Source organism: Amycolatopsis sp. FDAARGOS 1241 (assembly GCF_016889705.1).
GTDB lineage: Bacteria > Actinomycetota > Actinomycetes > Mycobacteriales > Pseudonocardiaceae > Amycolatopsis.
On sequence record NZ_CP069526.1, the window covers coordinates 4,965,938 to 5,427,310 of the forward strand.

At 68.7% G+C, this 461,373-nt stretch carries 437 protein-coding genes, 1 tRNA gene, 29 pseudogenes and 2 riboswitches; of the genes and pseudogenes, 229 read left to right on the forward strand and 238 right to left on the reverse strand.

The genetic code is table 11. The features are described from left to right. Positions 1–269 precede the first annotated feature (269 nt). From I6J71_RS24415 to I6J71_RS24440, 6 genes are all read right to left on the reverse strand, one after another. Entirely contained in the window at positions 270–827 is a 558-nt protein-coding gene (locus tag I6J71_RS24415; protein WP_204088988.1) for a VOC family protein, read from the reverse strand. After that, a complete protein-coding gene (locus tag I6J71_RS24420; RefSeq protein WP_204088989.1) occupies positions 746–1,621 on the reverse strand; it encodes a fumarylacetoacetate hydrolase family protein in 876 nt (291 codons plus the stop codon). Before I6J71_RS24420 ends, I6J71_RS24415 begins: the two co-directional genes overlap by 82 nt. Next, positions 1,618–2,949 (reverse strand): MFS transporter, encoded by a 1,332-nt coding sequence (locus tag I6J71_RS24425; RefSeq protein ID WP_204088990.1) that lies wholly within the window; start codon positions 2,947–2,949, stop codon positions 1,618–1,620. The genes I6J71_RS24420 and I6J71_RS24425 overlap by 4 nt, the downstream gene beginning before the upstream one ends. Positions 2,950–2,979: 30 nt before the next feature. Beyond that, positions 2,980–4,308: an FAD-binding oxidoreductase gene (locus tag I6J71_RS24430; RefSeq protein WP_204088991.1), complete on the reverse strand. Its 1,329-nt coding sequence runs from the start codon at positions 4,306–4,308 to the stop codon at positions 2,980–2,982. Between the two features lie 107 nt (positions 4,309–4,415). Next, on the reverse strand, positions 4,416–5,468 hold the full coding sequence (locus I6J71_RS24435) for a response regulator transcription factor (RefSeq protein WP_204088992.1): 1,053 nt from the start codon (positions 5,466–5,468) through the stop codon (positions 4,416–4,418). A 135-nt stretch (positions 5,469–5,603) separates the two neighbouring features. Next, positions 5,604–5,960, reverse strand: a complete 357-nt coding sequence (locus I6J71_RS24440; RefSeq protein WP_204088993.1) for a hypothetical protein — start codon at positions 5,958–5,960, stop codon at positions 5,604–5,606. A gap of 669 nt (positions 5,961–6,629) precedes the next feature. On the opposite strand from I6J71_RS24440, the pseudogene I6J71_RS48755 reads away from it, so the two are divergent. Continuing rightward, a pseudogene (locus I6J71_RS48755) lies at positions 6,630–6,971 on the forward strand (DMT family transporter); the annotation flags it as partial. A 106-nt stretch (positions 6,972–7,077) separates the two neighbouring features. Continuing rightward, entirely contained in the window at positions 7,078–7,467 is a 390-nt protein-coding gene (locus I6J71_RS48760) for a hypothetical protein (RefSeq protein ID WP_239155626.1), read from the forward strand. Positions 7,468–8,564: 1,097 nt separating this feature from the next. Here I6J71_RS48760 and I6J71_RS24450 read toward each other — a convergent pair. Beyond that, positions 8,565–9,284, reverse strand: a complete 720-nt coding sequence (locus tag I6J71_RS24450; RefSeq protein WP_204088994.1) for an acetate uptake transporter — start codon at positions 9,282–9,284, stop codon at positions 8,565–8,567. A 6-nt stretch (positions 9,285–9,290) separates the two neighbouring features. On the opposite strand from I6J71_RS24450, the pseudogene I6J71_RS51025 reads away from it, so the two are divergent. From I6J71_RS51025 to I6J71_RS24465, 3 genes and pseudogenes are all read left to right on the forward strand, one after another. Then, positions 9,291–9,410 (forward strand): annotated as a pseudogene (locus I6J71_RS51025) (hypothetical protein); the annotation flags it as partial. Between the two features lie 296 nt (positions 9,411–9,706). Then, positions 9,707–10,084: an ATP-binding protein gene (locus I6J71_RS24460; RefSeq protein WP_239153881.1), complete on the forward strand. Its 378-nt coding sequence runs from the start codon at positions 9,707–9,709 to the stop codon at positions 10,082–10,084. A gap of 642 nt (positions 10,085–10,726) precedes the next feature. Beyond that, complete coding sequence (locus I6J71_RS24465) at positions 10,727–11,581, forward strand: hypothetical protein (RefSeq protein ID WP_204088997.1); 855 nt, start codon at positions 10,727–10,729, stop codon at positions 11,579–11,581. 47 nt (positions 11,582–11,628) lie between these two features. Here I6J71_RS24465 and I6J71_RS24470 read toward each other — a convergent pair whose 3' ends face one another. Continuing rightward, the gene (locus I6J71_RS24470) at positions 11,629–11,955 is read right to left on the reverse strand and encodes a DUF6401 family natural product biosynthesis protein (protein WP_204088998.1); all 327 of its coding nucleotides are present in this window, start codon (positions 11,953–11,955) and stop codon (positions 11,629–11,631) included. Positions 11,956–12,241: 286 nt separating this feature from the next. Here I6J71_RS24470 and I6J71_RS24475 point away from each other — a divergent pair, with 286 nt between their 5' ends. Then, positions 12,242–12,802, forward strand: coding sequence for a hemerythrin domain-containing protein (locus I6J71_RS24475; protein ID WP_204097220.1), 561 nt, complete (start codon positions 12,242–12,244; stop codon positions 12,800–12,802). A gap of 407 nt (positions 12,803–13,209) precedes the next feature. Here the strand turns inward: I6J71_RS24475 and I6J71_RS51030 are convergent, their stop codons facing one another. Further along, a complete protein-coding gene (locus I6J71_RS51030) occupies positions 13,210–14,403 on the reverse strand; it encodes an ANTAR domain-containing protein (RefSeq protein WP_370541964.1) in 1,194 nt (397 codons plus the stop codon). A 61-nt stretch (positions 14,404–14,464) separates the two neighbouring features. Between I6J71_RS51030 and I6J71_RS24485 the strand changes: the two genes are divergently transcribed. Further along, entirely contained in the window at positions 14,465–14,725 is a 261-nt protein-coding gene (locus I6J71_RS24485; RefSeq protein ID WP_370541965.1) for a YrhK family protein, read from the forward strand. 16 nt (positions 14,726–14,741) lie between these two features. Continuing rightward, positions 14,742–15,611, forward strand: coding sequence for a class II glutamine amidotransferase (locus I6J71_RS24490; RefSeq protein WP_204089000.1), 870 nt, complete (start codon positions 14,742–14,744; stop codon positions 15,609–15,611). Positions 15,612–16,043: 432 nt separating this feature from the next. Here I6J71_RS24490 and I6J71_RS24495 read toward each other — a convergent pair whose 3' ends face one another. Beyond that, the gene (locus I6J71_RS24495; RefSeq protein WP_204089001.1) at positions 16,044–16,286 is read right to left on the reverse strand and encodes an acyl carrier protein; all 243 of its coding nucleotides are present in this window, start codon (positions 16,284–16,286) and stop codon (positions 16,044–16,046) included. A 358-nt stretch (positions 16,287–16,644) separates the two neighbouring features. Next, positions 16,645–17,655, reverse strand: a complete 1,011-nt coding sequence (locus I6J71_RS24500; RefSeq protein ID WP_204089002.1) for a DUF5914 domain-containing protein — start codon at positions 17,653–17,655, stop codon at positions 16,645–16,647. Between the two features lie 145 nt (positions 17,656–17,800). On the opposite strand from I6J71_RS24500, the gene I6J71_RS24505 reads away from it, so the two are divergent. From I6J71_RS24505 to I6J71_RS24535, 7 genes are read left to right on the forward strand one after another with little or no spacing between them, the layout of a single operon-like run. Further along, positions 17,801–18,913 carry a polyprenyl synthetase family protein gene (locus I6J71_RS24505; protein ID WP_239153882.1) on the forward strand — a complete coding sequence of 371 codons (1,113 nt, stop codon included), beginning with the start codon at positions 17,801–17,803 and terminating at the stop codon, positions 18,911–18,913. Further along, complete coding sequence (locus tag I6J71_RS24510) at positions 18,910–19,959, forward strand: hypothetical protein (RefSeq protein WP_204089003.1); 1,050 nt, start codon at positions 18,910–18,912, stop codon at positions 19,957–19,959. Before I6J71_RS24505 ends, I6J71_RS24510 begins: the two co-directional genes overlap by 4 nt. Next, complete coding sequence (locus I6J71_RS24515) at positions 19,956–20,915, forward strand: phytoene/squalene synthase family protein (RefSeq protein ID WP_204089004.1); 960 nt, start codon at positions 19,956–19,958, stop codon at positions 20,913–20,915. Before I6J71_RS24510 ends, I6J71_RS24515 begins: the two co-directional genes overlap by 4 nt. A gap of 2 nt (positions 20,916–20,917) precedes the next feature. Further along, on the forward strand, positions 20,918–21,259 hold the full coding sequence (locus I6J71_RS24520; protein WP_204089005.1) for a lycopene cyclase domain-containing protein: 342 nt from the start codon (positions 20,918–20,920) through the stop codon (positions 21,257–21,259). After that, positions 21,256–21,576 (forward strand): lycopene cyclase domain-containing protein, encoded by a 321-nt coding sequence (locus tag I6J71_RS24525; RefSeq protein ID WP_204089006.1) that lies wholly within the window; start codon positions 21,256–21,258, stop codon positions 21,574–21,576. Before I6J71_RS24520 ends, I6J71_RS24525 begins: the two co-directional genes overlap by 4 nt. Next, positions 21,573–22,310, forward strand: coding sequence for a class I SAM-dependent methyltransferase (locus tag I6J71_RS24530; protein ID WP_204089007.1), 738 nt, complete (start codon positions 21,573–21,575; stop codon positions 22,308–22,310). Before I6J71_RS24525 ends, I6J71_RS24530 begins: the two co-directional genes overlap by 4 nt. Continuing rightward, the gene (locus tag I6J71_RS24535; RefSeq protein ID WP_204089008.1) at positions 22,307–23,848 is read left to right on the forward strand and encodes an NAD(P)/FAD-dependent oxidoreductase; all 1,542 of its coding nucleotides are present in this window, start codon (positions 22,307–22,309) and stop codon (positions 23,846–23,848) included. Before I6J71_RS24530 ends, I6J71_RS24535 begins: the two co-directional genes overlap by 4 nt. Before the next feature lie 111 nt (positions 23,849–23,959). On the opposite strand, the gene I6J71_RS50155 is transcribed toward I6J71_RS24535, so the two are convergent. Further along, positions 23,960–24,253 carry a hypothetical protein gene (locus tag I6J71_RS50155; protein ID WP_304503286.1) on the reverse strand — a complete coding sequence of 98 codons (294 nt, stop codon included), beginning with the start codon at positions 24,251–24,253 and terminating at the stop codon, positions 23,960–23,962. Between I6J71_RS50155 and I6J71_RS50160 the strand changes: the two genes are divergently transcribed. Beyond that, entirely contained in the window at positions 24,152–24,385 is a 234-nt protein-coding gene (locus I6J71_RS50160) for a hypothetical protein (protein WP_304503298.1), read from the forward strand. The genes I6J71_RS50155 and I6J71_RS50160 overlap by 102 nt on opposite strands. Positions 24,386–24,850: 465 nt before the next feature. Here the strand turns inward: I6J71_RS50160 and I6J71_RS24550 are convergent, their stop codons facing one another. Then, positions 24,851–25,222: a VOC family protein gene (locus I6J71_RS24550; protein WP_204097223.1), complete on the reverse strand. Its 372-nt coding sequence runs from the start codon at positions 25,220–25,222 to the stop codon at positions 24,851–24,853. On the opposite strand from I6J71_RS24550, the pseudogene I6J71_RS24560 reads away from it, so the two are divergent. Beyond that, positions 25,221–25,561 (forward strand): annotated as a pseudogene (locus tag I6J71_RS24560) (recombinase family protein). The gene I6J71_RS24550 and the pseudogene I6J71_RS24560 overlap by 2 nt on opposite strands. Before the next feature lie 151 nt (positions 25,562–25,712). On the opposite strand, the gene I6J71_RS24565 reads toward I6J71_RS24560, so the two are convergent. Beyond that, positions 25,713–26,531, reverse strand: a complete 819-nt coding sequence (locus I6J71_RS24565; RefSeq protein WP_204089010.1) for an alpha/beta fold hydrolase — start codon at positions 26,529–26,531, stop codon at positions 25,713–25,715. 636 nt (positions 26,532–27,167) lie between these two features. On the opposite strand from I6J71_RS24565, the pseudogene I6J71_RS51035 reads away from it, so the two are divergent. Both I6J71_RS51035 and I6J71_RS24570 read left to right on the forward strand, forming a co-directional pair. Then, a pseudogene (locus I6J71_RS51035) lies at positions 27,168–27,434 on the forward strand (DUF3592 domain-containing protein); the annotation flags it as partial. Positions 27,435–27,493: 59 nt separating this feature from the next. Then, positions 27,494–28,201, forward strand: a complete 708-nt coding sequence (locus I6J71_RS24570) for an IS3 family transposase (RefSeq protein ID WP_239155422.1) — start codon at positions 27,494–27,496, stop codon at positions 28,199–28,201. Between the two features lie 202 nt (positions 28,202–28,403). On the opposite strand, the gene I6J71_RS24575 is transcribed toward I6J71_RS24570, so the two are convergent. The 5 genes from I6J71_RS24575 to I6J71_RS24595 all read right to left on the reverse strand — a co-directional run bounded on the left by I6J71_RS24575 (position 28,404) and on the right by I6J71_RS24595 (position 33,491). After that, positions 28,404–29,507: a class I SAM-dependent methyltransferase gene (locus I6J71_RS24575; RefSeq protein ID WP_204089012.1), complete on the reverse strand. Its 1,104-nt coding sequence runs from the start codon at positions 29,505–29,507 to the stop codon at positions 28,404–28,406. A 245-nt stretch (positions 29,508–29,752) separates the two neighbouring features. Then, complete coding sequence (locus tag I6J71_RS24580) at positions 29,753–30,082, reverse strand: hypothetical protein (protein ID WP_204089013.1); 330 nt, start codon at positions 30,080–30,082, stop codon at positions 29,753–29,755. Between the two features lie 11 nt (positions 30,083–30,093). Next, positions 30,094–30,357 (reverse strand): hypothetical protein, encoded by a 264-nt coding sequence (locus I6J71_RS24585; RefSeq protein ID WP_204089014.1) that lies wholly within the window; start codon positions 30,355–30,357, stop codon positions 30,094–30,096. Between the two features lie 1,083 nt (positions 30,358–31,440). After that, the gene (locus tag I6J71_RS24590) at positions 31,441–32,817 is read right to left on the reverse strand and encodes a metallophosphoesterase family protein (protein WP_204089015.1); all 1,377 of its coding nucleotides are present in this window, start codon (positions 32,815–32,817) and stop codon (positions 31,441–31,443) included. Positions 32,818–33,254: 437 nt separating this feature from the next. Next, positions 33,255–33,491 (reverse strand): hypothetical protein, encoded by a 237-nt coding sequence (locus I6J71_RS24595; RefSeq protein WP_204089016.1) that lies wholly within the window; start codon positions 33,489–33,491, stop codon positions 33,255–33,257. A 685-nt stretch (positions 33,492–34,176) separates the two neighbouring features. On the opposite strand from I6J71_RS24595, the gene I6J71_RS24600 reads away from it, so the two are divergent. The 4 genes and pseudogenes from I6J71_RS24600 to I6J71_RS24610 all read left to right on the forward strand — a co-directional run bounded on the left by I6J71_RS24600 (position 34,177) and on the right by I6J71_RS24610 (position 36,727). Then, positions 34,177–34,626: a nitroreductase family deazaflavin-dependent oxidoreductase gene (locus I6J71_RS24600; protein WP_204089017.1), complete on the forward strand. Its 450-nt coding sequence runs from the start codon at positions 34,177–34,179 to the stop codon at positions 34,624–34,626. Positions 34,627–35,235: 609 nt separating this feature from the next. Further along, positions 35,236–35,433, forward strand: a complete 198-nt coding sequence (locus I6J71_RS24605; RefSeq protein ID WP_204089018.1) for a hypothetical protein — start codon at positions 35,236–35,238, stop codon at positions 35,431–35,433. A gap of 168 nt (positions 35,434–35,601) precedes the next feature. Next, a pseudogene (locus I6J71_RS48770) lies at positions 35,602–35,688 on the forward strand (aldo/keto reductase); the annotation flags it as partial. Positions 35,689–36,202: 514 nt separating this feature from the next. Then, positions 36,203–36,727: a general stress protein gene (locus I6J71_RS24610; RefSeq protein WP_204097224.1), complete on the forward strand. Its 525-nt coding sequence runs from the start codon at positions 36,203–36,205 to the stop codon at positions 36,725–36,727. Positions 36,728–36,849: 122 nt separating this feature from the next. Here I6J71_RS24610 and I6J71_RS24615 read toward each other — a convergent pair whose 3' ends face one another. Together I6J71_RS24615 and I6J71_RS24620 are read right to left on the reverse strand one after the other, a co-directional pair. Then, the gene (locus tag I6J71_RS24615; RefSeq protein WP_204089019.1) at positions 36,850–37,182 is read right to left on the reverse strand and encodes a VOC family protein; all 333 of its coding nucleotides are present in this window, start codon (positions 37,180–37,182) and stop codon (positions 36,850–36,852) included. Positions 37,183–37,309: 127 nt separating this feature from the next. Beyond that, positions 37,310–37,651 carry a transposase gene (locus I6J71_RS24620; protein WP_204089020.1) on the reverse strand — a complete coding sequence of 114 codons (342 nt, stop codon included), beginning with the start codon at positions 37,649–37,651 and terminating at the stop codon, positions 37,310–37,312. A 962-nt stretch (positions 37,652–38,613) separates the two neighbouring features. On the opposite strand from I6J71_RS24620, the gene I6J71_RS24625 reads away from it, so the two are divergent. After that, positions 38,614–40,374 (forward strand): sodium:proton antiporter, encoded by a 1,761-nt coding sequence (locus I6J71_RS24625; RefSeq protein WP_204089021.1) that lies wholly within the window; start codon positions 38,614–38,616, stop codon positions 40,372–40,374. A gap of 627 nt (positions 40,375–41,001) precedes the next feature. Continuing rightward, on the forward strand, positions 41,002–42,075 hold the full coding sequence (locus I6J71_RS24630; RefSeq protein WP_204089022.1) for an IS630 family transposase: 1,074 nt from the start codon (positions 41,002–41,004) through the stop codon (positions 42,073–42,075). A 684-nt stretch (positions 42,076–42,759) separates the two neighbouring features. On the opposite strand, the gene I6J71_RS24635 is transcribed toward I6J71_RS24630, so the two are convergent. The 3 genes from I6J71_RS24635 to I6J71_RS24645 form a co-directional block, all read right to left on the reverse strand. Then, positions 42,760–43,698 carry an NADP-dependent oxidoreductase gene (locus tag I6J71_RS24635; RefSeq protein WP_204089023.1) on the reverse strand — a complete coding sequence of 313 codons (939 nt, stop codon included), beginning with the start codon at positions 43,696–43,698 and terminating at the stop codon, positions 42,760–42,762. Then, positions 43,698–44,168 (reverse strand): pyridoxamine 5'-phosphate oxidase family protein, encoded by a 471-nt coding sequence (locus I6J71_RS24640; RefSeq protein ID WP_204089024.1) that lies wholly within the window; start codon positions 44,166–44,168, stop codon positions 43,698–43,700. The genes I6J71_RS24635 and I6J71_RS24640 overlap by 1 nt, the downstream gene beginning before the upstream one ends. A gap of 231 nt (positions 44,169–44,399) precedes the next feature. Next, positions 44,400–44,948, reverse strand: a complete 549-nt coding sequence (locus tag I6J71_RS24645; protein WP_204089025.1) for a carboxymuconolactone decarboxylase family protein — start codon at positions 44,946–44,948, stop codon at positions 44,400–44,402. 760 nt (positions 44,949–45,708) lie between these two features. On the opposite strand from I6J71_RS24645, the gene I6J71_RS24650 reads away from it, so the two are divergent. Then, positions 45,709–46,566 carry a universal stress protein gene (locus I6J71_RS24650; RefSeq protein ID WP_204089026.1) on the forward strand — a complete coding sequence of 286 codons (858 nt, stop codon included), beginning with the start codon at positions 45,709–45,711 and terminating at the stop codon, positions 46,564–46,566. A gap of 503 nt (positions 46,567–47,069) precedes the next feature. On the opposite strand, the gene I6J71_RS24655 is transcribed toward I6J71_RS24650, so the two are convergent. The 3 genes from I6J71_RS24655 to I6J71_RS51040 form a co-directional block, all read right to left on the reverse strand. Then, a complete protein-coding gene (locus tag I6J71_RS24655; RefSeq protein ID WP_204089027.1) occupies positions 47,070–48,290 on the reverse strand; it encodes an MFS transporter in 1,221 nt (406 codons plus the stop codon). 1,186 nt (positions 48,291–49,476) lie between these two features. Continuing rightward, positions 49,477–50,181 (reverse strand): hypothetical protein, encoded by a 705-nt coding sequence (locus I6J71_RS24660; RefSeq protein WP_204089028.1) that lies wholly within the window; start codon positions 50,179–50,181, stop codon positions 49,477–49,479. 1,029 nt (positions 50,182–51,210) lie between these two features. After that, positions 51,211–52,239, reverse strand: coding sequence for an alpha/beta fold hydrolase (locus I6J71_RS51040; protein ID WP_204089029.1), 1,029 nt, complete (start codon positions 52,237–52,239; stop codon positions 51,211–51,213). A gap of 569 nt (positions 52,240–52,808) precedes the next feature. Here I6J71_RS51040 and I6J71_RS24670 point away from each other — a divergent pair. After that, positions 52,809–53,144, forward strand: a complete 336-nt coding sequence (locus I6J71_RS24670) for a hypothetical protein (RefSeq protein ID WP_204089030.1) — start codon at positions 52,809–52,811, stop codon at positions 53,142–53,144. Between the two features lie 698 nt (positions 53,145–53,842). Further along, positions 53,843–54,589: an SDR family oxidoreductase gene (locus tag I6J71_RS24680; protein WP_204097225.1), complete on the forward strand. Its 747-nt coding sequence runs from the start codon at positions 53,843–53,845 to the stop codon at positions 54,587–54,589. 613 nt (positions 54,590–55,202) lie between these two features. Here I6J71_RS24680 and I6J71_RS51045 read toward each other — a convergent pair. The 12 genes and pseudogenes from I6J71_RS51045 to I6J71_RS24735 form a co-directional block, all read right to left on the reverse strand. After that, positions 55,203–55,388: an aldehyde dehydrogenase family protein gene (locus I6J71_RS51045; RefSeq protein ID WP_370541966.1), complete on the reverse strand. Its 186-nt coding sequence runs from the start codon at positions 55,386–55,388 to the stop codon at positions 55,203–55,205. 85 nt (positions 55,389–55,473) lie between these two features. Beyond that, positions 55,474–56,673 (reverse strand): annotated as a pseudogene (locus tag I6J71_RS24685) (aldehyde dehydrogenase family protein); the annotation flags it as partial. Between the two features lie 28 nt (positions 56,674–56,701). Beyond that, positions 56,702–57,463 carry an SDR family NAD(P)-dependent oxidoreductase gene (locus tag I6J71_RS24690; RefSeq protein WP_204089032.1) on the reverse strand — a complete coding sequence of 254 codons (762 nt, stop codon included), beginning with the start codon at positions 57,461–57,463 and terminating at the stop codon, positions 56,702–56,704. Further along, entirely contained in the window at positions 57,460–57,753 is a 294-nt protein-coding gene (locus I6J71_RS24695) for an acetone carboxylase subunit gamma (protein WP_204089033.1), read from the reverse strand. Before I6J71_RS24695 ends, I6J71_RS24690 begins: the two co-directional genes overlap by 4 nt. Beyond that, positions 57,750–58,337 (reverse strand): hydantoinase B/oxoprolinase family protein, encoded by a 588-nt coding sequence (locus tag I6J71_RS24700; RefSeq protein ID WP_204089034.1) that lies wholly within the window; start codon positions 58,335–58,337, stop codon positions 57,750–57,752. The genes I6J71_RS24695 and I6J71_RS24700 overlap by 4 nt, the downstream gene beginning before the upstream one ends. Then, positions 58,334–59,338, reverse strand: coding sequence for an IclR family transcriptional regulator (locus I6J71_RS24705; protein WP_204089035.1), 1,005 nt, complete (start codon positions 59,336–59,338; stop codon positions 58,334–58,336). Before I6J71_RS24705 ends, I6J71_RS24700 begins: the two co-directional genes overlap by 4 nt. Before the next feature lie 130 nt (positions 59,339–59,468). Further along, entirely contained in the window at positions 59,469–60,086 is a 618-nt protein-coding gene (locus tag I6J71_RS24710; protein WP_204089036.1) for a TetR family transcriptional regulator C-terminal domain-containing protein, read from the reverse strand. Between the two features lie 1,095 nt (positions 60,087–61,181). Then, on the reverse strand, positions 61,182–61,505 hold the full coding sequence (gene trxA / locus I6J71_RS24715) for a thioredoxin (protein WP_204089037.1): 324 nt from the start codon (positions 61,503–61,505) through the stop codon (positions 61,182–61,184). A 46-nt stretch (positions 61,506–61,551) separates the two neighbouring features. Beyond that, positions 61,552–61,869: pseudogene (locus tag I6J71_RS24720) on the reverse strand (FAD-dependent oxidoreductase); the annotation flags it as partial. 491 nt (positions 61,870–62,360) lie between these two features. Next, the gene (locus I6J71_RS24725; RefSeq protein WP_204089038.1) at positions 62,361–63,506 is read right to left on the reverse strand and encodes an MFS transporter; all 1,146 of its coding nucleotides are present in this window, start codon (positions 63,504–63,506) and stop codon (positions 62,361–62,363) included. Between the two features lie 865 nt (positions 63,507–64,371). Beyond that, complete coding sequence (locus I6J71_RS24730; RefSeq protein ID WP_304503236.1) at positions 64,372–65,205, reverse strand: aldo/keto reductase; 834 nt, start codon at positions 65,203–65,205, stop codon at positions 64,372–64,374. Between the two features lie 222 nt (positions 65,206–65,427). Next, positions 65,428–66,459 carry an alpha/beta fold hydrolase gene (locus tag I6J71_RS24735; RefSeq protein WP_204089039.1) on the reverse strand — a complete coding sequence of 344 codons (1,032 nt, stop codon included), beginning with the start codon at positions 66,457–66,459 and terminating at the stop codon, positions 65,428–65,430. Positions 66,460–67,334: 875 nt separating this feature from the next. Here I6J71_RS24735 and I6J71_RS24740 point away from each other — a divergent pair. The 3 genes from I6J71_RS24740 to I6J71_RS24750 all read left to right on the forward strand — a co-directional run bounded on the left by I6J71_RS24740 (position 67,335) and on the right by I6J71_RS24750 (position 74,474). After that, positions 67,335–67,508, forward strand: a complete 174-nt coding sequence (locus I6J71_RS24740) for a hypothetical protein (RefSeq protein ID WP_204097227.1) — start codon at positions 67,335–67,337, stop codon at positions 67,506–67,508. 736 nt (positions 67,509–68,244) lie between these two features. After that, the gene (locus I6J71_RS24745) at positions 68,245–73,101 is read left to right on the forward strand and encodes an AAA family ATPase (protein WP_204089040.1); all 4,857 of its coding nucleotides are present in this window, start codon (positions 68,245–68,247) and stop codon (positions 73,099–73,101) included. A 521-nt stretch (positions 73,102–73,622) separates the two neighbouring features. Then, positions 73,623–74,474 (forward strand): LLM class flavin-dependent oxidoreductase, encoded by an 852-nt coding sequence (locus I6J71_RS24750; RefSeq protein WP_204089041.1) that lies wholly within the window; start codon positions 73,623–73,625, stop codon positions 74,472–74,474. 231 nt (positions 74,475–74,705) lie between these two features. Here the strand turns inward: I6J71_RS24750 and I6J71_RS24755 are convergent, their stop codons facing one another. Continuing rightward, the gene (locus I6J71_RS24755; protein WP_204089042.1) at positions 74,706–75,890 is read right to left on the reverse strand and encodes a hypothetical protein; all 1,185 of its coding nucleotides are present in this window, start codon (positions 75,888–75,890) and stop codon (positions 74,706–74,708) included. A 455-nt stretch (positions 75,891–76,345) separates the two neighbouring features. Between I6J71_RS24755 and I6J71_RS24760 the strand changes: the two genes are divergently transcribed. The 3 genes from I6J71_RS24760 (at position 76,346) to I6J71_RS48785 (ending at position 78,046) form a co-directional block, all read left to right on the forward strand. Further along, positions 76,346–77,296 (forward strand): GlxA family transcriptional regulator, encoded by a 951-nt coding sequence (locus I6J71_RS24760; protein WP_370541967.1) that lies wholly within the window; start codon positions 76,346–76,348, stop codon positions 77,294–77,296. A 117-nt stretch (positions 77,297–77,413) separates the two neighbouring features. Beyond that, positions 77,414–77,725: a hypothetical protein gene (locus I6J71_RS48780; RefSeq protein WP_239153886.1), complete on the forward strand. Its 312-nt coding sequence runs from the start codon at positions 77,414–77,416 to the stop codon at positions 77,723–77,725. Positions 77,726–77,821: 96 nt separating this feature from the next. Continuing rightward, the gene (locus tag I6J71_RS48785; protein ID WP_239153887.1) at positions 77,822–78,046 is read left to right on the forward strand and encodes a hypothetical protein; all 225 of its coding nucleotides are present in this window, start codon (positions 77,822–77,824) and stop codon (positions 78,044–78,046) included. Positions 78,047–78,239: 193 nt separating this feature from the next. Here I6J71_RS48785 and I6J71_RS24770 read toward each other — a convergent pair whose 3' ends face one another. After that, positions 78,240–78,974 carry a hypothetical protein gene (locus I6J71_RS24770; RefSeq protein WP_204089043.1) on the reverse strand — a complete coding sequence of 245 codons (735 nt, stop codon included), beginning with the start codon at positions 78,972–78,974 and terminating at the stop codon, positions 78,240–78,242. A 306-nt stretch (positions 78,975–79,280) separates the two neighbouring features. Here I6J71_RS24770 and I6J71_RS24775 point away from each other — a divergent pair, with 306 nt between their 5' ends. Beyond that, complete coding sequence (locus I6J71_RS24775) at positions 79,281–80,177, forward strand: M24 family metallopeptidase (RefSeq protein ID WP_204089044.1); 897 nt, start codon at positions 79,281–79,283, stop codon at positions 80,175–80,177. 237 nt (positions 80,178–80,414) lie between these two features. On the opposite strand, the gene I6J71_RS24780 is transcribed toward I6J71_RS24775, so the two are convergent. After that, the gene (locus tag I6J71_RS24780) at positions 80,415–80,756 is read right to left on the reverse strand and encodes a helix-turn-helix domain-containing protein (protein WP_370541968.1); all 342 of its coding nucleotides are present in this window, start codon (positions 80,754–80,756) and stop codon (positions 80,415–80,417) included. Positions 80,757–81,223: 467 nt separating this feature from the next. Between I6J71_RS24780 and I6J71_RS24785 the strand changes: the two genes are divergently transcribed. The 11 genes from I6J71_RS24785 (at position 81,224) to I6J71_RS24835 (ending at position 91,880) form a co-directional block, all read left to right on the forward strand. Continuing rightward, positions 81,224–82,714 carry an FAD-dependent oxidoreductase gene (locus I6J71_RS24785; protein ID WP_239153889.1) on the forward strand — a complete coding sequence of 497 codons (1,491 nt, stop codon included), beginning with the start codon at positions 81,224–81,226 and terminating at the stop codon, positions 82,712–82,714. Then, the gene (locus tag I6J71_RS24790; protein WP_204089045.1) at positions 82,711–82,896 is read left to right on the forward strand and encodes a hypothetical protein; all 186 of its coding nucleotides are present in this window, start codon (positions 82,711–82,713) and stop codon (positions 82,894–82,896) included. Before I6J71_RS24785 ends, I6J71_RS24790 begins: the two co-directional genes overlap by 4 nt. A 32-nt stretch (positions 82,897–82,928) precedes the next feature. Next, on the forward strand, positions 82,929–83,600 hold the full coding sequence (locus I6J71_RS24795; protein ID WP_204089046.1) for a hypothetical protein: 672 nt from the start codon (positions 82,929–82,931) through the stop codon (positions 83,598–83,600). 64 nt (positions 83,601–83,664) lie between these two features. Then, positions 83,665–84,132 carry a hypothetical protein gene (locus I6J71_RS24800; RefSeq protein WP_204089047.1) on the forward strand — a complete coding sequence of 156 codons (468 nt, stop codon included), beginning with the start codon at positions 83,665–83,667 and terminating at the stop codon, positions 84,130–84,132. Positions 84,133–85,801: 1,669 nt separating this feature from the next. After that, positions 85,802–85,951 (forward strand): hypothetical protein, encoded by a 150-nt coding sequence (locus I6J71_RS24805; RefSeq protein WP_204089048.1) that lies wholly within the window; start codon positions 85,802–85,804, stop codon positions 85,949–85,951. 131 nt (positions 85,952–86,082) lie between these two features. Beyond that, the gene (locus I6J71_RS24810; protein WP_204089049.1) at positions 86,083–86,226 is read left to right on the forward strand and encodes a cupin domain-containing protein; all 144 of its coding nucleotides are present in this window, start codon (positions 86,083–86,085) and stop codon (positions 86,224–86,226) included. Positions 86,227–86,259: 33 nt separating this feature from the next. After that, positions 86,260–86,469 (forward strand): hypothetical protein, encoded by a 210-nt coding sequence (locus I6J71_RS24815; protein ID WP_204089050.1) that lies wholly within the window; start codon positions 86,260–86,262, stop codon positions 86,467–86,469. A 138-nt stretch (positions 86,470–86,607) separates the two neighbouring features. After that, entirely contained in the window at positions 86,608–87,321 is a 714-nt protein-coding gene (locus I6J71_RS24820) for an SDR family NAD(P)-dependent oxidoreductase (RefSeq protein ID WP_239153890.1), read from the forward strand. 34 nt (positions 87,322–87,355) lie between these two features. After that, positions 87,356–87,763: a hypothetical protein gene (locus I6J71_RS24825; RefSeq protein WP_204089051.1), complete on the forward strand. Its 408-nt coding sequence runs from the start codon at positions 87,356–87,358 to the stop codon at positions 87,761–87,763. A 797-nt stretch (positions 87,764–88,560) separates the two neighbouring features. Then, the gene (locus tag I6J71_RS24830) at positions 88,561–89,382 is read left to right on the forward strand and encodes an isocitrate lyase/phosphoenolpyruvate mutase family protein (RefSeq protein WP_204089052.1); all 822 of its coding nucleotides are present in this window, start codon (positions 88,561–88,563) and stop codon (positions 89,380–89,382) included. Positions 89,383–89,597: 215 nt separating this feature from the next. After that, positions 89,598–91,880 (forward strand): penicillin acylase family protein, encoded by a 2,283-nt coding sequence (locus I6J71_RS24835; protein ID WP_204089053.1) that lies wholly within the window; start codon positions 89,598–89,600, stop codon positions 91,878–91,880. Between the two features lie 1,708 nt (positions 91,881–93,588). Here I6J71_RS24835 and I6J71_RS24840 read toward each other — a convergent pair. Further along, on the reverse strand, positions 93,589–93,774 hold the full coding sequence (locus I6J71_RS24840) for a hypothetical protein (RefSeq protein ID WP_204089054.1): 186 nt from the start codon (positions 93,772–93,774) through the stop codon (positions 93,589–93,591). Between the two features lie 191 nt (positions 93,775–93,965). Here I6J71_RS24840 and I6J71_RS24845 point away from each other — a divergent pair, with 191 nt between their 5' ends. From I6J71_RS24845 to I6J71_RS24855, 3 genes are all read left to right on the forward strand, one after another. After that, a complete protein-coding gene (locus I6J71_RS24845; RefSeq protein WP_204089055.1) occupies positions 93,966–94,193 on the forward strand; it encodes a hypothetical protein in 228 nt (75 codons plus the stop codon). Positions 94,194–94,469: 276 nt separating this feature from the next. Then, on the forward strand, positions 94,470–94,673 hold the full coding sequence (locus tag I6J71_RS24850; protein ID WP_204089056.1) for a cold-shock protein: 204 nt from the start codon (positions 94,470–94,472) through the stop codon (positions 94,671–94,673). Positions 94,674–95,128: 455 nt separating this feature from the next. Then, complete coding sequence (locus tag I6J71_RS24855; protein WP_204089057.1) at positions 95,129–95,590, forward strand: hypothetical protein; 462 nt, start codon at positions 95,129–95,131, stop codon at positions 95,588–95,590. A gap of 676 nt (positions 95,591–96,266) precedes the next feature. On the opposite strand, the gene I6J71_RS24860 is transcribed toward I6J71_RS24855, so the two are convergent. Together I6J71_RS24860 and I6J71_RS24865 are read right to left on the reverse strand one after the other, a co-directional pair. Beyond that, on the reverse strand, positions 96,267–97,019 hold the full coding sequence (locus I6J71_RS24860) for an RNA polymerase sigma factor (protein WP_204089058.1): 753 nt from the start codon (positions 97,017–97,019) through the stop codon (positions 96,267–96,269). Positions 97,020–98,576: 1,557 nt separating this feature from the next. Next, positions 98,577–99,359, reverse strand: coding sequence for a serine/threonine-protein kinase (locus tag I6J71_RS24865; protein ID WP_204089059.1), 783 nt, complete (start codon positions 99,357–99,359; stop codon positions 98,577–98,579). 649 nt (positions 99,360–100,008) lie between these two features. Between I6J71_RS24865 and I6J71_RS24870 the strand changes: the two genes are divergently transcribed. Continuing rightward, positions 100,009–100,413, forward strand: coding sequence for a hypothetical protein (locus I6J71_RS24870; protein ID WP_204089060.1), 405 nt, complete (start codon positions 100,009–100,011; stop codon positions 100,411–100,413). Positions 100,414–100,799: 386 nt separating this feature from the next. Here I6J71_RS24870 and I6J71_RS24875 read toward each other — a convergent pair whose 3' ends face one another. The 6 genes and pseudogenes from I6J71_RS24875 to I6J71_RS24900 all read right to left on the reverse strand — a co-directional run. After that, entirely contained in the window at positions 100,800–102,293 is a 1,494-nt protein-coding gene (locus tag I6J71_RS24875) for a GAF domain-containing protein (RefSeq protein ID WP_204089061.1), read from the reverse strand. An 82-nt stretch (positions 102,294–102,375) separates the two neighbouring features. Then, the gene (locus I6J71_RS24880) at positions 102,376–104,259 is read right to left on the reverse strand and encodes a hypothetical protein (RefSeq protein WP_204089062.1); all 1,884 of its coding nucleotides are present in this window, start codon (positions 104,257–104,259) and stop codon (positions 102,376–102,378) included. Between the two features lie 10 nt (positions 104,260–104,269). Beyond that, positions 104,270–104,542, reverse strand: coding sequence for a protein kinase (locus tag I6J71_RS24885; RefSeq protein ID WP_204089063.1), 273 nt, complete (start codon positions 104,540–104,542; stop codon positions 104,270–104,272). Next, a complete protein-coding gene (locus I6J71_RS24890; RefSeq protein WP_204089064.1) occupies positions 104,476–104,700 on the reverse strand; it encodes a hypothetical protein in 225 nt (74 codons plus the stop codon). The genes I6J71_RS24885 and I6J71_RS24890 overlap by 67 nt, the downstream gene beginning before the upstream one ends. 1,512 nt (positions 104,701–106,212) lie before the next feature. Further along, positions 106,213–106,485, reverse strand: a complete 273-nt coding sequence (locus I6J71_RS24895; protein WP_204089065.1) for a hypothetical protein — start codon at positions 106,483–106,485, stop codon at positions 106,213–106,215. Positions 106,486–107,015: 530 nt separating this feature from the next. Then, positions 107,016–107,965, reverse strand: a pseudogene (locus I6J71_RS24900) (acetyl-CoA C-acyltransferase); the annotation flags it as partial. A 102-nt stretch (positions 107,966–108,067) separates the two neighbouring features. Here I6J71_RS24900 and I6J71_RS48795 point away from each other — a divergent pair. Next, positions 108,068–108,340: a hypothetical protein gene (locus I6J71_RS48795; protein ID WP_239153891.1), complete on the forward strand. Its 273-nt coding sequence runs from the start codon at positions 108,068–108,070 to the stop codon at positions 108,338–108,340. Between the two features lie 106 nt (positions 108,341–108,446). On the opposite strand, the gene I6J71_RS51050 is transcribed toward I6J71_RS48795, so the two are convergent. The 3 genes and pseudogenes from I6J71_RS51050 to I6J71_RS24910 all read right to left on the reverse strand — a co-directional run bounded on the left by I6J71_RS51050 (position 108,447) and on the right by I6J71_RS24910 (position 109,319). After that, positions 108,447–108,716 (reverse strand): hypothetical protein, encoded by a 270-nt coding sequence (locus I6J71_RS51050; protein ID WP_370542227.1) that lies wholly within the window; start codon positions 108,714–108,716, stop codon positions 108,447–108,449. Between the two features lie 94 nt (positions 108,717–108,810). After that, positions 108,811–108,954: pseudogene (locus I6J71_RS51055) on the reverse strand (SDR family NAD(P)-dependent oxidoreductase); the annotation flags it as partial. 11 nt (positions 108,955–108,965) lie between these two features. Beyond that, positions 108,966–109,319: an SDR family NAD(P)-dependent oxidoreductase gene (locus I6J71_RS24910; protein ID WP_204089067.1), complete on the reverse strand. Its 354-nt coding sequence runs from the start codon at positions 109,317–109,319 to the stop codon at positions 108,966–108,968. Between the two features lie 546 nt (positions 109,320–109,865). On the opposite strand from I6J71_RS24910, the gene I6J71_RS24915 reads away from it, so the two are divergent. Then, positions 109,866–110,513: an RraA family protein gene (locus tag I6J71_RS24915; protein ID WP_239153892.1), complete on the forward strand. Its 648-nt coding sequence runs from the start codon at positions 109,866–109,868 to the stop codon at positions 110,511–110,513. A 57-nt stretch (positions 110,514–110,570) separates the two neighbouring features. Here the strand turns inward: I6J71_RS24915 and I6J71_RS24920 are convergent, their stop codons facing one another. From I6J71_RS24920 to I6J71_RS24935, 4 genes are all read right to left on the reverse strand, one after another. Further along, complete coding sequence (locus I6J71_RS24920) at positions 110,571–111,275, reverse strand: hypothetical protein (RefSeq protein ID WP_204089068.1); 705 nt, start codon at positions 111,273–111,275, stop codon at positions 110,571–110,573. 110 nt (positions 111,276–111,385) lie between these two features. Further along, positions 111,386–112,591, reverse strand: a complete 1,206-nt coding sequence (locus I6J71_RS24925; RefSeq protein WP_239153893.1) for a molybdopterin-dependent oxidoreductase — start codon at positions 112,589–112,591, stop codon at positions 111,386–111,388. 497 nt (positions 112,592–113,088) lie between these two features. Further along, the gene (locus I6J71_RS24930; protein WP_204089070.1) at positions 113,089–113,400 is read right to left on the reverse strand and encodes a hypothetical protein; all 312 of its coding nucleotides are present in this window, start codon (positions 113,398–113,400) and stop codon (positions 113,089–113,091) included. A gap of 9 nt (positions 113,401–113,409) precedes the next feature. Further along, positions 113,410–113,931, reverse strand: a complete 522-nt coding sequence (locus I6J71_RS24935; RefSeq protein ID WP_204089071.1) for an SsgA family sporulation/cell division regulator — start codon at positions 113,929–113,931, stop codon at positions 113,410–113,412. Positions 113,932–114,351: 420 nt separating this feature from the next. Here I6J71_RS24935 and I6J71_RS24940 point away from each other — a divergent pair, with 420 nt between their 5' ends. The 8 genes from I6J71_RS24940 to I6J71_RS24975 all read left to right on the forward strand — a co-directional run bounded on the left by I6J71_RS24940 (position 114,352) and on the right by I6J71_RS24975 (position 123,380). Further along, positions 114,352–115,731: an AAA family ATPase gene (locus I6J71_RS24940; RefSeq protein ID WP_239153894.1), complete on the forward strand. Its 1,380-nt coding sequence runs from the start codon at positions 114,352–114,354 to the stop codon at positions 115,729–115,731. Between the two features lie 77 nt (positions 115,732–115,808). Beyond that, positions 115,809–116,762 carry a hypothetical protein gene (locus I6J71_RS24945; RefSeq protein ID WP_204089073.1) on the forward strand — a complete coding sequence of 318 codons (954 nt, stop codon included), beginning with the start codon at positions 115,809–115,811 and terminating at the stop codon, positions 116,760–116,762. Positions 116,763–116,951: 189 nt separating this feature from the next. After that, a complete protein-coding gene (locus I6J71_RS24950) occupies positions 116,952–117,173 on the forward strand; it encodes a response regulator transcription factor (protein ID WP_204089074.1) in 222 nt (73 codons plus the stop codon). A gap of 152 nt (positions 117,174–117,325) precedes the next feature. Further along, on the forward strand, positions 117,326–118,180 hold the full coding sequence (locus tag I6J71_RS24955) for an SDR family NAD(P)-dependent oxidoreductase (RefSeq protein ID WP_204089075.1): 855 nt from the start codon (positions 117,326–117,328) through the stop codon (positions 118,178–118,180). Between the two features lie 1,741 nt (positions 118,181–119,921). Next, a complete protein-coding gene (locus tag I6J71_RS24960) occupies positions 119,922–120,569 on the forward strand; it encodes an RNA polymerase sigma factor (protein ID WP_204089076.1) in 648 nt (215 codons plus the stop codon). Positions 120,570–120,825: 256 nt separating this feature from the next. Next, positions 120,826–121,431 (forward strand): sulfite oxidase-like oxidoreductase, encoded by a 606-nt coding sequence (locus tag I6J71_RS24965; RefSeq protein ID WP_204089077.1) that lies wholly within the window; start codon positions 120,826–120,828, stop codon positions 121,429–121,431. Further along, entirely contained in the window at positions 121,431–121,610 is a 180-nt protein-coding gene (locus I6J71_RS24970; RefSeq protein ID WP_204089078.1) for a hypothetical protein, read from the forward strand. Before I6J71_RS24965 ends, I6J71_RS24970 begins: the two co-directional genes overlap by 1 nt. A gap of 783 nt (positions 121,611–122,393) precedes the next feature. Then, complete coding sequence (locus I6J71_RS24975) at positions 122,394–123,380, forward strand: ferritin-like domain-containing protein (RefSeq protein ID WP_204097232.1); 987 nt, start codon at positions 122,394–122,396, stop codon at positions 123,378–123,380. 208 nt (positions 123,381–123,588) lie between these two features. On the opposite strand, the gene I6J71_RS24980 is transcribed toward I6J71_RS24975, so the two are convergent. Then, a complete protein-coding gene (locus I6J71_RS24980; RefSeq protein ID WP_204089079.1) occupies positions 123,589–126,378 on the reverse strand; it encodes an AAA family ATPase in 2,790 nt (929 codons plus the stop codon). Positions 126,379–127,708: 1,330 nt separating this feature from the next. Here I6J71_RS24980 and I6J71_RS24985 point away from each other — a divergent pair. Further along, entirely contained in the window at positions 127,709–127,885 is a 177-nt protein-coding gene (locus I6J71_RS24985) for a hypothetical protein (protein ID WP_204089080.1), read from the forward strand. 1,084 nt (positions 127,886–128,969) lie between these two features. On the opposite strand, the gene I6J71_RS24990 is transcribed toward I6J71_RS24985, so the two are convergent. Both I6J71_RS24990 and I6J71_RS24995 read right to left on the reverse strand, forming a co-directional pair. Continuing rightward, positions 128,970–129,158 carry a hypothetical protein gene (locus I6J71_RS24990; RefSeq protein WP_204089081.1) on the reverse strand — a complete coding sequence of 63 codons (189 nt, stop codon included), beginning with the start codon at positions 129,156–129,158 and terminating at the stop codon, positions 128,970–128,972. A 553-nt stretch (positions 129,159–129,711) separates the two neighbouring features. Then, positions 129,712–130,311 (reverse strand): VOC family protein, encoded by a 600-nt coding sequence (locus I6J71_RS24995; protein ID WP_239153895.1) that lies wholly within the window; start codon positions 130,309–130,311, stop codon positions 129,712–129,714. A 401-nt stretch (positions 130,312–130,712) separates the two neighbouring features. Here I6J71_RS24995 and I6J71_RS25000 point away from each other — a divergent pair, with 401 nt between their 5' ends. After that, the gene (locus tag I6J71_RS25000) at positions 130,713–131,225 is read left to right on the forward strand and encodes a carboxymuconolactone decarboxylase family protein (RefSeq protein WP_204089082.1); all 513 of its coding nucleotides are present in this window, start codon (positions 130,713–130,715) and stop codon (positions 131,223–131,225) included. 990 nt (positions 131,226–132,215) lie between these two features. Here the strand turns inward: I6J71_RS25000 and I6J71_RS25005 are convergent. Next, positions 132,216–133,094, reverse strand: a complete 879-nt coding sequence (locus I6J71_RS25005) for an NAD-dependent epimerase/dehydratase family protein (RefSeq protein WP_204089083.1) — start codon at positions 133,092–133,094, stop codon at positions 132,216–132,218. Between the two features lie 246 nt (positions 133,095–133,340). Here I6J71_RS25005 and I6J71_RS25010 point away from each other — a divergent pair. Next, positions 133,341–133,414: transfer RNA gene (locus I6J71_RS25010), tRNA-Met, on the forward strand. Positions 133,415–133,625: 211 nt separating this feature from the next. On the opposite strand, the gene I6J71_RS25015 is transcribed toward I6J71_RS25010, so the two are convergent. Both I6J71_RS25015 and I6J71_RS48800 read right to left on the reverse strand, forming a co-directional pair. After that, the gene (locus tag I6J71_RS25015; protein ID WP_204089084.1) at positions 133,626–134,030 is read right to left on the reverse strand and encodes an OsmC family protein; all 405 of its coding nucleotides are present in this window, start codon (positions 134,028–134,030) and stop codon (positions 133,626–133,628) included. After that, entirely contained in the window at positions 134,027–134,533 is a 507-nt protein-coding gene (locus tag I6J71_RS48800; protein ID WP_239153896.1) for a hypothetical protein, read from the reverse strand. The genes I6J71_RS25015 and I6J71_RS48800 overlap by 4 nt, the downstream gene beginning before the upstream one ends. 475 nt (positions 134,534–135,008) lie before the next feature. On the opposite strand from I6J71_RS48800, the gene I6J71_RS25025 reads away from it, so the two are divergent. Beyond that, positions 135,009–136,151, forward strand: coding sequence for a hypothetical protein (locus I6J71_RS25025; RefSeq protein WP_204089085.1), 1,143 nt, complete (start codon positions 135,009–135,011; stop codon positions 136,149–136,151). A gap of 104 nt (positions 136,152–136,255) precedes the next feature. On the opposite strand, the gene I6J71_RS25030 is transcribed toward I6J71_RS25025, so the two are convergent. Further along, entirely contained in the window at positions 136,256–136,762 is a 507-nt protein-coding gene (locus tag I6J71_RS25030) for a DUF6223 family protein (RefSeq protein WP_239153897.1), read from the reverse strand. Positions 136,763–136,938: 176 nt separating this feature from the next. Between I6J71_RS25030 and I6J71_RS25035 the strand changes: the two genes are divergently transcribed. The 5 genes from I6J71_RS25035 to I6J71_RS25055 all read left to right on the forward strand — a co-directional run bounded on the left by I6J71_RS25035 (position 136,939) and on the right by I6J71_RS25055 (position 140,959). Then, on the forward strand, positions 136,939–138,051 hold the full coding sequence (locus tag I6J71_RS25035; RefSeq protein WP_204089086.1) for a sensor histidine kinase: 1,113 nt from the start codon (positions 136,939–136,941) through the stop codon (positions 138,049–138,051). Next, positions 138,048–138,710: a response regulator transcription factor gene (locus I6J71_RS25040; protein ID WP_204089087.1), complete on the forward strand. Its 663-nt coding sequence runs from the start codon at positions 138,048–138,050 to the stop codon at positions 138,708–138,710. Before I6J71_RS25035 ends, I6J71_RS25040 begins: the two co-directional genes overlap by 4 nt. Before the next feature lie 1,008 nt (positions 138,711–139,718). Further along, complete coding sequence (locus I6J71_RS25045) at positions 139,719–140,183, forward strand: hypothetical protein (protein ID WP_204089088.1); 465 nt, start codon at positions 139,719–139,721, stop codon at positions 140,181–140,183. 242 nt (positions 140,184–140,425) lie between these two features. Then, entirely contained in the window at positions 140,426–140,596 is a 171-nt protein-coding gene (locus I6J71_RS25050) for a transposase (RefSeq protein ID WP_239155426.1), read from the forward strand. Between the two features lie 33 nt (positions 140,597–140,629). Then, the gene (locus tag I6J71_RS25055) at positions 140,630–140,959 is read left to right on the forward strand and encodes a hypothetical protein (protein WP_204089089.1); all 330 of its coding nucleotides are present in this window, start codon (positions 140,630–140,632) and stop codon (positions 140,957–140,959) included. A 257-nt stretch (positions 140,960–141,216) separates the two neighbouring features. On the opposite strand, the gene I6J71_RS25060 is transcribed toward I6J71_RS25055, so the two are convergent. Then, entirely contained in the window at positions 141,217–142,242 is a 1,026-nt protein-coding gene (locus I6J71_RS25060; protein WP_204089090.1) for an esterase-like activity of phytase family protein, read from the reverse strand. 161 nt (positions 142,243–142,403) lie between these two features. Here I6J71_RS25060 and I6J71_RS25065 point away from each other — a divergent pair. Further along, a pseudogene (locus I6J71_RS25065) lies at positions 142,404–143,466 on the forward strand (IS630 family transposase). Between the two features lie 302 nt (positions 143,467–143,768). On the opposite strand, the gene I6J71_RS25070 reads toward I6J71_RS25065, so the two are convergent. Continuing rightward, a complete protein-coding gene (locus tag I6J71_RS25070; protein WP_204089091.1) occupies positions 143,769–144,113 on the reverse strand; it encodes a hypothetical protein in 345 nt (114 codons plus the stop codon). Positions 144,114–144,168: 55 nt separating this feature from the next. On the opposite strand from I6J71_RS25070, the gene I6J71_RS25075 reads away from it, so the two are divergent. Beyond that, positions 144,169–144,498 (forward strand): hypothetical protein, encoded by a 330-nt coding sequence (locus I6J71_RS25075; RefSeq protein ID WP_204089092.1) that lies wholly within the window; start codon positions 144,169–144,171, stop codon positions 144,496–144,498. A gap of 90 nt (positions 144,499–144,588) precedes the next feature. Next, positions 144,589–144,762: a hypothetical protein gene (locus I6J71_RS25080; protein WP_204089093.1), complete on the forward strand. Its 174-nt coding sequence runs from the start codon at positions 144,589–144,591 to the stop codon at positions 144,760–144,762. Positions 144,763–145,117: 355 nt separating this feature from the next. Here the strand turns inward: I6J71_RS25080 and I6J71_RS25085 are convergent, their stop codons facing one another. The 6 genes from I6J71_RS25085 to I6J71_RS25105 form a co-directional block, all read right to left on the reverse strand. Then, the gene (locus tag I6J71_RS25085) at positions 145,118–145,552 is read right to left on the reverse strand and encodes a hypothetical protein (protein WP_204089094.1); all 435 of its coding nucleotides are present in this window, start codon (positions 145,550–145,552) and stop codon (positions 145,118–145,120) included. 111 nt (positions 145,553–145,663) lie between these two features. Next, entirely contained in the window at positions 145,664–146,035 is a 372-nt protein-coding gene (locus tag I6J71_RS25090) for a hypothetical protein (RefSeq protein ID WP_204089095.1), read from the reverse strand. A gap of 39 nt (positions 146,036–146,074) precedes the next feature. Beyond that, on the reverse strand, positions 146,075–146,209 hold the full coding sequence (locus I6J71_RS49890; RefSeq protein ID WP_255569964.1) for a hypothetical protein: 135 nt from the start codon (positions 146,207–146,209) through the stop codon (positions 146,075–146,077). A 340-nt stretch (positions 146,210–146,549) separates the two neighbouring features. Further along, positions 146,550–146,747: a type II toxin-antitoxin system HicB family antitoxin gene (locus I6J71_RS25095; RefSeq protein ID WP_204089096.1), complete on the reverse strand. Its 198-nt coding sequence runs from the start codon at positions 146,745–146,747 to the stop codon at positions 146,550–146,552. A 342-nt stretch (positions 146,748–147,089) separates the two neighbouring features. Then, entirely contained in the window at positions 147,090–147,239 is a 150-nt protein-coding gene (locus tag I6J71_RS25100; protein ID WP_204089097.1) for a hypothetical protein, read from the reverse strand. Positions 147,240–148,042: 803 nt separating this feature from the next. Continuing rightward, complete coding sequence (locus I6J71_RS25105; RefSeq protein ID WP_204089098.1) at positions 148,043–148,966, reverse strand: ferritin-like domain-containing protein; 924 nt, start codon at positions 148,964–148,966, stop codon at positions 148,043–148,045. A gap of 1,699 nt (positions 148,967–150,665) precedes the next feature. Between I6J71_RS25105 and I6J71_RS25110 the strand changes: the two genes are divergently transcribed. Together I6J71_RS25110 and I6J71_RS25115 are read left to right on the forward strand one after the other, a co-directional pair. Next, positions 150,666–151,019, forward strand: a complete 354-nt coding sequence (locus tag I6J71_RS25110; protein ID WP_204089099.1) for a DUF488 family protein — start codon at positions 150,666–150,668, stop codon at positions 151,017–151,019. A gap of 74 nt (positions 151,020–151,093) precedes the next feature. Beyond that, a complete protein-coding gene (locus I6J71_RS25115) occupies positions 151,094–152,194 on the forward strand; it encodes a tellurite resistance/C4-dicarboxylate transporter family protein (RefSeq protein ID WP_204089100.1) in 1,101 nt (366 codons plus the stop codon). Positions 152,195–152,674: 480 nt separating this feature from the next. Here I6J71_RS25115 and I6J71_RS25120 read toward each other — a convergent pair whose 3' ends face one another. Continuing rightward, positions 152,675–155,884 (reverse strand): BTAD domain-containing putative transcriptional regulator, encoded by a 3,210-nt coding sequence (locus tag I6J71_RS25120; protein WP_204089101.1) that lies wholly within the window; start codon positions 155,882–155,884, stop codon positions 152,675–152,677. A gap of 333 nt (positions 155,885–156,217) precedes the next feature. Here I6J71_RS25120 and I6J71_RS25125 point away from each other — a divergent pair, with 333 nt between their 5' ends. From I6J71_RS25125 to I6J71_RS25145, 5 genes and pseudogenes are all read left to right on the forward strand, one after another. Next, a complete protein-coding gene (locus I6J71_RS25125) occupies positions 156,218–159,937 on the forward strand; it encodes a nitrate reductase subunit alpha (RefSeq protein ID WP_204089102.1) in 3,720 nt (1,239 codons plus the stop codon). Then, positions 159,937–161,535 (forward strand): nitrate reductase subunit beta, encoded by a 1,599-nt coding sequence (gene narH, locus I6J71_RS25130; RefSeq protein ID WP_204089103.1) that lies wholly within the window; start codon positions 159,937–159,939, stop codon positions 161,533–161,535. The genes I6J71_RS25125 and narH overlap by 1 nt, the downstream gene beginning before the upstream one ends. Beyond that, positions 161,532–162,185, forward strand: coding sequence for a nitrate reductase molybdenum cofactor assembly chaperone (gene narJ / locus I6J71_RS25135; protein WP_204089104.1), 654 nt, complete (start codon positions 161,532–161,534; stop codon positions 162,183–162,185). Before narH ends, narJ begins: the two co-directional genes overlap by 4 nt. Next, a complete protein-coding gene (gene narI / locus I6J71_RS25140) occupies positions 162,182–162,925 on the forward strand; it encodes a respiratory nitrate reductase subunit gamma (protein WP_204089105.1) in 744 nt (247 codons plus the stop codon). Before narJ ends, narI begins: the two co-directional genes overlap by 4 nt. Before the next feature lie 564 nt (positions 162,926–163,489). Next, positions 163,490–163,707: pseudogene (locus I6J71_RS25145) on the forward strand (transposase); the annotation flags it as partial. A 13-nt stretch (positions 163,708–163,720) separates the two neighbouring features. Here I6J71_RS25145 and I6J71_RS25150 read toward each other — a convergent pair. Continuing rightward, complete coding sequence (locus I6J71_RS25150; RefSeq protein WP_204089106.1) at positions 163,721–165,004, reverse strand: ISL3 family transposase; 1,284 nt, start codon at positions 165,002–165,004, stop codon at positions 163,721–163,723. A gap of 128 nt (positions 165,005–165,132) precedes the next feature. Between I6J71_RS25150 and I6J71_RS25155 the strand changes: the two genes are divergently transcribed. Continuing rightward, the gene (locus tag I6J71_RS25155) at positions 165,133–165,510 is read left to right on the forward strand and encodes a transposase (RefSeq protein ID WP_370541969.1); all 378 of its coding nucleotides are present in this window, start codon (positions 165,133–165,135) and stop codon (positions 165,508–165,510) included. Positions 165,511–165,513: 3 nt separating this feature from the next. Here the strand turns inward: I6J71_RS25155 and I6J71_RS51060 are convergent, their stop codons facing one another. Beyond that, entirely contained in the window at positions 165,514–165,951 is a 438-nt protein-coding gene (locus I6J71_RS51060; protein ID WP_370541970.1) for a DUF5937 family protein, read from the reverse strand. A gap of 512 nt (positions 165,952–166,463) precedes the next feature. Between I6J71_RS51060 and I6J71_RS25160 the strand changes: the two genes are divergently transcribed. Next, on the forward strand, positions 166,464–167,138 hold the full coding sequence (locus I6J71_RS25160; protein WP_204089107.1) for a hypothetical protein: 675 nt from the start codon (positions 166,464–166,466) through the stop codon (positions 167,136–167,138). Between the two features lie 88 nt (positions 167,139–167,226). Here I6J71_RS25160 and I6J71_RS25165 read toward each other — a convergent pair whose 3' ends face one another. Beyond that, on the reverse strand, positions 167,227–167,397 hold the full coding sequence (locus I6J71_RS25165; RefSeq protein WP_204089108.1) for a hypothetical protein: 171 nt from the start codon (positions 167,395–167,397) through the stop codon (positions 167,227–167,229). A gap of 15 nt (positions 167,398–167,412) precedes the next feature. On the opposite strand from I6J71_RS25165, the gene I6J71_RS25170 reads away from it, so the two are divergent. Continuing rightward, positions 167,413–168,432, forward strand: coding sequence for a DinB family protein (locus tag I6J71_RS25170; RefSeq protein WP_239153899.1), 1,020 nt, complete (start codon positions 167,413–167,415; stop codon positions 168,430–168,432). Positions 168,433–168,711: 279 nt separating this feature from the next. Here I6J71_RS25170 and I6J71_RS25175 read toward each other — a convergent pair whose 3' ends face one another. The 4 genes from I6J71_RS25175 to I6J71_RS25190 form a co-directional block, all read right to left on the reverse strand. Further along, positions 168,712–169,086: a hypothetical protein gene (locus tag I6J71_RS25175; protein ID WP_204089109.1), complete on the reverse strand. Its 375-nt coding sequence runs from the start codon at positions 169,084–169,086 to the stop codon at positions 168,712–168,714. 202 nt (positions 169,087–169,288) lie between these two features. Then, on the reverse strand, positions 169,289–169,657 hold the full coding sequence (locus I6J71_RS25180) for a hypothetical protein (RefSeq protein ID WP_204089110.1): 369 nt from the start codon (positions 169,655–169,657) through the stop codon (positions 169,289–169,291). A gap of 275 nt (positions 169,658–169,932) precedes the next feature. Continuing rightward, positions 169,933–171,228, reverse strand: a complete 1,296-nt coding sequence (locus I6J71_RS25185; RefSeq protein ID WP_239153900.1) for a multicopper oxidase family protein — start codon at positions 171,226–171,228, stop codon at positions 169,933–169,935. Positions 171,229–171,410: 182 nt separating this feature from the next. Beyond that, on the reverse strand, positions 171,411–171,650 hold the full coding sequence (locus tag I6J71_RS25190) for an SHOCT domain-containing protein (protein ID WP_204089112.1): 240 nt from the start codon (positions 171,648–171,650) through the stop codon (positions 171,411–171,413). Positions 171,651–172,091: 441 nt separating this feature from the next. Between I6J71_RS25190 and I6J71_RS25195 the strand changes: the two genes are divergently transcribed. The 5 genes from I6J71_RS25195 (at position 172,092) to acs (ending at position 177,379) form a co-directional block, all read left to right on the forward strand. Next, on the forward strand, positions 172,092–173,108 hold the full coding sequence (locus I6J71_RS25195; protein ID WP_204089113.1) for an alpha/beta fold hydrolase: 1,017 nt from the start codon (positions 172,092–172,094) through the stop codon (positions 173,106–173,108). Between the two features lie 188 nt (positions 173,109–173,296). Then, the gene (locus I6J71_RS49895; RefSeq protein WP_204089114.1) at positions 173,297–173,518 is read left to right on the forward strand and encodes a GPR1/FUN34/YaaH family transporter; all 222 of its coding nucleotides are present in this window, start codon (positions 173,297–173,299) and stop codon (positions 173,516–173,518) included. Positions 173,519–173,520: 2 nt separating this feature from the next. Continuing rightward, on the forward strand, positions 173,521–173,880 hold the full coding sequence (locus I6J71_RS49900; RefSeq protein ID WP_255569965.1) for a GPR1/FUN34/YaaH family transporter: 360 nt from the start codon (positions 173,521–173,523) through the stop codon (positions 173,878–173,880). 718 nt (positions 173,881–174,598) lie between these two features. Beyond that, positions 174,599–175,195, forward strand: coding sequence for a hypothetical protein (locus I6J71_RS25210; protein ID WP_204089115.1), 597 nt, complete (start codon positions 174,599–174,601; stop codon positions 175,193–175,195). 24 nt (positions 175,196–175,219) lie between these two features. After that, on the forward strand, positions 175,220–177,379 hold the full coding sequence (gene acs, locus I6J71_RS25215) for an acetate--CoA ligase (protein WP_204089116.1): 2,160 nt from the start codon (positions 175,220–175,222) through the stop codon (positions 177,377–177,379). Between the two features lie 91 nt (positions 177,380–177,470). On the opposite strand, the gene I6J71_RS25220 is transcribed toward acs, so the two are convergent. Next, a complete protein-coding gene (locus I6J71_RS25220) occupies positions 177,471–177,608 on the reverse strand; it encodes a hypothetical protein (RefSeq protein WP_204089117.1) in 138 nt (45 codons plus the stop codon). Positions 177,609–178,122: 514 nt separating this feature from the next. On the opposite strand from I6J71_RS25220, the gene I6J71_RS25225 reads away from it, so the two are divergent. Next, positions 178,123–178,341, forward strand: coding sequence for a hypothetical protein (locus I6J71_RS25225; RefSeq protein WP_204089118.1), 219 nt, complete (start codon positions 178,123–178,125; stop codon positions 178,339–178,341). A 423-nt stretch (positions 178,342–178,764) separates the two neighbouring features. Here the strand turns inward: I6J71_RS25225 and I6J71_RS25230 are convergent, their stop codons facing one another. Next, complete coding sequence (locus I6J71_RS25230; protein ID WP_204089119.1) at positions 178,765–179,277, reverse strand: cupin domain-containing protein; 513 nt, start codon at positions 179,275–179,277, stop codon at positions 178,765–178,767. Positions 179,278–179,333: 56 nt separating this feature from the next. Here I6J71_RS25230 and I6J71_RS25235 point away from each other — a divergent pair, with 56 nt between their 5' ends. The 10 genes and pseudogenes from I6J71_RS25235 to I6J71_RS25275 all read left to right on the forward strand — a co-directional run bounded on the left by I6J71_RS25235 (position 179,334) and on the right by I6J71_RS25275 (position 187,131). After that, a complete protein-coding gene (locus I6J71_RS25235) occupies positions 179,334–179,999 on the forward strand; it encodes a TetR/AcrR family transcriptional regulator (RefSeq protein WP_204089120.1) in 666 nt (221 codons plus the stop codon). Between the two features lie 70 nt (positions 180,000–180,069). Next, positions 180,070–180,628: pseudogene (locus tag I6J71_RS25240) on the forward strand (molybdopterin dinucleotide binding domain-containing protein); the annotation flags it as partial. A 1-nt stretch (position 180,629) separates the two neighbouring features. After that, positions 180,630–181,517: pseudogene (locus I6J71_RS25245) on the forward strand (4Fe-4S dicluster domain-containing protein). After that, positions 181,514–181,666, forward strand: a complete 153-nt coding sequence (locus tag I6J71_RS51065) for a hypothetical protein (protein WP_370541971.1) — start codon at positions 181,514–181,516, stop codon at positions 181,664–181,666. Before I6J71_RS25245 ends, I6J71_RS51065 begins: the two are co-directional and overlap by 4 nt. A gap of 57 nt (positions 181,667–181,723) precedes the next feature. Continuing rightward, positions 181,724–181,864, forward strand: a pseudogene (locus tag I6J71_RS51070) (polysulfide reductase); the annotation flags it as partial. A 1,541-nt stretch (positions 181,865–183,405) separates the two neighbouring features. Next, a complete protein-coding gene (locus tag I6J71_RS25255; RefSeq protein ID WP_204089121.1) occupies positions 183,406–183,567 on the forward strand; it encodes a hypothetical protein in 162 nt (53 codons plus the stop codon). Positions 183,568–183,669: 102 nt separating this feature from the next. Beyond that, positions 183,670–184,074: a hypothetical protein gene (locus I6J71_RS25260; RefSeq protein ID WP_204089122.1), complete on the forward strand. Its 405-nt coding sequence runs from the start codon at positions 183,670–183,672 to the stop codon at positions 184,072–184,074. Then, positions 184,071–185,756: a triacylglycerol lipase gene (locus tag I6J71_RS25265; RefSeq protein WP_204089123.1), complete on the forward strand. Its 1,686-nt coding sequence runs from the start codon at positions 184,071–184,073 to the stop codon at positions 185,754–185,756. Before I6J71_RS25260 ends, I6J71_RS25265 begins: the two co-directional genes overlap by 4 nt. A gap of 198 nt (positions 185,757–185,954) precedes the next feature. Next, positions 185,955–186,269, forward strand: a complete 315-nt coding sequence (mihF, locus tag I6J71_RS25270) for an integration host factor, actinobacterial type (RefSeq protein WP_239153901.1) — start codon at positions 185,955–185,957, stop codon at positions 186,267–186,269. A 343-nt stretch (positions 186,270–186,612) separates the two neighbouring features. Beyond that, complete coding sequence (locus I6J71_RS25275; RefSeq protein WP_204089124.1) at positions 186,613–187,131, forward strand: hypothetical protein; 519 nt, start codon at positions 186,613–186,615, stop codon at positions 187,129–187,131. A 639-nt stretch (positions 187,132–187,770) separates the two neighbouring features. On the opposite strand, the gene I6J71_RS25280 is transcribed toward I6J71_RS25275, so the two are convergent. Next, positions 187,771–188,343: a TetR/AcrR family transcriptional regulator gene (locus tag I6J71_RS25280; protein ID WP_239153902.1), complete on the reverse strand. Its 573-nt coding sequence runs from the start codon at positions 188,341–188,343 to the stop codon at positions 187,771–187,773. A gap of 116 nt (positions 188,344–188,459) precedes the next feature. On the opposite strand from I6J71_RS25280, the gene I6J71_RS25285 reads away from it, so the two are divergent. Further along, positions 188,460–189,467 carry an aldo/keto reductase gene (locus tag I6J71_RS25285; protein WP_204089125.1) on the forward strand — a complete coding sequence of 336 codons (1,008 nt, stop codon included), beginning with the start codon at positions 188,460–188,462 and terminating at the stop codon, positions 189,465–189,467. Between the two features lie 243 nt (positions 189,468–189,710). On the opposite strand, the gene I6J71_RS25290 is transcribed toward I6J71_RS25285, so the two are convergent. From I6J71_RS25290 to I6J71_RS25310, 5 genes are all read right to left on the reverse strand, one after another. Next, positions 189,711–190,520: an SGNH/GDSL hydrolase family protein gene (locus I6J71_RS25290; protein WP_204089126.1), complete on the reverse strand. Its 810-nt coding sequence runs from the start codon at positions 190,518–190,520 to the stop codon at positions 189,711–189,713. Positions 190,521–191,075: 555 nt separating this feature from the next. Further along, the gene (locus I6J71_RS25295; RefSeq protein ID WP_204089127.1) at positions 191,076–191,903 is read right to left on the reverse strand and encodes a hypothetical protein; all 828 of its coding nucleotides are present in this window, start codon (positions 191,901–191,903) and stop codon (positions 191,076–191,078) included. Between the two features lie 144 nt (positions 191,904–192,047). Further along, positions 192,048–192,338, reverse strand: coding sequence for a hypothetical protein (locus tag I6J71_RS25300; protein WP_204089128.1), 291 nt, complete (start codon positions 192,336–192,338; stop codon positions 192,048–192,050). A 107-nt stretch (positions 192,339–192,445) separates the two neighbouring features. Continuing rightward, complete coding sequence (locus tag I6J71_RS25305) at positions 192,446–192,712, reverse strand: hypothetical protein (protein ID WP_204089129.1); 267 nt, start codon at positions 192,710–192,712, stop codon at positions 192,446–192,448. A gap of 30 nt (positions 192,713–192,742) precedes the next feature. Next, a complete protein-coding gene (locus I6J71_RS25310) occupies positions 192,743–193,051 on the reverse strand; it encodes a hypothetical protein (protein ID WP_204089130.1) in 309 nt (102 codons plus the stop codon). A 139-nt stretch (positions 193,052–193,190) separates the two neighbouring features. Here I6J71_RS25310 and I6J71_RS25315 point away from each other — a divergent pair, with 139 nt between their 5' ends. The 6 genes from I6J71_RS25315 to I6J71_RS25335 all read left to right on the forward strand — a co-directional run bounded on the left by I6J71_RS25315 (position 193,191) and on the right by I6J71_RS25335 (position 196,165). Beyond that, positions 193,191–193,361: a hypothetical protein gene (locus tag I6J71_RS25315; RefSeq protein ID WP_204089131.1), complete on the forward strand. Its 171-nt coding sequence runs from the start codon at positions 193,191–193,193 to the stop codon at positions 193,359–193,361. Positions 193,362–193,405: 44 nt separating this feature from the next. Next, positions 193,406–193,624, forward strand: a complete 219-nt coding sequence (locus tag I6J71_RS25320) for a hypothetical protein (protein WP_204089132.1) — start codon at positions 193,406–193,408, stop codon at positions 193,622–193,624. A 182-nt stretch (positions 193,625–193,806) separates the two neighbouring features. Then, positions 193,807–194,544 (forward strand): glycosyltransferase family 39 protein, encoded by a 738-nt coding sequence (locus I6J71_RS48805; protein WP_239153903.1) that lies wholly within the window; start codon positions 193,807–193,809, stop codon positions 194,542–194,544. Positions 194,545–194,650: 106 nt separating this feature from the next. Further along, positions 194,651–194,938, forward strand: a complete 288-nt coding sequence (locus tag I6J71_RS48810; protein ID WP_239153904.1) for a hypothetical protein — start codon at positions 194,651–194,653, stop codon at positions 194,936–194,938. 163 nt (positions 194,939–195,101) lie between these two features. Next, positions 195,102–195,725, forward strand: coding sequence for a hypothetical protein (locus I6J71_RS25330; protein WP_204089133.1), 624 nt, complete (start codon positions 195,102–195,104; stop codon positions 195,723–195,725). 107 nt (positions 195,726–195,832) lie between these two features. Then, positions 195,833–196,165, forward strand: coding sequence for a hypothetical protein (locus I6J71_RS25335; protein WP_204089134.1), 333 nt, complete (start codon positions 195,833–195,835; stop codon positions 196,163–196,165). A 309-nt stretch (positions 196,166–196,474) separates the two neighbouring features. On the opposite strand, the gene I6J71_RS25340 is transcribed toward I6J71_RS25335, so the two are convergent. Next, the gene (locus I6J71_RS25340) at positions 196,475–196,843 is read right to left on the reverse strand and encodes a cupin domain-containing protein (RefSeq protein ID WP_239153905.1); all 369 of its coding nucleotides are present in this window, start codon (positions 196,841–196,843) and stop codon (positions 196,475–196,477) included. 558 nt (positions 196,844–197,401) lie between these two features. On the opposite strand from I6J71_RS25340, the gene I6J71_RS25345 reads away from it, so the two are divergent. The 9 genes and pseudogenes from I6J71_RS25345 (at position 197,402) to I6J71_RS25380 (ending at position 203,723) form a co-directional block, all read left to right on the forward strand. Beyond that, positions 197,402–197,650 (forward strand): hypothetical protein, encoded by a 249-nt coding sequence (locus I6J71_RS25345; protein ID WP_204089135.1) that lies wholly within the window; start codon positions 197,402–197,404, stop codon positions 197,648–197,650. A 214-nt stretch (positions 197,651–197,864) separates the two neighbouring features. Next, a complete protein-coding gene (locus I6J71_RS49905) occupies positions 197,865–197,978 on the forward strand; it encodes a DUF2510 domain-containing protein (protein ID WP_255570911.1) in 114 nt (37 codons plus the stop codon). A gap of 189 nt (positions 197,979–198,167) precedes the next feature. After that, positions 198,168–198,431, forward strand: coding sequence for a hypothetical protein (locus I6J71_RS25355; RefSeq protein WP_204089136.1), 264 nt, complete (start codon positions 198,168–198,170; stop codon positions 198,429–198,431). A gap of 16 nt (positions 198,432–198,447) precedes the next feature. Further along, complete coding sequence (locus I6J71_RS25360) at positions 198,448–198,747, forward strand: hypothetical protein (protein ID WP_204089137.1); 300 nt, start codon at positions 198,448–198,450, stop codon at positions 198,745–198,747. A gap of 787 nt (positions 198,748–199,534) precedes the next feature. Then, positions 199,535–199,942 (forward strand): annotated as a pseudogene (locus tag I6J71_RS48820) (ATP-binding protein); the annotation flags it as partial. Positions 199,943–202,007: 2,065 nt separating this feature from the next. Then, entirely contained in the window at positions 202,008–202,298 is a 291-nt protein-coding gene (locus I6J71_RS48825; RefSeq protein ID WP_239155430.1) for a response regulator transcription factor, read from the forward strand. A gap of 535 nt (positions 202,299–202,833) precedes the next feature. Then, positions 202,834–203,040 (forward strand): hypothetical protein, encoded by a 207-nt coding sequence (locus I6J71_RS48830; protein ID WP_239153906.1) that lies wholly within the window; start codon positions 202,834–202,836, stop codon positions 203,038–203,040. A 120-nt stretch (positions 203,041–203,160) separates the two neighbouring features. Beyond that, positions 203,161–203,469, forward strand: coding sequence for a hypothetical protein (locus tag I6J71_RS25375; RefSeq protein ID WP_204089138.1), 309 nt, complete (start codon positions 203,161–203,163; stop codon positions 203,467–203,469). Then, on the forward strand, positions 203,466–203,723 hold the full coding sequence (locus I6J71_RS25380) for a hypothetical protein (RefSeq protein ID WP_204089139.1): 258 nt from the start codon (positions 203,466–203,468) through the stop codon (positions 203,721–203,723). The genes I6J71_RS25375 and I6J71_RS25380 overlap by 4 nt, the downstream gene beginning before the upstream one ends. Positions 203,724–203,820: 97 nt before the next feature. On the opposite strand, the gene I6J71_RS25385 is transcribed toward I6J71_RS25380, so the two are convergent. From I6J71_RS25385 to I6J71_RS25400, 4 genes are all read right to left on the reverse strand, one after another. Further along, the gene (locus I6J71_RS25385) at positions 203,821–208,734 is read right to left on the reverse strand and encodes an AAA family ATPase (RefSeq protein ID WP_204089140.1); all 4,914 of its coding nucleotides are present in this window, start codon (positions 208,732–208,734) and stop codon (positions 203,821–203,823) included. Positions 208,735–209,678: 944 nt separating this feature from the next. After that, the gene (locus tag I6J71_RS25390) at positions 209,679–209,936 is read right to left on the reverse strand and encodes a hypothetical protein (protein ID WP_204089141.1); all 258 of its coding nucleotides are present in this window, start codon (positions 209,934–209,936) and stop codon (positions 209,679–209,681) included. Between the two features lie 16 nt (positions 209,937–209,952). Then, entirely contained in the window at positions 209,953–210,585 is a 633-nt protein-coding gene (locus I6J71_RS25395) for a hypothetical protein (protein ID WP_204089142.1), read from the reverse strand. A gap of 98 nt (positions 210,586–210,683) precedes the next feature. Then, positions 210,684–211,337 carry a hypothetical protein gene (locus I6J71_RS25400; protein WP_204089143.1) on the reverse strand — a complete coding sequence of 218 codons (654 nt, stop codon included), beginning with the start codon at positions 211,335–211,337 and terminating at the stop codon, positions 210,684–210,686. Between the two features lie 229 nt (positions 211,338–211,566). Here I6J71_RS25400 and I6J71_RS25405 point away from each other — a divergent pair, with 229 nt between their 5' ends. From I6J71_RS25405 to I6J71_RS25415, 3 genes are all read left to right on the forward strand, one after another. After that, positions 211,567–211,818, forward strand: coding sequence for a hypothetical protein (locus tag I6J71_RS25405; RefSeq protein WP_204089144.1), 252 nt, complete (start codon positions 211,567–211,569; stop codon positions 211,816–211,818). Positions 211,819–214,190: 2,372 nt separating this feature from the next. Next, positions 214,191–214,601 (forward strand): hypothetical protein, encoded by a 411-nt coding sequence (locus tag I6J71_RS25410; protein WP_204089145.1) that lies wholly within the window; start codon positions 214,191–214,193, stop codon positions 214,599–214,601. A 152-nt stretch (positions 214,602–214,753) separates the two neighbouring features. Further along, positions 214,754–215,680, forward strand: coding sequence for an ABC transporter substrate-binding protein (locus I6J71_RS25415; RefSeq protein ID WP_204097242.1), 927 nt, complete (start codon positions 214,754–214,756; stop codon positions 215,678–215,680). 1,213 nt (positions 215,681–216,893) lie between these two features. On the opposite strand, the gene I6J71_RS25420 is transcribed toward I6J71_RS25415, so the two are convergent. The 6 genes and pseudogenes from I6J71_RS25420 to I6J71_RS25445 all read right to left on the reverse strand — a co-directional run bounded on the left by I6J71_RS25420 (position 216,894) and on the right by I6J71_RS25445 (position 221,036). Next, a complete protein-coding gene (locus I6J71_RS25420; RefSeq protein ID WP_204089146.1) occupies positions 216,894–218,186 on the reverse strand; it encodes an SLC13 family permease in 1,293 nt (430 codons plus the stop codon). 28 nt (positions 218,187–218,214) lie between these two features. Beyond that, positions 218,215–218,661 (reverse strand): CBS domain-containing protein, encoded by a 447-nt coding sequence (locus I6J71_RS25425; RefSeq protein ID WP_204089147.1) that lies wholly within the window; start codon positions 218,659–218,661, stop codon positions 218,215–218,217. Between the two features lie 661 nt (positions 218,662–219,322). Continuing rightward, positions 219,323–219,574, reverse strand: a pseudogene (locus tag I6J71_RS25430) (hypothetical protein); the annotation flags it as partial. 53 nt (positions 219,575–219,627) lie between these two features. Further along, entirely contained in the window at positions 219,628–220,056 is a 429-nt protein-coding gene (locus I6J71_RS25435) for an ATP-binding protein (RefSeq protein WP_204089149.1), read from the reverse strand. 110 nt (positions 220,057–220,166) lie between these two features. Then, complete coding sequence (locus I6J71_RS25440; RefSeq protein ID WP_204089150.1) at positions 220,167–220,544, reverse strand: STAS domain-containing protein; 378 nt, start codon at positions 220,542–220,544, stop codon at positions 220,167–220,169. 105 nt (positions 220,545–220,649) lie between these two features. Beyond that, entirely contained in the window at positions 220,650–221,036 is a 387-nt protein-coding gene (locus I6J71_RS25445; RefSeq protein ID WP_204089151.1) for an STAS domain-containing protein, read from the reverse strand. Between the two features lie 69 nt (positions 221,037–221,105). On the opposite strand from I6J71_RS25445, the gene I6J71_RS25450 reads away from it, so the two are divergent. After that, entirely contained in the window at positions 221,106–221,354 is a 249-nt protein-coding gene (locus I6J71_RS25450) for a hypothetical protein (RefSeq protein ID WP_370541972.1), read from the forward strand. Positions 221,355–221,460: 106 nt separating this feature from the next. Here the strand turns inward: I6J71_RS25450 and I6J71_RS25455 are convergent, their stop codons facing one another. Both I6J71_RS25455 and I6J71_RS25460 read right to left on the reverse strand, forming a co-directional pair. Next, complete coding sequence (locus I6J71_RS25455; RefSeq protein WP_204089152.1) at positions 221,461–221,643, reverse strand: hypothetical protein; 183 nt, start codon at positions 221,641–221,643, stop codon at positions 221,461–221,463. A gap of 127 nt (positions 221,644–221,770) precedes the next feature. Continuing rightward, positions 221,771–222,103 (reverse strand): helix-turn-helix domain-containing protein, encoded by a 333-nt coding sequence (locus I6J71_RS25460; protein WP_204089153.1) that lies wholly within the window; start codon positions 222,101–222,103, stop codon positions 221,771–221,773. Between the two features lie 871 nt (positions 222,104–222,974). Here I6J71_RS25460 and I6J71_RS25465 point away from each other — a divergent pair. The 4 genes from I6J71_RS25465 to I6J71_RS25480 all read left to right on the forward strand — a co-directional run bounded on the left by I6J71_RS25465 (position 222,975) and on the right by I6J71_RS25480 (position 224,822). Next, positions 222,975–223,406 (forward strand): Hsp20/alpha crystallin family protein, encoded by a 432-nt coding sequence (locus I6J71_RS25465; RefSeq protein WP_204089154.1) that lies wholly within the window; start codon positions 222,975–222,977, stop codon positions 223,404–223,406. A gap of 141 nt (positions 223,407–223,547) precedes the next feature. After that, positions 223,548–224,066, forward strand: coding sequence for a hypothetical protein (locus tag I6J71_RS48835; protein ID WP_239153907.1), 519 nt, complete (start codon positions 223,548–223,550; stop codon positions 224,064–224,066). 40 nt (positions 224,067–224,106) lie between these two features. After that, positions 224,107–224,499 (forward strand): hypothetical protein, encoded by a 393-nt coding sequence (locus I6J71_RS25475; RefSeq protein ID WP_204089155.1) that lies wholly within the window; start codon positions 224,107–224,109, stop codon positions 224,497–224,499. Continuing rightward, positions 224,496–224,822, forward strand: coding sequence for a J domain-containing protein (locus I6J71_RS25480; protein ID WP_204089156.1), 327 nt, complete (start codon positions 224,496–224,498; stop codon positions 224,820–224,822). The genes I6J71_RS25475 and I6J71_RS25480 overlap by 4 nt, the downstream gene beginning before the upstream one ends. A 309-nt stretch (positions 224,823–225,131) precedes the next feature. Here the strand turns inward: I6J71_RS25480 and I6J71_RS25485 are convergent, their stop codons facing one another. Beyond that, positions 225,132–225,416 carry a hypothetical protein gene (locus tag I6J71_RS25485; RefSeq protein WP_204089157.1) on the reverse strand — a complete coding sequence of 95 codons (285 nt, stop codon included), beginning with the start codon at positions 225,414–225,416 and terminating at the stop codon, positions 225,132–225,134. Positions 225,417–225,885: 469 nt separating this feature from the next. Between I6J71_RS25485 and I6J71_RS25490 the strand changes: the two genes are divergently transcribed. The 7 genes from I6J71_RS25490 to I6J71_RS25520 all read left to right on the forward strand — a co-directional run bounded on the left by I6J71_RS25490 (position 225,886) and on the right by I6J71_RS25520 (position 230,538). Beyond that, positions 225,886–226,473: a class II glutamine amidotransferase gene (locus I6J71_RS25490; RefSeq protein ID WP_204089158.1), complete on the forward strand. Its 588-nt coding sequence runs from the start codon at positions 225,886–225,888 to the stop codon at positions 226,471–226,473. Between the two features lie 617 nt (positions 226,474–227,090). Next, positions 227,091–227,963, forward strand: coding sequence for a universal stress protein (locus I6J71_RS25495; protein WP_204089159.1), 873 nt, complete (start codon positions 227,091–227,093; stop codon positions 227,961–227,963). A gap of 165 nt (positions 227,964–228,128) precedes the next feature. Beyond that, positions 228,129–228,335, forward strand: a complete 207-nt coding sequence (locus I6J71_RS25500) for a hypothetical protein (RefSeq protein ID WP_204089160.1) — start codon at positions 228,129–228,131, stop codon at positions 228,333–228,335. A gap of 242 nt (positions 228,336–228,577) precedes the next feature. After that, positions 228,578–229,234, forward strand: coding sequence for a phosphate signaling complex protein PhoU (gene phoU / locus I6J71_RS25505; protein WP_204089161.1), 657 nt, complete (start codon positions 228,578–228,580; stop codon positions 229,232–229,234). 258 nt (positions 229,235–229,492) lie between these two features. After that, the gene (locus tag I6J71_RS51075; RefSeq protein WP_204097244.1) at positions 229,493–229,714 is read left to right on the forward strand and encodes a hypothetical protein; all 222 of its coding nucleotides are present in this window, start codon (positions 229,493–229,495) and stop codon (positions 229,712–229,714) included. Between the two features lie 194 nt (positions 229,715–229,908). Beyond that, complete coding sequence (locus tag I6J71_RS51080) at positions 229,909–230,286, forward strand: acyl-CoA dehydrogenase family protein (protein ID WP_204089162.1); 378 nt, start codon at positions 229,909–229,911, stop codon at positions 230,284–230,286. Positions 230,287–230,391: 105 nt separating this feature from the next. Continuing rightward, complete coding sequence (locus I6J71_RS25520) at positions 230,392–230,538, forward strand: hypothetical protein (protein WP_204089163.1); 147 nt, start codon at positions 230,392–230,394, stop codon at positions 230,536–230,538. A gap of 231 nt (positions 230,539–230,769) precedes the next feature. Here the strand turns inward: I6J71_RS25520 and I6J71_RS25525 are convergent, their stop codons facing one another. Genes I6J71_RS25525 through I6J71_RS25560 form a run of 8 tightly spaced genes read right to left on the reverse strand, consistent with a single transcriptional unit; the run spans position 230,770 to position 237,486 of the window. Further along, positions 230,770–230,955, reverse strand: coding sequence for a hypothetical protein (locus I6J71_RS25525; protein ID WP_204089164.1), 186 nt, complete (start codon positions 230,953–230,955; stop codon positions 230,770–230,772). Positions 230,956–231,009: 54 nt separating this feature from the next. Continuing rightward, positions 231,010–231,318: a non-heme iron oxygenase ferredoxin subunit gene (locus I6J71_RS25530; protein ID WP_204089165.1), complete on the reverse strand. Its 309-nt coding sequence runs from the start codon at positions 231,316–231,318 to the stop codon at positions 231,010–231,012. A gap of 34 nt (positions 231,319–231,352) precedes the next feature. Then, a complete protein-coding gene (locus I6J71_RS25535) occupies positions 231,353–232,810 on the reverse strand; it encodes an aldehyde dehydrogenase family protein (RefSeq protein ID WP_204089166.1) in 1,458 nt (485 codons plus the stop codon). 59 nt (positions 232,811–232,869) lie between these two features. Next, positions 232,870–233,790 (reverse strand): TIGR03619 family F420-dependent LLM class oxidoreductase, encoded by a 921-nt coding sequence (locus I6J71_RS25540; RefSeq protein ID WP_204089167.1) that lies wholly within the window; start codon positions 233,788–233,790, stop codon positions 232,870–232,872. Between the two features lie 50 nt (positions 233,791–233,840). Then, entirely contained in the window at positions 233,841–234,683 is an 843-nt protein-coding gene (locus I6J71_RS25545; protein WP_204089168.1) for a mycofactocin-coupled SDR family oxidoreductase, read from the reverse strand. 32 nt (positions 234,684–234,715) lie between these two features. Continuing rightward, entirely contained in the window at positions 234,716–235,111 is a 396-nt protein-coding gene (locus I6J71_RS25550; protein WP_204089169.1) for a Zn-ribbon domain-containing OB-fold protein, read from the reverse strand. 49 nt (positions 235,112–235,160) lie between these two features. Further along, complete coding sequence (locus I6J71_RS25555; protein ID WP_204089170.1) at positions 235,161–236,306, reverse strand: hypothetical protein; 1,146 nt, start codon at positions 236,304–236,306, stop codon at positions 235,161–235,163. Positions 236,307–236,313: 7 nt separating this feature from the next. Next, positions 236,314–237,486 (reverse strand): amidohydrolase family protein, encoded by a 1,173-nt coding sequence (locus I6J71_RS25560; protein WP_204089171.1) that lies wholly within the window; start codon positions 237,484–237,486, stop codon positions 236,314–236,316. A 153-nt stretch (positions 237,487–237,639) separates the two neighbouring features. Here I6J71_RS25560 and I6J71_RS25565 point away from each other — a divergent pair, with 153 nt between their 5' ends. The 4 genes from I6J71_RS25565 (at position 237,640) to I6J71_RS25580 (ending at position 240,666) form a co-directional block, all read left to right on the forward strand. Beyond that, positions 237,640–238,155 carry a flavin reductase family protein gene (locus I6J71_RS25565; protein ID WP_204089172.1) on the forward strand — a complete coding sequence of 172 codons (516 nt, stop codon included), beginning with the start codon at positions 237,640–237,642 and terminating at the stop codon, positions 238,153–238,155. After that, the gene (locus tag I6J71_RS25570) at positions 238,155–238,463 is read left to right on the forward strand and encodes a hypothetical protein (RefSeq protein ID WP_204089173.1); all 309 of its coding nucleotides are present in this window, start codon (positions 238,155–238,157) and stop codon (positions 238,461–238,463) included. Before I6J71_RS25565 ends, I6J71_RS25570 begins: the two co-directional genes overlap by 1 nt. Further along, positions 238,463–239,824, forward strand: a complete 1,362-nt coding sequence (locus I6J71_RS25575) for an MmgE/PrpD family protein (protein WP_204089174.1) — start codon at positions 238,463–238,465, stop codon at positions 239,822–239,824. Before I6J71_RS25570 ends, I6J71_RS25575 begins: the two co-directional genes overlap by 1 nt. A gap of 161 nt (positions 239,825–239,985) precedes the next feature. After that, positions 239,986–240,666, forward strand: coding sequence for a TetR/AcrR family transcriptional regulator (locus I6J71_RS25580; protein ID WP_204089175.1), 681 nt, complete (start codon positions 239,986–239,988; stop codon positions 240,664–240,666). A gap of 52 nt (positions 240,667–240,718) precedes the next feature. On the opposite strand, the gene I6J71_RS25585 is transcribed toward I6J71_RS25580, so the two are convergent. The 4 genes from I6J71_RS25585 to I6J71_RS25600 form a co-directional block, all read right to left on the reverse strand. Then, on the reverse strand, positions 240,719–241,105 hold the full coding sequence (locus I6J71_RS25585; protein ID WP_204089176.1) for a hypothetical protein: 387 nt from the start codon (positions 241,103–241,105) through the stop codon (positions 240,719–240,721). Positions 241,106–241,149: 44 nt separating this feature from the next. Then, positions 241,150–242,295, reverse strand: a complete 1,146-nt coding sequence (locus tag I6J71_RS25590) for a substrate-binding domain-containing protein (RefSeq protein WP_204089177.1) — start codon at positions 242,293–242,295, stop codon at positions 241,150–241,152. Positions 242,296–242,364: 69 nt separating this feature from the next. Then, a complete protein-coding gene (locus I6J71_RS51085; RefSeq protein WP_204089178.1) occupies positions 242,365–244,086 on the reverse strand; it encodes a bifunctional riboflavin kinase/FAD synthetase in 1,722 nt (573 codons plus the stop codon). A 50-nt stretch (positions 244,087–244,136) separates the two neighbouring features. Then, positions 244,137–245,291, reverse strand: a complete 1,155-nt coding sequence (locus I6J71_RS25600; RefSeq protein WP_204089179.1) for an LLM class flavin-dependent oxidoreductase — start codon at positions 245,289–245,291, stop codon at positions 244,137–244,139. 159 nt (positions 245,292–245,450) lie between these two features. Here I6J71_RS25600 and I6J71_RS25605 point away from each other — a divergent pair, with 159 nt between their 5' ends. From I6J71_RS25605 to I6J71_RS25615, 3 genes are all read left to right on the forward strand, one after another. Continuing rightward, positions 245,451–246,266, forward strand: a complete 816-nt coding sequence (locus tag I6J71_RS25605; RefSeq protein ID WP_204089180.1) for an amidohydrolase family protein — start codon at positions 245,451–245,453, stop codon at positions 246,264–246,266. A 101-nt stretch (positions 246,267–246,367) separates the two neighbouring features. Continuing rightward, the gene (locus I6J71_RS25610) at positions 246,368–247,048 is read left to right on the forward strand and encodes a TetR/AcrR family transcriptional regulator (RefSeq protein WP_204089181.1); all 681 of its coding nucleotides are present in this window, start codon (positions 246,368–246,370) and stop codon (positions 247,046–247,048) included. Between the two features lie 38 nt (positions 247,049–247,086). Next, positions 247,087–247,848, forward strand: coding sequence for an SDR family NAD(P)-dependent oxidoreductase (locus I6J71_RS25615; RefSeq protein WP_204089182.1), 762 nt, complete (start codon positions 247,087–247,089; stop codon positions 247,846–247,848). A gap of 2 nt (positions 247,849–247,850) precedes the next feature. On the opposite strand, the gene I6J71_RS25620 is transcribed toward I6J71_RS25615, so the two are convergent. From I6J71_RS25620 to I6J71_RS25630, 3 genes are all read right to left on the reverse strand, one after another. After that, a complete protein-coding gene (locus I6J71_RS25620; protein WP_204089183.1) occupies positions 247,851–248,654 on the reverse strand; it encodes an enoyl-CoA hydratase/isomerase family protein in 804 nt (267 codons plus the stop codon). A gap of 71 nt (positions 248,655–248,725) precedes the next feature. Then, the gene (locus I6J71_RS25625; protein ID WP_204089184.1) at positions 248,726–249,586 is read right to left on the reverse strand and encodes an SMP-30/gluconolactonase/LRE family protein; all 861 of its coding nucleotides are present in this window, start codon (positions 249,584–249,586) and stop codon (positions 248,726–248,728) included. Then, complete coding sequence (locus tag I6J71_RS25630; RefSeq protein WP_204089185.1) at positions 249,586–250,824, reverse strand: acetyl-CoA hydrolase/transferase family protein; 1,239 nt, start codon at positions 250,822–250,824, stop codon at positions 249,586–249,588. The genes I6J71_RS25625 and I6J71_RS25630 overlap by 1 nt, the downstream gene beginning before the upstream one ends. A 66-nt stretch (positions 250,825–250,890) precedes the next feature. Here I6J71_RS25630 and I6J71_RS25635 point away from each other — a divergent pair, with 66 nt between their 5' ends. Further along, positions 250,891–252,450, forward strand: a complete 1,560-nt coding sequence (locus I6J71_RS25635; RefSeq protein ID WP_204089186.1) for a class I adenylate-forming enzyme family protein — start codon at positions 250,891–250,893, stop codon at positions 252,448–252,450. Here I6J71_RS25635 and I6J71_RS25640 read toward each other — a convergent pair. Both I6J71_RS25640 and I6J71_RS25645 read right to left on the reverse strand, forming a co-directional pair. Beyond that, positions 252,443–253,984 (reverse strand): class I adenylate-forming enzyme family protein, encoded by a 1,542-nt coding sequence (locus I6J71_RS25640; protein WP_204089187.1) that lies wholly within the window; start codon positions 253,982–253,984, stop codon positions 252,443–252,445. The two genes, I6J71_RS25635 and I6J71_RS25640, sit on opposite strands and share 8 nt — an antisense overlap. Positions 253,985–254,014: 30 nt before the next feature. After that, positions 254,015–255,097: an LLM class flavin-dependent oxidoreductase gene (locus tag I6J71_RS25645; protein ID WP_204089188.1), complete on the reverse strand. Its 1,083-nt coding sequence runs from the start codon at positions 255,095–255,097 to the stop codon at positions 254,015–254,017. A 274-nt stretch (positions 255,098–255,371) separates the two neighbouring features. Here I6J71_RS25645 and I6J71_RS25650 point away from each other — a divergent pair, with 274 nt between their 5' ends. From I6J71_RS25650 to I6J71_RS25670, 5 genes are read left to right on the forward strand one after another with little or no spacing between them, the layout of a single operon-like run. Continuing rightward, positions 255,372–256,538, forward strand: coding sequence for an acetyl-CoA C-acyltransferase (locus tag I6J71_RS25650; RefSeq protein WP_204089189.1), 1,167 nt, complete (start codon positions 255,372–255,374; stop codon positions 256,536–256,538). A gap of 8 nt (positions 256,539–256,546) precedes the next feature. Continuing rightward, the gene (locus tag I6J71_RS25655; RefSeq protein ID WP_204089190.1) at positions 256,547–257,746 is read left to right on the forward strand and encodes an acyl-CoA dehydrogenase family protein; all 1,200 of its coding nucleotides are present in this window, start codon (positions 256,547–256,549) and stop codon (positions 257,744–257,746) included. After that, positions 257,743–259,101 carry an FAD-dependent oxidoreductase gene (locus tag I6J71_RS25660; protein ID WP_204089191.1) on the forward strand — a complete coding sequence of 453 codons (1,359 nt, stop codon included), beginning with the start codon at positions 257,743–257,745 and terminating at the stop codon, positions 259,099–259,101. The genes I6J71_RS25655 and I6J71_RS25660 overlap by 4 nt, the downstream gene beginning before the upstream one ends. A gap of 15 nt (positions 259,102–259,116) precedes the next feature. Further along, positions 259,117–259,467, forward strand: a complete 351-nt coding sequence (fdxA, locus tag I6J71_RS25665; protein ID WP_204089192.1) for a ferredoxin — start codon at positions 259,117–259,119, stop codon at positions 259,465–259,467. A gap of 43 nt (positions 259,468–259,510) precedes the next feature. Next, positions 259,511–260,053, forward strand: a complete 543-nt coding sequence (locus I6J71_RS25670) for a DoxX family protein (protein WP_204089193.1) — start codon at positions 259,511–259,513, stop codon at positions 260,051–260,053. A 72-nt stretch (positions 260,054–260,125) separates the two neighbouring features. Here the strand turns inward: I6J71_RS25670 and ribA are convergent, their stop codons facing one another. From ribA to I6J71_RS25695, 5 genes are all read right to left on the reverse strand, one after another. Next, on the reverse strand, positions 260,126–261,409 hold the full coding sequence (gene ribA, locus I6J71_RS25675) for a GTP cyclohydrolase II (protein WP_204089194.1): 1,284 nt from the start codon (positions 261,407–261,409) through the stop codon (positions 260,126–260,128). 48 nt (positions 261,410–261,457) lie between these two features. Further along, complete coding sequence (locus I6J71_RS25680; protein WP_204089195.1) at positions 261,458–262,276, reverse strand: TIGR03619 family F420-dependent LLM class oxidoreductase; 819 nt, start codon at positions 262,274–262,276, stop codon at positions 261,458–261,460. 31 nt (positions 262,277–262,307) lie between these two features. After that, positions 262,308–263,324 (reverse strand): ABC transporter permease, encoded by a 1,017-nt coding sequence (locus tag I6J71_RS25685; protein ID WP_204089196.1) that lies wholly within the window; start codon positions 263,322–263,324, stop codon positions 262,308–262,310. After that, positions 263,321–264,940: a sugar ABC transporter ATP-binding protein gene (locus I6J71_RS25690; RefSeq protein WP_204089197.1), complete on the reverse strand. Its 1,620-nt coding sequence runs from the start codon at positions 264,938–264,940 to the stop codon at positions 263,321–263,323. The genes I6J71_RS25685 and I6J71_RS25690 overlap by 4 nt, the downstream gene beginning before the upstream one ends. 120 nt (positions 264,941–265,060) lie before the next feature. Then, a complete protein-coding gene (locus tag I6J71_RS25695) occupies positions 265,061–266,440 on the reverse strand; it encodes an MmgE/PrpD family protein (protein ID WP_204089198.1) in 1,380 nt (459 codons plus the stop codon). Positions 266,441–266,600: 160 nt separating this feature from the next. Between I6J71_RS25695 and I6J71_RS25700 the strand changes: the two genes are divergently transcribed. Continuing rightward, positions 266,601–269,165 carry a CoA transferase gene (locus tag I6J71_RS25700; RefSeq protein WP_204089199.1) on the forward strand — a complete coding sequence of 855 codons (2,565 nt, stop codon included), beginning with the start codon at positions 266,601–266,603 and terminating at the stop codon, positions 269,163–269,165. Positions 269,166–269,240: 75 nt separating this feature from the next. Here the strand turns inward: I6J71_RS25700 and I6J71_RS25705 are convergent, their stop codons facing one another. The 7 genes from I6J71_RS25705 to I6J71_RS25735 all read right to left on the reverse strand — a co-directional run bounded on the left by I6J71_RS25705 (position 269,241) and on the right by I6J71_RS25735 (position 277,304). Then, entirely contained in the window at positions 269,241–270,224 is a 984-nt protein-coding gene (locus I6J71_RS25705) for an ABC transporter ATP-binding protein (protein WP_204089200.1), read from the reverse strand. Beyond that, the gene (locus I6J71_RS25710) at positions 270,221–271,204 is read right to left on the reverse strand and encodes an ABC transporter ATP-binding protein (protein WP_239153908.1); all 984 of its coding nucleotides are present in this window, start codon (positions 271,202–271,204) and stop codon (positions 270,221–270,223) included. Before I6J71_RS25710 ends, I6J71_RS25705 begins: the two co-directional genes overlap by 4 nt. Continuing rightward, the gene (locus I6J71_RS25715) at positions 271,201–272,772 is read right to left on the reverse strand and encodes an ABC transporter substrate-binding protein (RefSeq protein WP_204089201.1); all 1,572 of its coding nucleotides are present in this window, start codon (positions 272,770–272,772) and stop codon (positions 271,201–271,203) included. Before I6J71_RS25715 ends, I6J71_RS25710 begins: the two co-directional genes overlap by 4 nt. A 33-nt stretch (positions 272,773–272,805) precedes the next feature. Then, positions 272,806–273,711: an ABC transporter permease gene (locus I6J71_RS25720; RefSeq protein ID WP_204089202.1), complete on the reverse strand. Its 906-nt coding sequence runs from the start codon at positions 273,709–273,711 to the stop codon at positions 272,806–272,808. Further along, positions 273,708–274,664, reverse strand: a complete 957-nt coding sequence (locus tag I6J71_RS25725; RefSeq protein WP_204089203.1) for an ABC transporter permease — start codon at positions 274,662–274,664, stop codon at positions 273,708–273,710. The genes I6J71_RS25720 and I6J71_RS25725 overlap by 4 nt, the downstream gene beginning before the upstream one ends. Before the next feature lie 98 nt (positions 274,665–274,762). Beyond that, a complete protein-coding gene (locus tag I6J71_RS25730) occupies positions 274,763–276,124 on the reverse strand; it encodes a CapA family protein (protein ID WP_204089204.1) in 1,362 nt (453 codons plus the stop codon). Next, positions 276,114–277,304 carry a cytochrome P450 gene (locus I6J71_RS25735; protein ID WP_204089205.1) on the reverse strand — a complete coding sequence of 397 codons (1,191 nt, stop codon included), beginning with the start codon at positions 277,302–277,304 and terminating at the stop codon, positions 276,114–276,116. Before I6J71_RS25735 ends, I6J71_RS25730 begins: the two co-directional genes overlap by 11 nt. A 213-nt stretch (positions 277,305–277,517) precedes the next feature. On the opposite strand from I6J71_RS25735, the gene I6J71_RS25740 reads away from it, so the two are divergent. Then, positions 277,518–278,663 carry an NAD(P)/FAD-dependent oxidoreductase gene (locus I6J71_RS25740; protein ID WP_204089206.1) on the forward strand — a complete coding sequence of 382 codons (1,146 nt, stop codon included), beginning with the start codon at positions 277,518–277,520 and terminating at the stop codon, positions 278,661–278,663. Between the two features lie 12 nt (positions 278,664–278,675). Here the strand turns inward: I6J71_RS25740 and I6J71_RS25745 are convergent, their stop codons facing one another. The 9 genes from I6J71_RS25745 to mftA all read right to left on the reverse strand — a co-directional run bounded on the left by I6J71_RS25745 (position 278,676) and on the right by mftA (position 285,838). Further along, complete coding sequence (locus I6J71_RS25745) at positions 278,676–279,335, reverse strand: hypothetical protein (protein WP_204089207.1); 660 nt, start codon at positions 279,333–279,335, stop codon at positions 278,676–278,678. Beyond that, on the reverse strand, positions 279,332–280,144 hold the full coding sequence (gene folP, locus I6J71_RS25750) for a dihydropteroate synthase (RefSeq protein ID WP_239155434.1): 813 nt from the start codon (positions 280,142–280,144) through the stop codon (positions 279,332–279,334). Before folP ends, I6J71_RS25745 begins: the two co-directional genes overlap by 4 nt. A 61-nt stretch (positions 280,145–280,205) precedes the next feature. Then, positions 280,206–281,399, reverse strand: coding sequence for a pre-mycofactocin synthase MftD (gene mftD / locus I6J71_RS25755; RefSeq protein WP_204089209.1), 1,194 nt, complete (start codon positions 281,397–281,399; stop codon positions 280,206–280,208). Beyond that, positions 281,396–282,817: a mycofactocin biosynthesis glycosyltransferase MftF gene (mftF, locus tag I6J71_RS25760; protein ID WP_204089210.1), complete on the reverse strand. Its 1,422-nt coding sequence runs from the start codon at positions 282,815–282,817 to the stop codon at positions 281,396–281,398. The genes mftD and mftF overlap by 4 nt, the downstream gene beginning before the upstream one ends. Continuing rightward, positions 282,814–283,593, reverse strand: a complete 780-nt coding sequence (locus I6J71_RS25765; RefSeq protein WP_204089211.1) for a mycofactocin-coupled SDR family oxidoreductase — start codon at positions 283,591–283,593, stop codon at positions 282,814–282,816. The genes mftF and I6J71_RS25765 overlap by 4 nt, the downstream gene beginning before the upstream one ends. Next, positions 283,590–284,279, reverse strand: a complete 690-nt coding sequence (mftE, locus tag I6J71_RS25770; protein ID WP_204089212.1) for a mycofactocin biosynthesis peptidyl-dipeptidase MftE — start codon at positions 284,277–284,279, stop codon at positions 283,590–283,592. The genes I6J71_RS25765 and mftE overlap by 4 nt, the downstream gene beginning before the upstream one ends. A 2-nt stretch (positions 284,280–284,281) precedes the next feature. Further along, positions 284,282–285,466: a mycofactocin radical SAM maturase gene (gene mftC, locus I6J71_RS25775; RefSeq protein WP_204089213.1), complete on the reverse strand. Its 1,185-nt coding sequence runs from the start codon at positions 285,464–285,466 to the stop codon at positions 284,282–284,284. Next, positions 285,466–285,753, reverse strand: a complete 288-nt coding sequence (mftB, locus tag I6J71_RS25780) for a mycofactocin biosynthesis chaperone MftB (protein ID WP_204089214.1) — start codon at positions 285,751–285,753, stop codon at positions 285,466–285,468. The genes mftC and mftB overlap by 1 nt, the downstream gene beginning before the upstream one ends. After that, the gene (gene mftA / locus I6J71_RS25785; RefSeq protein WP_204089215.1) at positions 285,743–285,838 is read right to left on the reverse strand and encodes a mycofactocin precursor MftA; all 96 of its coding nucleotides are present in this window, start codon (positions 285,836–285,838) and stop codon (positions 285,743–285,745) included. Before mftA ends, mftB begins: the two co-directional genes overlap by 11 nt. A gap of 95 nt (positions 285,839–285,933) precedes the next feature. Between mftA and mftR the strand changes: the two genes are divergently transcribed. Further along, on the forward strand, positions 285,934–286,572 hold the full coding sequence (mftR, locus tag I6J71_RS25790; RefSeq protein WP_204089216.1) for a mycofactocin system transcriptional regulator: 639 nt from the start codon (positions 285,934–285,936) through the stop codon (positions 286,570–286,572). A 1,183-nt stretch (positions 286,573–287,755) separates the two neighbouring features. After that, the gene (locus I6J71_RS25795; protein WP_204089217.1) at positions 287,756–288,637 is read left to right on the forward strand and encodes a DUF1963 domain-containing protein; all 882 of its coding nucleotides are present in this window, start codon (positions 287,756–287,758) and stop codon (positions 288,635–288,637) included. 212 nt (positions 288,638–288,849) lie between these two features. Here I6J71_RS25795 and I6J71_RS25800 read toward each other — a convergent pair whose 3' ends face one another. After that, entirely contained in the window at positions 288,850–289,296 is a 447-nt protein-coding gene (locus tag I6J71_RS25800) for a DUF1772 domain-containing protein (protein ID WP_204089218.1), read from the reverse strand. Positions 289,297–289,386: 90 nt separating this feature from the next. Between I6J71_RS25800 and I6J71_RS25805 the strand changes: the two genes are divergently transcribed. Further along, positions 289,387–289,965, forward strand: coding sequence for a TetR/AcrR family transcriptional regulator (locus tag I6J71_RS25805; protein ID WP_204089219.1), 579 nt, complete (start codon positions 289,387–289,389; stop codon positions 289,963–289,965). Positions 289,966–290,115: 150 nt separating this feature from the next. Here the strand turns inward: I6J71_RS25805 and I6J71_RS25810 are convergent, their stop codons facing one another. Then, positions 290,116–290,454: a helix-turn-helix domain-containing protein gene (locus tag I6J71_RS25810; RefSeq protein WP_204089220.1), complete on the reverse strand. Its 339-nt coding sequence runs from the start codon at positions 290,452–290,454 to the stop codon at positions 290,116–290,118. A gap of 758 nt (positions 290,455–291,212) precedes the next feature. Here I6J71_RS25810 and I6J71_RS25815 point away from each other — a divergent pair. From I6J71_RS25815 to I6J71_RS25825, 3 genes are all read left to right on the forward strand, one after another. Then, positions 291,213–291,473, forward strand: a complete 261-nt coding sequence (locus I6J71_RS25815; RefSeq protein ID WP_204089221.1) for a hypothetical protein — start codon at positions 291,213–291,215, stop codon at positions 291,471–291,473. 279 nt (positions 291,474–291,752) lie between these two features. After that, positions 291,753–292,322, forward strand: a complete 570-nt coding sequence (locus I6J71_RS25820) for an STAS domain-containing protein (RefSeq protein ID WP_370541973.1) — start codon at positions 291,753–291,755, stop codon at positions 292,320–292,322. 28 nt (positions 292,323–292,350) lie between these two features. Next, a complete protein-coding gene (locus I6J71_RS25825; RefSeq protein WP_204089223.1) occupies positions 292,351–292,647 on the forward strand; it encodes an STAS domain-containing protein in 297 nt (98 codons plus the stop codon). A gap of 114 nt (positions 292,648–292,761) precedes the next feature. On the opposite strand, the pseudogene I6J71_RS48850 reads toward I6J71_RS25825, so the two are convergent. The 6 genes and pseudogenes from I6J71_RS48850 to I6J71_RS25855 form a co-directional block, all read right to left on the reverse strand. Then, a pseudogene (locus I6J71_RS48850) lies at positions 292,762–292,845 on the reverse strand (hypothetical protein); the annotation flags it as partial. A gap of 157 nt (positions 292,846–293,002) precedes the next feature. After that, complete coding sequence (locus tag I6J71_RS25835; protein WP_204089224.1) at positions 293,003–293,359, reverse strand: hypothetical protein; 357 nt, start codon at positions 293,357–293,359, stop codon at positions 293,003–293,005. Between the two features lie 2 nt (positions 293,360–293,361). Further along, on the reverse strand, positions 293,362–294,357 hold the full coding sequence (locus I6J71_RS25840; RefSeq protein ID WP_204089225.1) for an FAD/NAD(P)-binding oxidoreductase: 996 nt from the start codon (positions 294,355–294,357) through the stop codon (positions 293,362–293,364). A 14-nt stretch (positions 294,358–294,371) separates the two neighbouring features. Then, positions 294,372–295,463 (reverse strand): ACR3 family arsenite efflux transporter, encoded by a 1,092-nt coding sequence (gene arsB, locus I6J71_RS25845; RefSeq protein WP_304503239.1) that lies wholly within the window; start codon positions 295,461–295,463, stop codon positions 294,372–294,374. A gap of 38 nt (positions 295,464–295,501) precedes the next feature. Next, positions 295,502–295,906 (reverse strand): low molecular weight phosphatase family protein, encoded by a 405-nt coding sequence (locus I6J71_RS25850; RefSeq protein ID WP_204089226.1) that lies wholly within the window; start codon positions 295,904–295,906, stop codon positions 295,502–295,504. A 32-nt stretch (positions 295,907–295,938) separates the two neighbouring features. Then, positions 295,939–296,580, reverse strand: coding sequence for an arsenate reductase ArsC (locus tag I6J71_RS25855; RefSeq protein WP_239153909.1), 642 nt, complete (start codon positions 296,578–296,580; stop codon positions 295,939–295,941). A gap of 114 nt (positions 296,581–296,694) precedes the next feature. Between I6J71_RS25855 and I6J71_RS25860 the strand changes: the two genes are divergently transcribed. Then, the gene (locus I6J71_RS25860; protein ID WP_204089227.1) at positions 296,695–297,105 is read left to right on the forward strand and encodes a helix-turn-helix transcriptional regulator; all 411 of its coding nucleotides are present in this window, start codon (positions 296,695–296,697) and stop codon (positions 297,103–297,105) included. A gap of 571 nt (positions 297,106–297,676) precedes the next feature. Here the strand turns inward: I6J71_RS25860 and I6J71_RS25865 are convergent. The 3 genes from I6J71_RS25865 to I6J71_RS25875 all read right to left on the reverse strand — a co-directional run bounded on the left by I6J71_RS25865 (position 297,677) and on the right by I6J71_RS25875 (position 300,056). Continuing rightward, on the reverse strand, positions 297,677–298,093 hold the full coding sequence (locus tag I6J71_RS25865) for a pyridoxamine 5'-phosphate oxidase family protein (RefSeq protein WP_204089228.1): 417 nt from the start codon (positions 298,091–298,093) through the stop codon (positions 297,677–297,679). Between the two features lie 500 nt (positions 298,094–298,593). Next, positions 298,594–299,472 (reverse strand): universal stress protein, encoded by an 879-nt coding sequence (locus tag I6J71_RS25870; protein ID WP_204089229.1) that lies wholly within the window; start codon positions 299,470–299,472, stop codon positions 298,594–298,596. 95 nt (positions 299,473–299,567) lie between these two features. After that, entirely contained in the window at positions 299,568–300,056 is a 489-nt protein-coding gene (locus tag I6J71_RS25875; protein ID WP_204089230.1) for a hypothetical protein, read from the reverse strand. A gap of 365 nt (positions 300,057–300,421) precedes the next feature. On the opposite strand from I6J71_RS25875, the gene I6J71_RS25880 reads away from it, so the two are divergent. From I6J71_RS25880 to I6J71_RS25915, 8 genes are all read left to right on the forward strand, one after another. Next, positions 300,422–301,960 carry an AAA family ATPase gene (locus I6J71_RS25880; RefSeq protein ID WP_204089231.1) on the forward strand — a complete coding sequence of 513 codons (1,539 nt, stop codon included), beginning with the start codon at positions 300,422–300,424 and terminating at the stop codon, positions 301,958–301,960. A gap of 11 nt (positions 301,961–301,971) precedes the next feature. Continuing rightward, a complete protein-coding gene (locus I6J71_RS25885; RefSeq protein ID WP_204089232.1) occupies positions 301,972–302,994 on the forward strand; it encodes an NAD(P)H nitroreductase in 1,023 nt (340 codons plus the stop codon). Positions 302,995–303,420: 426 nt separating this feature from the next. Continuing rightward, positions 303,421–303,933: a hypothetical protein gene (locus I6J71_RS25890; RefSeq protein ID WP_204089233.1), complete on the forward strand. Its 513-nt coding sequence runs from the start codon at positions 303,421–303,423 to the stop codon at positions 303,931–303,933. 17 nt (positions 303,934–303,950) lie between these two features. Next, a complete protein-coding gene (locus tag I6J71_RS25895) occupies positions 303,951–305,408 on the forward strand; it encodes a wax ester/triacylglycerol synthase family O-acyltransferase (protein ID WP_204089234.1) in 1,458 nt (485 codons plus the stop codon). Between the two features lie 523 nt (positions 305,409–305,931). Further along, positions 305,932–306,948 carry a type I glyceraldehyde-3-phosphate dehydrogenase gene (gene gap / locus I6J71_RS25900; RefSeq protein WP_204089235.1) on the forward strand — a complete coding sequence of 339 codons (1,017 nt, stop codon included), beginning with the start codon at positions 305,932–305,934 and terminating at the stop codon, positions 306,946–306,948. 66 nt (positions 306,949–307,014) lie between these two features. Next, positions 307,015–307,212, forward strand: a complete 198-nt coding sequence (locus I6J71_RS25905; RefSeq protein ID WP_239155436.1) for a PLD nuclease N-terminal domain-containing protein — start codon at positions 307,015–307,017, stop codon at positions 307,210–307,212. Between the two features lie 48 nt (positions 307,213–307,260). Then, positions 307,261–307,854 (forward strand): DoxX family membrane protein, encoded by a 594-nt coding sequence (locus tag I6J71_RS25910; protein WP_204089237.1) that lies wholly within the window; start codon positions 307,261–307,263, stop codon positions 307,852–307,854. A gap of 27 nt (positions 307,855–307,881) precedes the next feature. Next, entirely contained in the window at positions 307,882–308,919 is a 1,038-nt protein-coding gene (locus tag I6J71_RS25915) for an alcohol dehydrogenase catalytic domain-containing protein (RefSeq protein WP_204089238.1), read from the forward strand. Positions 308,920–308,983: 64 nt separating this feature from the next. Here the strand turns inward: I6J71_RS25915 and I6J71_RS25920 are convergent, their stop codons facing one another. The 9 genes from I6J71_RS25920 to I6J71_RS25960 form a co-directional block, all read right to left on the reverse strand. After that, a complete protein-coding gene (locus tag I6J71_RS25920) occupies positions 308,984–309,685 on the reverse strand; it encodes a CBS domain-containing protein (RefSeq protein WP_204089239.1) in 702 nt (233 codons plus the stop codon). A 10-nt stretch (positions 309,686–309,695) separates the two neighbouring features. Continuing rightward, the gene (locus I6J71_RS25925) at positions 309,696–310,193 is read right to left on the reverse strand and encodes a universal stress protein (RefSeq protein ID WP_204097248.1); all 498 of its coding nucleotides are present in this window, start codon (positions 310,191–310,193) and stop codon (positions 309,696–309,698) included. A 33-nt stretch (positions 310,194–310,226) separates the two neighbouring features. After that, positions 310,227–312,470: a phosphoenolpyruvate synthase gene (ppsA, locus tag I6J71_RS25930; protein WP_204089240.1), complete on the reverse strand. Its 2,244-nt coding sequence runs from the start codon at positions 312,468–312,470 to the stop codon at positions 310,227–310,229. Positions 312,471–312,556: 86 nt separating this feature from the next. Beyond that, positions 312,557–315,241 carry a cation-transporting P-type ATPase gene (locus I6J71_RS25935; RefSeq protein WP_204089241.1) on the reverse strand — a complete coding sequence of 895 codons (2,685 nt, stop codon included), beginning with the start codon at positions 315,239–315,241 and terminating at the stop codon, positions 312,557–312,559. After that, positions 315,238–315,924, reverse strand: a complete 687-nt coding sequence (locus tag I6J71_RS25940; RefSeq protein WP_204089242.1) for a hypothetical protein — start codon at positions 315,922–315,924, stop codon at positions 315,238–315,240. The genes I6J71_RS25935 and I6J71_RS25940 overlap by 4 nt, the downstream gene beginning before the upstream one ends. Continuing rightward, positions 315,921–317,006 (reverse strand): acetate/propionate family kinase, encoded by a 1,086-nt coding sequence (locus tag I6J71_RS25945; RefSeq protein WP_204089243.1) that lies wholly within the window; start codon positions 317,004–317,006, stop codon positions 315,921–315,923. The genes I6J71_RS25940 and I6J71_RS25945 overlap by 4 nt, the downstream gene beginning before the upstream one ends. Positions 317,007–317,024: 18 nt before the next feature. Continuing rightward, a complete protein-coding gene (locus I6J71_RS25950) occupies positions 317,025–319,667 on the reverse strand; it encodes a GNAT family N-acetyltransferase (RefSeq protein ID WP_204089244.1) in 2,643 nt (880 codons plus the stop codon). Positions 319,668–319,727: 60 nt separating this feature from the next. Further along, the gene (locus tag I6J71_RS25955; RefSeq protein ID WP_239153910.1) at positions 319,728–320,045 is read right to left on the reverse strand and encodes an Hsp20/alpha crystallin family protein; all 318 of its coding nucleotides are present in this window, start codon (positions 320,043–320,045) and stop codon (positions 319,728–319,730) included. Further along, the gene (locus tag I6J71_RS25960) at positions 320,023–320,814 is read right to left on the reverse strand and encodes a flavodoxin domain-containing protein (protein ID WP_239153911.1); all 792 of its coding nucleotides are present in this window, start codon (positions 320,812–320,814) and stop codon (positions 320,023–320,025) included. Before I6J71_RS25960 ends, I6J71_RS25955 begins: the two co-directional genes overlap by 23 nt. Positions 320,815–320,960: 146 nt before the next feature. On the opposite strand from I6J71_RS25960, the gene I6J71_RS25965 reads away from it, so the two are divergent. Further along, complete coding sequence (locus tag I6J71_RS25965) at positions 320,961–321,587, forward strand: hypothetical protein (protein ID WP_204089246.1); 627 nt, start codon at positions 320,961–320,963, stop codon at positions 321,585–321,587. A gap of 58 nt (positions 321,588–321,645) precedes the next feature. Here I6J71_RS25965 and I6J71_RS25970 read toward each other — a convergent pair whose 3' ends face one another. After that, complete coding sequence (locus tag I6J71_RS25970) at positions 321,646–321,816, reverse strand: hypothetical protein (RefSeq protein ID WP_204089247.1); 171 nt, start codon at positions 321,814–321,816, stop codon at positions 321,646–321,648. A gap of 168 nt (positions 321,817–321,984) precedes the next feature. Between I6J71_RS25970 and I6J71_RS25975 the strand changes: the two genes are divergently transcribed. After that, positions 321,985–323,133, forward strand: a complete 1,149-nt coding sequence (locus I6J71_RS25975) for a site-2 protease family protein (protein ID WP_204089248.1) — start codon at positions 321,985–321,987, stop codon at positions 323,131–323,133. Between the two features lie 4 nt (positions 323,134–323,137). On the opposite strand, the gene I6J71_RS25980 is transcribed toward I6J71_RS25975, so the two are convergent. Together I6J71_RS25980 and I6J71_RS25985 are read right to left on the reverse strand one after the other, a co-directional pair. Further along, positions 323,138–325,360, reverse strand: coding sequence for a heavy metal translocating P-type ATPase (locus I6J71_RS25980; RefSeq protein WP_370541974.1), 2,223 nt, complete (start codon positions 325,358–325,360; stop codon positions 323,138–323,140). A gap of 86 nt (positions 325,361–325,446) precedes the next feature. After that, positions 325,447–325,743, reverse strand: a complete 297-nt coding sequence (locus tag I6J71_RS25985) for a hypothetical protein (protein ID WP_204089249.1) — start codon at positions 325,741–325,743, stop codon at positions 325,447–325,449. 358 nt (positions 325,744–326,101) lie between these two features. Here I6J71_RS25985 and I6J71_RS25990 point away from each other — a divergent pair, with 358 nt between their 5' ends. Further along, the gene (locus I6J71_RS25990; RefSeq protein ID WP_204089250.1) at positions 326,102–326,944 is read left to right on the forward strand and encodes a universal stress protein; all 843 of its coding nucleotides are present in this window, start codon (positions 326,102–326,104) and stop codon (positions 326,942–326,944) included. Between the two features lie 36 nt (positions 326,945–326,980). On the opposite strand, the gene I6J71_RS25995 is transcribed toward I6J71_RS25990, so the two are convergent. Then, the gene (locus tag I6J71_RS25995) at positions 326,981–328,270 is read right to left on the reverse strand and encodes a hypothetical protein (protein ID WP_239153912.1); all 1,290 of its coding nucleotides are present in this window, start codon (positions 328,268–328,270) and stop codon (positions 326,981–326,983) included. A 255-nt stretch (positions 328,271–328,525) separates the two neighbouring features. Here I6J71_RS25995 and I6J71_RS26000 point away from each other — a divergent pair, with 255 nt between their 5' ends. Both I6J71_RS26000 and I6J71_RS26005 read left to right on the forward strand, forming a co-directional pair. Next, the gene (locus tag I6J71_RS26000; RefSeq protein ID WP_204089252.1) at positions 328,526–329,944 is read left to right on the forward strand and encodes a glycosyltransferase; all 1,419 of its coding nucleotides are present in this window, start codon (positions 328,526–328,528) and stop codon (positions 329,942–329,944) included. Continuing rightward, entirely contained in the window at positions 329,941–330,867 is a 927-nt protein-coding gene (locus I6J71_RS26005; RefSeq protein ID WP_204089253.1) for a galactose-1-phosphate uridylyltransferase, read from the forward strand. Before I6J71_RS26000 ends, I6J71_RS26005 begins: the two co-directional genes overlap by 4 nt. A gap of 27 nt (positions 330,868–330,894) precedes the next feature. On the opposite strand, the gene I6J71_RS26010 is transcribed toward I6J71_RS26005, so the two are convergent. Then, positions 330,895–331,494 (reverse strand): hypothetical protein, encoded by a 600-nt coding sequence (locus I6J71_RS26010; protein WP_204089254.1) that lies wholly within the window; start codon positions 331,492–331,494, stop codon positions 330,895–330,897. Between the two features lie 210 nt (positions 331,495–331,704). Here I6J71_RS26010 and I6J71_RS26015 point away from each other — a divergent pair, with 210 nt between their 5' ends. Together I6J71_RS26015 and I6J71_RS48855 are read left to right on the forward strand one after the other, a co-directional pair. Further along, positions 331,705–331,986 (forward strand): HPP family protein, encoded by a 282-nt coding sequence (locus I6J71_RS26015; protein WP_239153913.1) that lies wholly within the window; start codon positions 331,705–331,707, stop codon positions 331,984–331,986. Next, positions 331,955–332,125, forward strand: coding sequence for a CBS domain-containing protein (locus I6J71_RS48855; RefSeq protein ID WP_239155440.1), 171 nt, complete (start codon positions 331,955–331,957; stop codon positions 332,123–332,125). The genes I6J71_RS26015 and I6J71_RS48855 overlap by 32 nt, the downstream gene beginning before the upstream one ends. An 8-nt stretch (positions 332,126–332,133) precedes the next feature. Here I6J71_RS48855 and I6J71_RS26020 read toward each other — a convergent pair whose 3' ends face one another. Next, positions 332,134–333,111, reverse strand: a complete 978-nt coding sequence (locus I6J71_RS26020; protein ID WP_204089255.1) for a hypothetical protein — start codon at positions 333,109–333,111, stop codon at positions 332,134–332,136. After that, the gene (locus I6J71_RS26025; protein WP_204089256.1) at positions 333,108–334,136 is read right to left on the reverse strand and encodes a nitroreductase; all 1,029 of its coding nucleotides are present in this window, start codon (positions 334,134–334,136) and stop codon (positions 333,108–333,110) included. The genes I6J71_RS26020 and I6J71_RS26025 overlap by 4 nt, the downstream gene beginning before the upstream one ends. A 164-nt stretch (positions 334,137–334,300) precedes the next feature. On the opposite strand from I6J71_RS26025, the gene I6J71_RS26030 reads away from it, so the two are divergent. Both I6J71_RS26030 and I6J71_RS26035 read left to right on the forward strand, forming a co-directional pair. After that, positions 334,301–334,780 carry a universal stress protein gene (locus I6J71_RS26030; RefSeq protein ID WP_204089257.1) on the forward strand — a complete coding sequence of 160 codons (480 nt, stop codon included), beginning with the start codon at positions 334,301–334,303 and terminating at the stop codon, positions 334,778–334,780. A gap of 322 nt (positions 334,781–335,102) precedes the next feature. Then, positions 335,103–336,326: a hypothetical protein gene (locus I6J71_RS26035; protein ID WP_370541975.1), complete on the forward strand. Its 1,224-nt coding sequence runs from the start codon at positions 335,103–335,105 to the stop codon at positions 336,324–336,326. A gap of 163 nt (positions 336,327–336,489) precedes the next feature. Here I6J71_RS26035 and I6J71_RS26040 read toward each other — a convergent pair whose 3' ends face one another. Further along, the gene (locus I6J71_RS26040) at positions 336,490–337,839 is read right to left on the reverse strand and encodes a GAF domain-containing protein (protein WP_239155442.1); all 1,350 of its coding nucleotides are present in this window, start codon (positions 337,837–337,839) and stop codon (positions 336,490–336,492) included. Here I6J71_RS26040 and I6J71_RS48860 point away from each other — a divergent pair. Continuing rightward, positions 337,732–338,031, forward strand: coding sequence for a hypothetical protein (locus I6J71_RS48860; RefSeq protein WP_239155628.1), 300 nt, complete (start codon positions 337,732–337,734; stop codon positions 338,029–338,031). The two genes, I6J71_RS26040 and I6J71_RS48860, sit on opposite strands and share 108 nt — an antisense overlap. 138 nt (positions 338,032–338,169) lie before the next feature. On the opposite strand, the gene I6J71_RS26045 is transcribed toward I6J71_RS48860, so the two are convergent. Continuing rightward, positions 338,170–339,339, reverse strand: a complete 1,170-nt coding sequence (locus tag I6J71_RS26045) for a hypothetical protein (protein WP_204089259.1) — start codon at positions 339,337–339,339, stop codon at positions 338,170–338,172. A 523-nt stretch (positions 339,340–339,862) separates the two neighbouring features. On the opposite strand from I6J71_RS26045, the gene I6J71_RS26055 reads away from it, so the two are divergent. Next, entirely contained in the window at positions 339,863–340,030 is a 168-nt protein-coding gene (locus tag I6J71_RS26055) for a hypothetical protein (protein ID WP_204089260.1), read from the forward strand. A 9-nt stretch (positions 340,031–340,039) separates the two neighbouring features. On the opposite strand, the gene I6J71_RS26060 is transcribed toward I6J71_RS26055, so the two are convergent. The 6 genes and pseudogenes from I6J71_RS26060 to I6J71_RS26080 all read right to left on the reverse strand — a co-directional run. Continuing rightward, positions 340,040–341,026, reverse strand: coding sequence for a nitroreductase (locus tag I6J71_RS26060; protein WP_204089261.1), 987 nt, complete (start codon positions 341,024–341,026; stop codon positions 340,040–340,042). A gap of 5 nt (positions 341,027–341,031) precedes the next feature. Continuing rightward, entirely contained in the window at positions 341,032–341,493 is a 462-nt protein-coding gene (locus I6J71_RS26065; protein WP_239153914.1) for a DUF6292 family protein, read from the reverse strand. Positions 341,494–341,869: 376 nt separating this feature from the next. Further along, positions 341,870–342,039, reverse strand: a pseudogene (locus tag I6J71_RS48865) (integrase core domain-containing protein); the annotation flags it as partial. Positions 342,040–342,309: 270 nt separating this feature from the next. Next, a pseudogene (locus I6J71_RS51090) lies at positions 342,310–342,687 on the reverse strand (IS110 family transposase); the annotation flags it as partial. Positions 342,688–342,977: 290 nt separating this feature from the next. Further along, the gene (locus tag I6J71_RS26075; RefSeq protein WP_204089263.1) at positions 342,978–343,163 is read right to left on the reverse strand and encodes a hypothetical protein; all 186 of its coding nucleotides are present in this window, start codon (positions 343,161–343,163) and stop codon (positions 342,978–342,980) included. A 241-nt stretch (positions 343,164–343,404) separates the two neighbouring features. Then, positions 343,405–344,174: pseudogene (locus tag I6J71_RS26080) on the reverse strand (IS481 family transposase); the annotation flags it as partial. A gap of 82 nt (positions 344,175–344,256) precedes the next feature. Here I6J71_RS26080 and I6J71_RS26085 point away from each other — a divergent pair. Continuing rightward, complete coding sequence (locus I6J71_RS26085; protein ID WP_204089264.1) at positions 344,257–344,553, forward strand: hypothetical protein; 297 nt, start codon at positions 344,257–344,259, stop codon at positions 344,551–344,553. Between the two features lie 346 nt (positions 344,554–344,899). Beyond that, complete coding sequence (locus tag I6J71_RS26090) at positions 344,900–345,346, forward strand: hypothetical protein (protein ID WP_204089265.1); 447 nt, start codon at positions 344,900–344,902, stop codon at positions 345,344–345,346. Positions 345,347–345,409: 63 nt separating this feature from the next. Here the strand turns inward: I6J71_RS26090 and crcB are convergent, their stop codons facing one another. The 4 genes from crcB to I6J71_RS26110 all read right to left on the reverse strand — a co-directional run bounded on the left by crcB (position 345,410) and on the right by I6J71_RS26110 (position 347,523). Beyond that, positions 345,410–345,910 (reverse strand): fluoride efflux transporter CrcB, encoded by a 501-nt coding sequence (gene crcB / locus I6J71_RS26095; RefSeq protein WP_204089266.1) that lies wholly within the window; start codon positions 345,908–345,910, stop codon positions 345,410–345,412. Next, complete coding sequence (locus I6J71_RS26100) at positions 345,907–346,122, reverse strand: DUF190 domain-containing protein (protein WP_370541976.1); 216 nt, start codon at positions 346,120–346,122, stop codon at positions 345,907–345,909. The genes crcB and I6J71_RS26100 overlap by 4 nt, the downstream gene beginning before the upstream one ends. A 128-nt stretch (positions 346,123–346,250) precedes the next feature. Next, complete coding sequence (locus tag I6J71_RS26105) at positions 346,251–346,646, reverse strand: CrcB family protein (protein WP_239155631.1); 396 nt, start codon at positions 346,644–346,646, stop codon at positions 346,251–346,253. A 514-nt stretch (positions 346,647–347,160) separates the two neighbouring features. After that, positions 347,161–347,523 carry a DUF190 domain-containing protein gene (locus I6J71_RS26110; RefSeq protein WP_204089267.1) on the reverse strand — a complete coding sequence of 121 codons (363 nt, stop codon included), beginning with the start codon at positions 347,521–347,523 and terminating at the stop codon, positions 347,161–347,163. Between the two features lie 747 nt (positions 347,524–348,270). On the opposite strand from I6J71_RS26110, the gene I6J71_RS26115 reads away from it, so the two are divergent. Together I6J71_RS26115 and I6J71_RS26120 are read left to right on the forward strand one after the other, a co-directional pair. Continuing rightward, positions 348,271–348,573, forward strand: coding sequence for a DUF3040 domain-containing protein (locus I6J71_RS26115; RefSeq protein WP_204089268.1), 303 nt, complete (start codon positions 348,271–348,273; stop codon positions 348,571–348,573). A 100-nt stretch (positions 348,574–348,673) separates the two neighbouring features. Next, a protein-coding gene (locus tag I6J71_RS26120; protein ID WP_204096803.1) for an IS5 family transposase occupies positions 348,674–349,470 on the forward strand; the annotation gives its coding sequence in 2 pieces (ribosomal slippage) (positions 348,674–349,004 and positions 349,004–349,470; 798 coding nt in all). 166 nt (positions 349,471–349,636) lie between these two features. Here I6J71_RS26120 and I6J71_RS51095 read toward each other — a convergent pair. Both I6J71_RS51095 and I6J71_RS26130 read right to left on the reverse strand, forming a co-directional pair. After that, positions 349,637–350,005 carry a phosphatase PAP2 family protein gene (locus I6J71_RS51095; RefSeq protein WP_370542228.1) on the reverse strand — a complete coding sequence of 123 codons (369 nt, stop codon included), beginning with the start codon at positions 350,003–350,005 and terminating at the stop codon, positions 349,637–349,639. 178 nt (positions 350,006–350,183) lie between these two features. Then, on the reverse strand, positions 350,184–350,936 hold the full coding sequence (locus I6J71_RS26130) for a hypothetical protein (RefSeq protein WP_204089270.1): 753 nt from the start codon (positions 350,934–350,936) through the stop codon (positions 350,184–350,186). Between the two features lie 224 nt (positions 350,937–351,160). Then, positions 351,161–351,225: riboswitch (Fluoride riboswitch) on the reverse strand. 56 nt (positions 351,226–351,281) lie between these two features. Further along, positions 351,282–351,344, forward strand: a riboswitch (Fluoride riboswitch). Between the two features lie 523 nt (positions 351,345–351,867). Here I6J71_RS26130 and I6J71_RS26135 point away from each other — a divergent pair. The 3 genes and pseudogenes from I6J71_RS26135 (at position 351,868) to I6J71_RS26145 (ending at position 354,024) form a co-directional block, all read left to right on the forward strand. After that, complete coding sequence (locus tag I6J71_RS26135; RefSeq protein WP_204089271.1) at positions 351,868–352,314, forward strand: PaaI family thioesterase; 447 nt, start codon at positions 351,868–351,870, stop codon at positions 352,312–352,314. A gap of 85 nt (positions 352,315–352,399) precedes the next feature. Then, positions 352,400–352,762, forward strand: a pseudogene (locus I6J71_RS26140) (integrase core domain-containing protein); the annotation flags it as partial. 221 nt (positions 352,763–352,983) lie between these two features. Beyond that, complete coding sequence (locus I6J71_RS26145) at positions 352,984–354,024, forward strand: IS110 family transposase (protein WP_204089272.1); 1,041 nt, start codon at positions 352,984–352,986, stop codon at positions 354,022–354,024. Positions 354,025–354,121: 97 nt separating this feature from the next. Here I6J71_RS26145 and I6J71_RS26150 read toward each other — a convergent pair whose 3' ends face one another. The 4 genes from I6J71_RS26150 to I6J71_RS26165 form a co-directional block, all read right to left on the reverse strand. Next, complete coding sequence (locus I6J71_RS26150; protein ID WP_204089273.1) at positions 354,122–355,813, reverse strand: FAD-dependent oxidoreductase; 1,692 nt, start codon at positions 355,811–355,813, stop codon at positions 354,122–354,124. Positions 355,814–355,863: 50 nt separating this feature from the next. Further along, on the reverse strand, positions 355,864–358,044 hold the full coding sequence (locus I6J71_RS26155; RefSeq protein ID WP_204089274.1) for a molybdopterin-dependent oxidoreductase: 2,181 nt from the start codon (positions 358,042–358,044) through the stop codon (positions 355,864–355,866). 21 nt (positions 358,045–358,065) lie between these two features. Continuing rightward, on the reverse strand, positions 358,066–358,479 hold the full coding sequence (locus I6J71_RS26160) for a hypothetical protein (protein WP_204089275.1): 414 nt from the start codon (positions 358,477–358,479) through the stop codon (positions 358,066–358,068). A gap of 129 nt (positions 358,480–358,608) precedes the next feature. Then, complete coding sequence (locus I6J71_RS26165; protein WP_204089276.1) at positions 358,609–358,827, reverse strand: hypothetical protein; 219 nt, start codon at positions 358,825–358,827, stop codon at positions 358,609–358,611. Between the two features lie 635 nt (positions 358,828–359,462). On the opposite strand from I6J71_RS26165, the gene I6J71_RS26170 reads away from it, so the two are divergent. The 3 genes and pseudogenes from I6J71_RS26170 to I6J71_RS48875 form a co-directional block, all read left to right on the forward strand. Further along, a complete protein-coding gene (locus I6J71_RS26170; RefSeq protein ID WP_239153915.1) occupies positions 359,463–360,860 on the forward strand; it encodes a M1 family metallopeptidase in 1,398 nt (465 codons plus the stop codon). Positions 360,861–360,962: 102 nt separating this feature from the next. Further along, a protein-coding gene (locus I6J71_RS26175) for an IS5 family transposase (protein WP_204097254.1) occupies positions 360,963–361,759 on the forward strand; the annotation gives its coding sequence in 2 pieces (ribosomal slippage) (positions 360,963–361,293 and positions 361,293–361,759; 798 coding nt in all). 71 nt (positions 361,760–361,830) lie between these two features. After that, positions 361,831–362,328 (forward strand): annotated as a pseudogene (locus I6J71_RS48875) (transposase family protein); the annotation flags it as partial. 45 nt (positions 362,329–362,373) lie between these two features. On the opposite strand, the gene I6J71_RS48880 reads toward I6J71_RS48875, so the two are convergent. Next, positions 362,374–362,547 carry a hypothetical protein gene (locus tag I6J71_RS48880; protein WP_239155632.1) on the reverse strand — a complete coding sequence of 58 codons (174 nt, stop codon included), beginning with the start codon at positions 362,545–362,547 and terminating at the stop codon, positions 362,374–362,376. Positions 362,548–362,597: 50 nt separating this feature from the next. Between I6J71_RS48880 and I6J71_RS26185 the strand changes: the two genes are divergently transcribed. The 4 genes from I6J71_RS26185 (at position 362,598) to I6J71_RS26200 (ending at position 364,845) form a co-directional block, all read left to right on the forward strand. Continuing rightward, on the forward strand, positions 362,598–362,738 hold the full coding sequence (locus I6J71_RS26185) for an MbtH family NRPS accessory protein (RefSeq protein ID WP_370542229.1): 141 nt from the start codon (positions 362,598–362,600) through the stop codon (positions 362,736–362,738). Positions 362,739–362,883: 145 nt separating this feature from the next. Then, positions 362,884–363,153 carry a hypothetical protein gene (locus I6J71_RS26190; protein ID WP_204089278.1) on the forward strand — a complete coding sequence of 90 codons (270 nt, stop codon included), beginning with the start codon at positions 362,884–362,886 and terminating at the stop codon, positions 363,151–363,153. 231 nt (positions 363,154–363,384) lie between these two features. After that, a complete protein-coding gene (locus I6J71_RS26195; RefSeq protein WP_204089279.1) occupies positions 363,385–364,182 on the forward strand; it encodes a lyase family protein in 798 nt (265 codons plus the stop codon). Between the two features lie 150 nt (positions 364,183–364,332). Further along, on the forward strand, positions 364,333–364,845 hold the full coding sequence (locus tag I6J71_RS26200) for a pyridoxal-phosphate dependent enzyme (protein ID WP_204089280.1): 513 nt from the start codon (positions 364,333–364,335) through the stop codon (positions 364,843–364,845). Positions 364,846–364,887: 42 nt separating this feature from the next. Here I6J71_RS26200 and ilvD read toward each other — a convergent pair whose 3' ends face one another. Then, positions 364,888–366,585, reverse strand: coding sequence for a dihydroxy-acid dehydratase (gene ilvD, locus I6J71_RS26205; RefSeq protein WP_204089281.1), 1,698 nt, complete (start codon positions 366,583–366,585; stop codon positions 364,888–364,890). 154 nt (positions 366,586–366,739) lie between these two features. Between ilvD and I6J71_RS48885 the strand changes: the two genes are divergently transcribed. Then, positions 366,740–366,847 carry an SDR family oxidoreductase gene (locus I6J71_RS48885; protein WP_239155444.1) on the forward strand — a complete coding sequence of 36 codons (108 nt, stop codon included), beginning with the start codon at positions 366,740–366,742 and terminating at the stop codon, positions 366,845–366,847. A 273-nt stretch (positions 366,848–367,120) separates the two neighbouring features. On the opposite strand, the pseudogene I6J71_RS26215 reads toward I6J71_RS48885, so the two are convergent. Next, a pseudogene (locus I6J71_RS26215) lies at positions 367,121–367,909 on the reverse strand (IS3 family transposase); the annotation flags it as partial. Positions 367,910–368,000: 91 nt separating this feature from the next. After that, positions 368,001–368,168 (reverse strand): annotated as a pseudogene (locus tag I6J71_RS51100) (transposase); the annotation flags it as partial. A 304-nt stretch (positions 368,169–368,472) separates the two neighbouring features. Here I6J71_RS51100 and I6J71_RS26220 point away from each other — a divergent pair. Next, a complete protein-coding gene (locus I6J71_RS26220; protein WP_239155446.1) occupies positions 368,473–368,898 on the forward strand; it encodes a LysR family substrate-binding domain-containing protein in 426 nt (141 codons plus the stop codon). A gap of 705 nt (positions 368,899–369,603) precedes the next feature. Here the strand turns inward: I6J71_RS26220 and I6J71_RS26225 are convergent. The 6 genes from I6J71_RS26225 to I6J71_RS26250 all read right to left on the reverse strand — a co-directional run bounded on the left by I6J71_RS26225 (position 369,604) and on the right by I6J71_RS26250 (position 379,124). After that, positions 369,604–370,614 (reverse strand): LuxR C-terminal-related transcriptional regulator, encoded by a 1,011-nt coding sequence (locus tag I6J71_RS26225; RefSeq protein ID WP_204089284.1) that lies wholly within the window; start codon positions 370,612–370,614, stop codon positions 369,604–369,606. 316 nt (positions 370,615–370,930) lie between these two features. Then, positions 370,931–372,442 (reverse strand): NAD(P)/FAD-dependent oxidoreductase, encoded by a 1,512-nt coding sequence (locus I6J71_RS26230; protein WP_204089285.1) that lies wholly within the window; start codon positions 372,440–372,442, stop codon positions 370,931–370,933. Then, positions 372,426–373,961: a class I adenylate-forming enzyme family protein gene (locus I6J71_RS26235; protein WP_204089286.1), complete on the reverse strand. Its 1,536-nt coding sequence runs from the start codon at positions 373,959–373,961 to the stop codon at positions 372,426–372,428. The genes I6J71_RS26230 and I6J71_RS26235 overlap by 17 nt, the downstream gene beginning before the upstream one ends. After that, entirely contained in the window at positions 373,961–376,258 is a 2,298-nt protein-coding gene (locus tag I6J71_RS26240) for a hydantoinase B/oxoprolinase family protein (protein WP_204089287.1), read from the reverse strand. Before I6J71_RS26240 ends, I6J71_RS26235 begins: the two co-directional genes overlap by 1 nt. Continuing rightward, positions 376,258–378,339: a hydantoinase/oxoprolinase family protein gene (locus I6J71_RS26245; protein WP_204089288.1), complete on the reverse strand. Its 2,082-nt coding sequence runs from the start codon at positions 378,337–378,339 to the stop codon at positions 376,258–376,260. Before I6J71_RS26245 ends, I6J71_RS26240 begins: the two co-directional genes overlap by 1 nt. A 20-nt stretch (positions 378,340–378,359) precedes the next feature. Continuing rightward, positions 378,360–379,124, reverse strand: a complete 765-nt coding sequence (locus I6J71_RS26250) for an SDR family NAD(P)-dependent oxidoreductase (RefSeq protein WP_204089289.1) — start codon at positions 379,122–379,124, stop codon at positions 378,360–378,362. 144 nt (positions 379,125–379,268) lie between these two features. Between I6J71_RS26250 and I6J71_RS51105 the strand changes: the two genes are divergently transcribed. Continuing rightward, positions 379,269–379,415: a helix-turn-helix domain-containing protein gene (locus I6J71_RS51105; protein WP_204089290.1), complete on the forward strand. Its 147-nt coding sequence runs from the start codon at positions 379,269–379,271 to the stop codon at positions 379,413–379,415. 1,529 nt (positions 379,416–380,944) lie between these two features. Here the strand turns inward: I6J71_RS51105 and I6J71_RS26260 are convergent. Continuing rightward, the gene (locus I6J71_RS26260; RefSeq protein WP_239153917.1) at positions 380,945–381,433 is read right to left on the reverse strand and encodes an HD domain-containing protein; all 489 of its coding nucleotides are present in this window, start codon (positions 381,431–381,433) and stop codon (positions 380,945–380,947) included. A 67-nt stretch (positions 381,434–381,500) separates the two neighbouring features. Continuing rightward, positions 381,501–382,297 (reverse strand): IS5 family transposase gene (locus tag I6J71_RS26265; RefSeq protein ID WP_204097256.1). Its coding sequence is split into 2 segments (ribosomal slippage): positions 381,501–381,967 and positions 381,967–382,297, totalling 798 coding nucleotides; the frame shifts between segments, so codons are not numbered across the junction. Between the two features lie 76 nt (positions 382,298–382,373). Between I6J71_RS26265 and I6J71_RS26270 the strand changes: the two genes are divergently transcribed. Next, positions 382,374–382,652, forward strand: coding sequence for a hypothetical protein (locus tag I6J71_RS26270; protein ID WP_204089291.1), 279 nt, complete (start codon positions 382,374–382,376; stop codon positions 382,650–382,652). 20 nt (positions 382,653–382,672) lie between these two features. After that, positions 382,673–385,474, forward strand: coding sequence for an RHS repeat-associated core domain-containing protein (locus tag I6J71_RS50165; protein ID WP_204089292.1), 2,802 nt, complete (start codon positions 382,673–382,675; stop codon positions 385,472–385,474). 1,125 nt (positions 385,475–386,599) lie between these two features. Here the strand turns inward: I6J71_RS50165 and I6J71_RS26280 are convergent. The 4 genes from I6J71_RS26280 to I6J71_RS26295 all read right to left on the reverse strand — a co-directional run bounded on the left by I6J71_RS26280 (position 386,600) and on the right by I6J71_RS26295 (position 389,068). Beyond that, positions 386,600–387,109 carry a hypothetical protein gene (locus I6J71_RS26280; RefSeq protein WP_204089293.1) on the reverse strand — a complete coding sequence of 170 codons (510 nt, stop codon included), beginning with the start codon at positions 387,107–387,109 and terminating at the stop codon, positions 386,600–386,602. Between the two features lie 38 nt (positions 387,110–387,147). Then, the gene (locus I6J71_RS26285) at positions 387,148–387,591 is read right to left on the reverse strand and encodes a hypothetical protein (protein WP_204089294.1); all 444 of its coding nucleotides are present in this window, start codon (positions 387,589–387,591) and stop codon (positions 387,148–387,150) included. A 298-nt stretch (positions 387,592–387,889) separates the two neighbouring features. After that, positions 387,890–388,087 carry a hypothetical protein gene (locus I6J71_RS26290; RefSeq protein WP_204089295.1) on the reverse strand — a complete coding sequence of 66 codons (198 nt, stop codon included), beginning with the start codon at positions 388,085–388,087 and terminating at the stop codon, positions 387,890–387,892. A gap of 375 nt (positions 388,088–388,462) precedes the next feature. Then, complete coding sequence (locus I6J71_RS26295; RefSeq protein ID WP_204089296.1) at positions 388,463–389,068, reverse strand: TetR/AcrR family transcriptional regulator; 606 nt, start codon at positions 389,066–389,068, stop codon at positions 388,463–388,465. A gap of 109 nt (positions 389,069–389,177) precedes the next feature. Between I6J71_RS26295 and I6J71_RS26300 the strand changes: the two genes are divergently transcribed. Further along, complete coding sequence (locus I6J71_RS26300) at positions 389,178–390,506, forward strand: carboxylesterase/lipase family protein (RefSeq protein ID WP_204097257.1); 1,329 nt, start codon at positions 389,178–389,180, stop codon at positions 390,504–390,506. Here the strand turns inward: I6J71_RS26300 and I6J71_RS26305 are convergent. The 4 genes from I6J71_RS26305 to I6J71_RS26320 form a co-directional block, all read right to left on the reverse strand. Next, positions 390,466–390,921, reverse strand: coding sequence for a hypothetical protein (locus tag I6J71_RS26305; protein WP_204089297.1), 456 nt, complete (start codon positions 390,919–390,921; stop codon positions 390,466–390,468). The genes I6J71_RS26300 and I6J71_RS26305 overlap by 41 nt on opposite strands. Positions 390,922–391,715: 794 nt before the next feature. After that, positions 391,716–392,183 (reverse strand): hypothetical protein, encoded by a 468-nt coding sequence (locus I6J71_RS26310; protein ID WP_204089298.1) that lies wholly within the window; start codon positions 392,181–392,183, stop codon positions 391,716–391,718. A gap of 6 nt (positions 392,184–392,189) precedes the next feature. Then, positions 392,190–392,396, reverse strand: a complete 207-nt coding sequence (locus tag I6J71_RS26315; RefSeq protein ID WP_204089299.1) for an alpha/beta hydrolase fold domain-containing protein — start codon at positions 392,394–392,396, stop codon at positions 392,190–392,192. A 29-nt stretch (positions 392,397–392,425) separates the two neighbouring features. Further along, a complete protein-coding gene (locus I6J71_RS26320; protein WP_204089300.1) occupies positions 392,426–392,785 on the reverse strand; it encodes a helix-turn-helix domain-containing protein in 360 nt (119 codons plus the stop codon). Between the two features lie 118 nt (positions 392,786–392,903). Between I6J71_RS26320 and I6J71_RS26325 the strand changes: the two genes are divergently transcribed. Beyond that, the gene (locus tag I6J71_RS26325) at positions 392,904–393,620 is read left to right on the forward strand and encodes an alpha/beta fold hydrolase (RefSeq protein WP_204089301.1); all 717 of its coding nucleotides are present in this window, start codon (positions 392,904–392,906) and stop codon (positions 393,618–393,620) included. Between the two features lie 312 nt (positions 393,621–393,932). On the opposite strand, the gene I6J71_RS26330 is transcribed toward I6J71_RS26325, so the two are convergent. After that, positions 393,933–394,820, reverse strand: coding sequence for a serine protease (locus tag I6J71_RS26330; protein WP_204089302.1), 888 nt, complete (start codon positions 394,818–394,820; stop codon positions 393,933–393,935). Positions 394,821–395,418: 598 nt separating this feature from the next. On the opposite strand from I6J71_RS26330, the gene I6J71_RS51110 reads away from it, so the two are divergent. The 3 genes from I6J71_RS51110 to I6J71_RS26345 all read left to right on the forward strand — a co-directional run bounded on the left by I6J71_RS51110 (position 395,419) and on the right by I6J71_RS26345 (position 397,189). After that, positions 395,419–396,366: a hypothetical protein gene (locus tag I6J71_RS51110; RefSeq protein ID WP_204089303.1), complete on the forward strand. Its 948-nt coding sequence runs from the start codon at positions 395,419–395,421 to the stop codon at positions 396,364–396,366. Between the two features lie 95 nt (positions 396,367–396,461). After that, on the forward strand, positions 396,462–396,851 hold the full coding sequence (locus I6J71_RS26340) for a hypothetical protein (RefSeq protein WP_204089304.1): 390 nt from the start codon (positions 396,462–396,464) through the stop codon (positions 396,849–396,851). 143 nt (positions 396,852–396,994) lie between these two features. Further along, positions 396,995–397,189, forward strand: a complete 195-nt coding sequence (locus tag I6J71_RS26345) for a hypothetical protein (protein ID WP_204089305.1) — start codon at positions 396,995–396,997, stop codon at positions 397,187–397,189. Between the two features lie 295 nt (positions 397,190–397,484). Here I6J71_RS26345 and I6J71_RS26350 read toward each other — a convergent pair whose 3' ends face one another. After that, positions 397,485–398,033 (reverse strand): TetR/AcrR family transcriptional regulator, encoded by a 549-nt coding sequence (locus tag I6J71_RS26350; RefSeq protein WP_204089306.1) that lies wholly within the window; start codon positions 398,031–398,033, stop codon positions 397,485–397,487. A 63-nt stretch (positions 398,034–398,096) separates the two neighbouring features. Here I6J71_RS26350 and I6J71_RS26355 point away from each other — a divergent pair, with 63 nt between their 5' ends. Then, on the forward strand, positions 398,097–399,038 hold the full coding sequence (locus I6J71_RS26355) for an SDR family NAD(P)-dependent oxidoreductase (RefSeq protein WP_204089307.1): 942 nt from the start codon (positions 398,097–398,099) through the stop codon (positions 399,036–399,038). 487 nt (positions 399,039–399,525) lie between these two features. Here I6J71_RS26355 and I6J71_RS26360 read toward each other — a convergent pair whose 3' ends face one another. Beyond that, entirely contained in the window at positions 399,526–399,786 is a 261-nt protein-coding gene (locus I6J71_RS26360; RefSeq protein WP_204089308.1) for a hypothetical protein, read from the reverse strand. Positions 399,787–400,072: 286 nt separating this feature from the next. Here I6J71_RS26360 and I6J71_RS26365 point away from each other — a divergent pair, with 286 nt between their 5' ends. Then, entirely contained in the window at positions 400,073–400,312 is a 240-nt protein-coding gene (locus I6J71_RS26365) for a hypothetical protein (protein WP_204089309.1), read from the forward strand. 48 nt (positions 400,313–400,360) lie between these two features. Here the strand turns inward: I6J71_RS26365 and I6J71_RS26370 are convergent, their stop codons facing one another. The 7 genes from I6J71_RS26370 to I6J71_RS26400 form a co-directional block, all read right to left on the reverse strand. After that, positions 400,361–401,227 (reverse strand): cyclopropane-fatty-acyl-phospholipid synthase family protein, encoded by an 867-nt coding sequence (locus tag I6J71_RS26370; RefSeq protein WP_204089310.1) that lies wholly within the window; start codon positions 401,225–401,227, stop codon positions 400,361–400,363. Between the two features lie 38 nt (positions 401,228–401,265). Beyond that, the gene (locus I6J71_RS26375) at positions 401,266–402,273 is read right to left on the reverse strand and encodes a polyprenyl synthetase family protein (protein WP_204089311.1); all 1,008 of its coding nucleotides are present in this window, start codon (positions 402,271–402,273) and stop codon (positions 401,266–401,268) included. 164 nt (positions 402,274–402,437) lie between these two features. Then, positions 402,438–403,385, reverse strand: a complete 948-nt coding sequence (locus I6J71_RS26380) for a UbiA family prenyltransferase (RefSeq protein ID WP_204089312.1) — start codon at positions 403,383–403,385, stop codon at positions 402,438–402,440. After that, a complete protein-coding gene (locus I6J71_RS26385) occupies positions 403,379–404,401 on the reverse strand; it encodes a polyprenyl synthetase family protein (protein WP_204089313.1) in 1,023 nt (340 codons plus the stop codon). Before I6J71_RS26385 ends, I6J71_RS26380 begins: the two co-directional genes overlap by 7 nt. Positions 404,402–405,444: 1,043 nt before the next feature. Further along, positions 405,445–405,609 (reverse strand): hypothetical protein, encoded by a 165-nt coding sequence (locus I6J71_RS26390; protein WP_204089314.1) that lies wholly within the window; start codon positions 405,607–405,609, stop codon positions 405,445–405,447. Then, positions 405,606–405,857, reverse strand: coding sequence for a hypothetical protein (locus I6J71_RS26395; protein ID WP_204089315.1), 252 nt, complete (start codon positions 405,855–405,857; stop codon positions 405,606–405,608). The genes I6J71_RS26390 and I6J71_RS26395 overlap by 4 nt, the downstream gene beginning before the upstream one ends. A gap of 148 nt (positions 405,858–406,005) precedes the next feature. Continuing rightward, entirely contained in the window at positions 406,006–406,389 is a 384-nt protein-coding gene (locus I6J71_RS26400; RefSeq protein ID WP_204089316.1) for a hypothetical protein, read from the reverse strand. A gap of 591 nt (positions 406,390–406,980) precedes the next feature. On the opposite strand from I6J71_RS26400, the gene I6J71_RS26405 reads away from it, so the two are divergent. The 3 genes from I6J71_RS26405 to I6J71_RS48920 all read left to right on the forward strand — a co-directional run bounded on the left by I6J71_RS26405 (position 406,981) and on the right by I6J71_RS48920 (position 409,538). Further along, positions 406,981–407,469 carry a hypothetical protein gene (locus tag I6J71_RS26405; RefSeq protein WP_204089317.1) on the forward strand — a complete coding sequence of 163 codons (489 nt, stop codon included), beginning with the start codon at positions 406,981–406,983 and terminating at the stop codon, positions 407,467–407,469. A 777-nt stretch (positions 407,470–408,246) separates the two neighbouring features. After that, entirely contained in the window at positions 408,247–409,212 is a 966-nt protein-coding gene (locus I6J71_RS48915) for a UvrD-helicase domain-containing protein (RefSeq protein ID WP_239153918.1), read from the forward strand. Then, a complete protein-coding gene (locus I6J71_RS48920) occupies positions 409,152–409,538 on the forward strand; it encodes a 3'-5' exonuclease (protein WP_239153919.1) in 387 nt (128 codons plus the stop codon). The genes I6J71_RS48915 and I6J71_RS48920 overlap by 61 nt, the downstream gene beginning before the upstream one ends. A 168-nt stretch (positions 409,539–409,706) precedes the next feature. On the opposite strand, the gene I6J71_RS26415 is transcribed toward I6J71_RS48920, so the two are convergent. Then, entirely contained in the window at positions 409,707–410,543 is an 837-nt protein-coding gene (locus tag I6J71_RS26415; RefSeq protein ID WP_204089318.1) for an SAM-dependent methyltransferase, read from the reverse strand. Positions 410,544–411,284: 741 nt separating this feature from the next. Then, positions 411,285–411,680 (reverse strand): transposase, encoded by a 396-nt coding sequence (locus tag I6J71_RS51115; protein ID WP_204089319.1) that lies wholly within the window; start codon positions 411,678–411,680, stop codon positions 411,285–411,287. Between the two features lie 315 nt (positions 411,681–411,995). Here I6J71_RS51115 and I6J71_RS26425 point away from each other — a divergent pair, with 315 nt between their 5' ends. The 4 genes from I6J71_RS26425 to I6J71_RS26440 all read left to right on the forward strand — a co-directional run bounded on the left by I6J71_RS26425 (position 411,996) and on the right by I6J71_RS26440 (position 417,082). Further along, positions 411,996–413,663, forward strand: coding sequence for an FAD-dependent oxidoreductase (locus tag I6J71_RS26425; protein WP_204089320.1), 1,668 nt, complete (start codon positions 411,996–411,998; stop codon positions 413,661–413,663). A 58-nt stretch (positions 413,664–413,721) separates the two neighbouring features. After that, on the forward strand, positions 413,722–414,978 hold the full coding sequence (locus I6J71_RS26430) for a cytochrome P450 (RefSeq protein WP_204089321.1): 1,257 nt from the start codon (positions 413,722–413,724) through the stop codon (positions 414,976–414,978). 237 nt (positions 414,979–415,215) lie between these two features. Continuing rightward, positions 415,216–415,596: a hypothetical protein gene (locus I6J71_RS26435; RefSeq protein WP_204089322.1), complete on the forward strand. Its 381-nt coding sequence runs from the start codon at positions 415,216–415,218 to the stop codon at positions 415,594–415,596. Positions 415,597–416,008: 412 nt separating this feature from the next. After that, positions 416,009–417,082, forward strand: coding sequence for an IS630 family transposase (locus tag I6J71_RS26440; RefSeq protein WP_204089022.1), 1,074 nt, complete (start codon positions 416,009–416,011; stop codon positions 417,080–417,082). On the opposite strand, the gene I6J71_RS26445 is transcribed toward I6J71_RS26440, so the two are convergent. Continuing rightward, positions 417,065–417,289 (reverse strand): hypothetical protein, encoded by a 225-nt coding sequence (locus tag I6J71_RS26445; RefSeq protein ID WP_204089323.1) that lies wholly within the window; start codon positions 417,287–417,289, stop codon positions 417,065–417,067. The two genes, I6J71_RS26440 and I6J71_RS26445, sit on opposite strands and share 18 nt — an antisense overlap. A gap of 655 nt (positions 417,290–417,944) precedes the next feature. Here I6J71_RS26445 and I6J71_RS26450 point away from each other — a divergent pair. Continuing rightward, a complete protein-coding gene (locus I6J71_RS26450; protein ID WP_204089324.1) occupies positions 417,945–418,469 on the forward strand; it encodes a hypothetical protein in 525 nt (174 codons plus the stop codon). A gap of 187 nt (positions 418,470–418,656) precedes the next feature. On the opposite strand, the gene I6J71_RS26455 is transcribed toward I6J71_RS26450, so the two are convergent. From I6J71_RS26455 to I6J71_RS26475, 5 genes and pseudogenes are all read right to left on the reverse strand, one after another. After that, positions 418,657–418,893 carry a hypothetical protein gene (locus I6J71_RS26455; RefSeq protein WP_204089325.1) on the reverse strand — a complete coding sequence of 79 codons (237 nt, stop codon included), beginning with the start codon at positions 418,891–418,893 and terminating at the stop codon, positions 418,657–418,659. 648 nt (positions 418,894–419,541) lie between these two features. Further along, positions 419,542–420,375, reverse strand: a complete 834-nt coding sequence (locus tag I6J71_RS26460) for an aminoglycoside phosphotransferase family protein (RefSeq protein ID WP_370542230.1) — start codon at positions 420,373–420,375, stop codon at positions 419,542–419,544. 165 nt (positions 420,376–420,540) lie between these two features. After that, positions 420,541–421,305 carry an isochorismatase family protein gene (locus tag I6J71_RS26465; protein ID WP_204089326.1) on the reverse strand — a complete coding sequence of 255 codons (765 nt, stop codon included), beginning with the start codon at positions 421,303–421,305 and terminating at the stop codon, positions 420,541–420,543. A 64-nt stretch (positions 421,306–421,369) separates the two neighbouring features. Next, the gene (locus tag I6J71_RS26470) at positions 421,370–421,744 is read right to left on the reverse strand and encodes a Rid family hydrolase (protein ID WP_204089327.1); all 375 of its coding nucleotides are present in this window, start codon (positions 421,742–421,744) and stop codon (positions 421,370–421,372) included. 352 nt (positions 421,745–422,096) lie between these two features. After that, positions 422,097–422,263 (reverse strand): annotated as a pseudogene (locus I6J71_RS26475) (IS5/IS1182 family transposase); the annotation flags it as partial. A 603-nt stretch (positions 422,264–422,866) separates the two neighbouring features. On the opposite strand from I6J71_RS26475, the gene I6J71_RS26480 reads away from it, so the two are divergent. From I6J71_RS26480 to I6J71_RS26500, 5 genes are all read left to right on the forward strand, one after another. After that, positions 422,867–423,901: an MBL fold metallo-hydrolase gene (locus I6J71_RS26480; protein ID WP_239153920.1), complete on the forward strand. Its 1,035-nt coding sequence runs from the start codon at positions 422,867–422,869 to the stop codon at positions 423,899–423,901. A 600-nt stretch (positions 423,902–424,501) separates the two neighbouring features. Further along, positions 424,502–426,409: an amidohydrolase gene (locus I6J71_RS26485; RefSeq protein WP_204089329.1), complete on the forward strand. Its 1,908-nt coding sequence runs from the start codon at positions 424,502–424,504 to the stop codon at positions 426,407–426,409. 104 nt (positions 426,410–426,513) lie between these two features. Further along, positions 426,514–427,176 carry a hydrolase gene (locus tag I6J71_RS26490; protein ID WP_204089330.1) on the forward strand — a complete coding sequence of 221 codons (663 nt, stop codon included), beginning with the start codon at positions 426,514–426,516 and terminating at the stop codon, positions 427,174–427,176. Between the two features lie 80 nt (positions 427,177–427,256). Next, a complete protein-coding gene (locus I6J71_RS26495; protein WP_204089331.1) occupies positions 427,257–427,790 on the forward strand; it encodes a DoxX family protein in 534 nt (177 codons plus the stop codon). Next, positions 427,747–428,463 carry a YoaK family protein gene (locus tag I6J71_RS26500; RefSeq protein ID WP_204089332.1) on the forward strand — a complete coding sequence of 239 codons (717 nt, stop codon included), beginning with the start codon at positions 427,747–427,749 and terminating at the stop codon, positions 428,461–428,463. The genes I6J71_RS26495 and I6J71_RS26500 overlap by 44 nt, the downstream gene beginning before the upstream one ends. Before the next feature lie 314 nt (positions 428,464–428,777). Here the strand turns inward: I6J71_RS26500 and I6J71_RS26505 are convergent, their stop codons facing one another. Next, positions 428,778–428,960 carry a hypothetical protein gene (locus I6J71_RS26505; RefSeq protein WP_204089333.1) on the reverse strand — a complete coding sequence of 61 codons (183 nt, stop codon included), beginning with the start codon at positions 428,958–428,960 and terminating at the stop codon, positions 428,778–428,780. Positions 428,961–429,391: 431 nt separating this feature from the next. On the opposite strand from I6J71_RS26505, the gene I6J71_RS26510 reads away from it, so the two are divergent. Continuing rightward, positions 429,392–429,727, forward strand: a complete 336-nt coding sequence (locus I6J71_RS26510) for a hypothetical protein (RefSeq protein ID WP_204089334.1) — start codon at positions 429,392–429,394, stop codon at positions 429,725–429,727. A gap of 412 nt (positions 429,728–430,139) precedes the next feature. On the opposite strand, the pseudogene I6J71_RS26515 reads toward I6J71_RS26510, so the two are convergent. After that, positions 430,140–430,256: pseudogene (locus I6J71_RS26515) on the reverse strand (class I SAM-dependent methyltransferase); the annotation flags it as partial. A 210-nt stretch (positions 430,257–430,466) separates the two neighbouring features. Between I6J71_RS26515 and I6J71_RS26520 the strand changes: the two are divergent. Next, positions 430,467–431,087, forward strand: coding sequence for an integrase core domain-containing protein (locus tag I6J71_RS26520; protein ID WP_239153921.1), 621 nt, complete (start codon positions 430,467–430,469; stop codon positions 431,085–431,087). After that, positions 431,087–431,892: pseudogene (istB, locus tag I6J71_RS26525) on the forward strand (IS21-like element helper ATPase IstB). The gene I6J71_RS26520 and the pseudogene istB overlap by 1 nt, the downstream one beginning before the upstream one ends. 341 nt (positions 431,893–432,233) lie before the next feature. Here the strand turns inward: istB and I6J71_RS26530 are convergent. Beyond that, complete coding sequence (locus I6J71_RS26530) at positions 432,234–432,593, reverse strand: hypothetical protein (RefSeq protein ID WP_204089335.1); 360 nt, start codon at positions 432,591–432,593, stop codon at positions 432,234–432,236. A 354-nt stretch (positions 432,594–432,947) separates the two neighbouring features. Here I6J71_RS26530 and I6J71_RS26535 point away from each other — a divergent pair, with 354 nt between their 5' ends. Together I6J71_RS26535 and I6J71_RS26540 are read left to right on the forward strand one after the other, a co-directional pair. Then, positions 432,948–433,496 (forward strand): DUF5994 family protein, encoded by a 549-nt coding sequence (locus I6J71_RS26535; RefSeq protein WP_204089336.1) that lies wholly within the window; start codon positions 432,948–432,950, stop codon positions 433,494–433,496. A 65-nt stretch (positions 433,497–433,561) separates the two neighbouring features. Further along, the gene (locus I6J71_RS26540; protein WP_204097258.1) at positions 433,562–434,167 is read left to right on the forward strand and encodes a GNAT family N-acetyltransferase; all 606 of its coding nucleotides are present in this window, start codon (positions 433,562–433,564) and stop codon (positions 434,165–434,167) included. Positions 434,168–434,676: 509 nt separating this feature from the next. On the opposite strand, the gene I6J71_RS26545 is transcribed toward I6J71_RS26540, so the two are convergent. Both I6J71_RS26545 and I6J71_RS26550 read right to left on the reverse strand, forming a co-directional pair. After that, positions 434,677–435,147, reverse strand: a complete 471-nt coding sequence (locus I6J71_RS26545; protein WP_239153922.1) for an ATP-binding protein — start codon at positions 435,145–435,147, stop codon at positions 434,677–434,679. Positions 435,148–435,318: 171 nt separating this feature from the next. Further along, positions 435,319–435,657, reverse strand: coding sequence for a helix-turn-helix domain-containing protein (locus I6J71_RS26550; protein WP_204089220.1), 339 nt, complete (start codon positions 435,655–435,657; stop codon positions 435,319–435,321). Positions 435,658–436,415: 758 nt separating this feature from the next. Here I6J71_RS26550 and I6J71_RS26555 point away from each other — a divergent pair. Both I6J71_RS26555 and I6J71_RS26560 read left to right on the forward strand, forming a co-directional pair. Beyond that, positions 436,416–436,676: a hypothetical protein gene (locus tag I6J71_RS26555; RefSeq protein WP_204089221.1), complete on the forward strand. Its 261-nt coding sequence runs from the start codon at positions 436,416–436,418 to the stop codon at positions 436,674–436,676. A 148-nt stretch (positions 436,677–436,824) separates the two neighbouring features. Beyond that, on the forward strand, positions 436,825–437,508 hold the full coding sequence (locus tag I6J71_RS26560) for a Scr1 family TA system antitoxin-like transcriptional regulator (RefSeq protein ID WP_204089337.1): 684 nt from the start codon (positions 436,825–436,827) through the stop codon (positions 437,506–437,508). 762 nt (positions 437,509–438,270) lie between these two features. Here the strand turns inward: I6J71_RS26560 and I6J71_RS26565 are convergent. Both I6J71_RS26565 and I6J71_RS26570 read right to left on the reverse strand, forming a co-directional pair. Next, positions 438,271–438,939: a hypothetical protein gene (locus tag I6J71_RS26565; protein ID WP_204089338.1), complete on the reverse strand. Its 669-nt coding sequence runs from the start codon at positions 438,937–438,939 to the stop codon at positions 438,271–438,273. Positions 438,940–439,211: 272 nt separating this feature from the next. After that, positions 439,212–439,448, reverse strand: a complete 237-nt coding sequence (locus I6J71_RS26570; protein ID WP_204089339.1) for a site-specific integrase — start codon at positions 439,446–439,448, stop codon at positions 439,212–439,214. Between the two features lie 1,037 nt (positions 439,449–440,485). On the opposite strand from I6J71_RS26570, the gene I6J71_RS51120 reads away from it, so the two are divergent. The 3 genes from I6J71_RS51120 (at position 440,486) to I6J71_RS48925 (ending at position 443,672) form a co-directional block, all read left to right on the forward strand. Beyond that, a complete protein-coding gene (locus tag I6J71_RS51120) occupies positions 440,486–441,073 on the forward strand; it encodes a hypothetical protein (protein ID WP_370541977.1) in 588 nt (195 codons plus the stop codon). A 2,161-nt stretch (positions 441,074–443,234) separates the two neighbouring features. Then, positions 443,235–443,366: a hypothetical protein gene (locus tag I6J71_RS49910; protein ID WP_255569966.1), complete on the forward strand. Its 132-nt coding sequence runs from the start codon at positions 443,235–443,237 to the stop codon at positions 443,364–443,366. Positions 443,367–443,378: 12 nt separating this feature from the next. Continuing rightward, the gene (locus I6J71_RS48925; protein WP_255569967.1) at positions 443,379–443,672 is read left to right on the forward strand and encodes a DUF6292 family protein; all 294 of its coding nucleotides are present in this window, start codon (positions 443,379–443,381) and stop codon (positions 443,670–443,672) included. A 752-nt stretch (positions 443,673–444,424) separates the two neighbouring features. On the opposite strand, the gene I6J71_RS26585 is transcribed toward I6J71_RS48925, so the two are convergent. From I6J71_RS26585 to I6J71_RS26600, 4 genes and pseudogenes are all read right to left on the reverse strand, one after another. Then, positions 444,425–445,111, reverse strand: coding sequence for a GAF and ANTAR domain-containing protein (locus tag I6J71_RS26585; protein ID WP_370541978.1), 687 nt, complete (start codon positions 445,109–445,111; stop codon positions 444,425–444,427). Positions 445,112–445,188: 77 nt separating this feature from the next. Next, the gene (locus I6J71_RS26590) at positions 445,189–445,923 is read right to left on the reverse strand and encodes a GAF and ANTAR domain-containing protein (RefSeq protein WP_204089342.1); all 735 of its coding nucleotides are present in this window, start codon (positions 445,921–445,923) and stop codon (positions 445,189–445,191) included. A gap of 481 nt (positions 445,924–446,404) precedes the next feature. Beyond that, positions 446,405–447,168: pseudogene (locus I6J71_RS26595) on the reverse strand (transposase family protein). A 211-nt stretch (positions 447,169–447,379) separates the two neighbouring features. Further along, positions 447,380–447,718, reverse strand: a complete 339-nt coding sequence (locus I6J71_RS26600; protein WP_204089343.1) for a hypothetical protein — start codon at positions 447,716–447,718, stop codon at positions 447,380–447,382. Between the two features lie 1,292 nt (positions 447,719–449,010). On the opposite strand from I6J71_RS26600, the gene I6J71_RS26605 reads away from it, so the two are divergent. The 4 genes and pseudogenes from I6J71_RS26605 (at position 449,011) to I6J71_RS26620 (ending at position 451,427) form a co-directional block, all read left to right on the forward strand. Continuing rightward, on the forward strand, positions 449,011–449,181 hold the full coding sequence (locus I6J71_RS26605) for a hypothetical protein (protein ID WP_204089344.1): 171 nt from the start codon (positions 449,011–449,013) through the stop codon (positions 449,179–449,181). A 154-nt stretch (positions 449,182–449,335) separates the two neighbouring features. Then, on the forward strand, positions 449,336–449,710 hold the full coding sequence (locus tag I6J71_RS26610; RefSeq protein WP_239153924.1) for a proton-conducting transporter membrane subunit: 375 nt from the start codon (positions 449,336–449,338) through the stop codon (positions 449,708–449,710). 420 nt (positions 449,711–450,130) lie between these two features. Next, positions 450,131–450,474, forward strand: a pseudogene (locus I6J71_RS48930) (transposase family protein); the annotation flags it as partial. 182 nt (positions 450,475–450,656) lie between these two features. Next, entirely contained in the window at positions 450,657–451,427 is a 771-nt protein-coding gene (locus I6J71_RS26620) for an SDR family NAD(P)-dependent oxidoreductase (RefSeq protein WP_204089346.1), read from the forward strand. Positions 451,428–452,286: 859 nt separating this feature from the next. Here the strand turns inward: I6J71_RS26620 and I6J71_RS48935 are convergent. Further along, positions 452,287–452,475 carry an SAM-dependent methyltransferase gene (locus I6J71_RS48935; RefSeq protein ID WP_239153925.1) on the reverse strand — a complete coding sequence of 63 codons (189 nt, stop codon included), beginning with the start codon at positions 452,473–452,475 and terminating at the stop codon, positions 452,287–452,289. Between the two features lie 917 nt (positions 452,476–453,392). Here I6J71_RS48935 and I6J71_RS26630 point away from each other — a divergent pair. Further along, complete coding sequence (locus tag I6J71_RS26630) at positions 453,393–454,559, forward strand: AI-2E family transporter (protein ID WP_204089347.1); 1,167 nt, start codon at positions 453,393–453,395, stop codon at positions 454,557–454,559. Positions 454,560–454,827: 268 nt separating this feature from the next. After that, positions 454,828–457,224, forward strand: a complete 2,397-nt coding sequence (locus I6J71_RS26635; protein WP_204089348.1) for a flippase-like domain-containing protein — start codon at positions 454,828–454,830, stop codon at positions 457,222–457,224. A 79-nt stretch (positions 457,225–457,303) separates the two neighbouring features. Here the strand turns inward: I6J71_RS26635 and I6J71_RS26640 are convergent, their stop codons facing one another. Together I6J71_RS26640 and I6J71_RS26645 are read right to left on the reverse strand one after the other, a co-directional pair. Then, positions 457,304–457,453, reverse strand: coding sequence for a hypothetical protein (locus I6J71_RS26640; RefSeq protein WP_204089349.1), 150 nt, complete (start codon positions 457,451–457,453; stop codon positions 457,304–457,306). A gap of 515 nt (positions 457,454–457,968) precedes the next feature. After that, positions 457,969–458,412, reverse strand: coding sequence for a hypothetical protein (locus I6J71_RS26645; protein WP_239153926.1), 444 nt, complete (start codon positions 458,410–458,412; stop codon positions 457,969–457,971). A gap of 299 nt (positions 458,413–458,711) precedes the next feature. On the opposite strand from I6J71_RS26645, the gene I6J71_RS26650 reads away from it, so the two are divergent. The 4 genes from I6J71_RS26650 (at position 458,712) to I6J71_RS48940 (ending at position 460,712) form a co-directional block, all read left to right on the forward strand. After that, the gene (locus I6J71_RS26650) at positions 458,712–459,185 is read left to right on the forward strand and encodes a DUF5994 family protein (protein ID WP_204089350.1); all 474 of its coding nucleotides are present in this window, start codon (positions 458,712–458,714) and stop codon (positions 459,183–459,185) included. A 317-nt stretch (positions 459,186–459,502) separates the two neighbouring features. After that, positions 459,503–459,709 (forward strand): RGCVC family protein, encoded by a 207-nt coding sequence (locus tag I6J71_RS51125; RefSeq protein ID WP_204089351.1) that lies wholly within the window; start codon positions 459,503–459,505, stop codon positions 459,707–459,709. Further along, a complete protein-coding gene (locus I6J71_RS26660; RefSeq protein ID WP_204089352.1) occupies positions 459,706–459,864 on the forward strand; it encodes a DUF6307 family protein in 159 nt (52 codons plus the stop codon). The genes I6J71_RS51125 and I6J71_RS26660 overlap by 4 nt, the downstream gene beginning before the upstream one ends. 107 nt (positions 459,865–459,971) lie before the next feature. Beyond that, positions 459,972–460,712, forward strand: a complete 741-nt coding sequence (locus tag I6J71_RS48940; protein ID WP_239153927.1) for a hypothetical protein — start codon at positions 459,972–459,974, stop codon at positions 460,710–460,712. The last annotated feature ends 661 nt before the right edge of the window (positions 460,713–461,373 follow it).

The following is a 461,373-nucleotide window of genomic DNA, read 5'->3' on the forward strand; positions in this document are numbered from 1 at the left end:
TGTGCTACCGATAGACGCTGCCTTCCGTTCGAGCGCCTCAGTGCCGGCGACCCGGCAAGCGCTCGGCTTTGTGAACGGTGGGCCTCAACGGTTCCAGTCGGGGTCGCCGATCACGACCGCACTTCCTTTCCGCGTCGTCGGGCTCGTGCCTTGCGGGCTCGGCGAGCTGGTTTCCCGGCACCGCGGCCGCGGCCGGTTCGGAGACCGCGATCCACAACTGCATGGGGCGACAGAAACCACCAGCGCACACTGTCCGATCGGTGGCGACCTCAGCGCCGCATGATCCGGCGCCTGAGGTGCATCGACGAGATGTCGGCGCGTTCCGGGTCGAGTTCGACGGCGTCGAAACCGCCTTCGGGGACCGTGTACAGGCGGAGCGCGAGGCCGTCAGGAGTGGTGAAGTCGATCAGGTCTCCGATGAATCCGGAAATCACCGGTGTGTGCGCGACGCCGACCGCATCGAAGTGTTCGATCCACCGGTCGAGCGCGGCCCGATCGGTGACGCCGAAGGTCACCGGGTCGTATCCGGCGATGGCCTCAGCCGCAGCGGGCGCCAGCCGCAGCTCGATCGGCACCTCGACACCCGGCAGCATGATGATCACCGCGTAGCGTGCGCCCGTCTCGTCGTGATGGTCGAACCGTTCGATGTGCTGCGCGCCGAGCGCACATTCGAACCAGCTGAGACCGGCCGCGATGTCCCGGACGGGCAGCTTGAGGTGGTGGATGCCGGACAAGCTTGGCTGGGTCAAGGTTTCTCCTGCATGGTGACGGTCAGGGTCGGGATGCCGGTGATGGTCGCGTCGATGCGGTCGCCTGGGCGCAGCCATCGGCCACCGTGGTCGGCCGCTGATCCCGCCGGTGACCCGGTGAAGACGATGTCGCCGGGCACCAGCGTGGTGTGCCGGCTGATTTCTGCGAGCAGTTCGTCCACGGGATACAGCATTTCGCTGGTGGAGGCGGCCATCATGGGTTCGCCGTTGACGGAAAGAGAGATGCACAGGTCACTGTCGTCGGGGATGAACTGCGCCGGCACGACTGCGGGGCCGCACGGGGCCATGGTGTCTTGTGCCTTCCCACGGGCGAGGTCGATCTTGAGGTCGTTGTCGACCCGGAGCAGATCACGGCAGGACAGATCCAGCCCGATCGTGTAACCCGCGATCGCCGCGCGGGCCTCGTCCGGTGAAGCGTTCCGGAGTTGGTGCCCGAGGACGACCGCGAGTTCACACTCCCAGTCGAAGCGGGAGGTCGTGTCCGGGATCCGGACAGTGTCGCCGGGCCCCACGAGGCAGGTGCGCGGCGGACGGTGGAAGTAGGGCATGGTGGCCCACCGCTCGACGGTCAAGCCCATCTCCCGCAGATGCCCCGCGTAGTTCGCCCCTACCGCGAGCAGTGCATCGGGATACCGGACCGGGGTCAGCACCCTGGTGCCCGCCGGCAGCGAAGGACCAGGTGCCTCGGCGAGACCTGTCAGCAGGGGCAGGGCGGCGGCCCAGTCGTCGAGGAGGTCCCGCACCGTTGTCGTGCCCAGTTCCGCCGGCGCGCTCAGCTTGCCGTCCTCCAGCAGCAACCCCGGGCGAGCGCATCCGTCGAAGTCCACTGTGGTCAGGGCGAACCAGGTCATTTCATCAGCTCCTTCGCGGTGACGACTGCGGATCGGGGCGCGCTCGCCCCTACCGGGATGATTGTCACGGCTGCCAGTACCGCGGCGACCGCGGTGATGAGGAAGATCGTCGAGGAGGCGTACCCCGCGCCGAGGAGGATGCCGCCCAGGACCGGGCCGGCGATGCCGCCGATCCGGCCAGCCCCCATCGCCGCCCCGACACCGGTCGCTCGGGACGACGTCTCGTAGAAGCCCGCGCACACCGCGGCCAGGCACATCTGCGAGCCGATCGCGAAGAAGCCGGCCACGAACGTCGCGGCGAGCAGCGCGCCGGTCGTGGTGCCGACGACGCCGACCGCGGCGATGGCCAGTGCCCCGAGCACGAAACCCGAGCCGACCACGACGGTCGGACGGCGTGTATCGGCGATCCGGCCCAGCAGCAAGCAGCCGGTGATGGCACCGACGTTCAACGTGGCCACCGCGAGCGACGCGCCGGCTGCGTTCGCACCGGCCGCGCGGCTCACCAGCGGGATCCAGTTGACGAGCAGGTACGCGAGCATCAGGGCGAGGAAGAGCGTCAGCCACAGCAGCACCGTGCCGCGCGCGCGTCCGTCGGCGAACAGCCGGGCGATCGGCGAGCGGGCAGGGGCCGGCACTGCAGCTACCTGGACACCGTGCGTGCCCAGCCGGTCCAGCACGCGGTCGAGGCCGATCCGGTCGGCGTGGTCGAGCAGGTGCTGCGGCGACTCCGGCATCGCCCGCCACATCACCGGGAACAGAGCCAGCGGAACCACGCCGCCGACTACGAAAACACTTGCCCAGCCGAACGCGGGCACGAGCGGAGCCGCGAGCACACCGGCGAGCACGCCACCGAAGGGGAACCCGCAGAACATCAAGCCGACGAAGGAGCCGCGACGAGCGGAAGGCGCGTACTCGGCGGTCAACGTGATCGCGGCGGGCAGGGCCCCGCCCAGCCCGATGCCCGTGAGCAGGCGGGCCACGACCAACACCGGCATGGAGTCCGCGAGTGGGGTGAGCAGCGAGCAGACGGCGAAGAGCGCGACGGACAACATCAGGATGCGCCGCCTGCCATACCGATCGCCGAGCCTGCCGAGCAGGACGGTCCCGACGAGACTGCCCGCCAGGCCGATGCCGAACACGGTGCCGAACGCGGCCGCGGGCACGTCCCACTCGCGGGAGATGGCCGGGGCGGCGAGGGCGATCGATTGGGTGTCGAAGCCGTCGAGAGTGGTGACGAGAGCGCAGAGCACCAGCACTACCCTGCGAAGCGGGCGCGCGCCGGGCCGATCGAGCAGCTCTTCGAAGGTGAGTCGGGCAGGAACCGTCATGTCACAAGCCTCACTGCTCGGGTCCGGGGATCAGGGGGTGATGTGAAGAGCTGGGCGGAAGACGTCGTCCGGGTCGTGGCGGCGTTTCACGTCGCGGAGACGGTTGTGCACATCCGGACCGAGAACCGCGGCAAGGTCCAAGTGCCGATCCGCGAAGTTGAGGTAGGCACCGCCGGGGCCCAGCCCGGCGATCGCGGCGTGCGCCGCGCGTGCCCAGCCGCTCTGCGTGCCACTCGCGGCCGGGTCGTCCCAGCAAGCGGAGACGTTGACCGCGAACGCCGCCGCGCGCCCGGGGAACGAAGTGGCCTCCTGCGGGACGTCGGTGATCGCGCCACGCAGCCGCAGCACTTCGAGCTGCGGATCGCCCTCGGGCAGCCGGGCCGCGCATTCGACGAGAGCGTCGGCTTCGGCCGCACCGAGGGTGGCGAGCTGGGTCGGCTTGAGGAAGTAGTGACGGCCGTGCGGGAAGCGGTGGTCCTGGGCCGCCTGGACCTCGGTGAACCGGCAGGTGCGCGCGTCTGCGCGGCCGAGGCCGAGCGGAGCGGTCCCGGCCGCGGCGAGCGCGGGGTCGCCGGACCAGACCCACTCGACGCCGAGCACCGGCGTATCCGCTTTCCGTTCGAAGCGGGCGAGGACACCGAGCTCCCGGGGAAGGTGTTCCGCGTGCTCGCCGAGCCGGCGCAAGACGGCGGCGGCGCGGCCGAGCCCGACCTCGTCGCGGCCCGCGACGACGGGGCCCTGTGGATGCGTCCGGAACACGAGCCGGGTGGCGACGCCGAAGTTCGGCCCCAGTCCGCGCAGGGCCCAGAAGAGATCCGGATCCCGCTCCGCATCGACCATGCGGATCTCGCCGGACGCGGTCACGAGTTCGACGGCAAGCAGCGAATCACACGTCAGACCGAGCTTGGCGGACAGCCAGCCCACGCCGCCGCCGAGCGTCAGGCCACCGACACCGGTGTGCGACACCGTCCCCGCCGGCACCACCCGGCCGACGCGGGCCGTGGCACGGTCGAGGTCGCCGAGCAGCGCACCGCCTCCGGCGATCACCGTCCCGTCCGCGCACACGTCGGCGGCCCGCATCGGCGACAGGTCCAGCACCAGACCGTCCGCGACGACGGCGGCCCCGGCGATCTGGTGTCCTCCGCCCCGGACAGACACCGGCAGTCCCTCGTCGCGCGCGATCTGCAGGGCGAGCGCAACCTCGGGCGCATCCGCGCACCGCACGACCGCGGCCGGGCGAGTGTCGATCATTCCGTTCCAGACCATCCTGACCGCCTCGAAGCGAGAGTCGCCGGGCAGGATGGCCCGGTCTCCGAAGTGCCGCACGAGGGCGGGCAGGCGGGTGGCTACTGCGGTCAACGGTGGCCTCCTTCTCAAGGTCGCGCACAGTGTGCGACGCGAGCTTGAGGCGCGACCACGCATCAATGACGTGCGACAACGCAGCGAAAGACCCACAAATGTGGGTGTCAGACCTCGAGCAGCCCGGACCGCGAGGCCTTGGCCACCGCTTCACCACGGGAATGCACACCGAGCTTCGCGTAGAGGCCGCGTGAATAGCTGCGCACAGTCGCCGCGGACAGCTGGAGCCGCGTGGCGATCTCCTTGTAGGACCGGCCGGTGGCGAGTTCGCGAAGCAGTTCGAACTCGCGGGTGGACAGTCCGGGACCCGGCGCCGCCGGCCGGTCAGCTCCGGCCACACTCGACGCCCGGGCCACCGCGACCACCAATGACCGGGGCGCCGCTTCCCGGCTCACCACGTTCCCGGACGCGGGGACGGGCCCCGGATGGTCGTGCACTACGACGAGCCCTTCGAGGTCTTTCGCCCATTCCACGACCGAGTCGGCGACGATCACGTCGGCTTTGGCGACCAGCTCACCGAGCCGGGGATCCCACAGGCCGGCCGCCACGTCGACCTCTGCGGGCAGCCCGCGCTCCACGACCCGAGCCAGGCCGTGGGCGACCAGCGGGTCGGGGTGCACCACGACGACCCGGAGTGGCTCACCGTGGCCACGGCCGAAGCCGAGCAGTGCGCCCAGCAAGCCGGCTGATTCGCCGATCGCGGCCGACAGCGGTGCCCAGTCCCGGCCGGGCGTGGTGCTGCTGAGCAACACCGCTCCGACAGGCCGGCCACGCAGGGTGAGCGGAAATCCGGCGCCGGCCCGAATCCCGAGGCTCAGGTACAGCTGGTCGATCGGCCGATCGAACCCCGGCTCCCGGCTCAGGTCGGCCGAGGACCACTCCCGGCCGGCCGACACCGCGACCAGCCGGCTCGACACCACCGCGGGCGACCTGGTCCCGATCGCCAGCAGATCCGCACCCGCCGTCGCGACGACCGAGCAAATGCCGGACTCGATCTCGACCAACGCCACGTGATCGACCGCGCACACCGCGCGCACCGCCTCCGCGACTACGGCGGGATTGGCGCGCGGTCGGTCCGCGAGTAGAGCAGCGAGACGCTCCGCCAGCACCGACCTCACAGACGTCACGTCAGTGTCGTCGATGTCGTCGGTGCCGATCATCCGATGACCTCCAGGGTTGCCTGCACCATGGTGACATGGCCGCCGAAGTGCCACCGCCGGTGTTCACGACAGAGACCTCGTCCAGGTCTACTGGCAACAGCTCACCGGAAGAGCTTCGCAACGCCACCTAGCGCGTCAACGTGGTTCAGGCTGCGCCTGCCCAGGTGATGCACAAACGATCGTGCGACATATGTGGTCGAAGCACTGTTTCTTGTTCTTGATCAGCAACGGCCGGTAGGTCGACCCCGCGCCCGAGTCGCCCGGGCCGAGGGACAACGTGACGTCGGGCGCCTTGCACAGCCCGTTGGCGACGGGCTGGCCGGTGGCCGGCGCTTCGTCCGAAGAGGACTCCGGCGACGACGTGGCCGTGGCCGTAAGCGCGGACGACGTCGCCGAAGTGCTCGACGACGGGTCAGAGCTGGGGGTGCTGTTCGCGCTCGGCGTGGTCCCGCCGCCGCACGCCGGCAACAGCAGCACACCGGACGCGCTCACACCCGCGAGAAAGACCAGAGATTCCCTCGTGCTTAATTCCGCAGGAGCGATCTGTAAAGCGTGCCGTGTCCGCTCCGAGGTCACGTTCTCGGCGTTTTCGAGACGGTCTGGACCATGATCGCCAGCTGTGGGTGTCCACTCGCGACCAGCGCCCCGCGCCCCAGCGCGACGCCCTCGCGGCGGCCGGGTGCGACGGGTTCTCCCTCGACAAGGCCTCCGGCAAGCTCGCCGCCGATCGCGGCTGGACACAGGCCGCTGTTAGCCAACCGGGCCGGCGACCAGCTCGCGGTGACCAAGCTCGACCGGCTCAGCTGGTCATTTGGCGCACCTGTGCCGGCAGCTACAGGCGAAGGCGGTTGACCTGGGTGTTGCTCGACCAGGGCGTCGACACCTCCACCACGGCCGGACGGATGTTCTTCGCTGGAAGACGGGATTGATCGGCAGCGGACCGCCCATCGTGACCAAGACCGCGGTGACCACCAGCGCCAGGCTCCCGGTCTTGAACGCGAACGCAGGCAAACGCCGGTGATCCGCTGGTGATGCCGTCGAGAGCGGCGCAATCGGCGGTTGCTCAGCGCGTGTGGACGGAGGCTTCGCGGGTAGCCGTTGACTGTGACACTGAGTGTGATCCTCGCCCTCCTGGCGGCCGTGGCCAACGCGACGGCCTCAGTGCTGCAACGCAAGGCGACTCGTCGTGAGCCGGATGGCGACTCGTTGTCGGTGCGGCTGGTGTGGGATCTGGTTCGACAGCCGGTGTGGCTGGGGGGTATCAGCGCCATCGTAGTCGGGTTCGCGTTGCAGGCCGCCGCGCTGGCGACCGGGCCGATCCTGCTGGTCCAGCCCGTTCTCGTGGTCGAATTGGGGTTCACACTGGTGTTGTCGAGTGTGGTATTCCACGCTCGGTTGCGGGCCCGGGAATGGGGTGCGGTGGCGGGCATGACCGGTGGGGCGGCGTTGCTGCTCGTGGGTTTCGCTCCGCACGGCGGGAATCCGCGCGGTGCGCCCGCGCCGGCTTGGGCTTGGGGATGTGCGGTCACCGTACTGGTGGTGGGTACGCTGATAGTCCTGGGATATCGCAACCGCCATGCGGGGCGGGCAGCGTACCTTGGGGGTGGCGGTGGGTGTCTGGTTCGGGTTTACCGCGGCCCTGGTGGCCGCGATGACCGCGGCTTTCAACGAGGGCATCGGCGAAGCCGTGCGGACCTGGCAGACCTGGGCTCTGCTGGTGGTCGGTCCCACGGGGTTTCTCCTCCTGCAGAACGCATTGCGTGCCGGCCGGCTGGTGGCCTCACAGCCCGGCTTCACCCTGGCCAACCCGCTGGCTTCGATCGGCTGGGGAGTCGCGGTGTTCGGGGAGCAGGTGCGAGACGGGGTTTGGATCCTGGCGCAGGCCGGCGGGGCGGCCTTGGTCGCAGCCGGCACCTTACTTCTGGTCCGCTCGCCGCTGCTTCACGGTCCGCAGGGCGCAACGGAGCAGGCCGACCAGCCGCGCGCTCAACGGCCGTGAATGCGCCCTTGACCCGGATTTCGATCGCGCCCCAGCCCCTCTTCCGCATAGCACAGGAGCAAACGTGGGCCGGGACGACGACATTGGGCTGCTGCCGGCGCTGCGGGATCCCGGCGTTCGACGAAGCAGCTGATGCGTAACCGGTTGCTTGACGCCAAGCAGGATCAGAAGCGCGCCGCTGGGGAAAATCCCGTAGTGGGCCGGCGGCACGCCACGAGCGCATGGGGTCGCTGCGGCGTGTGCTCGAAAACGGCCATGCTCGCTGTGGCGGCCTTGGCTGGGCTGCGGCCGGCACCGCGAAGCGCGCCTGAACTGCGGATCTTCGGCCTTGTGGTGGCTGTCGCCGTTGGAGCGATCAGAGGCCGCGGACGGCAACAGCCACGGGAACCTCCTTCGTCCTCGGGCTGGCCGCGCCGGTCACGTTGATCGCGTTCCATGGTGCTGGGCCGATTGAGGCTTTTCCCACCGGTGATCCGGTTGCTGGACCACCGCGTTCAGATTCTGGTGACCGACGGCGAGATCGACCGTCGCAGGCTGCGCGTGTCACCTCACCGAGGACGACCTGCGTGCCGCCCTGCGGCAACGCGGCACCTACTCGCCGGCCGACATCCGGTTCGCGCTGTTCGAATCCCGTGGCGGGTTCACCGCCGGACGGGTATCACGTCCCGAGGACCGGCAATCTGCCTTCATCCAGACCTTCCGGGCGACGCACGCCGCCCCGCAGTCCGCAAGATAGGTTCAGGGGCGGCATGTTCGATCCAGCCGAACTCGTTCAGCCGTGACCTCAGCGTCGCGTCAAATGCGCGGCGCCGACGTAAGGTACTGGGCTCGACCCAATCCTTGTCGCTCGACTCGAAGCGTTCTCGTTCGTCTCAAGTGGACTTGCCGACGTCGAGGTAATCGCTGAACTCGACGCTCAGGCTTCACCGGAACACCGTGCTGCCGCCTGTCACCGGGTACCGCGCGAGCGATTGCGCGGTACCCGGTCCGACGGTCGCTGTCGGACACACCGCCCGGACCGCGGCGGCGACTCGCAGTGGTGACTTCCACCCGATCACGCAGTCGCGGCCGGGCCGGCTTGTGTGCGGCCTGCGGCTCTACTGCCCGGCTTTGATGCCGGGGTCGCCGAACTCGTACTGGATGGGTTGTCGCGGAATCGCACCCGGCTTGTTCGGCGCCGGGCCGATCTTCCCCATCGGCAGGATGACGCGCTTGTACGTCGCCTCCAGGACCATGGCGGAAGCGGTGTACCAGGCCAGCACCGCTGAGGCGAGCAGGAAGTAGGCGGCGATGGTTTCGATCGTCGGGAAGCTGCCGATCAGGGCAATGGCCAGCAGCGTCGAACCGGCGGCGAGGGCCAGCAGGACCAGGGCGACAGACGCGTTTTCGGCCAGTGCGCCGAAGAACCCGGTCCAGGTGATCGCGGCGAGTCCGATGAACCAGAACCCGAACGCGGTCGCGGCCAGCGGGCTGGCCGCGATTCCGGGCAGCCCGCCCAGCCCGACGAACAGCTGGAACAGCCCGTAGCCGAACCAGAACGCACCCCACGCACCCTGGACGGCGGTGGCGAGTGGGTCGCGGGCACGGTAGGACCACATCGCGGCCAGCAACTGAGCGATCCCACCGAAGGCGAACGCGAACGGTGCCAGCAGCAACGGGGTGGTCGTGTTGTCGCCGAACCAGCCGGCCATGTTCGCGGCGACCATGAACGTCGACGCGGCGAACCCGAACAGGCCCAGGATCGACGGGGCAGCGATCGGGCTGAGGTTGATGTGCGTGTGCTCTCGCCAGAAGGCGAGATCCGGAGCGGTGGCCACCTCCGGATGACCGTTGGTCGCGAGGGCGTGGTGATCGCCGTCCGCGGTGAGTTCGACGCGCTCACCACCCCAGTCCTGCAGGAGGCGATCCACGACGCCCTCGCCGAAGGCCCTCGTGTGCTGGTGATGGACCTGAGCGAGACCGCGTTCTTCTCCTCGACCGCGATCGGGGCCCTCGTCGACGCCGAGCTCACGGCCGGTGAATCGACCCCCGTGCGGCTCGCCGCTTCCCCCCGCACACTGCAGGTTTCTGGGTCTCGGCCGGCACTTCGACTACTACGACACCATCCACGACGCCCTCCAGCCGCGCTGAACCGCGCCGCGCGGGGGCCACAACCCACCGCGGGCATACTCGCCCGGCACGCGGATATGCCATGGCATGCGCCACCGCTGATCAGCGGAGATCAAGGAGCAGCCACGGGATGCGTTCGGCCGGCGACCCGGACGGTGAGCCTCCGCCGGCGCTGCACCTGCGACACCCGGCCAGCCTCGAGGATGCGGCCGTCCTCCGGAAAGCCCTTGTCCGCTGGGCCCGCGCCCGCCACGTGCCCGACGCCCTGATCGGCGACCTTGAACTCGTGGCCTACGAGGGCTTGGTCAACGCCGCCGAGCACGCCTACCCGACGGCACGATCGATGTGCGCGCTCACCGCCAGGACCAGCACGTGCGCATCACCGACCACGGCGGCTGCCGCCCCCATCCCGCACCCGACCCGCTACGCGGGCGCGGGGCCCCTGATCCACCTGCTCGCCCACCACGCCGCCATCGACGCCACCGGAAAGGCACCGCAGTCACCATGACTCGGCAACTCACCCGCCACGTCGAAGAGCACCCGTGATCTGCGCCCCCATGACCAAGCTGCGGTAACCGAACGCGGCGACACCGCGATGCCGCCCACGCCACATTGCGCGAGCGCCTGTCGGACACCGCTCGTCGAGCGACACAGGCTTAGCGGCACGGCGTGACCGAGCAAGAGCACCCGTCGAACCGGTGCCTCCGGTGCGGGAAGTCCGAGCCCGGCAGCGGGTGGTGCGCTGTGCCCCGGCCGCAAAATCGAGATCTCTGCTGCCTCCGTGGCCTACGACGTCGCGCCGGCGAACGCGAAGGGGCTGCCGGGCCAGTACCGCCGATGAGCCGGTGAGTCTGCGTTCACCGCGTCGGCCCCGTGCGGTCGTCGCGTCGGGCGAAGCCGAACCTGCTCGGTGGGCACGGAGCCATCAGCGGTGGGTGACGGTTGCCCGAGGACGCGCCCCATCCCACTACGGCGTGCGTGGTGGTCCCCTGCCTCGTCACCGCGACGATCGCGTGAATTTCCGGCCTTCTTCGCAAGGTTCTTTTGGGAGAGTCACCGAGAAATTCGGGTGTATCGGGCGCACGGGACGGGTAGACGGTGCCCCAATCGGGTGGCCGTCGGGGACACCCATGTGAACAGGGAGCAATTCATGGCCACCTACTCATTGGCTGCCATTGATGTCGGGCGTGGCATCTCCGACGCGTGGGCCAGCGTCGCGACTTTCGTGCCGAAACTGGTCGTGTTCCTGATCATTCTCGTCATCGGGTGGCTGATCTCGAAGGCGATCGCGAAACTGGTCGACAAGGTCCTGCGTCGGGTCGGGTTCGACCGCCTCGTCGAGCGCGGCGGGATCAAGACGATGCTGGAGAAGTCGAAGTTCGACGCCTCCAACCTCATTTCGAAGCTGCTGTTCTACGCGCTGCTGCTGATCACCCTGGAGATCGCGTTCGGGGTGTGGGGCCCGAACCCGGTGTCGGCGCTGCTGACCGCGATCGTCGCCTGGCTGCCCCGCGCGGCCGTCGCGATCATCATCATCGTCGTGGCCGCCGCCATCGCCCGCGCCGTCAAGGACCTCATCTCCGGAGTGTTGTCCGGCGCGTCCTACGGCAAGGTGCTGGCCACGATCGCCTCGGTGTTCATCTGGGGCCTGGGCATCATCGCCGCGGTGAACCAGATCGGGATCGCCACCACCGTCACCACGCCGGTCCTGGTCACCGTGCTGGCCACCATCGGCGGCATCGCCGTGGTGGGCTTCGGGGGCGGGCTGATCCGGCCGATGCAACAGCGCTGGCAGCGCTGGCTCGACCGCGTGGACGAGGAGATCCCGCGCGCGGCCGGACAGGCCCGCCAGCGTGGCCGCGAAGACGCAGCCGCCCGCTCCGAAGCGCCCACGGAGGCATCCGCCACACCGGCCGGCACCACCACAGCGCCCGCCCGCGACACTGCCCCGGACCACGCCCGCTCGACCGCAGACGACGTCCCTCCGCCCGGCACCCGGCCCTGATCGCCCCCGGCTGCGTGGCCGGGCCGCTCGCGGCCCGGCCACGCAGCTCAGGCCAGCGAGGGCAGCCCGGCCTGATCGTCGGTGAGCGGACCGGAGCGGTGCCCGCGGGCGAGCTGGCACACCGCCAGCAACCGCAGCTGCAGCCACGACGGCATCGCCCACCCGGCCGCGTCGACGGCGGGCGACCAGGCACGACCGGAATCCAGCTCGACCTGCTCGATCAGCCCGCGCGCGTAGGACGCCAGCAGCACCGCCGCGGCCACCGACGCCGAACCCTCCACCCCCAGCACGAGGATGTCGCGCACCGCCGCGGCGTGCTGGTCCACCGCCGCGGCCAGCGCCGGAACCGCGGCCATCCCCGCCAGTCCCGTCATCCCCAGCTCATCGGCCAAATCCGCCAGATACCGCCGAGCCCGGCCCTCGAACCATCCACTCAACACTCGCCCACGGTAACGCCGGCCGAGAACCGCCGGCATGTGTCGCGCCGCTCACCCGGCGCAGGACAGCGCCCGCGGTGCTGTAGCGGCATGTCCGACGGGCAGTCGCTGTGGCGTGGGGAGCTCGTCGGCGCGATGCCGGTCGTCGTCGGTCGCCGGACGTTTGATGCTGGTGAAGTGGGTATACCGGCGGTATCGATACTGCAGGACGGGAGTGAGTTCCATGGCCTCCGAACAAGACACTGATCTGATCACAGTGATCACCGAGGACCATCGGGCGGTGGAAGCGGTGTTCGCCGAGCTGGAAAGCGGTACCGACTGGGCACACCGCAAGGACCTGACCGACCACGTCATCGCAGAGCTCGTACGCCACTCGGTCGCCGAGGAACAGTTCATGTATCCGGCGGCGCGCAAGTACCTGGAGAACGGCGACGAGCTGGCCGACAAGGAGCTTCAGGAACATGCCGAAGCAGAACAGGTCATGAAGGAACTCGAAGGACTGCAGCCGGACGACTCGCAGTTCGACGAACTGCTCGATAGATTGATCCGGGACATCCGCCACCACATCGAGGACGAGGAGAAGGTCCTCCTGCCCAAGCTCCGAGCCGCGTGCTCGGTCGAGGAGCTGGGCCGGCTGGGCCGCAAGGTCCTGGACGCGAAGAAGACGGCCCCCACCCGGCCCCATCCCTCGGCGCCGGACAAACCGCCGGCCAACCGGCTGCTCGCCCCGGGCGCAGCTTTCATCGACAAGATCCGCGACGCACTGTCCAGCCGATCTACCTGACCACGGGCCAGGCGCGCGGCGCTTGCGGCGGCCGCCGCAAGCGGCGGGAGACGCCGCGACGGGGTCGGGTAATGCCTGGTCAGTGGTCATTATCGGCGACGGCGCGGCCGAGAAACCACGTTCTTCGATGGCTACCAGCGAGCGGGTCGCGGGCACCGGCGCCGGCTGCTCCCGGTCTCAGGGTCCTGCTCGAGCGATGTTTCCAGACGCCGATGCAGCAGTTCGCCGGGAGACGATCGCCACGAACATGGCGCGCGACGATGTACACACATGAGGCGTACGCGGACGGCGCCTGGACGGCGACGAATTCCCGATCGCCGGCGCAGCGGTGACAAACGCGGCTGGTGATCAGCTGCCTCCCGCAGCCGTGCAAAGAGCTCGCTGGTCCAGGGCCTTGGTCTCGCTCCTCACAGGTCTCGGCGGTGTTCGACGAGCCAGGTGGCGACCTGGTGCAGTTTCATGTTGCCGTGCTGGGAAGCGTCGACGAGCATGCGGAAGGCGTGGGTGGCGTCCACGTCGTGGCCTTGCATGAGGATGCCCTTGGCCATGCCGATGACGTCTCGGTTTTCCATGGCGGCGTGCAGGTGGGCTTCGGTCTGGGCACCGACGAGCGCGATCGCGGCGTGGGTGGCGAACATGCGCCCGTGCTGCTCGGTTTCGTCGCTGAAGGCGTCGGTTCTGGTGGAGTAGAGGTTGAGCGCGCCGAGGGTGTCCGCGGACGTGAACAGCCGGTAGGACAGCATCGATCGCACCCCGGTCTTCGCGGCGGCCGGCGCGAACTGCGGCCAGCGGTGTTCCCCGGTCAGGTCGCCGGTGCGGTAGATCTCGTGATCGTAGCTCGCGTCGACGCATGGTCCTTCGTGCAGCCGGTACTGCAACTGGTCGATCTCGGTGACCAGCTCGTCGGTCGGGGCGACGGTGCGGATGCGCCTGCGCTGCTCGACCAGCGAAACCCCGGCGTATTCGGCACCGTCGACGTGGTCAACGGCGGCCTTGACGATCGCAGCCAGGGTCGTGTCGACGTCGGGTTCGGCCTGCAGCGTCCGGGCGATCTCGCTGAGCACCTCTGCCAAACCGGTGGTGCTGTGCTCAATGCTTTCCGGGTGGCTCATTTCCGCTCCCCTCCTCACTGCCACCCGCTGGATACCCGCTCTGTCGCCGCTGCCACGCTCGCGCTCGAACGGGCAGATGCCCAGTTCAACGATCAAGATCGAAGGCAGCAGCCGGGCAGCAAGATCCCCGGTTGGCTGAAGCTCGGCAGCTGCGGGTTCTGCCTGGCCCGGCCGGGTACGCCCTGGGCCATCCAGCGGCGCCGCATCGCCGCGATCTCCAGACCGGCGCGAAAGGCTCGGCGTCGACGTCGCGGTGCCACTCGGCCGGCAGCCGCGCCAGCCAGTCGTCGATCGAGGCCTCACGGCGCACACCAAGTCTGCCGGCCGCGGCCGGTATGCGGCGAGATCGTTGGCAGGGTGGGCGACTGTCGTGCGGCGATCGCGAAGACGCTGGTTGCGGAACTCGCCGCGTGGCGGACGCTTGGGGACGACCTGCGGTCGGCGGTTTTCTCCGCCAGAACGTGGGTACGCGACCTGGATGGTGCACACCGACGAACGCGCGGCCCCCGGTGGACCGCCAGATCCGGGCTATACACGCGGACAGGATTTCGTGCTGACGTTCGGCCACGACGAGCTGATCATCCGCCGGCGGTACGAGGACCTGAGCATCGCGGAGCACATCCTCGTTGCCCTGTGGCTCGTCGCGGGCAGTGTGCTGTTCCTCTCGGGATCCCTGGGCACGCTCGCGACGTGGCTCTTCCTCATCGGCAGCGTCGAGCTGCTGGTCCGACCGGGGATCCGCCTGACTCGCGCCGTGCACCTGCGTCGCATCCGCCGCGACGGGGCGGTGGATTCCACACCCGACTTCTGAAGGGGCCCGAGCGCTCATGTGTCGTCTGTTCGGCCTGTCCGCCGGTACCGAGCGGGTTCACGCCACGTTCTGGTTGCTGAACGCGCCCGACAGCCTCGCGGCCCAAAGCCACCGAGACCCCGACGGGACAGGGCTCGGAACGTTCGACGCTGATGGCACGCCCCGGATCCGCAAGCAGCCCTTGGCCGCCTACGCCGACCGCGCGTTCGCGCGCGAGGCCAAGGATTGCGAATCGCGGACGTTCCTCGCGCACATCCGGTTCGCCTCCACCGGCGGGCTGGAACCGCGCAATACCCACCCCTTCACCCAGCACGGGCGTCTGTTCGCGCACAACGGCGTCATCTCCGACCTGGACGTGCTCGACGCGCAGCTCGGCGACTACCGGGACCTGGTCAAGGGCGACACCGACTCCGAACGGTTCTTCGCCCTGATCACCAAGCACACCGACGAACGCCACGGCAACGTGAGCGCCGGCCTCACCAGCGCCGCCCGCTGGGTCGCCGCGCACCTGCCGCTCTACGCCCTCAACGTCATCCTCACCACGCCCGACGAGCTGTGGGCTCTGCGCTACCCCGGCACCCACCACCTCTACTACCTGCACCGCCCCGCCGGCGGCGTATCCGGCGACCGGCACCTCGAGCACACTGGTACCGCGGGCCGCATCCGCGCCCACTGCGCCCCACTGGCCCAGCGTCGCTGCGTCACGGTGGCCAGCGAGCCCATGGACGACGAACCCGGCTGGATCGACCTGCAGCCCGGGCGGCTGCTGCACGTCGCCCCGGACCTGACCGTCACGCGGCGCACCGTCCTCGAACAGCCGCCCCGGCACCTGCTCACACTCGACGACCTCGGCGCACACGCCGCCGCCTCACAGCAAAGCGCCTGAACCCGGCGTACTACGAGCCACACGGCGACGAGACGGCGCCCAAGTACAACCGGGCCGTGCCCCCTCCCGGACCGAACAAGTTGCGACCACCATGTTCGAGTCGGAGCTGCCGGCGGTGCAGGACTGGCACTTCGGCGCGGATCAAGTCGGCACGATCGCGCAGCCGGTCCTCTACGTCCTCGCCCTCGGCTCAGAAGCCTCCCGCTCTTCGCGGACGGCGGCGACCTGGTCGCACAGGGCTCGCCCGGATCGAAGGCGTCGAACTGCCGGAAGTCCACCGCCTGCTCCCGATCCGCGATCCGGCCACAGTGGCCCCGACGCCGGCCGGTTTCCATTCCCGCGCGGTGATCAGAGTCGTGCCTCGACGCCGGTCACATCGACGGGGAACATCGGCGGGGAACATCGGCAGCCGACGCCTCCCCCTCGGGCGCGTCAGGTCACCGCAGGGCCGGACGCGGACGTGCCCGAGAGTTCGCTGATGAACTCGTGGCACTGCTTGGCCCGCGCCGAGTCCTCTTCCATCACGCGACGGATGAAGTCGGCGATGTCCTGGCGGTCGGCGTTTTCGGCGTCGCGGACGTATTGGCCGTAGTCGTGGCCGGCTTTCAACGAGTGGTACTGCACGGACACCAGGTCGTACGTGACGTCGTCGAAACCGGTTTCTCCGGTAGCCATGGCTGACTCCTTTCGCCTCGGATTACGGCACCTGTATCGGCCATGGACGAGTGATGCCCACGCGACCGCCGCGCAAACATCGGGCGTGTGGCGGTTTCCCTCGCGCGTACGGGTAGCTCCCGCCGCTGCAGAGACGAAGGTGGTTGCGATGGGCAGACGGGAGCAGGCAACGCGATCCACGGCATTGACCTACGGCATCGTGCTGGTGGTGTGTGCCCTCCGTGTGGGTGGCCACGGTGCGGATGGCCACGGGCTCCGTCGCGCACGCGGCGCTCGACTTCGACCCCGCCCAGGCCACGCCGGCACCTCGATTCCCCCCGCGGCGCCGAGCGAGGATCCCAGGACCGGGCAGTCCTTTTCAGCGAGGATCGGCCGTGCGCAGCGAGTAGCGGCGCTCGGCGTAGGCGAGGTCGTCACGCCAGAGGCGCTCGGCTGTGCGGCGGATCAGCGGGCGCAGCGCACCGGCGGCCTTGCGCACGACCGCGAACCCGGCCCGCTCGGACACCGCGACAACCGCCTCGATGACCGCCGTCCTCGCCCGCCCGTCCACACCGACGCCCAACGGGGTGGCGTGGGTCTCGACCACGCTGCCTACCCCCTCGCCGTCGACAATGCGCATCACCACGGTGCGAGGGCCGGGGCAGAAGAATTCGGCCACCACCGGCACTCCCCAGCGCCCCGCCAGCCGAAAGGTCACCTCGACGAGGAACCGGTCCTCGACGTCTGTGCCCAGGGGTGCTTCAAGCACCTTGAGCCGCGCGAACGAGTACGGGTGGAACCAGGCGCCGTGCCAGGGATCAAGGCGGTTCGCGACGACGTCGGCGGGCTCGCACACGCCCGTCACGGTCGCCACTGCGTCCACGCTGCCGCTCTGCTGGGGTCGAGGCGGGACAGCGGGCCGCGCGGTGGGAGGTTCACCGCCAAGCTCATCCAGCCGTGTCCAGACCAGCACACCGTCGTCGAAAACCGGCACCGGCGACCAACCCGCCCGCGGCCCGCCGCCGACCCGTAGGCCGTGCCATCGGCAGACCAGCTCGTCGCAGTCGAGCCGGGCTTCGGCCAGCGGCGCGCCCAGGTGGGGGCATACGCCCGGTCCGGCCCGTACCTCGCCGCAGCGAGTCCGCCAGGCGACCAATTCCCGGCCGCCGATGCTCCGGCCGAAGGGCCGGTCCGGCCGGACCTGACGGCTTGCTGCCAGCACGTACCAGTTCCCGGACTGGCGGGCCTCCGCCCGTTTCACGGCGTCGGCGATCACAGCCGGGCTGCATTCGGCGAAGGTGGGAGGCTGCGCGGCCCACCGCGGCTCACCGAAAGGCCGGACCGGCCAGCCCGCCGGCCACCGCCGGTCGAGCCGCTGCCTGAACGTCATGCACCACGCTCCTGTCTGCACTTCACTGGCCTCGGCCGGGGGCCGTCGTCGAAGTCGCTCGCCCCGAGACGCATACCCGGCCGCGGGCGGGGTAACCGGCCCCGACGGGGGCCGGCGAACCATCCGCGTGAACAGACCGGCCGACATGAAGGGGAACTGGATGGCGACCAAGGCGGCGAGCGTCATCCCGGCACAGGCCGGCCCGCGCGATTGGCTGACCGTGCTCGGCGAGGAACTTTCCACCCACGTCGGTGAATTCGTGACCCGGCGCTGCGATGAGCAGTTCACCGGCCGGGGTGAAGGTGCGCTCGCCGTGACAGCCCTACCGGAGTTCGTCCGCGGCGGCAAGTTCCTGCGGTCGATGTTCGCCTACGTCGGCTGGTGCTGCAGCGCGCCGGAGAACGACGCCGCCGTGCGGGCGGTCGCCAGTCTCGAACTACTGCATTGCTTCGCCCTCGCGCAGGACGACGTCATGGACGCGTCGCAGCTGCGCCGAGGTCGGCCGGCCCTGCACACCCAGTTCGCCCGCTGGCACCGCGACCAAGGTTGGAGCGGCTCGCCGGCCCGGTTCGGCGAGGCCGCGGCGATACTGTCCGGCGACCTGTTCCTGGTCTGGTCCGAACAGATGCTGCGCGAAAGCGGGCTGCCCGCCGGAACGCTGTCGCGTGGGTGGCCGCTCTACGACGCCATGCGTGCGGAACTGGCCGCGGGGCAGCTCGCCGACCTGGTGAACGACGCCCGAACCGTGCCTGACTGGGAGTCGGTACTGGACGTGCTCCGCCGCAAGTCCGGCAACTACACCGTCCGCCGGCCGCTGGAGCTCGGCGCCACGCTGGCCGGCTGCGACACCCGGATTTCGCGGGCCCTCGGCGTTTACGGCGGACTCGTCGGCGAGGCGTTCCAGTTCCGCGACGACGTCCTGGGCATCTTCGGTGACCCGGACGTGACCGGCAAACCCGTGGGACAGGACCTGCGCGACAGGAAAGCCTCCAGTGTCGTTGCGCTCGCGGTCACCATGGCCGACACCACGCTGCGGCGAGAGCTCGAGCGCCTCCTGAGCCGCGACGCCATCGACGACGACACCGTAGCCGCACTGCGCGACGCCATCATCGCGTCCGGTGCCCTGGATCAGCTGGAGAAGCTGATCGACAAGCAGGTGCGGAAAGCCCTGGACGTGATCGACAGCGCGGACGTGCCGGCCCGGATGGCCGAAACGCTCGCCGTGCTCGCCGCCCGCTGCACGGAGCGTGTCCGATGAGGGCAGGACCGGGCAGGACCGACCGGGTTGCCGTCGTCGGCGCGGCCGGGTACTACCGGTTGCGGACGCGGCTCACGCGGCTCTCCCAGGCCCAGTTCGACCGCTTCGTCGCCTCGGACATCGACTCGCCGCTGAGCCTCGTCTCCCGCGACCTGGCCCGGTTGGTCGCGCCCGGCGGGCCGCGCCACGTGTTCACCTTCCAGGCCCGCCACGCGGGCCAATCGCCGATTCGGGCGCCGGCTCTCTACGCCGTGATCTCCTCCATGGACATCGGCGGCTGCGTGTACTTCCCCGACGGTGGTAGTGCCGCCCGGCCCCGGGCCCTCGCCCCTGCCGCCGAGGTGCAGTTGCGTTATGGGGAACGGGCCGACTCGCTCGAACGGCGCGGCGCCCGCGAGTCGGCGATGCCGACGGGCTCGGAAGGCCGGCTCCCGTGCGACGCCGTCGTCCTCACCGGCGAGCTCCCCGAGGGCTGTCAGTTGCTCGGCCGAGCCCCGCGGCGACCAGTGCGGCTCTTCCCCTCGCCGTCCGCGCTCGTCGTTCACCTGGCCGCGGCCGGAGACTGGCCTGACGTCGGGCACCACATCATCTCGTTCGGCGACGCGGTCGACCGCCGGCCGCCCGGACGCCAGCCCGGTCGGAACCCCGGCGCCGGCGAGCACGCTGTCTTCCGCGCCTCGCGGGAGGTTGCGCGGGCGGACCGGTCCCGGTTGGCCGAACGAATGCCCTTAGCTGAAGGGCGTGCCCGCGACCATGCGCGGCGCAGCCCACTTCGCAGGGCTGAGCACGTGCGAGGCCTCCGCGTCGGGCGCCGGCAGGAGTTGTTTGCGGAATACCTCGAGCAGCGCCGCCGCGCCGGGCTCGGCTTCGCCGCTCCGGTCGATCGCCCCGCGTTCGAGGTTCGGCGCCGGCGCGAGGATCGAGAACAGGTGCCGGTGCGCCGGGGCGAGGGCCGGGTCGCTGGTGGGAAGCCGGGTGAGGAGCAGCGACGGGTCGACCGCGTCACCGGGCCGGGGCCGCGCCACGCAGCGGTGGGTCCGCGATGACCCGCCGGGAACTCGACGCCGCCGGCATCCACGACCCGGCCTTACGCTCGGCCTACCAGCGATGCCGGACGGTCAACGCGCGCCACGGCCGCACCTACTTCCTCGCGACCCGATTGCTCTCACCGGCCCAGCGCCCGCCCGTCCACGCGCTCTACGGGTTCGCTCGGCGGCTGGACGACATCGTCGACAAGCCGGCCGGGGGAGCCACCCCCGCCACTATCACCGCGGAGCTCGACGCGGTGGAACGGGACTTCTTCTCGGCCCTCGCCGCCAGGCACAGCGACGATCCACTGCTCGCGTCCGTCATCGACACCTGCGCGAGGTACGAGATCGCGACCCGGCACTTCCGTGCGTTCTTCCGCTCGATGCGGATGGACCTCACCGTGACCGACTACCCGCGGCGCTCGGCGCTCGACGAGTACGTGCACGGCTCGGCGGAGGTGATCGGTCTGCAGGTGTTGCCCGTGCTCGGCACCGTCACGGGCCGCGACGAGGCGGCGCCCCACGCGGCGGCGCTGGGCAAAGCGTTCCAATTGACGAATTTCCTGCGCGACGTCGCGGAGGACCTCGCCCGCAACCGCGTCTACCTCCCCGCCGACGAGCTCGCCGCCTTCGGTGTGGACCGCGACCGCCTGGGCTGGTGCGCCGACCGCGGCCTCGTGGACCGGCAGGTGCGGGCGGCTCTCGCAGCCCAGATCGCCGTCACCCGGACGCTTTACGATCGGGCGCGGCCGGGGATCTGCATGCTGCACCCGGTGTCGCGGGCCTGCGTCGGCACCGCTTTCCAGCTCTACGCGGAGATCCTCGACCGCATCGAACGCGCCGGGTACAACGTCTTCGGCCACCGGGCGGTGGTGCCGCGCCGACGTCGGCTGCTGGTCGCGGCCGGCGCGCTCGGCCGGGCCCGGTGGCTGCAGCTGCGGAACCCGTCGCCGTTGCCGCCGGCGGGGGCGTGACCGTGGGCAAGCTGGAATACCTCGCCGTGCTCGGTGCCTGCGTCCTGATCACGCTGCCGCTCGAACTGGCGGGAGCCAGGGTCTACCGGCGCCCGCGCCGGCTGGCGCGCGCCGTGGGGCCCGTGGCTCTCGTGTTCCTGGTGTGGGACGCCGTCGCCATCGCGGGCGGGGTATGGGACTACGCGCCCCAGAGCCTCAGCGGGATCCGAGCACCGTTCGGCGTCCCGCTCGAAGAGGTCCTGTTCTTCGTCGTCATTCCGATCTGCGGCCTCCTGACCTACGAGGCAGTGGGCCTGACGCTCACGGCGGTGCGCCGTCTCGGCCGGCGGCGGGTGCGGCGGTGATCCCCTGGGGTTACACCGTGCCCGCGGTCGCCTCGGTGCTGGCGGTGGTCGCACTGGAGCTGTGGGCCTTGCGGACCGGCCTGTTCCGCAAGCCCGGCTACTGGATCACCATCGCCGTCGTGGCCGGATTCCAGATCCCCGTGGACGGGTGGCTGACCAAGACCTCACACGCGATTGTGCGCTACGCGCCCGAACACCTCTCCGGGCTCCGCTTCCCCTGGGACATCCCGATCGAGGACTTCCTCTTCGGGTACGCATTGGTGACGGCCGTTCTGCTCCTGTGGGAGCGGGCGGCGCAGAAGGAGGACACCGAGTGAGCCCGCTCGCCGAAGACGGCCTGCCCCGAGCGCAGGTGCCGGCGGCGTTCGACACCGAAGCCGCCTCCTACGACCGGCTCGTCGGCGCGAACCCCGGCTACCACGACCACCTCCGGCTTTCCGCCCGGCGCCTCGGCCTGACCGGGGGCGGCGCGGGCTTGCAAGTGCTCGACGCCGGGTGCGGCACCGGCGCGTCCACCGCAGCCCTGCTAGAGGTGCTGCCGGACGCCGAAATCACCGCATTCGACGGGTCGGCGGCGATGCTGGCGTGGGCACGGCGCAAGGACTGGCCCCCGAACGTGCGATTCGTGCACAGCACGATCGAAAGCCTGGGACGCTCGGGAATCACGGGTCCGTTCGACGCGGTACTCGCTGCCTACCTGATCCGCAACCTCGCCGACCCGGACACCCAGTTGCGCGCCTTGCGCGCGCTGCTTCGTCCCGGTGCGCCGATCGCCGTCCACGACTATTCCGTCGCCGACTCGCGGCGGGCCAGGTTCATCTGGAACTGCGTGTGCGCCGCGATCATCATCCCTTGGGGCAAGGTCACCACCGGAGACGCGACGCTCTACCGGCACCTGCGGCGCAGCGTGTTGCGGTTCGAGGGCACCGGCGCACTGACCACCCGCATCGCCGCTGCCGGGTTCACCGCCACCCGCTGCGCGACCATGCCCGGCTGGCAGCGCGGGATCGTGCACACCGTCGTCGGCGTCCGGCCCGGGGAGACCCCGTGACCGCGCCCGTCGGCCGTGATCGCCGGCTCGTGGTCCACCCGGCTCCGGGTGGGCTCGACTCCGCCGGCAGGCTCGGCCGGCGCCCCCGCGTCGCTGTCGTCGGTGCCGGCATCGCAGGCCTCACCGCGGCGACCGGACTGGCCGAACGCGGGGTCGAGGTGACGCTCTACGAGCGCGAAGACCACCTCGGCGGCCGCGCCGGCGGCTGGCCCGCCCGGCTCCCCGACGGCACCGCCGTCACGATGAGCCGGGGTTTTCACGCCTTCTTCCGGCAGTACTACAACCTGCGCGCGCTGCTGACCCGCACGGACCCCCGGCTCGAACGGCTCACCCCACTTGAGGACTACCCGCTGCTCGACGCCTGCGGCCGCACCGATACCTTCGGCGGACTCCCCGCCTCTCCCCCGTGGAACGCGCTCGCGTTCGCCTTGCGCAGCCCCACTTTCCGGCTCCGGAACCTGCTCGCCCTCGACGGCCGCGCCGCGCTGCCCCTGGCGACCGTCGACGTGCCCGGCATCTACGAGCGGCTCGACCACGTCGGCGCCGCCGCCTTCCTCGAGCGCATCAATTTCCCGCACGCGGCACGGCACCTGGCGTTCGAAGTGTTCTCGCGAAGCTTCTTCGCCGACCCGCGCGAATTGTCCGCGGCGGAACTCGCCGTGATGTTCCACCTGTACTTCCTGGGATCGAACGAAGGCCTGCTCTTCGACGTGCCGACCGAGCCATTCCCCCAAGCGCTGTGGTCGCCCTTGGCCGAATACCTGACCGCCCGAGGCGTGAGGATCAACCTCCTGACGGACGTCGAGAACGTCGCCAAGTCCCGTGGCACCTTCCGCGTCACCGCAGGGGTGGAAGAGGACTTCGACGCCGTCGTGCTGGCGTGCGAGGTAGGCGGGCTGCAGTTGCTGGTCGAGGCGTCGCCTGGCCTCGGTACCGACGCCTGGCGGGCGCGGATCGCGGGGCTCCGAAGGGCGCCCGGTTTCCTCGTCCGCCGGCTGTGGCTCGACCGTGCGTTGGCTGCGACACGGCCACCGTTCCTAGGCACGGGCGGCACCCCACCGGTGGACAACATCAGCGTCCTCGACCGCTACGAAAGCGAAGCACGCTTCTGGGCGAGAAAAACCGGCGGCTCAGTGGTCGAAGTGCACGCCTACGCCGCCACCACGACCGATGTCGACGCCCTGTCGAGACAGATGGACGAACAGCTCCGCGAGATCTACCCGGAAACCGCCACCGCTCGTGCGGTCGGCGAGATCACGCTCTGGCGGGAGGACTGTCCGCTGTTCGGGATCGGCAGCTTCGCGAACCGTCCCACCGTCACCACGACCACCCCAGGACTGGTGCTGGCCGGCGACGGCATCCGGATCGATCTGCCGGTCGCCTTGATGGAACGGGCTGCGGCCACCGGCTGGGCCGCCGCGAACTCACTGCTGACGAGCTGGGGCATCGCGGGACACCCGCTCCACTCCGTCCCCAACCGCGGGCGGCTCGCGCTGCTCAACCACCTCGTCCCCTGGCTGGAACGCGGATCGCGATGAAGACCCGGGTCACACTCACTACCCCGTCGGTGTCCGGCGACCACTGGACACAGTGGCCACCGATCGCCGTCCGGGCCTACGGTCGCACCCCCGGTACGGCGCGACCGGTGATCACGAGTACGACGAGACCACCGTCGCCGTAGGCTCGGACCGAGGCGGGTTCAGCTCAACTCGGCAAGCCCGTGACGCCGGCGTCGCTGCCGTCCGGCCAAGACTTGTTCCCACCGAGGGGTGCCGCGTCTCCCAGCGCGTCTTTCGCGGTGTGCGCGCGAGCACGGGCCTGTTTCTCGGTGGAGCCAATCGATGAACGCGTGGTCGTTCCAGCGCCTGGTTGCAGACCCGCTCGGCCGTGGTGACCAGCTGCTGGCGCAGCAGTACCCGCAGCCGTCCCATCGTGGCCGACACGGCGATCCCGTGCCCGACGACGTCGCCGACCACCAGGCCGACGCGGCCATCGGTAGGGGAAGCGCGTCGGCCCAGTCCCCACCGGCCGCGAAGGGGTGGGCGACACCGGGTGCGCGCGTGGCAAAAGCATGACGACCAAGGCGCTACGCGAGACGGGCGAGGACTGGTGCGACACCCTTCCGGACGCCATCCGCCGCCGTGACCTTCGCGAACCCAGCCCGAAGCTACCGTTGCCGCCGCCCGTGTGGCAGCGGGGCTGCGCGATCGTGGTCGACTTCGCGCTCCACCTGACGATCGCGATCAGCACTCGACCTGCCGGCCCTGGTCACGCTGATCGGGACGTACACCGTGGTGTCGTTCGTCCACCGGGTCTTGCTCCAGTGGTGGTGGGGCGCCACGCTCGGCCGGGCACTCTTCGCCCAGCGCTGCGTGGTGACGGCCACGGGGGCGAAGCCAAGCCTCGGCGCTCTGCTGAAAACGTGGCTCGTCCTGGGCTTCTTCGCCGTGTTCAGCACGCTCGGAGGCCAGACCCCGGGGCATGATCACCCGGTCGACGACATCGCCGTGAGGCGCGGCGACGCCCGCACGGCTCTCGTCTTAGCTGCTCAGGCGCGCTTGCCGGAGGCAGAATACATTGCCTTCGGGGTCGGCCAGGACGTGCCAGGGCTCCTCTCCGGTCTGGCCGAAGTCGGCCGGGCGCGCCCCGAGCTTCAGGAGGCGTTCGAGTTCGGCGTCCTGATCGCGGTCCGTGGAGTTGACGTCGAAGCTCAGCCGCTGCCCCGCCTCGGACTCGACAGCGGGGCTGAACACCAGAGTCGGCTGCAATCCTCCGAACCCTTCCCGCGGCCCGATCTCCACCGCACCTTCGTCGGTGTCGAGCACGCTGAACCCCAGCACCTCGCACCAGAACGCCGCCAGCCGTTGCGGATCCAGGCACTTCACTCTCAACTCAGAAATGCGACAAGCCATGATCGACACCCTACGGGCCTTCGACCGCAGGCAGCTCGTCGTGGCCAAGCTCGACCGGCTCAGCCGGTCACTGGAGCACCTGCTCGAGCTGTCCAGACAGCTACACGCGAAGGCGTGGACCTGCTGGTGCTCGACCAGGGCATCGACACCTCCACCGCGGCCGGACGGATGTTCTTCCAGATCGTGGGCTCGAACGCCGCGTTCGAACAGGCCCTGAGGTCCGAACGCGCCGTCGACAGCCTGGCCGAGGCTCGCGCGCGGGCGCACTGGTGGGCAGAAGCCGAAGCTCGGGGCTCGCCAGGTGCAGCCGGCCAGGCACAGGTACGAGGAGTGCGGTGACGCAAGCGGACAGTTCGACCGCGTTTATCTGAAGTGTGCCACGCCAATTTTGCGTTGCGGTGAATTCGCGCTGTGCTCGTCACTGTTGCCGACGAGTTCCTTGCGATCACCCGCGACGGCCTGTTCGACGTTGTTGATGAATTTGGTGACCTCAGCTCTTGAGGAACCCCAAGATATCGGCGTTGAGTTGTTCGGCGTGGGTGACGTACAGGCCGTGCCCCGCCGTGGGGTACTCCCGGTAGACGGCATGGGGCACCATCTTCCGGGTACGACGGCCGGTGACGCCGATGGGTGCGGACTGGTCGGCCACTCCGTGCACAACCAGCGTCGGAATGGTGATGTGACGCAGGTCCGGGCGGAAGTCGGTGTGGAAGTTCGAGCGGAACATCGCGGCCGTCGCGAACGGCGATGCCGACAGGCAGCGCCGGACCTCGTGCTCGATCAGTGCCGGTGAGACGTCGTTGCCCAGATGCGTGGCGAAATAGCCCTGTGCTCGATCGGCGAACCACTTCGGCCGGTCCTTGCGCAACTGCGCCAGCGTCGCCTCGTTGACCGCCTCGGGAATTCCCTCGGGATTGTCCTCGGTCGATTTGAGGTACGGCAACGTCGACGCCAGGAACGCGACACGCAAGACCCGCTCCGCACCGTGCCGGGACAGGTAGCGTGCGGCCTCGCCACCGCCGGCCGAGTGGGCGACGAGCGTGATGCCCCGCAGGTCCAGATGCTCGATCAACGCGGCCAGATCGTCGGCGCCGGTGTCCGCGTCGTAGCCGGAGGAGGGGCGGTCCGAGCGGCCATGCCCCCGCCGGTCCAGCAGGACACACCGGAACCCGTGCTCGACGAAGAACGGGACCTGGTACTCCCACATGTCGGCGTTCAGCACCCAACTGGAGACGAACACCATCGGCGCGCCCGCACCGTAATCCTCGTACGACAGGCGGGTCCCGTCACCGACCTCGAAGAAAGGCATTTTCAGCTCCTCACCATTGTGTTATGGCCCAATATTCGCGGAAGCCGAGAGGCCAGTCGATTACCTCGCAGGTAGCGATCCCGGCGGCTGCTCGCGGGCGTACGTGCCGTCGAGGTTCGCGCCCATCACCTCGTCGACGACGCCGGCGCTACCACCGGCGCGCCGCCGCGACCGATCGACCCCGAGCGCTGGCACCAGCACGCATCCGAGCCAACGAGCCTCAAGGGAACACGCTCGCCGCGGCCCGCGGGTTGCCCGGCGGTGAGGTGGTTTCGATCCCACTGTTTTTCCTGGTGCGCAAGGATTTTCCGGTCGTACGCTCGACGGATGCGACTGGGGATGGACGACGATGGAGGAAGCGACAGAGCGCGGGGGCAGGACTCCGGCGGCGGGGAGCCGCGCCGCGCGCCCGGTCGCCGGCGGCCGACCGGCAAGCGCGAGCGGCGGCTCCGAAGCGCCCGCGGGGTCACCATCCCGGCCGGTAAGCACGAGCGGCGGCTCCGAAAGGCCCGCGGCGTCACCATCCCGGCCCGCAAACACGAGCGACGGCTCCGAAAGGCCCGCGGGGTCACCATCCCGCCCGGCTCGATCGACCTGGCCGCCGAGATTCCGCGATTGCGTATGCGTGCGTTGCGCATGCTGGCCGTGGCGGCTCTGCTTGTCGCCCTGGTCGTGGCCACCGAAGTCACCCTCGGCGTGCTCCTGCAGCGTTCCGAGGACCTGCTGAAGACGGGGAGGCAGGCCGAAGGCGTGGTGGTCACTTTCTTCGACGCCGACCGCGGCCACTCGTCGACGTCGGTGGACTATTGGGTTGGCAGCGAGGTGCGCCGGGCGCGTGTCGTCGTCGACAGCGGTCGTGACTACGCGCCGGGCGAGCCGGTGACGGTGTTCTACGACCCTGCCGATCCCGCGCGCGGGCCGCGGCAGACGAGGGGTTGGCCGCCGAGATCGCCGAGGTCCACGTGCGTCACCGAGGCGCCTACGGGCGTCCGCGGATCGTCGCCGTGCTGCACCGCCGCGGCCGTCGGGTCAACCACAAACGGGTCGGACGGGTCATGCGCGAGCACGGGGTCGTCGGTCTCACCCGCAGGCGGCGCAGGTCTCTGACCAGGCCCGATGTTGTCGCGGCGTCGGTGCCGGACCTGATCGGTCGGGACTTCACCTCCCCGTCGCCGGGGAGGCGGTTGGTGGGCGACATCACCTACCTGCCCACCCGGGAGGGCTGGCTCTACCTGGCCACGGTGATCGACCTGCACACCCGAGAAATGGTCGGGCACGCGATGGCCGACCACATGCGCGCCGACCTCGTCCGCGACGCCCTCGACCTCGCCGTCAGACGTGGCCTGATCAGCGGTGACGCGGTTTTCCACGCCGATCGCGGGACGCAGTACACCTCTGGGCGGTTCCGGTCCGCACTTGCCGAGCACGGCATGCGCCCGTCGGTGGGCCGGACCGGGTCGTGCTTCGACAACGCCGTCGCGGAGTCGTTCTTCGCCACCCTCAAAACCGAGATCGGCACCGCCGTGTGGGCGACCCGCGACGACGCCCGACGGGACGTTTTCGCCTACCTGGGCTACTACAACCACGACCGTCTACATTCGACACTCAACTACCGCACCCCGCACGAAGTCCGCGTCGGCTATCGTCAAGGTCTCACCCTCGTGGCATGAAATCCGGTGTCCGGCCTTCGGGAACAACCTCAGAACGACCCCGGTATGTGCGATGTCTGGACGCGCCAACCGCGGCAGCCCTGCCCGGGACACCGACCGGCCACCTCGGCCTCTACGACCTGCTCCCGAGCATCGCGCCGGGCCCGATGATGGCTGGCCAGGCGCGGCGGGGCCTCCTGGTGGTCCCCGCCGCGCCCTGGACTCACGGCAGCAGCTCGTAAACCGCGTTCTGTTCGTTGGACGTCGCGATCCGGGCGTCGTTGAACCCCGCCTCCTTGGCCAGGCTCACGATGCGCGCGGGTCCTGCCTGGTTGCCCAGCCCGTACGCCGGTGAGCCGGCCAGCCCGCTGGGCAGGCAGACGAACAGCGAGGCACCGGCCATCACACGCCCCATCGGGCTGCTGATGGTTTCCTCGACCGTGTCCCAGCTCATCGGCTCGACCAGCATGACCCGGCCCTCAGGCGCCAACGCCGCACGCGCCGCCCGCAACGCCGAAACCGGGTCCGGCATGTCGTGCAGAGAGTCGAAAAAGGCGATGAAGTCGTAACTGCCCTCCAGGTCGGCCGCCCCCGCGTTCCGGAACGTGATCCGGTCGGCCACCCCGGCCGCGGCCGCCCGTTCACGGGCCTGCGCGATCGACGGCGCGTGGGAGTCGATCCCGACGAATGTCGAGTTCGGATACGCCTCCGCCATGATGATCGTCGACGCCCCGAACCCGCAGCCGACATCGGCGACCCGGGTACCGCGCTGGAGCCGTTCCTCGACTCCCGTGAGCGACGGAATCCACGAGCTGGTCAGGTTGGCCACATAAACCGGGCGGAAGGCCCGCTCCGTGCCCTCGAACTGGTCCTGATGGTGCTCGTGCCAGCCAATTCCCTCGCCGGTCCGGAACACCTCGGTGAGCCGGTCGACGACGCGCGCGCCCGCAGTGAAGGCCTGGAACAGCCCCGCGACATAGGCGGGGCTGTCGGCGTTGGTGAACACCTCGGCCTGCTCGGGGGACAGCCGATAGCGAGCGGTCCGTTTGGCTTCCGGCCCCGAACCGCCCTCCGTATACGTGACGTAACCAGCAGCGGCCATCGCCAGCAGCCACTCGCGGAGATACCGCTCGGCCAGGCCGGTCCGCTCGGCCAGTTCCGCCGACGTGACCGACCCCCCGGCGGCCAAGGCGGAGAACAACCCCAGCCGGTCCCCCACCAACGCCAAGGGCAACGCCACCGCCCCCGCCGCATCCCTCCCGACCTCCCCGAGCAGCTTCTCCAGCCGAGGTTGATCGACAGCCGTGGTATTGATCGCCTCTGTCATTCGTCCTCTTCACATGGGCCCCGGAAAGCTCCGGAGACCCGGTTGCGCTCGCCCCGGAATCCGGGGCGACCTTTGTCCGTTTGCCAGGGGTAGGTGCAACGGTGACCGAATGCCCCACCGAGACCGCCGAAGCGCACCGATGTCCCTACCTCCTCCGGTGAGTAGTGGCACGTACCAGGTGTGCACGGTCGGCAAACCCTGAAATACTCACCCGAATACAGGCACGAATTGATCGTCCTATCGGTTCACCGAGGGAATGCGATTTGCGCCACGCTGCTCGCCCAACATCCGTAATGGCCGGACAAAGTTCGCGTCGAACTTGGGCCGCGCGGTCCGGGCGAACAGGAAATTCCGGCGGAATAAGGCGGGGCAGTGTGAAGCTCGGTGTCGTCGGTCATCGGGTTCGGGGTGAGGTCGACGGCGATGATCGAGGCGTCACCGTCGCGGCGGATCCCGGTGGTCTGCACGATGTAGTCGCGGCCGGCGGGCTGTCCGCCGAAGTCGTGGTTGGCGAACACGCCTCCGATCAGGTCCTGGGCGGTGAGCTTCACGAACGTTGCGGGCAGCCGGGTCACCGGCCGCCGCGTTAGCGACTGAGGGCGCCGGCGTGGTCGTCCACCAGGCGCACGTGCGCGTCGGCGTGCTCGTCGAGGGCTTGGGTGCGCGCGGCGAGGGCGGTGCGCTGGGCCAGCGGGTCGTTGCCGCAGCGGAGTTCGTACAGGATCGCCGGCAGCAGCTCGGTGTCCGCCGGGGCTTTCGGGCGCCCGCAACGATGGGCGGTGAAGGTGATACGGGTGGCGCACGAGGGACTGTCGGAAATCTCGTCACCCCGGCCCCAGCGCACACTCACGGTGGCAGTTCGGCTGCGGTGCCGCGGCGTTAGGTTGGGTCGGGCGAGGGTGCCTCCCGTGAGGGATTGGCGCGGCTCGACACGGCGCTGGATGAGGTGTGCCTGTTCGGGGCGCAGGCGACGCGGGACGCCACGACGGCGCTGCTGACCGTGGATCCCGGGCTGGCCGAGCCGGTCATCGCCCGGGACGCCGAGCTGGATTCGCGGCGCGCAGATCCCAGGCCGGGCTCACCGTGGTGTCGGTGGCGGTGGGCCGGCTTGCTGGTGCAATGGCGGGAAATGCCCTCCGCGATCGACGCGCCCCGAGCATTTTGTGCGCGGTCCGGCTGCCGTCGGCGAACGCTCGTATCGCTTCCGGTTGGGCTGACGCCGCCGAGAGGGCCCACGTGCGGAAAGGTCAGTGGATTCCGTCTGCTGGGCGACCAGCCGCTTGGGTGCCTGCATACGCCACGCCCGCTCGACCAACCGGTTGGTACGGTCTTCGGAGACGTTGCTCAGGACGATGCCGCGTCCGAGTATCCACCTGGCGAGGTTGTGGCGGGAAATACGAACGGGCAGTTGCGGCACTGCCCGGGCGGCTGCCGCAGGTGCTCCTCGGTGCAGGCGCTGACCGCTGTCCGGGCGCCGTCGAAATTGGCGTCGTGGGGGTGGATGGTCGAGGAGTCGCGCACGGGCGCGTGCAGCAGAGGTCGCGGAGGGGCAGGCACACCCCGCTCGGACGCACCGATGTGCTCCCCACGCCTCCGGCGTACAACACCCCCCGCTGGTGGCCAGAGATCGGGCCGCGCTTGCGCCGATGCCGTCCTGGCCGCCAGCCACCTCACTGTTCACGACTGTTCACGACGGGCAATCCGATCGCGGATCGGACCATGGACCTGGCAGTCGCGATTCGGGCATTCGGCCGCGTGCCGCTCGTTCCAGGCCGTGCGCATCTTTTCGTTCCGCGCCAAGAACTGGGCGTCGCGCCGGGCCCTCCACGGCGACGGGGCCAGGCGGCCGGTGACCAGGAGCTGGTTCGGCGAGTAATCGTCGGCGGTCCGTTCGACCGCCAGCCCGGTCGCGGCGAGGATCGCGAACGACCGGTCAGCCCCGCGTGCGGGTCCCGGCGCGTTCGGGCCGGCGGAGGCCGGAGAGATCGACCTTCTTGACGATGTTGCGATCCACCACGTTGTTCCCCAGCGCGAATTGGGCCCATGTCCCCGCGAGTTCCTGACGGCTGCGCTCGCTCCACTCGCGGGCCAGGTCGCTGCGCGACTTGTGGAAGTTCAGCGCAAACCCTTCGCTGTGCAGCCGGAGGATCGAGAAGCCGCCCGGGTACTCCTTGGCCGCGGCGACCTCCTGCAGGGTCACCCGCGGTGCGGTCGGGCTGACCGTGTGGTGGTTGCGGTGAGTGTGTCCCGCGTGGTGGAGGAAGACACCCGGAGTCTTCGCGTAGGTCTCCAGGATCGACGCGGCCTGGGCGGCGTCCAGCGAGCTGCTCGACTTGATCGGCTTCGACGACTCCTGCACGACGAGCGGGTGGTGACCGAACACGAGGGTCGGCTGCTCCTTGTGCTCGGCCAGGTCCTTCATGAACCAGGCATACTGCTCCACCGCCAGCGCACCCGCGTCGCCTCCGCCACCGGCCTTGTCGTACGTGTCGAGCCCGATCACGTGCAGACCGGAGAGGTCGGTCGAGTAGAAAGCGACCTCGTCGTCGGGGAAGTAGCGGTCCTGGAAGCAGTCGTTGCCCTGCCAGCGACCGACCCGGCAGTTCGCGTAGGGGTCACCGATGTGCGCGCGGTCGTGGTTGCCGCGCGTGAGGAAGTAGTCCTCGCGGTACGTGCCGAACCGGTCGAGCAGCTGACCGGCTCGGCTGAGGTCGCCGGGTACGGCCTCGGCGGAGATGTCACCCGCGGCGAGGAGGTAGGTCGGGTCGAAGCTCCGGACGTCGCGCACCAGGGATTCCAGCATGACCTCGGGATACGGCGGCTCGCCCGGGACCTGGACGATCGGGATGACCGACGGGTCCCCCCCGACGAGCCCCGCCTGCGTCTCGCCCATGTGAAGGTCGTTGCACAGCACCATGGAGAAGAGATAGCGCCCCGGCGGCGGCTGCGGCGTGGTGAACGAGAACGGGCCGCCCGGAGTGCCGAGGCCATAGCCGTTGGTGCCGACGGCGTTGCCGGCAATGAGCGTGAACACCATGGGGGCGGCCAGCTTCCCGCGGGAGCGCGCCTGGTAGTAGTACGTCTGGCCCGGCTCGAGGCCGGTCAGCTCGACGTGGTGGTAGGGGGTAGGCCGACCACTCTGGCCGGCGACGCGGTTGAGCCGGCGGGGGTTGGTGCCGTACCAGACCTCACCGTCGGCGGGCAGCGGCACCATCCTGCCCGTGCCGTCGTTCGTGCCTGCCTCACCGGTGTACCAGGTCACCACGGCCCGGTCCTCAGTCAGTGTCACCAGTTCCAGGTTGACTGGCACGACCTCACCTGTCCCGGCAGCGCCGGTGGACGCGGTGCTTCGAGCGGGATCGACCACTCCTAGCAGCGGTATGGCTGCCGTAGCGATCGCGCTCCAGCGAAGAATGTCCCGACGGGTCACATCACAACCAGGCACGCACAGCCTCCGGAAGGTCTCCCCGGGCCGAGTCGCCGGGGGCGTCAACATCCCACCGCACCACGCCTGGGCGTGAGAAGAACCCACCTTGTGAACACCATGTGTCTGCACCGGATCACCGACACGAACAACCTCGCCAGACGGTCAACAACGACCGGCGCCCAACTCCCAGTGCGCGCAGGTCACAAGTCGCGCGGCGTCAGGGCCGGCCCGGCTTGTTGGATTAAGCGATCTCGTGCAGCTTGGCGCTGCCGCTTGATCGTGTCTTCCAGATCCTCGAAGGGACTGCCGGAGTAGTGGCGTCAACGGCCGGGCTGCGTCCCGTAGGCCTTTGCCTGGTGTTCGACGCGCTGGGCGTCGTCAGCGAGGATGCCACCGTTGATCGCCACGGTGGTCAGCGAGTGCTCGTGGAGGAAGACGGCGAAGTCCGGGAGATGGTAGGCGTCCGCCACGGCAGCGTTGATCTTCTCCAGCATCGCGCGCGTGGCGTCGATGTCGCCACCGCGCGGGACGTGCACGACGAAGACTGGGCGCTCCACGGCCAACCAGTTTTGGCACCACCCTCACAAAGCTTGTGCCGTGGGTCGTGCCTGCTGAACAGGCGCATAGACCTCTCGCACCGTGCGTGACCAGGAGCTGCCCTGAAAGTCATCGGAGCCAGCGGATGAGGGCGGCGATGGTGCGTTCGGCCTCGTAGTGGGCGGCGCGTTTGGTGTAGCGGGTGGACAAGTCGCATCGGCAGCCCTCGCCCGTCGACGGCGAGATGAATCGTGGTGCTCAGTCCGCCGCGGGAGCGTGCGAGCGTGCTGCTGGGCCCGAACCACGGAGGAATCCACACTGAGGACCCACTCCGCGCGACGTCCACAGAACCGCATCCAGGACCTGCCGGTGCTCCCGCCACCGCCGACCTCGACCCCGACACCGGCTCCGGGCCCACGCCCGATCCGCGACCTCATCCCGACCCCGGGTCAAACCAGAACCGCAGCTCGATCAATTGCAAGACACGGACTAGTCAGCGTGCTTGTCGTTGCACCTCGCTGCGGCGATGACCGGCAGTCTCTACCGGTCGTTGATGTGCTCGAAGCCTGCGGAAGGGAGCGCCCACGGTGCGTCGAGAGGTGACGTGCGCGCGACGTTGTGCGAAAGCTCGGTAAGGACGAGGTATTCCGCTGCCACTGTTAGCCAGCGTCTGAAGGTTTGTGAAGACGATGGAGGGATGGAACAGTGCCTCTTGAGGGTGAGTACGAGCCGAGCCCGGTGGAGTATGTGCGTGATCAGGTGGAGTTGTATGAGAGCTCCGGTGGGACGGAGGGGACCGTCTCACCTGATGTCGGGTTGCCGGTCGTGATCTTGACGACGCGGGGCGCGAAAAGTGGGAAGATCCGCAAGACGCCGTTGATGCGGGTGGCGCACGAGGGGGTGTACGTGGCGGTTGCGTCGCAGGGTGGCGCGCCGAAGCATCCGGTGTGGTACTTCAACGTCAAGGTCGATCCGCACGTGGAATTGCAGGACGGCCCGGTCCGGCGGGACATGCGGGCACGCGAGGTCAGCGGAGCGGAGAAGGCCGCGTGGTGGGAGCGGGCGGTTGCCGTGTATCCGCCATACGCGGAGTACCAGCGCAGGACCGACCGGGAGATTCCCGTGTTTGTGCTGGAGCCGGTTGAGGGCAGCTGACCTGTCTCAGCACGGTGATTTCCGGAACGATCGCCGTGACGGAGCCGTCGTTCGGGGTTTGTGCGAGCCGGCGCGAGCGGCCGTGCCTCAAGACCGTTGCGTTTCCCTGCTGCCGTGGGGTTCCGCCGCGCCGTGACGGTCAGTCGGTGACGTCGATAAAGACCTGGCCGACGAACGGGCGGCTGAGATCGCCGACGGCATCCGCCCGCTCGCCGACCGGGGCGGCCGCCAGCGGCCGGCGTTGCGGGGGCGGGCTGAGTCGCGGCCCGCGACACCCTGCACACGCGGGACCGAGATCATCGGGGAGAGCAGGCTCGTGCATGCGTCATTGGTCAACCAGTGGTGGCAGGTCGCCCTCCAAGGCAGCACCCGGGGTGACCCCTCAGTGGTTTTACGGCCGCCGACCCCGACCAGGGGCTGCGCGAGTTCCCTGCAGAAGACTTATGAGGCCGCGGCCGAACTTGGCCACCGAGACGACAAGCGTCTCAACCATGATTAAAGGCACGAACCAGCCCGGACTGGGCAGCGCTCCAGGTTCGCGAATCCACCTGACCCGTGCCCCCGAGTCGCGGGGATCCAGCGACACCTCGATGACTCTCAGGAGGAACGATGAACGACAAGCCCAGACCCACGATCCACGACCTCCACGAAGTGGTCGATCTCGAACTTGCCGAGGTCGCCAACAGCGTCGACCCCGACGGCGACGACGTGCCAGAGCGTGAAGTCTACGAGGCGGAACTACGCAGCTTCCATGACGCGGTTGTGGTCGAAGAGAAGTCGGAGGAGGAACGCAACTCGGAAAGTTGATCGTGCGGCACCTGTCTCGTCTCGCACCAAGCCGCGGCAACCACCGGCGGTGCCATGCGCGTGAACGGCAGGGTCGCGAACTCGATCGTTCCGTGAGTCTTTCGTTCGTAGAGAAGGGTTTGCGTGTTGACCACCGTTACCGTGCTGAAGTTGAACAACGGCGTCGAGATGCCGCAGCTCGGCTTCGGCGTGTTCCAGGTCCCGCCGGCCGAAACGAAGGCGACGGTCAAGACCGCCCGGGACGCCGGCTACCGCTTCGCTGTCGGCCCTCGACCGCGGCCTCCGCAGGGGCCCCGACCCAGACACGTTCGATCTGAGGTGAGTTCTCGGCGGAGGGCGCCTTCCCAGCCCGGCCATGTCAGGCGCACGGCGAGGCTGCGGTTTCTTGGATGAAGCCACCCTTCGTGCCGCTGTCTGTCCAGGTTGGCCGGTCAGGCCGCGGGTCATCGGAAGGCTCAGGCGTTCCAGGAACATCGGAACGGAAACCAGCGCCAAGTCCGAAGCTCGCTGCTCAACAAGGTTTGTGTGCGACGAACCTCAAGCACTTTTGTGACTGTGGCAGTTCAGGCCGGCTGTCCCCAGCGTCTCGTCGGTGTGCCGTTGCCGCCGACGAGGTGGCGAATCTTGGTGCTCCAGCGTCCGCGGGAACGGCCGATCGCGTGGTCAGGCGGAGTAAGACGACCGCGCAACGCGCCGCAAAGTGAAGCGAGCCCTGTCAAAATCCTCAGCCCCGTCAAAACCCTCAGCGCAGTCGAACGAAGCACAGGTGATGATCGTGACCAATCCATTCTCGTCGGGACGGCCGGCGCCCGGACTGCCCAGTCTGCCGACGCCACCCTCGGGTTGGCCGATCGGTTCGTACGGCACCTATGAAGAAGCACAGCGCGCGGTCGAGTATCTCGTCGACAACGAGTTCACCGTTCAGGACCTGACGATCGTCGGTGTCGACCTCATGCTCGTCGAGCGTGTCATCGGCAGGCTCACCTGGGGCAAAGTGCTGGGCACCGGTGTGCTGTCCGGCGCCTGGTTCGGGCTGTTCGTCGGCCTGCTGCTGGGTCTGTTCAACAACACCAACGGCATGGCCGCGGCACCGATGATCGTGGGCCTCGCCGCCGGAGCCCTGTTCGGCGGCGTGTTCGCAGCGCTCGGCTATACGGCCTCCCGCGGGCGCCGCGACTTCTCCTCTGCCAGCCAGCTCGTTGCCGGCCGCTACGACGTCCTGTGCGAGCCGCGTAATGCGGAGAAGGGCCGGGAGCTGCTGGCCAAGCTCTCTGTAGGCGCTCAGCGCAGTTGAGGATTGGGGCAAGGCTCATAGTCGCGGTGTTCGAGCAATGGTCCTGACTTCGGGCCGTGGATGTCGCGGAACCTTGTCGGTAGCTCGCCACTGACGTAGGACTCGACGCCCGAATGCGGCATTCACTCAAGGTCGATGGCGCGCGGATGCCGTGGTTCGTAGATTCCCACCGTGCTGCCACCGGGTAGCCGGAACCCACTCAGTCGTCCCCACCGCGCTTCGCTGACGGCCGTGCAGACGACTCCGTTGGCCGCCAGCTCGCCCATCGTGGCGTCCAAGTCGTCGCACATCAAGTACAACTCGTGCGATGGCAATCCATCGCCAGGATGTACGGCGATCTCGGCCGGAGGAAGTTTGAAGATCAGCCAACCGCCGCCAGCGTCGACGTGCCGGTAGCCGAGTACGTCGCGAAAAAAGGACCGATCCGCTTCGGCATCGTAGCTGTAGACGATCACATGAGCTCCACAAATCGACATGTAGTCACCGTCGCACACACCTCGACAGGAAACGACCGGTCGAAGCTCGGCAATCGGACGATCAGTCGCCCCAGCTCGTCGAGCCGGCCAGCCCAGTGACTCGACTTTAGAGGTCAGGCGAGAATGAGTTTGCGTAGGCAGATGACTGAGCAGGCCAGGCTGATGACGGCTTGGCGGACATCGGCTCGGCGTTCGGTGCGGATGCGCAGGCGGCGGAAAAGCCTTTGAGCCAGGCGAAGGAGCGTTCGACCGGCCAGCGGATGGTGCGCAGGCCGGAGCCGTGCTCGGCGCCGCGGCGGGCGATCATGGGGATGATGCCGTGGTCGCGGACCAGGTGTCGGTACTTGTCGCGGTCGTAGCCGCGATCAACGTAGAGTCGCAGCGGTCGTCGCCGCGGTTTGCCGACTGTGCCGCGCATCGGCGGGATAGCCTCGATCAGCGAGATCAACAGACCCGCTGTTCCTACAGGTCAAGGAGGCGACAGCGTCGGTGCTGGGCCGCATGCCGGCAAGAGCTGCTACCGACAGCACGGCGAGCGGGTGGTACGGCGCAGCGGATGATGCAGGCGGCCAGCGACATCTGCCTCGGCTGGACTACCGGCCTGGACACGCGGCGCCACTTCTACTGGCTGCGGGCGACCCCGGACCGTGTGAGGCAGGGCTCGGACCGGAATGCCGCGCCGCTCCGTCGAGACAGCCCAGGACGGACGAGCACGTGAACCGGATTTTTCAGCGGGGTCCACCCCGGGCCGGTCAGGGATCTGCCCCAGTAGGTTGTCGACTGCGGCCTCCGTCGAGAACCAGCTCAACACCGATCAGGTGCGGCACGCGGCCGGACCGGGCTCGCGCCCGCCAAGATCGCCACCGTTGTCGCGTCGGGCGTGCTCTGACTGGGCAACGGCAACCTGGCCGGCGGATCCAAGCTCAAGCACCGACGCTTCGGCCAACAGCCACGGTTCCGAGCCGGTCCGAACCGCGACATCACCGCGCGGCGTTCGCGCCCAAGCCACACCGGATCGCAGGTTCGGCGGCGCCGCGAAGATGGGCCTGATCATGATGGCGGTGACCGGGATGGCCCGCCCATCCGCCGATCCGCTTCCAGGAGTCCCGGCGACGGACCGACGCCTGGTTCTGCTCCGTCTCGAGGAGAGACACAACCCTCGACGAGAGCCGTGTGGTGACCGCTTCTCAGCGGCGAACACCTTGCACGGGGTGGCTGGCTTGATGAGGGGCGCGGCCGGCGCGCAGGCTGGATCTGAACGGCAACCCGGTGCGGCGCCGCACTGACCAGACCGCGGTCGGCTCGGCGGCCTGCCTCCGGCGGTGTACGTGATCACGGCGCACGTGCTCTCGGCGGCGGCCGTCGGCCGATCCGGCCCGGCACGCCGGCGCCGGTTAGAGAGGGGCAGGTATGAGCACCGACCAGATCCTGTTCGGCGTGGCCCTGATCGTGGTACTCGCGGTGGGCTCACAGGTCCTGGCGAGCCGGCTGCGCATCCCGGCGCTGATCCTCTTGCTTCCCGCAGGGTTCACCGCCGGCGCGCTGACCACCGACGTCAATCCGGAGCGCCTGCTGGGGGCGGCGTTCCAGCCGTTGGTCTCGCTCGCGGTGGCGGTGATCCTCTACGACGCCGGCTTGTCGCTGGAGTGGGGCAAGGTCGCCGGGCGCGCTCGCCACGTGGTACCCCGCCTGGTGATCTGGGGGGTGCCGGTCACGATGGCGACCACCACGGTGCTGGCCGGCCCGCTACTGGGCATGTCGGCCGGGGCAGCGCTGATGACCGGGGCGATCCTGGTGGTGTCCGGGCCGACCGTCGTGGGCCCGCTGCTGGCCTTCGTGCGGCCCTCCGATCGCCTCCAGAGGATATTGTCCTGGGAGGGCTCGCTGATCGACCCGGTCGGCGGCGTCCTGGGCGCGGTGGTGTTCCACGCCGTCCTGGCGAGCACCAGCCACGGATTCGCATACCAGCTGGGCCAGTTCCTGATCTCCGTCGGGATCGGCGCGGCAGGCGCCGTGGTCGGCGGGGCCGTGCTGTGGGTGTGCCTGTGCAAGCTCGACCTGGACGGTGTGCTCAACACCCTCTGCCAGCTCGGATGCGTGGTGGCTGTCGCGGCCGTTTGCGACATCGTCCGCGACGACGCCGGGCTCATCGCAGCGATTTTCATGGGGCTCGCGGTCGCGAACCTGCGCGCCTTCGACGTCCCGGCCCGCCGACCGTTCTTCGAGACCTTGGTGCAGCTGATCATCGGGCTCATGTTCGTGACCATCTCGGCGACCGTCACCCCCGAGGCGCTGCACCACCTCGTGTTGCCGGCCCTCGGCCTGGTGGCCGTCCTGGTGCTGGTGACCCGCCCGCTGGTTGCCTTCTTCGCCACCATCAGGACCGAGCTGCCCCGGGGGGAACGCACGTTCGTCGGGTGGATGGCGCCCCGCGGCATCGTCGCGGCAGCCACGGCCTCAACCTTCGGAGCCGAGCTGGCAGCCCACCGAATCGGCGGCGCCGCCAACATCCTGCCCGTCACCTTTCTCGTCATCGTCGCCACCGTGGCCCTGTACGGCCTGACCGCGGTCCCGGCGGCCCGACGGCTCGGTGTCACCCGCTCTACCCGCAGCCGGCCGCTGCTGGTCGGCGGCGACCCGTGGGTCATCGACCTGGCACGCGCCTTCCGCGCTACCGGCCTCGACGTCCTCATGTGGACCCCGTCCGACGGCCAGCGCAGTCAAATCGAGCAAGCGAGCCTCGAACTGGCCGCCGGCGAGCAACTCGGTGCTGCCATCGCCCAAGGCACCGCAATCGACGGCGTCACCACCGTCCTCCTGCTCACCGGCGAAGACCACTACAACGCTCTGGCCGCCACCACCCTCTCGGGCAACTCCGACACCCCCCTCTACCGGCTGGCTCCCAGCCACGGCACCGCGGCCTCCCACGTCGCGGGTGAACCCCTGTTCACCCCCGCCCTCAACCACGCGGCCCTGACCGCCCGATACACCGCCGGCGCCCGCATCACCACCCATTCGTCCGACGGCGGGATCCCCCCTGCCACCGACCTGCTGTTCCTGATCAACGCCGAAGGCACCCTGATCCCGGTGACAACCTCTCCCCCGCCCCGCCCCCAGCCGGGCGACACCCAGGTCCTCCTGGGCCGGGCCGGAAACGAAACGCCACAGTGACGAGCACCGCCGGCGGCTCGAGGTCCTCTCCCGAGCGGCCGGTCAAGGGTGGCGATCGTCCGCAGGCCGCCGACTCCGTTGACCGGATCCGGGTGGCCATCCGGACCGGGACACCGGTGACGACGCCGGCTGCGTGCTGCACAGGGCCGGCCTCGGCCTCAGCCGCGGCGGACGCGAGTCTGCGAGAGTCACGGGGCGCGCGGTGCGGATGCAGAGCGTCAACGGCCGAAGACGAGGACTTCCTCGGCCGACGTCACCCGTCGCAGATGAGGTCGACGAGACGCGCCCGCGCTCAAACCTCGCGGTGGTGCCTCGTAAGGAGGTTGCGGTCGTGGATTGCGGCACAGCGCGGTCGTCGAAGCAGGCTCCCCTCGCGCTCGTGATGGTCGGAGGAGTCCCGCTGCATGAGCATGGGGACACTCCTGGACTCGCGGTCGTGATGGTTCTCAGCGTGCCGATCGTGACCGCCACGTTCCTGGTCGTGCTCTACCGGATCCCGCTCGCCGCGGTGGCGGCGGTCGCCCGTTCAACCCGAAGAGCGCCGTCGAAACTGGCATCGCCTTGTCGATCTTGCTAGTGTCGCGTGTCGTTAGTTGTTTGACGGTTGGGTGGGTGTCAGAATGCGGTATGGCGAATCGACCGGCTGCCGCGCTGTCTCTTCGTGATGGTGATCGTGAGCGGTTGCTGTCGTTGACCAGGAGTTCGTCGGTGCGGGCGGGCCTGGCGCAGCGGGCGCGGATCGTGCTGCTGGCCGCCGAGGGTGTGGCGAACAGTGTGATCGCCGAACGGGTCGGGGTGTCGCGGCCGACCGTGATCGGCTGGCGGGAACGTTATGAGGGTGGTGGGATCGACGGCCTGCACGACGAGGCGCGCTCGGGGCGGCCCCGGCTGGTGGACCATCGAGAGATCGTTGCGGCCACGCTGAAGCCGCCGCCGAAGAAGCTCGGCGTGACGCACTGGTCGAGCCGGCTGCTGGCCGCCCGGCTGCGGATCAGCAACGGCACGGTGGCCCGCGCGTGGCGGGACTACGGGGTGCAGCCTTGGCGGAGCGAGACGTTCAAGTTCTCCACCGACCCAGAGCTGGTCGCCAAGGTCACCGACGTGGTGGGGTTGTATCTGGCGCCGCCGGAGAACGCGATCGTGCTCTGTGTCGACGAGAAGTCCCAGGTCCAAGCGTTGGACCGGACCCAGCCAATGCTGCCGATGCAACCTGGACAGGTCGAGCGGCGCACCCACGACTATGTCCGGCACGGCACCACCACCCTGTTCGCCGCGCTGGAAATCGCCACCGGCAAGGTCACTGGCGCAGTCAAACCGCGGCACCGGCACCAGGAGTTCCTGGTATTCCTCAAACAGCTCGCCCGCGCCTACCCCGACGACGAGCTACACCTGGTGATGGACAACTACGCCACGCACAAGCGTCCCGAGATCCGCGACTGGCTCGCGGCGAACCCGCGAATCCACGTCCATTTCACACCAACCTCAGGCTCCTGGCTCAACCTGGTCGAGGTCTGGTTCGGCATCATCGAACGCCAAACCATCCGCCGCGGCAGCTTCCGCTCCGTCCACGACCTCAACGCCAAGATCCGCGCCTTCATCGACGGCTGGAACGAACGCTGCCACCCCTTCATCTGGACCAAAACCGCCGACGAGATCCTCAAGAAGTCCAACCGTCAGACCACTTCAAACACAGACCACTAGTGGCCGTAGCCGTCCTGTTGACCTTGCAGGTGCGCGGTATTCTCCAGGCGCCCTATCCGCAAGTGCGGGCGGTCGAAACAGTAGCCACCACGTTCCCCTCTTCGTGCTGGTCTCCTCCACCGCGTACTTCGTGATGGGCGAAAGTGCCTTGGGAAACTTCTCGGAGGCTGCAAATGGTTCTCGGCCTTTTGCTCCTCGGCCTTGTGGTCAGAGTGATCTACCAGGCGGCGCAGGCCGGCCTGGCTCGACGACGCAGTGATTCCGCCGACCAGTAACCACCGGATCGGAGAGCGCAGCCGAGCGGAGCAAGTTGGTGGTCATCTCCACCTGCCGTCAAGCCCGGTCATGGCGGGCCGGCACCGAGCAGATAGAGCTGTTTCTCTGCGCCCGCCCGCATCCCACGGTTGATCACTGTCGAGAGTGGCCTCAACGACGGCATCGCCACCCCGATCGTCGTGCTCGCGCTCGCCGGGGCAGCCTCCGCCGAGGACCACAAGCGACCGCTGCCGCGCGCGACAGGAATGGACGTGCGAATTTCCGGTCTTCCCGGCATTGGTCATTCTCATACGGATGGTTTCACTCCGCCGGGCGGCCGGGAAGCGAGCGGGCCGGCGCCGGGCGCGCATCGTGTCGCGCGCCCGCGCCGGCCACCGATGCCCGAGGACCGGATGGGCTCAGTTCCCGCTACGCCCCGGTCCCGACGTGGAGCACGACCGGACCGCCCTTGTTGCCCGAAACAGCGCGCTCGAGCGCGGTCGCCGCCTCGGCCAGCGGCAGTACGGTGCCGACCGACAGGGTCAGCCGGCCCTCGGCCAGCAGCCCGCAAAGCTGCGCGAGCTGGGCGGGGTCCGGGCGCACGTAGACGTCGGCAACGCTGATACCACGCTCGGCCGCCGGCGGGTCGCCGGTGATGGTCGCCATCCGGCCCCCCTCCCGCACAGCCACCATGGCCTCGGCGCTACCTGCGGGGACCGCGTTGACGGCGGCGTCGACCCCGACGCCGCCGGTCAGTTCACGGACCCGATCGGGCCACCGGCTGTCGTGGTAGTCGACGACCTCGGCCGCCCCGGCCCGCGCGACCCGCCCCGCGCTCGACGGCCCGGCCGTAGCGACCACCCGGACCCCCCGCCCGGCGGCCAGCTGCACCACCAACCCCCCGGTCGTGCTACCGCCACCGTGGACCAGCAGCGTCTCGTCCTCGGCGACCGTGAGCGACTCGGCAAGAACCTGCTCCGCAGTCAGCGCAGGCACCGAAAACGCCGCCGCCGTCTCCCACGACACCCCCCGAGGCTTCACCACCACCAGCCCCGCGTCGACGACCACACGCTCCGCCCAGCAACCCTGGTGACGCAGGGGAAGCGGATGACCGAGCACCGCGTCGCCGACCCGCAAGTCCGCGACCTGCGAACCGACCGCGATCACCGTGCCCGCGACTTCCACACCCAGTGCCATCGGCGGTCTCAACCCGACATTCCACGCACCAGCTCGGACGATGTCGTCCCAGTTGCCGACACCCGCCGCCGCAACCTCGATCACCACCTCGCCCGGACCCGGACCATCCGGCTCGGGCAACTCCAGCACCTCGACTTGGCCACCGATTTCACGCACTCCAGCAACACGCATCACATTTTCTCCATTTCACTCTGGCGAGCCTGGTATTTCTTCGACCACTCGGCGACGAGCGCGGTTTCCTCCGCGCCACCGAAGGCATAAGCGGGCGACATGATCGGCTGGACGCGGTCGACGTGGACCAAGACCGCCTCGTGCGCGGGGTAACCTGGTCCGTTCAGGTCGAGCAGCCAACTGTGCAGCCACTGGTAAACCGGCGTTTCACCACCATGAATCGTCGCCGTCCCGGTGAACCGGTAGCCCCGGCGCCGGAAGACATCCACCGCATTCATCTCCACACGCGGATCCGCGGTCAGGTTCGCGACCGTCCCGGGCGAGGCGATGTTCATGAACGCGATGTGCTCATCGTCATACACCCGCGCCGACGCCTTCGGCGACAAGCTGGGCGAGCCATCCGGCCGAACCGTCGCAACAAAAGTAAGCTTCGCAGCCTCCACAATCAACCGCATATCAGCGTCGATCATGCTCCCCGCTCCTCTCAATTTCGAATATGCCCCAACCGCCCGCGAGCGGCCTGGAGAAGTGAAAAGCGCTGACAGAAAAGCCCGCCTGGCTCGCCGTGGCCGAGCAGCCCGGTGAGTCGGCCGTGGCGCTCGCGCGTGCTCGAGGGGCACGTTGCGCGCCGAAAGACGATCCCAAGCGTGCGCAGGACGAGGTCTTCCCGAGCTGTGCGCGCCGCCTTACCAGCGTCACGGTCAGCTGGGCGCACCGGCCGAGTCGACGGCGGGGATGTCGATCTCGGTCTCGTTGACGTTGTTGATGAAGTTGGTGAACAGGGCCTGCACCGCGACCGCGACGATCGCCAAGATCTGCGGGTCGGTATACCCGGCGCCTCGCACAGCCGCGAGATCTGCGTCACTGACCCGCCCACGACTCTCAACCACTCGCTGGGCGAACCGAGCGACTGCAGCACGCTTGGGATCGACCGAGCTCCCGGCACGACCGAGGGCGATGTCCTCACTCGACATACGACCGAATTCGGACGATACGTACGTGTGGATCGCCAAGCAGTAATCGCAGCCGTTGGCCTCCGACACCGCCAGCGCGATGCTGTGCCGGGTCTTCGCGTCCAGCACTCGGCTCAAGGTGCCCTGCAGAGTCGTGACAGCCTCAAGAACAGTCGGGTTCGACGCGATGACCTTGAACATGTCCGGCACGAAACCGAGCTGCGCGCCAACACCGGCGAGAATCCTCTGCACGCCGGCGGGCGCATCATCCAGAGCGGGAACATTCAGTCGTGGCACAGCGAATCAACCTCCAATAGATGCGTTATTGGTCGGCGTCGAGCCCACGTCGACTCTTACCGTCGCAGGGTCACGTTCACGTTTGCGGTTGTGCGCCCTGGCGGCTACGGGGCCACGAACACCAGGGCCGAGCTGAACCGCCACGGTGTGGAAGTGTTTCGGTACACGGTCGAGCTGTCCATGCGGGAGACCGGTTTCGCGGTTGCTGCGGACAAGTCGCCACCCACCACTCACCGAGCCGCCGAGACCGGCCGGCCGGGTGATCCGGTCGAACGCGACTTCGCAGCAACCAGACCGAACCGGGTTGTGGGTCACGGAGCCACCTTGGAGTGCAGCACCGGACGATCCGCCACCTCAGCGCCTCGCCGACGCCGGCACGCTCTCCTCGGTCGGGTCCAGAGACGACTCCTACGACAACGCGATGACCGAGGCGGTCAAAGTCCCTCCACAAGGCCGAACTGGTCCGCAACAGGGGCCGCTCGCGAAGGATGACGACCTGAGAATTGCGACGGTGGAGCGCATTGACTGGTACAAAAACCGGTGTCTGCTCGGCGAAGTCGGACACGTCCCACCCGCCGAATACCATGACCCGGCAAAGTGTTCGATCACACGTCTCAACGTTTTGGGAACCGGCTCCGACCGGCAAGATCTTTGCTCGACCAGCCGGGCTGATCGTATATCTTGCTCCCGGTAGCGATTGTATCCTTACAACGGCGTAGGCGTGTTTGCCGAAGCTGTACTCAAACAAGGAGTGGACCTCATGACAGACCCCGCGATCGTCGTCGGCGTCGATGGATCGGACCAGGCGTTGGACGCCGTACGCTGGGCCGCCGCCGAAGCGGCACCCCGGGCCCTACCGCTGCGGCTGGTGTCCGCCGTCGACCCGGCGATCGCCGTCACCACAGCCGGCCCGCCCGTCGTGGAAGAGGCGATCGAGGCCATCGAGCACGTCGCTCAGGCGGACCTCGAGAAGGCCGCGCAGCTCGCCCGTGAGACCGCAGACATCACCGCCCGCACCGAGTACCTCCCCACCCCGGCGATCCCGGTACTGATCGAGCAGTCCAAGCACGCTCGCCTGCTCGTCCTCGGCGCGTCCGGGCGCGGCGGGTACGCCGGCATGCTGCTCGGGTCCACCGCGGTGTCCGTGGTGGCACACAGCGAATGCCCCGTCGTGATCGTCCGCCCGGCCGCCGAGCCCACAGGTCCGGTGGTAGTCGGCGTCGACGGCAGCGAGACCAGCCTCGGAGCGCTGGCGGCGGCCTTCGACGAGGCGGCCTGGCGGCGGGCGCCCTTGGTCGCCGTGCACTCCTGGTTCGACTCGGACTACCTGCTCGCCACCCAGTACGGCGTGCTCGACGGTGAGCCGGAATCGGAGGAGCAGGCTCAGGTGCTGGCCGAAAGCCTCGCGGGGTGGCAGGAGAAATACCCCGACGTGACGGTTCAGCGCGTCGTGGTCCGCGACCAGCCTCGCCACCAGCTGCTCGATTGGAGCCGCAAGGCCCAGCTCGTCGTGGTCGGTAGCCGGGGCCGCGGCGGCTTCAAGGGGCTCGTGCTCGGTTCGACGAGCCAGGCGCTGATTCAGCACGCGCCCTGTCCCGTCATGGTCGTGCGCGGGTAGCGGGAGAGTCCGCGCGCGAAGAGAGCGACGTAAAAGCCGGCAGCCGCACACTCGTTTTGTCTCGTGACCCCACTGGTCTGGACAGAGCGGCGCTGGGAACGCCGAACCTCCGGGGCCACTGGCCCCGGAGGTCATTCCTCACACCGTCGACGTCGAACATGATCCTGCCGCGCAGGGCACCGTTTCAGGACCGTGGCTGTACGGTCTGGACGGGCGCCACCAGCCCCTCCTCGTGCGGGGCAATGATCGAACCTGGTGACCTGACTGGACGCGGCCGTGCACACTCGTGTCCGAGCGCTGACTCCCGGCGCGGCGAATGGAGAACCCGGCCGTGACCAACCTCGGGCGATCAGGCCCTCGCGAAGCGCGGCGGCGATCTGCTCTGGCGCGTGACGAGCCCCGCCAACTGCGCAACCTGCGGGCACCCACGGCGAATTGTTCCCGGTCAATCCAGTCCGATGTGGATCTGAACACTTGCTTGGCCCGCGCGGATTGCCGGTCGGCTACTTACCGTCCCGGCTGGTCCGGGACGCGTCGGCCCGCGGGTTGCGTGCGGCGATGACGGTGAACAGGGTGGCGATGAGGGCGAGTCCGCCGTAGCCGAGGGCGATCTGCGGCAGCGAGAAGGTGGTGGAAAGTTGCCCCGCGATCAGCGCCGGGATCGTGGCACCACTGTAGCTGAGGAGGTAGACGACGCTGAAGATCGGTGCGCGGTCCGCCAGGGTGCTGCCCGACAGCAGGCAACGGGTGGAGGCGCTCATGGCGATGCCTTGGCTGGCGCCGGCGACGATGGTTGCGGTGATGAAAAGCACCAGTGCACCAGTGGCGATCGCTGCGATGATGCCGATCATGCCGGCCAGGAAAGCAATCATGCCAAGCCGTTGGGCCACCGCCGGGGTGAACCGGCCGCTGAGCGGAGCGCCGAGAACGCTGGGACCCATGTAGGCGGCGAACACGAGTCCGAGGACGAGCGGGCTCCGGGTATGGAGCTGGTCTTCGACCAGCGCGGGCACGAAGGCTTGGTAGAAGGCCCCGGTCGCCCAGGTGGCCAGCAACACTGCTGCCGCAACGGGAAGCAGGTGCCTGGCCCGCGCGGGTACCCCGACCCGGGGGCGCAGCGATCGCCAAGCGCCCGGCGTCGGAGTGGCCGTTTCCGGGCTGACGACGATGAGCGCGATGGAAACCAGAAGCAGGCCGATCACGACCAGGTAGATGAGATCGCGTGGCCAGGGGCCGAACTGGACGAGGGCGCCAGAGGTGATGGCGCCGACCGCGAGGCCGAGCATGACCGTCTGGCTGGAAGCGACCGAGGCCAACCAGGCCGGCCTTACTGGTGCGGCGTCGACGATGTAGGAGGTGAGGCTGCTGCTCGCCAGCCCGGCGCCGAAGCCCATCAGGAGCCGACCCGCGATCAAGATGCCGATGTGGTGCACGTTCAACAGCAGCAGGCAGCCCAGCAGGAGGAGGCCGAGGCTGGCGATCGAAGTGGGCCGTCGCCCCAGGTGATTGGACAGTCGCCCCAGCGCCAGCAGTGTGGTGAGGGTGGCGGCGGAGTAGGCGACGACGGTGATCGAGATGTCGGCGTTGGTGAACCCGTCCTCCGCCCGGTAGACGTTGAACAGCGGGATCGTCGAACCCACCGCCACAAACACGGCCACCAGGGAAACCACCGCGGACAAGAATGCCAGCCGGAGTGATCTGACCTTAATGGCACGGTTGGTCACTGGTGCCGCGTTGTGCATCGAGCTACGTCTTTCTCGTGTTGGGTACGCCTAAGGGTTTTGTGCGGTTCCGATCGAAGTGCGCGGGCTGTCTCACGACCAGGAGCGTCACGGGCAGCGGGGCAGGTGCCGGAGCGATCGCGTCGGCCGAGACACAGATCCAGGTGCCCTCACGCGTCCTGTGCACGTCGGTGTACAGCGTTTGCTACTTCGCGCCATCGGCAAGCTGCACGAGGAAATCTTCAGCGAGCACCTCTCTGAAGCAAGCGGCATCGCTGGCCTGGTCGGCCTCGGCGTAGTGAAGGTTGAGCGGCTCGAGGATCGCCAGTCCTCGAGTGACTGCTTGGTTTCGCTCATTTTCCTCTGCCCCTCCTGCCTGCGGTTCAGCGGTCGTTGTAGGCGCGCACAGCGACCGGCGCCATCGTGCAACTGCTTAGCAGCGGCCCGTCGCGCCGTCTTACCAACAGTGAGGTTTTCCCGGTAAGTTGATCAACCTGCGAAACTTACGGCGAAGCTTGTGCGAGCGCTCCGTCCGGCAAGTCGGCCAGCTGCGGCGCGTACGTCCAACTGGCCGGCGAGAGCAATCGTCCGCCGGGCCAGGACCATCCGATCTGGCGGCGCCGTCTTCGCTACCGCGGCCACGACCTGCGGACACGACCCAGCTTGGGCCGATTCCAGGGGCGAATACGACCTGCAAGGCCCAGCTGATCAGATGACCGGCAAGCTGCGCGGTGACGTCGCGCACGAGCGGACCGCAGCCACGACCTCACCCGCGGTCTTCACACCGCTGGAGGCTACCTTCGCTGGCCTTCTGCTCAGATTGCAGCAGTGCGGACAGGTCCCGGAAGCGGTGCCGGTACGCGTCCACCGCAGGTCCCGACTACGACTTCAGATCAGCTGACACCGCGTCGTTCAGGTCGGACGAGACGCTCCCGCTGCCCGCTTGGACAGTGCTGTGGTGTCCGTGCTGCCCCACAACGTGGTGCGGGCGTGCCAGACAACCAACGCACCGTTGAGGCGGCGCGGGTCGCGCGCTTCATCCGACACGGCCCCTGCGACGAAGGTCGTCGGCTTCACCGCGCAACACACGGGAGAACCCTGCCAAGTGCTCGGGTACGATCGCCGGCTCGTTTCCCCTTCGCGCGTATCCGGCGGTCCTCCTCTACCGCCTGGTGGCGAGAATGACCGGTCAGTCACGGGGGCGCATGACCGACGCCAAGGCCACGAGATTTGCAGACGTAAACTCGCCGGGTGCGAACGCGTGGGCGCCGAGCATCGCGGTAAACGCGGCCAGAGCGTGTAGCGCGATCAGGTCTCCGGCCGAACCGTCGCCGAACGCTGCGGCCGCCGCGCGGAACCGCCCTTCGAAGAGCGCGTCCAACGCGGCCGACACTGCCAGCTCATGGTGCGGCGGCACCGTCGGGGCCAGCCGCGACAGCACCCCTGCCCTGATCCGCTCGGCCCTCAATCGGGCGCCCGCGGCCCGAGCCTCGGCAGTGAGATACGAGGTGAACCGCGTGGCCTCGGCGAGTACCTCGCCCACGCGCCCGCTTGCGTCAACCTGACCGGCGACCTGAGCGACCCGGTCGGCATCGCCTTCCACGTACCCACCGATCAATTCGAACAACAGCGCCGCGCACTGGCGGCGGTGTGCCTGCTCACCAAGCTTGACGCCGCCCTCGTCGTCTCCGTCGGTGAGCAGCGGTCCGTCGACGCTACCGGTGTCCATGGCGCAGCCGCCGGTTCCGGTCCCGCCCTGGGTCTCGAGCAGAGATTCCGTGACGACCTTAAGGAGCGATGATGCAAGCTGCGGGCGCCTCCCGTATATGGTGGCCGTGTCACTGGCGGCACCCGATCCAATGATGATCAGGTTCCTGATTTCCTCAGCAGCCACCCGTGAACCTCCGCTCGTAGTATGTATCGGCCTGCCCTCGACGGCGATGTGCGCGTTACCGCTGCAGAGCGCGGTTCCGAGGCCGTCCCACTGCCGCGTTCCTCAGCCGGTGAGTCGATCACAGTCGACGCCTGTTTGTCGTCGACCCGCGCAACGCGCGCCTCTTTCGCACGCCGGCGCCAGCCCACCCGACGCAGCCGTACGGGCTGCGGCGTTGTTGAGCATGACGACTGCAGCCGCCAGGCCAGATGGCGTTCATCACGTCGATGTAGGGTCCCTGGCCTGCGACCCGTTCGCGCCGCATCACAGAGCCAAGCGCAACGCTACGACCGGATTGGACGACCTCAGGGGCCGCTGATGAGCCTCGGCTTTCACGGTCGACGTGGCGGTCGAGGTGTTAGCCCGAAGGTCCAAGTCCGGCGGAGCGAAACGACCAAGCCTGCTCGGCCTCTCGACGAGAACGCGCGCCAGAGCAGGCACGACGGGCGGAACATCGACGGCGGAGTTCCCCTGCACCGTTTGCTTCGACCATATGCCCCTCCTCTGTGACTCGGCTTCATATTGGCGTCAGCCGACGATCGGTTCTTACCGCCCGATGACGCCGACGTACCAACTATCGATTGGCCCGCTCGGATTGCCCGGCGCCGAGCAGGCGGCAACCTGGTAGCCGCAGCAGCGCGCCAAGTACGAGACCTACGCCGAGGCCCGCCACTCACGCATCGGCAAGACCCGCACCCCAGCCGGCCTGACGTTCGCGAACAGGCGCACTGACCGGACCGAGAAGCCCTCCGCCAATCCTGCTACCGGTGGGCTCGAGGGAAAGGGCTGCAGCATGCGGTGAGCCGCCGAGCCGGGTGGGCTTCTCCGTCTTGCACTGGTCGGGCAGGTCCTCGTGCACATGACCCGGCCCGAGCATCGGCTTCCGTCGCACGGTCGCATACTCCCGTTGATGATCGAAAGGAGCGGTAGCGCGCCCGGCCAATCGAAGTCCAGATGACAGTCCACCCCGGGCTCGCCGCGCGGGGACCGTCACCTCGGTGTAGATGCGGCAGCAGTCCCTCCGGCAGGGGTACGAAGCAAACCCCAGTCGTCGGTGGTCGCAGGGTTTGCGCCGCTTCCCGAGCTGGTTTTGGTCAGCTCGGTTGGCACATCCGATTCAGGTGATCCCGAATTTGTCGGCGACGAGTTCGGGACGCTCTTCGGGGAGGTGGTGTCCTGCGTCGTCGACCACTTCGACGCGCAGGTCTGCGGCATGCTGCGTGGCGTCACCCAGCATTGCCGGTGGCGTGAACGGGTCGGCTCCGCCGGCGAGCAAGAGCGCGGGCGGGCGAAGCCTGCGGGTCTCCGCGTGCCGCAGCATCGGGATGAACTCTTTGTATGCGAACTGGTACATGAGCTGTTCACCGGCGCGTGCGATATCGGGTTGGCGCAGCACATCCACGTACGCGGCGACGGCGTCGGCCGGCATCGACGCCCGGTCGGTGACACCGCGACGCAGCCAGGCCCGGGTGAAGAACGGGAGGTGCGCCAGGACGAAGCGGCCGACCAGAGGTGTCTCGACGAACGGTGTCCACCCATAGCGCCAGGCGTTGCGGGCCACCCGTCGGACATCGAGGTAGGGGTGGAGTTCGTCAGGGCGACGACACGGGTGACGCGGTCGGGATCGTCGAACGCGAGCTGGAAGGCCAGGGCGGCACCACGGTCGTGCCCGACGAGAGCGATCCGGCCCAGCCCCAAGGAATCCAGCAGTGCCCGCAGATCGTCGACGAGCTCGGCGGTGCGGTAACCCTGCCTCGGCGCGTCCGACCAGCCGGCTCCGCGCAGGTCGGCCGCGATGAGCCGGTGCGAGTCACTCAGGAGGGGCATGACGTGCCGCCACATGTACCAGTGCTTCGCCCAGCCGTGCAGCAGCAGGACAGGGGATCCGGCACCTGTCTCGGCGACGTGCGTGCGCAGCCGCCCCGTGTCGATGTAGCGGTGACGGACACCGGGGACCTGCAGCGCTTCGGGGAGACCCCGTGCCGTCGTGTCCGGTGCTTCGCGCTTTCGTGCGCTCATTCGTGTCCCCTGCCGGCGGGCTCGGCGACCGTGAGCGGGTCGCCGGCGTCGGAGTCGAACGCGACCGATCCCGGAGCCGCCCGCCAATGCCCGCCACCGCACACAGCGGCGGAGGAGGGGCGGATGGGACGGGCCGTTGTGATCATGCCTGCGACTCTAATAGGGAAGCTGTGATCACGCCTCCGGGTCTGGAAGGGAAGCAGCTCAAACGTGGGACCACTTGCGCCCGCTCCTTCAGGACCATGTACCTCACTTCCGTCACCGCAGCCACGCCACGGTGCAGGTAGGCCGCCATAACGAGTGAGAGTGCGCTGGGACTGCACCTGGGCGACCGGTTCGAGCGCATCAATTCGGCGCAATGACTGCCCCACCGCGGTCCGCGCCAATTCAGTTCGTCCGGCGATGATCACCAACGGTGGCCGCGGTCGACATCGCCACGGTCGAGGCGCTCAGATCCCCACCGACGTCGAAGGGAAGGCGTGTGTAACGCCAATCCGGCGTCGCCTGGGCCAACGGCGATAGGGTGGTCGCAGCTTTGGACCATTTAGTCCCAATGGGGCTGTCACCTGGTGACCAACACCTGGGAGATGGGGAGGCTCTACATCATGGCGACACTCCAGGAGCTGGAGAAGCGGCTGGCGGCTCTTGAAGAGCGCGTGGCGGAGATCAAGCGGGACGCCGCGGCCGCTCGCGTGCTGGCCAGTGACTCCGATCGGGACGTCACTCTTTTGGGGGAGGAGATCGCCGCTCACACCCGTGTGCTCAGCGCGATGCGCGGGACACAGCTCGAGCACGGAAGGGTGATCGACACGCTGGCCGACCACGCGGACGAATGTTCGGGAAAACTGGCTGCAGATCTCACTGACATTGCCCGCTTGCTCCGTGAGCTCATCGACCGTCAGTGACTGCATGCGGTAACGAAGTTGCCGGACATCTCGCACCATGAGCCAACGGAATCGCCACTGATCCGCATGATTCCTGGCTTGATCGTCAAGACGGCGAAGGTGGTGGCCACGGGCCTCACTGGCGCGGCGGCCTATGGCGAGCTGACGCGGGCCGTCCGATCGGATGCGGTTCGCGGCGCGACGGTGACTGTGACTGTGACTGGGACTGGGACCGGGACTGGGACGTGAGGATTACGCGGTGTCCTCGCGGCTGTCGTAGAGGGTGACGGGCCACCACTGGTTGACCAACGGCGCATGAGCTTGATCGTCCCGATGATCTCGGTCCGCGTGTGCAGGGTGTCGCGGGTCAGGACCCAACACCGCACCGGCCGTTGACGACCGCTTGGCGCCAAGGTCGAACCTACGAGCGAGCCCAAGCACTCGAAAGCGGCGCGCTACTCCTTGGTCGCGCTTCCCCGTCCCGATCATGGTCACGGCGCACGCCTCGCCAACCTGACCCCGACACTCCAGGTAGACCGCACCCCACGTGGACCCGATGGTCCTCTTTGGGGCATGATGGGAGCAGGAAAACGACGTGCCCTCCGGCGAGCCCGACGACTGCCGGCGAGTTCCCCTTGCAACCCTTGGCACCCCGCCGGGGCTCGGCGCGACGCCGCGAACCGTCCAACCGAGACGACAACCGAAGTGGAGTGATCACCATGTCGGCGCGTACAGCTCTGATCACCGGCGGCACCAGCGGGATCGGGAAGGCCGCCGCTGAGACTCTGCACAGCCGCGGTTACCGCGTTGCCGTCACCGGACAACGTCCGGAAAGCGTCGCTCGGGCACGCGAGGAGCTGCCCGAAGACGTCCTGGTCTTGCAGGCTGACGCGCGCTCGCTCGCCGACACCGACAAGGTGGTGGCCGAGGTCCGAGCACAATTCGGGAGCCTGACGACGCTGTTCCTGAACGCCGGCGTCAGCCTTCCGATGACGCTGGACAATTGCGACGAAGCCGCTTTCGACGAAGTGTTCGCCGTCAACACCAAGGGCCAGTTCTTCACGCTGGTCAAGTCGCTGCCGCTACTGTCCGACGGTGCTTCGGTCATCGTCACCGTGGGTATCGGAGCTACTCGCAGCCTGACCGGCAACAGTGTCGCGGCCGGGTCGCACGGCGCGATGCTGGCCATGATCCCGACGCTGGCCCTCGAACTCGCCCCGCGCCGCATCCGGGTCAACGCGGTCAGCCCGGGATTCACCGACACCCCCATGACGCGGACCGCGCTCCGCACGCAAACCGATGACGTCGCGGCGACGATGGCGGCTATGGCCGACAAGAACCCCCTCGGTCGCCTCGGCACACCCGAGGATATCGCCGGGACCGTCGCGTTCCTGGCGTCGGACGAGGCCGCGTACATCACCGGGCAAGAGATCGTGGTGTCCGGCGGCGCCGGGCTGGCCATCTGACCGGACTGACGCCTTTCGACGGACACACTTGCGTCCTTATCCCGTTCGAGGAGCTCGCACACGAGGTAGCCGACCCACGACGGACGGCAGGCTTCTTCGTCCTGCCGTGCGCTCTCACGTTGTCGAGTCGCCCGGCCCAATAGGCGCGTTCCCCACCGATCAGCTGTTCGTCGATGGCTGCGATCCGGTTCATGGTCGAGATCGACTCGCGCGTCTGTAGCGGAGGGGCGTACGCCAGGGACGGCGTTCGTAGGTGCTGGGCCCGAAAGGCCGATCCCACGGGGCAAGCCCGCCGACCACGAGACGGCAGGAGTCGAGCACGAGCTCCGTCATGAGCATGAAGACCTTGCCGCGCACTTGGTAGAGGTCCCAGTCGGGGCCGGAACGACGCTCGAGGTCGGTGCCCGGAAGTCCCGCGGTGTGGTCGCCGGCGATCTCCTGCGCTGCGTGTTTCGCTCGCCACGTACTGAGCCGCCCGGGCAGCCTAGGTTCTTACTGCGGGGAAGACCCGTCGACCGGGCATCGGACCCGTGAACCTCACCTGCAGGAACCGGCAACGGTGTCCGGCCTCGGCGGCCGTCGCTACCGCCGAGGCCGGGCAGGCCGACGCGAATCACTCCAGCACGACGGTGACGGCTTTGGTCTCGGTGTAGGACAACAACTCGTCCACTGACTCTTCACGGCCGACACCGGACGCCTTGACGCCTCCGAACGGGAGCCCCCAGTAGTGGCGGGAACTCCCGTTGATCCACACGTACCCGGCTTCCAGCTCCCCTGCGATCCGATGGGCGCGGGTCACGTCGCTGGTGAAGACACCCGCGGTCGGTCAGTCCGTACTCGCTGCTGTTGGCAATGGCCACGGCTTCGGCTTCGTCTCGGAAGGTCAGCACGGTCAGAACCGGACCGAAGATCTCGTTCACCGCAGCCGGGTTGTCGGGTGAGACACCCGCCAGCACCGTCGGGGAGAGGTACCAGCCATCCGGTCCGACGGTGTCGGGGCGACCGCCTCCCGCGAACGCCTTGCCGCCGGCAGAAGTCGCCGCTGCGATGGCCTCCAGAGATTTGTCGTACTGGTTGCAGGAGATCACGGGGCCCATCTGCGTGCCCGCATCGAGCGGGTGGCCGACGCGGATCGACCGAACGTGTCCGACGACAGCCTCGAGAACCTGATCGGCGACTGATTCGTGAAGCAGCAGCCGGCTCGTCGAGCCACAAGACTGGCCGGCCGTGGCCGTGTAGTTCATGCCGAGCACCGCGCTCTCGACGGCTCGATCCAGATCGGCGTCGGGCAGCACGATCAGTGCGTTCTTACCGCCGAGCTCGAGACTGACGTACTTGACGCCGGATTCTGCCGCGGAGCGCTGAATCATCCGGCCTGTGTCGGGTGCACCGATGAACCCGATGCGCCGAATGAGCGGGTGCGCGACGAGTGCGGTGCCGCTGACCGCGCCCCGCCCGCTGATGACCGCGCACAGGTCGGGACCGAAGACTTCGGCCGCCAGCTCCGCCATTCTCAAGGCTGACAGAGGCGTTTGGTCAGGAGCCTTGAGCACGACCGCGTTGCCTGCAACCAGCGGCGCCGCAACCTTGGAGGCAGCGAAGAACAGCGGGTGGTTGAACGGCACGATCCGGGCGACGACCCCATACGGCTCCTGCACGCTGTAGTGCAGATTACCCGACAACGGGTATGTCGATCCGCCAAGTTGCAGAGCGTGGTCGGCCATGATGTCCACGATCGTCGCCGCGGCGCCGACGTCGGCCCGCATGACGGGCAGTGGAAAGCCGGCATCGATCGTGTCGATCGTCGCCAGCTCTTCCTCGTGCGCACGCAAAACCTCGGCGAAGGCACGAACCTTCGCGGCCCGGGCCCGCACGGGCAGTTGTGCCCACGGTCGCTGAGCTTCGGCTGCCGCGCGGATGATCTCGTCGACTTCATCGGCCGAGCAGTCGGGTGCGTCGGTCAGGCGACGGCCGGTCGTGGGGTCTTCGATCTGGCACCGGTTCCGGGTCGGCATCGGACGGCCGTGAAGTTGCATCTCCCAAGACCGGTCAACGATCACGGAGAGCTGGTCTTGCGCGGTCATGCGGTGAGTCCTTCACTGGTCGGAGAGGTCATCGGTGGAGCAGCCCGCCGCTGACCGACAGAACCTGTCCGGTCATGAAACGGCTGTCGTCCGAGAGCAGGAACGCGACCACACCGACCATGTCCTCAGGTCCGGCATCCCGGTGGAGTGCTTGTGCGGCGTGCATCGCTTCCTTTTGAGCTGCGGAGACGGTGCCCCGAGGTATCTCGGTGTAAGTGGGACCAGGTGAGATCGCGTTCACGCGGATTCCGTCGCCGCCCAGTTCGCGCGACATCGAATACGTCATTCCGGTCACGCCGGCCTTGCTTGCGGTGTAGTGCAGGTATCCCGCACGGCCCAGCCAGACCGCGTCGGAGGCGACGTTGACGATGCTCGAATCGCTGCCCTGTCGTAGGGCCGGCAGCAATGCGCCGGTCAGCAGGAACGGTCCGCGGAGGTTGACGGCCATGAGGCGGTCCCACTCCTCGAGCGGGATTTCCCAGAACGGGCGCATCACGATCGTGGAGAAGATGGCGGCGTTGTTGACCAACCCGTGCAGGCTGCCGAACTCGGTGTTGACGAACTGAGCGAAGGCCGAACACGAGGCCGGATCAGCGACGTCGAGGTAGTGGAAGCAGGCCTTGCCGCCGGCGTCTGTGATCTCCGTAGCGACTCGTTCCCCGGGCTCGGTGTTGATGTCGGCGACGACGACGGTTCCTCCATCGGCCGCGACCCGTTGGGCATAGGCCCGACCAAGGCCCTGACCTCCGCCGGTGATGACGATGGTGCGGCCCGCCAGTCGTGTGTTCATGCGCGCACCGCCAGCGAGCGGTGCCGTGACGACGGTTCGTCGCCGGGCACGATCTCGGCCTGGAGCTGGGTCAGGCAGGTCGGGCAGAAGGTTTGCCGGAAGATCACAGGACGGTCGGTGAACCGGCTCGCGTTCTCGCGGACGGACGGTCCGGCGGTGGCCGGTGTTGTTTCCCGGACCAGGGCTTCGCGCAGTGGCTGTGCCGCATCGCCGAGGACGTGCCCGCAATGCCGGCAAACGACGCGCCCGTCGGGCTGCTGTTCGAGATTGTCGTCGATGAAGACGGTCACGCGGTGGCCTCCGTGCGGTCGTCGTCCAGTCCGGCGCGGATGCGTCGGAGTGCGTTGCGGCGGGTACGGGTGCCCTCGTCGTCGACGGTGCCGTCTGTCCCGAGGACGACGCCGTAGACATCGGTGGCACCCCTTGGGGAGACTTTGTGCGCGAGAACGTCGGCCGCGACAGCCGATGGGTCGCGTAACAGCGGATCTCCGTATCCACCGCCGCCTTGCCAGTGGGTGAAGTAGACGTCCGCCTCCCCCAGTTCGGTCTCGTGGTGCGTCGGCAGCACATCGGGCGTGCCGCCGAGTTCGGCAAGTGACGACGGGATGTGTCCGCCGGCCAAGTCGGCGCGCACGGTGGTGGACCGCAGCAGCACGTCGTGCTGGGTTCCGGCCGGCAGCCCACCGGAGAGACCGCCCGCAAGGGGAAGGGCCTTGCCAGGCGCGGAGACTACGAGATGGACACCGCCGAGTGGGCTGTCATACGGAATGAAGCAGCTCGAAGCGCCGACCCCACCGCGGTAACGACCCGGGCCACCTGAGTCCGCTTCTTCGCGGCGCCACAAGTAGAGCATCGGAAAGCTGAACTCGTTCATCTCGACGTCGGCGACGCGCCCATGGGGATGCACGCCATGCCACCGGTGTCGACGCCATCGGCGTGAGTCCGTGCACCGAGACCGCCGGCCATCGAATCGCAGAGCATGGTGACGAAGCCGCCGCCGCGTTGGTCGACTCCTGCGAGCAGGGCGAAGTCCCAGGTGCCGCAGCAGACGCTCATCAGCCGCTCACGGTGCTCCGGGTGCGCGTCGAGTAGGCTGGCGAGACATTCGGTGACGACGTTCGTCGTAGCCCACGCGGATGCAACCGATGCTTTGCCGATTCCCGCTGGGAAGGTGCAGTTGTTGATGGTGCCGGGTTCGCTGACGATCTTCGTCGGCAGTGCGGCGGCCACGGAGGCGACCCCGTCGGTCCCCTCGACGCCGCTGATCGCATAACCGTGCCGGCGGACGTTCTCGATCTCAAGTTCCAGGTCAGACCAGGTTCTGTCCTGCCCGACCGCCAACGTGCCCGACTCAATGCCGGAGTACATTCGGTGCAGCTCGGCGACTTGCGCTGTGGCCAGCATTGCCTTCCCCGCCGAGCTGCAACTGGCGGGCATCGCCAGGCCCAGCCGGGACGCGACCCTAACCGGTCGGGTGCTCTCCACGGCGTCGACGAAGCGCACAGTGCCGCCGTCGAGGATCACCAAGTGAACCGTTTCAGAGAGCTCGGTATTCAGCTTCTCCAAAAACGGACGGAGAATCTCTCGCACATCGAACCGGTGCAGGATCGCGAACGCCACGGCCGTCAGCGAAGTGCCGGGCCGGTAGAGCTTGGTCCTCACGTCCTTCTGGATGAACCCGCGGTACTGCAACATCGCCAGCAGTCGGTGTGCGGTCGACAACGCCACATCGAGGTACTCGGCCGCGTCAGTCACTCGCAGTTCGCTACGCTCTCCCAGTAGCAATAAGAGGCGAAGAGCCCTGTCGACCGACTCGATCGGGTAGCGTGACCGGCCCGACGAGGCTACCGCATTCTCCAGAGTCGGCTTCTTCATAGCAGAACTCTACGGGATTCAGGTGAGCCGTGCTGGCACTTCACCCCGCCGAACGGTTCGAAACCGGATTGAGTTCATACCCGCGAACAGGTCAGGCGAGCTACCGACTAGAAGAGGACCGCATAGTCCATTATTTCGCATGTAAGCGGACCTGGCCGAGGGCCATGTCGAGCGCGGCGCGCAATTGCTCGGCGTCCTGGGCGGTGTGCGCAAGCAAGTAACCTCCCTGCAGCGCAGCGATGACGCCGACAGCAAGAACCTCGGGCACCGCGTCGGAATCGAGGTCACCGGCAGCCTGGATGCGGGACAGCGCCGAGGTCAGCAGTCCCTGCCACCGGGAAAACGCTGCAGCGAGAGCAAGCCTGCCACGGTCGTGCCGGCGAGCGAGGTGGTAGACCAGCGAGCCGAGGGGGCAACCGCGTTCGGCCGTGCGCGAATCGAGCAGTCGCGCCTGCCACCGTTCCAGGTCTGCCAGCCGATGGACCGCGTCCAGGCTGGGGCGCTGCGCCCCTAGCACGACCTCGAGTTGAGTCGTGACAATCGCCTCTACGATGCCGTCGGGGTCGGGAAACAGCTGCGCGAGGTCAGCCAGCGTCACGTGCGCGGCGGCACGAATACGCGCAGTGGTGAGCGAGCCGACGCCTTCACGCAGCAGCAGTGCGGTCGACGCTGCCACAACGCGCGCTCGAGGTCCCGGCTCCGAAGGGTCGCGACGCGAGCGGGGCCTGTCATACCAGTCGGCCGTCATGGTGGCAACAGTAACCGCACGAGATCCGGCAGGGGATGTCCCCTGAGCAAGTAGGGCCCAAATGGTCCACTTCTTATCCGCTGAGGGCAAAGCTGCAGATACGAACTCGACCTTTGCGGACGCGAGCCCCCCGGCGTGCAGTGGTCCCGCTGAGCTCGCGACACCTGGCGCCGGCACCTCGACCTCATTGCCATCCCCGCTCCCCGTGATGGCGAGCGGCCGCCAATGGCCAGACGCGATAGCACTCGTGGACGCGGCTGGCAGACTTATCTGCGGGTTGACCATGGTGGACGATGTGGTCCGCGGCAGGTGAGTCCCGGACAGGCCAGACAGGGAAGAGGTGCCCGAACGAAGGCGATTTTGCTGGGAGGCAAGGCTGCGGGCACGACCGGGGATGACACTGATGGACCCGACCCGGGCTTGACGAGGCTCGCCGACCTCCCGGGGGCGAACTACGGCGATGGTGCTGGGATGAGGTTGCGTGGCCGTCGACTTGGATCGACCGCCGCGGCCGACAGCGGACGCTGTCGCGGTGGTGGAACCCGGAGAGCACAGCCAAGCCTGTGCGGCTGACGGGAAGTGGTGAGCCGAACGGGCTCGGATTCTGCACACTGCACTGGAGTTGATGATGGTCAACGGGGTGGCCGCCACCGCGCTTCGACGATGTCCGCGCGGCGATCAGCACCACCAAGTCACTGCTCTACTGGGTTCGTAGTGACTCGACCAACGAAGCAAGTCCATATGAGCGTTGCAAGGCCGTCAGCTTCGATGAGATTGTGCGACAGACTGTCCAGCTGTACGGGATATACAACCGCCACCAGCGGTCGCGGCGAACCACCGCGAGCCCTTCTTTCGTGTCACCTTGGCGACGGGCTCTACTGGACCATATGGTCCCCGTCAAGTCCGGCGGGCGAGGGAGTACAGCCAGGTACCTCGAGCCGAGCCGCGGCCGAGCGATTCCACCCAGTTGCCAACGGGTGACTGCGCCACCATCCGAACCGCCACGGACACTTCGGCCGGCCGTGCGAGAACCCGGGTCGGCGGGGCGATTCCCGCAGGCCCGGGTTCTCGCACGGCCGGACGGCGCGTGCTCGGTCAGAGCACGTCGGCCAGGTCGGACAGCAGCGCGGCCTTGGGCTTGGCACCGACGATCTGCTTCACCGGCTTGCCGCCCTGGAACAGGATCAGCGTCGGGATCGACATCACCTGGTAGTCACGCGCCGTGTTCGGGTTCTCGTCGATGTCGAGCTTCGCGACGGTCAGCTTCTCGCCGTTCTCGGCCGCGATCTCCTCGAGCACCGGCGCGACCATCTTGCACGGCCCGCACCAGGTCGCCCAGAAATCGACCAGAACCGGCTTCTCACTGGTGAGCACGTCATCCACGAAACTCTTGTCGGTCACCTTCACGGTGTTGGCCATCGGTTTCTCCTTCAGGTGGTCGGAAACTCGGGAAGACTCGGAAAGATCAACGGGCGCCGGCGCCGTAGCCGCCGCCGACCAGCTCGGCCGCCTCGTGGGCATCCGGGTCGCCGTGCTCGGCCAGCCATCGTTCCGCGTCGATGGCCGCGCTGCACCCCGAACCCGCCGCCGTGATCGCCTGCCGATAGGTGCGATCCACCAGATCACCGGCCGCGAACACCCCCGGCACGTTCGTGTACGACGTACGACCCCGCGTCACCACGTAACCGTCCTCGTCCAGCTCGACCTGGCCCCGCACCAGCTCGCTGCGCGGGTCGTGCCCGATCGCGACGAAGAACCCGGTCACGTCCAGCTGCTTCTCCTCCGTGCGAAGTTCAGCGCCGCACCATGGACCGGCGGCAGGAGCAGGGCTTGCGCTCTTGCCACAGCGAGATCCCGACGTTGACACGTGCGATCCGGTGTCTCGTCGCTGCGCACGATGTCGACGACCGCGGCCGAGGCCGAGCCTGCACCACGTGGCGTCAGCGCCGCGCCTGCCGAGCTTGGTTACCGCTCACCCAAAGCCTGCTCGGGGACGACGCGCACCTGATTCACGCCGCGCGGCAGATCACCAAGCCCGTCACAAATTGACCGGCGCCCACTGACTGCCCGCCGGAGCCGCGTGAACGGGGTTGAACAATGCGGCCTTCCTCGCGCGGCGACCGGCTCGCACCTGTCTACCTCGAGACCACCACCGATGATGCCAGCTGACTCTCATCAGCGCGAACACGACTGTTACGGGTTGTGCGTTCGTGCCGGCGTCAAGCGGCGCGGGTTTCGCCATCGGCAATCTTTTCCGGAAGCAGAGGCACCCCTTCATTCCCTGCGAGCGAGCGTCACGAACCGCATCGCCACCGCTGCGAGGACGGCGGAGGCCAGAATGACGAAGCCGGCCGTGAGGAACACCGTCGGTAAGCTCGTCGACGTAACCAGGACCGCACCGAGACCAGACCCGGCTGCCAGGGCTATCTGAAGGTTGGTCACGTTGACCGCCGACGCGGCTTCCGGGGTTTCCGCCGCCGCATCGAGTATCCAGACCAGCGTTCCCGGGTTCACGATCCCCCAGAACAAACCCCACAGCACGAACAACAGACCGGCCAGCCAGGGTAAAGTCCCCACACTCGCGAGCCCGATGACCAAGGCGGCCACCACCGTCGCAGCCCCGGCGAAGGTTCCGATCACATTGCGCTTGAACAGGGATCCGGCGACGAGCGAGCCGACGATGCCACCGCAGCCGTAGATGACGTACAGCAAGGAAATCACGCCGCTCGACAGATGCGTGTGCTCCATCAGGAACGGGGTGATGTACGTCCACGCGGTGAACTGTCCGATGAACACCACCGCGCCCGCCGCCATCCCCAGCTGTGCCGGCCGCCGTGAAACGACTCCGACGAGATCACGCAGACGCGTACGCCCGTCCGGCGGAATACTAGGCAGCACGACCGCCTGCGCGACCACGACAAGCAGTGTCGCCGCCGCCGCGGCGGCGAAGGTGAGACGCCAGCCCACGAGGTTGCCCAGGAACTGTCCCGCGGGCAGCCCCACCACCGTCCCACCCGAAATACCCGCCGCGACGATAGTGATGGCACGAGTGCCACCGGTCGGGCCCACCAGCTTGGGCCCGACCGGTGAGACCACGGTCCAGAAGGCGCCGAGGGTGGCGCCGAAGAGCATCCGGGCGATCAGCACCAAGGCGAAGTTCGGCGCCACTGCGACGACCGCGTTCGACACCAGCACAGTCACACCCAGGACGAGGATGACCGAGCGCCGGTTGAATCGGCCGGAGCCGAGGAAGAACAGCGGCGCCGACACCGCGGCGCTGAACCCCGGCACGAGCACCATCAACCCCGCAAGGCCCAGCGAAACATGCAAGCCATCGGCGATCCGCGGCAGCAGTCCCACCGGCATCGTCTCCGTCATCACGACGATGAACGCGCCGAGTGCGATGGCACCGACTGCCACCCAGCCTCGTCTGCTCCCTGGCTCTACCGCAGCGACGGCAGCGCGAGCGGACCCAGAATGGACCGGGACGCCCGCAGCGCACGACGATGTCGAGACCACGCGCACCTGTGTTGCGCGACGCGTCGGCGTCTCCCCCTCGGTTTCGGTCATGATGCTTTCCCTCCTCGTGACGTACTCCTCACCAGCTCAGCGCAGCCCGACGCTCCGTCGGCAATCCCAAAGCGCCAAGACAACTCGGGGTCGCACCCGCTCCGCGATGCCGGATCGCAGCACGGCATGGAAAACGCGGCTGGCGGCCCCGTGGCCGCCTTCCGCGCCCGGACGTGACTTGCGCGGAAGCCGTCGTCCTGGCTCGATGCCGGACTGCGGGTAACGTTGCCGGGCTTGCGGAGTGCCGGGGAGTGTGCCTCGGCGGCGTTCGTGGCCCCAGGACTGTGGGATCGCCGAGACCGCCCTGGTCCAGACATGTCAATGCCGTTCGTTGTCGACGTTGCTGCACAGGCGGTCAGCGTCGAACCCCAGCCGGGTCTTACCACATCGAGGGAGAGTTTCCGTCGCGGGCGTTGAACAGCCTCGGCTCCTTCGCGAGCGAGATCATCAAGACGGACTTGACGTTCACGAGGACCTCGCGGGCACGTTCGCTCCGTGGAGGGACAATTTCCGTGATGGCCTCCTGTGGAGGCAGCGGCTCGGACGCGTCAGGAGGGCAGGGACCCACGCAGCTAGCCCACTGCCGCTTTCCCGCTGCCGACGTTACGAGCTTCCTCGCTTGCGATGGCGTGGCCCTCAAGCAGCAGAAGGAACCGAGCGACTCCCCCTCCCCCAGGGGAAGCCCGCCCGGTTCACAGACCGCAGTCGACGGGGCTCACACCAGGTCGAACGTGTCCGGGTCCGGGCCCGTGCGGAGGCCGCGGTCGAGGGCCGACAGCGCGGCCATGTCGTCGTCGGTGAGGGTGAAGCCGAAGACGTCGAGGTTTTCCGCGACGCGCGAGGGGGTGACGGATTTCGGGATCACGACGTTGCCCAGCTGCAGGTGCCAGCGCAGCACCACCTGGGCGGGCGTGCGCCCGTGCTTTGTGGCCACGTCGGCGACGATCGACTCGCCGAGCAGGTCGCCGCCCTTGGCGAGGGGGCTCCAGGCCTCGGTGGCGATGCCGTGCTCGGCGTCGAAGGCACGGACCTCGGACTGGACGAGGTAGGGGTGCAGCTCGATCTGGTTCACGGCCGGGACCACGGTGCCCTCGTCGAACACGCGGCGCAGGTGGGCCGGCTGGAAGTTGGACACGCCGATGGCGCGGACGCGGCCGTCGGCGTACAGCTTCTCCAGCGCCTTCCACGACGCGACGTACTTGTCGCGTGCGGGCAGTGGCCAGTGGATGAGGTAGAGGTCGAGCTGCTCGAGCCCGAGGGCGGCGACGCTCGCGTCGAAGGCGCGCAGGGCCTGGTCGTAGCCCTGATCACTGTTCCACAGCTTGGTCGTGATGAACAGCTCGTCGCGGGCGATACCGGAGTCGGCGAGGGCCTCGCCGACCGCGGCTTCGTTGCCGTAGGCGGTCGCGGTGTCGATGCTGCGGTAGCCGGCGTCCAGCGCGGTCTTCACGGCCGCCTTGGTCTCGGCCGGCGGCACCTGGAACACGCCGAAGCCGAGTTGCGGCATCTCGACACCGTTGTTCAACTTCAGTACGGGAACGCTGGTCAACTCACAAACCCTTCTGTACGAACGAAAAACTCACGCAGCGATCATGCACGATGCTGCGTATTCGTTCGTCGAGCCATTTCGTACCACGTACCTACCGAGCGCGGCGGGCGCGACCCGGTGGTTCGTGCTGGTGGCGCTGCAGTCGCCACCAGCACGAGCCTGCCCACGTGGACGATTCTCCCAAGCCGCCGGGATCGCCGTGGTTCTCCTTGGCGGCGAAAGTTACTTCTGGAGGAAGGACTGCAGCAAGGCCGTCACTTCCTCCGGCCTCTCCTGCGTCACGAAGTGGCCCGAACCCTTCAGGACATGTCCCTCGACGTTCGAAGCGTACGCGCTCCACTGGTCGGCGATGAGTGAACCGAAGGAACGCTCACCACCGATCGCGAGGATGGGCATCTTCAGCTTGCCCTGAGCCAGGAATTCCTTGTTCTGCTGAACATCTGTGCGGAATCCACGGTAGATACTCAAATTGGCCGTCAGGCGGCCGGGCTGCTTCAGGAAGTGGGCGTAGTAGTTGAAGTCCGACTCCGTGAACGGCGACTTGTCGCCCGCCACGTACTCCAGCATCAAGTCGTGGACGAGGTCGCGCTCGTGACCGGCGATCAGCTTTTCCGCGAGGGGCAACTGGAAAAAGCCGAAGTGCCACGCCGTGGGCTGGGCTGGGTCGGCGTTGAGCACGGGGAAGTGGTAAAAGCTCTCATCCGGAATGGGGGCTTCCATCACGGCCATGCTCCGCACTTCCGACCGGAATTGCGCCCCGTAGGCGTAGGCGACCACCTCACCGAGATCGTGGGCGATGACCTGGACGCCGTTGTTGAGCTTGAGCTGCGTCAGCAGCTGATGCACGTCCCTCGCCAACTGCGCTGCATCGTAACCACTCTTGGTGATCCCGGACTCCCCGGCACCACGCATGTCGACGGCGATCACGGTGTGGTTCTTGGCGAGCGGAACCATCTGCTGCCGCCACTCGGACCAATCCTCGGGGAACCCGTGGATCATTACCAAAGGCGAACCTTTGCCACCCACCACGTAGTGCATGCGGAAGCCGTTCACTTCCTCATACTTGGACTGAAAACCAGCAGGCGGTTGAGATTGCGGGTAAGGCGATAGTGACTGTGCCGCCACGGTGGCATGCTCGTCGTTGCCACCTCGTGCTGCGGAGCTCGAAGTAGCGGAAATCACGAGGAGGATGGCTGCCAAAGCCGCAATGAACGCGAAAGGTCTGTTGACCTTTCCTATTTTGATGCCCATCATTCTCCTGCTTGGAGTCGGTACTCGTTACGCGTCACCAGACGCACAGGACAGTGAAGCGACCCAGCCGGCCATGCACTGTCGCGCAAGGGATCGGCCGGATGGAGGACCTGCAGTCGGAGCATGCTCCCCTCTCCCGTTGGTTCACCTGAAGGCTGGAGCCGGTCGCCAGCCGATACCCCACTTCAACCCGATCGAGCTACGAGACTTCAACCCGATCGAGTTCTGACCCGGTGGATCGCTTCAGAGAGTGAGCGCCTGGCGCGCGCAACTTCTTACCCTCCAAACCTCTGGGTGGCCGAACCGGCCCGCCTCGGCCACCGCGCGTGGCCCAGACCGTCACCCCGGGGCCCCGACAGTCGTACGTGACGTTCGGGCCCGGTGCCGGCGTACCGCGCCCCGCTGGAGACAAGCGGACGATCATCTGCGCGAGCCCATCATGACCAAGCCGTCCGCCACGCCGCCACGCCGCCACTGTGGAGTTGCGCCCCACGACTACGACCTCGCGTCCTGCCGAGGCCGAATGGGTAAGCCGCGAGCTAACTGAATGACAATCATCTGCCAGCCTGGGCAACGGCCGTCCAGAGCGGTGAGTTGTCACAACCCGCGCGAAACACCCAATGGCGGACGCGGCATATGCGACATTCGCGATCTAGAGATTGGTTCCACCTGACCGCGCCAACGGTATGCAGCGGGAAGCTCTGACACACCCGCAGGCCTTGCGGTAGCCGCTCGCACACACCGAGCCTGCGCGACTCGTCGACCAGGCCGGGCACATGACCGAGCTGCCTGCCGAGCCTTTCGATGTCCTGCTCAAGGCTGCGTGATTCGCGACCCGGAGACCTACCGCCGCCAGGCCCGCCGGCGGTGTCGGGTCGATCGCCGTGCAGCTGGCCCGACAAGCCGGCGCACACGTGATAGGCACGGGCCGCAACGCGGACCGGGATCGGGCGCTGAAGCTCGGCGCCGACACGTTTCTCGAGCTGCGTTCCGAACGGCTCGAACGCGTCGGTGAGGTCGACGTGATCGGCGACGAGGTCCTCGCCAAGTGAGTGCGCAGCGGACGCCTTCGACCGATCATCGGCACTGTAGTCACTTGATGAGACACGCGCCGCGTTCGCCTCGGGCGTGCGCACCTCCCGGCGAGACGATTATCCGAGTCACCGAAGACCCGGCGCCCGCCGGTTCGGGGAAGTCGTCGCCGAAGCGCGCCGCCGACCACTCACCGCGCTTGGCGGTGTGCGGTGGAGACGGTGACCTCGGCGATGAGCCGCGACAGGGGCTCTCCAGCACGACGTCGACACCCTCGGCGGAGCGACGGCCCGTACGCGCGCCGAGATCACGGCACATCACTGACCTACGCCACATCGTAAAAGTCGCTTTTTTAGACCGAGCACGTATGCGCAGAGGAACGCCTGACGGTGCCGGTGCGGCGCCACGACCGCGCCGGGCGGGAAGTCGACGATCGCCGAGGTGAACGTCCGGCCCTGGACATCCGGCAGCGGCTGTCGGATCAGGTGTTCGGCGGGAGGCCGTGGCTCCTACCGGCACCGAGAACGCCAGGCACTTGCGGTGATCCGCGATCAGACCGTGCGTACAGGCCGCCCACCGGCGACGCACCGCATCGCCCGCCTGGGCGGAACCGTTCACGAACTTGCGCGAGCAGGTTGACAAGCGTAGGCAACAGGGGAATCCGACCGTAAGTGGAGGTGTCGGATGGGGTTGGGCCAAGGCCCGCCAGTCGGGGCCGAAGTTCTGCATGAGAGCGCGCGCACGCGGGTGACGCGGGTGTACCTGCCAGGGGGCACCGTCGTGCGCAAGGAGCCGCTCGGACCCGACCGGCAGCAGCGGTTGCGGCACGAGGTGACGATCCTGGAGCGGCTGCGCGGTGCCGACGGAGTCGCGCAGCTGGTGGACGCGCCAGGCGAGCCGGGTTCGATCATGGTTGCCGACGCCGGTGGGGCCACCCTGGCCGAGTCGGCCAAACCGCTGGCCGTGGACGAACTCATCCGGCTGGGCATCAAGCTGGCTGAGGCGGTGGCGGGTATGCACCGCCGCGGAGTACTGCATCGGGACATCACTCCGGCCAACATCGTGGTGTCCCGCGACGGTGTTCCTTGCCTGGTGGACTTTGCGTTGGCGATGTCGTTGGCCGAGATCCGTCCCGAGTTCACCCATCACAGCGAGATCGTCGGGTCGCTGGCCTATCTCGCCCCGGAGCAGACCGGGCGCACCGGCCGGTCGGTGGATCAGCGGGCTGACCTGTACTCCTTGGGCGCGACGCTGTACGAGCTGGGGACGGGCGCGCCCCCGTTCGGCTCCGGCGACCCGCTGCGCCTCACTCATGATCACCTGGCCCGGGTGCCGGTGGCGCCTGCCGAGGTGAACCCGGCCGTGCCGGGAGCGCTGTCCGAGATCGTCATGCACCTGCTGGAGAAGGAACCCGACCACCGCTACCAGACCGCGGAGGGTCTCGCCCACGACCTGGCACAGGTGCGTGACGCCCAGGCAGGTCGGGTGCCGGCCCGGGTCCACGTCGGCGAGCACGATTTTCCGCCGCGACTGCTGCCGCCTTCGCACCTGGTGGGCCGTGAGGCCGAGGTGGCGGCGCTGGAGGCGGCGTTCGAGGAGGCGCTGACGGGCCGGTGCCGGGGGGTGCTGGTCAGTGGCGCGCCCGGGGTGGGAAAGACGGTGCTGGTGGACCAGCTGCGGCCGGCGGTGACGAGCCGGGACGGCTGGTTCGTGGCCGGCAAGTTCGACCAGTACCGGCAGGATCTGGAGTTCAGCGCGGCTGTCCAGGCGTTCCGCGCGCTGGGCCGGTTGTTGCTGGCCGAGCCGGAGGACCAGTTGGCCGAGGTCCGCGAACGGATCGTCGAGACGGTCGGGCCGAACGCAGGCCTGTTGACCGCTGTGGTGCCGGAGTTCGCCGCGCTGCTGGGTGCGCCACCGGACGCGGGGGATCCGCTGACCGCGCAGGCGCGGACGCAGCAAACCGGTGTGCAGGTGCTGCGGGCAGTGGCCTCGCGGAAACGGCCGGTGGTGGTGTTCCTCGACGATCTCCAGTGGGGTGGGCGCACGCCACTCGGCTTCGTCGATCTCCTGCTGTCCGAGGATCCGGTCGAGGGCCTGTTACTGGTGGGCGCCTACCGCAACGGAGAAGTGGATGCGGCCCATCCGCTGACCGGGCTGCTGTCCCGATGGCGCGAGCAGGCCGGCGTGCGCCGGGTGGGGCTGGACAACTTGACGGTCCCGAGTCTGGTCACCATGGTGGCGGAGATGCTGCACGCGGAGCGGCCGGCGGCGGCCGGCCTGGTCGACGTGATCAACGAACGCACGTCCGGCAATCCGTACGAGACGGTCGAGTTGCTCAACGCGCTACGCCACGACGGGATGCTGACCGCGACAGCCACCGGGTGGCAGTGGAACAACACGGTCGCGCGGGATCACCTGGGTCAGTCCGACGTCGCCCGCCTCTTGTCGGCCCGCGTCGGCGCGATGCCGGCGCCGTCCCGCGCGCTGGTCGAGGCTATGGCGTGTTTGGGCGGGCGTGCCGAGACAAGCCTGCTGCAGACCGCCACCGCCGCATCGGCAGGTCTGGTGGAGCAGCGACTGACCCACGCCCTCGACGACGGCCTCCTCGTGGTCGAGCCCGGGTCGCCTGAGCGCGTGCGGTTTCGCCACGACCGCATCCGTGAGGTCATCCTGGACGGGCTGGCGCCGCGGCAGCGACGCACCGTGCAACTGGCCATGGCACGGCGCCTGTCCGGAGTGCCGGAGCTGTTCGCGGTGGCCGCCGAGCAGTACCTGCCGGTAATCGACGCCGTCACTGACGCGGCCGAGCGACAGCGCGTGGTGGGACTGCTGCGGCGCGCCACCGACCAAACATTGCTGACCGGCGACCACGCGCTGGCGAACGCGCTGCTTGCCGCCGCACTACGGCTGATCGATCCGGGCGAGATCACCACGCTGGTCGAGTTACACACCGCCCGCCACACCGCCCTCTTCAGCCTCGGGCGGCTGGAGGAGGCAGACGAGGAGTACCGCACGATCGAGCGGCTGTGCACCACCGCGTTGGACCGCGCGGACGCGAGAGCGGTCCAGCTTCGCAGCCTCGCCCACCGCAACCGATACGCGGAGGCGATCAGCCTCGGGCTGGACTCGCTGCGCGAACTCGGGGTCACCGTGCCGGCAGCGGACAAGCTCCCGGCCGAACTGGACCGGCAGTTCACCTATCTGCACCGGTGGCTGGAGCACACCGAGGCCGCCGACGACCTGTCCCGATCGGAGCTCACCGACCCAGCACTCCTCGCCGCGGCCCGCGTGATCACGGCGCTGCTACCAGCGGCCTACCACGCTGCTGACCTCGCGTCGTACGGCTGGCTGAGCCTCGAGGCGGTGCGGATCTGGCTTGAGCACGGCCCCGCCACGATCCTGCTCGGCCCGGCCGGCACCGGCGCCTTCGCCGCGGCGGTGCTGCGCTCCGACAACGCCACCGGGTACCGGGCAGTGCGGCGAGTCCTCACACTCGCCGAGGCCAGCGGCCGCGAGCCCGACACCTCGCAGGTGCGCCACCGGTTCGCTCTCGTGGCCTGCTGGTTCGAGCCGATCGAGAATGGTGTCCAAGCAGCTCAGCAGGCTCGCGATGGTTTGATCGCCGGGGGCGATCTGACGCTCGCCGGCCAAACCTACGGCCCGACCGGGTACTACCTGCTGGACTGCGCGCCGACACTCGACGCCTACGCCGAGGACGTGGAGGCGGGGCTGGCCTTTGCGCATCGAACCGGCAACGAACAGGCCGTCCAGTGGCTCGACAGCTACCAACGGCTGGCACGTGTGCTGCGCGGCGAGGTGTCCGGCGCGGCCGGTTCGTTGATCCCCGACCGGTACGCCGACCCTCCCCAGGCGCTTCTCCACGCACACCTCAACGGCACGATCGCCGCCGCCATCCTGGGCGACCAGGCCGATCTGGAGCGGCACACCGCGGCGGCGATGCCGCTGCTGCCGTCCGCCCACGGCATCTATCCGATCGCCGTGGCCCGTCTCCTGCGCGGGCTTGCCCTCGCCGCACGGGTGCGCGCCGTCGACGGTACCGAGCGCGATGGACTGCTGTCCGAATTGGACGAGGTGACGCGGTGGCTGGCCGCCCGCGCCGCGGACGCACCGGACAACTTTCTTCACCTGCTGCGGCTGCTCGAGGCCGAGCGGGCCTGGGCGCAGGCCGACTTCCGCGCCGCCGTCGGGGCCTTCGACGCCGCCTGCCTCGAAGCCGCACGGCGTCAGCGCCCCTGGCACCGGGCCCTCATCGCCGAACGCGCGGCCCGCTTCCACCTCCACCACGGCGACGAACATGCCGGCTACGGGCTGCTCGCCCAGGCCCGGCTGCAGTACGCCGCGTGGGGGGCGACCGCCAAGGTCGCCCAGCTGGACTGGGCCTACCCCACCCTGCGGCCGCCTGCCGACGCGACAGAGGGGCCCGCTGATCTTCTGAGCCAGCCGGCCACGGTCACGACGGGAACACTCGACCTTCTCGGCATTCTGTCCGCGTCGCAGGCGCTGAGCTCCGAGACCACCATCGAACGCCTGCACGCCCGTGTGGTCGAGGTGCTCAGCGCGATGACCGGCGCCACCGCCGTAAACTTGCTGCTGCGGAGCGAGATCCACCAGGAATGGCGGCTACCGACTCCAGGGCGCGACTCCGGCACCGCTCCGATCACCGGCACCGGGCACGAACAGCCGGTTCCCATGTCGGTGCTGCGCTACGTCCGGCGCACCGTCGAACCGCTGGTCGTGGACGACGCCACCCGTGACGATCGCTTCGCCCGCGACCCCTACTTCGCCGACGTCGGCTGCTGCTCGCTGCTCGCTCTCCCAGTCGTCAGCCGCGGCAACCTGCGGGCGGTGTTGCTGCTGGAGAACCGGCTCATCCGGTCCGCGTTCACCGCCGCCCGGCTGGATGCCGTGAAGCTCATCGCCGGCCAGCTGGCCGTCTCCCTGGACAACGCCCAGCTCTACTCCGAGCTGACCTCCTCGCGCGCACGGATCGTCGCCACCGCCGACCAAACCCGCCGACGCATCGAGCGGGACCTGCATGACGGCGCCCAGCAGCGATTGGTCTTCCTGGCCCTCCGGGCCCAAGAGGCCAAGGCAGTGGCGCCGCCCGAGGCCGGCAACCTGGCCGCGCAGCTGGACGACCTCACCGCCGAGGCGAACAGCGCACTCGACGAGCTGCGCGAACTCTCCCACGGCATCCACCCCGCGATCCTCACCGACGGCGGAATACACCCCGCACTCAAATCACTGGCCCGCCGCTGCACCGTCCCGGTCGAGCTCACCGTGCAGGCCGGCCAGCGGCTCCCTGAGCAGACTGAGATCACCGCCTACTACATCGTGGCCGAAGCACTGACCAATTCAGCCAAACACGCCCAGGCATCGGTCGTCACCGTCGACGTCGAAGCCGACGACGCGATCCTGCGAGTCCGCGTCCGCGACGACGGCCGCGGCGGCGCCGACCTCGCCGGCGGATCCGGCCTGGTCGGGCTGAAGGACCGGGCCGAGGCGCTCGGCGGCCGCCTCTCCGTGCAGACCTCCCCCGGCGCAGGCACCACCGTGCAAGCCGAACTCCCGCTGAACCGCGACCCTTGCTAACAGGTCGAGCGGTCGCCGCAGCAGACCGCGTTGCCGCTGTTCCTCAGCGCGGCGACGCCGCCCGGGCAACCGTGTGAGCTGCAGATCTATTTGATCACACTCGAGATCGGCATTCCATGGGTGTGGGGGCGGCTGCAACTGAGGGCGGCCACGGACTCGCAGCGGCGGCTGGTGGCCAGTGTTGCGCGTCGGGCGCGATGGTGCCGATCGAGGACCGGCCGGTGCGCGCTCTGCCGCCCTGGACCGAACCCCTCGCCCGCGCTGGCGCGAGATCAAGGACACCCGTCGACAAGCAGGCGCCTGGACCGCGAGAATCAAAGGGACTACAAGGACCACAAATTCACAGGGTCGAACTGGGCACGTTCATGCGTAATCGAGGGCAGTGCAGCCCCTGAACTGGACGTTGTAGTCCGGACATATGGCTAGAGTTCCTGGTGAGCCTTCGGCTACGGCCGAATTGCCATCCGATGTCACCGCCACCGACATGGACATCAGATGATCAAGAACCCACAGGAGTTTGAATGAAGATCGGTATCGGCCTGCCCAACCAGGTGCGGAATGTCAATCCCGCCGTGATTCCCGCCTGGGCTGCTCGGGCCGAGCAGGCCGGTTTCTCGACGCTGGGCACCTTCGGCCGGATCGCCTACCCGGGTGTCATGGACACGGTCGCCTTGGCAACGGCTGCGGGGGCGACGAGGACCGTCGGTCTGCTCAGTGCGGTACTGCTCGGCCCGGTATGGCCCGCGACCCTGCTGGCCAAGGAGATCGCGAGCATCGACGGTGTGTCCGGCGGTCGCCTTACCGTCGGCGTCGGCGTCGGCTTGCGCGAGGACGACTTTGTCGCGGATGGCTTCGGCGCGCGGGGACGCGGTAGGCGGTTCGATCGGGATCTGGAGATCTACCGCGACGTGTGGCGCGGGGCGAACGTGGGCGGCGACCTCAACCCGGCCGTTCCGCAGGGCACCCGCGAAGTGCCGCTGATGTTCGGTGCCGCTTCGCCGGTCGCCCTCGAGCGAATGGCACGCTGGGGCGAGGGTTACATCGGTCCGGCCGTGCCTGCGTCGATGGTCGCGCAGCCGTTCGAGGCCGCCCGCGCTGCCTGGCGGGATGCGGGCCGCGAGGGCTCGCCGCGACTGGTCGGCCTCGCGTATTTCACGCTTGGCGACACCGAACTGGGCCGCGCGAACATCGACGACTACTACTCGGTCACACCCGAGTACGCAGGCCTCGTGGTGAGCGGGACCGCCACCACCGCTGACACAGTGCGGGAAGCCGCCAAGCAGTACGACGAGCTGGGCGCCGACGAGGTGATCTTCATCCCGGGCACGGACGAGTTGGCCGAGCTGGCCCGGCTCGCCGACATCGTCTTCTGATCCGCACTACCTCGAGGTCAACGGAGTTCGGCATCTCGTGGTTCCCTGGTCGTTGACCTACAACGAAATTCAGGGAACCCGTTCACCGAGCCTCACCAGGCGGGCTGAAGGCCGATGGACATCATCTTGGGACGGCCCGGTGAGCCCTCTGGCCACAGTTCGTCGAACCGGAGCTTCAGGTCGTCGAGAAACAGTTCGATCCAGCAGGGGGCGACGCTGGGCCAGGTGGACTCAGTTCCAGCGGGTGAATCCGGGGAGCAACCCGAGGGCCGGGACTACCGCTGTCGTGCACACCGTCATGGAAACGACGTTGCCCACGAACGGGTGGACCCCATCCGGCAGCTTTCGTGATACATACGCAGCGAGGGGCGGGGCGAGGATCGCACCTGGGACTGCGCCGCCCACGATCGCCTGCACGGTGGGGCCGTAGGCGAGCACCACGGCCGGCGCGACGGAGACCAGGGGAACGAAAGTCGGGTACCAGCCGTGGCGTACCCACTGCCGACGGTGGATCAGGACGCCGAGCGTGGAGGTCAGGACCTGCGCGGTGAGCAGTGCCGGGAGCAGCGGGTCGCCGTGCACCGGGGTCAGCGGGTTCAGCAAGTACGTCACAAGCGTACCGATGAGCAGCCCGGCCGAGGCGATTTCGTTGCCGTGGAACGGTGCTTCGGTGAAGTCGGCCAGCACGCGGCGCACGACCCACGCGGGTTCCTGGCACGGCGAATCGACAGGAGCGGGAGTGGCTGCCCGCGGCCGGGGGAACCACGGGAGCACCCGGCAAAGGGCGAACGCGGGCAGTGCACTGAGCCACATTGCGCCGGCGGTGCCGATCGATGTCGGCAGCCCCAGTGGGTAGCACCCGAACTGCACCAGTCCGATCGCGATCGGCGTCGTCAGCATGGCGCCGAGGACCGCACCGGTGAGGGCCACCTGCCAGTGTGGCCCGTAGGTCAGCACGACCGCAGGCGGGACCGACACGAACGCGACGAACGTCGGCTGCCACACGCCCGTCGCTGGGATCGTCCAGCCCCACGCGAGGTTCGACAGCAGCAGCCCGAGCAGTGCCGATCCGGTGAGCCACGGCCACAGCCCGGTGCCGGCGGCGATCGGGAATCCGGCCCAGCGGCGGCGCCGGTTTGCCGCCACGTGGGCGATCCAGCCGCCGGCGAGCAGACCGAACCCACCGAGATCGGTTTTGAAGGACTGCGCCTCGGTCGTGTCGCCGAGGCACCAGCGCAGGAATTGCGGAATCCCAGCGTACGCCCGCTCCTGCCACGTGTCGTAGCCCGGCAGCACGTGCGGCAGCGAACCGCTGGCCTCGGCGAGCACGAAGGCGAGGCCGGCGGTGACGGCCACGAGGGCACCACCGGCGAGCCAGCGGCCGAGAGCGCGCCTCGCGGCGAGCTGCGTGGTCATGTCGGCGCCCCTCAGCACGGGTAGACCTGGCCGCCGCGAGCTGATCGTAAAGGTCGAAACGGCTGGTGCCGCCGAACGGCCGCCGTGGGCTGCCGAACCGAGAAACTGTTGGTCCACCTCACCGATCGGTCCGACTCGAGATCCGAAGTGGACACCTTCTCCTGCCTCTGAACAACGGGTGGACGCCGCGGCAGATGGTGATCTCCGCGGCCGGAGGCAACCCTGCCTCGAACCAGACCGACCCGGGTGAGGTCAGCCGAACGCACTGGGGTGTTCAGCTTGCCGGAGTGCTGAACTGTGGTGCAGATCAAGAACTGACCAAGAACCCACAGATCCTGACATCAGGTCGGCACCGGGAGCCAAGGATGAAACGCTTCAGGACGACCCGGCGCTTCGGAACTGGGCGTAGGTTCGACGATTGCGAGGTCACGACAGTGCCCAGCTCGAGGAAAGTGGTGTTCGTCGTCTTCGAAGGGGTGAAAAGCCTGGACGTGGCGGGGCCGGCCGAGGTCTTCGCCGAAGCGAACCTCTTCGGAGCGCACTACTCGTTGTGCTATGTGTCGCCCTCCGGTGAAGCCGTTGCCACCTCGACCGGTTTGACCATGCCTGTCAATGGTCCCGCGGCGAGCGTGTCGCGCGCGGACACAGTCGTGGTCTGCGGCGGCGATGTCCTCGTCGGCGCCCCCATTGAGCCTGATCTCGTGGCTGCCATCCGGTTGCTTCGCGAGCGCACGCGCCGTCTCGTTTCCATCTGCACGGGCTCATTCGCACTGGCGACCGCGGGCGCGTTGTCCGGGCATCGGGCAACTACCCATTGGCGACATGCGGAGCTTTTTGCTCGCGCTTTCCCGGAAGTCGACGTCCTGCCGGACGCTCTCTTCGTCGAAGACCGGGACGTGTTCACGTCGGCGGGCGTGTCGGCCGGTATCGACCTTGCACTGGCGTTGGTCGAGGCCGACAACGGCCCCGACATCGCGCGCGCCGTTGCCCGGAGTCTCGTCGTGTTCATGCAACGCCCGGGCGGCCAGTCGCAGTTCTCCGCCCCCCTGGAAATCAGGCCCGCACGGACGCCGACGCTGCGAGAGGTTGTCGATCTCATTTCCGCAGAGCCTGGTTTGGATCACAGTGCCAGCCGTCTCGCCGGGCGGGTCGGGGTGAGTCAGCGTCACCTCATACGGCTCTTCCAGACGGAGTTCGGCCTGACGCCTGCACGGTACGTCGAGAAGGTGCGAATTGACCACGCCAAGTCGCTGCTGGACTCAGGACATAACGTCGAAGAGGCGGCAGCGGGCGCGGGTTTCGGGAGTCCGGAATCAATGCGCCGAACCTTTGTGGCCCGGTTAGGGGTATCGCCGAGTCAGTATCGCGACCGGTTCAAGAGTGCTACACCGCGTACCAGGTCGTAGAAGCCTGGCTCGCCTGCCCCTATCTGCGGGAAGAAAGTCCAGGTTTCTCGCTTCAGCGGGTCGGTATCCTTCGAAAGACTGGGGAAAGTTCAGCCGAGGCGACCATTCGGAGACGCGATGTCCGAAGTAATCGCAGGAATTACCATCCCCGACACCGTCATGGTGCGGGAAGCAACCACCCTTGTGCGGGACGCCACCGACGAAAACCTCTACAACCACTCACGCCGGGCCTTTCCGTGGGGATCACTCAAAGCCGCCGCGCGGGGAATCGAGGCCGACCCTGAGCTGGCCTACTTCGGTGGAATGTTTCACGACCCACGTCCGCATACCGAAATAGGGACCAGCGGTTCGAAATCGATGGCGCCGACGTGGCCAAGCGCTTTCTTCTGGACCACGGGGGTGCCTGAAAGGACAGCAGAACAGGTATGACTCGGCATCGCTCTGCACACGACGCCGGAAATTCCCGCGAGGCTGAGTCCTGAGGTAGCGGTCGTCACGCTCCGCGTCGAGACTGATGTGCTCGGCTTGGATCTTCGCGAGATCACTGAAACCCAGCGTGCTGATGTCGTCGGAGCGCATCCCCGACCTGGCTTCAAGAACAAGATCCTGAAGGCCTTCTACCACGGGATGGCCGACCGGCCTGACACCACATTCGGCACCATGAATGACGATGTCTTGGCGCATTTCGACTCATCCTTCAAGCGGGGCGACTTCGTCGATATCATGAAGAACAACGCCTGGCCCGAGTGAGTGGTGCACACCTCACCGGTTCCGACAAAGGAAGCTTGATCCCCCTCGGCGCGATGAGGCGCGCGCCACACTGTAAGTCTGACACCCCTCGCGCCGGAGAGCAGGACGGTCCCATAGATGCCCGACGGTTCCCCGACGAAACGGCATACTGAGCAGCTGATCGGGTTCCTCGGAACGTTGACCCGAGCCGGGATTATGCCGTTGAGAAGTTCAGAGCCAATCGAATAACGTTGCTCAGTGGTTTCGGAACGAGCACCGACAGTCGGCTGTCGAGTACTTCTTCGGCGTTTCGACGCGCCAGTGCCGAAAGAGTTCGGTGGATGTCGTGCGACGGGTAAAGGGCATAGGCTTGATTAATCGCGCCGGGCGGCAGGTGCCACCTGCGGATGCCGGCAAGATCAGCCATGGCACCGCATTGGACGTAGTAGCCGATCGTGTCCGTGGACACCTCCAGGCCAGGTGTCGCGTGCGCGACCACGGCATCCGCGGCTTGGAGGGCTCTACGGCGCGGCGCGCCGGCGCGGTCGAAAACATCAAGGACGTTGTCCGCGGATCGACGGGTGAAATCCTCCCCCGGCACGCTGACCAGCATTCCCGAGTCGTGCAGAAGTGACGTCACGAACAGCAGTTCGGAGTCGACGCTGGTTTGGTCAACCTGGGACAATGCTGTTCCGAGCAGCCAAGTTCGATAGCCGTGGAAGAGCAGCGTGACGCCTTGGTTTTTGGCCATTTCGATGGCAGTACTCGCAACTTCCGTGTCTGGAACCGACGGAAACAAAGTTGTTGTCGATCGTGTCCCGTTCTTCGAACGGGTGACGATACCGCGGATCGTCTCCAGAATGAATCTTCTCATGCCAGTTCGGACGATTGAACGCTCGGCGCGGGTCAAGACGCCGTTCGTTTCGCAGACCCATTCGTAGCTGACCATCGCCGGCGACGGGGGCGCCGAGGTCGATCCACTTGCTGCGTCGCCGCTTGCGCACACGATGGCTCCAGAAGATGGAAGTGGGACAGGGATTGGCTGCTTCCAGTGTTGGTGATCATGAAGGTGTCGCCAAGGCCGTGAGTGACGAGTAGCCCACGGATTCGGACTTGCCCACCCAGGGTTGAAAATGCGGACAGCCGCTGTCCAGATCTGTGGGTTTGTCGTCCAGTTCTGTACTTCTGCACCGCACAGGGCACGAAGACGCTGGAGCTCGATCCACCTCGACGCCACCACTGGAGGCATTGCATCTTGACCCGCGAACTGTTCACCGACGAAGAACTCGCAGCGTTCAAGGCGGCTCAACGCCTCGCCTTCGACGCGACTCTCTCGATCGAAGCCCAATTGCACGAAGGAATCACCGAGCAGCAAGCGGCCGCGATGCTCGAGCACTGGCTGCGTGCGCGCGGCGTTTCTCACTTCTTCCACTACGGCTTCGTTTGGTTCGGTGATCGAACTCGGTTCCAGGACTTTCCGCCGCTTCCACATCGATTACGAGACCTGTTCGACAGCAAAATGGCTCATTTCAGTGGACATTACCGGCCGAGCGGCCGTCGGTTGAAGCGTGGTGATGCGGTAATCCTCGACATCGGCCCCATCTACCGGCGTGCAGCTGCGGATATCGGATATTCTTGCGCGTTCGGCGAGCCCACGGAAGAACATCATGAAACGAGAATGGCTCTTGCCCCCTATCGCCGAATGATTCTGGACATGGTTCGACATGGCGATGCTCAGGGCAGGATCGACAAGGAGATAGACGACTACACCAAAGATCACGGTTACCTCAACATTCACTCGATGTACCCCGGGTCTGCAATCGCCCATCGCGTTGGCCGAGTGCCCGGCCTGCGGTTGCCTACGTTCAACGTAAAGGGGTTCAGCCCGCAAACTGTCAGCTACCTGGCGAGCGATGTCGTCGGGTCGGCCCTGCGACTGGACGTTCGCTCCGCGCCCTTCTGGAAGCCCAGGTCCGACCGGCCGTGCGAGCCGGGACTGTGGGCGTTCGAGCCGCACATCGGCCGAGGCGACGCCGGCGCGAAATGGGGCGAGGTGCTCGTGGTGACCGAGGACACCGCCTACTGGCTCGACGACGACCTGCCGCATATCCGCTATTGGGCCGACCACGGCGTTGTTCAGGATGCGTCCTGAATGGTGACAGCTCACGGTCGATCAGCGCCTGCCCCGGGATGAGCCGTCACACCCGGAACGTCTGCCTCGTCTCCCTGGCGAGAAGGACGCGGGACGACGCGCGCAGGTGCGGTGGGCCGTGGGTAGGGCGTCCACCCGCGCCGGCACCTGTTGGCGATCGCCGTGGCCGAGCGGCTCTCGGCACGGGGCGTCGTCAACATCACCCGGATCGCCGGCCGGCTCCCGGTGCACGCCTCCTCATCCGGCCTGGTGCTGCTCGCGTTCGCGCTGGTCGATCAAACAGCACCTCGGTGCCGTCGCGCACACCGAGCCGCACGTGGTGCCCGACGATGTCGTGCAGGTCTTCGAGGAACGGCATCGCGGCTTCTCGGAGCGACAGCGTGGGTGATGCCCGGTGGCCAGTTCCCACATCCTGATGCCGATCTGCACGCGGCCGTCGGGAGTCCGGACCAGCAGGCCGTGCTCGACCAGCTCGGCGACCAGCCGTGACGTCGTGGCGACGTGCCGGCCGGCGCGGCGCGAAACGTCCGTGATCGTCAGCGCGCGATGCGCCACGGTGACGACGTCGACGATCCGCACGGTCCGCACAAGAACCGACTCACCCGTGCTGACACCAGGCATTGCTCCGGTCTCGCACGGAGAGAACGGCAGCAAGAACCACCGCCAGCACCCACGACACCGTGATCACCATGACCGGCACCCGATCGACGACCGTGCGCAGCGCCAGGGCTAACCGACGGAGGTTGTTCGACGGCCCGGACCCCGCGGGATTGTCCACCGGTATCGGTGCCGGATCGCGTGGCGGGATGCGCTGGAGTTGTTCGGTCCGTCGTGGACGACCCGGACCTGGCGCCGGCGGATGACGGGGACGGCAGGTGGGACACCGTGCCACAGCGGTCGCTCAAGTGGGCGGGTGTTGGTGGGCTCCCCCATCCCGAGCGGCCCCGCCTCGTGCGGCATCCGGGCGGGCAGTCGCGCGTTCGCGGTGTCGCTGCCGTGACCCCTGAAACCGCCGGCCGAGTCGGGCACCGCACACGCCGCGGCGGATGCTCCTGGCTGTCGCGCCCAACACATTCGGGGCCACTGCGCGGAAATCGTCCTACATTAATGTACGTACATTTGATCGGTCCCCGGTCGGGACCTCGACGCACAGCGCAGCCCGGAGGAGAGCTATGCCCAACGTGGACTCCACGCACTTCGATCTCGTGGTGATCGGATTCGGCAGAGGTGGCAAGACGCTGGCCGCCGCCATGGGGCGGCGCGGCAAGCGCGTCGCCTTGATCGAGCGGTCGGCGCAGATGTACGGCGGGACTTGCCCCAACGTCGGGTGCGTGCCCACCAAGTCGCTGATCCACCACGCCGAGACCGGTGCCGGTCACGGCGATGCCGTCGAAAAGACCCGGTACCTGACCACGAAGCTGCGCGGCCTCAATTTCTCCACCCTCGACGCGATCGACTCGGTCACGGTCCTCACCGGCTGGGCCGCTTTCGTAGACCCGAAGACGGTGCAGGTCGGCGCCGGCGAGGATAGCGTGACCGTGACCGGCGACACGATCGTCATCAACACCGGGGCCGAGCCCGTCCTGCCCGCCATCCCCGGGTTCGCCGCGAGCACCCGCGTCCACACGAGCACCGACCTCATCGGGAGAGACAACCTCCCGCGGAGGTTGGCCGTGCTCGGCGGTGGCCACGTCGGCATCGAGTTCGCCTCCATGTTCGCGCAGTTCGGCAGCGAGGTCACGGTGCTCGACCAGGCACCACGCATCCTCCCCCGCGAGGACGACGACGTCGCGGCGGCTGCGGAACAGCTGCTGGCCGACACCGGAATCCGGTTCGTCCTCGGTGCTCAAGTCACCCGGCTCTCCGAGACAGCCGAGGGTGCCGAGCTCGACTACCGGCGGGGTGGCGAAAGCGGCGCGGTGGTCGTGGATGCAGTGCTGGTCGCGGCCGGGCGCAAGCCCGCCACGGAAGGACTCCGATTGGACCGCGCGGGTGTGGCGTGCGCGGCCGGCGGTGCGGTGGAAGTGGACGATCACCTGCGCACCAGCCAGCCCCACATCTTCGCGGTCGGCGACGTCAAAGGCGGACCACAGTTCACCTACGTTTCCCTCGACGACAGCAGGATCGTCGCCGACCAGCTCACCGGCCTCGGCACCCGATCCACCGCCGACCGCGCACCCGTCCCTTACACGCTGTTCCTGACGCCACCGTTGGCGCGGGTCGGGCTCACCGAACGAGACGCGCGAGAGCAAGGGTATGCGGTGAAGGTGGCGGAAAAGGCGGTCGCCGACATCGTCGCGATGCCCAAGGCGAAGATCCTCGGAGAGACCCGAGGGCTGATGAAATTCGTCATCGACGCGAAGACCGACCTGATCCTCGGCGCCGCCCTGCTGAGCGTCGACGCGCAGGAGCTGATCAACCTCGTCACGCTGGCGATGCGGCACGGCGTGACCGCCGGAGATTTGCGTGACGGGATCTACACGCACCCGTCGTCGACTGAAGCCTTGAACGAAGTGCTGGCCGCTTCGCGAAGGTGACCGGGCCGCCGGGGTTCGTGGCCCGCGGCTTCATTGGGCTGGATGTGCTGAGCTTCGGCGTCCAGGTGAGGAACGAGGGTTGGGAAGACGCCGTCTTCGACCTGATCGATGTCACGGGAATGGGCCGCCAGTTTCTGGAAGCGCAGCAGAACCAATGCCCATCGATCTACTGCGTGGCCTGACCATGCTCGACCGATCTCGATAGGATGCCCTGATGAGGAGTGACTGGCGACGTGTCGAACTGCCCGGGCGCTCCTTCCAGGCCCGCCCGGGCAGTCCGGTGGACGCAGCGTTCCCCGAACGCGGTGACGTCACTGATGTGCCGATGTCGTGGAGCCTGGGCGTGCTCGGTGACCTCATGTGGATGCGCCTGCCCGAAGCCCGCCCAATTCTGGCCGAGGGCATCGCCGACGAGGTCGAAAACGCGATGGACGCCGGCCGCGTGCTGATCCTCCTCGTCGGTGACCTCGTTACGGACCTGTGGCACCGGGTCATGGAACCGACCCTGAACAACTTTCCGCGCACGAAGGAGCGGGTCGCGGCCCAGCTGCGGGTTGTCTTGGAGGTCTACCGAGCGGAGCACCCTGACCAGGACACAACACGGTACATGATCGAGCAGAGCGTGTTCATTTACCTGCAGGAACCCCCTATCGGGCCATCGTGGAAGAAGTCGGTCCTGAGCTGGCGTCCGTGGTCGCCTCACGAGTGTGGATGTGAACGACGCCAGCCACTTCCGACCCCGACCGCGTCGAGCCTGAGTGATGAGGCGGAAGGCTCGACGTGGCCGCTCTGGTCCACGGGCGCGACAGAAGCGCGGCCGCGTCAGGCAGCGGCAGGACGTCTCTCGGCTCGGCCGCTGTTCTTCCAACAACGGCCCACCGGGTAGTCGGCCACCATCTGCTCGTCGCGGACCGCGGCTCGTTCTTCGCCCCATCTAATTTATTCCTGAAGTGCCTGAATCGATGTGGAACGTCCCCGTCGAACTTGCCCGAGAGTATTCGAGGCAGGCTGAACACGTAGAACCCGGCGAAGCCTGGACGCCGCAGGAGTGGCGCCGTGCTGCCGATGCGCTTCTCATGCTTGTGCAAGCTGAAGCCTCCGCATCCCGGGTGGGTGAGGTATTGCGTTACGACGACGGGCTCAGCCTCCCAGTGGCCGTGGTCAAGGCGACATACGAAAGACTCTTCGCGATCGAGATCAACGATGTGCGCTCCAGGCTGTGCTATGCGCGGTACCTCCTTGTGCATGGTCTCGATTGGGACCAAGAGGCCGGGGAAATCCTTCGTCAGGTCGAAGAGCCGGCGCGACAAGCTGATGTCTGGATGCCGACCTGGCCATCATCCGGTCTTCTACATAAACCCGCGCCAGTGAGGGTGGCCTTGGAGTCCTACCGCGCGGAGCGATGGCCATCGTGGTGAGAACGCCGGCGTCGTGGCGGGCCGCCATCCACTGTTCCGTGCCGTGTGCCCTGGTGGTTGCGGGCTGGTCGTAGCAGAGCGTGGTCGCGGCCCAGTCGCGTCGGCAACTTGCGCGGTCACGATTCGCTACTTCCCGGCGCCGTCCTCGAGGGCGACACGGGCGCGGGCAGCGTCATGGCGGCCGGGCAGAAGTCGCTCCCGGTCATGCCGCCATCCTGCCCACCCCTGGTCGAACGGTGGGTATGCTCGGCGGGTTCGCTTCTTCATGACAACCGCCCCGCTGATTGCCACGACCGGGACCATCGACGGGTTGCCGACAGTACCGGGTCCGGTGTCTGCGCCGGGGCGCAGGCTCTTCGAGATGCAGCGCGGGGCAGTTCGGCGTCACGGCACTGCGTGGGTCGTAGATCCCGATCCGTGGCCGGGGAGCACCTCCTGCTCGATCCCGTCGGCGTTCAGCGCGCCGAGAGGGTCATCGGCTCTGCGGCGCGGCGGGCCTGCCGTTCTGTCTCGTGCACGGCGAACAGGACTTGCTGATCCGGAGCGGCGTGCCTGGTCTCGCGGCGAGGGTCAGTGGCTTCTCGAACTCGAGCACACCTTGATCCGGTCACTGATCTCCCCCGAGAACCACCCGCGTGCTCTTGGCGGCCGCGAGCGCATCGAGCTGGCCAGCCGGCTCCCGGGCCACGGTGCTGCAGCGGGCGTGCCGATCCGGATTTGGTGCGGCGGTGGCCTCCACGAGACCGCGCAGATCGGCGAACCCGGCTTCACCCGGTCGGGCCGCCGTCGGGCGACACGGCGACGTCGAGCTCGTCCCCCCGCAGCGCGGGCACAAAACAAACGCCGAGCACGTCGACGCTGACGTAGGCACGTGTTGCGTCGGCTACCGGTTCGCCGGGGCGCCTACCGGCTGGCTCGTGCCCAGGTGGTGCATAACCGATCGTTCGCGAAACACCCGTGCCCGATCACCGTTTCCGCAGGACCGATCTGTAAAGGATGCCGGGTCCGCGCCAATGTCACGTTCTCGGGATCGCCATGTTGTCTGGACCATGCGGATCTGCTACGGGCAGGTCTCCACCCGCGATCAGCACCCTGAGGCTCAGCGCGACGTGCTCACGGCGGCCGGGTGCGACGGGCGACCGGACCGACGATCAGCTCACCGTCGGCCGGCATGGGGCGTATTCCGAGTCGGTGTGCTGAGCAGGTCGACGCTTCCGGGACCGCGAAAGTGGACTGGACCGCGGTCAGGGTCCGTTCGGGTGAGTCTGCGGCGGCGATCAGCCGGTCCGCTGCGACCTGACGGAGATCGAAGTCCTGAGTGTCGACCACGGTGCGGACCAGACCGGCCGGTGCGCGAGCCGCAAGAGCGGGCACGGCGACGGCTCGACCGGGACACGCACGCCGAGCGACGCGCCCAGAGCGGACACGGCCGCACCGGCCGCCAGCACCACAGTCGTACCGGAGCAGCCGGCTCACGCCACGGATCGCGGGCGGCGAGGCGCCCGGCGCGGGCAGTTGCGTTGAGCGGATGGGCGCCCGTTGGGGAACTTCAGGGCAAGTTTTCGCCGACCCCCCCCGGAAAGATTCCGCCCTCGGGTTACGCCAATCGACGTGACAACGGCGGCCAACGGACACAAGCCGCAGCCCCCCGAGCTGATGGGAGCCAGCCATGCCGGTGGAGTCCACCGAACGGCATTTCGACCCGGACGACCCTGAATACTTCATCGCCCAGCTCGCTCGCGACCGCGAAGCCCCGCCCGCTGACCCGGCCTCGCCACCTGTCGAGCCGGACGACGCCGGCAGCACGTCACATCAATGACACAGGGAGTCACCATGAGCGACCTAACACCTCCCCCACTGACGATCGTGCAACCAGGAGCGGGAAAGCAGGGGGACCTCGGAAGCGTCGGCGTGGCCTTCAAGCTCTGGAGCCACGAGACAGGAGGTGCTGTGTCGATCGTGGAGCACCCCTTCCCCGTCGGGGCACTGGTCATTCCGCACCGGCACACCCGTGAGGACGAGTACTCGATCGTGACCGAGGGGGAGATCGGTTTCCGATCCGGCGACCGCGAGGTCGTGCTCGGCGCGGGCTGATACATCACCAAGCCACGCGGAGAAGTCCACACGATGTGGAACGCCGGCACGACGCCCGCGCGGATGATCGAGGTCATTGCCCCGGGCGGCTTCGAAGGGTTCTTCCACAACCTGTCCGACCTGATCGCGGGCGGCCCGCCCGCCGAAGGGGAGATGGCACGCCTCGCGGCCGAGTACGGAGTGGAGTTCGCCACCCCCGATTGGCTACCGGACCTCATCACCCGGTACGGGCTCAAGCCTTAGCCACGTCGCGGTGGGCGCGCCGCCGCCGCGTGCGGCCCACCCGTCGAGGAGTCGACTGGCGGCGGCAGCCGAGGTCGAGCAACCCCATCCCGTCACCGAGCCCGGGCACGCGCTCGATCGAACAACCGAAGGAATGTCATGACCATGCAGAATCAGAAGGTTGCCGTCATCACCGGGGCCTCGCAGGGCTTCGGCGCCGGCCTGGTCGAGGCCTACCGCAAGCTCGGCCACGCGGTCGTCGCCACCTCGCGCACCATCACCCCCACCGCCGACACGGGCGTCCTCGCCGTCCAGGGCGACATCACCGACCCGGCCACTGCCGAACGGGTGATCTCCGCTGCCGTCGAGCGGTTCGGCCGCGTCGACACCCTGGTCAACAACGCGGGCGTCTACGTCTCCAAGCCGTTCACCGACTACACCGCCGAGGACTACACCACCATCACCGAGATCAACCTGGCCGGGTTCTTCCGTCTCACCCAGCTCGCCGTCGGGCAGATGCTGGCCCAGGGCGGCGGGCACGTCGTCACCATCACCGCCAGCATCGTCGACAACGCCGATTCCCGAGTCCCGTCCGTCCTCGCCGCACTGACCAAGGGCGGTCTGCAGGCCGCCACCAAGTCCCTCGCCATCGAGTACGCCACTCGCGGCATCCGGGCCAACGCCGTCGCTCCGGGCACCATGCGCACCCCGATGCACGACCCGCAGATCCACGGGTTCCTCGCCGGCCTGCAGCCCGTCGGCCGCATGGGCGAGATCGCCGACGTCGTCGAGGCGGTCGTCTACCTGGAGAACGCGCCGTTCGTCACCGGCGAGATCCTCCACGTGGACGGCGGCATGAGCGCCGGCCACTGACCACCCCCACCCACTCCTTCCAGGGAGCAGCACCGTGAACCACAACACCGAGGACACCGAGACGCTCCTGCGCGGCGTCCTCGACGGCTGGAAGGCCGCCGTCGACAAGCACCAGCCCGACCAGGTGGCCGCCCACTTCACCCACGACGCCATTTTCCAAGGCTTGCACCCCTACAGCGTCGGACGTCCCGGCATCGCCGCCTACTACGATTCCCAACCTCCCGGCCTGAGCGCCGACTACCGGGTCTTGGCGACCAGGCGCCTCTCCGACGACCTCATCCTCGGATACCTGAACGTCGACTTCTCCTTCACCGACCGCCCCACGGTCAACGTCTACCTCAGCATCCTGCTGAAACGGGCCGGAACCGGCTGGGCCATCGCGTTTTACCAGGTCTCCAAGCTCGACCAGGACACCACCGGCGAAGACCCCGCCGGCCCATAGCGGCCGCGACCGGACTTCGACCGAGCGGCTGTTCGGGCCCGGTTAAAGACTCCCTCAACGGTCCTGCCGACCCTCACACCCACCGCGGCGCGTTGCGCACTGACCTGGTGCGGACGTAGCCCTGCAACGGGCACGAAGGGGCCGGCTACGGCGGCGGCCCTGCTGACCTACGACGCGATCCTGCGCGGCGCCACCGTCCTGAGCGTCGGGCAGCGGATATCCGGGACGACACCAAGCACACCTCAGCGCTTCACACGAAGCGGCCGGCCACGCGCAGAGCTGTTGTTGCCGTACCAGTCGGCGTGCCTGTCGTTCGGCGCGGGCCAAGCAGTGCCACGAGTTCATCAGCGAGCTCTCGGACACGTCCACGTCCGGGCCCTGCGGTGACCTGACGCGTCCGCGGGGGAGGCGCCGGCCGTCGGCGTTCCCCGCCGATGTGACCGTCGTCGACGCGGGACTTTGATCACTTCGCGGGGATGGAAACCGGCCATGGTCATGATGCTCCCTCCAGGTGCGCAGGAGTTCTCCTCGCTGCGGCGACGACCGGCAGTCTCTACCGGTCGCTGATGTGCGCGAAGACCGCGATGCCGGCGCGGAGGGACTTGTACCTCCGCGCCCGAGGACAGCGAGTGGGAAGTCACGCACATGCACCGGGCGGAACTGGGTGAAGCAGACACCTTGGCCTTATCCGTATCGCGCTTTTGCCGTAATACGACGCCGCGAACCAACGCTAACCAGGTGCACGGCGAGGACCCAGGCGCGCATCGACACCGGCAAACCGCAGAAAGAGCATCACCATGCCCGACACGACACAACACGTCCGCTACGAACAGTTCCTCGAACTCCATCGTGGCCCCGAGGCGTTCATCATGCCCAACGCCTGGGACGCCCCGTCGGCCCTGCTGTTCAAGGAAGCCGGATTCGCCTCGATCGCAACCTCCTCGGCGGCCTTCGCGGCGACACTCGGTCGGCTCGATGGCATCCACGCCGTCAGCCGCGACGAGCACCTGGATCATGCCGCGCTCCTCACGTCGGTGAGCGGACTGCCGATCAACGGCGACTTCGAGGACGGCTACGGCGAGACTCCCGAGGAGGTCCGGGCCACCGTCGATGCCGCTATCGCCCGTGGCCTGGCCGGTATCGGAATCGAAGACACCACCGGCGACCCCTCCCAGCCGATTCGCGGATTCGACGACGCGGTTCGCCGCATCGAGGCCGCCGCCAAGGCGGCACGCGGACGGATCGTGCTGACCGGCCGCACGGACAACTTCCTGTGGGGGATCTCCGATCTCGACGACACCATCCGCCGCCTCTCGGCGTTCGCGGAGGCGGGAGCAGACGTCCTCTACGCACCGAACCTTCCCGATCTCGCCGCCGTGCGCGCGGTCGTCGAGGCCGTCGCGCCCAAGCCGGTCAACCTCCTCGTCGCCCCGTCAGACGGGGTGCGCCTCAAGGAGCTGCAGAAGATCGGTGTCCGCCGGATCAGCCTCGGAGTCGACCCCTACACACACGCCCTCGGAGCCATCCGCACGGCTGCAGCGAATCTCGTGACCGGCGACCTGACGGCACTCGCATCAGAGCTCACCTTCGGCCACGTCATCGACCTCATCAAGGGCTGACACGGCCACGCAACCGGGCACCTGCGCATTGACCTCATGTAGCTAGATCGCGACGTGACCTGATCTGACTGCCCGCGTGACTCGCGCGGATACCTCCGCGTGCTCGGACGACAGAGCCGGGTCAGGAGCGTTGCGTTGCAGACCGTCCACTGGCACACCTTCGCTGAACAGTGCCGTTAACCCTTTGATGAGAGACAGTTTTGGCACCTGAACGAATGTCGCACACGCTGCCCGGGCTGACGGCGCCGGCCGAGATCGTGGTCGACCGCTGGGGCGTGCCCCACATCTACGCGGCGAGCACGTACGACGCCTTCCGCGTGCAGGGCTTCAACGCCGCTCGCGACCGGTTGTGGCAGATCGATTTCTGGCGCCGGCGCGGGCTCGGGCGGCTGGCCGAGGTCTTCGGCGCCGAACACGCCGAGCGCGACCGCGCGGCGCGGTTGTTCCTCTACCGCGGCGACATGCACCGCGAGTGGCTGGCGTACGGTTCGGACACGAAACGCGCGACGACGGCGTTCGTCGAAGGCGTCAACGCGTTCGTGGAGCTCACGCGCGGCAACCCCGAGCTGCTGCCCGCGGAGTTCCGGGAGCTGGGCTACGCGCCGGCGTTGTGGGACCCCGAAGACGTGGCGCGCATCCGCAGCCACGGCCTGTTCTACAACCTCCGCGAGGAGGTCGCCCGCGCCCGGACGCTGCGCGACCTGCCCGGGGACGTCGAAGAGCTGCGGCGCCGGCGTGAGCCGTGGCGGCCGGTCGAGGTCCCGGACGGCCTCGACCTCGCCGCGATCCCCGACGACGTGCTGCGCGTGTACGACCTGGCCACGACCGCGCCGGTGTTCGCGCCGGCGGCGCCGGACGATCCGCAGGGCGACGTGCTGCCCGAAGGCAGCAACAACTGGGTCCTCGCCGGTTCGCGCACCCGCTCGGGCCGGCCGCTGCTGGCCAACGACCCGCACCGCGCGGCCGCCGCGTTGCCCGGCCTGCGCTACATCGCGCACCTCAACGCGCCGGGCCTCGACGTGATCGGCGGCGGTGAGCCGGCGTTGCCGGGCATCTCCATCGGCCACAACGGGCAGATCGCGTTCGGGCTCACGATCTTCGCGATCGACCAGGAAGACCTCTACGTCTACGAAACCGCTCCCGGCGATCCCACGAGCTACCGCTACGACGGCCGCTGGGAGCCGATGCGGCGCGTCACGGAGACGATCGCGGTGCGCGAGGGCGACCCGGTCGAGGTCGAGCTGCTCTTCACCCGCCACGGCCCGGTCGTGTACCAGGATCCGGACAAGCACACGGCGTACGCGGTGCGCGCGGCCTGGCTCGAGGCCGGCATGGCGCCCTACCTCGGCAGCATGGACTACATGCGCGCCCGCAACTGGGACGAGTTCTCGGCCGCGATGAACCGCTGGGGCGCGCCGCCGGAGAACCAGGTCTACGCCGACCCCTCGGGCCGCATCGCCTGGCAGACCGGTGGCCTCACCCCGATCCGGCCCAACTGGGACGGCACCCTGCCCGTCCCCGGCGACGGCCGCTACGAATGGGCCGGCTTCTACGACACCGACCAGCTGCCCGGCGCCCTCGACCCGGAAGCGGGATTCCTGGCCACGGCCAACGAGATGAACCTGCCGCCGGACTACCCGCCCGACCGGCACATCACCTACGACTGGTACGCGCCCTACCGCAAGCACCGCATCGACGAGATCCTCGCGCAAACCACCGACGCCACCCCGGCGAGCATGCTCGCCCTGCAGAGCGACTTCCTGTCCCTGCCCGCGCGCCGGATCGTCGCGCGGCTGCGCGAGCTGAGCGTGACCGTGGACGGGCTCGACCTGCTGACCGGCTGGGACGCCGTGCTCGCCCCCGACAGCGCGGCCGCCGCGCTGTTCGAGGTCTGGTACCGCCGGCACCTGCGGCCCGAGCTGCTGGCCCGGGCGCTGGAACCGCTGGTCGGCGGGGAGGCCGCCGCGACGGCCGCCCGTATCTCACCGGCCGAGGACCTCCTGGCCGACGCGCGCATCGACGTCGAACTGGTGGAGAACTCCGACGCCTTGGCCGAGATCGTCGCCAAGACCCTGCCCGCCGCCGTCGCCGAGCTGGAAGAGCTGCTGGGCGCCGACCGGCGCGCGTGGGAGTGGGGCCGGCTGCACGTGGCCCGCGCGCAGCACCCGCTCAAGGCGCTGCTGGGCAATCTCCCCGCGGACCGCCTCGCGACGGAACCGCTTCCGCGCGGCGGCAGCGGCGACACCGTCGGGAACACCGCCTACGGCCCGAACTTCGTGCAGACGGCCGGCGCGACGTTCCGGATCGTCGTCGACGTCGGCGAGTGGGACTCATCACTCGCCATGAACGCACCAGGCCAGTCCGGCCGGCTCGACGACCCGCACCTGACCGACCTGTTCGCCCCCTGGACCCGCGGCGAAGCCTTCCCCCTGCTCTACAGCCGCGAGCGGATCGACGCCGAGGCCGAAACCGTCATCGAGCTCAACCCATCCGTCTGACATCCCTACGCGAGGTGCGCGACCGGGCCGCCTCGCAGGCGCTCAGGATGAGGTCACCCGGCAACTTTTGGACGGGGTTTGGAACGGAGGTATGGCAATGACGCGTCGGGCTTTGCCAACCCCCTGGGCGGTTGGCCTCACACTCTCGCCGACCCGACGCGCTACTCATCAACGCCTCAAACGCCCGCATGCAAACGTCGAGGAAACGTTTCAGTAAATCTCGATCAGCGTCGGCAGAGATAAGGTTATCGACGAGAATTTCAATAATCGACGACCGCTTTCGCCCGATCTCAAGTATCACTCTTCCGAGCTCTGTGCAAAACCCACTGGCGACCCAGAAATCGGCTGGTCGTCCACCGCGCCACCCTCGCGCAAGCGTCGCAGGTGCAAGGACTCTTTTCAATGGCGTTGCCCCGGCTGAAACCTTCGGGAGCCGTGAGTCGCGTTCTAATCAACCTCAGTCGAACTCGACAGGTTCGAGCTCAAGCTGCAGTCATGGTAGCCCCGCAGCACCGTCGGAACCACCGCTGCCTCGACATGAAACACCGCCGCCGACTTCCGGGCCGTAGGCACGTAGTGCCGTATCTGCAGGAACACTGCGTGGCCCTCTGGCAAGGAGATCCACCATCCCCGCACCCGCCGGAAACCGCGTCGCCGAGGTATCCTCCTCCGTAGTGCGCACACACACCACGAATGAAGTCCTGCCGCTGAGATTGCCCGATGTTATGCCGCACAAGGCAGCCACCCATTTTTTCGCCGAATGCCTTACAAGTAACAATCCAAGAACTCTGCGAATTGCCACCAGGAGCGTACCAGCCGACCGGTCCTCCATCGGCAGCGCGATCAGCGCCCTGCGGCGGTCAGCCTCTGACAGCGCGACGACGACAAGTTCCTGGTCGCCAAGGGACTCCCTATCACGATGTCGTCGGCCCAGTAGGCCCCAGAACGCTGAGCACGCACCTGCGCTGCGCGTGGCGGGGGTTCCTCGGACGACAGCAGCAGGCCCCCATTGCCCGTAGTCGACTTCCTCAAACAGTCGCGAGTGCCGGCTGTTTTTCCACACCTGCGCCAACTCGTTCGGGACCCCAGCGTCCGGCCATACCGACGAAATCTCGGCATCGGTGGCCGGCTCATCGAATGAGCAAGCCAGCGTGAACAGGGCTCCGCGCAGGCCCGGAAGGCGTCCATCGCGCTCCCTTACGTCACCCACCATAGTTCATCCACCACGGGTTGAGTTCCTGGTGGCGCACCGCGCGGAGCACCCGGACGAGGTTGACGAAAGTGTTGGCCACTGTTTCGCGCAGGATGATGTGGTGGATGTCGTACAGTGACCTTCCACCTCCCGGGGTCTGGTAGCCGCGGTCATACCAGTCCTCGACGTACGCGCCGCGTTGCTGTGCGCCCGACGCCGCACGATCACCGAGCGGAACCTTCGACAGCCCGACGGCGGAGCCGGGAATGGCTCACCCGTCGGTGGACCACACACCTTCGGCTACGGCTGGCCAGCGACCAGGGCATCTCGTGATCAGGCTAAACAAACCGGCAGCTTCGCGTTCCGCCGCGGCCGGGGCGGGCTGATCTGCGCGCCGAACACCTCGGCGAGCTCCATCGCGCTGCCGCCGGGTGAGCTGCTGCCGTCTAGCGGCCCGTTTAGTGAAGGGCCGGTTGCGAACCGACGTCGCTGCGTGGCTCGTCTGCTCGGGGCGCCTCAGCCGCGGGCCGCCTCCAGGCCGAGCATCGCGAGCAGGCCACGCAGGTCGTTCGCGTCGTGCGCGCGGCCGGCGACGGTTATGGCCGCCTGGTGCTGCTGGTGCCTTAGCCCGCGTTCCGCCGAGATCCGCGCACGGGCGAACTCACTGTTTTCCGGGGAGAGGGCACGTTGTTCCGAGCGCATGCGGCTCCTCGCCGAGATGTTGGGGGGACCACGGCCGCCGCGGGCATCCGGTTCGGACCTCGCGGTCGACCGAAGACGACGCCGGCGCTGCTGCCGGCGTGCGGAAATCTCTCGACGCGGACGAGGCTACACGAGGTGAGCCTGGGGGCAAAGCGCGCCACTCGTCCAGCACCCAGGCGTACGGTTTTCTCATGTCCGAAGAAGCGGGCCGGCCCGCGCTCGAACCGACACTCACCCAATGGCCGAAAGCACGGGAGGAAACCCGGGGGCACCTGGCGGTCCGGACGGCGCCCAGCGACGAGACCTGGGCCCAGCGGCTCGCTGACCTGCTCGCCACCGAGCAGACGTGGCAGGCGCGGTACGCCGAGCTCGTCGGGCCGGATTCACCGCGACACGGGTTCCCGCTCTCTAACCGATGAGACCGCCGTTCGGTCCACAAGAGATGGACAGCGTGGGCGAAATTCTCATCGCCCGCATGGAGTGTGGGGCGCCCCTCGGGCTGGTGCGCGCGCACGCGGCATGGTTTACTGATCGCGGTCAGGTTTTGTGTTCGTGCGGTGGGTACGCCTGCAGTCACGCTCGCAAGATGCAGCGGGCGTAGTGGTTCTCCTCTACCGGAAGATCAAACCGTCGGTTCTCGACCCGGGGTGTCGAGGCGACACCTCGTTCTTTCGTTTCCATTGGTGGAGATTTCTATGACGCAAGGCACCGTGAAGTGGTTCAACGCCGAAAAGGGCTTCGGCTTCATCACCCCCGACAATGGCGGTGGTGACGTGTTCGTGCACTACTCCGAGATCCAGGGCAACGGTTTCCGCAGCCTGGAGGAGAACGCGCGCGTGGAGTTCGAGGTCGGCCAGGGCCAGAAGGGCCCGCAGGCCACTGCCGTCACGATTCTCTGACGTCACGACGATTTTCCGAGGGCCGGCGCCATCAGGCGCCGGCCCTCCGGCGCGCCCGGGGAACCTTCACCCGATGCCCCAGTGGCGGAGGGGACTTGGGCGGTAACAGCCGCTCCTCAGCAGGCTGTCCGCGGGAGTGCGGCTTCATTCCGCTCCCGACGTAGCAGTGTCCGGGCCGGATTGCTGGAGACGTGAAGGGCACCGCTCGGCGACACGCTGCGCAAAACTCGAACGTACCCCCAGCTCGATCGGCGCAAACATGGCCCGCTTGCTCGAACACTTCGGCATCGCGGTGCGGCGGTAGGTCGTGCAAGATCGTCAGGGTGCGTAGGAGATCACGACCGACGGGCTGTGGGCTCGGCTTGAGCCGCAGAGGGACGGTGGACTTGCTTGCCCAATGGATAACCACCGGCGGGCCCACCCGTGCTTCTCCCCCACCACAGCCCAGCGGCGGGGTGTGGTTCGCCTTCTACGGCCGCACCTCAACCGTGCGCCATCGAGACCGCGCCTCATCACAAGGCTGGCAACGCGACCTGGCCGACCACGTCATCACCGGCCACGGCCACGCCTCGTCGCCACCTACTTCGACGCCGACTTCCCGCCGCACCCATCGCCACAACGACGCCAGCCGCCAGCTCATGGCCGCGATCACCGGCCCGGAACGCGCGGTTGGTGCGATCGTGGTCGGCGAGCAGGAACGCGCCTTCACCGGAACCCAGTTGACCACCCTCTACACCTGGTGCACCCAACCCGGCATCCAGCTCTGGCTACCCGAAACCGCAGGCCCCGTTGACCTCAGCAATCGACTTCCACGCGTTGGCCCGACCGAGACGGGGGCCAACGAGTCCGCGCAGCTGCACGACGTCAGCGCGTCCCACCTCGCGCCCACAACACGAGAGCCGCCATGCGAAATCTGATCCTCACCGCCGCTCGCGATCTCCTGCTTACCGCAGGAAGGCCGACGGTGACGCTGGACGAAGTCGCTGCCGCGGTCGGGATCACTCTCCGCCGCCTGCACGCCTGGTACACGTCGATCACCGCGATCCAGCGCGACCTGCCAACCGACGACGGGGGAGCGTGCCGTGCGGTGGGAAGAACTTCACGTTCGCGGGTTCGGTGCCGCGCCCTCGGTGACCTGGTTGCCGCTCCGCACGACGCAGATCTCAAGCGCCGGACCAGCCAGAGATCGATGTCCGCACCAGGTGACACCACCGGCATGGACTTCGCGATCCGCACCGGCGTATGGCGCTGGGCACCTCGCACTGGTGGCAGACGCGCCGCTCCCTGTGCCGGACGCACATCTCCACGCAGCCATCCGGTGCCCAACCCAGGGCATCGACTTCTGGCTCCGCGCCGGCTACGTCCGGTCGCGGCTCAGCAGTTCTGACGGCACGCTCCGTAGCCTACGCACCTGGGCACGGCGGCTGGGCATGCTAGGCGGACAGCGCAACCGTGGCATCGAACGGGCGATCACCAGGTTGCGAAACCTGACCCCGCATCCCGCCGGCCACCGCTTGACAACGCCGGTCGAGGCCGCCCGGACGCTGAGCAACCTCGCAAACCATCAACCTCGCCCGTTCCGTGTTCTGCAGGTCAGGCGATGAAGTCGTTCGCCACCAGGAAAGTGCGGATGTTGCGCCGGGCGTCGAACATGGACTTGTAGATGGCGTTGCGGTTGGTGCCCAGTCGCGCTGCGAGGGTGTCCATCGGGACTTTCTCGATCGCCACAGCGACAAAGACGCGTCGCTGGTGTTCGGTCAATACGTTCTCGATGGCACGAGTGAGCGCGGCTCGGAGCTCGACGGCTTGCACCTGGTGGGGTGGTTCGTCGCCGACGGCGGCGCGTGCGCGGTTCGCCTCGCCGTGGTCGGGACACACATGGTGATCCCGCCAGAAGTGCCGGCCGACTTTCGCTGAGACCTCGAGCATCACGAATTTGAAGGCCCACGTCGTGAACTGCGCATCGCCTCGGAATTCGCCGATCTTGCGGGTGATCCGCATGAGGGCGTCGGCTGCAGCCTGGTGAGCCAGGTCTTCGAGCTCGGGCCCGCCGATCCGCGAGCCTGAAGACCGGCGCGCGGTCTCTCTCCTGGCGACCTTGATGAGCATCGCGTACAGCCTGCGGCAGACATCTTCGAAGTTCGTGCTGCCAGGGCTCAATTCTTGGACCCAGGCGGCCGACTCGGGGTCGAAGCTGCGTCCACCGACCAGGACTCGTTCCCCGATCCCCGACGTGGTCATGTCGGCTGGGGTTCCCATCCGGCGCCAGCGGTGAATGCCGTCTGCATGCGAGACGCACCTGGCGTCATGCCCACTCACCTTCTCTCCGTTGACAGTCTTGTACATTGCAACCTCCCCGCTATGCCTTCACAGCTCCTTCGACAGCGCCTCAACGGACCTGTCCACCACCGCGTCGATGGCCATCAACGATCAGCCGAATCCATCAGGCGTCAGGCACGAAGAGAATCCGGGCGGCCTGAACGCGCACCTGCCGGAGAGACGTGCGAGATGAGGGCGGCTCAGCGGTCACGCAACGGTAAAACACCGCGCGTCCGGTAGTGGCCTGCCGAAGTTTCTCATCAGACTCCACCTTCCGGTGCGGTGGTCGAGGGCGGACACCCCGAGACGGGGCCAGGCACCGCGTGTCCGCGGGTGACGAGGGCCCGTCCAGCATCGCGGTGGTGGGGGTCACCTCGCATTCCTGCCACCTGGAGTTCGCTTCCCCCACCGTCGTCGCTGCTGCCGCAAGGAACCCCGGCGCCCCGAATGGGCACAATGACCATCCTCCCAGCCAAAAGCAAGTCCCCACGGGTCAGGAGCCAACCAGACGCTGCCAGTCCCCCACCATCTCGAGCGTGTCGGCAACGAGAACGCACATGCCCTTCGGCACACAGACTTCTCTGCGCAAGCAGGGTGGCCTCGGCCCTCCGAAGCCGATAAAGATCGCAACTCCAAAGTGGACGACACGACGAACGTACGACCCGTGCCTCATCGGCTCGCCGGGGCCGACGATACGGCACGAGACCGTTTCTACGGCTGGGACTCATCGACGTCGGTCCCGCTGCCGAGAAAATATGGGCATCGCTACCGCCGCAGCGCAGAGTTGACGTTCTGCCGCTGCTACGCGCGCCCCCACCCGGCTGACCGCCTTGGTCCGTTTCGCCGAAACTTCGGTGGCGCGTTGAAAAATTCCCAAGAGCCTGCCAGCGGATCAACACCGGGTCCGCCGTTGAGGCCCGTGGCATCGCCGGACCGTCCTGGCGGCGTTCAGGCACGGGTTCCTCACCATTGTCCTCACGGCCAGAAGCTCGCGTGGACGGCACTGCGCGAGGCAGACTTCGTTCACTGCAACGAAGTAAGAGACCTGCGCGCGACGCTCGTCAGCACACCGATCAAAAACAACGCAGTGGCTAAATTCCTTCGCTTGTCACAGAAAACAGCAATGCAGAGCCCGGCAAGCCACCAACAGCGACAAACATGCTGCACGTTCCACGACTTCAAGGGCGAGGGCTTGGGCAACGAGATCGGAGAGTTGACAACGATGCTGCGTGGCGGCCGCTGGCCGCCCACAACCAGGCGCCGCCGCCACGCGAACCCCGCAAGCCGTGACGGCGCGACGTGCGCGGATGGGCACCACCCTTGTCGACGAGAACCTGGCGCGCGGGCAGATTCGTCCGGCGAAGTCGGTCCATGGGGTGATCACAAGCGACGTCGAGCGCGGTAAGCAGCGGTGAGCCCGTCGCGACGCCCTGGCTCTCGAGCATCTCCCACCTCCCGCGGGCCGGCGCAGCCGCTACTCGTTGCCGACGTCAGCGGGTGCGCTCGTCGCGCCATATGGCGCCGCGGAATCGGCCAGCGCTGGAGCATGCGGTGAGATCGCCGGCGCCCGAGGTCGTCGCGTGCTCACCGGACTTGCGGTTCCGCGCAGCGGTGCTCGGGCCGGATGGTTTGCAGGAGGGTGTATGTCCGGGCGGCGTTCAGTCGTCGGTCCGGTTCCTTGGCCAGGAGACCCTCGATGACCGGGCGCAGCGGGCCGGCTCGCAAGAACGGAGCTGGTGGTTCCTCGGCCACGGCGGTGAGTGTGGCGGCAACGTTGTCCCTGGTGAACGGTGACGTGCCTTCGACGGCGGTGAACAGCGTCGCGCCGAGAGAGAATAGGTCGGACGCTGGTCCGGCCTTGCCCCCGCGGAGCCGTTCGGGTGAGACAAAGCCCGGGCTGCCGGCCACCATGCAAAGCTGAGTTCGTGAATCACTACTACCGGGGGCGATCGCGATGCCGAAGTCGGTGAGGACCACCCGCGCACCATCGCAGAGCTGCACATTGGCCGGCTTGACGTCGCGATGCACGATGTTCGCCCGGTGTACGGCGCGCAGCGCATTGAGAAGACTCAGTCCGATGTGGATCACCTGCTCGACCCGCAGCGGCCCGTCCGCGTCGAGCGCTTCGGCCAGACTCCGCCCCCGCAGCAGTTCCATGACGATCCACGGCTCGTCGTCCTGCCTGACAACGTCGTAAACCGTGACGACGCCGGGGTGGCCCACCTGCGCAGCAGCCCGCGCCTCCCGGAGTGCCAGCACGCGAGCAGCCCTGCGCGATTGCTCAGCTGCGCGGTCGTTCACGTTGACTTGCTTCAGCGCGACCTGCCGTCGTAGGAACTCGTCCTCGGCGAGCCAGATCAGCGACATCGCGCCGCGGGCCAGTAGCGACTCGATTCGATACCGCCCGGCCACGAGTAGGCCGGCGCACTCGGTCCTGTGGTCCTCACCGTGGTCGCCGGCGTTGGCGGGGTGTGTCGGGGCAAAGTCCGAAAGCAGAGGCTTCGCGGGGCTTCGGCTCCGATCTGGTGGCGCCATAGGCTTCGTCATACGAGTAACGATCGGGCTTGGTGACCGGCGTGTCTTCACGGATGGCGCCAAACTCCGCTGCCCGTTAGCTGGAGTCCCGCGGTACCCGCAACCTCGAAACGCCGCGACCGTTGCCGATTTGAGGCAGGTGTCCGAGTACCCGACGAAAGCCCCGCGACGCCTACACCGGCAATCGACCGCTCGCGTCCGGCCCATACCCCCTACCGCTCGGCGTCCGCCGCGAGACCACGCCCGCACCGCCGACCGAACCGCCGTCGCCGTCGACACCACCACCGGCCAATCCGTCAGCCGCCCGCGCGCCGAAGCGACGCGTCGGCACGCAGCGGCCACTGCCCCTCGGCCTGCCGGCGTCGACCGTCCGAACACCGTACTCGGGCCGCTGACCGCCCGTCGGTTCATGATCCTCGGAGTCGTCGCCCTGCTGCTGTAGGACTTGTGAGCGCTGACCCAGCCGCTGGTGCCATTGCCGGTGTTCCTGACCGTCTCGGTCCCGCTCGCTGTCGCCACCACCGTGGTGGCGCTCGGCCAGCGCGACGGGTTACTGCTCGACGTGCTGGTGCTTGCCGCGGTCCGTGAGCGGCTCTCACCCCGGCATCGGGTCGCTGCCCCCAACGGCGTACGTCCGGCCCCGGCGCGGCTCACCGCCCACCAGCCGGCGGGCGGCAAGCGGGTATCCCCGGTGCCACTGGAGCTTCCCGCTGACGGCGTCGACGACACCGGCGCACAGACCGGGAGATCAGCCTCGGAGTCGACCCCTGCACACAGCCCCCGGAGCAACACAGCCGGCTGCGGCGAAGCCAGCGTAGGGAATCCTGATGGCAGTCGCATCAAACCTCGACCTCGCGGCCACATCATCGACCCCATCAAGGGCTGACCCGGCCACGCAACCGGTCAACCGACGCTGCCGCCCGAAGCGCGACATCGCACGTACGCGCAAGTTCACGGCCGCCACGTGTCCTCGTGCCCCACCCGCGACGGGTGCTGTGATAGCTGGGACGGGTGCATCGACTCCGAAGAACAGCCCCTGGCCGGCGGGCGACTGTCCGTGCCGTGACGCTGGGACGGGTACACGTGACCCCGTCGCAAGCGCCGTCGAGCACCTGACGGAAGGCCCGCGCGGGAGGGGCCGGGCTGTGACGGCAGGCCAGCTCAGCGCGTGCGCCGGTCCGAACGTCGTGGGTGCGCTGATCGCGCTCGTGCAATTCCAGTCCGGGAGCATTGGGCCCGCGACGTCGGAGGCGGCACACGAAGGTGCCTTGCTCAGCTCGGGCTCACGCCCACTCGCTGCAGGGAAAACTCAGCCAGAACGGCGGTCCCCGCGCCTGGCGCGGACTGCACCCCCAGCGGGCCGCCGAGCCCTTCCACCCGGTCCTTGAGCCCGACCAAGCCGGAGCCGCCGGCGAAGTCGGCGCCGCCACGGCCGTCGTCGCGGACCCGGACCTGCAGCACGCCGCTGTCGGCACCGCCACCGTCGACGATCTCGACCTCGACGTGGACGGTCGACGCTCCCGCGTGCTTGGCCACGTTGGTCAGGGCCTCGGAGACGACGTAGTAGGCGGCGATCTCGACCGGCTCGGGCAGGCGCCGGTCGACCAGCACGGCGAGCTCGACCGGGACTGAGGAGCGGCGGGCGAGTCCCTTGAGCGCCGGGCGCAGGCCGCCCACGGCGAGGACCGACGGGTGGATGCCGCGGGCGAAGTCGCGCAGCTCGTCCAGGGCAGTGGCGGCTTCGGCCTCGAGAGCCTCCAGCTGTTCCCCCAGCTCGCCGGGCCCGGGCGGTACGGCCGCTCGGGCGATCCGAGCGTGCATGACGAGCGTGACCAGACGTTGCTGGGCGCCATCATGCAGGTCCCGCTCGATCCGCCGACGGGCCTGGTCGGCGGCGACGGCGATTCGCGCGCGCGAGGCGGTGAGGTCGGAGTAGAGCTGGGCGTTGTCGAGGGAGACGGCGAGCTGCGCGGCGATGAGCCTGACGGCGTCGAGCCGTTCCGTGGCGAACGCGGCACGCATGAGGCGGTTCTCCAGCAACAGCACCGCCCGCAGTGCGCCGCGGCCAAGGATCGGCATGGCCGGCAACGAACAGGCGTCGAGGCCGGCGATGTACGGGTCGCGGGCGAAGCGGTCATCGCGGGTGGCGTCGTCGACGATCAGGATCTCAGCCGTCCGCTGGATGTAGCGCACTGCCGACGTCGGCAGGTCACGTTCCTGCGGGCCGCCCGCCGTGGCGGTATCCGTGGTGTGGTTCGGTGTGGGCAGCAGCCAGTCGTGGCGGTCCTCGTCCCACAACAGCACGTGCACGTTGGTGGCGTCGGTCATCGCACTGAGCACGTCGACGACGCGGGTGCGCAAGCGTTCGATGTCGGTCTCCGAGCTGAGCGCCTGCGACGCGGCGAGGATGCCGAGCAGGTCGAGTGTGCCGGTCGTGACCGTCGAGGAGAACCGGAGATCATCGGCACGCCGGTCGACGCCGGGCTCGCTGGTCGTGAGCGCTCCCAGCCGCGAGGCCGGGTAGGCCCAGTCCAGCTGGGCGACCTTCGCCGTCGCGCCCCATGCGGCGTAGTACTGCCGGGCCTGGGCGAGCAGGTCGCGGCCGGTTTGCTCCAAGCCGTGGGCGAGGTGGAAGCGGGCGGCGCGTTCGGTGATGAGGGCCTGGTGCCACGGGCGCTGCCGACCGGCCGCCTCGCGCCGGGCGGTGTCGAAGGTGATCGCTCCGGCGCGGAAGTCGCCGACCGCCCAGGCCCGCTCCGCCTCCAAGAACCGCTGCAGGTGCCGGAAGTTCTCCGGCGCGTCTCCGGCACGGGTGGCCAGCCACCGCGCGGTCAGCAGCGCGGCACGCTCATCGCGGTCGGTGGCGCGGGCCCTGCCCGGCGACGGCCAGCCCGCGCAACAGGTGGGCCAGGGCGGTCTGGTAAAGGCCCAAGGTCGCCGGTAGCGGTGGCATCGCGGCCGCGGTGTACCGCGCCAGGCCGGCCGCATCGCCGAGGACGGCGGCGGCGACCGCGTGATTGATGTGCGCTTGGGCAAGTGCCATGGGGTTGTCGGCGTACCGGTTGATCGAGACCGCCTCACCGGCTGTGGCGGTGCGTTCGCCGCGCAGCACGCCGGCCAGCCACCGGTAGCTGTCGAATGCCTGGGCGGTCTGCTCGCTGCCGATCCGGCGCACGAAGGCCAGGCCGGCCTCCACCTCGGCGACGTAGGCATCCAGCGACGGGGCATACTCCAACAGACCGGCCACGGCCAGCTGGTAGGTGTAGCCGGCGTACGCCTGCTCGCCCCCCGCGATCAGCCTTTCCCGAGCCCGCTGAGCCGCGTGGACGCCGTTCTCGATCGGCTCGAACCAACAGCTGAGGGCAGCGAGCTGGAAGTGCGCCCGCGAGGTGTCGGGCTCGTAGCCGCGGGCCTCGCCCAACGCCACAATCCGCCGCAACGCCCGGTACCCGGCGGCGTAGTCGCCGCGCTGCGCCATCACGGCGATGGCAGCGTGGCTCGCCGGGACGATCAGGGTCCGGCTCGGGCCGTGTTCGAGCCAGATCCGCAGTGCCTGCAGGCTCAGCCACGCATGCAGGGCAAGGTCGGAGACGATGTAGGCCGGCGGCAGAACCTCGTTGATCAGGCGGGTCGCGGCGAGCAGCGCCGGATCGGTGAGGTCCGGCGGGGCCAGGTCGTCGGCGGCTTCGCTGTGGTCCAGCCACCAGTACAGGCGGTCGAACCGGTGGTGGTCGAGCTCGGCGGGGAGCCGGTCCGCGGCCGGGACGGCGACGCCGAGCTCGCGGAGCCTCTCAATGCCCAGGACGACCGCGTCGGCGAAACGGTTCCGGTGGGTCAGGCTGCTCACCTGCACCGCCGTCGCGGCCGCGCGGTCCAACGCGGTGGGGCCCAGTCCTTCGATCGTGCGGTACTCCTCGTCCGCCTCCTCCAGGCGCCCCAGGCCGTAGAGGGCGGCGTGGCGGCCGGTGTGCACCGCGATCAGCGTGGCGGTCTCACCCGGGTCGATCAGCCGCAGCGCGGCGCTCAGCAGCACGTTCACCAGCGCGTGGTCCCCGATCAACGTGGCCCGGTCGGCGGCGCGCCGCAGCAGCGCGACTACCCGCTGTCGCTCCGCGGGGTCGTCGACCGTGTCGATCACTGGCAGGTACTGCTCGGCGGCGACGGCGAACAGCTCGGTCACCTCGGCCAGCCGCCGGGCCGTGGCCAGCTGCAGGGTGCGCCGCCGCCCCGGGTCGAGCCCGCGCAGGATCGCCTCGCGGAGCCGGTCGTGGCGGAACCGCACCGCCTCGTGGGCGCCCGGTTCCATGACGAGAAGGCCTTCGGCGAGGGCGGGCGCCAGCATCGGTTGCACCTCGGCCGCCGGGTCGCCGGTCGCGGTTCGCAGCAGACTCAGCTCGGCGCGGCCGCCCAGACAGGCCATCGCCTCCACCAGCTGCCAGGACTGCAGCGGTACGGTCTCGATGCGTGCCGCCAGCAGCTCGTCGACCTTTGACCGGCCCAGATGGGCGCGCACCGCGGCCGTGTCCCACCGCCATCCGGTGGCGGCTGCGGTGAGCAGGCCGTCGCGACGCAGCGCGTTGAGCAGCTCCACAGTCTCGTACGGGTTGCCGGACGTGTGCGGCCTGATCACCTCGGCCAAACCGGCCGCCTCGGCCGGGGCCGCGTGCAGCATCTCCGCGACCATGGTGACGAGGCTCGGGACGGACAGGTTGTCCAGCCACAGGTGCCGCACTCCGGCCTGGTCACGCCATCGGGACAGCGGCGCCGCCAGGGGATGCGCGGCGTCCGGGGCCTCGGATCTCGGCGAACGAGGTCGCCAACGCGAAATCGACCAGGCACGGGACACCATCGCCGGAGATCACGATGTTGGCCGGGGTGATGTCACGGTGCATCACACTCCGCCGGTGCATCCCAGCCACCGCCTGCGCCAACCCCACCGCCAGCGCGGTCAGGACATCAACCGGCAGCGGCTTGGCCAGCCCCGCCAGGCTGCTGCCACCGACATCCGCCAGCACGATGGACCGGGGTACGGGGGCGCCTCCAGCTGCGCCACCCCCGCGACACCGCGCAGCCGCTCCAGCATCGCCCGCTCGTGCCGCAGCCGGCGCTCGGCGTCCGGCCCCAGCAGCTCCTTCCGGATGACCGTGCGCCCGGCCAAGAACAGCCGGCTCACGCGCGTGCGATCGCTCTCGTGCAGTACCTCGGCCTGCGGATCTCGGCCCGGTAGCACCCCGTCTACCCCATCCGACACCTCCACGCACGGACGGATTTCGCTCACACCTTGCCTACACCCGTTCGAGGGCGAAGGCGACTATTCGCAACACGGCACATCCCGCTGCCCGCACCCAGAAGCGGCCGACCAACCTTCTTCAGTCGCGCCGCTCCACCGCGCCCGCGCAGACAACGGCCGGTCTGGGAATTTTTCGGGACAAATCGGCCGGATATGGCTGGGTAGGCCGTTGACCAGGGGATCTTTGAGGAGCTCTGGAATTCTGGTGGGAGGATGCCGGTGGGCGCTCCGGTGTTCACGGACGAGGAGCTCGAGTGCTGCGGCGGCTCCCGGAAATCGGCTGGGAGGACTTGCTCCGGTTCTTCACCCTGGCCGCGGCGGACGGCGCGTTCGTCGATCCCGGCCGTGTCGCGCACGCTGACGTGGCCGCGCCAGGCCTACCAGCGCGACCGCGCCGCCGCGCAGCACGTCGCGAAGGATCCCTGCCGTTGGTGATCAACAGTTGAACCACGGCAGCGGCTTGCCGATCAACGCCAAGGGCACGAAGAAGGTGAGCTGACCGATCGCCATCGCCTGCGTGGCTGTGCACGACCCCGCAGGATTCTCGGGCTCCAGCCCGGTGACCAGGCCTGGCAGGCGGACCGCAGCTCAGCGGGACAAGGCGCCGGTGATGTCGAACTCGGCGCAGCTGGCCGAGGAGACGACTCGGTCGCCCAACTACTTGCAGAACCGCGCGAGCAAGGCAGCGGTGAAAGCGTCGGCCAGGCTCTCGTCTCAGCTCGACATCGTGATCAGCCCGAGAGTCTCGTCATGGAGAACATCGACGGCGGAGCCGACGCCGTCCAGCTCCGCATACGCGCAACGGCGCGACTGCGAGGTGGAAGTGCCGCTGGGGCGAGTTCGGCGGCCGTCGCCGCGCACGCCTCCGGGTCGCAGTCGCCGTGCAGCTACAGCCCCATCGCCACGAGGACCACCGTGTGAACCGGCATCGCCATGTCTTCATCCCCGACGGCTGAATCTCGTGGGGTGTCGCCGCCGACCAGAGCGGTCGCGCCGGCCTCGTGCCGGATGCGGCCATGGCCGGTCCGCAGGAGCACCGCATCGCCGGACCGATCGCACTCGCACACGCCGGCGACGCTCGGCCTCCTCGAGATCCCCGGGGAGACGCCCCTCACCCGCTTCCAGCCACGGCACATCGCGAACCCTCGTGATGTCGAGCAGGACACCCCGCCGTGCCCACGCCGATCCCGTTGCGGCGTCGACCCACGAGAGCGCCCGCCCGCCGCACATGGTGCCGTCCCAGAAAATGGGGCACGGCCAGTCGACGTGCGTGGACGGTGTTGCCGTGGAACCGTGTCTTCAGGATTGCGCACCTCCCCTTTGTACGAACGCTCCCGCCAAGGCGCACCGTCCTGACACCGGGGCATCCAGAAGAAGGGAACCGAACCACCACGGTCAGAGGAGTTCATCGCCCCCGAATTCGCGCACCGCGCGCAATAGGGCCTCGTGATCCCCCGCGCAGGCGAGACACGACTGCAAATGCACCGCCAGCCCTGCGAAAAGCTCCTCGGGGTTCTCACCGGCGGCCGTCATCTCCGCGTAGGAGTGGAGTGCATCCATGGTCAGGTCGCATCCGACATCCTGCGGAGGGGTGCGAAGGAACTCGTCCACTAGCGCACGACTGCCCAGGTCTTGCCTCGAGATCGTCGTCCTCTGGTTGATCGCCACGAACCCCGGGTGCCCGGTGAAGCGGGTTGTAAACCGTGAACCTGGACGATTGGCGTCCGCTCGTCGGTGATGCTCACCAGTAAGAAAAGCTGGATCCGGGTCACCGTCATGGCATGAACACCGACAAGTACACGAATCTCGACATCCACGTGGTCAAGGGTGAGAAGGCCGAGACCTGCACCGCGTGGCTTGGGCGCGATGGCGCCCGCACGATGGGTTTACCCATTACGGCCGGTAAGGTCTCGATGATCCGGTCGCGGTGGACCCTGAATGTCAGCACCGTGGCGTGGCCACGGAACCGATCGCCCGTGCGCTCGACAACAAACACCCCGGCATCCGGTCGCGCTGACAGCGGAGTGCCTCGAGCCACTCCGAACAGCTCCGCGATCGGACCGGCCTCGGATCGCGGAGTAGCGAACGGGCAGTACTTGAAGAATAGAAGATTGGCATCAACGGCCAGGGCGCGGTCTCAGACGCCGAGCCCGCGGCCGCCGCGTGCGCGAAGACGTGTCTGGGTTTGGTACACGGGCTCAGCTCAGGCGCCCGAGCACCATCGCCACGCGTACCGCCGCCCCTGCTCATGGTCTCGACGCCGAACTGATTGTCGTGGGGCTCGAGCGAGTTGATGAGCCTCGAGGTGATCCGCGCGCCGGTCATGCCGAACGGGTGACCGACCGCGACCGCCCCGCCGTTGACGTTGAGCCTGTCGAGGTCAATGCCGACGTCGCGATAGGGCGGAATAACCTGCGCCGCGAAGGACTCGTTGATCTCGACGAGGCCGACGTCCCCGATGGACATCCCGGCCCGGTGCAGCGCCTGTCCCGAAGCCTCGACCGGCCCGTAGCCCATGATCTCCGGAGAGCCCGGTGATACCGGTCGAGACGATGCGGGCCAGCGGCGTGATGCCGAGGTCCTTTGCCCTGGTATCGCTCATGATCACGAGCGCGGCGGCACGGTCGTTCAACGGAGGGCAATTGCCCGCGGTGACGCGGACGTCCGACCGGAACGCCGGCTTGAGAGCGGCGACGCCCTCCATCGTGACGCCGCGGCGCGGGCCATCGTCCTTGGTCACGACGGTGCCGTCCGGCAGGGTTACCGGTGTGCTGTCCTCGGCGCAGAAACCGCAGGCGATCGCCTTCTCCGCCAGGTGCTGCGAGCGGACGGCGAACTCGTCCATCTCCACCCATCTGGTGCCCTTGAGCTGCGCAGGGTGTCGGCTGTCTGGCCCATCGCGAGGAAGACATCAGCAACGAAGCCGTCCTCCCGGGGTTGTGCCGGCTGTCGCGGTACCGGACTGCGCAGTCTCGACGGTGCGCTTCTCGGTGTCGGCGAAGAACGGGTTGGGGGTGTCCGGCCACGAATCCGAGCTGCCCTTGACGACGTGCGAGACGGTCTCCACGCCGACGGAGATGAATACGTCGCCCTCACCGGCCTTGATCGCGTGCAGCGCCATGCGGGTGGTCTGCAGGCTCGACCCGCAGCACCAAGCACTTGGTTCCCTCCTCGTAAGAATCACCGACGAACCCGCGCTAATGGTCCAAGCCCCTCTGTCCAAAACCGCCGTACCGGACACCTCCGGTTCGTGACGATCATACGGGACATCGCGACTCAGAGGCAGGGCATGAACAACTGGCACGCACTGAATGAGCTCCTTCGAACCGACCCGCGCGACATCGGTTGCGACCTCGCCCTCGACGCGCTCCACACCTATGCCGAGATGACCGCCAGTGGCGACAACCCCGCCGATATCTTCCTGGGACTGATGGCGCATCTGCAATCATGCAGCGCGTGCTGGGCGGATCACGAGGCGTTGTTGCGAGCGCTGCGCGAATTCGACGAAGCTGAACTCCTCTGACCCACGTACCCCACTTTGCCGACACACACCACCGTCAGCATTCCACGATCTCGGACGCCACCTTCGGCACACCGTTCGAGCAGCATGACATCGCGCGGTGCCACGATCACCGAATGACAGCCGTCGTACTCGTATCGGTTTGACACAGTTCATTGTCCTGTTCAGTGCTTTTCCTGCTCTTGCCAAATCCATGGCCGGCAGGTTCCGCCTTCGTCCGGGAAGAAGATGACGACGGCGATCTGGTTCTGTGCCTTGGTGGCGACACACCGGACCCGCGGCCGGCGATGACACCGCCGTCGCCACCGACGATGGCGCCGGTCAGCCAACTCGACTTGTCGGCGAGGAGGAACGACACCGCGTTCGTGATGTCCTCCATGGTGCCAACCCGCTCCAGCGGGGATCGCAGCGAAGCTGTCGACGGCTTCGTCGAGCTGTTCCGCCCGTACGATGTTCAGGTACAGGGCTGTCTTGACGACCGCGGGAGCGACCGCGTTGAACTCGATTCCATGGGGCGCCGACTCGATCGCGAGGGCCTTGGTGAACGAGTGCACGCCACCCTTCTGCACGGAGTAGCCGGTGTGCGGCGACGCGGCGATGCCCTGGCGAGCCCACATCGAGCCGATGTTCACAATGGCGCCACCCCGGCCCCGGTGACCATGCCCGCGACGACCGTCTGCGTGATCAAGAACAACCCGCGGTCCAGGTCGTTGGAGGAGTCGTAGAAGGCTTCGTCGTGCTCGCTGAACGGTTTCGGGACGACGAATCCCGCCGCGTTGACGAGCAAGGTCGGGCCGGCGTGGTCGGCGGCGAGCTGCTTGCGGATCTCAGGGACCTGACCACGATCAGTCAGGGCCCCATGGATGCCCCAGGCTCTCCCGTCTCGCAACAGCGCTTCGACCGCTTTCCGGAGCTTGTCCTTGTCCCGGCCGGTGATCACGGCCGCACCACCCGCGGCAACCACCTGGTCGGCCGCAGCCACCCCATGCCACCGCTGCCACCCACCACGACGACCTTCCTGCCTTCAAAAGGCTCGCTCATGACAGTCGGCCCCTCCCTCACTGCATCGCGACGCCAGGCACTTCCCGCAACGGCAATCACAACCTTCGTGACGAGCGGACGGCGGTTCTTACCGACTGCCGAGCCGCCTCCGCTGCGACCCCGACGACAGTGACGCTGGGACATGCAGATGACAGGGCTCAGGGAAGTCGGCTCGCCGGCGAGTTTGTCCGGCTCACCGGGCCGGTGACCCGTCTCGTCTCCACGACGGAGACGACATCAGGATGACTTCCGTCGCAATCCGACGAATAATTGCGGCCGAACCAACCGAAGCAGGTGAGGTGATGGCCGAAACAACCAGCCACCGAGTTGATCCGGCCCCGGCCGGCTCTCCGGTCGTCGGCCGGCGCCGAATCACTCGGCACAGCCGCTGCCGGCGCTCTGCCAGGCGACACACGCGGCGGGGGTGCGGCCTCCTGGGGCCCCGAAGCGGTGTCCTGATCTCCGACCGGGGCAAGGGCGGACAAGCGTGAACGAGAAGCAGCAGCCTGACCTGCCGTCCGTCGCCGGACTCGCCTCGGCTTCGCTCGTCGATGCCGTCGGCCGCCTCTACAGCCACCGCGCGCACATCATGGGCCTGGTCAGTCCCCGCCCGGACCTGGTCCTGTTCGGCCCTGCGGTGACGATCTCGTTCCTGCCTTACCGTCAGGACCTGGAGGACGTCAACGGGCCTGCGTTCGCGGACTGGTTCTACCGGGCCGTCGGCTCGAATCCCCAGGGCAAGGTCCTGGTCATGACCCACGGCGGCTACCCCGACGCCTCTCACGGGGGCGGCACGAAGCTCTCCCGGGTACGAAACAACGAGCTGGCCGGGGTGCTCACCGACGGCCGGTTGCGCGACTTCGACCAGCTCGCCGAGTGGGGCTTTGCCACATTCTGCGGCGGCGAGGCAACCCGGTGGGGTGGGGACACCGTCACTCCGGCTGCTGCGAACGTCCCGGTGGAAATCGGCGGCGTGCGCATCGTCCCAGAGGACTACGTGTTCGCCGACCGGGCCGGCGCGGTCGTAATTCCTGGCGGGAGCGTGAACGAAGCGATCGCGATCGCCCGCGAGATCGAGCGCGAAGAAAACGCCGCGCTGGTTTCGATACGCGAGGAGGACCGGCCATCGCGCTGATGTCCCACGACGCACTCGCTTACCCCGGCCCGGACGCCGCACACACCGGCCGGAGCGTTACGAGGAACTCCCCGCTCCCTCGGCGACGAGCTTCTTCGCCACGGCGATCAGCTCTGCGGGAGACGTGAGAGACACGATCTGCGAACGACTCCGTGCCCCCGCTGCCGGCGCGAACCGGATGACGACACCTTCAGCTCGCGATTCCAGGCCGGCCAGATCGTGCCACGGCGTGCGTAGCCACGCCCCCGGTCGGTCGCCGGCCGGACGGTACAGAGCCGCCGACGTCGCGACAACCGCGACGGGGGCAGAGGGCCCGTCCGCCACGAGAAGAACGTGTTCTCCCTTCTCGAACATGGCTCGGACTGTTGCCGGCACAGCAGGCACCGTAATACCGCTGACGTACAACCGGATCGCGTATGCCACCGCGCTGACTGCGAATATCGCCGCGACCACCAGAAGCCAACGGGCAAGGTAGGGCTCCTGAGTTTGACCGGTGGCCGCCTGGTACGCGATCGCGCCCTGCTCGATGATGCCCGGCAGGAACAACAAGAACGTGAGCGCGGTGCCGAGGACGGGAATGCGGATGTAGTTCAGCACGGGCACCCGTGGCGGCGCACAACTGCGCCGGTGCCCGCGCAACGCCCTCAGCACGGACGCCGACGAGATGTCCAGCAGCGCGTACACCGGGAACAAGACGAGGTCGTGGGCCAGGACGGCCGCGAGGAACCAGGTCAGCGCCAACGGCCAGAGGCGGTCGGTCACCTCGTGCGTTGCGGCGAAGCCGGCCAGCGCGAAGCAGACGACAAGTACCAGCAGGTGCAGGGGGTTCTCGCCGTAGAACCCACGGACGCGGGAAAGGACTGTACGCATCGTCAGCGGCTCCGGAACTCGATGGACCTGACCCACTTGGTGCAGTGCACCCCCGGCAGGGCCGGCACGATGACCCTGGCCGGGAAGCCGTGGTCCAGTGACAAGTCGGTGCCGTTGACCCGCAAGGCCAGCAAGGCATCGGGGTCCAGCACCTGGTTGCCCTGCAGGGTGGCACGGCCGAACGAGCCGGCGTCGAAGGACACGACCATCGCCCGCTCCGGATCCGGCACGCCGGCCGCCGAAGCAAGGTCGCGGAGGCGGACCCCCGACCAGTCCTGCGTTGCGGACCACCCTTCCACGCAGGCGATCGGCAGCGTGGCGGCGTGCTGGGGCATCGCGAGGAGCTGGGCGCGGTCGAAGTGAACGGGACGTGGACCGCCCAGCAGCGACAACCGCCACGCCGGACCGGTGTCCCTGGCCGTGATCTGCGCGGCGACGGCGGTCTTGTTGACCTGGAAGTCGTTGGGCCCGTCACCGTAGGACCGCCCGCGCGGCAACAGCAACGCCCAGCTGCGGGTGAACCCGCCGATGGTCTGCCCGGCGGTGAGTACACCGACCAGCAGCGCCCCGCCACCGACGAGCCCCAGCGCGCCCCGACGGCTGATGGTCGCTGCTTTAGGCGCGACGGCGACCAGATCGCTGTCAACGGGTTCAGGCCGGGTCTCGGCGCGAGACGTGCGCAGTTCCGCCCGCAGCGACCTCGAACGCAGCGCCCTGACCATCTTCGGCAGCTTGATCACGACATGGGAGACGAATGCCCCGATGAACACCCACGCCCCGACGTAGTGCGCGCGGTAGAAGCTGAACCCGAAGATGTAATCGTACTGGATGTTCAACACACCCGTGGCGATCTCGAACAGGATGCCACCGACCAGCAGCACCAGCGACAGCCGCTCCAGCAGCTGGGCGATCGACCGCGACAGTGGCCACGCGAACAGCTTCGGCACCACCGACCAAAGCTTCGCCAGCACCACCGGGATCATCACGAGACCGAGGCCGACGTGCAGACCCTCGGTCAGCCGGAACAACCACGACGGCCGGGTCGGCCAGTCGAAGAACGGCAAGTGCAGCCAGCCGACGTCGACGGGGAAGGCTTGCCGGAACTGCGGGCCGTACGCGATGTAGTCCAGCAGCCCCGTAAGGATCACCACCGGCAGCATCACCAGCAGCACCGCGCCGAAGACCGACGTCAGCCACGGCCCACGCAAGGGACTGCGCCAAGCGCGTGTCCGGCCGAGACCAGGCGGCCGGTGCCTCCCCACGGCCCGCCACAGGGCCGCCGGAAACCCGTAATCGGCGTCCTGCCCGGGCGGCTCGGTCGCGGCCGGGTCGGCTTCAGGAAGATCGGGAGGCGGAGACGCGCTGGGTACCATAGACGACAGGCAGGGCGTGCACCGCCGCAGCCTGCACCTCCTTCGTCGGATTGAGCTGATCACTGTCGTCCGGCATCGACCGCCGGATGCGGGTATTATGGCCCGCCAGAGGGAAAGTCGGTTGTCGCGAAGCATAGCGATCCTCGCCGCTCCCGTCCCGTCGCCCCGCGCCTTCGGGAGCGTCCCGCAACGAAATCCTTTCGAGAGAACCTATTCGGGTGACGAGAACCTCCACTGTGGAGGGCTCGTCGTGAAGGTTGTCCGGCTCGGCGGGACACGATTGCCTCGACGTTCACGGTGAGGTTGCGCGAGCACGAGTTGCGGGACAGTCATCAGCCCAGCCACCGCCATGCCGCATCCCTGAGATTCCACACGTGGCACATGCGGCATTTCGTCGCGAACCGGCCGGGGACGTCGTCACGAAAAGCCACCATCTGTGGGGTGACCTTCCGGCATGTGCAGCATGCGACGTTGTCCAGCCACTGCGCCTGCACGGGAACAGCCATCTCCTGACGCTCGAGGGCGGCCAGATTGCCGTACAGTGCACCGGGGCAGCGGTCCATACCAGGGCGTTCGTTGTTCCGCCCATGCTTGCGTTCCTCGCTGGAAAAGACGTGTTTCGCCGATCCGGTCTGGAAGTTCACGCCAGGAGGTCACCAGCTGAGCAGGTCTGCCGCATGAGCGTCCCAGTCCACGTATCTGCACTCCTCAGCCGATGGCACCACCTCGTAGGTTTCCTCGAGCCATGCGGCCAGTTGGTCAAGATCGAGCTCGAACACCGCCACGACTTGCCGGCACGCCAGGCGCAGGTGCAGCTCAGGCCGTCCGGCGACGACGATGGGCCACGCCTGCACGTCGCCGGCCCCGCTCTTGTCGTGCAGACCGGATCGGAGAAGGTCGCGGGAGAGGTACCACGTGACCCTGGGCTCCCCGTTCGGTTCCAGGGTCGCCGCGACGGTGAAGGATCGGCAAAGCTGTACTCGAACTCCGCGTTCAAGGGGATCCTCAGCGGGCGCTCCACCAGCCGGTAGACGTGGGGTGATCGAGGGTTCGCCTGGTCCGGAGTCGGTGGAATGCGCAACGAGATGCGCAGAACGCGATGGATACGCATTGCCCAGTGGAGCGAAGCAACCCACCGAATGCTCGCCGCATCTGTTGGACGATTCACCGGCCACGTTTGATTCCTTCCTGGAGTAGGCATTTCAGCCGGACGGGCATCGCCAGGACCGGCTGCCGGTCACCGGTCGAAGGACGGCTCCGGCGCACCCCATCCTCCCGAGGATCCTGGTGACTCACATCGGTCACGCGACTCGAAGTCATTTGCCACTGACCGCCTGGACCCCCCCCTGGTCACCAGACCTGACCATCACTGAGCGTGGTACGTGACGGATGACCTAGACCCTGACGGTGGTCGCATACGTACTCCCCTACGCAAGCAGAAGCGTGATCACAGGTGTCGCGCACGGTACAGAAATCGGACCAGATGGTCCAGTCTATGGTCAGCGCCCGTCGGGTACGGCTACGATACCTACCGGCGCGGTGCCAGGACAGTGTCCGGCATCGGTAACCGGGGCCGGGAGTTGAGGGGTTGAGGGATGCAGTGCGGGCAAGGACAGCATGGTCCCGTGACTCAGGTCCCCGCGCCTCGGTCCGACGGTGGGACTCCGGTCGGTCGCAGTGGCGACCTCGACCGGATCCGTCGTTTGCTCCGCACCGGAGACGGTGGTGGATCACTGCTGTTGCTGGGTGAAGCCGGGGTCGGCAAGTCGCTCGTCCTGGACTCCGTAGCAGCGGCCGTCGCGGCGGAGGGTGGTCTGGTCTTGCGTGCCGCCGGGGCGGAGTTCGAGGCGGATGTGAGTTACTCCGGCCTCAACCAGGTCCTCTTCCCGCTCCGGGACGCCTTCGACACGCTGGACGACGCGTATCGCGACGCCCTGCGCGTGGCGCTGGGCTTCGGTACCGGGACGCCACCGGAGCGGCTGGTCGTGTCCAATGCGGCGCTCGTCCTGCTGACCGCGGTCGCCGGAGACCGGCCGCTGCTCCTGGTCATCGACGACCTGCCGTGGATCGACCGGGCGAGCGCCGTAGTGCTCGGTTTCATCGCGCGCCGGCTCTCCGGCACCCGAATCAGTTTCCTGGCAGCGATGCGGCTCAATTCCGAGGGATTCTTCGAGCGCGGACGCCTGCCCGAGTACGTACTTCCGCCCCTTGGTCGCGACACCGCGTCCCAGCTGGTCAGCGCGCGGTTCCCGGGGCTCGTCGGCGCCGCACGCGAACGGATCCTCGACAGCGCCGAGGGCAACCCTCTGGCACTGCGCGAGCTTCCGGCAGCGTTGAACGGTGCTCAGCGCGCGGCGTCCGAGGAGCTATCGGAAGTGCTGCCGCTCACGCAGCGTTTGCAGGCGCTGTTCGGATCACGCCTCGCCGAACTGCCTCCACAGACGCAGCGCCTGCTGTTGCTGGCCACCCTCATCGGCAGCAGTGATCTCGGGCCGCTTCAGGCGGCAGCGCGACGCCTGCCCGACGACGCGGACCTGGATGACCTCGCCGCGGCGGAACGAGCCCGACTGGTCCGCGTGGACCAGGCTTCCCACCACCTCAGCTTCCGCCACCCGTTGATCTGCTCAGCCCTGTTCGAGCTGTCGACGAGCAGCCAGCGCCGCGCCGCTCACCGGGCCGCGGCTGAGGTCCTGGTCGGCCGACCAGAGCGCCGGGCCTGGCATCTGAGCGAGGCGACGCTGGAACCGGACGACCAGGTCGCGAGCCTCCTCGAAGAAGCGGCGCGGAGAATCTTGCGACGCGGAGACGCGGTGGGGGCGGTGCGCGCGCTGACCCGTGCCGGGGAGCTCAGCCCGTCCGCCCCCGCCCGTAGCCGCCGGCTCGCGGAAGCGGCGTACATCAGTGCGGAAGTCGCCGGGCTCTCGACCGCGCGTCGGAACTGCTGGAGGGGGCGCGGCGCGCCGATCCCCAGCTGACGGGGACCCTCCACTCGGCCGCCGCGGCGGCCCAGCTGATCCTGAACCGGGACGGCGATGTCGCCACGGCACACCGGTTGCTGGCCGGCGCCATCGATTCCGGCACGCACAGCTACGACGCCACGGACGAAGCGCTCATCGAGGCTCTGTACCTGCCGGTCCTGCTGTCGCATTACAGCGGCCGCCCCGAGTTCTGGAGGCCGGTCTCCTCCGCAATCGCTCATTTGAAGCCCACCGTCCCACCGCTGCTGTCGGCGTTGTACAAGACGGTCGCGGACCCGGCCCGGCTGGGCCGCTCCGGAGTCGCTGAGCTCCAGCCACTTCTCGCGGACATGGCGGACGAGACCGATCCGGGTCGGATCATCAGGAGCGGTACGGCCTGCCTGTACGTCGACCGGCTCGGTGACCTGCGTGAGCCGTCCTGGCGGGTCGTCCGGCTCGGCCGGGACGGCGGATCGGTCCGTCGGCACCTCGGCGGCTTGTTCCATCTGAACATGGACGACTACGTGAACGGCAAGTGGGACGAGGCACTCGAGCTGGCCGATGAAGGCACCATGCTCTGCGCGACCTACGGTTACGCGTTTTTCGCCTGGTATTTCTGGGCCGTGCAGGCATTGATCGCGGGCGTACGCGGAGAGGGGGAACTCTGCGGCGAGCTGACGGGTCGGATCACCAGCTGGGCCGCGCCGCGGGGGGGGTGCGTGTCGCCGCCTGCTATGCCAATCACGCACGAACCCTGGCGGCGCTGGGCAACGCCGATTTCGAAGCCGCGTACCGGTATGCCAGCACGATCAGTACGGCCGGCACCCTGGCCCCGCATGTGCCGCACGCCTTGTGGTTGGCCATGGATCTGGTGGAGGCCGCCGTTCACACCGGCCGGCACGACGAAGCGACCAGTTATCTGGCGGCTGTCAACGAATCCGACATGGCTGAATTGTCGCCCCGCTTCGCCCTCCTGGCGGCGGATTCGGCCGCGATGTGCGCCAGGGGCGATGACGAGACCGTGCGGCTATTCGAGAAGGCACTGGTGATTCCCGGCACCGATCGGTGCGTTTTCGAGCTGGCCCGCGTACGCCTCGTCCATGGCGAGCGGCTGAGGCGAAACCGTTCGCGAGCGAGCGCGCGAACCGCTGAGGGCCGCGCTGGCGACATTCGAAGAGCTTGGAGCTCGGCCGTGGGCAGAGCGCGCCGCCAAGGAGCTGCGAGCCACTGGCATCGACGTGCCACGGCACGGTGGGCCGGCAGTCAAGCGGCTGCTCACGCCCCAGGAACTGGAAATCGCCGAACTCGCCGCATCGGGTCTGACCAACAAACAGATCGCACAGCGGCTCCATATCTCTCACCGGACCGTTGGCGCGCACCTGTACCAGCTGTACCCGAAACTGAGCATCACCTCGCGGGCAATGCTGCGTGAAGCGCTCGAGGCGCTGTCCGATTCGTGATTCCACCTGCGCCTGCCGGTCTGTCCACAGCGGATTCTCCATCAGAGAGACGAGGCCATGAAGCCCGCGGTGGCCATGACTTACTCCCGCACCGCAGGTCGCGGTCATTTGACTGATGCGTAGCGCGCCATCGAAGGGCGACACTGATCAGCGTGCCCTGGTACACGCGCGGTAGGTCGCCCTCGGATCAGCATTCGGCTGCTCCGCAGAGCAAGGTCGTCTTCGTCCCGGGGGCGTCCGCCGGCGTCGGTAAGCTGGTCGTCCGGGCCATCGCCGACGCAGGCCACGTCGTCTACGCAGGGGTCGACAGTACTGGTGACACCGGTACGCGACTCATGAACGAGCTGGACGAATACGGCCGGAAGAACTCGGTCCGCCTGAGAGTAGTCAAGCTGTTGCCGCAGGACCGCCATTCCGTCGACGCTGCCGTACACACGGTGACAGTGGAATCGGGTCGCATCGACACGGTCGTGCACACGGTGGGTCCGGCAACACTGGGCCCCATCGAGTCGTTCACGCCGTACCAGCTTTCGCAGCTCTACGACTTCAACGTCGTGTTCCCCCAGCGGGTCAACCGCGCCGTGCTGCCACAGATGCGGCAACGCCGCAGTGGCATGATGATCTGGCTCGGCCGGTCGCTCTCCGCTGTCGCGGCGCCCTACCTGGCCCCGTTCTCCGCAACCTGCGCAGCGCAGGAACTAATGGCCAAGAGCTACGCGATGGAGCTCACCGGGTTCGGCATCGACAGTCATCTGCTCGTGCCCGCGTCCTCAGTGCCGGACGAGGGCTCACCAGAAGACCCAGGGTGGCCCGATGACATCGCCGCAGCCGCAGACTACTGCGGAGCTTCGAGTCAGCTACTACATCAAGCCCGTCGAGCACTGCGCCGCTCGCGCGCGACCGACGAAAAGCTGGTGCAGAAGATCATCGAGCTGGTCGGCCGGCCGTCGGACCGGCCGCTGCTCGAACCCGGCCGGCTCGATCGGCTTCCCCCCTCCTCGAACTGAACCCATGCGCAAATCCGACCATCCCGGTCCGAGCCGCAACGGCGGGCCTTCACCGCGCACCACCACGGCGGCCGGTGGGCCGGTCTGCGATCCAGAGCCGGGGGGACGACGGCGAAAGCCACACCTGCTGGGTCAGGCCGCACACACCGCTCGAATCCGGCACCGGTCACGGCAATGGCCACCCCGACGCCACACACGCCCGAGCGTGCGCTTACCTCGCGGCTTCGGAACCGTGGCTCTGGTGATCCGGCCGGACACAATTCCGAGGCAGGGGCAAGAGACGACCACCCGCAGCCGCCACCAGGCGATCACCCACAGGGAAGGATACCGTGCTCGTGAGCTACCACAGCAGTCCCGACGGACCAGTTTCGCCCGGCTTTTCCACGACGACGGCGGACGCGAACGCTGCTCACAATCCCGTTCCGAAGGACCCTCTGAGGACTGTGGTCTCCGATGGCTCGGTCACCATCTTCGTCGCCGGCCCCCCGCTTGAGCAACCGGCAGCCGGATGACGCTGCAACGAGCTCGACTTCGCGACGTCGGTGTGTCGCGGGCTCGTCACCGTCGATCCGACCGGCGGTAGCGAGCTTGGCCCAGCGGGGGGTCAAGCGCCAGTGCGGCATCACAACGCAGTGTCCGCGTCAGGATCCCGGTGCCGGTTCGATATCGTCGCGAGTCATTCGTCGATGATCCGCGCGCTCGCTGTCAGGGGCGTCCAGCTGGAGGACGGCGGCCAACGGCACCGGGCGAGCACGTCTCATCACCCCGGCACAGTGGCAGTTCGAGATCACTTCAGACGGCGAAGCCGGGGCTGACTGGGTGCTGTTTTCCACCCTGCCCAGCGTGTGCGGGACGAGGGTGGAGAGCGCACGCTTCTGGTGAGTCCGATCCGTTGCCGCGATCGGTCCAGTCGCCGCAACGGCCAGTAGCCGTTGGCCTCCATGCAACCCCGGATCGCCCGCCGCCTCCATGGGTGGCACCGCGGAGAGACATGCCACAGCGGTCATCGCACCACATGCAGCCACCGGGTTTCAGTTACCTGCCAGACAGGGCGAACAATGGCGCAGCCGCCCTCAGCGCAGGCCCGAACGGCAAGCTCGTCAGGGTCATCGAGCACCCGCATGACGTTGCTCTGGGCGATCCAGAGCCAAACCCGGATGGGTCAGCAGCTCGGCGGTCCGCGGCCCGTCGCTTCACCACCAGCCATCGGGCAAGCCGCAGATCCCATCCCCGTTGCCCTTTTGCACTACAAAGTGGCGCTCACCTGACACCTTCACCGGTCGTCTTCGGAGACCCATCTGGACTTTTTGGTCCCGTTTAGCTAGGAAGGTGGAGGAGTCTCAGCTGCTCGTCCGCGATCACTGCGCCCGCCTCCCAGCGTGGCTGTCATCATCCACCAAAACAGGAGCCAGGATGCCCGAGGAACGTCGGCGGTGGCCCCCGCTCAGCCTCGAAGCATCGGCTTCGTTCGAAGGCTCAAGCCGGATCCGGTTACGCGGCCTCGTAATCGCTTCGCAACCGGGGGGCGCGCGTGTGTCTGGCGAAGCAGGCATCGACGCCCACGTTCTCCGGGTGAATGCCATCGAGACTTCCGGATCCGGATGGCTCACTCCTGGGGGGACCAAGGAGGTTGCGGGTGGAGAAGACGGACAACGGAGAGAAGGCGAGGCGGCATGACGGCAGATGTGTCCCGCACTCAGACGGCACAAGTCACTGACACCGGATGGAAAAGACAGTCCCCATGACCACGACGGAAACCAGTGGACGGGTCCTGGCCGGCGGACGGGGTTTTGACCCCGAGTCCGCCACGTGGGTCCGGGAATTGAGCCCTGGCAGTCCAAACTTCGAGGATGCCTGCCGTCGACTCTATGCGATGCTCATCACGATAGCCAGGAGGGAGACCGCACGCAGGTCCTCGATCTCGCGGATCAGCGGCCCTGAGCTCGAAGACCTGGCCCACCAGGCCGCAGCCGATGCGCTCATGCGCATCACCCACAAGATCGGGGAGTTCCGCGGCGACGCACAGTTCAAGACGTGGGCTTTCAAGTTCGTCATCTTCGAGGTGTCGACGAAAGTCGGCCGGCACTTCTGGCGCGACCACCGCGTGTCCCTCGACCAGGACGAGACGAACCACGCACGCGCCGCAGTCGGCGACGAGCCACCCCACCAGGCCCAAGCTCTCGAGCTCAGAGCCGCCCTCACCCACGCCATCGAGAACGTACTGACCGAACACCAGCGAACCGTCTTCGTCGCCGTGGCAATCGACAACGTTCCCATGGACGCCCTCGCCGCCCGACTGGACACCAACCGCAACGCCATCTACAAGTCGATGTTCGACGCCCGACGCAACATTCGGGCCTACCTGGTGGCAAACGACTTTATTGCCTGATTTCCGAAGCTCACAGAGCGAGCCATCCGAACGACGTGGATGGACTGCACAGTCCGTCTGGTACTTCGGGTTTGCACAGCGTGGGCGACCCGACGCGCGGGGGCGTCAGCGACAAAGATTTCGCCGACCGCTCAGGCGTGAAGCGCTGGTCGCCGAACGCGGGCCACGTCGAGACGTCCCTTCTGGACGTTATCGTCCACAAACGGCAGGGCCGCTCACGCGGTCCGCAGCCGAACGAGAAAGGTGGACACACATCATGATCACAAGAGGCTTCGTCGGGCGCCAGCGCTCCGGCCGGGATCCGCGGCTGCCACCAGGTCAGTACGACGCGGGTAGCGAATGGCCGGTGCTGCACGCGGAAGCGACGCCGTCGATCAGCACCGACGAGTGGACTTTCACCATCGACGGCCTCGTCGACAAGCCCACCAGCTGGACCTGGGACGAGATCCACGCCCTCGAACCGGACCGGTACGAGGGCGCCATCCACTGCGTCACGACGTGGTCGAAGTTCGACATGACCTTCGACGGGGTCTCCATCGACACGCTGCTCGAGCTCACCGGGGTGAGCGATGACGCGGCGTACGTGCTGGCGCGCTCGCACACCGGCTACACGACCAACCTGCCGATCGAGGACTTGGTCGACGGCCGGGCCTGGGTGGTGTGGGACGTCAACGGCGCACCGCTGGACGACATCCACGGTGGCCCGGCCCGGCTGCTGGTGCCACACCTGTACTTCTGGAAGAGCGCCAAGTGGGTGTCCGGGCTGAAGTTCATGGCCGAGGACGAGCAGGGCTTCTGGGAGCGAAACGGCTACCACGACCACGGTGACCCGTGGCTCGAGCAGCGTTACCAGGGGGACTGATGCCGGCCTCTTCTTCCTGGCAGACCGGCGTCGTGACGGCGATCGGCCCGGAGACGCCACACGCGAAGACTTTCCGGCTGCGGCTGGCCGAACCCCGGACACACCGGGCCGGCCAGTTCTACGTCGTCCGGCTGACCGCACCGGACGGCTACCACGCCCAGCGGGCGCGACGGGTGTGAAGGAGAAGTTCGCGGATCTCGCCCAGTGCGAGACTCCGCTCGTCGTCGGCCGGTTCGTCGGCTGTCACGACGCGGCTCCACCTCGTGGCTTCGCACAGGTTCGTACCGAGCTGGTCATTGTTTTCGCTGTGCGCCGGGGAGATGTGGGCCAGGACCTCGTCGTCGATGCGGCGCCCAGCCGCGCGCATGTGCTCGACAGCAAGGGCGTAGTACTCGGTCGTCCTGACCGGGCCGCGACGAACGTCACGTCCGCCGGGGCCCGGGTGAAGAACCGGAACAAGTCCTCCCGGCCGATCTCAGGGAACCGCCGCAGCCCGTCCAGCTCTTCGTCCGTGAACATCGGAGCCACCGCCGGCAACCTCCCACCAAAACCCCAAGGTGCCCTGGCCGGGCGCCTACCCAGCCATAGCGGCCCCAAATTCCCGGTTACTACGGGCGACCCCGGGTGGCCGACGCCGACCGGGCGGCGTGTCATCGTCGGGTGCCGTTATCGCGGTGGGGCGGTGGTTATCGGCGCGGTGTCGGTAAGAACTGCTGTCTGTGCGGCGCGAACCAGCCAGTGCGTGTCCGATCGAGGACGGGTGCCCTGGCGTTCCCTGGAGGTTTGGCTGTTGGTGGGGAGAGCACAGGGATGCCCGACGGGTGCTCGTGGACTTGTCGCTGATGCGTGATCGGTCGCCTGCTCGAGCGGGCGAGGGTCGTGTCTGTGGCCATCACGGCCGTGAACCAGCAATGTCTGTTATGGATCCGTCCGCCGTTGGCGGGTGGGAGAGGAGTTCGCCGGTGTTTGGGAAACGTTATGCCGCGGCGATGATCGCCCGGAGTGCCGAGAACGTGCGGGACCGTCGCCGTTTCTTGCAAGCGGCGGGGATGGCCGGCTTGGGTGTCGTCGGTGCCGGAGCGCTGGGCGGGCTCGGCGCAAGACCTGCCGCCGCGGCGACCGCTACGGCTGCAGCAGGTGCGGTCAGCGACAGCGCGGTGCTCAACTTCGCCCTCAACCTCGAATACCTCGAGGCCGAGTTCTACTTGCACGCCGTCACCGGCCAGGGACTTGCTGACTCGATGACCACCGGCACCGGGACCCGCGGCGGTGTCACGGGTGGTCGCGCGGTCAAGTTCACGACCGCGACGACCCGCCAGTTCGCCCAGGAGATCGCGTCGGACGAGAAGGCCCACGTCCAGTTCCTGCGGACCGCGCTGGGTTCCGCGGCGGTGAGCCGCCCGCCGATCGATCTGCAGTCCAGCTTCACCGCCGCCGCCCAGGCCGCCGGTCTGGTCAAGCCCGGCCACAGTTTCGACGCCTTCGCCTGTGAAGAGAACTTCCTGCTCGCCGCGTTCCTCTTCGAAGACGTCGGCGTCACCGCGTTCAAGGGCGCCGCGCCCCTGATCAGCAACAAGACCTATCTCGAAGCCGCCGCCGGGATCCTCGCGGTCGAGGCGTACCACGCGGCTGGTATCCGCAGCGCGCTTTACCAGCATCGCGGCAGCCTCACGGGTTCAGGCCACCTCGGCCACGACCTGAAGGAAGCCAGTGTCAAGCTGTCCAACGCCCGTGACAGCCTCGACGGTTCGGTCGACGACGACCAGGGTGTCGTCGACAGCCGGGGCAATGTCAACATCGTCCCGGCCGATGCCAACGGCATCGCCTACAGTCGCTCGCCCGGCCAGGTGCTCAACATCGTCTACCTCACGCCAAAAGCAGCGACCTCAGGCGGGTTCTTCCCCAAGGGCCTGAACGGCGAGGTCAACACCAGCGCCGCCAACGGCTGATCCACCACCCCAAGACGGGCGCCGGAGCGCCTTGAACATCGCCCCGGCGCCCGTCGACTGTCATGGCATGGGAATTGCTCGGCAGGCCGCTGAGAACTTGCGTGCGCGCGGCCGCCGACGGACTCCTTTCGTCTCGCGAACGGGATTCACACCTCGCCTTCTCATGCCGGTCACTGCGTGAGGGGGTGGGCGACGTCTCGCTCGCGCCTCATGACAGGCCCGGACGTCCGTTACGCTCCGCGAGCGCGGCCTTCAGCTGCCTTCTCGAGGCAATGCCCAGCTTTCCGAAGATCTTGCCCATGTGCCATTCGACCGTGCGTGCGCTGAGGAACAGCTGCGCAGCGATGCCGGAGTTGGTGTGTCCTTCCGCCGCCAGTTGCGCGATGGTGGTTTCCTGTCCGGTCAGCTGGTGCGCCGCCGACGCCCGGGGTGCTTGCACGACTACCCCAGCAGCAACGAGCTCCCGCCGGGCGCGTTCAGCGAACCCCTCAGCCCCCACACGCCGAAACGTGTCACGGGCCTGCCGCAGCTGCTCGGCTGCTTCACCCTGGCGACGTTCCCGGCGCAGCCATTCGCCGTAGAGTAGCTGAGCCCTGGCCTGCAGCACGCCGACTTTGCTGCGCTCGAGGTGCCCGATCGCGGCCCGGTAGAGCCCGTCGGCCTCGGCTCCCTGAGCCACCAAGGCGCGCGAGCGGGCCACCACCCCGAGAGCCATCTCCGTCCCCGCCGCATCGGCACGCTCGGCCAGCTTCCCCGTCGCCTCCATGGCGATAGCGGTCTCACCACAACGGGCCGCCGCTTCGACACGTTCACCCAACCCGTAGCCGTACATGCCGATGTCGTCGTGCTCCACCGCCCAATCAGTCGCGGCCAGCGCCTCACGATACTGCCCCAAGCTGTTGTGCAACACGGCCGCGGCATACTGCACGATCGGGATCACCCGGCCCTCACCGCGCACCGTGGCGCTGTGCAGACTCGTCCGGACCAGATGCAGCGCACGCTCCTCCTGGCCCCGATAGGCCGCCAGCACCGGCTCGATGTACAGCGGCGGCGGAGCTCCGGTGGCCTGGCTGATCGCGCCGGACTCTTCGAGCAGCGCGGCCGCCTCGTCGAAGCGGCCCGCGTGCACGCACACGCCGGCGCGGTAGGCGAGCGCGACCGGCAGCAGTGTCAGCACACCCTGCTCGCGCAGGACCTGCACCTGCCGGGCAGCCAGGTCGTCCCACGACTGCTGGTCCCACAGGTCCAGCGCGATCCGGCCGACGAGCCCGTACCAGCGCAGTCCCGCAACCCCGGCGTCGGAGTCGCGCAGGAACTGCCGCACGGCCCTCATCAGCGCGGGCGCCGCGGCCGCGTAGCCCTCGGTGAACCGCAGCACGAGCCCGTCGAGCAGCAGGTCGACCGCGCGCGGCGGATCGGGTGCCGGTGGGGCCGACCGCGCGGCGCGCGCCATCCCGGCCGGTGCGCTGTCCTCGGCCCACACGAGACGCCCCGCGAACACCGCCGCCATCAACGCTTCGAGGTAGGTCTCCCGGGCGAGCGGCGGGTCGAGCTCACGCAAGTGCTCGGCGGCCGCGAGCAGCAGCGCGGGGGCGTCGCGGCCGCGGTGCATCGCGAACGCGATCTGCGAGCGCAGCAACTCGGTCTGGGCCTGGCGCATGAGGTCCGGCGGCGCAGCCTGCGCATACGCGAGCAGCGCCAGCGCCGCGTCCGGAGCCCCGGCGTCGAGCTTCGCTCGTGCCGCGGCCAAAGCGCGCCGGGCGCGCTCGACGGGATCCGGGGTCAGCTCGGCCGCATCAGCCAGAAATGCCGACGCCGCGGCCACTCCGCCGCGAGCTCGTGCACGCTCGGCCACCCGTTCCAGCTCGGCCGCGATCGCCTCGTCGGGACCCGTCGCCGCCCGACCGCGCTGCCACGCACGGTGCTCCACGTCGACGGGATCGATCGCGTCGGCAAGCGCCTCGTGCACACGCCGGCGGTCGGCGCTGCCGCCCGCCTCGTAGACGGCGGACCGAATCAGCGGGTGGCGGAACCGTACTCGACCCCCGACGGTGATCAGCTCGGCCGTTTCCGCCGGTGCCGCGGCCGCTTCCGGTATACCGAGGAGTGCGGCGGCACGCCAGAGCACCGCCGTCTCCCCCACCGGGTCGGCGGCGGCGATGAGCAAGAGAAGCCGAGTGTCCGCCGGCAATGCGGACACTCGGGCAGCGAAGCTGCGTTCGATGCGGCGCGACAGCGGCCGTCCGTGACCAGCCACCCCGAAACCCCCGGTGAACGCGGGCAGGTTCGCCATGCGCGGGAATTCCCGCAATGCCAGCGGGTTGCCTCGCGCCTCGGCGAGGATGCGTTCACGCACCCGTTCGTCCATCGGGCCGGGCATCGTCGTTGCCAACAGGGTCCGTGAATCACTGTCGTCAAGCCCGGTGATGCTCAGCTCGGGCAGCCGCTCCAGACCCGCCACATCCGGATTCTGCTCGCCCTCACGGACGGCGAAGACCATCGCCACAGGGTCCGCCCGCAGGCGGCGCGCGACGATCGACAGCGTCTGCACCGACGCGCTGTCGAGCCACTGCGCGTCGTCGATCACGCACACCAGCGGATGCTTGGCAGCAGCATCCGTGAGCAAGGTCAGCACGGCCAGCCCGACGAGAAACCGGTCCGGTGGCGGGCCCTCCGCCAGCGCGAGCGCCGTTTTCAGCGCCGCGGATTGCGGAGGCGGCAGACGATCGAGCCGGTCCAGGAGCGGCGCACACACCTGGTGCACGCCGGCGAAGGCCAACTCCGCTTCCGATTCCGCGCCGCCGACATTGATGACCTGCAGATCATCGGCCTGCGCGACCGCGTGATCCAGCAACGCAGTCTTGCCGATCCCCGCCTCCCCGCGCACCACCAGCACAGCGCTGCGCCCCCGCCGTGCCTCGCCCAGCACCCCGCCCAGCACCTCGAGCTCACGGCGCCGACCGAACAGGCCCGGAGCGGGATCGTCACCGCCGTTCACCGCATCTCCGATCGGTCGAGGCCGCAAAACAAACCAGGTCGAGTCTTGCTTCTGCCGCCCTCATTCCGCACATATCGAACAACTTTTCCCAAATCAGACAAAGACAGCAAACTATTCAACGGAGAACCCACGAGTTTCATTGCAAGAGACCTCACACCCAGCGCAAGGTGAGCGAGTGCCGTTCAATCCTCGATATCGAACATCGGCCCGCGGACCAGCTCAGCGGCCACTTCAGCAAACCTGTCGCCATGACGGTTACGCCGGAAATCGCTAGCACTCCAAGATTCAACGCCTGGGCGTCGAGTCACGTCCTGGTCGGCACCGGCGCGCGGAGGTGCGTCTCTTCAAAGCTGCATCTCGTAGCCGGCCAATGTGGTCTATGCGGTCCAGTTCACCCTCAAGCCGTAGCGCCATGCCCAAGTCGTGTGACGTCGACCCTGCACGCAGGGTGGTTGCCGCCGTCACGACACGCCTTGCACAGCTCCCAGACACCCTCGACGCATACCCCCTCTGGTTACCCGACATACCAGAAGGCTAGTTGCTGCCAGCGCAGAGCGCACCGTAGCTCAGTGTGATTATGGACTATTTCGTCCACTATCTCGGCAACTCGGGCGATGACTGCGCGGCTGCCAGGAACGACCGGACGTGGTCGATCGCATGTCGAGCGTGAGCGTCATCGGCTCCGTCAGGTGGGCAGCCTGCGTAAGCAGCGCATCTACCCTGCGACGCTTCGACGAGAAAGGTCGCGACCTTCGTCAGGCACCATCGGGGCCACTCCCTCGGCTGGAAGCCTTTCCCAGAGCTGGGAGCACTTCGCGAGCATCGAGATTCAGTCCGCAGCCAGCGCCGGCCCGATTCCGGAGCTGGGTTTCGGGTTGGTCGCGGCCGTCGATGATGGCGCCGTCGACGGCGGCGGTGAGGGAGACCAGCGCCCGGGCGAAGTCGGTGATCGTGGTGCGCGGGTCGGAGTTGTCCGCACCAGCGCTGCGCGTGACAAACTGTGTCCCCTCGGCGCCGACCGTCCCCGATCCGAGTTCCGCGACGGGTTTCCACCTGGCCACACCTCGGGCGCGGAGTAGCCCGTACCGGTGGAGCGCATGAGTGCACATCGTCGTTGACAGCGATGAGGTCTGCCTTGCCGTCTCCGGTCGCGTCCGCCGCCAGCGTCGCCTTCTCACCGCGGAGGGTGTCCGGGCCCCACGTTGTCAACGGGTTCAGCATCTTCGTGCCGTCCGAGACGGCCGCCAAAGCGGGTGCCCCGCGACCAAGCCGATCACGTCGGTGTCCCGTCGCCCTCCAGGTCCACCGGCAGACTCCTTGGTTGCCGGCGATGGTGTTGTTCAGCCACTGCGTGCCCGGCTCGAACCGTGCCACGCCGTCGTACGGGTCGATGATCGACCTCGCTGCGAACATGCCCTGTATGTGCGGGCTCAAAGACGCCCACGGCCGGACCGTGCTGGCATCCGCGCGGCTGTCGTTGTCCACGTCGCCGAGGAAGTACCCGTAGTACGGGCTGTCGTCGAGGCTATTCGTGCACAGGTTCCCATCCTGCTGCCGCTGGAAGCCCGACCCGGTCGACAGCTCCACGTAGCACTCGTTCAGGTACCTGCTGAAGCCGGCGAGGTCGTCCTTGCCGTCGCCGCTGACATCCCCGCCTGACCGCGACCTGCGCGGTGAACGCTCCAGTCGACCACAGCTCCGGTACGCCAGACTCCTCCCGCCGGCGTGGTGACGGTCAAGGACACCAGACCGCTCACACCGGCCATTACAACAGCTGTTCAGGTCGCGCGAGCAGCCGGGAAAGGTTACTGCGGTACGCCGCAGCGGGATGACGCGCCGGCTCGAGCCGATCGACCGAGTGCCCGAGTTGCGCGACGGGTCGGTGCCCTTCCGCTTCAACCTGCACGCGCTGTCTTCTGCCACGACGCAGTGGGGATCGAGCAGGAGCTCCACGCCAAGCTGTAAGCCCGGCGGCTCAACCGGCGGCGGGAGTACTCCCCGTGCACCCAGGCGGAGGTCAAGGTAGCTGGGAACTTGTCCGCGTGGAGCTGGTGATCGAGATGCCGCGACTGGTGTAGGCGGCGACGGCGCCGGGCAGCACGTTAGTGGCGACCAGGCGAGACCTCCTGCCGGAGGGCAGGTAGGTGGGGCTGGGTGCTCCCGCTCCTGCCGCGGCAGTGGGCGTCGGGCGGCAGGAGCAGGAGGCACCTGAACCCGTCCCGCGCTGCTGTGGGGGCGGGGCGCAGCGGGACGGGGTGGTTTGAGGCCGGCGCGGAGGTCGCCTCTCGGCGAGTGGCGCGACCCGGGGCCGAAGGCTCGGCGGTCCGGGAGGGCGGTGGGTGGAGCCCGGGGACACCACCGCACCGGCAACCACTGGCAACGCCGCCCGCCCCTGGATATTCCACAGTGGACGTGGCGAGGTGCTCCCACCCCGGGCACCGCCGTCACCATGGGGTTCTCGGGCATCTCGCGGAAGACTCAGCCCCTGACCAGGGGTCCCCGTAGTACCAGCCGGCATCGCGCGGATATGCCTGATCAGCAGTGACCAGTCGCCGCGGCGCCCCGGACGTAACCTCTCGTGCGCATCCCGGCTAGGCGGCACGCCGTGGCCCGGCAACCGCCTCCGCGTACCGCCGGTCGAGCTGGTGCAACCGGATGTGCCGGAGCGCTTCACCGAACGTGCAGGCGTTGTACCAGAACCAGCCACACCCGTCGCACTGGCAGTGCCAGCGGTCGCAGCGGCCGCAGTACTTGTTGCTGGCGTGGTGGTGGTTGTTCATGACGTCGCTTCTTCCGGGCTGAACGGGACTCGTCCAGTCTGGCGCGCCGACGGTACCCGCGTCGTCACGGCGAGCGGGCATTTCCCAGGCCCCGGTGCCAGGAGCCCGCTCTACCGGCTGACCGGTAGCAGCCCCCAGCACTGCCGGTCTGCTCCGCGAACGAGAGGACCGACTCGATCCTCCTGCCACCCGCAGGGCGGACTGCTCAGCGGCTATCACGGCGGAAATTCCACGAGGTATCCGGAACCCCTGGGAGATGCTCGAGCAGCCGGGGCGGACGAACGGCGGGACGCTGACCTGGGCCGCAAGCGACAGTGACCAAAACAGCGCTAAGCCTCAACCCTACCGGCCTGGGCCTGGTCGGCACGTGACGACTGAGCCCGTCGTCACGTGCCTCCGTGGGCCCGCCCGGCCCTTCGTGGAAGTGGGCCACACTTGTCCAGCGACAAGCACCTACTTTGCGGCTCGGGTCAAGCTTCGGGAGTTCCGGGCCGATGAGCAGCACGGCCTGGCCCGCGAGTTCCCGCTTCGCCCGCTCGCCTCCGCCTCGGTCTCAGGTCGGCAGTTCCGTGCCGGTCCGTTCGGCGACCATGTACTCGGCGTACCAGTCGGGCCAGTTCACGTCGCGCTCGCCGGTGCGCTTCTCGTGCTCACCGTGGGCGGCCTCCGCCCGGCGCAGCGCGGCGGCCAGGTCGCCGGCCGAGGAGAACGTCGCCTCCGCCGGGTCCACCCGCCCCGGCAGGCGGCTCGTGATCTCCCGCAGCAGCCACTGGTTGCCGTCCGGATCGGCGAACGTCGTGCGTGACCGGTACGTCCCCCGGTCCGGATCGAGGCCGGCCTCGCGCCCACCGGGTCCGTCGTGGAAGATCTCCCCCACCTCGACCCCGGCGGCCAGCAGCGCGTCCCGCGCCGCCACGATGTCCGCGACGACCAGGTACCCCTTGGCCGAGCCGGGCTCGGCGTCCGTCAGCCCCTCCCCGAACTGCACCGAACACGCCGACCCGGGCGGCGTGAACTGCACGACCCCGGGCGGGGTCGGGTCCAGCCGCCACCCGAGCCGCTCGTAGAACTCCTTCGCGCGCTCCACGTCGCCGACGGGAAGCACCAGCACCTCGACCTTCATGTCGATGCGCCGCACGTCCTCAGTGGTCATCCATCCTCCCGGTGAGACAAGCGCCCACAGTAGCCGCCAACCACGCGACTGCCGACACATGCTCGACCCGGCTGCCCTATAGAGGAGTTTCGCAGCAGTGGCCGGCGCCGAGGCAGGACTGCGGTCAAACGGAAGCCGTAGGGCCGATCAGGAGATTCGGCGGGCCCCTTCGGTGTGGGTGTCGAGCGGGTAGAGCCCTCGCCCGCAACGCATCCGCGAGGCGGCACGTGCCACCGTCCAGCCCAGGGTGAGGTGCGGTCACCGGGCAAACCCGGCCACCACCCAGCTGAACCGCCCCAAGCAGGGCCATCCCCTGCGGGTCGACATCAGTCCGCACCCGAAACCCTGAACCGGACTACAGAGTCCAATCCTTAGGTCTACAGTTTCGCCAGGAGATCACCGTGACCGACGACAGGAGTAACGAGATGACCGACGCGACCGTTCGCAACCGGCGGGCCGACAGCTCAGCCAACGAGAACCTCGCCAAACTGGCTCGCCACGGCGCTGACAGCTTCGGTTACCAAGCCGAGTTGCGCATCGACCGCAGGCTTGCCGAGCTCCTGCGCCTGAGGGTTTCTCAGCTCAACAACTGCGTCTATTGCCTGAACCTCCACTACGAGGCAGCACGCGCCGCCGGCATCCCCCGACTGGTCATCGACACCTTGACGGCCTGGTGGGAAACCGACTTCCACGACGACGCGGCCCGCGCCGCCCTCGCCTACACCGAGGCGCTCACACGCGTCGCGGACGCGACCATCGCCGACGGTTTCGGTGCCCGGCACGACACTCTCGCCGAACATTTTTCGCCCGAGGAGATCCTCGAGATCATCGGGATCGTCATCAACATGAACGTGTGGACCCGGCTCAAACTGGCCGAAGGAGCCGTTCCGCACCTGACCGGGCAAGCGAACTAGCGCTCTCACCATAGTCGCCAACTCCGTCGCGCCGGCGACGCCGGCATCGCGCCACCTCGCACAGGTCGCTACCTTCGGCCATTGGTCCCTGGCGACCTTCGACGAGTCCGCATCGCCGGGGCATCCCGCGTGAACGCCATGGCTCCCACCGGCACCAGGACGACCCGTTCGAAAAGGTCTTTCCCCCAGACGAGTTTGACGGCGCGATGGACCAGTTGGGCGGACTGCACCCGAACACCTCACCAGCGCACCACCGACGGCCGGTCAACGCCAGAATCGCGGCTGAAGCCATGGTCATCGCTTAGCGCTGGATTTCGTCCCGATGTTCCTCAGACGCCGCTACGTCGTGAGCCGGTGACGCACACATCCCGGTGGTCCTGCCCGCTGGTCGGAGTGGCCTTGCATTTGGGGCGCCGCGATGTAGCCGCTCCCTGGCTGTCAACGGCGAGGCTCCTCTACGTCGGATGCGAGCTCCGTCGTGTGAGATAGGGCGATCCGACGGCAGCATCCCCAGATCCACTGTGGAACGTCCAGGGGCGGGCGGCGTTGCCAGTGATTGCCGGTGCGGTGTGTCCCGGGCTCCACCCACCGCCCTCCCGGACCGCCGAGCCTTCGGCCCCGGGTCGCGCCACTCGCCGAGAGACGACCCCCGCCCCGGCCTCAAACCACCCCGTCCCGCTGCGCCCCGCCCCCACAGCAGCGCGGGACGGACTCAGGTGCCACCTGCTCCTGCCGCCGGACGCCCACTGCCGCGGCAGGAGCAGGGGGCACCCAACCCCACCACGAAAGAACCCCCGCTCACACCCACCGGTCCCCATCAGCACGGCGCGCAGGGCGTGCTCGATACCAACAACATCGTCAGCACGCCGTGGCTGCTGCACCACGCCTGGTCCGGCAGCGAGCTGGTGATGCCGGACAACGTCGGACGACGTCCGCCGCCTCGATGCAGGACGTGCTGGCCGGCGCGACGGGCGGGGCGTCGGTCAACTCTCAGAAGTCCGTACGCGCGATGTCGTCGAGGACCGACGGTCCTGTGGGAGACCAGCCCAGGACACGCCGTGCCGTGTCGCCCGAAGCCTGCTGGTCAAGGAGAAGGGCCTGGCCGAGCTGGCCGAGCCGGTCGAGCGTCTGCGGGACGGGTTCGGGCTCGACGCGTCCGGCCAGGCCGATTGAGCGGCTTACCGCTTCGGTGATCTCCCGTACGGTCGGGTTCGCGCCGCTGGCGCCGATGAAGTACGAACCGCGCGGGGCCTTTGCCACCGCGAGCACGTATAGCTCGGCCAGGTCGTCCACGTGCACGGTGCTCCAGTGCTGGTGACCGGGACCGATCATGGTGAGCGCCGGGGTGTTGCCGGCGGTTCGAGGACCGGCGGCGGCGAGGTTCAGCAAACCGCCGCCGTGGCCGTACACCACTGCCGGTGCGATGACCGAGGTCCGGACGCTCTGCGCGGCGCGCACGAGCTTGCCGAGCGGCACCCGCCAGGCGATCAGCCGCGGGGCGTTCATGCCGGTCGCCTCGGTGATCCCCGAGCCGCTGCCGTGCAGCCAGACACCGGTGGTGTACACGAACGGCCGGTTGGTGTTCCGCAGCGCGCGCAGGAAGCTGGTGACGGCCACCTCTTCGACGGTCGCGCTGGTCTCATCGCCCGGCGACGCCAAGTGGATCACACCGTCGCTCGCAGCCGCGAGTCCCTCCAACGCGTCACGGTCTGCCAGGTCGGCAACCGCGGGCTCGGCGCCCTTGGCCCGCACCAACTCGGCCTTCTCGGCAGAGCGGGCCAAGGCAGTGACCTGGTGGCCGCTGGACACGAGCCGATCGAGCACCGCGGCTCCGATGTAGCCGGTGCCACCAGTGAGCAGTACGTGCATGATCCTCCTCGTTTGCCGAAGTTTGGGTGCGGGTCGCCGTAATACTCGCCGAAAATCGGGCGACTTTGCCTGACCAGCAGTGATCAGTCGTTGGCGGCGCGGTGGTCGGCGACCGGTGGGTGAACGCCTACGCCGCGCCTGGACCGAACCTTCCGCGCGGAAGCAACCGGGATCAGGAGACCGCGGCCGGTCTGGACGACCGGGTCCACCGGCCCCACGGCTCCCGTGTAACCTTTCACCAGACGACGCGGGGTGGAGCAGCTCGGTAGCTCGCTGGGCTCATAACCCAGAGGTCGCAGGTTCAAATCCTGTCCCCGCTACCGCAAAAGGCCCGGTTCGCACATGGTGCGGGCCGGGCGTTTTTGTGCGCGACCAGAAGAAACTCCGACCGCAAGGACGCGCTCACCGATACATGCGTACCTGCCTGCCGGGCAGCTCCGGCGGCCCTGGAGCTGCGCCGATGCCGGGCGGGTGCCCGAGAGCTGAGCCACGCGGGCTTTTCCCCGCGGGCAGCTCAGCGCGTGGTGCCGGTCAGGCGGTCGGGAAGGTCTCCGTCACAGGGATGCCCGTCTTGAGGGTCCGGCTGACCGTGCACAAGCGGTCGATCGCGCGGTCCACCGCCGTGGCGAGGGCTTCCCGCTGATCGGCGTCGAGAGAGGACACGTCGACACCGAAGACGACGTGCACCGCGTCCAGTTCGGAGGCTCCTTCGCGACGATCGGCGGTCAGGAACACCGTGAATTTCGAGTCGTCACCGACGCGGCGGGTGATCAGGTGTTCCGCGGTGACCGCGGAGCAACCCGCGGCCGCGATCTGCAGCAGTTCAGCCGGGGAGAACGCACCCTCGGAATCCTTGTGGCCGATACGCACCTCGGCACCGCGCTCGTTGCGCCCGACGAAATCGTGTTCGCCTTCGCGCTGCACTTCCAGGGTCATCGACCGCTCCTCCTGACGTTGTCCCTCTCGATAACCACCCGTGCCACACCGGTGTTCCGGGATGCGCCGCACGGCACTGGAACAATCAGGCCGGGTGCTGCGCCAGCACCGTGATCGTGCCTGCTGACCTCGGCGAAACCCGCGTCGCGGACGGCGTTCACGTGGTCGCCGTGCCAGCCGGCCTCGGCCGGCCGGCAGGCAACCGTCTGACGTCCACTCCGCGGACCCGACGCCGGCGCGCGGGCCGCGCTGGACGATGCCGGGGCACCGTGGCCGGTGCTCAGCCGTACGCGCCGATCGCGCCGGTACGACACAACCTCTCGAATGTCGTCAGTGGTGACGATCCGCACCATGGTCGCGCCAACCTCAGCCCGGGCGACTTGCAAGGACCATGCCCGCAGTCCACGCACCGGTTCGTGCCAGAACCACTGGCCTTCGGTGAGATCCTCCGCGGCCACGGTCGACTCCTGAATGTCCACCTCCGACAGCGTCGCGGCGGCCATCGACCTTACCGGCCAGCCGATTACGGCAACCCAGCAGGTCCTCGCCGAGGACGTGTCGCGGCGAACGCGGGGAAGCAAACGGTGCCACTGGGATCGCCGCACTGCCGCTCGAGGTGGTGGTGGCCCTCCGTCGCACCAGCTCGTTGCCGATCGGCACTGCCCTCACCACGCTGTTCGGTAGACGTCATCTTGCCGTAGCCCGCAGCTGCTGATCGCAGCCAGCGCCGGCTTCGATGCCAGCGCCGCCTTCGTCGCCGCGCCGCGTCCTACCGCCACCAGGGATGAACCGAGCTCGCACAGTCTCGCAAACGCGTTCGCCGAACAGGCGGGGCACCGGTCATCTCGGCGTCACCGAACCCCGTCCCAGAGGCGACTGGAGCGCTCAGGCCGTGAAGGCGGCTCGGGCCGGCAACCGGTACTGCCAGAGCCGCGTATTCGATCGGCGTGTATTCAACTCCGACGGACGGTCATGACCATGTGGAGCGTGCTGACGAAACAGCTTCATACGCACCGCTGCCTTGCTGCTGCGGGCTCCACGACCGTGCTTGCAGCCGGGCTGTCTCCGCTGTGGCTTGATGGAGAGGCCCGGGTGCGCCGCGGCAGTGGGCTGGCGCCTTCGGCACAGTGTTGTGCAGAGAAGGGTGATCGCGAGCCAGAGCAGGCTCGGGCTCGTCGTCGGCACGATCGAGTGCTCCTCCTCGGGGGAGACGTACCGGCTGATGAGAGAGATCGGATCCGAGCCCCCGAGGACGTCAGGATCACGAGCTACAGCGCACTGCACGTGTTCTCGCCTCGGGTCGAAGGCTTCGTGCATCAGAACGGCGGCACCGTCACAGGGAGCATCGCGTCCGACGATCTCGGCCCGCACAGCGGCGCCGCTGGCGCCGCGTTGGACAAGGCACCCCTGAGCAGGTTCGGCCCGACGATACCCTCGAAATCGGCGGACCGAGGTGGTACCAAGCCGAAGGTACCGTCTGCGCGTGACGAGGGTGCCGAGGGCATCAACTTCAGCCGCCGGAGCGGCGCGACTGCTGGTGAGCCGTGCGTGGTCGCCGGCGGCGTCGCGGCTCTGGGGCAGCTGACCGAACGGATCCAGGTCGAACGGCCGGTCGTCGAGCCCCCGCGACCGCCGGTGTGTTCACCGACCTCGGCCCCGACCGGCGCGCCGCGCTGTGGGCGGCCAGCGCCGCCGCTTCGACCCGTGCCGAGCACCTGCCCGGCCTCGCGATCGGCCACGATGCCCCCCGCCCTGCCCGGCATGACGACCTTCGAACTCGCCTCGGCCGACCTGTGGGCCACCGGGATCACCGCCGACCGCCACCCCATCGAATTCCTGCGCGCCCACCTCGACCACCTCGGTGCCCTCCCCGCCGGGCAACTGCTCGACGTCGCCGACGGCACCCGGATCAAGGTCGGCGGCGCCGCCACCCACAAACAACGCCCGGCCACCGCCGGCGACATCACCTTCCTCAACCTCGAAGACGAAACCGGCATTGGCCAACGTGATCGTCTCGATCGGGCTCTGCCGCTGGCACCGCCAGGTGTGGCTGACCAGCCCGGCGCTGCTCGTGCGCGGCATCGCTCAGGTCGGGCAGGGCACGGTGTCGCTGGTGGCTGACCGGGTCACGCCGCTCGGCCTCAAGAGCCTCGCGGCCACATCCCGTGACTTCAGGTAGGTCACATGAGCCCTGGGATGTGGGTGTTGTGCACCTGTTGCGCCGGCTAGCGACCCGCGCTCGGATTCGCGCCGGTCGGCCGGTCAGATGGTGTGGCGGTGTGGCGAGCGCGGGCCAGCACCAGCCCGCCGAGGACCATGGCCATGAGCCCCACCAGCACGGCCAAGGCGCCACCGATCACGCCGTTGCCGGTGCCGGGACCCCCGTCGGCGACGGCCAGGTTCAGCGCGCCGCCGACCACGGCGATCAGCCCGGATGCCAGGGCCGCCACGGCTCCCCTTCTCCCGCTGTTGCCGATACGACGGATGGCACGGGACAGCGCCACTGCGCCGACGACCGCGCCGGCCAACCCCAGTAGCGCGGCCGAAGTGGCCCAAAATCGTGCGGCGGTCAGGGTGTAGGCGCCGACGCCGGCCGCCTGAACCACGTCGTGCGCGGCCTCCGGGGCGGCAATCCCAAAACTTCCCGGCAGGCCGGCGGCTGCGGCGGCGAGCAGGTGAGGCACGGACATGAGCAGCTCCTTCTCGTCGTGCGACTGGATGTCACTGATCATGTCCGCTGGACCCGTCGCCGGTCGTCGAGCGGACGCAGGCAATTCGCGCTACCGCCGATGCTGCAGCCGGCTGCCGCGGACACCGCAGGAGCGGCGAAAGCACTGCGTGCGCGGTAGGTGGCCGATCATCCGTGCGGAGGAGTCGCCCCTCGCGAACATCCGGTTAGGGTGCACGCATGGGTAGGGGGCGCCTCCGTGTCATCGACTGGACGATCGCCGTCGGCGTGGCGGCGTCCCTGCTGGTCGCTGGCCTGTCCGAGCACCACCCCGCCACGAATCTCGACCCGCTGGGTTACGCGTTGTTGGTAGCCGGCGGTCTGGCGCTGGCCGGGCGCCGCGGGGCTCCGGTGACCGTGTTGGCCGTGACCGGATTGTGCGCGCTCGGCTACCTAGCAGTTGGTTTCGACGTGCCTGTCGTCGCGTATCTGTTCGCGGTGTACGCCGCCGTGCGGGCGGGACACCGCATCGTCACGGTGGCGGCCTCAGTGATCATGGTCGCTGCACTCCCGTTCGCAGTCCTGGTCTCCCTGCACGACCTGGGCGCGGCACTCGCGCGAGGCCGAGGCGCCCTCGAGCTGGCTTGGCTGATCGCCGCCGGCGCGGCGGGTGAGGCCCTGCGACAGGCTGAGCGCCGGGCGGCTGAGGCCGAGCGCACCCGCGAGGAGACCGCACGTCGCCGTGCCGACGAGGAGCGGCTGCACATCGCGCGGGAGCTGCACGATTCGCTCACCCACCAGATCTCGGTGATCAAGGTGCAGGCTGAAGCCGCCGTCCACGTGGCCGGCAAGCGAGGGGAACAGGTGCCCGAGGCGCTGCTGGCGATCCGGGACGCCGGTCGTGAGGCGGCCCGGGAACTGCGCGCGACCCTGGAGGCACTGCGTGATGACGACAAGACCGCGCCTCGCGGGCTCGACCACGTTCCGGACCTGGTGCACCAGGCCCGCACGGCCGGCCTGGACGCCACGCTGACGATCGAGGGACACCGACACGACGTGCCGGTCGCGGTGGAGCGGACCGCGTACCGGATCGTGCAGGAGTCGCTGACCAACATCGCCCGGCACGCCGCCGCCGCCACCGCGTCGATCCGAATCGACTACCGGCCCGATGCCCTCGCCATCCGTGTCGATGATGACGGTAACGCCACCCCGGACGCCGCTCCGGCCCCCGGTGTCGGGCTGCTCGGAATGCGTGAACGAGTCACCGTCCTCGGAGGTCATCTGCGGACGGCCCCTCGCAGCGAGGGTGGCTTCACCGTCCAAGCCGAACTTCCCCTGGATCAACCCTCATGATCCGCGTCCTATTGGTCGATGACCAGCCGCTCATTCGCAGCGGGTTCCGCGCGCTGCTTGACGTCGAGAACGACATCGACGTGGTCGCCGAGGCGGCCGACGGCAGCGAAGGCTTGACACTGGCCCGGGAACACCTACCCGACGTCGCGCTCATCGACATTCAGATGCCGGTCATCGACGGCATCGAAGCGACCCGGCGCATCGCCGCGGACCCCGCCCTCGCGCAGGTGCACGTCGTGATTTTGACCAACTACGGCCTGGACGAATACGTCTTCAACGCGCTGCGCGCCGGCGCGGCCGGCTTCCTCGTCAAAGACATCCTGCCCGAAGACTTCCTGCACGCCATCCGCGTCGCCGCGCGCGGCGACGCCCTGCTCGCACCATCGATCACCCGCAAGCTCATCAACAGATACGTCAGCCAGCCGGGCAACACCGGCACCGGGACGGGGCTGAAAGAGCTGACCAACCGCGAACGCGAGGCCGTCGCCCTGGTCGCACAAGGCCTGTCCAACGACCAGATCGCCGACCACATGGTGATCAGCCCGACAACCGCAAAAACCCACATCAACCGAGCCATGACCAAGCTTCACGCCCGCGACCGCGCCCAGCTCGTCGTCCTCGCCTACGAATCCGGTCTGGTAACCCCGCGCAACTCCTGACATCCACAGCACCGGACGCAGACCACCGTCTCGAAGCTGGCCTTCGTCACTGAGCGGCGCGTCACGCCGTAGTCCGGTCAACGGTGTGGCGTCGGCACCGCCAGACCTGGCTCACCATCCAGGGCCTGCTGGGTGCGTGGCATCGCCCAGGTCGGGCAGGAACCGTATCCCTTCGCCGATCAAGTCACCGCGCTCGACCTCAAGAGCCTCGCGACCGCGTCGAGGGACTTCCGTTTGACCGCGCGGCCACCAGCGGAGGACATGCTGAGGCCGCGGGGCCAGTGTGTGCCCGGAGGAATGTCCTGTCCAGGAAGGAGCGCCGACCGTGAGACTCACGTCAGATCCCGTGTACGGAGAGGTGGACATCACCGCGACCGCGAAAGAACTGGAGTACTTGGCACGCGTGATCGCCGAAGGGGCCGGGTTCATCAGCGCCGCACCCACGTCCCCGCCCCTCGGCCACGCCCTGACGGGAATCGAAGTCAGGAACGCACCCGCTCCGGCGTCCACATCCCCCTCGAGAACCAGACGGAGACCCTGGTGATCAGCGGCGAAGCCGATGCCAGGACCACCCTGGCCAAAATGTGCACGCCATGGCCACGACCGATGACGGCGGCCACCTTCACGTCGACCACTTTCCCGGGCACCCCTACCTTTTGGAAGGCTCCCTGCCGTTGGTGATCAACAGCCCCGCACGGACGAACCGGTGAACCACTTCTCCGCCGGTTGTGGGGCGACCGCATCGAAGAGGCCGGGCCCGCAACCACTTCCCGACGTCACGGAGCTGGCTGGTCGGCACCCGGACCGTCCCGATGCGACGGGGGCTTGAGCTCAGACGCTGACCGGCCGCCACCGTGGCCAGCGCCGTTTTGTCGTAGTGCCCGGCCACCCGGGCGTAGAGCTCGTCGGGGACTCGCTCCCCACGCGTCGAGGGCCGCAGCACTGCCTCCACCAGCGTGAGCGCTGCGGCAGCACGGAATCGACCCTGATCACGTCCTCACCTGTGTCGTGCGCCAGCCCGGGGGCTACAGCATGGACCTGCGGCTGCTGCGCGAAGGCTCGATCGACGCCGCGTTTCTGGGCAGCACGCTTTCACCCGAGCAAGTGGCCGAGGAAGAGGGCTTTCGCGTGCTGGCGTGGGTCGGCGACCACTTCCGGATCCCGACCGTCGGCGGCGCCGTCGACCCGGCGCATCACTCCCCCAACAGCCCCGCCGTGCAGGGCTTGGTGCGCGCCGACCGCCGCGCACTTTCGACGATCGTCGAACGGCCGGGCCTGGCCGTCGACTACCTTGCCGGGTTCCTGAGCCGGCTCACCCGCGAGGAAGCCGTGCCCCACTTCGACAAGTACATCGGCCCGTACTTCTCCGCCGACGGCCACGTCGACCTCGCCGTCGCCGACGCCACCGTGGCGGCGGTCGCGGCCGAGCCCGGCGTCGCCGCGCAGCCGGCAGAGAAGATTTCCCTCACCTGAGGCGCGGCTACTGGCCGGATCGTCCCGCGCGCCGGCCCGTTGGCGCCGCGCGGGGCGATCAGCAACACGCCGAAGTTTCGCGGGTGGCGCACGCCACAGCGGACGGACGGCGTGCGCCGCCCGTCCGACGGCTCACCAGTCCGGGTCACCGGTGGGCATGACTCGCTCCTTCCACTCAGTGGATCTGCTGCCTCGGCCACGAGCTGCTGATCGAGGTCGACCGGTGGGCGTCATGGTCGGATCTGCTCACGCACGCCGGTCGGAAGACACATCCGGATCCGCGTTTGCGGTGCGACCGCTACGCCACGATCCTCGCGCAGGCCTGCAACTTCGGGCTGACCGCGAAGGCCGAGGTGTGCAGCGTCTCCTACGACACCTTGGCCTGGACCCGCTCGTGTCAGGCCCCGGACTGAGGTCTGTCGATGCCGACCGGGACACTTCCGCTCATGCGCACCTTCCACGATGCCGATCTTCCTGCCAAGTGGTCGACCGCCGAGCTCGCCGACCGGCTCCACCACGACCAGCCGGAGACCGACGCCTTCGTGCTGCGGATCCTGGCCGCCCGCATCGCCACCGCCGGCGCGGACAACACCGACCCGCGCACCACGATGGTCGACCTCGCCCGCGCCTTGGACTCCCTCACCACCGCCGTTACCGCCCTCATCGCCCCGCACCTCGACGACGCGGGCGAGCAGAGCGCCGCCGACTACACCACCACGATCGCCGACCTGCACGCCGCCACCCGCGGCGTGGACAACCTCACCGACTGGTTCTGACCCGCCGGCCAACCGTTGTTTTTCGGCATCTGCTACCGCAACGCCTCATTCCGGTATCGAAGAAGTGGTTCCCGCCTCGATAGTCGGTGCCGTTTGAACGACGACTGTCCAGAGACAGCGACCGGACGCCGGGCACCCGGCCGGCGGGTAGCCCGGCGTCCTACCTGTTCAACGAGCGGTGGACACGTGATTCGCCCCCACGCGGGCTGTTACAGCCAACGCCGCGAAAGCTTCGTTCGTCATCGGGGCATCCTCGCTCAGGGCAGGTGTGCGGCCAGGTTCAGCACGCGCGTGGTCTGCATCGCGGAGAAGTTGTCGTCGCTGATCAGGCTCACGCCGGTCAGGCCTGGGCCGGTTCCGGTGACGGCCATGCCTTCGTAATTGTCGAGCAGGGGGTTGGCCTGGGCCTCTTTCGCAGGGGCGCCCAGTGTGGGGCAGTTCACCAGATCGGCCAGGTGCTGCTTGGCAACGACGTCGGCGCGCGGCGCGTCGGAAAGGTTGGGCACGGCACTGACATCGGCCGCTTTCCTGAGACCGGTCACGGTGAAAAGGTCGACACTGTTGCCGGCGGTGCTGTCGAAGGCGGCCTCCTCGACCAGGATCGCGTCGTCGCGGTATGCGGCGACTTCGGGGATGCGCATACCCGGCTCGGCCCGGTAGCCGACCTGCTTGGTGAGGTGCCAGTGTCCGGTGCCGTCGTCGGTGTACACCAGAAACCGGTGCAGGGAGGCGTCGCCGGATGCGGAGACGTCGCCGGAAAGTGCGTCCTCCATCGAAGCGATGATCTCCCGCCCGGACGGCGAGATGGTCAGTCCTTCAAAGGTGGCGTTGGAGGTGGCCTCACCGTCGGGTGTGGTACCGGTGACCGCGAACCGCGCGGGAACCGGCATCGACACCTTCTGTACACCGTCGCGGCCGAAGATCCGGATCGACGGCTCGATCTCCGAGCTGACCACGTAGTCGCCGTCCGGCAGCACAGCGAGCCTCTCGTTGTCCGAGTCGGTCCCGGTGTACGGCGTACCGTCCGGCTTCCTGAGCACCAACGGGCCACCAACCGGCGTCGGGTCTCCGAGGTTGCGGAAGAACCAGATGCGTGCTGGATCACTGGCGTGATTGTCCACAGTGGACGACCAGGAATGTGACCGGACGTCGAAGGCCAGCGAGGACAAGCCACCGACTTCGGCACCATTGACCACACGCTTGTCCAGGGCGTCGCTGAAACCGAGCGCGGAGACCTGCGGGGAGCAGCGTGGGCCGGTTCCCGGCCCGTCGGCAGCACCCACCGCGGTAGCAGAGGCGGGCGTTGTGATCGCCGTGGCCAGCAGCGCCGGATCCTGTTCGTAATCACCATCAAATGAGCTCCTACTGTTAAGGGGTTCCTGTAATTGACCTAGTGTCGCGTGTCGTTAGTTGTTTGACGGTTGGGTGGGTGTCAGAATGCGGTATGGCGAATCGACCGGCTGCCGCGCTGTCTCGTCGTGATGGTGATCGTGAGCGGTTGCTGTCGTTGACCAGGAGTTCGTCGGTGCGGGCGGGCCTGGCGCAGCGGGCGCGGATCGTGCTGCTGGCCGCCGAGGGTGTGGCGAACAGTGTGATCGCCGAACGAGTCGCCGACCGTGATCGGCTGGCGGGAACGTTATGAGGGTGGTGGGATCGACGGCCTGCACGACGAGGCGCGCTCGGGGCGGCCCCGGCTGGTGGACCATCGAGAGATCGTTGCGGCCACGCTGAAGCCGCCGCCGAAGAAGCTCGGCGTGACGCACTGGTCGAGCCGGCTGCTGGCCGCCCGGCTGCGGATCAGCAACGGCACGGTGGCCCGCGCGTGGCGGGACTACGGGGTGCAGCCTTGGCGGAGCGAGACGTTCAAGTTCTCCACCGACCCAGAGCTGGTCGCCAAGGTCACCGACGTGGTGGGGTTGTATCTGGCGCCGCCGGAGAACGCGATCGTGCTCTGTGTCGACGAGAAGTCCCAGGTCCAAGCGTTGGACCGGACCCAGCCAATGCTGCCGATGCAACCTGGACAGGTCGAGCGGCGCACCCACGACTATGTCCGGCACGGCACCACCACCCTGTTCGCCGCGCTGGAAATCGCCACCGGCAAGGTCACTGGCGCAGTCAAACCGCGGCACCGGCACCAGGAGTTCCTGGTATTCCTCAAACAGCTCGCCCGCGCCTACCCCGACGACGAGCTACACCTGGTGATGGACAACTACGCCACGCACAAGCGTCCCGAGATCCGCGACTGGCTCGCGGCGAACCCGCGAATCCACGTCCATTTCACCCCGACCTCAGGCTCCTGGCTCAACCTGGTCGAGGTCTGGTTCGGCATCATCGAACGCCAAACCATCCGCCGCGGCAGCTTCCGCTCCGTCCACGACCTCAACGCCAAGATCCGCGCCTTCATCGACGGCTGGAACGAACGCTGCCACCCCTTCATCTGGACCAAAACCGCCGACGAGATCCTCAAGAAGTCCAACCGTCAGACCACTTCAAACACAGACCACTAGCTGCGGGGCGTCAGCGCAGGTGCTAGACCTCGGGGAACGCGGCGGACTAGGCCGCTACCCCGACCCCGCTCAAGACCACCGCGGTCAGTCGCGCCGCATACACCCGCCCGCCACAAGCCGCTTCACATCTGGCGTAGGCGAGACCCTCGTGGCGTTGGCGCGGACACAGCATGCTTTACGGGTCTCTCCTGCGAAGAGACGCCGATCAGCCACGTGTGGCTCGCGAACGAGCGTTTCCCAAGGCACGAAGGTACGGACTTGCCCCTGCGCGGGAAAGGCACTGCGTCGACGTCGCGGGGCGGTCATGACCAGCCGGTGAGGTCGTCCATGCCGCGGGCGGCGGCGAGGCAGGTGATCGCGGTGGTGCAGTCGGTGTTTCCGCGACGTTCGCGTCCTCGAAGCGTGAGTGAAGATGGCGGCGGCGAGGGAACCAGGGCTCGGGCGAGGTCGGCGATCGTGGCGCGCGGGTCGAGGTTGTCCGCACCGGCAGTGGCGACGCGGGCGGCCAAGACCCGTAGCAAGAGAGGATCGTTGTCGGGCTGGTTCCGGCGAAGCCGCTCGGTAAGGCGGGCGATGGACCACGGTTCGGACTGCTCGGCATCGTCAAAGGCGCCGTGCACGACCGACGGTGTCGCGGTCGACGCCAACAGTCCCCGGTCCGAGTTCCGAGACGGGTTTCCGTCTGGTGGCTGGCCGGCAGGCATGATCATGGCCGAGCCGGGCTGGTCCGGGGTCCATTCGGCCTTCTTCCAAGGGAAGGTCGCCGTCAGCGGGGATGCCGGCGTCGTCCGGCACGCCCGGCGGCGAGGCCGGCTCAGCGGGCGCGGCTTCGCCGTCGCGGGCGAGCTGGGCAATGAAGTATTCCGGGTCGTCAGGGTCGTCCTGGTCGAAATACCTTGGGTGTTCTCCACCGGCATGGCTGGCTCCAATCACCATGGCAGCCGCGGCTTGTGCCGTTGGTGCCGTCGTCACCTCGATTGGTATCAACCCATCCGGGGGAACCTTTCCGGGTTCGGCGAAGGCGTGCCCTGAAGTACCCTCAGCGTCAGACAAATCGGCCGCCGCTGGCAGGGGCCCGCACACCCCGGCGAGCGGGAACGGGGGCCGGCCACGCTCGGCACCGTGGTCGACGGACTGGCCAACCTCAGCCGATGCATCACCGCCCGGACGATCGACGTTCCCTCCGACTGCACCGACGGCTTCCTCGCCGCGTACTGGCGCCGGCCGGGCGCTACCTCGATCTCGCGGTACGCGCTGGCCTGTCCGGTGTCGCGTCACTGCCCGACACTGCCGTGAAGCCGGCTCTCGCCCGACTGGCCGACGATCTGCGCTCCGGCTCGTGGCACCTCCGCCACAGTGCGCTTCTCGAGCCCAACCCACTCGATCGGCTACCGACTGGTGATCGCGTCCCAACCAGCCATATCCGCTCGGCCGATCAGCCCATCCAGCTGGCCGGCGACATCGTCGACCGTGGAGAACCGCGCCGCCTCAGCGGGATCGGTGCTCCACAACACTGCGCCCGGGTGCTCGACCGAGGGTCCCTTCCGGTACCGGACCGCTCACCGCCGCTGAGCTTCGGTGACAGCTTCCACTGCGTGACGACCAGGCCGGTGTCATTCGGCGCTGGTCGTCACCGTCACCTCCTCGGCCCTCATGCCTCGTCGTGGTACAGCCGTCCGATCATCGAGTGCGCAGCGGCCACGTGCCGGCGCACCGTGGTCACGGCCACGGCCGCAGCCCGCAACTCGGCGGCCGCGTCTTGTGCCGCCGCGGCTCCACCTTCGTGGTCGTGGGTTTGGTCACTACGCAGCGACGGGTCGCCGGCCAGGCCCTCAGCCCAGGTGCCGAGTTGGCCGAGCAGCTGCTTGAACCCGGCCGGCAGTGAGGACAGGTAACCCAACGTCGGGTACACCTCGGGCGCCGAGGGAAGGGCCTCCGACGTGGTCGACAAGGTCGCGTAATTCGCCCAGCGGACCAACTCGGCGCAGGCCTCCATCGCCGAGGCCAAGCGCTCCGGATCGTACGGACCGTCGAGCGGCCACTGCGCCGCGACCATCTCGCCCGGCGCGAGCATCTTCTTCTCCATCGTCGACTCCTCTGCTCCGGTTTCATCTGGGTTGTCAGTTCAGAACTTGCAGGTCAACCCCGGCCGCGTCGCGGACGGTAGCGAGACAGTCGTTAAGCCGGCTGCGTCGAACTACGCGTTCTGCCCGATCGCGCGGGCCACGGCCTTGATGAGCGGGATGCCGGTCTGCGGGCCGACGGATTGGAGGTCGAACGTGTCGTGGCCGAGGGCGATGGCGAACCGCAAGATCGCGATTTCACGGGGAGAGCGCCTCGGGTCGGGCAGGTATTTCTCCGCTCTGCCCCAGTCGATCACCGCGAGCTTCTGCGCGGGGATGTAGTCGATGGCCGACCGGACGAACTCGTCGAGCCGCAGCCAGCTGCCGTCGTCGATCAGCAGGTTGATGCCTGCCGACGTGCCCCGCCCGGCGTTCAGGGCGTAGCGCCGCAGCGCCACTTCCAATTCCTCTTGGGGCAGTTCGGCGGGATCGATGGTCGTCGCCACGAAGGCTCCTCACGTGGTTGTGGTCGAGTGACTGGCCGGTCAGAGGTTGTGTGCGGCCGCGTCGGCGAGGTCTGCGATGAGGGCGCTGGTCAGCGCGGCGTCGCACTTGACCCCGTTGCGGCGCTCCCAGTAGCCCTGTCTTGTCCGTCGGGAACCGCCGTCGGTCCAGTACACCTGATCACCCGCGCGGACACCGGAGTCCCACACCTCCGGCGGCTGATCCCTGCCGCACCACCCACGGCACCCGCTCGCCGGCCAAGGCAATCCCGAACGGCTTCATGACGTCCTCGGTCGGCACGTACTCAGACGTGTCCGGCGGCGCAAACGGTGACGACCACACCGTCGCCGCCGGGGTGCTCACGGGGACGCAACAGAACAAGACCGGCCAGAAGGACTCTACGCATGATCTCCTCGTTTCGGGAGGAAGATCGCCACCTCCACCAGCCGCGTTACGCACCGCGCCACGTAGCCGTCCGCCGGAGACGGTCCCCTGGTCGTGACCGCACCAGCTGATTTACGACTCGACGTGGATGTCGACACTGACGTCGTCGGGGTTGAGGTCGAGGGCGGCGGCGATGGCTTCGCGGGCCATGCGAGGTGCGTCGCTGAGACGACGGGCCTGGGTGAGCCCGTCGACGTCGGGGACGTGCACCATCCACCATTTGCGCCACCATCTGCCTTCGTGGGTAACGGTGACGTGGTACTGCTTCACCGCCGTGCCTCCTCGATTGCTCGCAGGATCTCGCCGACCACGCCCCCATGGCGACACCCGGCGTCGCACGGTCAGCGGTCAGTACCGGCTTCGGTAGCTGCCGGGGTTCTTCCCCAGGCGCCACTGCGACGGCCGCTGGCCCCAGTACGCCCCGTCATTGTAGGCGTCACGATTGCGCTGGATTCCAGCGCACATCGGGTGGCCGTCGGTGCCGATCGGTTCGTTCCTGGCACCCTTCGCACACGGCTTACCGCAGAAGTCGCACCGCACCAGCGCGTCGGCGAGCACCTTCTTCCGGACAGCCGGCTTCTCCCGTCGCTGCGACGGCTTCGGCTCGACGTATCAAACCTCGACCTTGCTCGGTTTCGCCCGGATGAGGCGTCGCGACGTGGTACTGGCGGCCGACGTGGAGCCCACCGACGACGGCAGCTCATCTCCAGGCGCGACGCCGAGCTGCTCGCGGTAGGCCAGGTGTTTGTCTGAGACGCCCAACGGCCTCATCCGACGCGTCCTGTGCGCGACTGCGTGCCCGGCTGGCAGGACGCAACCTTCGTGGCCGCAGGTCTCCCTCTGCGAAGGCTAACGACAGCCCGCGTGAGGTTCGGCGGCGCGCCGCTCTCGATGCCCCGCCGGTGCGCGGGTGCAGCCCGCGGAGTTGCACACCTGGATCACCCCGCTCGTGGCACCCTTGCCCGCGCACGTTAGTCGGCATGATTCCCGCTCAAGCGGGAACTCCCCCGCTCGCCGCGGCGGCTTAGGCGGTGTGGTCGAGGTCGAATAGCGAGCCCAGCGGGCCGGGGCCGCGCGCAGCAACGGCCGCGCGACCGGCTGACCGGCCAGGTACTCGCTAGATCAGTGACGTTGCAGTTCTGGCAGGGACGAGGGCATCCTGGAGTCAGAAAGGTGAACCTGGTTCGGCCTCGCTGGTGCGATACTCGACGGCATGTCCCGTGGTGCTCTCCTCGCCCGCCACACTCGCATGTTGGTGAGATGGCCGGATGGGGAAGTGACGGAGGGGATCACTGGTCGCGCGCACGCCGGGGCGTGCCGATGCGGACGGGAGTGAGGTGGTGCGGGTGTTCGCGCCGGATCTGCCTCAGCTGTTCGCGGACGTGCCGGCGGGCTGGGTGGCGCCGCGCGAAAGTCGGAGCCGACACCGTTCCAGCCGGGTGCGGATCGAGTCGCGGACGCTCGGCCGGTGACCACTGGTTCCGGCGGGCAGCAGCCGCCGACGAGGAGCGTGACCGGCTGAATGCGGATCTGGAGTCGGAACGGCTGAATGGCGGAGGCGGAAACTAGCCGGCGGTCGGTGCCGCGCCCTGCACGATGTCTCCATTGAGTCCATCCGGGTAGAAGCCGCCGGAGGAGGCTCCTTGCGGATCGAGGTAAACGATGTTGAGGATCTCCGCGGCGCTCCTGCCGAAGGCACGACCGTGCTCGTCGGTGGGAACCAAGTTGGCTTCGTCCTTGGTGCCGAGATCCTGATCGTCATCAGCGGGGCCGCTGACCGCGTTGCGGACCGCGGAGATCTTGTGCAGGACATCGAACACCGAGTCGTCCGCGAGTCCTTCGGCGAACAGCGTGGCCCGCACGATCCCGGCGTGGTAGGCCTCGGTGGCCAGTAGGCCTGCTGCTGCATCCAGGTACGTCTTGTTGGAGATGAACGGTGCCGCGCCCTTGAAGGCCGTGACTCCGACATCTTCGAAGAGGAAGGCAGCGAAGAGGAAGTTGCGGTCGCTCGCATAGGGATCGAAGATCTCGCCGGGCTTGATCAATTCGGCGGCGGTCGCCGCGGCGGTAAAGCTGTGTTCAAGGGAGATCTGCGGGCGCGCGACGGCCGTGTCACCGAGCGCGTTGCGGAGGAACGCAACGTGGGCTCGTTCGTCCATGGCGATTTCGCGGGCGATATTCTTGACCACAGCACTGCGGAACTCGACCTGGCGACCACCGGAGACCTGACCGGGCTTCCCCGTCCCGCCTACCAGGTCATCCGGTAGTCCCTGACCAGTTGCGCCACGAACGTAGAATTCGGCCTCCAGGTACTCCAGGTTGAGTGCAAAGTTCAGGATCGAAGCGTCGCTCGGTCCGTCTTGTCCTGTTGTGGCCGTCGGCGTGCCGGCTTCGGTGGCTTGGGCGACCATGCGGGCGAGCTTGTCACGATCTTCGGCTGTTTCGGCGCTGCGTTTGATGGCGTCGTCGATGAAGCGATCCTCGGACATCCCAACTCCTGTGCTGCTCGATGGTGACGGTCACCAGAGGCAGTAGCGCCTCCGCGAGGAAGCGCCCCGCGGCAGCGGAGCCCCGCAGGCGAGGCATCACCGGCGAGTGCGCTCATGCCTCCAGCCTCACCCCGCCGCGGCGCAGCCACAACCCCGCCCACCGGCTCCGAATTTTGCACGGCGCCGCGGGGTGTCCAACGGCTGCCTTGACTTGGGCGATCGTGTCATCAGCGCCGCCGGTGCGGAGCACCGCTTCGAGGCTGGCGATGGCGTTGTCACGACCCGCGCAGAACGGTCTCCCATGACGGAAAGCCGTCATGGAGCCGGCCGGCTTCTTCGGTGCCGGAGGGTTCGCCGACCTTCTCAGTCGCGCGCCACAGGTAGACGTCGGTGTGCCGGCGGTGACCATGTCCGGGCGGCGGCTCGAAGGTGATCAGGTGTTCGACCGCGCCGAGCGGCTGCGCTCAGCGCACCAGCCCGAGGTGGACACGCCTTTTCCACTTCAGTCGGCATCGGTGCACCAGGGGGCTTTGCGAGAAAACGTCAAGGAAGGGTGGAAGCGTCCTTTCCACCGACCCCGACCGCGATCCCCAGCGGGCTGGACCTGCCTGCCGCAGCAAAACCACAATCACAAAAGAGCACTTCTTCCGAGTGGTTTACTGAACACAAACTCCCGGAATCGGCGGTCGAGCCCGAAGTCAAAACCGACACGATCGCGGAACATCTCGTACACCTCACGACGTCCAGTGGTAGTGGGTCGGCATCGTTCAACACTTCCGATTCCGATCTTCAAGGTGTATCCAGACCATCCTGGTGGCTGGTAGTCGGAGTCGGACCTCCCGTACTCTTGGCCCCCGTCGCGCAGAACATACGTGTACCCATCACTCCCTGTGCAAGTTACCGCCTTGCCGCCCTTATTGACAGTTCGGGAAAATCCAGAGCCAGCCACGTTCGCCACGAACTTCGGGCGGTCATGTCGGTTTTCCGATTCGGAACAGACTTGCCTTTGCTCATATCCTCGTATCTCGAGGACACACCCCAGTTGTTGTTGTGCACCAGTACCGGCGTGCCGCCGGCGATGCTGGTGTAGCGGGCCCATGGACGCGCCGACACTCGCGGAGTAGGCGTTTGCCGACCGTGGGCAGGATTGTGAATCTTCGAGCGAATCCTGGGCAGGCGGCACGATCAGCAGCTCGCCGGTTGGCAGGTCACAGACCGACGGTCAGGCGGTAAACCGAACCCTGGCGCGGAGCACTTGGACGGTCGCCTCCCGCGGTTGTCGCGTTCGGCGAGAACCCGACCACCAACGACGGCGAGAAGGGCCTGACGCAAGCCCTGCCCGGGGGTCCCGGTGGGCGAAGGCCAATACAACGACGCTGCCTTGGTATTAGGTGACGACGTTGTAGCGGCCGGCCGGTGTTTGCTCAGTGACGGTGATGTCCGTCGGGGTCGCTAGTGATGGTGGTGCGGTCCCCGTTGGTCGGGGGGGCCGGCCCCGCTGGCGTGGGAGGTCAAGCGGCGGCACGGAGTCGTGCCGCCGCGGCAGAACGCGATGGTTGCAGCCGAGCTGCGGTCACGTGGACTGCCGCCTCAGCTCGGTGGACACTTGGCAGGAGTGCGGTGTCACGCGAGCAGTTTGTACCAGGTGCCTCGGACAAATCGCGGGTGTAGGAGGTCACCTGTGGGCGTGAGGAAGGAGATGGCCGTGGACACGCACGTCATCTGTCCCAAAACTGATGACCGACCCGCCCGGCCGGACGCACGTGTGGCCGAACGGCTGCGCGAGGCAGCACCGTCGACCGAGTTGCGCCCTTGGTACGGGCGTGACACCGCGCGGTTCGGCGAGTTCCGCCACCGATGCCTGGCCGAACCGCGCGGGTGCCCTCGACGGCAGGCTGCGGAACACCTTCGCTTGCTCGCGCGCCAACGCGAACTGACGTCGTTGACCGCGACCTGGAGTGTCCGGCACAGCCAGGCGGCCGTCCTCACCGAGCGGCCGGTCAGTGCTCCAGCCCGCCGACTTGTTGCGGGCGGCCGAGGACCGAGTGCATGAACGAGCTAACGCTGCGAGCATCCCGCTTGGGATGGGCGAGATGCGGACGGGTGGTCCGAGCTCTCAACCCGGGCGTGTTCGCGTTCGTCATGGCCACCGGCATCGTGTCCACCGCTCTGAAAGAAAACGGCGTGCCGGTTGCCTCGGACGCCCTGCTGGTGATCGGGTTGGGCGGTTACCTCGGGCTGATCGCCGCGTCCGGATGGCGCCTCCTGCGGTGGCCCCACCGGATGCTCGCCGATGTGATCAGTCCCCGAGGGTTCGCTTTTCTCACCTTTGCGGCCGCGTCGAACGTGCTGGCCGCTCGGCTGGCCCTCGGCGGATGGTGGTGGCCGGCGTCTTCGCTGCTGATCCTGGGTGTAGCAAGCTGGTTGACACTCGGCTACGGCGTGCCGCTGGGCCTGATCGCCGATCCGCGCCGGCATCCGAGCCTGGACCAGGTCAACGGCACCTGGTTCATCTGGGTCGTCGGCACCCAGTCCGTCGCCGTGGCAGCCGCCTCGCTGGCGCCGTTCGGGCCGGACATCATGTTGGCGACTGTGGGGGCGGTGTGCTGGGCGATCGGGCTGCTGCTGTACCTATTGCTGGCCGGGCTCGGGTTGGCCCGATTGTTGGTCCGGCCGGTCGCGGCGCAGGAGTTGGTTCCGCCGTACTGGGTGTTCATGGGGGCTGGGGCGATCACGATCCTGGCCGCTGCCCAGCTGCTCGCCCTGCCCACGACTTTATTGTCGCGCGGTGTGCTCGCAGACATCTCGCTGGTGCTGTGGTCGTTCTGTAGCTGGTTGATCCCGCTGCTGGTCGCACTCGGCGTGTGGCGACACGTGGTGCGGCGCGTACCGCTGCCATACGAGAGTGCCTTGTGGAGCCTGGTCTTCCCGGTGGGCATGTACGGCGTGGCCAGCGACCAGTTGGGCCATGCCACGGGCATCCGCTGGTTGGCCGCGTTCGGCGCGGGCGAGGCGTGGTTGGCTCTGGCGGTGTGGGCCGTTGTTTTCGCCGCCATGCTGGTCGCGGGCGGTCGCTGGCTACGCGGTGACCAGGCGGTGCGGGGCCGCCACGATGCGAGGCGCGGAGATGCCGGCCCCGTCGAGCCGTCCGGCCACGCTGCCCGGCCGGGGCAGATCGGCGACGACCAGGCGCGCCAGGTGCATCGGGATACCGACGTCGGCAGGTGACACCAGCGCAGCGGGTGCCGGAACCGCTCACGCGAGTCATAGCTCCGCGTGATGACGAGCCGCAGAGCCGCTCGTCGGTGTTGGAGAGGTTGCCCGGCTGGTCTGCCTTGTCAGCCTTTTCGACCTCGTGGCTTGCGGGCCACCGAATGGGCCTGCCAGGTTTGCGGCGACTTTGCGGCGACGCTGTACGCGGCGGCGGGCACCGGGGTGTGCGGTGTCCGTCGACGACAAGGGCATCACCATCGACTTCTACCGGCCGGAACAGCGGCCGTCGGCACGGGTCTAACGCAGCAGGTAGACGAGGTTCGATGGGGCCCCTTGAGCGCCGCGGCCCGCACACGCTCGAAGGTCAGCAGCACTTCGAGCGTGGCCCGGCGGATTCGTCCCAGGCCATTGGTACCACCTCTTTTCCGCCGATTGGCGCTCTGGTGGTTCCCGTCGATTGCGTTCGGGCAACCTTTGGGTGTGCCCGCGGTGAGGCTATCCGGCGAGGGCGGCCAGGCGCGGCACCAAGGCTTCGTAGCCGGCTTCACCTGCCGCGGCCAGTGCCGCCCGGGCCGCGGCGGAGGCGGTGGGGGCGCCCCGGGCATGTAGCAGTTCGGCCTGCGCCCACCGGGCCTCGTGCCGGGCGAGCGGAGCACCCTGGCGCAGCGCCGTACCGATGACCGGCTCCGCCTCACCCAGTCGGCCTTGGCCGACCAGCACCAGGCCCAACCGCGCCTGCGCCCAGCCGGCGAACAGCGGAATGGGCCGGCCGGCGTGCAGGGAATCACGGAAGGCGGCCTCGGCGCGGGTCAGGTCGCCGGCGGTCTGCCAGGCGGTCCCCAGCGCGCGCAGCGAAGCGGCGGTCCACGCCGTGTGCTCGATGCGCCGAGCGATGGCCAGCGCGGCCCGAGCGGCATCCACGGCCTCCTCATGGCGGCCGAGGGCGGAGAGGGCTTCGCTGCGATGCCACAGGCAGGAGCTGTGCATTTCCGCGAGGTTGGCGGCCCGGGACCAGGTCAGCGCCGTGTCGATTTCGGCCAGGCCTGCGGCGGGGTCGCCCAGGAGCACGAGGGTGTGCCCATGGCTGGCGCGTGGATGCCACAACAGCAGCGTCTCGGGTGTGGTCGCGGGCAGCTGGGCCAGGTCGTCCAGCCGGGCCGCGGCCTCGGTGAGCCGGCCGGCGAGGAGAGCGGCCATCGCCGGCCAGTGCAGCAGCCGTGCCGCGCCATCCGGGTCGCCCGCCAGCCGCAGAAGGCGCTGTGCCTGCCGGAAGCGCTGCCGGGCGCGATCGAGCCGGGCCAGCCACAGATCGACCAGCGCCCTCGCGGCCAGGGCCTGACCACGGGCCGCGGGGTCATCCCCGGCTTCGGCGATCGCCAACCCGGCCAGCTGTGCACCCAGGAACGCGCTGAATGACGGCGTCTCCAGGAGGGCCCGCTGAGCCAGAACGCGGGAGCGGTCCGCCTCGGACGGGGCTTCGGCCAGCGCCGCGTCCAGGTCGCCGCGAGCATCGCCGAGCCGGCCCTGCCGCCGATGCGCCTCACCGCGGATGCGCCACAGCGCGGACCGGGTCTGACCGGGCGCGGACGCGCCGAGGCCCGCCTCGGTCAAGCTCAGCGCTTCCCCGTCGGCGATCCGGTTCAGCCGGACCCGCGCGGCGTCGGCGAACGCCAGGGCCGCCGCGGGACCATCGCCACCCGCCGCGAGGTGCGTGGCGACTTCGGCGACGTCTGCGCCAAGCTCGCGCAGTGCCTCCGCGAGCATGAGGTGGCGCCAGAGCCGACCCGCGGGGTCGAGGTCGGCGACAGCGACCTCGCCGATGGTGCTCGTGGCCGGCGCCCAGCCGTCGTGGTTCCCCTGCACCAGGCCGGCCTCGGCCAGCGTGGTCAGCGCGTCGAGAGCGACGGGCAGGTCTTCGCGGGCGGCGGTGGCCAGCACGCTGGGAGGGGTGGGCCGCCCGATCAGCGCGAGCAGTGTCAGCGCTTCCCGGCTCGCCGCGGGCAGCGACGCCACCGCAGCGCGCACCAGCGGCCCTCCCCCGGCGGTCAACGCCCGGACGCGGGACCGCGAGCTTTGGTCGTGCAGCCGCCACCGGCCGCACGAATCGCGCTCGATCAAGTGCTGCGCTGCCAGCGCGTCCAGCACCCACAGGACAGTCGCGGGGGTGCGGTCGGTGCACTCGGCGATGATCCCGCGCAGGACGGGGTCGGCGATCACGGCCAGGTCCGTGTCGGACCACGGAGCGAGGTCCACCCGGCGCGCCAGCCCCGAATCGACGCCGGCCAGCACCGCCACGGGGTCCGGACGGCCGGACGGTCGCGTGGCCGGATAGGTGGCGATCACCTGTAGTCCCGGCACGCGCTGCCGCAGCACCCGGAGCAGGATGAGACTGCTGTCGTCGGCCCACTGCAGGTCGTCGATCGCGATCAGGCAATGAGGGCGGGCTCGCTGCCGAATCGCGCGCAGGACGGCCCCCTCCGCGGTGGGTGAGTCGGTGTCCCGCGGGGTGCCGTCCGAGGGCGTCTGGGGGCGCGGTGCCGGAATCGAGTGCCGGTGCTTGCCCGGCTCGGCCGGGGCTTCGTGGGTCTGCAGGGCCCGGAGCAGGTCGGCCGCAACCGCGCCGGAGTCGTCTTGGCGATCGCGATCCGCGCGCACCACCACCACCGGCATGGCGACGTGATCGGCCAGCTCCTGGAGCAGGCGGGATTTCCCGCTGCCCGGCGAGCCACGGACCAGCACCACCCGTACCTCGCGATCCGCCAGCAGCCCGGCGATGCGCGCCAGCACCCGGTTCCGCCCCACGAACGGCGTGCTCGACACCAGCCGGTTGCCGTCGGCGGCGAACCCGGGAATGGTCAGCGGCTGGCTCCCGGCCGCGAGAACGGGGCCGATCTCGTCGCACAGCACTTGCTGGCGCAGCCGCATCGCGACCGCGGAGGGGTCGATGCCCAGTTCGTCGCCCAGCCGCCGCCCGAAGGCATCGAAACTCGCCAGCGCTGCGGCCCGGTCGCCCCCGGCCGCCAGGGCTCGGACCAGCAACAACGCCGCAGTCTCGCGCAGGGGATGCTCGTCGGCGGCCGTCTGCGCCCAAGCTAGCGCCGCGACGCTGTCGCCGACCGCCAGGGCAGCGGCCGCCGCACCCTCCAGCGCATCGAGGTGGGCGCGCAGCAGGTGGTGGCGGTGTTCGACGGCCCAGGCCGCGTAGGCGTCCTCGGCCAGTGGCTCGCCGTGCCACATCGCCAGCGCCGCCCGGAACGCGCTCAGTGCGGTGCCCGGGTCGTGGTGCAGCTCGGCCTGGCCGCGGCCCACGGCGGTCAGGAAAGCCTCGACGTCCACCCGGCAGCGGTCGTCGCCGACGAGGGTGTAGCCGCCGGAACCGGTCTGGATAAGCGACCGGTCACCCAGGGCTCGGCGGATGCGGCTGATGAGGATCTCGACGTTGCCGCCGGCGTCGACCGGCGGGTCGGCGGGCCACAGCGCGGCGATCGCGGCGTCCTTGGACACCAGGGTGCCCCGGGACACGGCCAGCATTCTCAGCAGTTGGCGCGCCAGCCGTCCGCCGAACGCCCGGTCGGGTTGCTCCCGGTCGCCCTGCCGGACGGCGAACCGGCCCAGCAACTGGATGCTGACCTGCGGGCTCGACCGCTCACCGGGCGGATCGAGCCGACTGTTCGGTTGGGTCTGCTGCTGCCGTGACAGGCTCATCTCAAGGACACCGCCGGTCTGTCGTGACTCCGGTGGCCGCTGGGTGTGCCACCCCTGCGCGGCCGATCGCAGGCAATCTGCAAGCACCGTCTCCCACTGTGACTGTAACCACGGCAAGCAACGCGAAACCGGGGTCTTAAGTCCCCGGATCGACGTGCCCCACGCCGTGGAAGCAGGTTGTGGCGCACTGACCGACCTGTCCGGTTGGCCGGCTGCGGTTGGTGTGCTGCACGACCTGCGCGTCGTCGCCTGACCACGGAGAGTCCCGTGACCATGCGCCGAAATGTGCCGGGAGGGCAAGCGACTACCCAAGCCACGGAGGGAACCAGCCCCATGTGCTCCGCCGGATCGCCGCATCCGCGCCAACCGTCCACACAGGACGCGGTCGACGGGCTCATGCGGTCCGCTCAGTGGTTCTTCCCGGGCGAACAGTCGGCGGACCGGCGGATGCTGTACCGGGACGGCGGCCGGGGCGCGGAGGAGTTCTACCGCGAGCGATGGCGCCACGACCGAGAGGTCCGCTCGACGCACGGCGTGAACTGCACCGGGTCGTGCTCGTGGAAGGTGTACGTCAAGGATGGCATCATCACCTGGGAAACCCAAGCCACCGACTACCCGTCCGTCGGACCCGACTCGCCCGAGTACGAGCCGCGCGGCTGCCCTCGGGGTGCGTCCTTCTCCTGGTACACCTACTCGCCGACGCGAATCCGTTACCCGTATGTCCGGGGGCCGCTGCTGGAGCTCTGGCGAGCGGCGCGGGCCGAGCACGCCGATCCGGTGGACGCTTGGGAATCGATCGTCACCGATACCGCTCGCTCGAGCCGGTACAAGCGGGCTCGGGGCAAGGGCGGGTTCGTGCGGTCCACCTGGCGCGAGGTGACCGAGCTTGTCGCCGCAGCCCAGGTGCACACGATCAAACGCCACGGCCCTGACCGGATCGTCGGTTTCTCGCCGATTCCCGCGATGTCGATGACCTCGTACGCGGCGGGCACCCGATACCTGTCGATGATCGGCGGCACGATCTCGTCGTTCTACGACTGGTACGCCGACCTGCCGGTCGCCTCGCCGCAGGTGTTCGGCGACCAGACCGACGTGCCGGAGTCCGGAGACTGGTGGAACGCCGGCTACCTGATGGTGTGGGGCACGAACCTGCCGATCACCCGCACCCCCGACGCGCATTTCATGACCGAGGCCCGTTACCGGGGCCAAAAGGTCGTGGTCGTGTCCCCGGACTTCTCCGACCACACCAAGTTCGCCGACGAGTGGCTGGCCGCCGCACCGGGCACCGACGGGGCGCTCGCGATGGCCATGGGGCACGTGATCCTGGCCGAGTTCTACCGCGACCGGCAGGTTCCGCGGTTTCTCGACTACGCCCGTACCTACACCGATCTGCCCTTCCTGGTCACCCTGACCGAACGCGAAGACGCACACGTGCCGGGCAGGTTCCTCACCGCCGCCGACCTCGGCGAAGAGAGTGAGCACGCGGAGTTCAAGACCGTGCTGCTGGACGAGGCAACCGGGCAACCGGTCGTGCCCAACGGGTCGGTCGGCTTTCGCTGGAGCAGCGAACCCGGTCGCTGGAACCTCAACCTCGACGCCGCTCCTGCGCTGACGCTGCACGGCCGAGCCGGCGCTGAATCGGTCACCGTGGACCTGCCCCGCTTCGACAGCGGTTCGGACGAGGGCGGTGCGGCCTTGCACCGGGGTGTGCCCGCGCTCTGGGTCGACGGGCACTTGGTGACCACGGTGTTCGACCTGGTGATGGCCCAGTACGGCGTGGCGCGCGAAGGCGTGCCCGGCATCTGGCCGACCGCCTACGACGACGCCGCGCAGCCCTACACACCCGCGTGGCAGCAGGGGATCACCTCGGTGCCGGCCGCCGCGGTGACGAGAGTGGCGCGGGAATTCGCCCGCAACGCCGAACGCACCGGCGGCCGGTCCATGATCGCGATGGGCGCGGGCACCAACCACTGGTTCCACTCCGACCAGATCTACCGGACGTTCCTGTCCCTGCTACAGCTGTGCGGCTGCCAGGGCGTCAACGGCGGCGGCTGGGCACACTACGTCGGCCAGGAGAAGGTACGGCCCCTCACCGGCTGGTTCCACCTGGCGTTCGGCCTGGACTGGCAGCGCCCCACCCGGCACATGGTGGGCACTCCCCTCTTCTGGCTGGCCACCGACCAGTGGCGCTACGAAGCCTTCCGGGCCGACGTGCTGGCCAGCCCGCTGGGGCCGGGCCGGCTGGCCGGGCGTAGCCTGCCCGACTGCAACTCGCTCGCGGCGCGGCTGGGCTGGATGCCCTCTCACCCGGCTTTCAACCGCAACCCGTTGGAGCTGTGCGACGAAGCCGAGCGCGCCGGCCTGGCGGTGCCGGAGTACGTGGTCGGGCAACTGAAATCCGGCGCGTTGTCCTTCGCCGCGGACGACCCGGACGACCCGGCGAACTGGCCCCGGGTGCTCATGGTGTGGCGCGCCAACCTCTTCGCCTCGTCCATGAAGGGGCACGAATATCTGCTGCGGCACCTGCTGGGCACCGACGACGCGGTCGCCGCCACCGAAACCCCACCCGCCCTGCGGCCGACCGAAGTGGCCTGGCATGAGCAGGCCCCGGCCGGGAAGCTGGACCTTTCCGTGGCGGTGGACTTCAGGATGACCAGCACCTGCTTGTTCTCCGACGTGGTTCTGCCCGCCGCCACCTGGTACGAGAAATACGACCTGTCCTCGACGGACATGCACCCCTTCGTACACGCGTTCACCCCGGCCATCGCGCCCCCTTGGGAGGCACGCACCGACTTCGACCTGTTCCACACCCTCGCCGCCGAACTGTCCCGCCAGGCCGCACACCACCTCGGGAAGCGGCGGGACGTGATCGCCGCGCCACTGGCCCACGACACCGCCGACGAGCTGGCTCAGCCGTACGGCGTCGTCCGCGACTGGAAGACCGGTGAGTGCGAGCCGGTCCCAGGCAAGACCATGCCGAAACTGATCGTGGTCGAACGCGATTACGGCGCGGTGGCGGACAAGATGGCCGCGATCGGCCCCCTGCTGGACACGGCGGGCACCACCACCAAAGGCGTCACCTGGACACCCGACGCGGAAATCGACTACCTACGCCACCACAACGGCACCGTCCGCGGTGGCATCGCCGACGGTCGCCCCTCAATCGCGCGAGACGATCAGTTCTGCGAAGCGATCCTCGCCCTTTCCGGTACCACCAACGGGCGGCTGGCCGAACTCGGCTTCCGCGCGCTGGAGCAGCGCACCGGCGTCGAGTTGAGGGACCTGGCCGCTGAACGGGCCGGGGACCGCATCACCTTCGCCGACACCCAGACCCAACCCCGCGCGGTGATCACCTCACCGGAATGGTCGGGCAGCGAGACCGGCGGCCGCCGCTACTCGCCGTTCACCGTCAACGTGGAACGGCACAAACCCTGGCACACCCTCACCGGCCGTCAGCACTTCTTCCTCGACCACGAATGGATGGCCGAGTTCGGCGAGCAGCTGCCGACCTACCGGCCTCCGCTGAACATGCTCGCGCATTTCGGCGTGCCGAATGGACAGAGCTGCGGTCCGCCGTCCAGGTCGAACGATCGGCAGGAGGTCGTGGTGCGGTACCTGACCCCGCATTCGAAGTGGTCGATCCACTCCGAATACCAGGAGAACCTCCACATGCTCACCCTGTTCCGCGGTGGCCCGGTGATCTGGCTGAGTCCAAAGGACGCGGACAAGATCGGGGTGGCCGACAACGACTGGATCGAGGCGTACAACCGCAACGGCGTCGTCGCCTGCCGTGCGGTGGTCACCCACCGGATGCCGGAAGGCACAGTTTTCATGTACCACACCATGGACCGGCACCTGAACGTGCCGAAAACCGAGATCACCGGCCGGCACGGTGGCGGCGACAACTCACTCACGAGGCTGCTGATCAAACCCACACACCTGATCGGCGGCTACGCCCAGTTCACCTACGGCTTCAACTACATCGGCCCGACGGGCAACCAACGCGACGAGATCACCGTCATCCGTCGCCGGAGGCAGGAGGTGGAGTTCTGATGCGCGTGATGGCACAGGTGGCCATGGTGATGAACCTGGACAAGTGCATCGGCTGCCACACCTGCTCGGTCACCTGCAAACAGACGTGGACCAACCGGCCCGGGGCCGAGTACATCTGGTTCAACAATGTGGAGACCAAACCCGGCGCCGGCTACCCTCGCCGTTATGAGGATCAGAACCGCTTCAAGGGCGGCTGGACACTCAACCGGCGCGGCAAACTGAAGCTCAAGGCCGGCGGGCGGCTGCGCAAGCTGCTGTCCATTTTCTACAATCCGGAACTGCCCTCGCTGGACGACTTCTACGAGCCGTTCACCTTCGACTACGAGCATCTCACGACCGCGCCGCTGTCCGACTCATTTCCCAGTGCTCGGCCCAAATCCCAGCTCACCGGCCGCGACATGGCCCCGGAATACGGGCCGAACTGGGACGACGACCTCGCGGGCTCGGGTACCTATGCCGCCACCGACCCGAATCTCGAGGGGCTGTCCGAACACGTGCGGATGGAGTTCGAGCACGCGTTCTACTTCTACCTGCCCCGCATCTGTGAACACTGCCTCAATCCCAGTTGCGTGGCGTCGTGCCCGTCGGGCGCGATGTACAAGCGGGTCGAGGACGGGATCGTGCTGGTCGACGAGGACCGCTGCCGCGGCTGGCGGTTCTGCGTGTCCGGCTGCCCGTACAAGAAGGTGTACTTCAACCACCGCACCGGTAAGGCCGAAAAATGCACCTTCTGCTACCCGCGCATCGAAGGCGGCCAACCGACCATCTGCTCGGAAACGTGTGTCGGCCGACTGCGGCACCTGGGCGTGATGCTCTACGACGCGGACGCCGTGCTCGCGGCCGCGTCCACACCGGAGGACACGGACCTGTACGAGGCCCAGTTGTCGGTGTTCCTCGATCCCCACGATCCCGTCGTGATCGCCCAGGCCGAACGCGACGGCATCGCGCACGACTGGATGCAAGCGGCCCAACGCTCACCGGTGTACTCGCTCATCGCCACGCACCGGGTGGCCTTGCCGTTGCATCCGGAATACCGCACCATGCCGATGGTCTGGTACGTCCCGCCGCTGTCCCCGATCACCGACGCCGTGCACGCCATGGGCCACGACGACGATCCGGATCACGTCTTCGCCGCCATCGAGTCCCTTCGCATCCCGCTCGGGTATCTGGCCAACCTCTTCACCGCCGGCGACATCCGGCCCGTGGAGCGGGCGCTGCGCCGGCTGACCGTCCTGCGCACCCACATGCGCGCTCGGCAAGTCGGCGACCCCGTCGACGAAGGCCTGCTGGCTTCCGCCGGCATGACGGCCGACGACGCCGAGGACCTGTATCGGATCCTGGCCATCGCCAAGTACGACGAACGCTACGTCATCCCGAAAGTGCACGCGGAGGACACCGGCCGCCTCCAAGCGCAGCACTGCGCCGTCGGCTACCCCGGCGGTGTCGCCGACCTCGGCGCCCACACCGAGGACACGCTCGCCGCCACCGGCAGTGGTAGCCAGTTCCGCGACGACGACGGCCGGATGCGGTTCAACCTGCTGGGCTGGAACGGCTCCGGCCGCCCGGCACACCTGTTCGGCGAAGGCGGTGGCCAATGATCCGCCGGACCCGTCGCGCCGCACCGCGCCCCACTGACACCCCGCTGGTCGACAAGATCACCTCGATCCTGCTGCAGTATCCCGACAACCGCGTCCTCGCGCTGCTACCCGACGTGACGGCCGCGCTTCCGGCGATCACCGACGCCGCCGCGCGAGACTCACTGGGTGGCTTCGCCTGCTGGCTGGCGGGCCGTACACCCCTTGAAGCCGCGCAGCACTACGTCGTGACCTTCGATCACACCCGCCGCCGCAGCCTGTACCTGACCTACTACCGGCACGGCGACACCCGCGCCCGCGGCATGGCCCTGCTCGCGCTCAAACACACGTACCGCCAGGCCGGCTTCCCCGCGCCCGAGGACGAACTGCCCGATTTCCTGCCCCTGATGCTGGAATTCGCCGCGGCCGCCCCCGAACCCGGCCGGCGGGTACTGATCCAGTGCCAGGCCGGACTGGAACTGCTCACCGAGGCGGTCAGCGCCACCGACAGCCCCTACGCGGCCCTGCTCGACGTGGTCCGCGCTCACCTGCCGGCACTCCAGCCACGGCACCGGGCCGAACTGCGCGCCCTCAGCGACGCCGGACCACCCGTCGAACAGGTGGGCCTGGAGCCCTTCGCCCCACCTGAATACGTCACAGGAGGGCACCGATGACCGCATGGGATCTGTGGTGGTGGGTGATCCTGCCCTACCTCGCCCTGGTCACCTTCGTCGTCGGACACATCTGGCGGTGGCGCTACGACCAGTTCGGGTGGACCAGCCGCTCAACCCAACTCCAGGAACGCCTCGTACTCAAGTGGGGCAACCCGCTGTTCCACTACGCCACGTTCGCCGCCATCGCCGGCCACGTCATCGGCATCCTGATCCCGGAATCGTTCACCCACTGGCTGGGCATCCCGGAGGACTGGTACCGGTGGTTCTCGTCGATCGGCGGGACCATAGCCGCGCTCGGCGTGATCATCGGTGTGGCCATGCTTGCCTACCGTCGAACGATGCTGCCTCGCGTGCGGGCCACCACCAGCCCGATCGACTGGGTCGCCCTGATCCTGCTCGCGATCGTGATCGTGCTCGGCATCATCCCCACCATGGGCATCAACCTGTTCGGCGGCGGCTACGACTACCGCATGAGCGTGGCTCTGTGGTTCCGCGGCCTGTTCGCCGGCAACCCCGATGTGGCCGCGATCGCCCATGCCCCGCTGATCTACCAAATCCACGCCACCGCCGCCTGGGCCGTCCTGGCCATTTGGCCCTTCACCCGGCTCGTGCACGCCTGGAGCTACCCGCTGTGGTACCTGTGGCGACCGTTCATCGTCTACCGCAAGCGGACTCCGGCCCACCCGACCGAACCGGGTACCAGCGGACGGCGATGGCGGCGCATCGGCGTCCCCTATTGATCGACACGCAGACCCATGCGCGCGCTGCGGTCAGCACTGGGTTTGCGAGCGTGCCACGACGGGCGATGAGCCGCGAGGTGGCCGAGTGATCAATCCCGAGACGGGAACACTCAGCCGATCGGTCTCGCTCCCCGCGGTCTTGGGGGGGAAGTGATCGTCGGGATCGTCGCCGAGCACCGGGGAGGCCCGCGCGGTCCGGCTACTTGAGCGGCCAGTTCCAGTGTGCAGCCGAGGAGTCGGCGAAGGAGGACCCCGGTACAGCACGAGATGTTCGGCCGCGTTGAACGGCCACCGCGGCTGCCCTGCGCATCCGGGTAAGCGCGTGATCAGTGCTATCTGATCACGGCGGGTGGTGTCGCTGACGAAGGTGTGAAACTCGACCGGGCCGCGCAGCACCCGGTCGAGTTTCACACCGGTTACGCGGTGGCGGCGCCATACAGGCCTCGTCGAACAGCAGGCTGCCCACACAACCCCCACCGGTGGCAACTCGCTAAGAGCGTGTCTCGTATGGATCTTGTGGCTGGTGGTGCATGATCGTGTGTCGTGGTCGATGCGTTGTCCCGGTCGGCGGTGGTGTACGTGCTGACCAGCGGGTGCGCGTGGCGAATGCTGCCACCGTCGTTCGGGATCACGGTGCCGACCGCGCATCGCCGGTTCACCGAATGGACCCAAGCCGGTCTATGGCCCGGCTGCACCGGGCTGTACTGGACGAACTGGGCAGTCAAGACGAGATCGACTGGTCCCGGGCAGTCCTGGACGGAGCATCGGTGCGCGCAAAAAAAAGGCTCTGTTGATCTATGTGTGGGTGCGGTCGGGGAGTTCGGGGCGGTAGCCGCCGAGGGCGAGGAGGGCGAGTGAGATCAGGGCGTCCGGGCGTTTGAATCCGAAGGCCAGGCGGGTCAGCAGTCTGATCTTGGTGTTTGTCGACTCGATCAGCGCGTTGGACAGGCCGTGATCCAGACTCGCGTGGATCGCCGACAGCTCGGACCGGACGGTGCGGGCGAGCTTGACGAATTCGGGTATCCGGCAGCGTGCCGCCCAGGCCAGCCAGCGTTGTAATGCTTCTATTCCGGCCTGGCCGCCGACTGCGAAGACGTGTCGGAGTCCTTCTTTGAGCAGGTAGGCGCGATAAAGTCGAGGGTCGGTCTTGGCAATCCAGGCCAATTTGTGACGCTGATGGTCGGTGAGGTTTTCCGGGTTCTTCCACAACGCCCATCGTGCACGCTTCATGCTTTGAGCGGTGCCGGCTGATGCGGTGCGGCCACGCCGGTCTTTGTGGCTGCCGCCGGGTTGTCGGCGTGCGGTGTTCCAGGTCTGGCGCCGGACCTGGTCCAGGGCGTCGGTGGCCCACTTGACCACGTGGAACGGATCAGCGCAGCGTATCGCGTCCGGGCAGTATTGTTCGACGGTCCGGGCGATCCAGGCGGCCGCGTCCGCCGAGACATGCGTGATCCGCGCGCACCGCCGCGGCCCGAGCAACTCGAAGAACGCGGTCAATGTCGGTTTGTCATTGCCCGCCGCCGCCCATACCAGCCGGCCGGTGTCGTGATCGACGACAACGGTGAGATATCGGTGGTTCTTCTTATAACTGATCTCATCGAGCCCGATTCTGCGCAACCCGGCCAGTCGATCCACTCTCGCGTCGATGTCGGCCCGGACCCGAGTGATAATCGAACCGACCGTCGGCCAGGCGATCCGCATCAGCTGCCCGACCGTGGACCTCGACGTCGCGGTCGCCAGCCAGGCCACGGTGTCATCGAAAGCACGGGTATGCCCAGCGCCGTGCCGGGCCCAGGGCACCGCACTGACCACGACCCCGTGCTCACGACACCGCACCCGGGATGCGTCAGCTTCAACGAACGCCTGCACAGTTCCCAGGTCCAGCGCACGCCACCGCCGCCGGCCCCGGCCGGGGTCATAGCGCGGGCAGCGCGGCGAGCACACTCCACACCGGTCACGATCCCGCCGCCGGACCCGCACCGCGGCCACCAGCACCTGCTCGGTCTCATCGAACTCGACCGACTCCACGACCGCTGTGTTCACCCCCAGCAGCCGACCCCATACCCTGGTTGAGGGCACGTCGTTCTCCGTCTATCCAATTTCTGTTCCTCGACAGCTCAGAAACCTAGACCCAGCAACGACGTGCCCCCCTTTCACCTGGGCAAACCCACCCACACATCAGTACGAAGAGCCAAAAAAAGGGACCCATGACCGGCCCGGACCCGGTCGACCGCGGCAAGTCCGGATCGAAGATCCATGTCCTGTCCGACCGGGCCGGCCTGCCCCTGGCGGTCGCGGTGTCCGCCGCCAACACCAACGACTCCCACGCCCTCAAACCGCTGGTCATGGCCATTCCCGCGATCACATCCCGACGTGGCCCCCGTCGGCGCACACCCGGCACGCTGCACGCCGACAAGGCCTACGACCACGCCGGCCTGCGGGGGCTGGGTCCGCGACCGCGGCATCGTCGTGCGCATCGCCCGCACAGGCATCGAGACCAGCAAGAAACTCGGCAAACACCGCTGGGTCATCGAACGATCCATCGCCTGGCTCTTCGGCTACCACCGACTCGCCATCCGCTATGACCGCTACGCCAACCACTTCTGCGCCTTCCTCACCCTCGCCGCCACCCTCACCTGCTCCAAGAAACTCACCACATGAGACACGCTCTTAAGCGTTGTTCTTTCTGCACGCGCTACGGATGACCACAGCCGGCCGGGATCGATCTTCACGATGAGACGTTGTCGCATGTGGACGGAGGGCACGAGCCGGCACTGTGGGCCCCGCAGGTCTGCTCGCAGTGACTGGATCTTGTCGAACACCACGGAAAGCGGATCGTGGCGGACGGCCGCGGTGGTGGTGAGCGACGCGAGCGCTTCGGCGACGGGCAGTGCGCTGACGTGGGCCCGCACGGTCGTGCACTCGCCTTCCAGCCGGTGGTGGATGCGGCTCCGTTCGTCGAGGAAGAAGTCGTGGTGGCAGGTGCGAAGCAGGTCACGGCGGCCGTGCCCTGCGAAGCAGGTCACGGCGGCCGTGCCGGAACATGGCGGGGGTCGCGGACCAGGTGTCGCGCCGGAACGAGTCCGTCCACAGGACGCGACGTGATCGTCGCGCGCCGCGGGGTCGTGCAACGTCGCCCTTCGTCGAGGCTCCGTTGTCGATGCGGCAGTGGCGGCGGGTGTTTCAGCTGATCAGAAGCGAGATTTGGCGCAACTGCGGACGTGCCGACGACTCGATCGACGACAGGCTGACGCGACCGCCGGCCGCGTGGAGTCGCGGACATCGACGCCGAACCTCTCACGCCGGCGCTGGACCTCGCGACGATGCATCGCCACCGGCTGGCCGGGCGCTTGCCGCGCCGCGCGCGAAATGAGACCAGGGCCGGGTGGTGAGTTCGGCTAGGGCTACGTCCCCGTACGTACGCGCGGTTGTCGACGTATGGCGGATGCGGCGCGCGGGGGCCCTGCGCCACCCTCGGCGACCTGACCGTCACTGCGGCGGCATCAGGACGCCTGAGGATTGGGGGACGATCATGGTCGTGGCCGGGCAGATACGGCAGGGTTGGCGGCTGGGCGGAGTGGCCTTCGTAGCCTGCTTCGTCGCCAGTCTCGTCGCCAGTGCAGCGCTGGCGAAGGACTCTCTCTACCTTCCCGGGGCCTCGCCGGGCGAACTGCGGGAGTACTACACGGGCAGCCGGGCGGCGGTGCTCGTGTCGTCGGCGATGCAGCTGGGCGCGGCCCTCGGCCTGGCGCTGTTCGGCGCCGGGCTCGTCGCCCGGATCGGCCCGGCGCACCGGCGCCGCGGCCGGTTCGGGTGTGGGCTCGCGGCGGCGTCGCTGGCCATGTCGGCGCTGCTGTCGGTGCTGATGGTGATCCTCGCTGCGGACGCCGGCGACGACACCTTGCGGGTGTTCGGCCGGCTGATTCTGGTCACTGGCGGCGCGCTGCACCTGGCCGGGCTGGCCCTGCTGATCTGGTCGGTGTCCAGGGCCGCAGCCGGCGCCGGGCTACGACCCCGCCCGGCATGGCGCGCCGGGCTGGTGATCGCCCCGGTGCTCGCGGTGTCGTTGGTGTCGATCGTCCTGCTCGCGCTCACCCGCCTGGAACCGTTGTGGCGGCTGCTGGCCGCGGTCTGGATCAGCTGGGTCTGCGCCGGCGGCCTCGCTGCCGCCACCCCTCCCGATCAGCACCGCCCTCAGCGCGACCGCGCGTAACGTCTTGTCGTCGGTGCCGTCGAGCGCGCCCATCCAGGGGACCGCCGGGATACGGGAGAAACCTGCCAAGTGGTCGGGTAGCTCCTGGTCAGGCGTCGTTGTGGGCGAATGCGCGGTAGATCGAGGCGGCTGAGGGGTGTTGGCCGGCGTTCTTGCGGGTCTTGATGGTCAGCTTCGTGACGATGTCGGGCATCGAAGTGCAGAAGTGCAGTTGTCGCGTAGTGGGCCGGGGGAAGAGCACGTCGTCCTCGTCGATCACCTTGGACCGTCCGCCGTGGTTGCCGTGTACGGCGGCGGCTCGCTGCCCTTCGAGGGTTTTCTCCCGGATGTAGTCGCGGTCGAGCTGCCCCGCTCACGAGACCTCGGCGCAGGCAGCCCACTGGCCGACGGTCCTTGCTCCCAGGTGGAACCGAAGAAGTTGATGTTCTCTCTGTGCACCGAGGAAATGTGGCCCAAGACCTCGTCGTCGATGCCCAGCCCGCGCCCGAACGTGGTGCGGGCGGGACGGGTGAGCGAGACTGCTTCGATGATTTCCGAATACGCCCAGAGCGACCAATTCCGCGGTGCTCGTATCCACCTGTGCGACCTCGCTGGCCTCGAGATCCGCGATTGCGAGGTGAACGGTCTGAAGATCGTCGACTGCTACGGCAGCGACGTGTACCTCGGCGGCTACTTCGAGCGCCTCGTCGTCAACGACGTCGACGTGACCGCCTATGTCGAGGCCGAGCTCGACCGCCGGCACCCCGCGCGGGCGCTGGCGCGGAATGCAGCTTCTCCCGAGGACTACCGGGCTGCTTGGGACGCCATCGAGAGCTTGTGGAGCGCGACGCTCGACCGGGCGAGGCTGTTGCCGGCGGCCAAGCTGCACGAGCAGGTCGACGGCGAGTGGTCGTTGGTCGAGACACAACGGCATCTGCTGTTCGCCTCCGATGCCTGGCTCGGCAACGCCGTGCTCGAGGAGGAAGCGCCCTATCACCCGTTGGGCTTCCCCGCCGGGGGGATGCCGTCCGACGCGGCGGCGAAGCTCGGCCTCACCCTCGAAGCCACCCCGACGCTCCACGAGGTGCTCGCGCCGCGGCTCGCCCGCATGGCCGCAATGCGGCGTGTCGTCGACGGGCTCACCACGGCCGAGCTCGACCGGGTGTGCGGTCGCAAGCCGGCAGACCCGTATCCCGACCAAGAGTATGTCGTGCGCCGCTGCCTCAAGGTAGTGCTGAAGGAAGAAGCCGAGCATCACCGTTACGCGGTGCGCGACCTCGCGGTGCTCGAGGCAGATGTGGCTGAACCGCAGTAGTCGCCGAGCGGTGTCGACCCGGGAGCAGCCGCTTGCGTCAGTGCTGGGCGGCGGTTTCGAGGTCGTTATGGGCCTCTCGCGCGATTGCGGCTGGTCGCAGCTTCGGGACCACCGCGTAAGGACGGCCCCTGACCAGCGACCACATCCGCCCGCGGCCCCGCATTCGGTTCGCTACCTACAGCAGAGGCCTTTCGAGGTGACGCCCTGCGGCGCCCGGCGCGGTGTGGCGGTGGTCGGTGCCGCAGACGAAAGTGTCGCCGGGGAACAGCGCACCGGGCCTTAGGTCGAGGTCATGGCCGGTATCGCGTCCAGCGGTGGCAGGTCCAGCACCCAGCCAGCGAACCGGCGGATCGTGTGGGTGATGCACGGGGAGATCGTGGCCAGATGGGTCGGTGTCGATCGATGTCCCGCGCCGGCCAGCACGTCCGGCGCGGGCGGGTGCGCGCGGTGGGTTTTGTCGACGACGCTGTCGCGGCCGGCGCTCGTGTCGCTGGCCGGGAGGCTCCAGCTCGCCAACGGCAGCCCCCCCAACGGGCGTCCGGGGTCATCGCCGGCCTGCCAGGCGGGAACGACTTCGCGTTCTGGCCGGTCGAGCCCGGCGTGGTCGTCGAGGCGCGCGCGGACCGAGCGTTCGAACTCGGCCGATACCGGCATCGAGTGTCCGTCGTGAGCGTTCGCGATTTATTCGAACAGACACAACATCGATGCACCAATGGTCAATCGAGTCTTCCCTGGCCGGGGCCATACCGGGCCGTGTCTGCGGTAGGCCGCCGTGGGCCGCAATGCAGATCAGCGCTCCCACCGGTATCAGATGAATCGATGTTGCGTTGGATGCGATGTCGTAAGCAAACGTCGGTCAGTAGAGGTAGATGTCGATGAGCAAGGCGCTGATGCCGCAGAGGAGCGCGGCGAGCGCGGTGCGGTGGCCGGGCTCGGCACGAAGGGGGCCGAAGCCGAGGACCAGGGCCACGAGGGCGAGGGTGAAGACACCGGACCCGGTGTCCTGCCAACTGATCGGGAACACCGGCACGGGGGCGTCGGTGAAGAACTCGGTGGCGTCGGTGGTGCGCAGGATCGCGTTCCAGGCGACCGGTGCCACGAACGTGCCTGCGCCGACGACGACGAGTACGCCGGGGCGTCGCTCGCGAGTGATGGCGGCGGTCAGGACGAGGGCGAGGACGGCCGACAGTGCGGCTCCGTAGGCGATGCCACCCCAAGACAACATCGGCTTGTCCTCTCCGCTCAGAACAGAGGAATACCGCCGAGATCAGAATAGGTGCCCTACCGCAGCTCAACCGAGCCCTTCCTGGTCAAGCGAGCGCCGGCTCCGGATCCAACGGCACCACGCCCTCAGCGAGCACCAAGTGCGCCGCGCCGGCACTTCCACCCGCTCCAGAGCGGTAGCTTGCCGGAACCCGGTGTGCGCGCCGGGGCTGTCAACTGAACCGCGGATCCATACTCAGTCGGAGGCGGGTACTACTTCGCCACGTTCGATTTGCCCTAGTTCTGGACGTGGGCTGTGGCCATCATGCCGGCGTCTTCGTGGTCGAGGACGTGGCAGTGGTAGACGCTGCGACCCGGGTAGTCGCTGAAGGCAATGCGCACGCGCGCCCAGCCGTGGGCTGGAAGCAGGACGACATCCTGTTGAGTTGCGAGCGGTGGTGTGCCGGTGCTATCGCCCACGACGTGTACGGGCCAGACGTGCAAGTGGAACGGGTGGACCATCGGGCTGGTGTTCGTCACCGTCCACTCTTCGGTCGCTCCGAAAGGAATGGTCTGGTCGTCGCGAGTGGTGTCGAAAGTGCGCCCGTCGATGGTGAAGCTCATCATGCCGCCGGCACCCATGCCGCCCATGTTCATGCCCATGGCGAAGGTCAGGCGGCGCTCTCGTGAGATCGGGTCCGGTGGCACCACCGGCGCGGGCAGTCTGAGTGGAAGCGATGGAGATGTCATGGCGGGCCCCGCGACGTTCAGAATCGCCAGCACAGCCCGACTGCTGGTCACCGCACCGCCGTTCATCGTGCCGCCACCCACCACGCTGCCACGCGGATAGGCGTCACTGACCAGGGAATACGCGCCGGGTGCCGTGGGGCGGACGAGGAGGTCCGCGCGATTGCCCGGTGCCAACACCACCGATTCCCGTAGCGTAGGGGTGGGCAGGAACCGGCCATCAAGGGCGGCCTGCGTCAGCCGGTGCCCCTCCAGCCGCAGCGCGAGCACGCGCGAGGTGCAGCCGTTGATGACACGCCACCGTTCGGTCGCGCCAGGCGCTGCCGCGATAACAGGTTGGTGCTGGCCGTTGACCAGCACCAGCGCACCTTCACGGCCCAGCACCCGGGTCATCACATCCACCGGGGCCACGGAGCCGTCGCCGGCCAGCGTGGTGTCCGTGACCAGCAAGACCCTCTCGCGCTGAGCGAGTGCCGGGCCGCCGTCGACCAGCAGCGCCCCGGCAAGGCCGCCGAAAAGCTGGTCGGCAGCGGTGCCGTGGTGGTGCGGGTGGTACCAGAACGTGCCCGCCGGATGATCAATCGGAATCCGGATCTCGTAGTCGAAGCTCGCGCCGGGTTCGACGTGCACAAACGGATTGTCACCGTTACCTTGCGGTGACACGTGCAAACCGTGGGTGTGCAGATTGGTGGGCTGATCCAGCCGGTTGACCAGCCGCACCCGCAGCAGATCCCCCGGACGAACACGCAGAGTCGGCCCCGGCGACGTGCCGTTGAACCCCCACGCCATGGTGTCGCGGCCGACGAGACGCACTCCCGCCGCGGCGGTCAGTTGCACCGCCAGCACACCGGCTCGACTCGTCAACTCCGTCGGCGCAGCCAGGGGCTGGCCACTCGCCCCTGCCGGGAGCCCAGCGATGGTCGGCTGACCGCCCCAACCCGCTGCCCAGCCCGTTGCCCCGGCAGTGACGGTCGCCGCGCCGAGCCCCAGCAACCCGAGGGCACGGCGCCGGCTGATCGCCTCCCGGCTCACCTCAGCCCCGCTCTCCGGCGCCGGTATTCCTCGTCGTCGATCTCTCCGCGGGCAAAGCGCTCGTCGAGGATCCGCCGCGCCGACGAAACGGCCCCACCGCCAGGCTGTTCGTCTGGTGGAGCGCCGATCCTGCCCTGCGCCAACAGAACCCCGAGATACCCGAGGATCACCAGCCCGATCGCGATCACCACAGGCCAGATCCACATCCAGCCCGTCATTCCGGCGAAGCCACCCATCGTCGGCACTTCCTTCGTTGCTCAGGGCGGACAACGCCCATCCCCTGCGACCCTCGGCTGCCTGCCGTCATCACCCATAGTGGCTCCGTTTCGGCGGCGATGTGGCGAACGCCGAGGCCTGGCCCGATCCGGCCGTGGGCTGCAGTTTTCCTGAGCTACCTACACTGCGGGATCGGACGTGAGGCACCCCGTGACCTCCAGCAAGACCCAGAGTGACAGATCGTCACGCTGGGTTCAGGGGAGGTTCGAAGTCCACCGCGGACGGACCGCCACTGCTCAACGTGCGCAACCAGAACGTCGAGAATCACACCGGTATCAGCGCCGGTCGACGGGGGCGGAGCCGGCGCCATACAGCTCAGCCGGGCCCGCGGGCCTTCCCCGTGGCGGCGTACCGTAGACCACGAGGAGCGCGCAGCCGGAGAAGCCGGCAAGGAGGCTCTCGTGGATTACGAAATATTCGACCTCGGTACCGTCCGGTTGCAAGAAGGCGCCACGCTCAGCGATGCCAAGCTCGCGTACAAGACCTACGGCGAGCTCAACGGTGACAAGAGCAATGCGATCGTCTACCCAACGTGGTACTCCGGGCAGCATTACGACAATGAATGGCTGATCGGCGAGGGGATGGCGCTCGATCCGGCGAGGTACTTCATCATCATTCCGAATATGCTTGGCAACGGGTTGTCCTCGTCGCCGAGCAACACGCCCGCACCGCACGACCGCGCGTCGTTTCCTCGGGTGACCATGTATGACAACGTCCAGTTCCAGCACCGCCTGGTAACCGAGCGCTTCGGGATCGGGACACTGGAGTTGGTCACGGGTTGGTCGATGGGCGCCGGGCAGACCTACCAGTGGGCGGTCAGCTTCCCCGACGTGGTCAAGCGGATCCTGCCATTTTGTGGGTCGGCGAGGACCAGCCTGCACAACTTCGTGTTCCTCGAAGGGGTCAAGGCGGCGCTCACCGCGGACGCGGCCTACAACGGCGGCCGGTACCACGAGCAGCCCGACATCGGGCTCCGCGCCCTGGCGCGGGTCTACGCCGGTTGGGGCTTCTGCCAGCAGTTCTACCGGGAGAAGATCTACGAGCGCGAGCCACTGGGCTACGCATCCCTGGAAGACTTCCTCGTGGCCTTCTGGGAGGGCCTGTTCCTCAAGCGCGACGCGAACAACCTCCTGACCATGCTGTGGACCTGGCAGCACGCCGACATCGGCAACACGCCGGGAATGCGCAGCCTCGAGGACGCACTCGGCGCGATCCGCGCGCCCGCGATCGTGATGCCGGCGCAGCAGGACCTGTACTTCCCGCCCGAAGACAACGAGTGGGAAGTCAAGCACATGCACCGGGCGGAACTGCGCGTCATCCCGGGAGCGTGGGGACATTTCGCCGGCGGCGGTCTCAACCCCGAGGACACCCGGTTCATCGACAACGGCCTCAAGGAACTGCTGGCCACGGAAGTCTGATCCCTCTGGCCTTGGCGCGGTTCCACCCGTTCCGTGTCGAGAGCGCTGCTGCGCAGCCTGGAGGGAGCATCATGACCAGCAGCGCAGAGTGTGCACAACGAACCGCTCCTCCTTGAGCCGCCGCGCAAGTGCCGCCGCCGCGTGCGGGTGAGCCCGCCACGACCGCGTTCGCCCCCACAGCCAGCGGCGTGCCCCTGGCGCTGGCGGGATTCGGATTCTCGCTGACGATTCTGTCGTTGGCCAATACGGGTGTCGTGGACCAGCGGACGGCCATGATGTTCGTTCCCGTCGCGATGGGCACCGGCGCGCTCGCCACGCTCGTCGGCGGGATCTGGGAGTTCCGCGGCAACACCTGTTCGGTGCGACGTTCTCTTCGGCGTATGCCTGCTTCCTGTTCACCACGGCGCTGATCGTGCAGTTCTACGCACTGATGATCACCGACACAGCGGGACCGGCGAACTTCGGCCGCATGTTCGGCGCTCACCTGATCGTGTGGGCGTTGTTCACCGCGATGCTGGCCGTGGAGGCGCGGGTGCTCAGCGCACCCGCGTTCACCGCGTTCGTGTTACCGGTCGTCGTTTACGTGCTGCTGGGCCTCGCCAACCTCGCCGGATCCGGAGCCACCGCGACCGCGCTGACCGAGGCCGGTGGCCGGGTCGGCCTCGACTCCTTCGTCGCGTTCTACCAGTGCTCAGCCGTCGTCCTCAACGACATCAGCGGGCGGGGCCTGCTGCCGGTCTGGCCGGCCAGGCGGGCGACGGGCTCGGCCTGAGTGGATCGCGAGCGGTGGTGGAGGTCTGCGGGCTGGTGCCGAGCGCCGCCCGGGATGTCCCCCGGAACCTCCGTCATGCCCGCCGCAAACCAGCCGGATGTGCCTGGCCGGCAGTGATCAGTGACCGGTCGTTGGATCGTTGCGCTCGGCCCACTGGCCGGCGCCGCGCTGAGGCTTGGCGTGTTGCGCTGCTTCTCCGGCTGCCCACACTGCCGCAGCGGTCGCGGTCTCCGAGCCGTCCACGGCCACGACGGCGGGCGACTTTCCCGGTGCGGTCACGACGTGCCCTCCGCTCCCACGTGCGACGCACGGACGTAGGACCGCCCGGACCCGCGCCGCAGCGGCCATCCGTCCCGCGGCCCGGGAGCAACGTCAGCCCTGAGTCGCGAGCCAGTCCCAGTAGCCGCTCACAGCCGTCGGCAGCGTCGGGAAATCCACTTCTCCCCCACGTTCCCTGCCAACCCGCGGATTCGAGGTCGTCGGCCGGTACCACTTGCTCAGCGGCCGGCTCGGCCCCAGCACCAGCCGCTCTCGTGAGTTCCCCAACCCGAACTTTCGGTTTTTGGGCAGGCGGCTGAAACTCTTGTCCCGTTCGTTATGAGCGAGCGCTTCGCCACACCCTCGGTCTCGATTTCCGGGCACCACCGGTCGCCCTGGTGCTGTGTTGACCTGAGGTCATGGCGCACGACGCCGAAATGACCGGTGCCGGCCGGGTTATGTGACCCGCCGAACCCTCGCGCGTCAACAAAGCCTGTTCGACTGGGTTTGGAAGACGGTGAGCATGGTGAAGGCGGTCACCGACGGCTACGATGAAGGCTCTCCCAGCGCCTGGGAGGCCGAACGGTATGAGGACGGTCACGGCAGGCGCGCACAGAGCAGCGCTGCCGTTCAGAACGGGCGCGGCACACGTGGTCGGGTGTGCCGCGGCGAGGACGCCTCTGCCCGCAACGGCAGGCCACCGGTTCGTGCTCCCAGCCGATCCTCACGCATCGTGGCCGCCGCGCCGGGAGGTTGGGCGGCGATGGTGATGACCCAGCAGTATCTCGCCGGAGAACTGTCGGTGTTGCTGGCCGAGATGCAGGCCACGGTCAGCGACCCAGCCGCGGCGTGCGCAGCGGTGCGGCTGCGCGGTGAGGTCGAGACGCGGCCGGTGGCCGCGTTGGCCGCGGTCGCCTTGCGGGCGTTGGATCTGATCAATGCCGCGTGTTGGGAGTCGGTGGCCTGTGGCGATACGGCGGCGTTTGACCGCCAAGCCGTGGTCGCGGGCGAGTTGTACGACTTCGGTGTTTGTGCCGGCCTGCTTGCCGAGCGATAGCGCTCCGGTCACGGTCCCGTTTTTTTGGGGGGCATCAGGGCAGCGGAGGTTTCAGCCATGACAACCGCACACAACTCCAAGGTTGACGCGCAGGTTTCCGAGGCGCAGATCGCGGTCCACTGGCGTGAGGAGGAGTACGTCGCTCCGCCGGTCAGCTTCATCGGCCAGGCCAACGCCGCCGATCCGGCGATCCTGGACCGCTTCGCCGAGGAGCGTTTTCCTGACTGCTTCAAGGAATACGCCGACCTGCTGTCGTGGGATGCCTACTGGCACACCACGCTGGACACGTCCAAACCACCGTTTTGGAAGTGGTTCGTCGGTGGCCGGCTGAACGCCTGCGTCAACTGCGTGGATCGGCACCTGGCAACCCATGCCAACAAGGCGGCGTTCATCTGGGTGCCCGAGCCGGAGGCCGAAGCAACGCTGGCGATCACCTACCGGGAGTTGTACCGGCGGGTGAACGAGTTTGCCGCGCTGTTGCGTGACTGGGGCGGTGTCCAGACCGGGGACCGGGTGACGTTCCACCTGCCGATGGTGCCCGAACTACCCGTGGCGATGCTGGCCTGCGCGCGGCTGGGTGTGATCCACTCCGAGGTGTTCGGCGGCTTCTCTGGCGCGGCGTGCGGTGGTCGGGTCGCGGACTCGGGCAGCACGATTCTGGTGACGATGGACGGCTACTACCGCAACGGGGAATTGATCGACCACAAGGTCAAGGCCGACCAGGCCGTGGCGACTGCCGCCGAGCTGGGTCACGCGATCGACAAGGTCCTGGTGTTCCGGCGCCGATCCGGCCAGTACGCTTCCGGCTCGCCGATGGTCGAGGGCCGGGACTTCTTCGTCGATGACCTGCTGCCGACCTACCGCGATGTCGTGGTGGAGCCGGTGTCCATGCCCGCAGAGGCACCGCTGTTCTTGATGTACACCTCGGGCACGACGGGACAACCGAAGGGCTGCCAGCACTCCACTGGCGGCTATCTGTCCTATGTGGCGGGTACCTCGAAGTACTACCAGGACATTCATCCGACCGACACCTATTGGTGCTGCGCGGATATCGGCTGGATCACCGGGCACTCCTACATCGTGTACGGGCCGCTGTCGCTGGGCACCACGAGCGTGCTGTACGAGGGTGTACCCGCCTATCCCGATGCCGGTCGGGTGTGGCGGATCTGCCAGCGGCTCGGGGTGAACATCTTCCACACCGCGCCGACCACGATTCGGATGCTGCGCAAGCTCGGCCCGGACGAGCCGGCCAAGTACGACTACCACCTCAAGCACATGACCACGGTCGGGGAACCGATCGAGCCGGAGGTGTGGCGCTGGTACCACGACGTGGCCGGCAAGGGCGAGGCGGCAATCGTGGACACCTGGTGGCAGACCGAGAACGGCGGGTTCCTGGGCAGCACGCTGCCGGCGTTGCAGCCGATGAAACCGGGCAGTTGCGGCCCGGGCGTGCTGGGCATCTACCCGGTGATTTACGACGAGGATGGGCAGGTCGTCGAGGCAGGTAGCGGGAAGGCGGGCAACATCTGCATCCGCAACCCGTGGCCGGGGATCTTCCAGACCATCTGGGGCCAGCCGGACCGGTTCGTGCATATCTACTACGAGAAGTACAACAAGCACAAGGACAGCACCGACTGGCACGACTGGCCGTACTTCGCTGGAGACGGCGCGGTCCAGGCAGCCGACGGATACTTCCGCATCCTCGGCCGAGTCGACGACGTGATCAACGTGGCCGGCCACCGGCTGGGCACCAAAGAGCTGGAATCGGCCTGCCTGACCGTGGATGAGGTCGCCGAGGCGGCAGCCGTGCCGGTGATCGACGAGGTGCGGGGCCGGGCGGTGGAGATGTATGTCTCGCTGAAGCCGGGCCTGACGGCGAGCAAGGACGTCGAGGACAAAGTGGCCGCCGCGATCGACACCGAGATCGGCAAGATCGCACGGCCGAAGCACGTGTGGATTGTGTCCGATATGCCCAAGACCCGGTCGGGGAAGATCATGCGGCGGGTGATTGCCGGGATCTCGAACTTCGCCGATGTCGGGGACGTGTCGACGCTCGCCAACCCGGAGGTCGTGGCCGACATCCGGCACCACATCCAAGCAGAGAAACTCGCTCACGGCGAGGCCCCTCGTCAGCTCACGCCGGCAGAGGCCGAGGAGATCCGGTCCTTCGGGCACGCTGAGTGACCACCCCGACCCGGCCGGCGAGCACGCCTACACACCTTCAGCGATGGCCCGGGTGTTGGTCTGGGCGATCGACGTCTAACCAGTCCATCGCTCAGGTGAACCGCTCGCCCAGCTCGAGCCGGCAGAAGTCGGCGGCCGCGCGGGCGTGCTCGCCGCGCAATCCGAGCAGCCGGCGAAGGCGGGCATGCTGATCGGCGTAGCGGGTCTCCAGCCCAGCTCGATCGATCACGTTCGCCGGAGTCGACTCGGCGGAACGGGGCGGTCGCCTGGGTTCGTGAGGTGAGGTCGAGGTCGACGGTGAGTTCCCGCAGTCCACGGCCTGCGGCCCAGCGCGCGAGCGTGGCGCGCAGTGCGGTGGCGTACTCGTGCTCGCGGCTGCTGCAGACGTAGGAGGGGATCAGTGCTGTCGGCCAGGTTGCTGTACGAGGGCATCGCTGCCGCTCCTTGGACCGTTGACGCTCGTCGCGATCGTGTCTCGCGCACCTGTGCGCGAACGCGATTATGCGGCGCCCGGCCACGCCGGGCGGACGTTGCTCCGCGGCGGCGAGGCGTCCCGGGCGCTGTCGAAGACGCTGAACTGCGGTTCGAGGCCGACCATCGGCAGTATGCGCCGAACGTGGGATCGAGCGACCAGCCGCAAACGCGGCAATCGGCGGGCTGGTGGTGTGCGCGCTCTTCGGCGTCCCCGCCGGACCGCTGTCCACCCTGCTGCACGCCGCGACCGACCTGCCCACGAGGACGCCATGACCAAATCCACCGTCTGCCCCGTCGCTCCGGCGGACCTGCCGCAGCACGCCAAATTGCTGGCAAATGGATACCGGGTCGCGCTCGTCGCCGAGTACGACGACGGCGAGGCGCTGCGGGCGGTCTACCTGTTCTCCGCCGCGGCGCCCGACCGGCGCATGGAGCTGCACGTCCCGCTGCCCAAGGCCGACCCGCAGGTGCCAACCCTCGCACGCTGAATCGGGTCGAAGTCGTCGACCCCAGCTTCTTCGACTGGCCGCCCTACCCGTCGCCCTGACCCGACACCATCGTCCCCGGCTTCCCCTCACCGACAAAAGCTTCAACCTCTCCTACGCCGGCAACGACCTGTGCCCAACACACTCTCGCTCACCGAGGTGCACCGGGCGATCTTGCCGACGCTGTGCGATCCGCTGCGCGCCCAGACCGTGCGACACGACACGAAGCCCGCGCCCCGGCCGGCACACCGGACGACCTGACCCGCCGCAGTGACGAGACGGCTCCCCAGGCGCTCACACTCCATTCGTAGGCAACGTTCACACTCCGCCACCGACGGTCATGCCCGCCGGCGGCCCGAATCGGCAGGCGGGCCCCGGCCCGGCGACCCAGGATCTCGACTGCCGGACCAAGGCGTGGTCTTGAGGTCAGCCCGCCGGGTTCGGCGGCGGCCCGAGGATCTCGACGTGGTGGCGCGCGGAGGCGTGGCCGATGGCGGCCGGGTCCAGCCGCGTCGCGTCCAGCTCCCCGACGCCGGGCAGGCGGTGCGCCCGGGCGGGTTCGCCGGCCTCGGCCAGAAAGTGTTCGAATCCACCGGGTGTGGTGATCTGCAACGCGCGCAGTGGCTCGTCCGGCCCCACCACGAACGTGTGCGCCAAGCCGACCGGAAGCATCACGAAGTCGCCGGGGCCGGCGGCTAAGTCCTCGCCGTCGCAGCGAAAACGGGCGGTGCCCGACAGGACGTAGAACATCTCGTCCTCGACGTGGTGGCGATGCAACGGCGGCGCGAACCCCGCCGGGTTGACGAACTCCGCGACGGTGAGTCGCCCCCTGGTATCGGCGCCACCGCACTTGACCGTGGCGAGGCTGCCGAGGAACCACCAGGACTGCCCGTCGGTGGGACCGAGCACATAAGGACGGGTCGGCGTGATCGGGGACATGACCACTCCATTCGATAGACATCGTCTAATGAACAGAATGTTAGTATTGCCGAATCATGGACGATGTCAAGGACAGCCCCGCCGAGGGCCCCCGGCGGCGGTACCACTCACCGCTGCGACAGGAGAACGCCCGGCAGACCCGGCAGGCGGTCATCGCCGCGGCCCGCGAACTGTTCACAGCCCACGGCTACGCGGCCACGTCGCTCAACGACATCGCCACCGCGGCGAATGTGGCCCGCCCGACCGCGTTCGCCGCCTTCGGATCCAAGCCGGCGCTGCTGCACCAGGTCCTCGACCAGACACTCGCCGGAGACGACGAGCCCGTGCCGGTCGCCCAGCGGCCCTGGTTTCGCCCGGTGTGGGACGCCGCGACCCCGGCAGACGTGCTGGACGCCTACGCGGACGTTTGTGCGCTGATCAACGCACGGGCAGCACGAATCGTGGAAGTCGTTCGCCGCGCAGCAGACCAGACGGCCGAAATCGCCGAGCTATGGGACACGGTGCAGAACAACCGGCGAGCGGGTGCCCGCATGGTCGTCGAACACGCCGCCGCAACCGGTCCGCTGGCTCCCGGCCTCGACATCGAGCGCGCGACCGACATCCTGTGGATCTTCAACGACCCCGCCCACTACGACGCACTAGTGATCCACCAGCGATGGTCCAAAAAGGACTACCAGGCCTGGCTGTCCGGTCAGGCCCGGCACGCTCTGCTGGGGCACTGACCACAGCCTGACTTCGCAGCACCTACGGCGGTTCGGTGGGCGCCAACCGCAAGGCACGCGGCGCGGCCGGCAGCCCGGCAACCCCGCCCGGCAGGTCCTGCCACATGAGCACAACCGGTTCCAGCCCAGCGGAAGCGAACCGGGATCGGACGTCTTCCCGTTCGTGCTCACCACCTACCGGCTCACCGAGCACCCCACCGCGGGCTGGATGAGCCGCTGGCAGCCCTACCTCGCCGAGCTCCAACCCGAACTCTTCTGCGAAGTCGGCCCCGAGCTCGCCCGCGAACGCGGCCTCGAGCACCTTGGCCGGGCCACCATCGTCACGGCGCGGGGCGCGATCGAGGCCCGGGTACTGGTCACCGACCGGTTCACCCCGCTGCGGGTACAGGGCCGAACGCCGCACCAGGTCGGCTTGCCGTATCACTGGGGTACGAACGGGATCAGTATCGGCGACGCGGTCAACGACCTGATGTCGATCAGCCTCGACCCGAACAGCCATGTCCAGGAAACGAAGGCGTCGGCGTGATGTCAGGCCGGGCCGTCGGCCCCGTGGCACCGACCGAACCACTCTGGTCGCCGACTATCAGCGGCGAGCGGGCATCACCGCGCAGCCGGGGACGGAGGTGTGAGATGGCCATGACCGACCCCGCCACAGCCACCGGCTACCGCGACCACCCGCCGCGGACGGGGTTCTTCACCGACACCAGCGTGTGCATCGGCTGCAAGGCGTGCGAAGTCGCGTGCAAGGAACGGAACGCCATCCCCGAAGACGGCATCGCCCTGACTGACATGCCGTACGACAACACCGCCGGGCTCGGCGCCGGCACCTGGCGCCACGTCGCGTTCATCGACCTCGACGTGCTGGCCATGGCCGAACACGGCACGGCCACCGACCCCACCGCCGCCGCCACGACGCCGACCACACCGGGCAGCGGCTCCGACTTCCGCAGGCTGATGGCTTCCGACGTCGGCAAGCACTGCAGCGAAGCCGCGTGCCTCGACGTCTGCCCCACCGGCTCGCTGTTCCGCACCGAGTTCGGCACCGTCGCGGTGCAGGAAGACATCTGCAACGGCTGCGGCTACTTCGTCCTGGCCTGTCCCTCCGGCGTCATCGACCAGCGCAAGGAGGAAGGCCGCGCCTGGAAGTGCACCCTGTGCTACGACCGGCTGGGGCAGGGCCAGGAACCTGCGTGCGCGAAGGCGTGCCCAACCGACTCCGTCCAGTTCGGCCCGCTCGACGAATTGCGCGAGCGTGCCCGCGGCCGCGTCGAGTAGTTGCAGAGCCGCGGGCTGACCGACGCGCGCCTCTACGGCGAAGACCCCGGCGACTGTGTCGGCGGTGACGGCGCGTCCTTCCTGCTCCTGGACGAACCCGAGGTCTACGGCCTGCCGCCCGACCCCCAGGTCACCACCCGCGACCTGACCACCATGTGGCGGCACGTCGGCACCGCGGCCGCCGCCCTCGCGGGCAGCGCACTGGCCGCGTCCCTCGGCTCGGTACTCGGAAGGCGGACATGAGCGAGCACGACACGCGGCCCGGTCGCGAAGCCCTCACCGGCGTGGCCACCGGCCGCAAACTCAACCGTCGGCGCGGCGAACAACCGATGGTGCCTGACGCGGAATTCACCTCCTACTACGGCAAACCGATCATCAATGCATCCGTCTGACACTCCCCCGACATCCCGGGCTACCTGTTCCTCGGCGGTCTCGCCGGAGCGTCGTCGCTGCTCGGCGCCGGGGCCCACGCCACCCGGCGCAAGAATCTCGAACGCGTCGCGAAGACCGGTGCGTTCGACGGGATCAGCCTCTCCCTCGTCGCGCTTGTCCACGACCTCGGCCGGCCGGAACGATTCCTCAACATGCTGCGGATGCTGAAGGTGACCTCGCCGATGAACCTCGGCTCGTGGCTGCTGGCCGGCTACGCCCCCTCGCGGTGCCGCGGCCGCGTCGTCCATCACCGGAAAACTGCCGCGGACCGGTGCGCTGGCAACCGCCGGAGCCGCACTGACCGGACCCGCAGTGGCGGCCTCCACCGCAGCCCTCCTCACCGGCACCGCCGCGCCCGCCTGGCACGACGGCTACCGCGAAATGCCCTAGGTTTTCGTCGGCTCCGGCGCGAGCGCAGCCGGCGGCCTCGGACTCCTCGCTGCACCCGCCCGCGAGTCGGCGCCGGCCCGAACCTCGCCGTGCTCGGCGCTGCTCTCGAACTCAGTGCGCTGAAGAGGATGGAGCAGAGACTGGGACTGATCGCCGAGCCGTACCACACCGGCAGAGGTGGCAAGTACCTGCGCACTGCCGAAGCCCTCTCCGCCGCCGGACTGACCGGCGCCGTCTTCGGAAAGAGCTGGGTGCGACGCCTGGCCGGAGCCACCCTCGCCGCCTCCGCCGCGACCCGGTGGGCGATCTTCCCGCCGGCAAAGACTCCGCCAACGATCCCGAGTACACCGTCATTCCCCAACGTCATCGACTACAAGACCAGGCCGCGCGGAACGCGTGAGGTACGTCCGCAGAACCGAGCCGCCTCGTGGTGTTCAGGAAGAACTCGTCAAATCCGTCTTACGACGACGCCAGGCAACGGTTCTCACTTCGGAGTTCATCAGCGAGTTCAGGATCCCTCCGCACCTGGTCGGCAGCGACGTCAGCCGCGAGTGGAATGCGCTGAATGTGGGGTCGGGCTCGGCGGGGTCATCGTGCCGGCCCTCCTCGTCGCCAGGCCACACCGCAGGTCAGCAGAACGCCAGGAGAGCAAGGAGACCTGCGGCGGCCAGCGGGCAGCGCAGTCCACACCACACCGTCGCCACATCGGACAACGCTCGAACCGCGGCACAGCGATCATGAGGCCGGTTCGTCGAGCTCGGCGGTGCTGCGGCGATCGGATTCGCGTCCGCGCGATGGGCACCCGCCTTGCGCCAATGCTCAGCCGCCAGGGGACCGAAGCGACTCGCCATCCGGTCATGGCAGTCCGCGGCCAGGTCGTGGGCGTGTGCGGAGCGCAGCAAGCCGTCTCGCACACGCACCTGCGCACTGCGGAGGCGCTCTCGTGCCGCCCGCAGCGCCTCGCGTGATCCAGCCCCCGCACCCGGACGTGCGCCCTCCGGCTTCCTGGCACTGGATTCGGAAGCCGAGGCGCGCCCCTGCAACGCGCACAACTTCGCGTGCGCGCTCGCCGCACGCTCGCGAGCCCACGGAGGTGCTTCCCCCGCGGCCCAGCCCCGATCCATGACACCACCGTGACACCAAATGTGGCAGAGCGTGCCAGCCCGCGTCCTCGCGCACTCAGGCGGCCATCGCCCTGCCGGCCGTGCGCCACCGGTGTTCCGTGCTCCCCGGCCCCGACGACCGCCACCGCGGCGTTCCTGCGCAACGGCGCCGAGCAACGGGCTGATTCGCCCGCTATCCGGGCGAGGTGCAACGCGCGGCCCTACTGGGTGTGGAGGTGGTGTTCGATCTGGCGCTGGTCGCCGCCCGTGCCGACCTTTCGCCCCTGATCTTCGCCGCGTGGGGCGAGGTCGAGTGGCCCGAGGCTCTCCAGCAGTCCGGCGGTGTTGCTGTCCTGGGGCTCGGGTAACCCGGTCGGCGTAATGGCAGGAAGTGTGCTGTTTGTAGAGCGTCTTGAATAACGCCGTGGCGAGCGCAACGATGGGACCAAGAGCCAAGGTTGGGAAGCTCCATGCCTTTCCTGTTGAGGCAAGCCAGTCGCCACAGCCGCTTGTCGGTGCTGCTGTCGCTCGGAGCGCTGCTGCTTGCTCTGGTGCTCGGCTGCACCAGCCAACCTGCGCCTCGCCCGGACGCGCCCCCTCAGGCGGTCCAGGCGGCGCAGGGACTGGTGTCACACGACGTGACTGCGGTCCGCGCTTCAGTCACCGATCTGCTCGCCACGAGCCTGACCCCCGATGACTTGGCGCCCGCAGGGACAGTGCTGACAGTGGACAAGGGCACCTGGAAAGAAGACGGCAACGATGCATCGTTGCAGGCCACCGTGGCTCTGCCGCAGCAGGCTCCAGCCCGTGTTGTCGTCTACTTGACCCGGGAGAACGGACAATGGCGAGTCCTTTCCACCGACCCCATCCCGTGAGCTGGTTGCCGGTCATCGGCTGCGTGATGGGCCTCATCGTGGCCTTCATGCCCGCGACGACGCCGACCACGAGCCCTTCCGGCGAATCCGATAAATGTCTCGAATCGACCAGCTCGGGAAGTCCCGCCTCGACGAGCACAGGAGCCGGCTTGACAACCAAGGGCCTGCAGGCCGAGAGCCCATCCACCGACACTGACACGCCGGTACTCTTCGTCCACGGCATCAACGACACCCCGGCCAAGATTTGGGCCGGCAAGAACGTCACCGGCAGCCAGCAGACACCGATCAAATATGTTCAGGACCGAGTTCCCCGCATGGCCGCCTACACCCTCAACTACTGCGATATAAATACAGAATGGGTCACGAATTCGAACGGAAACGCGAATACAAGCGGAAACCGGCTGAAGGACGCGATCGGAGAGCTGTATTCGAGGTACGGCAAAAAGGTGATCATCGTCGCACACTCGATGGGTGGCCTGGCCGCCCAGTACGCGGCCGCGCAGGTTCCGGGCAAGATCGACCGTGTAATCACTATCGCCACCCCCTTCAAGGGGTCATATCTTCCCACTTATCGTGAAGATAGGAACGATCCAACCCTCACGGACTTCCAGAAGATTATTGCGCAAATCATTCTCGGAAGCTGCGACCCGAACAAGAAACATCACAGCCCTAAACTGCCCGATTATTGCAACGACATCCAGAAACTGCAGAGCAGTGCCGGAGCGCGCGCCATGCGCTGGAAGAGTCCTCGACCCGACGACAAGAACAATCCGGACGCCAGCATTGGCTGGCTGCCCTCGTGGCCGACAAGTGTCAAACTCGTGCCACTGGCTGGAACGCTCGTCGTGCTACCAGTTTGGCCGCTTAAATGGCCTCTCGCGCCGGAGAGCCAGTTCAGGAAGGAGATCGGGGACCTCGTCGTCCCGGGTGATTCAGCGACCCCTGATAAAGGTGATTCCGGCGCCATCACCGACAACTGTGGGCCCGTCCTCCCTCGCCACGTCATCGAGTCCGACTGTTTCCACGAGAACCTCCCGGCAAACCCCCGCATCATTCAACGAGTTGCCGAGGAGATCAGTGAAGCAATGGGGCCGCCTTCTCCGGTGCCTCCCGCGCCAACTCCCGTGACGGCTCCAGTGCCAACACCGCGCAAGCCCGCGTCGACGCGGCCGGCCCCTCCACCCCCGGTGGATTGGCGCAACACCGACTACACCACCACCTGCGGTAACGTCGCACAGAGCCCGGTCAAGGTGCGGGTGCACAACGGCCAGGGATCCGCGCCTGATCCCGCCGCCCCTAACGACTTCCGGTATGACGTGACGATCACCGACACACAGACGGGCGACCTCACCGGTGACGGCACACCCGAAACGGCAGTCTTCCTTACTTGCACCCCGCAACCGGCAAACTACTTCGCGACCGAAGTCCAGGTGTTCACCTCCGGCAAGCACCAGGTGGGCAAGACCCTGCAGCCCCCAGACCTGGGCACGGGAAACCCTTCCCTGGATCCCTACTTCGTCGAGCCGCCGTTCAGCATCGACAGCCAACATCAGCGGCTCATCGCCGGGGCCGACTACTACGCGCCGGGCGATTCTCACGCTTCCGGCCCATCCCTGCACAAAACCGTGACCTGGCAATGGAACGGTCATCAATGGACGGTGACAGGAGTACGCGACCGGTAACCAGACCCGGACAGCGTCGTCCCCTTCTCACGATCTCACGGTTGTCACGCAGAGCGCCGGGAAGTCCGGAACCGCCACGGCGGCGTGGGAGCTTGCTGATGGGTGTCCTTGATCCCCGTGCCTGGTTGTCCGAGGTTCGAGGTCTCCACCAAACCGGCCGGCCCGAACCCCCTGATCTTGGAGTCGATGATGCCTCCTGTGCCGAGGCTGACCAGCGAACAGCGGCAAGCCGCGTTGGAGAAGGCGAAGCTGCTGCGCCAGCAGAGGACCGCGTTGTTGGCGGCCGTGAAGGACGGCGTCATCACGCTGCCTGGCGTCTTGGAACAAGCCGCTGCCGATCCGGACGGTGCGGCCGCCCGGACACGGGTGCGGCTGCTGTTGAGGTCCCTGCCTGGGTTCGGCCCGGTATCCGCGCAGCGGCTGATGGACGAGGTCGGGATCTCCGATACCCGACGGGTCCGTGGCCTGGGTGAGAGACAGCGGAATCTGCTGGTCGCCGCGGTGGAGCGCTGAGACCTTTGTGGATGGATCGCATGCAACGCCCGCACCGTCTGGTAGTAGTCGTCCCGCATCTGCACAGCAGCGACTTCCCGGTAGCCGGCTGCGACCTCGAAGTTGCGCACGCCGTAGCGGGATCCAGGGACGGTGCTCCCGACGTGATGACGAGGACCGTGGGGCGGGACTTCATGATCACGGCCGTCGGGTCGGCATCCCGGCAGATTTATGGAGTCGTTGAGGCCGATGTAGTCGATCGCCTGCCAGCCGCTGGAGCACGGGATCGCGCCGGCGTCGCCAACAGCGAGCGTACGTGCTTGCTGCGGCACATCGGCTGCGCCGAGGCCTTTGCCGCCACGGCGTGATCACGCACAAACCGGACCTGAACCTGGCGCTGCGGCACGGCACCCTCGAACCCTGCCCGGACTTCGAAGGCGGGGTCGCGATCCGGCTCGGACTGGCCGGGATCCGCCAGGTCGGCCAGGACCAGGCCGAACGGGTCGTCGCCGAACGGGTCGTCGCCGAACGGGTCGTCGCCGGTCCTACACCCCGATCGGCAACCTCACCGAGCGCCTGCAGCTCGACTGCCCCGTCGTCGAGGCGCTGGCCACCGGGCGTGTTCACCGACCTCGGACCCGACCGCCGCGCCGCGGCGTGGGCCGCCGACGCCGCAGCCACGAGCGGCGCCGAACACATCCCCGGCCTCGCCCTCGGCCACGACGGGCGCGCGCTGCCGGGAATGACGACGTTCGAGCTGACGTCGGCGGCCTGTGGGCCACCGGCATCACCGCCGACCGCCACCCCAACCAGTAGCGGCGCCATCCCCGCCGGCCAGCTGCTCGACGTCCCCGCGCCCGGGTCAACATCGGCGGCGCCGTGACCACAAGCAGCGCCCGGCCACCGCGGGCGGAACCACGTTCCTCAACCTCGAGCACGAGACCGGCATGGCCAACGTGATCGTGTCGGTCGGGCTGTTTCACCAGAGTAGGCAGATTTTGATGAATCAGGCTGCAGTCGCCGTGCACGGCATCGCGCAGGTCGGTGAGGGCACAGTTCTTCTGCCCACCACCAACAGAAGCGCCGCGTCCCGCCCGATCCCAGTCGCCATGGCAACCTCTGCTGACTCCAGCGCGGTCTATCGCATCCCTCGAAGTGATCAGCGCGACGACCACGCATGCGGATGGTTCGGCCGTTGTCAACGGCGAGCGCCGGGAAGGTCCCTTCGCCAACCAACCGGGCTCGTGGCACCCGGTCGCCAATTCACGTGGCCGAGGCGGAATCACCGCGCACGCGCGATCACGTCGACGGTGTAGCACGATGGCACGGTGGGCCCTGCGGCTAACGTGCTGCGGCCTATCGCCTTTCACTGCCGCTGCACTCCCTGGCCGGCCACGAACGCCTCGTCAACGCCTACGCCGACCGCGACGCCCTCGCCGCGGCGGTGAGCAAGTCGCTGGTGCTGCGGGGGTTGCGGGCGATCGATCGGTCCGGTCAGGTGTGAGCCTGGGCCCGGGCCTGGTCAGCGGCCGTACCGCAGGCCGTCGACGAGGAGCGCGACCATGCGGCGGCCGTGGCTGAGGTCCCGGCCGGGCATGGGCTGGCACAGCTGGGCGATCGCGTAGAGGAGGTCTTCGGCGGGGACGTCGCCGCGGATCGCGCCGGCGGTGGCCGCGGCGTCGAGCAGCGCGGTGAGGGTGGGGCCGAGGCGCTGGTGGAAGTAGCCGGGCAGGCCCTCGAACGCGGGATGACCCGAATGCAGCGCGGAGGCGAGGCCGCGTTTGGTCCCAAGGAGCTCGGTGAACCGGTCGATCCACCGCGAGAGCGCTTCGTCCGGTTCGTGGGCGGCCGCGAGCCGCGGGCCGGCGTCGGCAACTGCGTCGATGCCGGTCTGCACCACGGCTTTCACCAGGTCCGCACGCTGCGGGAAGTGCCGGTACAGCGTGCCGACACCGACCCCGGCCCGGTCGGTGATCTCCTTCGCCGGCGCGTCGACACCGGAGGTGTCGAAGACTTCCCGCGCGGCCTCCAGCAACGCCTCGACGTTGCGTTGCGCGTCGGCGCGCTGCCGGCGCGGCTTCACGTTCTCGGTCACGTCAGTCCCTCGGGGTTGCAGATCCGGAAAAGCTTTCCGTATAGTTCCGGAAGAACTTTCCGCTTAGGCCAGCGTACGGCATCACCGGCGCCGGCCGTCCGACCCAGGGAGAAACCGTGTTGTACCGTCCGCTCGGCCGCACCGGCATCCAGGTCAGCCCGTATGCCCTCGGCACGCTGATGTTCGCCACCACCATGGGCAACGCGCCGGAGGAGTCCGCCCGGATCATCCACAAGGCACTGGACGCCGGCATCAACTTCATCGACACCGCCGACGCCTACCAGGATTCCGAGGAGATCGTCGGCAAGGCGCTGCGCGGGCGCCGGGACGACGTCGTCCTCGCCACCAAGTTCGGCCGCCCCGTCGACGCGGACCCCAACCACCGGGGCACCTCGCGGCGCTGGATCGTCACCGCCGTCGAAAACTCGCTGCGGCGTCTGCAGACTGACCACATCGACCTGTACCAAGTGCACCGGCCCGACCCGGACACGGACCTCGAGGAAACGCTTTCCGCGTTGACCGACCTGGTCCGCAGCGGCAAGGTGCGTGCGATCGGCGGGTCCCAGACACCGGCGTCCGACCTCGTCGGCATTCAGTGGATCGCCGAACGCCGCGGCCTGATCGGGTTCCACACCGAGCAGCCCGTGTACTCGATCCTCAACCGCGGCATCGAGCGCGAGATCCTGCCCGTCGCGCGGCGCTTCGGGCTGGGTGTGCTGGTGTGGGGCCCGCTCGGCCAGGGTCTGCTCACCGGCCGCGCGCCCGGCGAACTGCGTCGCCGGGGCATGGCGCGCCACCTGTCCGACGAGCGCCGGATCGACGTCGTCGCGAAGCTCGGACCGCTGGCCGCCGAGGCCGGCCTGCCGATGACGCACCTGGCGATGGCATTCGCGATCTCCCACCCGGGCGTCACGAGCGCCCTGCTCGGCGCGCGCACGATGCAGCACCTCGACGACTTGCTGGCCGGCCTCGACGTCGCCGTGCCCGACGACGTCTTGGACCGCATCGACGAACTCGTCCCGCCCGGCACCGACGTCGGTACGCTCGACCAGGCCTACTACCCGCCAGGGCTGACGAACCCGGCCCTGCGCCGCCGTCCGCTGGGCGAACGCGCTGCCGCTTGACGCCTGCTGCTCGCCGCCGGCGACGGGGCCGGGCTCGGAGGCCCGGCCCGACCAGCCCGATTCCTCGATCGCGTGCAGGCCGGCGGTGCTGGTGGACTTCGTCAGCGCGACCGTGAGCGGCGTGCCGCGGTCGCGGTAGGCCTCCAAGAGGCGCTCGTGGTCGTCGACGGAACGGGTGAGGCACCTGGGTATCGAGAGGCTCACGCGCCACACGCACGCAGGATGCCGATCAAGATTTCCCGCCTACGCGTGCAGCCGCGCCTGGACCGCGTCCGCCAGCAGGCCGTACCCCGCAGCGTTCGGGTGGATGTTCGGCCCGACCGGAGCCGGGGCACACATGAACGTGTCGGCGCAGATCGTGGTCACGTTCAGCGGCGCCGACGCCGGTGTGAAGTCCGTGGTGTGGAACGCCGACTCCACGTCGGCCACCGGCACCCCGGCCTGTGAGTAGATTCCACCGAGCACCGCGTTCACCTGCTGCAGCAACTGCACGGACTGCCGAGCCAGGTCCTGGCCCGCCGGGCCCTGCAGGAAGGACACGAGGAACGGGTCGTAGAGGTTCAGCCCCACAATCTTCGCGCGTGGATCAGCCCGGTGGACGCGGCTCACAATCACGGGCAGGTTTTTCTGCACGGCCGCGATTCCCTGCCCTACGCACGCGAGATCGATCCCGGTCGCCGTCGCGCAGTCCTCGACATCGGTCGCGCCGATCACGAGCGTGACCAGCCGCGTGTGACCGCGGTGGGCGGCGAGGAACCGCTCAGCGGCACTGACCTGCGAAGTCGCGCCGTGGCAGCTGCCACCGACAAGCATCGACGTAGTCGTTTCGCCCGGGCAGCCCAGTTCGGTCAGCCCCAGCTCGCGCCGCTGGGCGACGAGCTGGTCGAAGCCCTGGTCCGTCGGGTGCCCGACGCCTGTCGCGTCCGGCTGGAAACCGACCGCCAGCGAGTCGCCCAGCGACAGGTAGTACTCGGGTTGCGGACACGCTGAAGCCGTACCTGCGAAGGAAACGAGCGCCGCGAACATCGCGGGCACGAGCCACCACTTCTTCACTTTTCCCCTTGCCTCAATTCTTTTTCGCAACGGTAGCCAGACTTGAGCGCCGTCGCCGCGATCGTGTCCGATCGGTCACGGAATCCGACCCGTACTCCCCTGCCGGCCGCGGCCGGCAACGAAGTCGGTGCCGTGCATTGCCGTGCAGCTCGAAATCGGTGGGAATGCCGACAGTCTGCTGCGCACGGCTGGACTGGTCCACCGACGGGCCGCACTGGGCGGGCGGTGACCGACGAGTACGGGCGCTGCGTGCGGCCCAGCAGGGCGCGGGGTACACGTGGACGACGACCCTGATCGAAGACACCCCCGAGGCGAAGGGCTCGGCGCCTGGTTGCCGCTGCCGCGGGTCGGGGAGCCGCTGCACTGCCGGCACATGCTCGATGCGGCCGCGCTGGCAGCGGTGTGGCCGACGCGCCTGAGCCTTGCGCTCTCGCCCTCGCGGTGCGTGCTCTAATCGGCCGGAGGTTTCTTTTTGGCTGGACGGACCTACTGGCGGCGTAGTCCCAAGGCCGTGGGGGTGCGCCGCCGTCCTGTGTGGGCCGCCGACCACCTGGACTAGTGGGTGCAGGTGTAGGTGAGGTCGTACTCAGCCTCGCCGGTGTCGTCCAATCCCTGTGCCTTGGAGGAGCTGACGGCGGACACCACCTCATCAAGCCTCGACGGCGGGATCTGGCTCGGTAGCTGCGCCTTCGCCTGGTCGATGGTCATCGTGCCGTCGAGCACGGCCCGCAACAGCCGATCAGCGGTGGCCGAACACGGATCCGACGGCGTTGACTCCGGGGGCGAGACCGGCTCCGAGGTCCTCGGCCTCGCCGGGACCGTGACCGTCCTTTGTGGGGGCCCGCTCGCCAGAGGCCTCATGATGGCGAGGGTGCGCCACTCGTTCTTCAAACGAGGGGAAACGGAACCGTTGGCCTGAAGGATCTGCGCCCACTCAGGCTGATTGATCATGCTGCCTGCACCCACCGGGCACGAGATGCTGACTTGCGAAATGAACGTCCCACTCTCGTTCTGACCAGGCATGCCCGCGGCGTTCATTGATCCCACCGCGGCCACGTACACGCCGGCCCGGGGATACGAGAAACCGACCACACCGGTCTGGATGGTGGTCTGGGGCTCCTCGGAACCCAAGTCGACTCCGCAGACCCGCTTGGCCAGCTCCTTCTCGGTGCACGAAGATATCGCCGACACCGACGTACCTTTCGTCACCACCGGGCAACCGAGTGCGTTCAACGCAGCTGGCGGTGCCGAAGACGTCGGGGCTTCCGAGCTGCCAAAGCTGACCGCGGCATGGATGAAGCTCACGGCGATGGCGATGATCACCACGGCGCCCCACACCGCGACGACGGGTTTGCGGGACGTCTTCACGGCTACCTCGGTCACGGCTGGGAACACGGCACTGCACGTACCGAGGACGGTCGCGCCGTACAGTAGTCGCCCGGCAACCCGGCGGTGTTACATCACGTCACCGTCAGTCGACAAGACACCGCCGCCACCAGCTTCGGCTCTCACCCACCGGCGGTTGACTCAGTCCCCGATAAATCGCATGAATCGATGTGAATCTGCCAGGCACAGCTCACACAGCGCGAGGAGATCACCGGCGAAGCGAGCCGGCACCAACCGGTCCCCCGCCCGCGCTATCTCCCCCTTGAGCGTCGTGACTTGCATGCTGTTCAGATAGGTGTCGCCGTAGGGATCCAGATGGCCCAGAATCGGGTAAGCGGTCCGATCCACACCGGACAGCACCGGATCGAAATCTGGATCGGCTCGGCTCGATTCGAGCACCTCACCGTAGGAACGTACTTCGACACGGATCATCCGTGGCACCTCCGCAACATCGCTCGGCAGCCCCGGATGTAGTACCGGCAGGGCTGCCACTGCCGGCCGGCAGGGATCAAAGGCGGGTCTGACCGAACGTCGCAATCTCACCGGTCGGGCCGGTCCTTGAGGAAACGGCGGAGCCGTTCGACGTGGTGGCCGTGGTCGACGGCGAACTCGGCCGGCTCCGCCGGCGTCGGCTTGCGCAGGTACCCGCCGAGGGGCCCGGTCTGGTAGATCGCGGGCTCGGTGCAGCCGAAGCAGACGAGAAGGTCGCCGTCGCTCGGCGGTCGTGATGCTTCCTGGTCCGGCGGAGGCTTGCCGCAGTACGGGCACGGCTGCCAGGTGAATCTGGTCGCGTCGCTGCTCGTCAAGCGGTGTCTCGTGTGTCGGTGGTTGGAACGTCAACTGCGTTTGCCGCGTCCGACGTTGTTCACGATCACCGATCTAACCCGAAGGGGCGGCGGCATGCGCTTGCCCCGCTTGGCAGCGGCCCGCGCTTTCGCCCGCGCCGCTGCCCGTTCCCGCTGGCGGGCCGACTTCGCCGCTGCGCGAGCCTTGAACACCGCCTGTTCGGCGTCCGGCTCGCCCATCATCGTGCAGATCTCCGCTTGGAGCTGCGCCCGGGGCACGGGCGGCTTCTTCTCGCCGTACCTCAGCCCCTCCAGCCGCCAGAGCAGGAGTCTCAGCCGGTCCATCTCCTCTTGCGTCACTGCGGGCTCCTCCCCTGGGCTGGGCCGGCGTGCGGGCCGTACTGGGCTAAGTCGATCGTTCGCCCGGCTGTGTTTCCGGTGAGCGCTGCTTTTCTTGCTCCACGCACCAAGGCCGGCGTTCGCCGTGGTGCCCGACCCGATGCTGAGGATCGGCACGGCACGGCACGGCGGCTACAGCCGAGCCAGCCCGTCGGCGACGCGGGCGAGCAGCTTGACGTCGTTCTCGACTTTCAGCGGTTTGCTGGGCGGCACCGACGAGGGCCCGCTGCACCTCGGCGCGATCGCCGCCGCGGTCATCCGCCTCGCCTAAAACGCCCTTAGGCCCGGTACACGGTCCGGTTCACGAAGGAGCCGATGAGCCTGCTGTCGCCGTGGAAGGTCAGCGCGGTCACGAAGGTCGAGCTCGGCGTCAAGATCCGCCGGCTCGTGAGCGTGACGCTCTCGATCCCGATCCCGGACGTCCGCATCGAGCTGCTCGGCCACGTCGGTTTCGCCAAGCGCAGCAGCGACCGTTCGGAGATCGTGGCGTTCACCACCGCCGAGGAGGGTGATCTTACCGGCGGCGAGCGGTGACTCCCCTCACTCGGAAGCCGGGTAACGCTGCTCTTGATCCACTCGAAGATTCTTAGCTGATCCAAATTTTGCAGGGGGCAACGTTGACGAACCTCGAGGACAGACCGGTGCCGAACGCGAAGGGGCCGGCGCTTGTCGTGTCTCCTCGTTCTGCCGATCTCCTCTCCGCACTCCGACGAAGCGTGCGTGGGTTGCCGTGGGCGCAGTCGGGTTATGTGCGCGCGGCGGGGCTGTTCCTGGCGGTGCGGCTGTTCAGCGTGGGCGTGTTGGCTCTCATGGCCGTGCACAGCAACCGGCCGCTGCTCGACCGGCTGCGGTCGTGGGACGGCTGGTGGTATTTGCAGATCGCGGAACACAACTACACCGGTGTGTCCCACCCGATGGACATCAGCGGCCACCCGTTTCCCGATGCGCCGTACGGATTCTTTCCGCTCTACCCGGCGTTTACGGAGCTCGTCGGGCAACTGCCCGGCATTTCCTTGACCGCGGCCGGCCTCATCGTGTCGACGGTCGCCGGCATCGCTGCCGCGTGCGGGCTGTACCGGATCGGCCGGCTGGTGAGCGGGCCGCGCGTCGGGTTGTTGCTGGCCGTGTTGTGGGCGGGTGCGCCGATGGCGATCACCGAGTCGATGGTGATGACGGAGTCGCTGTTCACCGCGTTGGCGGTGTGGGCGCTCGTCGGCGTGCTCGAGCGGAAGTGGTTCTTGGCGACCGGTGCGACCGTGTTCGCTGGGCTCACCAGGTCGACGGCGTCCGTGCTGATTGCTGTGGTGGTCGTGGCGGCGGTGATCGACGCGTGGCGCGGCCGACGCCGCTGGCAGGCCCTCGCGTGCGTCGTGGTCGCGCCGCTCGGTTTACTGGGCTACTGGGGCATGGTGGCTGTGCGCACGGGCAGCGTGACCGGGTGGGGCGGCTGTTGAGCTCCACGGTTGGAACACGCGCCTCGACCCTGGCATCGACACGTGGCGTTGGGTATCCCGCCAGCTGTTCAGCGAGGGCAGCGCGTGGCAAACGCTTGTTGTGCTGGTGACTTTGGCGGCTGCGGGCCTGGCGGTGATTGTGGTCGCGAGCCGCCGCATCCCGTGGCAGCTGGCTGCGTACGCGGTCGGTGTGGTTGTGCTGGTCGTGTGCAGTGCCGGGCTTCCGGCGCTCAAGACCCGGTTTCTGCTCCCTGATTTCGCGTTGCTGCTGCCGATCGCGGCGGGGTTCGCGCACCGTCGCACGGTCACGATGGTGGCGTCGGCTTCCGTGTTCGTGCTCGTTGGCGCCTGGTATTCGGCGTACTCGCTCACGGTCTGGAAATACGCGATCTAGCGGGGCATTCGCTCCTGCGCTTAACCCCATCCATCCTGCCCGACGAGGCGCCGGCCATTCGCGCGCTCTCCGTTCGAGGCATCTTCCACGAAGGGTTTCCTGTCCGCAACACATCGCCTCAAGTTCCAACTACCACCAGCACACTTGATCAAGGGATTACGACATGTCCAAGCGCTTCCTCCTGCTCACCGCAACGGCGGTGACCGCGTTCGGCCTGACCGCGTGCGGCACCAACGCCGCGCCCACCACCCCGAGCTTCCCCAATGCGCCGGCGCCCGCGAGCGTCAACGCCGCCTCCCGCGCCGCCGCTGCTCCGACGTCCGCGTCGCCCTCCTACCTGGCGAAGAAGGTCGGGGATCGCGCCGGGATCACCAACTCGGACGGCAGCATCGCTGTCGACTTCTGGATCACGAAAGTCCGCGTTGACCCGAAATGCGACCCGTACAGCCAGCGCGAGGCGGGCAAACACACGGTGGTCATGGACGTCACCGTGAAGACCTACACCGACAAGGACGCGAGCCAGCCCGGCGGTAGCGCCTTCGACGCCCTGCCCGGCCTGATCAATCCGTACGCGTTCTCGAGCACCGGCAGCAGCGGCGTCACCAACCAGGCAGAGACGGACATGTGCCTGTTGCCGCAGAAGGAGCTGCCGTCGACGTACGCGCCCAACCGCACGTACACCGGGCAGATCTCGTTCGCGACGCCGGACGCGAGCGGCAAGCTCCAGCTGACCGTGCCCTCGGGCTTCTTCCAGAACGGCGGCCTCGGGTGGGAATGGTCGTACTGATCACCAGCTGACCGGCCGGAGAAGGCCCCGATCGGCCATCTCCACCCGCGACCGAGCTCTCGGGGCAAACCTTTCCCGGGAGTGGACCGAAGAAAGAGAAATCGATCATGACTGTTGCACCCGCCGAAACGGAGCCTTGTGACCGAGACACGGTCCGCCGGGCGACGGCCGAATGGTTCGATCAGACCGCGCCCAGCATGCCTCCCGGGATCGCGAGCCGCATGCGGTGGACCTCGGCCCGCCTGCGCGTGAGACCTTCGAGCGACGGCCGCCCCGAGGCGCTGGCGTTCGCACTGTCGCAAGCCGCTGCTGTCGCGGAAGTTTTTGCCGATGCCTATGCGGAACACCGTGACGCATGGGAAGTGGATCGAACGTATTGGATGCCGAGCATTCGCGAGGCGTTCGCCGCGTGGATTGTGAGCGGCGTTATTCCGGTGTAGCCATGGGGGTGCTCCCTCGGCTGGGAACGGTCGTACTGATCACCAGCCGACCGGCTCGAGAAGGCCCCGGGCCGTCGTCGCGGCGGCCAGGGCCTTCTCGCATGTTCAGGCCCGCCCGAAGCGGCCCGTCCACGGCCGAGTCCCGTGCGGACAGCCCTGGCCGTTATCGGCATCAGATGGCCATGCTTTCCACGCCTCGACCGACACGGCGACGCAGGAGACCAGGTTCTACCTCGGGGTTCATCGCGGCCGATGGTTGCGGCACGTGGAGATGTACCTGCCGCTCGGTCGCCTCAGGGTTTCGCCTGCTCACGCCTTTTGCTTGGCGTAGTCAGTCATGCCTTGCCAGTCGATCACCACGCACGGCTCGTCGCCCACGACCCATCCGTCGTGTCCTGGCGGGATGAGCATGAAATCGCCAGCGCCGAACGTGGCTTCCTCCCCGTCGTCCATCCTGACAGTCATGCGCCCCGAAATGACGTAGCCCCTGTGCGGCACCTCGCAGCTCTCGGTTCCCGCCATCGGCTTCACATGTTTGGACCACTGCCAGCCGGGCATGAACGTTGCGCGCGCCACCGCGCCTTCGTCGAGGTTGACCATCTCCAGTTGGCCGCGATCATCCTGGAAGGGCCGCACCTCTTCCGGGTTATCCAGACTCATTTTGCGAATTCCCGCCATGACGACCTCCTTATCGCCTTCCCGCAAGGGGTGCCGGTTGGAGTCCCCCTCAGGTCATCGTCCGCAGCTACAGCCTGGGCAGACTAGGGTCTGAAGTCACCACTTCATCGGATGGGCACCGCGGGTCGGGAAGAAGGCAATGGGTACGTTTGTAGCCGCCGGCATCGACCTGACGGCTGGTCGGGTCGGGTTCGGTGTGCCGGCGGGTCGAGACCGCGGAGATCGCCGCGATCGTGACCGCGCTGTGGGCGCGCGGGGCATCCGGCTGCACGGGTTCGGGGTGAAGCCAGACGGCCCGGCCCGCATCGGGCACATGCTCGCCTCCGCCGGCTCGATGGCCTGATCGGCGACGGCACGGTACTCGCGCATCAAGCTGCCCGGCTGCACCCATCGGGGCTAGTGCAACAACTGCCCGCGGTACGTGCGGCGCTGGCGGGCCGAGACGATCGCCGCACTGTCCTCGCCTCAGCAGACGGTGCTGCCGCTGTTCCGCGGCGCCACGGGCGGTGCGGTTCGGTAGCGTCCCCACTGGGCGGTTCGCACAAAGAGGTGATCACCATGAGGGCACCGCGTCGACCCATGCTCGCGCCCATCGGTGCGGCGTTGCTGGCAGCGCCGGAAGGACACGCGTGGGAAGCCGATGAGCTCTCGCGCGCGGCGGACGTGCCCCAGCCTGCCGTGCGCGTCGTGCTCGACCGGCTCGCCGAGTGGGGGTGGTTGGCCGAGGCAGGCGGCCGCTACCAGCTCACCGACGAGGGCAGGGCCGAACTCATCCGCATGGTCGGCCGATCGGCCACTGAGAGCTGAGAGCTCCTCTCCCGACTGTACCGGCCGAGTCCCCACGAAGCCGCACGGCACCGGGGGAATCGTCCGCGGTTCCTCGACCGCTTCTTCGACTCGCGCAGGCGCAGGCTGAGGCTGCCGGCATCGAAACCTCCCGGCACCCGAAGGGGTCGTCGGTGATCTGCTGTGGGGGCGAAAGCGGAAAGCCGCTGCGGCTCAGGCCGCATCCGGCGCGCCGATCGCCGCTCCGGCGTCTCCCCCGCCGGGCTGGTACCCGTCGCCCCGGCAGGCCGGACATATGCGGTGGTGGAACGGCGCGCAGTGGACGCCGTCGTTCGGGCCGCAGCGGTAGCCACCCGAACGCAACGGAGCCCCGGTCACCCTCGCGGTGGGCGGGGGTGTCGACTGGTGCTGGTCGCGGTGAGAGCCGCCACTTTGGATTCCGACCTGTCGCGGCTGTAAGGGCGCGCGTGCCGCCGACGCTGGTGTTCAGTCGGCTACCCGGCCCCAGCGACAGCTGCACGACACAAGACGAGGACCCATGCACTACTTCAGCAGCGGCGACAGAGAGCCTGAGCACCGCATCGACGTTCTCGTGCGCGACTTCGACCGGACGGCCTCCGGACTGCGGTATCTCGCACGGTTTCGGTACGGATGGCGGTGGGTCGACAGCCGCACCGAGCTGCAGCGGCGCGACAAGACGCCGCTGACGTGGCACTTCGTGACCATGCCGAAACGCGGACGTAGGCCGGTCGAACTGCGCACGCTAACGGCCGACGAGCAGCTTCAATGGTTCGCGTCGTAGGAACCGAGGTGCGCTGATGACGACTTCCCACCGGCGCACCAGCGAGACGCCCAAGGCCAGACGCGCGCACGTCTACGCACCCATCGAGAAGGCCGGGTGGTTCAACCCGACCTGCACCCACGGCACAACCAGGTGGGAAGGCGAGATGCCACGTTGCGGCACGCGCCCGTGCCTCACCCGATGGTGGGTGCGCTACGCGGCGCCCGCGCTGGTGCTGTTAATGGGGTTCATCGTCTACTGCTGCATCCATTTCCCTGTGTCGGACTGTCCGCCCGGCTGGCAGTCACTCGGGCTGCAGACCTGCGTGCGCACCTGACCTGCCGGCGACTGGCGAGGCGCACCACCTGCTCAGGTGCCGACATTGGGACAGCGTCCGCAGCATCACGAACGGCGCCGGCCAGTCCTGGACTGACCAGCACGACCTGGAGGTCGAGCTGACCGGCCTGGTCAAGCACCTGACCAAGAACCAGGCCGCACGCGACCTGCCGGCCGGCCCACCACCCACCGCAAGCTACTGCTGTTCGCCACCCGGGACGAAGTGCAGGACTACGCCGAAAGGGACGGACCCTAACGGACGCCACCTGCGCCCATTCGTCGACGTCATCGACGAACACCGCGTCGACATCGTCCAGGCAACCCTGGGCCAGCTCACCGCCGAAGCCCACCCCGAGAACACCGTCCCCACCGCCCACGCCACCAAAAGCCCGCGAGCGGCCGGCCGTGCCCACCGCCGACAACTTCCCCGAGCCAGCCGACCCGACAACACCACCGTCGACGATGACCCCATCCCCACGGAGATCGGACCGGCCAAAGCCCGCCCCGCCTACATCGCCGCCACCCACACCCACCACCACCTCGACCTCGCCGGCCTCTCCTGAAGCAACCAACACCCCGACAGCAACCCCGCCGACCCAGGGCCGCTCGCGGCATGACCAGAAAGTCCGCATCTACGTCGTCGAGAAACAACTTGGGCCGGCGGAAAGGCCGCTGGCGAGGCGGGCACGCGGTGGTCAGGGTTATGTTTTGAGGGCCCGATGAGGTCGCCGTGGGGCCCGTGTGATCAGGCCGGTGTGGTGGCGTGGAGCGGGTGGCGGTGGTGCGAAATGCTGCGGGACCGTAACAGGGAGCTGGTGGAGTTCGGCCGGTTGGTCGACGCCGTGCAGGCGGGCCAGAGCCGGGTCCTGGTCGTGCGTGGCGAGCCGGGTGTGGGCAAGACGGCCTTGCTGGACTACATCGACGAGAACGCCCGGGAGTGCCGAGTGGTGCGCGCGACCGGAATCCAGTCGGAGACAGAGCTGGCCTTCGCGGGGCTGCACCAGGTGTGCGCGCCGCTGCTGGATCGGCTGGCGCGGTTGCCCGGGCCGCAACGGGCCGCGCTGGAGACGGTGCTGGGGTTGGGCACCAGCGCGAGCCCGCCGGATCGATTCCTGGTCGGAATAGCGGTGCTGAGCCTGCTGGCGCCGCCCGACGACCGGCCGCTGGTGTGCCTGGTGGACGACGCGCAGTGGCTGGATCAGGCGTCGGTGCAGACGCTGGCGTTCGTGGCACGGCGGCTGTCGGCCGAGTCGGTGGGCCTGGTCTTCACCCTGCGCGAGCCGCAGGAAACCAGCGAGCTGACGGGGCTGCCGCAGCTGAAGATCGGCGGGCTTCCCGCCGAGGCGGCGCGGGAACTTCTGGCCTCGGCGCTACATGGCCCCTTGGACCCGCAGGTACGCGACCGGATCCTGGCCGAGACGCAGGGAAACCCGCTGGCGCTGTTGGAGCTCCCGCGCGGGCTGAGCCCGGCCGAGCTGGCGGGTGGGTTCGGGCTGCCGGGCACCGCCGGGCTGCCGAGCCGGATCGAGGAGAGTTTCCACCGGCGGCTGGCGCCACTACCGGGCGAGACCCGGTTGCTGCTGCTGGTCGCCGCCGCCGAGCCGAGCGGCGAGCCAGTGCTGCTGTGGCGCGCGGCCGAGCGCCTCGGCACCGGGATCACGGCGGCGGCGCCGGCGGAGCAGACGGGCCTGGTCACCTTCGGTCCACGGGTGTGGTTCCGGCATCCGCTCGTGCGCTCGGCGCTCTACCGCGCCGCCTCCCCCGAGGATCGGCGCCGCGTACACGCCGCACTAGGCGCCGTCACCGACCCGGAGCGGGATCCGGATCGCCGGGCGTGGCACCGCGCGCACGCGGCCGCGGGCCCGGACGAGGAGGTCGCGGCCGAATTGGCCCGCTCGGCCGGGCGGGCCCAGGCCCGCGGGGGCGTGGCCGCGGCGGCCGCGTTTCTCGAGCGGGCCACGCACCTGACCCTCGACCCCGTCCAGCGGGCCGAGCGAGCACTCGGCGCCGCGGAGGCCAAGCACCAGGCCGGTGCGCCGGACGCCGCGCTCGACTTGCTGACCATCGCCGAGGTGGGCCCGCCCGACGAGCTCCACCTCGCACGGTGCCAGCTGCTGCGCGCCCAGATCGCGTTGGCCCGGAGCCACAGTCGCGACGCTCCGCCGCTGCTGCTGAGAGCAGCCGCCCGGCTCGCGCCGCTCGATGTGAGACTGGCCCGCGAAACCTATCTCGGGGCGCTCGAGGCAGCGGCATTCACCGGCCCGCGGGCGAGCCATGGAGGAATCCGGGAGGTCGCCGAAGCCGCGCGCACCGCACCCCCGGCCCCGGAGCCGCCCCGCCCGCTCGACCTGCTGCTCGACGGTCTGGCCCTGCAGGTGACGGAGGGATACGCGGCCGCGGTGGCGTCGCTGAAGCTGGCACTGGACGCGTTCCGCCGCCCGGATCTGGCCCATGGCGAGGTCCTTCGCTGGACATGGCTTGCTCTTTTCGCCGCCCAAAACCTGTGGGATGACGAGACATTCGACCTGCTCACTCGCCGGCACATCCGGATCGCTCGTGACACCGGCACGCTCGCCGGGCTTCCCCTCGCCCTGCAATCGCGCGTGGCCGGGCACATCTTTGCCGGCGAGCTGACCGAGGCTGAGCCGTTGCTCAAGGAATGCGAGGCGGTCGCCGAGGCGACAGGGAGCCAGATCGCCCCTTACGGCGGCCTGATGCTCAGGGCCTGGCAGGGGCGGGAGGCCGAGTTCCGCACCCTGAGCGAGTCAGCCGTCACGAGCGCGGCCGCGCGGGGCGAGGGCGTCGCGCTGATCGCGACGGCGTGGACGAGCGTGGTGCTGTACAACGGGCTCGCCCGCTACGAGGACGCACTGCGGGCAGGCCGCCAGCTCATCAGCTACGACTACCCGGGCCAGCGGTTCGTGTCTCTGTGGAGTGCGGCCGAGGTGATCGAGGCGGCCGCCCGATCCGGGGCGCGCGAGCTCGCCACCGACATCTGGACCTGGTTCTCGCCACCGCTGCGCGCCACGGGCACCGAGTGGGCGCTCGGCGTGGAGGCACGCACACGCGCCCTGCTCACCGACGGGCCGGCCGCCGAAACCGCCTACCGCGACGCGATCGGCCATCTCGCCCGCACCCGCCGCCGGCCCGACCTGGCCCCGGGCGCACCTGCTCTATGGCGAGTGGCTGCGCCGCGAACGCCGCCACGGCGATGCCCGCAACCAGCTGCGCGCCGCACACGACCTGTACTCGACGATGGGCATGGCCGGCTTCGCCGAGCGCGCCGCCCTGGAGTTACGCATCACCGGCGAGACCACCCCCGCCCACACCACCGAGTCCCGCAGCACCCTCACCGCGCTGGAAACCCAGATCGCCCGCCTCGTCCAGGACGGCTACAGCAACCTCGACATCGCCGCACGGTTGTTCCTCAGCACCCGCACCGTCGAAAGCCACCTCACCCGCATCTACGACAAACTCATGTCACCGCCACACCCGCCGAAACCGCCGGCGCCTCCGGCGCCACCGTCACCCCCCTCGCCGCCGGCGACGTAACAGCCCGCGACGTCGTCGCCCGCTCCCCGACGGCAAGGTCACTTCGCCCCGGTGGCAGCGTGACTGCCTGCAGCGCCGCCGCCCCTATAGGTGATCGAGGAGGACGGTGATGCGATCCGGCGGTGGAGGATCGCCCCCGAGAGTCGAGGGGCGGGTTCGTGCCCCTACGAAGTGACGCTGCCTGATACTCCAGATGGGCGATCCGTAGGCTAGGGTCAACGCCTTCGGGCGGAACGGGGCGTCCTTATGCAACGTTTCTCGCCGGTAACCAGTGGGTTGAGATCAACTTGAGATATGGACGGATCGGCACGTGAGACAGATCCGCCCACTGTCGCAAATTGGCGGAGGACTGGCGCCGTCGGTCGAAACCTGGCGGACACCGAGGCGGTCGCGCTCACCCACCTGCACGCCGACCACGTCGGCTGGGCCTGGCACCCCGCCCCGGACACCGACCGGCCCGTCTTCACCAAGGCCGAATACCTGCACGGCGAACCCGAATGGACCCAGCGTCGTCATATAGCCACAGGTGCGCACCGTGGCCGAGGGCGAGGAGATCTTCCCCGGCGTCACCGTCATGCTCAGCCCGGGCCACAGCGTCGGACACTCCGCTTACGCCATCAACGCGGGCGGGAAGCGGGTGATCTCCTTCGGTGACGCCTTTTCCATCCACTTCGCGGACGTGCCCTTTGGCCACGTCCGCATCCAGGACGGTCGAGCGGCTTGGGACCCCGTCGACGCCTGAACCCGGTCTGGCGGTGGGCCACCATCACCGCACAGTGGACAGGTCCCGTCTCCACGGCCTGCGAATGGTCGACGCTGGAGCTGTCGATGATGATCGAACGCCGCGTCGGGGACGGCAATCGTGGGTCTGAGCAGCTCCTTGACCCAGTCAAACGTCTGTTCCAATCCGATGGATATGGCGCGGCTTGCGTCGATGCCCGAGAGTTCGCCGTGCCCGACGGCGCGCAGGAGCGACGGCCAGTGCGACGCGTCGATGACCAGCGCCGGATGCAGGGCGCAGAGGGTAGGCCTTCAGCAGATGCTCCAGGCCGACGCCGGCGTGGTGACCGGCGAACTGTTCGGCAACCTCCGGGGCATCTTGCGCGACACCGGCCCGGACATCTCCGCAGAAGACCGGGAGCCGGCAGCACCACGGCCGACGTCATCATGACGGTCCTCGCGCAGGTGCGCGGCTTGCTGTCCGTCTGGCATCCGCGGCTCGGGGGCTGGCACCAGTCGCCGGCGGCCGCACGCGCCGGGGCTGGTGCGTTCGACCGCGAGCAGGCCTGGCCGCTCAACCGGGAATGCCGGGCCGCCTTGGCCCGCATGCAGGACGAGGTCACCCGCAGCACCCTCCGCCCCGGCCGACTCGCCGGCGCCGGCGGCGACGAACCCCTCTGGCGACGCACAACGCGCCTGCCGTGACTGTCGGTGGCCCGGGCGCGGCGGTCGACCTCGGCAACGAGGTTTGGTTCGGCCCCGCTCACCGTGGCCAGCGGCAAGCCCCACCATGCGGCTCAGGTCATGCTCGGGAGCCCCGGGCCTTGTGGGTCTGTGACAGCGGAAGTTCGGCGTGCAGGGTGGTGCCGGCGCCGGGGGCGCTGTGCACCACCAGCCGGCCGCCGAGTGCTTCGGCCCGGTCTTTGAGTCCGACGAGGCCGGTACCACGGGTGAGGTCGGCACCGCCGCGGCCGTCGTCGCGGACGCAGACGCGCAGGACGTCGCCGGTCTCCTGGTCGGTGGTGTCGACCGTGACGCCGATCGTGGTGGCGTACGCGTGTTTGGCGGTGTTGGTCAGGGCTTCGGCGACCAGGTAGTAGGTGGCGATCTCGATTTGTTCGGGTAGCCGCCGCGGGATGGTCACCTCCAGCTCGACCGGGATCTGCGAGCGGCGGGCCAGGACTTTGAGTGCGGGGGGCAGGCCGCCGTCGGCGAGGGCGGCCGGGTGGATGCCACGGGCGAGTTCGCGCAGTTCGTCGAGCGCGGTGGTGGCTTCGGTGGCGAGGCTGTCCAGCTGGGCTCGGAGTTCGGTGGCGTCGAGAGGTGCGGATGCTTGTGCCGCACGGGCCTGGAGGGCCAGGGAGACCAGTCGTTGTTGCGCGCCGTCGTGAAGATCGCGTTCAATGCGCCGGCGGGTCTGGTCAGCGGTGGTGACGACGCGGGCACGTGAGGTGGTCAGCTCGGCGTAGAGCTGCGCGTTGTCCAGCGAGACGGCCAGTTGCCCGGCGATGAGACTCACCGCGTCGAGCCGCTCGGCGGTGAACGCGGCGCCGATGAGCCGGTTCTCCAGCACCAACACCGCCCGCAGGCTGCCGCGACTGAGGATGGGTACGGCCAGCAGGGAGCAGCGGTCGAGGTCGGTGAAGTAGGGGTCGCGGGCGAAGCGGTCGTCCCTGGTGGCGTCGGCGGCCAGCACCGGTTCCCTGAGGCGTTGGACATAGCGCAGCACCGACAGCGGGACCACCGGTTGCCCGGCAGCGTTGGGGGCGGTGTCTGGGATCTGGGCGGTGTCGCTGGCGCTGTCGGGAGCGGGGAGCAGCCAATCGTGGCCTTCGGGGTTCCACAGCAGCAGCTGCACACCGGTGGCGCCGGTCATCGCGCTGAGGACCTCGACGACGCGCGTACGCAGGCGTTCGATGCTGGTCTCGGAGCTCAGGGCCTGGGAGGCGGCCAGAATGCCCAGCAGGTCCAGGGTGCCGGTGGTGACCGGGCCCGTTTGCTGCGCCAGATGAGCGGGCTGATCTCCGCTCAGCCCAGTGGTCACGTCGGAGTGTGGCCGCAGTCTGGGGTAGGCCCAGTCGAGTTGGTCGACCTTCGCGCTCGCACCCCAGGCGGCATAGGTCTGGCGGGCTTGGGCGAGCAGCTCACCACCGACGCGGTCCAGGCCGCGGGCCAGATAGAAGCGGGCTGCGCGTTCGGTGATCAACGCCCGGTGCCAGGGCCGCGCACGGCCGGCGACCTCGCGGCGGGCGGCGTCGAACGCCAGCTCGGCGGCCCGGACATCCCCCACCACCCACGCCCGCTCGGCCTCCAGCCACCGTTGCAGATGCAGGAAGTTGTCCGGCGCGTCCGCGGCACGTGCAGCCAGCCACCGCGTCGTCTCGTCCAGCTCGGCCAGCAGAGCGGTGCGATCGTCACCGGCGGTGGTGCGGGCTTGCCCGGCCAGGGCCAATCCACGCAGCAGGCGGGCCACGGCGGTCGAGTAGTGGCCCAGGATGGCCGGTAGTAGCGGCATCGCCGCCGCGGTGTGCTGTGCCAAGCCGAATGGATCGCCGAAGACGGCGGCGGCGAGCGCCCGGTTGAGATGCGCGTACAAAAGCGCCATCGGATTGTCGGCGTACCGGTCGGTGGGATCCGCCGTACCAATCGCGTCCGAGCTTCCGCCACGCAGCACACCGGCCAGCCACCGGTGACCGTCGAGCACCTGGCCGATCTGTTCGTTGCCGGTGCGCCGTGCAAAGGCAACGCCCGCCTCCAGCTGCTCGACGAGGTGGTCGAGGGCTGGCGCGCAGTCGAGCAAAAAGTACTCGATCGAGTGATAGGTGTAGCCGGCGTACGCCAGGTCGCCACCCGCGATCAGCCCCTCGCGGGCACGCAGAATAGCGTGGACACCGTTCTCAAGCGGCTGAAACCAGCAACTGAGGATGGCGGAGTAGTAGTGCGCGTACGAGGTCTCGGGCTCATAGCCGCGGGCTTCGCCCCAAGCCAGGAGCCGCCCCAAGGCCCGATATCCGGCGCTGTTGCCGCGCTGTACCACGGTGTAGTAAGAGGCGAAGCAGGCGGAGCAGACCAGGGTACGTCCGGGTCCGTGCTCGAGCCAGATCCGCAGGGCTTCCAGGCACAGCCAGGCGAGCCTGGTGTGGTCGGCGAGGAAAGAGACCGGCGGCAGGGTCGCGTCGAGCAGGCGGGTCGCAGCGAGCAGCGTGGGGTCGGTGATCTCCGGCCGAACCAGGTCCTCGGCGGTGTCGGTATCCAGCCACCGGTACAGGTACTCGTACTGGTGGTCGAGATCGGCGGCGAGCTGGCCGGCGGCCGGAATGGTGATGCCGCACGCGCGCAGCGACTTCAGGCCCAGATCGATCGCCTCCGTGAAGCGTTTGCGGTGGGTCAGGCTGCGCACCTGCACCGCTGTCGCGTCGGCGCGTCGGATCGTGCTGGGACACAGCCGCTCGATCGTGTGGTATTCCGCGTCCGCCTCCTCGAGGCGCCCGAGGCTGCACAGGGCGGCGTGGCGGCCGGTGCGCACCTGGATCAGCGTGGCGGTCTCCCTCGGGCCGATCAGCCGCAGCGCGGCGACCAGCAGCGCGTTCACCAGTGTGTACTCGCCGATCAACACCGCTTGGTCGGCGGCGTGGCGCAGCAGCCCCACCACCTGCCGGCGCTCGGCCGCGTCATCGACGGCGTCGATCACGGGCAGGTACTGCTCGGCCGCCACCGCATACAACTCCGGTTCCCCGGCCAGACGCCGCGCCACTGCCAGCTGCAGCTCACGTCGCCGCGGCGGGTCCAGCCCACGCAGGATGACCTCGCGGGTGCGGTCGTGGCGAAACCGCACGGCCTCTCGCAGCCCCGGCTCGATCACCAGGACGCCCTCGTCGAGGGCGGGGGCCAGTTGCTGGTCCACCACGCCCGCCGATGCGGCGGTGGTGGTCTGCAGCAGACTCACCTCGGCTCGCCCACCCAGGCACGCCATCGCCTCGACCAGCGCCCGCGTGGGCGGCGGCATCGCCGCGACCCGTGCCGCCAGCAGCCCGGCCACCTCGGACTGACCCAGCCGAGCCCGCGCCGCCGCGTCATCCCACCGCCAGCCGGCGGCCGTCGCCGCCAGCACGCCCTCCCGGTGCAGCGCGTTGAGCAGCTCCAGCGTCTCGTATGGGTTGCCGGACGTGCGCTCGTTGATCATCTCGGCCAGGCGCGCCGCGGCGTCCCGATCCGCGTGCAGCGTCTCCGCCACCATCGTGACCAGGCTCGGCACGGCCAAGTTCTCCAGCCCCAGCCAGCGCACGCCAGCCTGCTCGCGCCACCGGGACAGCAACGCGGTCAGCGGATGCGCCGCGTCCACCTCGACGTCACGGTAGGCCCCAACCAGCAACAAGCCTTCGACCGGTTCCTCGGACAGCACGAGATCGACGAAGCCGAGCGGGGTGCGCCCGCCCCACTGCAGGTCATCGAGGAACACCACCACCGGCCGGTTCCGCGACGCCACCGCCCGCAGCCCCTGCACACCTGCTTGCTGCGTGCGCGCCTGCGCGGTGAGCGGATCCCCCGCATCCGGCGGCACCCCCAGCAGCGCGGCGAACTCCGGCACCACCGCGCTCAACAGACCCGCGTTCGCCCCGAGCGCCTCGATGATCCGTTCACGAATCGCAGCGAGCGCATCCTCCGGCTCGGCCAGCAACAGCCGACCCAGCGCCCGGAACGCCTGGAAACCCGCGTTGAACTCGATATCCCGTCGGTACTGGTCGAACTTGCCGGCCACGAACCAGCCGTCCCGGCCCGTCACCACCGGCCGCAGCTGATCGACCAACGCGGTCTTGCCCACCCCCGGCGCCCCACTGACCAGCACACCCTGACACCGGCCGGTCAGCGCCGCCTCGAACGCCGCCTCCAGCGACGCCGCCTCGGCTTCGCGTCCCACGAGCCGTGAGGGTGGCAGTAGCCGCGGCGGAACGTCGTGCTCGCCGATGCGCACCCGAGCCGCCGCCGGATGAGCCTGGGCGTCGCGGAGCTGGTGCAGGTCGTGGGCCAGGCCCTCCGCTGACTGGTAGCGGTGGTCGGGTTCCTTCTCCAACAGCCGCATCACGATCTCCGACAGCGCAGCGGGCACCGCCGGGTTCAGCTGGGCCGGCGGTACCGGTACCCGTGCCAGATGATCGTGGGTCAGGCGCAGCGGGTCGCCCGAGCCGAACGGCGGCTGGCCCGTGGCCAGCTCGTAGAGCGTCGCGCCCAACGCGTACAGATCCGCGCGCTGGTCCACCGACCGGCCGGTGCGCCCGGTCTGCTCGGGGGCAAGGTAGGCGAGCGACCCGACGATCTCGCTGTGGGGAGTGAACTCGGGACGGATCTCAGCGAACGACGTCGCCAACGCGAAACCCACCAGGCACGGGTCTCCGTCCCCGGAGATGACGATGTTGGCCGGGGTGATGTCGCGGTGTAGCACTCCCCGGCGGTGCATGCCCGCGACCGCGTGGGCCAGCTTGCCGGCCAGTCGGATCAGCTCATCGATGGCCAGTGGCTCGCCCGGCCCGGCCAGCGTGATGTCACCGGCGTCTACGAGCACGATCGATCCCGGGTACCGCGGCGCGTCCACCAGCTGCGCGACTCCGGCGACACCGCGCAACCGCTCCAGGATCGCCACCTCGTGCTGCAGCCGCCGCTGCGCATCCGGCCCCAGCGGCTCCTTGCAGACGACAGAGACGCGCCCCGGCAGCGACACTCGGGTCACCCGAGTGCGCGCGCTCTGCTGCAGCAGAACCGCGTCGGGCGGATCCCGGCCCGTCAAGGCCCTGCCAGTCCCCATCCACCGTGTCTACGCTTTGCCGTTTGCCCGCACAAGTCCCTGCCGCTCTACCGGCACCGCACGCTCAAACTCGACGAGCCGTTCAGGCAGCCGACCCACACGGTGATGAATCTGCGCCGCGGCAGGCTGGTGACGACGCTTCTCTTGGCACGGTTGGTCCATCGGAGCGCCGCTTGCGGGCAGGTGTCGCCGGGTGGGGACAGTTCCGGTCGCAGACAGGTCGGATTACGGCCGCGCCACTGGTCAGCGGGATCCACTATGGACACGTGCCCGTGCCGGACCTGCCGCTGCGGTTCGCTGTCGTCGAGCCGGCCGCGGTGCTGCCCACCGGCGCGTTCGAGTGCTCGCCGAAGCTGGATGGGTGGCGGTGCGTGGTGCACGTGCCGGGCGGGGTGCCACAGTCCCGCACCGGCGGTGACCTCACCGACCGGTACCCCGGGATCCGCGAGCCGGCGGCCGCGCTCGGCCGGGTGGTGCTCGACGGCGACCTGTGCACCTACCGGCATACCCGGCAGGACTTCGCGGCGCTGGACTACGGCCCGGCCCGACGCCGCGCCGAGGGCATCGGCGTGGTCTACGGCGGGTGCACCAGCACGCCGAGTAGGTCGTCAAGTGGCACGCCGGCCAGTGCGCCCGCCGCTGGTGGATGGCGAGAATGTGCGGCCACGCCGGTACGGCGAAAGCCCGCACTCGAGCCGCGGCCTCCGGGGAGGGCGCCGGTACGCGGGGAGGGGCAGCATGCCCGCGTACCGCCACACCGCGACACCGCGACACTCTTGCCCGGGTACAGCGGCCTGCGGGCGCCGGGCGCCTCCACTTCCTGCGGATGGAACTCGGCCGAGGGAACACCGAGTGGAACGCTAGCTGGGCGGCTCGATCGCGGACGGCACGAGCTGGATCGGTGAGCCGGAGCCGGTCGGGTACTGCTCCGGGAACTCCAGCAGCGCGCCGACGGTTGCCTCGGTGGCAACCCGGATCTCGCCCAGCGACGACCAGCCTCGGCTGCGCTCGGCCAGCAGCGAGACGGTGCCCTCGCCCGGCGTTTCCCGGACCCGGTCCGCCAGCGCCAGCACCTCGGCCGGATCAGCGTCGTCGTCCCGCAGCGGGTGGTCGCTCATTCTCGTCTTCCCCCACTCAGCTACTGCGCCGTCGTTTGCCGAAATCCCACCAACGCTTCCGACCGCCACCGCTGCCGGCCTCAAGCTCTCGGACACCACGGACCAGGGTGACCCGGTCCGCCGGCCGGTCCGGCTTCGGTTTCAGCTGTGCGGTGAGTGCCCGTTCGGTGTGGGCCAGAGCCCACTCCCGGTAGACTTCCTCTCCGTTCTCGAACCACTCGCGCAGCTCGATCGGCCGACTCAACACCCGCTCGAAGTATTCACCGGCCCGCTGCACCAGGATCTGCACCGGCCCGGAGTACACGATCTCTTTCTCAGGCGCCCCCTCGAAATCGAACGGGATGTCGTGGTAGCACTCGCCCCCGACGATGTGCGTCCCGTCGAATTCCACACCGCAGGTGAGCAGACGACGCTGCTTTTCATCGTCGTCCACCCAAACGCCGACCCTCAGCAGGTGTTGATCGTCGTCGATGGCGTGATAGGCCCAGGTGTCATACGGTTCGCACGGCCACCTGTGGGACACCGCACCCGCTCGTAAACCCGACAGAAAGTCGCGGTCGGCCGGGGTGCTGGGGTCGATCGTGATCGTGTCGTCGTAGAACTCGAACCACCCTGGATCCACTCCACCGTCGACCGGTTCGGATCCCACACGCGCTCCCTGATGCTTGTCTGTGCCCTGACCAACGCCAACGTATCGGGTCCCGCCCCGGCGAGCTCCGCAACAGGACCCGGCCACCAACCTTTCGGCTAGAACCAACTGCTGATGGTGTCACCGATCCCCCTGCCGGCCACCGCACCGGCGATTCCGCCGATGATGCCGCCGACGACCGTTCTGCCGCGGGGCTCGATGAAGGTTCCGATCGCCGCGCCCCACTCGGCGCCGATCTCGCCACCTGCCAAGGCGCCGGCCAGGGCGCTCGTGTCCTTGACCGCCGTCTGCACCTTCTGACCAGCCGGTGCGGTGACGACGTCGTAGATGTCCGCGGCGATACCGAAGACGGCGAAGCCCCGTCCCGCCCTCTTGAACGCGGTGCTCACCTGGCCGAGGACGCTGGCACCCTTGCTGACCTCCTCGGTCGCCGGCGCGGCCGAGCTCGGCTTCACCCGAGAGGGAGTCAGCTTCAACTCCGTCCCAAACCGGCCGCCGGGCTCGAAGTCCGTATTCGGCTTGAACTGCTTCGGATTCATGTCCACCTGGCACCGGGTGCACGGCCCGAAGTCACGGATGGGCTTCTGGTAAAAGCCGAGCTTCCGCGCATCGGAGTAGTACGGCTGGTTGACCTGCAACCCGAGCTCGTCCGCGGACACCCGCTCCGCGCAGTAACGGCACGATTCCCCATACAGGTTGGTAGTGGTCTTCGCCTGCTTCTTGCCGACGTAGTCGGTGATGGTCTGCTCCATCTACTCGAAGAAGGCGTTCGAGCCCGGCGAAGGAGACCGTTTGTGCTGACCGACTCGCGACCGTCGAGTTCGACGCTGGACCACGGGTTTCCGCCACCGAACGCATACCGGTTGCGGGTGTAAGGGTCCGCCGTCATGTTCAGGTCGGCCAGGGCGCCTTCGTCGCTATCCCGGGACAGGAAGCGGTTCAGGCCGGGGTCGTAATGGCGAAACCCTATGTCGTAGTATTGTGATCTCGGCGGCGCAGGTCGTCGGCGTGGATCCTGCCGAGGCGCTGAAGAGGGCCGGCATCGATCCCGGGCAGCATGTTCCGAAGGGGTCCGAGCGGCCGACCGTGTCGCAGGCTCGGCTGCTCGAGTACTTCGCACGGCTGGATGAGAGGCAGCGCGGGGCGTTGCTCGATCTCAACGAGTCGATGCTGCCGACCGAGGGCGGTGATGGCTCCACGCTCGACCACATTGGACGCAACGCTTCTCCATGATGCGGCGGACGGGCCTGGGCGAGTTCGCTGTGGACCGAGCGCCTCGTGCTGCCGCGCGGTTTCTGCCCATGGCACCTACACGCACGCCCTGGAGGAGGTCCGCGACCAGCTCGCCGCAGTCGGCGTCGCCGATCCGAACCTGTGGCACGCGAAGCGTGAGCGCCAGGGGTTCGCTCACGCGGAAGAAGTCACGGCCTGCCCGCGGGATCCCCAGCACCACAAGCAAAGTGGGTACCCCGCGGCCGCGTGGTGTCCCGATGGGGTCGGACGTTACGGGCGCGAGCGCCACCCGGACATCCGGCGAACCCCCGAGCGCTTACTACAGGTAGCCCCACCATCCGATTAGTTGCTCTCGACGGTCGGTCCGACCCTGCGGAACCAGGCCCTCGTAGTGCGGTGGCCGGCCAACTGCTATTCCCTTCGCGCCACGACCATCCACGCCGCCAGGAACGACATCCTGCACCTCCTCGCCCGGGCCACCAGGGAGTCGGCGCCGGGGAAGAAGAGTACGGCCGGCGGAACCGGACCGACCTCGTTGCGTACGGAGGAACGTGCTCGGGTACGACCACATCGAGGCCCTGCACGCCGAAGGCTCACCGTCACCAACCAGGCCTGCCTGGGCAATGAGCGGTTGAACTGGCCGGTGTCTGCGTACTGACCAAGGCGCTCAGTCTTTCGCGCGTATCCCGGCAGCGCCGACCAAGTCGCGGACGGGCGCCGGCGCGGACAGTGCCGCCGTGGGTGGACGGTGAGCGACCCGTCCGAGTTCAGCTCACGCCGCAGCAACCGACCGACCGCACTGGTGCTGGGCCAAGTCGACCGGCGTGACCAGTACGAGCAGTGGGGCGGTCGACGACTCCGTCGCGGACGCCGACGGCGCCACGCAAGGGAGGGAGTCGGCGAGCACAGCACTGATGCGCACTCGGACTTTGTGCGGGGGATCGGCGCCCTCGGCTCCCGCACTCCCCGTCGCCAGCATCCCCACGTCCACTGTGGAACATCCGGGGTGGGCAGCGTTACCAGTGATTGCCGGCGCGGTGGTGTCCCCGGGCTCCACCCACCGCCCTCCCGGACCGCCGAGCCTTCGGCCCCGGGTCGCGCCACTCGCCGAGAGACGACCCCCGCCCCGGCCTCAACCACCCCGCCCCGCCCCCACAGCAGCGCCGGACGGACTCAGGTGCCACCTGCTCCTGCCGCCGGACTCCCACTGCCGCGGCAGGAGCAGGGGGCACCCAGCCCCACCACGAAAGAACCCCCGCTCACACCCACCGGCCCCATCAGCACGGCGCGCAGGGCCATACCCGCATTCCCCGCACCGGTTCGTGCCAGAACCACTGGCCCTTCGGTGAGATCGTCCGTGGCCATGGTCGACTCCTGAATGTCCAGACAATGTCGAGACCGATCGCGAGGCGCACTACGTCCCCTCCCCCGGGCTCGGCAGCACAGCCAGCACGATGACCGCGCTCTGCGGCACCGACCTGGCCCACCACCGACATCGAACTCGTCGACGCCGACCCGGCATCCCCTGCACCAGCCGCCTGCAGCAGTTCCCCCACCAGCGCGGCCCGCGCCCCGACACCGCCGGACAACGCTGGCGCGTGGGGTGATCCCGCAGCGCGACGCTTGGTCACGGCCGTGCCCCGGCCACAGGGAACCCACCGGCGGCGACCTGGTGATTGTGCGTGCCGAGAACTCGAGCCACGACAGCCTGACGTGGCTACTGACCGCGTGGCGCCGCGACATCGACGCCGAGCCACTCCCCGCTTCGCGCAGCATCGAGTCGATGCGCCGCGCTGGCTGGTCCGTCGCATGCCCCGGCGCGCCAACGAGAAGCACCGGACCGGTACGAACCTCGTTGCGGCCGGCCAAGAGCCGCACCGATCGCCCGCCGTCACCTGTCACCGACCGGTCGGCGCACGTACCAGGTGAGGCCGTCACGTTTATCGGAGCACGGCCCCCGGCCTGGCGCGACTTGGCCCGGGGCCGTGCTCCTGCGCTGCACCGATCGGCTGGTCGCGTGGGCCACACCGCCTATCCCGCGTCACCGGGCCGCGGTCACCACGCCCCTGCCGGCACAGCTGCCGCGCCCCCGAAGCTCATTCCTCCAGCAGATAGGTCACGCGATGACCGATGTCGCGGCTCGGCCAAGCTGTGGCCGCTCATCGCACCGCTCATGACGCCGTCCACATCGTCGAACGCTGCCGTAGCGCGTCGACGCAGCCTCACCGGTATCGCCTCGCGACACGAACGGGTGATATTAACCGGGTCATATCGACAGAACTGGCTGCTCATCCGTGGTGAGGCGGCATTCCGCCCGATGGGCGGTGAACTGATCAGCGCCATTCGGAAATTTATCTTTTACGATGTGGCGCATGTCAGCGACGTCCGGAGCCCGGCGCGTTCCCCGGTGCAGCGGCCATGCGACGGTGCAGGCCTACAACGCATCCCATCCGGACGCGCCGATGCCAGTCAGCCCCGATGCCCGCAACATGTTGCGGAGCTTCACCTGTGCCGGGGCCGGGTTGACCGACGACCTGACCGCCAGCGAGAAGATTCACACTCTGGACTTCCTGCCCGGCGGCGCCCCCGGACCAAGCGAGGCGGACAGGGTCGGCACGGTCGTCGCGACCCGCTGGGGCGACCCGCCCTACCTCGTGGTCGCCGAGAACGTGTCGCTGCGCAAGGCCTGGGAGGCCATCGTCGCGCGGTGGCCATCGGACCTCTCCGCCGCCGTCGAGGCGCTGCGAGATGTAACCGACATGGCTGTCCCGAAGAGCCGGTAGCACTCACGTTCATGGGGCCGTAGCCCATGAACTCATCAACCGCCGACGAGCGCCGCCGGCGGGGTAAAACCCGATTCTGCCCGCGAGGCAGTAACTGCGAGGTGTTCCAGTTGAGAACTACGAGGAGTGACGAAGTGACTCGAAGACACCAGATGAAGGCACTCGCCCTTCTCCCGGCTTTCGCGCTGGTCGGCCTGACCGTGGCCTGTGGCGCGGGCGGAAGTGGCGCCGGTGACGCGGGGAGCGGCAACAGCCCTTCCGCGGCGGCACCCGGAGGCTCGTCGGACATCCCGGCGGCCGCCAAGGACGACAAGCTCGCGGCGATGGTGCCGGCGTCGATCACGGCGGACGGCAAGATCCTGGTCGGTCAGGACCAGAGCTACCCGCCGAATGAGTTCCAGGACGAGGGCGGCAAGGTCACCGGGTTCGACGTCGACCTCGGCACCGCGATCGGCCAGAAGCTCGGCCTGAAGATGGAGTTCCAGAACTCCGCGTTCGACGGCATCATCCCCGGCATCCAGGCCGGCAAGTACGAGCTCGCGATGTCCTCGTTCAGCATCAACCCCGAGCGGCTCCAGACCGTCGACATGGTCAGCTACTACAAGGCCGGCACCTCGCTGGCCGTCCTGGAGGGCAACCCGGACGGGCTGAACCTCGACGACCTCTGCGGCAAGAAGATGGGCGTGCAGAAGGGCACCACGCAGGTCGACGACCTGCAGAAACGTTCCGAGGACTGCACCAAGGCGGGCAAGCCCGCCATCGACGTCACCCAGCTGCAGGCCCAGACGGACGTGAACCTGGCGCTGACCGCCAAGCGCGTGCAGGGCGAGCTGGCCGACTCCCCGGTGATCGACTACGCCGTGAAGCAGACCGGCGGGCGGCTCGAGGTCCTCGGCGCGCCCTACGACACGGCTCCCTACGGCATCGTGCTCAAGAAGGACAGCGGCGACTACACGAAGGCCGTGCAGCAGGCCGTGCAGGCGCTGATCGACGACGGCACCTACAAGAAGATCCTCGACAAGTGGGGCCTGTCCGGTGCGGGCGCGGTGACCACGTCGGAGATCAACCCGGCGTCCTGAGGCCAGCAGACGGACTCTCGCACGTTCGGCTACGCGCGGACGCACACAGCCGATCCTGATGAACGCGCTGTCTTTCTGCCGCGACGCAGTGGTTCCCGCGCGACGCCAAAAGCGGACGGCCCGCCGGGGTTCCGGCGGGCCGTCCTGGTGGTGTGCGCTATCGCCGGGCCAGCCGTCGCTGTCGGAGCCGGGGACGTAGGCGCCGGGCACCTGGGCCGGGAAGTAGATCTTGGAGTCGCCGGGATAGGGCTTGGTCCATCCGGTTGCTTCGTACCAGCTGAAGCGGCTCATCTGCTCCGGCGGTGCGCTGTCGACCTTGGAGTTGTCCCCGACGAACGGCTGCGACGCCTTCCACGTCTGCCATTGTGCGGCCAGGCGCATTCGACGTCAGCCGCGCCACCCTCTGCCGCAACCTGACCGCACACACCGAGGAACAGACAGCTGACGGCTGGCCAGCGGTGGTTGACTCGCGCAGCAGGTTTTTGGCGTATTCCGGTTCCACCCCTGAATAGTGCGGCACTGATCAGCCACGGCGCTGACTACCATCAGCACTGGGTGCCGCTGGTGTGGCACGCCCTAACCATGCACGTCACCGCAGACAAGCAGTCAGAGCCATGAGCAGACCGACCGGGAAACGACTACAGGCCACGTCGCCGCTCTTCACCGTCGCGTTCGCGGCGGCAGTCGTCGCCGGCTGTGACACGAACTCGCCCGGACGCACACCCGCCCCCGGCTCCACGCCGCCACCGGCAACCACGCCTGCGCCGGGCCAGGTGACCGTCACGGGCAGAGTGTTCAGGGGCACCGAACCCGGCTGCCTGCTGCTGGACACCGGGTCGGTGCAATATCTCCTCGTTGACGGCGACCGCGCCCAACTTGACCCGGGTCGCACGATAACCGTCTCCGGTCGCACCCATCCCGGCGCACCGACGACATGTCAGCAGGGCATCCCTTTTGAAGTGCAGTCAGTCCAGCCTTCCAGCTCGAGGTAAGCGGCGCATACCCGCCCGATTACGCCAGAGCACTGAATGGTTACTTACAGGTCGTCGATGCCGATCTGACAGGTGTTGCCAAGACACAAGCCGCCGGAGGCAGCCGGCTGCCTGGAGCCAACACCGGTCCAGCGCGTGACTGACGACCACGCTGCCGCGCGTTCGGCTCGGTGGGGGCGAGCCCTCGCACGGCCACCAGAGGCACCCGGCCCGATGTCTGCTCAGGCGAAGGCGAAGTAGCGGAGCCAGAGATAGGGCGCGGCGACGGCGATGGTGATGACAGTGATGATCGCGCCTTTCTTGGTGAACTCCCAGAAGGTGATGGGTGCGCCGGCGCGGGCGGCGATGCCGAGCATGACGACGTTGGCGCTGGCGCCGACCGCGGTCATGTTGCCCCCGAAGTCGGCGCCGAGGGCGAGTGACCACCACAGGGCTTGCGAGTGCGCGGGGTCGGGGATGTCGTGGGTGAGGACGAGCACGAGCGGGCTCATCGTGGCGACATAGGGGATGTTGTCGATCACCCCGGACAGGACGGTCGAGACGCCGAGGATCAGGAAGACCGCGAGCAGTGCGTTGCCGCCGGTGGCGTCGGCGGCGAGACGGGCGAGGGAGTCGATGACGCCGGTCTTGACGAGAGCGCCGATCATGATGAACAGACCGGCGAAGAACAGCAGGGTCTCCCACTCGACGCCGGCGAGGTAGTCCTGGGGGCGGGTGCCGGAGATCAGGACGAGCAGGCCGGCACCGAGGAGTGCGACCACGGACGGGTCGAGGTGCACAACCGAGTGCAGGATGAACCCGGCGAACACCAGCAGTAGGACGAGGCCGCACTTGAGCAGCAGCCGGGGTTGCTGGATGGCCTCGCGTTCGTTGAGTGTCATCACCTCGGCGCGGCGTTGGGGGTCGACGGTGAACGACCCGCGGAACAGCCACGGCAGCACCAGGGTGAACACGACCAGCGTGATGGCGACGATGGGGCCGAGGTTGAGCAGGAAGTCGTTGAACGTCAGGCCTGCGCGGCTGGCGATGATGATGTTCGGCGGGTCGCCGATCAACGTGGCGGTGCCGCCGATGTTGGAGGCGAAGACCTCGGCGATCAGGAACGGCACCGGGTTGATGTCGAGCCGGTCGCAGACCAGCAGGGTCACCGGCGCGATCAGCAACACGGTGGTCACGTTGTCGAGGAACGCCGACGCGATCGCGGTGATCAGTGCCAAGAGGACCATCACGCGCAGCGGGGAGCCCTTCGCGCGTTTGGCCGCCCAGATCGCGAGGAACTCGAACACGCCGGTGCGGCGCAAGATCCCCACGATGATCATCATCCCGAGCAGCAGGAAGATCACGTTCCAGTCGACACCGGTTTCCTCGGAGAAGAACGCATCGGCCGAGCTGCTGACCCCGGTGCCCAGCACGACGCCGGCCCCGGCGAGCGCCGCGACCATCTTGGGGATCTTCTCGGTGGCGATGAGCAGGTAGGCCACCGCGAACACGGTGATGGCGATGACGGTGCTCATGAGAGCACCGCGCGCGTGGTGCCGGCGGTCAGCGCGGGCTGAGAGCCAGCTCCAACAGCCGGGACGCGGACACGACGCCGATGAGGGTGCCCTCCTGCATCACCGCGACCAGGGGGCAGCGCAGCCGCGCCATGACTGCGGCGACCTCGACGATCGTGTCGTCGGCGTTCACCCGCGGCAACTCCGTCGGCTCCCCGGACAGCACCGATCGCACCGTCTTGCCCGCGAGTTTGTCCGCGGCCCGGTCGGCCATCGACTCGGTGAGCACACCCGCCAGCGACGGGTCGTCGCACACATAGCGCGGCACCAGGAAGCGCACCACCTGCGAGGCCGGCAGCACCGACTGCGGACAGCCACTGCCATCCGTGACGACCAACCCGGGCAGCCGACGCTCCGCCAGCAGCCGCGCCGCCGCCAAGGCATCGGAGTCCAGGTCCACAACCGGGTACTCCTCGGCCATCTCGCAGGCGCGCATCCTGCGACTCTACGACCAGCCGACGACCTCCGCGGTGGTTCGCGGATAAGCCCTGCCGCGTTCTTGACGCTCCCCGGCGGCGCGTCCGCGCCCCAGCCGACGACACGGCGCAGAACCCGACAACAGCACGACCCGCCCGGCAACCGACGTGCCGGACAGCGGCACCATAACCACGTCCGCGGACCACGCGAGGCGGGGCTACCAGCGGAGTGACGCCGGCAGCGAACGCGGGCACAACGCTGCAGCACGGCCCAGCCTGGACAATCAGAGCGGGTGTCATCGGGCTCCCACGGGTCGGCGATCCGGCTCGCACCCGACCGGGTGCGAGCGAGCCGACCAGACTTCCCGGCACTCCTGACCGTAAAGATGCCGCAAAGAGCCACCCCAGGCAAACACCCGGGCAACGGAACACAGCCCGGTGGCCCCGGCCATCGCACCACATCGCCGCCATACACGGCGTGGCCGACAGAGTCCTGCGCATGCGGACGCTGATTGCCGCAGCTCGCCGGCGGGCTCGCCGACATCGCCGTGCCCGGCCACGGGCTCATTGCCTCCTCCGTTGCGCATCCCGTGCGGCTCAGGTCAGCTTCGGGAGTTCCGGGCCTAGTTCGCGCGGAACAGAGCGGGACGGCGGATCTCCATCGCGTGCCGTGCCCTGGTGCTACTGGAGATCGTCGTCCTCGCCGTCGGTGTCGATCACGGTGTCGGGATCGCTGAGCGGTCGCAGGCCGCCGGCGAGCTCGGTGGGCAGCAGGACCGAGTATCTGCCGAGCAGGCTGATGTGGCGGTGGCGGAACGGGGCGAGCCGGGCGGCGTCCTCGTCGGGGTAGCGGGTGTTGAACAGCACGACCGCGTTGAGCACCAGCCCGAGTGCGCCGACCTGGTCTTCCATGCCTTCGTAGGCCGTCACATGTGATCGGAGCCATGGCCGCGGGCAGGAGTCGCGGACCTGGCGACGGAGGGGGCTCAGCTGCTGGAGCGGTCGCGGGTGAGCTGCCAGGCCATGGTGATCACCGTGCCCTGCCCGGTAGGCGTGACCTCGGCGTGGTCGGACAACAGCTGGATCAGCGGCAGTCCGCGGCCGCGGCGCGGGTCCGGCGCGGCGTGAGGCCGCCAGCGGCCGTGGTCGGTGACGGTGACCTGCACCGTCCGCTCGTCGTGGTGGGCGTGCAGATCGAGCGTGCCGGTGGTGCCCTCGGGGTAGGCGTGTTCGGCGGCGTTGACCAGGGCTTCGTAGACGGCGAGTTCGAGGTCGCCGATCAGCTCGTCCGGCAGGCCACGGCCGCGTGCCCAGTCGGTGAGGACGTAGCGCAGCAAAGAAGCATCGTCCAGGCGAGCGGGGCGGCGCAGGTGCAGCGCCGGAGGGTCGCCGTCGGGGTTGCTCGCCGAGCACATCGTGCGGGGTGCTCCTAATTCTCCGCTGCTCAGCGGTCGTACACGGTTGGGGGCAATGCCGGGTTTACCCCGATACGGCGCGCATATACCCGCCACGACGGCCCGGGTGCTCAGGTCGGGCGGGCGGTCAGGGCGTCCTGGGTGGTGTCGTAGTAGTCGAAGTAGTGGTCCATGCCCAGCAGCTGCAGGGTGCGCCGGATCGGGCGGGCCACGACGAGCCGGACGGTGGTGTGCTCGCCGGCGGTGAGCACGGCGTCGACCAGGACGCCGATGGCGACCGAGGAGAAGAACACGGCCCCGGTCAGGTCCAGCACCAGCACGGTCGGTTTCTCGGCGAGGGCGTGGTGCACGGTCTTCTGCAGCGTCGGGCTGGTGATTGCGTCGAATTCCCCGCCGGCGACGATGACCACGTCCTCCCCGCTATGTCGGAGGGCGACGTCAGCGGCAGGGGCCGCGCTGACGGGGTCTGCGTGGTCGGAAGGCTGCATCCATGCCATCCTCCTCGCCACCGCTGCCACACGCAGTGCCGAGGTATTCACCCCGCCAGGCGCACGCGGGAAGTGCGGCCGGGCGGGCGACGCGCTGCCGGGACATCACCCGGCGGCGGCCTGGGCGTCGGCGAGAGTGTCGAAGACGCTGAACAGGGGTTCAAGGCCGAGCAGGGCCAGGTTACGGCGGACTTCATGCGCCGCGACCAGCTGCAGAACGGTGTGCTCGCCGGCGCGGGACCGGGCGTCGACCAGGCAGCCGAACGCGGCCGAGGAGAAAAACGTCGTCCCGCTCAGATCCAGCACCAGCCGGTCCGGGGCCGGCGCGAGGGCCTCGAGAATGCCCTGCTGCAGCACGGGGGTGGTGATCACGTCGAACTCGCCACGGGCGGTGAGCACCACCGCGCCACCGGCCCGTTGTACCTGCACGTTCGCGGTCGGGACCGCCGCGGCGGCCACCTCGGACGGCGGGATCGGGTCAGGTACCTGCATAACCCTTATTTTGGCGTCCGCCCGACCGCCCCGCAGGCCAGACGCAGGACTGTGTGAGCACCAAGATCCATGCGCACGAACAAGGTGTTCATCGACTGGACCCAGAACAACCCCGCCAAAACCACCATCGCCCCCTACTCCCTCCGCGGCTGCGACACCCCCACCGCCTCCACCCCGATCACCTGGGACGAGCTCCGCGCCTGCCGCACCCCGGCCGAGCTGACCTCCACCGCCGACGACGTGCTGCACCGCGTCGGCGAGCACGGCGACCTGCTCTCGGGGCTCGACCGCACCTGCGCGGTGCTGCCCGGACGGTGACCGCCACCCTGATCGCCCCCCGCAGCGCGCCGGGGTGGCGGGGTGTACCCGGTTGAGAACAGGCGCGCGGTGAAGCCACAGGATGCCGTGCGCGGGCGCGCGACGATCAGCGGTACTGGCTGGTCGTGTATTGCTTGGACAGCTTCTTGGCGTTGGCGAGGGCGATGTCGTAGGCCGGCGACGCGGTGGTGATCTCCTGGACGCAGCCCGGGCACAACACACCGCCCGGTCCGGGCTCGGATTTCCGGCACCGGAAGCACTTCTTCAACGCCCGCTCTTCGGCGGCCACGCCCCGCATCCCTTGCTCTCATCTGCCTTCGTCGTTCCGACCGTATGCCGCGCCACCGGCACTCGACGGCCTCGACATGCCTTCGGACTGTGTGGCGTGGACACCACCACGGGTGTGCGGGCTCGGTTCAGCGCTGGTCGAGTTGGGCGCGGAGATCGGTGATGGTGTTCTCGGCGTCAGCGAGCTGGTTCTGGGTGTCGGTGAGTTGGTCTTGCAGGCCGATGATGCGGGCGGCGGCGGCGAGGGTGTGGCCGTCGTCGAGTTGTTCGCGCAGCCGGACCACGAGGGTGAGCTGGCGGCGGGAGTAGCGACGGTGGCCGCCCTCGGAGCGGTGCGGGCGCACCAAGTTCGCGGTGTCGAGGCTGCGCAGGAACGCTTCCTGCACGCCCAGCATCTTCGCGGCCTGCCCGGTGGTGAAGGCCGGGTAGTCCTGGTCGTCGAGGTTGCCCAGATCAGCCACGCAACCTCCTTCACGGGTCGTCACGTCAGTCGCTACAGATTATCTAGAGCGGATGCTTGACACAAGCTACAGTGCGCGCTATAGAAATGGAGAGGCGGTACATGACCTGGTGTCGAACACGACGACGTTGCCGGGGAGTGATCGACGATGCCGGACACCACTCGCCGCGCGGCGGTGACCAGCGGGGTCGCTGAGCTGGTCTGTGCCGACGTGGCCTGGTTGCGTGCGGAGTTCGACGCGATCGTGACCGCCAACTTCGGGGTTCTGCCTCCTCTCTCTGCGCCGCGTCCCGGCGGTGCGGGCCCGCGGCGACCGGGCTGCCCGGCCCGGGCCGCCCGTGCCCGCCACCGGGCCTACGTGACGCCGGTGATCCGGGGCGGGCATCGGCAGCGGTCGCCTCCGCCGACCGGGTCTGCCCTGTGGTCAGCAACCCCGATGGTGATCCCGGAAAGGCAGGTGATGCCGCACGGCCACGTCTGGAGCCCGGCCCCGGGCGGGTGGTGCCTATTTCGACGGCCCGGCCGAGGAGACCCCAGCGGCGGTCCCGGCCCCGCGTCTCATGGCGCATTTTCGCGACAGCCCCACCCCCCCGGTGACGCCTCCGGTGTGACCCGGTCCCAGCACGTTTCAGCACCTTCTCTTCTGTACGAACTGGTAACCGGCCTCGCCGCTGCCTCAGGTGGCGGCGAGGCCCGGATCTTCACCGGCCACGCTGAACCATTAGCGTAAAGTCACAAAGATCTACAATTGCGGAAACAGTATTACTGAGCGATTCGTTAGCAGGTTGAGGACAGGTTGAGCGAGCCGCCTCCGGCCCCACCAGCACGCCGGGTGGCGGTGCTTAGGGAAGGAGAGTAGGAGGCGCATGGTCATGTTGATGCGGACTGACCCGTTCCGGGAGCTGGACCGGCTCACCCAGCAGTTTTTCGGCGCCAGCGGCACCGCCACCCGGCCGGCGGTGATGCCGATGGACGCCTACCGCTCCGGCAACGAGTACGTGGTGCAGTTCGACCTGCCCGGCGTCAAGCCGGACTCGATCGATCTGGACGTGGAGCGCAACGTACTCACCGTCAAGGCCGAACGCACCCCCAGCTATGAAGAGGGTGCCGAGGTCCAGGTGTCCGAGCGGCCTCGCGGGGTGTTCTCCCGGCAACTGTTTTTGGGCGACACCCTCGACGCGGACAACATCGCCGCGGACTACGACGCGGGCGTGCTGACGCTGCGGGTGCCGATCGCCGAACAGGCCAAGCCCCGCAAGATCGCGATCAGTGGCGGCGGCGAGGCCAAGCAGATCAACGCCTGAGCGGCCGAACCCGGTCCACCCCGCATTCCGGCCCCCGCCCCACACCGCGGCATTTTCCGCCCGCGGGCGGGGGCCGGAATCGTTGCGGCCCGCCATCGCGGGGCGGGGCGGGGGCCGGGGAGACGCAGGGAGAAGAGCACAATGACCGACGCCGACACGGTGCAGGACCAATTGGATCAGGCTCACCGGCAGCTGGCCGCGGCCGAGCGTCTTCTGTCCGCACGCGCGCCCGGACCGGATGAGCTGCACGCCGCGGTCGACGGCGCCGTACGGATCAGCACCGTGCTGGCCGATCTGGTCGCCACCGTAATGCGCCAGGCCCCGGCCATCCTCGATCACAACGGCGGCGGCTCGATGCTGGACGATCTGCTGGCCGACCTGCGCCATGCACGGCTGCCTGACCACCGGACCGCTGCCGCTCGCCCCGGCCCGCGACGACCTGGAACACACCTCATCGCCCACCCGAACGGAGAACAGGCCGTGCTCGACGACGCCCCGGCCCACGATGTCGCCGACCAGCAGCGCCCGGCCCGCCCCGAGCCGGGCGAGGACGAGCTGCCCCTGACCGGCGTCGGGAACCTGCTGGAAGCCGATCCCGCCGACGTTGCCGACCAGCGGCGTGACGCGCCGGTGCTCGAGGAAGGCGAACCCTGGCCCTGATCCCCAGCCGGGCGAGCAAGACAGGAAGGAAGCACCCACGATGGGCACCAGCCGGCAACCGGCCACGATCGCCACCGCGCTGGCCACCACGGCCCGTACGCTTCGCCGCGCGGTCCACGCGACCGACCCTGCCGTCCCGCCCGGCCCGGACCAGCTGCGCGAGACCGGCTGGCAGCTGATCCAGCTCACCGGCGAGCTGACCGACCTGGTCACCGTACTGGCCGAACACACCGGCCAGCACACCCAGCACCCGCACCGGATCATCCGTGCCGGCGGCGACACGCCGGCCACCGCGTCGCTGGCCCGCGCCTGCCGGGAACTGGCCACCCTGCGCCAAGCCCTCGACACCGCCCACACCGCGGCCCGCGACTACTACACCGCGATCAGCCACCTCAGCCCAGCCGGGCCCGAACCCCTCCGACCCTCGCCATGACCACCTCGCACCCCGCAGGCCCGCCCGACCCGTACGCGGTACTCGGCCTGGACCCCAGCGCCAACGCCGCCGAGATCACCGCGGCCTACCGGCGCGCGGTCCGCGACTGCCACCCCGACACGGCGCGCCCCGACCGCGACCGGCTCGCCGCCGTGATCGCCGCCTACCGCCACCTACGCGATCATCACCCGCAACCGCCCGCCACCGGTCACCGGCACTCCCCGCACGCCCACGAGATCCCCGTGCGCGTGCACCCCCGCACCACCCCACCGACACCCGACCTGCGCGCCGGCCCCGTCCACCGCCACACCGAGCGCGGCTGACCCTCCGGCCCGCAGCGGACAGGTACACCGCCGCGTCAGCAGTCGCTCATAACCGCCCCGCGAGGACCGGACCTGGCTAGACGCGACCGCGCGGGACGCCCGTGAAGGCGGGCAGGGTGTGTTCGGGCACCGAGGTGCATGACCAGATGTACCTGCCCACCCACGGATCGGCGGTGGGCGAGTTCCGCGTCATCGGTTCTGCGGTGCGCGGAACCCGGAGCAAGCGGTCGGTCCGCACAGACCGCGCACAAGACCCGCCGACAGGACTCCCCACACGCTCATCGCCTACGACCACTGATCAATGAGCACCTACTTGTCTGGGTCGGCCGTTTCCTCGCTGATCTGACGGGTCAGCCGTGGCGAAGAGGGCGAGGCCGGAAATCTCGGGACTTGCTGCATGGAAACCACATCGAGACCCAGGACGCTGACCAGGGTGAGTAAGCGGTGCAGGCGTTCCTCGTCGGGGACGTGGCAGTGGATGATCGTCTCGGGTGGGGCGGCGGTGACTTCCAGGTCGCAGAACCCGAGGATGGCGTGGGTGGCGCGGTCGGACAGGCGCCCCGACACGCGGAACACGTAGTGGGACTGGGACACGGCGCCTCCCGGGTTTCCCCTCGGCGCCAGCATCGTGAGCGGTCCGAGGTGTGTCCTCGCCCGTACTTGATGAGGCCGGTGTCCGCGCGGTTCGCGAACACGGACGTCGAGTCACGGTCTCGCTGGCGCGGATGCTGACCGGGGGCGACCGACCGGCGCGACGCTGCTATTCGCGACCATGCCGCCGCTTTGTGCGCGTTCGTAGCCAAGTTCGGTCAGGGAGCCGCTCGGCCGGATCGGCGGCGGGGCAACGTGCGCTCGTCGGGCCGGTGGCCGTACCGCGGCCGTACCCGCCGACGGAAGTGGGCGGCGCTGTTTGCACGGGCATCGCTCAAGTCGGCCAGGCACCGTCTTTCTCGTCGGCCGCGTGATCGCGCCATGGCAACCGCAGCCACTGCGGTCGGCCTCATCTGCGGCGGGTGTTCCGCACCCGTCGTCACGGTGCGTCGATGGGTGAAGGAGGTTCGAGATGTGCCGTTGGCTCGCGTACTCCGGCTCGCCGGTGTCTCTGGAAGATCTTCTCTACAAGCCCGAGAACTCCCTCGTGATGCAGAGCAAACAGGCGCGTTTGGGTGTGGAAACCACGAACGGTGACGGCTTCGGCGTCGGCTGGTACGGAAACCTGGCCACGCCCGGGCTGTTCCTCAGCACCGAGCCGGCCTGGAACGACCGCAACCTCCGCGAGATCGCCGCACAGGTCGAGTCCGGGCGGGTGTTCGCGCATGTGCGGGCGTCCACCGGCTCGGCCGTGCAGCAGACCAACTGCCACCCGTTCCGGCACGGCAGATGGCTGTGGATGCACAACGGCCTCATCGAGGACTTCCCCTCCGTCCGGCGTGAACTCGCGATGGTCGTCGACCCCGTGCTCTTCCCCGAAATCCAGGGGTCGACGGATTCCGAGATCCTCTTCTATCTCGCCTTGACCTTCGGCCTGGAACAGGACCCGGTGGCGGGCGTGGCCCAGGCCGTGGCGGTGGTCGAGCAGACCGGACGGCGGCACGGGACCGTTCACCCGATACAGATGACGGTCGCCACCACCGACGGCGACAGCACCTAGGCCTTCCGCTATTCCAGCGAGGGCCGTTCCCGGTCCCTCTTCCACAGCACCGACGTCTCCACCCTCCGCCGCCAGTACCCGGACAACCCGGCGCTGCACGTGCTGTCCGACGATGCCCGCCTCGTCGTGTCGGAGCCACTGGGTGACCTTCACGGGGCGTGGCGTGAGGTGCCGGAAGCCACCTGCGTCGTGACACACGCCGGTACCCAGGAGATCCGATCGTTTTCGCCGCAGTTGTCCGGAGCCCTGCGTTGACCAGGTCCGATCCGGCTCGAACGACTCGGCTGGACGCGCGACCGCGCCCGCATCGCCAGTGCCCGTGGGCGGCCACCACCGGGTTTCACCCCGCCGCCCGCCCCGGCGCATCGACCGCTCCGGCCTACCCACCCGGCCGGAGCGCGGTCCGCAGTCGCGGTTCCTGGTGGGCAGCTCGTAGCCGACGCAGAAGAAAGGACCGATGGACCAACGCCGCTGCGCAGCAGCTCGGCTTCTTGCCGACGCGCGGGACAGGCCGGCTCAGGTGAGGCCGGCGCCCTTGGCGTACCGATTGCGGGGGCGTAGCGCGAGACCTTGGGAGGAAGGAAGGTGAGTGGGCATGACCCGACTGGGCGCGCACGATGGTGGTCGGAACGGATGGCTCGCCCGGTGCCGAGGAAGCGGTGCGGTGGGCGGCAAGGATGGCGTCGCAGCGGAACCTGGATCTTGTCATCGCGCATGGCTTGGAGGTCACCGTCCTGTTCTACGGTGCCGGCGTTGCCGGGATGGGCGAGGTGTTCGACCTGGCCCAGCGGGCTGCCGAAAGTATCGTCGCCGACGCCCGACGGGCGGCGCTCGCGGTGGACAGCTCGCTCACGATCACCACGGAAACGGTGTCCGAAACGGCCGCGGCCGTCCTGGTCCACCTGTCAAGCAAGGCACGCATGGTCGTACTCGGCCGTAGCGGCATTGGCGCGGTCGGCGGAATGCTCATCGGCTCGGCGGTGGCGACGGTCGTGAGTCAGGCGCAGTGCCCGGTGGCGGTCGTGCGGGACCGGGACGGAACGGTGCCAACGGTGGGGACGGTGGTCGTCGGCGTCGACGGCAGCCCCAACAGCGAGCAGGCGGTCGGGGTCGCCTTCGAGGAGGCGTCGTTGCGCGGTGTGCCGCTGACGGCGGTGCACGCCTGGAGCGACCTCACCTACGAAGGCATATACGGAACGGCGCGGTTGATGCCGCCATGGGACGCCATCGAGCCGGATGCGATGCGCTTGCTGGCCCAGCGGCTGGCAGGCCGGCAGGAGCAACACCCGGACGTCGAGGTGCGTCGCCGCCTGGTGCGCAACAATCCCCGAAAGGCATTGCTGGAGGAGTCGAAGCACGCCCAGCTGGTAGTGGTCGGCAGCCGCGGCCGAGGCGGGTTCAAAGGGCTGCTGCTGGGATCGACCAGCCAGGCACTGGTCCGGCGCGCACAGTGCCCCGTACTGGTCGTCCGCCCAGAACCCGTCACATGAGGGCGCCGATCGCGGCCGCGGAAACGAACTCGGTCTCGCTCAGGTCCACCACCAGCACACGAGGCACTGCGGCGAGGGCGTCGTGATCGCGTCGAGCTCACCGCGAGCGGCTAGCACCACGCCCTCACCGCATGTCGAAGCGCGACGTCGGCCGCGAGCGGGCTCGTGCTGATCATGGGGTCGGCTTCGGAAGGATTCACCATCAGGCTCATCCTCCTCGCCGCCACGACACACCGCAGGTCGGCAGGACTGCGCACGGTAAACGCGTCGAGCGGCGACGTGCGTGCTCAGCCGGAGAATGTTGCGCGCGTTGCGCTCGCGCTTCTCAACGTGTCGAAGGACCCCAACACCACGGCCCTCAGCGTGAGCTGATCGTCGCCGTGCTCGGCGGCGAGCCGACTTCCTCGGCCGCTGCCACAAAAGATCTTGTAACGCTACCCGGCTGATCTCAGTCTTAAGGCCCAGCATTGTGGATACGCGCCGAGGTGCATGCCGCATGTGACCCCGCCGGCAGGATCCTCCCCCAGCCTGCCGGCGGGCCGCATTGCGCGAGTGCGCCACGTCGCTGCGAGAGGCCGGCGTTCGGCCGGGCCGACGAGAATTCGGGGGCCGCGATGCGCGAGAGCTTTCACGACGAGCTGGACCGCCTCAGCGCACAGCTGAAGGGGATGTGCAGGCTCGCGGCCGAGGCGATCCGCCGAGCCAGCAGGGCACTGCTGAGCGCCGACCTGGAGCTGGCCGAGCGGGTGATCGCCGCCGATGCCGAGATCGACTGGGCCCGCGCCGACTGCGAAACGCACGCCCAGACCCTGCTGGCCCTGCAAGCGCCCAAGGCCCACGACCTGCGTTCCATCCTGGCCGCCATCTACTGCGCCGACCGGCTCGAGCGGATGGGCGACCTGGCCGCACACATCGCCGGCACCGTCCGCTTCACCCACCCCCACCACGCCGTTCCCGCCGAGCTCGAAACCACCTTCGCCGAAATGGGCGACGCCGCCGCGAGCATGGCCGACCGGCTCGCCGAACTGATCACCCGCCACTGCCCGTGCGGATTCGCCGACCTCGCCGACACCGACCAGACCATCGACACCAGGCACACCCGCATCCTGGCCCTGATCACCAGCGACCAGTGGCCCCACTGCGTCCAGACAGCCGCCAACCTCGCCCTGCTCGCCCGGTTCTACGAACGCTTCGGCGACCAAGCCGTCGCCGTCGCGAACCGGCTGGGCTTCGCCGACACCGGCGAACTTCCCTTCCACACCCACACCTGACCCGGGCCCGCCGGGACCGTGATCGGTTCACACGTTGCCGTTGGGCGGACACAACCAGCCCGTCAGCGATGTTCCGAAGGAGACGGGTTCGATCACTCTGGTCTCTGATTATCTCTACCGCAAGATGGAACCCGAATTCTTCGCGTTCGCCTCGGTGGACGGTGCGATCGAGGCAGCCGTCAAATCACTCGCCCTCGAACTCGCTCCCTTGGCGTCAACGCCATCGCGCCCGGACCGATCGACACCCACGCACGCCGCATGGACGAGGCAGCCCACCGTAGCTACCGCGACCAGGTCTCAGCGCAGCCGGCGCTCGGCCGGCCCGGCACGGCTGAGGAGGTCGCACATTCCGCCGTCTATCTGATGGAAAACAGTTTCACCACCGGTATCACTCTGGACGTAGACAGTGGGTGGCAAGCGGTAACAGAGCGGACGTCGTCCCGGGCGATGCTCTCACACTCGACGGTCGCCCAGACGTGATTGCGCCGGGTCGCACCAATAAGGAGCGAACCCATACCAAGTGACTTCGCATTGACCCCCGAGCAGCGCCGACTCCAGGTAGCTGCCCGCGACTTCGCCCATGATGTCCTCGGCGACGTCGACAAAATCACCAGCCATGCGCCAATTCCCCGTGAGCGACCAGCAAAGCGCTATCGGTCCTCTTGGTTCCGCCAGTGCGTGCTCTGACACGGCGGACGTGTCAGGCTCTCGACGCCAACGCCCCCGAGGGGCCCGAACTCGCGCTGCATACCAAGGTCTTCGCGTCAGAAACCGCTGTCAGCACGATCAATCGTTTCCTCCGCGTTGTAGACGTGGACAGCTACAGCTACGACGTGCCCTGGCAAGACTTCTTCAGGACGCGCAGGCTTACCCGCTGTTCGACGGGAGCAGCGATGGCTGCCCGGCGTCGAACCACGCCATTAGCCATCGAGTCCACACCAGACAGATCATGTGGTTGTGCCATGCCCGTTGAACCGATCACGCCAAGACATCCGAACCGACCTGCCATCAGGCACGTCCCGACGCGCGGGCGGGCCGATGGACCCGCGTAGCCTGCAGGTGATCGTCACCGTTCTCATCGCGGTGGTGGCACTGAGCGAGCTCGCCGTGCGCATCCGTGTGACAGCCGCACTGGTGTGCTCGTCGGCGGCGTGCCCTTGGCGTTTCTAACCTGGCTGCACGACCTGCCGGTTTCGCCGAGCGTGATCTCGCTCGTGGTGTTGCCCGCGCTGCTGTACTGGGACTCGCTGACCACGTCACTGCGAGAGATCCGTTCGACCCTGAGCATGGTGCTGCTCAACTAGCTAGGCCTGGTGCTAGCGACCACCGGGACGGCGGCTGCCGCTGAGCATGCGGTGGGGCTGAGCTGATCGGCTGCCTGGCTCCTCGGCGCGATCCTCGCCCCGACCGACGCCTCGGCGATCGGGCGTGCCACGGCCGGCCTTCCACGGCGGATGACCACGATGCTGCGCGCGGAAAGTATGGTCAGTGACGGAGTTTCAGCCACCAGTGCGCCCAGCAACACCAACTCCAACTCAACCTGCCCGAGACGACTTCGATATAGGCCCTAGCCCCGCCAGCTCATCGAGAGCCTGCAGCCCGTCGGTCGTATGGGCGAGGTCGCCGACGTCGTCGATGCGGTCGTCTACCTCGAGAACGCGCCGTTCGTCACCGGCGAGATCCTCCACGTCGACCGCGTCATGAGCGCCGCCGCCGACCACGCCCAGCCACACCTTTCAGGAGCACCAGCGCAGGACGGAAGCTGCCGAATTGGTTCACACCTCGACGTAGATCTCGTCATCCTCGACCACGACGGGGTAGGTCGCGACCGGCTCCTCCGCCGGCAGGCCGCTCACCTCGCCCGTCCGGACGTTGAAGCGCGAACCGTGCGCCGGGCATTCGACGTCCTCGCCGTCCAGATCCCCGTCGGACAGCTCGATCCACTCGTGGCTGCAGATGTCGCTCAGCGCGAAGACCTCGCCGGACTCGAGGCGCGCCAGGCAGATCTGCTTGCCCTCGGCGGTCACTGACTTGAGCGGGTTCCCTTGCAGGTCCGCGAGCTTGGCGACCAAGCACTTCACCATGTTCGTCCTTCGGTGTCGGTGTGGTGGACCGGGTTCATACCGCGGCGGGCTCGTACCCCGGCGGCAGGGTCACGGACTTCAGCTCGAGGAAGGCCCCCAATCCCTCGACGGCGCGTTCGGCACCCATCCCCGAGTGCTTGCGCCCGGCGAACGGGCCGCCACCCCCAGCGGGCGGCCCGCCGTTGACCTGGACGGTTCCGGTCACGATCCGGGTGGCGACGCGGATCCCCTCCTCCGCGTCGGTCGCGAAGACCGCGCCGCCCAGGCCGTACTTGCTGTCGTTCGCGATGGCGATCGCTTCGTCCTCGTCCGAGTAGGTGATGACGGACAGCACGGGACCGAAGATCTCCTCCTGGGCGATCTCCATGCCGTTGTCCACGTCGACGAAGACGGTCGGCTCGAAGTACCACCCCGTGGGCCGGTCGGCGGGACGGACCCCACCCAGCACGACCTTCGCGCCCTGCGCCCGGCCGGAGGCCACGAACTGCTCGACCTTCTCGAGCTGCCGTTTGGCGGCGAGGGGACCGAAGTCGGTGTCCGGCTCGTGCGGATCACCGAGCTTCATCGCCGAGATGTGGTCCACGAGCTGCTGCACGACGCGATCCCGGTCGTCCTCGTGCACGATCACCCGGTTCGTGGACACGCAGATCTGGCCGCTGTTGCGCAGCGAACCGCCGACCAGCGAGGGGACGTACTCCGTCATGTCCGTGCCGGGCAGGACGACCGCCGCCGACTTGCCACCGAGTTCGAGGGTCACCCCGCGGAACCGCGCGGCGCAGGTCTGGGCGATCACGTGCCCGCCGCCCGTGCTGCCGGTGAAGGTCACGTGGTCGATCCCGGGGTGGTCGACCAGGTGCGCGCCCACCGGCACCCCGCCGTTGACGATGCTCAGGACACCCTCGGGCAAACCGGCCTCGATCGCGGCCTCCCCCAGCAAGTACGCCGACAGCGGCGATTCGGGTGCGGGCTTGACGACGATCGGGCAGCCCATCAGGAGTGCCGGGAAGATCTTGGAAACCTCGACCGCGATCGGCGAGTTCCACGGGGTGACGCCGGCGACCACGCCGACCGGCTCGCGCAGCACGAGGACTTTGCCGACAACACCTTCGCGGACCTCCGCGAAGGCGATCTTCTCGGCGTCGGCGACGTAGCGTTCGAGCGAAGGACGGAGACCGTCGAAGTTCTCGACGGCGAACTTGTGCGTCATGCCCATCTCGTCGATCTGCAGTCGCAGCGCCGGCTCACGGCGGGCTTCGACGGCGGCCACGAATCGGCGCAGGTGCTCGGCGCGTTCGGCCACGCTCAGCCGCGGCCACGGCCCGTCGTCGAACGCGGCGCGAGCCGCGGCGACGGCCGCGTCGACCTCGTCGGTGGTCGCGACGGGGACGCGTCCCACCACCTCTTCGGTCGAGGGGGACACGACGTCGAGGAACTCGCTGCCCCGGGCGGAAACCCAGCGGCCACCGATGAAGTGGTCCTCGCGTTCGAACATGCTCGCAGCCTTTCACCAAGGTCGAAGTCGTGTCAACTGAAACGTTGACCGGGGTCGGGTCAAGCGTCGCGGAGCACCTTGAGCAAGGTGCCCAGTGCGTCGAGGTCGATGCCGTAATAGCCCAGCGGGACGGTGAAGTGGGTGACGCCGAGCGCCACCAGGCGCTTCGCGCGGGTGATCGCCCGTTCGGCCAGGTCGTCGAAGGACCCGGCCGCGTTCCAGTCGGAGGTCCGGGTCAGCGAAGCCCGGATCCCGACCGTGGCCGGATCCCGGCCGTGTTCCGCGCACGCGGCCCGGATCACGTCGACCGACGCCGAGATTTCGGCGTCGTCGGCTGCCTCCCGGGCGAGCCAGCCCTGCGCGAGGGTCGCGACCCGGCGCGCGGTGGGTTTGCTGCGCGCGTTGCCACCCCACCACACCGGAACACCGCCGGGCGTCACCGGGGCCGGCTCGCAGATCACGTCGTCGAACCGCGTCCACCGCCCCGCGAACGAGGACAGCCCCGGAGACCACAGCTCGCGGCACGCGCGGACGGCCTCTTCGGTGCGGGCCGCGCGCTCCTCGGCGGGAATGCCCATCTGCTCGAACTCGGCCGCGTTCCACCCGCCGCCCACGCCGAGCGTGAACCGGCCGCCGGAAAGAACGTCCAATGTGGACGCCTGGCGCGCCAGGACAGCGGGCGGGTGCGCGGCCGCGAGCAGGATGCCCGAGATCATCCCGATCCGCATGGTCTTCGCCGCGATCGCCCCGAACATGACCAGCGTGTCGGAGCGATCGGAGTGCTGCTCGGTACGGCTGTGCTCGAAATTGCCCGCCCCACCCGGGTGGCTCATCTCCGCGGCGTACAGGATGTGCTCGCCGTCCATGACGTCGTCGAACCCGAGCTTTTCGAATTCGACCGCCAGGTCCGGGATCTCCCGCAGGGACCCGGCGTACGACGGGACGAGCCCCGGGAGCTTGACGCCGAAAGACGCTTCCACGCTGTCGATGTCCCTTCTGGATGGTCGCCGGGGGTGCTCCGGCGCGCCCGTCAGTAGATGGAGTGGGCGGGACCGAGCAGGCCGATCTCGGCGACCTGACCGCTGAGCAGACCGCGGTCGAGCACGAGGTAGAGCATGGTCCGCGCGACGTCGTCCGCTTCGAGGAACCGGATGCCGTTCAGGCCGTAGTTCAAGTCGTCGAGCCGCCGGCGAAATTGCTCTTCGGTGACCGGCGAGGGCAGGTCGGGACAGAAGACGTCGTAGGTCGGCTGGTTGAAGAACAGGTCGGTGTCCACCGCGCCCGGGCAGATCGCGTTGACCGTGATACCGGTGTCCTTGAGCTCGAGGGCGGCGGACTTCACCAGGCCGATCACGCCCCACTTCGCGGCGATGTAGTGGGCCAGGTTCGGAGCGGTGGCCCGGGCGCCCATCGACGAGGTGGCGACGATCCGGCCCCACCCCTGCTGCTTCATCTGCGGGATGACCGCGCGGATCGCCTTGAAGATGCCGGTCAGGTTCGTGTCGACGATCGTGTTCCAGGACTCGTCGGTGGTGTTCTCGACCGTCGAGAAGTCCACGATGCCGTGGTTGGCGAGCAGGATGTCGAGCCGGCCGAACTCGGCGATCGTGCGGCCGACCGCGGCGTTCACTTCGTCGGTGCTGCGCGCGTCGACCTGCAGGCCGAGCGCCCGGACGCCGTACTCCTCGACGAGCTTGACCGTCGTGGCCAGCTGGTCGGGCGTGGCCATCGGGTAGCCGATGACCGGGACGTCCTGCCCGATGTCGGTGACCACCACGTCCGCGCCTTCGGCGGCGAGCGCCAGCGCGTGGGCTCGGCCCTGGCCGCGGGCACCTCCCGTGATGAAGGCGACCTTGCCGGCGAGCTGACCCATGTTTGCTCCTTCGTCGTTGTCGGTGAACGGATTCAGGCGAGTCGCCAGCGGACGGTCGCGACGCCGCCGGCTTCGAGGAACTCCGCTCGGACGCGGTCCCCGACCCGCGGCGGCTTCTCGCCGTCGACCAGCCGGCCGACGAGGTACGGGCCTTCGTCCAGCTGCACCATCGCCACGGTGTAGGGCACCTGGTCCTTCAGCGAGGCGGAAAACGCACGGTGGTAGACCACGAAGCTCCAGATCGTCCCGGTCGGCGAGACCTCGGCCCAGGTCGTGTCGCGGCCCCGGCACTCGGGGCACCCCGAAAGCGGCGGCCAGCGCAGAGCCTCGCAGGAGTCACACCGCTGCACGACCAGGCGGCCCTGCCCGGCCGCCCGGAAGAACGGCTCCACAAGGGGATGGTCGGCGGGGGACAGCGACTCACTCATGCGACTCTCCTCACCCGCGAAGCCGCGGCGTGCGATCGCTGGGGCACGGTCACGCGCCGACGCTCGCATTGGTCGACAGGATGGATGCGGCGGCTTTCACGAACCCGTGGCTGGACAGGTACATCGCGGTCTCCGGAGCTGCCAGCTGCCGCTCGCCCGCTTCACCCCGCAGCTGCCGGACCGCCTCGACGAGGTGCATCCAGCCCCACGTGTAGCTCTCGGAAAGCTGCCCGCCGTGGGTGTTCAACGGGAGACGGCCGCCGGGCAGGGTGTGCCCCTCCGCGAGGAACGGGCCGCCCTCGCCCATCCCGCAGAAACCGTAGTACTCCAGCATCTGCAGGGTCCAGACGGCGGTCGGGTCCTGGATGTAGAGCGCGTCGACGTCGTCCGGGCGCATCCCGGTGTTCGCCCAGATGTCGCGGGCGGCGTCCGCCAGCCACGGCCGCATCAGGTTTTCCGGGTTGTGCTCACCGCGGACCCCCGCGTGCTCCGCGATGCCCGATACGAAAACCGGCTTGGCGGGCAAGTCCGCCGCCCGCTCCGCCGTCGTGACGACGAACGCAACACCGCCGTCGGAGATCATCGTGACGTCGGAGCGGCGCAGCGGCTCGACCATGTACTGCTCGGCCAGGTAGTCCGCCATGCTCAGCGGCTTGCGGAAGATCGCGTTCGGGTTCTTGCGCGCCCACTCCCGCTGGCCGACCGCGAGTACGCCGAACTGCTCGTCCGTCGTGCCGTAGACGGCCTTGTGCCGCTGCAGCGCCAGCCCGGCCCGGCCGGCGATGTGGACGAGCCCGGCGGCGCTGGCCATGTCCGGGCCGTACATCGGCCGGCCGAAGTCGAACCGGCCGCTGCGGGCGTTGGCCCCGTAGGTGAGCAGCACCGTGCTGCAGAGCCCGGCGCCGATCGCCGCGACGGCCAGGTGCAGGGAGAAGTTGCACGTCCCGTAGTCCAGCGATTGCACGTAGGGCAGGTTGAGTCCGAGCAGTTGCCCGACGGTGACGTCGTTGCCGCCGCCCTGGACGGACTTGCAGGCGATCAGCCCGTCCAGGTCGGCGAACGTCAGGCCGGAGTCCTCGACCGCGTTGATCGCGGCGTCCACGGCGATCTCCTCGACCGACTGGCCCGGCAGCTCCCCCTGCGTGGTGTGCCCGAGACCGACGATCGCGATCTTGCCGGCGATGGGATTCGGCATGAACCCGTCAGACCTCGATCTTGTACAGCTTGGCCGCGTTGTCCTGAACGAGCTTGCGGACCACGGCGGGGTCGAGGCCCTTCAGCTTCTCCTCGGAGCGGGTCACCGGGTCCGGGTACAGGCTCGTAGGGTGCGGGAAGTCCGTCTCCCACAGCACGTTGTCCGCGCCGATGCGGTCCAGCAGCGCCAGCGGCCCGGCGTCCTCGAACCAGAACGTGCCGAAGACGCCCTTCTGGAACAGCTCCTTCGCCGGCGGCAGCGGCGGCGGCTCCACGCCCGGGAACTCCTCGCGGTACTCGTAGTCGATGCGCTCGAGGACGTAGGGGATCCAGCCGATGCCCGACTCGACCGACACCCAGTTCAAGTCGGGGTACTTCACGAGCACGTCGCTCGCGCAGAGGTTGGACACGAACCGCGAGTTCGACAGCTCGGTCTGGATCGAACGCACCGGCTTGCCCGCGCGCTCGGGCAGCGAAGGCCACGCGGCACCGCCCTGGCTGCCCTTCCAGTTCCGGGCTCCGATGTGGATGTTGATCGGCAGCTCGAGGTCCGAGAGCACCTCGTACAACGGGTACCAGTGCTCACTGCCCAGGTCCGGCAAGCCACCCAGGTGCGGTTCACCGGCCATCAGCACCCCCGTGAGCCCGATGTCCTTGGCGCGCTTGGCCTCGGCGATGGACTGCGGGATGTCCCAGAACGGCAGCATCGCCTGCGGCAGCAGCCGTTCGGACCCCTCGGCCTGCCAGTCGCGCATCGCGTCGTTGTAGATCTGGCAGATCACGTAGGACAGCTCGCGGTCCAGACCTTGCACCATGGCGGGAGCCGCGAAACCCATGATATTCGGGTACACGATCTGCGCGTAGATGCCCATCTCGTCGAGCAGCTCGACCCGCGGCTTGGCTTCGGTGGCGGCGGCGTGGACGTCTTCCTTGCGCCCGCCGATCTGGTTGCCGGCCAGTTCCATGTCGGCGCCGTAATAGGGGATCTTCTCGCCGTTCTTGCGGACGAACGCGATGCTGTTGTCCCGGCTCAGCTTCTGGTGACCGTCGACGAACCAGTAGCTGACGCCGTCGTCGTCCGCGTGGCACTGGGGAACGCGGTCCTTGTACTTCGCCGGGGCGCGCGATGTCCACGTGTCACCGGCTTCGGTGATGTGCGAGTCCGCATCGATCAGTTTCAAGCCCGCGAAGGGCCCGCTTTCACGCGGCGTATATGTCATCGGTGATTCGCCTTTCCGGTGCAGAGTGGCTCGATCGGCGACGCTACGCCCACGCGCGGCCGGGTGTCAACGGTGCCGTTGACACCCTCGCGAGCCGGCCGTATCTTCGGTTCCATGACTGATCAAGCGGCGCGGGAAGCCATAAGAGAGGTCACCCCAGACCTGTTCAAAGCCGCGATGGGTTCCGTGTGCACACCGGTGGCCGTCGTGACCGTGTTCGACGGAGAACGCCCGCACGGCACCACAGTGAGCGCGTTCTCTTCCCTCTCACTCACCCCGCCGATGGTGCTGGTCGCCCTCGACGAGAACTCCGACCTGCTCAAGGTGCTGCGCACCTCGTCCCGGTTCGGGGTCAACATCCTTTCGCACGACCAAGACGGCCTCGCAGGACGGTTCGCGACCAAGGGCGGCGACAAATTCGACGGCGTCGGGTGGACGACGCGGGCCGGTGCCCCGCACGTCCTGGAATCGGCCTGCTGGTTCTCCTGCGAGGTCGCCCAACTCGTACCGGGCGGCGATCACACGATCGTGCTGGGCAGCGTGCTGGAAACCGACTTCGTCGACCACGCCCCGCTGACCTACTACCGCCGTTCGTTCGGCACCCACGCCGCGCTGCACAGGTCCGCCTGATGAAGGTGGTCGTGGACGGCGCGGCGGGCACCGTCACCGCCGAGGACGTCGAAAACCTGCGAGAGCTGTCCGTCGCACTGCGGTCGGCCGACGCCGAACTGGCCGGACAGGTGCTGGGGCAGCGCGGACGCGTGGACGGCACGCACGTCTGGCTGGACATCGAAGTGCTCAAGGCCTTCGGCCCGGTGCCCCGCAACGAAAGCTGGACCGAGCGGTTCGCCGCCGCCATGGCCTACGCCGCCGGCAAGGGCTGGACGGACGAGACCGGCAGGTTGGTTCGCGCACACGTCGAGGAGAGCTCATCCTGATGGCCGCCGTCACGCACGCGCTCGCCGAGTTCGTCCACTCCGCACCGAGCCCGGCCGCATCGCCGCGCGCCGCCGAGGTGGTGCGCCACGCCGTGCTGGACCTCGCCGGGGTCGTGGTGGCCGGCGCCTCCGAAGCCGCCGGACGGCTCGCGCTCGACTACGCCCGTTCGCAGGGCGGCGCCGGTGCCGCAACGGTGTTCGGCGGACGGACGCGCCTCAGCCCCTCGCTCGCGGCACTTGTCAACGGCACCGCCGGGCACGCCTTGGACTACGACGACATCGGCCTGGGCGCCGGGCACATCAGCGTCGCGATCCTGCCCGCCCTCTGGGCCGTGGCCGAGCAGACGCGGGCCGACGGCGCCGCGTTCACCGACGCGGTGGTCGTGGCGTACGAGATCGCCCACCGGCTCACCACGATGTACTCGGACACCCGCCTCGGCCCGTACGCCGCCGGTTACCACAAACCGTCGGTGTACTCGAGCCTCGGCGCCGCCGCCGGGTGCGCGCGGCTGCTGGACCTCTCCCCCGGCGCCGTCGCGCACGCACTCGGAATCGCCGCGTCGCAATCGGGCGGGCTCCGCGCCAATTTCGGGACCATGACCAAGCCGCTGCACGCGGGAATCGCGGGCCGCACCGGCGTCGAAGCCGCGCTGCTGGCGAGTTCGGGCTTCACGGCGAGCTCCGAGATCCTCGAGCAGCGCTTCGGCTGGCACGACGTGATCTGCCGCGCCGAGGGCGACCTCGACGTCGTGCTCGACGCGCTGGACTCGGTCGGTGTGTCCACCCCGTACGCGGTCGAGGAGGGCATGACGTTCAAGGCCTACCCGTGCTGCGGCGCCAACCACTACGCGATCGACGGGGTCCGCAACGTCCTGCGCGACACCGGACTGGGCGAATCGGACGTCGCGTCGCTGGACGTCTGGATCGAGCGCCGCAACCTCGAGGACGTGCTCGTCTACCCCTGGGCTCGCACCCCGCTGGAGGGTAAGTTCTCACTCGCCTACACCGTCACGGCGGCTCTGGTCGACGGCGCGGTCACGGTGGAGACCTTCACCGACGAGGCCCTCGCGCGGCTGGCTCCGCACCGCGGCCGCGTCGCCGTGCACCCCGCGACCGACCTGCCGCAGAACGGTGCGCGGATCAAGCTCGTGACCACCGCGGGGCGAACAGTCGAACACGAACAACTGACGCTGCGCGGCAGCGTCGCCGACCCGATGTCCTGGGACGAACTCGCGGCCAAGTTCCACGCCAACACGCGCGGGACTCTGTCCGGCGAAGCCGCGTCCGGTGCCGTCGCCCTAATTGCCGCGTTGCCGGACCAACCGGATCTCACGCAGATCGGCGCGCTCCTGCTCGGCTGACGCCGCGAATCCGCGGGGTGCCGTACTGGGTGGTGTGCGACGCCGGAGGTGTTCGCGTGGCGTGTGGAATTCGGCGTTCTCGCACCTCTGTTAGGCTGTCGGTTGCATATTGAATCCCAATTGGTGTCCAGCACAGGCAGTCCCGACGGAGGTAGCGTCACATGCCGAAGAGTGGGATCGACGCCCGCCGCCAAGCCGCCCTCAAGGAGGGCAGCGCCGCGTACCTCGCGCGGCGGGAAGAGATCATCCGCGCCGCGGCGGACGTGTTCCGGCAGCAGGGGTACGAGGGCGCCACACTGCTGGACGTCGCGAAGAGCCTGGGCACCGACCGAGCCTCCCTGTACTACTACATCGGCAGCAAAGAGGAGCTCCTCCAGGAGATCGTGCGCAATGCGATCCAGAACGTCCTCGAGGCGGCCGAGACGATCAAGCGGAGCCGGGCCGGCGCGCCGGAGAAGATCAAGGCGCTCATCACGTCGATGGTCGACAACTACGTCGAGAACTACCCGTACATGAGCATCTACACCCAGGACCTGGGGCGGATCGCGCGGCAGGAAAGCGACTGGGCCACCGACGTCATCGATCGCACGCGGCGCTACGAAGCCGTCGTGCGCGCCGTACTGGCCAAGGGCCAGAAGGACGGTACCGTGCGCAGCGACGTGCCGGTCGACCTGATCGCCCTGTCCCTGTTCGGCATGATCAACTGGATGCACCGCTGGCACCGCCCCGACTTCAAGTTCAGCGCCGATCAGATCGCCGACTCGTTCACCAAGATCTACCTCGAAGGCTCGGCGACCGACCTCGGCGTCGAGGCCATCGGAGGCAGGTCGAAGTCGGCGTGAGCCGGCGCCGCGCGACCCGCCCCGGGACCGCGCGGCATCCGCCCGACCGGCGTCAGCCCGCCCCGCCGCGCAAGGTGTACACCAGCCGGCGCAGCACCGACTTCACGGGCCGAGCCCGGACGTCGACGACCATGGCACCCGACCGGCGCCACCGCGCGATGTCCCGTTCGAGGCGAACTCCGTGGTGCACCACGGTTCGCGCCTCGATCGCGAACTCCCGGCACACGAGTTCCGCCCGCTCGGCGAGGGTGTTCCGGTGCTCGCGCAACACTTCCCACAGGGTTTCCGGGGCCGTGGTGCCTTCGTCCGCGTGCACGAGGGACCACCACGGCGGCGGAAGCTCGATCAGCACCACGAGCCCCTGGCGGGCCGCCGGAGCACCGAGTCCGGCGCACACACCGGACAACCGTGACCACGAGTTCTCACAATCGTCGACCACGACGCAGGTCGTCCGGTGCGCTCGTTCCGCGCGGTCGGCAGGGATCACTTGAGCTTCCACAACTTCATGAACTGGTCGGCGTAGTCCACGGGCACGTCGTAGGAATCCCGCGCCTTGCCGATGTTGTTCTTCGTCAGCAGGATCGGTGCCGCGCTGTGGTCGCCTTCCGGAACGGGCAGGCCCATCGCGAACCGGATCGCCTCGTCGACATCCTGCCACCCACCCATGAGGAACGGGCTGTCGACCGTCGCGAGCTGCGTTCCGTTGAGGACGTTCGCCTGGTCGACGGAGTTGCCCTTCCCGCCGAGGATCTTGAACTTCCCGTCGAGGTTCGCACCCCGCAACGCCTGCGGCAGCTGGCTGATGAACTGGCTGTTCACCGAGACGATGTACTTGATGTCCGGCTGGGTCTTGACCTTCGAGACGATCGCCGCGTTGAGCTGACCGGCCTGCAGCTGTGAGAGCGTCACGTTGAGCACGGACGTGCTGCAGCCGGGGCAGAGCCGGCTCACTTCGGCGCCGAAGGTGTCGACGACCGGTTTGTAGACCGGGTAGTCGGGCACCGTCACCATCAACGCCTTGCCGTGGGCACCGTTGTCGTCCGCGACGTAGGCGGCGGCGAGGAGCTGCCCGAGCGCCGCTTCGTCCTTTTCGAACGCACGACCGGGGATGACGGCGTCGCCGGTCGGTGCCGTCGGCAGCGACGAGGGGATGATCGCCACCCCCGCCGCCTTGAACTGCGGCTGGACGGTCTTCCACAGCTCCTGCGGCAGACCGGTGAACGACACGGCGACGGGGTGGTACTGCAGCGCGGTGCGCATCGCCGTGACCAGGGTCGCGGGATCCGACTGCTTCCAGTTGAGCGTCTTGACGTCCCACCCGATCGCGGCCGCCGCGGCGCGAACCCCGTTTCCCTGCAACGGACACGTGGCCTGGTCACACTGCAGGAACACGAACGTCCTGCCGGACGGCGGTTTCGCCGGCAACGGCTCCGTGACCGGGATCGTGGCCGGGAACTTCTGCGCTTTCTCGACGATTTCCTTGGCTTCGGCCAGCCCCGCCCTCGCCGCCGCGGCGTCGACGGGTCCGCCACCACCGCCGGCTCCCGACTCCGCCGCCGAAGTGCAGCTGGTGACGAACAAGGCGAAAACCAGTCCTGCGGCGGCACCCAGCCATCGTTTGTTCCGCATTCAGTGCGCTCCTCGGTTCGGATGAGCCGCGGCCGGGCGGCCACGATTCGAGTCGACGCCGGGTGGTCGTCACCCGGCGCGGGTCTGCTCCACGTCCCGCTCCATCTGCGCCACGAGTTCGTCGACGCCCGCGAACCGAACCATCCCGCGCAGCAGGCGGTGGAACTCGAGGCCGATCCGGCGGCCGTAGAGGTCCTGGTTCCAGTCCAGGACGTGTGCTTCGACGCGCCGCTGCCGGACGTCGAACGTCGGGTTCGTCCCGACGGAGATCGCGGCCACGCCCAGCGGCACGGACTCGTCGGTCTGCCCCCACTCGTCCAGAAACACCGCCCGGCCCGCGTACACCCCATCCGCCGGCACCGCGGCGAACCGGTCGAAGGACAGGTTGGCGGTGGGGAAGCCGAGGGTGCGGCCGCGGTGGTCGCCGTGTTCGACGACGCCGTCGACGCGGTGGGGCCGCCCGAGCGCGGCCCCGGCCAGTGCGACGTCGCCCGCTTCGACGCACGAACGCAGGAAGGTCGAGCTGATCACCCGCGAACCGCTCAGCGCGTCGTCGACTCCCACGAGATCGACGGTCGTCGTGGTGAACCCGAACCTGTTCGCGAGCTCGGCCAGCCCGGCCACCGAGCCGGACGCACGGTGCCCGAACCGGAAGTTCGATCCGACGACCACCTCGGCGGCGTGCAGCCGCTCGACGAGCACCTGCCGCACGAAGTCGGCGGGACCGAGCTGCGCGATGCCGGGATCGAACGGCACGACCCGGAAGTGGTCGATGCCCAGTTCGGCCGCGAGCTCGGCGCGGCGGGCGATCGTCGTGAGCACGGCGGGGTGCGCACCGGGACGAGTGAGTTCCACCGGGTGCGGGTCGAAGGTGAGCAGGACGCTGGCGAGCCCGAGCCGCCGGGCCGAGGCGACGGTCCGCGCGATGATCTCGGTGTGTCCACGGTGGACACCGTCGAACGTGCCGATGGTGACGACACTGCGGCCCAGCTGCGGCAGGTCTGCGCGCAGCTCGGGTTTGAGCTCGGAACCGGGGCGGGCGCGACGGGGGCGAGCCGGCACGTCCCGCCAGTCGACATCGGGCACGCCGCCGCGGGCGAGGCCCCGGCTCACGAACCCGTCGTAGCGCTGCGACTCGGACTCCGCCGCCCGCCGCGCGATGGCCAGCAGCTCGGGCAGCGGCGGGCCGGACAGCTCGTGGACGAGCCGCCGGGTGGCGGCGATGGCGTCGGCGTCACCGAGCAGGACGTCGGCGACCTTCCCCTCGACCGCGGCGTCGAGCGCCGCCCGGTCGACGACCCCGGTGACCAGGTGCATCCGGGCGGCTTCCGCCGCGCCGAACCGCCGCCCCGTGAGCAGCAGGTCCAGCCCTGCCGCCTTGCCGATGCGGCCCAGGCACGCCGCGGCGGCCGGCCCGGCGACCAGGCCGAAGCGCACCTCCGGCAAGCCGAAGACGGCGTCGGTGGTGGCGATGCTGATGTCCGCCGCGGCGGCGATGGCCAGGCCCGCACCGAACGCAGCGCCGTTGACCCGGGCCACGATAGGCACCCGGGACTCGTGGATCCGGGTGAGGATCGAGCCGAGCAGGGCGGTGGTTCGCTCGACCGTGGCCGGATCGCCGAGTTCGGCGCGGTCGGCACCCGAGGAGAACACCGTCCGGGCTCCGGTGAACACGATCAGCCGCACCGACGGGTCGTCGGCCAGCGTGGCCAACACCCGGTCGATGTCTGCCAAGAGCGCCAAGCTCAGCGCGTTGCGGGTCGGGGCGTCGTCGATCGTGTAGGTGACCACGCCCCGACCGTCCCGCGCGAGGCCGGACGATCCGTGCCCGCCCACGTGCCTCAGACCCACGTGCCGTCGGCGGCCTTGGTGGAAAAGCGCGGGAAGATCTTCTCCGCGAAGGTGTGCAGCTGCTCTTCGTTCTCCTCCGGGTCGAGGTGGCCCTGGCCGAACTGCAGCCACATCTCGGTGAACCCGAGCTTCTCCTGAGCGTGCTCGATCTGCCGGGAGACCTCGTCCACGTCGCCGATCAGGCAGTTGGCGTAGCCCTGGCCGAACGGCAGGAAGAAGGTGTTCCAGTACCAGTCGTGCTCGGCCTTGATGTCGGCCAGGCGCGACTTGTCGTCGCCGAGCATCAGGACCCCGCCCCACGCCGCCGCGTCCTCGCGCTTGACGTCGCGTCCGGCCTCCTCGGCCGTCTTCAGGTAGCGGGCCCAGAGCGCTTCGCAGAAGTCCATCTGGTTGGCCATGACGATCGGCTTGCCGCCCTCGCGGGCCCACATGTCGATGGTCCGCATGCTGTGCGCGAACGCGCCGTACAGCGGCGGGTGCGGGTCCTGGTAGCACCGCGGCGCGATGCCGATCTCGTGGACCATGCCGTCGGCGCCCATGCCCTTGCCGAACTTCTCGTACGCCGGGTGTCCGGTCAGGCCGCTCTCCGGCGGGAACTGCCAGTACTTGCCGTCGTGGCTGAAGGTTTCACTGGTCCACGCCTTCTTCACGATCTTCACGCACTCTTCGAAGATCTCTCGGTTCATCGTGTCCACGTCGTTGCGGCTCTTGGCCAGCTCCGGCGTGGTCGCGTTGGCGCCGCGCACCGTGGCGTACGAACCGACCCAGCGGCTCTGGTAACCCCGGGTGAAACCGACCTGGAGCCGGCCCTTCAGCATGTGGTCGAGCGTGGCGATTTCCTCGGCCGCGCGGACTGGATTGTGCGTCGTCAGCACGTAGCCGAGCGTCGAAACCTTCATCCGCTTCGAGTGCAACCCGACGAACAGGCTGAACATGCCGGGGTGGTTCGTGATCTCGAACCCCTCGATCTGCAGGTGGTGCTCGTTGTGGCCGTAGCTGGCGTAGCCCAGCTCGTCGGCGAGAGCGACGTAGCCGCGGATCTCTTCGAGGAACCGTTGGTACAGCTCCTTGTTCTGACCCGCCATGCCTTGCTCGATCTCGTGCCTCCGGCCGACCATGCCTGGCTGGATCAGGTGGAACTTCATCGACTGCCTCCGTAGCAACAAATCCCTGGTGCGACGGCAGCAGCATGACCCAGGCTTCAGCCATCTGTCAACACACATGTTGAGAACCGGTGTTCAGGCGCCGGGCCGGTTTCCACACGAACGTTGACTGTCACGGTGACGGGCGCGTACATTCCTGCCGTGTTCACCTTGCCCAGCGGTGTCGTCGACGCCTGGATCAACCCCAACATCTTCCCGCCGGACCCGGCGAAGGACGTGGGGTACCTCTTCCCCGACCTGGCGCAGCGGTTGGCGCGCGGAACCTCGCTCGACGAGCTCGTCGGCGAAATGGACGCCGCCGGCGTCGCCAAGGCGGTGCTGTGCTCGGGGTATTCCGGCGACGGCGACCGCGAGTGGAACACCGCCGCCCGGGACAGGTTCCCCGATCGGTTCGCGCTCTCGCACGTCGTCGACCCGCGCGAGGGCATGAAGTCCGTCCGCCTGGTCGAAGACCTGGCCCGCGACGGACACGTGCTCATCCGCATGCTCGGCCTGCAGACCCGGTTGTACTACAACGACGCCGCGCTCTACCCGGTTTACGCCAAGTGCGTCGAACTGAGCCTCCCGGTCGGCCTCAACGTGGGCTTCCCCGGCCCCCAGGTGCCCAGCAAGTACCAGGACCCGCTGCCGATCGACGACGTCGCCGAGTTCTTCCCCGAACTGAGGATCGTGTTGCAGCACGGTGGCGAGCCGTGGGTCGACACGTGCGTCAAGCTGATGGTGAAGTGGCCGAACATCTCCTACATGACCTCGGCGATCGCCCCGAAGCACGTCCCCCGGCAGATCATCGACTACGCGAACACGCGCGGCGCCGACCGGGTGATGTGGGCCAGCGACTACCCGCTGCTCACCCACGAGCGGTGCATGCGGGAGGCCCGCGCGCTGCCGTTTCGCTCCCAAGAGCACTTCGACAAGTTCCTCGCCCACAACGCGCAGCGGCTCTTCTTCGGGTCGTGATCTTGCGCTCGGCCCGGCCGGGCGGCACCTTCGGTCCGAAGTGGTCACTGCCGCGGGTGCTACGCTGAGGCCTGTCAACGCACGCGTTCAAAGAGGTGGAAATGGCCAGCAGCGGCATCGACGCACGCCGGAAGGCCGCGTTCGAGGAGGGCAACGAGAGCTACGTCAGCCGGCGTGAGGAGATCATCCGCAGCGCCGCGCACGTGTTCCGGGAGCGCGGCTACGAATCGGCCACCCTCCGGGACGTTGCCGCCGCCCTCGGCACCGACCGCGCTTCGTTGTACTACTACGTCGGCAGCAAGGAAGAACTGCTGCAGGAGATCGTGCGCGCCGCCATCGGCCGGGACATCGCGGCCGCCGAGGCGGTCGTGCGCAGCCGGGTCACGACTCCCGAGAAGGTCCGCGGCCTGATCAGGGCGATGGTCACCTCCTACGCCGACAACTACCCCCACATGAACGTCTACATGGAGGACCTGGGCCGGATCGCCCGCCAGGACAGCGAGTGGTCGGTCGGCATCATCGAGCACCTGCGCACGTACGAATCGCTGGTGCACACGATCCTCGCCCAAGGCCACCGCGACGGAACCCTGCGAAACGACCTGTCCGTCGAACTTTGCGCGCTCGCCCTCTTCGGCATGGTCAACTGGATGCACCGCTGGTACCGCCCCGCGAGCAAGTGGAACACCGAAGAGATCGCGGAGACGTTCACTGAGATCTACCTGGGCGGGTACGGCGTCCACGCCGTACCCGGCCAAGGCAACCACCGCACGGTTTCTCCGTAGGACAGCGCGAAACCACCCCGAGAAAGCGAGGGCACCCCGTGCACGTGTTGGACTCGTTCCGGTTGGACGGACGCGTCGTGGTCGTCACGGGCGCGACTTCGGGCCTGGGGGTCGGGTTCGCCACGGCGATCGCCGAAGCCGGTGCGGCGGTCGTGCTGGCCGGTCGCCGTGCCGACCGGCTCGGCGAGGTCGCGGCCGAGCTGGCCGGCCAGGGCGCCGCCGTCGCCGCGAAACCCACCGACGTCGCCGACGAGGAGCAGTGCGCCGCTCTCGTCGCGTACGCGGTGGAGCGGTTCGGGCGGGTGGACGGGCTGGTCAACAACGCCGGCGTCGGCGAGGCCGTGCCCGCGAGCAGAACGACTCCCGAACATTTCCGCGGAGTCATCGACGTCAACCTCAACGGTGTTTTCTGGATGGCCCAGGCCTGTGCGAAGGTCATGCGCCCCGGTTCGGCCATCGTGAACGTCTCGAGCGTGCTCGGTCTCATCGCCCCGCGGTTCCCCCAGGCCGCCTACGCCGCGAGCAAGGCCGGTGTCATCGGGCTGACGCGGGACCTGGCTTCGCAGTGGTCGGCGCGCAAGGGCATCCGGGTGAACGCGTTGTGCCCGGGGTACTTCCTCACCGAGATGACCGAGTCGGGAGCGGACGCGCTGGAGACGAACGTCGTCGCCAACAGCATGCTGGCCCGCTTCGGCGAGCAAGCCGAACTCGACCCGGCCGTCGTCTACCTGCTCAGTCCCGCGTCGTCCTACACCACCGGAACCACCCTGGTCGTCGACGGCGGCATGGCCGCGCTGTGACGTCAGCGGCCGGTGTAGCGCGGCGTCCGCTTGCCCAGGTAGGAATCGATGGCCTCGCGGTAGTCATCGGTCATCGCCGTGAGCACCTGCTGCCGGTTCTCGAACTCGACGACGTCGTGCAGTGAGGCCGTTTGCAGCGCCACCGAGAGCCCGGCCTTGGTCAGCTCGGTCTGCAGCGGCGGGTTCTGCTTGATCCGGTCGGCGATCGCCAGGGCCTGGGCGGTCAGCCGATCAGCCGGCACGACGTCGGTGACGAAACCCATCGACAGTGCCTCGTCCGCGTCGAAGCGGCGGGCGGTGTACAGGAGTTCCTGCGCCCGGCCGGCGCCCACGATGCGGGGCAACAGCCACGAGACGCCGAGATCGCACGCGCTCACCCCCGCGCGCAGGAAGGCCGCGGAGAACACCGTCCCTTCAACCGCGATGCGGATGTCGCACGCCGCCGCGTACGACATGCCGCCGCCCGCGCACGGGCCGTTGATCGCCGCGATGACCGGGATCTTCAAGTCGTGCAGCCGGGTCACCGTGGTGCTGATCTCGGTCTGGCGGGCGAGCAGACCGCGGGTCACCCCCAGCTCCTCGAGCCGGGTCTCGTCGCCGTAGCCGTTGAGGTCGAAGCCGGCGCAGAAAGCGCGGCCGGCGCCGGTCAGGACCGCAACCCGGGCCTCACCGTCGTGCTCGACCCGGTCCAGCACGGCCAGGAGCTCATCGGCCAGTTCCCAGGTCAGCGCGTTGAGCGCGGCTGGGCGGTTGAAGGTGATCTGCAGGACGCCTTCGTCGATCGTCGTCAGTTCGACGGCGCTCATGGGCACACTCCTCGGCGGATTCTGGTGACGTCGTGGGTGAAGCGGTCCCGAAACGACCCGGGGATGGGCACTCAGCCACGCCGAACCGCGGCGCGGGGCGCAGGTGCGCCGATGGTGGGCGCGGTGGTGCGGAACACGGTGCCGCCCTCCGGATTCGGGTGGTCCTCGTTGTCGCCGGTGAGCACGTACAGCTCGGCCAGGCCGGTACCGCCGAACGCCAGCGTGGTCGTGAGCGCGTGCGGGGAGGCGAGCTCGGCGATCTTCTCCCCCGCCGGCGACCACCCGACGACACAGCCGGCGCCGGCCATCGCGACCCACACCGAGCCGTCGGCGGCGACCGCGAGACCATCCGGGACCGCGTCGTACTCGGACGTGTCGACGAACAACTCCCGCGAAGCGGCGATGTCCGCCGCGGCGTCGGCGAGGGCGAACTGCCACACGAGGCACCGGCCGGAGTCCACCGAGTACAGCACGGTGTCGGACGGATCGGCGTGGACGCCGTTGGCGATCCGCAGGTCTTCGGTGAGCACGGAAACGGTGCCGTCGAGGTCGATCAGGTAGAAGCGGCCGGCATCCCGGACTTCGGTCCGGGGCATGGATCCGCAGAAGATCCGGCCGCGCGCGTCCGCGCCGAGGTCGTTGAAGAAGAACTCGTCCTCGCGCGGCTCCAGGAGCACGACCGTCGCGTCGCCCGACTTGTGCGCGACGTTGCGGCCGCTGATCACGAACCCGCCGTCGACGTGCGCGACCAGCCCGCCGATCGCTTTGCGGTGGGCGATCACCGTCTCGGGTTCGGTGCTCCCCGGTGCGAAGCGGTAGACGCCGCCGCGGGTCATGTCCGAGAACACCAGCCCGTGCTCGGGGTACCAGCGGGCGGCCTCCGTGAGCCCGTAGCCGCCCCGCAGCGCGACGAATCGGTTCGAGCCGGTCACTACAACCCCCTCTCCGCTGCGGCCTCGCGCAGCTGCTCACGGTGTTCGGGTGCGGCGATCGCGATCATCCGCGCGGCCCGCTCGCCCGCGGAGGCCCCGCGTAGCTCGGCGACGCCGTGCTCCGTGGTGATCACGTCGACGTCGGTCGCCAGCGCGGTGACGGTCTCGACGCGGGGCACGATCCGGCTGGAACCCGCGCGCGTCGAGGCAGGCAGCGCCACGACGGAGCGGCCGCCGGGCGCGCGCACGGACGAGCGCAGGAAATCCACGCCGCCGCCGGTCGCCCCGACGTACCGCCCGCCGGCGGTCTCGCTGTTGACCTGCCCGAACAAGTCGACCTCGAGCGCGGAGTTCACGCACACGAAGTTCGACAGCGCCTGGATCCGTGCGGGGTCATGCGTCTGTCCGATCGAGACGATCCGCAGGTTCTTCTCCTCGGCCGCGAGCGCCAGCGCGCGGTGCGATCCGAGAATCGAGCCGGCCACGGCCAGCCCCGTGTCCACGCCCTTGGCCCGGCCGGTGATCACGCCGTCGCGCATCATCTCGAGCATCGTGTCGCCGACCATGCCCGAGTGGACGCCGAGGTCACGGCGGCCGGCCACGGCCTGCAGGACGGCCTCGCTCAACTTGCCGATGCCGATCTGCAGACAGCTCCCGTCGCGGACGTACCGCGCCACGTTGGCGGCGATCACCCGCTCAAGGCCGGACGGGTCGGTGCGGCGGTACTCCGGCAGCGAACGGTGCGTGCGGATCGCGTACGACACCTGGTCGAGGTGCACCCGGGTGTCGCCGGGCACCACCGGGACGTTGTCGTTGATCTCGGCGAGCACGACCCTCGCCGAAGATACGGCGTGCCACGCGTAGTCGGAGGTGACGCCCAGGCTGCACCACCCGTCGGCATCGGGCGGGCTGAGCAGCACCAGTGCGACGTCGACCTTCACCGGCCCTTCGGACAACAGCCAGGGCAGCTGAGACATGTGCGCGGGCACGAGCCGCATCCGCCCGGTCTCGATCAGCTGGGTGTTCGCCGCCATGCCGACCGTCGACACCAGGCCGATCCCGGCCGGGACTCGGGTCAGCACGTCGGTGACGCTCATGCCCACGAACAACCTCGCTCCGGGCAGCGCGCCGGCGTGCCGCAGCACCTCGTCCACGAGCACCGTGGGCTCGCCGAGCACCTGCTCGACGGCGATCGTGTCACCGGGACGCACGTGCGTCAGGATCTCGGGAACGCTCATCGCCACCGAGTTTCGCAACGGCACCGACGGTTGTCAACACTCGTGTTGGATGTCTACAATTCCAGGATGTTCCGGTTCGAGGACATTCCATCTTGGACAACGCCGGTGGTCCTCGCCGAGGTGGCCGCCGCGCATCCCGACCGCACTTTCGTCACCTCCGAGGACGGTGAACTGACCTACGGGGAGACGGCCGGACTGGTCGCGGCCGTCGCCGCCGGCTTCACCGAACGCGGGCTCGCACCGGGTGATCGCGTCGGTGTCCTGCTGACCAACGGGATCCGCTGGTGCGCTTGCGCTCTCGCGGCGCACGCCGCCGGACTGACCGTCGTGCCACTCAACACGTGGTACCACGCCGACGAACTCTCCGCCGTGGCCGAGCGGGCGAACCTGCGCGCGCTCATCACCCAGGACCGGCTCTTCGGCCAGGACGGCCGGGAGCTCGTGGCGAACGTCGCCGCGGCGGGAACGCCGATCCTCACCTGGAACCGCGGCGCGGCCATGCCGGACGGGATCCCCGAGGTGACCGTGGCCGATCCGCTCGCCGCGCTCCGGGCCGCACCCACCGGCGAATCCGCCGACGCCCTTGTGCTGTTCACCAGCGGCAGCACGGCCACGCCGAAGGCCGTGCGCCTCACCCAGGCCGGCGTCGTGCGGACCGCGCACGCCATCGGCGAGCGGCAAGGCGTCACCGGGACCGACCGGCTTTGGTTCGGCTCACCCCTGTTCTTCGTGTACGGCTGCTCCAACGCCCTGCCGAACGCACTCACCCACGCCGCCACCCTGTGCGTGCAGGAGAAGTTCGACGCGGCGGGCGCACTGGCCTTCATCGAACGGCACCGGTGCACGGGCTATTACGGCATCGGCCCGATCACGCGGGCATTGGCCGCCCACCCCGATCTCGCCGTCCGCGACATCAGCTCTCTGCGCCTCGGCACCGCCAACGCCACGCCCGAAGACCTCCGCCTGGCGATCGAGGTCCTCGGCGTCCGCGACGTCTGCAACGCCTACGGCCTCACCGAAGGCCACGGCCACACCACGATCACCCACCACACCGACCCGCCCGAGGTCCGGACGCTCAGCCAGGGCACCGCGCTGCCGACGCAGGAGCTGCGCATCGTCGTCGACGGAACACCCGTGGGGACGGGTGAGCCCGGCGAGATCCAGATTCGCGGCCTGATCTCCCCCGGTTACCTGGACGACGGCGACCGCACCGCGCAGGGGTTCACCCCGGACGGCTGGTTCCGCACCGGTGACCTGGGCGCGCTCGACGCCGACGGCCGGCTCACCTACCTCGGCCGGAGCCACGAGCTCATGAAGGTCAACGGCATCAACGTTTCGCCGCTCGAGGTCGAACGCGTTCTCGTCGAGCACGAAGAGGTCGAGCAGGCGTTCGTCTTCGGGCTGCCCACTCCCGAGGGCGACGAGACCGTGGGCTGCGTGCTCGTGAGCGCCGTCGCGCACGACGAACTGGCCGACCGGGTCCGGACCTGGCTGCGCGGGCGGATCGCCGGCTACAAGGTTCCGGGCACCATGAGGGTGGTGACGGCCGCTCAGCTGCCCCTGACCGCCACCGGGAAGGTGTCGAAGCGGTCGATGCGGGAGCAGCTGAGCGGCTCGGTCACTTGAGGAGCTTGCGGTTGACCTTGCCGGTCGGGGTCATCGGCAACGCGTCCTTGAACTCGACGACACGCGGCTTCTTGTACGAAGCCAGGTTCTCGCCGACGTAGCGGCCGACCTCGTCCTCGGTGAGCGAGGAACCGGGCGCGCGGACGACGAACGCCTTCACGACCTCACCCCACTCCTCGTCCGGCGCGCCGATCACGGCGGCCTCCGTGATCTCCGGGTGGTCACCGAGGCACCGCTCGACCTCGCTGGGGAAGATGTTCTCGCCACCGGAGATGATCATGCTTTTCAGCCGGTCGACGATGTAGCAGAAGCCTTCTTCGTCCCAGGTCACGCCGTCACCGGTGTGGATCCAGCCGCCGCGCACCAGGCCCGCGGTCTCCTCAGGCTTGTTCCAGTAGCCGATCATGTTGTTGGGGCCGCGGTGGCAGAGTTCACCCATGGTCTTGCCGTCGCGCGGAACGGGCCGGCCGGTCTCCAGGTCGAGCACGGCCAGGGTGGACAGCAGCGCGGAGTCGCCGCACGAGCGGAACAGCTCGGGTTTCTCCCCCGACAGCGCCCGGCGGTGCGCGTCGGGCCCCAGGTAGGTTCCGGGCCCGAACTCGGTCATCCCCCACGTCTGCATGAGGTCGGCCTTGAACAGCTCACCGGCCTTGCGGATGGTGTCGGCGCCCATGGGCGCGCCGCCGTACTCGAGGATCCGGACGGTGGTCGGCGGGTTGCCGTCCTTCTCCGCCTCGGCCACGAGCCGCGGCAGCATCGCGCCGATCGCCATGAAGGCGCTGACCCTCTCCTGGCGGATCAGCTCGAGCATCCCGTCGGACTGGAAGTTCGCCACCACCACGGGCCGCCCGCGCAGCAGGTATGCGAACGCCATGTACCCGACCACGTGGAAGAGCTGCCCCAGCATCAGGTAGGTGTCGTCCTCGGCGACCCGGGTGGCGGCCAGGTAGTCGATGGTGCACGCGCCGTAGCTGTACTGCGAGTGCACGGCGCTCTTCGGGATGCCGCTCGTCCCCCCGGTCGAGATCGCGAGGTACGGTTCGAACAGCAGCGACTTCGAGTCCGGCAGGCGCCGCCGCACCTCGGCGATCCGCGGTTGCACCCGCACCAGCAGCTCTTCGTACGCGCTGTCCTTCCCCGTGGACCACTCGACCCAGACCGTGTCCACCCGGGTCCGGATCTCGGCGACGACGTCCGCGAACTCCGCCTCGTAGAAGACCACGTCCGGCGCCGCGTCGAGCAGCGCTTCGGCGACCTGCGTGGCCGAAAACCGCCAGTTGAGCGGGAAGAGCATCGCCCCGACGCGCGCGGTCGCGATGTACAGCTCGACGAGTTCGATCGAGTTGCGCGACAACGCCGCGATGCGGCCGCCCCGCCCGACCCCGAGTTCGTCGAAGAGCGCACCGGCGAGCCGGTCGGTCCGATCGGCGAGCGCGCCGTACGTGCGCGTGACGCCCGAAACCGGGTCGATCAGCGCCGGCTGCGTCGTGTTTCGCGCCGCGAACATCTCCGGCATGTTTGCGATGTTGAACATCGAGCTACACCCTTCGCCCCGTGCGGATTCCTACGCTTGGCCGAACGCCGGCAGCACTTCCTCACCGAAGAGGCGCAAGGCGTCCATCGTGTGCTCGTGCGGCATATCCTTGTACTGGACGAAAAGCAGCAGCCGGTCGACGCCCATCTCCTCGTACTTCTTCGCCAGCTGGATGCACCGGTCCGGGTCGCCGACGAGGATCATCTCCTTGCGCTCCAGGTGGTCGTAGGTGAACTTGTCGTAGTCCACCCCGACGAAGCGCTCGTAGTAGTCGTACGAGCTGCCTTCCTTGATCTCCGGTAGCAGCGAGCAGAGCAGCTCGATCTGGTCGTGCTGGTACTGCATCACACCCTTTTCGGCCCGCTCCCGCGCCAGCTCGTTCGTCTCCGCGCAGTGCGCCATCGTGAAAACGGCGGTCTGGTTGTTGACGAACTTGCCGATCGGGTCGGCGGTCTTGATCCGCTCGCGGTACTTGGCGATGCGGTGGGCGACCTCCCGGAAGTCCAAGGCGAGGGTGAAGGACAGCAGGCCCAGGCCCAGCGCGCCGGCCACCTCGTGGGATTCGGGGCTGGTGCAGGACATCCACAACGGCGGGTGCGGGTCCTGCAGCGGCTTGGGCACCATCGGCCGCGGCACCTGCTTGAAGTACTTGCCCTCGTGCTCCACGGTGTGGTTGGTCCATGCCTTGATGATGAGGTCGAGGGACTCGCGCCACATCTCGCGGGTCTGGGCCGGGTCGATCCCGAACCCGCCGAGCTCGGCCGCGGTGGCCGACCGGCCGCTGCCGAACTCGAGTCGGCCCTGCGAAAGCAGGTCGAGCGTCGCGGCCTGCTCGGCCGCCCGGATCGGGTGGTTGTACGGGTAAGGCAGCAGGCGCACGCCGTGGCCGATGCGCATCGTCGTGGTGTTCGCCGCCGCCCAGCTCAGCAGGACCTCGGGCGCGGACGCGTGGGAGAACGACTCGAGGAAGTGGTGCTCGACGGACCAGATCGACTTGAAGCCGACCGACTCGGCGAACTTGATCTGTTCCTGCATCTGCAAGAACGACGCCGATTCATCGGCCCGCGAGATCCCCTGGGGCATCTGCCATTCGTAGAGGAGTCCGAATTCCACGTAGATCTCCATTGTTCACTGTGAAGCGACGCGTATCACCGCGGGCCAAGGACCACCACAGACTGCCCGCCCGATCATCCTCTGTCAACCCTCGTGTTGACCCGAGACGGGATGGCGCATCCTCGGGCAAGATCGTCGAAATACAAGGGATAACGCGTGATCCCCGACTCAGCCGCCCACCCGCGACAGCCGGAACCCTTGACAGCCGTTGAGTTATCTAACGATCGTTAAGGCGATGTGGACACCGACGCCCACGTCCGGGAAGGAATGAACCATGACGAACGCGGTGATCGTCGACGCGGTGCGCACCCCGTCGGGCAAAGGAAAACCGGGTGGCCGGCTGTCCGGCGTGCACCCCGCCGACTTGCTGTCCGCGGTCCTGCTGGCGTTGGTCGAACGCACCGGACTGGACCCCGTCCTGATCGACGACGTGCTCGCGGGCTGCGTGGGGCAGGCCGGCGAGCAGTCCCTGAACATCGCGCGCAACGCGGTGCTGGGTGCCGGGCTGCCCGAATCCGTTCCGGCCACCACGATCGACCGGCAGTGCGGGTCGAGCCAGCAGGCCGCGCACTTCGCCGCCCAAGGCGTGATCGCCGGCGCCTACGACATCGTCATCGCCTGCGGTGTCGAGTCGATGAGCCGGGTGCCGATGGGCACCGCGACGCTGGGCGCGGACGCGTTCGGCCCCGGCGTGGCCGCGCGCTATCCCGAGGGGCTGGTCGGCCAGGGCGTTTCCGCGGAGCTCATCGCCGAGCGGTGGAAGCTGGACCGCGCCGCGCTGGACGAGTTCTCCGCCCGTTCGCACGCGCGCGCCGCGGCGACGGCGGCCGCGGGTGGGTTCGACAACGAGATCGTGCCGATCGGTACCGCCGACACGGACGAGACCATCAGGGCCGCCACCGACGTGGCCGGGCTCGCCGGGCTGCAACCGGCCTTCCTGAATGCCGCAACGAGTGGCCGGTTCCCCGACTTCGAGTGGAAGATCACGCCGGGCAACTCGTCTCCGCTGACCGACGGCGCGTCGGCCGTGCTCATCATGAGCGAGGACGCGGCCGCCGCCCTGAACCTGCGTCCGCGCGCCCGCTTCCACAGTTTCGCGGTCACCGGCAGTGACCCGCTGCTCATGCTCACCGGCATCATCCCCGCCACCCGGAAGGTGCTCGACCGAGCCAGTCTGGCGCTGGACGAAATCGACGCCTACGAGGTCAACGAAGCGTTCGCCCCCGTTCCCTTGGCCTGGCAGTACGAGTTCGGCGCCGACCCCGACCGGCTGAACCCGCGAGGCGGCGCGATCGCGCTCGGCCACCCGCTCGGCGCCTCCGGGACCCGCTTGCTGACCACCCTCGTCAACCACCTCGAAGCGACCGGCGGCCGGTACGGCCTGCAGACCATGTGCGAGGGCGGCGGCATGGCCAACGCCACGATCATCGAGCGCATCTAGGGGACGCCGTGCGACGTGAACTGTTCAGCTCGGACCACCACGCCTACCGCGAGGTCGTCCGCGAATTCACCACCCGCGAGGTCACGCCGAACCTGCGGCGCTGGGACGCCGACCGCCTCATCGGCCGCGACGTGTGGTGCGCCGCGGGTGAGCGAGGCGTCCTCGGCCTGGGCGTTCCGGAGGAGTTCGGTGGTGCCGGACAGCCGGACTTCCGGTTCCGGCTCGTGGTCGTCGAGGAACTGGCGCGTGCCGGGGCGCACGCGCTCAACTCGAGTTTCGCGCTGCAGGACGACATCGTCACGCCCTACGTGGCCGACCTCGGCACCATCGAGCAGAAGAAGCGCTGGCTCCCCGGCCTGGCCGGCGGGTCACTGATCGGCGCCATCGCCATGACCGAGCCGGACGCGGGCAGCGATTTGCGCGGCGTCCGGACCACCGCCGTGCGCGACGGCGACCAGTGGGTGCTCAACGGGCAGAAGACCTTCATCACGAGTGGCTACAACGCCGACTTCGTGATCGTCGTCGCCCGCACCGGCCCCGGCACCGGCTCCCGGGACTTCAGCCTGGTCGTCGTCGAGTCCGGGACCCCGGGGTTCAGCCGGGGCCGCAAGCTCGACAAGGTCGGGCTGCACGCCCAGGACACCGCCGAGCTGCACTTCAGCGACGTGCGGGTGCCGGCGGCCAACCTCCTCGGTACCGAGGGCGAGGGTTTCGTGCACCTGATGGAGCGCCTGCCCCGTGAGCGGATGTCGATCGCCGCGAGCGCGATCTCCAGTGCGCAGGCCGTGTTCGACGACACCAGCCGGTACTGCTTCGAGCGCACGGCTTTCGGCCGGCCGATCGGCGACTTCCAGAACACCCGCTTCACGCTCGCCGAGATCGCCACCGAACTCGACGTGACCCGCGCCTATTTCGACAACGCCGTGCTCGCGCTCAACGCCGGCGACCTGACCGCGGTCGACGCGGCCAAGGCGAAGTGGTGGGCCACCGAGGTGCAGAAGCGGGTCGTCGACCGGTGCCTGCAACTGCACGGCGGGTACGGCTACATGCTCGAGTACCCCGTCGCGCGCGCGTTCATCGACTCGCGCATCCAGACCATCTACGGGGGGACCACCGAAATCATGAAGGAGATCATCGGCCGCGACATCGCCGCGGCTCACGGCGGTCGACCGGCTGCCGGCGCGGGTGACCGGGCGAGGACCGCGTGACCGCCGGTACCCGGCCGCGCCGCGTGGCGGTCGTCGGCGCCGGGCCGGCCGGTCTCTTCGCCGCCGACGCACTGGCGAGCCAGTCCGACGTCGACGTCGACGTGGTCGAGCGGTTGCCGACGCCCTACGGGCTGGTCCGCTACGGGGTCGCACCCGACCACCCCACCATCAAATCGGTGGTCCACACGCTCCAGCGCGTCTTGGACCACGAACGGATCCGGTTCATCGGCGGGATCGAGGTCGGCCGGGACATCCTTCGCGCGGACCTGCTCGAGTGCTACGACGCCGTGGTCTACACGACCGGCGCCGCGATCGACCGGCGCCTGGGCATCCCGGGCGAGGACCTGCCCGGGAGCGTCTCCGCCACGGAGTTCGTGTCCTGGTACAACGGCCATCCCGACTTCGAGCGCGGACTCCCGCTCGACGCCGAATCGGTGGCCGTGATCGGCGCCGGGAACGTCGCGCTCGACGTCGGCCGCATCCTGGTCCGGCCACGTGAACACCTCGCCCGCACCGACGTCCCGGCGTCCGTGCTCGCGCGGTGGAACGAAAACCGGACCCTGGACGTGCACGTCATCGGCCGCCGCGGCCCGGAGCACGCGAAGTTCTCCAGCAAGGAACTGCGTGAGCTCGGCCTGATCGCCGAAGTCGATCGTGTCGTGCGCCCGGCCGATCTGGTCGGCGCGCACGAGCCGACCGCCGACCGCCGAACCCGGGCCAACCTCGACCTCCTGCGGGAGTGGAGCGCCGGGGTACCGCGGCCGTCCGCGCGCAAGGTGCGGTTCCGGTTCTTCCGGACCCCGGTCGAAATCATCGGTCGCACGCGCGTCGAAGCCGTGCGCCTGGAACGGCTCACCGTCGACGGGTCAGGAGCCACCGCGGGAACGGGCGAATTCGAGACGATCCCGGTGCAGCTGGTCGTGCGGGCCGTCGGCTACCGCAGCGCCGCGCTCCCGGGGCTCCCCTTCGACGCCGCCGGCGGCGTGATCCCCCACAACGGCGGCCGAATCGTCGACGGCGCGGGTGTGCCGCTCCCGGGTGAGTACGTCGCCGGCTGGGCGAAGCGGGGCGCGACCGGCGTGATCGGCACCAACAAGTCCGACGCTCGCGAGACAGTCTCGGCGCTGCTCGACGACCTGGCCACCACCGCGGCGAAACGCCCGGCCGGGCAGCGGATCGAGGACGTGCTCGCGGCCGGACCGGCGCGGTGGATCGACCACGAAGGCTGGCGGCGCATCGACCGCGAGGAGCTCGGCCGCGGGGCACGCGAAGGCCGCGCTCGCAGCAAGATCCCCGATTGGGCCACGCTCACCGACATCGCACTGCGGGCAACCGCCGAACGGTTCCCCGACTGAAAGGAGTTTCCACCGATGACCTACGTGATCGCGCAACCGTGCACCGACGTGATGGACAAGAGCTGCCTCGAGGAATGCCCCGTCGACTGCATCTACGAGGGCGGGCGCGCACTTTACATCAACCCCGTCGAGTGCGTCGAATGCGGCGCCTGCGAGCCCGTGTGCCCCGTGGAAGCCGTTTACCACAAGGACGACCTGCCGCCGGAGTACCAGCCGGCGCTGGAGAGCAACGCAGCCTTCTTCCGGCTTCCTCTGGCGGGCAAGGCGGAGCCGCTCGGCAACCCGGGTGGGGCGGCCGGCGTCGGCCCGGTCGCCGCCGACAGCGCGTTCGTCGCCGCCCTGCCGCCCAAGGCGGCAGAGCAGTGATCCCCCGCCACCCGCACGAGACCCGAGACGAGGCGGTTCGACCATGAGCGTGGATGGCTACGCGTCCCTGGTGCTGCGCCTCACGATCGGTGTGATCATGGCGGCGCACGGCTACAACCACCTGTGGGGCCCGGGCGGAGTCGGCGGCACCGCGCGCTGGTTCGCCGGCATCGGCCTGCGACCGGCGCGCGTGCACGCGATGACCAGCGGAGTCCTCGAACTGGCGGCGGGTCTCGGCCTGCTGGTGGGTTTCGCGACTCCGCTGTGCGTGGCCGCCGTCGTCGGCGTGTCGACGGTCGCGGGTGTGGCGGTCCACCGGAAGAACGGCTTCTTCGTCTTCCGGGACGGCTACGAATACGTGCTGGCGCTCGCGTTCGCCACCCTCGCCCTCGCCCTGTTGGGTCCAGGGGCGGTTTCGCTCGACCACGTGCTGGGCTTGCGGTTCACCGGCTGGTGGGGCGCCGGCGCCGCCCTGCTCGGCGTCGTCGGTGCCGGCGCGCTCCTGGCCGTCGCGTGGCGGCCGAACGCGCCCGAAGAGCCCTCCCGTTCGGACGCCGCAGCACCGGCGGAGCAGGAAAGCCGGTAACTGCGCCGTACACGCACTCGCCCGCCTGCCGGCTCGATTCGGTGCCGGCAGGCGGGCGAGTGCGTGTACGGGCTACCGGGACACCGGGTGCTGGTAGGTCTCCTCGGGATCGCCGAGCCGGTGACCCATGCGGCGGGCCTTGGTGAGCAGGTATGCGGCGCTGTGCAGCGTGGCCGGGATGCGCAGCGGGATGACCTCGTCGACGTCGATGCCGGCGTCCTGCAGCGCCGCGATCTTGGCCGGGTTGTTGGTCAGCAACCGCACCCGGGTCAGGCCGAGGTCGCGCACCATGACGATCGACTGCTCGTACGAGCGCGAATCGGCCGACAGACCGAGCTCCAGGTTGGCGTCGACGGTGTCGCGGCCGCGATCCTGCAACGCATACGCGCGCAATTTGTTCAGCAGCCCGATCCCGCGGCCTTCGTGCCCGCCGAGGTACAGCACGACGCCGGCGCCCTCGCCGGCGATCGTCTGGAACGACTTCTCGAGCTGCTGGCCGCAATCGCAGCGCAACGAGCCGATGACGTCGCCGGTGAGGCATTCCGAGTGCAGCCGGACGAGCGGGGCCTCCTGCGCCTCGACGTCTCCCAGGACGAGGGCGAGGTGTTCGGCGCCCGTGGCCGTGTCGCGGTAGCCGATGGCTCGCCAGAGGCCGGTGCCGGTCGGCAGGGTGGTCTCCACGACGCGCTTGACGGAGCCGCGCGCCACCTGCTCCGGCTCGACCACCCGCAGGGGCTCGGTCGTGCGCCGGTACGCGGCGAGTTGTTCGACGCCGACCAGCACGAGCCCGTGCTTCACCGCGAACTCGCGGACGGCCGGGCCGGTGAGCGTCGTGCCGTCGTCGGCGAGGATCTCGCAGATGGCGGCCGCGGGAGCACGCCCTGCGAGACGGGCCAGGTCGACGGACGCCTCGGTGTGCCCCCGCCGCACCAGCACGCCACCCTCGGCGTAGCGCAAGGGAAAGATGTGCCCCGGCGTCCGCAGTTGCGTCGCCGTCGTCGCGGGGTCGGCCAGCGCTCGGACGGTCGCCGAGCGGTCGCCGGCGCTGATGCCGGTGCTCTCGGGCACGTCGAGGTCCACGGTGATGGTGAACCGCGTGCCGAGCGGGTCGTTGCCGTCGGGCACCATGTCGCGCAAGCCGAGGGCGTCCAGGCGGCGACCTTCCACGGGGGCGCAGACCAGGCCCCGCCCGTGGGTGACCATGAAGTTCATGATCTCCGGAGTCATGGCGTCGGCGGCGACGACTAGATCCGCTTCGTTCTCCCGGTCGGCGTCGTCGGTCACGACGACGACTTCGCCGCGGGCGACAGCGGCGATCGCGGCCCGCACACCTTGGATGTCGTCTTCCCGGATCATGCAGTCAACATATACGTTGATTCACGGCGGCGCAACAGACCTCCGCCGTCACGACCGCCACGCGGCGACCGCGGCACCCAGCACGTCGAGCGCGGCGAACAGCGAACCGTCGTGCGGAACGTCCACGGCCACCTCGGTGGCACCCCGCACCGCACACCGGTCCCAGTGCCGGCTCGACGCCCCGGATCCCAGGAACGGAACGATCTCCAGCTCCGCGGGATCGCGGCCGGTGGACGCGACCGCGTCCCGCACGGCGTCGACGCCCTCCTCGAGCCCCCTCGCCCCGAGCGGGATCCACCCGTCGCCGTATTCGGCGACGTGGCGGCACAGCACGCGGGACGGGCTCCCGCCGATGAGCACCGGCAGCGGCCGTTGCACGGGCTTGGGCCACGACCAGGAGGGTCCGAACGCGACGTGCGGCCCGGCGTAAGAAGCGACCTCGTCCTCCCAGAGCCGGCGCATGGCGAGGACGTGCTCCCGCGTCCGCGCCCGCCGGCGCACCGGATCCACACCGTGGTCGGTCATTTCCTCGACGTTCCAGCCGTAGCCGGCGCCGACCACGACCCGGCCGCCGGTCTGCTGGTCGAGCGTGGCCAACGCCCGGGCCGTCGCGATCGGATCTCGCTGTGCGGGCAGCAACACCCCCGTGCCGACCCGGATGCGCTCCGTGACGGCGGCCGCCAGTGCCAAGCCGGCGAGCGGGTCGAGGTTGCGTTTGTACCGTTCGGGCAGATCGCCGCCCATCGGGTACGGGACGCTCCGCGTGACCGGCATGTGGGTGTGGTCCGGCAGCCACAGCCCGTCGAGCCCGCGCTCTTCGACCGCCAGCGCGACGTCCACGAGCGCAGGACCGAGATCGGTTGCCACGACCGTCACGCTGAACCGCATCGGCCCGCGCTCAGCGGGAGACGAGGTTCGCGGCCGGCTCGTTCTCGGCGGCCTTGAGGCGTTCCTCGACCGCCGCCCGCTGCATCCGCCTGGCCCGGATGCGCGGGGAGAGCGACGCGAAACCGACGGCCACGATGAGCGACACGCCGTTGAACATGTCGCCGAGCCACTGCACGCCGGTGACGTACTGCAGACCCTGGATCCCGATCGCCAGGACGTAGACGGCGATCACCGTACCCCAGATGTTGAACCGGCCCGGCTTGAGCTGCGTCGACCCGAGGAACGCCGCCGCGAACGCGGGGAGCAGCAGCGCCGCGCCGAAGGTCAGCGACGGTCCCGACAGCGAGCAGTACAGGACCCCGGCGACCCCGCACAACGCCGACGAGACGATCAGCGAGAACCAGATGTGGTTCTCCACCTTGACCCCCGAGAGCCGGGCCGCGTCGGGGTTGCCGCCGATGGCGTAGAGCCGCCGGCCGAGCGGGGTGTGGCCGAGGAGCCACCAGAAGAACAGCGCGATCACGAGCAAGTACACGATGATCACCTGGAAGCCGCCCACTTCGGTCTGGGTGAGCTCGGCCCACCCGGGGGTGGTCGGCGGCAGCGGCTGCGTCTGGTTCGACACGATCACCTGGACCGCCCCGATGACGGTTCCGGTGCCCAGCGTCGCGATGAACGAGCCGACCCGCAGCTTCACGACGATGAAGGCGTTCACCACACCGACGAGCACGGAGACCGCGACCGCCAGCGCGATCGACTCCCACATGCCCCAGCCGTTGCGCTCCTGCTGGATCGCCACGATGACCGCCGAGAGGTTCACGACCGCGCCGATCGACAGGTCGAAGACGCCGGCGGAGAGGGGCACGATGAGGGCGATCGCCATGATCGCGACGATGGCCTGCGCCGAAGCGATCGATTGGACGGTCGACATCGTGAGGAAGAGGTCCGGGGTCCACAGGCCGAACGTGACGATGAAGATCGCGCCCAGGTACAGGGCGCTGAAGCGGTCCAAGCCGAGGCGGCTCATTTCCCGCCCTCCTCCGCTGTCCCGAACGCCGCGTGAGACAGGTTGGCCACTGTCTTGTCCTTTCCCGTGAGCGTTTCGACGATCCGCCCGTGCCGCATGACGAGGACGCGGTGGCAGACCGAGATGAGTTCGTCGGTATCGGAGGAACTGATGACCGCGCAGGCACCGTCGTCGGCGGCGGCCAGGATCTGCTTGTGCAGTTCGGCCTTGGTGGCGATGTCGACGCCCTGAGTGGGTTCGTCGAGCAGCAGCACACGCGGGTTGGTGCGCAGCCACTTCCCGAAGAGGATCTTCTGCTGGTTCCCGCCGCTGAAAGCCGACAGCGGGCGGTCGACGTCGTCGCCGGGCCGGACCGAGAACCGTTCGAACCAGCCCATCACTTCCGCGTGTTCACCGCGGCGGCCGATCTTCGGGAACTTCCAGTGCCTCGTCAGGTCGACGAGCACCAGGTTCTCGCGCGCCGAAAAGCCGGCGATCGAGCCGCGGATCTTGCGGTCCGGTGGCACGTACCCCACCCCGGCGCGGATGGACAGGTCGGGTCGCTCCGCGGCGATTCCCGTGTCACTCACGCGCACGGATCCGGCCACCCGCGGCAGCTCCCCGAAAACGGTGGCCAGGATCGACTCCCGCCCCGAGCCCGTGATGCCGGCGATGCCGACGACCTCGCCCCGTTTCACCGCGAACGAGACGTCGTCCAGTTCCACCGAGCTGAGCGACTCGACTGAGAACAGCACCGGGGCGTCGGCCGCCGGGGCGACGTGCGAGGAGACGTCGACGTCGTCCAGGGCGTCGCCCACGAGCAAGTCGACGAGCGCGCGCCGGTCCAGTTCCTTCACGTCGCGGGTGGCGACCTTGTGTCCGTCGCGCAGGACCGTTGCGGTGTCGGCGACTTCGAGCACTTCGTCGATGCGGTGGCTGACGTAGATCACCGCGACGCCTGCCTGAGCCACCGCCCGGACGGTGTCCAGCAGCTGCGCGACTTCCTTCTGGGGGAGCCGGGCGGTCGGCTCGTCCAGCACCAGCAGCTTCGGCTCGGCGCCGTCGTCCGACCGCAGCGCGCGGGCCACCGCGACGGCGGTCTGCTCGGCGGGTGAAAGGGTCGACAACCGGCGCATGGGGTCGATGGCGACACCGGCGCGAGCGAGGTCGGCCACGGCCGCCCGCCGGTTCGCCCGGCCGCTGATGGTGCCGAAGACCGTCCGGTACGAGCCGCCGGCGCAGAGGTTGTCGAGGACCGTCTCCGTCCCGATGAGACCCAGGTCCTGGTGGACGAAGCGGCAGCCGAGGTCGTGCGCCGACTTCACCGAGCCCAGGCTCAGCACCTCGCCGCAGACTTCGACCCGGCCCGTGTCGGCGGTGTGGTAGCCCGACAGCGACTTGATGAAGGTGGACTTGCCCGAACCGTTTTCCCCGAGCAGGGCGTGGATCTCTCCCGCCCGGATGTCCAGGTCCAGCGGCCAGAGCGCCTGGGTCGAGCCGAAGGCCTTGCTCAGGTTCCGCACGGACAGCGTCGGCGGCCGGACGACGGCCGGCGCCGCTTCGGGTGGTTTCGCCACGGCTGCCGGGTGAAGCGGTACGAGTCCCGGCACCGTGGACTCGGCGTTCGCGTTCGACACAGGGTGGACCGTCCTCACGTCGTTGTGTGGTGCACGAGACCTCGGGATGTCGAATACCGGACCGCACGCCGACTTCGTCGTCGACGACGGGACTCGCCGCGTTCCCGCCGGCGCGGGCGCTCAGTCGGTCAGGGCGGCGATCTCGCCGATCGTGTGGTTCTCGAGGTCCATCACGACGTCCACGATCCGCTCGGCCTTGGCGCCGCCCAGGCGCTGCGCGGTGTTCTTGAACATCGCGATCCGCTCGTCGAGTGTGTAGCCGGTGTCCTCGAGGCTCCCGACCACCTTCGTGAGCACCCGCCCGTCGGTCAGGGTGGCCTTCACCGTCTGGTCGGCGAACGCGCGGACGCTCTCGCCCTCGGTGACGGTCACGGTGACCCGCTTGCGAGCCTCGACGTACCGGGGGTCGCGGGCGGCCCGGTCGTCGAACGCGTGGGTGTAGGGCAGCTCGGGGATGCCGCCGACCAGCAGACCCGCGACCCCCTGCCGGATGCTGAACTTCGCCTGCTCTCCGCTGACCGGCTCGCGGAACGGCGCCACGCGGTCGGCCCACGGCGGGACGATCAGCTCGACGTGCGCGATGTCGTCGGGACGGAGGTCGTTCTCGCGCATGAGCTCGATGGTTCCGTGGATCGTCTGGTGCGTGAGACCGCAGGAGCCGTACCGCTTCGGTGCGATGCCGGCGGTCTGGACGAAGAGCCGCTCCCCCAGGCCTTCGAGGAGCTTGGACTCGTCGTACGGACGGGCGCCGTCGACCCCCGCGTACTGCATCCCCCACGAGTGGGCGCCGTCGAGGAAGTCGGCGCAGCTGGTGAACCCCCGGCCGGCCAGCTGCGCGGAGAAGACGCCGGAGCGGATGGGGACACCCGCTTCGTGCACGTGCGCCATCGAGCCGCAGCCCCGGATGCTGCCGTTGCCCAGCGGCAACGCGGCGCCGAGAGCGTTCTGCAGCTGGTCGGCACCGAGGCCGAGCAGGCGCCCGCCCGTGACCGCCGCCGCGGCCGGGCCCACGAGCGAAATGCCCATGAACCCCCGGTCGCAGGCGCCGATGCCGGACAGGCCCAGGCGCCCCTGCATCTCGATGCCCGCGACGACCGCGGTGAGGTACTCGCGCCCGGAGGCATTCGTGAAGTCGCCGACGGTGAGCCCGGCGACGAGGGGCGGGACGAGCCCGGAACCCGGCACGGTGCCGTATGACTCGAGCTCATCGGCGTGGGCGAGCGAGCCGTTCACGTACGCGGCCTCGGCCACCGAAGTTTTGAAGCCACCGCCGAAGATCTGCGCTTCCTGCGTCGCACCGAGCTCGCGTGCGTACCCGACCAGCATCCGGCTCACCGGCTGGGCGTGGGCCAGCACCATGTGGCCGATGGCCTCGAGGGTGAAGATCTTGACGATGTCCGTGACGTCGTCCGAGAGATCGTCGTACCGGAGACCGACGAGGTACTCCGAGATCCGGCGGGTGATGGTGTTCCGTTCGACATCCACAACGGGGGCAGCCATTGGGTTTCCTTCGCCTCGTCCGACACGCGTCAGTGACCAGGGACGCTAGCCCGCGACCGCGCGTGACGTCAACACTCGTGTTGCATTCCGGTGACAGCAGCCGATCCGCCCGTCCACACTCACGTTGACTGGCCATATCGGCGCTTGTACCGTGACTTGCATGGTGACGGACGCTGGTGTGCTGCAAGGACTTCGGGTCGTCGAGATCGCGGACGAACAGGCCGCGCACACGGGGCTTTCGCTGGCGAGCCTGGGCGCTTCGGTGGTCAAGGTGGAGCCGCCGGCCGGCAGCGCGACGCGACGGATCGGCCCGTTCTTCGGCAACGGCCCCGACCCCGAGAAGTCGGTTTTCTTCTGGCAGCACAACCGCGGCAAGCAGTCGATCGTGGCCGATCCGGCCTCGCCGGCCGACGTGGCCACGCTGCGGGCACTGATCGCCCGCGCGGACGTCCTGCTGGTGTCGGGTTCGGACTACGAGGTGTACGCGGCGTTGCCGGAGTTCGGCAAAGACGCCCTGCTGGCGGCGAACCCCCGGTTGGTCTTCGCCCGCATGACACCGTTCGGCGACGACGGTCCGTGGGCCGGCTTCCGCGCCAACGACCTCGTCCACCTGGCCCTTGGCGGCCCGGTCATGAACTGCGGCTACGACCCCCGGCCCGACGGCTTCTACGACCTGCCACCGATCGCCCCGGCGCAGTGGCACTCGTACCTGATCGCCGGTGAGCAATTGCTGATCGGCGTCCTCGCCGCGGTCCTGCACCAGTCCCGCACCGGCGAGGGCCAGTACCTCTCCTGCGCCGTGCACGAGGCGGTCGCGAAGAGCACCGAGCTCGACCTCATGAACTGGGTCATGCGGCGCAGTCCGCTGAACCGCCAGACCTGCCGGCACGCGGCCGAGAAGGTCTCCGCGGTCGTGACGCTCGCCCAGACCAAGGACGGCCGCTACCTGATCACCGTGCCCATGGGCGCCAAGAACGAGGCACAGATCATCGACTTCCTCGCCGCGCGGGGGGTGGTGAGCGATCTCGGTGAAGGCGCCGCCGACACCGGTACGCGGGACATCCCCGGCAGCAACGCCGTCGGTGAGCGCACCACCCGGGTTCTCGAGCTGGTCGAGCGGTTCGTCCGCAAGCACAGCTACGAAACCCTGCCGTGGCTGGAGATGCAGGACGCCGGGATCGTCTGTTCGCCGATCCGCCTGCCCCACGAAAACGCGCTGGACCCGCACTGGCGGGCTCGCGGCACCTTCGCGGAAGTCGAACACCCGGAGCTGGGCCGCTCGTTCACGTACGCGGTCAGCAAATGGGTCTCGACCGGTCCGGACTTCGTGCCCGGGCGCCGCGCACCGCTGCTGGGTGAAGACACCGAGGCGATCAAGGCAACGCTGGCCACACCGAGCGCGCCGGCCCTGACCGCACCGCGTTATCCCGCACCCGTTCCGGCTCCGCTTTCGGTTCACCAGAGGCCGATGCCGCTCTCGGGCGTGCGGATCTTCGACTTCAGCTGGTTCCTCGCCTCGGCGGGCGGCACCCGCTTCCTGGCCGCCCTCGGCGCCGAAGTGATCAAAGTGGAGTGGAAGGCCAACCCCGACACGCGGATGGCCGCGATGGCGCCCGAGGGCGGACGCGCCGCCCGCGAAGCCGCGGTGGCGCCGTTGCGCGGCGTGAGCGACCCCGACATGGGCGGCCAGTTCAACAACAAGAACCCCGGCAAGCGTGGCCTCTCACTCAACGTGCGCCACCCCGAAGGGCTGGCGATCGCCAAGCGGCTCATCGCGATGTCGGACATCGTGGCCGAGGGCTTCTCCCCCGGCGTCCTGGACCGCTGGGGGCTGGGCTGGGACGAGCTGCGGAAGATCAAGCCCGATATCATCTACGCGCAGCAGTCCGGAATGGGCACTGCCGGCACGTACGGCCGGCTGCGCGCCGTCGGGCCGATCGCCGGCGCGCTCGCGGGCGTCACCGAGATGTCCGGCCTGCCGAACCCGGCCATGCCCGCCGGGTGGGGGTACTCCTACTTGGACTGGATCGGCGCGTACAGCTTCTCCACGGCGATGTTGTCCGCGCTGCTGCACCGCGAACGCACCGGCGAAGGCCAGTGGATCGACGCCTCGCAGACCGAATCGGGCATCTTCGTCGCCGGCGGCGCGATCCTGGAGTGGTCCGCCCTCGGACGCGCCTGGTCACGCACGGGCAACCACTCCCCGCAGCGCTCCGCCGCGCCGCACGCGATCTACCGGACCGCCGGGGACGACCGGTGGATCGCGATCGCGTGCACCACCACCGCCGAATGGCAGGCCCTGGCCGCGCTGATCGACGAGGACTGGACTGCCGAATTCCCCACGCTGGAATCCCGCCTGGACTGCCAGGACATCCTCGACCACCACGTCGAGGCGTGGACGCGCACGCAGGACGGCTACGCCCTCATGGCGCGGCTGCAAGCGCACGGTGTGCCCGCCGGCGTCTGCCAGACCGCCGGCGACCGGGTCGAGCAGGACCCGCAACTGGCCCACCTGCGGTGGCTCACCGAGGTCGAGGGCACCAAGATCGGCCGCTGGCCGCTCGCCGAGTTCCCGGTCAAGCTCGCCGCGACGCCGGCGCACATCGGCGGCGCCGTCAACCGCGGTGCGCCGTGTTACGGCGAGGACAACGAATGGGTGCTCGGAGAGCTGCTCGGCATGGACAAGCGCCGCATCGCCCGGCTCGCCGACGACGGGGTCATCTGAGCCCGGGCGGCCTCCCGGTGGTGCCGGGAGGCCGCCCGGGTTCGACGCCGACCGTCCGATCTCGCGACAAGCGGATCAGGGCTCCGCCGGGAAATGACAGGCAACGTGGTGGTCTTCACCGACGCGCCGCAGAGCCGGCACCTCCGCGGCGCACCGCGCTTCGGCGTACGGGCAGCGAGTGCGGAACCGGCAACCGGAGGGCGGGCGCAGCGCCGAGGGAACCTCGCCGGTTCGGCGATCCGAGGCAGCCGCCGCGGCCGGGCCCGCACCGTCCACTTCGGGCACCGCGTCGAGCAGCGTCCGCGTGTAGTGGTGGCGCGAGCGCCGCAACACGGAGTCGGCCTCGCCGATCTCGACGATCTTGCCCAGGTACATCACCGCGACCCGGTCGCTGATCGCGCGCACCACGTCCAGGTCGTGCGAGATGAACACCAGCGACAGCCCGTCCCCGGCGCGCATGCCCTCCAGGAGGTTGAGCACCTGCCCCTGGACCGAGACGTCGAGCGAGGCGACCGGCTCGTCGCAGATGATCAGCCGCGGGCGCAGCACCATCGCGCGCGCGATGGCGATGCGCTGGCACTGGCCGCCGGAGAACTCGTGCGGCCGCCGCTCCCCGGCGGTGGCGGGGTCCAGGCCGACGCGGTGGAGCGCCTCGTCGACGCGGCGGCCGATCTCGGCGCGCTCTACTCCGCGGACCACCAGCCCCTCACCGACGACGTCCCGCACCCGCCGGCGTGGGTTGAGCGCCGACGTGGGGTCCTGGAAGATCACCTGGAGGCAGGCGCGCACTTCGCGCAGCTCGGCGTCGGTGGCACGCGTCAGGTCGCGGCCCGCGAACCACACGGTCCCGGACGTCGGCCTCGGCAGCTGCAGCACCGCGCGCCCGGTGGACGACTTGCCGCACCCCGACTCGCCGACGACACCGAGCGTCTCCCCCTCCCGGACGTCGAAGCTCACGTCGCTGACGGCCTCGAGCACGCCCTCCGGGACCTTGAACCGCTGGACGAGCCGCTCGGCGCTCAGCAGCGTGTCCGGGCGGAGGTGGTCGACGGCCGTCATGCGGGATCACCGTTCACGGGGTGGAGACAGCGGTGGGCCAGCCTCGCGTCCCCGGTGTCCTGGTGCAGGGGCGGGGCCGACTCCCGGCACTCGTCGCCGGCCGCGGGGCAGCGCGGGGCGAACGGACAGCCGGCGACGGTGCCGGGCACCGGTGGCCGGCCCGGGATCGTGCGGAACTCGCCGTGCCGCGGGTGGTCGCGGCGGACGATCGAGTCGACCAGCGCGGCGCTGTAGCGGTGCCGGTGCCGGGTGAAGAACACTTCGGTCGGCGCGCGCTCCACCAGCCGACCGCCGTACATCACGAAGACGTCGTCGGTGCGCCCGGCGATGACCCCGAGGTCGTGACTGATCAGCACCAGAGCCATGTCCCGGTCCCGCTGGACCTCCGTGAGCAGGTCGAGGATCTGCTTCTGCACCGTCACGTCGAGCGCGGTGGTGGCCTCGTCGGCGAACAGGATCTCGGGGTCGCACGACAGCGCGGCGGCGATGGTCACGCGCTGGCGCATCCCGCCGGACAGCTGGTGCGGGTACTGCCGCAGCTGCTGGTCGGGGTCGGGGACGCCGACCTTGGCGAGCAGGTCCGCGGCACGGGCGCGCGCCGCCGCGCGATCGAGCCCGAGGTGGAAGCGCATCGGCTCGGTCAGCTGCCGCCCGATGCGCACCACCGGGTTCAGCGCGGTCATCGGGTCCTGGAAGACGACGGCGATCCGCGCACCGAGCAGGCGGCGCTGCACCGCGGGGCCCGGTGAGGTGATGTCCTCGCCCGCGAGCCGCACGCTCCCGGTGACCCGCGCGCCGGCCGGGGCGAGCCCCAGCACGGTGCGCGTCAGCATCGACTTCCCCGAGCCCGACTCCCCCACGATGCCGACGGTCCGCCCGGCACCCACCGACATCGACACACCGTCGAGCACCGCACGCCATTCGCCGCGCACAGGCAGGGAGCAGCCCAGCTCGTCGATCTCGAGCAGGTCGGCGCTCACTTCTTGGACCCGATCTGCTCCCAGAACGGCGTGCAGCCGAGTTCGAAGGTCTGCACGCCGGCCACGTCGCCGGTGAAGAGCACGCCGAGCTCGGTGGCCTGCGTCGGCAGGGTCGGCAGGTCCTGGGTGTAGTGCTGGAGGAACGTGTCGTAGTCCTGCTTGCGCCGGCTCTCGTCCGTCGTCGTCACCGCGTCGGCGAGCGCGGCGTCGACGTCCGGATCGGAGTAGAGCGGGTAGTTCAGCACCCCGCCGGTCGAGAACGTCGACTGGGCCACGGGGTAGGGGTTGAGGAAGAACGTCGCGCCGGTGGTCATCTGGAAGTTGCTGGTGCGGTAGCTCTGGATCCGTTCGGCACCGGACTGCGTGTCGATGTTCATGGTCACGTTGCGGAACGTCGCGAGCCTGCTCTGCACGTACTGGGCGAGCTTGACGTCCTCGGCACCCGACGTCGTGACGTAGGTGAAGTCGACGGGCTTGCCCTCGGCTGCGAGCTCGTCGAACAGCTGCTGCGCCTTGGCCTTGTCCGGCGCCGGGTAGTCGTACTTCGGGTCGTAGTAGGGAGAACCGGTGGCGAACAGGTTCTTCGGGGGCTTCACCAACCCGTGGTAGACGACCTTGGCCAGTTCGCTCAGATCCAGCGCGTGGCCCACGGCCTGCCGGGCGCGCGGGTCGTCGAACGGGGCGCGGCGGGTGTTGAAGTACAGCCCGTCTCCGCCGTTGACCGCCGTCTTCACCGACTGCAGGCCCGCCTTCTCGCCGGCGGCGAGCGTGCTCGTGTGCTGCACTTCGAACAGCTGCGCCTCACCGGAGAGCAGGAAGTTGGTGGCCTGCTGCGGGTCCTCGACGACCTTCAACGTCACGGAGTCCAGGTGCGGCAGACCCGGTTGCCAGTAGTGCGGATTGCGGGTGAAGCTCATGTGGTCACCCTTGACCCATTCTTGCAGGACGAACGGACCGGCCCCGACGGGGTGCTGGCCGAAGTCCTTGCCTTCCTTCTTCACCGCGGTCGGCGAGGGCACGAGCGAGAAGCTCTGGGACACGACCTGGTCGAACTGCGCGTTGGGCGAAGGCAGGGTGATCCGCAAGGTCAGCGGATCGACCACAGTGGACTTCAGGTCCTTGGCCACGGCGTACTGCGTCGAGTGGTTCGCCTCGACCGCGTCACGGTCGATGGAGAATTTCACCGCCGCGGCGTCGTAAGGCGTGCCGTCGCTGAACTGCACGCCCGGACGGAGCTTGATCGTCCACACGGTGTGGGTGGTGTCGGGGGTGATGCTCTGCGCGATGCGCGGCACCACCTTGCCGGTCGTGTCGGTGTAGGCGAGCAGGTCGAAGATCGCCTCCGTGCGGAAGGTGTCGTTGGTCGACTGCACGTAGGTGATGAGCGGGTCCATGGTGGTCGTCTCGTATTGCGCCACGAAGGTCATGGACCCGCCGTTCGTGGCGACACCGCCGGCCCCACTGCCGCCCTCGCCGGCCGACGTTCCGCACGCCGCGGCGCTCACGGCCGAAACGAGGGCGACGGCGATCGCGGCGATCTTGCGAACCGCTCTTGAACTCCTGCTCATGGTTCCTCTTTCCGGGGCGTCGGTCCTCTGCCGCTACAGCACGGACTCCTTGAGCGCGAAACGACGTTGCAGCCGGTCACCGACGACGTTCAGCGCGAAGACGGTCAAGAAGATGGCCAGGCACGGCGCGAACACCGGCCACGGGTAGATCGTGATATCGGTCTTCGCCTCCGCGATCATCCCGCCCCAGCTCGGGGCGGGCGGGGGCACGCCGAGACCCAGGAAGCTCAGTGATCCTTCGGCGACGATCATCGTCGCCATCACCACCACCGCATACGCCGCGACCGGCCGGATCAGCCCGGGGAGCACTTCGCGGAAGAGCACCCGGCGGTGGCTCGCGCCCATCGCGTGCGCGGCGAGCACGTAGTCCCGCGTCATCACGGAAAGCGCATTGGCCTTCGCCAGCCGCGCAAACGTCGGGAGGTTGAGCAGCGCCAGGCTGAACACCAGCGTCGACAGGCTCGGCCGGACCGCCGCCGCGACGGCGAGCAGGAACACCAGGGGCGGAATGGCGAGCACGGTGTTCGCGAGGATGTCGACCACGGTGCCGACGATTCCCTTGAAGTACGCGGCAACCAGCCCGAGCAGGCATCCCGCGGTGAGCCCGGCGAGCGTCGCGATCACGCCGACGGCGAGCGAGATCCGGCCGCCGAAAGCGAGGCGGGACAGGATGCTCCGGCCGAGCCCGTCGGTGCCGAGCAGCTGCCCGCCCCCGCCGGGGAGCTGTCCGCTGTCGCCCACGGGCGTCGCGACACTGGCCAGCGGCAACAGACCGGCGAAAAGAGCGAAGAACACGACGACTCCCAGCCACGCCACCGCCAGCACGAGCGTGACTCGCGGACGCTTCTTCCCGTTGCGCGGCAACTGATCCGTCGCGGCGTCGGCCACTTCCGCCGGAGGGATCGGCAAGGTCACGTCACTCGCCTCCGATCGGGTCATGCCCGGCTCCCGGTCGCGACCCGCGGGTCGAGGATGCCGAACGCTAGGTCGACCAGCAGGTTGATCACGAGGTAGAGCGCCGCGACGAACACCACGATCCCCTGGATGGTCGGGATGTCCTTGCTGTAGATCGACTGGGCGGCGAGCGCACCGAGCCCCGGCAACGAGAAGATGGTCTCCACGATGACCGTGCCGCCCAGCAGCCGGCCGAAGGAAATCCCGGCCACGGTGAGCACCGAGAACAGCGAAGGTCGCAAGGCGTGCCGGAACATGATGTACCGGCGCGGCAGCCCGCGGGCACGCGCGTTGAGGATGAAGTTCTCCTGCAGCGTCGCCACGATGTCGGCCCGCAGCAGGCGGTGGAAGACGGGGATCTCGGCGATGGCCAGTACCAGAGCCGGCACCAAGGCGTGCCGCAGGTTCTCATACGCGTCCCGCGAAAGCGGAACCCACCCGAGCGGCGGCAACGCACCCGTCGTGGTGGCCAAGTAGGACAGCGCGATCGCGACCACGAACGGCGGGACCGACATCAACCCGGCCGAGGTTCCGGTGGCGATGCGGTCGATCGGTCCCGGGTGGGACGCGGAGTAGATCGACAGGAGGAAAGCGACCACCACCGCGAACACCAGGGCCATGACCGCCAGCTGGGCCGTCACCGGAAGGCGCTGGCTGATCTCTTGCCACACCGGGACACGACTGCCGATCGACCGTCCGAGGTCACCGCTGAGCGCGTGCCCGAGCCAGTCGAAGTACCGCGCCGGCAGCGGCCGGTCGAGCCCGAGCTGCTGGTCGACCGCGGCGATGTCCTGCGGCCTCGCGCGGTCTCCGAGGATGGCGGCCGCCGGGTCGCCCGGCATGAGGTCGGTCAGCGCGGTCGCCGCCAACGGGACGAGCAGGAGCACCGGAATCGCCGGCCAGGCCCGTCGGAGAAAGTTCTTCGCTCGAATGTTCACACGATCCACCGAACGCTCTGCTCGGCCACTCTGCCGAGGTCACGGCGCCCACGGTAACCGGCGGCCGCAAGCGGAGTCAATAATCGCGTTGACAGTAGTCAACGAGAACGTTTACTCCACAGGTCGACGCGGCCGATCCCGGCTTCTACGGTGATCTTCGTGCCGAATGGTTCGCTCAGCGCCACCATCCGGTCCAGCACCGCCCGGCCGGTCGGATCGCTCGCCACGGCCGGAAAACCCGTCGTGGCACGGCTCGCGCGGCTCCACGTCATCGGGTGCAGCTCGACCGTCCGCACCCGGTGCGTGACGGCGTCCACCTCGCAGACGGGCAGGACGAACCCCGGCCGGTGGTCGTTCCCTTCGGCCGGGCTCAGCACGGTCTTGCCGCTCGTGGTCGTGTCCCGTGCGCCGAACGCGTCGAGCAGGCCCGCGTCGAACGAACGCACGCGGGAGTCGTTGCCCCAGCGGGTGTAGAAGTCGTGCGGCTGCGGTTCGCGGCGGCCCAGCCGGAACAACGGACCGGGGTCGTGGAGCACCGGCACGCCCCGGACCACTTCGATCCCGCGCATCGGCGCGTGCGAACCCTGGACGAGGACGAGTGCGGCGCCGGATTCCACGGCCGCGTGGGCGTACTCACGGGCGAACGCCGGCGTGCTCGACATCCGCCCGTCCGCGGCGTCCCAGGCCTGCACGTGCAGGTGCGCCACGACGAAGTCCGCGACTGACGCCGCGTACCGCAGCGACTCGAGGTTGCCGGCGAGGTCTTCGGGATCGCACACCGTGGAAGGCGTCTCCTGGCCGGGCACGACCCGGAAGCGCCGGATCGAGTTGTGCAGGCCTGGCGGGTGCACGACGAACTCGTCGCCGTCACGGACGGCCCACAGGCCCAGCGCACCCGCCAGGGCGCACAACCGGTCGGCGGTCGCCGGATCGACGACATCGAGGTAGCGCACCGGGTTGACCCCCGGCCGCCCGGGGAAATCGCTCCTCGCCGCGCCAGCGCGCGCGAACGCGGGGAACGACGACGTCGCCGAAACGAGTGCGACGCGCCCCACCGCGGTGTCGGCGAACGCCGGCGCGCGGGCGGCCGCGAGGTCCGCGCCGGTCCCGGCGTGCGGAAGCCCTCGTGCGTCGAGGGCCTCGATCGTCGAACGCAGCCCGCCGTAGGAGTGGTCGAGCGCGTGGTTCGACGCCGTGGACACGAGGTCCACCCCGAGCGCCCGCAGCTCGTCGGCCACCACCGTCGGCCCGCGCATCCAGCTGAGCGCGCCTTCCGCGGCGGGGAACACGTCCTCACCGTCGAAGTCGTGCAGCGGGATTTCCAGGTGCGCGTGCGTGACGTCCGCGCCGCGCAAGAGGTCCAGCGCGGCGACGACCGCCGGCTCACGGCACCTCGACACGCGGGTGTTCAGGATGACGTCCCCGGTGACCGCGAGCCGGTAGCACGGATCAGCGGTCAACGACGACAAAGTACTTGACGTAGCGCGGGATGTCCTCGCCCAAGTACTTGCTCATGTCCTTCTTCAGGCCGACCGGCGGGTTGTCCGGATCCGGGCGAACGCCCGCCGCCAGCAGCTTGCGCAGGAGCTCGACGTGCGCGCCGCCCTTGCCGTCGTTGCCCACGACCACGCGCAGGCCGTAGCACTGGTGCGCCCCCAGGCCGAAACCCACGCCGTACCGCGGGGTGCCGTCGGAGGGAGCCGGCCGGTTCGGGTTGAATTCGTCGGCGTCGGCGCCGAAGATCTCCCGGTCCCGGTTGGCCAGGACGTACTCGATGTGCAGTTCCTGGTTCGGGTGGATCGGTGTGCCGTCCGAGAGGGTGTTCTCCTCCAGCGACAACCGCGTCTGGTACGGCGCGAACGGCGCCCGCATGCGGATGATCTCCTGCAGGCTGTGGAGGAGGAAGGTCGGGTCCGTCCTGCGCTCGAGGTCCTCCGGGTGGTCGATGAACCAGCCCTGGAGCAGGTCGATGGTCTGGATCACCGACTGGGTACTCGTGCCGACGGAAGCGGCGAACAGCAGCGTCGATTCGACGATCAGCTTGTCCTCGTCCGTCCACTCCGGAGCGAGGCCGGCGGCCGCCATCTTGAGGAGGCAGTCGGGGACGTCCGTCTCCGCGATCTCCCCCGCGTCGATGCGGCGCCGCTGCTCCTTGTGCCACTCCAGCGACGGCCGGAAGAACTCCGCGACGTACCGGGCCTTGGCGTCCAGCGCCTTCTCGTTCACCGCGTCACGGTCCTCGAGGTAGCCCGAGCTCGTCCCCGCGGCGATCGGCCCCGCGAAGGACACCATTCGCGCGATCCGCTCGTCGGTGTCCATGCCGACCAGGCCGATGAGCTTGGCGGTGAAGTGGACGAAGACCCGCTCGAGGAATTCGACCAGATCGAACCGGACTTTGCCGTCGGGTCCGGGCTCGGCGAGGCGCAGCGCGAGCAACCGGTCGGCTTCGGGCAGCACGACGTCTTCCCGGATGCTGGAGAGCGCGTCGGCTCGGACCAACGGGTTCAGCAACTTGCGCCGCGTGCGGTGCGAGTCGCCTTCCACGTACATCATCGAAGCCCCGAGGAACTCGCGGACGTTGATCTCGCCGTTGACCGGGTCTTCCTTGTAGTTCGCGAACAGGTAGGGATCGTGCGTCACGGCGGTCCTGGACCGCAGCAACCTGGCGATGTCCTGAATGGTATTGGCCCGTGCGAACGGGCACTGCGAACCGTCCGCTCGCTGCGAACCCTCCACCGGCTCAGGGGCCTGCGTCATGGGGACATTCTCCTCAAGTACTAGGTCATCGTCGACTCGCACCCGACGCCAGAGTCGCACTCGCCACCACTGCTGTCAACTGTTATGTTGACGACCGTGAACGAGCCTGTTGACAGTCCCGTTGTCGTTGTCGGAGCTGGCCTCGCCGGGAGCCGCACGTGCCTGGAGCTCCGCAAGATCGGTTACGGGGGAAGGATTGTCCTGCTGGGTGAGGAAACCTCGCCCCCGTATGACCGGCCACCGCTGTCCAAGGCCGTCATCGCGGGACGGCGCGAATCCAAGCCGCTGAAGGCGGACTACGAGGAGCTCGGGATCGAGCTGCGGCTGGGGACCCGCGTCGAATCGGCGGACCTCGCCCGCCGCGAGGTCGTGACCGGCGACGGACCGATCGGCTTCGGCAAGCTCGTCGTCGCCAGCGGTGCCGCGCCCGTGCGCTTGCCCGGGGCGGGTGAACAGCTGACCCTGCGCACCGACGCGGACGCCGCCGCGCTGCGCGACCGGCTGGTCGAGGGTGCCCGCGTGGTCGTGGTCGGCGCGTCGTGGATCGGCGCCGAAGTCGCCCACGCCGCCCTGCGGAAGGGCTGCACCGTCACTGGGCTGGAGTTCCACCCCGCTCCCCTTTCGCAGGCACTCGGCGCGGTCGTCGGCGCTCGCTTCGCCGGCTGGTGGGAAGGGGCCACGCTGCGCACCTCGACCCGGGTCACCGCCGTCGAGCCGGACGGCGTGCACCTGGAGGGCGGTGAGGTGGTCCCGGCCGACGTCGTGGTCACCGGCATCGGTGTCCGCGCGGCCACGGACTGGTTGCGCGGCTGCGGCCTGGAACTGCTGCCCGCCGTCGCCGTGGACGAGCGGCTGCGCACCGCCGACGCCGACGTGTACGCGCTCGGCGACGCGGCGGCCTGGTGGTCCCCGCGCTTCGGCCGCCGGATGGACGTGCAGCATTGGGACGACGCCTACACCGCGCCCGCCGTGGTCGCGAGCGGCATCGTGCACGGCGACGCCGCGCGTCTCGCGCACGACCCCGTCCCGTACTTCTGGAGCGACCAGTTCGGGCACCGCATCGAGTACGTCGGCCACCACGACCCGGGTGACACGATGACGATCGACGACGGGTACGAGAAGGGCTGGACGGTCCGGTGGACGGACCCGGCCGGCCGGCTCACCGCCGCCCTCGGCGTGGACCAGTCCAAGCTCGTCGCCGCCTGGCGCAAAGACGTCCTCGCGGGGGAGCCGGCCGCCTGACCGGCTCCGCCGTCACGCCGGGTCTCCCGGTTCCCCACTTTCGCAGGCCCACGTCGCGGCGAGGTACAAGACCCCGAACGGATCGCCGACGTAGTGCACCCGCGGAACACGCGGCCGGTTCGTCGCACACCGCACGGCGGCGCCCAGGACGTGCAGCGCCGCGCGGCCCTGCGCTCGGAGCTCTTCGGCCAAGGTGGCGTCCACCCGGGTGAGCGCCGCAGGATCGTTCGTGCGCACGGCGCGCACGATGGCGTCGTCGAACGCGAAGGCCCGTTCGTCCAGGTACCCAGGTGCCTTGAGCGTGCGGCTCGCACTGCCGTCCGCCATCACGAGCAGAGCCGTGCGCCCTGCGGGGTGAGCGACGCCGGCGGCGATCCGATCGCACTCGGCCGCGGTCGCGGTGCTCGGAACCGGGTGCCATTCGAAGTCCCCGGACCACCCCGCCTCAGCCAGCAGGCGGCGCGCGACCCGGAGGCTCCAGGGCGGACTCGGCTCGTCCGGACAGCTCGGCCCGACGACCCGGATCCGGTCCGGACCCCAGCCGAGGAGGTCCGCCACCGCCAGCCGGCACGCGGCCCGCAGATCGGCGATCGGGTCCTGCTGCCCGGCCAGTTCCCGCAGCAGCAACGGCGGGTGGGGGCACAGCACCGCGCCCAGGAACGCATCCGTCACGCCAGCCCCCGCACGGTCCGGCTCGGTGCCCGCACGCCGAGGATCGTCGCGACCATGTCGAGCACCGCGCGGGTCTCCGGCACCTCGTGCACGCGGAACACCCTGGCGCCGAGCCACGCGCACACCGCCGTCGCGGCGAGGGTGCCGGTGAGCCGTTCGCCCACCGGCAGGTCCAGCGTCTCGCCTACGAAGTCCTTGTTGGACAACGACACGAGCAGCGGCCGGCCCAGCTCGGCGAGCTCGCCGAGCCGCCGGGTCACCTCGAGCGAGTGCCAGGTGTTCTTGCCGAAGTCGTGCGCGGGGTCCAGGAGGATCCCGGCCGGGTCGACCCCGAGCGCCTCGGCGCGGTCGGCGAGCGCCGTCGTGTACTCGATGACGTCCGCCACCACGTCCGCGTAGTCGACGCGGTGGGGCCGGGTTCGGGGCCGGGCTCCGCCGGTGTGGGTGCACACCAGTCCGGCACCGGCTTCCGCGGCGACCGCGGCCAGCTCCGGGTCGTAGCCACCCCAAGCGTCGTTGATGAGATCGGCGCCGGCTGCGCAGGCCTCGCGCGCCACCTCCGACCGCCAGGTGTCCACGCTGATCACCACACCGGGGTGCTCGGCCCGCACGTTCCCCACGAAGTCGACGATCCGGCGGATCTCTTCGGCGGGCGTGACGTCTTCGCCGGGCGCCGCCTTGACCCCGCCGATGTCGACGATGTCCGCGCCCTCGGCGACGACCTGCCGCACCCGGTCGTAGGCGGCTTGCTCCTCCCAGGTCGCGCCCCTGTCGTAGAACGAGTCCGGGGTGCGGTTGACGATCGCCATGGTCAGGAACCGGTCCCCGGTGAACTCGTGCTTTCCCAGCCGGAGCACGACCGGCGCGCGCTCAGCGAGTGGTGGCGGGAACATCGGAACCCAAGGTGCGCGTGAATCCGTCGGGCACCACGACGTCGTCGCGGCCGAGGTCGTGGACGGAGCGATGGCCGAGGGCGAGCAACGTCGAGTCGATGCCGTTCCGCAGGACGTCGAGCACGTTCTCGACGCCGGCTTGACCGCCGGCGGCCAAGCCCCAGAGGTAGGCGCGGCCGATGAGCACGGCACGGGCGCCGAGCGCGAGGGCTTTGACGACGTCGCTGCCGCGGCGGATGCCGCCGTCGAGCAGCACTTCCACCTGGTCACCGACGGCGTCGGCGATCGCGGGCAGGGCGCGGATGGTGGCGGGCGTGCCGTCGAGGTTGTTGCCGCCGTGGTTGGACACTGAGATCGCACTGACCCCGGCATCGACGGCGCGACGAGCCTCGTCGACGCGGATCACGCCCTTGAGCAGGAACGGCCCGTCCCACTGCTGCCGCAGCCAGGCCACATCGTCCCAGCTGGGCGGCGGGGTCTGCATCCACTGCCCGTAGGCGCCGAAGAACGTGGGCGCCGATCCGCCGGGCGGGGCCATGTTCGGCACGGACAGGTCGGGCAGCCGGCGGGTGCGCGCGTAGGTGTAGAGCCACCGCGGGTGGCGGATGCCTTCGGGGGCGAACCGGAGCAGTTCCCGCGGGGTCAGCTTGTCGGGGATGTGCGGGCTGCCCCAGTCGCGGCTGTGGGAGAACGACCAGTCGAGCGTGAGGATGATGCCGGCGGCGCCGGCGGCCCGGGCGCGGTCGAGGCGGCCGACGATGTCGTCGCGGGTGCCGGTCCAGTAGACCTGGAAGTAGGTGTGGGGGTTCGCGGCGATCACCTCTTCGATCGGCTTGCTGCCGAAGGAGGACAGGCCCATCGACGTGCCGCGCGCGGCCGCGGCGCGGGCGACCGCGATCTCGCCCTCGGGGTGCACTGCCTGGACCCCGGTCGGCGAGATGAGGACGGGCAACGACACGTCGCGGCCGAGGACCGTGGTGGCGAGTTCACGCCGCGCGGCATGACCGGCGGTGCGCGGGGCGAAGCGGAGTTCGTCGAAGGCGCCGAGGTTGTCCTGCAACGTCAGGCCCTTTTCCGAACCGGCGATGAGTGCCGAGTAGACGGACCCGGGCAGTCGCTTCTTGGCCCGGCGCTGGGCTTCGGCGACGGATTCGAACCAGGTGTTGCTCATCGTCGTTCCTTACGATCGATCCGGAGGGGCCGCCAGGCGAACCGCGGGCGCAGCGGCACTGCCGTGTGGTGGGTGAGGCAACCGGCCCAGACGCCGGCGCCGTAGGCGATGTCGTCGGCGACCGCGGCGGCGCTGTAGCGCAGCGGGTCGAGCCCGGGCCGGCGGGTGTACCAGCCGGCGAGCGGGGGGCCGAGCAGCAGCGACGCGGCGGCGAGCCGGTGGCGGCCGCCGAAGGCCAGCAGCGCGGCGAGGGCCGGGGCCGCGAACTGCGTGGTGTAGCGGCCCGTGCCGAGCCACGTCTGGTGCACGGCGGTGCCCATCGCGCGGGAGACCCCGGTGGTGAGAATGTCGCCCGCCCGCAGGGTTTTCCGCATGCTCAGCACCGCGCCGGCGAACCCGGCGGCGGCGACGAGCGGGGCTCGTGCGAGGAGCCCCGCGACGGTCACCGCAGGCCACGGGTGCAGCACCAGGGGCGCCATCGCACCGGGGTGGCGCCGGGCCAGCGGTGCCGCCGACGTGCCGTACCGGAACCGCCGGGACAGCAAACCGCGCCACGTGGTGGGTTCTTCGTGGCCGACGCGGACGGAGGGGTCGTAGCGCACGCGCAGGCCCGCGTCGTGCAGGCGCCAGACGAGGTCGACATCCTCGCCGACCCGCATCGCCGAGTCGAAGACCGCGCCGCCCCGGGTCACCGTCTCCAGGGCGGAGCGGCGGACCACGAGCGCGGCAGTCGGGACGTAGGACACACGCGTCCCGGGCGCGACGCGCGCTTGCCGGTCACCGAGGTCTAGGCTGCCCGCCGCACGGGTGTAGCGCCCGGCCCAGCTGTCCGGCGCCAGTGGGTGGATCCGGGGCGCGACCGCGGCGAGCAGCGGGTCGGCGAAGTGGGCCGCGAGCCGGTCCGTCCACTCCGGACTCGGCACGCAGTCGCTGTCGAGGAAGGCGACCAGCTCGGTGGTGACGTGGTCGAGCGCGGTGTTGCGCGCGGCGGCGGGCCCGCCGTTGGTGGCGCGCCGCACCAGCTTCGCGCCGTGTCCGGCGGCCACGGCGGCGATCGCGGCGGGGTCGGCGGAAGCGTCGTCGACGACCAGCACCGGGTGGCGCCCGTCGAGCGCGCCCAGGCACCGCGCGAGTTCGGCGGCACGGTCGTGCACCGGGACGACGATCGTGACGTCCGGCGGGCCCTCCGGCGGTGGCGGCACGGGGTGGGCCAAGCCGGCGTCGGTGAACCGGCGGGCGAGCGCGCCGGTCGCCGGCGAGCCGACCGGGCTGGTTTCGAGCGTGCGCCAGGCTTTCCGCCCGGCCTCGGTCAGGCGCAGCACCCGAGCCGGGGTGCCCCCGAACCACAGGGTTTCGGTCAGCTGCTTCGCGTCCGGGTCGGGCTCGACGCGGAACCCGTCGGGCAGCGGTGCGGTCACAGGGCCAGCCCTCCGTCCACGGGCACGACCGAACCGGTCATCCCGCTGCTGTCCGGGCCGGCGAGGAACGCGACCACGGCGGCGACTTCGTCCGGGTCGAGCAGCCGCGCCATCGGCTGCTGCGGGGCGAACGCGGCGGCCTCGGGCAGGCCGTAGAGCCGGGCGCTCTCGGCGAGGACCGGGGTGTCGGTGGACCCGGGGCTCACGGCGTTCGCGGTCACCCCGGAGTCGGCCAGTTCCACCCCGAGCGCGCGGACCAGACCGGCGACGCCGGCTTTGGCGGCGCAGTAGGCGGCAAGCATCGGCAGCCCGCGCGTCGCCGCGGCCGACGCCACGGCGATGAACCGCCCGGACCGCGGCGCCGGGCGACGCAGCAGCGCCGGGATCGTCACGCGAGCGAGGTTCACGACGCCACGCAGATCGGTGTCGAGCACAGCGTCCTCCTGCTCCTCGGGCACCTCCCACAACGGCCGCCCGCCGGCGATCACCCCCGCCGCGGCCACGGCCGCGTCGAGGCCACCCCAGCGCTTCTCGGCCTCGGCCACGGCGGCCGCGAGCGCCGCGCGGTCGCGGACGTCGGCGACATGCGTGACGACGTTCGGGTGATCGGCCACGGTGGACAGTTCCGCGGTTGTGCCCAGCCGGTACGGCAGTGCGGGGTCGTCGGCGGCGAGGTCCACGGCGAGGACCGCCCAGCCCTGCTCGGCCAGCCTGCGAGTGGTGGCCGCGCCGATGCCGCGCGCGGCGCCGGTGACGAGGGCGACGCGCGGGCTCACGGCGCGACCGCCGGGAGCCAGGCCTCGACGTGGGCGAGCAGCTGTGTACCGAGGTCTTTCAGGAGGACCGCGCCGTCTTCGGCGGTCGCGTTCGTCGGATCCCCCAGCACGCCCGTGTCCGTCACCGCCCGCACCCCGCCGGAGCGCAGGAGCGGCAGGACCTCGTGGAGCGGGCGCCGGTCTCCGGCAACCGCGTGGGACATGCGCACGGCACCCGGGCGCAGCGTCAGCTGCAGGGCGGTCTCCGCCGCACCGGCGTGGGGTTCACCGCGCCAGCGGGGCTGGAACACCGACACATCCCGGGATTCCGCGACAAGCGTGGCCACAGCCCGGCCGACGGGTTCGGCGTTGCCGCCGTGGGCGGAGACGAACAGCACCCCGCTGAACGTCTCCGTCGCCGAGCGGCCCAGCTCGACCAGCAGCAGTTCCGTCGCGGCTCGCCCGATCGACACCGTGCCGGCGAACCCGGCGTGCTCCCCGCTGGACCCGTACGGCACAGCCGGAGCCACGAGGACGTCCGGTCGCCCTTTCGCGAGGTTTTCGCACAGCGCGACCGCGATGTCGGTGTCCGTGCTCAGCGGCAGGTGCGGCCCGTGTTGTTCGGTCGCCCCGATCGGGACAGCCAGGATCGCTCCGGCCGCCGCGCGCCGCGCGACGTCCGGGAACGCCAGGTCGGACAGGTGCATCGTCAGCGTCCGCCGCGCCGGGCGAATTCGGCGCTGAGCGGGCTCTCGTCGCACGCTCGCTCGGGTGGGCGGCGCATGCCGATCGTCACTGGGACCGGGCCCTTGCGGTGCGAGTGGTCCAGCGATGGCTTCGGCGCGCTGCCCGGCGCGACGCCGGCGAGCGAGAGCTCCCCCTGGCCTCGCACGCACTCGGGATCCGGGCCGTCGAGGGGCAGGCCGGTGAAGAACTTCGCCGCCATGCAGCCGCCGCGGCAGGAGTCGTACGCCGAGCACGACGTGCACGCACCGCCGGTCTGCGGGCTGCGCAGCTCGGTGAACAGTTCGGACTCCCGCCAGACTTCGGCGAACCCGGCGTCGCGAATGTTGCCGGCGAGGAAGGTTTCGTGGATCGCGAACGGACAGGCGTAGACGTCGCCGACCGGGTCGACCAGGCACACCACCCGGCCGGCCCCGCACAGGTTCAGCCCGGGCAGCCCGCCGTCGCCGTACCCCGCGAGGTGGAAAAACGAGTCGCCGGTCAGCACGTTCTCGCCGTGCGCGACGAGCCAGTCGTACAGCTCGCGCTGCTGGGCCGCGGTGGGGTGCAGCTCGTCCCACACGTCGGCTCCGCGGCCCGAGGGCCGCAACCGGGTCAGGCGCAGCTGCGCGCCGTAGCGATCGGCGATCTCCTTGAACGCGCCGAGCTGCCCGGCGTTCTGCCGGGTGACCACAACGGACACCTTGAAGTCGGCGAAACCCGCGTTGCGCAACCGTTCCATGGCACGCAGCGCGGTGCGGTACGAGCCCGGCCCGCGCACCGCGTCGTTGACCTCCTCGGTGGCGCCGTCGAGGGAGATCTGCACGTCGACATAGTCGCTCCCGGCGAGCTTGGCCGCCACCTCGTCGGTGATCTTGATGCCGTTGGTGGAGAACTTAACGCCGACGTGGTGCTCGGTCGCGTAGTCGACCAGCTCCCAGAAGTCGGGTCGCACCGTGGGCTCGCCGCCGCCGATGTTCACGTAGAACACCTGCATGCGCTCGAACTCGTCGATCAGCGCCTTGCACTCGGCCGTGCTCAGCTCCCGCGGATCCCGCCGCCCGGACGAGGACAGGCAGTGCACGCACGAAAGGTTGCAGGCATAAGTGAGCTCCCACGTCAGGCAGATCGGCGCGTCGAGCCCGTACTGGAACTCCTCCACCAGCGACATCACACACTCCTCGGGCGGATCATCCGCGACTGGGCCAGCGTGGCCAGGGCACCTTCGTAGCGCGGCAGCTGCGCCGGTGGCACCCCGGCCTCGGCGCACGCGGCTCGGGCGCTCGGGCGCTCGGGCAGCGCCCGCACCACGGCCAGCAGCGTCGGGTTCTTCAGGAAGGACAGGCGGCGCGTGCCGAAGTGGTACAGCAGCGCGCCGAACCGCTCGGGCCGAACGGACACCTGGGCATCCAGCTCCCAGGCGCCGTCCAGCTCGAACGGCGAGGTGTCAGTAGACACCGCACATGCCATCGATCGAGACCTCTTCGACCAGCAGGTCTTCGGCCACCTCGGGGGTTTCGACTTCGGTGGTGTCCTCGCTCATCGGATCCTCCTTCGATATTCGTCACCACGTGACGAATATCCGGCAGAGTAACGTCACCACGTGACGAAAGACAAGACCTCCGACGGACGGTTCGCATGACCACCGACTCCCCCGCTCCACACGAAGCCCGCCGGGGCCGCCCGCCGGGCACGAGCGCGCGTGAACTCGAAGTCATCGCGCTCAGGCTCTTCAGCGAACAGGGTTTCCACGAGACCACCGTCGACCAGATCGCCGCGGCCGCCCACGTCACCAAACGCACGTTCTTCCGCTACTACGACACCAAGGCCGACGTGCTGTGGAACGAGTTCGACACCGAGGTCGCCACGATCCAGTCGCTGCTCGCCGCGTCGCCGGAGGACCTGCCCGTGCTGGAAGCGGTGCGCCTCGCCGTGCTCGAGGCCAACCACTACAGCGCCGAGGACGTCCCGGAACTGCGCATGCGCATGAGCCTGGTCAGCACCGTCCCCGAACTCGCAGCCAACGCCACCATCCACTACGACGCCTGGGAACGCGCCGTCGCCGGCTTCGTCGCCCACCGCACCGGCCAGCCCACCGACTCCCTCTTCCCCCTCGCGGTCGGCCGCTCGGTCCTCGCCACGTGCCGCGCCGCCTATGAACGCTGGTCAGCCCGCGCCGACGCCGACCTCACCCTGTACCTGGACGCCGCCATGAAAGCCCTGGCCGCCGGCTTCGCCGATACCGTCTTGGTCACCGAGCCGGACCCCACTCGATAGGGGGTCCGCCCTACCCGAAATGCGGCGTCCCGGCCGGGCGGTGCTGCCGCAACCCAGTGGGTGGCTCCTGGAAGGCCACGCGGTTTCACCGCCCCGCCAGGACGCCGCAGGTCCCGGGCGATTTTGGCTCCGAGTCCGCGGCTCAGCTGGGCGAAGGGGCCGGCTTGTATGCTTGGGATGAACGAAAAGTTCGGGAGGTATAGACCAGCCGCTGCCAGGACCACCGGTGGTTGAGTCCGGCGGCTGCACCCTCGGCATCGGGCCCGCAACGACCGCAATCATGTCCGACACCTGGACACTCGGTCGCACACGACCTTTCTCCGGCGAGATCTTACTGCGACAATCCACGGCGTTCGCGGAGCGCGATCAAGACGAAGTTCGGACGCCGGTTCCATGCTATGCGCGACACGGTACTGGAGTTCCGCATTACCACGGACCTTCAACGTCTACGGTTCGTCTGCTTCGCATCCTCGTGATGAGGACTGCTCGTGCACGATTTGCGGCCGAATCCACCCGGCCCGACGCGCTGTCCATGGGGCCTGGATCAAGAGAACACCGGACGGTGGAGATTTGTCGCCTGCGGGGGCGCAGGAGATTACCGGGTGCGGGCGGACGAACCGCAGACCGGCGATTGCGACGCCGAAGAAGCCGGCCAGCAGCTGGAGAAAGAAGCCCTTCGGCTTCTCGGTGGTGCCACGTTCCCAACGCCACACAGACTTCTTCGTGAGATTGGTTTCGCGGTGATACTTCGTGGTGGCCAGGCGATTGAGTCACGAGCCAGCATCGCATCCCGCCGCGCGTACCCCGCCGCCACGCGATCCCGTCGCGGCAGGCGTGGAAGGTGCACAGCACCGGTGGCGCCCGCCGCTGTGCACTCGGTGAAATCCGGCGGGCGCGCCGGCCGTGCCGGCTGAAGGGCTGTATCCGTAACACCGAGTGCCCGGGCCTCGAAGGCTGCGGCGTGATCGCCCACGCTGACTGGATTCCCCACGCACCAATGCCGCTCGATCGCGTGTCCCTGGTGCCGGCCGGCCCCGGACGCTTCTTCCGCAATCGTCACCGGGGCGAACCGGAGACCTCAGGAGTTCGCACGTCGAAGCTCGCCGAGTAGGCGCCTTCCGTCCACGCAGCGCCGCGCGCGTCCGCCCCTCATGTAGACCTCGCACACGGTAGCGTCCGCGAGGTGGACCTTTCAGGGGGAGACGAAGGACATCGCCAGCAGTTGATCGACGAGTTGCGGCCGTTGCTTGAGCGGATCTCCATCCCCAGCGCAGCCATCCGCGTCGACGATGATCATCCCGCCGCGATCACCGGCTCATTCGTGGGCAGTCACCCGTACCTTCCCGAGGGTGCGTCGTGGCGGCAGTACCACGACCTGCCGATGCTGTTCCTCATCCAGATCAACTTCGCCGAGGTCGGCCCGCTGCCCGGGTTCCCGACCAGCGGGTTGCTGCAATGGTTCATCGGCGCCAACGACCACATGCTCGGATTCACCACCGGCGCGTCGAAGGGATTGGAAGGGTTCGACGTCCGCAGGTACCCCGACACCAGCGCCGCACCGATCGAGGGGCCACAGGCGCCGACGCCGTGGCACCGACTGCGCGACGAAGACAACCTCTTGACACCGCTGAGCACGAGCGACGCACGACGTCTGAACTTCCAAGTCGGACGCGCCCTGCCGCAACTCGCCGAGTTCACGTTGGACGGCGACCTCGAGCAGCTCGTCATGGACTTGGCGCGGCTCGGCGGCGCACCAAGTGATGATCCAGGTGTCCTTGCCGGGAACGGATGGATCGACCTGCTCGGCCGCGAGAGCCCGTTCCGCGACGACTTCGTCCAGGGCAGTTCGCTGGGCGGCAGCGCCTATGTCACGCACGAAGACCCCCGTGGAAACTCCCCCAACTTTCCGCCGATCGGCGACCCCGCCGGCCAAGTCCTGATCACCCTTGACCAGGACATCGCTCCCGACTGGGGTGTCCAGGGCATCGCCCACCTGTTCGGGGACCCGGCAGCCGTCGCCCGAGGCGACCTCTCGTCCGTCCGGTATTACTGGGACTGCACCTGAGCGGTAACTCGGCAGGCCAACGCGGGGCTCCGACGACCTCGAGGAGACGAACGTTCGACGTCTCGAACTCACCGGGCGAAGGCGCCGCCCAGCTCCCCGGCGATGTCCTGCCTTAGTCCGGTCAACGGTGTGGCGCCGGCACCCCAGGTGTGGCTGACCAGCCCGGCACTGCGCGTGCGCGGTATCGCGCAGGTCGGCCAGGGCCCGCGGGTTCAGCCGAGGGCAGCGGCCAGCAGGGCGAAGGCGCCGATGATGACGGCGACGCGGACGTAGTGGAAGCGGTCCCAGTGGTTCATCTGCTCCTTCCAGTCGGTGGGACGGCTCTCGGGGGTCCACGTCTTGCCACGGTTGTTGATCGGGACGAGCAGCAGCAGCGACATGACCACGCTCACGATCAGCAGCGCGGCGGCGATGACGACGAGGCCGGCGCCGGGCTGATGCCATCCGGCGATGGCCCAGACCGCGCTCAGGACGAGCGAGCCGACATACCAGAACGGCATGAGCGCGCCGAGCATTCGGCCCCCGTGGGAGCGGGCGGCCTGGTTGCTGTCGTCGGGGAGTCCACTGAAGATCCGGTTCATGACGAAGGCGACGGAGAACTCCACCCCCACCATCACCCCGACGACCACGATGGTGACGACCTCGAGTGCACCGAGCATGGCGACCTTCCCGAAATCTAGTGTTGCTAGACGTTGAGGCAACGCTAATACTAATGTCGCTCGGTTGTCTAGCAGTGCTAGAATCGAGTCATGTCGGTACAGGAACGGAAACAGCGCGAACGGGCGGACCGCGAGCGCCTCATCGTGGCGACGGCCCGCGAACTCGCCGAGCAGCAGGGCTGGGACGCAGTCACCACCCGCCTGCTCGCCGAGCGCATCGAGTACAGCCAGCCGGTCCTCTACAGCCATTTCCGCGGCAAGCGCGAGATCATCGGCGCCGTCGCCCTCGAGGGTGCCGCCGAGATGGCCACGGCACTGCGGGCCGCGACTGCCGCCACGGACGACCCGCGCACCCGGGTCACCGCCCTCGCCCGCGCCTACCTCGGCTTCGCCGAGCGCAACCCGGCCGTCTACGACGCCATATTCCAGCTCGACGGCGGCCTGACGTTCGCGAAACAGGACACCCCGGAGCCACTGAAGGACGCCTTCGCCGCCCTGCTGGAAACCCTCGAAGACGTCGCCGGCAACGGCGTCCACCCGGGACTGTTCACCGAACTGTTCTGGGCATCCCTCCACGGCCTGGTCACCCTGACCCGCGCGGGACGGCTACCACCGGGGGACGCCGAGCGGAGGGTCGAGCTGCTGGCGGACCGGCTCCCCGTACTCTGACCCACCGCCCCGGCGGGCACACAGCCGACGTCCCCGGTACCCGCCACCTCGCACCCGAACGTGTCGGGCTGGCCCGCGACCTGTTCGCGGTCGTTCTTGCCGCTGCCCGATCCGAGCTGCACCCCGGGCGTCTACTACTCGGCGGTTCGGTCAGTCGATGGTGTTGCGGTGCTGAGACTGGTTGAGGCGCTGGGCTTCGTGGAGCTGGTCTTCGAGGGTGATGATGCGGCAGGCGGCGTCGATGGCGGTGCCCTGGTCGACCAGTTCCCGGACGCGGGTGGCCAGGCGCAGCTGGTAGCGGGAATAGCGACGATGCCCGCCGGCGGAGCGTTGCGGGGTGATCAGGCCGGCCTCGTCGAGGCTGCGCAGGAAGCCTTGGGTGACGCCGAGCATGTCGGCGGCCCGGCCCATCGTGTAGCCGGGGTAGTGCTCGTCGTCGAACTTGCCGGCCCCGCTGCGCGTGGCCGGTCGGTCTTGCTCAGGGGTCATTCCACCTCCACATCACAAAGGACCCCGGGTGCCGCATGCGGCACCCGGGGTCCTCAAGGGTTTGGGTTTTCACCATTGCCAACCGACGTGACCGCCGGCGTGTTGCACCCGCGGCCGGCGGAAAGCCGGACCCCGCGGGGATCGCTCACGTGTAACCGAGCACCACCTCCGAACTCGATGGAACTGCGGCACCCGCGCGGCACTACCCGGCCGCTGCGGGCGATCCAATGATGTTCCCGTTCCCTTCTTTCCGGTGTTTTCCACTTACTCGGTACTGCTACTTCACCTGCTGCGAACGCCATCGCGGGGACCCTTCCACTGATCGGTCCCAGCACGCTGACGCCGCTGGTCACTGCCCGAAGCCCCGTTCACTGATCGGCTCCGGCCACCTGACCGGTCCTGCAACTGCACTTACACACAACAACTGCTGATACTGCTGATCTTCACGGGCGCACACGCTCCGCCCATGTCCTGCACTACCACTCCGAGACCGGTACTACCTGGTCACACCTCTTCACAACCCGGTCCCGGGTACTGCTCCCGGTCCCCAGCCGGAACCTGTTTCTTGAGTGGCTCCGTCCTGCCTGACCGTCCTGTCTCACCTCACGGGCAGTTACGTTATCTCCCGCGTCCGCTTGACGTTGTCTCTCTCGTACGTGGAGAACATTACATGCCCTCACCGTTGAATGTCTACTCCCGTCGCCATAGATTTTCTGGGGCGGGTCGGACGGATGGCGGGGCGAGAGGGCACACAGACCATGAGTGACGAGGGCACGCAGCACCCGCTCGGTGATCGGTACGGTTTGGGTGGAGCGCGGGATCTGGGCGAGTACACCCAGGCCCTCACCCGGCTGATGGAGCGGGGACGGCGGGAGCAATGGGTGACGGTGCTGTCGGAGGCCGAGGCCTACACGGCAGCGGAGCTGCTCGGGCAGTTCGCGCAGCTGGAGCCGCTGGGTGAGTTGAACCAGCTGGCCGCCTCCCTGGCCAGCCGCATCTACCGCCGCCTCGGCGCCTGACTACCGGACCAGGCTGCCCGTTGTTTTCGGCCTGCTACCGAAAGGTCGGCCAGGAGATCCTCACCGCACCCAGCCTGCCAGTAGCCCTGCAGGCAGCCGCCGAAAGCGCTCCCCAAACCCCTCAGCACAGGTCGCGGTCTGCGCACGCCGACGGGACATCGACGGTGCGGCGGCGGGAGCTGGGCGAGCTGAGGCGATTCGAGCCGGAAATCGTGGTTGGCGGCGTGGACCAGGATCGACGTGCTTGCACGACGCGTCACCGAACACCCCCCACGTGGCGTGGGCTGGGACGGCGGCAGGCGTTGCCGGCTCGGTCATCCCGACCGTGGACGTGCAGGTGCAGTCGCTGGGCGCGTCGGTGGTGCTCGCCGTGCGTGGCGAGTTCGATGTGCTCACCGTTCGACGCGGCAGAAGGCGCTGGAGCAGGCCTTTGTCGCGCCGCCGGCCGTGCTGGTGCTGGACCTGAGCGGTGTCGCGTTCTTCTCTGCGGTTGCACTCGCCTGTCTGATCGACGCACGCGACCGGTCGGCTGGCGAGGTTTCTCTGCGACTGGTCGTGCCGCGCCGCATCCGTCGTAGCCTGCAGTGGGTGGGCATGGAGCCGCTGTTCCGCTTTTTCACCGTCGTGGAGGCTCTGCCTGCCGCCGTGACCCTTCGGGTTCCTTCTGACACCGGCGATGTCTGGTTGCGCGTCACCCGCAGCGCCACGGTCGGTGCCTTCCGTGGTGCCGTGTCCGACGTAGCGGCGCTGCACACTCGGGTGGTGGCGGGAGAGGATGGAATAGATGCAGCCTGCCAACCACAGAAGTGCCCACGGATATACCGTCGGCACCGGCCCGCCCGTGGGTGAGGTGGCCCTTCGACATACCAGTGGCGGGGTGGTGATCGTCGCCCGTGGGGAGTTTGACGCGATCACCAGCCCCGCGCTGCGCGAGGCGGTCCATGGTGTCCTGGCCGAGGCGCCGCCGGTGCTGGTCATGGACCTGACCGGGACCGTGTTCTTCTCCTCCGTGGCGATCGGCGTCCTCATGGATGCCGTGCTCACTGCCGGCGAGCGCACCTGCGTGCGGGTCGTGGCCGCCCGGCCCATCCGCCGGACCCTGCAGATGCTGGATCTGGACCCGCAATTCGACTACTTCGACACCACCCAGGAAGCCCTGACCGCCCCGGCCTGAATGACGGCCCCGAGGCCGCGTCGTGCATATCCGCGTCACCAGGACCGCGCCGCAGGCCCGGTGATGGATCGACGTGCCGGAATGCTCACCGGTGATCAAACCGGCCTCGCGCAGCACCTTGAGGTCATGTGAGATCGTCGGCCTGGCCAGCTCGAACGCCGCGCTCAGATCCCCCACGCTGGGCGCCTCACCGGCCATGCACAGCAGCGAGATCAGCCGCAGCCGGACCGGGTCGCCGAGGGCTTTGAACGCCGTCGCCAGGTCGGTGGCGTCCTCGGCCGCCAGCGGTGCCTGTGTCAGCGGCGCTCACCGATCGGTGGCGTCGGGTCCGGCATGAGGTGATCATGGCACGAGGTCAGGTGCCGTGCTGCTGCGCCCAGTCGTGGGTGGCGACCTGGACCGCGTCGTACGGGCTGCCCAGCGGCGGGGTGTAGGACAGGTCGAGGTCTTCGACGTCGGCCACGGCCATGCCGTGGTGGATCGCGGTGGCGAAGACGTCGACGCGTTTGTGCACGGCCGATTCGCGGTGGCCGACGAGCTGCGCGCCGAGCAGCCGGCCGGTCTGCGCGTCGCCGGTGACGCGCAGGTGGATGGGGTGGGCGCCCGGGTAGTTGGCCTTGTGGTCGTCGGCGACCGACGCGACGGTGACCGGGCGGAAACCGACGGCGTCGCGGTCGCGCAGGCCGGTGCGGGCGATGGCCAGGTCGAACACCTTCAGCACCTGCGTGCCCAGCGACCCCGCGTAGCGGCGGAAGAAGCCGAGCGCGTTTTCCCGGCCACGCGGCCCTGTTTGTGCGCCGTGGTGCCCAGTGGCAGATAGGTGTCCGTGCCGAGCAGCCGGTGGTAGGTGTGCACGCAGTCGCCGGCGGCGTAGATGCCCTCGACGCTGGTGCGCATCCCGCGGTCGACGGCGATCGCCCCGTGGGTGCCGAGTTTGACCCCGGCGGTCTCGGCCAGTGCGGTGTCCGGGCGGACACCGGCCACGATCAGCGCCACGTCGGCGGTGCGGGCGAACCCGTCGCTGCCCACCACCTGCACACCACCCTGCCGGCGTTCGATGCGGTGCACGGCCGTGGCGGTGCGCACGTCCACGTCGTGCGCCTGCAGCTGCGCCCGCACCAGCGCACGCAGCTCGGGATCCACAGTGGACAGTACCTCGCGCATCATTTCCACCAGCGTGACCGCGATTCCCCGGGCACGCAGCGCCTCGACCATCTCCAGCCCGATGTAGCCGGCCCCGACGACCACGACCGTGGCCGGGCTCCGGTCGAGGGAGGCGGCCAGGGCGAACGTGTCGCCCATGGTGTGCAGCAGGTGCACCCCCTCGTGCGGGCCGAGCTCGTCGAGCCCCTCGATCCGCGGCCGGAGCGGGACCGCGCCGGTGCCGATGATCAGCTGGTCGTAGCCCAGCTCGCGGGGACCGTCGCCGTCGACCACGGTCACGCTGCGCGCGAAGGGATCAATCCGGGTCGCGCGCGTGTTCAGCAGCAGGTCCAGGCCTGCGGTCTTCAGATCGGCGCGGGTCCGGTGCGCGAGGGCTGGCCAGTCGGGCACGTCGCCGGAGAGGTGGTAGGGGATGCCGCAGATGGAGAAGTTCGGGTAGGCCTCGGCCACCACCAGGGTCGGGCGGACGGTCGGGTCGAGTTCGTGCGCGCGCAGGCCCGCGCTGATCCCGGCATCGCTGCCGCCGATCACGAGCAGCCGGGTCATCCTCGTCGTCTCCCTCAGTTCGCCGGAGTGCGGTCACGCCAGCGCCGGCGCAACCAGAGGCTGACGTACACCAGCGCGACCAGCACCGGGACTTCGATCAGCGGGCCGACGACGCCGGCCAGCGCTTGCCCGGAGGTCACCCCGAACACGCCGATGGCCACGGCGATGGCGAGTTCGAAGTTGTTGCCCGCGGCGGTGAACGCGAGGGTCGTGGTGCGCGAGTACGACAAGCCCGAGGCCTTGCCCAGCAGGTAGCCACCGCCCCACATGATCGCGAAGTACGCCAGCAGCGGCAGCGCGATCCGAGCGACGTCCAATGGCCGGGAGGTGATGTTGTCGCCCTGCAGCGCGAAGAGCATGACGATGGTGAACAGCAGCCCGTAGAGGGCGATCGGCCCCACCTTGGGCAGGAACTTCCCCTCGTACCAGTCCCGGCCTTTGCTGCGTTCGCCGATGCGGCGCGAGAGGTAGCCGGCCACCAGCGGGATGCCGAGGAAGATCACCACCGACAGCGCGATTTCCCACGGGGAGAAGCTGATGCTCTGGCTTTGCAGGCCGAGCCAGCCGGGCAGGACGTCCAGGTAGAACCAGCCCAGCACCCCGAACATGATCACCTGGAACACCGAGTTCAGTGCCACCAGCACCGCGGCGGCTTCGCGGTCGCCGCAGGCGAGGTCGTTCCAGATGATCACCATGGCGATGCAGCGGGCCAGGCCGACGATGATCAGCCCGGTGCGGTACTCGGGCAGATCCGGCAGCAGCAGCCACGCCAGCGCGAACATCAGCGCCGGGCCGACCAGCCAGTTCAGCACCAGCGACAGCACCATCGTGCGGGTGTCGCGCGTGACGGTGTCGAGCCGGTCGTAACGGACCTTCGCCAGCACCGGGTACATCATCAGCAGCAGCCCGAGCGCGATCGGCAGTGACACCTGCCCGATCTTCACCGCGTCCAGCACGCTCTGCAGCCCAGGAATCACGCTGCCCAGCAGCAGCCCCACCACCATCGCGGCGATGATCCACACCGGCAGGAACCGGTCCAGAAAGGACAGCCGGTGCAGCACGTCGGCTTCGAGCGGGGTCGTTCGGTCATCAGCAGTCTGGGTCACAGGGCCAGGCCTCCGGAAGTCGTGACGGTGAAAGGGGGTCAGGCGTCGAGCAGCTCGGCCAGCAGGCCACGGACGCGGCGGTCGATCTCGTCGCGGATCGGGCGCACCACGTCCACGCCCTTGCCGGCCGGGTCTTCCAGGTCCCAGTCCAAGTAGCGTTTGCCCGGGAACACCGGGCACGTGTCCCCGCAGCCCATGGTGATCACGACGTCGGAGGCCTCGACGTCCCCGGTCGAGAGCTTGCTGGGCACCTCCGCGGTGATGTCCAGCCCCCACTCCGCCAGCACCTCGGCCGCGGCCGGGTTCACCTTGTCTCCCGGCTCCGAGCCCGCCGAGCGGACCGCGACGCGCCCCATGCCGTGGTGCGCCAGCAGCGCCGCGGCCATCTGCGAACGACCAGCGTTGTGCACGCACACGAACAGGACTTCGGGAACTCGGGACACAGCAGTTTTCCTTTCAGAGCAAGGGGAAACGATCAGGAGGACAGTTCGCCGAACAACCCGCGCACCCGCGCGTCCAGCTCGTCGCGGATCTGGCGCACCACCGCCAACGGCTGCCCGTCCGGATCCGGCACGTCCCAGTCCAGGTAGCGCCGGCCCGGGTAGATCGGGCAGGCGTCGCCGCAGCCCATCGTCACCACCACGTCGGCGGCGCGGACCACCTCATCGGTCAGCGGCTTCGGATACGCGCACGTCAGCGCGATGTCCAGCTCCGCCATCGCCTCAGTGACGACCTCCGGGATCCCCCGCGACGGCCGCGACCCGGCCGAACGCACCGACACCCGCCCGAACGCGTGGTGATCCAGCAACGCCGCCGCCATCTGCGACCGGCCCGCGTTGTGCACGCACACGAACAGCACCTGCGGCACCTCGACCTTGACCAGCCCCGACGCCCGCCCCCGATCCAGCAGCCGCTCCCGGGCGAAACGGGCCGTCAACGTCGGCAGGTGCGCCTGCACCGTCGCCGTGTCCTGAAGAAGCGGGTACGACTCGTGCACGAACCGCGCCACCATCTCCCGCGCGAACGTTCCGCGGAACCGGTCGGCCAGCTCGTCCACGATCCGCTCGACCTGCTTGTCCGCCTCGTGCGCGGGCAGGCCGCGAACCGGCTGCACCATGACGCTCTCCTTGGATTGACTTACCTCGATCCAAGTGAACGCGATTGGATCGACCTTTGTCAATCCAGCGCGTATGGTCAGATGGGAGACACGCACGACACGACGGGAGGGCGCATGACGGCCAAGCACCAGTCCACCCGGACCCCCGTCCCCGTCACCCTCCTGTTGGCCGAACCGGCCGCCGTCGTCACCGACACCGACGCCGCCGACGCCGGGAAACTCTTCAAGGCCCTCGCCGACCCGCTCCGCATCCGGCTCGTGTCCCTCATCCGCCACTCACCCGGCGGCGAAGCCTGCTTCTGCGACCTCGCCGAAGAGTTCGATATGCCCCAGCCCACCCTCAGCCACCACCTGCGCGTCCTCGTCTCCGCCGGCCTCCTCACCCGCGAACGCCGAGGCACCTGGAGCTGGTACAGCCTCGTCCCCGAGCCGCTGGAAACCCTTCAAGCCCTCCTGCACGACGGCGGGCCCCTCGTCGACCGCATCGCACCCGTGGACGATCCGGAGCGCGCCGGCCGCTGCTGACCACGCGCAGGGTCTGATCCATGCAACTGCGGCGCCCTCGAGAACCTGGGGACCGCATTCGGAGCCAGGCCGGTCATGCAGCCGCTTGTTCCCTGCTGGACAAGGCGGTCGAAGGAACTCGAACCGGGATCGATTGGCCCTCATGTAGTTCCAACACTCGCTCGACGTCGCGTCAGGCCGCCGTGATACTGGGCGTTCACGCACGCCACCGCAACCTGCGAGCTGCACGGCGTCACGATCGCCGATGGCGACTCGCTACTGCTCGCCGACCCCTCGCCCGACTACGACGAGGACGTGTTCACCTTTCGACGTCTCGCGCACCCCGAACAAACGCCTCGCCTTCGGGTTCGGCATGCATTAGCTCCGTGCTCGCCCGGTCAACCTCCCAGGCCGACGTTTCCTGCTTCACGAGAGACCTCCCGCCATCGCGGTTGGCCACTGTGGACGACGCTACGCCGCCCCGGCGAGGCCACCAAGGACACGAGCAGAACGCGCCGACCTGTCGACAGCATCGACGATGAGCACGTGGACGAGCTCGCCACCAGCGGGCGAGCGATTCCGTGCACGTACGTCAGGGCTGAGTGGGTCGGGCGTCCGGCACGTGAAAGGTTCGTCCGTTGATGGTTTCCATCGGGATCCGCAGGAAGTGTGAGCGTTCTCCACCGGGCCATGGCCGGTGGCGGGGTTCGGCCAGCGTCACCAGCTCGTCGATTTCGGTGATCGAGTTCGCCTTGCCGAGTACGACAACACTCCATCCGGTGCGGTTGACGGGGTCGATGCTGTCGACCTCGAACGCGACCACTTCGTCGACGAGCTTGGCGATCGACCCGGTGCGGCTGCACCGGACGATGATGTTTCCCTCGTGCACCAGGAAGTTGACCGGTCGGATGGCGGGCACCGCGTTCTCGGAAAACACCAGCCTGCCCACCGGCTGGGTCGACAGCAGGTCGATGCATTCCCGTGGGGTCAAGGGGCGCAACTCGGTCATCGTCGATCCCGGTGGTCGGCGGAACAGCAGGTTCACCGTTGAGCGTGCCCGGCGGCATACAGCGGGATCAGGGCAAGAAGTCCTCGACTCTCGGGACAGTCGGCCGGTGTCGGGCTTGCTGCGGCGGTGTCCAAGCCGTCGACGCAACAGCAGGCGGCCGCGACCATGCGAACGGGAGTGGCGTGAGCCGCTGTGCCACAGGCTCCTGGGTCATCCGGCGCCGATCGGAGGTCGGCTTGGTCGCTGGGCGCAAGGCGTCCGTCGGAGCTGAAGGCGCACGTACGCGCTTGCCAGGTGGGGACATTCGTCCCCGCCCGCTCGCCGCGCACCACCACATGAACCAGGAAGAACGTCGGTCACCCCTTGAGCGCGGTTCAGGTGTGCACAGGCGAAGGATTCACCACCGGCCCATTTCGTCCTGTCCCGGCTCAGCCGTTCCGCTACGGCGGTTCGGGAACGTCCGGATGGCAGCCCGCATCGCCAGACCGGTGGGCTCATGATCAGCACTCCCCCGAACGCACCACCAGGACCGGGCAGCTCGCGTGGTGCAGCAAGGCCTGGCTCGTCGACCCGAGCACAAGCCCGGCGAAGCCGCCGCGGCCGCGGCAGCCGACGACGAGCAATTGGGCGTTGTGGCTCAACGCGAGCAGCCGGTGGCGTGGCTTGTCGTGTTCGACTTGGCGTTCGACGTAGACGTCGGGGTACTTCTCCTGCCAGCCGGCGAGGCGCTGGGCCAGCAAGCGGTGGCCGGTCTCCTGGAGGCTTTCGAACTGGAACATGCCGCTGCCGACACCGGTGTGGGAGAGGTCGCCGTCGTGCCAGGTGTGGAGGGCGAGGAGGCGGGTGTTGCGCAACGAGGCCTCCTCGAAGGCCCACCCGATCGCCGCGTCGCTGAGCGGGCTGGCGTCGACGCCGACGACGACCGGGCCGTCGACGGTTTCCCGGCCGCGGACGACGACCACCGGGCAGTGCGCCTTCGCGGCCAGATCGAGCCCGGGAGAGCCGCTGAACAGGCCGAGCAGCGGGCCGATCGGTTCGCCGAGAACGAGGACCCTCGCGCGTTCCGACACCATGAGCAGGGCGGGCACTCGGCCTCGGTCGGTCGCCTCGGTCCAGACGGGCAGCCCAGGCACGACGGCTTCGAGCGTCTCACACGTCCGGCGCAGCAATGCTTCCGCCTCCGCGCGCTTGACGGCTATCCAGTCCGACGGCATGTCCGCCGTGCTGCCGAACCAGGTGTCGTCGAACCCGTAAGCGGTGAGCAAGAGCAGCGGAGCGTGCTGCCGCGCTGCTTCCCCCACTGCCCACACCGCTGCCGCCGTCGCGGTCTCCGAGCCATCCACGGCCACGACGACGGGTGACTTTCCCGGTGCGGTCATGATGCGCCCTCCCGTCCCACGATGCGAAGCACGAACGTAGGCTCGGCCGGGCCTGCTCCTCTGCAGCCGTTCGTCCCCTCGGCCCGGGACCAACGTCAGCCCGGCGCCGCGAGCCAGTTCCGGCAGTCGCCCACGGCCGTCGGCAGCGTCGGGCGCTTCCCCCACCTTCCCCACCAGTCTCGCGGCTTCGAGGTCGTCGCGCAGGTCCTGCTTGCCGCGCTCGAACGCCAACACGATGCCGTGCCGGATGAGCTCTTCACGCAACTGGTCGACAGCGTCGGCCTCGGTGAGGTCGAGTTCGACGTTGGCCTCAGTGTGACCACGAACCACCGACCGGTCCGGGGCCTCCTCGACGCCGCGGCGAGGGCGCGCCGGCGGAAATCCTCCACGTTGGCGAAGCACAACGCCACGTCGGTGCGGTACTTGACAAGGCTGGGCTCCACAACCGCCTTCGTGTAGTCGTCGACGTCGTGCATGCCGGTCAAACCCCGCACGACGCCGAGGATGCCGTCGTGTGGCCAGGCAGTCCGTCGCAGGAGTTCCAGGATCGACTGTCCGACCGCGACGAGCGCGCCGTGGCTCACCCACCGCCCGGGCACTCCCGCAGTCGTCAGCAGGGCGAGCAGGAGCTCGCTGTTACGGAAGCGCGCGAACCGGCGGAACTCGCGGACACAGGTCGTCGACGAGCAGCGCAAGCAGGGCGGCCAGCGTTGGGTAGCGGGCCCCCGCGACGACGTCGCCGCGCAGCCAAGCGCGTCGATTGCCGCGCAGCCGCCGCCCTGGCACCATCGCCGAAAGCTTCCGCCGGGCCAGCGTGCGCGCCGCAAAGCGCCGGCGATGCTGCCGGAAGTGGCCGGTACGCGGGGGCTCCGCCTACAGGGCCGAACGCCACACCCTCGATGACCTAACGCCCTGCCGGCGCGCCCGTACTCGCATGAGGCTGAACCGCATGGCCGACACGAAACCGTGGGCAGCGGTCCGGGAAACGCACAGCGGGGTGGTCTTCCTGGTGGGTGATCGTGCGTACAAGCTGAAAAAGCCCGTCGACCTGGGGTTCCTCGATTTCACCTCGCCCGCCACGCGGGAACGGGTATGTCGACGTGAGGTCGAACTGAACCGACGGCTCTCCCCCGACGTCTACCTCGGTGTCGCGAACGTCGAAGGACCCGAAGGCCGCGACTACCTGGTCGTGATGCGCCGTATGCCGGACGAACGCCGGCTGTCCGCCCTCGTCCGCCGCGGTGAGGCGCTCCTGCCGGTAGTTCGCGCGCTCGCCCGTGAGCTCGCCGTCTTCCACGCCGCAGCCGAGCGGAGCCTGGCCATCGAGGCGGACGGCACCCGCGACGCGGTCCTGGCGCGCTGGCGAGCGAGCTTCGCCCAGGTGCGGCCGTTCCACGGAGTGGTGGTGGACACCGCCGTCGCCGCCGAAATCGAACACCGCGTGGAAGAGTTCATGGGCGGCCGGGAACCGCTGTTCAGCCGGCGGATCGCGGAGGGCCGCGTGCTCGACGGGCACGGCGATCTCATCGCGGACGACGTGTTCTGCCTCGACGACGGCCCGCGGGTGCTGGACTGCCTGGAGTTCGACGATCACCTCCGGCACGTGGACGGCCTCGACGACGTGGCGTTCCTCGCGATGGATCTCGATCGGCTCGGTGCGCCGGAGCTCGCGGCCGAGCTGCTGACGCGGTACGCGGAGTTCTCCGGCGACACCGCGCCCGCGGCTCTGCGCCACCACTACCTGGCCTACCGCGCGTTCGTCCGGGCCAAGGTCGCCTGTCTCCGCTACGCACAGGGTGACCCCACCGCCGCCGAGCTCGCCCGCGAGTACGCGGAGCGGACCCGGCAGCACCTCGAGGCAGGCGACGTCCGGGTCGTCCTGGTCGGTGGCCTGCCCGCGTCGGGAAAGTCCACAGTGGCCGGCGCGCTGGCCGATGCCCTCGGCGCAAGCCTCCTACAGAGCGATCGGGTGCGTAAGGAGCTCGCCGGCATCAGCCCCGGCGAACACCGTCCCGCCGGGTATCGGCACGGGATCTACGCGCCGGAGTGGACGGCCCGGACGTACGACGAACTCGCCCGGCGGTCCGCAGAGCTGCTGTCCGTGGGTGAAAGCGTGGTGCTCGACGCGTCCTGGATCTCAGCGGATCAGCGGGCGAAGATCGCCGCAGTGGCCGCGGGAACCAGTACCCGGCTGATCGCCTTGCGGTGCAGCGCACCGGAGGCGGTGCGGCAACGACGCCTCGGCACCCGCTCGAGCTCGTATTCCGACGCCGGCCCGGAGGTCGCCGCGGCGATGGCGGCCGACACCGACCCCTGGCCCGGCTCCTTCGCCGTCGACACGACCGGCAGCCCTGCCCAGAGCCTCGCCTTCGCGCTCGCCGTGCTCACCGAGGACCGGCGAAAGTCCTTCGGCCCGGGGAACTCAGACTCTCCACCGGAGGAGTACTCGGCTGGCACGGTCGAGCCGACGGTCTCCCGACACGAGTAGGCAGGCGGGCCATGGAACACGGACTTCCCGACGACTTCACCGTCCGCACCGCAGTGGGCATGGCCATCCGGGCGCCGTCGATTCACAATTCCCAGCCGTGGCGTTGGAACGTCGGCAACCGCACGCTGCACCTCTTCGCCGACCCCTCACGGCAGCTGCCGCAGACCGACCCCGACGGGCGCGACCTGCTCATCGGCTGCGGCGCCGCTCTACACCACGCGCGCATCGGCTTCGCGGCGCTCGGCTGGCAAGCCGACGTGCACCGCCTGCCCGATCCCGCCGAACCCGATCACCTCGCCTCGATCGAGTTCCACCGCCGCCAGCCGACGGCCACCGAAGTTGCGCTCGCAGCGGCCATCCCGCGCCGGCGGACCGACCGCCGCCGCCACAGCTCGTGGGAGGTTCCCCGCACCTATCTCGAGTCGATGGCCCAGGCGGTGGCGGACGAGGGTGTCGTGCTGCGCGTAGCCGAAGACGCCCAGCGCTACTACCTTGCCACCGCGATCGAAGAGGCGTCCCGACAGCATCGTGAGGACCCCGCCTACCGCGTCGAGCTGGCCGCGTGGAGCGGTCGTCACGCCGCCCCAGACGGCGTGCCGTCCTGGAACACGCCGGCGATGGACACGAGCCCCGGAACGCTCCCGGCACGGCCGTTCTCGGATCCCAAACTGCCGGAAGCGTCCGGCGCGACTAGTGACAAGGATGAAACCGTGCTCGTGGTGCTGAGCACCGCGTCGGACGACCGGATGTCGCGGCTGCGGGCCGGCGAGGCGACCAGTGCAGCCCTGCTCACCGCGACCCGCTTCGGACTTGCCACCTGCCCGTTGACCGAGCCGCTCGAGCTGCCCGATGTCCGCCGTACGGTCGAAGAGAAGGTCGCGTCCGGCACCTTCCCGCAGATGATCCTGCGCCTCGGCTGGGCCCCCGCCAACGCGGATCCGCTGCCCGCGACCCCGCGCCGCGACCTCGAAGACGTGCTGACGACGCTCGACGCCACCGATTTGTCGGGCGAACGCGGGTACCAGCAGCGCTGACCGGGGACGAGGCCGACTCAATGCCCCACGGGCATTACGCAACAGCTGGAGGCTGGCTCGGTCCCCTGGTCGCGGTCGTCGTGCTCATCGCCGTGCCGGCCACAGCCGGGGGTCGCCGCCGCCGTGCTGCTCCGGAGGACGCCGAAGCACACATCCGACGGCGAACGCGCCCTGAGCATCCTGCGCGACCGATTCGCCCGCCGAGTGATCGACCAGGACGAGTACGAATGACGGCACGAAGCGCTCGGGCGCTGAACCGCAAACGAGGAAGGCGCCATGCGCCGTACGATCGCAGCCGCGGCCGCCGCCGGCCTGTTCGTGCTCGGTGCTTGCGAGTCCGGCACTCGCGGTAGCACCCCGGTGGCTCCGGCCACGGACAGAAGCCCAGGCACCACGACGGGTTCCGACACCACGGCACCACCGGCGATGACCGGCACAGCCACACGCGGCAACACCGGCTCGACCTGCGACTCACGTCCGGGCACAGGGGCCGAGGAGGTCGCCGGGTCGACGACCGACGCGCTCTACCTCGTCCGGGTCGGCCGGCACGAGTGCTACGACCGAGTCGTCCTGGACATCAACGGTCTCGCCGAGGCGGGGTACGCAGTACGGTACGTCCCGCTCGTCACTGCTGATCCGTCGGGACAGCCGCTGCCCGTCGCGGGTGGCGCGGTGCTGCAGGTCGTGCGCGCGCCCGCGCTCGACACTGACGCCAGCGGGCACCAGGCAATCCGCGCCCCTGTCGCGACCGGTGACTACTTGTATTCGGCTTCGCAGCCGGCGAGCTGGCCCGCTCTGCGCGCGGTGCGCTTCGCCTGGCCGTTCGAGGGCCAGTGCACCTTGGCCAGCGGAGTGCGCAGCGCCCTGCCGTTCCGGGTGTTCCGGCAGCTGGACGCCACGAACCAGATCCGGCACGTCGTCGTCGACATCGCGCACTGACTACCAAGGAGGTCGCCATGGAACGGTTGAGCCCTCTCGACGCGGCTTTCCTGGAGATTGAAGACGAGGATCCACGCGCGGCGCTCGCGATCGCTTCGCTGGCGATCGCCGCCGGGCCCGCGCCGGCGCAGGATGAGTTCGTCGCGGCGATTACCGCGAGGCTCCCGCAGGTGCCGCGCTACCACCAGAAGATCCGCCGGGTGCCGTTCGACCTCGCACCGCCCGTGTGGGTCGACGACGACGCGTTCCGGCCCGAGGACCACTTCGCGCGGCTGTCGGTGCCCTCACCCCACGACGACGCCGCGCTGTGCGAGCTCGTCACGCTGCTGATGGACGAACGGCTCGACCGGGATCGGCCGCTGTGGATGTTGTGGGTCATCGAAGGGCTCTCGGAGGGACGATGGGCAATCCTGTCCAAAGTCCACCACAGCCTCACCGACGGCGTCTCCGCGACGGGGCTGCAGCGCGTTCTGTTCGGAGCGGCGGAACCGCCGGGGTTGCCTGCCGCACCGGTGCCGGATCCCGGCCGGACGCGGCTGCTCGTCTCCGCGCTCGGCGACCTCGTGAGCAGTCCCGTCACTGGGATCGGACACCTCGTCGGCAGCGTGTTACACCCCCGCGCCCTGGCCCGCCGCACGACCGACGTCGTCCGAGGACTGGCCGCACTGTCGACAGCGCTCATGCCCGTCGCTCCGAGCTCGCTCAGCGGACCGCTCGGGCACCGGCGAGGGTACGCGGTCGGTCAGGCCGCGCTCGCTGACATCGTCACCACGGCGAAAGCCTTCGACGTCACCGTCAACGACGTTCTGCTCGCCGCGGTCACCGGCGGGTTGCGTGAGCTGCTCCTGCGCCGCGGCGAAGATCCGGCACCCGACAGCGTGCGCAGCCTCGTTCCGGTCTCGGTGCGCAACAGCGCTTCGGTATCCGAAGTGGACAACCGGGTGTCGCTGCTGCTGCCGCTGCTTCCAGTCGATCTGCCCGATCCCGTGCACCGGCTCCTCCGCGTGCACCGGAGGGTCACGACGCTGAAGGGCAATAAGGAGTCGGCCGCCGGTGAGTTCGTCACCGGCGCCGCCGGAACCGAACCGTTCGCCGCCTCCGCGTGGGTCATGCGGGCCGCGGCCAAACTCCCCCAGCGCAACATCGTGACCGTGACGACGAACGTCCCCGGCCCGCCGGAGCCTCTCAGCGTGGCCGGCCGCGAGGTGCTCGAGCTCTACCCGTACGTCCCGATCGCGCTGCGGTTGCGGACCGGCGTCGCGATGCTCACCTATCGGGACCGGGTCTTCTTCGGCGTGACCGCCGACCGCGCGACGGTGCCGGATGTCCGATTCCTCGCGGAGACCGTCGTGGCCGAAGTCGCGGTGCTCAAGGCCGCTGCGGTCTCCTCGGCGAGGACCACACCAGATCCTCCGGATCCGGCAGGAGGCGCCGGTCGGTGGCGGGACAGAAGCGGAGCTGACCCGCGTCCCTGAACGCACATGATGATCGCCTGCCGGGCACCGGACGGCGCCCATTGCCTGGATCGGGCAGCGTCCGACGGCGAGGTACCGGTCGAGGTCGAATTCCGGGTCCGTCGCCCACCACCGGCCACTGCGGCGCACGATCGGGCGCTGCAGGTAGACCGGGTACCGGCTAGTAGCCGATCAGTGACGATGGCGCGCAGCCGCGCCGGATCCATGGGAGTGGCCGCCTGCAGGACGGAATGACCACCATCCGGTTCTCACTCCGGTCGAGCCGCAGCCACGGTTCGTCCTGGGCGGAGATTCCGAGTTGGTGAGGCGCGGGCCATGGCCTGGCTTTCCCGGCGGTGGTCCGTGTCCTTGCCGCTCAGGGCCGGTTCCGGTCGAGCCGGTACGGAATTGGAGTTCCCGCTGGAGCGCAACTTCCGGCTCCGCGTGGACGAAGGTCCCCGCGGCAGCCCGCCAACGTCCCTCGTCCGCACGCCCCACGTCGGAGCAGGGTGAATGGACAGGCTATCGCAGCAAAGGAGTCCTCATGACCGTGCGAGTCGGCATCAACGGGTTCGGCCGGATCGGGCGTGACTTCGTGCGCCGCGTCCTCGAACAGCCGGACAGCCCGGTGGAGGTGGTGGCCGTCAACGACATCACCGACGCGGACACCCTCGCTCACCTGCTCGCGCACGACTCCACCTACGGTCCGCTGCGCGTGCCCGTGCAGGTAATCGATTCGGCTATCGAAGCCGGCGACCAGGTGCTGCAGGCGATCTCCGAACCCGAACCGGCGAACCTGCCGTGGGGCGAATTCGCGGTGGACGTCGTGCTCGAAGCAACCGGGCACTTCCGCACCCGAGACGCGGCCGCCGCGCACCTGGCGGCGGGCGCCCGGAAGGTCATCATCTCCGCGCCTGGCAAGGGCGTGGACGCGACGATCGCGCTCGGCGTCAACGAAGGCACCTACGAACCCGTCGGACACCAGGTGATCTCCAACGCCTCGTGCACGACCAACTGCCTCGCCCCCATGGTGCGCGTGCTGCACGAAACGTTCGGAGTCCGGCGCGGGTTCTTGACCACGATCCACAGTTACACCGGCGACCAGGCCCTTCTCGACCGCCCGCACAGGGACCTGCGCCGAGCTCGGTCGGCCGCGGTGAACCTGATCCCGACGAGCACCGGCGCTGCTCGCGCGATCGGCGACGTCATCCCCGCGTTGGCCGGACGGCTCGACGGCGTGGCCATTCGCGTACCGGTCGAGGACGGGTCGCTGACCGACCTCACCGTGGAACTGGAGAAGGACGTGACGCCAGACGAGGTCAACCGCGCGTTCGCGCAGGCCGCGGATGGATATCTCAAGGGAATCGTGCGCTACACCGAAGCTCCGCTGGTGTCCCGCGACATCGTGGGTGATCCGGCCTCGTGCGTGTTCGACGCGAGCCTCACCAAGACCGACGGCCACACCGCGAAAATGTTCGGCTGGTACGACAACGAATGGGGCTATGCGTGCCGGACCGTCGAGCTCGTCGAGCTGGTGGGCCGTGAACTCGCCCGGCGCTGACCCGCGACCCGCCGTAGGTGGGCCGGCCTCTCCCCCACCGAACGTCGGGTCGTGGCCGGCGCCGTAGTGATCCAGATCGCTCTGACCGCGACGGCGTGGTGGGACCTCGCTCACCGGCGGGCGGATCAAGTCCGCGGGCCGAAAACCGTGTGGGCGGTGATAATCGTCGTCAACTTCGCCGGGCCACTCGCGTATTTCCGGTGGGGGCGACTGCGATCCGGCTGCCAAGGACCCGTGGAACGAGGACCTTCGGCGCCAGAGTGATCCACCGCCGCACCCGACACTCGGGGTGAACCACGAAACGGAGGGATCATGTCCATTACACCCGAGCACGACAAGCGTTCCGACGCCACGGTTCCCCTGCGGCGTGAACCCGAGCGGCGCGCATCGAGCCGAGCCCTCGGCGGCCGCGCACTCGCTCTGCTCCGGATCGCCATGGGACTCGTGTTCCTGTGGGCCTTCGCCGACAAGCTGTTCGGTCTGGGGTACTCCACCACGGCCGCGGGCGCCTGGATCCGCGGCGGCTCACCCACGCGAGGTTTCCTGGGCACCGTCGAGGTGGGTCCGCTCGCCTCGACGTTCCACGCCTGGGCGGGCGCGTGGTGGGCCGACTGGCTTTTCATGGCAGGGTTGCTCGGCATCGGCCTCGCTCTGGTGACCGGCGTGGCCCTGCGGATCGCCGCGACCACGGGCACGGTCGTGCTCCTGCTCATGTGGGCCGCCGAATGGCCACCCGCGCGCTTCACCAGCGTCGGCGAGGCGACGCACTCGACCCACCCGATCATCGACTACCACGTCATCTACGCACTCGTCCTCATCGCACTCGCCGCGACGCTCGCGGGCGACACCTGGGGTCTGGGCCGCCGCTGGGCCACGGTGACCGGCGACCGGGCGTGGCTGCGCTAAACGTCCACAAGCGACCGAGGAGAAACCGTGAAAGCTCTCGTGTACGACGGTCCGGGCCGGCGAGCGTGGACCGAGCACCCCGATCCGGAGATCGCCGACGCCACCGACGCGGTGGTGCGGATCGACGCGGTCACGATCTGCGGTACCGACCTGCACATCCTCAAGGGTGACGTGCCGGAGGTGGAGCGCGGACGTGTCCTCGGCCACGAGGCCGTGGGCACCGTCCTGCGCACCGGTGGCTCCGTCACCACGGTGCGGCCGGGCGACCGCGTGCTCGTTTCGTGCATCAGCGCCTGCGGCCGCTGTGAATACTGCCGGCGCGGGACCTACGGTCAGTGTCTCGGCGGAGGCGGCTGGATCCTCGGACACCTCGTCGACGGCGTCCAGGCGGAACTCGCGCGAATCCCGTTCGCCGACACCTCCACCTACCGGCTGCCCCCGTCGGTCGGCGACGAACCCACGCTGATGCTGGCGGACATCCTGCCCACGTCGTACGAAGTGGGTGTCCGCAACGGGCAGGTCAGCCCCGGCGACGTGGTGGTCATCGTCGGAGCCGGTCCCATCGGCCTGGCCGCGATCACCACCTCCAGGCTCTACAGCCCGTCGGCGATCGTCGTCGTGGACACGGAAACGACCCGGCTGGCCCCGGCGAAGGATTTCGGCGCCGACGTCACGGTCCAGCCGGAGGAAGCGGCCGAGGCCGTGCGCGAGGCGAGCGGCGGGCTCGGCGCCGACGTGGTCGTGGCGGCGGTCGGTGTGCCGGAGACGTTCGAACTGTGCACGGAGCTCGTCCGCACCGGCGGGCACGTGGTGAACATCGGGGTGCACGGCAAGCCGGCCACCCTGCACCTCGAGCAGTTGTGGATCCGCGACGTCACCATCACGACCGGTCTCGTCGACACCTGGAGCACCCCGACGCTGTTGCGCATGCTGGCCGCGGGTCGCCTCGACACGGGCCGGTTCGTCACCCACCGGTTCGGTCTATCCGAAATGGACGAAGCCTATGACGTCTTCGCGCACCCGCAGGACAGCGAGGCGTTGAAGGTAGCGCTGTTCCGCCAGTGACCACTGTGTCGCCGCGGATCGGCCACCGCCCGGACAGGACGGCGGCCGATCCGCTGGGTGTCGGTCAGGGCCGGTGGATCGACCTCCGCCCGAACCGGCCACCGGCGGGAGGCTCATCCGGGCGGAGGTCGCGGTCGTCGAGGTGGGCCTTCAGGTGCGAGCGGACTTCGACCACCCCGTCGACGCGGCGGACGAGCGCCTCGATCAGCCCGATCATGCTGTAACGCTCGACGGTGCCGCTGATGGACACGATCCCGTCGTGCACCGCGACGTACAGCGACTGCGGGTCGATGCACATCTCCTCCGTGAGGACCTCGTCCCGGACTTCGTCGTAGATGTCCTTGTCGGGTCTCAGGAAGACTCGCACCAGGTCGGCTCGCGACACGATCCCGGCCAGCGCGCCGTCCGCGTCCACGACCGGAAGGCGGTGCACGCCATGGGATTCCATCAGTTGCGCGGCGCGCACCACGTCATCGTCCGCCCTGATGGTGACAGCCGGGCTGCTCATCAAGTCGGCGGCGAACACCGCTTCAGCCTTGCGCCGGGCCCGCCGCGCCCGCGGACCGAAGCCGCGGTGCTCGACTTCACGCTCGAGCAGGTCAGCGCGGGAGATGACACCAGCCACGTGACCGCGATCGTCCACGACGGGCGTGCCGCCGACCCCACGTTCTTCGAGCAGCGCGGTCACCGCCTTGAAGGGTGTGCCGAGCGGAACGCTCGCCACGTCCGTCGTCATCACCGCGCTCACCGGGTGCTGTCCGGTCATCGTCTGCTCCTCACAACAGGGGGCCGGGCTGGTACGTGCCGGCCTCGTCCGCTTCCGGCACCGGGCCGCGTTCCTCAGCCGTGCGAACCGGCACGACCACGACCGGGCAGCGCGAATCCTTCAGGCAATACGCAGAGACGGATCCGACGAGCAGCCGCAGCAGCCGGCCGTGGCCGTGACTGCCGACCACGAGCATCGCGGCGTTCTGCGACCTCCGCACGAGGGCCGGGCCGGGCGCGCCCTCGACCGTCTCCGCGCGCACGGGAACCGGTTCGACGCCGGCGAGCGCATCGGCCACGGCTTGCTCCAGCTGCTGCCGGTAGCGCTTCTCGATCTCCCGCCACGACCGGGTCGATGCCGATTCCAGGTCGGCCGTCGGATCGAACGTCCAGGCGCGCACGGCCACCACCTCGCGCCCGCTCACCTTCGCTTCGGACAGTGCCCAGCGCAGTGCCGCGGCGCTGCCGGCCGAGCCGTCGACTCCGACGACAATGACGTTTCCGTCCATGGTGGTCACGGATGTTCTCCTTTGCCCAACGGGTCAGCGGGCGTTGTCCAGCAGGAGGCGGCGTTCGGCGGCGGCGATCGCGTGCCGGGCGGCAGCGATCGCGTCGGAGTTGACCGAGATCGAAGTGATACCGGCCCGCACCAGGTGCTCGGTGAAAGCGGGGTTGGTCGAAGGCGCCTGCCCGCACAGCGACGAGGTGATGCCGTGCAGGTTCGCGGTGCGGACGATGGTCGTGATCGCGTCCAGCACGGCGGGGTCGGCTTCGTCGAACAGCTCCGCGCACTCCGCCGAATCGCGGTCGACCCCCAGGACCAGCTGGGTGAGGTCGTTGCTGCCGATCGACACGCCGTCGATGCCGAGACCGACGTACTCCGGCAGCCAGTGGACCACTGAGGGCACTTCCGCCATGATCCACTTGAGGAGGCCGCGCTGGCGGCCCAGCGGGCTGGCGTCCACCAGTTCGAGGCAGGCTTCGAGCTCCCACTTGGTGCGCACGAACGGGATCATCAGGTGCAGGTTCGGGGTGCGCTCGCGGACCCGCGCGAGTGTCTTCAGCTCGAGCGCGAAGAGATCGGGTTCGCGGATGTACCGGTAGCAGCCGCGGTAGCCGATCATCGGGTTGCGTTCCTCTGGTTCGAACGCCTCCCCGCCGGTCAGGCCGCGGAACTCGTTCGTGCGCAGGTCAGTGGCGCGGTAGACCACCGGACGTGAGCCGAACGGGGACGTGATCGCGGTCAAGGAGTCGGCCATCGCGGTCACGAAGGACTCCTCCTCGCCCCGGGCCAGCAGGTCGCGCGGGTGCCGGCCACCGAGGGCCTCGGTGAGCAGGAATTCCGCACGCAGCAACCCGACCCCGTCCACGGCCCGTGCCGCTACTTCCGCGGCGTGCTCGGGCATCGCGAGGTTCACGTAGAGCCGGGTCCCGATCGTCTCCGGTGCGGTGGGAGCTGCCACCGGCGTCGCGCGAGCCGCCTCATGCACCACCGCACCGGCCCGCACTTCGCCCTTGGTCCCGTCGACTGTCACGAGCGTGCGGTCGGCGAGAACGCGGGTGGCATCGCCGGTTCCGACCACGCACGGCACCCCCAGTTCCCGGGCGACCACGGCGGCGTGGCACGTCATCCCGCCGCCGTCGGTCACCAGCCCGCCCGCCCGGCGGATGGCCGGCACCCAGTCCGGGTTTGTCATCGGCGCCACCAGCACCTCGCCCTCGCGCAGCTGCATGGCTTCCGCCGGGTCCCGCAGCACGCGGACGGCCCCACTCGCCGCGCCGGGCGACGCTGCCAGCCCCGTGACCAGCGCGCCCGGCTCCGCCTCGCGGTCCGGCGGCATGGTCGTGATCGGCCGCGACTGCACGAGCCACGTGCGGTGGTCCTCAATGGCGAATTCCACGTCCTGCGGCACGCCGTAGTGGTCTTCGACTCGCGAGGCCAGCCGCGCGAGCTCGAGCACCGTCGCGTCGTCCAGGACCCGGCGACCGCCGGCCTGCGCAGTCAACGGCACCGTGACGTCACCGCCGCCGACCTCCGCGATGATCTTGAAGGACTGTGTGCCGACACGGGCGCTGAGCACCCGCAAGTCCTGTTTGGCCACCACGTAGGTGTCGGGCTCGACGGCGCCGCTGACGATCGCCTCACCCTGGCCGAAGACCGCTTCGATCACCACCTGGTCGTGCGCGGCGGTCCGCGGATCCGCCGTGAAGATCACCCCCGCGCGATCGGCGGGGATCATCCGTTGCACAACCACTGCGATCGCCGGCTCCCCGGCGTACCCACGGCTCGCGCGGTAGCTCACGACGCGCGGCGAGAACAGCGACGCCCAGCAGTCCACGACGCGCTGAGCCAGGCTCCGCTCGTCGACCACGTTGGTGAAGCTGGCGTTCATCCCGGCGAACGACGCCTCGGCACCGTCTTCCCCGGTCGCCGACGAGCGCACGGCTACCGTGGCTTGCCCGCCGAGCGCGCGGTACGCCTCGCCGACCGAGGCCGCGAGCTCGGCGGTCAGGCCGGCCGAGCGGACCAGGGCCTGCAGCCGCTCGCACGTTTCGGCGAGGGCCGTCGCGTCGTCCACATTCGTCAGAGCTTTGGCATGGGCGTCGGCGATCTCGGCGCGCACCCCGGCGGCCTCCAGTGCCGAGAAGTAGCCATCCCGGGTGATCACGAAGCCCTCCGGCACCGGGAACCCGGCGGCGATCAGCTCACCCAGGTTGGCACCCTTTCCGCCTGCGACCTCGGCGTCGGCGAGCCGTAGATCGGCGAGATTCGGTACGCAGTCCATGAAGGTCCTCCCGAAGGTCGGACACGGCGTTCGCCCCGGCTCTCCCAGCCTGGTCGCCCCCCGGACACCCGCACCGGAGCACAAAGTCACCGGGCGCGGGGCGGACGTCCCCGTGTCACCCACCGGAAGAGCTCGTCGGCGCCCCAGACGAGTACCGGCATCGGCAGCAGCATCGCGAGCGCCCACGCGGGCAGCGGCGCCATGCCGAAGACGTCCCTGATCCCCGGTGCGTAGATCAGCAGAGCGGCGAACAGCACCTCGAACACGAGGCCCCAGAGCAGCAGCCGGTTCGTGGTGAGGCCGACCTCTCGCAGCGGCACGCGTTCGGTCCGCGAAGCGAACGCCGTGCCGATCTGGCACGCCACGATCGCCGCGAAGCTCGCCGTGGTGGCCTGCAAGTACGCGTGGTGCAACGGCGCGCCCGCCGAGACGTCGGCTCCCGGCTGCCAGCCGGCGGTCCACAGCACCGCGAAGTACGCCGCCAGGACCAGGATCCCCGACAGCAGGCCCATGATCGCCCACGCCCGAAGGAGCATCCGGCCGGTCACCACGCCTTCGCGCCGGTCCCGGGGCGGGCGCGCCATCAGTCCGGGCTCCGCCGGCTCGCGCCCCAGGGCGAGCGCCGGCAGCGTCTCCGTCCCCAGGTCGATCGCCAGGATCTGCAGCACGGTCAGCGGCAGCGGGACTGCCCCGCCGGAGATGGCGAAGATCAGGAACGGGAGTACCTCGGGTACCGCGTGGGCGAAGATGTACAGCACGAACTTGCGGACGTTGTCGAACACCCGCCGGCCCTCGCGCACCCCGGCCACAATGGTTGCGAAGTTGTCGTCGGTGAGCACGACCGTAGCCGCTTCCTTCGCCACATCGGTGCCACCGATACCCATCGCGACACCGATGTCGGCACGGCGCAGCGCGGGAGCGTCGTTCACCCCATCGCCGGTCATGGCGACGACCTGATCGCAGTGGCGCAGTGCATCGGCGATGCGCAGCTTGTCTTCCGGCGTCGCGCGGGAGAACACCACTTCGCCGCCCTTGAGGAGCGCTGCGTCGAGGTCGGGTTCCGGCATCTTCGCCAGGTCGCCGCCTTCGACGACGCAGTCGGCGCCGATGCCGACGCGGCGGGCGATCTCAGCGGCGGTCAGGCCGTTGTCCCCGGTCACGACGTGGACCTTGATCCCCGCCGAGTGGCAGTCGGCCACCGCCGGGGCGACCTCGGGGCGCGGCGGATCGACGAGACCAGCGAACCCGACGAGGGTCAGCCCGCTTTCGGCTTCGCTGCGGCTCGCAGGGGCAGTGGGGACCACCCGGCGCGCGATCGCCAGCACGCGCAGCGCCCGCCGGGCCATGTCGTCGGCCTGGCCGGTCAGCTCAATCCGGCGCTGCGGGGTGATCAGCGCTTCGGTGCCGGATTCCGTCAGCTCCGTCGTGCACAGCGGGAGCACCTGCTCCGGAGCGCCCTTCGTAGCCACCACGAGCTCTTCGCCGAGAAGATCCACAGTGGACATTCGCTTGAGGCGGGGGTCGAACGGGTGCAGCACCCGGCGCGCCGCATCACGCGCGGCCGCCGAGACGTCCGCCCCGCGCTCGGCGGCGTACGACAGCAGTGCGAGCTCGGTCGGGTCCCCGGATCCGGTGGCGAGGTCCGCGGTGCTGCACCGCGCGAGCACTGCGACAGCCACGGGTTGTGCCGACGGTGCTCCGGACGGGTCCCGCAGTTCCTCGACCCGCATCGAGTTCCGGGTCAAGGTCCCTGTCTTGTCGGTGCAGATGACGGTGGTCGAGCCCAGCGTCTCCACCGCCGACAGCCGTTTGACCAGAGCGCCGGCCTTCGCCATCGACCGCACGCCCGCCGCCAGGGCCAGGGTGATCGTGGGCAGCAGTCCCTCGGGCACATTGGCCACGAGGAGCCCGATGGCGAACACAAACGCGGCCGACCACGAAAGGCCCGCGACCACGCCGAGCGGCAGGAACCCCACACCAACAACCAGGGCGACCCCGGCGATCAGCCAAGCGACCCGTCGCACTTGCCGCTCGAGCGGGCTCTCTTCGCGGCCGATGCGGGCCGACAGTGAAGCGATCCGGCCGATCTCGGTGTGCCGCCCGGTCGCGTGCACGACCGCGCGGGCGGCGCCTGCCACGCACACCGTGCCGCTGAACACCAGCACCGGTGAGTCGATCGGCCGCACAGCATCGTCTGCGGCATCGGCAGTACGAGTGACAGGAGCGGACTCACCGGTGAGCATCGAGGCGTCGACGTCGAGAGTCCCGTCGACGAGCCGGGCGTCCGCGGGAACCCGATCCCCTTCGGCGAGCAGGACGACGTCGCCGCGGACCAGTTCACTCGCCGCCACGTGGGCGACGACCCCGTCACGTACCACCGAGGTGCGCTCCGGCAGGTACTCGCCCAGCGCCTCCACCGCGCGTTCGGCCTGTTGCTCCTGGTAGAACGCGAGCAGTCCGTTGAGGACGATCACTCCGACGATGGCCACGGCGAGGTTCGTCGTCCCCGCGAACCAGGCGAGGCCGGCGGCGACCCAGAGCAGCAGGGCCAGCGGGTGGCCGAACTGGCGCAGCAACTCGAGCGGCCATCGCGTACGCCCGCGACGCGGCAGCTCATTCGGTCCCTCCACCTGCAGCCTGCGCGCAGCTTCGCGGGCGGTGAGCCCGCCTGATGCAGATCGGAGGTCTCGCAGCAGCAGATCGACCGGCTCGCGGGCGTCGACGTCGGGAGCTTCGGGCTCCGCGCCTGACGGCCGGACGTGCGTGGTCATCGCGGTCCTTCCGCCGGACCCGCGACGAGTACCACGGCCTGTGCGACGCTCGCGTGCCCCCCGATGATTGCTGAGCGGCTGAGGACTGCGGTCTTCAGCCCATGGGCTGCCGCGGCGAGGCGAAGGGTGTGGGTGACGGCACCGGCCAGGACCTGCTCGTCCGCGGTGTCGCGGTTCGTGAGCACCGGCAACCGGGAGCCGAAGCCCAGCGCCGCAGCGGGTTCCTCGGGTGGAAGCGGAACGACGCGAGTGCGAGGCCAGTCGTTCTCGCGCGCGAGAGCGGCGAGAACCTCCGCACCGACGGGCGCGGGTGTCTCCGGCCCAGACTCCGTCAACCGGCGCAGCGCCAGGTACCGGACCCAGTCGTGCTCCGTCGCCGGCGCCGGCTCCCGAACGCGCAGCACCGCTACGACGTCCGGCCGGTCCGGGTTGTGCGGGAAAAACATCCGGGAACGAGCGCCCAGGACCCGGAGCACCACCTTGGCAGTGGAGAGCGCGGCGCCGCATGCGCCGAGCGCCCGGTGCTCACCGCGGCCGTGCCGGGCCGGATTCAGCGCGACCGTGACCTCGTCCGGCCCCAGCTCGACGACGCACCGCGATGCCGGCAGCCGTGAGAGCGCGTCCACCAGCACGGCCCGGGTCGAGTGGTTCCAGTGAACCGCCGGTTCGGCCATGCTGGTCATCGCGGCACCCGTTCGCGCAGGATGGCTTCGGCGCCGCGGGCGAGCTCGAGTTCTTCCCGGGTCCGCACGATCAGCACGGGTGCCGCCGAGCCCGGCGCGCTGATGACCCGGTCGGCGTCGGTGCGCTCCAACGGGGCCACGCGCAGGCCCAGTACGCCGAGACCGGCGGTGACAGCGGCAACCACCTCCGGCTGGTACTCGGCCACTCCGCCGGTGAACACGAGGGCATCGAGCCGATCGAGGTTCGTCGCCAGGGCGCCGATCTCCCGCCGCAGCCGGTGCACGTAGACCTCGACGGCCAGTTTCGCGTCCGGATCGCCGGCCGCGGCCGCGACCAGCGCCGAACCCAGATCACCGCTACCGCCGCACATGCCCGCGATCCCGGACCGCTGGTAGAGCGCCTCGCTCATCTCCTCCGGCCCCATCGGCGCCGTCTTCATCACGTGCAGCAGCAGCCCCGGGTCGATCGAGCCCGATCGGGTGGCCATCGCAGGCCCCTCCAGCGGCGTGAACCCCATCGACGTGTCAGCGCTCGCGCCGTCACGCACGGCAGTGACCGACACGCCCGCGCCGACATGCGCACACACCAGCTGCAGATCCGTTGCCACCTTTCCCAGCAGGACCGCGGCGCGGCGCACCACGTAACCGCACGACAAGCCGTGGAACCCGTAACGGCGCAACCGGCCCTGCCGCGTCCACGCACGCGGCAGCGGGTAATGCGCGGCGGCAGCGGGCAGGCCCGAGTGGAACGCGGTGTCAAAGCACGCCACCACCGGCACACCGGGCAACAGAGCCCGCACCGCGCGGGCCACCGACAACGACGCGGGCTGGTGCAGCGGCGCGAGCGGCACGAGCCGCTCCAGGTTCGCCAGCAGGTCGTCGGTCACCAGCGCCGGCGCCTTCTGCGAGCCGCCGTGGACGAAACGAACCGCGACCGCGTCCGGGCGCGCCCAGCGGTGCACCGCATCCAAGACCAGCCGCGGTTCGGTCAGCTGCCACGCCGTCCAACCCACGGCGATGCCGTCTTCGACCAAGGCGGCTTTCAGGTTCGACGAACCAGGATTAAGGGTCAGGACTCGCACGGTCACTCCTCAGTCCGATCAGCCCGGCAGGCGGCGGAGGAACGGATCAGCGCTCTCGCGGCGCGCCAGGCGCACGCGGACGTCGACGGCCACGCAACCAGCGGCGTGCGCTGCAAGGGGGTTGAGGTCCAGCTCGGCGAGCTCGGGAACCAGCACGGCCAATCGCGCGACCTCCAGCAGCACCTCACGCACAGCGGCCCGGTCGATCCCCGACGCCCACAACGCTTCCGACGACCGCAGGCCATCCAGCAGCAGGTCGGCGTCGGCGCCCGTCAGTGGCGCCAGGTGGGCAGTGTGATCGGCGACCAGATCAGCGTCGACGCCGCCAAGGCCGAACACCACGAGCGGGCCGAACACCGGGTCCGATCGCACACCCACGAGGAGTTCGCGGCCGCAGTCGACCATGGGCTGGACCGCGACCCCTCGCAGAGCCGGGCCGAACCGGGCCTGCAGCAGCCGGTAGGCGTCTCGCGCCCCACCGGCGCCGTACACCTCGAGGAGGACGCCACCGCCCCGGGATTTGTGCTGGAGCCCTTGGGCATCGGCCTTGACTGCCAGTCGGCCCGCGAGGTCGCCTGCGACGCCGATCGCTTCCAGCTCGTCGCGGGCATAGCGCGTGGTGACGAGCGGGAGGCCGGCCAGCCGGAGCAGCTCGGAGGCGTCCGGTGGGGACAGCCAGCCGTCACCCTCGCCGGCGTGGTTCGCTGCGAAGGTCCGCAAGGCCGCAGCGTCGATGTCCGACAGCTCAGGCGCGTCGTCGCCGCGGTCGAGCCATTGCGCGTAGCGCGCGACCTTTCCCAAGACGGCTGCGGCGGCCGCCGGGTCGTCGTACGAGGCGGTCACTGGCGCACCGTCGTCGCCGACAGGAGCGACTCGCGCGCGTTGTTGACCGGGCTGGACGGCGAACACCGTCTTGCCTGTGCCTGGAACCACGTCGGCCACCACGGTCGCCGGATCACCTACCGCCGTCGGGACCGTCGCCACGAGCACCGCGTCGACACCCTCGTCGGCCAGTACGGTTCGCAGAGCTTGGCCGAACGTGCCGGCCGGTGCCGCCGCCGTGGTGTCCACCGGGTTGTGCGGCGCAGCCTCCGCGGGGAGCAGCGCGCTCAACCGCTCCACCGTTCCAGCTGAAAAGCACGCCATCGTGAGGCCCTCGCGTTCGCACGCGTCGGCCGCGAGCACTCCGGCTCCCCCGGCGTTGCTCACCACCGCAACCCGCCGCCCGCGCGGCAACGGCTGCCACGACACTCCCGCGATCACATCGACCAATTCGGACACCGTGTCGACCGCGATGATCCCCGCCTGTTCGTAGAGCGCGTCCCGGGTCACCGCGGGCGTGGCGACGGCCGCGGTGTGCGAGGCGGCCGCCCGCTGGGCTGTGTCCCCGCTACCTGCGCGCACCGCCAGCACGGGGCGGGTGCGCGCCAACCGCGCGGCGAGCCGGCTGAACTTGCGCGGGTTGCCGAACGACTCCAAGTACAGCACCACGATCTGGGTTCGCCGGTCGCTCGCCCACCACAGCAGCAGATCGTTACCGCTCACGTCGTACTTGTCTCCTGTGGACACCAGCGCCGAGACCCCCAGCCCGAGCCCGGTCAGCGCTTCGGTGAGCGCGATGCCGACTCCGCCCGACTGGGTCGCGATCCCGATGCCACCACGCAGCGGCGGCCGTTCGAGGAAAGTCACGTCGAGCGGACACGACGGCGCGGTCGAGACCACGCCCAGGCAGTTGGGCCCGACCAGACGCATCCCGTGTTCCCGCACGGCTTTGCGGACCCGTTCGCCGGCCGCGGTGCCGGTCAGGCCGGAGGTGATCATCACCACGGCGCGGACGCCGTGGGAACCGCACTCCTCGACCGCGTTCGCCGCAGCTTCAGCGGGCAGACAGACCACCGCCAGTTCCGGCACCACGCTCAACCCCGCGATCGAGGTGGCACAGCGGACTTCGAGGATTGACGACGCGTGTGGGTGAACGACCTCGACGTGCCCGGGATAACCGCTGCGTAGGAGGTTGGCGAGCACGGCGCGTCCGATCGAACCCGGTTGGCGCCCCACCCCGATGACCACGATCGAGTCCGGGTTCAGGACGTGCGCGAGGCTCGCGGCCTCGGCGACCTCGTCGCGGTGTGCGACCGCGTCCGGGTAGTGGTCGGCGTCGAGCCACAGCGTCAGCGACCACTCGGCGCCGTCGCGGGCGACGCGGTAGGGCAAGCCCAGTTCGGAGAAGACTTTGATGACCTTCGCGTTTTCGGCGAGCACCTCCGCGACGAACCGGTCGATACCGGTGGCGTGCGCCGTCGCGGCGAGGTGTTCCAGCAGCAGGGTCGCGATCCCCTGCGCCCGGTGGGTCCCGTCGACCACCAGAGCGATCTCGGCCTCCGCTGAGCCAGGGCGCCGTTCGTAGTGGGCCACGCCCGCAAGCTCCGACCCGAGGAAGCACCCCAGCCCGGCGTGGGCCTCGCCCGGCTCTCCTGCGATGCGGCCCGCTAACCGGTCCATCGTGGACGGTAACGGGCCGAAGAAGCGGAAGTAGCGGTCGCGTTCGTCCAGCCGGGTGTGCAACGCCAGCACGGCGTCCGCGTCCCCCGGCCCCAGCGTCCGGACGACACCGACCTCACCGTCGGCCAGCAGCACCCTCGCGGGCAGGTCCGCGTTCATGGCTCTCCTCGTGCACAGCCGTGGTGGGCGCGGCCGCGACCACGCCCACCACCGGCGGCCTCAGGCCTTGTCGACGTGGATTTTTATTTGCTTCTCGTGCGGCCGCTCAGCCATCGGCATGGTGATCTCGAGGATGCCGTCGGCGTACTTGGCCTCCACCTTCGAGGCCTCGGCCCCAGCGGGCAGCGCCACGGTGCGGCTGAACTTCCCGTAGTAGAATTCGCTGTGCCCGCCGGTGGTCTCCTTCGCCTCGCGCTCAGCTTCGATGGTCAGCATCCCCTCGTGCGTCCTCACCGAGATGTGCTTGTCGGGCTCGAACCCGGGCAGCTCTGCGCGAATGGTGTATTTGCCCTCCTCAGTGGAATCCTCGATCCGCACCGGGTTGTGCTCCCCGAACGGCCAGGGGTTGTCCAGCCAGGCGGCGATGCTCGGCAGCGTCATCCGGGAACCCGGCAGCAGTCCAGGCATGCTCACTCCTCTCTCCGTTTTCGGCTTCACACTCAGGAAACTCCCGTACGCTCCTTCGGCGACGCGGCCGGACTACCCGAAGGGTCAGGACGAAGGTCCCCGCACCGGATGCAGGACGGTCAACTTTCGCGCTCCTCCCCCGCGGCACCACGGCAAGTTCACCGGCGATGGCCCGGGCCCACGCGCGGATCACCGGCCAGTCGCGGTTGTCCCCGTCTTTCACCCGCAGGGCAGCCACCACCGCCCGTTCGGGGAAGCGCAGCCGCGCGCGCTCGACCCGGCCACCGAAAAGCCGGTGCTCGCGGGCAGCCGTGTCGGTCAGCACATCCGAAACGTCGACGGGGTCCGAACCGGGCCGTCTCCGCTGACCCACCGGTCCGCTCGAAAAGAGCCACACAGGAAGCCGTCTCAGCTCGCCCTGGTGCTCGTGCGCAAGCCTCTGGGCGCTGTCGAGCCAGTGCCCGAGGTAGACGGCGCTACCGAGCACGACCGCGTCGTACCCCGCGAGCGACGTGACGTGCTCTGCGTCGACCACCTCCACCTGCGCCGCGACACCGGTTTCCTCCAACGTCATCGCAGCCGTGGCGGCGATCTGCTCGGCGATCTCCCTGGTGGCCCCGTGGCGGGTCGCCACCGCGACGAGGACCCTCATGGCGGTACGCCTTTCGGTGAAGAACACCCACGGTGCTCGCCGCACCCTTCGCACGGGAGAGCAGGAAGTCCCTTCCAGTGGTGACGAAATCGGGTCCGGCCAGACCTTCTGCTCCTGGCGGGCACGGGAAACGCCGTCCCAGCCTGGAATCAAGCCCGTCCGCAGGAGGCACCATGACCCAGCACCAGCCGCAGGCCCCCGACCTGCTCGGCGACCGCTTCGCTCCGCGCCCGCATTTCACGGTCGTGCGCCACGCGGTCATCGATGCACCGATCAAGGAAGCCTACGCGGCGGCCCGCGATCTTGACCTGACCGACATCCATCGTGGACTCTTCACGACGGCCGAACGGCTGCGCGAACTGCCCGCGCGCTGGCGTCGCGGCCGGCACGGCCCGCCCCGCCGGCCGACGCGCCTGACCATCGACGACCTCGACCGCGGATCGGACTGGACCCTGCTGGGCGAGCACCCCGGTACCGAATTCGCCGTCGGCGTGGCCGGCAAGTTCTGGCGCCCCGTCATCGCCTGGCGGCGGGTGGAGCCAGAGGATTTCGCGGAATTCGCGGAACCCGGTTACGGAAAGCTCGTGATCACTTTCGGAGTCCGGCCCTACGGCGCACACCGCAGTCTGCTGACGATCGACACCCGCGTGCAGCTGACCGACCCACCCAGCTGGCTGAAGTTCCGCCGGTACTGGCGCGTCGCGTACCCGTTCACCCAGGCCGCTCACTCGACGCTGGTACGCACGATCGCGCAGGACGCGCGCGAACGGAGCCTCGCCGCGTACAGCCGCACGGACTGAGCTCGCCGCTCGGGCCGGTTCCCGCCGCGCCTGGCGGGAACCGGCTCGCGCTCGCCCGTCACGTTCCGGGCCCGGGTGTCGGCTCTGGCGCCACGTCCTTCTCGTTCTCCTCGATCGCGCGCCGCTCGCTGACCCACAGGTAGCGGCGGATCGCCGCGCTGCGCCGGTCGCGGTCGGCGACATCATGGCGTGCCTCTTCCTCGATCTGCGCCTTCTCCTTCTCGTCCATGGGTTTCTCCTGCGCGGGGTTCCTCCTGCGCGTGGGCTGTCATCGAAGGTAGGTGCGAGGCCGCCCGGAGCACTGCTTACGGACGTCCGCGGGCCTGGTGCCTTTGGTCCCTGCCAGCGAGGTGATGCGGCCCTGCCGGCGTTCCGGCTATTGATGCACACTCGGGCGATGACCCACGCGACGTTCCCGCTCGGACGGATCGTCGGCATCCGGATCGGCGCCCACTGGTCCGTGCTGATCATCGCGGTGCTGCTGGCGTACTTGCTGGCAACCAGCGTGCTCCCCGCCGGTGCCCCGGGCACGCCGCCCCCGCTGTGCTGGGCGGTCGCGACCGTCTGCGCGGTCCTGTTCCTCGCCTCGCTGCTCGCGCACGAGCTCTGCCACGCCTTCACCGCGCGGCGGTGCGGCCTGAAAGCCGAACGCATCACGCTCTGGCTGCTGGGCGGCGCCGCCGAGCTTCCCGAGGAACCGCGCACGCCCCGGGCCGCGCTGCTCGTCGCCGCGGCCGGCCCCGCCGCGAGCGTGGCCGTCGCCGGGGGCTTCCTCGGTGCCGCCGTGCTCGCGACCGGGGCCCTGCCACCGGTCGTCGTCGTGGCTCTCACCTGGCTCGGCTGGACGAACGCGGTCCTTGCGGCGTTCAACTTGTTGCCGGGCACGCCGCTGGACGGCGGCCGCATCGCCGAAGCCGTCGCCTGGAAGGTCACTGGCGACCGCGCCCGGGCGCGGCGGATCGCCGGCCGTGGCGGGCAACTCCTGGCGGCGGCGCTCGTCGGCACCGGAGTGTGGATATTCCTGACAACCGGATCGTTCGAAGGACTGTGGCTCGTGGCCATCGGCTGGTTCCTGACGTTCGCCGTGCGCAACGAACTCGTGGCGGCGCCGCTTCGGGAGGCGGTTTCCCGAATCCGGCTTGCCGACGTCATGCGACCTTCCCCTGTTACGGCTCCAGGCTGGTACACGGTCCAAGGTTTCCTTGATCTCGCGGCGGAGCTGCCCGTTCGCACCTTCCCCGTCATGTCGTTCGACGGCCGGCCGGTCGGCGTCGTCAGCCTCGGGCGGCTTGCCCGCGTGCCTGAAACCGCCCGCACGTCCACCCGGCTCGAGTCGGTGTGCACGAAGCCCCCGGCGTGCTTCGCCGGACCACCGGAAACACCTGTGACGGAGGTGCTCGGCCGGACGGCGTTGAGGCCCGGACAGGACCTCGTGCTCGTCGTCGACCACGGCGCACTCGCCGGCGTCGTCGCGCCGGCTGACCTCGCCCGCGCGCTCGAACTCGCGGAGCTCGGTGTCCTTGTGCGCCGGCGTGCCGAACTCTGACCGCTCAGGAAACCGGCAGCGTGAAAAACGCTTCCTCCTCCTGGGTGAAATGCAGGGTCAGCACAGCATCGAGGCCATACAGCGTCGCGCGAAGGTCATCGACCTGGTCGGGCTGGATCAGCTCCGGCGACTCCCGCAGGTGCCGGTCGAGCCGACGGGCGAGGCGAGCGATCTCCGTGTGGGCGCGGCTCATCGTCACCGTGCTTTGCTCTCCGCCGAGCGGCCCCACGAGCGCGGGGTACAGCTCGTGCTCCTCGGCGGCTTCGTGCGGCAGGATCTGCCGGAACAGGACCCCTCGCGCCGCCCGGACGGCGCGGTCGGCCTCAGCAGTGGGACCTTCGGCGAGCGCGTCGGCCGCCTGCCGGATCGCCAGCAGCGCCGGGCGCAATCGCTCGTGTTCCGTCTCGAACCGCTGCACCAGACGGGCGGGGGCGGGATCCGCGGCGCCAGGCACCCGTAGCGCGCGCAACGCGTTCACGATGACAGCGACGTCGATGGCCTCCTGCACGAGCGCACCCCAGACCGGTGGCAGCAGACCGAATGCCGCAGCCACCATCGCGACGAACGACAGCCCGATCCCCGCGATCGCGCTCTGCACGGCCAACCGACGCGAGCGGCGGGCGATCTCGGCGGCGTCGGCGAGCCGGGCCAGCCGGTCGTCGAGGATCACCGCATCGGCCGCCTGCGCCGCGGCGGTGGCTCCCCGCGACCCGAGCGCCACGCCCACATCGGCGGCCGCGAGCGCGGGAGCGTCGTTGATCCCGTCGCCGGTCATCACGGTCAGACCTGTCGCGTGGGCCGCGGCGACCGCTTGGAGCTTGTCCGCCGGAGTGGCCTCGGCGCGCACGTCGTCGAGTTCCAGGAGGGCGGCAACCTCCCGCGCGTTGTCGACCCGGTCGCCGGTGAGGAGCCGGATGGAGGTGATGCCCGCCCCGCGCAGCCGGCGCATGGTGCGGGCGGCGTCCGGTCTGATCCGGTCCTTCGCCAGGAGCGCCGCGATCGGCTCGCCGTCACGGTCCACCCACAGCACCGTCGCCAGGTCCAGCCGGCCGCGGCGAGCGGCGCTTCCCGCCCACGCCGGCACCGCCCGTCCGGACGGCCACCGGCCCACGCGCACACGGTGACCATCGATCCGCCCGGACACCCCGGCGCCCGGCTCTTCCCGAACGTCGGCCGCGGGCAGCCGTTCGACACCGGCGGTCTCGGCGGCCCGGACCGCAGCCGCGGCGAGGACGTGCGGAGAGTAGAACTCGACGCTGGCCGCCAGCCGCAGCGCCTCGTCTGCCCCGACGCCCGGCGCGCAGATCACATCGGCGACGTCCGGGCGCCCGGCAGTGATCGTGCCGGTCTTGTCCAGCAACAGCACGCGCGCCCGACCGAGCAACTCCAAAGCGGCACCGTCCTTCACCACGACACCCGCCCGGCTCGCCCGCGACATCCCCGCGGTCACAGCGATCGGCACCGCCAGCAGCAACGGACACGGAGTCGCGGTCACCAGCACAGCGACGGCGCGGTCGGCCACACCGGTGAGCAGCCAGGCCAGGCCCGCGAGCACCAGCGCGGCCGGCAGGAACCACACCGCGGCTCGGTCGGCGAGCCGGGCGACCGGCGCCGTGTGCGCGGCCGCCGACTCCGCCAGCCGCACCACCCCGGCGTACGTGCTGTCGCTCGCGCTCGCCGTGGCCTTGACCCCCACTGCGGCTCCGGCGTTGACGACTCCACTGTGGACGGTGTCACCCGCCGGCCGGGAGACGGGCAACGGCTCCCCCGTGAGGGCGGACTCGTCGAACAGCCCGTCCTCCGGCAGTTCCCCGTCCACGGGCACGACCTCGCCGGGCAGTACGACGACCTCGTCCCCCGTCCGCACTTGGCCCACGGGAACCGACCTGAATCCCGAACCGGCCCGCAGGTGAGCGGTGCGCGGGGCGCGGTCGAGCAGCGCCGTGAGATCACGTCCGGCGCGGCGCTGGGCCCCGGATTCGAGCACCCGCCCGGTCGCGACCATCACCGCGACCACCGCGCCGGCCAGGTATTCCCCCACTGCGAGGGTCGACCCCAGCGCCAGCACCGCCAGCGAGTCGGCGCCCCAGCGCCGGGCCCGTAGGTCCCGCACCACCCACCAGGCGGTCGGCGCCAGGGCAACCGCGGTGGCCGCAGCCCAGCACGCGCCGGAACCTGCGGTGCCGGTCACCCAGAGGACGCCACCGGCCAGCAGCAGCGCAGCCACGGCGACGAGAAATGCCGATTCGCGCAACCACCACGGCCAGACCCGGCCGCTCCGTCCTACGGATGTGTGCTCCACGGTGGACCAGCTCAATCCGCGAGCAGCACCGCTCCGCTGGTGCCCCAGCCGGAGGCCAGGTCTGCCACGGCCCGCGGTGTGTCGGCCAGGGAGCAGGACACCGCGCGGACCTGCAGGTGGTGCTCGCAGGCAGCGCAGAGGAACTCACGTGTGTCGGCTCTGGTGTCCGCGGTGACGCTGCGCACCTGGAGTTCCTGCAACAAGTGGCCCGGAGCCGGCTCCGGCCCGGTGCCAGGTTCCCAGCGCGGTGGACCGGTCGCCGTGGGTCCCGCCGAGCGGATTCGCCAGGCCCACACCTTCTCCGTCATCACCACTCCTGTCCGCAGCGGGCTTTCAGGATCGGCGCGGAGCACGCGTCGCCACGATGTCCGCAGGTCACGCTGTCCGGGGACGTTCGGCACTTCCGGCGGGAAGCCCTCGCCGGAGAGCCGTGTCGAGGTGAGCACTCGAGTCCGGAATCACCGGGAGTGGACTGTGGCTACCGCGCGACCGGCGGCTGCGGGCGGGTGCCGACGTCGTGCGCCGCCGGTGCGAACCGACGCCGGGACCACCTCGGCCCGATTTCTGACCGGAGCTCCGGCACGGACTGATCTGCCTCCCGAAGTCCCACCACCCCGGGACTTCCGGCCGCAGCGGCGGGCCAGCCCTGCTTTCTACGCTCGACGGGTGACTCCCCCTCTTCCGGCTCCCGCGCCGATCATCGCGGGCGTCGACGGTTCGGCGGAGGCAGTCGACGCTGTCCGCTGGGCCGCGCGCGCCGCGGTCCGCCACGACGTACCGCTGGAGCTCGTCCACGCGACGTCGTTTCCGGACCTCCTGGTCGGCGGTGTCGTGCCCCCGACAGAGGAGGCGAAGGTCCTCCTCCGCCGGCACGGCCGGCACCTGCTGCGCGCGGCACACGAAGTGGCGCGTGGAGCCGGCGCAGCGGACGTGCGGGAACGGCTCGACCCCGATCGTCCTGCGCCGGCGTTGCTGGACCTCGCGGGGCAAGCCTCGGCCGTGGTCGTCGGCCACGGCCAGGGCCGGTTCGGCTCCCTGCTCGCCGGCTCGGTCGCCATGGCGCTGGCAGCCCACGCGCCCCGCCCGGTCGTAGTGGCGCGCGGAGACTTGTGGGACGTGCCGGCCGCTGCCGGACCGGTGGTCGCCGGAATCGACGGCGGCCCGGACACGGTCGCGGTCGTCGCAGCCGCCTTCACCGAAGCAGCCTCCCTCGGTGCGGCATTGCTGGTGCTGCACGCGAAGAACGACCCCGACGTCGGTGAAACAGCCTCGGCGCTCGACGAGGTCTTGGAAGAGCCGAGCCGCCACCACCCCGATGTTCTCGTCGAACACACGGTGGTCGGCGGCCGGCCCCGCCACGAACTGCTCGAACGCAGCGCCAACGCACAGCTCATCGTCCTGGGCCGCCGCGGCCGCGGCGGTTTCCCCGGTCTGCTGCTCGGCTCGACGGTCCAGGCCCTCGTGCACCACGCCGCTTCCCCGGTGCTGGTCACCCACGCCGGTGTGTGACCTCGAAGATCCTTCCTTCAGCAGCCGCAATCGGCGTCACCGGGTCACGGCGCGGCATACGTGGGCTCCACCGTGCCGACGTGCGCCCGGGACTGGGGGGAGGCGAAGTTCCCTCGGCCCCGGCGACGTTCGGCCCCTCGCGAGGGCGCACGCGTGGGCCATGGTGACCCGGTGCGCACCTCGACCACTGGTCGCTCGCGATGAGTCCGCAGCTGGGCATCGCGGTGGGGTTCGGAGCGGCCAGTGCCGCCGCCGCGCTCGACGGCATCGCGACACTGCTCGAATCTTGCGCGGCACGCACGACTGGCCAGCGGCGCGCCGCCGGGCGGTGCGGTACAGCGTCGGCCTGACGGTCGGCTTCCTGGGCTGGGCCATGACGGTCATCGCGCTGCGGTTCCTGCCGGTGTTCGCGGTGCAAGCCGTGCTCGGTACGCAGATCGCGATCACAACCGTCCTTGCCCGTCGCCGTTCCCCACCTCCGTACAAGCACGCGGCCTCGTCGCAATCGGCTGCGTCGCCGGCGGCCTCGGCCTGATCGCCGCCGGGGCGACCACCCGGACAGGGCCGGTCGCCCCGGAACCGGTCGTGCTCGGGGTGCTGGCGGTCCTCGCCGTGGGGCTCGGGGTGGCCGCGCTGACGCGCGAAGGCGCAGTGCCCCGGGCCATCGTCGCCCACCTCGATCGCGCGGGCGATCCCCTTCACCGGATCGTAGGTGTCAACCAGGAGCACGGGCGCAGCCGGGAAACCTTCAACGAACGCGCGGAACGCGTCACGTTCGGGCCGGAACGCCTGGATGTATGAGTGGGCGACCGTGCCGGCGGCGCGCAGGCCGTAGCGCGCGGACCCTTCGACGTTGCTGGTGCGGCCGAATCCGGCGATCGCCGTCAGCCTCGCCGCGGCCAACGCAGCGTCACACCCGTGCGCACGCCGCGCCGAGAAATCGACCAGTTCGGCGTGCGGAGCAGCGAGCCGGCACCGGGCGGCCTTCGTGGCGACGGCGGTCGCGAACGTGACGAAATTCAGCAGCATCGTCTCCACTAGCTGCGCCTCCGGCAACGGCGCAGTGACCTCCAGCAGCGGCTCCGCCGCGAAGACCACCCGGCCTTCGGGGACCGCGCGGACGTCGCCGGTGAATCGGAGCCGGGACAGCGCCTCGACGTCGGCTGCCGATAACCCGAGCCCCTGTCCCGGATACGCCAGCTCCTCGGGCTCGAACCGGCAGTCCTGCAGCGGGTCGAGGCAATTCGTGAGCCCGGCCGCAACCGAGAACCCCCGATCCCGCGGCAGGTCACGGACGAACAGGCTGAACGTGGCCGGGCCGGTCATGCCGCGACGCAAGTAGCTCGCGGCCATCCGGATCTCGTAGAGGTCCGTGCGCGACACGTTCACCCAGTCCACCTCCACGAAATCGTTCGCGACCCCGAAGCTACGAGTGCCCTCGCGCGGCTCCGGAGAGTCGCACGGCCTTCGTCGCGACGACGATGGTCACCGTCGCGCGGCAGCAGAGGGCTTTCGCCTCTTTCCGCGGCGCGGCAAGCACCGATTGGCTGGACGTGGGACCAACGACGAGAGGTGCATCCGATGCAGACCGTGGACACCGGTGACCTGGCGCTCGACACCTACCGCACCGTCGCGCCGGAATGGATCCTCGATTCGCTGGCCTCCGTAGCGGAACACCTACGGGGGGCGCGTGTGCTCCACCTGAGCGCCACGCCCTACGGCGGCGGGGTGTCGGAACTCCTGCGGTCGGTCGTCCCGCTCTACAACGACCTCGGCCTGCACACGGAGTGGCAGATCATCAACGGCGACCCCGCCTTCTTCGCCGCCACCAAAAAACTCCACAACGCACTGCAAGGCGCACCGGATCCGCTGACCGCCGCCGAACGAGCTGTCTACGAGGAAACCACCCGACGCAACGCCACCGACCTCGGCGAGGCTCCCGACTTCTCGTCGTGGGATTTCGTCTTCGTCCACGACCCGCAACCGGCCGCCTTGCGGTCGTTCGTGCGCAGCTCGCGAGCCCGCTGGATTTGGCGCTGCCACATCGACACCTCGCAACCGCACCCCGAAACGTGGGGATACCTCGAGAAGTTCATCGCCCCCTACGACTCGACGGTGTTCACGCTCGCGGAGTTCGTCCCGCCGTCGCTGTCCGGTGACCGCGTCGACGTCATCCCGCCGGCCATCGACCCACTGAGCCCGAAGAACATGTCGCTCGACGAACGCACCGCGCACGCGGTCCTGAACTGGATCGGTATCGAGCCCGCGCAGCCGCTGGTCACCCAGGTCTCCCGCTTCGACCCGTGGAAAGACCCACTCGGCGTGATCGAAGCGTACCGGCTGGTCCGCGACGAGGTCCCGAACCTGCAGCTCGCCTTGGTGGGTTCCATGGCGCTCGACGACCCGGAGGCCTGGGAGGTCTACCGCACGATCAGCGACGCGACCCGGACCGATGGCGGCGTCCACGTGTTCACGAACCTCACCGGCGTCGGCAACATCGAAGTCAACGCCTTCCAGCGCACGTCGGCGGTGATGGTGCAGAAGTCCATCCGCGAAGGGTTCGGCCTGGTCGTCTCCGAAGCCTTGTGGAAGAGCACACCCGTCGTGGCGGGCCGAGCCGGCGGGATCCCCCTGCAAGTCGCCGACGACTCGGGCGGAGTGCTGGTCGACTCCACGGAAAACTGCGCGAAGGCGCTGGCCGAGCTGCTGACCGACCACGCCCGGTCCGCCGCACTGGCCGCCGCCGGCCACGAACGGGTCCGCCGCCACTTCCTCATACCCCGCCTCGTGCTCGACGAGCTGACCCTGCTCGATGGCCTCGCCCACGGCGACCAGCCCGGTGCCTTGATGACCCGCGGCGGGCACCGGGACCCGATCTGCGGACTGTCCACGACACCCGGCGACGAATCCTTCACCGCGCTGCGCGACGGCGTGCTCCACCGGTTCTGCTCGCAGTCGTGCCGCACCGCGTACCTCGAATCCGGGGGGCCGAACCGATGACCGTGAAACCGTGGCACGGAGGCGAACTCCGCCGCGACGCCGAAACACACGGGTGGTCGATCCTGGCCGCCGGCCGGGCGGCCCGGCCGCACGTGCCGGCCCGCACCGGCTGCCCCCTCTGCCCCGGCCCGGGCGAAGACACCCCCGCCGAAACCTGGCGGCTCGCCGGCGATGACGGCTGGCGCGTGCGTGCGGTGCACAACCGGTACGCGCTGTCCGACCGGCACGAGGTGGTCATCGAATCACCGCGCCACGACTGGGATCCGGCGACCGCTGCGGTGTCCGAAGTGGCCGATGTGCTGACGGCCTGGCAGGTGCGGCATCGCGCGCTGCGAGCCGACGCGGCCCAAGTCGCCGTCTTCCGCAACTACGGCACGGCCGCGGGAATCTCGCTGTCACACCCGCACTCCCAGGTGGCCGGCCTGCCGGTTCTGTCGCCGGCCACCCGCCGCGGGCTTGAGATCGCCCGCGAACACCACGCCACGACCGGCCGGTGTCTCGCGAACGACGAGCTCAAAGCCGAGCTCACGACCGGCACCAGGATCGTCTACGCCGACGAGCACGTCATCGCGTACACCCCCTTCGCACCGACCGCCGACTGTGAACTGAGGTTGACCCTGCGTGAGCCGCGAGCGGACTTCGCAGCCGCGCCACGCCACAGCGTCGAGGAGCTGGCCCGGTGCTTGCGCGCCGTCCTGGCGGCACTGCGGGCCGAATTCGACGATCCCGCCTACAACCTGGTCGTGCACACCGCGCCGACCGGATTCGAGGACGCCCCATTCCTCGGGTGGGGCCTGCAGCTGGTGCCCCGGCTGGCGATCGCAGCCGGGCTGGAACTCGCGACGGGGATCCCCGTCGTCACCGTAGCCCCGGAACGGTCCGCGGCGCGGCTGCGCAACCGTCTCGCCGCCGCTGCAGTGTGAGCCCGAGCAGCCGCGGAGGCCGACCGCTCAGGAATGCGCCCGCTTCGCCAGCTCCGCGTACCACTCCTGCTGCCACTTGCGACCGCGACGACGGTTGAGTGCGAACACCGAGGTCCCATAGGCCAGTGCCAGGGCCAAGCACGTCACGAAGTACAGGCCCACCGCGGCGGCGACCGCGTTGACCACGGCGGCAGCGGAGGACAACGGCGCGGCGACGACCGCCCCAGAGCCGTCGACCCAGATCTGAACCTGATCACCGCGATGAGTGCCCGCGTCCGCCTTCACCTGTCCGGTGTGGCGCGTCCCGTCGGGACCGGGCCACGTCGCGTCGGTCGGCCTCGGGACACCGACCTCGCCGCTGCGGCCCGTGACGGAGACCGGCGGCCCGTCGGCGAGCAGCGTCGCGATCGCCGGCCGATCTTCGGCGAGCTCCCGGACAGACTGCTGCTTCTGCGCGGCGTACACCGCCGACCCGGCCGCCGCGGAGAACGGGATCGCGACCAACGCCACCACAATCACCACCAGCACAAGCCCGGCCTGCACGCGGTCCGAGGTCCGCGCAATCGAGCCTCGGCCGGGAATGAGCAGGTGCCGCCACCGCAGCAAGCGATTCGCCGACGGAGCCATGTCTCACACCTTCCCTTCCCCGGGACGGGTTTTCGCCCACCAGCATGGAACGGGCACCGGCCGGACCGAAGAGGCCTTGTGCCCGCGACGAGCGGGCCGCGGGTCCCCGCCACTCGACCGTGCTGCCCGACGCGCGAGGACCAAAGACCCTTGGCCGGCCGGCGAGCCACCGGTCAAGGTCGGACCGGACGAGGACGAACGGAGACCGCCGTGCAGACGCGCGACATCATGACCACGCCGGTCATCGCGGTGACCCCGTCCACTTCACTCGCGGAAGCCGCAGGCGTGATGACCGAACGCGGCTTCACCACGATGCCCGTCGTCGACCACACGGGCAAGCTCGTCGGCCTGGTCACCGAAGCCGACGTCGCGCAGGCCGGTCTGCCCGGCGCGGCGGGGGAAAACCGGCGACCAGGACGGCGGCGCCATGTTCAGCGGCCACGGCACGGTCGCCGCGGTGATGCGCACCCCGGCCGTTGCCGTGCCGGGTGACCTCGACCCGGCCGAGCTCACCCGCTGCATGAACGACACCGGTGTGCGCGCGCTGCCCGTGGTGGATGAAGGCGCCCTGGTCGGCATCGTGACCTTGCAGGACGTGCTCCGAACACTGCCAGCGTCAGGACCGTCCTGAAAGGTCGGTCACCGCAGCGGCGCATCGCGCACCGTCGTCACCTCGGCCACCGGCCGGCGAGAGGTCGTCCGGACCGGCAGGCCGTGACCGATGCGCACCAAGGTGTGGGGTTGCCCGACACCCCGGAACAGCTCCAGCAGCGGCCCGCGGGTACCGGGTGTCTCGAACGCCTGGGACACGCACGACGTGGCCAGACCGTCGGCGGTTGCGGCCAACAGCACCCGTTGCAGGGCGAGGCCGGCCCGCACGTCCGCGGCCGGGCCGTGGTCGCGGGTCAGCACGACGGCCAGAGACGGGTCCTGCTCGAACGGCCGGGACGGGAGGGCGGAGTTCTCATGGGAAGACCGCAACGGCAGCACCGTGGGCATCTCCGGCGGCGGTCCGAAGGCGACCGTAGGCACCCCATCCGGGCTCTCCGGTGCACGACCGGTCCAGTGAGCGGACTCGGTCCGGAACGCCGCGTCGGCGGCCTGCACCGCCTCGGCCCGCCGGACGAGCGTAGTCACCTTCGCGTAGCGGTCCGACCCGTCGAGGAACACCAGCAGTCCCCCTGCCGCCAGCGCCGCCGACTGCAGCCGGGACCGCGCAGGGCCCGAAACCGGGCGCGCGGAGAAGGGGCGGCGGTTCGTGTGCCGGCGGAAAATCGCCTCCGCCAGCCGCCGGTCGGACGCCGATGATCCGCAGTCCCCGTCGATGCGGATCACGGCGAGCAGATCGCATTCGGCCGGGTCGGGCAGGACTCGCGCGGCGGCGCTGAACCCATTGACCCGCAGCATGAGGACGAGGTTGTACACGGCTGCTCCGCAGGACAGCCGCGCCTCACGCGCAGCGGGGTCGGCGACCGTCAACACCCGGTTCCGGTCGAGCCACACCTCGATCTGCGGGCCGTCCACGACGAACCGCCATGGCTGGGTGTTGTGCGGCGACGGGGCGCGTACCGCCGCGGCAAGCGCTTGTTCCACGGCGGAGGGGAGGGCAGCGCTCATAAGGTGCTCCTCGGCGGGTCGTCGGGTTCGGCCCCCGTGCCGGGAAAGTCACCCGGCAGCAGATCGGTCAGGGGACGGCGGGGTAGAGGGGGCACCGGGTCGGCCGGGTGGCTGAAGCGGAAGATCGCCTGCGGACGGCCAGGCAACTCCAGTCGCTCGGCGAGCAGCTCGCGGAAGCCGAGCAGGTGCAACGGCTGGGTGAGGACCGAGCCCACCAGACCGCGGGCGGCGGCTTCCACCCAGGTCCGTTCGACCGCAGCCCCTGCGGCCAGGTGCTCAGGCCTGGTGTCCCGGTCGGTGCAGAACACGAGAAAGCGCCCGGGTCGGAGCCGTTTGGTCACCCGCGCGTCGTCGGGTACTGGCGTGTCCGGCCGCACGAGACCCGCGGCCGGCAGCGCTTCATCGCTCAACGACCCTTCGGGCACACCGTCTTCAGCGCCCAGGCCGTGGAAGCCGCACGTGTGGGCGATCCACATCCACAGCTCACGCTGGTACGCCGGGTCGGCACGGAACACGCGAGTGGCGAAGCCGAGCATCTCGCCCAGCGCATCGAGGTGGCCGGGCACAACGGCGCGCACACCCGGCTCGCCAGCGGCCGCCGCCACAGCGGAACAGTCTACTTCGGACACTTCATTCCCGGCGAACCACCGGCGGTGGCTCCTTCGGCGACTAATGGCGTGGTAGCGCACGAGCTCGACGGAGTCCGGGCTCGCACCCGGGTCGGCGCGCACGGTCGCGACGACCGCGCCTGTGCGGGGAAACGAGGTCGTGCCGCACCGCCGGAGCACGCGAGCAGCCGGCTGCAAGTGCGCGAGCGCAGCGCCGCATGACATGGTGCGGTCGCGGCCGTCCGGGTCGTGCCTGGGTAGCCAGATTTCCGTGCGCTCAACGAGGTCGGCGTCGGAGTAGTGAATGCGCAGGCGCCACGGCTGCGTGTTGTGCACGGACGGGGCCCGGCTCACCGCGCGTGCGAGCACAGCGATCTCGGAAGGGGCGAGGGCCACCGCCGACGGCGAGGTCGTCATCTTCACTCCTGCACCCGGAGACGAGCACTCCGGCGCATTCCATGCTCGCCGCGGCCACAGTTCGCCGCTGGGGCCCAAAGTCCCCGCCGCCACGGCGGACGGCCCTAGCCGCCGGGCGCCGCATGCACCGACGCTCGACCGGTCATCGACGAAAGGCGAATGCGATGGGTTCCGCAACCTCGGCCGCCGGCCGCTTGATCGTCGTCGGCTTCGACGGCTCTCGCTCCAGCGACGCGGCGCTGCGCTGGGTGCTCGGCGTCGCCGCCCAGCCTGGGGACGCAGTGCACGCCGTGATGGTGCTGCCCACCGAAACCCTGCTACCCGGTACGTCGTGGGCGCTGCAGCCGCACGGCCGCCGCCCTGCCGGATCCTACTCACCGCACGAACACATCGCGAACATTCGCGCGGAGTTCGCGGAAGCGTCACCCGTTACGATCTCGACTCCACAAGGCCATCCGGCCACCGAGCTGATCACCGCGTCCACTGACGCCGACCTCCTCGTCGTCGGTGCCCGCGGTGCGGGGCGGACACGCGAGCTCCTGCTGGGCAGCGTCTCACGGGAGTGCGTGCGCTACTCCCGCTGCCCCGTCGTGGTCGTCACGCCCGAAGCCGCCCGCCGCCTCGTCCCCACCCCGACGGGTTGAGTCACGGCCACGGAACGGCCGCCGACGAGGATGGGCGTAATTTCCTCCCGCAGCAACGGTTCCTCGTCGTCGCTGATCAAGCCCAGCGGCCCGTGGTCCTCCGGCGAGTGCCCGATACGCTCCGCACGACGGCGCGTTTGATGCCGACGTAGACGACTGCGCGAGGTCACAGGCGCCGCCGAGCACGCCCAGTGCGCCGTCGCGAGCCTCGCCGAGACCGACTGCGGCCTGGGCCTGCACGATCCGCCGCAGCGGGGCGTCCAGCTCGAGCCCTGACGCGACGACCAGCACCGCCTCAAGCAGACCGTCCATCGTGCCTCGAGTGCCGATCAAGGCCTCGATGCGGTTCCGCAGGTCCCGGAGGGAACCACGCAACTTCAGTTGCGAGCAGTTCCGGACATGCGGCCGGCGTCGTGACCGACCTCGTGCCCTCCCCGTCATCTGCGACATTTCGGAAGAAATGACTTTCGCCTCTGTAGTCCTTTCCAGAGTCCGCGCAAGCTGGACTCCGGACAGAAACGCATCACGAGTTTGCCGCTTCCCGCGGCTCGGGAGACCGATGAATTTTCACGTGGCTCCGGCCGGACGGCTCAGCGCCGATCAGGTCACCTCGGTGATTCGCGCAGCCACGCTCGCACCCTCCACCCACAACACCCAACCGTGGCTGTTCACCACCGACCGCGATGCGATCGAGCTCTACGCCGACCCTGATCGCGTGTTGCCGGCCGCCGACCCCGATCGGCGCGAACTCCTGCTCTCCTGCGGAGCCGCACTGGTGAACCTGCGCATCGCAATCCGCGCCCTCGGCGTGCACCCAGCCACGACGCTGTTCCCCCGGCGCGACGAACCCGACTTGCTCGCCGCCGTCCTGCCCACCACAGCAGCCCCGGTCGATGCCCGGTCGGTCGTGCTGGCCCACGCGATCCCGCGCCGGCACACCAATCGCACCCCGTTCACCGCGAAAGCGGTTCCTCAGGAGATCGTCGGCCTGGTCCGTCACGCAGCGGAAGCGGAAGCGGTCTGGTTGCCGCGCCTGGACGAGGAACAACTCGCCGGACTCCGCGAACTGGTTCACGAAAGTCACCTCGTCCAGTCGGCCGATCCGGCGTTCCTCGCCGAATGGCAGCGGTGGACCGGCCGCGCGCCCACCAGCCGGGACGGCGTGCCCTTCGCGGCCGGCGGTACCGCGGCGGACGACGACTCCTGGGTCCTGCGAGACTTCGGAGAGCGCGCCACCCCAGTCACTTCGGCGAGCCCGCCTCTGGTGGTCGTGATCGGTTCCTTCGGCGACACGCCTGCCGATCGGCTGCGCGCGGGCCAGGCGATGCAGCGGGTGCTGCTGACCGCCACTGCGCATGGTCTCGACGCCTCGTTCATCTCCCAGCCGGTCGAGGTCCGTGCGACCCGACTCCGGCTCCGGCGTCTGCTCGGAGACGGGCTGTGGCCCCAGATCGTGCTACGCCTCGGTTACGGCGAGCCCGTGGCGTGGACTCCGCGACGGACACTCGGCGACGTGCTCGTCGACCGGTCGTCGCTGTTCGCTTGACGGCTAAACCGGTTTGTTGCGAGCGTTTCAGCTGGGTACCGACCAGGTAAGCCGGGTCTTCCCGGATGCACGCTCGACGGTCAGCGCGCCGCCGCGTTCCCTTGCCTTCTGCCCCAACGCGGCCAGCTCCGGTGCCGCCGCCCGCGCCAGATCCCCCTTGCCGTCACACTGCACGACCGCCGTGAGCCGGTGCGGAGCTGCGCTGATTTCCACGTCCACCGCCGTGGCCGCGGCGTGAGCGGCGACGAGCCGCAGCGCCTCTCCGACGAACGGGTCCACCGCGTCCGCTGGGTGGGTGTCCAGCTTGCCCGTGAAGCGGGTGGCCGGAACCAGCCCCAGCGTCGGCGCTGCTTCCAGACAGCACGCGCAGCACCTCGTCGCGAAGCGGCACCCGCCGGACCGGGGCCACGTCGTCAAGCCGGAACACGGTTGCCTGCACGTGGTCGATGATGTCGTCCAGGCCGGCGATCGATTCGCGCAGCCGGGCCGCGACGAACGGGGACTTCGCCAGCCCCAGCGTGGTCTGCAACGACAGGCTCTCGGCATACAGGCGCTGCACGATCTCGCCGTGCAGTTCGGCCGCAATCCGGTCGCGTTCGTCATGCAGGGCGTTCAGCTGCTGCTCTGCCCTCGCCTGCGCCAATTCGACCGCCACCGCGGCCTGATCCGCGAACCCGGCGGCCATCTTCAGATCCTCGTCGGTGAACGGCGGCCGGCCAGCCCGGCGCGCGGCGGTCAGCACCCCGGTCACCCGACCGTGGCTGGTCAACGGCACCGCGAGCACCGCATCGATGTCCAGCTCGACCACCGGTACGCGGCCCAGCCGTTCCCGCTCCTTCGGCCAGGAACCCACCCTTGGTCTCCCGGTCGCCATCACCGTGCCGGCCATCGTGGCCTCGGCGGGGATGAGCACGCCGAGCAACGCCTCCGCTTCGAGGCCCACCGCGCGGTCCACCCGCAGCAAGTTCGCGTCGCCGCTTGGACGGATGATCGTGACCAGATCCGCGGCCGCCAATTCCCGCATGTGGCTCGCGACGAGATCCAGCGGGCTTCCCTGGTCGGGCGACAGCAACTCACGGGCTATCGCGCCCGACGCACGGAGCCAGGCCTGCCGGCTCTGCGCGGTTTCGTACAACCGCGCGTTCTCGATGGCGCCGCCGGCCGCGGCAGCCAGCGCGAGGGCAAGCTGCTCGTCCTCAGCGCCGAACCGGCCCCGGGTCCCGTCGCACAGGTACAGGTTGCCGAAAACGCTGTCCCGCACCCGGATCGGCACGCCGAGGAAGCTCTCCATCGGCGGGTGTCCCGGCGGGAACCCGATGGACCGCAGGTCGTCCTGGAGCCGGGTCAGCCGGATCGGCCGCGGGTCATCGATCAGCGCGCCGAGCAGACCTAGGCCCTCGGGCAGGTGCCCGATCCGGGTGATCGCGTCCGCACCCATGCCACCGTGCACGAACTCCGTCAGCCGTCCGTCCGCGCCGATCACCCCCAGCGCCGCGTACCGCGCGCCGATCAGTTCGCGGGCGACGTCGACGATCCGCCGCAGCAGCGCCGGGAGGGCGAGGTCACTGGTGATCATCTGCGTCGCTCGCAGCAGGCTTCTCAGACGGCCCTGGGTACCGATGACTTCCTGGGCGCGTTCGACCAACTGGCCCAGCAACTGGTCCAGCTCCAGCCGGGGCTGGTCGGGAAACGTCACCCGGCCTGACTCGGCTTCGTCGTGCTCGCTCACCCCGGCTCCCGCTTCTGGAAAGCCCTCGTCGGTCGAAACCGCGAAGCGCCCCAGTGTCGTCACATCTGTGGGAAAACGTCAACCCCGGCGCCCTCCAGACTCAACGCCGCTGGATCAACGTGTGGAGTTGCGGTGCACGTTGTTCGGGCGACCAAGTCGTCGTAATGCATTGGCCAGGTGGGACGTGTGTGATCGCTCGCCCACCACGTGATCGCAATACCCCGCACCTGCGCTGAGGTACATCATGTCGACGAGGTCGTTGTTCCGCCGACGAATGCTGCCGTTCGACAGTTTCTCGTGGAGGACTTCTCGAAACAAGCCGAGCGCAGGCATGTGCGAGACGTCCCCTTCGCTGTGGTCGAGGTACCAGTCAGACATCTGTTCGGGCGTGATACCGACTTGGGCGGACGCCGCCGCGAGTTCACCGCCGAGGTCCGCCAGGAATTTCACATGCGTCCGACGGCGCTTCAGCTCGCTACCGCTCGGGTTGTCTCGCAGGAACTCGGTGAACCGTTGCAAGTCGGCCGTCCATCCGTCGACCGGTTTCATGGCAACGTGCTCACCGTCGAGCATCGTGTCGACGATGCCACTGATGCAGGTGAGGGCGTGGATAACCCACCGCAGCTCGGGCGGCAGGTCCGTCGGGACTGCAGGCAGGCGCATCTGCGCCCCCGCGTGAACGGCGTTGGGCTCGAGCGTGACGGCGGCCGGCGGCAAGAGGCAGCGGGCGAGGTATCGGGTCGTGAGGCCCTGGCGCAGTTCGAAGCGACGAAGATCCACCGGGTCGCGAAGCTGCCACCACGCTGACAGCTGCACGATCGTCAGCGCGCGCCGGTACCTCTGCTCCGCGTCGCCCTGTTTGCAGGTTTCGGCCATGTGCGCCGAGCACATCGGAAGGATCACCTCGCCGCGACGTGCCAGCTCGATCAGCCGCAGAGCGGCGGCCTGCTCGCGCTCGTTGGGCACCCGATCAGGTTGGTGGATCGCGTTGGCCAGCCTGCTCCAGTCCTTCTGGTCGAGGTAGATCGTTGTCCGCCCCTTCACCGGGGCGAATTCGACGGCTGAAGGAAGCTCCACGACGATGTTATGCCCACGCGTGGTTTGGAGGTGCAACTGCCGTGACTGCGGGAGGTGCGTCGACGAGATGATGGCGCTGGTCACCTGGAAGCCCTCGCGGCCGATCGACGCTGAGACGACCCGCCCGTCGGTGAAGACGACCGACATGGCCCCGTCACGGTCGATGCGGAGGGCAGACATGCCGTCGAACACCGATGCGGTCACCACGTCCCGATCTTGTCCGAGCGGTCGACGAAAAGCGCCACACAGCTCACAGCGGGGACCGTACCGCGAGCCACCGACACTTCACGGCGCTGTGCTCGGCTGACCCATTTCCACTCCCGCACCTCCGGCAGATCCTCACCGTGCTCGGTGATCCACCGCCCAAGGAGCTCGTGTTCGACCAGTGGTTACCGCACACCCGCAGCGGCAAAGTGATGCGCCGCCTGCTCAAAGCCAGGGAGCTTGGACTCCCCGAGGGCGACGTGTCCACCTTGGAGGTCCGGGGATGAGCAGGCGACAGTCCGCGCAGAGCACTCGCGCGAAGCACCGCACGGAATTGCTGCGGCAGATGATCCGGATCCGGCGGTTCGAAGAACGCTGCATCGAGCTGTAGAGCACGGCGCGGATCCGCGGTTTCATGCAATCGTCCGGTGTACCTCGAGATGGCCGGAAACCTACGGCCCCCACGCAGCCCCACATCGACGACCAGGCGACCGTCGACGCATTCGCCCTCTGCGGTGGCGTCGACGTGCTGGTCCCCGAAGACTGGCGCGTCCAGGTCGGCGGGCTGCCGATCCTCGGCGGTTACGAGGACAGGACCGCCGACGGCGGAGCACTGCCGGACAACGCCCCCGTGCTGAAGGTCAACGCCACGACCCTGCTCGGCGGGGTCAAGGTCGCGCACGAACCGAGCTGAGCGCGGCGGTCAGCTCTCGACGTGGTGCACGAGCTCTTCGGTGGCCCGCCGCACCCGCGGCGGCTCCGGGCCCGCGCTGTGCCCGATCCGCATGAGCACCTGCGGCACCCCGATCAGCGCGAGATCTTCCGCGAGTTTCGTGCGCACCGCGTCAACGTGCAGGGGCTGGGTCAGCACGGCCCCCGCCAGGCCGAGGTCCACGGCCGTGAGCCACGCGCGTTCCAAAGCGTACCCGGCCTGGAGGTGGTCGCGGCGGGTGTCGCCGAGCGTGACAAGGACGAGCAGCGCACCGGCCGCGAGGCGCGCTTCGATTTCGGTCCAGTGCGGGACCTCGGTCGCCCGGTGGACCAGCCCCGCCCACGGCACCGCCCCGGCCGGGATGCGACCAGCGGGAATGCCGACGCCGTGGCGATGAGCAGGCTCGTCCCGGATCGTCCACAACGACAACTCGCGCTGGTACCCACTGTCGCGTTGGAACTTCTCCGCCGCGATGTGCAGCAGCTTGGCGACGGCCGCGAGGTCTGCCTCACCGGCGACCAGCCGGGCATCGACACCCCTCGTTCTGGCGGCCGATACGACCTGCCGGGCAGCGCTGTCGCGCACCGGTTGCAGGCCGAACGGCTTCCGGTGGCTCGCCCGGTGGGCGATCGCGCGGTGCAGCCGGACCTCTTCGTGCCTTGGCGCGGACAACCGCCGGGCATCGACCTGCGCGACCATTTCGGACCAGCTTTCCTTGGGCAGGAGGGTGACGTCGGCGGCCCGGCCCAGCGTCCGCACCGCCAGCTCCAGGTTCGCGACGGCTGCGCCGCACGACACGGATCGGTCCCGGCCGTCCGGGTCGTGGTGCGGCAGGACGAGATCACGCCGTTCACGCAGCCACGCCTGTCCCGGCGCGAGGTCCAGCAGCCACGGCTGGAGGTTGTGCACGGACGGTGCGCCGAGCACGGCGCGGGCGAGGTGCTCGGTCTCGGCGGCCGTCCAGGCCCCGGTTCGCACGGCGGTCACCTCTTCCTGCCGAGCCGGCCCGCGCCCGCGGCCCACAGGTCGCGGCGGTAACGCTGCAGGCGCCCGAGCAAGTCGTCCTCCGGACAGCCGAGTTCAGGCGGAACGGTGAGGACCGGCCTGGCGCCCCCGGCAAGCGCATCGAGGAACCGCGACAGCTGCGCCGGCTCCGGTACCAGCGCTCCGCCGACGTAGGCGACCACGAGGAGGTCCTCCCCGGAGTGGGTCTCGATGGCTACAGACCAGCCGTGCCGCTCATCCCACAACAGCGCTACGTCCCGCTCCGGGTGACGCGGCAGGCGCATCTCCAGCGCGATGTACACCGACGCTGACGGGTCCACATCGGTGGTGCACGACTCCTCGCCCACCCCCACCGCGGCGCTCACCTCGGCCACGTAGCCCGACAGCGCGCACAGGAACGCGTATTCCCGATCCTGATCGCTGGTGAGGGTGCGGGTCACGGCGTCGTTCCTCCGTCCGTCCCCCATTTCTGTCCGATGTGCTCGGGCAGGGCCGCCATCCGCCCCTATTGCCGGTCCGCCTCGTCCCCAGCACACCTCGCCCGACCGGTGCGCCGCTGCGGCCGGACGGCCCGCGTCCGGGTGACGAACGGCCTCAGCGGCATCCGGCGAGACGGCGTGGCGGCGCCGAAAACCACGGGGAGCAGCGCCAGGACGATGAGATGTTCCCCGTTCAGTAGTTGTGCAGTAGCACCACTAGCAAGCTAGGCCGCGACGAGTCACCGCGCACCGGGCTGAGGACCACGGACCCGGAACGGATAGGCGGTCGGGGCACTGACGTAGGACCCGGGCAAAAAGGCCTAGGTGTATTTGGCCATCAGGTTGGTGGTAGCCGGCTGGTGGGTGTGGGTGTCCGCCGAATGCGCTGTGGCGGCGTTGAGTGTTGTAGTACCCGAGCCAGGGTGCAAGGGCGGCGGTGCGTTCGGTGTTGCTGGTGAGGACCTCCGGTAGGCCATTCGGTTGCAGGGTGCGGTTGAGGCGCTCGATGCTCCTATATAGGCCGCTGTCGGAGGCGGGTTGAGCGTGGCCGTGGATGGTCGGGGAAGGTTGGCGTAGATTTCGCGGGCGATGTAGCGCTTCAAGCAGCGGATGATCTCGCGTTTGCTCAGGCCTTCTGCGGTGCGCCGTTCGACGTAGTGGCGGGTTGGTTGGTGACGACGCATCCGGACGATGGTGACGATGTAGAGGGCGCTGGTTTGCGCCGCGGTCGCCGCCGCGGCTGAGCCGGTGTCGGCCGGTCGGGCGACCGCTGCTGGCGGGTTGGGGCGCGACGCCGCAGAGCTTGGCGAAGGCGGCTTCGTTGCGGATGCGTTCGGCGTTGTCGCCGGCGGTGACGAGGAACTGGCCGGCGATCTCGACGCCGACGCCGTGCAGTTCGACCAGTTCGGGGGCCGCTGCGTGGACGAGGGCCTCGATCTGCTTGTTGAGGGCCTTGATCTCATCATCGAGCCGCTTCCAGCGGTGCGCCAGGTCCCGTAGGGCGCCCTTGACTCCGGCTGTCAATAGCCGGCCTGGGTCGGTTGCCAGGCCGAGCAGGTCCTCCTTCTCCGGCCGCAGCCGCAGGCATCGGTTGACCAGTGTCTTCTTGCTCAGCACGACGAGTTCGTCGCGCAGGGGTGAGGGTGACCCGATCATGACGCCCCACAGCGTGTTGAAGGTGTTGGTGCGTGCGTTGACTGCGCTGGAACCTCACCCGCAGGGTTCGGATGACCTCGATCAGGCCGGACTTGGCTTTGGGAATGGCGGTCGATGTCTGGCCGAGGATGGCTCGGGCGATCTGCTCGGCATCGAGCCGGTCGGACTTGCCATCCATGTGCCGTGCAGTCTGTTGGGCCGGTTGACCTCGACCACGCGAATCTCCCGGGCGGTAAAGAAGCGGGTCGGAGCCGCGCCGAAGGATCCGGTGCTCTCGACTCCGATCGTGACTACTTCGCCGTGTTCCTCAACCCATGCCAGAAGTCGGCGTAGCCGCGGTCATTGGCGGGGACCTCCCGATGGCCCAATAGGCGGCCCTGGCCATCGGTCGCAGCCGCGTAGTGGGTGTTCTTGCGGGTGTCGACGCCGCCGATCACGGCAACAGCTGCTGGTTCGATAGCCGTCTGGGTGGTCATGCCGGATGTGCTCCTCCGCCGGGGCTGATCTGACGGATGGAGCGAACCGGCCGGGCGGGCGACAAGCCTGTGACGGGGGTTTCTCACAAGCTCCTATCAGGTCAGTTCCGCCTGGCCGGTGCGCACCACGGCGCTGCAGCGAAGCCGGCCGACGAATCGAACGCAGGACACCACCATCGGTCGGTCATACCTCGGCCGGGGTCAGACCGGCCCCGACGCAGCGCCAGCACAAGTCTTCACACACTTTGCCGTTGGTCTGTGGGCGGTAGGGCCGGGTACGTTTGTGGATGATCTCCGCGTCGCGCAGCGTGTTGCGACACAGGCGTGAGCGGTAGGCCCAGGCATTGTCGGTGAGCACTCGTTCGATGGGGATGCCCAGGCTGGTGAACCAGGAGTGAGCGCGACGCAGGAATGTTGCGCAGGTCGCGGCGGTCTCGTCGGACAGGGTTTCGGTGTAGGCCAGGCGCGAGTGGTCGTCGAGAGCGGTGTGGAGGAAGGCGTATCCCATGCCGTTGCGGTTGCGGCGTCTCTCGACGCGTCCGCGGGTCCTGTGCCCGCCGCCGTCGGGGTTCGCCCGAGCTTTTTCACATCGAAGTGGACGAGTTCCCCGGGACGGGCTCGTTCGTAGCGGCGCACGGGTTCACCGATGGCGCGGTCGCAGGCGGCCAGGGACGGCATGCCGTGACGGCGTAGCACCGCGTGTGCAGTCGAGATCGCGATCCCGGTGCGCATGGCCCGCCGAGCCAGCCCGATCTTGTGCTCGCGCCGCAACGCCACGACCTGGCTCTCGATGAGGTCAGGAGTCCGATTCGGGCTGCGGTGCGGCCGACTGGAGCGGTCGACCATTCCTTCTGGCCCGCTCGTGCGGTAACGCTCGGCCCAGCGCGACGCTGTGGTGTGCGAGACCTGGAACCGCTCAGCCGCCCGCCGCAACGGCCAACCCTGCTCGACGACACACCGGGCAAGCCGCACCCTGCCAGTCGGCGTCAACCGGGCATTACCGTGGACCATGAGGACCTCCGGGAGTCGGTGCAGGTTGTGGTGATCCACACCGAAACCCGAGGTCCTCACCCATATCAAGATCATCACAGCCGTGTCGTCACGTCACCAACTCGCCCGGACAACACACCTAGCCACCCAACTCGAAGGAAGGAGTGCCGCCATCGCACACATCGCAGGAGGCGCCCGCGTTCGACTGGAACGCACCTGGCACGACGAGAAACGCACCGGCGGCCAAGACGGCCACGTCGAAGGCACCGTCGCCGAGTACACCGATCTCCGCGACGGGACAGGGACGCTGCTGCTCACCGATGTACCCGACGCCATGGGCGGCTACTGGCGTGCGCCGTGCTCCGATCCGGACCAGACCACCACCCTCGACGTACTCTGATCGGTCCGGATCGGCCTCTGCAATGCTACGTCTGCTCAGGTCCGTTCACCTGGCCGTCGTGTGGAGCCGGTGACGAAACCCGGCGACGGCATCCTGACGATCGACCACGCCTGGATAAGACCGCGGGCCGGTGGGCCACACCATCGCGGTGTGGCCCACCGGGCCTTTTCGTTTCAAGCGCTCCCGGCCATCGTCTGGGCAGCCCCACGACAAGGGCGCCCGCGGCGACGAGCTGTGCATTCGCAGACCCGCATCACTCTGATAAGTGGGTTCTCGGCGCATCCCGGCAGCTCCCGAACTGGACCGCCACAATGATGGAGAACGTACGTTCTCTACACTCGCGTGCATGGCAGCCGCACCCGGTGCCGGGGCTCCCCGGTACACCTCCTATCAGTCTGTACAGGCGTACAACTCGGCGTTCCCGAACGCGCAGATGCCGACCCGCGCCGGCGATCGCAACGCCCTTCGCAGCTTCACCCGCGCCGGCGCCGGGCTGGAGGACGACCTGACCGGCAGCGGCGTCAACCACACCCTCGACTTCCTTCCCGGTGGTGCGCCGGAGCCGGGTGATGCGGAGCCCGGCGGCCCCGACCGTGTCGGCACGGTCGTCGCGTCCCGCTGGGGTAACGGCCCCTACCTCGCGCTGGCGGACAAGGTCTCTCTCCGAGCCGCATGGAAGGCCATCATCATTGCCTGGCCCGACCGCCTGTCGGCCGCGGTCGACGCGTTGCGCCCCGTGATCGACGCGGGACAATCCCCCGCGCAAAGCGAGACGCCGACGCACTTCGCCTAGCTTGACCGACGCCAGGCACTCACGACGTCCGCGATCGTCACCGACGCTTGGTCCACATCGTCTTCATCGGCTTCGCTGCCGTCGGTCCATGGCGCATTTCTGGTGCCCTTTTGACCATCGACGTTCAGGAACGAACTCGCAGTTATGGGCAGGCCAGTCAGATTCGGCCCGCCGCGCTACCGGCATGGTCCGTCGTTCAGCCCACGGCGGCTTGAACGAGACGTAACCGAGCAGCGCGGCGCCGAGGCCTGCGATGGCGCTGACCATGACGTTGGCCGCAGCATAGAAGTAGCTTTTTTGTTCGACGAGGCGGAAGGTTTCGTAGCTGTACGTGCTGTAGGTGGTCAGCACGCCACAGAAGCCGGTGCCGAGGAGAGCGACCAACGATGCAGGTATTGCCGGGCCCGCTCCGGCAAGGCCGCCGAGGATCAGGCAGCCAACGAGGTTGAGGGTGAAGGTGCCCCAGGGAAAGAGGCTGTCGTGGCAGGCTTGCACCAAGCGGTCGGTGATGTACCGCATGGGCGCGCCGACCATGGCACCGACAAAGATGAGCGCTTTGGTCATAACACTTGTTTTCCGCGGTAGCGCAGGCTTTCGACCTCGTCGATCAGCACGGTGCCTTCGCTGACCAGTTCATCGAGTTCGGGCAGGAACGCACGAATGCGATCTTCCGTATCGACGGTGATCACGACGACGGGCAGGCTCTCGGCCAGGTCGAGGATGCGGTCGGCGTGGATGACCCAGGAGGTGCCGTAGCCTTCGCTGCCGCGCAACACTGTGGCGCCTGCCAGACCCGCTTCCTGAAGCCCGTTTGACGATCTCACGGAAGAGCGGTTGGTGGTGCCACATGTCGTCTTCGTCGATGAAGATCGCGAGTCTCAGTGCGTGTCCGAGTGGCTCCGTGTCATCCTGCCCTGTTCCCAGCGCCGCTCGAGCTGCTAACTCGTCGGGTGAGCCGACCACCCGCGATGACGGCGAGCATGGCGGAGATCAGGATGCCAGCGAGGTAGACGAAAGCCGGGCTCACCGTTCCGGCTGCAGCAGTCTCCGGGTTTCGGCCGCGTACGTAGAGAACGTGGTAAACCCTGGCGACGCCCACACCGAGGAACGGCCGCACGAGGCGGTGCGCCACCCAAACCTCGGCGATCAGCACCATGAGGACATCGATCAGAAAGCAACCAACCACGTTGGTGACGAACGTGCCCCACGGGAAGCGTCGCGGTTGCGTGGGCAGCCGTTCAGCGAGACCGTAACGCGAAACCGCTCCGACGCCACCGCCGACGGCAATCACGACAAGCACCGCACCATGTGTGCGAGCGACTTCGCGCCGCTGGGACGGGGCTCGGAGATCGAAAAGCGGATCGATCGCTCAGTTTGGTCGACGTCGCCGCTCACACAAGCCTCCTACTTGAGCCTGACAACCGCACTGGTCAAGTAGGGACTATTGGCGGCGCGGACCCCGCGGTTGTTCCAGAAACCTGAGCGGCGAGCCCCACGCCGCACTCCGCACAATAACCAGATGTTGATCGCGGCGCTGCGAGCTGCGCCTAGCGTCACTCCTCGTGGCGGGTTCAGTACGCCCGGTTGGCGAAACGCCTCCAGCGGCGGCGCACTCCGGCAGTGCAACGTCCGTTCTGTGCGACCGCTTGCACCGAGGGTGTCGCGGGCGCCGACCTTGTGGATCAGTCGGTGGGGCTGGTCTACGCGTCGAACTCTCCTGCGCCGCCGGGTTGATGTTGCTGTCGTGGTTCGCTACCGCCGCACCACGCGAAGCACCGTAGAAGGCAGACTGACGACAGCTCGGGTGATGGGCGTCACCTGCTCGACCACCAGTGCAGCTTGCGCTCGGGCCGGGTACAGCGGACTCTCTCGACATCGTCGAGCGTAATTGGCCCATTGACGGCGAGCCCGTCCAGCTGCGGCAGAAAGCCGCGGATGCGGTCCTCGGCGTCGGCGATCGTGATGAGTAGCGGCAGGTCGTTGCTGTGCCTGAACGGGTGCATGGTGTGGATCTGGGAGGAGGCGCCGTAGCCTTCGATACCGCGGATGACGGTGGCTCCGGCCAGTCCTGCCTGATGGGCGCGGCGCACGATCTCTGCGTAGAGGGACTTGTGGTGCCACCGGTCGCCCTCGCCGAGGTAAATCGACAACCGGAGCGCCCGTCGGGAAGTCTTCACTTGGTGAACCTCCTGGTCGCGAGGGCACGCGCCGACCAGAACCCATCAGCTTCCAGGGGAGCGGTTCGGGCTGGCAGCCCTGGCGGGGATCCATCACCACGCTCAGTACATCGCCTGTGAACGCCGCGGGTCAAGGGAGCGGGCGGGCGTTGACACACGCCCTCATCGGAGAGTGGCCAAGCTGGCCCGTAGGCGATGTCGCGGCGTCAGCGGCTGTTGAACAATCGACGTCGTTGCGCATGCACGCAGTAAGCTGCTCTCGGGTGCTTTCGCGCCCGGCGGTGGGGCTCGCCGGACCCAAACCGCGGCTACGGCCGCCAACAGTCCCTACCTGGCTCACGATCTCAGCGATCACAGGTAGGAGTGCGGTCGATGCCCCGTCTGAACCTTCCACTCCGGGCGTGCCGGTATGCCCCCGGATCAACCCGCCAGCGTCGACGGGACCACACGAGAACGGGTGGTCACACCGGCGCCGCTGCAACTGACTATGAGGAACACAGCGGGCATCGTTGTCAAAGCTGCTCACGACAGCGCCCTGGTCGCTTCCACGCCGACAGTTCGCTCGCCCTCACCCGTGTGTGTGGTCGGCTCGCCGGCAGTCGGATCCGCTGTTGGGGATCTCGACCCGCTGCTCGTTCATGGTGGTTGCATCATCGTCGCGTTTGGTCGGTGGGCCGTCGCCGCACACAACTGGAGCGTCGACAATCCCGCATGTTGTTTCACGTAATCCAACGTGCCCGACTCGAGGTGGCACACATCGTGGGGATAGATGACTACGAGAAGAAAACGCTGAATGACATAGAGCGACAGCTGACGCGCGAGAGTCCCCGGCTGGAACAGAGTTTCGCCGAATTCCGGCCGATCCCGAGCGCCGTTGCGTCCACTGGGCCCAGCGTGCTGACGCTGCTGGCTACCGGCCTGCTGGCCATGGTGGCCGGCGTGGAGCTGAGTTCACCGGTCATGATCATCACCGGCACGCTCATGACCACCGTCGTGCCCGCCGTGCTCGAGTGGATTCTCGACCGCCGCCGCCAACCGCCCCACCGTTAACCGCTCCGACGTGTCGCACCCGAAAAGTGCGGTGCTTAGAGCGTGTCTCGTTTGGATCTTTCCCGCTGGGCTGCAATGATCTTGTACCGTGATCGACTCGCTGTCGCAACGGCTGGTGCCCGATGACTTGTGGGCGTTGGTGGAACCGCTGGTCCCGCCGGCAAAGGAGCGTCCGCAGGGTGGTGGTCGTGCGCGGACTGATCCGCGGGCGGTGTTCACGGCGATCGTGTTCGTGTTGACCAGTGGTTGTGCGTGGCGGCACCTGCCGCCCTCGTTCGGGGTATCGGTGCCCACGGCGCACCGGACGTTCACCGAATGGACCGAGGCCGGGCTGTGGCGGCAGTTGCATCAGGCAGTGCTGGACGAACTGGGCGGCCGGGGTTTGATCGACTGGTCTCGCGCGGTCCTCGACGGAGCATCCGTCAGGGCCAAAAGGGGGGCGGTCTGACCGGTCCGAGCCCGGTCGACCGCGGCAAACCGGGCTCGAAGATCCACGTACTGTCCGACGGGGCCGGGCTGCCCCTGACCGTCGCGATCTCCGCGGCCAACACTCACGACAGCCACGCGCTCAGACCTCTGGTCAACGCGCTGCCGCCGATCCGATCGCGCCGCGGACCGCGGCGCCGGAAACCGGCCAAACTCCACTCCGACAAGGCCTACGACATCCCCGCCCTGCGCGCCTGGCTGCGCCAGCGCGGGATCGTCCCGCGCATCGCCCGCAAGGGCATCGAATCCGCCGAGAAACTCGGCAAACACCGGTGGGTGATCGAACGGTCCATCGCCTGGCTGACCGGCTACCGGCGACTGACCATCCGCTACGAACGCAAAGCCGGCCACTACCTCGCCTTCCTCACCCTCGCCGCCACCATCACCTGCCACAAGAAACTCGCCAAATGAGACAAGCTCTTAGCAACCGCTCGACTTGTCGGCGCAGCGCACCCCCGCCTGTGGCTGCTCCGGTGTAGTCGTCGACGCCGGCACCGCGGCCGTCGGCATCGGATCGCGATCGACTTCAGCACCCAGCCAGGCACACGTTGGTCGTCGCTACGAACGCGTGCCGAGCTCAACACCGACCAGTGCGACCCCGCTGTCCACCCGGGACGAAGCTGGTGCGGTGTGCAGTCGTCAGGACGGCTGCGGCGAACGCCCAACCGGCGAGCACGTCGCTGGGCCAAGGCACCCCCGGTACCAAGCGGCTGAGCCCGACCACGCCGGCCACCGACCAGGCCACTCTCCGCCGCAATCTGGGTAGCAGGGCGCTGGTGGCGAGCCCTGCGCCCAGCGTTGCCAACGTGGTGTGCTGAGACGGCCAACTCGGGCCTGACCACGGCGCGCCAGAGCCGCTCGGGCGGGCGCGGCCGGTTGATCGGCTCCGCCGGCGCGGCGCCCCGCGGTGGCGACGGTCAGCGCGCCGATCGCGCGCAGCGAGCATGCCCAGCTTCGAGACCGGATCGCAGCAGCCAGGGCCGAGACACCCACCGCTGTCCACACCACCGGAGTAGCACCGGCAAGCGTCACGGCGTGTGCGATCGGTACCAGGTCGTCGGGGGCGTGCCGGTGCACCCAGTCCACCATCTGGCCCCCGGGATACCGGCTCAGTCGGCCGCTTCCTACCCAGCTGCGCCGAGCCCGCTGGCCAAGTCCAGCGCCAGGACCCGGTCGACGTGCAGAAACGTCTCGAACTTCGCCCCAGGCGGCACGACGTCGTCGTCTTCCAGCTCGACGAGCCTCGTGATCACGCCCGCGATGTCGAGGTTGGCGTCGAACGCGGCCGTGCAGTCGGCGACGACATCGCGGGGCATCGGCGCCGAGGGCTGATCACCCCATTGAGCGATCCGCCGTCGCCACCGCCGGATCGTCGCCTGGGCGTGTTCCAGCGTCGCGGCGGTCAGCGACACCGGCCGGTCATAGCGCACGCCGATCAGGGCGAACCGGACCGCGAGATCCTCCCCGGCGTCCGGCGTGTCGTGATGTGGCGTACGCACCGGCCCGATCGACAACCGGACAGCTGCGGCCTGGTGCTGGGTGACCGCGGCGGCGTCAGCACCGGTGACGCAGATCTCCAGTGCGCGGGCAGGCGCGGCGTCGTCCGGCGTGGGCGCCGCGATCCAGAACCTGCCGAGCTGGCGGGCAAGCGCTGCGGACATGTCCGGGTCGGCTCGGTCGAGACCGGCCAGAGTGACGAAGACCTGCATCCCGTGCAGCTCCTCCAGCACCCGCCGCAGGAGGTCACCGGTCAGCAGAACCCGAGCCGTATCGAGCGAGTCCGGACGGCCGGACACGACCGCGCGCACGCGCACGACACCGCCGCTGCGCCGCCCGATCACCACGGCGCGTCCGGTAGGCGCGTCGACCAACTGCATGACGATCCTCTATTCGCCGTCGCAGGTACCGCGGTAAACGAGCCGGGACACCACCTGGCGAGGGCGGTGCCGCCCACCTCTACGAGATAGGTGATCGCAGTCGCCAATAGCTCTGCGCAGGCCTCGCACCAGAGACCGGCCTGGGCGTCCAGGACCACGATGCGCAGGCACACCGGGCCCGCGGACAAACCGGACTCGACCTCGCTCACGCGCGCCTCCTCCCGTCCGGGACAGAGGCCATCAGCGAAAAAGCTCCACGGTTGCGGCGAGCCTCATCGCCACGTCCACTATCGCGCCGGCAACCCGCCTACGACAAGACCACCGACTAGACCGTCGACGCTACAATCCCAAGCAGGTGATGGGGCTCACCGAAATCGCGGAGATGCCGCTAACGGCCCCTGACGACAGCGTGTGGGAGTCGGCATTGTTGTGGTCAGTGCATGCCGGCAAACGAGGCCGCCACCGGCGCCCCGGTCCGCCCGTGCACGATGACCTCGTCCGTCGCGAGTTCACCGCCCAGCGGCCGGCAGGCAGAAACTGAAGCTCGGGTCCCGTCGACAGGTGCGGCCGGCCCGGCAGATCTACGACGAACTCGGCGATGACGGCAAACGCCGCTAAACCGACGCCCATATCGCCGCCGAGTTCGGCGTCACCCGCCCCGCCACCTACCGACACCTGGGCAAGACCCTCGACACCACCCCAACGTCCGCCACGTCGTATCAAGCGACGACGCGCGGAGCGGAGAAGCCCGGTGCGGCCGCCTGCCCAACCGCGAGCCGCAGCAGCCGCCGCGTTGCCGCCGAAGGCGGACCTGCCCCAGTGCGGGTCGGCCGCGGACGTCCCGGCCGAAGCCCGTCGGCTGCCCGAAAGGTCACTGATACCGGTCCGCGCCGGCCTTTCGCCGGGCCCTGACAGGCCTCAGGCTGGTCGCATGACCGTCGCGGAGCCCTTGACCGGGCTGGATTTCCTGAGGGCGATGGTCGACGGGCGGAGCCCCCAAGCGGCGATCTGCCGGACGCTGGGGTTCGCGCTCGTCGACGCGACGGCGGAGGCAGCCGTGTTCGAAGGGATGGCGGGTGAGCACCTATACAACCCGATGAACACGGTGAACGGCGGGTTTCTCGCCACGCTGCTCGACGCCGCCACGGCATCCGCCGTGATCGCGCGGCTGCCGGCGGGGGTGGCGACGACCACTGCGCAGCTGAACGTGAACTTCGTCCGGCCGGTGTCAGCCCGCAGCGGGTTGTTGCGCGCCACGGGGACCGTCGTCCACATCGGACGCACGATGGCCACCGCGGAGGGTCGGGTGGAGGGCGTCGACGGCAAGCTCTACGCCCACGGTACGGCCACGTGCGCGGTGTTCCCCGCAGCGGCGTGACGGACGATCTTGTCGCGCCGCTACTTCGACGCTGCTCAGCCGCCCGCTGCTCATCGACCGTGAGCTGACGTCGCGGGCCGCCCGCTACACCTATCTGCACTCCGCCGTCGACGGCTACTCACGCCTGGCCGACACCGAAGCCCTGCCCGACGAAACCGCCCGAATCGCGATCGGGTTCACCCACCGCCCCCGGGCGTTCTTCGCCCGCCACGTCATCACCCACATCCACCGCCTCGTCACCGACAACGGCGCCTGCCACCGCGCGAACGACTTCGCCACCGTGCTACGCGGCGCCCGACACCAACGGATCACGCCCTACACCCCGCGTCACAACGGCAAGATCGAACGCTACAACCGGATCCTGGCCGAAGAGTTCCTCTACGCCCACGTCTGGACCAGCGAAGCCCATCGCCCCACGGCCCTGACCGTCTGGAACGTGCATTACAACTGACGTGATGGCATGGGCCCGGGCCTCGGTGCTGCAGTCTGAGGTCAAGGGATCGTGGCCGGGTTTGCTCGACTACAACCTGCCGTCGAAGGTTGGCTCAATGGTAGCTTGCGCCCGCCGCGATCCCGCTGCGCGGAGTGGCTCAAGAGAGGTCTGCAACGCCGGACGTCAGTCTGCCCTCCTCGCTTCTTTCCGTTTCAGCGAAGGGAAATCTGGTTGGCATGGACCGTGACGTCGTCATCGGCATCGACCCACACAAGACCAGCTGGTATGCAGTAGTGGTCGACAGCCGACACCAGCTGCTCGAAGAACTCAGGGTGCCGGCAAGCCGAGCCGGCTACCGTGAACTACATCGCCTGGCCCGACGTTGGCCGGGCATCCGCTGGGCGATCGAGGGCAGCAGCGGCCTGAGCCGGCCGTTGACCCAGCGATCGATCGACGACGACATCGCCGTCCTGGACGTGCCGTCCAAACTCAGCAGCCGGGTGCGCCAACTGGCCACCGGGCACGGCCGCAAGACCGACCAGGTCGACGCCCGCTCAGTCGCGGTCGCCGCGCTCACCGGCGCCGACCGACAGCATCGTCAGGACGACCACGCCGAAACCCTGCGGCTGCTCACTGAACACCGAGATGAGCCCGTCCGACGCCGCACCCAGGTCATCAATCGGCTGCATGTCCTCCTGTCGCATTTGCTTGACGGTGGAGCACCTGCATCGTTGACGGCCGACCGCGCCGCTGCGCTGCTCGGCCGGATCCGCCGGGCCCGTGGGGCACGAGCCACCCGACGGACCCTCGCGGTCGACTTGGTCGCCGAAGTCCGCCATCTCGACAAGAAGATCGCCACCGCAGATCAACGAGTGGCAGACGCCGTAGCCGAGACCGACCCAGCGTTGTTGCAGTTACCCGGAGTCGGCCCCATCCTGACCGCGCGCATCATCGGTCGTGTCGGATCGCTCGACCGGTTTCCCAGCGCCAACCACTTCGCGTCCTACTGCGGCACCGCGCCCATCGAGGTGTCCTCCGGCGATGTCAGACGCCACCGACTATCCCGCTGCGGAGACCGGCAGCTCAACCACGCAGTGCATCTCATCGCCCTCAGCCAGGTCCGCTGCCACGCCCCAGCAAGGACCTACTACCAGCGCAAACGCGCAGACGGCAAAGGACACCGCGAAGCCATGCGCTGCCTCAAACGGCGGCTTGCCTCTGTCATCTATCGCTACCTCACAGCCGACCAACGGGCCGCAACACCAGCCGCGGCTTGACAGAGAGGAGCTACCATCGACCACACACCGCCGCCGGAGACCAGCCACCGGTCACCCGGCTCCACACCGGCGTCACCAACGTCAGGGCCTCATACAACTAGACGTCATCGGGCACAGGACGCTGTTCACTGACCGACTGGCGGGCGACGGCTAGCAGTGCGGCGTGGTGGACCAGCTTGGCCCGAGCACGGCCGGTCCGTTTGCCCTCGTTGAGCTCGTGCTCGTCGATTGCTTTCCACGCTCGAATGTCGAAAGCAGCAGGCAATTCCAACGGGGTCTCCAAAAGTTTGGCGTTTGGCTCGATCAAGACGTCAGCGAGGAAGTCCTCCACGAGGCATGCCACGGTCTGCTTCGCGCAGTACTTATTCGTGCCGATGACGCCGGACGGGCCGCGCTTGATCCAGCCCGTCACATAGGTGCCCGTCACACGCTTACCGGACTCGAAGTCGATGACTCGTCCGCTACGATTCGGGATCGTTCCGCGGCGCGCGTCGAACGGAACGGATCCAAGTGGGTTGCCTCGGAAGCCGACCGATCGGATGACCAGCCCACATTCAAGCTGGTCGAACTCGTCCGTCGGGACGGTTCGGACGCCTGAGCCATCGGCAACCAGCGTGTTGCGCACTAGACGGATCCCACTCACCTTATCTTGGCCGAGCAGTCCCTCGGGCGATGCACAGAAGCGAAACACGACCCGCCGTTCATGACCGGGTGGGCGTCCCGTGAGTTCGGACAAGCGAGCTACCTTCTGCGCGGACGCGAAGTCCAAGTGACGATTGGTGTACTGGATGCTGTCGAGCCCTGCGGGGTCGACGACGACGTCAAGTTCGGGCACGCTGAGCAACCCCAACAACTCGCCGTTCGTGAAGGCCGCCTCGGCCGGGCCGCGACGTCCGACGATGACGACCTCGCGGATGCGGCTGGTCGACAGTAGTTCGACTGCGTGCCGAGCGATGTCGGTGCGGGCCAAGCGGGCCGGGCTGTTAAGCAGTACACGTGCGATATCGATGGCAACGTTGCCGTTGCCGATCACGACCGCACGATCGGCCGACAAGTCGAAGTCCCGGTCGGCGTAGTCAGGATGTCCGTTGTACCAGGAGACGAATTCGGTGGCTGAGTGGCTGCCCGGTAGGTCCTCGCCGGGGATGCCCATGGTCCGAGGTTCCATCGCCCCGATCGCGTAGATGACGGCGTGGTAGTGCTCGGACAGTTGCTCGGGCGAGACGTCACGCCCGACCTCGACATTGAGCCATAGCCGAAATCTCGGGTCTTGAGTCATCCGCTCGAAGCCGTCCACGACCTTCTTCGTCGCCAGATGATCGGGTGCCACGCCGAATCGAACGAGGCCCCACGGCGTCATCAGACGTTCGAACATGTCGACACGCACCGACACGTCTCGACGCGAGAGGAGTTCCTCGGCCGCGTAGCAGCCGGCTGGTCCTGATCCGATGATGGCAACTCGGAGTTCTCGCGTCGTGGCCGTCGCAGGGATCCGTGGTTCTGAAGCGATTGGAGCCGGTTCTGCTACTTGCGGCCGACGCTCATGGTACGCCGCGTTGAGCTCAGCGAAGACGAGTTCGCCAGGCGTCAGGGCGAAGTCCGGACGGATTGCATCTACCGGGCACGCAACCTGACAGGATCCGCAGTCGATGCACATCTCAGGATCGATATAGAGCATTTCCGTCGTCGCGTAGGACGGGTCGTCTGGCCGCGGGTGAATGCAGTCAACTGGGCATGCGGAAACGCACGCAGCGTCGTTGCAGCAATGCTGGAGAATGACGTATGACACAGGTGTTTCCGCTCTCCGATATATGCGTCCAGATCCGGCGAAATCGCCAATTAACTCGAGTGTTTCTCAACAGCACGAATTCGAATAGGGACGTTGCTCATGAGCGGTTGCCCCGAATATGGATCGAAGAAGTCAGTCGTGCTGAGCAGCCGAGCGACGCTGCTTCCGATCTCGCGGACGCGCGCGTCGTCCAGCGGCGTCCCTCCGAAACCGAACGCCATCGAGACAGTCCCCTCACGAAGGTCGCGATCGACGTCCACGATGGCGCGAATTACTCCGTGCGCAGACTCGATCGCGACCTCATCACCTTTGGCCAGGTCCAACGCCGCAAAATCGTTCGCGCTCAGGAAGGCCGAGTTGACGGGGGGATACCCGTCAGCGCAGTGAGCGTTGTACGAGGAGTTCACCACGTGCATCAGCCGGCGGTTGATGAGCCGGAAGGGGTAGGTAGTATCTGCCGGCTCATCGGAAGTCGGCGCATGCGCGGCGAGGTCACGCAACATATCGAGATTGCCGACATCCAGCCGACCCGTCCAGCCGGGCTCCTTCGGCTCGACGACGACGGGTGGATCGGCGGGGAAGAACGCGCCGTGCGGGTGACGTTTCAGCTCCTCGAGCGTCACCCGAGAGCCCTGTGACAGCGTCGTCACCAGTTCGTCCGGCGTCGGGGTACGCTGCATATCGAGCGCCACCTTCTCCCCGCCTGCCGTGGTGACGGTCAGAGAGAGGCCCATGCGCCGCGCCAAGCCATAAAAGACTTCCCAGTCCTCGACGACCTCCGAGCCGGCCGGCGGCTCCACGATCGGGTCGCTGTACTGCGCGTAGTCCGCGGGGAAGCCATAGCCTGTCGCGTAGATGCTGCTCGACCCTTCGATCTTGAGAGTGTGACCAGCCATTTCAGGGCTCATCCGTGGCGCGATCACATAGTCGGCCCAGACGGCCGTCTGAGACAAGAACGGATCGATCTGGACGAGCAGGTCGAGGTTTCGCATCGCGTCGATTGTCTGCAACTGGTCGGGAAACGCAGCTACCGGATTGCCGCCGCAACTCAACAGAGCACGGACTCGACCTGGCCCGTCGAGCAGGATCTCCTCGGCGAGAGTTGCACTCGGCATGCCAGCGGACGTGAGCCCGAGCCCCCGGAGACGCGATGGCTCCCCGTAACCGTAGGCCGGCGCAGGATCAGCCGCCTGCGCACGGGGTATCTTGGCCGCGGTGAGCACGCCGAGGTGATCGATAGTTTCGCCCGCCTTGAGCCAGTGGCCGCAGATTGTGTCCAGGCAAAGAGTCAGGTACTCCAGCAGGGTGCCATGTCCGGCGAAGTGCGGGCCCGTCCCAGCGACGGCGTAGCCGCGGCCGGCGTGTCCGAAGATCCGGGCAGCCCGAACGAGATCGTGCGCCGAGATCCCAGCGTGCGCGGCGACAGTCCCGACGTCGAACGGACGCACGGCTGCGGCGAGTTCGTCAACGTTTCGCACGTCCTCGTCTGTGAACCTCTTGTCGTAAAGCCCTTCCTGCAGAATCACCTTGATCATTGCAGCCACGATCGGGATATCGTGCCCGGGCCGAGGCTGCAAGTGGAGCGTGGCGCGCTTCGCAACGTCCGAGCGTCGAGGGTCGATGACGATCAATTCGGTGCCGGATCGAAGCCGCTCGTTCAGCCAGTTCGCGGGATGGCCGTTCGGAAGCCCGCCGTTGCCGTTCACGAACGGGTTGATCCCCAGCATCATGATCACCCGCGGGTCGGAGAAGCCCTGCGGTGGCGCCATCCACCGGCCTAGCATCGCCCAGGCGATGGGCCGCCCAGGCTTGTCGACTGACAAAGCACCGAAGTTCATCGGCGTCCCGAGCGCGTTGGCGAAAGCCTTCATGAGTGGGCCAGCCGGGATGTTCTGCATCTGCGTGCCGTAATAAGTAGCGATCGAACGCGGGCCGTGTTCCTCGCAGATCGCTTGCAGACGTCGTGCGATCTCATCCAAGGCACGCCCGAAGGGGATCGGCTCGTAATGACCGGCCGGATTACGCTTGAGTGAGCGCAAGAGGCGGTTCGGGCCGTTGATAATTTCGGGCATGGCCCGGCCCTTTAGGCAGGTGTAGCCCGCAAACAGAGGGTTATCAGGATCTCCCGCTATCGAGACCAGCCGCCCGTCTACGACCTCGGCGATAATCGGGCAGCCCTTATTGCAAACCCGACACACCGAATGCCGAAAATCGGCCCCTTCGCCCACCATTTAGCCGACTCTAGCGGCATCCTACACCTCAGTCAATACGTGCGTTGACGACCGGCTTGCGCGGACCCTGCGTCCAGAAGAGTCGTCGCGGAGCTGGTCGGTGATCAGCGGAAGTCCCCAACGGATCGCGAGGACAGTCTCGGCAGCGGCGAAGTGAGACTTCGCGTACTCGTCGCGGTGCCACTGGGTGGCCTGCGTGATCGCGCCCTCGGCCCGCCGCGTCGCCTCGGCGATGCAGGCCGCCAGACGAGGCTGCGAGACGCGTCGTTCCTCGGCCAGTTGGCGGCGGGCCTCGGCCGTACGTTCCGCGCCGGCCCGAGCCTCGGCAGCCTGCAGGGTCTCTTGTTCGAGCTCCTGGCGCAACTGCTGGATCTCCGCGGCGACGGACCGCTCGGCCTGGGCGTGGCGCGACCGGGCCTTTTTTCCGCGGGTCACGACAAGACCTCCTCGTCTTCACTGTTCACCGCGGTCACGAAGGCCTCCAGCGCGGCCCGGACGTCGTCGTAGAACACGCGCTGCGCCGCGTGCACGCGGACGTGGATCGCCCTCCCCCAGCTCGGCGACCTAGACCCGGATCAGCAGCCGCGATACCGCGACCATGAGCTCGTCGGCATCCACGCCGGCGCGGTCGATCTTGCGCCGGGCGCGGTCCATCTCCACCGACATCTCCGCATCACGATCGCGCCGGGTCTGGGCGATCTCGGCCTGCAGCCGACCCAGCTGGCGAGCTTGCTGTTCGTCGGCTTCACGCCGCGCGCGCAGTGCCTGCAGGTCGCGGCGCAACGCGTCACGTTCGGTGATGCCCCCGTCCTCACCTGCACCACCGTGCCAGACAACTCCGCGCGGGGATCATGAACTGATCCGGGCACGCGGCCAGGTTCATACGATCAGCGCACACGGGACAAGGGCGTAACCCACCACGGCAGGCCCTCGCGGGTCTCAGTGACGAACGTGTACCGCCAGGTCCCGAACTTGACTCTGTCGCGGACGAACCGGGGCCTGGTCAGACTTCATCGTCCTTGCCAAGACGGTGTCCACTGGGTCGTCGATGGCCAGTCGGACCGGGGAAGCGCTCCACACCGATGGGCTCGACAACCGGCGTGCGAGCACTTCTTAACGCTGTTGCGTTCGATCCACACACTGCTGCTGGGTTTCGCGGTGGTGGCCCTTCACCAACGGTGGTCGGACAGGCCGCCCTGCTCTTCCGCCGGATGTTGCGCGCAACCTCCGACGGAAGAGCCTCAAGCGATCGCCCCGGCAACCTCAGCAGCACGACCGGCCCGGGAACCGCCCGAACCGACCGTTCGAAGCCGCCGCAACAGACTTGATCCGCGTGTCGGATCGGTCCTACTCTTCAGCGTCGATGACTGCCGAGGAGGACCAAACCAATGCGAGTCGCCAACCGTAGCCGTGGCCGCTTGTTGACCATCTCCGGCGCACTGGCCGCCGGTCTGCTGGCCGCGACGAGCCCGCCGGCGGATGCGGCGCCGGCACGAGCACCCCTGTACTCCCCTGGTGCTCCAGGCGCCGGGGATCCGTATTTCCCCGACATGGGCAACGGCGGCTACGACGTCAGTCACTACGACATCCGGCTGGCGTTCGACCCCGAAACCAAAGCAATCAACGCGACCACGACGATCCTCGCCACGGCCACACAGGATCTCTCCCGCTTCGACCTGGACTTCCAGAGACCGCTGAACATCAGCAGCCTCTCGGTGGACGGCCGAAACGCCACCTACAGCCGCAGCGGTGCCCAGGAGTTGGTGATCACCCCGCCGCACGGTCTACGGAAGGGCAGCTCGTTCGTCGTCTCGGTGAGCTACGCCGGCGTCCCGCAGAAGATCGACGACCCCGCGCTGGGCGTCTCCGGCTGGGTCGCCACCAAGGACGGCGCGGTCGCGCTCAACCAGCCGATCGGTGCGGCGACCTACTACCCGGTGAACGACACCACCGACGACAAGGCGACCTACACCCAGACCATCACCGTCCCCACCGGACTCACGGTGCTGGCCAACGGCGAACCCGGGCCCACCACCACGCACGATCACCAGACCACCTTCCGCTGGACCATGACCCAGCCGATGGCCAGCGAGCTGAGCATGCTCGCGATCGGCAACTACGACGTCACCCGCGGCGTGGCGGCCGGCGGCCTGCCGAACATCACCGCGATCGGCAAGTCGATCGACACCAAACCCGGTCAGGGCAAGGTGTTCAACGAGACCACGGCGCAGGTCATCCAATGGGAATCCTCGATGTACGGGCGGTACCCGTTCGACTCGACCGGCGGCATCCTCGCCGACGTCGGCGTCCACTACGCCCTCGAGACGCAGAGCCGGCCGGTCTACGACCAGAGGACCAGCGAGGTCGACGGCGACCTGCTCGCCCACGAACTCGGCCACCAGTGGTTCGGCGACAGCCTCACTCCGGTGCACTGGTCGGACATCTGGCTCAACGAGGGCTTCGCGACCTACTCGGAGTGGCTGTACCAGGAGAAATTCAACAACGTCCCCGTGCAGCAGACCTTCGCGCAGGCCTACGCCGACGAGAAGGACTGGAGCGGCGAAGTCGCCGACCCCGGACGCGATCACATCTTCGACGACCTCGTCTACAACCGCGGCGCGATGGCACTGCAGGCGCTGCGCATGAAGATCGGCGACCGCGCCTTCTTCGAAGTGCTCACGCAGTGGCCGACCGCTCACCGATACGGCAACGTCTCGACGCGGCAATTCATCCAGTTCGTCGAGCAACTGACCCACCGCAACCTCGACTCGTTCTTCCAGGCCTGGCTCTACCAAGCGGGCAAGCCGGCACTCTGACCACGCCATGGACTACACCGACCGCGTCACGCTCGCCTAAGAGCGTGTCTCGTTTGGATCTTTCCCGCTGGGCTGCAATGATCTTGTACCGTGATCGACTCGCTGTCGCAACGGCTGGTGCCCGATGACTTGTGGGCGTTGGTGGAACCGCTGGTCCCGCCGGCAAAGGAGCGTCCGCAGGGTGGTGGTCGTGCGCGGACTGATCCGCGGGCGGTGTTCACGGCGATCGTGTTCGTGTTGACCAGTGGTTGTGCGTGGCGGCACCTGCCGCCCTCGTTCGGGGTATCGGTGCCCACGGCGCACCGGACGTTCACCGAATGGACCGAGGCCGGGCTGTGGCGGCAGTTGCATCAGGCAGTGCTGGACGAACTGGGCGGCCGGGGTTTGATCGACTGGTCTCGCGCGGTCCTCGACGGAGCATCCGTCAGGGCCAAAAGGGGGGCGGTCTGACCGGTCCGAGCCCGGTCGACCGCGGCAAACCGGGCTCGAAGATCCACGTACTGTCCGACGGGGCCGGGCTGCCCCTGACCGTCGCGATCTCCGCGGCCAACACTCACGACAGCCACGCGCTCAGACCTCTGGTCAACGCGCTGCCGCCGATCCGATCGCGCCGCGGACCGCGGCGCCGGAAACCGGCCAAACTCCACGCCGACAAGGCCTACGACATCCGCGCCCTGCGCGCCTGGCTGCGCCAGCGCGGGATCGTCCCGCGCATCGCCCGCAAGGGCATCGAATCCGCCGAGAAACTCGGCAAACACCGGTGGGTGATCGAACGGTCCATCGCCTGGCTGACCGGCTACCGGCGACTGACCATCCGCTACGAACGCAAAGCCGGCCACTACCTCGGCTTCCTCACCCTCGCCGCCACCATCACCTGCCACAAGAAACTCGCCAAATGAGACAAGCTCTAAGGGATGTCTCATAACCCGGGGTCGGGCTGGCTGGGTCAGTAGTTGATCCGGTCGGTGTGGTGCAGGTGATCACAACGTCGCGGCCGGAGTGGATTGCCCCGTTCACCGGGCGGGAACCGGCTCAGCTCCGCAAGCCGATACGGCTGGTCGCCAAGCGGGGCGGAAACGAGATCGCGGACGGACGGCCGGGCCGGCAGTGGGCATTGCCCCTGGCAGACCGGGTTCTGCTGGTCGCGACCTATTGGCGGACGAACCTGACCATGCGCCAGATCGGCCCGCTGTTCGGGCATCGCACTCCGCCGCGCACCGGGGGAAGCGACACGATCGACTCACTGCTGGCGCCTGGCCCCGGTCCGCACACGCCGGATCGATGCGGTCGCGGTCGTCGACGGCACTCTGGCCCCGACCCGCGATCACCGGCTGACCACCCCGTCGAAGAACTACCGCTACCCCACCACCGTGCAGGTCGCCATCGACGCCACGCCGAGACCAGATTCATGATCGCCACCGGCAATCCGCAACCGGGCAGCCGCAACGACTGCACCGCCTACCACGACCGACGTCGGCTGGGAACAGACCAAGAACACCACCGTCGCCTGGGGTCATGGCGTGCGCGCGACGTGGCTGCTGATCATCCAGCCCGGCGTCACCGCCGCCGACGAGCAGCCGCTGCCGCGCACCTTCCGCCGCCGGGCCGAGCCGAGGGCTACAACCCGAACGCCGTGCGCGTCCTGCGGATCCACGATCGCGCCGACACCCCGCAGCGCGAGCAGCACGCCGAACGCAGCAGTGGTACGTCGTCGTCAACGACGAGGAGCAGTACTCCATCTGGCCCGCGGGCCGCGAGGTGCCGGCCGGCTGGCGGTCCGTGAGCGAGGCGGGCGAGAAGGACGCGTGCCTCGGCTACATCGACCGCACCTGGGTCGACATGCGACCGCTGAGCCTGCGGCAGGCGATGGCCCGGTAGGACTGACGCGGCACCGGACTAGGAAGGGACGCACCTGTCCGATCGGGAACCGGATCCGACAGGCCCGGCGCTGACCGGCAGGCTCGCGGCAGGTCCGAACGAGATCCTCCACCGGGAGGTCCTCGAACCGCAGTTCCGGTACGAGGTGGCGAACCTGCTGCCCGGCTACGTCGCCATCGAGCAAGTGCTGGTGCTGGAGTACGCCCGAATGGGACTGATCTCCGACGACGAGCGTCGCGCGCTGGGCGCGGCGCCGCCCACGGTCACCGCCGACGCCGTGGCACCCGAGCCGGAGGAGAATTTCTCCGACATCGCGTTCGCCCTCGAACGGCACGTCGGAGCCGCGCTGCCCGCCCCCGTCACCGCCTGGCACGTGAACCGCAACCGCAACGACTGCAGGCGACCGCCCAGGTGATGTTCGCCCGCGACCAGGTCCTGGAGATCGTGGGCTTCTGCTGGCCACGGAAGCCGCCGTCCGAAGCCTGGCAGCCCGCACGACGGACCTGCCGATGCCCGGCTACCCCCACCTGCAGGCCGCTCAGCTCATCACGCCCGGCTTCTACCTCACCGCTGCCTCCCAGCAGCTCCTGCACAGTGCGGGAGCACCTACGACGGTATCGACGGGTGCCCGCTCGGCGCCGGCGCCATGTCGGGGCAGGAGCTCGCCTGGGACCTGCCGCGAATGGCGGCACTGCTCGGTTTCCAGCGGCCGTGCGCGCACGCGCTGTCCGCCGTGGCCGGCCGCGGCTGGGCGGCGGAGGTCACCGCGGAGCTGTCGCTGACCGGGAGCGCGCTGAGCCGGTTCGTCACCGACCTGATGACGTGGGGTGGGCAGGAATACGGCTTCATCGAGCTGCCGGACGAGCTCTCCGGCATCTCCTCGGCGATGCCGCAGAAGAAGAACTACCCGGTGCTGGAACGGATCCGTGGGATGACCGCCCACCTGAGCGGCTACCGCTTCGACGTGCTGCTGGCGCAACCCGCCACCCCGTTCGCCAACATGGTGGAAGTGTCCGAGGAGGCCGACCGGCACGTGGCCACGGCACTGGCGACGGCGTCGACGATGCTGCGGCTGCTCACGTTCGTGGTCGAGAACCTCCAGTTCCGGGCGGAGCCGATGCGCGCGGCCTGCGCCCGGGAGTTCATGGGCGGCTTCACCCTCGCCAACCGGCTCTGCCTGCGCGACGCCATCCCCTGGCGGGAAGCCCAGGTGGTCGCCGGTAGGTACATTGTGGACGCACTCGACCGCGGCCTCGCGCCCGCCGACATCGATCCCGCGGCCCAGGCCAAGGTCGCTGCCGAACGGGGTGGCCGGTCACCGATCCGTGCCCGGACCCTGGCCGGAGTCTTCGACGTGGATGCCGCTCTGCACGAGAAGATCACCCCTGGCTCCACGGCGAGCGACGCGGTGAAGGCCGTTTTCTCCTCGAGCAGGAAGCCGTGAGCGAACGGCTCACCGCTCGCCGCGAAGCCCACCTCGCCAGGGTCGGCGGCGCGCTGAGGCGGCTCGCTGATCTCGTGACCGCGTCCTGATGCCGACCCTGGGAAATGCCCCCACCACAACGCCCCTCAAGCGAGCAGAGGAAAGAAGCCGATGCTTTTCTCCGGCATGATCGACGCCATTGGGCACACCCCCTGGGTCCGGTTGGACCTGCCGACGGCCCCCGGGGTCGAGGTCTACGCGAAACTGGAGCTGCAGAACCCGTTCGGGATGAAGGATCGCGTCGCGCGGAAGATCATCCTCGAAGCCAAGCGGACCGGGATGCTCGCCGATGGCGCGCACATCGTGGAGAGCTCGTCCGGGACGATGGCGCTCGGGGTCCTCCTCGTCGGTACCTCCCTCGGGCACCCCGTGCACATCGTCACCGACCCGCGCATCGACGAGATCACCCTGGCCAAGCTGCGCAGCCTCGGCGCCGAGGTGGACGTGGTGCCGAAGATGACGGCGCACGGCTGGCAAGGTGCCCTATGTGGACGGAGTGGAGAACCCCACGGAGAACTTCGGCGACATCGGTCGGGAGCTGGTCCGAGACCGTCTCTCCGACAGCGAGATCGCGCCGTGCTGGGCGCCGACATCCAGCGGGTGATGAAGGAAGTCGGAGCATGACCGCTGCGCCCGGCCGGATCGCCGGGCGCAGTCCTGACTGAGTTACCCGCAGACAGCGCCCTGGGAGGCCGAGCCGACGAGCCTGGAGTACTTGGCCAGCACGCCGCGAGTGTAGCGGGCGGGCAGTGGCGTCCAGCCCGCGCGGCGGGCCGCCAGCTCGGCGGCATCCACGCCGAGGTCCAGCATGCCGGTCGCGACGTCGAGGGTGACGGGATCGCCATCGCGGACGAAGGCGATCGGCCCGCCGTCGGCTGCCTCCGGGGCGACATGGCCGACGCACAAGCCAGTCGTGCCACCGGAGAAACGGCCGTCGGTGAGCAGCAGGACGTCCTTGCCGAGCCCCGCGCCCTTGATCGCCGCGGTGATGGCGAGCATCTCCCGCATCCCCGGCCCGCCCTTGGGGCCCTCATAGCGGATCACGACGACGTCGCCCGCGATGATCGTGCCGTCCTCCAGCGCGTCCATCGCGGCGCGTTCGCGATCGAACACCCGGGCGGTGCCGGTGAACACGTCCGAGTCGAAACCGGCGGACTTCACGACCGCGCCGTCCGGCGCCAGGGAACCACGCAGGATCGTGATTCCGCCGGTCGGGTGGATCGGCGAGGCCATCGCGCGCAGCACCGTGCCGTCCGGGTCCGGCGGCGCGACCTCGGCCAGGTTCTCGGCGACCGTGCACCCGGTCACGGTCAGGCAATCGCCGTGCAGAAGATCCGCTTCCAGCAACGCTTTCATCACCACGGGCACGCCGCCGATGCGGTCGACGTCGGTCATCACATGCCGTCCGAACGGTTTCACGTCGGCCAGGTGCGGCACCCGCGCACCGATCCGCGTGAAGTCGTCCAGGCTGAGCGGTACCTCCGCCTCGTGCGCGATGGCGAGCAGGTGCAGCACCGCGTTGGTGGAACCGCCGAACGCCATCACCACGGCAATCGCGTTCTCGAACGCCTTTCGGGTCATGATCTGCCGAGCGGTGATCCCCTTGCGCAGCATCTCGACCACCGCCTGACCGGACCGCCGCGCGAACCCGTCACGCCGCCGGTCCGTCGCCGGCGGAGCCGCGCTGCCGGGCAGCGACATACCCAGTGCCTCGGCCGCACTGGCCATCGTGTTCGCCGTGTACATCCCGCCACAGGCGCCTTCGCCGGGGCAGATGGCGCGCTCGATCAGTCCGACGTCCGCGCGGCTCATCAGGCCCCTGGCGCAGGCACCGACTGCCTCGAACGCGTCGATGATCGTGACTTCGCGCTCGCCGCCGTCCGACAGCCTGACCCGGCCGGGCAGGATCGAACCGGCATAGAGGAACACGCTGGCGAGGTCGAGCCGGGCGGCCGCCATCAGCATTCCGGGCAGCGACTTGTCACAGCCGGCCAGCAGCACCGAGCCGTCCAGCCGCTCAGCCTGCATCACGGTCTCCACACTGTCCGCGATCACCTCACGCGACACCAGGGAGAAGTGCATGCCCTCGTGGCCCATCGAGATACCATCGGACACCGAGATCGTGCCGAACTCCAGCGGGTAGCCACCCGCGGCGTGCACGCCGTCCTTGCTTGCCTTCGCCAGCCGGTCCAGTGACAGGTTGCACGGCGTGATCTCGTTCCACGAAGAAGCGACACCGATCTGGGGCTTCACCCAGTCGTCGTCACCCATGCCCACGGCCCGCAGCATCCCGCGCGAGGCGGTGCGCTCCAGGCCGTCCGTGACGTCGCGACTGCGCGGCTTGATGTCCGGAGTCTCGTCCATGAACGGAGCCTAGCGGTCCACTGCCACGAGGAGTACCAAAGACTTGTCACGGATGACAAACCATTCCGGCTTATCCGCGGGGCGCTGCCGCATATGTACAAGCAGGGCTGGGGACGCATCGTCAACATCTCTTCGGTGCGCGATCAAGCGGTTCATGGAACCGGATGAGATCGCCGAACTGGTCCTGTACCTGATTGGCCCGCAGGCTTCGTTCATCACTGGCGCCTCGCTGTCCATCGACGGCGGATGGACCGCGCACTGACAAGGCGAGTACGCCGATCCGAACACCATCGAGGATGGAAAACGCGCTCATGAACGCGGCGGCCCGCGCGGTGCTGGCCTCGTGGATGCTGCCGGTGTGAGGTTCCCCCGTTCGGCCGGAGAGCGAATTATCTGGTTCCGGCGGGGACGGGTTGATGGTAGCTGGCCTCGTACTCGGCGGGCGAGCGCCAGCCCAGCTTCTTCTGTATCCGCTGGGTGTTGTACACCCATCGATGTAGGCGAACAGGGCGTTCTCGGCTTCTTCCCTTGTCCGCCAACTGGTTCGATAGACCAACTCGGTCTTGAGCGTGGAGAAGAAGTTCTCCATCAACGCGTTGTCGTAACTGTCGCCGACCGTTCCCATCGACTGCGCGATCCCGTTGTCCGCCAACCGATTCGAGAACCGGAACGCCGTATAGGTCGATCCTCTGTCCGAATGGTGGACCAACTGGCCCTCCCGGACCTGCCGTGACCACACCGCATACTCCAGCGCGCCGAGCACCAGCTCGGTGTCGCAGCGATCCGAGCACTTCCAGCCCACGATCCGGTTGGAGAACGCATCCCGGACCGCAGCGAGCCAAAACACCCCCTGACCAGTGACAATCCGGGTCGCGTCGGCCACCCACAACCGATTCGGCTCGACCGCGGTGAAGTCCCGGTTGACCAGATCCGGCGCCGGCGTGGCCCGCCGATCCTGCCGGGTGGAGCCGACCCGCCACTTCTTGCGCAGGAACGCGCCCTGCAACCCGGCCTGGCGCCTCAACCGCTCCACCCGCTTGCGGCCCACCGCGATGCCCCGGCGGCGCAGCATCGCGTGCACCCGCGGCGCACCGTAGGTACCGCCCGAGCAGGTGTGAATCTCGACGATCTCGGCCAGCAGGCCGTCGTCGGCCGCCCGCCGGGCCGAGGGCTGTTTCGCCTGCTTGAGCCACCCGTAGAAGGTCGAGGACGCGATGCCCAAGACCCGTAGGACGAGACCGACCGGGTGCTGCGGGTGTTCGTGCACGAACCGCAGGATCACCTCCGGTCTGGCCGATCTCGGAGGCGAAATACGCACTCGCATCACGCAGCACGGCGTTGATCCGCTCCAGCTCCGCGACCCGCCTGCGCAGCTGCTTGTTCTCCTCGAGCATCTCGCTGGTCGGCCGGTCGGCCCGCTCGCCGCGGTCGGCTTCGTCCTGGCGGATCCAGTTCCGCAACGCCTCGTGATGCACACCGAGTTGCTCAGCCAGCTTGCGGATCACCGGCTTCGGATCAGACTCGCGGTAGAGCCGGACCGCGCGGGCCCGCAGCTCGTCGGGGTACTTCTTCGGTGCTGCCACTGTCGCGCTCCTTCCGGTCCTATCGGACCACGGCTTGGAGCTCTCCGTGAAAGCGGGGGAACCTCAGTGTCGAGGCCGGCCGCATCGCCAAGGGTGAGGTCGGTCGGGTGACGATCGGGTTCACCGGCTCGGCCACCTATGAGCTGCTGCCCTCCCTGGCGCGGGTGTTGCGCCGTGACTTCCCGGGCATCGATCTGGACCTCAAGGGCGAGACGCTGACGCCGGACCAGGTGTCGGCGCTGGTGGAGCGCACCGCACCCTCGACATCGGGTTCCTGCGTCCTCCAGTGCGCGAGTCGGGGCTGGTGGTACGGGTATTGCGCCGGGAACCCCTCATCGCGGCGCTGCCCGCGAGTCACCCCCTCACGGCGCGGCGAACCGTGCGGCTGGCGGACCTGCGGGACGAGCCGTTCATCTGTTACCCGGCGCGGCACCGGTCGGTGGTGTACGACACGGTGTTCGACGTGTGTCAGCAGGCGGGGCTTGTGCCCTCGGTGGCGCAAGAGGTCGGCGAGACGGCCACGCCGGTGTCCTTCGTCGCGGGCGGTCTCGGTGTCGCACTGGTGCCCGCCTCCGTGCGGCACCTGAAGGTCACGGGGTCCCAATTCCGGCCGCTCGCAGGAACCACCCGCGAGGTGCAACTCGCCGTCGCCGTGCGCACGGGTGAGGACTCGCCGCACGTGGCCAAGGTGCTCTCTCGCACACACACTCTGGTCGGCGGCCCCCGCTGACCACGCCCCAGGTCCAAGCGCCAGGACGAGCGGCGCGAGTGGTGCTCGGTAGCCCAGCAATGTCCACAGTGGCCTGATCACGACGCTGACCCGCGTCGCTGCGGCCTTGGCCCTCGCGGTAGCGACCGCCTGCTGCGCCGCCACGGTCGCTGGCGCCGACATCCGCAGGCGAGCATCGCTCGGACGACCACGACAGCGCGGCCGAATCGATCCTCGGCCAGCGCAACCGTTTCGGGCAGCTTGTTCCAGCGCAGCCTTGCGAGCGCGCCGACACCGACGTAGAACGGGACGCTCAGGCAGAAGGCGTCAGCGAGCTCGCCCGCGGCCAGACGACGAGCCCGCCGGACGCGATCGCTGCTCCCCTATCTGGTCTTCACGTGGCACACGCTTTGTGGAAGCGCAACCTCTTGGCCCGTCATAACAGCCAGTGCCACGTCGGCGGCGGACCCGCAGCGGGCGATCGCTGCGGGTCCACCCGCCATTCCGTGCCGACTCGCACGCGCGGCGTCGAACCGCTCGTCGCCGGGGAGAATCAGCCGAGCGCCAAAGCGGACCTCCGGGGCCGGGCACGGCCGCGTGAGGAGATTCATCGGTGAGCTCCCCTCCAGCGAGCAAAGGCAGCTTGCCTCGCCCGCGTTCAGCCAGGCAGACACCGATGGGGGGGAGGCTGTCGAGGTCGGGCCCACATTTGTGTGTGTGGGAGCCTCACGTCCCGATCAGGCGGGCTTGCGCCGCTTTGTGCACCGCCTCGCCGCGAGAGTGCACGCCGAGCTTGGCATAGAGGGTCCGTGAATACCCCCGCACCGTCGACTCGGACAGCCTGAGAGACTCCGCGATCTGTCGGTACGATCGTCCGCTGACCAGCGCCTCCAACAGCTCGCGCTCGCGGGGCGTGAGAATGTCCTGTGTGAAGTTCCACGTCGCGGCAGCGCGTCCTACGGCCCGGGCCACGGTGGGCACGAGGGCGTCGGCTGCAGCTCGGAGCTCGACGACGAGTGAATCCGGCTGCCGATCCTCGAGCCGGTCGACCACGACGACGGTACGCCCGTGTGTCCCTGAAGCCGTGGCGTCGACCAAAGCTGCATCGACCACTACGGCGTCGGCGTTTTCGAACAGGTCTGGCAGCCGAGGATCCCAGCAGCCCGCAGCGAGTTCCACGTCTGCCGGCAGTCCCCGCTCGACCAGTCGGGCAAGCCCGTTTGCGATGACCCGGTCTCCGTGGAGCAGGACGACTTTGAGCCGCTCACCAGGCTCGCGTACCAGGCGTAGGGCGAGCGCCAGAAGGCCCGAGGCGGCATCGAGTCGCTGTGCGTCCGACTCCCACGATCGACCTTTCACCGTCGAGCTCAGCAGCACCGCTCCGACCACTGCACCGTCGGCGGTCAAGGGCACCGCCGCTCCGGCCCGCAGCCCGAGCGCCAGCGCGAGCTGGTCGATCGGGCGATCGAAAGCGGACTCTTGGGTCAAGTCGCTCGAACGCCACGTTGCGCCCGTTCTTACACAGACCAGCCGGGTGGAGACCGTCGCCGGCGCCGTCGTCCCGGCCGAGAGAAGATCGGGACCCGCAGCGGCAAGCACGGTGGCGTTCGGTCCGTCGAACGCCACCAGGGCCACGTGTTCGACGGAGCAGTGCCGCTGGACGACTTCCGCGACCACCGCCGCTTCCGCTGCCCGGGACAGCAGCTTCTGCAGGTCCTCCAGCATCGGATCGATCACCACGGAAGTCTGCAGGAGCCATGCCGCGCTATCAGCCGGAGGGGCTGGAGTTCGCCAGCGTGGGTGAGGTGTGCGGCGGAGCGCACGGCAGCCCCTGGCCATTGAGGGCGTCGTGCCGCGTGTGCCAGACTTCGCCGACCCTGCGAAACAGGAGTGGCCCTCGATCGCCACGCGCCGGCCGTCGGGCTTGCGACACGGGCAGGTTCTTCTCGAAGAACGCCTGTCCGGAGGTGGCTCCGTCCGGAAACGTGCGTAGGCGAAAGGACGGCCACGCATGCGGTCACGACCGCAACCGCGTCGTGCAAGCGGCACGGGATCAACGCGGCGCCCACAGCCGGTAGTCCGACATCCGGGCCCGCCGGGTGCGGCGCCAGAACGCGATCGTCGTGTCCGGCCACAGGATCGTGTTGCGCCCGGAGCGGGGGTCCTGATACCAGCTGCGGCAGCCGCCGGTCTGCCACACGGTGCCGGCCATGTGGGAGTCGAGCCAGTCGTTGAACGAGCCCTGCACTTCGGGCCGGACCTCCAGGCACTCGGCTCCACGCCGCCGGAGCCGGCGCAGGCTGTCGACGATGTAGCGAGCCTGCGCCTCGATCATGAACACCTGTGAGTTGTGGCCCAGGGCGGTGTTCGGACCGACCATGAGGAACATGTTCGGGAACCCGGCGACGACGGTGCCGAGATAGGCCTTGTTTCCCTCGCTCCAGGTCTCGGCGAGCGTGCGCCCGTCTCGGCCGGCGATGTCGATGCGGACGGTGTTCTGGGAGTCGAACCCGGTGCCGTAGATGAGGACGTCGGCGGTGGTCTCCGCACCGTCCGCACCGACGACGGTGTCGGCTCGAACGTGGGCGACCCCGCCCTGGCGCACGGTGACGTGCGGCTTCGACAACGCGGGGTACCACTCGCTCGAGATCAGCAGTCGTTTGCAGCCGATGGTGTAGTCCGGCGTGACGATCTCGCGCAGTTCCGGGTCCAGCACCTGCTTCTTGATGAGCCGGCGGGCCAGCGCGGCGGTCTGCTCCATCTTGGCCGGGTCGCTGACGAAGCCCGCGGCGCGGTTCTCGTGGATCCAGAACAGCCGCTCCCGCACCCACCACCGGTACGGCGGCAGCCATCGTGCCAGCCGGCGGTGCCGCTCGTCGAAGGGCCGGTCGGATTTGGGGACGATCCACGGCGGGGTTCGCTGGAACACGGTCAGGGACGCGACCTGATCGACGATCGCGGGGACGAACTGGATCGCGCTGGCGCCCGTCCCGACGACCGCGACCCGCTTGCCGGTCAGGTCGACGTCGTGTCGCCAGTTCGCCGAGTGGAACACGGGTCCCGGGAAGGTCTCCACCCCGGGCAAGTCCGGGTAGGCCGGATGGTGCAGGGGCCCCACCGCGCAGATCAGGAATCGCGCGCGGTAGCTGTCGCCGGTGGAGGTCACGATCTCCCAGTGGGCGTCCGCCTCGCTCCACCGAGCCCGCTCCACCCGCTGCCCGAACCTGGTGTGGTCAATCAGGCCACGGCGCCGGGCGACCGCACGCAGGTACTCCAGAATCTCCGATTGCCGGGCGAAAAGCCGGGTCCAGTCGGGTTTCTGGTCGAACGAGTAGGAGTAGAGCGGGGAGGGGATGTCGCAACCGCAGCCGGGATAGGTGTTGTCGCGCCAGGTTCCGCCGAGGTCGTCGGCTTCCTCGAGGATCCGGAAGGAACGGATGCCGGCCTTGTCGAGCAGCGCCGCCACGCCGAGGCCGCTGAAGCCGGCACCGACGATCACGACGTCGACCTCGTTGACGGCCGGCACCTCGACCTCGGCCGAGGAAATGTCAGCCGCGGACGTCATCGAACTCCTTCGCCGAAGGGACCGCGTCGGCGACGAGGCGACGTTTCAGGACTTTTCCGGACGGGTTGCGGGGTAGTTCCTCCACGAAGTGGATTTCCGCGGGGACCTTGTAGTCGGCCAGTGAACCAGCGGCGTGGGTGCGCAACGACTCCACGCTCGGGGTGCGCCCCGGCCGGGGCACTACGACTGCCCGCACCCGTTCGTCGAAGATCGGGTCCGGCACTCCGACGACGGCCACCTCAGCCACGTCGGGGTGGGTGGCGAGGACGTTCTCCACCTCGAGGCTGTAGATGTTCTCACCACCGCGGATGATCATGTCCTTCAACCGGTCGAGGACACGAACGAACCCGTCGGCGTCGACGCAGCCCACGTCGCCGGTGTGCAGCCAGCCGTCCACGAACGTCGCCGCGGTGGCCTCACGGGCGTTCCAGTAGCCGCCGGCGACCACCGGCCCCCGCACACACAGTTCGCCGACCGTGTCGCGCACGTCCCGGGGCCGTCCGCCGTCGAGCGCGATGGCGACCTCGACCCCCGTGACCGGCTTGCCCGCCGTGCCGGTGTGGGCGAGGTACTCCTCCCCCTCGGTGTAGGTGACGATCGAGGTTCCTTCGGTAAGACCCCACACGTTGCCGAGGGTGAGCCCGGGAAGCCGCCGTGCGACCTCCGCGGGAAACCCCTCGGGCACTGCCGAACCGCCCAGGACGAACAACCTCAGTGCGGACAGATCCGCGGCGCTGTCCGCTGCCTTGAGCAGGATGAGCTTGAGCATCGCGGCCACTCCCGCGAAGAACGTGACTCGCTCACGGGTCATCAGCGCCACTGCGGTCTCGGCCTTGAACGCGGGGGTGAACACACAGCACGCGCCGGCGGTGAAGAAGCCGATGAACTGCGAGACGGTCGCCGTCGCGTGGAACATCGGCGCCGCGATCAGCGTCCGCTCGTCCGCCGCCGCACCGAGCCGTTCCCGGACGGTGCGCGTGTTGAACAGCAGATTCGCGTGCGTATGCATGGCCCCCTTGGGCCGGCCCGTCGTCCCGGAGGTGTACAGCAGGTGGGCGACGTCGTGCGGAGCCCGGGTGTGCCCGGGCAGGGTGGCTGGGTCGGCGTCCTCGGCCACGCGCGGCTCTGCCGTGAGCAGGTCCGCGGCGACGATCCGGTCGGCGAGCGCCGCCGGCACCCGGGCGCCCAGCGCCGCGTCAGTGATGATCACCGTGGCCCCGCTGTCGGTCAGAATGTGCTCGAGCTCCGGCTCGGTCAACCGGGTGTTCACGAGCACCACGATCGCGCCCGCCAGTTGTGCGCCGCAGTACCCGATCGCGAACTGCCAGCCGTTGGGCAGCAGGATCGCCACCCGATCACCCGCCGCGACCCCCCGGGCCAGGAGGCGAACCGCGACCGCGGTGGAGCGCCGCAGCGCCTGCTGGTGGGTGATCCGCACGGTGCCGTCGACCAGTGCCTCCCGGGCCGCGTGGGCACCGGCGACCTCGACGAACCGGGCCGCCAGAGTGTCCGCCGTCATCACGCTCGCTCGTGCAGGAGCATGTCGCGAAGGGGCTCGTCGCCCACGCGGAGGATCTCGGTTTCGATCCGGCGCCCGGTCACCGGGCACAGGTACTCCCGGTACCGCACCTCGTAACCGGCGCGCGCCTCGTGGGTCGAGAACTCCGGACCCAGATCCCGCACCGGACGCTCGAGAACCGCGGCGCCGTCCTTGTAGTTGGCGGTCACCGGCCCGAGGAGGGCCCGTCCCGACACGGTGACGAAGTGCCACGCCCCTTCGTGCTCGACCAGCGCGAGCTCACCGCCGAGCAGGTGCAGCTCGGCCGATTCGGGGACGGTGCGCACGCCGTCGGGCACGGTCGCCTCGGCGAGGCGCTCCCGCAGCAGTTGACCCCGCCGCGCGGTCGTCGCCGCCACGTCAGCCTCACCGCCCGCGCTCAGCACCACGCCGTAGACCCGGTCCGCAGCATCGGCGGGCAGGGCGCCCGAGGCCACGTCCGAGGCGACCGAGGCGGCCTCGCGGGCCAGCGGATCACCGAAGCCGGTCGCGTTGGCCCCGGTCCACTCCCACACCCCGTCGTCGGCGATCATCAGCGCCGGGCCCTTCGCCTCGACGGCCGCCTCGGCTCCCCCGATGGCGTCGAAGTCCTGCGGGATCGCCCCGGCCTCGAACGACTTGCGCACGTCCGATCCGTGCTTGAGCCGGAAATGCCCGACCGACCCCGGGTTCGCGCCGAACGCACCGACCACCTTGGGGAACGACTCGTCGATGTAGACCGCCGCAGCGAGACCGGGCACCCCCCATGGGATGGCGGCTTCGACGAACCCGCGCCCACCGCGGAACTTCCCGGCACCATCGGCGCCGCCCGGAAGTGCCCGCCGGTAGAGGTAGAGCATCGGCCACAGCAGTTCGAGCTCTTCCACGTTGCTCGCCGTGCCCTCGGGGATCCAGAAGTGACCGCCGAAATCCACGCCGTCGCCCGCGGGAGACGCCGCCAGCGAACCGATCATGTTGTTGGCGTTGGTGCCGATGAACGGATTTCCCTCGGCCGTGACGCCACCGGAGATCATCGCGTAGAACGCGGGGTGGGCCGGCCCGATCGCGAGCTCGGCGATCTCCGGCTCGGCGCACGCCAGCATCTTGCCGATCACGGTACTGGCCAGGCTGATCAGCGTCTCCATCGTGTACATCCCCGCCGGGCTCACCGCGGCCGGGAAATCCGCGCAGGACAGCGTTCCGGGCACCGGCTCGAAATGCACCCGCCGGTAGACCCCGCCGTAGGCGCCGGCGAGATCCGAGGTCAGCGAAGCCGTCAGTGCGGCCAGGAAGGCACCGGCGAAACCCGCGTAGGCGACGTTGATCGAACCGGTCTGCGGGTCGGTGCCGCGGTTGTCGACATAGAGGTGCTCACCCTCCTTGCGCACCGTCGTCTGGTACACGTACGTGGCGTTGTCACCGGTGTGCGCGGCCTCGGCGTACATACGGTGCGACCAGGTGCCGTCGGGGATCTTCGCCAGCCGCTCGGCGACGGTCCGCTCGCCCGCATCCAGCACGCGGTTCATCACCGACTTCACGGTGTCCGCGCCGTAGCGATCCAGCAGCTTCGTGATCTTGTCGACGGCGACGAGGTTGGCCGAGATCGCCGCACGCAGGTCCATGTGCACGTTGGTCGGCACCCGCGACTGGCGCAGGAACATCTGCTCCAGATCCGGCCGGATCTTCCCCTGGTCCACGAGCTTGAACGGCGGGAATGCCGGCGGGTCGAGGAAAATGTCGGTCGCGTCGACGCAGAAGCTGCCCATCACGGAGCCGCCGACATCACTGTGGTGCAGCACGTTGGAGACCCAGCAGAAGATCTCGTCGCCCACGAAGACCGGGGCGGCCACCACGGCGTCGGGCTGGTGCGGCGACCCGACGAACGGGTCGTTGGAGACGTACATGTCCCCCGGCGCGATGCCGGGGTCCTCGGCCCGGTTCTCCAGGATCCACTTGATGGTCAGCGATTGGGAGTTGGAGAAGTACTGCAGATACGGCCCGAGGAAGACGACATCGCCGTCCTGGGTCAGGATCGAGGGCTGGAAGTCCCGCGTGATCATGGTGACCGGCGAGACGCACAGCCGCTGCAGAGTCTGGCCGTGCTCGAGGTTGATGTTCATCAGTGAATAGCGCACGACCTCGAACGTCACCGGGTCGACCGCGGCGGACACGCCGGCGTGCAGCCGGACGCTCGAAGGCACGGCCAGTGGCTCGCTCGGGATGTACCCGCGCGCGACCCCGTCCCAGACGACACCCGCGGCTTCGGGAGAGGTGGTCATCAGGACTCCTTCGAGGTGGGAAGCTGCAGGCGAAGTTCGTTGCGGGAGCCGGTGGACAGCGACGCGCCAGGCGGCACGGCGATGGTCGTGTGCGCGAGTTCGACGAGCGCCGGGCCCGAGACCGTCCCGGTCACGCCACCGCGGTGCACGGCGGTCGGGGTCCAGCCGCTGCCGGGCCAGTAGACCTCGGTCTGTTCCACGGGCACGGCCGGCTCGCTGTGCGGCGCGGGAATCGGGATGCCCGCCGCGACGGACGCCCGGGCCCGGAACGCGAACACCTCGACCGTCTGGAACATCGCGGTCCCGCCGGAGCCGTAGCGACGGACGTACTCGGCGTCGAAGTCGGCCAGCAGCCGCTTGCCGTCCGCGGGCAGCACCACCGGAATCTCCAGGCTGTGCATCAGCTGCTCCCGGAAACGCATCAGGGCGTCGATCTCGACGACCACGTCGGCGCCGAACCCGGCCGCGGCCAGCTCGGCACGGGCAGCGGCTTCCACCTCCGCGACGCCGGCGGCGAGAGCAGCGGCCTGCTCCCCCTCGAACGGCGCGAGCAGGCCACGTTCGAGCTCCTTGTACAGCACCACGTCGCCGGAGGCGATCCCGTAGGCCGACAACGTCGACGCGCCGTTGCCCAGCGGGACGATCACCTCGCGCACACCGGACTCGGCCGCGTAGCCGAAGGCGTGCACCGGGCCTGCGCCACCGTAGGCGTAGAGCACGTAGTCGCGCGGATCGTGCCCACGTTCGAGCGTCTGCTGCCGGATCACCGTCGCGGCACGCATGTTGTTGATCTCCAGGATCCCGGCGGCGGTCTCCTCCAGCGACATCCCGAGCTGCTCGGCGAGCCGCCCGACCGCGCTGACAGCCGCGTCGCGATCCAGCGGCATCCGGCCGTCCAGGAAAGCCGCCGGCCGCAGGAATCCGAGCACGACATCGGCGTCGGTGACCGTGGGCTCGGTGCCACCGCGGCCGTAGCTGGCCGGCCCGGGCTCGGAGCCCGCGCTCTGCGGCCCCACGCGCAGACCACCCGTCGCCTCGTCGAACCGGGCGAGAGTTCCTCCGCCGCAGGCAATGGTCTTCACCGCCAGGTGCGGCAGCCGGTAGGTGTACTGGTCGATAACGTTGTCCTCCGCCATCACCGGTTTGCCGTCGATCACCAGGCCGATGTCGAACGACGTGCCACCCATGTCGGTGGCCACGACGCGGTCGTGGCCGTACGCCTGAGCGAGCGTCGCGACTCCGGTCAAGCCGCCGGCCGGGCCGGAGTCGATGGTGCCCAGCGACGTCGCCACGGCCGCCTCCGCCGGCAGGACACCGCCGTTGGACTGCATCACCAGCAGCGGTTCGGTGAGCCCGGTGTCGCTGAGACTGGCGGCGAGCCGGGTGAGGTAGCGAGAGCACGCCGGGCCGACGTAGCCGTTCATCACCGTCGCGACGGTGCGCTCGTACTCGCCGAGCCGCGGTGACACTGCCGCCGAACTGGACACGAACACATCGGGCGCAGCGGCGGCCAGTGCCTCGACCAACGCCGTCTCGTGCTTGGCGTTGGCGAACGACCACAGCAGCGAGATCGCGATCGAGTCCAGCCGGTGCGCGGCGATCATCCGCGTGATGTCCTCGACCGCCTGCTCCGTGTCGAGGTCGACCACGACCGTGCCGGAGGCGTCGATCCGCTCGTGCACCTCCTGAACCGCTCCAGGCACCGTGATCGGCTGCGGAAGCCGGCTGCCGTGGACCGCGAAAACGTCCTCGATGGAGCGGCCGGCTACCCGGCCCGACCCGCGCATCATCGACAGGGCATCGCCGTGACCCGCGGTCGCGACCAGGCCCACCCGGGCACCCGCCCGCTCGAGGACGGCGTTGGTGCCGATCGTCGTGCCGTGGCCGAACCGGGTGGTTCGCGCCAGCAAAGTGGTCAGGTCGAGCCCATCGGCCTCCGCAAGCCGCCTGAGACCGGTCATCACCCCGGACACGGGATCATCCTTTGTGGACAAAACCTTCGCCGCGCGGTGGTTGCCGTGCCGGTCGACGAGCACGCAGTCGGTGAAGGTGCCACCGATGTCTACGCCGATGTAGTACATACGCAACTCCTGACTCTGGATCAGCGGTAGAAGCCGCCGAGGGTGAGACCGGCGCCTCCGTCGAGGCGCAGGGTCTGGCCGGTCGTGTAACCGGCGGCCGGGGACAGCAGGTACAAGATCGAGCCGACCACCTCGCCCAGGGTGGCGACCCGTTGCAGCGGAACCGAGGCGAGCAGCCGCTCCCGCGCCGAGTCCGGCATCGACAGCACCTTCGGGGTGGCGAACAACCCGGGCGCGACGGCGTTCACCCGGATCCCGTCGGTGGCCCACTCGGCCGCCAGGGTCCTGGTCAGCCCGAGCACACCCGCCTTCGCCGCCGCGTAGGACGCCTGGCCCGGCAGACCATCCTGCGCCGCGACCGAGGACAAGAAGACGAGCGACGATTTCCCCGCCGCCTTCAACGCGGGGTACGCGGCCTGCGCGACCACGAACTGCGCCAGCAGGTTCGCCTCGACATCGGCCCGGAAGGCCGCCAACGGGAAGGTCTTCGCCCGATGGATCGTGTCCACGATCCCCGCGCCGCCGACCAGGGCGTCGATGCCGCCAAGCAGCTCACCGGCCCGCTCGACGGCGTGCCGCGCGGCCTCGGCGTCGGTAAGGTCGGCTTCGACGAGCCGCACCCCCGGAGCGTTCGACGTGCCCGGCCGGTCGATCCCGACCACGGCGACGCCGAGGCTTTCCAGTACGGACGTGAGCTCACGCCCCAGACCCCCGGCGGCACCCGTGACCACCACCCGGTCGACTGCCGATGGCACCGTCGACCATGCCGAACCGGCCTCCGCCATCCAATGCCACCTTGTCATCCGAATTCGTGTCGATCATTCGATCGACACGGACGTTAGGGCGATCACAGCCGGGGAGTCAAGGGTTTTCGGCCGCATGTCGATCAATCGATCGACATGCGGCCAGGTTCCGTTACCATCGGTGACATGGCCAGGAAGAAGTCGCTCGACGGACCCGTGCTGCACGAGCAGATCCTCGAAGAGGCCAGCAGGTTGTTTTCCGAGCGGGGCCATGGGGCAACGTCCATCCGGGACATCGCCGACGCGGTGGACATCTCGTCCTCGACGATGTAGCACCACTTCACCAGCAAACAGGACGTGCTGCACGCCGTCATCTCCCGGTTCATGACCGACTTCGCACCCTGAGCCCGACCCAGCGAATCCGACAGGCGGTCCGCCTCCACATCGAGATCAGCGACGACCGGCGCCCCGAACTCGTCGACCGCTACATCGAGATCGTCCTGACCATACTGGGTGCGCGCGCCGCGCATGGCCGCCGGTGCTCTTGACTGCCGGACCTTCTGCGCGCAGGGGCGATCATCAGTCGACACGCATCAGCGCTCTACCGCGCGCCTCCACGCCGCCGGCACCTTTCAAGGGCCAGAATTGGAGCGAACAGCCCGGCACACCAGGTTCTAACCGAGAGCACAAGCTCGACGGAACAGGCCAGGCAGCTGGCCGTCGCCGACCCCGGCGCCCGGCTCAGATTGACCACCGCTGCGAGACTGCGCGGGCGGCCCGGAGGTCATCAGGCCCCGCGATGGTGAGGGTGCCCTCCAGGCCGGTGTCCGGCGCGTTGCTCACCAGAGGGGTTCGACATCGACGTGACTCGACACCGTCGGCGCGGTGTCCGGCTTGCTGCGGAGCCAGTCTGCGATTTCCGCTGAGGACGTCAGCCACACTCGGTCGTCGCCCCGAAGCTGCCGGAGCAGTGCTCGAACGGTGTCGAGCCGCTCGGGAATGTCAAGCCACAGCACGTGGAAGACGAATGAGTGAAGCCACCACGCTCACTCATTACGTCCACGTCAGTATGACGGCTACGCGCCCAGCTCAGGAGCGACGAGTGTCCACGGCCGCCGGCGCGGGGCGATCGACGGCCGCCCTGTTTCGACAGGTCGGCGAGAACCGGCACACGCCGCGCAACGCCATCGAAGGCCGGGGAGCTGCCGTGCGTGCTCGGCTGCGCACCTGACCAGTACGCGTCGGTACCATTCGGCGGGGAATCCGGGCGGACCGGATCGTCGTCCACACCCAGCGGGTCCAGCTGCTGCTGATCAGCGCAAAGCTCGGACGGTCCGAATCCGAGCACGCCACCTTGTGCGACCACGTGTGCGCGCGGACCGCCGTAGGCATCGTTCGAACCCGCACAACGCACCGGCCGGGCGTTCGCCGAAGAGCGGGTCCGGTTCGCCGAGTCGCGTACCTCCGCCGCGGTCCACACCGAGATTGCCCGCCGAGGGCGAAGGTCAGGAAACCGACCACTTCGACGACATCGGCGCGATCTGGCTCACTCGCCGCAACTCTGCGTGCCCGTGGGGACGCCGGGTGGCCCGCGGCAAAGGCCTCCGATATGGAGTGGGTCCAAGGCAAACCGCACCTCAACCAAGCTCTTCCCCGCTCCCCCAGGAATCCGGCTACCCGTCGTGGCCGAATACACCGTAGGCGCGGACTGGCCCCGCGAAGCGGGCGCACTCGTTGGCCGGCCGGGCGGGCCGACGTGATCGACCAGGCGCGCACGGTCGTGGGCCTCGTGCTGCAAGCCCCGCCCCGCAGCGCCAGTGTGCTCGTGGTGGGCGGTGGTCGTGCTGAAGACGGTGGCCGCTTCAGTTTGGCCAGGGGTTGCCGAGCATGAGCTCGACCGTGGTCGGCCGCCGGAAGCCTGGGACGAAGTGCTCGAGCACATCGGCGTTCACGGTGCCGTGCGTGGTGTCGGGGCGATCCTTGTTCCCGTCGACGTAGGCTTTCAGGAACTCGGACTTGAAGTCTTCTCGCGGGTGGACGCCGACGATCTCCTTGATCTGATCCTGGTCGATCCAATCCAAACCTACGCCGAGAACATCGGTCAGCACGCCAAGATTGGTGGTCGCGATTTCCGCGCCCATCTTACTGGGAATGCCCGGCGTCGTGTGCAGCGCGATCGCCGCCCACACCGTGTCGGTAGCGGCGGTCGAAAAACCGCGCTCGAGCAAGAACTTGCGGGCGTGGTCGGCGCCATCGACCTCGAAACGCTGTTCGACCTCGGAGAAGGGCTTCAGCAGGCCGGTGTCGTGGAACATCGCGGCCAGGTACAGCAGCTCCGGGTCCGGCTCCACGCCGAGCTTCTGCGCGTGAATCAGGCTGAAGAAGAAGACCCGCCGGGAGTGGTGGTAAGAGCTTGTCTCATTTGGCGAGTTTCTTGTGGCAGGTGATGGTGGCGGCGAGGGTGAGGAAGGCGAGGTAGTGGCCGGCTTTGCGTTCGTAGCGGATGGTCAGTCGCCGGTAGCCGGTCAGCCAGGCGATGGACCGTTCGATCACCCACCGGTGTTTGCCGAGTTTCTCGGCGGATTCGATGCCCTTGCGGGCGATGCGCGGGACGATCCCGCGCTGGCGCAGCCAGGCGCGCAGGGCGCGGATGTCGTAGGCCTTGTCGGCGTGGAGTTTGGCCGGTTTCCGGCGCCGCGGTCCGCGGCGCGATCGGATCGGCGGCAGCGCGTTGACCAGAGGTCTGAGCGCGTGGCTGTCGTGAGTGTTGGCCGCGGAGATCGCGACGGTCAGGGGCAGCCCGGCCCCGTCGGACAGTACGTGGATCTTCGAGCCCGGTTTGCCGCGGTCGACCGGGCTCGGACCGGTCAGACCGCCCCCCTTTTGGCCCTGACGGATGCTCCGTCGAGGACCGCGCGAGACCAGTCGATCAAACCCCGGCCGCCCAGTTCGTCCAGCACTGCCTGATGCAACTGCCGCCACAGCCCGGCCTCGGTCCATTCGGTGAACGTCCGGTGCGCCGTGGGCACCGATACCCCGAACGAGGGCGGCAGGTGCCGCCACGCACAACCACTGGTCAACACGAACACGATCGCCGTGAACACCGCCCGCGGATCAGTCCGCGCACGACCACCACCCTGCGGACGCTCCTTTGCCGGCGGGACCAGCGGTTCCACCAACGCCCACAAGTCATCGGGCACCAGCCGTTGCGACAGCGAGTCGATCACGGTACAAGATCATTGCAGCCCAGCGGGAAAGATCCAAACGAGACACGCTCTGAGTCTGACGGCGATGGACCCGGCGACAGGTGATGAGGTGGGAGCCGTCGGTTTTGGCTACAACCGCCTCGGTCAGCTTACCAAGATCAACGACTCTGCTGGTCGGCCGATGACACTGGACTATGACTTCAACCATCGAATCGTCGGCTGGCAGGACCGCACTGGAACATGGTTTCGCTACGTCTACGACGCCGTCGGCCGATGCGTCCGCTCTGTTGGAGCGGAGGGCTTCTACAACGCTCGCTTCGCATACGGCCCGGACGGGCGAGTTCTCGGCACACAGACGCGCTAGGCCACACGTGGACGTACCGGATGAATGCCGCCGGCCAGCTTGTTGAAGAATCAGACCCGCTTGGAAACTCCCGTTCGTACGCATGGGGCCCTGATGATCTGTTGCGCTATCAGGTCGACGAACTAGGACGTGTGACTTCCTACAGCTACGATGGCAACAACGCGCTTACAGCAGTGACACGGCCGGACGGCTCCGTCGTGCGCATCTCAACTGACCTGGCGGGTGAGGTGGTGCTGCAGACGGTCGGCGATGGCCTGACGGCTAGCGCGGTCATCAAGTCTGAGCTGGCCGCAGATCGCTTCGCTGGCTTGCCAGGCGTTTCCTTGCCGTTCACCTCGAGTAGCAAAGTCGGCCCGCTCGACGATGAGCCCGTCACCACGCCGAATGTTCGCCCTGGAGACCGAGACCTGTTTGGCCGTCCGAGAACCGTGCACACAGCCTCCGGGGCAACGGTCCGGCTTGCGTGGACGCCCGAAGGTCAGCGCACCTCGCGGGTCAGCCCCACTGGTCACCTCGATCGATGGGTATTCGACGCAGAGGGCCGCGCGGTCGAGCACCACGACGCCGCAGGGGCAGTGACGTTCCGAACCCACGGCCCCTTCGGACTTGTCACGGCGGACATCGATGCAGCGGGGGCACGCACGACCTACAGCTACGATAAAGAGCTGCGGTTAGTCGCCGTGACCAATCCGCAAGAGCTGACGTGGCATTATGCATACGACCCCGCGGGCCGCTTGATCAAGGAGACGGACTTCGACGGCCGCACGTTGACTTACACATATGATCCTGCTGGGCAGTTGTTGCGGATGACAAACGGATTGGGCGAGGCCACCGAGTACCTATACGACCTACTCGGCAACGTTGTCCAGCAGCGCACGCAAAGCGGAGTGACCAGTTACTCCTATGACCCGTTGGGGCGACTAACCGAAGCTGTGTACGGTGAATCGGTGTTACGGATCGTTCGAGACGAACGAGGACGCGTCATCGAGGAAACGGTTAACGGAGCCGGACTGCACTGGATCTACGAGGAGAGAGGGGTTCGCCGCCGCACCCCTTCTGGGCTCGAAAGCGAGTGGAAATACGATTATGCTGGTTCTCCGACGTCCATACAAATCGCAAACTATGCAGTGAGTTTCAAGCACGATGAAGCTGGGCGTGAAATCAGTCGGGCTCTGAACGGCGAGATCCTCTTACGGCAACGATTCGGTGAAGAGGACCAGCTTGAGGAGCAGGTGGTGAGCGGGGTGGGCAGGCGTACCTATGCCTATCGCCCTGATGGCCGGCTCGCTGCGGTCGAGGACTCGACGACTGGCCCGCTGCGGTTCGGATTCGACAACGCCGGCCGTGTCAGTGACGCACGTGGACCAGACACTACTGAACTCTTCACGTACAACTCCGCTGGCAACATTGTGTCAGAAAGGACACCGTCGGCGACAGGGCCGCGCATATACAGGAACAACACCTTGATGCAAACGGCGGGAGCGCGCTACAGCCACGATCGACAAGGCCGGGTCACGCGTTGCCTGCGAGCTGGACCCTCAGGTGCTCAGGAATGGCGCTATACCTGGGACACACTAGACCGCATGATCGCCCTGGACGCGCCCGACGGCAGCCGTTGGACCTACGTCTACGACGCGCTCGGCAGGCGGTTTCTCAAGCAGCACTGGAAGCGGAGTCAGGACGGTCAGTACACAAAGACCAGTGAGACCTGGTTCATTTGGAGCGGCGCAGACCTAGCGGAGCAGATTGAGCTGCATAGTGACGGATTTTGCCGCGTACTCACCTGGGAGCGCCACCCAGCGGATGGGCGCCCCGTGGTCCAAGTCGAGCAGAGCGATACGCATCCGTTCAAGTTTTATAACGTCATCACATCGCCCGTTGGCACACCGACCGAGTTGCTGGACGAAGACGGTACTCTCGCCCTGAAGCTACGCACAAGCTTCTGGGGCGAAAGGCCACCATCAGACGGCACGACTGTGTCCATGCCTCTGGCATTCCCTGGGCAGTATCGCGACGACGAGAGTGGCCTGCATTACAACGTGTATCGATACTATGACCCGGCGGTCTCGCGATATCTCACCCAGGATCCCCTCGGGCTCCGACCAGGCCCCAACCCCGTACGCTACGTACCCGAGCCTCTGATAGCAGCCGACCCACTCGGACTGCAAGGCACGTGTGGCGCTGGCGGAGGTGCTGACGTAACGCCCCAACGTCCTCGTGGTGGCGACGACGCCGCAAAACTCGAGCCATCTGCGAAGAAGCCAGACGGGACCCCGGGCGGAAACAAGCCAGAAGAAAAGACCGATTTTTCGTATGCTGATTTTAGCAAATATGCGAAGAATTCGCATAAGTTGAATGAATTAGGGGCAGGTGGGCCAAATAGATCATGGTTCTGGTCTGGCGGTTTCTTCAAGGAAGATGGTACCTATTCGCATTCGGTAATGGATCAAGCCGGACAGCTGGCCAATAAGCATGGAGGAACCACCCTGGAAGCAGCGACTGAAAATCATCCAAAGATCCGCATGCCGGTTGGACGTAACAACACCGACCCAAAGGCCACGAATGCGGAAATCGAGAAGAATGACCCGATGCGCGGAACTATCTGGCGAGAGGCATCGGAAGGTTTCGCCCGAAATGCCGAAGGTGACGCGCATGTTGTATTCGGGCCTTCCCGACGTCAGAAAAACGTCTTCGACATGTCGGAGTTTCCCGCGCTCCGCCACAACCCAAAGGTAGACCGAATCTGGGCTCATGATGCCCAAACCGGGGCCACTGACCTACTCTGGGAACGCAAGACAGATCGACCGGGTCCGAATGATTGATCGAGGAGATTAACGAGTTCACGAGGTTCCGCGTGAGATCAATTACAGGAAGAACGTCGGCCAGCTCGTGGCTGATCCGGCGCGCGCCTCACCTCGGATCCTCACGATGAGCTCGTGACCGGCCGAGCTCGACGAGTGTATGCGGTCCCGGCACCACACCATCGGGTCGGAGGTGATCGGCGCGCCGACCAGATCGAGGCGCACGAGGCCGAGCTCGGGAACGAGCCCGTCGAGGTACTCGTTAGCTTCGGCGAACTGCGCGCGCAGAACCAGTGTTGTGAGTCGTTGATTCGGCCGCAGTAGGCGGCGAGGGTGTCATCAGCGGTCTTGGTCCATACGAACTGACCCCGTGGGTGGAGCGCACGACGCGGTCGTAGCTCCAGCGGTCGCGGTAGCGAACGCCGGCCCGTCTGGATCCACCCCCACGTCAAGGGCCCGAGCGACGCCCCGCTGCGCACCGGCGAGACCGTGCACGTACTGGCCGACGGGGGCTCCACCACACCGGAACCTCCCCCGACGACGTGACAGCGCACGAGGGCACCCTCGGCTCGGCGACCTGGGTTTCCAACGCGGCGACGCGCGCCTCCCGCTCCTCGGGTGCTGCCACGGCCAGACCCTGCCGATCTAGGCCGCGGACGGCACCAGCCACGCCGATCTCGCCGGATTGACGATCCCCTGCGTTGCCTGCACCAGCACTTCGCGCCAGAACGCCCGTTTCGCACCGCGTGGCGCGGCAGCGACTTCATGCGGCAGGGACCTCACCCGTGCCCGTGACGTGCGGTAACGCGCACGGCGCTGACGGCGACGTGGGTGGCGTGTGTGCCGAGGACCCTATGGACGACAGCCTGCGGCGGCTGCTGACCGCGTGGCGCCAGGACGTCCGGCGCGCGCGCTGCCCGTGTTGCTCAGCATCGCCGCATTACGCCGCCGCTGGCTGGCCCGCCGCGCACCCCAGCGCGCCCGGTAGAGCCACTTGAGCGGCTTCGTCGTAACCGGTCGGCACCAGCACGAGCGCGTCGGCTGTCGCCCCGCCACCGACCGCTCGGCGCACGCACCTGGACGAGGCAGTCACGGTGTTTGAGGAACATCGGAACCAAACTCAGCGCTTAGCGCCGACTGACGCCGTCAGGGCTGGTCGTCGTCGGACGCGACGTCGTGGAGCAGGGTGATCACGTCGGCGTGGTGCTCGATGGTGGTGAGCAGTTGGCGGGCGAGCGTCTCGTTGGGCCAGGCGTCGATCGGGATGGGGCCGAGCAGGTAGCCGGTGAGCCAGAAGCGGGCCAGGATGCTCGCCGCGCACCGCTTCATCCGCGCGAAGTACTCCGGATCGCCGGCGGTCTCGATCCCGACCGGCTCGTCGCCGAGCTCGTCGACGACCTGCTGCGCCTGGTCGTAGAAGGCGTTCGGGTCGGCGTCTCCGCCGCGCTCGGCGAACCGGATGGCGAAAATGTCGGCCAGGCCGGTCATGAGCCAGCCGATCCCCCGCACGAGCCGCAGGGCCTGCTCGACGTTGTCGCCGACCCAGGCTGCGTCCCGCTCGAGGGTTCGATAGGCGATCTCGAAGTTGCTCCGCAGGTCGAGTGTCGTGCGCTGCAGCACCCCGACCGCGCTGTGGGAGTCCGCTAAGTCCGTCATCTCACCAGCATCCGCCAGGTGCCGCCGGGCAGGCGCGGTCAAGGCCGGTTGGCCGGGTTGGTGATGAGGGTCCGTGCGGTGGCCTTGGTCAGCGGGGAGACGGCCTGCAGCGCCGTTTCTCTCGGGCGTCGCGGCACGATTCCCGTGCCCTTGACCGCGATTGCGAACTGGGCGTCGAAGACCTCTGTGCTGACCTGGTTGACCAGGGAAGACAGGTAGCGCAGCTGCGCATCGGTGGCTGGCTCTTTAGCGGCGGCCTGGGCTCGCTGGCGCTTCGCGCCGTAGAACCTTTCGTTGCTGGCCTTGCGTTCGGCTTCGGCCTTCTCGCCGCGGTCAACGACCTTGACCTGCTCGTGCCGGTGCTGGGTACCGGGTTCGCCGGTGACGGCCTCCCACAGTGCGTTCGTCGTCAACCGGGCCTCGTCGACGTCCTCGGTCAGACCCGGCCCGATCAGCGCGACGAAGCCGCGGCCGGTGCGCACGATGGTGAACCCGGCCGGTTCGACGTGACTGACCCAGCCGTCGTCGCAGCCGCACCGGTCGTGGTACCGGCGCCACTTCGACTCGAGTACCTGACAGACCAGCCGGTCGCCGTAGTACTTCGGATCCCGCGTAAACCCCGACATCCCGCGAGTTTCGCACCGGCCGACCCCGTCCCGCCGGTGGTGTTCCGGTCGCCGGTGCTCCCCAGTGCTCGTGGGTGAGCACCGCAGCCAGGTTCCTCGCCGGCCGTCGCCCGATCGGGAGCGTGGCCTTACCCATGTCCGGCGGGTCGTGACGTCACGGTTTGCTGAGCGCGGCCGCGAAGATCGGCGCAGCCTTTTGCAGCAGCTCGCGCGCTGTATCCGAGTGGTGGGGGTTGTAGCCGTTCGCGCTGATCGAGGTTGCCCGATCACCGTGAGCCAGAAGCAGAACGCACTCACCGGCGCCGGGAAGGTCCTCCGCGTCGTCGCAGAACGCGTACTGCGCCTCGGCCACCTTGGGCAGTGAAAGCTCCTCGACGATGCCGAACGGTGTGTTCTCAGGGGTCGCCGATGTGCAGGGAAGGGCTTTCCTTGACTCGCGAGTAGGTAGCCGGGTGGATGGGCGCCGGCCGACTCTCGGGACATGGGCGAGCCCCACCGGCGACAGCGCTCTCGTCTGCCGGGCCTGGTTGCCACGGCCCGCCGCGCTCCGGAAGCGGTACTGCGGCGCGGCGTGCGGGTCGGCCTTGACACTTCTGGCCACTACTTGGCGCTTGTGGGGGTGGAAACCGAATACACCAGAAACGGGCCGTAGGCCGATTTTCGGCGTGTACTACGGCGACCCCCGGGTGGGCACAAGACGGCGGTGCCGTGCGCGGGGGCCGCGAAACTACGCGCGTTCGGCGGGCGGTGTGGTGGAGCGGACTCCGGCCAGGAGGAGGTCCACGAGCCGGCGGACGTAGTCGCGGTCTGCCGGCAGATTGCGTTCCAGGATGCGCAGGTGTAGCGGGCCGGTCAGGGCCTCCAGCAGGAGTTCCGCGTTGGTTTCGCGGGGGAGTTCGCCCCGGTCGATGCCGCGCTGGATGACTGCGCCGATGCGGTCGAGGCGGGCAGTCCAGAACTGCTGGAGCAGTTGCTGAAACCGTGTGTCGTCGGGTTGGACGAGGGTGATTCGGGCCAGCGCCCGGCCGGTGGGGGTGGCGAGGAAGGCAGCGAGGTCGGTGAAGAAGGCCGTCAGGTCCTCGCGGGTGGAGCCGGTGTCCGGGCGGGGTAGCTCAGCGTCCAGGCGATCGGAGAGGGCCTCGAGGATCAGGGCGTTGCGGGTGCCCCATCGGCGGTAGACGGAGGTCTCATGGACTCCGGCGCGGGCGGCGATGTCGGCGACGCGAGCACCTGCCAGGCCCTCGGCGGCCAGGAGTTGGGTGGTGGCTTCGAGGACGGCTTGGCGTACGGCGGCGCCGCGACGGTGCGAGGGGGCCGGGCGGGGTGGTGCCATACCTCTCATCATCGCAAGTCCAGTTGCGTTCTGGCTGGAAGGGGACTTCACTGGACGTAACGCAAGTTGACTTGCGTTGGGCAGATCCGAGGAGGTTTCTGTGCTCACCATGGCGAAGACCACCGATGGCGTGCTGCGCGGGCGGGTCGAGGACGGCCTGACCGTTTTCCGGGGTGTGCGCTATGCCACCTGCGAGCGGTTCGGCCCGCCCCGCCGGGTGCCCGCCTGGCGCGGGGAGCGCGACGCCACCGTCGACGGTCCGATCGCCCCGCAGCGCCCGTCCCGGCTGGAGCCCGTCATGGGTGCTCCGGAGCACCATGAACAGGGCGAGGACTGCCTGAACCTGACCATCACCACTCCTGGTGTCGACGATCGTGCCCGGCCGGTGCTGGTGTGGTTCCACGGCGGCGCTTGGATCTCGGGCGCCGGCTCGTTGAAGTGGTACGGCGGTCACCGGCTGGCCCGGGAAGGCGACGTGGTCGTCGTCTCGGTCAGCTACCGGCTGGGTGTGCTCGGTTATCTGCGTGCCCCGGGGATCTCCGAGGGCAACCTGGGCCTTGCCGACCAGCTCGCCGCGCTGAGGTGGGTGCACGAGAACATCGCCGCGTTCGGTGGTGACCCGGACGCGGTGACGGTGGCCGGCCAGTCCGCCGGTGGCCACACTGTGTCGTGCCTCCTGGGGATGCCCGCCGCCGAGGGCCTGTTCCGCCGGGCCATCCTCCAAAGTGCGCCAGGTTTCGACCTCATTAGGGCCCGCACCGCCCAGCATGCCGCCCAACGGTTCCTCACCCGGCTCGGTAAGGACCCGCGCGCCGCTTCGGTGCCCGACATCCTCGATGCCCAGAGCGTGGTCGCGCGCGCGGCCGCCGGCAGGTTCGGGCTGAAGATCATCTCCCCGTTCTGTCCCGTCGCCGGAGTCGGACCACTCCCGGACGAGGCGGACTGGACCAGCTGCCTCGTCAACCGCGCGCCCAAACTGGACGTCATCATCGGCACCACCGCCCGCGAGATGAGCGCCTTCTACACCTTGAATCCGACGCTGCGCAGCCTGCGCCGAGTCCCCGCCGTGGGACCAGCGATCGCCAACACCTGGGAACGCCGCGCGAGCGACGCCGTGTGCAACCGCCCCACCCGTCGTCTGGCCGCCCGCCTCACCGACAGCGGGGCACGCGTCTGGGCCTACCGCTTTGACTACGCCCCGCCCGCTTCCCCCTTCGGGGCCGCCCACTGCATCGAGCTGCCCTTCCTGCTCGGCACCGACGCCGACTGGGCCACCGCGCCGATGCTCGCCGGCGCGGACCCGAACGACATCGAGACACTGGGCCGACACCTGCGCGCCGCCTGGCTCGGCTTCATCCGCACCGGCACCCCGGCCACCGAGCCGCCCTGGCCACGATTCACCGCAGACTCACCCGTCGTCCGCCACTGGCGCCAATGAGGATCCACAACGGGCAGCGCGGGCCCGCCGTCCGGCGTTCGAGAGAGCGGTGAGTCACGCCGCGAACCCTGGCGGCGATCGTGTCCGGGAAGGAGCTGGTGGATGCGTTCAGCCCGACCGTCAGTCGTCCAGGCCGGTCGTCACCGCCGGCGTGGGGAGCCGTGCCGGCGCAGACGGCGTTCTTGAGCTTGGTGTCGGTGCCGTCCTTGGTGTGGGCGGTCTGGGTGCCGGAGTAGGGCTCGGGCCAGAGGTTGCCTGGGTCCTTGGGTGAGCCGCCGAGTTCGAGGGGGACGAGGTGGTCTTCCTCGTCGTCGGCGAGGTTGGTGTCGCTGTAGCCGTAGTCGGCGATGCCCTGGACCTTGAGCAGGTTGGTGTAGGAGGTGGAGGGGCGCACCGTGTCGGTCCAGCCGGACACGCAGATCGTGCTGTGGATGGTGGACTGGGTGACCGCCGAGTAGTAGACGTCCCGGGGTGCAGCTCGAATCGGGCAGCGGCAGGAACGACCGCGAACAGGTCGCGGCCTCCGCCACACCACCGGTGACGATCATGCTGCCACCGACCAACGCGACAGCGGCCCAGACCGCGGTAACCGAACGCACGAAGACGCGCATGCGAGGCCTCCCAGGGTGGTCCCGGCCGGGTCGCCGGGATCGGGCGCCATCGCACCGTGCCGGCGGCCAGTTCGGAAAGATCCGCCCTGGTGAACACCGCGTGCCGTTCACCGGAATGTGACACCAACACTTTCGATGTCAACAGCCAGACGGTTCACGACTCCGACGGGAACCGCCCAGCAGCCGCAAAACCGGCGAGGCCCGCGTCAGGGCCCTGAGCGGGGGCGCTGCCGTGGTGCGGAAGGATCACGTGCCCGGAAGAGTCCCGGGCGGGTGGGTGTTCTCGTCGCGGGCGTACGCGTCCGCGACGAGGACCAGCTGCAAGCTCGGTGGTCACCACTCGCGCCAGCGCTGCGCGGGCCGGCCGGAGTGGCAAGCGAGTGCGGCGTCCCCGCCCGTACTACATCGGGGGCTGCCGAACGATGTTGCGGAGGTGCCAAGGATGATCCGTGTCGAAGTCCGTTCCTACGGTGAGGTGCTCGAATCGATTCCTGCCGATCCGGGTTTCGATCCGGTGCAACTGGGCGTGGAGGAGAACTTCGCTTTGAGACTCATGCGGACGTTCACGGGCCGGCCCTTCTTACTGGCGAGGGCGGGGTCAGTCCTGCAGCTGGGGTTTCAGGCGCACGAGCAGATTGCGGCCGGCGTCGATCAGGTGCACGAACGCGCTGTCGGCCAGCAGCGAGTCGGCGGCGATCGGCGGCTGCCGGGTGGGCACGGCGAGGTAGCCCTGCGCAACCGCGGCGGACAACCCCGGAGTCTCCGGTGCGGCGGGATCGAAGACCAGCCACCACGCGTCGTCGCCGCTCTGCTGGCCGAAGGCGAAGTGCACACCATCGTGCCCAGGCTCGAGCTCGCACCAGTGCAACGGCTCCGCCTCGTTCCCCCGGTGCGGCAGCGTCGCCAGCAGCTCCCACTCCCGCACGGTGAGCAGCACCGTCGCGTCGCACCCGACGTGCATCCGGCTCACGTCGCTACCCCCGCACGTTCTCAGCAGACTGGTGATCGTCTTCCTCGCACGGTAGGGGCGGCGCAGCACGGCCACCAGTTCGTCGGGAAGCCTCACTGCGGTTCAGCTCCCGGGGAGCGGGGCGGTGAACGCCTGCGTCAGCGCGGCCTTCAGCTCTTGGTCCAGGCTGGCGGCGACGCGGCCGGGAGCGAGGCCAATGCCGTGGGACGCACCGGCGTAGACGTGGAGCTCGGTGGGAACCGCGGCCCGCAGCAGTCGGTTGGCGTACTCCAGGGCCTCGTCCACCAACAGGTCCAGGGCACCGATCATGACTACCGGTGCACGGGCGGTTGTGCTGGTCAGGGCCCGGTGGTCTCGCGGTTGTCGTACGTCGCGCGGGCGGCGTCGATGTGTGGCAGGTGCATGATGGCCCACTCGAGCAGCGGCGCAGTGGCCTCGCGCAGGGCCTGGCCCATCGTGGTCAGCTCGTAGCTGACGTGCGGGGGCATGACATTGCGGACCGTGCGCGTCAGGAGTCCGTCGCGTTCGAGGTCGCGCAGCGTCACGGTGAGCATGCGCTGGCTGATGCCGTCGATGGCCCGCTTGAGCTCGGTGAAGCGCCGCGGCCCGTCCTTGAGCATGCGCACGATCAGCAGCGCCCACTTGTCTCCGACGATCCCGAGGACCTCGCGGGCTTGACACGGGTCCTGGGCCTGCATGGTTACCTCCTGAGAACCGGGGCACCGAAAAGTGCCGTATTGCCCGGTGCGCGCCGGGGGGATCACGATGTGCTCGGTTACCAAAGGGTACCGAGGCACGAGGAGGAACCGCCCGACCATGGCTACATTTCTGCTGGTACACGGCGCCTGGCACAACGGGCGAAGCTGGGACCGGGTGGTGCCGCTGCTGGAGTCGGCCGGGCACCGGGCGCTCGCGCCGTCGCTGACCGGTTACGGCGACAAGGCGCACCTGCTCAGCCCGGAGGTCGGGCTCGGCACCCACATCGATGACGTCGCCGGCCTGATCGACGACGAGTGTCTCGAGGACGTGGTGCTCGTCGGGCACAGCTACGCCGGGATGGTTATCTCGGGAGTTGCCCATCGGATCCCGAGGCGGATCGCGCACCTGGTGTTCCTCGACGCGATGGTCCCCGACGACGGCGACACCGCGGTCGACGTCCAGCCGATCACCCAACAGCTCATCGACCTCGCAGTGAACGGCTGGCGGGTACCGCCGATGCCGGAACAGCCGCCGCCGCTCGGCCTGTTCGGAGTCACCGATCCCGACGACCTCGCCTGGTTGCGCTCGATGCTCTCGGACCAGCCGGTGCGGTGCCTGCGGGAACCGGTCCGACTGGACGATCCCATCGCGCGCACGATTCCACGCACGCACATCCACTGCCTCTTGGGTCGGCCGGCGGGCATCACCCGTCGCCCCGTCCCAGCAGGCGAACGGGTACGGGAACTGCCCACCGGCCACGACTGCATGATCACCATGCCCGCCGAGCTCACCGGGCTGCTGCTCGAGGTGGCCCAGTCAGTTCTGGGCGAGTAACCACCCGGCCCGCTGCGGCAACCGGAACCGGCGAGGTGTTCTCATAAACGACCTACCACACCGGCCGGTTCACCAAGGTGCCGCGACTGGCGAAGGAACTGCGGGTGCCGACACCGGCCGACGGCGGCTCGGGCCAGCCGTGGCGACCGGGAACCCCGCCGCCCGCGCCGATCGCTCCGGACACGCCGAGCGTGGACATCCGCATCGGCTACGCCCGCTGCTCGCACCTGACCCAGGAACTCCAGTCCCAGCTCGACGCGCTCGCCGGCCACGGCATCCCCGGGGACGAGATCTTCGCCGAGAAGATCTCGGTCAGTTCGCCGAAGCCTGCCGGTACACGGTTTCCGCGACGGGCCCCAGCACCGGGCCGCCCATGGTGTTGGGCTGGTCCGGGTCGAGGCTGCTGTTCACCGAGACGACCGTGCCCGAGCCGGTGGCCGCGTCGAAGTCGGCGAGCCACGGCCCGCCGCTCGAGCCGCCGTCCAGATCACACGGCACGAGCTGCTGCGGATCGCCGGGGGTGCTGCTGCGCTGATCGACCGTGCTGTTCCCCGTGCAGGACAGCAGTTCCTCGCCGAGCTGCGGGTGCGTGTCGGGGTAGCCGAACGTCGTGACCCGCGGTCCGGGCTGCCGGTCGAACGCCACCGGCTGCGCGCCGGCCACGTCGTTGACGTGCTTGCCGCCGACGGGGTCGACGACGACGGCGGCCACGTCGTGGTGCGAGTCGGTGGTCAGGTCCTTCGGGGTCAGCACCGTGCGCACCGGGAACACCCCGAACGGCCGGTCGCCCTGGTCGTAGCCGGGCACGAACACCATGGTCGGGTACGACAGATCGGGTGCGCCGGGCTTCCAGACACAGTGCCCGGCCGTGAGCACGACGTCGTGGTTCCCGCTGCGGACCGACGTCGCGGTGCAGTAGCTGTCCAGGCCGTTGTCGCCGTGCACGAAGAAGAGCCTGCCGATGGTGCCCAAGGGTTTTCCTTGCCACGGTTGGGAAATCGGCCCGGTCGGCCCGAGGTCGTTGTCCTGGCCGACCTGCTTCATGCGCTGCGGTGTCCAGTACGCCAGGGCGTCGGCGCGTTCCTGCGGGGTGAAGTTCACGACCGCGACGCTGTCGTCGGCCGAGGCCACCGCGGGCGCGGCGCCCGCCGTAACCAGGCACGCGGTCGTGATCGCCAGTGCTGTCCGGGTCCTGTGCAACGTCGGCCTCCCTTGTGACGAGATGATCACTCGGGAGACGTGCCGAGCCGGGTCGGGGTTGCGCCCCGAGAGCACCCCGACCGGGTGATCGGGGCCTGCGAACGCGGACCCGGCCGGGTGGTCGCGGCACCCGGCCAGGGTCGCGCCGTGCTCAGAGCGTGGCGTACAGCGCCCGCTCGAAGTCTTCGTAGAGCTTCATGAACGGCGGCGGCACGAACGGCAGCGACTGGCTGTAGATCGCGCCCGTCACGCCCGTCTCGCGGTCGATCCCGTCATCGCGACGATCCCCCGCTCCCGGGGCACGGGTCCGCGGGCATCGTGCGTCGCCCACCGTCTAGCGGCTCACGACCAGGATGGCCCCAAGTAGGCCGCGATGACGACGGCCGGCTGGGTGCGGCGGTGAGCACAGTGGGTGCGCCAGGATGATCGAATGACCGAGCACGACGAACAAGCCCGTCCGTCGGCGTCACCGGAAGACGAAGCACGCAGGATCGCGACGGCGCTGGAGCGCCTGCGGCGAATCGACGTGTGGCGGCTCGCCGGCGGCAGCGACTCCCCACACGGAACGGCCCGGGTGTGCCGGGTCGGTCCTGGTCGGGTGCTGCACGTGATCGGGGCGAGCGAGATGGCGCAGGGCCTGCGGGAGTTCTACGGCCGTGGTGACGTCGTGGGCTGGACGTTGCAGCCGATGGCCGAGACCCGCACGCTGCTGGCCGAGTTCCGCGACCGCATCGCCGCGGCCGGCGACGGCAGCGACCGCGGGTACAACCAGCTCGAGCGCAGCGGCTTCGTCTACGGCGAAGAGGTCCAGGCCTGTCCCGACGAGGCGCTCCTGGACCTGCGCAACATCGGCCCCGCCGTCTTGCCCCGAATCCGAGCCGTCCTCCCGTACACCACACCACCGCAGTCCGCCAACGCCGTGGCTGGCGGCGGCAACGAGCGAGCCACGCTGCTCGCACGCACCCTGACCCCCCTCCGCGCGGGCGCGCAACGCGGAGCTCGTCGACGGGCTCGGCGCCTCACGGATGCCGCTGGCGGCACTGGAGAAGATCGTTGCGTCGCTCAACAGCGAACCCGTGCCGCCCGCGGATGGCATGGGCGAGCTGCTGTTGGACACCGCGGGGCTGACTGGTCTGCTCGAGCGCTACCGCGCGACTCATCGGCGCAGCGAAGTCGACGCGTGAGCGGGATGACGAAACTGGCGGCACTGGAGAAGATCATTGCGTCGCTCAACAGCGAACCCGTGCCGCCCGCGGATGGCTTGGGCGAGCTGCTGTTGGACACCGCGGGGCTGACTGGTCTGCTCGATGCTGGGCTGCACGACGACCTGACGGGCAGCGACAAGAACTACACCCTGGATTTCTTGCCCGGTGGCGCGCCGGTGCCGGGCGATCCCGACCGTGTCGGCACGGTAGTTGCGACCCGTTGGGGCGCCGCGCCTTACGTGGTGCTGGCCGAGAATGTGTCGCTTCGTCGTGCGTGGGAGACCGTCTTCGCGAAGTGGCCTGACCGGTTGTCGGACGCGTTCAACGTGCTGTCGTCCTGAACCCGCCTCACGCCGTCCCTTTTCTTTTGCTGGCGTTGTCGGACCTGCGTTCTACAGTGCGGGCATGGCGATCACCTCGCGCGGAAGCTACATCGTTGCCCGAACAGGACAAGTCCAGCTTCAGCTGCCCTCACTGCGGCGCCCTGACCGGGCAAGAGTGGCATGCCCTTGGCTTTGAAGGCGCGCCAGATGAGCAGGGATACCAGGAATGGCTGTCGCTGCAGTCGGTGCCCGCTCCGATCCCCGACTCTGTCTTCGTCGGGCCCCAGTTCAAGGCGAAACATCTCTGGTACGGCGCGCAGTGCTACAGCTGCAAGCAGTGGTCTATCTGGTTTCGGAACGCCGTGGTGCACCCGCAGCGCAGCCTGGCCAGCACGCCCAACCCGGCCATGCCGGCAGAAGTGCAGGCGCTCTACACCGAGGCGGCACAGGTGGCCGCCATCTCCCCACGAGCCGGCGCTGGCGCTTGCGCGCGCGGCGATTGAGCGGCTGCTGAAGTTGCTCGACGACGACTGCTCCTTCGGGGACGAACCTGCACGGCTACATCCGGCGTGTCCGCCCGCGGGTCAGCAGTTCTTTGGGGCATCTGCCCGACGTTGCACGAGTCACCGGCAACCAGGCCTTGCACGTGGAAGAGCAGCCGTCGACCCGCATCGTGCTGATCTTGGACGACAATCCCGGCACCGGCGTTCTCGAAACGCTGCTGCAGACGGCAAACGACCTGGTGGATGAGCTCCTCACGCGACCGCGGCGCGCTCAGGAGCTCTATGACCAGCTTCCTGAAGGAGTCCGGCGGCAGGCACAACCCGCCGCGGGCAGTTAACGGAGGCGTCTTCGTGGGCAGCGGCACCTGACCGGCATCGATTGGTCGGGTGTTCGTTCAACGTGCCGGTGTCTGGAGGTCAGGCGCCGAGGCGGACCCTGCAGCCCGGTTGGCGCCTCATCGCGGTCAAGATCCTTGAAGGCATCGCCGCCGGCGAGCACACCGAACGCAACCTCATCCTGGGCATGGCGCTGGCGCTGGCCGAGGACCGCCGCCGCGACATCGTCCGCAAAACCCGCAACGGCTTGGACGCCGCACGCGCACGCGGGCGGGTCGGCGGCCGGCCCCCGCGCCGTCAGGGGACGAGGAGGCCGACCGCGGTGGCCATGCGGCCGAGATACGCCTCCCGAGTCTCAACCTGGTGCTTCAACCCGACCGACGCGCTGATCAAGGTTTGCGCGACACCGGCTGCCGCCTCCCCGCCCACCGCGGCGACGACGAGTTCTTCGAAACGCTTCGGGGCCGTGAGAGCGAGCGGCCCGAGTAGGTCCGGGTTCTGCTCGATGACCGCCGGGATGTCGCGGCTTATCGGTCCGATGTAGCGGCCGGCCCACCGGTCGAACGCGCCGATCAGCCGCTCTCGCAACGGCTTTCCGGTGTCGGCGAGGAGCTCCTCGGCCGCAGCGAGGTCCCGCTCGAGCGCCCGGGTGACCGCCATGCGGAACAGGTCTTGTTTGGACGCGAACAGGAAGTACAACCCTGGCCGGGAGATCCGGGCCGTGCGCGCGACTTCCTCCATGGAGGTCTTCCGGTACCCGTGCCGGGCGAACGTCAGCAGCGCCGACTCGAGCACTGCGTCACGGCGACCGGTCTCGGCGGCGTCCGAGGCTTCGGAAACGGCCATGCGGCGACTCTACGGGGTTCAATCCAACTATACAAGTTCTATTCAGTCTGTATAGTTCGCGGCATGACCGCGCGGAGGCTCGTCACCACACCGTTCACCGCTGCCAGCACCGCGGACGAAGTGCTGGCGGGCGTCGACCTCGCCGGCGTCCGCGTGATCGTCACCGGGGCGTCTTCCGGGATCGGCGCGGAAACCGCTCGCGCGCTGGCCGTCGCGGGAGCCGAGGTGACCCTGGCAGTCCGCGACACTGCCGCCGCGACCGCGGGGCCCCGTTCGCGGGTCGCCCGGCTCGACCTCGCCGACCGGGCGTCCGTCCGCCGGTTCGTGCAGGAGTGGGATGGGCCCTTGCACCTCCTGGTGAACAACGCGGGCATCGTCACCAGCGGACCGGCCTACACCGCGGAGGGCTGGGAGCTGCAGTTCGCGACGAACCACCTCGGCCACTTCGCTCTGGCCAGTGGCCTGCACGCGGCGCTGGCCCGCGGCGCTGCGGATCGCGGCGAGGCGCGGATCGTCTCGGTCAGCTCGACCGCGCACATGCGCGCCGGCGTCGACTTCACTGACCTGCACTTCACGCGCCGCGTTTACGACCCCCAAATCGCCTACGCGCAATCGAAAACGGCGAACTCGCTGTTCGCGGTGGAAGCAACCCGCCGCTGGGCGGCCGACGGGATCTTCGCGAACACCGTCAACCCCGGGGGAGTCGCGACCGGACTGCAGCGGAACTTCACCCTGGCGCAGAAGGAATCCCTCGCCGCGGCCGAAGCTGCGGGCATCTTCACCTACAAGACGGTGGAGCAGGGAGCAGCGACGAGCGTCGTCGCAGCGGTCGCACCGCAGTTCGCCCACACGGGCGGCCACTACCTCGACGACGCGCAGGAGGCGTACACAGTGCCGGACGACGCCGAACTCGCCGACCACCCGCACGGGGTGAAGGCATGGGCCCTCGACCCGGCGACCGCGGAGCACCTCTGGAGAGTGTCGGCCGACCTGACCCGGGGCTGACCGCAGTCAGCTGGCAGGGACGACGTCGTCCGCCGCAACATCTCGAACGCGCCGGCGGTGAACAGCCGGATCGCGAGCATTCGGGCGTCTCAGACGGACAAGACGCTCCCGAGGAAGAAGATCGCGTTCCCGAGCACACGACGGTGCGCGAGCGCGGGCGATTCGACGAGGAAGTGTTCACCACCTGGCTGATGCGAGCCAGGGAACTCGAAGCCGCGTGACGTTACTGCCAGGCGCACCGCCCGGCGCTTCGTCAGGTCGCCGGCACCGCACCGACGAGGCGGTGTCGTTCCCGCTCCTGGCATCGCAGTGCTCAGCGGCGGGCGAGCTTCGAGCGGATCACGGGCACCTTTTGTTCCAGAGTCGCGATGACGGCCGTGCGCAAGTCCGCCGACGGGCCTCTCCTCACGGGGTGCCAGGGTCTGCTCACCTCTCCAGGCATGGCGATATCAGTGTTCCGTGGTCAGGACCTGGCGGGTTCAGACTGTCACTGCACGGTCAACTGCCAGTCAAGGACGATGGTGAACTCCTGGATCGCGGGAATCACCGTGAAATCCAGCAGGTTCGCAGCTGCCCCGATGTGCAGGAACCCGCCGTCGCTGCCCGGAAACGCCATGCCATGAAGCAAAGCGTGCTCGGTTGGGGGGACTACGGCGAAAGCCGCACCTACCCGGCGATTGACCAGGAACAACCCGGACCGGTCCTCCGTCTCACCGAGCGGATGCTCCTCACGGATGAAGTAGGCCAAGGTGGGTGGTAGCGGCATCGGCTCGGGGAACCACCGGATCGCCCTGCACGCGCCGCACAACATCAGCGAGCGTTACGCCAAGCGCGCGCCACAGCGCGTGGGACGATGGCACATTCACACAGGTTGGAACCGGGCTGCCCGGCGGTGTTCCGAGTCTCGAGGAAGATATGACCGATGCCGGGGAGGTCATTGTCTTCCGAGGCGACTTCGGTGAATTCGCCGAAGTGGCCCCAGACATCGTCAGGCAAGCGGGGCTACCGCGGGCTCTCGACTCGCTGACGTTGCAGTGGCCGGCCACCGCGAACAGGGACGAAAAGCGACGGAACTCGCGCTCGAGCACCTGGCCGCCCACCGCGGCCGAATCGACCGGGACCTGCTCGCGCACGTCTCCCCGGCGCTGATGGAACACGTGAACCCGTACGGCACCTGCGAATTTTCGGTCCAGGCCGAGTACGCCCACACCGGGTTCCGGCCGCTGCAGCGCCCCCGCCGCCACACCGTGACCCGGGCCAGGGTTCTCCCGTAGCGGCACGGTGGCGCTGCATTGCGACAGTTTCGGCTCCCTTGCGGGCCTCTAGCGGACGGCGTCGGCGACGATGACCAGGTAGTTGAGTTCGCCGGACTGGTGGCCGTCGAGGAAGGCCTGTTCGACGCCGGTGCGGTGGTTGGAGTGTGACCTCAGCTGCCAGTAGGGGATGGCTTGTTCGGTGAGGTCCCAGACAGTGGAGGGCACCAGGTTGTTGGCGGCCAACGCGCGGAAGTAGCTGCTGCGGCGGTGGATGTGGCAGACGTAGTGGCGGTCGATGAAGTCCACGGCCTTGCTGCCGGTTGACACGGCGTCGTTGGCGCACCAGGTGACGCAGACGTAGCGGCCGCCGGGGCGCAGCAGCCGGGCGAACTCGGCGAATCCTTCGTCCAGGTCGATGTACATCGTGGTCTCGTTGGTGACGACAGCGTCGAACGATCCGGCCGGCATGCCGGTGTCGGTCATGTTGCCGAAGAGGAACGAGACGTCTTTGTCCCAGCCGCGTTCGCGGCCGAGGCGTTCGGCGAATTCGATGTGGTGGGCACAGAAGTTGACCCCGACCACCGAGCTGCCGAAGCGCCGGTTGATCAGGTAGGACGTGCCGCCGCGCCCGGACCCGCCGTCCATCACCCGGGCCTGGGGTGACAACGGTGCCAGCCCCCGCAGCACGAGCTCGACCTGGTCGGACTCCATCCGGTGCATCTCGGCGAGGATGGCCGCCTCCCGGTCGGGTTCGGGCAGCTCGAGCACCGATTTGTCGAACCCGCCGACGGCGAAGTGGTGATGGTAGAGGCCGTCCTCCTCACCGAGCAGTAGGTTGATCGGATCGTGGGTTTTGTTGTCCCAGTCGGCCTGCAACTCCCGCTCGTAGGCGGTGCGCACCACCGGGCGTGCCGTGCTCTCTTGGATGGTCATGGCTGTCGCTCCTTTTCTCCGTCTGCGGTGTGGCGGGGTCAGGTCGTGCGATGGACGATGAGGTGGAACAAGGTGCGCAGCTCGTCCGTGCCGGCTGCAGTCAGCCCGGCGTGGCTGACGTAGTTGAGCGCCTGGTCCAGGTGGTGGCGCGACAGGTCTTGGGCCGCTTGACGACCCCCGATTTGTTCGATGAGGCCGGCCATCTCGTCCAGGTGCGTCGCGGTGGTGTCGGCGCTGCGCCACAGCTGGCGCAGCCGGGTGCCCGCGGGCCCGTCGGCGGCCAGGGTGGTCAGGACGGGCAGGGTCAGGTTGCGGCGTTTGAGATCACCGCGGGCCGGTTTGCCGGTGACGGCGGGGTCTCCCCAGATGTCCTCGAGGTCGTTGGCGGCCTGCCAGGCGATGCCGAGGTGGTGCCCCGCGCTGCGTAGCGCCGCGAGCGCGGCATCGGTCGCGTCGGCCCGGAGTGCGGGTGCGGTGAGGCAGCATTCGAGCAGGGCGCTCGTTTTCCGGGTGGCGACCTGCTCGAACTGCGCGACGCTCGCGGCGGGGTCTTCGCTGAGCATCAGCTCGTCGGTTTGTCCGGCGAGGACCAGGCTGATCGCGTCGGCGGCCAGGCGCGCCTGCCGGTCCCCGCTGTCGAGCGCCATCCGTAAGCCGGCGGCCTGCATCGCGTCGCCGGCCAGCACTGCCAGCGGCACGCCGAACGCCGACCACGCGGACGGCTGCCCGCGGCGCGTCCGGTCGTCGTCGATGATGTCGTCGTGGAGGAGGGTCGAGTTGTGCAGCAGCTCGACGGCGGTGGCCTCGGTGCCCACTTCCCGTGGCGGCAGGTCCAGGCCGGCTGCGGCCGCCATCATGAGGCCGGCCCGCACCAGCTTGCTCGTCCCGCCTCCGCCGTCGGTGAGGCCGAGGTGGTAGAGGCAGACCTGGGCCAAATCCGGCTGCAGCGCGCGAACCCGCTCTTCAAGCAGTGGCCAGACGATCGAGCGGGCGCTCTCCAGCGAGGGCGGCAGCCCTGATGCGACCGGTACAGCGGATGTACTCATGGTGGTCCTCCTTGGCCACGATGTCGTGGTCCTCGTCAGGGGTCGTGGTCCGCGATCAGCCCGGCCGGCTCGGCGGTGGTGGGGGCCAGGACGGTCTGGTTCAGCGGTGACATCACCTGGGCTAGTTGTGCTTCGCCTATGGGCCCGGCGGGTGATCGTCAGGCTCATGCCAGCAGCAGCGGTGCGGTCGCGAGAGTGAGGCCCCAGGTCAGGAAGTACAGCTGGAAGGTGCGCCGGTCGGCGGGACGACCGTGTCGCAGCAGGGCTCGCGCAGCGCAGGTCCAGGCCAGGATCGCGAGCACTGCGGCGCTGGCCGCACCTCTCCAGTCCTGGGCGCCCGACACGCGAGCGAGCCCGAAATAGACCACGAAGGGCAGCAACACGATGATGCTGGCGAACCAGCGGCGCACGAAGGTGGGGCCGAACACCAGCGCCGGGGTGCGCCGCCCGACGGCGCGGTCGCCGGCCATGTCGCGGACGTCCTCGTAGATGAAGGCGAGGGTGAAGTAGCCCGAAAAGATCGCGATCCAGCTCCACACGGTGGCGTCGAGCGGGGCCGAGAGCCGCCAGCCGTAAGCGGGCACTACGACCTGGTACGAGAGATTGGAAAGCGGCTTCCACCACAGGTAGTGTCGAGGAGAAGGCCAGCGATACTGCAGCACCACGACGACCTGCCAGATCAGGATCCACGGCCACACGCCGAAGACCCACGCGAGCAGGAGACAGATCGCCATCGCCACCCAGAACCGGCGCGCGAGGCCGGCCGCGGTGGCCAGGCCGGCCGGGATGGGGCGATACGGCTTGTTGAGCGCATCTTCCTCTCCGGAGCGGGCCTGGTTCGACGAGTCCGTGAGGTAGCTGAACAGCAGCCCCAGCACGGCCGCTTTCCCGACGCCCACCAGAAGTTCCGCAGCGGGCAGTCCGCCATGGACACTGGCGGCAAGCGAAAACACGATGGGCGGCAGGAGACCGGCGATCAGGTTGTCGGCGATCATGCGCCAGGTCAGATCCACCTCACCGCGCAAGCGGCCAGCGACGGACCGCAGCCGCGACATACCGTGCCCGACACCGCGCCGCCCGCGGTCGGTGCCTGCCGTCCCGTCGGTCAGCATGAGCGATCCACCACCGTGGCGGCGATCGTGCGCAGCGGAGCCGTCCGCAAGGGATCCAGCCCCGCGCCGTCAAGATGGCCCTCGGCGTCGGCGAGCGCGGCGAGCGCGGCTTCCCTGCTGACGTTGCGAGCACCGGTCTGCTCCATGGCGCGGACACACTCGGCCACCTGTTCGTCGTTGGGCTGTGTGGTGCTCCGATAGAGGGTCTTCAACGGCCTCGCGGCCGGATCCTGGGAGGACAGGGCGACGAGCACCGGATGGGTCCACTTGCGGCGACGGAGATCCGCTCCGACGGGTTTGCCGGTGATCACCGGGTCACCGAAGAGCCCGAGCAGGTCATCGGCGACCTGGAAGGCCAGGCCGAGGGAACGGCCGAAGCGATCCATCCGGGTGATGACCTCGGGGCCCGCGCCGGCCGCGGCGGCGCCCAGCGCGCACGCCGCGCCCATCAGGGATCCGGTTTTGAGCCGGGCCATCAGCACGTAGTCCTCGGTGGTGAGATCAGGCCGCGACTCGTACTCGACGTCCAGCGCCTCGCCCCGGACCAGATCCTGGACCGCCTGGCACAGCCGGCGCGCAAGGTTCACCTCGTCGAGACACCCCAGCGCCAGCGCCAGCACCGCGTCACCGGACAGCACCCCCGCAGTCGTCCCGAACTCCGCCCACACGGTGGGGCGGCCACGCCGCTCCCGATCCTGATCGATCACGTCGTCGTGCAGGATGCAGAAGTTGTGCACCAGCTCCACCGCGGCGGCCACCTCGTCGAGCCGATCGTGCGTCCCCCCGGCCGCCTCCGCCGCGGCGTAGACCAGCGCGGGCCGCAACCCCTTCCCTGCGCGTGCGCCGGTGACCGGTTTCCCGGCGGCGTCGCTCCAGCCGAAGTGAAACGCCACCCAGTGACGTTGCTGGAGCGGGAGACGGTCCACGTGGGCGCGCAGAGCTGGCAACACCCTCCGTTGTGCCCGCATCAGCAATTCTCCCGCGAGTGACGCGACAGTCGAGCTGGCTTGCCTCATTCTGCTGACCACCCTCCGAAACGACGACGGGGATACCAGCCGCCCGGGCATGCCCAATACGCCGGACGAAAATGAACAAGCGCCAACAACCGGCGAACCGAAACAACATCGAGCATGTGGGCGACGTGCCGCTGATTACGACGCTACCACCCTGAACAAGCCATGGAAGGGTCGACGATTGGGTGGATTCGGAGCGCCGACCACTCACTGTTTCGAGTGAGGTTAAAACACGGAATGCTTTTCCATTCTGCGCCATGTGAGCGAACAACATGGTTCGATTGTCGGTTCGTGTCCCTACGCCGGGTTATCAGGGCCGACCCTCGTACACGGCTGGTGAGCAGGCGCTCAGCTTGGTCGACGGCGGAGCCCCTCGGCCTCACCTCCGCGTTAAGTGCCAAGACAACAGTGGATCGAGACCAATGGGGGTGAGCCAGCCGGGAGGTTGTGATGTCGATTGCCGCAGGCAGACTGTCTGCAACCGAATTCGACCACGATCGAGCGACTACCCAAACCCGAATATCGACCTGAAACGCTATGCGCATGCGCACGGGAACCAGAAAGGAGAACCTATCAACCGGATGGCCCAATCTATTGGCATGAAGGTTACCACCAGGCTCGCGCGGTCCGAATCACCTCGTCACAACCGCGTCTGCCGCTCGAAGTGAGGGTGCATGCATCCGCCGATTCTGATCACCGGTCAAGGCCAGGCGCATGCCTTCCATGCGGTCCCACTCGACACCGACACACGGAGACCCGAGGGAACGCTGGATCCGCGCCGGCCTGCATGACGCCATCGCCGCCACCCACGCGTCGGCACCCGCGGCGGAGGCGACCGGCCGGCACCGGATCGTGGTGCTCTACGAAGCACTGGCCGGGTGGCGGCGCCCCCCACCCCACCGGTGGTCGAGCTCAACCGGGCCGGCGCCGTAGCCATGGCCTCGGGCCCGCAGCACAGCCCTGGCCATCGTGGACGAGCTCATCGTCGCCGAGCGATTCCTCGCTCGCATACCTCCGGCCGCGAAGGCGCGGCACCGCGCACACCGTCAGGCAGGCGTTGCCTGCTCACCCCCATCCGCCTGGGCGGTGGCGGGTGCAGCGGCTTCTGGTTCGTGGGTGTCGGCGGGCGGCCACCAGATGAGGCCGATGTCGGCGACCACGGTGTCGAAGATCGGGGTCGTCGCGTCGGGGGCGGTGTGGTGTGTGGTCATGTCGCCGGCACCACGTCGATGATCATGTCGGCCTGGACCCACTCCGGCTCGGCGTCGCGTGCTCGTCCGTCGGCCTGTACCGGTACCCACGTGTGGTTGGTGGTGGGGTCGAGGACTGATGGTCCGGCCACCACGCCCTGTCGGCACAGCTGCCGCGCCCCCGAGCAGCGTTTCCCGAGCAGGTAGGTCACTCGATGACCGGCCGCCGGCGGCTCGGCCTGGCAGTGGCCAATCGTCACATCGCTCATCACGCCTCCCCGGCCTCGTGGCCGCGGTCGCGGCACACCTGGATCCTCGCCGTTTCTCACGATAAGTCGCATCGACGCATCCATGCCGTCATCGCCGCATGACACAAAAGAGTGGTGTTGACCTGGCCACACCGGCGGCACCGGCCGATCATTCCGAGGGATCTCCGGGCGAGAAATCCAGCTCCAAGGCCTTGTTCTTGGTGCTGTCGTTGTCGTCGGTGCGGCGCAGCATGGTGCGCAGGTGTCCGTGGGCGGCGATGAGGTCGGAGCGGGCCGCGTCGTCGCGCAGGCCGAGGGCATGCTGTTGAGCCTGGGCGAGCAGTGCCGGGACGTGCGGTGCGTGCGCGCGCAGCAGCGGGTGGGCGCGGGCGGTGGTGTCGGCGAGGACGGTCATCATGACGGGGATCTCAGCGGTGCCAGGCGCCACGGCGAGCAGCGCGGTGACCAGCTTGATTTGGGCTGCCAGGACACCCAGCAGCCCGCCGTCCGGCTCGGCCGCGGCGTTAGGCGGCGTGCGTGGGCTCGTGCTCACGTGGGCCTCCCCAGAACGTCATGAACGCTAGTGAACTCGGCGGGGAAACGCGGGGCAGGCACCCGCATGACGTCGCCAAGGACCACATCCCCCACACGGGGGAGCAGGCACAGTCACCGTGGGCACGAGCTAGGCGACCAGCCGAGTAGGCAACCCACCACCCCGAACCGGCGACAACGCGCTAAGCGTTGGTTTTTCGGCGCGCACTACTTGGAGACCAACGCACAGACATCGCCGGCGGGCCGGAGCCCGCGCTCGCGAAGCTGTCCCTCGGTACACAAGAAGGATGACGCGAAACCAGAGGCGTAGCAGGGAACTCCTGTCTCCGTCCACCTCGCGGGCTTCCCCATGATCGCCTCCAACCGCGGGTACCAACGTCACCACCGAGTACAACGCCGGTGAGGGGGTTCGGTCAGGTCGTCCCGCCGCCACACCGCGACCCGGGCCAGGAGTTCGCCCGTAGCGGCACAGTGGCGCTGCATTGCGACAGTTTCGGCGAGCTGGTCATTGTCAGAGCCAGAGGTCATAGGCTGAGTGTCCCGCAGCTGGTCGGTTCGGCGGATTGGTCTCCGGCGCGCGTAGTGTCCGGGCATGGATCCCGACAGCCAGCACGGCCTGCGCGGAGAGTCTGTTCCCGAATTGCTGGGACACTACGCGGCGATCCTGCAAGAGTTGCGTCGGCGGGGCGTCGTCAAGACTCGGAACGCGCCGCTGGGTGACTATGCCGAGTGCCTCGCCGCGCGGGTCTATGACGGGGAGCTGGCCCCGAACTCTGTCACGTCCTACGACCTGCGGGCTGCGGACGGGCGTCGGGTCCGGGTGAAGGCAAGGACCATCCACCCGGACACCCGAGGCGCGTTCTTCTCGCCCTTCCGTTCATTGGATTTCGACGTCGCCGTCCTGATCGCCGTCGACAGCTCCACCTACAACGTGCTTTGGGCCCGCGAGGTGCCGGCCGCCGACATCGAGGCCGCTAGCCGGTACTCGGCGCACATCAATGGCCACCGGCTCTCGATGACCGCTGGTGCGCGGCTCGGCACGGACGTCACGACGCAATTCAGCGCCGTCCTGTCGGCGTAGCGGGGACCTTCATCGGCGTATCGCAAGCCCCCGAGAACGTGACATTGGCGCGGACATCGCAAGCTTTACAGTCTCGTCCTGCGGAAACACCGATCAGCCCCAGGTGTCTCGCGAACGATCGTTTCCGAGACACACGGGTGCGAACTAGCTTCCGACCGAGCACGGAGCCCGCAACCCCGAACCGACGGCAACTCGCTAAGCGTTGTTTTTCGGCGCGCGCTACCGGGAGGCCTGTGAGGGCCCCGGGGTCGGCTCGGGGGACCGGGTTCCGTGTTCCGAGTTGGCCGGCACCCGGCCGGGCTGGGCGGTCCGTCCGGACGCGACCCGGGAGGGGCATACAGGGGGCACACGACCGGCGCCCGAGTGTCCCCCTGTGTGCCCCTCCGGGTGCCGGCATCGAACACACCCCCGCTCGGCGCAACCTGGCCCTACGCGTGCGCGCACGCGAGTGGAACCAGCTCTACCCGCCACTTCGGTGCTGGGCGCAGGCGCACGGCACCATCGGCGGTACGAAACTGTCGTACCCGTGTGTGATCGTTTGGCGGCACCCGCCCACTCTGGAGGACACCGCCGATGCCCGCAGCCCGACCGACTCCGGAGCAGGAGGCCGCGGTGGAGACGGTTCGCCGTGGTGATCATCTGGCGTTGCAGCCGGGCCCGGTACCGGGAAGACCACGACGCTGACCATGCTCGGAGCCGCCACCCGCAAACACGGTCGGTACTTGGCGTTCAACAAGGCGATCGCGCGCGAGGCCGGCCGCAAGTTCGGACAGCAACGTGCAGTGCTCGACCGCGCATGCGCTGGCCTACCGCGCGAGTGGGCACGTCTTCGCCGAGCGGATGGACCTGCCGCGGATGTCGACGGCGAAGCTCGCGCAGCTGATGGGCATCACGATGAGCGTGACGATCGGCGAGCGGAAGCTGAAGTCCTCGACGCTGTGCTTTCTGGCGAAGGAGACGGTGCTGCGGTACTGCTACTCCGCCGACGAGGTCATCACCCGCGAGCACGTGCCCTGGCCCCGGGGCATCAGCGGCGAGGACCAGCACGATCAGCTCGCCGAGCTGCTGGTGCAGATCGCGGGGCGGATGTGGGCGGACCTGCAGAACCCCGACAAGGGCAAGGTGCCGTTCAAGCCCGACCACTACCTGAAGATGTGGGCCCTGCGCCGCCCCCGCTTCCACGGCGACTTCCTGCTGCTGGACGAGGCCCACGACACCAACCCCTGCGTCGAGCAGGTGTTCCTGGCCCAGAGCGAGCACGCGCAGCTGGTCATGGTCGGCGACTCCGCGCAGGCCATCTACGGCTGGCGCGGCGCCCCCGACGTGATGACCGGCTTCGCCGGCAACCAGCTCGCCCTGTCACACTCGTTCCGCTTCGGCGACGCGGTCGCCGCCGAAGCCAACCGACGGCTCGCCATCGCCGACGCCCCGATCCGCCTCACCGGCTCCCCCGCCGTGGAAAGCCGCCTCGACACCGTCGAGGACCCCGACGCGATCCTGTGCCGCACCAACGGCGGCGCGATCGCCGAGATCCTCACCCCGCTCGCCGCCGGACGCCGCGTCGCCCTCGCCGGCCGCGCCGACGACCTGCACCAGCCGGCCGAGGCCGCACGCGACCTGCAGGCCGGCTTGCCCCACCACCCACCCACCGGGAGCTGCTGCTGTTTGCCACCCGGGCCGAAGTGCAGGACTACGCCGAGCGGGACCCCGACGGGCGCGACCTGCTCCCGTTCGTCGACGTGATCGACGAACACGGCGTCGACGTCGTGCTGGAGACCCTGGGCCAGCTCACCGCCGAGTCCCACGCTGAGGTCACCGTCTCCACCGCCCACGCCGCGAAGGGCCGCGAGTGGTCGGCGGTGCGCATCGCCGACGACTTCCCCGAACCGGTCGACCCCGAGAACACCACCGTCGACGGCGACCCGATCCCGGCCGAGATCGAACCGGCCGAAGCCCGCCTCGCCTACGTCGCGGTCACCCGCGCCCAGCACCGCCTCGACCTCGGCGGGCTGTCCTGGATCAACCAGCACCCCGACGGGAACCCCACCGATCCGCCGCTCGCGGCATGACGAGACCAGTCCGCCGGCGGCCGCGCACGCCGGATCGACCCCGGCGCAGGCCGCCCACAGGAACGGTGCGCCGTGCCCGGGGCATGGCAGTGCGCCGGGCACGCAACGGCGGATCGGCATCCGTGAATGCTCCGGCACGGCGATGGTCGCACGGGATTCGCGGCACGCTCAGAGCTTGCGGGCGACGCCGCCGGCGAACAGCCGCTGGGCGACGTTGAGCGGCTTGAGCCGCGGACCGTCCGGCCACCAGTTCACCAGCTCGACCAGGCCGGGCGGCACGAGCTCGAGGTTGTCGAACAGTTCCGTGATCTCGGCCCGCGTACGGGCTGTGGCTCCGCCGAGGGAGCCGTTGCGTACCGCCTCCTCGAGGTTGCGCATCGCCTCGGTGTCCTCGCCCTCGGGGTCGAGGATGTGCGTGAGCGCCACGTAGGAACCGGATGGCAGCGCCTCGATGTACTCGTGCATCACCTCGGCCGGGCGGTGCCGCTCACCCTTGTGGTGGTGCAGCGTCGCCATCTGGAACAGGGCGATCGGCTCGCTCCAGTCGAGGTGCCCCTGCACCACTTCGTCGTCGAGAATGCTGCGCGGGTCGAAGATGTCGCCCTTGATGAAGCGGGTGGACTCGTTCTCTTCCAGCAGTGCCCGCCCGTGCGCGACCACCAGCTCGTCGTTGTCCACGTACACGACCTTCGACTCCGGCGCGATCCGCTGCACGACCTGGTGCGTGTTCTCCGCGGTCGGCAGCCCCGAACCGCAGTCGAGGTATTGCAGGACACCGGTCTGGCTCGCGATGAACCGGCAGACGCGGATGAGGAACGCGCGGTTCTCGACCGCGAGATCGACCACGTCGGGCATGGCCGCGGTCAGTTCCCGCACGACCTGCCGGTCGACCTCGTAGTTGTCCTTACCACCCAGCAACGCGTCGTACACCCTCGCGACGCTCGCCCGGTTCGGGTCGACCCCCACCGGTGCGTTCGGGTCCTGCCGCGTGGCGTCCGATGGCATTGCCGCCTCCAGTCAGTCGTGTCGAGAGTCATACCGAGCGTAGCGATCTCCGCCGAATCGCCGAACCCGGCTCAGCCACGACCCGGGCACGACCTCCGACGCTGGGACGAATCGCTCGGGGGCCTCCCCGCCTTGAGGCCGGTGTCGGTGCGGCTGCGGCGAGACCGACCGCGAGGTGCACTACCTCCCCCTCCCCCGCGCTCGGCACCACAGCCCGCACGATGACCGCGCTCTGCGGCACCGACCTGGCCCACCACCGACATCGAGCTCGTCGACGCCGACCCCGGCATCCCCTGCACCAGCTGCCTGCTGCAGTTCCCCCGCCCGCACGGCCCGCGCCCCGACACCGCCGGGCAGCGCTGGCGCGTCTGGTGAGGTCACGGCACGCGACCTGGTCGCGAGCGTGCGGCGGTAACAGGGGTCCCGCCGGCGGCGACCTTGTGATTGTGCGTGCCGAGGACTCGAGCCACGACAGCCTGACGCCGCTGCTCGCCGCGTGGCGCCACGACATCGACGCCGAGCCCTCCCAGCCTCGCTCAGCATCGCGGCGATACGCCGCCGCTGGCTGGCCCGCCGCACCACCCCGCCGCACCAACGCCAAGCACCGGGCGAACTCGCTACGAGAAGCCACAACCAGTGCCGATCACCCACCGTCCCACGCCAACGACCGTTCGACGCAGGAACAAGGCGAAGCCGTCACATGTGATCTGAGCACGGTTCCGGCCGGGGCCGTTCCGCCCCCTATTCCGTTGGATACTCCGCGAGATGTCCGGGAACCCCACGAAGTCGTTTGCCACAAGGTAGGCCCGACCGGCCGCGGTAGTCGACCGGGTCGAACCCGGGTGGGCGGCCGCCGCGGGAACCCCGGCGTTTGCGGTGCCCGACCTGATCGGCAGGCTCGGGGATCACGGCGGTGATGCTGCGGGCACGCAAGTGCCGGCGGATCGCGCGTGAGGAGTAGGCCTTGTCACCGCGGACCCAGTCAGCCGGGTGCGAGCCCGACCGCGCCCGACCGCGGCCGGCCCGGCGGATGCGCAGATGCCGCATCAGATGCGGGAACATCGGCGCGTCCCCGGCCTGGCCGGGACCGACCAGAGTTACCAGCGGTCGGCCGTTCCCATCGACGAGGCGGTGCACTCGTCGTCGCTGTCGGCCACAGGCGTGCAATCTGCCGCGAGGTCCCGTCCCAGGCGCCGGGGTCGGCCTGCTCGGGGTCTGCTTGGCGGAGCACGGTTTCCAACTTGTCGACCGGCAGGTCCGGGCTGTTCGAGTCGAAACTCTTCACGCCCGGCTGACGCTCTCGACCCGCTCGCGCCCGCCCGGCGGAGAGGGCTTCCGGGTCTTGACTGCATCCCGCCTCCCAGCGGAACGTGAAGGCGTGGCCGGCTGGAAGGGCGTGCTGCACAGGTAGACGCGACGCTTGGGTCTGAAGGGCAGCTCATGAGGGTAGCTGTGGACCTCACTCGCTGTCAGGGCTATGCGCAATGCGCATTCCTTGCCCCCGAAGTTTTCCGGATGCACGGCGACGAGGCACTGACGTACAACCCGGAGCCGGACGACGCGCAGCGCGAGCGGGTGTTGCGGGCGGCGGCGGCCTGCCCGGTGCAGGCTCTGCGGGTCGACCACATCGATGACCGGGATGCTCCCGTCCGGGCTGTGTCGGCGCCCGAGGCAGCGATCGGTTTGCCGCGAGCACGGTTGCCCCAAGCACCGTCGCCAGGTACCTCTGGACCGAAGCCGACCGGGTGGCGGGATGCCGTGATGGAGGCTTTCCGGCGCGGCGGTCGCATTGTGATCGTGGGTTCGTCCCTGGCCGGACTGGCCGCCGCGGTGACTTTGCGCCGGGAGGGTTTCACCGGCTCACTGACCATGGTCGGGGAGGAGCCGTACCTACCGTATGACCGTCCACCGCTGTCGAAGCAGGTGTTGGACGGGTGGATTCCACCCGATGGCACGAGATTGCCCTACGGCGCAGAGCTGGACGCACAGTGGCTGCTGGGAGTTCGGGCTACCGGGCTCGATGTGATCGGCAAACAGATCTTGCTCGGTGATGGCGGGACGGTCGGCTATGACCGACTGCTGATCGCCACCGGGACTCGTGCCCGCCGGTGGTCCGACGAAGGCGAGGCCGCGCTCGACGGGGTGCTCGTGCTGCGCACCCGCGACGACGCCGCCGCCCTGCGCCGGCGGCTGGCCGAGCGGCCCCAGCGGGTGGTGGTCATCGGCGCCGGCTTCACCGGTTGTGAGGTCGCCTCCGCGTGCCGGCAGCTGAGTCTCCCGGTGACGCTGGTCGAACGGGGACCGACGCCCCTCTCGGGGGCCCTGGGCGGAGTGGTCGGCGCGGTAGCCGCCGAACTGCACCGCGAACACGGCGTCGACCTGCGCTGCGGCGTCACCGTGACCTCCCTGGAAGGCGACGATGCGGGTCGGCTCCGCCGCGTCCACCTCTCCGACGGCACCACGGTCGACACCGACGTGGCTGTGGTGGCACTCGGCGCGGTCCGCAACACCGAATGGCTGGAGGGTTCCGGCTTGGCCGCCGGCAGCGGCGGGGTGGGCTGCGACGCCGGGTGCCGGGTCTTCGACGCCAACGGGGTCACCACCGACGATGTCTTTGTCGCCGGTGACGTGGCGCGGTTTCCGCACCCGCTGTACGACTACCAACTCCTGGCGCTGGAGCACTGGGGCAACGCCGTCGACCAGGCCCAGGTCGCCGCCCACAACATGGTCAACACGCCAACCAGGCGGTGGCCCTACCTGCCCAGCCCGGTGTTCTGGTCGAGGCAGTTCGACACCAACGTCAAGTCGGTGGGAGTGCCCACCTTCGCCGACGAAGTCGTCATCGCCCAGGGGTCGGTGGCCGAGCGCCGATTCGTCGCCGCCTACGGCTACCGGGGGCGCATCACCGCCGCGGTCACGTTCAACCAAGCCAAATGGCTCGAGTTTCACCAGCGTCAGATCGAGACGGCCGCGCCGTTCCCACCCGCATTCCGCCCGGCCGGCGAGCAGCCCGTACCGGCGCAACTGCCCGACCGCCGGATCCGCGACCGGCAAGCCACCGTGGTGGTGACGGGCCACGACCCCAGCGAACGCCGCGCCCGGCTGATCCACCACCACTGACCCGCGTTGGCGCCGCGCTCGGGGCCCGGCGCCGGTGGCGACGAAGAAAGGACGTGTCATGGCAGCGCCCAGCATCTACGGGCAGATCCTCGACCCCGCCAACCGGGTCAACCCATACCCCCTGTATGCGGAGCTGCGGAAGACCCCGGTGGCGCGCCAAGCCGACGGCAGCTACGTGGTCAGCACCTACGACGAGATCGTCGCGCTGCTGCACGACCCACGCCTCAGCTCCAACCCCGACAACCACCCCGGACTGGCAGGCGGCACACCTGAGTTGGAAGCAGCGCCGCCCGGAGTGCCAAAACCGTTCCTCAACCTCGATCCTCCCGGCCACGACCGGCTGCGCGAGCTCGCCACCCGCCCGTTCGGGCCACCGCGCTCCCCCGACCGCATCGACGGTATGCGGCCCTGGCTCGCCGAGGTCACCGCAGACCTGCTCGACGAACTCGCCGGGAAGAACCACGCCGACATCGTCGACGACTTTGCCTACCCGCTGCCGGTGACCGCGATCTGCCGGCTACTCGGCGTACCCCGCGAGGACGAGCCACTCTTCCATCAGTGGGCGGAAGCGACCATCGAAACCGTCGACCCGTCCTCCGGCACCTTCGCCGAGCGCCGACGCAGGCGAGCCCAGGTGAACGCGGAATTGGCCCAGTACCTCAGCGGACTCGCCGAGGCCCACGCCCGAGAACCCGGCGACGACCTCATCTCCGGGCTCCTCACCGACACCGGAGCCGGCGCACCGATGTCCCACGAGGACCTGCTCAGCACCGCGGCGCTGCTGCTGATCGCCGGCCACGAGACCACGGTCAACCTCATCACCAACGGCACGCTCACCCTGCTGCGCCACCCCGACATGCTCGACCGGCTGCGCAGCGACGAAGACCTCATCTTCCCTCTGGTCGAGGAACTGCTGCGCTACGAACCCCCGGTGCACATGCTGACCAGCCGCAGCACCGTGGCCGACATCGACATCGCCGATACCACGATCCCCTCAGGCTCACCCCTGGTACTGATGCTGGCCGCCGGCAACCGCGACCCCCGCCGCTTCGCCGATCCGGACCGGTTCGACCCCGACCGCGTCGACAACCAACATCTCGGCTTCGGCGGCGGCATCCACTACTGCTTCGGTGCCCCCATGGCCCGTGTCGAGACACAGATCGCTCTACCCGCCCTCGCCCACCGGCTTGTCAATCCACGACTGGTGACCGACCCGCCCCCGTACCGGCCGAACCCGCTGCTGCGCGGCCCCCGCCACCTTCCCGTCGAATTCGACAGCCTCACCGCGGCAACCGCGCGCCAGGCGCACAGGTGACGCGGCGGGTGGCTTGCCGAAGCCCGGCAAGAAGCGGCCCGGCCACCACCGGAGGGGTCACCCTCCTCAACCTGGCACCGCCAGGCGTGGCTGACCAGCCCGGCACTGCAGGACGGGCACCGTGGCCGGCTCTCTACCTCGGTCAGGGGCCTGGCTTCGCAGCTGGCGTAGTGCACTTATTCGGACCGTGCGGTATCCCTCTCAACGGCGGCGACAGGACTGAGTCATCATCGACTGGTGGATGCAGATGCCCTCGTGGCGATTGACCTGCGGATGACGAGCGCGAGGTACTGCGGCGCGGTCTGGCGGAGTGGGGGGCCGGCCAGTTGTACCGACGCGTTGGCGGTGGCGATGGGCTTCCAGAACATGGCCGACCTCTTCGAGCAGGGGCGTAGGCTGCGCTCAGCGTTGGCCGGTGGCGAACCACTGAATGCCGAAGACTGGCGCAGGACGGTGGTCGCCAGCGAGATCGTCTTTGCCAGCGATGTGTTCGGCTCCGGAGTGGAATGGTCGATCACCACCGGGCTCTCCGACGAGGAGACGATCAAGATCCTTAGGCGACTACAGCGTAAAATCGCCCGCGTGCTTCGCGAAGCCCTCTACAGCCCTAGCGCCTGACCGGTCGGTCTTCGGAACGCACCACGCCCCCGGCGATCAAAATGCGCGCACCCGGCGCATTAACCCGCTCCACGACGTTGCATCGAACACAACATCGATTCATCTGGTAGGAGTGCGGGTGCTGATCAGCATCGAGACCCGCTACGGCCCACCGCCGGCACTGCCCGACACACCACTGACCAGCGAAGACTCGATTGACCGCCGAGTGCCTCAATGTTGCATCTACTCGAATAAATCGCGAACCCGGATAACAGACAGACGATGGCGGTAACGGCCAAGTTCGAACGCGCGGTCCGCGCGCGCTTCGACCACGACGCCGGCTATTCCGTTGGATATTCCACGAGATGTCCGGGAACCCCTAGTGTCGCGTGTCGTTAGTTGTTTGACGGTTGGGTGGGTGTCAGAATGCGGTATGGCGAATCGACCGGCTGCCGCGCTGTCTCTTCGTGATGGTGATCGTGAGCGGTTGCTGTCGTTGACCAGGAGTTCGTCGGTGCGGGCGGGCCTGGCGCAGCGGGCGCGGATCGTGCTGCTGGCCGCCGAGGGTGTGGCGAACAGTGTGATCGCCGAACGGGTCGGGGTGTCGCGGCCGACCGTGATCGGCTGGCGGGAACGTTATGAGGGTGGTGGGATCGACGGCCTGCACGACGAGGCGCGCTCGGGGCGGCCCCGGCTGGTGGACCATCGAGAGATCGTTGCGGCCACGCTGAAGCCGCCGCCGAAGAAGCTCGGCGTGACGCACTGGTCGAGCCGGCTGCTGGCCGCCCGGCTGCGGATCAGCAACGGCACGGTGGCCCGCGCGTGGCGGGACTACGGGGTGCAGCCTTGGCGGAGCGAGACGTTCAAGTTCTCCACCGACCCAGAGCTGGTCGCCAAGGTCACCGACGTGGTGGGGTTGTATCTGGCGCCGCCGGAGAACGCGATCGTGCTCTGTGTCGACGAGAAGTCCCAGGTCCAAGCGTTGGACCGGACCCAGCCAATGCTGCCGATGCAACCTGGACAGGTCGAGCGGCGCACCCACGACTATGTCCGGCACGGCACCACCACCCTGTTCGCCGCGCTGGAAATCGCCACCGGCAAGGTCACTGGCGCAGTCAAACCGCGGCACCGGCACCAGGAGTTCCTGGTATTCCTCAAACAGCTCGCCCGCGCCTACCCCGACGACGAGCTACACCTGGTGATGGACAACTACGCCACGCACAAGCGTCCCGAGATCCGCGACTGGCTCGCGGCGAACCCGCGAATCCACGTCCATTTCACACCAACCTCAGGCTCCTGGCTCAACCTGGTCGAGGTCTGGTTCGGCATCATCGAACGCCAAACCATCCGCCGCGGCAGCTTCCGCTCCGTCCACGACCTCAACGCCAAGATCCGCGCCTTCATCGACGGCTGGAACGAACGCTGCCACCCCTTCATCTGGACCAAAACCGCCGACGAGATCCTCAAGAAGTCCAACCGTCAGACCACTTCAAACACAGACCACTAGGTGCGGGTGGTGCGTGGGTCGGCGGGCCTTGAGCGGGTCGACGCGGCTGCGCAGGCAGTAATCGAGCCACTGCGTCAGCCCGGTCTCGTAGGAGCGGCGGGTGTGCTCGGACTCGGCGCCCGCGACGCTGGCGGCCCACAGCTCGGTGAGCCCGTGCAGGTGGTAGCGCTTGCCCGGAGTGGGCGGCGGCAGCACCAGTCGGACCACGCCGGCGACGGTGACCTCGCCCGGTCGCGCCAGATCCAGGCTGGTGTTGCGCTGCAGCTCGACTCGGAGTTCATCGTGGCTGGCTTGTCCCTGCTGCCTGTGCCGCGATCCTCGAGCGAGAAACGGTCATAGTCGCCCGAAGGCTCGCCCGTCCGGGGCTTGGCGCCCGGAAGCCCGATGAACATCCCGCCGGGATCGCGCGCGGCCTTCGATTCCAAGGTCGGCGAGCATACGGCTCATCGCGGTGGTGGCCGCGGATGGTTGGCCAGCGTGGTACCGATGTCGGCCGGCTGGGCCCAGGTGCAGCCGCCCCGGACCACGTCCGGGCGTCCTCTCGCGACGATGGATCGTGCACGGGCAGTTGTGCCGATTATCGGCGGCGCGTTGCTCGAGCGTGGCGAGATTGCTGGTGACCCGCCGGGTGGTATCCACCCGTTGCCTACGCCGGTGATCCGCCGCGCTTCCACACCGGTCGGGCGTGTATGGCCCGCGCGACGGGAGTGGTCCCCGTCGGCGAGCCCTATGGTGCAGTCCAAGTATGGATCGCCGGTGCTGAGTGGGGATGGCCGTGTTCGGAGTGAAGTGTGTGGGGTGCAACAGGCGGTTCAACCGCGCGCGCCGCAATCGTGCTCGGTACAGGTGTCGCGTATGCGGCATGGAGGTGAAGGATTTCGACGCGACACAAGCCACGTCGAAGCGGCTTCACCAGGCAGTGCGTGCGTGGGTCGCGGCAGCTCCGATGCGCCCGGAAACGCAGCGCGATCCGGGATCTCCACGGCGCCAGGGCGAGACCGACACTGTCGTCCCCCTGGACGACGTCGTCGACACGTTCGGCAAGGCCGTCGGCGCGGTGGCGGCGAACGGACCGAGCGCGAGCTGGCTAAAGGCCGGCGTGCCGGATCCCATCGGCAGATTCAACTACGTCAGCATGCGGTTCCTCCCCCGCAATCCGCACCGGCTTGCGGGTCCGACCTTGCCGAAGGGCTACGCGGACGTGCTCTTGCGCGAACGGGTCTACTACCCGGCTCCGGGGTCGGAGGGTCTGTTCAACTTCTACATCGGCAGCGTGTTCCGGCACCCCGAGGGCGATGTCCTCGTGCGGTGGTACGAGATCGACGTCTGGCCCCCGGGCTGGGTCCACTTCGGCCGTCCGCTGGGCGATCGACGCTGCAACGCCTGACAGCGACGCCATCCCATCTGGTGGCCGGGAAGTCCTGACGTTCACGGCAGCGTGAACAAATACGCGGTATCCAGGCCGCGCTGTCGCGGGCAGCTGCATCGTGATCGCGAGCTCGGGGACCTGGACGGGTCGCCGCTCCCCCACTGCCCAGGTGGATACGCCGTATCCACTCGGCGGTCCGGCGGGTTCAGTCGGTGCTGTCAGCCTGCTGCTTGAGCGCCTCAAGGCGCGCGGCCAGGGCCTCGGCGTGCTGCTTGGCCAGCTTCCGGGTGACCTCGCCGGCCTGATCAGCCGCCGCCTCCAGCGGCGCCGACACGGCGACGTGGCGCGGGGTCTCGTCCCCGATCGCCTGGTGGACCTTGTCGAGGGCTCCGTCGAAGCGCGTGTACGCGGCCTCGGAGCAGTAGATGGACGCGCGCTTCATGCCGGGGGCGTCCGGGCGGGTGTTCTTGCTCCTGGGCTTGCGCGCCGATTACGCGGTGAGCCATCGTGCGGAGTGCCCGCGGCTGGCCAGCTGAGCGTTGACGCCGGCCTGTAGGTGGCCGGTGTCGGCGTTGGTCAGCTCGCCCTCGATGGCGTAGTTGCCCGGGGGGAGTCCCAGGGCCTTGACCTGCTTGGCGGTGGGTTCGATTCGCGCGAGGGGCGGTAGTTGGTCCTCGACGGCGTCGATTTCCTCGGCGATGGTGGGCAGGACCAGCAGTGGCGGGCCTGTGGGCCCAGCGGGTCCGCATGGCCTCGGGGGCCAGTCCTTCGGCGTAGGGCTCGGTGTCGAGCTCCTGGGCCCAGGCGCGCAGCAGTTCGAGCTCCGCACCGTGTCGGCTGTGGGGAAACGCCATGGTCAGACAGTCGCGGCCGACGGCCGCGGCGTAACAGTCGATCCGTCGCGAGGACCAGCTGGTGGTGCTCGCGGTAGTCATCAGCAGTCGCGCCGCTCGCGATCGGAGGCTGCAGATGACCGGGGACGGAAGGACGCGGTTCGACCACCGTTGGTTCACCCCGACCGAAGAGTCTTTTCCGGTCTCGCCTCACGCTGCCGGGGGTGGGCCGTCAGGGTTCGGTGCGCAGGCGGTGGCTACTGGCCGTCGAGGGCCGGGCTATCGGCGGCGCGAGCGGATGCCCGTGCGGGCTCAGCGGGCCAGGGCGAGCAGTTCGTCACTGACGCCGGACCGCCATAGGTCAGGCGCGCGATGGCTACCATCGGGGCGATCACCTGACTCCACGCGTACAGCCGGTCTCCGTCTAGGCCGCACGCGATCGCCACACGCTGGCATCGGGACTCAACCCCCTCCTGTCCGGCGCCGGCCACCACGTAGTCGACGGCGTGGAAGCATGGATCGCCGATGCACGCCTTCGGGTCGATCGCGACCAGGCCGCGCGACGGGCCGCCGTCCAAGACGTTGCCGAGGTGCAGGTCGCCGTGCAGCAATACCTGTCTGGCCTGCGTGTCCAGCAACGTCTCGCAGCGTCGTATCGCTCGCTGCCACGTGGCTGAGTCGATCCGTGCGCCGATGACTGGTTCGGACATTCTCCGGCCGATCCGAACGAAGGCTTCCTCGCATCGACCGCGCAGTTGCAGTGGCCAATGCGGCGGACCTCGACGATATCGGAATCCGCGGTCGCCTTGCCCAGTGCGCCCGAGGCGTCGGGATAGGTCACCACCATCCGGTATGAGCCGCCCGGCCGGGCCTTGAATCGCTCGAACCTGCCGGTCATCTCGCCAGGCGTCCCCAAGAGCTCCCCGAGATCGACAAGAGCGGTCCAGACCCGCGCGGATGCTGCGGCGATCACCCGCGCTCCCCTGTCCGTACGTGGCATGACGCGATCCTAGTGCCGTTCCATGGTCGCGTTGACTGGCGCGCGCGAGATCGGAGAACACGACCATGTCCAGGTGGCGGCGTGCGAGCATGCCCGGCTTGCCCTTGTGCCACACGGCAGGCTTTCACGAAGCCGGTGGTGCGGAGCAGCCCTGCCCTGACTGGTCGTTCCCACATCCAGCCAGGGCAGCCCACTGATCACCGCGTCGACGGGCTCAGTGCTGGGGAGCAGCGTGTTCAAGTCGGCTGACCGGACGTCAATCCTTCGTCGCGAACGGATCCGGCACCACGGGATCGCCGGCGTTGTTCCAGTAGTTCTCCAACACGAAGCCATACTCTGAGAGGTTCTGCTTGAACGGCTCGAGCATCGCGTTCGCGTACCGGTTCTTCCAGTCCTCCTGCAGTTCGCAGGCCAGGGCGAACGTCGTGACCGGCTCTGCGCCCGCGCGCGTCATACGCGCCAGCGCGGCGTCGGCTTCGTACTTGTTCCAGGCACCGGCCGCATCGATGACCGGGAAAACCTGGTAGCCGTCATTGAGCAACGACAGGGTGGGGAACATCGTGCACGTCCCGATGGTCACCCCGGCGAGGATGACGTGCCGCCGGCCGGTCTCCTCGACGATCCGCTCGAAGGCCGCGCGGAAGGTGGGGTCCTCGTAGGCGTTGATGATGCCCGTGCGGCGGATGATCGCGACGTCGGGGAACAGCGCCTTGATCTCCGGCAGGGTGTCGCCGTTCTGCCACTGGGCGTTCGACGACGTGATCAGCACGGGCAGCTCCAGCGCCTTCGCGACGCCGGCCAGACCGACCACGTTGCTCTTGAACTCGGCAGCCGTGGTGGTATCGCGCGTGCTGGCCATCAGCCCAATCTGGTGGTCGATGAGCAGTACGACACTGTTGTCGATCGTCGGCTTATCGTGGCCGAACCGACCGGCCGCACGCGCTTCCCCAACCGGCACCTTGTCGGGAAGCGGCGTGTCAGTGATCGGGCTGACGAGGTCGGGAACTCTCGCTGAAGTCATCGGAAACGTCCTCCTCGGGGTGAAGTACCAGATTCAGGTATCGCCTCGGCCGGCGCGTGAAGCATCATCCAACCCGGGCGTGGAACGAGATCTCGATGAGCTGCTGAGGAAATGCAAGCCGCGTGACCCCGATCAGATTGCTCGCGACCTGCGGATCTTCCCTTCCGTAGGCGGCCTTGCGCACGCTACCCGCCACCGCGAACGCCGCATCGACGTCGAGCACGTACAGCACCTCTTCGACCACGTCGTCGAGTGAAGCTCCGAACCGTCGCAGCAGTTCGGCGGCGTTGACATAAGCCCGCCGCATCTGCGCCTCCATGTTGGAGAAGTCCGTGACCTTGTTGTTCTCATCTACGGGTGCCGGCGCGACGAGTTCACTGCCGTCGTGAGCAAGCTGACCGGCAAGGTAGATGGTGTCGCCCCGGCGGATGGCCTGCACGTACCCGTAACTACCCTCCCACGGAACTCCGAAATTCTCCACACGTGAAAAATCATCGCTCGACACACTTTCTCCATTCCCGTTGAGACAGGTGACAGCTTGCCGGCACAGAAATCCATCGTGCCGGGGTCACAAACCACAGAACTTGAAGGATCTTAGATGATGTAACGTATCGATCGCCACGAGCTGGGCCCATAGCGCAGTTCTGGTGCCCTTTTGACCGTCCACATTGCGCGCTTGCCACCGAACGACCAGTGCTCCACGAGCTTCTGGAGGGAGGTCTTAGCCAAGGCATCGACCACCCCAGCGATCACCACAGATTCAGCGGTCAGCCGGTTCGCGTTGCGGAGAGACACCCGCTGGTCGGCACGTACACGATCGCGGTGAACACCCGCACGAGCGTCCAGCGGGGCCGTGCCGGCCACCGCCCTGCCGACGCGACTCAAACGCCGGGATCACAGGCTCAACCAGGACCCACAGCTCATCCGGCACCAACCGCAACGACAACCGATCAACCACAGACAAGACCATCGCGCACGAGCGACCGATCGCCACGTAAGACACGCTCTTAGGACCAGACGTAGTCGGCGACGTCGGTGACACACAGGACCAGCTTGGCGAGCAGGGGTCGGATCGGTGCAGCAATGTTGCACCCAATGAGGCGAACGACACAATTGCCACCATATGGAGCAATAGTCGGTACTCCCTCCAGGGGAGAATTTTACGCATGCTGGTCCAATAGATTTACCTTTTGCCTTTCTGGGCATTGACACAAGTGTTTGAATGTTCATAGAATTTTTGCCATGAAGCACGCCGACGTCGAGGTGCGACCACGTCGGCGGATTTCGCACCGCCGCCAGATTTTGGTTGCGAACGGCGATATTTGATGGTTTTATCGTATCATCTGATGTGTTTGTCAAAAGCGATGAAGTATCGGCTTTTCATTCATATTTCGTATCCTTTTTGGGTCTCGACTTCCAGCTTTTATCGCCACTTGAGGGTTGCGGAGAACCGAGACACGCGCCTTCGTAAACTTCCATGCCGGTCCCCTGCAAAGGACGTACTATGACAACGAAGTCCGAATCTTCCGAATCCACCAGTCGCAGAGCGCTGTTGAAAACGGTGGCTACTTCCGCCGTCGTACCCGTGGCGGCGGGGCTGTTTGGCACCACGCTGTCGGGCTCGGCCAGTGCCGCCGAGTCCGACGCGCTGCCGGAGTTCGCACCGGTTCCCGCCGCCTCGGCCGGGCCTGCGCTGAACGCGGACGGCTACTACGTCGGCCGGATCGAAGGAAATCTCCACTGGGTGACCGATTCGTTTTACCAGGCTATGTTCTTGACCACCTCTGAAGGAGTCGTGCTCGTCGACGCTCCACCCACGATCGGGCACAACCTCTTGCGGGCTATCGACGACGTCACCAAAGCCAACGGTATGCCCAACAAGGTCACGCACCTGATCTACTCCCACTCCCACGCCGATCACATCGGCGCCGCGGCGATTCTGGGCTCAGACGTCGTGCGCATCGGGCACACGGAGACCCGCCGGCTGCTTCGCGCCGACGCGGACCCCAACCGGCCGGCCCCGACGGAAACGTTCGACGACAGCTACGTGCTCAAGGTCGGAGGCGAACGGCTGGAGCTCACGTACCACGGCCCGAATCACTCACCCGACAATATCTTCATCCACGCACCCGCCCACCGGACCCTGATGGTCGTGGACGTGATCTTCCCCGGCTGGGTGCCGTTCAAGAGCCTCGCCGTGTCCCAGGACATCCCCGCCTGGGTGAAAGCACACGACATCGCCCTGGAGTACCCGTGGCAGACTCTGGTCGGCGGGCACCTCGGACGCCTCGGTACCCGTGCCGACGGCTACCTCCAGAAGCAGTACCTCGCCGACCTCGATGCAGCGGTCCGCGACGCCTCGGCGAGCGTCGACCCCACGCCCTACTTCCAGAAATACGGGCCGAGCGGCAACGCGTGGGCGATCTTCAAGACCTACCTCGACGCCGTCTCCCGCCAGGCCGCCGAGCCAGTGATCGCCAAGTACACCGGCACGCTGGCCGCCGCCGACGTCTTCACCCTGGACAACGCCTTCACGTTGCTGGAGTCCCACCGGATCGACAGCGATCTCCTCGGCCCCTTCGGTGTTCACCCGTGACGGCGATCGCGCTGGAGTCCGCCAAGTCGACGTCGTGGTGCTCGGTGCAGTAGCGACGGGCCGCAGTGCCGGCACCGGGAGATCGGGGCAGGCTGCAACCGACTGGCTCCGGCCCCGGCAACAGCTGGACCGACGCAGACGAGTCCCGGCAGCTAGTCGCGAGCTGCTGGGAGGCGCGGCGCCGAGTGTGTTGCTTCGGGAATCGCCGTGGAGCACCCGACTGGCAACTGAGCGTTGACGCCCGGGCCTACAGGCCCAATGCAATCAGGGTTTCGCCGACCTCTCGAGGAGCGGGCACTCAAACCGGCGAGTTCGCACAGATGCGATTCGCCGTACTCAACGTCGGCGCTCAAGGCGCGCGGCCGCGTCGAGCATGGGTGGTCGAGCGGTTTGCCAACCTTCGGCAAGGTCCTGGGAAAATTCGCCTACCCCACCATGTGGTACAAACCTCCCAGATTTTGGGAAATGAGCTTCGCGTAAGACGGTTTAAGCAGATGAATCGGACATGTTCACCGCACCACGACCTTGGCCGCCTCTCTCGCGCAGGACAGCGAGCGGCGTGGCCGAGATGTGGTCCTTCTTCCACTCACGGTTCGTTGGTTGGAGATAAGTTTCATGAACGCGATGCCGGTTGGTGGTTTGACGGCGCTTGATGGCGTCGAAGAGCCAGCCGATTTAATTGTTCGCAACGGAAAGGTGTTCACCGGCGATGCCGGTCGGCCGCAGGCGCGCGCCGTGGCGATACGCGACGGCAAGGTGGTGGCCGTGGGCGACGACGCCGATGTGGCCGCCCTCGTCGGCCGCAGGACGAAAGTGGTTGACGCTGTGGGACGCCGGGTGATCCCAGGGTTGAACGACTCGCACGTGCACGTGATCCGAGGCGGGCTCAGCTACGTTCTCGAACTGCGCTGGGACGGGGTCCCCTCGTTGCACCAGGCGTTGGGAATGTTGCGCGAGCAGGCGGCCCGTACGCCGAAGGGCCAGTGGGTCAGGGTGGTCGGTGGCTGGACCGGTGAGCAGTTCGCCGAGCGGCGGCTGCCGACCGTGGCGGAGTTGAACGCCGCGGCCCCGGATACGCCGGTGTTCGTCCTCCACCTGTATCAGTCGGCGATCTTGAACCGGGCGGCGCTGCAGGCGGCCGGATTTACCAGAGACACGCCCGATCCCAAGGGCGGTCAGATCGTCCGCGGGCGGGATGGTGAGCCGACCGGGATGCTGCTTGCGGCGCCGAGTGCCCTCATCCTGTACTCGACGTTGGCCAAGGCACCGACGTTGCAGGGAGAGGACAAGAAGACCTCGACCAAGCACTTCCTGCGCGAGCTCAACAGGTTCGGCCTGACCTCCGCGGTCGACGCGGCCGGGGGCTTCCAGAACTTCCCGGACAACTACGACACAGTGATCGAGCTGGCCAAGCAGAAGGCTCTCACCGTCCGGATCGCCTACCACCTTTTCCCGCAGACTCCGGGGCAGGAGATCGACGACCTCCGGCGCTGGATCGGCATGGTCCGGCCCGGTGAGGGAGACGAGTGGTTGCGGCTCAACGGCGCCGGCGAGAACCTCACCTGGTCCGCCGCGGATTTCGAGAACTTCAGCGAGCCACGGCCGGAACTCGTCGCCCGCTACGAGGACGAGTTCGAGAAGGCCGTACGGCTGCTGCTCGAGAACGGCTGGGGCTTCCGCCTGCACGCCACCTACGACGAGACCATCCGGCGTGATCTGGCGGTGTTCGAGAAGCTGGCGGCCGAAGGTCTGTTCCCCGCCGGGAACCGGTGGTTGTTCGACCACGCCGAAACGGTGTCGGCCGACAGCCTCGACCGCATCGCGACGCTGGGCGGCGCAGTTTCGATTCAAAACCGGATGTCGTTCCAGGGCAAGGCCTTCGTCGATCGCTACGGCCTCGCCGCGGCCGCGGAGGCACCACCGATCCGCGCGATGCTCGAGCGGGGGCTCGTGGTCGGAGCGGGCACTGACGCTACGCGCGTGTCCTCCTACAACCCGTGGGTAGCGCTGCACTGGTTGGTCAGCGGGCGCATCGTCGGGGACCTGACGATCTACCCGCCGGAGAATCGGGTGAGTCGGGAGACGGCGCTGACCATGTACACCCGCAACGGTGCGAAGCTGACCGGCGAGGACGACGTCAAGGGCGTGCTTGCGCCCGGCTTCTACGGCGACCTCGCGGTGCTGTCCGATGACTATTTCGCGGTGCCGGTGGCGGACATCCCGCACATCGAGTCCGTGCTGACCGTCGTCGGCGGGCGCATCGTCTACGCGGCGGACGAATACGAGGGGCTGGACGAAGCCCTCGAGCCGATCAGTCCGGCATGGAGTCCCGTGGCGCATTTCGGCGGCTACCAGGCGACGGTCAAGCCCAGCATCTCGGGAGCACGGCAGGCGGAACTTCTCGGGCAGGCGGTCGCCGAGTCCAAGCAGCACCGGCAGTGGCGTGCCCAACGCGGACGCGCATCCGAAATCCCCGCCGATGTCTTCGACACCGACCTCGTGTGCTGAAACACGCAAGACTTCCCCGGGCCTCCGGGTGTTCTCGGACGACCCCAGGAAAGCCGAGGGAGAGCGGCAACTCTCTTCCGTCCCCACTATTAAGGAAAAAGACAATGGTCAACATTGCTGAGGTCAAGCCGGAGCCGAGCCCGGACCTGCTGACCCCGGACAACTCGGTGGTGCTGTTCGTCGACCACCAGCCGCAGATGTTCTTCGGAGTCGGCAGTGGTGACCGCGGCACGATCATCAACGCCACGGTCGGTCTGGCAAAGGCCGCCAAGATCTTCAACGTCCCCGTAGTCCTCACCACCGTGGCCGCCGATGTCTTCTCCGGCCCGATTCTGCCCGAACTGGCAGAGGTGTTCCCCGACCACAAGGTGATCGACCGCACGACGATGAACCCCTGGGAAGACTCCCAGGTCGTCGAGGCGATCAAGGCCACCGGCCGCACGAAGATCATTCTCGCCGGGCTGTGGACCGAGGTGTGCGTGGTCCTTCCCGCGCTGTCGGCCTTGGGCCAAGGCTACGAGGTGTACGTCGTCACCGACGCGTCCGGTGGCGTCAGCCCGCAGGCACACGAGCACGCCATCCAGCGGATGATCAAGGCTGGCGCGGTCCCCGTGACCTGGCTGCAGATCCTGTTGGAACTGCAGCGCGACTGGGCTCGCACCGAGACCTACGAAGCCGTCACCGGCCTCATCAAGGCCCGCGGCGGCGCCTACGGTCAGGGTCTCGTCTACGCCAACCGGTTCATCGGCGCCAACGCCGCCGGCTGAACCAGCCGAACCATCCGAGGCCCGGGGCTGCCGCGCCCCGCACCCCGGTTCCACCCTCACCTTCTCGACAAGGAAAAGTCATGGACATCGGACTCCTGGTGATCCGGCTCCTGATCGGCCTACTCATTGCGGGCCACGGTGTGCAGAAGGTGACCCCGTGGTTGGGTGGTCATGGCCTCTCCGGCGGTGCGGAGGAATTCCGCCGAGACGGTTTCCGAGGCGGCGTCATCACGGCTCTCACCGCAGGTGGTACACAGATCGGGTCCGGGCTACTGCTAGCCGCGGGGGCGTTGACTCCCGTGGCGACGATGGGAGCGATGGGGGCGATGACCGTCGCGGTGACCGTGAAGTGGCACAAGGGCCTCTGGGTGCAAAACGACGGCTACGAGTACCCCGGCGTGCTCGTCATCGTGGCCGCTGCACTCGCGCTGACGGGCCCCGGCACACTGTCGCTTGACGCCGCCCTGAACATCATGCTGCCGTCGTGGATCGCCCCCGCCGCCATTGCCGCCGGCATCGGCAGCGGACTGCTGGCCCGGCTAATCCTCCACTCACAAAACGGAGATTCCCATGAAGACACTGCCAGCAAGACTGCCAGCGAGCTGGCACGGTAGCGCGGCCTTCCCGGCCCTGCTACTCGGGCTGACCGCGGTCACCGGGGTCGTGGACGCGGTCAGCTATCTCCACCTCCAGCACACCTTCGTCGCCAACATGACCGGTAACGTCGTGTTCCTCGCCTTCGGCATCGCAGGAGCCACCGACATCTCGGCACCGGCCGCGCTCGCCGCACTAGCCGCGTTCCTCCTCGGAGCACTCGCCGGCGGACGACTCGCCCGGCAACGCGGCGGCCACCGCGGCCGCCACCTCACCGTCGCCACCACCATCGCCCTGACGGGCCTGCTCCTGGCCCTCGCCATCTCACTGCTGTTGGACGATGAAACCCCTACCGCTCACTACCTGCTGATCGTCACGCTCGCTACCACCATGGGCCTGCAGAACGCCACCGCCCGAGCACTGGCCGTCCCCGACTTCACCACAACGGTCCTCACCCTCACGTTGACCGGACTGTCAGCCGACAGCCCCTGGGGCGCAAGAAAATCCAGCAAGCCACTGCGGAGGCTCTCTTCCGCGGTCACCATGCTCGCCGGAGCTCTGGCCGGGGCGGTACTGGTCCTCAACGTCAACGCAACCGCCGCCCTCGGACTCGCGGCCGCGCTGCAAGCAGCGATCGCCGTCACCGCGCACGCCCTGTCACGAAACACCGAACCGACCGCATGGACTGCATGACCCACCGCTAGCTGACGACCTCACCCCACGCCCGGACCGATGACCGGCCCCATGCTCGCGGCCGGAACTCCGCGGGCAGTGCGCGGCTTGAGAACGTGCACATGCGTGGAGTCGACCAAAGCGGCGGACAGGTCCAGCAGACCGGCAGCACGGCCCGCAGGCCCCGCCGCGAGGTGATGCCGAGCTTGGCGAAGATCTCTGCCACTCGTAGCGCACAGCGCTCTCCACCGTCATCACGGACTCCTAGGAGTGTGCAGGCAGGCGCCTTCCTACTCGTGAGTCAAGCAGCCAATATCTTCCGCCGTCTCCCCAGGTCAGGGGTTTGTCGGTGCCTCGCCGCGTTTCAGGGCGGCAATGGTCGCCCGGATTCTCTCTTCTTCCTCGTCAGCACTTGCGCTCATGCCAGTGACCTCGAGGTGGCCGGCCAAAGCGGCTTCAAGCCGACCCAGCCATTCGGCGTTCGATTCGCCGGGTTTCCGCTGCACCTGGTCAACCATGCCCTCACGGCCTCCCGTAGCACGTGCCGAAAGCAAGGCTTAGCGTCTTGCCGCTGGTAGGGGCCGCCGGCAAGACGGAGGGGAGAAGTCCTGCCAGCGGTCCTTGTGAGCGATCCGTGGGCGGCTAGGACCGCCTGCTCCATTGTCCAATCCCGGGCGGTGCTTGTTACAAGATCTTTTGTCGTGCTACCCGGAGAGATCCTGGACTCGGCCCGGGTCGAGCAGAAACCTCTGCGGCGTTGACCGCTGCCACGGCTGGCCCGCCCTCGACGTGGGCTCGCGCACTGCGCGCCCTACCAGCTCAAACATCTCGCCGAGGCGACCGGGATGTCGATCTCGGGCACCCGCAGCTCCTACACCGTCGACGAGGTTGCCGCCGTCGCCCGCCGGATCGGCCGGCAGCCCCGGTTCTGCACCGACGAGACCGGCGAGTGAGCATCGTGACCAGCGACAACACCGCCGACACCACCGCGGCCGCCATCGCCGCCGGATGTGCCTGCAACCCGGCCTGGCCCGCGCTCGCGGTCACCCGCGACGACGGCAGCACCGAACCCGTGCACGCCGCCGACACTCCGGGCCCACTGGCCCTGCTCTACTACGCCCACTACACCCGCTGCGGCGTCCAGTACCCGGGGCCGTTCCGCCTTCCACCCCGCACCCCCGCCCGCGCGTACGTCCGCGGCCGCACCGGCCCAGCCCCAACCTGGGTCCGACACCACACCAGCGCGGACCGCACGGCGGCCGGGGACAGCGGCACGGCCAGATGACCAGGCGTCGGGGCGGTCTCACCGGCCAGCTGCTTGACCGGTGAGACCGCCCGCCGGCGCCGCCCACGGCGTGGGCCAGGCGAGCGACACGCGGTGGTTAAGACCTACCCGGGGCGCGGCAGGACAAACCCAGCCCGAGCGAGCCGACCAGCGATCTACAGGCCGTTCAGGCGATCGCGGTCGCGGGCTTCGGCGGCGAGTACCTCGTCGTAGGCCCGGGGGTTCCACCAGCGGGCGATGGCGGTGTCGAACAGGGTGTGCAGGTCGGCGGGATCGAGCGCGTCGACCTCGACCTGGATCAGCTGTCCATGGGCGTGTCACTCAGGTCGTGCAACTCGGCCTCCGCCCTTCCAGGCCCTCAGCAGCAGGCCGAGGGACGAGCTGGTCAGGTTCTTTCCCCAGTTCCTCGGTCTTTAGCCAGTTGTGGAATTAGGTAGCCGACCCGGCTCAGCGTGCCGAAGAAGGCACGCGGATCGGGCTCGGCGTAGATGTGGTCGAAGGAGATCTTGCCGGTCGAGTCGAGGGACACCCCGGTCTCCTCACTAGACAGTACGGCGTGACTGCCTCGGATGAGACGGTTGCTGCGGGCGGGGGCTCGTTCACGCACGTTCGTGGGCTACTGGGCAGGGGGCTGACTTTTCGGCCTGAGCCTACGGGACGGGTTCCCAAGGTCCTGGTCTGGGACAACGAGTCCGCCGTCGGGCCGTGGCGGGGCGGGAAACCTCAGCTGACCGAGGCGATGAACGCCTTCCGCGGAACGCTCGGTATCAAAGTGATCCAGTGCCGGCCCGGCGATCCGGAGGCCAAGGGCCTGGTCGAGCGGGTAAACGGCTATCTGGAGACCTCGTTCCTGCCCGGACGGGCTTTCGCCAGCCCGGCTGACTTCAACACCCAGCTCACGGACTGGCTGCAGCTGGCCAACCAGCGCCGGCATCGGCGGTTGGGTTGCCGCCCGGTCGATCGCTGGGCGGCCGATCGGACCGCGATGATCGAGCTGCCGCCGGTCGCGCCGGTGACCGGCTGGCGATCGACCATCCGCCTGCCGCGAGATCACTACCTGCGCCTCGACTCCAACGACTACTCGGTCCACCCGAGTGTCGTCGGACGCCTCGTCCATCTCGCCGCCGATCTCGACGAGGTCGTGGTCACCTGCGAGGACGTCGAGGTCGCCCGGCATGCCCGTCGCTGGGCCGATCACCAGAGCATCACCGACCCCGTCCACGCGGCCGCAGCCGCCCAACTGCGCCAGGCCCGCCGGCTGGTCGCGGTTCCGAAGGTCGACACCAGCGTCGAGCACCGGGCCCTGACCGACTACGACCGCCTGTTCGGTCTCGAGAGCAGCGAAGAGGGGATCGCCTGATGGCCACCACGAAAGTCACCGCCAAGACCAGCGGCCGCAATATCGACGGCGAGATCGCCTACCTCACTCGCGCGTTGAAGGCCCCGTCCTTGGGCCAGGCCGTCGAGCGGCTGGCCGAACGGGCCCGGGCGGAGAACTGGACGCACGAAGAGTTCCTCGCTGCCTGCCTGCAACGCGAGGTCGCCGCGCGGGAGTCCCACGGCGGTGAGGGCCGCATCCGGGCCGCTCGGTTCCCTTCGCGAAAGTCGTTGGAGGAGTTGACTTCGACCACCAGCGCTCGCTCAAACGCGACACCATCACCCACCTCGGCACCCTGGACTTCATCACCGCCAAGGAGAACGTGGTGTTTCTCGGCCCGCCGGGGACCGGGAAGACGCATCTGTCGATCGGACTGGGGATGCGGGCGTGTCAGGCCGGGCACCGGGTCGCGTTCGCCACCGCCGCCGAGTGGGTCGCCCGCCTCGCCGACGCTCACCACGCCGGGAAGCTGCAGGCCGAGCTGGTCAAACTCGGGCGGATCCCGCTGCTCATCGTCGACGAGGTCGGCTACATCCCGTTCGAGGCCGAGGCGGCGAACCTGTTCTTCCAGCTGGTCTCGTCGCGTTATGAGCGCGCCAGCTTGATCGTCACGTCGAACAAGCCGTTCGGACGCTGGGGTGAGGTCTTCGGCGACGACGTCGTCGCCGCAGCCATGATCGACCGCCTCGTCCACCACGCTGAAGTGATCTCGAAGAAGGGAGACAGCTACCGCCTCAAGGACCGAGACCTCGGCCGGGTTCCACCGGCCACCAAAGCCAACGACTAACAACGAACCACAGGGGGTCCGTTTTCATCCGTCCCCACGGGGTCCAGATTCAGCCGCCGTTGACAGCACCGCCGTCCCTTCCTGACCTGTGCGGATTCAGTCTCGGTGAGATCGTTCGTCGTTGGCGATCTCACCGAACGTGGCACCGGCGGAAGCCGCCGACGCGGCGCCACCCTCGTTACTTACCGGAGGCTGATTTTGGCGAGGATCTTGCGTACAGCGGTGTGGGAGATGTCGGCCAGCGCGCCGACGTTGCGGGTGGTAGCGCATGCGCTCGCCTGGATCTGCGTGTCCCGGGGTACGGTGACTCGTCGGGCACGGGCCCGTACGGCCGCCAGCCGCTAAGTCAGCTCGGCCTCCTGTTCGACGAGTTCGGCCGACTCGCTGCGCAACTGTGCGGTCAGCTGGATGAGCTTCGTGCGCTCTTCGTCGCGCAGTTGTTCGCGAAGCTCTCGGAGATATTCCTCCAGCGCGGTGATCGCACCATCGTGGAACTCGTCGAAGTTCGTGCGCAGCTCAGTGGCGATCGTGTCCAGGTCGCCATCGGTGCTGTACGCGGTCACTGCGGTGTAGGTGTCGGGGTCTTCCAACGGAACCCACTCGCACGCCACCACCGTCTCGTTCCCCAGGTCGGCGCACGCCCGGTCGACCTCGCGCCGGGCACGGTCCCATCTCCGCCGACATCTCAGCATCACGGTCACGCCGGGTCTGCGCGATCTCTGCCTGCAGCCGGCCCAGCCAGTGAACCTGGGGCCGCATGGGACATCCTCAGGCCCGGTCAGCGCTCGTAATCGAACGTGTGTTTGCCATGCCCAGAACCAACGCCTTGTGCCGGCAGGTCTCGGCCGAGCGGATCGCCGCGTTCTTCAAGAGTGGGCGCCGAACCTGGGCAAGCCGACCGTTGAGCTGGCGATCCTGATCGTCCCGCCCGAGTGGCCGCAGGGGTGTAGCGTTGATGGCGTCGAGAGCATCTCGTACGCGAGTGGCCAAGCCCGCGTCGTCCTCGACGAAAGCCCAGGTCGGCCGTATTTGCGGCCAGGGACGGGAGCATCGGCATGACGTCGAGCCCGCACACACTGATCGCCACCCCATCGACCTCGACGGTCATCGAGCCGCCTCGGCACACCCTGCGCTTGCGCTTGAAGCCGAAGGCGCCCACCACGGGGTATGTCGACGGCGCGTGGTGGCCCCGATCCCGGGATCTGGCCGCCGAATTGCCGGCGCTGCTTGCCGTGCTGGCAATTCGGCCGGGCCGGATCGAGCGGGTGACCTACAACTTGACCATGTGGGAGCCAGCAGCGCGCCGTCTTACGTTCGAGGGCCGCACGGTCCGGTTGGAGGGGTTCCGTTCGCAACACCCCGACACGGTGACAGTGATCGGGCAGGGTCGGCAACGCCTGACCCTGCTCGTGGTCCCGCCTGAAACCACGCCGGCGTCTGCGCATGACGCCCTGATGACAGCATCGCAGCGAGACAACGTCGACAGTACCGAGGCGCTGTTCGCTCTGAGCCGCCTGACACGACTTGCCGCGGAACACAGTGGCGCGGAGTTGATGGAGGCAGCGACACAGCGCTGGGAAGTCGACGGTGGCCGCGCCCGATGAACATGGCGAGCAGCCTTCGGCGGCCTTACATCGGGTCGGGCAGCACAATCGGAAACGACCTTGATATGACTACAAGCGATGCGACCACGCCGCCGTCGCGTCCTGCGTTGGTCACCGCGCGGTTGATGCTGCGGGGCTGGCAGGTCGACGACGCACCCGCGGCACTGGCCGTCTACGGGCACGAGGCGGTGACACGCTGGCTCAGCCCGTCCATGGACCGAGTGCCCGATCTGGCGGCAATGCGCCTGTTGCTGCAGCAATGGATTGCCGAAACCGCCCGCGCGACTTTACCCGCCGGGCGCTGGGCGATTCAGCGGCGCAGCGACGGTCACGTCATCGGTGGGGCGATTCTGCTGCCCCTCCCGCCGGGCAATGAGGATCTCGAGATCGGCTGGCAGCTCCACCCCGACACCTGGGGCCACGGATACGCCAGCGAGGCCACCTACGCGCTAGCTGAGTGGGCCTTCCGGCACGACGTCGACGAAATCTTCGCCGTCGTCCGCCCGGGGAACACCCGAGCCGCCGCCACCGTCCGCCGCAACGGCATGCACTGGGTCGGCGAAACCAGCAAGTATTTCGGGCTCACGCTGCAAGTCTTCCGGCTCCGCTCGGCCGACCTCGACCAGGCCGCCCCCAACGCCCAGCTCCCACCCACCTTCGGTGCGATCTGACCTGAAAGGCACCTGTGGACAATCCTCCTCCGGAGCACCGGCGAAGGCGTTGTAGCGCTCCCAGCTGGTCCCCGACCAGCGCAAGTCGACTCCGTCTGCGGCCATGACCGGCATCGCCGCCGCCGACGGTCTATTGGTGGCCTGCGCCCCGACACCGCCGGGCAGCGCTGGCGCGCGTGGTGAGCTCACGGCACACAACCTGGACACGACCTTGCCTCGGTAACACGGATCCCACCAGGGGCCACCTGGTGGTTGTGTGTGCCGAGCGTTCGAGCCACGACAGCCTGACGTGGCTGCTCGCCACGTGGCGCCGCGACATCAACACCGAGCCCCTGCCGGCCTCGCTCAGCATCGCGGCGATACGCCGCTGCTGGCTGGCTGGCCCGCCGCACCACCCCGGCGCGCCAACGCCAAGCACCGGGCGAACTCACTGCCAGAAGCCACAACCAGCGACGATCGCCCGCCATCGCACCTCAACAACCGCTCGGCGCAGGAACATGGCGAGGCCGTCACATGTAATCGGAGCGCGGCCCCGGCGGCAGAGGAGGGCTCAGCTGCTGGAGCGGTCGCGGGTGAGCTGCCAGGCCATGGTGATCACCGTGCCCTGCCCGGTAGGCGTGGCCTCGGCGTGGTCGGACAACAGACGGATCAACGGCAACCCGCGGCCGCGGCGCGGGTCCGGCGCGGGGGGGAGGCCGCCAGCGGCCGTGGTCGGTGACGGTGACACGCACGAAGCGGTTGTCGTGGTAGGCGTGCAGGTCGAGCGTGCCGGTGGTGCCCTCGGGGTAGGCGTGTTCGGCGGCGTTGACCAGGGCTTCGTAGACGGCGAGCTGGAGGTCGCCGATCAGCTCGTCCGACACGCCACGGCCGCGGGCCCAATCGATGAGGACGTAGCGCAGCGCGGAAGCGTCGTGCAGGCGAGCCGGGCGGCGCAGGTGCAGCGCATTCGGAGGGTCATCGGAGTCGCTCGCCGAGCACATGCGCGGGTGCTCCTGGTTCTCCGCCGCTCAGCGGTCGTACACGGTTGGGGCAATGCCGGGTTTACCACGTTGTGGCACGGATATGCCCGCCGTGGAGAACGAGCCACTGCGTGAGGCGGTGCAATGCCGCGGACGAATATCGGCACGCGGCGCGGGCGGCCGCGTGCCGGGTCAGTCGATGGTGTTGCGGTGCTGAGACTGGTTGAGGCGCTGGGCTTCGTGGAGCTGGTCTTCGAGGGTGATGATGCGGCAGGCGGCGTCGATGGCGGTGCCCTGGTCGACCAGTTCCCGGACGCGGGTGGCCAGGCGCAGCTGGTAGCGGGAATAGCGACGATGCCCGCCGGCGGAGCGTTGCGGGGTGATCAGGCCGGCCTCGTCGAGGCTGCGCAGGAAGCCTTGGGTGACGCCGAGCATGTCGGCGGCCCGGCCCATCGTGTAGCCGGGGTAGTGCTCGTCGTCGAACTTGCCGGCCCCGCTGCGCGTGGCCGGTCGGTCTTGCTCAGGGGTCATTCCACCTCCACATCACAAAGGACCCCGGGCGCCATGTACGGCACCCGGGGTCCTCAAGGGTTTGGGTTTTCACCATTGCCAACCGACGTGACCGCCGGCGTCTTGCACCCGCGGCCGGCGGAAAGCCGGACCCCGCGGGGATCGCTCACGTGTAACCGAGCACCACCTCCGAACTCGATGGAACTGCGGCACCCGCGCGGCACTACCCGGCCGCTGCGGGCGATCCAATGATGTTCCCGTTCCCTTCTTTCCGGTGTTTTCCACTTACTCGGTACTGCTACTTCACCTGCTGCGAACGCCATCGCGGGGACCCTTCCACTGATCGGTCCCAGCACGCTGACGCCGCTGGTCACTGCCCGAAGCCCCGTTCACTGATCGGCTCCGGCCACCTGACCGGTCCTGCAACTGCACTTACACACAACAACTGCTGATACTGCTGATCTTCACGGGCGCACACGCTCCGCCCATGTCCTGCACTACCACTCCGAGACCGGTACTACCTGGTCACACCTCTTCACAACCCGGTCCCGGGTACTGCTCCCGGTCCCCAGCCGGAACCTGTTTCTTGAGTGGCTCCGTCCTGCCTGACCGTCCTGTCTCACCTCACGGGCAGTTACGTTATCTCCCGCGCCCGCTTGACATTGTCTCTCTCGTACATGGAGAACATTACATGCCCTCACCGTTGAATGTCTACTCCCGTCGCCATAGATTTTCTGGGGCGGGTCGGACGGATGGCGGGGCGAGAGGGCACACAGACCATGAGTGACGAGGGCACGCAGCACCCGCTCGGTGATCGGTACGGTTTGGGTGGAGCGCGGGATCTGGGCGAGTACACCCAGGCCCTCACCCGGCTGATGGAGCGGGGACGGCGGGAGCAATGGGTGACGGTGCTGTCGGAGGCCGAGGCCTACACGGCAGCGGAGCTGCTCGGGCAGTTCGCGCAGCTGGAGCCGCTGGGTGAGTTGAACCAGCTGGCCGCCTCCCTGGCCAGCCGCATCTACCGCCGCCTCGGCGCCTGACTACCGACGATGGCTGCTGGCGCGGGGAACGCACGGCCGGGGAGGCGGGCGGTGAGTCGGCCAGCGCGCATGCCAGGGTGAGCGCCGGTGCTGGAGCATCGGAGCGCGTGCCCAGCTCGCGGCACGTCTTCGCCGCGGCCGGTCGTACGTGGCCCAGCTGGAACGCGGCCGAAACCTACCCTCGGCGGCAGACCTGGAGATTATGCTCGGCTTCTTCGGCATGGAGCGCCGAGTGCCCGGGATTCGGCGACTGGTCGACGCCGCGCAGGAGGGCGAGGACTGGTTCGCGCCGTTCGAGGGCGCCGCACCGCCGTGGTTCAATCTGCTGCTGGCGATGGAACGGGTCGCCGACACGTGCACCGGCTACGTCGCGTCCGTCGTCGCCGGCCTGGCGCAGACACGCCGTTACAGCGAGGCCCTGATCCGCTACCTCGAGCCGCACCTCACCGACGAGGAAGTCCGGTGGCGGGTCGACCTGAGGGCCAGCAGGCAGCAAAACTTCAATCGAGTCGATGTACCGACCGTGCACTGGATTGTCGAAGAGGTGATGCTGCGGCACCGCCGGTTGGGCGCCGACATCGTGCGAGAGCAGATCGCCCACCTCGGGCACCTCGTGCGCCGACCGAGCATCACCGGGCAGGTGATGCCGACCGACCGCGGCCCGCACGAGATGCTGCGCGCGTGGGCCCGCGAGATCGACGCCGTGCCCTACGCCGAGGGCCTCGCAGTTGGAGGCGTTGAAGGCCCGCTGGATCGCCGGCCCCGCCCCGCCGGCGTTGCCCACCATCGTCGGCTGTTCGGCCTCGGCACGGCCGCGGCCAGCCGTTCCTAGAACAAGGGCTGCCGCAGCGCGCGGCGGCCCCTCATCCAGGCGATGTTTCAGCACAGCCGGTGCTGGCAGCCGGCGATCTCGTATCGGTTGGTGAGCCCGGCGAGCGCGGCCGCAACGGCTTCGACCGTGGGGAACCGTGCCGCCTCCGTGGGATCGGTGCTACAGAGCGCCGCGCCTGGATGCTCGGTCGAGGGTCTCTCCAGTACAGCAGTTGCTCACCGGCATGGGGCTTCGGCGACCGCTTCCACTGCGTGACGACCGGGCGGGTGTCGTCGGCGCTGGTCGTCACCGTCACCTCCTCGGCCCTCATGCCTCGTCGTGATACCGCCGGCCGATCTTCGTGTGCGCCGCGGCCAGGTGCCGCTGCATCGCGTTTTGCGGACGCGGCCGCGATAGACGCCTCGGAGGCCGCGTCTAGCGCCGACGTGGCGCCGTCTTGGTGGTCGCGGGTGCGGTCACTGCACAGCGATGGGTCGCCGGCCAAACCCTCAGCCCAGTTGCCGAGCTGACCGAGCAGCTGGTTCAGCCCGGACGGCAGTGCGGACAGGTAGCCGATCGCCGGGTACGCCTCGGGGCCGAGGGCAGCACCTCCGACTTGGCCCACAGGGTCGCGTAGCGGACCAACTGGGCGCAGGCCACCAACGCCGAGGCCAAGCGCTCCGTACTGGCCATCGAGCGGCCACAGCGTAGCGACCTTCTCGTCCGGCGCGGTCATCTTCTTCTCCCCCTGGACTCCTTGCTCGGTTCATCTGGGTTGTCAGCTCAGAAACTCCAGGTCTCGACTCCGGCCGCCTCGCGGACAGCGTCTAGCCAGGCATTGAAGTTGCGCGGACGGATCGTCAGGTCGCCGAGGACGCGGGCGGCAGCTTCCTTCGGTGTGTTGTAGTCCATGGAGGCGAGGTACTCGCTGTCGCGGAGGACGAGGGCGACGGCGAGCTGCTCGCCGGTCGGCCACGCCGGGTTGGGGTGGCCGCCGTGGTCGGCGAGCGCGCTGCGGGTGCGGGCGGCGATGTCCTTGCCGAAGTCGTCGAGCACCACCTCGCCGCTGCCCTCGCCAAGGGCCGTCGTCACGGCGCGCAGCAACATCGCCCGGTGCGCCCGCCCCATGCCGGTCCAGTCGAACTCGTCGCGGGCGAGCGCGCACGCGAACTTCAGCACCGCCAGCTCGCTCGTCGACGCCCGGACACGGCCTTCGATGAAGTCCTTCACCTGCGCCCATTTGATAGTTGCGTAGCCGACGCCGTCCGGCTCATCGGAGGATGCCGACATGACATCAATGCACTGCCAGACGAAGTCGCCGCGGCGCAGCCAGCCCTCGTGCTCCTGCAACAGGGTGACCGCAGCGCGGATGCTCGCGTTGTCGGCGCCGGCCTTCCAGTGGTCCAGCTTCGCGTTCAGGTCCTCGAACGGGACCGTGCTCTGCTCGCTCATGTCTGCACCGTTTCTCCGTAGACCTGCACGGACTCGACCGCGTCAAGCTGGGTGAACATCTCACCGTCGGCGGCGACGACGGGTACAGCTGGGTCTTGTCGGGCAGCTCGACCGGCTGCACCAGCAGCGTTGGAGGGGCATCACTCATCCTATTCTCCTCTTCATCCGGGTTTCTTTGGGCTGGCCAGAGGTCGTGTGCGGCCGCTTCGGCGAGATCTGCGATGAGAGCGCTGGTCAAAGCGGCGTCACGCTTGACCTCGTTGCGGTGCTCCCTAGCCCTGGGTGGTGCTCGGGTCGGAGTGGCCTGCCCACTTCTGGACCTCCTGACGCTGTTTTCCACTCACCCGCTGGTCGGTGATGGCGCTAGCACGCAACACGTGCGGCGCGACTTCGTTCGGGTTCGGCACCTTGGCCGCTCGGGCGAGCCGACGGGTGATGTCGATGGCCTGGTGACGGTTCTGCCCGGTTCCGGGGTCGGCCAGCAGTGGCGCCGACGTCGCGCTGAGCACCGTGCCGGACTGATGCAAGCCCTGCGCAAGTACGGGGCGATGAAGACCGACAACGACCAGCTGAGGAGGACGACCGCGAGCAGGAGACGGCCATCTGGCAGCTGAGGAGCGAGAACCGCACCTTGTCGGAGACGGCAGAGAACGCGCTGACCGCGCAGGGGCTGTCCCAGGCGAAGATCCACCAGGTCCTCTACGGCATCGGCCCGGCCGAGAAGGGCCGTCATACCTGCCCCGGCACCGCAACGGCTGGACGGTACCGGCTCCCGCCACACCGGCACCGGCTCCACCAACACCGGCCTGACCGGGCCTTTCTGAGCTGGCACCCCTGGTGCCAGCCCAGAGTCACGTCGCGCGCCGTACCGGGATCGAGCTGCCCGGGTGCCAGTTTCGCCGCGCGTCCTAGTCCGGGTTTACTCTCGCGTTCAGTCCCGGGGAAACTTTAAAAGTCTCAGTACAGTCCTCGTTTTCGGTCACGCCACCGAATCGGCGACCAAATTTGGGGCTGACAAGCAGAAATAGCGAGACTGAACGGCCCGATCGAACTGTCGTTGCCGTTTACTTTGGAAACTAATCCGCTCACCTCGGAACCGTGTCCGAGATTTTCCCGCTGGCCGGAAATCGCAAGCGTTCTCGTAGGTCGGACGACACGCCGGCATTCCGAACTGGACATTCCCCTCACCGGGAGATGAACTCATGGCGTCCTCGTATGCTTGGGTCGGGCGCCTGCGCACCCCACGCGCCCGGTCATGCCCAGCGTGGTTCCAGTTGGCCTGCCCGACCTCCCAGAGCCAGCGCCGCGCGCCGGCGCGCCGCCGCGGCTGCACACACGCCTCTCGCACCAGGCGAGAGCGCGGTGCACGCAGACGCGGCCCCCGCGTCGCCGAGCGACCGCTCGAGGTGCTCACCGCCGACGGGCTCACCCCGCTGCCCAAGACCAGCGACTCGAAAGGCCTGCAGATCTACTCGGCGTCCGAAGCCGCCAGCCCGAGCGCCCGGCCGCCTACGCCAAGGCGATCACCGAGCTGCTCGCCGCCGAGATGCCCGAGCTCGTGGTGACGAAGAAGGCGACGAACCTGCGCACGAAGCGGGTGTTGATCGAGTGGAGCCGGAACCACCCGGCGAAGACCACGATCGCGTTGTACTCCCTGCGCGGGCGCGACATCCGACTTCCACCCCGGTCATGTGGGATGAGGTCCGGGCAGCCGCATCCCCCGCAGCTGACCTTCATGGCCGACGACGTGCTGCACCACGTCGCCGAGCACGGCGACCTGCTCGCGGATCTCGACCGCACCCGCTCGCGCTGCGCTGCTGCCCCGGGGGTGTGGCGCGGGCAGACGTCGTCGCCGATCAGCTCGAGTGGCGTCCGCCCCGTCTGGGTGCACCTTCGTCGGGATCACGCGCCCCACCCGACCCATCCGCCGGAGTACCGCGAAGGGTGCGCGCATGATGGTCGACCGACAGACTACGGCACGTGTGGTCCCATCCAGGCGGTCGCGAGAGCCTGTCACGGCTGGGATATCGCCCTCACGTCGACGAGGCATGGGGAGCGCACCTGCCCTCCTCGACGACCTGCCGCCGTGGGCCATGTGCGGACCGTTGATGCCTCGTGGGCGTCATCCCGCTGATTCGCCGAGAGTTCGAGGGCAGTCGGCATTCAGCGGCGACCCGACTGAGGAGGAGGGGCTTGCCGTATGCTGCCTTCGCCGTGACGGCCCCTGGACCGTGACAACCAGGCGTGTACTGTGCCCGGTCGATCGCGCGCGCGGCGTCCAGATTTCGGAATATTCGATCATTTATCACGAGCTTACGGGTCTCGTCATGGAACGCGACAGAGACGAGGGCACGGAGCACTCCTCGTCGCTGGAATCTGGTCGATCCACGCATTTACCGAGCGCACTTGGCCGGCGAATTCGTGGTCGGCGATCGCTGTGGCGAGACACACCTGACCAGGGTCGACGCCGGGCGTGGGCGGCACGAACAACCGGGCGGAACGCTCGATCGCGGTGATTCAGCCCGTGGTGCAGCGGAACCAGATGCGGCCTATCACGGATGACGACGATGCCAGATCTGATCCCCACCGAACTGCCGGCGCCGTACGACGCCGGCAGTTCGGTGAGCGGTCTCCTCGACGTCGTTGCCGGATTTGACGGGGGTGTCCCATGGTGGGCGCCGATGGCTTCTGTCGCGCGAGCGTACTCAGCCGCGGCTGCTCGGGTGACCGTTACGGCCCAACGGGTTGCGACTCGACAATCCGGCGTTGCGGTCCTCTCCTTACCGGTCGAAGATCAACCACTTGAGGTTCGCCGAAAACAGCCACGGCTTGACCACCGATGAGCTTGAAATATTTCCGACCGTGTCAACTTTACTCTACATCAGCGGATTTAGCATCGGTTTCTCGAACTATTTTGGCTGTTTCTCTTACTGATCTCGTGGTGGCGCGAGGTAAGGGCTGTCGGGTGCGTTTTTCGCGGCACCCGGGCGGGCGAACACCAGGTGGTCGATCGGTTCGTCGCACGGGCAGTGGCTGAACAGGGCTGGACGGCCGCTTGCCTTGCGGGTGGGTGTGGAAGCGATCATGTTGTCATTCCTCACGGTATAGCTGGCGGGGTCGAGGGTGGCGCGAAGTCGCGCTCCGATCTCATGCAGGTACAAGAGGCACCTCGGCGTAGGAAGCGGTCGCGCTGGTTTCGTCGTAGATGAGGCCGTGGCGAGTGCAGAATTCCGTACCAAGGGTTGGGCGTGATGCAGGTTCGCGGGGCATGCTCGGAAGGAGGTGGGTGCTCGATCTGATAGCTCAAGCCGCCCAGTGCGATGTCGGTGAGCTGGCTGCGGTGGACATGCGGCGGTGAGCACCGGCTTGCGGAAGTGGTCCAGTTTCTGGCCGGCGGGCGGCGGCATACCCTTGCGCTCGGGTGCGAATGAGCAGCCGGTCGATGCCCCACAAACCAGGGCATACCACTATGAACATGATTACCGGCAACGGTGAGAGAACCCCAGAACGATAGCGCCAGGTAGCCGAACACATATGTGGCCAGCGGGGTTCCTTCCTGCCGGACGGCCTTCACCTCGCGCGCCGCAGCACCGCCTGAACCGCTCGAAACGTTCAGGCTCGGTCCCGCGAGCAGGAGCGGTGAAAGAACAGGAACGCCTGGTAGTTCGCTATCCAGTGCGGGGCGCCCCGGGGGCGGGCTGTCCATTCGGGGTGACGGCGAGCAACGGGGGCGGGATCGTCCTGCTCGGGTGTGGGTTGGCGTGGTGACGGTTGTGTTTACCGACCGCCATTCGAAGCTCAGCCCCACCAGGGCGCCGTACAGGTTGTCGACCATGTCGTGGCGCGCCTGCTGCGGAAGATCTGCTCGTGGACCGCGTCTTGGGCCTGCGAAGGCGAGTTGGCCGAACATGATCGCCAGGAGGCGCCGAAGTCAGCAAGTAGCCACGGGGCACCCACCAGCGCTAACAAGATCCCCAGCCCGCAGCGTCTGTTGATCGCGAACCTGACGGCTGAGGTGCCTGGCCGGGCTTGGCGGAGGCCGCGCCGGCCAAATCGAGTGGGAAGCTCAGCGAAGTCGCTGCGGGAGCCTACGGCCGGGATGGTGTCGGTCGACCTGACCGGCACGGTTTGTGCTTCACCACGGATCGGGACCGGTTCAGCCGACGGCAATTCCCGGCTGTCTCGTGGCGTGAATTCCGTGAGCCGAGGTGGTCCCGAGAGCGCGCAAACATGCGTTTGAGGTGGGCAACGAGCCGGTGCACCCGAAAGTTTCCGCTGCGAGTTAGCCTGGTGGCATGGACACGAACGCGGACAGTACCGTGGCGTTGGCTCGCGGGTTGGCCGGCTACGTTCATGCGGTTGCGACGGAGCTCGGGTTACCGGCCGAAGGCACCAGTTTCGAGATCAGCGACACGGCGACGGCGTAGCTGGGCTTGGCGATGAGTTCGGCCGCGCGGCCGCGGCGGGATCTCATGCTCGTCTGGACCGAGCGTGACGGATGGTCGCTGGCGGTCGAAACCCGTCCCAGCGAGGAGGTGCTCGTCATCGCCCAGTACGGTGACGACCTGTTGCCGCCGCCATCCGCGGTCGCCGGGTTCGTGACGGGCGCGCTGACCGGACCTGCCGTGTCGTCTCGGCGCTTGGCTCCTGCGCGGCGTGTGATCGATCGCGGCACGCTCGCAATGCGTCTCCAACAGTACGATGTGCACTCATCCTCGGGCGGGCTCCCGTGAGCGCCGGCCCGCTTGCCAGCGGAGTCAACGGCCGCGCTGGCAACGGGACGAGACCGCTGGCCTCTGGCTCCCGCGCTGTAACCAGGCGGGACGGCCCACACTGCTGTCGGGCGTCCGCACGGGCTGGTCATCAGAACGTGTGGGACACGGAGTCGACGGCGTCAAGCCGCACCCGGTGCCCGCCCACCACGAGATGGCACCCCAGCGGAGTCGCTGAAGACCACCCGATCGCCCCTGCCGTGCCGCCGGACCATACCGGCGATCAAGGCGGGAAACTCCGAAAGCAGGCCTCGAGACCGCTCACCAAGCGCCATCGACCGGTCCGCTGACGGGCCACCGTCGTCAGCCTCGGCCTCAGACGCGCGGGGCCAACCGCCGAGAGTGTGGAGAACGACGGGACCGACGTCATGTCGACCCCCTGTCCTGACTGTTACCGGAAATTCACCAGTAGCGGCGGCTGCTCGGCCACCGGTGCGCGAAGAGCTTCTGATAGCCCGGCTTACTAGCACCGGAAGCCCGACCGTCCGCTGCTGAGGCGGCGAGATGAACGGCGGTCCGGCTTGGCATCAGTTCGTTTTGACGCCACCGGGGTAAATGGACTCGCACGCCATGGAACGCGCGCGTTCGCACTGACTGTGCTCGACGCAAGCGGGCCCTCCACGTGGAGAAATGCCACCAACGTGATACTGATCTTGATGACAGCGCGCCGAGAAGAACCGGACATCTCAGGTGGTACAAGGTTCAGGGGCTCCTTACGACTGCTGGCGGCTGGGATTCGGGTTGTCGGTGGTGTGAAGGAGGAGGTCTGCGGTGGTGTTGTCCTCGATCACGGTGAGGGCGAGGTCGCGGAGTCGTTGGTTGGTGTTGCGGGCGTGGTTGCGCAGCAGGGTGAAGGCTTGCACCATGTCGAGCTGGCTGCGGCCCGCGAGGACACCTTTGGCTTGTTCGATGATCACACGGCTGTTGAGTGCGCCCTGAAGCTGTTCGGCGAGCACGTCGGCGCGGCGGACGGTCTGTTCGTGCAGGATGCCGATGGTGGCCATGTCGGCCAGAGCTTGGCCGATGCGCACGTCCGCCCGCGGGAGAGGACCGGGGTGGGCGCCGAAGAGGTTGAGCGCGCCGATCGTCTCGGCGCGCAAGCGCATCGGGAGGGCATGGATCGAAGTGAATCCCTCTCGCACGGCGTGCGCGGCGAAGCGGGGCCATTGTCCGGTGGCCTCGCGCAGATCAGGGACCGCGATCGCTTGTCCGGTGCCGAAGGCGTCCAGACACGGCCCTTCGTCAGCTTCCAGCTGGAACAGCTCCACCACCCGGGCTGCCTCGGTGGACGAGGACACGACCCGCAGGTGGCCGCGCTGATCGGACAGCACCAGCCCGGCCGCGTCGACGGGGAGCAGCCGCACGCAGTATTCGGTCAACCGGTTCAGCAGGTCGATCACGTCGTAGTCGTCGACGAGAGTGTCGGCCAAGTGGACCAGGGCTTCGGCCAGCGCCGGCTCGTGGTCTTCGGACGTCTTCATCGCAGCTCCTCATTGTCGAATTGCAATCGGCGCGCGACCACGTCCCTGGCCACCTCATCCAGGGGCCGGTCGTGCGCGAAGGCAAAGCCCCGCAGCTTCGCCAGCGCGACCGGGGCCGTGACACCCAGCTGCCCGATGATCATGCCAGTGGCTTGGTAGACCTCCGTGCGGTGCAGCGGCACACCCGAAAGCCAGGCGTGCACGTCCGCCGGCCCTGTCCCGTTGACAGTCTCCAGTGTCTCGCCCTCGCGTAGGCCCAGCAACGACCACATTGCCGCGTCCGCCGCCCGCAACGCCCCCGTCAGGTCATTCCCGGCCAGCGCACCCGGTTCCAGGCGGTACAGGCCAAGCACCCCGACGGTGACCGCGCCGAGCTGCAGGGGGAACACGAACAACCCCCGCGCTGGCGTGTCGCGCGCAGCGTGAGCGAACAGCGGCCACCGGCCGTCCACGACCTCGACCAGATCAGCGATCAACACCGGGCGACGTTCGAGGAAGGCCTCCACACAGGGCCCTTCCCCCAAGCTGAACTGCAACCCATCCAGCTGGCTGACCACGACGTCGCTGGCATACACGGGCTCCTGGGCATCGACGCTGGTCATCAGGGTGATCGCTGCCCCGCTGACCGGCAGGAGCTCCACACAGGCCGCCCCGATCCGCCGCGGACTGTCAGTACCGCCCTCGGCCACGATCGACCGCAGCACCAGGTCCAGCCGGTCGAGGTCAGTCACACTGGACCGCCTGGAAAGACGTGTCTGAGACAGGCATCTCCACGAGGGCCATCGACCTTCCTATCCACGTGGCGACCAGCTCGGGTATAGCCTCGGGAGCAACCTGAGCGCAGCGGGACCCTCTCCTCTGACCCGCGCCGCAGGCTGTTTCGGACTGTACACCCGCACCTCCACCGATCTCGGAGACCTGTCCGCGCGGAGAGACGAGGGGAGCGAGATCACCCCGTTCACAAAGGGCAAACTGATGGCTTGGACGAGCCCGAGGAGCGCGGCGCCGATGGTGTCGGCGACGTGTTGATCGATAACCTGACGGAGAGCGTGGTGCAGGCCCACGCTGATCGCGAATTCCCTGGACCAACGAATCGGCCAGATCGTACGCGGTTCGCCGGCAGGGACGACCGTTCGATCCCTCATCAGGCTGTCCGCCGACCGCGGGACCCGAATCAAGCCCAATTCCGCGACCCTGCAGTTCATCGGCGACCTATTCACGTAACTGATCTTGTGGTTGTGGGACTGGTGTTGCGTGTCGGTCTGTGAGGAGGATGTTGTGGAGGTGCGCGATGCCGGACACCGTGTCGTTGAGCGTGGTGGGCGCGGCAGTAGTCGCGCAGGATTTTCCAGCCGGCGTCGAGGTCTACCTGCAAATCTGGCCGATCGCTGCCGTCACGGGGTTTGCGGTGGTGCATGATCACGGCCTGGTTGCCTTGGTAGCCGCCGTCGGCCATCACCAGGCGCGCCGTCAGGTCCTGCTCGATAACGGAGTCGGTAGACGGTGCAGTCGTTCCCGGCTGCGCGTCGCCGGCGACGATCACCAACCGGGAGTCGACGTCGATCGCGATCCGCACGTTCGCCGAATACCGATAGTTCTTCGACGGCGCCGCCAACCGATGATCCCGCGTCGGCACCAGGGTGCCGTCCACGATCGTGATCGAGTCGATTCGCCGCTTGTGGACCGGGGCCAGCGCCAACAGCGGTCCGATGGTGTCGCTTCCCCCGGTGTGCCGCTGAATGCGACACACCGAGCAACGGTCCGACTTGCCGCATCGTCACGTTCGTCCGCCAGTACGTCGCGACCAGCAGCACGCGATCGGCAAGGTCAAGCCGCCGCTGACGACCAGGACGGCCATCAGCGATCTCATCACCGCCACGCTTCGCCACGACCCGTACCAGCTTGCGGAACTGACCCAGTTCCAACCCCGTGAACGGGGCGACCCGTTCCGACCGGGACGGCGAGATCACCATGATCAACGATCACCACCAGCCGACGACACCGGGTTACAAGACATCCTTTATTGCTCGTCACTGCTGTGGAGCTGCATTTGCCACACTCGTCGGCGCTGCCCCGACACGCCGTGCACCAGCCGATACCCGGCGGCTGACGCACGGCACCGAAGCAACGGCTGACAGCAGTTTGTCACCAGTCGCTCGGTGTCGACGGAACCGCGGCACGCGGTTCTCACAGGTCGCCGGAGCCTGCTGGCAACCGCTGGCCTCCCGGCAGCACGACGAGAGGAGTGTCCCGGTCGGCGTTCCAGGCCAGCGCTTCACGCAGCTGGTGCGCCGACAGGCGCGCACAGTCACCAAGACGTGGAACCGTCGCCTCCCTCATACCTCGCTCGACGCTGGCCTGGCACAACCGCGCGAACCAGCGCTGCTCCTCCACCCATGCCCGGCGGGCCTGCTCCACCAGCATCGAGGCATGCTCGTGACCGCACGCAGTGACCAAGCGCTGACCATCCATGGTGCCCAGATCTTGTGGAGTCATCACCGAGGAATCCGGGACCAGCAGCGTCACCCCACCACCCCCCGAGACCGGCTGCCCACAATGGGCACACGAGCGGCGCGCGCGATCAGATCGACCGCTGTCCGCGTAGGCGATTCCCGACATCACAAACTCTCCCTTCGTCCCCCGTCAACACGGGTTCCTCGGGATCGCAGATGTCAACACCAAGATCTGGAGCGCCGAAGTCATCCACACCCACCTGCCGACAACGTCACCGACCGGCAGCATCACCAAGACTGCCCACAGTAACCCCAGCCCCCCGGCTCGTCTACGGGACTGCACCCGCGTTTCGGGCGGTTGCGTCCGGGTCTATCCGTGATCGATGTTTCCGGCGGTTCGGTTTGTAGGTTTCGCCTCCCGGCCAGCGGTCACCGAAAGTGATGGCGAACGCGTGATCATGGGATTCCGCCGCATCGTCCATCGTGTGTGGCTAATTGCTGTCAGGTAGACATAGAGGTTGATTTTCCATCTTCGAAGGTCATGGTGCGCGGATTGCAACATCTGTGCGACCGGGATGCCGCACGTCCGGCATCTCCAGATGCCGGCAGTCGATCGCACGTCAGCGACCGCGGCAGACCACATCCTCCGACGCGGAGAGCGAGCACCGACCGGGAGCCCAGAAGCCAGCGGCGCCACGGCCAGTACATCGCATCTGGCGACCGCAGATGTGGCGACCAGGAACCCTCGAGGCGGAATCCAGCCCGCCAAGCGGTGCAGCACACCGACCGGCCGATCCACAGGCAGGGCACGCAAATCCTGCACAGGTGCGACGCAGCTTGCCCCGCTCGGCAATATCCCCCGTCGTCACCCTGTCACCGTGCCAGAGCCCCCAGCGGCCGGATCATGAACCGCGCCGATCCCAGCCCAACTTCATTGACCAGCGCACACGCCGGTCATGTCGGGCCCCGCTCGTCGTGCCGCGTCGGTGAAAAATCCGATTGGTGAGAACCACCCGGCGGCAATGGGCAGCCTACACCGCCGCTGGCGGTCGATGGCGGTGTCGGCGTTGGAGAATGGGGTCCGCCGCGATGGTCGGCACCCGCGGACCGCGGTTCGTCAACCCGGCCGCCCCACGATCCCATGCAGCCGAGCGGAGCTGGCGCGAGTGGTGATACCTCCAGACGGGTGCAATTGCAGCACAGACGTCACGGTGGGGCCGCATACGGCGACTCTTAGTCGACGTCCCCGGGAGGAACTGCCAGATGACCTTGCATTCATGCTTCATCGAGACGACGCCCGCACCTCGGTCACCGAGCACGAGCCGCCAGCTCTTGCGGACCAGCGAGGATAGTCCACTGCCCGTCGTGCTGCGGCACGCGGCGCGCGACAATGCCGGCCATCCGCTGTGCAACAGCACCTTGCGCATCGTCGTCCGCTCGAAGCAGTTCGGCCCGCCGGTTGGTGGCACGACCCTGCAGACCTGCCCGCGATGCGCGGCGCTCGCCGCCGGCGAACCGAACGCCGGGTGGTCCTAGGCCGAACACCATGCTCCCTCCGTGACCGGCACACCCAAGCCGTGTTCCCGCTGTTCGTGCTGGCGATGCTGCTGGTGCCGGCGGCGGCGAGCGCGGGCACGTTCGCGGTGTGCTGGAAATTCATGGCGCGTCGGCGGGGCGGTGGTACGCCGTGATGACGCACCTCGGGTTCGTCACCATCCTGGTCGGGCTGCTCGTCTTCTCCGCCAACGCCGGCGGCGACAGCTTCGCGGCGTTACGCGCCGCGCATCTGCCGCCCGGAACCGCGACGCTGGTGTTCGTCCTGACGCTGGCCGGGTTCTCGTCGAAGGCCAGGTCCGTGCCGCTGCACGCCTGGCTACCGCGGGCGCACCCGGAGGACGAGGTCTCGGGCGCCGCCGTGCTCGTCGGGGGGATCCTTCGAGGCACCACGCACGGGCCGGCGCGATCGGCGACACTGGCTAAGGTTTCCCGGTGGTGGAGGTTGACGGCCCGCCGCACCGACGCTGTCACCCACGCCTTCACAACGATGCTTCGACACCTGACATAGCGTTGGGAGCATCATCACCGACCGGGACGCCCCCGTCGCTGCCCGACCGCCTCCACCAGCGGTCATGTTGCTTGAAACCAGAGCTCGAAAATCTTTAAGATCTCATGCACGATCGGTGGCCCTCCGCAGCCGAACTGATCCGCTGGGCGAGGACACCGACCGCTTACACCCGATGTCGACCTGCATGACCTGATCCTCATGATCATGGCTGACGACGACCCCCGCGCAAGTACGCCCGCAGCGTGGAGCAATTCTGGAGCACGACCGTGATTTCAACGGTGGTCAACCGCATCCAGTCGCACCCGACTGCCATCAAGAGCACGAGCAGACCAGCAGATTCTCCATAACCGCAGGTCATAGGCGTGCGCGCACCTCACTGGCAGTGAGAGGGTCAACCGCCGCAGCCCCGCAGTCCGGGCGAGGCTGGTCATCGCGACCGGTGATCCCTGGCCTGGCAACCGCAACGACTGCACCGTCTACCGCGATTGCGGGATCGAGGAGAAAATCAGCGACCGGCCGATGGTGGCTACCAGGGCAACTCCAGCGTGATCATGCCGTACCGCAAGCCCCGCGACGGCACCGGTCTTCCGGAATGGAAGGAAGAACTCAACGCCGGGCATCGCAAGGTCCGGGCCCGTGTCGAACACGCGCTGGCGCGGATGAAGTGCTGGACGATCCTGCGGGACTACCGGCGCGCCGCCATCACGCTGGGCGACACGGTGTCCGGAATCGCACACTTGCACAACATCCTCCTCGCCGGCTGATCGCAACACCCAGCAACACCAACAACAGCACCAGTTACGAGACATCACTTAAGGCGAGCGCGCCCCTCGGCTTCCCTGAGGGCCCGATAGCCAGCGAGCGGTAAGACCGACCATGTTGCGGTAGCAGACGTACGGACGAACGCCAGCTGGGTGGAACGCCTACGTGCAAAGGAACAACTGTCATGAGTGAGAGCTTCGAGGGCCGAAAGATCGTCGTCGTCGGTGGCAGCAGTGGCATCGGCTTCAGGACCGCGCAAGATGTGATGGCGGCGGGTGGAAGCGCGGTGATCGTGGGCCGCCCGGGGCGGAAACTCGACGACGCGGTGGCAAGCCTGTCGCGCTCCGGCAGCGCGTGGTCGGTCGCGGCCGACCTCGCGGACTGGGATCAGGTCCTCGAGGCGCAAAAGCAACTGGTGGAGAAGCACGCTGACGCCACCCTCCTTGTCAACTCGGCGGGGCTCGTCCGGCTCAAGCCGTTCCTGGACCACGAGGTCGCGGACTACGACTCCTATCACGACCTCAACAGGGCGACCTTCTTCCTCACTCAGGCCGTTGTCCGGGGCATGGTCGCCGGGGGCCAGGGCGGCGCCATCGTGAACGTCGGTGCGATGTGGGCGCACCAGGCCCTCGCCGTGACCCCGTCCTCGGCCTTCTCGATGGCCAAGGCGGGGCTGCACGCCCTCACCCACAACCTGGCCATCGAGCTCGCCGGCGAGGGCATCCGGGTGAACGCCGTGGCTCCCGCCGTCACCAATACACCCCATTTCGACTGGCTTCCCGCCGATCAGCGGGAAGCCACACTGCGGCAGATGGCCGGCCTGCACCCGCTCGGCCGGGTCGGCACCCCGCAGGACCTGGCCTCCGCGATCATCTTCCTCCTCTCGCCCGCCTCGAGCTGGACCACGGGCGCCATCCTCAACGTCGACGGCGGGGTCATGGCAGGCCGCAACTAGACACACCCCTCACGCCCCGCCCGGGCCACCACCTGGCACCTGCCCCGGGCGGGGCAATCGTGTGCTGCTCGCCAGAGGCGACACCCCGAGGTGACGTCCGGGCCCGGACGGCGAACTGGGGCACGGGTCGCCCGGCCGGGTCTTGTTGACGGCAGAGCCGGGGTTGGGAACACCTCGCCACGTCCACTGTGGAACATCCGGGCCGGGCAGCGTTGCCAGTGGTTACCGGTGCGGTGGTGTCCCCGGGCTCCACCCACCGCCCTCCCGGACCGCCAAAGTCCTCGGCCCCGGGTCGCCCCACTCGACGAGAGGCGACCCCCGCGCCGGCCCCAAGCCTCCCCGCCCCGCTGCGCTGGGAGCACCCAGCCCGCAGAAGGACCGCTCACACCCACGGCCCATCAGGGCGGCGCGCAGGACGTGCTCGACACCAACAACATCGTCGCTGCTGCGCCACGCCTGGTCCCGCAGCGAGCTGGTGATGCCGGACAACGTCGGACACACGACGTCCACCGCCTCGGTGCAGGCGTGCTGGCCGGCGCGACGGACCGGTTCGCCCACAGCACTGTCGCGTGATCGCGGCGCTCAGTCGGGCCGCGGGGGCCTTCGACGACGAGGACGCGGGTGTTCTTGCCATAGGCGTTGCCGTCGGTGCCGTAGTAGATCCGTGCCCCGGCTTGCCGGTCAAAGCTTCTCGTCCGTGATCGGCGAAGGGGCCACGACATCCACCGCCGTGATCGGTGTCCCGGTCCCGGGCTGAGGGTACGCCTGACCGATCGACGACGTGTTCAAGGCGGCGGCGGAAGCTCGGGACCCAGGCCTGCCGCGCGGCGTCGATGGTCGCGCGGGGTTCCCGACGGGCTCAGAGCTTGCGGGCAACGCCGCCGGCGAAGAGCCGCTGGGCGACGTTGAGCGGCTTGAGCCGCGGACCGTCCGGCCACCAGTTCACCAGCTCGACCAGGCCCGGCCGCACGAGCTCGAGGTTGTCGAATGGTTCCGTGATCTCGGCGCGCGTGCGGGCCGTGGCTCCGCCGAGGGATGGTCGTGGCAAGGGTGCGGTGATGGTTACGACCTGCAACACCTGCCCTGGGGTCCGGCCGCCGACGCCCACCTGACAAGACACAAACAAGACAGAATCTCTGGCGCTCGCCGGCCATCCTGACGTACACGATGGGGCTACCAGCGGCGCGGGCAAGGTAGACGCCGGGTGCCGGTGGTGCCGTACTGAGGACCTGTTCAAAAAGGAACCCACGGTGACCAGTCCGCGAGGTCGCGCACCACATGCCAGGCCGTAGACATGCGCGCCATCGTCCTCCTCTCGGTTGTGAAGGGCTCCGGCGGAACGTGTCCGGCTGTCCCCGCACGCGCGAACGGGGAACTCTCACCTGCGGCTGGCTCGTAGGCGCGCCCACTTCGACCGGGATCCCCGCACGCGGCAGAGTTTCCCGACATGCGGCCTCAACCAGGGCATGGCGGAAAATATTCAGGTGCGCGTACATCTGGTGGCTTGTTGACTGTCACCGAGTGGTCGCCGCGGCGCTTGGTGGTGTGGGGCCGGGTTGGCGACCGCGGCGGCGGCCGCGTCGTGCTCGCAGTCCTGGTCGTGCTCGCAGTCCTACCTGCCCGCTGCCCGACCCGGCCTGCGCAGCGATCAACGAATGGCTCTGACCGACTTCGATACAGGCCCTAGCACGTTGCCGCCGGTTCGGGCCCGTGTTGCGAGCGACCGTCGGATCACGGCGCAACACGTGAAATCGGTGAACTCGGTGCAGCGCTGTTCGACCGTCTTCGGGCGCTCGCTGCTGCTGCTCGTGTTCGGTGACGGTGAACATCGGGTACCTCCCCGGGACAAACAGGTCCGCAGGTGCGAGAGGCCGGCCTGGGTCGGCGTCCCTCGTGTCCGGCACGCACGCTCAGCCGCCCGGAATGTGGCCCGGATGACCGGGCCGGTGAAAGGTCGGATGCGCCATGAACAGCAATGAACCCCGGGCTCGGCACGGTGTGCGCAGCGCTGAGGAGGTCCGCGCGGCGGTGCCCTACGGGCTGCGGGTCGGGGCCGCGATCTTCGGCCGCCTGCTGATCGTCGCCGGCGGCCTGGCGCTGATCGGGTACGTCGCGGTGAAATTGGCCGCGGTGCTGGTACCGGTCGCGGTGGCGCTGCTACTCGCCGCGCTGCTCGCCCCGACGGTGTCCTGGCTGGCCAGAAAGAAGCTACCTCGCGCGCTGGCCACCGCGGTGGTGCTAATCGGCGGATTGGCCGTGGTGGGCGGCGTGATCACCTTCGTGGTCATCACCGTCACCGCGGGCATGCCCGAACTGATCGCCCAGATCGTACGCACCGTGGACGAGCTGCGCACGTGGTTGCGCACCGGACCGCTGCACGTGAGCCAGGGCCAGATCGACGGAATGCTCGCCCAGCTGACCACCACACTGAGCCGGAACCAATCGGTCATCGCCTCCGGTGCGCTATCCACCGCCGTCACAGTCGGCGAGCTGCTCACCGAGTTCCTGCTGATGGTGTTCTGCCTGATCTTCTTCCTCGCCCACGGCGGCAGGATCTGGACATTCCTGCTCGGCGCCGCCCCCGTCCGGATACGGCATCGCGTAGACCTCGCCGGACGCGCCGGGTTCACCACCCTGGCCGGCTACATCCGCGGCACCGCAGCCGTCGCGGTCATCGACGCCGTCGGCGTCGGCGTCGGCCTGCTCATCGTCGGCGTGCCACTCGCCGCTCCCCTGGCCACGCTGGTGTTCCTCGGCGCCTTCATCCCGGTGATCGGCTCCGTAGTCGCCGGCGCGGCCGCGGTACTCGTGGCACTGGTGACCGGCGGGACCCTCCCGGCCATCATCGTGCTCGCCATCGTGATCGGCGTGATGCAGCTGGAAAGCCATGTCCTGCAACCGTTCCTGCTCGGCCGCGTCGTACGCCTGCACCCCCTGGCTGTCGTCCTCGCCCTGGCCACCGGCCTCACAACCGCCGGCATCATCGGCGCCCTGCTCGCCGTCCCCCTGCTCGCCGTGCTCAGCTCGGCCCTGCGCAACTTCACCGCCGTGGCGCCGGAACCCGACGCCACGACTGTGGCGACCGACAGCACCGGTGCCGGGGACTCGTCGAGGCGGCAGGCCTCGGCGTAAGGGGAGATTCGCTGCTCGCACCCGCCGACGAGAAGCCAACCGTGGACAGTCGGAGATTGCCGATCCTCGGCGTGGTGATCTCGGCAGCGGCGGCGAGAGAGTCCCGCTCCCGCTGTCTCCGCGCGCCGTCTCGATTCGGGCGAATCCATGGCCTGAGCGGTGTGCGCACCGCGGACACCGTGGTATCCGGGCGCCGAGTTGTCCCGGCCGCGAGTTGGGCGGACGCTGTGACTGTCAAGGTGCGACACACGATGAGTCCGAGGCAGCAGTGGGTGGCAACGACGAGATTTCGGCACACGCGAAGACGGATGCCGCGAGCGGGCGCCGCCGGATTTCGCTGTCGATCGGGCGCAGACCCGGTGACCTGATCTTCCTGGCGATCGCAGGCGCCGTGGTCACTTTGTGTTCACTGGCGGCGATGAACTTGGCCGTCAATCCGGTCGAGCTGGCGATCTACCAGCAGTTCGGGAAGATCCCGGCCGCGTCCATCCGGGTGTGGAGGGTGCTGGCGGGGACCGGGAGCTGGATCGGCGTCGCCACCGCCACCGCTCTGGCGTTGTACTTCAAGCGAGTACGGCTCGGGGTGTACCTCGCGACGGCCGGAACGTTGGCCTGGGCGCTGGCGCAGGTCATGCAACGGTTCATCGGGGACCGGCCCGTGCCCGCCGAGCTCTTAGTCGACCCGACTGACCGGCTCCCCGGTGCTGCCGGATTCGACTTTCCGTCCTCATCCGCGGCGGTCGCGGCGGCGATGGCCGCGGTCGCCGCCCCCTACCTCACCGTCAAGTACCGCAATCTAGCCTGGGCGGTGGCGATACTGGTCGGCGCAGCCGACGTGTATCTGGGCGGCAACCTCCCGCTGGGTGCCTTCGCCGCGGTGTTCCTCGGTTGGGGCGTGGGTACGATCCTGCACCTGGTGTTGGGGGCTCCCGGTCGCCGAACGTCGGCAGAAGCGGTGCGCCACGCCCTGGATGTGGCCGGGTTGAAACCGATTCGCGTGCTGCCGATCAAGACGAATAGGTGGGGGCCGCTGCAGTTCGCGGTGGACACCTCGACCGGAGATCGGTTGCGGGTGGAGATCGTGCGCCGGCTGCACCGCCGTGCGGGACCGTGGTACCGGCTCAGGCGGCTGCTGGCCTCCCTCGACGTCGAAGACGAGCCTCGACTGTCGACCACTTACCACGAGGCCGAGCACGAAGCGTTCGTCACATTGTTCGCCGACCGCGCCGGGTTGCGGACGCCACCGGTCGTGTCGGTCTGCGAGACGGAGCACGGCTCGCCGCTGCTGGTGCGCCGGCAGGTCGAGGGCCGCCGCTTGACCCAGCTGGATTCCACCGAGATCAACGAGTCGTTGCTGGACGGCATCTGGAGGCAGGTCGCGATCTTGTCCACGGCCAGAATCGCCCACCACGACCTGAGGCCCAAGAACATCCTCATCGACACCGCCGGCGACGTGTGGCTGCTCAACTTCACCTTCGGCACGGTGAGCGCGGCCCCACGACGCTGCGCGCAGGACATCGCCGAGGCGCTGGTGTCGCTAGCGGCTCTGGTCGGTGTCGAGCGGACGGTCTGGAGCGCGCGCAGGACGCTGTCGCCCGGGCAACTCGAGGCCTCCCTGGCCTACCTTCAACCCCTCGCCCTGCCCCGTAGGATCCGGACGCAGATCGATGGCCGCTACGTGCTGACCGACCTCCGTGAGACGCTCGCCGACACCATCGACAGGCCTATCCCGACCTTCCGTTCCCCTCTGCGCTCGAGCACGATCCTCGGACTGCTGCTCCTCGGCGCGGCCGTGTATGTGCTGCTGCCCCAACTGCCCGGCCTGCACGAGGTGGCGGGCTCGCTGCGAGGGGCCCATTGGGGATGGCTGATCGCATCGGTGATCGCCGGTTTGCTGGCGATCCTGATGTCGTCCGTGTCGATCATCGGTTCCAGCGTTTCGCCAATGCCGTTCTGGCGCACCACCGCGGTGCAGCTGGCGGCGGCATTCACAGGGCGCACCACGCCCGGCGGTGTCGGATTCTTCGGCGTCAACATCGCTTTCATGGAACGCCTGGGAATCCGCCGCGCCCACGCCGTGGGTGTCACCCTGCTGAACCTCGCCGCCACGGGCGCCGTCTCGGCGCTCTGGTGCGTGATCGGCGTTTTCGCACTCGGCAGTTCGGGAGTGCTTCGGGGTGTGTCCATCCCGCACGGGTGGCCGGTGCTGGCGGGTGCGGCCGGTGCGCTGATCATCGCGGGTGTCGTGATCGGCTCCCCATTGGGGCGTCGCCGTCTCGTCCGGCCTACGTTGGCGATGGCTCGCGATTTGCTGCCCGTCCTTCGCAATCCTGTCCGCGCAATCGAGTTGTTCGGCGGGGCAGGCGCCTATCTGCTCTTCTCCGGTCTCGGGCTCGCCACCAGCCTGGCCGCCTTCGGCGAGCGAGTTCCCGTGGCGGCGGTGCTCGTGGTGTTCGTCGTCGCCCAGTCCCTCGGGCACCTCGCACCGATTCCCGGCGGGCTGGGCGCCGTCGAGAGCTTGATGGCCGCCGGGCTGAGCGCGGTGGGTGTCCCGCCGGGCGCCGCGGTGGCGGCGGTCCTCACCTCACGGCTGCTGACCTACTGGCTGCCCGTCTTGCCAGGAATCGCAACCTTCCGTTATCTCCAGCACCACGGCACCATCTGACCGCCGAGCCGGTTGCCGGGTCCACTTGGACGGCTTCCGCTCGGGAGCCGCTTTTTCCGAGTCGTGGTGGGCGGACTTGTCAGTTTGTGGTGGTGATCCGGAATGTGTAGTGGCCGTTGATGTTTTGGGTGACGTCGAGGATCTTGTCGGTGAGCCGGGCCCCGGTTTCGCGGGCGAGGAACACCTGGGTGCCGGCGGTCGTGACGACGCAGCCAGTGTTTGCGATCACACCGACTGGGTATCCGTCTCGTTGCGCACCCCGGACCCAGGGCCAGGCCTCGGATATCACCCGCGACAGGGAAGCGATCATGCACAGTGTCGAACGCGCGGCGAAGCCACTGCTCACATCCGAATTCAGCCGCCGGGCAGCGAGGGCGTGGGTCCGAGCAGCGGACGCGGCCCTCATCGACGCTGACGAGCTCGTCTGGCTCCTCGCGCACCTGGAGCCCGGTCGGCTGGGGGCGGCTCGCCCGGGCACCTCACCGCGCCGATGACCGCCTGGACCCAGTGCCAGCCAGGCCGGGACGTCCACTTGCGCGCGGTGCTGTCGGGCTGTCGTACGAGGTCGACGTGCCTGAGGGGATGCTGAACTTTGCCTACCGTGTCGGCCTTCGGGTAGCAAGCGCCGAAAATACAACGCTGGCTGTGAAGTGTTGAACCTGATGGCTATCCGTTCGGGCTACTGGCGGGGAATCCATCCACGCACGCGAACGTGCCGCGGATTAGGCGTAACTACGACGTAGGTCACCCCGACCACGACGAGCGCGGCGCGGACCAGCATCTGGGCCCGGGTGAACAGCCCGGCGAAATGCCCAGGGCGAGTACCACCAAGGCGAGGAACACCGCGGGCCACGCGCGCCAGCCGGGCGGCCACCACAGCACGAGGCTGAGCGCGCCGACGAGGGCCGCCGAGTTGGCTAGCAAGGGAAGTGCGGTCGTGCCGGGCCGCGCGACGTCGCCGAGCAGGGCGATGCCGAACGCGCACAGCGAGCTCGCGGTCATCCGGGCCATACAGTGCACGGGTGGGAGGCGCAGGAGCGGCGGGCTGGCGAGTGTGAAGGCCAGCCCGGAAACGCCGAGGGCGACGTGGAACACCGGCTGCGCGGAGAGCAACTGTTCGGCCGGTTGCTGCACCGGGGAGATCCCGGTCGGCAGCACGAACTCCAGCAGCCACGCGGAATAGGTCACCACGCCGATCCCGAGAAGGCCAGCGCCGGGCAAGGGCGACGCTGACGCGTCAGTCCGGGTAACGCCCACCAAGTCGCTTCCAGCGCTCGACCAGCTCGGAGCGCATTCGAGCCGCCAGAGCGTCAGCAAGGTCGTGCTCCCCGGTATTCCTGGGATGCGTCACACTCTTCACACACTCAGCGCAGTCGTCATGTACGCTCAATGTTGACCGAGAGCATCTCGTGCGCGAGTGATCGAACCTGCGCCGTCCTCGGCCTCAGTCCGGCCGGCAATCAGCGGCCGGAGACAGGAGCACCGACATGCCGTCGGGCCCGAACACCACACTCTCCGCCCAACCGGTCACCGAGCCCCGTCTACGGCTGAAACCTGCGGCACCCGCCACCGGATACGTCGACGGTGCATGGTGGCCCCGGTCCCGCGATCTGGCCGCCGAACTGCCCGCGCTGCTCGCGGCGCTGGCCGCTCGGCTGGGACGCATCGACCGGGTCACCTACCACCTCGGCGACTGGCCGGATCCACCCCGTCGCGCCACCTTCGGTGAGCGCGTCATCCGGCTCGAGGGATTCCGGTCGCAGCCATCCGCCACCTTGACGGTGATCGGCTGGGACCAGCGCCGAACGACCCTGCTGGTCATTGCCGCCGAGACCAGCCCCGACGCAGCACAGCACGCCCTCACGACCGCCGCGGACCCGGACAACACCAGCGACAGCACACACCTGCTGGCCGCCGCCGGGCACAAGCACACCAACAGCGGCGCGTTACTGCACTCCTGAACCACCCCGCCCACCGGGCAGCACCCACGAAAGGATCCCCTAATCAGTACTTCCACACTGGACAATTCGATGTTCAGCCACCCCATCGCCGAGCAACCCCGGCCCGGAGCGCTCACCACCTCCCCGGACGACCGGTACGGGAGCCTGTTCCGCCAGCCGGTGTACACCCGGACACCGCCAACCGACGGCGGGACAGCACGCGGCCCGCAACGGCGCCCCGGCACGGCGAGCACGTGGGCACGCGACCCCAAAGGACGCCGCGCCCGCCGATGACACCGGGCCCAGTGGCAACAGGCCGGGCGTGGGTTTCCACCGCCATGACAGCCGGGGCGAACGCGAAACCGGCTTACGCCGTCACAGAGACCGGCGGCACGGCCGCAGTTGCGTGCGCGGCCTGCCAGCATGCTCAACACACGCACGATTCGATCGCACGCCGTTACTGCACGGCCACCGTGGCGGGTGGGTTCAACCGCCGATGCCTCTGCGTCGGCGGGCACGACGAACCTGAGAAGGAAAAATCATGACCACGGAAGTCGCCTTTGCGTCCCGGTACGACCTGCGCGTCAAACTGGTGCGAGATGTTCTGAAAGAGAACACGAAATTGTCGGACACCGCCTGTCAGGCCCTAGCTGTGCAACTACTGCACACCATGGACACGATTCCCGAACAGATGCGGTGAACAACCGATGTGCGCCCGGTCCTGTTGGTGCCGGGCGCTCCCATCGGCCGCACACATAGCGATCGTGCTGCCCTATCCGGCAACCAGCGCCGTCATTCGCGGCTACCATGCCGGCGCTGCGCGATCTGTCGCACTCGTTTCGCTTCGGCGACGCGGTCGCCGCCGAAGCCAACCGACGGCTCGCCATCGCCGACGCCCCGATCCACCTCACCGGCTCCCCCACCGTGGAAAGCCGCCTCGACACCGTCGAGGACCCCGACGCGATCCTGTGCCGCACCAACGGCGGCGCGACCGCCGAGATCCTCACCCCGCCCGCCGCGCGACGCCGCGTCGCCCTCGCCGGCCGCGCCGACGAGCTGCGCCGGCCGGCCGAGGCCGCACGCGACCTGCAGGCCGGGCGCCGCACCACCCACCCACCGCGAGCTGCTGCTGTTTGCCACCTGGGGCGAAGTGCAGGACTACGCCGAGCGGGACCCCGACGGGCGCGACCTGCTCCCGTTCGTCGACGTGATCGACGAATACGGCGTCGACGTCGCCAACCCCCCGTGGTCGCCGTCCGCAGCCGCGGCGCCCGGCTGCCCAGCGGCCGCATCTGCGGCGAGACCGACCGCGAGGTGCACTACGTGCCCTCACCCGCCCTCAGCCCCGCCGACGACACCATGGCCGCGCTGTGCGGCACGGCGCTGCCGCACAACGGCATCGAGCTCGTCGACGACGTCGGCGTCCCCTGCGCCAACTGCCTGCTGCAGTTCCTCCACCTGCGGGGCCCGCGGCCCGAACCGGCCGGGGGAGCCCTGGCGCGAGTGGTGAGACTCGGCAGTCCGCATCGCCGCGGGCGGTATGCGTAGCGCTGCCGCCCTGCGGCGTAGCCGGTTATGCGGTCGCTGGGTGATTCACGCCAGGAGCACCCCCGCCCGGCAGGTGCCCGCGCCCCGACACCGCCGTGCAGCGCTGGCGCGTGTGGTGAGCTCACAGCCGCAGGTACCGCACTGACGGGGTCTGCGTGCGAAAAACGGGCGAATATGCCTGACTAGCAGTGATCAGTCGTTGCCGCGCGGTGGTCGGCGAGGACGTTGGTCACGCAACCGTTATTGCCCCAGAACCCGGCGTGCGGTCGTTCATCGGCGCCGGGTCGCAGGCGCTCCGGCTGTGGAGGCGGAAAATCGAATACCTCGGGTGCGGCGCTGGTCGGCGCCGGAAAGCGGGCGTCCGGCGGAGTGCGAGTCGGGGTCGCTGAACAGCACCGGCGAGACCGGGGTCCGGACACTGCGGGAACGTAAGGGTGTGCGCAACAAAGAACTCCTCAGTGATGAGCCCGCAGATGAACACGGTCGGCGAAGAAGAACGAGCGCCGAACAGCAGGGCCGAGTGTGTGCCGGCACGCCGAAGTCGGTCACGGGCTTGATTGCAGGTCGGACAGCGTCATCAAGGATCCCGCACGACCAGGGTCGGAAGTACGGCACGAGCCTGCTGGTTTCGACCCTACGCGCTGCAGCAGGCAACTACCAG

Bases quoted from the DNA above. Each gene is read 5' to 3' on its own strand.
- I6J71_RS25400 (WP_204089143.1), bottom strand. From the start codon at position 211,337: ATGGAGCAGACCATCACCGACTACGTCGGCAAGAAGCAGGCGAAGACC.
- I6J71_RS25670 (WP_204089193.1), top strand. From the start codon at position 259,511: ATGAGCGTGGATGGCTACGCGTCCCTGGTGCTGCGCCTCACGATCGGT.
- I6J71_RS24605 (WP_204089018.1), top strand. From the start codon at position 35,236: ATGAACGACAAGCCCAGACCCACGATCCACGACCTCCACGAAGTGGTC.
- I6J71_RS25360 (WP_204089137.1), top strand. From the start codon at position 198,448: ATGACGACTTCCCACCGGCGCACCAGCGAGACGCCCAAGGCCAGACGC.
- I6J71_RS51105 (WP_204089290.1), top strand. From the start codon at position 379,269: ATGGCCAGGAAGAAGTCGCTCGACGGACCCGTGCTGCACGAGCAGATC.
- gap (WP_204089235.1), top strand. From the start codon at position 305,932: ATGACCGTGCGAGTCGGCATCAACGGGTTCGGCCGGATCGGGCGTGAC.
- I6J71_RS26135 (WP_204089271.1), top strand. From the start codon at position 351,868: ATGACCGTCGCGGAGCCCTTGACCGGGCTGGATTTCCTGAGGGCGATG.
- I6J71_RS25330 (WP_204089133.1), top strand. From the start codon at position 195,102: ATGTCCAAGCGCTTCCTCCTGCTCACCGCAACGGCGGTGACCGCGTTC.
- I6J71_RS25865 (WP_204089228.1), bottom strand. From the start codon at position 298,093: ATGACCGAGTTGCGCCCCTTGACCCCACGGGAATGCATCGACCTGCTG.
- I6J71_RS26620 (WP_204089346.1), top strand. From the start codon at position 450,657: ATGAGTGAGAGCTTCGAGGGCCGAAAGATCGTCGTCGTCGGTGGCAGC.
- I6J71_RS25855 (WP_239153909.1), bottom strand. From the start codon at position 296,580: ATGGTGCAGCCGGTTCGCGGCCTGCCCGCGCACGAGGCGGACAAGCAG.
- I6J71_RS25870 (WP_204089229.1), bottom strand. From the start codon at position 299,472: ATGACCGCACCGGGAAAGTCACCCGTCGTCGTGGCCGTGGATGGCTCG.
- I6J71_RS24815 (WP_204089050.1), top strand. From the start codon at position 86,260: ATGTGGAACGCCGGCACGACGCCCGCGCGGATGATCGAGGTCATTGCC.
- I6J71_RS25225 (WP_204089118.1), top strand. From the start codon at position 178,123: ATGACCAAATCCACCGTCTGCCCCGTCGCTCCGGCGGACCTGCCGCAG.
- I6J71_RS24705 (WP_204089035.1), bottom strand. From the start codon at position 59,338: ATGAAGAAGCCGACTCTGGAGAATGCGGTAGCCTCGTCGGGCCGGTCA.
- I6J71_RS26320 (WP_204089300.1), bottom strand. From the start codon at position 392,785: ATGCAGGCCCAGGACCCGTGTCAAGCCCGCGAGGTCCTCGGGATCGTC.
- I6J71_RS26660 (WP_204089352.1), top strand. From the start codon at position 459,706: ATGACCACGGAAGTCGCCTTTGCGTCCCGGTACGACCTGCGCGTCAAA.
- I6J71_RS26565 (WP_204089338.1), bottom strand. From the start codon at position 438,939: ATGAGCGAGCAGAGCACGGTCCCGTTCGAGGACCTGAACGCGAAGCTG.
- I6J71_RS25920 (WP_204089239.1), bottom strand. From the start codon at position 309,685: ATGACCGGACAGCACCCGGTGAGCGCGGTGATGACGACGGACGTGGCG.
- I6J71_RS24420 (WP_204088989.1), bottom strand. From the start codon at position 1,621: ATGACCTGGTTCGCCCTGACCACAGTGGACTTCGACGGATGCGCTCGC.
- I6J71_RS25535 (WP_204089166.1), bottom strand. From the start codon at position 232,810: ATGTTCGAACGCGAGGACCACTTCATCGGTGGCCGCTGGGTTTCCGCC.
- I6J71_RS24650 (WP_204089026.1), top strand. From the start codon at position 45,709: ATGACAGACCCCGCGATCGTCGTCGGCGTCGATGGATCGGACCAGGCG.
- I6J71_RS25390 (WP_204089141.1), bottom strand. From the start codon at position 209,936: ATGAGCGACCACCCGCTGCGGGACGACGACGCTGATCCGGCCGAGGTG.
- I6J71_RS25490 (WP_204089158.1), top strand. From the start codon at position 225,886: ATGTGCCGTTGGCTCGCGTACTCCGGCTCGCCGGTGTCTCTGGAAGAT.
- I6J71_RS25940 (WP_204089242.1), bottom strand. From the start codon at position 315,924: ATGACCAGCATGGCCGAACCGGCGGTTCACTGGAACCACTCGACCCGG.
- I6J71_RS25175 (WP_204089109.1), bottom strand. From the start codon at position 169,086: ATGCCGGTATCGGCCGAGTTCGAACGCTCGGTCCGCGCGCGCCTCGAC.
- crcB (WP_204089266.1), bottom strand. From the start codon at position 345,910: ATGACCAAAGCGCTCATCTTTGTCGGTGCCATGGTCGGCGCGCCCATG.
- I6J71_RS24565 (WP_204089010.1), bottom strand. From the start codon at position 26,531: ATGCCTTTCTTCGAGGTCGGTGACGGGACCCGCCTGTCGTACGAGGAT.
- I6J71_RS48885 (WP_239155444.1), top strand. From the start codon at position 366,740: ATGGAACCGGATGAGATCGCCGAACTGGTCCTGTACCTGATTGGCCCG.
- I6J71_RS24470 (WP_204088998.1), bottom strand. From the start codon at position 11,955: ATGACGGGACTGGCGGGGATGGCCGCGGTTCCGGCGCTGGCCGCGGCG.
- I6J71_RS25635 (WP_204089186.1), top strand. From the start codon at position 250,891: ATGTTCCGGTTCGAGGACATTCCATCTTGGACAACGCCGGTGGTCCTC.
- I6J71_RS24845 (WP_204089055.1), top strand. From the start codon at position 93,966: ATGTCCGAAGAAGCGGGCCGGCCCGCGCTCGAACCGACACTCACCCAA.
- I6J71_RS26540 (WP_204097258.1), top strand. From the start codon at position 433,562: ATGACTACAAGCGATGCGACCACGCCGCCGTCGCGTCCTGCGTTGGTC.
- I6J71_RS26280 (WP_204089293.1), bottom strand. From the start codon at position 387,109: ATGACGGACTTAGCGGACTCCCACAGCGCGGTCGGGGTGCTGCAGCGC.
- I6J71_RS25550 (WP_204089169.1), bottom strand. From the start codon at position 235,111: ATGAGTGAGTCGCTGTCCCCCGCCGACCATCCCCTTGTGGAGCCGTTC.
- I6J71_RS24995 (WP_239153895.1), bottom strand. From the start codon at position 130,311: ATGACCACTGAGGACGTGCGGCGCATCGACATGAAGGTCGAGGTGCTG.
- narI (WP_204089105.1), top strand. From the start codon at position 162,182: ATGACCGCATGGGATCTGTGGTGGTGGGTGATCCTGCCCTACCTCGCC.
- I6J71_RS25950 (WP_204089244.1), bottom strand. From the start codon at position 319,667: ATGAACGCGGACCTGCCCGCGAGGGTGCTGCTGGCCGACGGTGAGGTC.
- I6J71_RS48835 (WP_239153907.1), top strand. From the start codon at position 223,548: ATGACCGACGCCGACACGGTGCAGGACCAATTGGATCAGGCTCACCGG.
- narH (WP_204089103.1), top strand. From the start codon at position 159,937: ATGCGCGTGATGGCACAGGTGGCCATGGTGATGAACCTGGACAAGTGC.
- I6J71_RS26405 (WP_204089317.1), top strand. From the start codon at position 406,981: ATGGATCCCGACAGCCAGCACGGCCTGCGCGGAGAGTCTGTTCCCGAA.
- I6J71_RS26545 (WP_239153922.1), bottom strand. From the start codon at position 435,147: ATGTGCTCGGCGAGCGACTCCGATGACCCTCCGAATGCGCTGCACCTG.
- I6J71_RS26535 (WP_204089336.1), top strand. From the start codon at position 432,948: ATGACGTCGAGCCCGCACACACTGATCGCCACCCCATCGACCTCGACG.
- I6J71_RS25970 (WP_204089247.1), bottom strand. From the start codon at position 321,816: ATGGACGAGAAGGAGAAGGCGCAGATCGAGGAAGAGGCACGCCATGAT.
- I6J71_RS25380 (WP_204089139.1), top strand. From the start codon at position 203,466: ATGACGGTCCTCGCGCAGGTGCGCGGCTTGCTGTCCGTCTGGCATCCG.
- I6J71_RS25565 (WP_204089172.1), top strand. From the start codon at position 237,640: ATGACTGATCAAGCGGCGCGGGAAGCCATAAGAGAGGTCACCCCAGAC.
- I6J71_RS25415 (WP_204097242.1), top strand. From the start codon at position 214,754: ATGAAGGCACTCGCCCTTCTCCCGGCTTTCGCGCTGGTCGGCCTGACC.
- I6J71_RS24465 (WP_204088997.1), top strand. From the start codon at position 10,727: ATGGCCACCTACTCATTGGCTGCCATTGATGTCGGGCGTGGCATCTCC.
- I6J71_RS24635 (WP_204089023.1), bottom strand. From the start codon at position 43,698: ATGCGTGTTGCTGGAGTGCGTGAAATCGGTGGCCAAGTCGAGGTGCTG.
- I6J71_RS25890 (WP_204089233.1), top strand. From the start codon at position 303,421: ATGACCGGCACAGCCACACGCGGCAACACCGGCTCGACCTGCGACTCA.
- I6J71_RS26240 (WP_204089287.1), bottom strand. From the start codon at position 376,258: ATGACCACCTCTCCCGAAGCCGCGGGTGTCGTCTGGGACGGGGTCGCG.
- I6J71_RS25695 (WP_204089198.1), bottom strand. From the start codon at position 266,440: ATGGCTGCCCCCGTTGTGGATGTCGAACGGAACACCATCACCCGCCGG.
- I6J71_RS25015 (WP_204089084.1), bottom strand. From the start codon at position 134,030: ATGACCCTGGAAGTGCAGCGCGAAGGCGAACACGATTTCGTCGGGCGC.
- I6J71_RS26440 (WP_204089022.1), top strand. From the start codon at position 416,009: ATGGCGAATCGACCGGCTGCCGCGCTGTCTCTTCGTGATGGTGATCGT.
- I6J71_RS51065 (WP_370541971.1), top strand. From the start codon at position 181,514: ATGAGCGAGCACGACACGCGGCCCGGTCGCGAAGCCCTCACCGGCGTG.
- I6J71_RS25465 (WP_204089154.1), top strand. From the start codon at position 222,975: ATGTTGATGCGGACTGACCCGTTCCGGGAGCTGGACCGGCTCACCCAG.
- I6J71_RS26430 (WP_204089321.1), top strand. From the start codon at position 413,722: ATGGCAGCGCCCAGCATCTACGGGCAGATCCTCGACCCCGCCAACCGG.
- I6J71_RS48825 (WP_239155430.1), top strand. From the start codon at position 202,008: ATGGCCGGCTTCGCCGAGCGCGCCGCCCTGGAGTTACGCATCACCGGC.
- I6J71_RS26650 (WP_204089350.1), top strand. From the start codon at position 458,712: ATGCCGTCGGGCCCGAACACCACACTCTCCGCCCAACCGGTCACCGAG.
- I6J71_RS25155 (WP_370541969.1), top strand. From the start codon at position 165,133: ATGACCGGCCCGGACCCGGTCGACCGCGGCAAGTCCGGATCGAAGATC.
- I6J71_RS48800 (WP_239153896.1), bottom strand. From the start codon at position 134,533: ATGGCCGCCGCGACGCTGTCGGAGGTGGACATTCAGGAGTCGACCGTG.
- I6J71_RS26235 (WP_204089286.1), bottom strand. From the start codon at position 373,961: ATGACGGCGGACACTCTGGCGGCCCGGTTCGTCGAGGTCGCCGGTGCC.
- I6J71_RS25600 (WP_204089179.1), bottom strand. From the start codon at position 245,291: ATGAAGTTCCACCTGATCCAGCCAGGCATGGTCGGCCGGAGGCACGAG.
- I6J71_RS24805 (WP_204089048.1), top strand. From the start codon at position 85,802: ATGCCGGTGGAGTCCACCGAACGGCATTTCGACCCGGACGACCCTGAA.
- I6J71_RS26295 (WP_204089296.1), bottom strand. From the start codon at position 389,068: ATGGCACCACCCCGCCCGGCCCCCTCGCACCGTCGCGGCGCCGCCGTA.
- I6J71_RS25720 (WP_204089202.1), bottom strand. From the start codon at position 273,711: ATGACCCGATCGGAGGCGAGTGACGTGACCTTGCCGATCCCTCCGGCG.
- I6J71_RS26460 (WP_370542230.1), bottom strand. From the start codon at position 420,375: ATGCTCGCACGCCGCCACCTGGACATGGTCGTGTTCTCCGATCTCGCG.
- I6J71_RS25440 (WP_204089150.1), bottom strand. From the start codon at position 220,544: ATGCAGCCTTCCGACCACGCAGACCCCGTCAGCGCGGCCCCTGCCGCT.
- I6J71_RS25030 (WP_239153897.1), bottom strand. From the start codon at position 136,762: ATGATCAGTGACATCCAGTCGCACGACGAGAAGGAGCTGCTCATGTCC.
- I6J71_RS26250 (WP_204089289.1), bottom strand. From the start codon at position 379,124: ATGGCGGAGGCCGGTTCGGCATGGTCGACGGTGCCATCGGCAGTCGAC.
- I6J71_RS24860 (WP_204089058.1), bottom strand. From the start codon at position 97,019: ATGTACAAGACTGTCAACGGAGAGAAGGTGAGTGGGCATGACGCCAGG.
- I6J71_RS24990 (WP_204089081.1), bottom strand. From the start codon at position 129,158: ATGAACAACCACCACCACGCCAGCAACAAGTACTGCGGCCGCTGCGAC.
- I6J71_RS51095 (WP_370542228.1), bottom strand. From the start codon at position 350,005: ATGCTCGCTGCGCGCGATCGGCGCGCTGACCGTCGCCACCGCGGGGCG.
- I6J71_RS25705 (WP_204089200.1), bottom strand. From the start codon at position 270,224: ATGACGGCCGTCGACCACCTCCGCCCGGACACGCTGCTGAGCGCCGAG.
- I6J71_RS51040 (WP_204089029.1), bottom strand. From the start codon at position 52,239: ATGAGCGCACGAAAGCGCGAAGCACCGGACACGACGGCACGGGGTCTC.
- ppsA (WP_204089240.1), bottom strand. From the start codon at position 312,470: ATGGACTGCGTACCGAATCTCGCCGATCTACGGCTCGCCGACGCCGAG.
- I6J71_RS26245 (WP_204089288.1), bottom strand. From the start codon at position 378,339: ATGTACTACATCGGCGTAGACATCGGTGGCACCTTCACCGACTGCGTG.
- I6J71_RS25530 (WP_204089165.1), bottom strand. From the start codon at position 231,318: ATGGTGAAGTGCTTGGTCGCCAAGCTCGCGGACCTGCAAGGGAACCCG.
- I6J71_RS26455 (WP_204089325.1), bottom strand. From the start codon at position 418,893: ATGAAGCGCGCGTCCATCTACTGCTCCGAGGCCGCGTACACGCGCTTC.
- I6J71_RS26325 (WP_204089301.1), top strand. From the start codon at position 392,904: ATGGCTACATTTCTGCTGGTACACGGCGCCTGGCACAACGGGCGAAGC.
- I6J71_RS26270 (WP_204089291.1), top strand. From the start codon at position 382,374: ATGGACCCGGCGACAGGTGATGAGGTGGGAGCCGTCGGTTTTGGCTAC.
- I6J71_RS24515 (WP_204089004.1), top strand. From the start codon at position 19,956: ATGACCCGCCGGGAACTCGACGCCGCCGGCATCCACGACCCGGCCTTA.
- I6J71_RS26350 (WP_204089306.1), bottom strand. From the start codon at position 398,033: ATGGCCGTTTCCGAAGCCTCGGACGCCGCCGAGACCGGTCGCCGTGAC.
- I6J71_RS26300 (WP_204097257.1), top strand. From the start codon at position 389,178: ATGGCGAAGACCACCGATGGCGTGCTGCGCGGGCGGGTCGAGGACGGC.
- I6J71_RS25860 (WP_204089227.1), top strand. From the start codon at position 296,695: ATGACGGCCAAGCACCAGTCCACCCGGACCCCCGTCCCCGTCACCCTC.
- I6J71_RS26555 (WP_204089221.1), top strand. From the start codon at position 436,416: ATGAGTGACGAGGGCACGCAGCACCCGCTCGGTGATCGGTACGGTTTG.
- I6J71_RS48940 (WP_239153927.1), top strand. From the start codon at position 459,972: ATGCCGGCGCTGCGCGATCTGTCGCACTCGTTTCGCTTCGGCGACGCG.
- I6J71_RS25620 (WP_204089183.1), bottom strand. From the start codon at position 248,654: ATGAGCGCCGTCGAACTGACGACGATCGACGAAGGCGTCCTGCAGATC.
- I6J71_RS26155 (WP_204089274.1), bottom strand. From the start codon at position 358,044: ATGGTGGGCGAAGGGGCCGATTTTCGGCATTCGGTGTGTCGGGTTTGC.
- I6J71_RS25840 (WP_204089225.1), bottom strand. From the start codon at position 294,357: ATGACCCGGCTGCTCGTGATCGGCGGCAGCGATGCCGGGATCAGCGCG.
- I6J71_RS25885 (WP_204089232.1), top strand. From the start codon at position 301,972: ATGGAACACGGACTTCCCGACGACTTCACCGTCCGCACCGCAGTGGGC.
- I6J71_RS25815 (WP_204089221.1), top strand. From the start codon at position 291,213: ATGAGTGACGAGGGCACGCAGCACCCGCTCGGTGATCGGTACGGTTTG.
- I6J71_RS24965 (WP_204089077.1), top strand. From the start codon at position 120,826: ATGATCACAAGAGGCTTCGTCGGGCGCCAGCGCTCCGGCCGGGATCCG.
- I6J71_RS51050 (WP_370542227.1), bottom strand. From the start codon at position 108,716: ATGGAGGACATCACGAACGCGGTGTCGTTCCTCCTCGCCGACAAGTCG.
- I6J71_RS24680 (WP_204097225.1), top strand. From the start codon at position 53,843: ATGTCGGCGCGTACAGCTCTGATCACCGGCGGCACCAGCGGGATCGGG.
- I6J71_RS24785 (WP_239153889.1), top strand. From the start codon at position 81,224: ATGCTCCTGGCTGTCGCGCCCAACACATTCGGGGCCACTGCGCGGAAA.
- I6J71_RS24510 (WP_204089003.1), top strand. From the start codon at position 18,910: ATGAGGGCAGGACCGGGCAGGACCGACCGGGTTGCCGTCGTCGGCGCG.
- I6J71_RS24495 (WP_204089001.1), bottom strand. From the start codon at position 16,286: ATGGCTACCGGAGAAACCGGTTTCGACGACGTCACGTACGACCTGGTG.
- I6J71_RS25910 (WP_204089237.1), top strand. From the start codon at position 307,261: ATGTCCATTACACCCGAGCACGACAAGCGTTCCGACGCCACGGTTCCC.
- I6J71_RS24490 (WP_204089000.1), top strand. From the start codon at position 14,742: ATGTGTCGTCTGTTCGGCCTGTCCGCCGGTACCGAGCGGGTTCACGCC.
- I6J71_RS26495 (WP_204089331.1), top strand. From the start codon at position 427,257: ATGGACATCGGACTCCTGGTGATCCGGCTCCTGATCGGCCTACTCATT.
- I6J71_RS25445 (WP_204089151.1), bottom strand. From the start codon at position 221,036: ATGCAGGTACCTGACCCGATCCCGCCGTCCGAGGTGGCCGCCGCGGCG.
- I6J71_RS25075 (WP_204089092.1), top strand. From the start codon at position 144,169: ATGATCATGGCCGAGCCGGGCTGGTCCGGGGTCCATTCGGCCTTCTTC.
- I6J71_RS24550 (WP_204097223.1), bottom strand. From the start codon at position 25,222: ATGGCTTGTCGCATTTCTGAGTTGAGAGTGAAGTGCCTGGATCCGCAA.
- I6J71_RS26490 (WP_204089330.1), top strand. From the start codon at position 426,514: ATGGTCAACATTGCTGAGGTCAAGCCGGAGCCGAGCCCGGACCTGCTG.
- ilvD (WP_204089281.1), bottom strand. From the start codon at position 366,585: ATGGACGAGACTCCGGACATCAAGCCGCGCAGTCGCGACGTCACGGAC.
- I6J71_RS24795 (WP_204089046.1), top strand. From the start codon at position 82,929: ATGAGGAGTGACTGGCGACGTGTCGAACTGCCCGGGCGCTCCTTCCAG.
- I6J71_RS24985 (WP_204089080.1), top strand. From the start codon at position 127,709: ATGGTGTTGTTCAGCCACTGCGTGCCCGGCTCGAACCGTGCCACGCCG.
- I6J71_RS26025 (WP_204089256.1), bottom strand. From the start codon at position 334,136: ATGACGACCTCGCCGTCGGCGGTGGCCCTCGCCCCTTCCGAGATCGCT.
- I6J71_RS25555 (WP_204089170.1), bottom strand. From the start codon at position 236,306: ATGCCGAATCCCATCGCCGGCAAGATCGCGATCGTCGGTCTCGGGCAC.
- mftA (WP_204089215.1), bottom strand. From the start codon at position 285,838: ATGAGCGAGGACACCACCGAAGTCGAAACCCCCGAGGTGGCCGAAGAC.
- I6J71_RS24630 (WP_204089022.1), top strand. From the start codon at position 41,002: ATGGCGAATCGACCGGCTGCCGCGCTGTCTCTTCGTGATGGTGATCGT.
- I6J71_RS25235 (WP_204089120.1), top strand. From the start codon at position 179,334: ATGGACGATGTCAAGGACAGCCCCGCCGAGGGCCCCCGGCGGCGGTAC.
- I6J71_RS24830 (WP_204089052.1), top strand. From the start codon at position 88,561: ATGCCCGACACGACACAACACGTCCGCTACGAACAGTTCCTCGAACTC.
- I6J71_RS26195 (WP_204089279.1), top strand. From the start codon at position 363,385: ATGTCGGGGCAGGAGCTCGCCTGGGACCTGCCGCGAATGGCGGCACTG.
- I6J71_RS26005 (WP_204089253.1), top strand. From the start codon at position 329,941: ATGACCGTGAAACCGTGGCACGGAGGCGAACTCCGCCGCGACGCCGAA.
- I6J71_RS24460 (WP_239153881.1), top strand. From the start codon at position 9,707: ATGCGTTCGGCCGGCGACCCGGACGGTGAGCCTCCGCCGGCGCTGCAC.
- I6J71_RS26505 (WP_204089333.1), bottom strand. From the start codon at position 428,960: ATGGTTGACCAGGTGCAGCGGAAACCCGGCGAATCGAACGCCGAATGG.
- I6J71_RS25480 (WP_204089156.1), top strand. From the start codon at position 224,496: ATGACCACCTCGCACCCCGCAGGCCCGCCCGACCCGTACGCGGTACTC.
- I6J71_RS25475 (WP_204089155.1), top strand. From the start codon at position 224,107: ATGGGCACCAGCCGGCAACCGGCCACGATCGCCACCGCGCTGGCCACC.
- I6J71_RS24500 (WP_204089002.1), bottom strand. From the start codon at position 17,655: ATGACGTTCAGGCAGCGGCTCGACCGGCGGTGGCCGGCGGGCTGGCCG.
- I6J71_RS25650 (WP_204089189.1), top strand. From the start codon at position 255,372: ATGACGAACGCGGTGATCGTCGACGCGGTGCGCACCCCGTCGGGCAAA.
- I6J71_RS24865 (WP_204089059.1), bottom strand. From the start codon at position 99,359: ATGTCGCTGATCTGGCTCGCCGAGGACGAGTTCCTACGACGGCAGGTC.
- I6J71_RS25230 (WP_204089119.1), bottom strand. From the start codon at position 179,277: ATGTCCCCGATCACGCCGACCCGTCCTTATGTGCTCGGTCCCACCGAC.
- I6J71_RS26390 (WP_204089314.1), bottom strand. From the start codon at position 405,609: ATGACCACACACCACACCGCCCCCGACGCGACGACCCCGATCTTCGAC.
- I6J71_RS25975 (WP_204089248.1), top strand. From the start codon at position 321,985: ATGACCCACGCGACGTTCCCGCTCGGACGGATCGTCGGCATCCGGATC.
- I6J71_RS51075 (WP_204097244.1), top strand. From the start codon at position 229,493: ATGGACGAGGCAGCCCACCGTAGCTACCGCGACCAGGTCTCAGCGCAG.
- I6J71_RS25800 (WP_204089218.1), bottom strand. From the start codon at position 289,296: ATGCTCGGTGCACTCGAGGTCGTCACCATCGTGGTCGTCGGGGTGATG.
- I6J71_RS51120 (WP_370541977.1), top strand. From the start codon at position 440,486: ATGCCCGAGCTCGTGGTGACGAAGAAGGCGACGAACCTGCGCACGAAG.
- I6J71_RS26010 (WP_204089254.1), bottom strand. From the start codon at position 331,494: ATGGCTCCGTCGGCGAATCGCTTGCTGCGGTGGCGGCACCTGCTCATT.
- I6J71_RS25570 (WP_204089173.1), top strand. From the start codon at position 238,155: ATGAAGGTGGTCGTGGACGGCGCGGCGGGCACCGTCACCGCCGAGGAC.
- I6J71_RS26355 (WP_204089307.1), top strand. From the start codon at position 398,097: ATGACCGCGCGGAGGCTCGTCACCACACCGTTCACCGCTGCCAGCACC.
- I6J71_RS26230 (WP_204089285.1), bottom strand. From the start codon at position 372,442: ATGACGTCCGCGGCTGACATTTCCTCGGCCGAGGTCGAGGTGCCGGCC.
- I6J71_RS24755 (WP_204089042.1), bottom strand. From the start codon at position 75,890: ATGACCACGCAGCTCGCCGCGAGGCGCGCTCTCGGCCGCTGGCTCGCC.
- I6J71_RS25320 (WP_204089132.1), top strand. From the start codon at position 193,406: ATGAGCCTGCTGTCGCCGTGGAAGGTCAGCGCGGTCACGAAGGTCGAG.
- I6J71_RS24625 (WP_204089021.1), top strand. From the start codon at position 38,614: ATGAGCACCGACCAGATCCTGTTCGGCGTGGCCCTGATCGTGGTACTC.
- I6J71_RS25450 (WP_370541972.1), top strand. From the start codon at position 221,106: ATGCGCACGAACAAGGTGTTCATCGACTGGACCCAGAACAACCCCGCC.
- I6J71_RS25120 (WP_204089101.1), bottom strand. From the start codon at position 155,884: ATGAGCCTGTCACGGCAGCAGCAGACCCAACCGAACAGTCGGCTCGAT.
- I6J71_RS48780 (WP_239153886.1), top strand. From the start codon at position 77,414: ATGTCCGAAGTAATCGCAGGAATTACCATCCCCGACACCGTCATGGTG.
- I6J71_RS25180 (WP_204089110.1), bottom strand. From the start codon at position 169,657: ATGTTGTCTTGGGGTGGCATCGCCTACGGAGCCGCACTGTCGGCCGTC.
- I6J71_RS26520 (WP_239153921.1), top strand. From the start codon at position 430,467: ATGAACGCCTTCCGCGGAACGCTCGGTATCAAAGTGATCCAGTGCCGG.
- I6J71_RS26370 (WP_204089310.1), bottom strand. From the start codon at position 401,227: ATGACCATCCAAGAGAGCACGGCACGCCCGGTGGTGCGCACCGCCTAC.
- I6J71_RS26465 (WP_204089326.1), bottom strand. From the start codon at position 421,305: ATGACTTCAGCGAGAGTTCCCGACCTCGTCAGCCCGATCACTGACACG.
- I6J71_RS25590 (WP_204089177.1), bottom strand. From the start codon at position 242,295: ATGCGGAACAAACGATGGCTGGGTGCCGCCGCAGGACTGGTTTTCGCC.
- I6J71_RS26630 (WP_204089347.1), top strand. From the start codon at position 453,393: ATGAACAGCAATGAACCCCGGGCTCGGCACGGTGTGCGCAGCGCTGAG.
- I6J71_RS25985 (WP_204089249.1), bottom strand. From the start codon at position 325,743: ATGACGGAGAAGGTGTGGGCCTGGCGAATCCGCTCGGCGGGACCCACG.
- I6J71_RS24820 (WP_239153890.1), top strand. From the start codon at position 86,608: ATGACCATGCAGAATCAGAAGGTTGCCGTCATCACCGGGGCCTCGCAG.
- I6J71_RS25345 (WP_204089135.1), top strand. From the start codon at position 197,402: ATGAGGGCACCGCGTCGACCCATGCTCGCGCCCATCGGTGCGGCGTTG.
- I6J71_RS24940 (WP_239153894.1), top strand. From the start codon at position 114,352: ATGCAGTGCGGGCAAGGACAGCATGGTCCCGTGACTCAGGTCCCCGCG.
- I6J71_RS25700 (WP_204089199.1), top strand. From the start codon at position 266,601: ATGGTGACGGACGCTGGTGTGCTGCAAGGACTTCGGGTCGTCGAGATC.
- I6J71_RS24575 (WP_204089012.1), bottom strand. From the start codon at position 29,507: ATGACAGAGGCGATCAATACCACGGCTGTCGATCAACCTCGGCTGGAG.
- mftR (WP_204089216.1), top strand. From the start codon at position 285,934: ATGACCACCGACTCCCCCGCTCCACACGAAGCCCGCCGGGGCCGCCCG.
- I6J71_RS25035 (WP_204089086.1), top strand. From the start codon at position 136,939: ATGGGTAGGGGGCGCCTCCGTGTCATCGACTGGACGATCGCCGTCGGC.
- I6J71_RS25335 (WP_204089134.1), top strand. From the start codon at position 195,833: ATGACTGTTGCACCCGCCGAAACGGAGCCTTGTGACCGAGACACGGTC.
- I6J71_RS48855 (WP_239155440.1), top strand. From the start codon at position 331,955: ATGCGCACCCCGGCCGTTGCCGTGCCGGGTGACCTCGACCCGGCCGAG.
- I6J71_RS25810 (WP_204089220.1), bottom strand. From the start codon at position 290,454: ATGACCCCTGAGCAAGACCGACCGGCCACGCGCAGCGGGGCCGGCAAG.
- I6J71_RS25435 (WP_204089149.1), bottom strand. From the start codon at position 220,056: ATGTGCTCGGCGAGCAACCCCGACGGCGACCCTCCGGCGCTGCACCTG.
- I6J71_RS25965 (WP_204089246.1), top strand. From the start codon at position 320,961: ATGACCCAGCACCAGCCGCAGGCCCCCGACCTGCTCGGCGACCGCTTC.
- I6J71_RS24425 (WP_204088990.1), bottom strand. From the start codon at position 2,949: ATGACGGTTCCTGCCCGACTCACCTTCGAAGAGCTGCTCGATCGGCCC.
- I6J71_RS26385 (WP_204089313.1), bottom strand. From the start codon at position 404,401: ATGAGGCAAGCCAGCTCGACTGTCGCGTCACTCGCGGGAGAATTGCTG.
- mftE (WP_204089212.1), bottom strand. From the start codon at position 284,279: ATGCACCTGTCCGACCTGGCGTTCCCGGACGTCGCGCGGCGCGCGGCG.
- I6J71_RS26500 (WP_204089332.1), top strand. From the start codon at position 427,747: ATGAAGACACTGCCAGCAAGACTGCCAGCGAGCTGGCACGGTAGCGCG.
- I6J71_RS25110 (WP_204089099.1), top strand. From the start codon at position 150,666: ATGGCCGTGGACACGCACGTCATCTGTCCCAAAACTGATGACCGACCC.
- I6J71_RS24735 (WP_204089039.1), bottom strand. From the start codon at position 66,459: ATGATGGGCATCAAAATAGGAAAGGTCAACAGACCTTTCGCGTTCATT.
- I6J71_RS25880 (WP_204089231.1), top strand. From the start codon at position 300,422: ATGGCCGACACGAAACCGTGGGCAGCGGTCCGGGAAACGCACAGCGGG.
- trxA (WP_204089037.1), bottom strand. From the start codon at position 61,505: ATGGCCAACACCGTGAAGGTGACCGACAAGAGTTTCGTGGATGACGTG.
- I6J71_RS51125 (WP_204089351.1), top strand. From the start codon at position 459,503: ATGACAGCCGGGGCGAACGCGAAACCGGCTTACGCCGTCACAGAGACC.
- I6J71_RS26200 (WP_204089280.1), top strand. From the start codon at position 364,333: ATGCTTTTCTCCGGCATGATCGACGCCATTGGGCACACCCCCTGGGTC.
- folP (WP_239155434.1), bottom strand. From the start codon at position 280,144: ATGGCGATCGTCAACCGCACCCCGGACTCGTTCTACGACAGGGGCGCG.
- I6J71_RS25995 (WP_239153912.1), bottom strand. From the start codon at position 328,270: ATGACCGGCCCGGCCACGTTCAGCCTGTTCGTCCGTGACCTGCCGCGG.
- I6J71_RS25495 (WP_204089159.1), top strand. From the start codon at position 227,091: ATGGTGGTCGGAACGGATGGCTCGCCCGGTGCCGAGGAAGCGGTGCGG.
- I6J71_RS25715 (WP_204089201.1), bottom strand. From the start codon at position 272,772: ATGAGCAGGAGTTCAAGAGCGGTTCGCAAGATCGCCGCGATCGCCGTC.
- I6J71_RS25410 (WP_204089145.1), top strand. From the start codon at position 214,191: ATGTCAGCGACGTCCGGAGCCCGGCGCGTTCCCCGGTGCAGCGGCCAT.
- I6J71_RS25005 (WP_204089083.1), bottom strand. From the start codon at position 133,094: ATGCACGTACTGCTCACTGGTGGCACCGGCTACATCGGAGCCGCGGTG.
- I6J71_RS25125 (WP_204089102.1), top strand. From the start codon at position 156,218: ATGTGCTCCGCCGGATCGCCGCATCCGCGCCAACCGTCCACACAGGAC.
- I6J71_RS24700 (WP_204089034.1), bottom strand. From the start codon at position 58,337: ATGAACGAGTTCAGCTTTCCGATGCTCTACTTGTGGCGCCGCGAAGAA.
- I6J71_RS50165 (WP_204089292.1), top strand. From the start codon at position 382,673: ATGAATGCCGCCGGCCAGCTTGTTGAAGAATCAGACCCGCTTGGAAAC.
- I6J71_RS26450 (WP_204089324.1), top strand. From the start codon at position 417,945: ATGGAGGTGAAGGATTTCGACGCGACACAAGCCACGTCGAAGCGGCTT.
- I6J71_RS25805 (WP_204089219.1), top strand. From the start codon at position 289,387: ATGTCGGTACAGGAACGGAAACAGCGCGAACGGGCGGACCGCGAGCGC.
- I6J71_RS25105 (WP_204089098.1), bottom strand. From the start codon at position 148,966: ATGTCCGAGGATCGCTTCATCGACGACGCCATCAAACGCAGCGCCGAA.
- I6J71_RS26415 (WP_204089318.1), bottom strand. From the start codon at position 410,543: ATGCCATCGGACGCCACGCGGCAGGACCCGAACGCACCGGTGGGGGTC.
- I6J71_RS25040 (WP_204089087.1), top strand. From the start codon at position 138,048: ATGATCCGCGTCCTATTGGTCGATGACCAGCCGCTCATTCGCAGCGGG.
- I6J71_RS26375 (WP_204089311.1), bottom strand. From the start codon at position 402,273: ATGAGTACATCCGCTGTACCGGTCGCATCAGGGCTGCCGCCCTCGCTG.
- I6J71_RS26075 (WP_204089263.1), bottom strand. From the start codon at position 343,163: ATGACCACCCAGACGGCTATCGAACCAGCAGCTGTTGCCGTGATCGGC.
- fdxA (WP_204089192.1), top strand. From the start codon at position 259,117: ATGACCTACGTGATCGCGCAACCGTGCACCGACGTGATGGACAAGAGC.
- I6J71_RS24960 (WP_204089076.1), top strand. From the start codon at position 119,922: ATGACCACGACGGAAACCAGTGGACGGGTCCTGGCCGGCGGACGGGGT.
- I6J71_RS24415 (WP_204088988.1), bottom strand. From the start codon at position 827: ATGGCTGCGCCCAGGCGACCGCATCGACGCGACCATCACCGGCATCCC.
- I6J71_RS25630 (WP_204089185.1), bottom strand. From the start codon at position 250,824: ATGAGCGTTCCCGAGATCCTGACGCACGTGCGTCCCGGTGACACGATC.
- I6J71_RS26610 (WP_239153924.1), top strand. From the start codon at position 449,336: ATGACGCACCTCGGGTTCGTCACCATCCTGGTCGGGCTGCTCGTCTTC.
- I6J71_RS24835 (WP_204089053.1), top strand. From the start codon at position 89,598: ATGTCGCACACGCTGCCCGGGCTGACGGCGCCGGCCGAGATCGTGGTC.
- narJ (WP_204089104.1), top strand. From the start codon at position 161,532: ATGATCCGCCGGACCCGTCGCGCCGCACCGCGCCCCACTGACACCCCG.
- I6J71_RS26145 (WP_204089272.1), top strand. From the start codon at position 352,984: ATGGACCGTGACGTCGTCATCGGCATCGACCCACACAAGACCAGCTGG.
- I6J71_RS25190 (WP_204089112.1), bottom strand. From the start codon at position 171,650: ATGGGTGGCTTCGCCGGAATGACGGGCTGGATGTGGATCTGGCCTGTG.
- I6J71_RS25640 (WP_204089187.1), bottom strand. From the start codon at position 253,984: ATGTTCAACATCGCAAACATGCCGGAGATGTTCGCGGCGCGAAACACG.
- I6J71_RS26090 (WP_204089265.1), top strand. From the start codon at position 344,900: ATGGCAGCCGCACCCGGTGCCGGGGCTCCCCGGTACACCTCCTATCAG.
- I6J71_RS26020 (WP_204089255.1), bottom strand. From the start codon at position 333,111: ATGAGCGCTGCCCTCCCCTCCGCCGTGGAACAAGCGCTTGCCGCGGCG.
- I6J71_RS26315 (WP_204089299.1), bottom strand. From the start codon at position 392,396: ATGATCGGTGCCCTGGACCTGTTGGTGGACGAGGCCCTGGAGTACGCC.
- I6J71_RS26550 (WP_204089220.1), bottom strand. From the start codon at position 435,657: ATGACCCCTGAGCAAGACCGACCGGCCACGCGCAGCGGGGCCGGCAAG.
- I6J71_RS24690 (WP_204089032.1), bottom strand. From the start codon at position 57,463: ATGAACACACGACTGGCGGGCCGCACCATCGTCATCACCGGCGGAGGT.
- ribA (WP_204089194.1), bottom strand. From the start codon at position 261,409: ATGATCCGGGAAGACGACATCCAAGGTGTGCGGGCCGCGATCGCCGCT.
- I6J71_RS26395 (WP_204089315.1), bottom strand. From the start codon at position 405,857: ATGAGCGATGTGACGATTGGCCACTGCCAGGCCGAGCCGCCGGCGGCC.
- I6J71_RS25895 (WP_204089234.1), top strand. From the start codon at position 303,951: ATGGAACGGTTGAGCCCTCTCGACGCGGCTTTCCTGGAGATTGAAGAC.
- I6J71_RS24840 (WP_204089054.1), bottom strand. From the start codon at position 93,774: ATGCGCTCGGAACAACGTGCCCTCTCCCCGGAAAACAGTGAGTTCGCC.
- I6J71_RS25425 (WP_204089147.1), bottom strand. From the start codon at position 218,661: ATGCGCGCCTGCGAGATGGCCGAGGAGTACCCGGTTGTGGACCTGGAC.
- I6J71_RS25545 (WP_204089168.1), bottom strand. From the start codon at position 234,683: ATGGGTCAGCTCGCCGGCAAGGTCGCCTTCATCACGGGAGGTGCCCGC.
- I6J71_RS25340 (WP_239153905.1), bottom strand. From the start codon at position 196,843: ATGGCGGGAATTCGCAAAATGAGTCTGGATAACCCGGAAGAGGTGCGG.
- I6J71_RS25420 (WP_204089146.1), bottom strand. From the start codon at position 218,186: ATGAGCACCGTCATCGCCATCACCGTGTTCGCGGTGGCCTACCTGCTC.
- I6J71_RS24640 (WP_204089024.1), bottom strand. From the start codon at position 44,168: ATGATCGACGCTGATATGCGGTTGATTGTGGAGGCTGCGAAGCTTACT.
- I6J71_RS26000 (WP_204089252.1), top strand. From the start codon at position 328,526: ATGCAGACCGTGGACACCGGTGACCTGGCGCTCGACACCTACCGCACC.
- I6J71_RS25935 (WP_204089241.1), bottom strand. From the start codon at position 315,241: ATGACCACGCACGTCCGGCCGTCAGGCGCGGAGCCCGAAGCTCCCGAC.
- I6J71_RS26380 (WP_204089312.1), bottom strand. From the start codon at position 403,385: ATGCTGACCGACGGGACGGCAGGCACCGACCGCGGGCGGCGCGGTGTC.
- I6J71_RS25355 (WP_204089136.1), top strand. From the start codon at position 198,168: ATGCACTACTTCAGCAGCGGCGACAGAGAGCCTGAGCACCGCATCGAC.
- I6J71_RS25025 (WP_204089085.1), top strand. From the start codon at position 135,009: ATGTGGAGCGTGCTGACGAAACAGCTTCATACGCACCGCTGCCTTGCT.
- I6J71_RS25925 (WP_204097248.1), bottom strand. From the start codon at position 310,193: ATGGACGGAAACGTCATTGTCGTCGGAGTCGACGGCTCGGCCGGCAGC.
- I6J71_RS24750 (WP_204089041.1), top strand. From the start codon at position 73,623: ATGAAGATCGGTATCGGCCTGCCCAACCAGGTGCGGAATGTCAATCCC.
- I6J71_RS25315 (WP_204089131.1), top strand. From the start codon at position 193,191: ATGCTGAGGATCGGCACGGCACGGCACGGCGGCTACAGCCGAGCCAGC.
- I6J71_RS25260 (WP_204089122.1), top strand. From the start codon at position 183,670: ATGCCTTTCCTGTTGAGGCAAGCCAGTCGCCACAGCCGCTTGTCGGTG.
- I6J71_RS24505 (WP_239153882.1), top strand. From the start codon at position 17,801: ATGAAGGGGAACTGGATGGCGACCAAGGCGGCGAGCGTCATCCCGGCA.
- I6J71_RS25685 (WP_204089196.1), bottom strand. From the start codon at position 263,324: ATGAGCCGCCTCGGCTTGGACCGCTTCAGCGCCCTGTACCTGGGCGCG.
- I6J71_RS49910 (WP_255569966.1), top strand. From the start codon at position 443,235: ATGGACACGAACGCGGACAGTACCGTGGCGTTGGCTCGCGGGTTGGCC.
- I6J71_RS26030 (WP_204089257.1), top strand. From the start codon at position 334,301: ATGGGTTCCGCAACCTCGGCCGCCGGCCGCTTGATCGTCGTCGGCTTC.
- I6J71_RS25055 (WP_204089089.1), top strand. From the start codon at position 140,630: ATGCGCACCTTCCACGATGCCGATCTTCCTGCCAAGTGGTCGACCGCC.
- I6J71_RS24435 (WP_204088992.1), bottom strand. From the start codon at position 5,468: ATGATCGGCACCGACGACATCGACGACACTGACGTGACGTCTGTGAGG.
- I6J71_RS25610 (WP_204089181.1), top strand. From the start codon at position 246,368: ATGGCCAGCAGCGGCATCGACGCACGCCGGAAGGCCGCGTTCGAGGAG.
- mftC (WP_204089213.1), bottom strand. From the start codon at position 285,466: ATGTCGCTGGTGGAGGAGTTCCAGTACGGGCTCGACGCGCCGATCTGC.
- I6J71_RS25085 (WP_204089094.1), bottom strand. From the start codon at position 145,552: ATGGAGAAGAAGATGCTCGCGCCGGGCGAGATGGTCGCGGCGCAGTGG.
- I6J71_RS24475 (WP_204097220.1), top strand. From the start codon at position 12,242: ATGGCCTCCGAACAAGACACTGATCTGATCACAGTGATCACCGAGGAC.
- I6J71_RS48925 (WP_255569967.1), top strand. From the start codon at position 443,379: ATGAGTTCGGCCGCGCGGCCGCGGCGGGATCTCATGCTCGTCTGGACC.
- mftD (WP_204089209.1), bottom strand. From the start codon at position 281,399: ATGAGCAACACCTGGTTCGAATCCGTCGCCGAAGCCCAGCGCCGGGCC.
- phoU (WP_204089161.1), top strand. From the start codon at position 228,578: ATGCGCGAGAGCTTTCACGACGAGCTGGACCGCCTCAGCGCACAGCTG.
- I6J71_RS24710 (WP_204089036.1), bottom strand. From the start codon at position 60,086: ATGACGGCCGACTGGTATGACAGGCCCCGCTCGCGTCGCGACCCTTCG.
- I6J71_RS26130 (WP_204089270.1), bottom strand. From the start codon at position 350,936: ATGCAGTTGGTCGACGCGCCTACCGGACGCGCCGTGGTGATCGGGCGG.
- I6J71_RS24970 (WP_204089078.1), top strand. From the start codon at position 121,431: ATGCCGGCCTCTTCTTCCTGGCAGACCGGCGTCGTGACGGCGATCGGC.
- I6J71_RS25575 (WP_204089174.1), top strand. From the start codon at position 238,463: ATGGCCGCCGTCACGCACGCGCTCGCCGAGTTCGTCCACTCCGCACCG.
- I6J71_RS50160 (WP_304503298.1), top strand. From the start codon at position 24,152: ATGAACGCGTGGTCGTTCCAGCGCCTGGTTGCAGACCCGCTCGGCCGT.
- I6J71_RS24770 (WP_204089043.1), bottom strand. From the start codon at position 78,974: ATGGTCAGCTACGAATGGGTCTGCGAAACGAACGGCGTCTTGACCCGC.
- I6J71_RS24610 (WP_204097224.1), top strand. From the start codon at position 36,203: ATGATCGTGACCAATCCATTCTCGTCGGGACGGCCGGCGCCCGGACTG.
- I6J71_RS25300 (WP_204089128.1), bottom strand. From the start codon at position 192,338: ATGATCCGTGTCGAAGTACGTTCCTACGGTGAGGTGCTCGAATCGAGC.
- I6J71_RS24850 (WP_204089056.1), top strand. From the start codon at position 94,470: ATGACGCAAGGCACCGTGAAGTGGTTCAACGCCGAAAAGGGCTTCGGC.
- I6J71_RS25580 (WP_204089175.1), top strand. From the start codon at position 239,986: ATGCCGAAGAGTGGGATCGACGCCCGCCGCCAAGCCGCCCTCAAGGAG.